At 61.2% G+C, this 461,373-nt stretch carries 409 protein-coding genes, 13 tRNA genes, 1 other RNA gene and 13 pseudogenes (2 of these 436 cut by a window edge); 177 read left to right on the plus strand and 259 right to left on the minus strand.

Annotation, left to right across the window (positions count from 1 at the left end):
- From aceE to EH165_RS08610, 9 genes are all read left to right on the plus strand, one after another.
- Positions 1 to 872: the end of a pyruvate dehydrogenase (acetyl-transferring), homodimeric type gene (gene aceE, locus EH165_RS08570; RefSeq protein ID WP_124800410.1), read on the plus strand. Its footprint begins 1,879 nt before the window's first position; the window shows 872 of its 2,751 coding nt (coding positions 1,880-2,751); its start codon lies off the left edge, out of view; it ends in the stop codon at positions 870 to 872.
- 188 nt (positions 873 to 1,060) lie between these two features.
- Complete coding sequence (locus tag EH165_RS08575) at positions 1,061 to 1,303, plus strand: hypothetical protein (RefSeq protein ID WP_206425869.1); 243 nt, start codon at positions 1,061 to 1,063, stop codon at positions 1,301 to 1,303.
- Positions 1,300 to 1,683 carry a type II toxin-antitoxin system VapC family toxin gene (locus EH165_RS08580; protein ID WP_124799094.1) on the plus strand — a complete coding sequence of 128 codons (384 nt, stop codon included), beginning with the start codon at positions 1,300 to 1,302 and terminating at the stop codon, positions 1,681 to 1,683. The genes EH165_RS08575 and EH165_RS08580 overlap by 4 nt, the downstream gene beginning before the upstream one ends.
- 513 nt (positions 1,684 to 2,196) lie before the next feature.
- Positions 2,197 to 3,375: a PucR family transcriptional regulator gene (locus tag EH165_RS08585; RefSeq protein ID WP_239020499.1), complete on the plus strand. Its 1,179-nt coding sequence runs from the start codon at positions 2,197 to 2,199 to the stop codon at positions 3,373 to 3,375.
- 120 nt (positions 3,376 to 3,495) lie between these two features.
- On the plus strand, positions 3,496 to 4,497 hold the full coding sequence (locus tag EH165_RS08590; RefSeq protein ID WP_124799095.1) for an ACP S-malonyltransferase: 1,002 nt from the start codon (positions 3,496 to 3,498) through the stop codon (positions 4,495 to 4,497).
- Positions 4,494 to 5,477, plus strand: a complete 984-nt coding sequence (locus tag EH165_RS08595; RefSeq protein ID WP_124799096.1) for a beta-ketoacyl-ACP synthase III — start codon at positions 4,494 to 4,496, stop codon at positions 5,475 to 5,477. The genes EH165_RS08590 and EH165_RS08595 overlap by 4 nt, the downstream gene beginning before the upstream one ends.
- Before the next feature lie 95 nt (positions 5,478 to 5,572).
- Positions 5,573 to 5,821 (plus strand): acyl carrier protein, encoded by a 249-nt coding sequence (locus EH165_RS08600; RefSeq protein WP_124799097.1) that lies wholly within the window; start codon positions 5,573 to 5,575, stop codon positions 5,819 to 5,821.
- Positions 5,822 to 5,948: 127 nt separating this feature from the next.
- Positions 5,949 to 7,178: a beta-ketoacyl-[acyl-carrier-protein] synthase family protein gene (locus EH165_RS08605; RefSeq protein WP_124799098.1), complete on the plus strand. Its 1,230-nt coding sequence runs from the start codon at positions 5,949 to 5,951 to the stop codon at positions 7,176 to 7,178.
- A 265-nt stretch (positions 7,179 to 7,443) separates the two neighbouring features.
- The gene (locus EH165_RS08610; protein WP_239020780.1) at positions 7,444 to 8,844 is read left to right on the plus strand and encodes an acyl-CoA carboxylase subunit beta; all 1,401 of its coding nucleotides are present in this window, start codon (positions 7,444 to 7,446) and stop codon (positions 8,842 to 8,844) included.
- A 792-nt stretch (positions 8,845 to 9,636) separates the two neighbouring features.
- Here the strand turns inward: EH165_RS08610 and EH165_RS08615 are convergent.
- From EH165_RS08615 to EH165_RS08640, 6 genes are all read right to left on the minus strand, one after another.
- On the minus strand, positions 9,637 to 11,106 hold the full coding sequence (locus tag EH165_RS08615) for a glycoside hydrolase family 3 N-terminal domain-containing protein (protein WP_124799099.1): 1,470 nt from the start codon (positions 11,104 to 11,106) through the stop codon (positions 9,637 to 9,639).
- A complete protein-coding gene (locus EH165_RS08620) occupies positions 11,106 to 11,690 on the minus strand; it encodes a hypothetical protein (RefSeq protein WP_124799100.1) in 585 nt (194 codons plus the stop codon). Before EH165_RS08620 ends, EH165_RS08615 begins: the two co-directional genes overlap by 1 nt.
- Positions 11,691 to 11,781: 91 nt before the next feature.
- Positions 11,782 to 12,273 (minus strand): DUF3145 family protein, encoded by a 492-nt coding sequence (locus tag EH165_RS08625; RefSeq protein ID WP_124800414.1) that lies wholly within the window; start codon positions 12,271 to 12,273, stop codon positions 11,782 to 11,784.
- 226 nt (positions 12,274 to 12,499) lie between these two features.
- Positions 12,500 to 14,632, minus strand: coding sequence for an acyltransferase family protein (locus tag EH165_RS08630; protein WP_164479164.1), 2,133 nt, complete (start codon positions 14,630 to 14,632; stop codon positions 12,500 to 12,502).
- A 211-nt stretch (positions 14,633 to 14,843) separates the two neighbouring features.
- Positions 14,844 to 14,921, minus strand: a tRNA-Ile gene (locus EH165_RS08635).
- Between the two features lie 117 nt (positions 14,922 to 15,038).
- Positions 15,039 to 15,476, minus strand: coding sequence for an OsmC family peroxiredoxin (locus EH165_RS08640; protein ID WP_124799102.1), 438 nt, complete (start codon positions 15,474 to 15,476; stop codon positions 15,039 to 15,041).
- A 746-nt stretch (positions 15,477 to 16,222) separates the two neighbouring features.
- Here EH165_RS08640 and EH165_RS08645 point away from each other — a divergent pair.
- Complete coding sequence (locus EH165_RS08645; RefSeq protein ID WP_124799103.1) at positions 16,223 to 17,080, plus strand: DUF1206 domain-containing protein; 858 nt, start codon at positions 16,223 to 16,225, stop codon at positions 17,078 to 17,080.
- 60 nt (positions 17,081 to 17,140) lie between these two features.
- On the opposite strand, the gene EH165_RS08650 is transcribed toward EH165_RS08645, so the two are convergent.
- The 3 genes from EH165_RS08650 to EH165_RS08660 form a co-directional block, all read right to left on the minus strand.
- Positions 17,141 to 17,872: a CPBP family intramembrane glutamic endopeptidase gene (locus tag EH165_RS08650; protein WP_124799104.1), complete on the minus strand. Its 732-nt coding sequence runs from the start codon at positions 17,870 to 17,872 to the stop codon at positions 17,141 to 17,143.
- Between the two features lie 10 nt (positions 17,873 to 17,882).
- The gene (locus tag EH165_RS08655) at positions 17,883 to 18,836 is read right to left on the minus strand and encodes an NAD(P)H-binding protein (protein WP_124799105.1); all 954 of its coding nucleotides are present in this window, start codon (positions 18,834 to 18,836) and stop codon (positions 17,883 to 17,885) included.
- A 129-nt stretch (positions 18,837 to 18,965) separates the two neighbouring features.
- Positions 18,966 to 19,328, minus strand: a complete 363-nt coding sequence (locus EH165_RS08660) for a hypothetical protein (protein ID WP_124799106.1) — start codon at positions 19,326 to 19,328, stop codon at positions 18,966 to 18,968.
- 62 nt (positions 19,329 to 19,390) lie between these two features.
- On the opposite strand from EH165_RS08660, the gene EH165_RS08665 reads away from it, so the two are divergent.
- Positions 19,391 to 20,335 carry an LLM class F420-dependent oxidoreductase gene (locus EH165_RS08665; RefSeq protein ID WP_124799107.1) on the plus strand — a complete coding sequence of 315 codons (945 nt, stop codon included), beginning with the start codon at positions 19,391 to 19,393 and terminating at the stop codon, positions 20,333 to 20,335.
- Positions 20,336 to 20,398: 63 nt separating this feature from the next.
- Here EH165_RS08665 and EH165_RS08670 read toward each other — a convergent pair whose 3' ends face one another.
- Entirely contained in the window at positions 20,399 to 21,694 is a 1,296-nt protein-coding gene (locus tag EH165_RS08670; protein ID WP_164479165.1) for a L,D-transpeptidase, read from the minus strand.
- Positions 21,695 to 21,907: 213 nt separating this feature from the next.
- Between EH165_RS08670 and EH165_RS08675 the strand changes: the two genes are divergently transcribed.
- On the plus strand, positions 21,908 to 22,762 hold the full coding sequence (locus EH165_RS08675; protein ID WP_206425870.1) for a spermidine synthase: 855 nt from the start codon (positions 21,908 to 21,910) through the stop codon (positions 22,760 to 22,762).
- Positions 22,763 to 22,791: 29 nt separating this feature from the next.
- Here the strand turns inward: EH165_RS08675 and EH165_RS08680 are convergent, their stop codons facing one another.
- The 11 genes from EH165_RS08680 to EH165_RS08730 form a co-directional block, all read right to left on the minus strand.
- Complete coding sequence (locus EH165_RS08680) at positions 22,792 to 24,399, minus strand: amidohydrolase (protein WP_164479166.1); 1,608 nt, start codon at positions 24,397 to 24,399, stop codon at positions 22,792 to 22,794.
- A complete protein-coding gene (locus tag EH165_RS08685; RefSeq protein ID WP_124799110.1) occupies positions 24,396 to 25,055 on the minus strand; it encodes a TetR/AcrR family transcriptional regulator in 660 nt (219 codons plus the stop codon). Before EH165_RS08685 ends, EH165_RS08680 begins: the two co-directional genes overlap by 4 nt.
- A complete protein-coding gene (locus tag EH165_RS08690) occupies positions 25,045 to 25,866 on the minus strand; it encodes an ABC transporter ATP-binding protein (RefSeq protein WP_124799111.1) in 822 nt (273 codons plus the stop codon). The genes EH165_RS08685 and EH165_RS08690 overlap by 11 nt, the downstream gene beginning before the upstream one ends.
- Positions 25,863 to 26,657, minus strand: coding sequence for an ABC transporter ATP-binding protein (locus EH165_RS08695; protein WP_206425871.1), 795 nt, complete (start codon positions 26,655 to 26,657; stop codon positions 25,863 to 25,865). The genes EH165_RS08690 and EH165_RS08695 overlap by 4 nt, the downstream gene beginning before the upstream one ends.
- Positions 26,654 to 27,517 carry an ABC transporter permease gene (locus EH165_RS08700; protein ID WP_124799113.1) on the minus strand — a complete coding sequence of 288 codons (864 nt, stop codon included), beginning with the start codon at positions 27,515 to 27,517 and terminating at the stop codon, positions 26,654 to 26,656. The genes EH165_RS08695 and EH165_RS08700 overlap by 4 nt, the downstream gene beginning before the upstream one ends.
- The gene (locus EH165_RS08705) at positions 27,514 to 28,464 is read right to left on the minus strand and encodes an ABC transporter permease (protein WP_124799114.1); all 951 of its coding nucleotides are present in this window, start codon (positions 28,462 to 28,464) and stop codon (positions 27,514 to 27,516) included. The genes EH165_RS08700 and EH165_RS08705 overlap by 4 nt, the downstream gene beginning before the upstream one ends.
- A gap of 21 nt (positions 28,465 to 28,485) precedes the next feature.
- On the minus strand, positions 28,486 to 30,090 hold the full coding sequence (locus EH165_RS08710) for an ABC transporter substrate-binding protein (protein ID WP_124799115.1): 1,605 nt from the start codon (positions 30,088 to 30,090) through the stop codon (positions 28,486 to 28,488).
- 98 nt (positions 30,091 to 30,188) lie between these two features.
- Entirely contained in the window at positions 30,189 to 31,967 is a 1,779-nt protein-coding gene (locus tag EH165_RS08715) for a membrane dipeptidase (protein WP_124799116.1), read from the minus strand.
- Position 31,968: 1 nt separating this feature from the next.
- Complete coding sequence (gene menC / locus EH165_RS08720; RefSeq protein ID WP_124799117.1) at positions 31,969 to 33,069, minus strand: o-succinylbenzoate synthase; 1,101 nt, start codon at positions 33,067 to 33,069, stop codon at positions 31,969 to 31,971.
- A complete protein-coding gene (locus tag EH165_RS08725; RefSeq protein WP_124799118.1) occupies positions 33,069 to 33,725 on the minus strand; it encodes a MurR/RpiR family transcriptional regulator in 657 nt (218 codons plus the stop codon). The genes menC and EH165_RS08725 overlap by 1 nt, the downstream gene beginning before the upstream one ends.
- Complete coding sequence (locus EH165_RS08730) at positions 33,722 to 34,507, minus strand: GNAT family N-acetyltransferase (RefSeq protein ID WP_164479167.1); 786 nt, start codon at positions 34,505 to 34,507, stop codon at positions 33,722 to 33,724. The genes EH165_RS08725 and EH165_RS08730 overlap by 4 nt, the downstream gene beginning before the upstream one ends.
- A gap of 193 nt (positions 34,508 to 34,700) precedes the next feature.
- Here EH165_RS08730 and EH165_RS08735 point away from each other — a divergent pair, with 193 nt between their 5' ends.
- Positions 34,701 to 35,858, plus strand: coding sequence for a M20/M25/M40 family metallo-hydrolase (locus EH165_RS08735; protein WP_124799120.1), 1,158 nt, complete (start codon positions 34,701 to 34,703; stop codon positions 35,856 to 35,858).
- A 38-nt stretch (positions 35,859 to 35,896) separates the two neighbouring features.
- Here the strand turns inward: EH165_RS08735 and EH165_RS08740 are convergent, their stop codons facing one another.
- Positions 35,897 to 38,236, minus strand: a complete 2,340-nt coding sequence (locus tag EH165_RS08740) for a HelD family protein (protein ID WP_239020503.1) — start codon at positions 38,234 to 38,236, stop codon at positions 35,897 to 35,899.
- A gap of 278 nt (positions 38,237 to 38,514) precedes the next feature.
- Between EH165_RS08740 and glgX the strand changes: the two genes are divergently transcribed.
- The 3 genes from glgX (at position 38,515) to EH165_RS08760 (ending at position 43,205) form a co-directional block, all read left to right on the plus strand.
- The gene (gene glgX, locus EH165_RS08745) at positions 38,515 to 40,641 is read left to right on the plus strand and encodes a glycogen debranching protein GlgX (protein WP_124799121.1); all 2,127 of its coding nucleotides are present in this window, start codon (positions 38,515 to 38,517) and stop codon (positions 40,639 to 40,641) included.
- A gap of 259 nt (positions 40,642 to 40,900) precedes the next feature.
- On the plus strand, positions 40,901 to 42,079 hold the full coding sequence (locus EH165_RS15435) for an LPXTG cell wall anchor domain-containing protein (protein ID WP_164479168.1): 1,179 nt from the start codon (positions 40,901 to 40,903) through the stop codon (positions 42,077 to 42,079).
- Positions 42,080 to 42,341: 262 nt separating this feature from the next.
- Positions 42,342 to 43,205 (plus strand): DMT family transporter, encoded by an 864-nt coding sequence (locus tag EH165_RS08760; RefSeq protein ID WP_124799123.1) that lies wholly within the window; start codon positions 42,342 to 42,344, stop codon positions 43,203 to 43,205.
- Between the two features lie 19 nt (positions 43,206 to 43,224).
- On the opposite strand, the gene EH165_RS08765 is transcribed toward EH165_RS08760, so the two are convergent.
- Complete coding sequence (locus EH165_RS08765) at positions 43,225 to 43,494, minus strand: hypothetical protein (RefSeq protein WP_124799124.1); 270 nt, start codon at positions 43,492 to 43,494, stop codon at positions 43,225 to 43,227.
- 308 nt (positions 43,495 to 43,802) lie between these two features.
- Between EH165_RS08765 and EH165_RS08770 the strand changes: the two genes are divergently transcribed.
- Complete coding sequence (locus EH165_RS08770; RefSeq protein WP_124799125.1) at positions 43,803 to 44,561, plus strand: SDR family NAD(P)-dependent oxidoreductase; 759 nt, start codon at positions 43,803 to 43,805, stop codon at positions 44,559 to 44,561.
- 54 nt (positions 44,562 to 44,615) lie between these two features.
- On the opposite strand, the gene EH165_RS08775 is transcribed toward EH165_RS08770, so the two are convergent.
- Positions 44,616 to 46,691, minus strand: coding sequence for an NAD(+) synthase (locus EH165_RS08775; RefSeq protein WP_239020504.1), 2,076 nt, complete (start codon positions 46,689 to 46,691; stop codon positions 44,616 to 44,618).
- A gap of 319 nt (positions 46,692 to 47,010) precedes the next feature.
- Here EH165_RS08775 and EH165_RS08780 point away from each other — a divergent pair, with 319 nt between their 5' ends.
- From EH165_RS08780 to EH165_RS08790, 3 genes are all read left to right on the plus strand, one after another.
- The gene (locus EH165_RS08780) at positions 47,011 to 48,477 is read left to right on the plus strand and encodes an MFS transporter (protein ID WP_124799126.1); all 1,467 of its coding nucleotides are present in this window, start codon (positions 47,011 to 47,013) and stop codon (positions 48,475 to 48,477) included.
- 165 nt (positions 48,478 to 48,642) lie between these two features.
- Positions 48,643 to 50,631, plus strand: coding sequence for an alpha-amylase family protein (locus EH165_RS08785; RefSeq protein WP_124799127.1), 1,989 nt, complete (start codon positions 48,643 to 48,645; stop codon positions 50,629 to 50,631).
- Between the two features lie 144 nt (positions 50,632 to 50,775).
- Positions 50,776 to 51,834 (plus strand): NAD(P)-dependent alcohol dehydrogenase, encoded by a 1,059-nt coding sequence (locus EH165_RS08790; protein ID WP_124799128.1) that lies wholly within the window; start codon positions 50,776 to 50,778, stop codon positions 51,832 to 51,834.
- 67 nt (positions 51,835 to 51,901) lie between these two features.
- Here EH165_RS08790 and EH165_RS08795 read toward each other — a convergent pair whose 3' ends face one another.
- Genes EH165_RS08795 through EH165_RS08805 form a run of 3 tightly spaced genes read right to left on the minus strand, consistent with a single transcriptional unit; the run spans position 51,902 to position 54,932 of the window.
- Positions 51,902 to 53,272 carry an aspartate aminotransferase family protein gene (locus EH165_RS08795; protein ID WP_124799129.1) on the minus strand — a complete coding sequence of 457 codons (1,371 nt, stop codon included), beginning with the start codon at positions 53,270 to 53,272 and terminating at the stop codon, positions 51,902 to 51,904.
- A 43-nt stretch (positions 53,273 to 53,315) separates the two neighbouring features.
- A complete protein-coding gene (locus EH165_RS08800) occupies positions 53,316 to 53,915 on the minus strand; it encodes a GNAT family N-acetyltransferase (protein ID WP_124799130.1) in 600 nt (199 codons plus the stop codon).
- 9 nt (positions 53,916 to 53,924) lie between these two features.
- Positions 53,925 to 54,932, minus strand: coding sequence for an EamA family transporter (locus EH165_RS08805; protein WP_124799131.1), 1,008 nt, complete (start codon positions 54,930 to 54,932; stop codon positions 53,925 to 53,927).
- 72 nt (positions 54,933 to 55,004) lie between these two features.
- Here EH165_RS08805 and EH165_RS08810 point away from each other — a divergent pair, with 72 nt between their 5' ends.
- Complete coding sequence (locus EH165_RS08810) at positions 55,005 to 55,556, plus strand: CGNR zinc finger domain-containing protein (protein ID WP_124799132.1); 552 nt, start codon at positions 55,005 to 55,007, stop codon at positions 55,554 to 55,556.
- Positions 55,557 to 55,625: 69 nt separating this feature from the next.
- Here the strand turns inward: EH165_RS08810 and EH165_RS08815 are convergent, their stop codons facing one another.
- Positions 55,626 to 56,255, minus strand: a complete 630-nt coding sequence (locus EH165_RS08815) for a YitT family protein (protein ID WP_422392147.1) — start codon at positions 56,253 to 56,255, stop codon at positions 55,626 to 55,628.
- A gap of 159 nt (positions 56,256 to 56,414) precedes the next feature.
- Between EH165_RS08815 and EH165_RS08820 the strand changes: the two genes are divergently transcribed.
- Positions 56,415 to 56,888 carry an Lrp/AsnC family transcriptional regulator gene (locus tag EH165_RS08820; RefSeq protein WP_124799134.1) on the plus strand — a complete coding sequence of 158 codons (474 nt, stop codon included), beginning with the start codon at positions 56,415 to 56,417 and terminating at the stop codon, positions 56,886 to 56,888.
- 45 nt (positions 56,889 to 56,933) lie between these two features.
- Here the strand turns inward: EH165_RS08820 and EH165_RS08825 are convergent, their stop codons facing one another.
- The 9 genes from EH165_RS08825 to EH165_RS08860 form a co-directional block, all read right to left on the minus strand.
- Positions 56,934 to 57,542 (minus strand): pentapeptide repeat-containing protein, encoded by a 609-nt coding sequence (locus EH165_RS08825; protein WP_124799135.1) that lies wholly within the window; start codon positions 57,540 to 57,542, stop codon positions 56,934 to 56,936.
- 60 nt (positions 57,543 to 57,602) lie between these two features.
- Positions 57,603 to 58,301, minus strand: a complete 699-nt coding sequence (locus tag EH165_RS08830; RefSeq protein ID WP_124799136.1) for a response regulator — start codon at positions 58,299 to 58,301, stop codon at positions 57,603 to 57,605.
- Positions 58,298 to 60,907, minus strand: a complete 2,610-nt coding sequence (locus EH165_RS08835) for a sensor histidine kinase (RefSeq protein WP_206425872.1) — start codon at positions 60,905 to 60,907, stop codon at positions 58,298 to 58,300. The genes EH165_RS08830 and EH165_RS08835 overlap by 4 nt, the downstream gene beginning before the upstream one ends.
- Before the next feature lie 3 nt (positions 60,908 to 60,910).
- On the minus strand, positions 60,911 to 61,519 hold the full coding sequence (gene kdpC / locus EH165_RS15785; protein WP_206425873.1) for a potassium-transporting ATPase subunit KdpC: 609 nt from the start codon (positions 61,517 to 61,519) through the stop codon (positions 60,911 to 60,913).
- Between the two features lie 29 nt (positions 61,520 to 61,548).
- Positions 61,549 to 63,711, minus strand: a complete 2,163-nt coding sequence (gene kdpB / locus EH165_RS08840) for a potassium-transporting ATPase subunit KdpB (RefSeq protein ID WP_124799137.1) — start codon at positions 63,709 to 63,711, stop codon at positions 61,549 to 61,551.
- A 4-nt stretch (positions 63,712 to 63,715) separates the two neighbouring features.
- Positions 63,716 to 65,389, minus strand: coding sequence for a potassium-transporting ATPase subunit KdpA (gene kdpA / locus EH165_RS08845; RefSeq protein ID WP_124799138.1), 1,674 nt, complete (start codon positions 65,387 to 65,389; stop codon positions 63,716 to 63,718).
- Positions 65,389 to 65,478, minus strand: coding sequence for a potassium-transporting ATPase subunit F (locus EH165_RS08850; RefSeq protein ID WP_124799139.1), 90 nt, complete (start codon positions 65,476 to 65,478; stop codon positions 65,389 to 65,391). Before EH165_RS08850 ends, kdpA begins: the two co-directional genes overlap by 1 nt.
- Before the next feature lie 356 nt (positions 65,479 to 65,834).
- Positions 65,835 to 66,842 (minus strand): pentapeptide repeat-containing protein, encoded by a 1,008-nt coding sequence (locus EH165_RS08855; protein ID WP_124799140.1) that lies wholly within the window; start codon positions 66,840 to 66,842, stop codon positions 65,835 to 65,837.
- A gap of 145 nt (positions 66,843 to 66,987) precedes the next feature.
- Complete coding sequence (locus tag EH165_RS08860; RefSeq protein ID WP_124799141.1) at positions 66,988 to 67,806, minus strand: phosphatase PAP2 family protein; 819 nt, start codon at positions 67,804 to 67,806, stop codon at positions 66,988 to 66,990.
- A 160-nt stretch (positions 67,807 to 67,966) separates the two neighbouring features.
- On the opposite strand from EH165_RS08860, the gene EH165_RS08865 reads away from it, so the two are divergent.
- Positions 67,967 to 69,001 carry a YeiH family protein gene (locus tag EH165_RS08865; protein WP_124799142.1) on the plus strand — a complete coding sequence of 345 codons (1,035 nt, stop codon included), beginning with the start codon at positions 67,967 to 67,969 and terminating at the stop codon, positions 68,999 to 69,001.
- A gap of 45 nt (positions 69,002 to 69,046) precedes the next feature.
- Here the strand turns inward: EH165_RS08865 and EH165_RS08870 are convergent, their stop codons facing one another.
- On the minus strand, positions 69,047 to 70,531 hold the full coding sequence (locus tag EH165_RS08870) for a sensor histidine kinase (protein WP_124799143.1): 1,485 nt from the start codon (positions 70,529 to 70,531) through the stop codon (positions 69,047 to 69,049).
- Positions 70,528 to 71,268 carry a response regulator transcription factor gene (locus EH165_RS08875; protein WP_124799144.1) on the minus strand — a complete coding sequence of 247 codons (741 nt, stop codon included), beginning with the start codon at positions 71,266 to 71,268 and terminating at the stop codon, positions 70,528 to 70,530. The genes EH165_RS08870 and EH165_RS08875 overlap by 4 nt, the downstream gene beginning before the upstream one ends.
- A gap of 238 nt (positions 71,269 to 71,506) precedes the next feature.
- Between EH165_RS08875 and EH165_RS08880 the strand changes: the two genes are divergently transcribed.
- From EH165_RS08880 to EH165_RS08890, 3 genes are all read left to right on the plus strand, one after another.
- A complete protein-coding gene (locus tag EH165_RS08880) occupies positions 71,507 to 73,024 on the plus strand; it encodes a ferredoxin reductase family protein (RefSeq protein ID WP_206425874.1) in 1,518 nt (505 codons plus the stop codon).
- A 52-nt stretch (positions 73,025 to 73,076) separates the two neighbouring features.
- Positions 73,077 to 73,571 carry an FMN-binding protein gene (locus EH165_RS08885; RefSeq protein ID WP_124799145.1) on the plus strand — a complete coding sequence of 165 codons (495 nt, stop codon included), beginning with the start codon at positions 73,077 to 73,079 and terminating at the stop codon, positions 73,569 to 73,571.
- A 109-nt stretch (positions 73,572 to 73,680) separates the two neighbouring features.
- Positions 73,681 to 74,343, plus strand: a complete 663-nt coding sequence (locus EH165_RS08890) for an FAD:protein FMN transferase (protein WP_124799146.1) — start codon at positions 73,681 to 73,683, stop codon at positions 74,341 to 74,343.
- On the opposite strand, the gene EH165_RS08895 is transcribed toward EH165_RS08890, so the two are convergent.
- Genes EH165_RS08895 through EH165_RS16520 form a run of 4 tightly spaced genes read right to left on the minus strand, consistent with a single transcriptional unit; the run spans position 74,336 to position 77,455 of the window.
- On the minus strand, positions 74,336 to 75,139 hold the full coding sequence (locus EH165_RS08895) for a carbohydrate ABC transporter permease (RefSeq protein ID WP_124799147.1): 804 nt from the start codon (positions 75,137 to 75,139) through the stop codon (positions 74,336 to 74,338). The genes EH165_RS08890 and EH165_RS08895 overlap by 8 nt on opposite strands.
- Positions 75,136 to 76,122 carry a carbohydrate ABC transporter permease gene (locus EH165_RS08900; protein WP_206425875.1) on the minus strand — a complete coding sequence of 329 codons (987 nt, stop codon included), beginning with the start codon at positions 76,120 to 76,122 and terminating at the stop codon, positions 75,136 to 75,138. The genes EH165_RS08895 and EH165_RS08900 overlap by 4 nt, the downstream gene beginning before the upstream one ends.
- A complete protein-coding gene (locus EH165_RS15790; protein ID WP_206425876.1) occupies positions 76,119 to 76,847 on the minus strand; it encodes an extracellular solute-binding protein in 729 nt (242 codons plus the stop codon). Before EH165_RS15790 ends, EH165_RS08900 begins: the two co-directional genes overlap by 4 nt.
- Positions 76,796 to 77,455, minus strand: a complete 660-nt coding sequence (locus EH165_RS16520) for an ABC transporter substrate-binding protein (RefSeq protein ID WP_206425877.1) — start codon at positions 77,453 to 77,455, stop codon at positions 76,796 to 76,798. Before EH165_RS16520 ends, EH165_RS15790 begins: the two co-directional genes overlap by 52 nt.
- Positions 77,456 to 77,869: 414 nt before the next feature.
- On the opposite strand from EH165_RS16520, the gene msrA reads away from it, so the two are divergent.
- A complete protein-coding gene (gene msrA / locus EH165_RS08910; protein ID WP_206425878.1) occupies positions 77,870 to 78,769 on the plus strand; it encodes a peptide-methionine (S)-S-oxide reductase MsrA in 900 nt (299 codons plus the stop codon).
- Positions 78,770 to 78,897: 128 nt separating this feature from the next.
- On the opposite strand, the gene EH165_RS08915 is transcribed toward msrA, so the two are convergent.
- Positions 78,898 to 78,973 (minus strand) — tRNA-Asn (locus EH165_RS08915).
- Between the two features lie 274 nt (positions 78,974 to 79,247).
- Here EH165_RS08915 and EH165_RS08920 point away from each other — a divergent pair.
- Entirely contained in the window at positions 79,248 to 79,430 is a 183-nt protein-coding gene (locus EH165_RS08920; protein ID WP_124799148.1) for a hypothetical protein, read from the plus strand.
- A gap of 39 nt (positions 79,431 to 79,469) precedes the next feature.
- Here the strand turns inward: EH165_RS08920 and EH165_RS08925 are convergent, their stop codons facing one another.
- The 4 genes from EH165_RS08925 to EH165_RS08940 form a co-directional block, all read right to left on the minus strand.
- A complete protein-coding gene (locus EH165_RS08925; protein ID WP_124799149.1) occupies positions 79,470 to 80,009 on the minus strand; it encodes a hypothetical protein in 540 nt (179 codons plus the stop codon).
- A gap of 2 nt (positions 80,010 to 80,011) precedes the next feature.
- Positions 80,012 to 81,988: a DNA primase gene (dnaG, locus tag EH165_RS08930; RefSeq protein ID WP_124799150.1), complete on the minus strand. Its 1,977-nt coding sequence runs from the start codon at positions 81,986 to 81,988 to the stop codon at positions 80,012 to 80,014.
- A gap of 79 nt (positions 81,989 to 82,067) precedes the next feature.
- Positions 82,068 to 83,351, minus strand: coding sequence for a deoxyguanosinetriphosphate triphosphohydrolase (locus EH165_RS08935; RefSeq protein WP_124799151.1), 1,284 nt, complete (start codon positions 83,349 to 83,351; stop codon positions 82,068 to 82,070).
- Positions 83,348 to 83,968 carry a YdcF family protein gene (locus tag EH165_RS08940; RefSeq protein ID WP_239020505.1) on the minus strand — a complete coding sequence of 207 codons (621 nt, stop codon included), beginning with the start codon at positions 83,966 to 83,968 and terminating at the stop codon, positions 83,348 to 83,350. Before EH165_RS08940 ends, EH165_RS08935 begins: the two co-directional genes overlap by 4 nt.
- Positions 83,969 to 84,185: 217 nt before the next feature.
- On the opposite strand from EH165_RS08940, the gene EH165_RS08945 reads away from it, so the two are divergent.
- Positions 84,186 to 85,496: an amidohydrolase gene (locus tag EH165_RS08945; RefSeq protein WP_124800421.1), complete on the plus strand. Its 1,311-nt coding sequence runs from the start codon at positions 84,186 to 84,188 to the stop codon at positions 85,494 to 85,496.
- 183 nt (positions 85,497 to 85,679) lie between these two features.
- Positions 85,680 to 87,272 carry a M1 family metallopeptidase gene (locus tag EH165_RS08950; RefSeq protein ID WP_164479169.1) on the plus strand — a complete coding sequence of 531 codons (1,593 nt, stop codon included), beginning with the start codon at positions 85,680 to 85,682 and terminating at the stop codon, positions 87,270 to 87,272.
- A gap of 83 nt (positions 87,273 to 87,355) precedes the next feature.
- On the opposite strand, the gene EH165_RS08955 is transcribed toward EH165_RS08950, so the two are convergent.
- Together EH165_RS08955 and EH165_RS08960 are read right to left on the minus strand one after the other, a co-directional pair.
- Positions 87,356 to 88,738 (minus strand): glycine--tRNA ligase, encoded by a 1,383-nt coding sequence (locus EH165_RS08955; protein ID WP_124799154.1) that lies wholly within the window; start codon positions 88,736 to 88,738, stop codon positions 87,356 to 87,358.
- Positions 88,739 to 88,880: 142 nt separating this feature from the next.
- On the minus strand, positions 88,881 to 89,243 hold the full coding sequence (locus tag EH165_RS08960; protein WP_124799155.1) for an antibiotic biosynthesis monooxygenase: 363 nt from the start codon (positions 89,241 to 89,243) through the stop codon (positions 88,881 to 88,883).
- An 89-nt stretch (positions 89,244 to 89,332) separates the two neighbouring features.
- On the opposite strand from EH165_RS08960, the gene EH165_RS08965 reads away from it, so the two are divergent.
- Positions 89,333 to 89,620, plus strand: coding sequence for a hypothetical protein (locus tag EH165_RS08965; protein WP_124799156.1), 288 nt, complete (start codon positions 89,333 to 89,335; stop codon positions 89,618 to 89,620).
- A 3-nt stretch (positions 89,621 to 89,623) separates the two neighbouring features.
- Here the strand turns inward: EH165_RS08965 and EH165_RS08970 are convergent, their stop codons facing one another.
- The 3 genes from EH165_RS08970 to EH165_RS08980 all read right to left on the minus strand — a co-directional run bounded on the left by EH165_RS08970 (position 89,624) and on the right by EH165_RS08980 (position 96,012).
- Positions 89,624 to 92,785, minus strand: a complete 3,162-nt coding sequence (locus tag EH165_RS08970) for an AAA family ATPase (RefSeq protein ID WP_164479170.1) — start codon at positions 92,783 to 92,785, stop codon at positions 89,624 to 89,626.
- The gene (locus tag EH165_RS08975) at positions 92,782 to 94,074 is read right to left on the minus strand and encodes an exonuclease SbcCD subunit D (protein ID WP_124799158.1); all 1,293 of its coding nucleotides are present in this window, start codon (positions 94,072 to 94,074) and stop codon (positions 92,782 to 92,784) included. Before EH165_RS08975 ends, EH165_RS08970 begins: the two co-directional genes overlap by 4 nt.
- Before the next feature lie 99 nt (positions 94,075 to 94,173).
- Positions 94,174 to 96,012, minus strand: a complete 1,839-nt coding sequence (locus EH165_RS08980; protein ID WP_124799159.1) for a serine/threonine protein kinase — start codon at positions 96,010 to 96,012, stop codon at positions 94,174 to 94,176.
- A 135-nt stretch (positions 96,013 to 96,147) separates the two neighbouring features.
- On the opposite strand from EH165_RS08980, the gene lipB reads away from it, so the two are divergent.
- The 4 genes from lipB (at position 96,148) to EH165_RS09000 (ending at position 99,654) form a co-directional block, all read left to right on the plus strand.
- The gene (gene lipB / locus EH165_RS08985) at positions 96,148 to 96,843 is read left to right on the plus strand and encodes a lipoyl(octanoyl) transferase LipB (protein WP_124799160.1); all 696 of its coding nucleotides are present in this window, start codon (positions 96,148 to 96,150) and stop codon (positions 96,841 to 96,843) included.
- A 135-nt stretch (positions 96,844 to 96,978) separates the two neighbouring features.
- Positions 96,979 to 97,878: a hypothetical protein gene (locus EH165_RS08990; RefSeq protein ID WP_124799161.1), complete on the plus strand. Its 900-nt coding sequence runs from the start codon at positions 96,979 to 96,981 to the stop codon at positions 97,876 to 97,878.
- Positions 97,875 to 98,822: a lipoyl synthase gene (gene lipA / locus EH165_RS08995; protein WP_124799162.1), complete on the plus strand. Its 948-nt coding sequence runs from the start codon at positions 97,875 to 97,877 to the stop codon at positions 98,820 to 98,822. The genes EH165_RS08990 and lipA overlap by 4 nt, the downstream gene beginning before the upstream one ends.
- A gap of 58 nt (positions 98,823 to 98,880) precedes the next feature.
- Entirely contained in the window at positions 98,881 to 99,654 is a 774-nt protein-coding gene (locus tag EH165_RS09000; RefSeq protein WP_124799163.1) for a DUF4191 domain-containing protein, read from the plus strand.
- Positions 99,655 to 99,835: 181 nt separating this feature from the next.
- On the opposite strand, the gene EH165_RS09005 is transcribed toward EH165_RS09000, so the two are convergent.
- The gene (locus EH165_RS09005; protein ID WP_124799164.1) at positions 99,836 to 100,261 is read right to left on the minus strand and encodes an RDD family protein; all 426 of its coding nucleotides are present in this window, start codon (positions 100,259 to 100,261) and stop codon (positions 99,836 to 99,838) included.
- Positions 100,262 to 100,565: 304 nt separating this feature from the next.
- Between EH165_RS09005 and glnA the strand changes: the two genes are divergently transcribed.
- A complete protein-coding gene (glnA, locus tag EH165_RS09010; protein WP_124799165.1) occupies positions 100,566 to 101,984 on the plus strand; it encodes a type I glutamate--ammonia ligase in 1,419 nt (472 codons plus the stop codon).
- Positions 101,985 to 102,189: 205 nt separating this feature from the next.
- Positions 102,190 to 102,486 (plus strand): YciI family protein, encoded by a 297-nt coding sequence (locus tag EH165_RS09015; RefSeq protein ID WP_124799166.1) that lies wholly within the window; start codon positions 102,190 to 102,192, stop codon positions 102,484 to 102,486.
- A gap of 13 nt (positions 102,487 to 102,499) precedes the next feature.
- On the opposite strand, the gene smc is transcribed toward EH165_RS09015, so the two are convergent.
- A complete protein-coding gene (smc, locus tag EH165_RS09020) occupies positions 102,500 to 106,111 on the minus strand; it encodes a chromosome segregation protein SMC (protein WP_124800422.1) in 3,612 nt (1,203 codons plus the stop codon).
- A gap of 133 nt (positions 106,112 to 106,244) precedes the next feature.
- Between smc and EH165_RS09025 the strand changes: the two genes are divergently transcribed.
- Positions 106,245 to 107,831, plus strand: coding sequence for a threonine/serine exporter family protein (locus EH165_RS09025; RefSeq protein WP_124799167.1), 1,587 nt, complete (start codon positions 106,245 to 106,247; stop codon positions 107,829 to 107,831).
- Positions 107,832 to 107,900: 69 nt separating this feature from the next.
- Entirely contained in the window at positions 107,901 to 108,362 is a 462-nt protein-coding gene (locus EH165_RS09030; protein ID WP_124799168.1) for a hypothetical protein, read from the plus strand.
- A 34-nt stretch (positions 108,363 to 108,396) separates the two neighbouring features.
- Here EH165_RS09030 and EH165_RS09035 read toward each other — a convergent pair whose 3' ends face one another.
- The 12 genes from EH165_RS09035 to EH165_RS09090 all read right to left on the minus strand — a co-directional run bounded on the left by EH165_RS09035 (position 108,397) and on the right by EH165_RS09090 (position 121,719).
- On the minus strand, positions 108,397 to 108,714 hold the full coding sequence (locus EH165_RS09035; RefSeq protein WP_124799169.1) for an acylphosphatase: 318 nt from the start codon (positions 108,712 to 108,714) through the stop codon (positions 108,397 to 108,399).
- Positions 108,708 to 110,138 carry a bifunctional phosphatase PAP2/diacylglycerol kinase family protein gene (locus tag EH165_RS09040; protein WP_124799170.1) on the minus strand — a complete coding sequence of 477 codons (1,431 nt, stop codon included), beginning with the start codon at positions 110,136 to 110,138 and terminating at the stop codon, positions 108,708 to 108,710. Before EH165_RS09040 ends, EH165_RS09035 begins: the two co-directional genes overlap by 7 nt.
- 91 nt (positions 110,139 to 110,229) lie before the next feature.
- Positions 110,230 to 111,078, minus strand: coding sequence for a bifunctional DNA-formamidopyrimidine glycosylase/DNA-(apurinic or apyrimidinic site) lyase (gene mutM / locus EH165_RS09045; protein WP_124799171.1), 849 nt, complete (start codon positions 111,076 to 111,078; stop codon positions 110,230 to 110,232).
- Positions 111,071 to 111,874 (minus strand): ribonuclease III, encoded by an 804-nt coding sequence (gene rnc / locus EH165_RS09050; RefSeq protein WP_124799172.1) that lies wholly within the window; start codon positions 111,872 to 111,874, stop codon positions 111,071 to 111,073. The genes mutM and rnc overlap by 8 nt, the downstream gene beginning before the upstream one ends.
- Before the next feature lie 4 nt (positions 111,875 to 111,878).
- Positions 111,879 to 112,058 (minus strand): 50S ribosomal protein L32, encoded by a 180-nt coding sequence (gene rpmF / locus EH165_RS09055; RefSeq protein ID WP_124799173.1) that lies wholly within the window; start codon positions 112,056 to 112,058, stop codon positions 111,879 to 111,881.
- Between the two features lie 2 nt (positions 112,059 to 112,060).
- Entirely contained in the window at positions 112,061 to 112,639 is a 579-nt protein-coding gene (locus tag EH165_RS09060; protein WP_124799174.1) for a YceD family protein, read from the minus strand.
- Positions 112,640 to 112,837: 198 nt separating this feature from the next.
- Positions 112,838 to 113,602 carry a DivIVA domain-containing protein gene (locus EH165_RS09065; protein ID WP_124800423.1) on the minus strand — a complete coding sequence of 255 codons (765 nt, stop codon included), beginning with the start codon at positions 113,600 to 113,602 and terminating at the stop codon, positions 112,838 to 112,840.
- Between the two features lie 170 nt (positions 113,603 to 113,772).
- Positions 113,773 to 114,246 carry a pantetheine-phosphate adenylyltransferase gene (coaD, locus tag EH165_RS09070; RefSeq protein WP_124799175.1) on the minus strand — a complete coding sequence of 158 codons (474 nt, stop codon included), beginning with the start codon at positions 114,244 to 114,246 and terminating at the stop codon, positions 113,773 to 113,775.
- Entirely contained in the window at positions 114,243 to 114,803 is a 561-nt protein-coding gene (gene rsmD / locus EH165_RS09075; protein ID WP_124799176.1) for a 16S rRNA (guanine(966)-N(2))-methyltransferase RsmD, read from the minus strand. The genes coaD and rsmD overlap by 4 nt, the downstream gene beginning before the upstream one ends.
- Positions 114,804 to 114,809: 6 nt before the next feature.
- Positions 114,810 to 118,190 (minus strand): pyruvate carboxylase, encoded by a 3,381-nt coding sequence (locus EH165_RS09080; RefSeq protein WP_124799177.1) that lies wholly within the window; start codon positions 118,188 to 118,190, stop codon positions 114,810 to 114,812.
- 192 nt (positions 118,191 to 118,382) lie between these two features.
- The gene (recG, locus tag EH165_RS09085) at positions 118,383 to 120,689 is read right to left on the minus strand and encodes an ATP-dependent DNA helicase RecG (protein ID WP_239020509.1); all 2,307 of its coding nucleotides are present in this window, start codon (positions 120,687 to 120,689) and stop codon (positions 118,383 to 118,385) included.
- 94 nt (positions 120,690 to 120,783) lie between these two features.
- Positions 120,784 to 121,719 carry a hypothetical protein gene (locus EH165_RS09090; protein WP_124799178.1) on the minus strand — a complete coding sequence of 312 codons (936 nt, stop codon included), beginning with the start codon at positions 121,717 to 121,719 and terminating at the stop codon, positions 120,784 to 120,786.
- A 293-nt stretch (positions 121,720 to 122,012) separates the two neighbouring features.
- Between EH165_RS09090 and rpmB the strand changes: the two genes are divergently transcribed.
- Positions 122,013 to 122,207, plus strand: coding sequence for a 50S ribosomal protein L28 (rpmB, locus tag EH165_RS09095; protein ID WP_124800425.1), 195 nt, complete (start codon positions 122,013 to 122,015; stop codon positions 122,205 to 122,207).
- A 123-nt stretch (positions 122,208 to 122,330) separates the two neighbouring features.
- Here the strand turns inward: rpmB and EH165_RS09100 are convergent, their stop codons facing one another.
- Both EH165_RS09100 and gcvT read right to left on the minus strand, forming a co-directional pair.
- Positions 122,331 to 123,425, minus strand: a complete 1,095-nt coding sequence (locus tag EH165_RS09100) for a branched-chain amino acid aminotransferase (protein WP_124799179.1) — start codon at positions 123,423 to 123,425, stop codon at positions 122,331 to 122,333.
- 156 nt (positions 123,426 to 123,581) lie between these two features.
- On the minus strand, positions 123,582 to 124,700 hold the full coding sequence (gene gcvT, locus EH165_RS09105) for a glycine cleavage system aminomethyltransferase GcvT (RefSeq protein ID WP_124799180.1): 1,119 nt from the start codon (positions 124,698 to 124,700) through the stop codon (positions 123,582 to 123,584).
- A gap of 111 nt (positions 124,701 to 124,811) precedes the next feature.
- Between gcvT and EH165_RS09110 the strand changes: the two genes are divergently transcribed.
- Positions 124,812 to 126,260 (plus strand): leucyl aminopeptidase, encoded by a 1,449-nt coding sequence (locus tag EH165_RS09110; RefSeq protein WP_124799181.1) that lies wholly within the window; start codon positions 124,812 to 124,814, stop codon positions 126,258 to 126,260.
- 116 nt (positions 126,261 to 126,376) lie between these two features.
- Here EH165_RS09110 and EH165_RS15800 read toward each other — a convergent pair whose 3' ends face one another.
- Positions 126,377 to 126,952 (minus strand): hypothetical protein, encoded by a 576-nt coding sequence (locus tag EH165_RS15800; protein WP_206425880.1) that lies wholly within the window; start codon positions 126,950 to 126,952, stop codon positions 126,377 to 126,379.
- Positions 126,953 to 126,978: 26 nt separating this feature from the next.
- Here EH165_RS15800 and lpdA point away from each other — a divergent pair, with 26 nt between their 5' ends.
- The 3 genes from lpdA to EH165_RS09130 are packed head-to-tail and all read left to right on the plus strand — an operon-like array spanning position 126,979 to position 131,124.
- Positions 126,979 to 128,355 carry a dihydrolipoyl dehydrogenase gene (gene lpdA, locus EH165_RS09120; RefSeq protein ID WP_124799182.1) on the plus strand — a complete coding sequence of 459 codons (1,377 nt, stop codon included), beginning with the start codon at positions 126,979 to 126,981 and terminating at the stop codon, positions 128,353 to 128,355.
- 43 nt (positions 128,356 to 128,398) lie between these two features.
- Positions 128,399 to 130,240: a 2-oxoglutarate dehydrogenase, E2 component, dihydrolipoamide succinyltransferase gene (gene sucB, locus EH165_RS09125; RefSeq protein ID WP_124799183.1), complete on the plus strand. Its 1,842-nt coding sequence runs from the start codon at positions 128,399 to 128,401 to the stop codon at positions 130,238 to 130,240.
- Entirely contained in the window at positions 130,237 to 131,124 is an 888-nt protein-coding gene (locus EH165_RS09130; protein WP_124799184.1) for a TIGR01777 family oxidoreductase, read from the plus strand. Before sucB ends, EH165_RS09130 begins: the two co-directional genes overlap by 4 nt.
- A gap of 104 nt (positions 131,125 to 131,228) precedes the next feature.
- On the opposite strand, the gene EH165_RS09135 is transcribed toward EH165_RS09130, so the two are convergent.
- The 4 genes and pseudogenes from EH165_RS09135 to recO form a co-directional block, all read right to left on the minus strand.
- A complete protein-coding gene (locus EH165_RS09135) occupies positions 131,229 to 132,026 on the minus strand; it encodes a TIGR03943 family putative permease subunit (protein ID WP_124799185.1) in 798 nt (265 codons plus the stop codon).
- A 30-nt stretch (positions 132,027 to 132,056) separates the two neighbouring features.
- Positions 132,057 to 133,094, minus strand: coding sequence for a permease (locus EH165_RS09140; RefSeq protein WP_206425881.1), 1,038 nt, complete (start codon positions 133,092 to 133,094; stop codon positions 132,057 to 132,059).
- A complete protein-coding gene (locus EH165_RS09145) occupies positions 133,091 to 133,900 on the minus strand; it encodes an isoprenyl transferase (RefSeq protein ID WP_124799186.1) in 810 nt (269 codons plus the stop codon). The genes EH165_RS09140 and EH165_RS09145 overlap by 4 nt, the downstream gene beginning before the upstream one ends.
- 164 nt (positions 133,901 to 134,064) lie before the next feature.
- Positions 134,065 to 134,835 (minus strand): annotated as a pseudogene (gene recO, locus EH165_RS09150) (DNA repair protein RecO); the annotation flags it as partial.
- A 122-nt stretch (positions 134,836 to 134,957) separates the two neighbouring features.
- Here recO and EH165_RS09155 point away from each other — a divergent pair.
- From EH165_RS09155 to fdhD, 3 genes are all read left to right on the plus strand, one after another.
- Complete coding sequence (locus tag EH165_RS09155) at positions 134,958 to 137,261, plus strand: FdhF/YdeP family oxidoreductase (protein ID WP_124799188.1); 2,304 nt, start codon at positions 134,958 to 134,960, stop codon at positions 137,259 to 137,261.
- Positions 137,262 to 137,395: 134 nt separating this feature from the next.
- Entirely contained in the window at positions 137,396 to 137,878 is a 483-nt protein-coding gene (locus EH165_RS09160) for a GNAT family N-acetyltransferase (protein ID WP_124799189.1), read from the plus strand.
- 100 nt (positions 137,879 to 137,978) lie between these two features.
- Entirely contained in the window at positions 137,979 to 138,809 is an 831-nt protein-coding gene (gene fdhD / locus EH165_RS09165; RefSeq protein ID WP_124799190.1) for a formate dehydrogenase accessory sulfurtransferase FdhD, read from the plus strand.
- Between the two features lie 31 nt (positions 138,810 to 138,840).
- Here fdhD and clpX read toward each other — a convergent pair whose 3' ends face one another.
- From clpX to EH165_RS09190, 5 genes are all read right to left on the minus strand, one after another.
- Positions 138,841 to 140,109 (minus strand): ATP-dependent Clp protease ATP-binding subunit ClpX, encoded by a 1,269-nt coding sequence (clpX, locus tag EH165_RS09170; RefSeq protein WP_124799191.1) that lies wholly within the window; start codon positions 140,107 to 140,109, stop codon positions 138,841 to 138,843.
- 331 nt (positions 140,110 to 140,440) lie between these two features.
- Positions 140,441 to 141,103 (minus strand): ATP-dependent Clp protease proteolytic subunit, encoded by a 663-nt coding sequence (locus tag EH165_RS09175; protein ID WP_124799192.1) that lies wholly within the window; start codon positions 141,101 to 141,103, stop codon positions 140,441 to 140,443.
- A 15-nt stretch (positions 141,104 to 141,118) separates the two neighbouring features.
- Positions 141,119 to 141,700 carry a ClpP family protease gene (locus EH165_RS09180; protein ID WP_124800428.1) on the minus strand — a complete coding sequence of 194 codons (582 nt, stop codon included), beginning with the start codon at positions 141,698 to 141,700 and terminating at the stop codon, positions 141,119 to 141,121.
- Between the two features lie 279 nt (positions 141,701 to 141,979).
- Positions 141,980 to 143,398 carry a trigger factor gene (gene tig, locus EH165_RS09185; protein ID WP_124799193.1) on the minus strand — a complete coding sequence of 473 codons (1,419 nt, stop codon included), beginning with the start codon at positions 143,396 to 143,398 and terminating at the stop codon, positions 141,980 to 141,982.
- A gap of 147 nt (positions 143,399 to 143,545) precedes the next feature.
- A complete protein-coding gene (locus EH165_RS09190) occupies positions 143,546 to 143,773 on the minus strand; it encodes a hypothetical protein (RefSeq protein WP_124799194.1) in 228 nt (75 codons plus the stop codon).
- A gap of 320 nt (positions 143,774 to 144,093) precedes the next feature.
- On the opposite strand from EH165_RS09190, the gene EH165_RS09195 reads away from it, so the two are divergent.
- Entirely contained in the window at positions 144,094 to 144,606 is a 513-nt protein-coding gene (locus EH165_RS09195) for an RNA polymerase sigma factor (RefSeq protein ID WP_124799195.1), read from the plus strand.
- 101 nt (positions 144,607 to 144,707) lie between these two features.
- Complete coding sequence (locus tag EH165_RS09200) at positions 144,708 to 146,213, plus strand: hypothetical protein (protein WP_124799196.1); 1,506 nt, start codon at positions 144,708 to 144,710, stop codon at positions 146,211 to 146,213.
- A gap of 117 nt (positions 146,214 to 146,330) precedes the next feature.
- Here the strand turns inward: EH165_RS09200 and EH165_RS09205 are convergent, their stop codons facing one another.
- Together EH165_RS09205 and EH165_RS09210 are read right to left on the minus strand one after the other, a co-directional pair.
- Complete coding sequence (locus EH165_RS09205) at positions 146,331 to 147,191, minus strand: DUF6671 family protein (RefSeq protein ID WP_124799197.1); 861 nt, start codon at positions 147,189 to 147,191, stop codon at positions 146,331 to 146,333.
- Positions 147,188 to 147,490 carry a helix-turn-helix transcriptional regulator gene (locus EH165_RS09210; protein WP_124799198.1) on the minus strand — a complete coding sequence of 101 codons (303 nt, stop codon included), beginning with the start codon at positions 147,488 to 147,490 and terminating at the stop codon, positions 147,188 to 147,190. Before EH165_RS09210 ends, EH165_RS09205 begins: the two co-directional genes overlap by 4 nt.
- Positions 147,491 to 147,623: 133 nt before the next feature.
- On the opposite strand from EH165_RS09210, the gene EH165_RS09215 reads away from it, so the two are divergent.
- From EH165_RS09215 to EH165_RS09225, 3 genes are read left to right on the plus strand one after another with little or no spacing between them, the layout of a single operon-like run.
- On the plus strand, positions 147,624 to 149,210 hold the full coding sequence (locus EH165_RS09215; RefSeq protein WP_124799199.1) for a proton-conducting transporter transmembrane domain-containing protein: 1,587 nt from the start codon (positions 147,624 to 147,626) through the stop codon (positions 149,208 to 149,210).
- Complete coding sequence (locus tag EH165_RS09220) at positions 149,207 to 151,819, plus strand: DUF2309 domain-containing protein (RefSeq protein ID WP_124799200.1); 2,613 nt, start codon at positions 149,207 to 149,209, stop codon at positions 151,817 to 151,819. Before EH165_RS09215 ends, EH165_RS09220 begins: the two co-directional genes overlap by 4 nt.
- Before the next feature lie 40 nt (positions 151,820 to 151,859).
- Complete coding sequence (locus EH165_RS09225) at positions 151,860 to 152,183, plus strand: P-II family nitrogen regulator (protein ID WP_124799201.1); 324 nt, start codon at positions 151,860 to 151,862, stop codon at positions 152,181 to 152,183.
- Between the two features lie 108 nt (positions 152,184 to 152,291).
- Here EH165_RS09225 and EH165_RS09230 read toward each other — a convergent pair whose 3' ends face one another.
- Both EH165_RS09230 and EH165_RS09235 read right to left on the minus strand, forming a co-directional pair.
- Positions 152,292 to 153,134 carry a class F sortase gene (locus EH165_RS09230; RefSeq protein WP_124799202.1) on the minus strand — a complete coding sequence of 281 codons (843 nt, stop codon included), beginning with the start codon at positions 153,132 to 153,134 and terminating at the stop codon, positions 152,292 to 152,294.
- A 363-nt stretch (positions 153,135 to 153,497) separates the two neighbouring features.
- Positions 153,498 to 153,571 (minus strand) — tRNA-Pro (locus tag EH165_RS09235).
- 101 nt (positions 153,572 to 153,672) lie between these two features.
- Here EH165_RS09235 and EH165_RS09240 point away from each other — a divergent pair.
- The 5 genes from EH165_RS09240 (at position 153,673) to EH165_RS09260 (ending at position 158,581) form a co-directional block, all read left to right on the plus strand.
- Positions 153,673 to 153,746 (plus strand) — tRNA-Gly (locus tag EH165_RS09240).
- A gap of 149 nt (positions 153,747 to 153,895) precedes the next feature.
- A complete protein-coding gene (locus tag EH165_RS09245; protein ID WP_124799203.1) occupies positions 153,896 to 155,122 on the plus strand; it encodes a benzoate/H(+) symporter BenE family transporter in 1,227 nt (408 codons plus the stop codon).
- A gap of 71 nt (positions 155,123 to 155,193) precedes the next feature.
- Positions 155,194 to 156,417 carry a pyrophosphate--fructose-6-phosphate 1-phosphotransferase gene (locus tag EH165_RS09250; protein ID WP_124799204.1) on the plus strand — a complete coding sequence of 408 codons (1,224 nt, stop codon included), beginning with the start codon at positions 155,194 to 155,196 and terminating at the stop codon, positions 156,415 to 156,417.
- 139 nt (positions 156,418 to 156,556) lie between these two features.
- Positions 156,557 to 157,804 carry a GNAT family N-acetyltransferase gene (locus EH165_RS09255; RefSeq protein ID WP_164479171.1) on the plus strand — a complete coding sequence of 416 codons (1,248 nt, stop codon included), beginning with the start codon at positions 156,557 to 156,559 and terminating at the stop codon, positions 157,802 to 157,804.
- A 42-nt stretch (positions 157,805 to 157,846) separates the two neighbouring features.
- Complete coding sequence (locus EH165_RS09260) at positions 157,847 to 158,581, plus strand: hypothetical protein (RefSeq protein WP_124799206.1); 735 nt, start codon at positions 157,847 to 157,849, stop codon at positions 158,579 to 158,581.
- Between the two features lie 123 nt (positions 158,582 to 158,704).
- On the opposite strand, the gene EH165_RS09265 is transcribed toward EH165_RS09260, so the two are convergent.
- The 3 genes from EH165_RS09265 to EH165_RS09275 form a co-directional block, all read right to left on the minus strand.
- Positions 158,705 to 159,169, minus strand: coding sequence for a ribose-5-phosphate isomerase (locus tag EH165_RS09265; protein ID WP_124799207.1), 465 nt, complete (start codon positions 159,167 to 159,169; stop codon positions 158,705 to 158,707).
- Between the two features lie 19 nt (positions 159,170 to 159,188).
- Positions 159,189 to 159,692, minus strand: a complete 504-nt coding sequence (locus EH165_RS09270; protein ID WP_164479172.1) for a universal stress protein — start codon at positions 159,690 to 159,692, stop codon at positions 159,189 to 159,191.
- Positions 159,693 to 159,807: 115 nt separating this feature from the next.
- Entirely contained in the window at positions 159,808 to 160,440 is a 633-nt protein-coding gene (locus tag EH165_RS09275) for a mycothiol-dependent nitroreductase Rv2466c family protein (RefSeq protein WP_124799209.1), read from the minus strand.
- A gap of 218 nt (positions 160,441 to 160,658) precedes the next feature.
- Here EH165_RS09275 and pepN point away from each other — a divergent pair, with 218 nt between their 5' ends.
- Complete coding sequence (gene pepN / locus EH165_RS09280; protein WP_124799210.1) at positions 160,659 to 163,238, plus strand: aminopeptidase N; 2,580 nt, start codon at positions 160,659 to 160,661, stop codon at positions 163,236 to 163,238.
- A 64-nt stretch (positions 163,239 to 163,302) separates the two neighbouring features.
- Here the strand turns inward: pepN and EH165_RS09285 are convergent, their stop codons facing one another.
- From EH165_RS09285 to EH165_RS09310, 5 genes are all read right to left on the minus strand, one after another.
- On the minus strand, positions 163,303 to 163,764 hold the full coding sequence (locus EH165_RS09285; protein WP_164479173.1) for a DUF5130 family protein: 462 nt from the start codon (positions 163,762 to 163,764) through the stop codon (positions 163,303 to 163,305).
- A gap of 4 nt (positions 163,765 to 163,768) precedes the next feature.
- A complete protein-coding gene (locus tag EH165_RS09290) occupies positions 163,769 to 163,993 on the minus strand; it encodes a hypothetical protein (RefSeq protein ID WP_124799212.1) in 225 nt (74 codons plus the stop codon).
- Positions 163,994 to 164,080: 87 nt separating this feature from the next.
- Positions 164,081 to 165,505 carry an amidase gene (locus EH165_RS09295; protein WP_124799213.1) on the minus strand — a complete coding sequence of 475 codons (1,425 nt, stop codon included), beginning with the start codon at positions 165,503 to 165,505 and terminating at the stop codon, positions 164,081 to 164,083.
- A 63-nt stretch (positions 165,506 to 165,568) separates the two neighbouring features.
- A complete protein-coding gene (locus EH165_RS09300) occupies positions 165,569 to 166,834 on the minus strand; it encodes an MFS transporter (protein WP_338418486.1) in 1,266 nt (421 codons plus the stop codon).
- 756 nt (positions 166,835 to 167,590) lie between these two features.
- Positions 167,591 to 168,241 (minus strand): HNH endonuclease, encoded by a 651-nt coding sequence (locus EH165_RS09310; protein WP_338418487.1) that lies wholly within the window; start codon positions 168,239 to 168,241, stop codon positions 167,591 to 167,593.
- Positions 168,242 to 168,525: 284 nt separating this feature from the next.
- Here EH165_RS09310 and EH165_RS09315 point away from each other — a divergent pair, with 284 nt between their 5' ends.
- The 3 genes from EH165_RS09315 (at position 168,526) to EH165_RS09325 (ending at position 171,645) form a co-directional block, all read left to right on the plus strand.
- Complete coding sequence (locus EH165_RS09315) at positions 168,526 to 169,512, plus strand: mechanosensitive ion channel family protein (protein ID WP_124799216.1); 987 nt, start codon at positions 168,526 to 168,528, stop codon at positions 169,510 to 169,512.
- Between the two features lie 37 nt (positions 169,513 to 169,549).
- Complete coding sequence (locus EH165_RS09320) at positions 169,550 to 169,951, plus strand: globin (RefSeq protein ID WP_124799217.1); 402 nt, start codon at positions 169,550 to 169,552, stop codon at positions 169,949 to 169,951.
- 74 nt (positions 169,952 to 170,025) lie between these two features.
- The gene (locus EH165_RS09325; protein WP_124799218.1) at positions 170,026 to 171,645 is read left to right on the plus strand and encodes a glycoside hydrolase family 13 protein; all 1,620 of its coding nucleotides are present in this window, start codon (positions 170,026 to 170,028) and stop codon (positions 171,643 to 171,645) included.
- Between the two features lie 4 nt (positions 171,646 to 171,649).
- Here EH165_RS09325 and EH165_RS09330 read toward each other — a convergent pair whose 3' ends face one another.
- From EH165_RS09330 to EH165_RS09355, 6 genes are all read right to left on the minus strand, one after another.
- Positions 171,650 to 172,318 (minus strand): DUF8185 domain-containing protein, encoded by a 669-nt coding sequence (locus EH165_RS09330; RefSeq protein ID WP_124799219.1) that lies wholly within the window; start codon positions 172,316 to 172,318, stop codon positions 171,650 to 171,652.
- Positions 172,315 to 172,770: an acyl-CoA thioesterase gene (locus EH165_RS09335; protein ID WP_124799220.1), complete on the minus strand. Its 456-nt coding sequence runs from the start codon at positions 172,768 to 172,770 to the stop codon at positions 172,315 to 172,317. Before EH165_RS09335 ends, EH165_RS09330 begins: the two co-directional genes overlap by 4 nt.
- Positions 172,771 to 172,857: 87 nt before the next feature.
- A complete protein-coding gene (locus EH165_RS09340; protein WP_124799221.1) occupies positions 172,858 to 177,810 on the minus strand; it encodes an NAD-glutamate dehydrogenase in 4,953 nt (1,650 codons plus the stop codon).
- A 307-nt stretch (positions 177,811 to 178,117) separates the two neighbouring features.
- Positions 178,118 to 179,794 (minus strand): energy-dependent translational throttle protein EttA, encoded by a 1,677-nt coding sequence (gene ettA, locus EH165_RS09345; RefSeq protein ID WP_124799222.1) that lies wholly within the window; start codon positions 179,792 to 179,794, stop codon positions 178,118 to 178,120.
- A 234-nt stretch (positions 179,795 to 180,028) separates the two neighbouring features.
- Positions 180,029 to 180,592, minus strand: a complete 564-nt coding sequence (locus EH165_RS09350) for a single-stranded DNA-binding protein (protein ID WP_164479175.1) — start codon at positions 180,590 to 180,592, stop codon at positions 180,029 to 180,031.
- 172 nt (positions 180,593 to 180,764) lie between these two features.
- Positions 180,765 to 182,831, minus strand: coding sequence for a bifunctional copper resistance protein CopD/cytochrome c oxidase assembly protein (locus tag EH165_RS09355; protein WP_206425882.1), 2,067 nt, complete (start codon positions 182,829 to 182,831; stop codon positions 180,765 to 180,767).
- A 156-nt stretch (positions 182,832 to 182,987) separates the two neighbouring features.
- Between EH165_RS09355 and EH165_RS09360 the strand changes: the two genes are divergently transcribed.
- From EH165_RS09360 to EH165_RS09370, 3 genes are all read left to right on the plus strand, one after another.
- A tRNA-Arg gene (locus EH165_RS09360) sits at positions 182,988 to 183,060 on the plus strand.
- 74 nt (positions 183,061 to 183,134) lie between these two features.
- Positions 183,135 to 184,193: an isopenicillin N synthase family dioxygenase gene (locus tag EH165_RS09365; RefSeq protein ID WP_164479176.1), complete on the plus strand. Its 1,059-nt coding sequence runs from the start codon at positions 183,135 to 183,137 to the stop codon at positions 184,191 to 184,193.
- On the plus strand, positions 184,186 to 184,935 hold the full coding sequence (locus tag EH165_RS09370) for a 4'-phosphopantetheinyl transferase family protein (RefSeq protein WP_124799226.1): 750 nt from the start codon (positions 184,186 to 184,188) through the stop codon (positions 184,933 to 184,935). The genes EH165_RS09365 and EH165_RS09370 overlap by 8 nt, the downstream gene beginning before the upstream one ends.
- On the opposite strand, the gene EH165_RS09375 is transcribed toward EH165_RS09370, so the two are convergent.
- The gene (locus EH165_RS09375; RefSeq protein WP_124799227.1) at positions 184,911 to 186,236 is read right to left on the minus strand and encodes a M1 family metallopeptidase; all 1,326 of its coding nucleotides are present in this window, start codon (positions 186,234 to 186,236) and stop codon (positions 184,911 to 184,913) included. The genes EH165_RS09370 and EH165_RS09375 overlap by 25 nt on opposite strands.
- 2 nt (positions 186,237 to 186,238) lie before the next feature.
- Positions 186,239 to 190,214, minus strand: a pseudogene (locus EH165_RS16840) (Pls/PosA family non-ribosomal peptide synthetase).
- Between the two features lie 132 nt (positions 190,215 to 190,346).
- Here EH165_RS16840 and EH165_RS09385 point away from each other — a divergent pair.
- On the plus strand, positions 190,347 to 191,366 hold the full coding sequence (locus tag EH165_RS09385; RefSeq protein WP_124799228.1) for an LLM class flavin-dependent oxidoreductase: 1,020 nt from the start codon (positions 190,347 to 190,349) through the stop codon (positions 191,364 to 191,366).
- A gap of 87 nt (positions 191,367 to 191,453) precedes the next feature.
- Here EH165_RS09385 and EH165_RS09390 read toward each other — a convergent pair whose 3' ends face one another.
- Positions 191,454 to 193,223, minus strand: coding sequence for a helicase HerA-like domain-containing protein (locus EH165_RS09390; RefSeq protein WP_124799229.1), 1,770 nt, complete (start codon positions 193,221 to 193,223; stop codon positions 191,454 to 191,456).
- Between the two features lie 173 nt (positions 193,224 to 193,396).
- On the opposite strand from EH165_RS09390, the gene orn reads away from it, so the two are divergent.
- A complete protein-coding gene (gene orn / locus EH165_RS09395) occupies positions 193,397 to 194,020 on the plus strand; it encodes an oligoribonuclease (protein WP_124799230.1) in 624 nt (207 codons plus the stop codon).
- 46 nt (positions 194,021 to 194,066) lie between these two features.
- Positions 194,067 to 194,142: transfer RNA gene (locus EH165_RS09400), tRNA-His, on the plus strand.
- Between the two features lie 113 nt (positions 194,143 to 194,255).
- Here the strand turns inward: EH165_RS09400 and EH165_RS09405 are convergent.
- The 4 genes from EH165_RS09405 to EH165_RS09420 all read right to left on the minus strand — a co-directional run bounded on the left by EH165_RS09405 (position 194,256) and on the right by EH165_RS09420 (position 198,296).
- Positions 194,256 to 194,660 (minus strand): DUF779 domain-containing protein, encoded by a 405-nt coding sequence (locus EH165_RS09405; protein WP_124799231.1) that lies wholly within the window; start codon positions 194,658 to 194,660, stop codon positions 194,256 to 194,258.
- Between the two features lie 2 nt (positions 194,661 to 194,662).
- Complete coding sequence (gene adh, locus EH165_RS09410; RefSeq protein WP_124799232.1) at positions 194,663 to 196,186, minus strand: aldehyde dehydrogenase; 1,524 nt, start codon at positions 196,184 to 196,186, stop codon at positions 194,663 to 194,665.
- Between the two features lie 89 nt (positions 196,187 to 196,275).
- Positions 196,276 to 197,619: a GAF domain-containing protein gene (locus EH165_RS09415; protein ID WP_124799233.1), complete on the minus strand. Its 1,344-nt coding sequence runs from the start codon at positions 197,617 to 197,619 to the stop codon at positions 196,276 to 196,278.
- A gap of 215 nt (positions 197,620 to 197,834) precedes the next feature.
- Positions 197,835 to 198,296, minus strand: a complete 462-nt coding sequence (locus EH165_RS09420) for a tRNA (cytidine(34)-2'-O)-methyltransferase (protein ID WP_124799234.1) — start codon at positions 198,294 to 198,296, stop codon at positions 197,835 to 197,837.
- Between the two features lie 197 nt (positions 198,297 to 198,493).
- Here EH165_RS09420 and EH165_RS09425 point away from each other — a divergent pair.
- Positions 198,494 to 198,569, plus strand: a tRNA-Lys gene (locus EH165_RS09425).
- A gap of 208 nt (positions 198,570 to 198,777) precedes the next feature.
- On the plus strand, positions 198,778 to 199,770 hold the full coding sequence (locus tag EH165_RS09430; RefSeq protein ID WP_124799235.1) for a GTP pyrophosphokinase: 993 nt from the start codon (positions 198,778 to 198,780) through the stop codon (positions 199,768 to 199,770).
- 35 nt (positions 199,771 to 199,805) lie between these two features.
- Here the strand turns inward: EH165_RS09430 and aroQ are convergent.
- Positions 199,806 to 200,234, minus strand: a pseudogene (gene aroQ, locus EH165_RS09435) (type II 3-dehydroquinate dehydratase); the annotation flags it as partial.
- Positions 200,235 to 200,308: 74 nt separating this feature from the next.
- Between aroQ and EH165_RS09440 the strand changes: the two are divergent.
- A complete protein-coding gene (locus EH165_RS09440; protein ID WP_124799237.1) occupies positions 200,309 to 200,494 on the plus strand; it encodes a hypothetical protein in 186 nt (61 codons plus the stop codon).
- A 3-nt stretch (positions 200,495 to 200,497) separates the two neighbouring features.
- Here the strand turns inward: EH165_RS09440 and EH165_RS09445 are convergent, their stop codons facing one another.
- Complete coding sequence (locus EH165_RS09445) at positions 200,498 to 201,118, minus strand: TetR/AcrR family transcriptional regulator (RefSeq protein WP_124799238.1); 621 nt, start codon at positions 201,116 to 201,118, stop codon at positions 200,498 to 200,500.
- Between the two features lie 215 nt (positions 201,119 to 201,333).
- On the opposite strand from EH165_RS09445, the gene EH165_RS09450 reads away from it, so the two are divergent.
- The 3 genes from EH165_RS09450 (at position 201,334) to EH165_RS09460 (ending at position 202,874) form a co-directional block, all read left to right on the plus strand.
- Positions 201,334 to 201,582: a hypothetical protein gene (locus tag EH165_RS09450; protein ID WP_124799239.1), complete on the plus strand. Its 249-nt coding sequence runs from the start codon at positions 201,334 to 201,336 to the stop codon at positions 201,580 to 201,582.
- Between the two features lie 87 nt (positions 201,583 to 201,669).
- Complete coding sequence (locus EH165_RS09455) at positions 201,670 to 202,413, plus strand: hypothetical protein (protein ID WP_124799240.1); 744 nt, start codon at positions 201,670 to 201,672, stop codon at positions 202,411 to 202,413.
- On the plus strand, positions 202,410 to 202,874 hold the full coding sequence (locus tag EH165_RS09460) for a cupin domain-containing protein (protein ID WP_164479177.1): 465 nt from the start codon (positions 202,410 to 202,412) through the stop codon (positions 202,872 to 202,874). The genes EH165_RS09455 and EH165_RS09460 overlap by 4 nt, the downstream gene beginning before the upstream one ends.
- On the opposite strand, the gene EH165_RS16525 is transcribed toward EH165_RS09460, so the two are convergent.
- The 3 genes from EH165_RS16525 to EH165_RS09475 all read right to left on the minus strand — a co-directional run bounded on the left by EH165_RS16525 (position 202,871) and on the right by EH165_RS09475 (position 205,293).
- Positions 202,871 to 203,308, minus strand: a complete 438-nt coding sequence (locus EH165_RS16525) for an amidohydrolase family protein (RefSeq protein ID WP_164479178.1) — start codon at positions 203,306 to 203,308, stop codon at positions 202,871 to 202,873. The genes EH165_RS09460 and EH165_RS16525 overlap by 4 nt on opposite strands.
- Positions 203,269 to 204,225, minus strand: a complete 957-nt coding sequence (locus EH165_RS16530) for an amidohydrolase family protein (protein ID WP_124799243.1) — start codon at positions 204,223 to 204,225, stop codon at positions 203,269 to 203,271. The genes EH165_RS16525 and EH165_RS16530 overlap by 40 nt, the downstream gene beginning before the upstream one ends.
- A gap of 72 nt (positions 204,226 to 204,297) precedes the next feature.
- The gene (locus tag EH165_RS09475) at positions 204,298 to 205,293 is read right to left on the minus strand and encodes a L,D-transpeptidase (RefSeq protein ID WP_239020513.1); all 996 of its coding nucleotides are present in this window, start codon (positions 205,291 to 205,293) and stop codon (positions 204,298 to 204,300) included.
- On the opposite strand from EH165_RS09475, the gene EH165_RS16195 reads away from it, so the two are divergent.
- A complete protein-coding gene (locus EH165_RS16195; protein WP_239020514.1) occupies positions 205,277 to 205,786 on the plus strand; it encodes a hypothetical protein in 510 nt (169 codons plus the stop codon). The two genes, EH165_RS09475 and EH165_RS16195, sit on opposite strands and share 17 nt — an antisense overlap.
- Before the next feature lie 29 nt (positions 205,787 to 205,815).
- Here the strand turns inward: EH165_RS16195 and EH165_RS09480 are convergent, their stop codons facing one another.
- Positions 205,816 to 206,037 carry a DUF3618 domain-containing protein gene (locus EH165_RS09480; RefSeq protein ID WP_124799244.1) on the minus strand — a complete coding sequence of 74 codons (222 nt, stop codon included), beginning with the start codon at positions 206,035 to 206,037 and terminating at the stop codon, positions 205,816 to 205,818.
- 66 nt (positions 206,038 to 206,103) lie between these two features.
- Between EH165_RS09480 and bcp the strand changes: the two genes are divergently transcribed.
- Entirely contained in the window at positions 206,104 to 206,580 is a 477-nt protein-coding gene (bcp, locus tag EH165_RS09485) for a thioredoxin-dependent thiol peroxidase (protein ID WP_124799245.1), read from the plus strand.
- A gap of 101 nt (positions 206,581 to 206,681) precedes the next feature.
- Positions 206,682 to 206,755, plus strand: a tRNA-Leu gene (locus tag EH165_RS09490).
- 89 nt (positions 206,756 to 206,844) lie between these two features.
- On the opposite strand, the gene EH165_RS09495 is transcribed toward EH165_RS09490, so the two are convergent.
- Entirely contained in the window at positions 206,845 to 207,267 is a 423-nt protein-coding gene (locus EH165_RS09495) for an Lrp/AsnC family transcriptional regulator (protein WP_206425884.1), read from the minus strand.
- A 120-nt stretch (positions 207,268 to 207,387) separates the two neighbouring features.
- Here EH165_RS09495 and ctlX point away from each other — a divergent pair, with 120 nt between their 5' ends.
- Positions 207,388 to 208,320: a citrulline utilization hydrolase CtlX gene (ctlX, locus tag EH165_RS09500; protein WP_124799247.1), complete on the plus strand. Its 933-nt coding sequence runs from the start codon at positions 207,388 to 207,390 to the stop codon at positions 208,318 to 208,320.
- Between the two features lie 12 nt (positions 208,321 to 208,332).
- On the opposite strand, the gene EH165_RS09505 is transcribed toward ctlX, so the two are convergent.
- Positions 208,333 to 208,788, minus strand: a complete 456-nt coding sequence (locus tag EH165_RS09505; protein ID WP_124799248.1) for a DUF5709 domain-containing protein — start codon at positions 208,786 to 208,788, stop codon at positions 208,333 to 208,335.
- A 375-nt stretch (positions 208,789 to 209,163) separates the two neighbouring features.
- On the opposite strand from EH165_RS09505, the gene EH165_RS09510 reads away from it, so the two are divergent.
- Positions 209,164 to 210,390 (plus strand): ice-binding family protein, encoded by a 1,227-nt coding sequence (locus EH165_RS09510; protein WP_124799249.1) that lies wholly within the window; start codon positions 209,164 to 209,166, stop codon positions 210,388 to 210,390.
- A gap of 52 nt (positions 210,391 to 210,442) precedes the next feature.
- Here EH165_RS09510 and rdgB read toward each other — a convergent pair whose 3' ends face one another.
- From rdgB to clpS, 5 genes are all read right to left on the minus strand, one after another.
- The gene (gene rdgB, locus EH165_RS09515; protein WP_124799250.1) at positions 210,443 to 211,045 is read right to left on the minus strand and encodes an RdgB/HAM1 family non-canonical purine NTP pyrophosphatase; all 603 of its coding nucleotides are present in this window, start codon (positions 211,043 to 211,045) and stop codon (positions 210,443 to 210,445) included.
- Positions 211,045 to 211,812 (minus strand): ribonuclease PH, encoded by a 768-nt coding sequence (gene rph / locus EH165_RS09520; protein WP_124799251.1) that lies wholly within the window; start codon positions 211,810 to 211,812, stop codon positions 211,045 to 211,047. Before rph ends, rdgB begins: the two co-directional genes overlap by 1 nt.
- A gap of 32 nt (positions 211,813 to 211,844) precedes the next feature.
- Positions 211,845 to 212,537: a rhomboid family intramembrane serine protease gene (locus EH165_RS09525; RefSeq protein ID WP_206425885.1), complete on the minus strand. Its 693-nt coding sequence runs from the start codon at positions 212,535 to 212,537 to the stop codon at positions 211,845 to 211,847.
- A 105-nt stretch (positions 212,538 to 212,642) separates the two neighbouring features.
- Positions 212,643 to 213,146, minus strand: a complete 504-nt coding sequence (locus tag EH165_RS09530) for a DUF2017 domain-containing protein (RefSeq protein WP_124799252.1) — start codon at positions 213,144 to 213,146, stop codon at positions 212,643 to 212,645.
- Between the two features lie 3 nt (positions 213,147 to 213,149).
- Positions 213,150 to 213,440: an ATP-dependent Clp protease adapter ClpS gene (clpS, locus tag EH165_RS09535; RefSeq protein WP_124799253.1), complete on the minus strand. Its 291-nt coding sequence runs from the start codon at positions 213,438 to 213,440 to the stop codon at positions 213,150 to 213,152.
- Between the two features lie 118 nt (positions 213,441 to 213,558).
- Here clpS and EH165_RS09540 point away from each other — a divergent pair, with 118 nt between their 5' ends.
- Positions 213,559 to 214,866: a nicotinate phosphoribosyltransferase gene (locus EH165_RS09540; protein ID WP_124799254.1), complete on the plus strand. Its 1,308-nt coding sequence runs from the start codon at positions 213,559 to 213,561 to the stop codon at positions 214,864 to 214,866.
- 28 nt (positions 214,867 to 214,894) lie between these two features.
- The gene (locus EH165_RS09545; RefSeq protein WP_124799255.1) at positions 214,895 to 215,482 is read left to right on the plus strand and encodes an isochorismatase family protein; all 588 of its coding nucleotides are present in this window, start codon (positions 214,895 to 214,897) and stop codon (positions 215,480 to 215,482) included.
- A 27-nt stretch (positions 215,483 to 215,509) separates the two neighbouring features.
- Here EH165_RS09545 and EH165_RS09550 read toward each other — a convergent pair whose 3' ends face one another.
- The 7 genes from EH165_RS09550 to EH165_RS09580 form a co-directional block, all read right to left on the minus strand.
- A complete protein-coding gene (locus EH165_RS09550; RefSeq protein WP_124799256.1) occupies positions 215,510 to 216,142 on the minus strand; it encodes a LysE family translocator in 633 nt (210 codons plus the stop codon).
- Positions 216,143 to 216,201: 59 nt separating this feature from the next.
- On the minus strand, positions 216,202 to 217,116 hold the full coding sequence (locus EH165_RS09555) for an aminoacyl-tRNA hydrolase (protein WP_124799257.1): 915 nt from the start codon (positions 217,114 to 217,116) through the stop codon (positions 216,202 to 216,204).
- Positions 217,113 to 218,318: a phosphoserine phosphatase SerB gene (serB, locus tag EH165_RS09560; RefSeq protein ID WP_124799258.1), complete on the minus strand. Its 1,206-nt coding sequence runs from the start codon at positions 218,316 to 218,318 to the stop codon at positions 217,113 to 217,115. The genes EH165_RS09555 and serB overlap by 4 nt, the downstream gene beginning before the upstream one ends.
- A 105-nt stretch (positions 218,319 to 218,423) precedes the next feature.
- Positions 218,424 to 220,163 carry an aa3-type cytochrome oxidase subunit I gene (gene ctaD / locus EH165_RS09565; RefSeq protein WP_124799259.1) on the minus strand — a complete coding sequence of 580 codons (1,740 nt, stop codon included), beginning with the start codon at positions 220,161 to 220,163 and terminating at the stop codon, positions 218,424 to 218,426.
- Positions 220,164 to 220,534: 371 nt separating this feature from the next.
- Positions 220,535 to 220,610: transfer RNA gene (locus EH165_RS09570), tRNA-Ala, on the minus strand.
- A 69-nt stretch (positions 220,611 to 220,679) separates the two neighbouring features.
- The gene (locus EH165_RS09575; protein WP_124799260.1) at positions 220,680 to 221,609 is read right to left on the minus strand and encodes a DsbA family protein; all 930 of its coding nucleotides are present in this window, start codon (positions 221,607 to 221,609) and stop codon (positions 220,680 to 220,682) included.
- A gap of 116 nt (positions 221,610 to 221,725) precedes the next feature.
- On the minus strand, positions 221,726 to 222,805 hold the full coding sequence (locus EH165_RS09580) for an FKBP-type peptidyl-prolyl cis-trans isomerase (protein ID WP_124799261.1): 1,080 nt from the start codon (positions 222,803 to 222,805) through the stop codon (positions 221,726 to 221,728).
- A gap of 180 nt (positions 222,806 to 222,985) precedes the next feature.
- On the opposite strand from EH165_RS09580, the gene EH165_RS09585 reads away from it, so the two are divergent.
- The 3 genes from EH165_RS09585 to EH165_RS09595 are packed head-to-tail and all read left to right on the plus strand — an operon-like array spanning position 222,986 to position 225,728.
- Positions 222,986 to 224,266, plus strand: coding sequence for a magnesium transporter MgtE N-terminal domain-containing protein (locus EH165_RS09585; RefSeq protein ID WP_124799262.1), 1,281 nt, complete (start codon positions 222,986 to 222,988; stop codon positions 224,264 to 224,266).
- Positions 224,259 to 224,855: a DUF1003 domain-containing protein gene (locus tag EH165_RS09590; protein ID WP_124799263.1), complete on the plus strand. Its 597-nt coding sequence runs from the start codon at positions 224,259 to 224,261 to the stop codon at positions 224,853 to 224,855. The genes EH165_RS09585 and EH165_RS09590 overlap by 8 nt, the downstream gene beginning before the upstream one ends.
- Positions 224,856 to 224,879: 24 nt before the next feature.
- On the plus strand, positions 224,880 to 225,728 hold the full coding sequence (locus EH165_RS09595; protein WP_124799264.1) for an ATP-grasp domain-containing protein: 849 nt from the start codon (positions 224,880 to 224,882) through the stop codon (positions 225,726 to 225,728).
- A gap of 129 nt (positions 225,729 to 225,857) precedes the next feature.
- On the opposite strand, the gene ssrA is transcribed toward EH165_RS09595, so the two are convergent.
- The 6 genes from ssrA to hisN form a co-directional block, all read right to left on the minus strand.
- Positions 225,858 to 226,231: a transfer-messenger RNA gene (gene ssrA / locus EH165_RS09600) on the minus strand.
- A gap of 87 nt (positions 226,232 to 226,318) precedes the next feature.
- Positions 226,319 to 227,527: an MFS transporter gene (locus tag EH165_RS09605; RefSeq protein WP_206425888.1), complete on the minus strand. Its 1,209-nt coding sequence runs from the start codon at positions 227,525 to 227,527 to the stop codon at positions 226,319 to 226,321.
- 61 nt (positions 227,528 to 227,588) lie between these two features.
- A complete protein-coding gene (smpB, locus tag EH165_RS09610; protein ID WP_124799266.1) occupies positions 227,589 to 228,065 on the minus strand; it encodes an SsrA-binding protein SmpB in 477 nt (158 codons plus the stop codon).
- Positions 228,066 to 228,176: 111 nt separating this feature from the next.
- Positions 228,177 to 229,079 (minus strand): permease-like cell division protein FtsX, encoded by a 903-nt coding sequence (ftsX, locus tag EH165_RS09615; RefSeq protein WP_124799267.1) that lies wholly within the window; start codon positions 229,077 to 229,079, stop codon positions 228,177 to 228,179.
- Positions 229,080 to 229,127: 48 nt separating this feature from the next.
- On the minus strand, positions 229,128 to 229,817 hold the full coding sequence (gene ftsE, locus EH165_RS09620) for a cell division ATP-binding protein FtsE (RefSeq protein WP_124800432.1): 690 nt from the start codon (positions 229,815 to 229,817) through the stop codon (positions 229,128 to 229,130).
- A 132-nt stretch (positions 229,818 to 229,949) separates the two neighbouring features.
- Positions 229,950 to 230,759 (minus strand): histidinol-phosphatase, encoded by an 810-nt coding sequence (hisN, locus tag EH165_RS09625; RefSeq protein WP_124799268.1) that lies wholly within the window; start codon positions 230,757 to 230,759, stop codon positions 229,950 to 229,952.
- Positions 230,760 to 231,044: 285 nt separating this feature from the next.
- Here hisN and EH165_RS09630 point away from each other — a divergent pair, with 285 nt between their 5' ends.
- The 11 genes and pseudogenes from EH165_RS09630 (at position 231,045) to EH165_RS09675 (ending at position 242,378) form a co-directional block, all read left to right on the plus strand.
- Positions 231,045 to 232,202: a glycoside hydrolase family 16 protein gene (locus EH165_RS09630; RefSeq protein WP_124799269.1), complete on the plus strand. Its 1,158-nt coding sequence runs from the start codon at positions 231,045 to 231,047 to the stop codon at positions 232,200 to 232,202.
- A gap of 70 nt (positions 232,203 to 232,272) precedes the next feature.
- On the plus strand, positions 232,273 to 233,496 hold the full coding sequence (locus EH165_RS09635) for a TadA family conjugal transfer-associated ATPase (RefSeq protein WP_124799270.1): 1,224 nt from the start codon (positions 232,273 to 232,275) through the stop codon (positions 233,494 to 233,496).
- 171 nt (positions 233,497 to 233,667) lie between these two features.
- Positions 233,668 to 235,269 carry an alpha/beta hydrolase gene (locus tag EH165_RS09640; RefSeq protein ID WP_124799271.1) on the plus strand — a complete coding sequence of 534 codons (1,602 nt, stop codon included), beginning with the start codon at positions 233,668 to 233,670 and terminating at the stop codon, positions 235,267 to 235,269.
- Between the two features lie 252 nt (positions 235,270 to 235,521).
- Entirely contained in the window at positions 235,522 to 236,940 is a 1,419-nt protein-coding gene (locus EH165_RS09645; RefSeq protein ID WP_124799272.1) for a radical SAM domain-containing protein, read from the plus strand.
- The gene (locus EH165_RS09650; protein ID WP_124799273.1) at positions 236,933 to 237,553 is read left to right on the plus strand and encodes a CDP-alcohol phosphatidyltransferase family protein; all 621 of its coding nucleotides are present in this window, start codon (positions 236,933 to 236,935) and stop codon (positions 237,551 to 237,553) included. The genes EH165_RS09645 and EH165_RS09650 overlap by 8 nt, the downstream gene beginning before the upstream one ends.
- Positions 237,550 to 238,830: an ABC transporter substrate-binding protein gene (locus tag EH165_RS09655; protein ID WP_124799274.1), complete on the plus strand. Its 1,281-nt coding sequence runs from the start codon at positions 237,550 to 237,552 to the stop codon at positions 238,828 to 238,830. Before EH165_RS09650 ends, EH165_RS09655 begins: the two co-directional genes overlap by 4 nt.
- 9 nt (positions 238,831 to 238,839) lie before the next feature.
- Positions 238,840 to 239,721 (plus strand): ABC transporter permease, encoded by an 882-nt coding sequence (locus tag EH165_RS09660; RefSeq protein WP_124799275.1) that lies wholly within the window; start codon positions 238,840 to 238,842, stop codon positions 239,719 to 239,721.
- Positions 239,718 to 240,566 carry an ABC transporter permease gene (locus EH165_RS09665; RefSeq protein WP_124799276.1) on the plus strand — a complete coding sequence of 283 codons (849 nt, stop codon included), beginning with the start codon at positions 239,718 to 239,720 and terminating at the stop codon, positions 240,564 to 240,566. The genes EH165_RS09660 and EH165_RS09665 overlap by 4 nt, the downstream gene beginning before the upstream one ends.
- A pseudogene (locus EH165_RS16845) lies at positions 240,563 to 241,081 on the plus strand (ABC transporter ATP-binding protein); the annotation flags it as partial. The gene EH165_RS09665 and the pseudogene EH165_RS16845, both read left to right, overlap by 4 nt.
- Positions 241,082 to 241,437: 356 nt before the next feature.
- Positions 241,438 to 241,665: a TOBE domain-containing protein gene (locus EH165_RS16850; RefSeq protein ID WP_422392148.1), complete on the plus strand. Its 228-nt coding sequence runs from the start codon at positions 241,438 to 241,440 to the stop codon at positions 241,663 to 241,665.
- The gene (locus EH165_RS09675) at positions 241,662 to 242,378 is read left to right on the plus strand and encodes a TVP38/TMEM64 family protein (protein ID WP_124799278.1); all 717 of its coding nucleotides are present in this window, start codon (positions 241,662 to 241,664) and stop codon (positions 242,376 to 242,378) included. Before EH165_RS16850 ends, EH165_RS09675 begins: the two co-directional genes overlap by 4 nt.
- Positions 242,379 to 242,391: 13 nt before the next feature.
- Here EH165_RS09675 and EH165_RS16535 read toward each other — a convergent pair.
- From EH165_RS16535 to EH165_RS09695, 3 genes and pseudogenes are all read right to left on the minus strand, one after another.
- Positions 242,392 to 243,848: pseudogene (locus EH165_RS16535) on the minus strand (dihydrolipoyl dehydrogenase family protein).
- Complete coding sequence (locus EH165_RS09690) at positions 243,845 to 244,474, minus strand: class I SAM-dependent methyltransferase (protein ID WP_124799281.1); 630 nt, start codon at positions 244,472 to 244,474, stop codon at positions 243,845 to 243,847. The pseudogene EH165_RS16535 and the gene EH165_RS09690 overlap by 4 nt, the downstream one beginning before the upstream one ends.
- Positions 244,475 to 244,563: 89 nt before the next feature.
- The gene (locus tag EH165_RS09695; RefSeq protein WP_239020516.1) at positions 244,564 to 246,066 is read right to left on the minus strand and encodes a SulP family inorganic anion transporter; all 1,503 of its coding nucleotides are present in this window, start codon (positions 246,064 to 246,066) and stop codon (positions 244,564 to 244,566) included.
- Positions 246,067 to 246,322: 256 nt separating this feature from the next.
- On the opposite strand from EH165_RS09695, the gene EH165_RS09700 reads away from it, so the two are divergent.
- Complete coding sequence (locus EH165_RS09700) at positions 246,323 to 246,937, plus strand: DNA-3-methyladenine glycosylase I (protein WP_206425889.1); 615 nt, start codon at positions 246,323 to 246,325, stop codon at positions 246,935 to 246,937.
- Positions 246,938 to 247,087: 150 nt separating this feature from the next.
- Here the strand turns inward: EH165_RS09700 and EH165_RS09705 are convergent, their stop codons facing one another.
- Positions 247,088 to 247,759, minus strand: a complete 672-nt coding sequence (locus EH165_RS09705) for a class I SAM-dependent methyltransferase (RefSeq protein ID WP_124799282.1) — start codon at positions 247,757 to 247,759, stop codon at positions 247,088 to 247,090.
- A 59-nt stretch (positions 247,760 to 247,818) separates the two neighbouring features.
- Positions 247,819 to 248,877, minus strand: coding sequence for an isopenicillin N synthase family dioxygenase (locus EH165_RS09710; RefSeq protein WP_124799283.1), 1,059 nt, complete (start codon positions 248,875 to 248,877; stop codon positions 247,819 to 247,821).
- 172 nt (positions 248,878 to 249,049) lie between these two features.
- Here EH165_RS09710 and EH165_RS09715 point away from each other — a divergent pair, with 172 nt between their 5' ends.
- Positions 249,050 to 249,328 (plus strand): putative acetyltransferase, encoded by a 279-nt coding sequence (locus EH165_RS09715; protein WP_206425891.1) that lies wholly within the window; start codon positions 249,050 to 249,052, stop codon positions 249,326 to 249,328.
- A 13-nt stretch (positions 249,329 to 249,341) separates the two neighbouring features.
- Here EH165_RS09715 and EH165_RS09720 read toward each other — a convergent pair whose 3' ends face one another.
- From EH165_RS09720 to EH165_RS09735, 4 genes are read right to left on the minus strand one after another with little or no spacing between them, the layout of a single operon-like run.
- Positions 249,342 to 249,764 (minus strand): DUF6157 family protein, encoded by a 423-nt coding sequence (locus EH165_RS09720; RefSeq protein ID WP_124799284.1) that lies wholly within the window; start codon positions 249,762 to 249,764, stop codon positions 249,342 to 249,344.
- Positions 249,765 to 249,818: 54 nt separating this feature from the next.
- A complete protein-coding gene (locus EH165_RS09725; RefSeq protein WP_124799285.1) occupies positions 249,819 to 250,370 on the minus strand; it encodes a hypothetical protein in 552 nt (183 codons plus the stop codon).
- Positions 250,367 to 250,882: a TadE family protein gene (locus EH165_RS09730; protein WP_164479179.1), complete on the minus strand. Its 516-nt coding sequence runs from the start codon at positions 250,880 to 250,882 to the stop codon at positions 250,367 to 250,369. Before EH165_RS09730 ends, EH165_RS09725 begins: the two co-directional genes overlap by 4 nt.
- On the minus strand, positions 250,857 to 251,093 hold the full coding sequence (locus tag EH165_RS09735) for a hypothetical protein (protein ID WP_239020517.1): 237 nt from the start codon (positions 251,091 to 251,093) through the stop codon (positions 250,857 to 250,859). The genes EH165_RS09730 and EH165_RS09735 overlap by 26 nt, the downstream gene beginning before the upstream one ends.
- 143 nt (positions 251,094 to 251,236) lie before the next feature.
- Here EH165_RS09735 and EH165_RS09740 point away from each other — a divergent pair, with 143 nt between their 5' ends.
- The 12 genes from EH165_RS09740 to EH165_RS09795 all read left to right on the plus strand — a co-directional run bounded on the left by EH165_RS09740 (position 251,237) and on the right by EH165_RS09795 (position 259,114).
- Complete coding sequence (locus tag EH165_RS09740) at positions 251,237 to 252,655, plus strand: recombinase family protein (protein WP_124799287.1); 1,419 nt, start codon at positions 251,237 to 251,239, stop codon at positions 252,653 to 252,655.
- Positions 252,656 to 253,144: 489 nt separating this feature from the next.
- Positions 253,145 to 253,372: a hypothetical protein gene (locus EH165_RS09745; protein WP_206425893.1), complete on the plus strand. Its 228-nt coding sequence runs from the start codon at positions 253,145 to 253,147 to the stop codon at positions 253,370 to 253,372.
- On the plus strand, positions 253,362 to 253,910 hold the full coding sequence (locus EH165_RS09750; RefSeq protein WP_124799289.1) for a hypothetical protein: 549 nt from the start codon (positions 253,362 to 253,364) through the stop codon (positions 253,908 to 253,910). Before EH165_RS09745 ends, EH165_RS09750 begins: the two co-directional genes overlap by 11 nt.
- Positions 253,907 to 255,277 carry a DUF3631 domain-containing protein gene (locus EH165_RS09755; RefSeq protein WP_124799290.1) on the plus strand — a complete coding sequence of 457 codons (1,371 nt, stop codon included), beginning with the start codon at positions 253,907 to 253,909 and terminating at the stop codon, positions 255,275 to 255,277. The genes EH165_RS09750 and EH165_RS09755 overlap by 4 nt, the downstream gene beginning before the upstream one ends.
- Positions 255,278 to 255,542: 265 nt before the next feature.
- On the plus strand, positions 255,543 to 255,764 hold the full coding sequence (locus EH165_RS16855; RefSeq protein WP_422392149.1) for a WhiB family transcriptional regulator: 222 nt from the start codon (positions 255,543 to 255,545) through the stop codon (positions 255,762 to 255,764).
- The gene (locus tag EH165_RS09765) at positions 255,761 to 255,994 is read left to right on the plus strand and encodes a hypothetical protein (RefSeq protein WP_124799292.1); all 234 of its coding nucleotides are present in this window, start codon (positions 255,761 to 255,763) and stop codon (positions 255,992 to 255,994) included. Before EH165_RS16855 ends, EH165_RS09765 begins: the two co-directional genes overlap by 4 nt.
- Complete coding sequence (locus EH165_RS09770; protein WP_124799293.1) at positions 255,991 to 256,323, plus strand: hypothetical protein; 333 nt, start codon at positions 255,991 to 255,993, stop codon at positions 256,321 to 256,323. The genes EH165_RS09765 and EH165_RS09770 overlap by 4 nt, the downstream gene beginning before the upstream one ends.
- Positions 256,320 to 256,544: a hypothetical protein gene (locus EH165_RS09775; RefSeq protein ID WP_124799294.1), complete on the plus strand. Its 225-nt coding sequence runs from the start codon at positions 256,320 to 256,322 to the stop codon at positions 256,542 to 256,544. Before EH165_RS09770 ends, EH165_RS09775 begins: the two co-directional genes overlap by 4 nt.
- 1 nt (position 256,545) lies before the next feature.
- Complete coding sequence (locus EH165_RS09780) at positions 256,546 to 257,016, plus strand: hypothetical protein (RefSeq protein ID WP_124799295.1); 471 nt, start codon at positions 256,546 to 256,548, stop codon at positions 257,014 to 257,016.
- 217 nt (positions 257,017 to 257,233) lie between these two features.
- Positions 257,234 to 258,064 carry a phage major capsid protein gene (locus EH165_RS09785; protein ID WP_124799296.1) on the plus strand — a complete coding sequence of 277 codons (831 nt, stop codon included), beginning with the start codon at positions 257,234 to 257,236 and terminating at the stop codon, positions 258,062 to 258,064.
- A gap of 313 nt (positions 258,065 to 258,377) precedes the next feature.
- Complete coding sequence (locus EH165_RS09790; protein ID WP_124799297.1) at positions 258,378 to 258,749, plus strand: P27 family phage terminase small subunit; 372 nt, start codon at positions 258,378 to 258,380, stop codon at positions 258,747 to 258,749.
- Between the two features lie 2 nt (positions 258,750 to 258,751).
- Positions 258,752 to 259,114 (plus strand): hypothetical protein, encoded by a 363-nt coding sequence (locus EH165_RS09795; RefSeq protein ID WP_124799298.1) that lies wholly within the window; start codon positions 258,752 to 258,754, stop codon positions 259,112 to 259,114.
- A gap of 62 nt (positions 259,115 to 259,176) precedes the next feature.
- On the opposite strand, the gene EH165_RS09800 is transcribed toward EH165_RS09795, so the two are convergent.
- The 4 genes from EH165_RS09800 to EH165_RS09810 are packed head-to-tail and all read right to left on the minus strand — an operon-like array spanning position 259,177 to position 261,421.
- Positions 259,177 to 259,488, minus strand: coding sequence for a hypothetical protein (locus tag EH165_RS09800; RefSeq protein WP_124799299.1), 312 nt, complete (start codon positions 259,486 to 259,488; stop codon positions 259,177 to 259,179).
- Positions 259,488 to 259,655 carry a hypothetical protein gene (locus tag EH165_RS15440; protein ID WP_164479180.1) on the minus strand — a complete coding sequence of 56 codons (168 nt, stop codon included), beginning with the start codon at positions 259,653 to 259,655 and terminating at the stop codon, positions 259,488 to 259,490. Before EH165_RS15440 ends, EH165_RS09800 begins: the two co-directional genes overlap by 1 nt.
- A 48-nt stretch (positions 259,656 to 259,703) precedes the next feature.
- Positions 259,704 to 260,570: a type II secretion system F family protein gene (locus tag EH165_RS09805; RefSeq protein WP_124799300.1), complete on the minus strand. Its 867-nt coding sequence runs from the start codon at positions 260,568 to 260,570 to the stop codon at positions 259,704 to 259,706.
- Positions 260,567 to 261,421 (minus strand): type II secretion system F family protein, encoded by an 855-nt coding sequence (locus tag EH165_RS09810; RefSeq protein ID WP_124799301.1) that lies wholly within the window; start codon positions 261,419 to 261,421, stop codon positions 260,567 to 260,569. Before EH165_RS09810 ends, EH165_RS09805 begins: the two co-directional genes overlap by 4 nt.
- Positions 261,422 to 261,945: 524 nt before the next feature.
- Here EH165_RS09810 and prfB point away from each other — a divergent pair.
- Positions 261,946 to 263,046: a peptide chain release factor 2 gene (gene prfB / locus EH165_RS09815; RefSeq protein WP_124799302.1), complete on the plus strand. Its 1,101-nt coding sequence runs from the start codon at positions 261,946 to 261,948 to the stop codon at positions 263,044 to 263,046.
- A gap of 129 nt (positions 263,047 to 263,175) precedes the next feature.
- Here prfB and EH165_RS09820 read toward each other — a convergent pair.
- Positions 263,176 to 263,249, minus strand: a tRNA-Met gene (locus EH165_RS09820).
- A 339-nt stretch (positions 263,250 to 263,588) separates the two neighbouring features.
- Between EH165_RS09820 and EH165_RS09825 the strand changes: the two genes are divergently transcribed.
- On the plus strand, positions 263,589 to 264,038 hold the full coding sequence (locus EH165_RS09825; RefSeq protein ID WP_124799303.1) for an IS3 family transposase: 450 nt from the start codon (positions 263,589 to 263,591) through the stop codon (positions 264,036 to 264,038).
- A gap of 83 nt (positions 264,039 to 264,121) precedes the next feature.
- Here EH165_RS09825 and EH165_RS09830 read toward each other — a convergent pair.
- Positions 264,122 to 265,518, minus strand: a pseudogene (locus tag EH165_RS09830) (IS30 family transposase).
- Between the two features lie 47 nt (positions 265,519 to 265,565).
- On the opposite strand from EH165_RS09830, the pseudogene EH165_RS09835 reads away from it, so the two are divergent.
- Both EH165_RS09835 and EH165_RS09840 read left to right on the plus strand, forming a co-directional pair.
- A pseudogene (locus tag EH165_RS09835) lies at positions 265,566 to 265,874 on the plus strand (integrase core domain-containing protein); the annotation flags it as partial.
- A 32-nt stretch (positions 265,875 to 265,906) separates the two neighbouring features.
- Positions 265,907 to 266,263, plus strand: a pseudogene (locus EH165_RS09840) (IS481 family transposase); the annotation flags it as partial.
- Positions 266,264 to 266,315: 52 nt separating this feature from the next.
- On the opposite strand, the gene EH165_RS09845 reads toward EH165_RS09840, so the two are convergent.
- Positions 266,316 to 266,389 (minus strand) — tRNA-Met (locus EH165_RS09845).
- Positions 266,390 to 266,439: 50 nt separating this feature from the next.
- Complete coding sequence (locus EH165_RS09850; RefSeq protein WP_277870492.1) at positions 266,440 to 269,409, minus strand: UPF0182 family membrane protein; 2,970 nt, start codon at positions 269,407 to 269,409, stop codon at positions 266,440 to 266,442.
- Positions 269,410 to 269,650: 241 nt separating this feature from the next.
- Here EH165_RS09850 and EH165_RS09855 point away from each other — a divergent pair, with 241 nt between their 5' ends.
- Positions 269,651 to 270,190, plus strand: coding sequence for a PPA1309 family protein (locus EH165_RS09855; RefSeq protein WP_206425895.1), 540 nt, complete (start codon positions 269,651 to 269,653; stop codon positions 270,188 to 270,190).
- A gap of 10 nt (positions 270,191 to 270,200) precedes the next feature.
- Here EH165_RS09855 and EH165_RS09860 read toward each other — a convergent pair whose 3' ends face one another.
- Complete coding sequence (locus tag EH165_RS09860; protein ID WP_422392150.1) at positions 270,201 to 271,274, minus strand: YlbL family protein; 1,074 nt, start codon at positions 271,272 to 271,274, stop codon at positions 270,201 to 270,203.
- 141 nt (positions 271,275 to 271,415) lie between these two features.
- On the opposite strand from EH165_RS09860, the gene EH165_RS09865 reads away from it, so the two are divergent.
- A complete protein-coding gene (locus EH165_RS09865) occupies positions 271,416 to 272,870 on the plus strand; it encodes a zinc-dependent metalloprotease (RefSeq protein ID WP_124799307.1) in 1,455 nt (484 codons plus the stop codon).
- Positions 272,871 to 272,929: 59 nt separating this feature from the next.
- Here the strand turns inward: EH165_RS09865 and mgrA are convergent, their stop codons facing one another.
- On the minus strand, positions 272,930 to 273,955 hold the full coding sequence (mgrA, locus tag EH165_RS09870) for an L-glyceraldehyde 3-phosphate reductase (RefSeq protein WP_124799308.1): 1,026 nt from the start codon (positions 273,953 to 273,955) through the stop codon (positions 272,930 to 272,932).
- Positions 273,956 to 274,027: 72 nt separating this feature from the next.
- Entirely contained in the window at positions 274,028 to 274,693 is a 666-nt protein-coding gene (locus EH165_RS09875) for a M48 metallopeptidase family protein (RefSeq protein WP_239020519.1), read from the minus strand.
- Positions 274,694 to 275,178: 485 nt separating this feature from the next.
- Between EH165_RS09875 and EH165_RS15445 the strand changes: the two genes are divergently transcribed.
- The 3 genes from EH165_RS15445 (at position 275,179) to EH165_RS09885 (ending at position 278,270) form a co-directional block, all read left to right on the plus strand.
- Positions 275,179 to 275,337: a DUF5679 domain-containing protein gene (locus EH165_RS15445; protein ID WP_164479181.1), complete on the plus strand. Its 159-nt coding sequence runs from the start codon at positions 275,179 to 275,181 to the stop codon at positions 275,335 to 275,337.
- 147 nt (positions 275,338 to 275,484) lie between these two features.
- Positions 275,485 to 276,798: a hypothetical protein gene (locus tag EH165_RS09880; RefSeq protein ID WP_124799309.1), complete on the plus strand. Its 1,314-nt coding sequence runs from the start codon at positions 275,485 to 275,487 to the stop codon at positions 276,796 to 276,798.
- Between the two features lie 152 nt (positions 276,799 to 276,950).
- On the plus strand, positions 276,951 to 278,270 hold the full coding sequence (locus EH165_RS09885; protein WP_124799310.1) for an ABC1 kinase family protein: 1,320 nt from the start codon (positions 276,951 to 276,953) through the stop codon (positions 278,268 to 278,270).
- Between the two features lie 314 nt (positions 278,271 to 278,584).
- Here the strand turns inward: EH165_RS09885 and EH165_RS09895 are convergent, their stop codons facing one another.
- The 18 genes from EH165_RS09895 to hrcA form a co-directional block, all read right to left on the minus strand.
- Complete coding sequence (locus EH165_RS09895; protein ID WP_124799312.1) at positions 278,585 to 278,860, minus strand: WhiB family transcriptional regulator; 276 nt, start codon at positions 278,858 to 278,860, stop codon at positions 278,585 to 278,587.
- Between the two features lie 149 nt (positions 278,861 to 279,009).
- Entirely contained in the window at positions 279,010 to 279,231 is a 222-nt protein-coding gene (locus EH165_RS09900) for a hypothetical protein (RefSeq protein WP_124799313.1), read from the minus strand.
- A gap of 246 nt (positions 279,232 to 279,477) precedes the next feature.
- Positions 279,478 to 279,834 (minus strand): HRDC domain-containing protein, encoded by a 357-nt coding sequence (locus tag EH165_RS09905; protein WP_164479182.1) that lies wholly within the window; start codon positions 279,832 to 279,834, stop codon positions 279,478 to 279,480.
- Positions 279,835 to 279,860: 26 nt separating this feature from the next.
- The gene (locus EH165_RS09910) at positions 279,861 to 281,729 is read right to left on the minus strand and encodes an ATP-dependent helicase (RefSeq protein ID WP_124799315.1); all 1,869 of its coding nucleotides are present in this window, start codon (positions 281,727 to 281,729) and stop codon (positions 279,861 to 279,863) included.
- 68 nt (positions 281,730 to 281,797) lie between these two features.
- Positions 281,798 to 282,823, minus strand: coding sequence for an NAD(+) diphosphatase (gene nudC, locus EH165_RS09915; protein WP_124799316.1), 1,026 nt, complete (start codon positions 282,821 to 282,823; stop codon positions 281,798 to 281,800).
- A complete protein-coding gene (locus tag EH165_RS09920; RefSeq protein ID WP_124799317.1) occupies positions 282,820 to 284,328 on the minus strand; it encodes a M16 family metallopeptidase in 1,509 nt (502 codons plus the stop codon). Before EH165_RS09920 ends, nudC begins: the two co-directional genes overlap by 4 nt.
- A complete protein-coding gene (locus tag EH165_RS09925) occupies positions 284,328 to 285,587 on the minus strand; it encodes a M16 family metallopeptidase (protein WP_124799318.1) in 1,260 nt (419 codons plus the stop codon). The genes EH165_RS09920 and EH165_RS09925 overlap by 1 nt, the downstream gene beginning before the upstream one ends.
- Positions 285,588 to 285,736: 149 nt before the next feature.
- Positions 285,737 to 286,351 carry a hypothetical protein gene (locus tag EH165_RS09930; RefSeq protein WP_124799319.1) on the minus strand — a complete coding sequence of 205 codons (615 nt, stop codon included), beginning with the start codon at positions 286,349 to 286,351 and terminating at the stop codon, positions 285,737 to 285,739.
- 90 nt (positions 286,352 to 286,441) lie between these two features.
- Positions 286,442 to 287,869 (minus strand): M20/M25/M40 family metallo-hydrolase, encoded by a 1,428-nt coding sequence (locus EH165_RS09935; RefSeq protein WP_124799320.1) that lies wholly within the window; start codon positions 287,867 to 287,869, stop codon positions 286,442 to 286,444.
- A 59-nt stretch (positions 287,870 to 287,928) separates the two neighbouring features.
- The gene (gene era, locus EH165_RS09940) at positions 287,929 to 288,834 is read right to left on the minus strand and encodes a GTPase Era (RefSeq protein ID WP_124799321.1); all 906 of its coding nucleotides are present in this window, start codon (positions 288,832 to 288,834) and stop codon (positions 287,929 to 287,931) included.
- On the minus strand, positions 288,831 to 290,276 hold the full coding sequence (locus EH165_RS09945; protein WP_124800440.1) for a hemolysin family protein: 1,446 nt from the start codon (positions 290,274 to 290,276) through the stop codon (positions 288,831 to 288,833). The genes era and EH165_RS09945 overlap by 4 nt, the downstream gene beginning before the upstream one ends.
- An 8-nt stretch (positions 290,277 to 290,284) precedes the next feature.
- Positions 290,285 to 290,884, minus strand: a complete 600-nt coding sequence (gene ybeY / locus EH165_RS09950; RefSeq protein WP_124799322.1) for an rRNA maturation RNase YbeY — start codon at positions 290,882 to 290,884, stop codon at positions 290,285 to 290,287.
- Entirely contained in the window at positions 290,881 to 291,960 is a 1,080-nt protein-coding gene (locus tag EH165_RS09955) for a PhoH family protein (RefSeq protein ID WP_124800441.1), read from the minus strand. The genes ybeY and EH165_RS09955 overlap by 4 nt, the downstream gene beginning before the upstream one ends.
- Positions 291,961 to 292,246: 286 nt before the next feature.
- Positions 292,247 to 293,266 (minus strand): HIT domain-containing protein, encoded by a 1,020-nt coding sequence (locus tag EH165_RS15815; protein WP_206425899.1) that lies wholly within the window; start codon positions 293,264 to 293,266, stop codon positions 292,247 to 292,249.
- A gap of 47 nt (positions 293,267 to 293,313) precedes the next feature.
- Positions 293,314 to 294,105, minus strand: a complete 792-nt coding sequence (locus EH165_RS09970) for an alpha/beta hydrolase family protein (RefSeq protein ID WP_124799324.1) — start codon at positions 294,103 to 294,105, stop codon at positions 293,314 to 293,316.
- A gap of 5 nt (positions 294,106 to 294,110) precedes the next feature.
- On the minus strand, positions 294,111 to 294,869 hold the full coding sequence (locus EH165_RS09975; RefSeq protein ID WP_239020522.1) for a 16S rRNA (uracil(1498)-N(3))-methyltransferase: 759 nt from the start codon (positions 294,867 to 294,869) through the stop codon (positions 294,111 to 294,113).
- Entirely contained in the window at positions 294,866 to 296,005 is a 1,140-nt protein-coding gene (gene dnaJ, locus EH165_RS09980; protein ID WP_124799325.1) for a molecular chaperone DnaJ, read from the minus strand. The genes EH165_RS09975 and dnaJ overlap by 4 nt, the downstream gene beginning before the upstream one ends.
- A 103-nt stretch (positions 296,006 to 296,108) precedes the next feature.
- Positions 296,109 to 297,131, minus strand: coding sequence for a heat-inducible transcriptional repressor HrcA (gene hrcA / locus EH165_RS09985; RefSeq protein WP_124799326.1), 1,023 nt, complete (start codon positions 297,129 to 297,131; stop codon positions 296,109 to 296,111).
- A gap of 299 nt (positions 297,132 to 297,430) precedes the next feature.
- Between hrcA and EH165_RS09990 the strand changes: the two genes are divergently transcribed.
- Together EH165_RS09990 and EH165_RS09995 are read left to right on the plus strand one after the other, a co-directional pair.
- Positions 297,431 to 298,534 carry an alpha/beta hydrolase family protein gene (locus tag EH165_RS09990; protein WP_164479183.1) on the plus strand — a complete coding sequence of 368 codons (1,104 nt, stop codon included), beginning with the start codon at positions 297,431 to 297,433 and terminating at the stop codon, positions 298,532 to 298,534.
- 572 nt (positions 298,535 to 299,106) lie between these two features.
- A complete protein-coding gene (locus EH165_RS09995) occupies positions 299,107 to 299,412 on the plus strand; it encodes a type II toxin-antitoxin system VapB family antitoxin (RefSeq protein WP_124799328.1) in 306 nt (101 codons plus the stop codon).
- A 43-nt stretch (positions 299,413 to 299,455) separates the two neighbouring features.
- Here EH165_RS09995 and hemW read toward each other — a convergent pair whose 3' ends face one another.
- From hemW to EH165_RS15450, 5 genes are all read right to left on the minus strand, one after another.
- On the minus strand, positions 299,456 to 300,709 hold the full coding sequence (hemW, locus tag EH165_RS10000; RefSeq protein ID WP_124799329.1) for a radical SAM family heme chaperone HemW: 1,254 nt from the start codon (positions 300,707 to 300,709) through the stop codon (positions 299,456 to 299,458).
- A gap of 98 nt (positions 300,710 to 300,807) precedes the next feature.
- The gene (locus EH165_RS10005; protein ID WP_124799330.1) at positions 300,808 to 301,035 is read right to left on the minus strand and encodes a hypothetical protein; all 228 of its coding nucleotides are present in this window, start codon (positions 301,033 to 301,035) and stop codon (positions 300,808 to 300,810) included.
- Complete coding sequence (gene lepA / locus EH165_RS10010; protein ID WP_124799331.1) at positions 301,036 to 302,901, minus strand: translation elongation factor 4; 1,866 nt, start codon at positions 302,899 to 302,901, stop codon at positions 301,036 to 301,038.
- A 178-nt stretch (positions 302,902 to 303,079) separates the two neighbouring features.
- Positions 303,080 to 303,460: a DoxX family protein gene (locus EH165_RS10015; protein WP_206425900.1), complete on the minus strand. Its 381-nt coding sequence runs from the start codon at positions 303,458 to 303,460 to the stop codon at positions 303,080 to 303,082.
- A gap of 100 nt (positions 303,461 to 303,560) precedes the next feature.
- Positions 303,561 to 303,911: a hypothetical protein gene (locus EH165_RS15450; protein WP_164479184.1), complete on the minus strand. Its 351-nt coding sequence runs from the start codon at positions 303,909 to 303,911 to the stop codon at positions 303,561 to 303,563.
- Positions 303,912 to 303,966: 55 nt separating this feature from the next.
- On the opposite strand from EH165_RS15450, the gene EH165_RS15455 reads away from it, so the two are divergent.
- Together EH165_RS15455 and rpsT are read left to right on the plus strand one after the other, a co-directional pair.
- Positions 303,967 to 304,653, plus strand: coding sequence for an esterase/lipase family protein (locus EH165_RS15455; protein WP_164479185.1), 687 nt, complete (start codon positions 303,967 to 303,969; stop codon positions 304,651 to 304,653).
- Positions 304,654 to 305,012: 359 nt separating this feature from the next.
- Positions 305,013 to 305,273: a 30S ribosomal protein S20 gene (rpsT, locus tag EH165_RS10025; RefSeq protein ID WP_124799333.1), complete on the plus strand. Its 261-nt coding sequence runs from the start codon at positions 305,013 to 305,015 to the stop codon at positions 305,271 to 305,273.
- 153 nt (positions 305,274 to 305,426) lie between these two features.
- Here rpsT and holA read toward each other — a convergent pair whose 3' ends face one another.
- On the minus strand, positions 305,427 to 306,383 hold the full coding sequence (holA, locus tag EH165_RS10030) for a DNA polymerase III subunit delta (RefSeq protein WP_124799334.1): 957 nt from the start codon (positions 306,381 to 306,383) through the stop codon (positions 305,427 to 305,429).
- A gap of 143 nt (positions 306,384 to 306,526) precedes the next feature.
- Between holA and EH165_RS16545 the strand changes: the two genes are divergently transcribed.
- The gene (locus EH165_RS16545) at positions 306,527 to 307,285 is read left to right on the plus strand and encodes a peptidylprolyl isomerase (RefSeq protein WP_277870493.1); all 759 of its coding nucleotides are present in this window, start codon (positions 306,527 to 306,529) and stop codon (positions 307,283 to 307,285) included.
- Positions 307,286 to 307,367: 82 nt separating this feature from the next.
- Here the strand turns inward: EH165_RS16545 and EH165_RS10040 are convergent, their stop codons facing one another.
- Entirely contained in the window at positions 307,368 to 308,630 is a 1,263-nt protein-coding gene (locus EH165_RS10040; protein ID WP_239020783.1) for a glutamyl-tRNA reductase, read from the minus strand.
- Between the two features lie 167 nt (positions 308,631 to 308,797).
- Here EH165_RS10040 and hemE point away from each other — a divergent pair, with 167 nt between their 5' ends.
- The 12 genes from hemE to EH165_RS10100 all read left to right on the plus strand — a co-directional run bounded on the left by hemE (position 308,798) and on the right by EH165_RS10100 (position 322,333).
- Positions 308,798 to 309,871, plus strand: coding sequence for a uroporphyrinogen decarboxylase (hemE, locus tag EH165_RS10045; RefSeq protein ID WP_124799336.1), 1,074 nt, complete (start codon positions 308,798 to 308,800; stop codon positions 309,869 to 309,871).
- 17 nt (positions 309,872 to 309,888) lie between these two features.
- Positions 309,889 to 311,346, plus strand: a complete 1,458-nt coding sequence (locus tag EH165_RS10050; protein WP_206425902.1) for a protoporphyrinogen/coproporphyrinogen oxidase — start codon at positions 309,889 to 309,891, stop codon at positions 311,344 to 311,346.
- A complete protein-coding gene (hemQ, locus tag EH165_RS10055) occupies positions 311,330 to 312,115 on the plus strand; it encodes a hydrogen peroxide-dependent heme synthase (RefSeq protein WP_124799337.1) in 786 nt (261 codons plus the stop codon). Before EH165_RS10050 ends, hemQ begins: the two co-directional genes overlap by 17 nt.
- Positions 312,115 to 313,326 (plus strand): ferrochelatase, encoded by a 1,212-nt coding sequence (locus EH165_RS10060; protein WP_124799338.1) that lies wholly within the window; start codon positions 312,115 to 312,117, stop codon positions 313,324 to 313,326. Before hemQ ends, EH165_RS10060 begins: the two co-directional genes overlap by 1 nt.
- Before the next feature lie 17 nt (positions 313,327 to 313,343).
- Complete coding sequence (gene hemC, locus EH165_RS10065; protein WP_239020523.1) at positions 313,344 to 314,267, plus strand: hydroxymethylbilane synthase; 924 nt, start codon at positions 313,344 to 313,346, stop codon at positions 314,265 to 314,267.
- Complete coding sequence (locus tag EH165_RS10070; protein ID WP_124799340.1) at positions 314,264 to 315,067, plus strand: uroporphyrinogen-III synthase; 804 nt, start codon at positions 314,264 to 314,266, stop codon at positions 315,065 to 315,067. Before hemC ends, EH165_RS10070 begins: the two co-directional genes overlap by 4 nt.
- Before the next feature lie 21 nt (positions 315,068 to 315,088).
- On the plus strand, positions 315,089 to 316,090 hold the full coding sequence (gene hemB / locus EH165_RS10075; protein WP_124800446.1) for a porphobilinogen synthase: 1,002 nt from the start codon (positions 315,089 to 315,091) through the stop codon (positions 316,088 to 316,090).
- A complete protein-coding gene (gene hemL, locus EH165_RS10080) occupies positions 316,087 to 317,424 on the plus strand; it encodes a glutamate-1-semialdehyde 2,1-aminomutase (RefSeq protein ID WP_124799341.1) in 1,338 nt (445 codons plus the stop codon). The genes hemB and hemL overlap by 4 nt, the downstream gene beginning before the upstream one ends.
- Before the next feature lie 552 nt (positions 317,425 to 317,976).
- Positions 317,977 to 319,323 (plus strand): ABC transporter substrate-binding protein, encoded by a 1,347-nt coding sequence (locus EH165_RS10085; RefSeq protein ID WP_164479186.1) that lies wholly within the window; start codon positions 317,977 to 317,979, stop codon positions 319,321 to 319,323.
- Positions 319,324 to 319,347: 24 nt separating this feature from the next.
- On the plus strand, positions 319,348 to 320,256 hold the full coding sequence (locus tag EH165_RS10090) for a carbohydrate ABC transporter permease (RefSeq protein WP_124799343.1): 909 nt from the start codon (positions 319,348 to 319,350) through the stop codon (positions 320,254 to 320,256).
- A gap of 2 nt (positions 320,257 to 320,258) precedes the next feature.
- A complete protein-coding gene (locus EH165_RS10095) occupies positions 320,259 to 321,152 on the plus strand; it encodes a carbohydrate ABC transporter permease (protein ID WP_124799344.1) in 894 nt (297 codons plus the stop codon).
- Positions 321,149 to 322,333, plus strand: coding sequence for an aminotransferase class V-fold PLP-dependent enzyme (locus tag EH165_RS10100; RefSeq protein WP_164479187.1), 1,185 nt, complete (start codon positions 321,149 to 321,151; stop codon positions 322,331 to 322,333). Before EH165_RS10095 ends, EH165_RS10100 begins: the two co-directional genes overlap by 4 nt.
- A gap of 18 nt (positions 322,334 to 322,351) precedes the next feature.
- On the opposite strand, the gene EH165_RS10105 is transcribed toward EH165_RS10100, so the two are convergent.
- Genes EH165_RS10105 through EH165_RS10120 form a run of 4 tightly spaced genes read right to left on the minus strand, consistent with a single transcriptional unit; the run spans position 322,352 to position 326,238 of the window.
- On the minus strand, positions 322,352 to 323,425 hold the full coding sequence (locus EH165_RS10105) for a Gfo/Idh/MocA family protein (protein WP_124799346.1): 1,074 nt from the start codon (positions 323,423 to 323,425) through the stop codon (positions 322,352 to 322,354).
- Positions 323,422 to 324,408 (minus strand): MBL fold metallo-hydrolase, encoded by a 987-nt coding sequence (locus tag EH165_RS10110; protein WP_164479188.1) that lies wholly within the window; start codon positions 324,406 to 324,408, stop codon positions 323,422 to 323,424. Before EH165_RS10110 ends, EH165_RS10105 begins: the two co-directional genes overlap by 4 nt.
- Before the next feature lie 40 nt (positions 324,409 to 324,448).
- On the minus strand, positions 324,449 to 325,237 hold the full coding sequence (locus tag EH165_RS10115) for an enoyl-CoA hydratase/isomerase family protein (RefSeq protein ID WP_124799348.1): 789 nt from the start codon (positions 325,235 to 325,237) through the stop codon (positions 324,449 to 324,451).
- Positions 325,234 to 326,238: a glycoside hydrolase family 88 protein gene (locus EH165_RS10120; protein ID WP_164479189.1), complete on the minus strand. Its 1,005-nt coding sequence runs from the start codon at positions 326,236 to 326,238 to the stop codon at positions 325,234 to 325,236. Before EH165_RS10120 ends, EH165_RS10115 begins: the two co-directional genes overlap by 4 nt.
- Before the next feature lie 331 nt (positions 326,239 to 326,569).
- Here EH165_RS10120 and EH165_RS10125 point away from each other — a divergent pair, with 331 nt between their 5' ends.
- The 4 genes from EH165_RS10125 (at position 326,570) to EH165_RS10140 (ending at position 330,964) form a co-directional block, all read left to right on the plus strand.
- On the plus strand, positions 326,570 to 327,709 hold the full coding sequence (locus EH165_RS10125; RefSeq protein ID WP_124799350.1) for a type 2 periplasmic-binding domain-containing protein: 1,140 nt from the start codon (positions 326,570 to 326,572) through the stop codon (positions 327,707 to 327,709).
- 156 nt (positions 327,710 to 327,865) lie between these two features.
- Positions 327,866 to 328,651: an enoyl-CoA hydratase/isomerase family protein gene (locus EH165_RS10130; protein ID WP_124799351.1), complete on the plus strand. Its 786-nt coding sequence runs from the start codon at positions 327,866 to 327,868 to the stop codon at positions 328,649 to 328,651.
- Between the two features lie 36 nt (positions 328,652 to 328,687).
- Positions 328,688 to 329,881 (plus strand): CaiB/BaiF CoA transferase family protein, encoded by a 1,194-nt coding sequence (locus EH165_RS10135; protein ID WP_124799352.1) that lies wholly within the window; start codon positions 328,688 to 328,690, stop codon positions 329,879 to 329,881.
- Positions 329,882 to 329,998: 117 nt separating this feature from the next.
- Positions 329,999 to 330,964 carry a dihydrodipicolinate synthase family protein gene (locus tag EH165_RS10140; RefSeq protein WP_124799353.1) on the plus strand — a complete coding sequence of 322 codons (966 nt, stop codon included), beginning with the start codon at positions 329,999 to 330,001 and terminating at the stop codon, positions 330,962 to 330,964.
- Positions 330,965 to 331,022: 58 nt separating this feature from the next.
- On the opposite strand, the gene EH165_RS10145 is transcribed toward EH165_RS10140, so the two are convergent.
- Positions 331,023 to 331,784, minus strand: a complete 762-nt coding sequence (locus EH165_RS10145; protein WP_164479190.1) for a FadR/GntR family transcriptional regulator — start codon at positions 331,782 to 331,784, stop codon at positions 331,023 to 331,025.
- Positions 331,785 to 332,270: 486 nt separating this feature from the next.
- On the opposite strand from EH165_RS10145, the gene EH165_RS10150 reads away from it, so the two are divergent.
- Positions 332,271 to 333,281: a hypothetical protein gene (locus EH165_RS10150; RefSeq protein ID WP_124799355.1), complete on the plus strand. Its 1,011-nt coding sequence runs from the start codon at positions 332,271 to 332,273 to the stop codon at positions 333,279 to 333,281.
- Between the two features lie 53 nt (positions 333,282 to 333,334).
- On the opposite strand, the gene EH165_RS10155 is transcribed toward EH165_RS10150, so the two are convergent.
- The 20 genes and pseudogenes from EH165_RS10155 to EH165_RS10250 all read right to left on the minus strand — a co-directional run bounded on the left by EH165_RS10155 (position 333,335) and on the right by EH165_RS10250 (position 355,353).
- A complete protein-coding gene (locus EH165_RS10155; RefSeq protein ID WP_124799356.1) occupies positions 333,335 to 335,800 on the minus strand; it encodes a ComEC/Rec2 family competence protein in 2,466 nt (821 codons plus the stop codon).
- Positions 335,797 to 336,831, minus strand: coding sequence for a ComEA family DNA-binding protein (locus EH165_RS10160; RefSeq protein ID WP_124799357.1), 1,035 nt, complete (start codon positions 336,829 to 336,831; stop codon positions 335,797 to 335,799). The genes EH165_RS10155 and EH165_RS10160 overlap by 4 nt, the downstream gene beginning before the upstream one ends.
- 105 nt (positions 336,832 to 336,936) lie before the next feature.
- Entirely contained in the window at positions 336,937 to 337,173 is a 237-nt protein-coding gene (locus EH165_RS10165) for an RNA-binding S4 domain-containing protein (protein ID WP_239020524.1), read from the minus strand.
- Complete coding sequence (locus EH165_RS10170) at positions 337,166 to 337,828, minus strand: histidine phosphatase family protein (RefSeq protein WP_124799358.1); 663 nt, start codon at positions 337,826 to 337,828, stop codon at positions 337,166 to 337,168. Before EH165_RS10170 ends, EH165_RS10165 begins: the two co-directional genes overlap by 8 nt.
- 272 nt (positions 337,829 to 338,100) lie before the next feature.
- A pseudogene (rsfS, locus tag EH165_RS16860) lies at positions 338,101 to 338,451 on the minus strand (ribosome silencing factor); the annotation flags it as partial.
- Positions 338,448 to 339,164 carry a nicotinate-nucleotide adenylyltransferase gene (gene nadD, locus EH165_RS10180; RefSeq protein ID WP_124800448.1) on the minus strand — a complete coding sequence of 239 codons (717 nt, stop codon included), beginning with the start codon at positions 339,162 to 339,164 and terminating at the stop codon, positions 338,448 to 338,450. The gene nadD and the pseudogene rsfS, both read right to left, overlap by 4 nt.
- Positions 339,165 to 339,196: 32 nt before the next feature.
- On the minus strand, positions 339,197 to 340,495 hold the full coding sequence (locus EH165_RS10185) for a glutamate-5-semialdehyde dehydrogenase (protein WP_124799360.1): 1,299 nt from the start codon (positions 340,493 to 340,495) through the stop codon (positions 339,197 to 339,199).
- A complete protein-coding gene (gene proB / locus EH165_RS10190) occupies positions 340,492 to 341,616 on the minus strand; it encodes a glutamate 5-kinase (RefSeq protein ID WP_124799361.1) in 1,125 nt (374 codons plus the stop codon). Before proB ends, EH165_RS10185 begins: the two co-directional genes overlap by 4 nt.
- 92 nt (positions 341,617 to 341,708) lie before the next feature.
- Positions 341,709 to 343,277: a GTPase ObgE gene (obgE, locus tag EH165_RS10195; RefSeq protein WP_124799362.1), complete on the minus strand. Its 1,569-nt coding sequence runs from the start codon at positions 343,275 to 343,277 to the stop codon at positions 341,709 to 341,711.
- Between the two features lie 133 nt (positions 343,278 to 343,410).
- The gene (gene rpmA, locus EH165_RS10200; RefSeq protein WP_124799363.1) at positions 343,411 to 343,695 is read right to left on the minus strand and encodes a 50S ribosomal protein L27; all 285 of its coding nucleotides are present in this window, start codon (positions 343,693 to 343,695) and stop codon (positions 343,411 to 343,413) included.
- Positions 343,696 to 343,710: 15 nt separating this feature from the next.
- Positions 343,711 to 344,022, minus strand: a complete 312-nt coding sequence (gene rplU / locus EH165_RS10205) for a 50S ribosomal protein L21 (RefSeq protein ID WP_124799364.1) — start codon at positions 344,020 to 344,022, stop codon at positions 343,711 to 343,713.
- Between the two features lie 279 nt (positions 344,023 to 344,301).
- Positions 344,302 to 347,475 carry an Rne/Rng family ribonuclease gene (locus tag EH165_RS10210; RefSeq protein ID WP_124799365.1) on the minus strand — a complete coding sequence of 1,058 codons (3,174 nt, stop codon included), beginning with the start codon at positions 347,473 to 347,475 and terminating at the stop codon, positions 344,302 to 344,304.
- On the minus strand, positions 347,472 to 348,098 hold the full coding sequence (locus EH165_RS10215; protein WP_124799366.1) for a translation initiation factor IF-2 N-terminal domain-containing protein: 627 nt from the start codon (positions 348,096 to 348,098) through the stop codon (positions 347,472 to 347,474). Before EH165_RS10215 ends, EH165_RS10210 begins: the two co-directional genes overlap by 4 nt.
- Before the next feature lie 310 nt (positions 348,099 to 348,408).
- The gene (locus tag EH165_RS10220; RefSeq protein ID WP_124799367.1) at positions 348,409 to 348,930 is read right to left on the minus strand and encodes a TspO/MBR family protein; all 522 of its coding nucleotides are present in this window, start codon (positions 348,928 to 348,930) and stop codon (positions 348,409 to 348,411) included.
- Positions 348,931 to 348,956: 26 nt separating this feature from the next.
- A complete protein-coding gene (locus tag EH165_RS10225; RefSeq protein ID WP_124799368.1) occupies positions 348,957 to 349,547 on the minus strand; it encodes a GNAT family N-acetyltransferase in 591 nt (196 codons plus the stop codon).
- The gene (gene ndk / locus EH165_RS10230) at positions 349,544 to 349,963 is read right to left on the minus strand and encodes a nucleoside-diphosphate kinase (protein WP_124799369.1); all 420 of its coding nucleotides are present in this window, start codon (positions 349,961 to 349,963) and stop codon (positions 349,544 to 349,546) included. The genes EH165_RS10225 and ndk overlap by 4 nt, the downstream gene beginning before the upstream one ends.
- A 112-nt stretch (positions 349,964 to 350,075) precedes the next feature.
- Positions 350,076 to 350,537, minus strand: a complete 462-nt coding sequence (locus tag EH165_RS10235; RefSeq protein WP_164479191.1) for a DUF4233 domain-containing protein — start codon at positions 350,535 to 350,537, stop codon at positions 350,076 to 350,078.
- Between the two features lie 131 nt (positions 350,538 to 350,668).
- A complete protein-coding gene (locus EH165_RS10240; protein WP_124799371.1) occupies positions 350,669 to 352,297 on the minus strand; it encodes a bifunctional folylpolyglutamate synthase/dihydrofolate synthase in 1,629 nt (542 codons plus the stop codon).
- Entirely contained in the window at positions 352,294 to 355,035 is a 2,742-nt protein-coding gene (locus EH165_RS10245) for a valine--tRNA ligase (RefSeq protein ID WP_124799372.1), read from the minus strand. Before EH165_RS10245 ends, EH165_RS10240 begins: the two co-directional genes overlap by 4 nt.
- Positions 355,036 to 355,149: 114 nt before the next feature.
- Entirely contained in the window at positions 355,150 to 355,353 is a 204-nt protein-coding gene (locus tag EH165_RS10250; protein ID WP_124799373.1) for a hypothetical protein, read from the minus strand.
- Positions 355,354 to 355,445: 92 nt separating this feature from the next.
- Between EH165_RS10250 and EH165_RS10255 the strand changes: the two genes are divergently transcribed.
- Positions 355,446 to 356,381: a nicotinate-nucleotide--dimethylbenzimidazole phosphoribosyltransferase gene (locus EH165_RS10255; RefSeq protein ID WP_124799374.1), complete on the plus strand. Its 936-nt coding sequence runs from the start codon at positions 355,446 to 355,448 to the stop codon at positions 356,379 to 356,381.
- A 40-nt stretch (positions 356,382 to 356,421) separates the two neighbouring features.
- On the opposite strand, the gene EH165_RS10260 is transcribed toward EH165_RS10255, so the two are convergent.
- Together EH165_RS10260 and EH165_RS10265 are read right to left on the minus strand one after the other, a co-directional pair.
- Positions 356,422 to 357,087: a uracil-DNA glycosylase gene (locus EH165_RS10260; protein WP_239020526.1), complete on the minus strand. Its 666-nt coding sequence runs from the start codon at positions 357,085 to 357,087 to the stop codon at positions 356,422 to 356,424.
- A complete protein-coding gene (locus EH165_RS10265; RefSeq protein WP_239020527.1) occupies positions 357,084 to 358,007 on the minus strand; it encodes a thiamine-phosphate kinase in 924 nt (307 codons plus the stop codon). Before EH165_RS10265 ends, EH165_RS10260 begins: the two co-directional genes overlap by 4 nt.
- A gap of 58 nt (positions 358,008 to 358,065) precedes the next feature.
- On the opposite strand from EH165_RS10265, the gene EH165_RS16550 reads away from it, so the two are divergent.
- From EH165_RS16550 to EH165_RS10275, 3 genes are all read left to right on the plus strand, one after another.
- Positions 358,066 to 358,194 (plus strand): hypothetical protein, encoded by a 129-nt coding sequence (locus EH165_RS16550; protein WP_277870494.1) that lies wholly within the window; start codon positions 358,066 to 358,068, stop codon positions 358,192 to 358,194.
- Between the two features lie 103 nt (positions 358,195 to 358,297).
- Entirely contained in the window at positions 358,298 to 358,531 is a 234-nt protein-coding gene (locus EH165_RS10270) for an Lrp/AsnC ligand binding domain-containing protein (protein ID WP_124799376.1), read from the plus strand.
- A 7-nt stretch (positions 358,532 to 358,538) separates the two neighbouring features.
- Positions 358,539 to 359,195: a DUF3515 domain-containing protein gene (locus EH165_RS10275; RefSeq protein WP_124799377.1), complete on the plus strand. Its 657-nt coding sequence runs from the start codon at positions 358,539 to 358,541 to the stop codon at positions 359,193 to 359,195.
- On the opposite strand, the gene EH165_RS10280 is transcribed toward EH165_RS10275, so the two are convergent.
- The 3 genes from EH165_RS10280 to EH165_RS10290 are packed head-to-tail and all read right to left on the minus strand — an operon-like array spanning position 359,196 to position 362,136.
- Complete coding sequence (locus EH165_RS10280) at positions 359,196 to 360,299, minus strand: D-alanine--D-alanine ligase family protein (RefSeq protein ID WP_277870495.1); 1,104 nt, start codon at positions 360,297 to 360,299, stop codon at positions 359,196 to 359,198.
- Between the two features lie 38 nt (positions 360,300 to 360,337).
- A complete protein-coding gene (locus EH165_RS10285; RefSeq protein ID WP_124800451.1) occupies positions 360,338 to 361,336 on the minus strand; it encodes an NAD(P)H-dependent glycerol-3-phosphate dehydrogenase in 999 nt (332 codons plus the stop codon).
- Between the two features lie 11 nt (positions 361,337 to 361,347).
- Positions 361,348 to 362,136, minus strand: coding sequence for a lysophospholipid acyltransferase family protein (locus EH165_RS10290; protein ID WP_206425908.1), 789 nt, complete (start codon positions 362,134 to 362,136; stop codon positions 361,348 to 361,350).
- Positions 362,137 to 362,428: 292 nt separating this feature from the next.
- Between EH165_RS10290 and EH165_RS10295 the strand changes: the two genes are divergently transcribed.
- Together EH165_RS10295 and EH165_RS10300 are read left to right on the plus strand one after the other, a co-directional pair.
- Positions 362,429 to 364,648, plus strand: coding sequence for an RNA degradosome polyphosphate kinase (locus EH165_RS10295; protein ID WP_124800453.1), 2,220 nt, complete (start codon positions 362,429 to 362,431; stop codon positions 364,646 to 364,648).
- Positions 364,638 to 365,531: an NUDIX hydrolase gene (locus EH165_RS10300; protein WP_164479192.1), complete on the plus strand. Its 894-nt coding sequence runs from the start codon at positions 364,638 to 364,640 to the stop codon at positions 365,529 to 365,531. The genes EH165_RS10295 and EH165_RS10300 overlap by 11 nt, the downstream gene beginning before the upstream one ends.
- A 120-nt stretch (positions 365,532 to 365,651) precedes the next feature.
- On the opposite strand, the gene EH165_RS10305 is transcribed toward EH165_RS10300, so the two are convergent.
- The 3 genes from EH165_RS10305 to leuC form a co-directional block, all read right to left on the minus strand.
- The gene (locus tag EH165_RS10305) at positions 365,652 to 366,323 is read right to left on the minus strand and encodes an HU family DNA-binding protein (protein WP_124799379.1); all 672 of its coding nucleotides are present in this window, start codon (positions 366,321 to 366,323) and stop codon (positions 365,652 to 365,654) included.
- Between the two features lie 284 nt (positions 366,324 to 366,607).
- Positions 366,608 to 367,195, minus strand: a complete 588-nt coding sequence (leuD, locus tag EH165_RS10310) for a 3-isopropylmalate dehydratase small subunit (RefSeq protein ID WP_124800454.1) — start codon at positions 367,193 to 367,195, stop codon at positions 366,608 to 366,610.
- A gap of 72 nt (positions 367,196 to 367,267) precedes the next feature.
- Positions 367,268 to 368,692 carry a 3-isopropylmalate dehydratase large subunit gene (gene leuC, locus EH165_RS10315; RefSeq protein ID WP_124799380.1) on the minus strand — a complete coding sequence of 475 codons (1,425 nt, stop codon included), beginning with the start codon at positions 368,690 to 368,692 and terminating at the stop codon, positions 367,268 to 367,270.
- Between the two features lie 125 nt (positions 368,693 to 368,817).
- Here leuC and EH165_RS10320 point away from each other — a divergent pair, with 125 nt between their 5' ends.
- Positions 368,818 to 369,519 carry an IclR family transcriptional regulator gene (locus tag EH165_RS10320; protein ID WP_124799381.1) on the plus strand — a complete coding sequence of 234 codons (702 nt, stop codon included), beginning with the start codon at positions 368,818 to 368,820 and terminating at the stop codon, positions 369,517 to 369,519.
- Between the two features lie 168 nt (positions 369,520 to 369,687).
- Here EH165_RS10320 and EH165_RS10325 read toward each other — a convergent pair.
- The 7 genes and pseudogenes from EH165_RS10325 to serA all read right to left on the minus strand — a co-directional run bounded on the left by EH165_RS10325 (position 369,688) and on the right by serA (position 376,113).
- Positions 369,688 to 369,760: transfer RNA gene (locus tag EH165_RS10325), tRNA-Glu, on the minus strand.
- Between the two features lie 132 nt (positions 369,761 to 369,892).
- A tRNA-Gln gene (locus EH165_RS10330) sits at positions 369,893 to 369,964 on the minus strand.
- Positions 369,965 to 370,050: 86 nt separating this feature from the next.
- Entirely contained in the window at positions 370,051 to 370,809 is a 759-nt protein-coding gene (locus EH165_RS10335) for an HAD family hydrolase (protein ID WP_124799382.1), read from the minus strand.
- Positions 370,810 to 370,837: 28 nt separating this feature from the next.
- A complete protein-coding gene (gltX, locus tag EH165_RS10340) occupies positions 370,838 to 372,367 on the minus strand; it encodes a glutamate--tRNA ligase (RefSeq protein ID WP_124799383.1) in 1,530 nt (509 codons plus the stop codon).
- 36 nt (positions 372,368 to 372,403) lie between these two features.
- Positions 372,404 to 373,186, minus strand: a complete 783-nt coding sequence (locus EH165_RS10345; RefSeq protein WP_124799384.1) for a fumarylacetoacetate hydrolase family protein — start codon at positions 373,184 to 373,186, stop codon at positions 372,404 to 372,406.
- A gap of 60 nt (positions 373,187 to 373,246) precedes the next feature.
- Positions 373,247 to 374,269, minus strand: a complete 1,023-nt coding sequence (locus EH165_RS10350) for a 3-isopropylmalate dehydrogenase (RefSeq protein WP_124799385.1) — start codon at positions 374,267 to 374,269, stop codon at positions 373,247 to 373,249.
- Between the two features lie 255 nt (positions 374,270 to 374,524).
- A pseudogene (gene serA / locus EH165_RS10355) lies at positions 374,525 to 376,113 on the minus strand (phosphoglycerate dehydrogenase).
- Positions 376,114 to 376,661: 548 nt separating this feature from the next.
- Here serA and EH165_RS10360 point away from each other — a divergent pair.
- Complete coding sequence (locus EH165_RS10360; RefSeq protein WP_124799386.1) at positions 376,662 to 377,255, plus strand: hypothetical protein; 594 nt, start codon at positions 376,662 to 376,664, stop codon at positions 377,253 to 377,255.
- A gap of 133 nt (positions 377,256 to 377,388) precedes the next feature.
- Here the strand turns inward: EH165_RS10360 and ilvC are convergent, their stop codons facing one another.
- The 3 genes and pseudogenes from ilvC to EH165_RS16865 all read right to left on the minus strand — a co-directional run bounded on the left by ilvC (position 377,389) and on the right by EH165_RS16865 (position 380,981).
- Entirely contained in the window at positions 377,389 to 378,414 is a 1,026-nt protein-coding gene (ilvC, locus tag EH165_RS10365; protein ID WP_124799387.1) for a ketol-acid reductoisomerase, read from the minus strand.
- A 112-nt stretch (positions 378,415 to 378,526) separates the two neighbouring features.
- Positions 378,527 to 379,039 (minus strand): acetolactate synthase small subunit, encoded by a 513-nt coding sequence (gene ilvN / locus EH165_RS10370; protein WP_124799388.1) that lies wholly within the window; start codon positions 379,037 to 379,039, stop codon positions 378,527 to 378,529.
- 80 nt (positions 379,040 to 379,119) lie between these two features.
- Positions 379,120 to 380,981: pseudogene (locus tag EH165_RS16865) on the minus strand (acetolactate synthase large subunit).
- Between the two features lie 287 nt (positions 380,982 to 381,268).
- Here EH165_RS16865 and EH165_RS10380 point away from each other — a divergent pair.
- Entirely contained in the window at positions 381,269 to 381,739 is a 471-nt protein-coding gene (locus tag EH165_RS10380) for a PH domain-containing protein (RefSeq protein WP_124799389.1), read from the plus strand.
- Positions 381,740 to 381,833: 94 nt separating this feature from the next.
- Here EH165_RS10380 and EH165_RS10385 read toward each other — a convergent pair whose 3' ends face one another.
- The 3 genes from EH165_RS10385 to EH165_RS10395 all read right to left on the minus strand — a co-directional run bounded on the left by EH165_RS10385 (position 381,834) and on the right by EH165_RS10395 (position 384,897).
- Entirely contained in the window at positions 381,834 to 382,802 is a 969-nt protein-coding gene (locus tag EH165_RS10385; protein WP_124799390.1) for a hypothetical protein, read from the minus strand.
- 159 nt (positions 382,803 to 382,961) lie between these two features.
- Positions 382,962 to 383,465: an alpha/beta hydrolase gene (locus EH165_RS10390; protein WP_124799391.1), complete on the minus strand. Its 504-nt coding sequence runs from the start codon at positions 383,463 to 383,465 to the stop codon at positions 382,962 to 382,964.
- A 130-nt stretch (positions 383,466 to 383,595) separates the two neighbouring features.
- Entirely contained in the window at positions 383,596 to 384,897 is a 1,302-nt protein-coding gene (locus EH165_RS10395; RefSeq protein WP_124799392.1) for an alpha/beta hydrolase, read from the minus strand.
- A gap of 134 nt (positions 384,898 to 385,031) precedes the next feature.
- Here EH165_RS10395 and EH165_RS10400 point away from each other — a divergent pair, with 134 nt between their 5' ends.
- Genes EH165_RS10400 through EH165_RS16870 form a run of 3 tightly spaced genes read left to right on the plus strand, consistent with a single transcriptional unit; the run spans position 385,032 to position 387,023 of the window.
- Positions 385,032 to 385,583, plus strand: a complete 552-nt coding sequence (locus tag EH165_RS10400) for a PH domain-containing protein (protein WP_164479193.1) — start codon at positions 385,032 to 385,034, stop codon at positions 385,581 to 385,583.
- Positions 385,576 to 386,910: a PH domain-containing protein gene (locus EH165_RS10405; RefSeq protein WP_124799394.1), complete on the plus strand. Its 1,335-nt coding sequence runs from the start codon at positions 385,576 to 385,578 to the stop codon at positions 386,908 to 386,910. Before EH165_RS10400 ends, EH165_RS10405 begins: the two co-directional genes overlap by 8 nt.
- Positions 386,805 to 387,023, plus strand: a complete 219-nt coding sequence (locus tag EH165_RS16870) for a PH domain-containing protein (protein WP_422392151.1) — start codon at positions 386,805 to 386,807, stop codon at positions 387,021 to 387,023. Before EH165_RS10405 ends, EH165_RS16870 begins: the two co-directional genes overlap by 106 nt.
- Here EH165_RS16870 and EH165_RS10415 read toward each other — a convergent pair.
- Positions 387,017 to 387,931 carry a 2-hydroxyacid dehydrogenase gene (locus tag EH165_RS10415; RefSeq protein ID WP_206425911.1) on the minus strand — a complete coding sequence of 305 codons (915 nt, stop codon included), beginning with the start codon at positions 387,929 to 387,931 and terminating at the stop codon, positions 387,017 to 387,019. The genes EH165_RS16870 and EH165_RS10415 overlap by 7 nt on opposite strands.
- Positions 387,932 to 387,996: 65 nt before the next feature.
- On the opposite strand from EH165_RS10415, the gene EH165_RS10420 reads away from it, so the two are divergent.
- Together EH165_RS10420 and EH165_RS15460 are read left to right on the plus strand one after the other, a co-directional pair.
- Positions 387,997 to 389,130, plus strand: a complete 1,134-nt coding sequence (locus EH165_RS10420) for a PQQ-dependent sugar dehydrogenase (RefSeq protein WP_124799395.1) — start codon at positions 387,997 to 387,999, stop codon at positions 389,128 to 389,130.
- Between the two features lie 68 nt (positions 389,131 to 389,198).
- Positions 389,199 to 389,336 carry a hypothetical protein gene (locus EH165_RS15460; protein ID WP_164479195.1) on the plus strand — a complete coding sequence of 46 codons (138 nt, stop codon included), beginning with the start codon at positions 389,199 to 389,201 and terminating at the stop codon, positions 389,334 to 389,336.
- A gap of 25 nt (positions 389,337 to 389,361) precedes the next feature.
- Here EH165_RS15460 and gatB read toward each other — a convergent pair whose 3' ends face one another.
- From gatB to gatC, 3 genes are read right to left on the minus strand one after another with little or no spacing between them, the layout of a single operon-like run.
- On the minus strand, positions 389,362 to 390,852 hold the full coding sequence (gene gatB, locus EH165_RS10425) for an Asp-tRNA(Asn)/Glu-tRNA(Gln) amidotransferase subunit GatB (protein WP_124800457.1): 1,491 nt from the start codon (positions 390,850 to 390,852) through the stop codon (positions 389,362 to 389,364).
- A 17-nt stretch (positions 390,853 to 390,869) separates the two neighbouring features.
- Positions 390,870 to 392,384: an Asp-tRNA(Asn)/Glu-tRNA(Gln) amidotransferase subunit GatA gene (gene gatA / locus EH165_RS10430; protein WP_124799396.1), complete on the minus strand. Its 1,515-nt coding sequence runs from the start codon at positions 392,382 to 392,384 to the stop codon at positions 390,870 to 390,872.
- Positions 392,385 to 392,386: 2 nt separating this feature from the next.
- A complete protein-coding gene (gatC, locus tag EH165_RS10435) occupies positions 392,387 to 392,677 on the minus strand; it encodes an Asp-tRNA(Asn)/Glu-tRNA(Gln) amidotransferase subunit GatC (protein ID WP_422392152.1) in 291 nt (96 codons plus the stop codon).
- 404 nt (positions 392,678 to 393,081) lie between these two features.
- Here gatC and EH165_RS10440 point away from each other — a divergent pair, with 404 nt between their 5' ends.
- Positions 393,082 to 393,744 (plus strand): ACT domain-containing protein, encoded by a 663-nt coding sequence (locus EH165_RS10440; RefSeq protein ID WP_124800459.1) that lies wholly within the window; start codon positions 393,082 to 393,084, stop codon positions 393,742 to 393,744.
- 51 nt (positions 393,745 to 393,795) lie between these two features.
- Here the strand turns inward: EH165_RS10440 and EH165_RS10445 are convergent, their stop codons facing one another.
- The 6 genes from EH165_RS10445 to cobA form a co-directional block, all read right to left on the minus strand.
- Positions 393,796 to 394,707: an aldose 1-epimerase family protein gene (locus EH165_RS10445; RefSeq protein ID WP_124799397.1), complete on the minus strand. Its 912-nt coding sequence runs from the start codon at positions 394,705 to 394,707 to the stop codon at positions 393,796 to 393,798.
- Between the two features lie 84 nt (positions 394,708 to 394,791).
- The gene (gene araA / locus EH165_RS10450; protein ID WP_124799398.1) at positions 394,792 to 396,294 is read right to left on the minus strand and encodes an L-arabinose isomerase; all 1,503 of its coding nucleotides are present in this window, start codon (positions 396,292 to 396,294) and stop codon (positions 394,792 to 394,794) included.
- Positions 396,291 to 397,004, minus strand: a complete 714-nt coding sequence (locus tag EH165_RS10455) for an L-ribulose-5-phosphate 4-epimerase (RefSeq protein WP_124799399.1) — start codon at positions 397,002 to 397,004, stop codon at positions 396,291 to 396,293. The genes araA and EH165_RS10455 overlap by 4 nt, the downstream gene beginning before the upstream one ends.
- Positions 397,001 to 398,668, minus strand: coding sequence for a ribulokinase (gene araB, locus EH165_RS10460; protein WP_206425912.1), 1,668 nt, complete (start codon positions 398,666 to 398,668; stop codon positions 397,001 to 397,003). The genes EH165_RS10455 and araB overlap by 4 nt, the downstream gene beginning before the upstream one ends.
- Before the next feature lie 252 nt (positions 398,669 to 398,920).
- On the minus strand, positions 398,921 to 400,018 hold the full coding sequence (locus EH165_RS10465) for a LacI family DNA-binding transcriptional regulator (RefSeq protein WP_206425914.1): 1,098 nt from the start codon (positions 400,016 to 400,018) through the stop codon (positions 398,921 to 398,923).
- 41 nt (positions 400,019 to 400,059) lie between these two features.
- Entirely contained in the window at positions 400,060 to 401,220 is a 1,161-nt protein-coding gene (gene cobA, locus EH165_RS10470) for a uroporphyrinogen-III C-methyltransferase (protein WP_124799401.1), read from the minus strand.
- Positions 401,221 to 401,297: 77 nt separating this feature from the next.
- On the opposite strand from cobA, the gene EH165_RS10475 reads away from it, so the two are divergent.
- Complete coding sequence (locus EH165_RS10475; RefSeq protein ID WP_124799402.1) at positions 401,298 to 403,148, plus strand: DEAD/DEAH box helicase family protein; 1,851 nt, start codon at positions 401,298 to 401,300, stop codon at positions 403,146 to 403,148.
- 82 nt (positions 403,149 to 403,230) lie between these two features.
- Positions 403,231 to 403,605 (plus strand): TIGR03618 family F420-dependent PPOX class oxidoreductase, encoded by a 375-nt coding sequence (locus tag EH165_RS10480; RefSeq protein WP_239020785.1) that lies wholly within the window; start codon positions 403,231 to 403,233, stop codon positions 403,603 to 403,605.
- Positions 403,606 to 403,614: 9 nt separating this feature from the next.
- Here the strand turns inward: EH165_RS10480 and EH165_RS10485 are convergent, their stop codons facing one another.
- From EH165_RS10485 to EH165_RS10540, 12 genes are all read right to left on the minus strand, one after another.
- Entirely contained in the window at positions 403,615 to 404,844 is a 1,230-nt protein-coding gene (locus EH165_RS10485; protein WP_124799404.1) for a cytochrome P450, read from the minus strand.
- Between the two features lie 63 nt (positions 404,845 to 404,907).
- Positions 404,908 to 407,052, minus strand: a complete 2,145-nt coding sequence (locus EH165_RS10490) for a primosomal protein N' (protein WP_164479196.1) — start codon at positions 407,050 to 407,052, stop codon at positions 404,908 to 404,910.
- 113 nt (positions 407,053 to 407,165) lie between these two features.
- On the minus strand, positions 407,166 to 408,368 hold the full coding sequence (gene metK, locus EH165_RS10495) for a methionine adenosyltransferase (protein WP_124799405.1): 1,203 nt from the start codon (positions 408,366 to 408,368) through the stop codon (positions 407,166 to 407,168).
- Between the two features lie 162 nt (positions 408,369 to 408,530).
- Positions 408,531 to 408,791 (minus strand): DNA-directed RNA polymerase subunit omega, encoded by a 261-nt coding sequence (gene rpoZ / locus EH165_RS10500; protein WP_124800462.1) that lies wholly within the window; start codon positions 408,789 to 408,791, stop codon positions 408,531 to 408,533.
- 118 nt (positions 408,792 to 408,909) lie between these two features.
- Complete coding sequence (gene gmk, locus EH165_RS10505; RefSeq protein ID WP_124799406.1) at positions 408,910 to 409,497, minus strand: guanylate kinase; 588 nt, start codon at positions 409,495 to 409,497, stop codon at positions 408,910 to 408,912.
- Between the two features lie 58 nt (positions 409,498 to 409,555).
- The gene (mihF, locus tag EH165_RS10510) at positions 409,556 to 409,870 is read right to left on the minus strand and encodes an integration host factor, actinobacterial type (protein ID WP_124799407.1); all 315 of its coding nucleotides are present in this window, start codon (positions 409,868 to 409,870) and stop codon (positions 409,556 to 409,558) included.
- 398 nt (positions 409,871 to 410,268) lie between these two features.
- The gene (locus EH165_RS10515; RefSeq protein WP_124799408.1) at positions 410,269 to 411,615 is read right to left on the minus strand and encodes an acetyl-CoA carboxylase biotin carboxylase subunit; all 1,347 of its coding nucleotides are present in this window, start codon (positions 411,613 to 411,615) and stop codon (positions 410,269 to 410,271) included.
- Positions 411,616 to 411,709: 94 nt separating this feature from the next.
- The gene (gene manA / locus EH165_RS10520) at positions 411,710 to 412,939 is read right to left on the minus strand and encodes a mannose-6-phosphate isomerase, class I (protein ID WP_124799409.1); all 1,230 of its coding nucleotides are present in this window, start codon (positions 412,937 to 412,939) and stop codon (positions 411,710 to 411,712) included.
- Positions 412,930 to 414,228, minus strand: coding sequence for a hypothetical protein (locus tag EH165_RS10525; RefSeq protein WP_124799410.1), 1,299 nt, complete (start codon positions 414,226 to 414,228; stop codon positions 412,930 to 412,932). Before EH165_RS10525 ends, manA begins: the two co-directional genes overlap by 10 nt.
- Positions 414,225 to 414,452, minus strand: a complete 228-nt coding sequence (locus tag EH165_RS10530; protein ID WP_124799411.1) for a Trm112 family protein — start codon at positions 414,450 to 414,452, stop codon at positions 414,225 to 414,227. The genes EH165_RS10525 and EH165_RS10530 overlap by 4 nt, the downstream gene beginning before the upstream one ends.
- A gap of 83 nt (positions 414,453 to 414,535) precedes the next feature.
- Positions 414,536 to 415,954, minus strand: a complete 1,419-nt coding sequence (locus EH165_RS10535; protein ID WP_124799412.1) for a phosphomannomutase/phosphoglucomutase — start codon at positions 415,952 to 415,954, stop codon at positions 414,536 to 414,538.
- 144 nt (positions 415,955 to 416,098) lie between these two features.
- Positions 416,099 to 416,470 carry a DUF3499 domain-containing protein gene (locus tag EH165_RS10540; RefSeq protein WP_206425915.1) on the minus strand — a complete coding sequence of 124 codons (372 nt, stop codon included), beginning with the start codon at positions 416,468 to 416,470 and terminating at the stop codon, positions 416,099 to 416,101.
- A 50-nt stretch (positions 416,471 to 416,520) separates the two neighbouring features.
- Here EH165_RS10540 and EH165_RS10545 point away from each other — a divergent pair, with 50 nt between their 5' ends.
- The 6 genes from EH165_RS10545 to EH165_RS10570 all read left to right on the plus strand — a co-directional run bounded on the left by EH165_RS10545 (position 416,521) and on the right by EH165_RS10570 (position 423,110).
- Entirely contained in the window at positions 416,521 to 416,985 is a 465-nt protein-coding gene (locus EH165_RS10545; RefSeq protein WP_206425917.1) for a GtrA family protein, read from the plus strand.
- Positions 416,985 to 417,821 (plus strand): glycosyltransferase family 2 protein, encoded by an 837-nt coding sequence (locus EH165_RS10550; RefSeq protein ID WP_124799414.1) that lies wholly within the window; start codon positions 416,985 to 416,987, stop codon positions 417,819 to 417,821. The genes EH165_RS10545 and EH165_RS10550 overlap by 1 nt, the downstream gene beginning before the upstream one ends.
- A gap of 30 nt (positions 417,822 to 417,851) precedes the next feature.
- Entirely contained in the window at positions 417,852 to 418,892 is a 1,041-nt protein-coding gene (locus tag EH165_RS10555) for a glycosyltransferase (protein ID WP_124799415.1), read from the plus strand.
- Positions 418,867 to 419,820 (plus strand): NAD-dependent epimerase/dehydratase family protein, encoded by a 954-nt coding sequence (locus tag EH165_RS10560; protein ID WP_124799416.1) that lies wholly within the window; start codon positions 418,867 to 418,869, stop codon positions 419,818 to 419,820. Before EH165_RS10555 ends, EH165_RS10560 begins: the two co-directional genes overlap by 26 nt.
- 63 nt (positions 419,821 to 419,883) lie before the next feature.
- Positions 419,884 to 420,369 (plus strand): metallopeptidase family protein, encoded by a 486-nt coding sequence (locus EH165_RS10565; RefSeq protein ID WP_124799417.1) that lies wholly within the window; start codon positions 419,884 to 419,886, stop codon positions 420,367 to 420,369.
- A gap of 161 nt (positions 420,370 to 420,530) precedes the next feature.
- Positions 420,531 to 423,110, plus strand: coding sequence for a hypothetical protein (locus tag EH165_RS10570; protein WP_124799418.1), 2,580 nt, complete (start codon positions 420,531 to 420,533; stop codon positions 423,108 to 423,110).
- A 99-nt stretch (positions 423,111 to 423,209) separates the two neighbouring features.
- On the opposite strand, the gene EH165_RS10575 is transcribed toward EH165_RS10570, so the two are convergent.
- The gene (locus tag EH165_RS10575; protein WP_422392110.1) at positions 423,210 to 423,554 is read right to left on the minus strand and encodes a WhiB family transcriptional regulator; all 345 of its coding nucleotides are present in this window, start codon (positions 423,552 to 423,554) and stop codon (positions 423,210 to 423,212) included.
- Between the two features lie 350 nt (positions 423,555 to 423,904).
- On the opposite strand from EH165_RS10575, the gene EH165_RS10580 reads away from it, so the two are divergent.
- The 5 genes from EH165_RS10580 (at position 423,905) to EH165_RS10600 (ending at position 429,699) form a co-directional block, all read left to right on the plus strand.
- The gene (locus EH165_RS10580) at positions 423,905 to 424,687 is read left to right on the plus strand and encodes a site-2 protease family protein (protein WP_239020537.1); all 783 of its coding nucleotides are present in this window, start codon (positions 423,905 to 423,907) and stop codon (positions 424,685 to 424,687) included.
- 78 nt (positions 424,688 to 424,765) lie between these two features.
- Positions 424,766 to 425,782: a 2-phospho-L-lactate transferase gene (gene cofD / locus EH165_RS10585; RefSeq protein ID WP_124799419.1), complete on the plus strand. Its 1,017-nt coding sequence runs from the start codon at positions 424,766 to 424,768 to the stop codon at positions 425,780 to 425,782.
- Positions 425,775 to 427,142 (plus strand): coenzyme F420-0:L-glutamate ligase, encoded by a 1,368-nt coding sequence (locus EH165_RS10590; RefSeq protein WP_124799420.1) that lies wholly within the window; start codon positions 425,775 to 425,777, stop codon positions 427,140 to 427,142. Before cofD ends, EH165_RS10590 begins: the two co-directional genes overlap by 8 nt.
- Positions 427,142 to 427,690, plus strand: coding sequence for an NUDIX hydrolase (locus EH165_RS10595; protein WP_124799421.1), 549 nt, complete (start codon positions 427,142 to 427,144; stop codon positions 427,688 to 427,690). The genes EH165_RS10590 and EH165_RS10595 overlap by 1 nt, the downstream gene beginning before the upstream one ends.
- 95 nt (positions 427,691 to 427,785) lie before the next feature.
- A complete protein-coding gene (locus EH165_RS10600; protein ID WP_124799422.1) occupies positions 427,786 to 429,699 on the plus strand; it encodes a glycoside hydrolase domain-containing protein in 1,914 nt (637 codons plus the stop codon).
- 104 nt (positions 429,700 to 429,803) lie between these two features.
- On the opposite strand, the gene manB is transcribed toward EH165_RS10600, so the two are convergent.
- Positions 429,804 to 430,865, minus strand: a complete 1,062-nt coding sequence (gene manB, locus EH165_RS10605; protein ID WP_239020538.1) for a mannose-1-phosphate guanylyltransferase — start codon at positions 430,863 to 430,865, stop codon at positions 429,804 to 429,806.
- 34 nt (positions 430,866 to 430,899) lie between these two features.
- Complete coding sequence (gene rfbA / locus EH165_RS10610) at positions 430,900 to 431,799, minus strand: glucose-1-phosphate thymidylyltransferase RfbA (RefSeq protein ID WP_124800466.1); 900 nt, start codon at positions 431,797 to 431,799, stop codon at positions 430,900 to 430,902.
- A 415-nt stretch (positions 431,800 to 432,214) separates the two neighbouring features.
- Here rfbA and EH165_RS10615 point away from each other — a divergent pair.
- Positions 432,215 to 433,413, plus strand: a pseudogene (locus EH165_RS10615) (ISL3 family transposase).
- A gap of 129 nt (positions 433,414 to 433,542) precedes the next feature.
- Here the strand turns inward: EH165_RS10615 and EH165_RS10620 are convergent.
- Positions 433,543 to 434,598: a glycosyltransferase family 2 protein gene (locus EH165_RS10620; RefSeq protein ID WP_124799423.1), complete on the minus strand. Its 1,056-nt coding sequence runs from the start codon at positions 434,596 to 434,598 to the stop codon at positions 433,543 to 433,545.
- Positions 434,599 to 434,890: 292 nt separating this feature from the next.
- Between EH165_RS10620 and EH165_RS10625 the strand changes: the two genes are divergently transcribed.
- Entirely contained in the window at positions 434,891 to 436,165 is a 1,275-nt protein-coding gene (locus tag EH165_RS10625) for a lipopolysaccharide biosynthesis protein (RefSeq protein WP_164479197.1), read from the plus strand.
- Positions 436,166 to 436,218: 53 nt separating this feature from the next.
- On the opposite strand, the gene EH165_RS10630 is transcribed toward EH165_RS10625, so the two are convergent.
- Positions 436,219 to 437,154, minus strand: coding sequence for a glycosyltransferase (locus EH165_RS10630; protein ID WP_239020539.1), 936 nt, complete (start codon positions 437,152 to 437,154; stop codon positions 436,219 to 436,221).
- Complete coding sequence (locus EH165_RS10635; protein WP_239020540.1) at positions 437,151 to 438,305, minus strand: glycosyltransferase family 4 protein; 1,155 nt, start codon at positions 438,303 to 438,305, stop codon at positions 437,151 to 437,153. The genes EH165_RS10630 and EH165_RS10635 overlap by 4 nt, the downstream gene beginning before the upstream one ends.
- A 250-nt stretch (positions 438,306 to 438,555) precedes the next feature.
- On the opposite strand from EH165_RS10635, the gene EH165_RS10640 reads away from it, so the two are divergent.
- The 3 genes from EH165_RS10640 to EH165_RS10650 all read left to right on the plus strand — a co-directional run bounded on the left by EH165_RS10640 (position 438,556) and on the right by EH165_RS10650 (position 441,822).
- A complete protein-coding gene (locus EH165_RS10640) occupies positions 438,556 to 439,299 on the plus strand; it encodes a glycosyltransferase family 2 protein (RefSeq protein ID WP_124799425.1) in 744 nt (247 codons plus the stop codon).
- The gene (locus tag EH165_RS10645) at positions 439,296 to 439,709 is read left to right on the plus strand and encodes a DUF2304 domain-containing protein (RefSeq protein WP_124799426.1); all 414 of its coding nucleotides are present in this window, start codon (positions 439,296 to 439,298) and stop codon (positions 439,707 to 439,709) included. The genes EH165_RS10640 and EH165_RS10645 overlap by 4 nt, the downstream gene beginning before the upstream one ends.
- A gap of 151 nt (positions 439,710 to 439,860) precedes the next feature.
- A complete protein-coding gene (locus EH165_RS10650; protein ID WP_422392111.1) occupies positions 439,861 to 441,822 on the plus strand; it encodes a DUF7657 domain-containing protein in 1,962 nt (653 codons plus the stop codon).
- 48 nt (positions 441,823 to 441,870) lie between these two features.
- Here EH165_RS10650 and EH165_RS10655 read toward each other — a convergent pair whose 3' ends face one another.
- From EH165_RS10655 to EH165_RS10675, 5 genes are all read right to left on the minus strand, one after another.
- Positions 441,871 to 442,965: a glycosyltransferase family 4 protein gene (locus tag EH165_RS10655; protein WP_124799428.1), complete on the minus strand. Its 1,095-nt coding sequence runs from the start codon at positions 442,963 to 442,965 to the stop codon at positions 441,871 to 441,873.
- The gene (locus tag EH165_RS10660; protein ID WP_164479198.1) at positions 442,965 to 445,556 is read right to left on the minus strand and encodes a SpoIID/LytB domain-containing protein; all 2,592 of its coding nucleotides are present in this window, start codon (positions 445,554 to 445,556) and stop codon (positions 442,965 to 442,967) included. The genes EH165_RS10655 and EH165_RS10660 overlap by 1 nt, the downstream gene beginning before the upstream one ends.
- Before the next feature lie 329 nt (positions 445,557 to 445,885).
- Positions 445,886 to 446,989: a glycosyltransferase family 4 protein gene (locus EH165_RS10665; protein WP_124799430.1), complete on the minus strand. Its 1,104-nt coding sequence runs from the start codon at positions 446,987 to 446,989 to the stop codon at positions 445,886 to 445,888.
- A 39-nt stretch (positions 446,990 to 447,028) separates the two neighbouring features.
- On the minus strand, positions 447,029 to 448,582 hold the full coding sequence (locus EH165_RS10670) for a glycosyltransferase family 2 protein (protein ID WP_124799431.1): 1,554 nt from the start codon (positions 448,580 to 448,582) through the stop codon (positions 447,029 to 447,031).
- 71 nt (positions 448,583 to 448,653) lie between these two features.
- Positions 448,654 to 449,001, minus strand: a complete 348-nt coding sequence (locus EH165_RS10675; protein WP_124799432.1) for a hypothetical protein — start codon at positions 448,999 to 449,001, stop codon at positions 448,654 to 448,656.
- Between the two features lie 188 nt (positions 449,002 to 449,189).
- On the opposite strand from EH165_RS10675, the gene EH165_RS10680 reads away from it, so the two are divergent.
- From EH165_RS10680 to EH165_RS10695, 4 genes are all read left to right on the plus strand, one after another.
- Positions 449,190 to 450,275: a methyltransferase domain-containing protein gene (locus EH165_RS10680; protein ID WP_124799433.1), complete on the plus strand. Its 1,086-nt coding sequence runs from the start codon at positions 449,190 to 449,192 to the stop codon at positions 450,273 to 450,275.
- A gap of 131 nt (positions 450,276 to 450,406) precedes the next feature.
- Positions 450,407 to 451,240 (plus strand): ABC transporter permease, encoded by an 834-nt coding sequence (locus EH165_RS10685; RefSeq protein ID WP_124799434.1) that lies wholly within the window; start codon positions 450,407 to 450,409, stop codon positions 451,238 to 451,240.
- Between the two features lie 83 nt (positions 451,241 to 451,323).
- On the plus strand, positions 451,324 to 452,499 hold the full coding sequence (locus EH165_RS10690; protein ID WP_124799435.1) for an ABC transporter ATP-binding protein: 1,176 nt from the start codon (positions 451,324 to 451,326) through the stop codon (positions 452,497 to 452,499).
- On the plus strand, positions 452,492 to 454,990 hold the full coding sequence (locus EH165_RS10695) for a glycosyltransferase (RefSeq protein WP_124799436.1): 2,499 nt from the start codon (positions 452,492 to 452,494) through the stop codon (positions 454,988 to 454,990). The genes EH165_RS10690 and EH165_RS10695 overlap by 8 nt, the downstream gene beginning before the upstream one ends.
- Positions 454,991 to 455,156: 166 nt before the next feature.
- On the opposite strand, the gene EH165_RS10705 is transcribed toward EH165_RS10695, so the two are convergent.
- Entirely contained in the window at positions 455,157 to 455,510 is a 354-nt protein-coding gene (locus EH165_RS10705; RefSeq protein ID WP_124799438.1) for a transposase, read from the minus strand.
- Between the two features lie 325 nt (positions 455,511 to 455,835).
- On the opposite strand from EH165_RS10705, the gene EH165_RS10715 reads away from it, so the two are divergent.
- The gene (locus tag EH165_RS10715) at positions 455,836 to 456,084 is read left to right on the plus strand and encodes a hypothetical protein (RefSeq protein ID WP_124799440.1); all 249 of its coding nucleotides are present in this window, start codon (positions 455,836 to 455,838) and stop codon (positions 456,082 to 456,084) included.
- A 21-nt stretch (positions 456,085 to 456,105) separates the two neighbouring features.
- On the opposite strand, the pseudogene EH165_RS10720 reads toward EH165_RS10715, so the two are convergent.
- The 4 genes and pseudogenes from EH165_RS10720 to EH165_RS10735 form a co-directional block, all read right to left on the minus strand.
- Positions 456,106 to 457,402: pseudogene (locus tag EH165_RS10720) on the minus strand (IS256 family transposase).
- A gap of 144 nt (positions 457,403 to 457,546) precedes the next feature.
- Complete coding sequence (locus EH165_RS10725; protein ID WP_164479199.1) at positions 457,547 to 459,121, minus strand: CAP domain-containing protein; 1,575 nt, start codon at positions 459,119 to 459,121, stop codon at positions 457,547 to 457,549.
- Between the two features lie 580 nt (positions 459,122 to 459,701).
- Positions 459,702 to 460,592: a dTDP-4-dehydrorhamnose reductase gene (gene rfbD / locus EH165_RS10730; RefSeq protein WP_124799442.1), complete on the minus strand. Its 891-nt coding sequence runs from the start codon at positions 460,590 to 460,592 to the stop codon at positions 459,702 to 459,704.
- A gap of 618 nt (positions 460,593 to 461,210) precedes the next feature.
- On the minus strand, positions 461,211 to 461,373 hold the final stretch of the coding sequence (locus EH165_RS10735; RefSeq protein ID WP_124799443.1) for a hypothetical protein. Its footprint extends 224 nt past the window's final position; 163 of the gene's 387 nt are visible here — the last part of the coding sequence; the start codon falls outside the window, past its right edge — the gene reads right to left on this strand; its stop codon occupies positions 461,211 to 461,213.

The raw sequence follows: 461,373 nt of genomic DNA on the forward strand, positions 1-461,373 counted from the left end.
GCCTTTGGGCAGCTGGTGACCAGATGGCCCGAGGCTTCGTTATGGGTGCAACAGCCGGTCGGACCACCTTGACCGGCGAAGGCCTGCAGCACGCGGATGGCCATTCGCACCTGTTGGCCGCGACCATGCCGCACGTCGTGTCCTACGACCCTGCCTACGGGTTTGAGATCGCGCACATCGTCAAGGACGGCTTGCGCCGGATGTACGGATCGTCGGAACTTCACCCCAGGGGCGAAGACGTCTTCTACTACATCACGCTCTACAACGAGCCCTATGTACAGCCCGCCGAGCCCGAGAACCTTGATGTGGACGGGCTTTTGAAGGGGATGTACCTGTTGGCGCCCGCTAGTGACGCCGACGGTAAGGCACGGGTGCAACTCTTGGCCTCCGGCGTGGGGCTGCGCTGGGCGCTCGAAGCGCAGCAGCTGTTGGAAACCGACTGGAATGTTGCGGCCGACGTGTGGTCGGTCACCAGCTGGACCGAGCTCGCCCGAGACGGCGAGAGGATCGAGCGCGCAAAGCTTCTCGATCCCAGCGTTACGACCGTTCCATTTGTTACGCAGAAGTTGCAGGACGCGGCTGGCCCCGTCATCGCTACCAGTGACTACCAGCGTGCGGTTCAAAACCAGATCGCGCCGTGGGTTCCTACAGATTTCACTGCTTTGGGCGCCGACGGGTTCGGTTTCTCCGACACCCGGTCTGCCGCTCGACGTCACTTCTTGATCGACGGCCCTTCCATGGTCGTCGCCGCACTTTCTGCGTTGGAGAAGCGTGGTGAGTACCGCGTGGGAGCCGCATCGGAAGCGGTCAGCAAGTACCAATTGCACGACCCCAGAGCCGGACGCAGCGGTAACGCGGGCGGCGAGTCCTAAGCAGGCTCCCCCATGCGATCCTCCGAGGGATAGTTCAACGCGTACAGATAGTTGCGGGGCCGGCACCGGAACAGGTGTCGGCCCCGCGTTTTTGGGCTGGCTGGAATTTGAAGGCTGGTATCGGTCTCACCGACAGAGCAGCCTCGGGCAAGCATCGGCTCTCTAAGCAGACTCGTGAATCTGCAAGCATGCTGCTAGCATACTGCAACATGAAGACTTTGTATCTGAGAAATGTTCCCGAAGACGTGGTTCGCAGACTCCAGCAGCTCGCAGATCGGGACGGCACGTCACTCGGAGCGGTCGCGGTCCGAGAGCTGTCCGATGTATCTCGCCGCGCGGACAATCCCTCGTTGATGGCGCAGCTAGCCGACCTCGATGTCGACATTTCCGAGATCGTCGAGACCCTCGAGCAGGAACGCGCCGCTCGGTGATCGTCGTCGACGCCTCGGCAGCCCTGTCCGCGCTCCTGAACGCTGGACCTGCACGCGAGGCGCTGGCCACCGAGCAGCTACACGCGCCTCATCTGATCGATTCGGAAGTAGCGAGTGGACTTCGCAGACTGGTCGCGTCCAGAGGAATCGCCGCCGACGCAGGTTGGGCTGCGTTGGGCACCTGGGGCCGTCTAGGCGTTACCCGCTATCCGACTCACGGCCTTCTCGAACGCATCTGGGCACTGCGCGACAACCTCTCCGCCTACGACGCCGGCTACGTCGCGCTAGCCGAATCCCTCGGCTGTGCCCTCCTTACGGCCGATGGGCGGATCAGCCGTGCACCCGGTATTCGATGCCTGACCACGGTGGTGCCCCGATAGTCCATCCTCAATCGAGACCAAGCGCTCTCGATCAGCGAAGCTGCCGCGATCGCCGATCGCGACCGGTCAGCGTTCGGCAATCGGAACACCACGAACTCGAGCATCAGCATGGGTGTGGGCCAGATCGGTGCCGCAGGTTCCTCGCTATAGGATCGGGGATCTGGATGGCGATGTTTCCATTCTTCAGGGTGATTTTCTCGAAGCCCAAAACACACCGGGAATCGTCCAAGGTGTAATTGAGCAGATGCCAGTTTGCGGCACTAGTTAGACGGCCCGGCAGTGCTCTTTCTCCTGCTAGCGCCGATGTGTCGCGTCGCAACCTTCAGCTATGCCCGACAGGTAACTGAAAATCGGAGGTCGTGATTTTCGGTGGCCTGCATCAAGGTCGCCGAAGGCAAGGGCCGGCTCTGGGGAAGAAACTCCAGCTCAGCGCCGCCCACAAGACACACCTTGTCGGGCTTTCCCGGGGCGGGAGACTGGGACCAGCCACAGGGTTCATGACACCCTGAAAGCGTGATCGCTACACCACTCCCCCCCGACGAAGGCATCATCTCCCAGGACACCCTGACGCGGGTGGAGCAAGCTTCTGGCGCGATGGCAACCAGAGCCGTAGCGCTGATGGACGAACAACTGCCGTGGTTCCGCTCGTTGCCTGCTGATCAACGCTCGTGGGTCACCCTGGTAGCGCAGGCTGGCATCGCCGGGTACGTACCGTGGGCACGCACCTCGGACACCGACTTGCGGCTCACCGACACGGTTTTCGGCACCGCACCTCGCGATCTCTCGCGAGCGGTATCGCTCAGAAGGACGGTCGAGTTGGTGCGCATCGCCATCGACGTCGCCGAAGTCCACGTTCCCGCGCTCGGAGCGACGGAGAACGAAAAAGCCGCACTCTCTGATTCACTGCTGCGATACAGCCGCGAAATCGCCTTTGCCGCGGCAGCCGTGTACGCCACCGCGGCAGAGACTCGCGGCGCCTGGGATGCCAGAGTCGAGGCAGCCGTTGTTGACGGCATCATCCGCGGGGAAGATGAGGAGACTCTCTCCTCCCGCGCCGCCGCACTCGGATGGGATGCCACAGCCGCGGCCACCGTCGTCCTCGGATCGGCTGGGAGCAACCGCACCGAAGCAGTGGCCCGGGTCAGCGAGTGGGCGAAGTCGCTGAAGATACCGGCAATGGCCGGAGTTCAGGGAAGCCGGCTCATCATTGTGCTCGGCGGGCCTTTGCCGGATCTTGCCGAACTCCTTACCGGCGGCGCCGGACTTTTTGCGGGCGGACCCATCGTCTTAGGTCCCACGGGCGCTGGCTTATCTGGTGCCGTTTCCTCCGCTGTCGAGGCTCTCGCCGGTTTGCGCGCCAGCCCGGCCTGGCTGGACGCACCCCGTCCAGTTGCCTCGACCGATTTGCTTGCCGAGCGCGCCATCGCGGGCGACCCCACGGCGGCAGCTCGTTTACGCACTGCGATCTATGAGCCGTTGGCGGCATCCACCAGCCCGCTGACGCAGACCCTGCAGGCCTACCTGGATCACGGCGGTGCACTGGAGCCCGCAGCTCGCGCTCTCTTCGTCCATCCCAACACCATGCGCTACCGGCTCCACCGCATCGCCGAAACCACCGGGCGAGACCCTTGGAACTCCCGAGATGCGTTGGCCCTTCAGGTGGCGCTCATCCTCGGCCGCCTCCAGGGGTGATCGCGTCCACCCATTTGGCTGTTCCGGCTCAGAAACTTGTAGGATCCATACAAAACACAGGTCACGACTTGGTAACCACAGGGTGCGGTTACTGGTGAGTTCAATGGTTAGGTAGACCACGTGCTGGCAATAGTTGCTCCCGGACAGGGATCCCAAAAACCTGGAATGCTCGCCCCGTGGCTGGAAGTGCCGGGTCTTGCCGAGCGTGCAGCGACACTCAGTGATGCTGCGGGCATCGACCTTGTCAGGCTGGGAACCACTGCTGGGGCAGACGAGATTAAAGATACCGCCGTTACTCAACCGCTCGTGGTCGTCGCAGCCTTGCTGGCAGCGCGGCAACTCGATATCCCAGCCGCCGCTGTTGCCGGCGGCCATTCCGTCGGGGAATTGGCCGCTGCTGCGATCGCCGGCGTCATCTCCGATGGTGAAGCTGCTGCTTTGGCGGGTGTCCGAGGCCGTGCAATGGCCGCCGCCTGCGCGCTCACCCCGTCTTCCATGGCCGTCGTTCTCGGGGGTAATGGCGAGGTGGTTACCGCCCGTCTCGCAGAGCTAGAACTCACCGGCGCGAACGTTAACGGCGCTGGCCAGGTGGTCGCGGCGGGCGAATTGGCCAAGATCGAAACGCTGCTCGCCGAAGGTGTCGACGGCGCGCGAGTGATGCCACTTGCCGTTGCCGGCGCATTCCACACCCATTACATGGCTTCTGCCCAGGCTGCGTTTGCCAGTTATGTGGCCGCGCTGTCCGGCACAACTCCCACAAGAGCACTCCTCACGAACGCGGACGGCTGTCTTGTCGCCGACGGCCCGGCCTACTTGCAGCTGCTTATTACTCAGATCACCCGCCCCGTCCGCTGGGATCTGTGTATGGAAACCCTTGCAGCGCAGGGGGTTACGGGAGTTCTAGAGCTTCCTCCCGCAGGTGCACTCGTGGGGCTCGTGAAACGTCAACTCAAGGGCACCGCCACGTTGGCTCTGAAGGGCCCGGAAGATTTGGACAAGGCCATTGCCTTTATGGCCGAGCACAGCCAGGTACAGCCCGAGCACAGCCAGGTACAGCCCGAGCACAGCCAGGTACAGCAGATTCACGCAGGGCACGGTAATAGCGCGGGAGAAAGCTTATGAGCGGCGCAGTCATTAGGCCTTTGCCGACCATTGCAGGCACCCGGATCGCTGGCACTGGCCACTACCGCCCGGAGCGGGTGGTCACCAATGATGATCTGGCCAATACTCTGGACACCAATGACGAATGGATTCGCAGCCGTGTCGGCATCGTCGAACGGCACTTCGCCAACGACACCGAAACCGTGGTCTGGATGGGGGCGCAAGCCGGAGCACACGCCATCGCTGACGCTGGCTTGACCCCTGCCGACATCGATACCGTGATCGTGGCGACCTGCACCATGCCCTCCCAAATCCCGCACGCCTCCACTCAGGTTGCCGCCGAACTTGGCATCGAGGCTCCCGGATCATTTGACGTCAACGGCGCCTGCGCCGGATTTTGTTACGGCATGGCCTTGGCCTCCCACGCCATCAAGGCCGGAACCTCCCGCAACGTTCTTGTGGTCGGTTCCGAGCGGATGACCGACTGGGTCAACCCGGCCGACCGAGGTAACGCCATCATCTTTGGCGACGGCGCTGGCGCCGCCGTTATCGTGGGGAGCGCGGTAGACGAAATTGGACCCGTGGCATGGGGTTCCTCAGAGAAGCTGACCTCGACAATTCACGTCAAGGACCGCGAATCTTTCGTCTACCAGGAGGGCCAGTCCGTCTTCCGTTGGGCGACAACGGCAATCGCCCCCGTTGCTATCCGAGCCGCCGAACTTGCAGGTGTCGCGCTCGCCGATATCGATGTGCTTATCACCCACCAGGCAAACCTGCGGATCATCGAGTCAATTGCCAAGAAGATCAAAGCTGCGGGCGCTCGGGACGACCTGGTGGTGGCTACCGACATCCAGACCACCGGCAACACCTCGTCTGCATCAATTCCCATCAGTTTGGACAGAATGCGAGCTGCCGGAACCGTCAAATCCGGCGATCTAATCCTGTCCGTTGGCTATGGCGCCGGACTCACCTACGCCGCTCTCGTCTACCGCTGCCCTTGAGCGCGGTTCGACAGCGATAATGCTTGCTGTTCCCCTCGGAATTACCCCGGCGGTCAAACCCCGACCCGACCGGTTCACTGTGAAAGGAAATAATTGTGACCAACCCCCACGAAGACGTTCTGACCGGCCTTTCGGAAATTATCGAAGAGGTTGCTGGTGTCTCTGCCGCTGACGTCTCGCCCGAGAAGTCCTTCACCGACGACCTCGACATCGACTCCCTGTCGATGGTGGAGATTGCAGTGCAAGCCGAGGATCGTTTCGGCGTCAAGATCCCCGACGACGAGCTGGCAAACCTCAAGACCGTCGCAGACGCCGTCACCTACATCGAGTCGAACAAGTCCTGACTCAATTCGGCGTCAATAGCGCCGAAACCTGCTGTGCAGCAAGTGAAGTTGAAGTGCCACATCGACGACTCGGGGGCCTCGTAGGCGCACCAGCGCCAACGATGCCCACCGTGCGAGGAGACCTGCAGTGAGTAGAGACGAAGACGTAGTTGTCACCGGCATTGGGGCAACTACGCCCATCGGCGGCACCGCGCCCGAGATGTGGCAGGCCATGCTCGACGGCACTGTGGGCGTAAAATCGCTGACAGCGCCCTGGGCGGAGAAATTCAACCTTCCGGTTCGGCTGCACGCACCCTTGGCCGTCGACCCGCTCGAAGTATTGCCTCGCGTGGAGGCACGCCGACTCGACCGTAGCCAACAGGTGGCATTGATTGCCGCCCGCGAGGCGTGGGCGGACGCCGGGTCGCCCGACGACATCGACCCCATCCGTCGCGGGGTGGTGATCGGAACCGGAATCGGCGGCGCTGTCACACTTCTCGACCAAGACGACCTCTTGGAAAACGAGGGCATCCGGAAGGTTGCCGTCCTTACGGTGCCGATGTTGATGCCCAATGGACCGGCGGCTGCGGTCGGCCTATGGAACAAGGCTCGTGGAGCTGTTCACGCCCCGGTATCGGCCTGCGCGGCTGGCGCCGAGGGCTTGGCTTGGGCCTGGAAGCTGATCAAGGAAGGCGAAATCGATATCGCCCTCGCTGGCGGCGCCGAGGGCTGCATTCACCCTCTGCCCATCGCCGGATTCGCCCAGATGCGTGCCATGAGCACGCGCAACGACGATCCGTTTACCGCATCGCGTCCGTTCGATACGGGGCGCGACGGATTCGTCATCGGCGAAGGAGCCGGCATCATGGTGCTCGAGCGCCGCAGTCACGCTGAAGCCCGCGGCGCCAAGATTTATGGCGTCCTGGCTGGCATTGGTATGACGAATGACGCGTTCCACGTCACCGCCCCGGAGCCCACCGGCGAAGGCTCCAGCCGAGCCATCGCCAAGGCGCTGCGCACTGCTGGTCTCACCAAGGCCGACATCGGGCACGTGAACGCGCACGCCACCTCCACTCCGGTCGGCGACCTTGCCGAGTCCAAAACAATCATCGGAGCAATTGGCACGCATCCCGTTGTGACCGCCACTAAGTCGATGACCGGCCACATGCTCGGCGCCGCAGGCGCTGTCGAGGCCATCGCGACCGTTCTCGCCATCCAGAACGGCATTGTGCCCGGCACTCGCAATATTCAAAACCTTGATCCAGCAATCGAAGTCGATGTGGCCACGGCCAATCGCGAGGTCACACTCGAAGCGGCCATCAACGATTCATTCGGTTTCGGCGGGCACAACGTCGCTTTGGCCTTCACCCGTAACTGATTCGTCAATTACTGGACCGTCCGGTCTTTGGTTTCCTGCCGGTGACCGGATGGTCCCACCCCAGAGTTCTCGACGCACCAACCCCGGCTCATCGGAAACGTTGGCTCTTCGATGGAGCTGACACACACCTGCAAGGAGCTTTCCCTTGACCACCACTGATTCCGAGAACACCACCGTTTCTGCGGCCAGTTTCGCTGCTGCCCCGTCATCTCCTACGGCCCGGCACACTGCGGCCGAACTCGCGCTGGCTGCCGCCGCAGCCGCCCTGGCTGCCCGCGGACCGCGCAAAATCGACCCCCGCGAACCAGAGCAACGCCTAGCTGCGCTGCTGGACGACGGCTCGATGGAAGGCATCACCCCTGTAGATACGTCAGGGCTGTGGGCTGTCCGCGGCAAGATTGACGGAGCCAAGGTCATCGCCTTCTGCACCGACGCCACCCGGATGGGCGGCGCCATGGGGGCCGCGGGCTGCCACCACATTGTGGCTGCGATCGACACCGCCGTCCGCGAGCGCGTGCCCGTCATTGGGCTCTGGCATTCCGGCGGTGCCCGCCTCGCGGAAGGGGTCGAAGCCCTGGACGGTGTGGGTAACGTCTTCGCGGCGATGGTGCGCGCATCCGGTCGTATCCCGCAAATTTCCGTGGTGCTCGGTCCCGCGGCTGGCGGCGCCGCTTACGGCCCCGCCCTGACAGATATCGTCATAATGGCCCCGGAAGGCCGCGTATTCGTGACCGGTCCGGATGTCGTCAAATCCGTCACCGGCGAGCAGGTCGACATGGAATCCCTCGGCGGACCCACCGCACACGGTCGAAAGTCTGGCGTCGTACACGTCGTCGCCAAGTCGGAAGAAGATGCACTTGGCCGCGCGCGCCGTTTGGTCGGGCTGTTCTCCCGCCCCGGTATCGCGGGGATCGCCGGGATGGTCGACGAATTGGACCTTTCGACGCTGCTGCCCGAGCAACGCAATCGTGCCTACGACGTGCACCCGCTGATCAACAGCCTGCTCGACGAGCCGATGGAGGAATTGCAGGCGAAATGGGCGCCGAACATCGTGATCGGCCTAGGCCGACTAGCGGGCCGAAGTGTCGGAATCGTGGCAAACAACCCCATTCGCCTCGGTGGCTGTCTCGACTCGACCTCGGCTGAAAAGGCATCCCGCTTCGTGCGGATGTGCGACGCATTTGGAATTCCACTTCTGGTGATCGTCGACGTGCCTGGTTACCTGCCCGGAGTCGGCCAAGAATGGGATGGCGTTGTCCGACGAGGTGCGAAGCTGCTCCACGCCTTCGCCGAAGCGGTGGTGCCCCGCGTGACGTTGGTGACCCGCAAGGCTTTTGGTGGCGCGTATATTGCAATGAACTCCAAATCCCTTGGTGCGACAGCAGTATTTGCCTGGCCTGGCGCCGAAGTTGCCGTCATGGGAGCAAAAGCGGCAGTCGGTATTCTGCACCGCCGGACATTGGCCGCGGCTCCGGATGACGAACGAGAAGCCCTACACGCCAAGCTTGCAGAAGAACACGAACGGGTAGCCGGCGGTGTGGCCCGAGCGGTGGAGCTCGGGGTGGTGGACGAGATCATCACCCCGACCGAGACCAGGCGGCGAGTGGCGGAGGCTCTCGCGTCTGCCCCGGCAGGCCGCGGCGCTCACGGAAACATTCCGCTGTAACTGGTGGTTTCCAGTACTGCCGTCAGCTCGGCACTTGCAGGCTCAAGCAGATGAGGGAGCGAATTCACGCTGTAGCTGTTCCGGAGCCGAATCCACAGTGGCCCTTCAGGGCTCGAGGGGCTAGCGAGGCCGCCTGGGATTGAGAGATGGACCGAGGCGGGACTCTGCCTGCAAATGCCCGCCTGGTGGTTGACGACCGTGTTTTTATCCACGTCCAGGATCGCAACCGTGCGGATTTCTGTCGCCGCTGTCTCCCGCTTTTCTCACGATCGGCGACCCACTGGGGCGATTAAACCCCCGTGTTAGCGAAAACGCCGCGCTCTGCGTTCGGAGCGCCTTAGCTATCTCATTCGATTCGAGGCCTCCTAGCACCGCGGCTACGCGCGCGGTGGTGGTGGGACCTGTGGTGAGGGGCAGGCCAGCATCGCGCCGCGAGCGCGCGCCGGGTACAGAAATATCCGTGATACCCCGGTGCTCCCACCGGAGATTTTCCGAAACCCACGACACCCACGGGAGCTATCGCGAAGGCAACCCGGATAGCGATCAGTATCGAGAATATGCCGGAACAGGCAAGAAGTGCCCTAGTGGAAATACGGTGGCTGCTGGAGAATTCGAGTGCTGCGCTAGAAGTTTCCGGCACCCAGGGGCGGGTAGGACGACTGTTCAACTGCAGAGCCAAGCCCCAGCACCGCTGTGCGGTGAGGTTGAGTTCTGGGGCTTGCACGGCCTTCGTGAATCCAGACGAATGGCGATTTCGGGTACACCGATCCAAGCCACCGCGTCGGCGACGTCTTAGCCAATGGTGTCCCAAGCCGCCTGCGCGACCTTGTTGTGGCCGACCGAATCGATGACGTCCATGGAGGGACGCGGTGTGCGGTGGAGCGCCGATCGCAGCGCCAACACGCGGATTGCCGCCTCATCCAATCTGCTCGACGCGAGCGAGCCATCCGCCACCGCTGCCACAATTCCTGCCACTGCCGCACGCGGATCGGAGGGCATCAGCAACATATCCTCACCTGCTGCCAGCGCACGCCAGGCCGCATCGCCGGGTGAGTAGGTCCCGGAAATAGGCACCATCTGCAGCGAGTCACTAATCGTCAGCCCTGTGAAATTCAGGGGCTCGCAACCACCCAAAGTCTGTGTACTTGTGTTGCCCCGCAACAAGTCCGTCAGCGCAATAGGTGAAATGCTCGTCGGTTCACCATTAACGCCGATCGCGGGGAAGCGGGTATGACCGGTCATGACCAAGCTGACTCCGGCGTCAATGCCAGCGCGAATCGGGACGGATGCCTCCGCGTTCCATTGCGCGCAGGTGGCCTCGACCGTCGGCAAAGTGTCATGTGTATCGGCAGCCAACTCCCCGATACCGGGGAAATGTTTCAAAGTTGCCGCCACACCAGCACTTTGAAACCCGCGCACCGCAGCAACCACGAGTGCCGCTACGCGTGCTGGATCTCTGCCGTAGGAACGATCACCGATCGAAGACGATCCTGATTGGGGCAACACATCGGAAACAGGAGCGAAGTCGATATTGACGCCTACTGCAGCCATCTCAGCCCCGGCGATCGCCGCCACTTGTTCGGTGACCCGCGCGGCGACTGGCAGATCCCTGATCGCCCCCAGCTCAGAGGCGCCCGGCAATTTCGTGAACCCGTACCGCAGTCGGGTGACGTCGCCGTATTCCTGGTCGATTCCCACAAGCAACGGAAAGGCTGGGTCTGCTACCTGGGAGGCGGCTGCGTCAATCACCGAAGCCACTTCGGCCGGCGAGCCAGAATCCGTGCCATCGACAATGCCCTTACTACCCATCATGATCACGCCGCCCAGACCTAAATCCGCAACAGTATTCTTGCCCACCACATCGGCAGAACTCGCCATAATCACCGCGCCAGCCTTCTGATCCGGGGCCATCGCCGCAACCGCGGACGCCGCAAGGTCGATGTCGGCCTGGGTCACCACACCCCAGGGGCGCACGCCTGAAGCTGCGCTCGGCGCCGGTGGTTCGGCACCGGTCTGGGATGAACCGGTCTGGGATGAACTGGAATCGGATGAACTGGATTCGGCGGGCTGCTCCGGAGTTTGCGGGGAGGAGGGGGTGGTGAGAATTGGCGGCGCACTTGCTCTCGGGGGTGCGCTTGCCGTCAGGCTTGGCAGCGCGGCTGTGGCAGTGACGGTGTCCGGGGGCACCGTCTGGCCGCATGCTGCTAGGGCCGCCAGAGAAACAGCAACCAGCGCCTGTCGAAAACGAGTAAAAAGGGTCACTACGAGCATTCTTCCATCTGAGTCGACGATTGAACGGGGGTTCCGATCAGGAGTGCCCCTGGTTCACCGTCCATGCCCCATTCCACCGTCCAGGCAATGCATTTCACCGGTAACTCCGGGGGCGCCGAGTCAACAGATTGAGTGGACACGAACGAAACTAGTACCTGAAGTTTCCCAGCCTCGTCCGTGTGGATCTGTCTCACCATGCCGTCCGTGTCGACCGAAGTCGCGTAGTTCGTATCGAACTGGGCTTTCGCCAGTGGTTGGCTCACGGCGGCGACGTAGCGCTCGTAATCGCGCCCATTGATCGCGGAGAAGTAGGTGGCGAAAAGCTTCTGCACTTGGGTCGCATTCGCATTCTGTGCGGCTGCTTCCGACACCACGACGTCGATAGATCCTGTGGGGGACGTCGCCGGGGTACCGGAACCTCGCAGAGACGTAGGGGGCACTGGGGACTCTCGGAGCAAGCCGCCCACCAGCACGCTGCCAAGGACTCCCGCCACGACGATGCCCGCGAGAACGATTACCAACGTGGTGGTTCTACGCTTTTCCGGTGGTAAGCCAGCGCGGCTCAATCGCGGCACGAATACCTTCCTTCTCCTCCGCGTCCGCTCGGGACCGATGCCGCGCAAGGTAGCGCCGCTGGCCCAGTTAGCCCGGCGTGTTCAGGTAGGTCTACCCGACCTGGTGCAGCCATGTCACGGCAGAACCCTCGCCAGCGCTGCGGAAGTTCTCCAATTCACCGTCGATATCGGTGCCTAGGGCTACTTCGAGCGCGTGCCGCAACGACTCGGCACTCGGATGCTGCACCATCAGCGATCGGATCTGGTCTTCACCGATCAACACGTCACCGTTGGCAGACGTCTTCGCTCGCCAAATTCCTCGTCCGGGGAGATGACAGATGCGCTCGCCGTCTTGCCCCACACTCGGATCTTCGGTGACCTCGAACCGCAACATGGCCCACGACCGCAAGGCGGCTGCCAACTTGGCTCCCGTACCCCGCTCCCCCACCCACGTTGCTTCTGCACGCAGTTGACCGGGGGCTGCGGGCTGCGCTGTCCACGACAGCGATACCCGCACCCCTAAAACACCAGATATAGCCCATTCGACATGCGGACAAATCGCCGGCAACGCCGAATGCACGTAAATAACACCACGCGTACCCATCATTGCCTCCGATTCCACTCTGTCGTCTTCCCCAACGCAGGTGGCAGCGGATCAAGCTGGATACACATTGTTACTGCTGGTCCTATTGTGCACCGAGTGACCACTGGTGCGCCAGTCCACAGCGCAATTGCGCTCTGGCCGCTCTCGGACGTCAGAGGTGACGTTGCCCTCTCAGCTATCCACTCAGCGGTGTATCGGCGAAGAAATTTCCGCTGGGCATGCGGCCTCAGCGGCAGGAAGAAACCGCGCTGGCAACCAGATCGGCGTACATCTGGCGTCCTGCCTCCTTCGGATGCACCCCATCCGGACCCAACAACCCCCTGTGTGAATCGATCACCGAATGCCAGTCGGCGAGGCAGGTGTGCGGTCGCGCCGCTACTGCCTCCGCGAGGCTCGCGTTGACCTCGTCCTGCCACTCCCTATCCTCGAAGGTGTTCACGAGGACAACGATGCGATCTGGGCCTGCCTGCTCCAGCGCAGCGGAGATAGCCCCGGCGCTGGCTCCTCCATTGGTGCCCAGCCCGATAACTACATAAGGGCGCAGGGTTCCATCCGCGTTACGGGCTACGAGGAGGGGTGCCAGCTCCCAGATCTGTCTGCTGACGATGGCGTCCACATCGATGCCTGGCAACGCGGCTAGCAACTGGGGAGCAGAGCCGAGCATGACTGAATCACCGATTGCAGTGACCTGGTCACCGGTGACCGTCTGCGGCGGCTCAACGGGCGCGACTGCGAGTTCAGGGGCCGACGCAGGGGCGGGTTCAGGGGTGGCGGGGGCAGCGTTCGAGCTTGCGGGTTCACTGCTTGCGGGTTCACTGCTTGCGGGTTCACTGCTTGCGGGTTCAACAGCTGATGGCGGGGATTGTGGCTGGAATGGGGGTAACGCCGAGGTCGGGGCCGGCGAAGGCTGGCCAACTCCGCGTTGCCCCTCGGTCGGCGGGTCCAAGGTCGGTGATGGGCCCGGCGTTTGCTCCGTGCGGGGGCCCACGGGCTCCGAAACGCCGAAACCGGGCGCGGGTAACGGCGAAGGAACGCGCGAAATTGTTGCGAGCTTGGCGTGAGCTACAGCAGCTTCGCCCTCTTCGATCTGCAATTCGAGCGAGGTCTTGGTGGGAGCGATGACGACCCCACACGCTGCCGTGAGCGCTGCCACGCCCATCACCGCAGAGATCCCCCAGGCTAGGCGCTGTTTACTACGTGGGGTATGGCCGCCGCCGAAGAGCTGAGTTCGAATCCGGCGGCAATATCCGACGAATCCGAACCGCCTGATGGGGTCTTCCACCACACGCCAGGAAAACTCGGTCAAAAGCACACTCACACAAATCGCGATCGTTGCCGACACGGCTCGCGGCCACTGATAGGGAAGCACCCTATCGGCGATGACCAATAGCGGCCAATGCCACAGGTAGAGCGAGTACGAGCGCGTTCCTAGCCACCGCATCGGCGGCACTTTCAGGAGCGAGTTGAGGGGGCCGACGCCGCGGGCGGCCACTGCCACCAGTCCAGTTGCGGCTAACGCGGCGACAGCCAGACCACCCTGGTAGGTCACTGCGGACGTATCGGTGAGCGTCAACATCGCACCTAGCAGCACTGCGAGGCAGACGGGCCCCAGCAGCCACTGACCAGGCGTGATTTTGAGGCGGCCAGCCAGCCGGATCGGATCAACCAGAGATGTTTGCCGCGCAAGCGCCAGGCCAGCTCCGAGCATCAAGCTGATGCCGTGCGTGTCGGTGCCGGCATAGACCCTGGTCGGGTCCTGGCCGCTTCGGAAAAGTACAGCCATCGCAATTGCAGAGGCGAGTCCCAGTGCCAGAACCACCGCAACGCGCGGGCGTCGTCGATGCAACAGTCCGAGCAGACCAGCCACGACCAAAGGCCAAATCAGGTAAAACTGTTCCTCCACTGCCAAGGACCAAAGATGGGTAAACAAGGCCGGAGAAGAGCGATCGACATACGATTCTCCGGCGCCTATCTGTATCCAGTTGCTGGAGTACGTCGCCGCTCCCAGCACTTGACGTCGAAGGCCCGCATTCAAGTCATTTTCCAGAGCCACCGCCGCTGCACACACCACCACCAACATCAGTGCGAGCGCGGGAACGAGCCTGCGAGCTCTACGAATCCAGAATTGGGTGAACCGGATGCGTCCAGTGCGATCGCGCTCGCGTTGCATCAGCGCAGTGACCAGGTATCCGGACATCACAAAAAAGACGTCGACGCCGAGAAATCCGCCGGGCAACCAGGAAACCCCCGCGTGGTACAGGATGACCGCAAGCACCCCGACGGCCCGAACACCGTCAAGTGCGGGGGCGTAACCGCGAGGCGCACGGGCGGGCGGGCGGATGCTGATCGGGACTCCCAAGGCAAGCAGTGTGAGCGCTCATTCGGCATCTGTTGACGCCGGATGGACTGCAAGGAGCTTAGCCCCGCCAGTCCCGCCGACCCTGCCTTCTCAGACCGATAGCCGCCCGTGTCGCTAGGAAACAATGTCCGCAGCAACGGGCGAAAGCTGCTTCGCAGTAACGGGTGTGGGGGAAAAAATCTGAAGCGAGCACCAAAAAACGGTGACGCTATGGTGGGGCGAGTCGGGCTCGAACCGACGACCTGGCAGGTTATGAGTCTGCTGCTCTGACCAACTGAGCTACCGCCCCACGGGAAAGTTTAACCTCCGGCGGAGTAAACCCGCGACAACTCGGCGCCGCGTCGCCCGAGTGGGGTGCCGCACAGGCGTGCGGGCCCACCGGGCGACCCTAGGTGGCGGTCCTGGGTTAGGAAGAAAGGGATGCCGACAACGTGATCTCGACGCCGGTCAAGGCTTTGCTGATCGGGCAGCTCTGCTTAGCCAGCTCCGCAGCCTTGGCGAAGCCCTCTGCGTCCATACCTTCAACTTCGCCGCGGACTGTCAAGGCGATCCCGGTGAGCTTGAAACCAGGATTGTCTGCCCCGAGGCTGACATCGGCAGTCACTTCGAGCGACACCGGGGTGCCGCCAGCTTCGGCGATCAGCGCCGACAACTGCATCGCGTAGCAGGAGGAATGGGCGGCCGCGATGAGCTCCTCGGGGCTGGTGGTGCCACCGGCGTTATCTGCCGCTCGCTTCGGAAATGACACGTCAAACGTTCCTGCTTGAGAACTGGTCAGTTCAACCTGGCCTTCCCCTGTTTCAAGCGATCCGTTCCAAGCTGTTCTCGCGGTACGTGTAGGCATGTTTCCTCTTTCCTAGCGACTTCGCAGCGCAACAGCGCTATCGCAACTTGTGGACTAGCAACCGCAGAATTTGCCGCGGCAGCTGGTCCAACGTATTTGGAGGCAAATGTGTTCCACCCGTTTCTAGCGGCGCGGGAACTCCTCGTTCTCCGGAAGCCCGGGGGACGAACCCCTGACTGTCGGTGGCGTTTGCCACACTTCGTCCATGCCTGAGAACCCGCGACACCTCCTGCTAACAGTTGCTCCAGTAACCAGCCCTGCACCAGGGGCGAGCATGGCGCACCGGCCGCAATGGGCTGCTGCATTCCAGCAGACCCCAGCCCAGCGAAGGCCGTTGGCATGTGCCATCTGTCACCTGAGCATCGACGTGGTGTTGTGCTCCTTCGCGTTCCTCCAGGTGCACCGCCGTATTCCCTTGTGCGCGAACCACCGTGCTCCATTGATCGAGATCGATGGCCTGACTAGACCTGCCGGCCCCGGGGCGCCATCTTCGGCAGAAAAAACCTCGATGGCATCCCTTGATTCCGCGCGGCGGCCAGTATCGAAGCGAGCTGGTTCGGCACTGCCCAGACGTGGCCTTCCCTTGCCCAGTGGTCCGCAGGGCGCCACCGTGACGATGCTGAGTGAACGAAGAAAGTTGCGGCAGTCCGGCCTCGGCGGGCGCTTCCTCGTTGCTGAGTAATAGCCTCAGGTGCACAGCCCCGCGCAACCGAGGGCCGCACCCGCAGATCGAGTGAAGGAGCTTGATGCCACGATTACCAGGGGCAGCAGCAGCAGCCAGAGCCGGCGCGAAACAAGCCGGGCGCAAGGCCACAGAGGGCGGCCGCGCCACCAAAGACAGCGAATCCTTCAGATTACTCGTCAGAGTAGGTCTGATCAGTTACGGCGTAGTCCATATTCTCCTCGCATGGTTAGTGGCACAGCTTGCATTCAGCGGATCTTCCGGGAGGGAAACATCCCAAAAAGGGGCACTTGCCGAGCTATCAACATCGGCCTTGGGGCTGGTGCTGCTATGGGTGGTGGCTGTCGGGCTGTTCGCGTTGGCCGTGTGGCAGGCGCTTGAAGCGGCAATCGGCCGGTTTGGTCCGGTCAGCTCCAGGAAGCGTACCCGCAAACGCCTTGGCGCAGCGGGTAAATCGGTGGCTTATGCCGGCCTTGCGGTGAGCGCGGTGAGCACTGCCATCAGCGGGGATTCTTCATCCGGCAACGGCGAAGAGACCCTCACCGCCCGGCTTCTCTCAGCGCCCTCAGGGCGCATTCTTGTAATCGCCGTCGGGGTTGGGGTCGTGGTCGTCGGCGGAAGGATGATCTACCGCGGAGTCAGTAAGAAATTTACCCGCGACCTGATGGGCGGCGTCAGCGAACGCATCGTCAGGATGGGTCAGATCGGGTTCTGCGCCAAAGGGCTGATTCTTGGCTTGATAGGGATTCTGTTCGGCTGGGCCGCACTGAGCTACGACGCGCAGAAAGCTGGCGGAATGGATGACGCGCTCAGAACTGTGCGCGAACAGCCTTATGGGCCGGGCCTACTCATGGTGATCGCCACCGGCCTTCTCGCTTTCGGGGCGTATTGCTTCTCGTGGTCAGCACATGCCAAGCATTAGCTGCAATGATCAGCGAGCATCAGGTATCACCACAGGGCTACTGCGCACTGGTGGAACTGCCTAGAACCCGCTGAAAAGTGGGGGCAACAAGAACAGCATGGCCATCGACCACGTGATGTGGGTCAGAACCGGCCCGAGAATGCCACCAGATGCCCTTCGCTGAAGACCAAGCACTATGCCCAGAAGCAGAGCCGCAAATACCAGCATGGGGTTGCCGCTAGCGCAGGTAGTGAGCGCGTAAATCAAGGCGGAAATCTTGACTGGATAACGGCGACCGATGGCCGCATACAGAGCGCCTCGGAAGAAGATCTCCTCGGCAATACCGTTGGCGACCGTAATAATTGCGACCAGCCACAGCGAACCATACTTAGCGTGGTCGAGTACTTCTTGGGTGTAATCGCGCAGCACTGGAATCTGCCGCACCAACAATGCGCCGATGATGAAGATGGCGCCCGCTACCAAGCCCAGAGTGATGGGGGTGATCACCGGGCGCCGGAGCGACCCACGGAAGGGCATCCAGCCCAAATGCAGAGGTCCGGAAGCGAACCCGCCGACCACCCACACCGCGGCTAGACCCAGCGCCAACGGGTAAAAAGCGGCATCGCCAGGCCGGACCGCTAGCGAGATCCCCAGCAGAGTGGCACCCACTACCAGGGTGAGGGCGGAGACTACGCGGCGGCGGTGAAAGGCCCTGTCGGATTGAGCATGGTCTCTATCCACTACATCGATGAGGGCGGGCGCAACGATCCGCCGCGCTCGCTCCACCCACGTCGGACCGCTTCGGGTTGTCATATGCGGAGCCTCAGCGAGTTTTGCTGGTGGTTGTGGCGGTGCCGCTTTCCTCTGCTTTCTTCGCAGCAGCCCGATCTGCCAGTGCAAGTCGAACCGAGTCCTCGTATCCCATGGGCTCACCAGGCACGACGTCGCGGATGGCAAGGTCCTTGACAATCACCTCGCTGGTCATCGAGTCGATCAGGTTTCGCGCTGTCATGAGATCGACATCTGTCACGAAGACCAGCCACTTCGAGGAAAGCCCCGGGGTGAGTAGTGGAATGGTGAGAATCGGCAAGCGCCGGCCATTTTGGACCTTGGCCGCTCGCCGCAGCATATCCGCGTATTCCATAGCTTCGGGCCCGCCGATTTCGTAGACCATATTTTTGGCCTTCGTCACGCCGAGAACGCCGACGAGGTAACGGATAACATCGGGCAGGGCGATTGGCTGGGTTTTGGTACTTACCCACTTCGGCGCCACCATTGCGGGCAGGTGATCCACCAGCTGCCTTGTCATCTCCCACGAGATCCCACCGTGACCGATGACGACAGCTGCGCGGAGCACCGTGACTGGGACGCCGTCGGCGCCGAGCAGGTGCTCCACCTCCCGGCGAGATTCCAGATGGGCCGACAAGGTTCCGTCGTCATCGCCCAGGCCACCCAAGTAGATAATCTGTTCGACACCGGCTGCAGCGGCCGCAGCGCTAAAAGCCTTCGCGGCAGCTGCGTCCTTAGCCTGAAAATCGTCGGACTCCAGCGAGTGCACAAGGTAATAGGCGGCCTGCACTCCTTCGAGAGGGGCACGCAGGCTCTCCGGGTCGCTGACATCCCCCGCGACGGCTTCGCCGTCGCCGGTGTACGCCTCAGGCTTGCGCGTCATGGCGCGCACGTGGTGGCCAGCTTTCACCAGAGCCGTGACCAGGTGTGATCCGATGAAACCAGAGGCTCCGGTAACCAGAACTTGCTGTGATGTCGAAGAGTTCATAATCGCGACCTACCCTTGCTGCGGATCCATCAAACCGGACGTGACGAGCGTGTTGACAACAGAAATGACCTTGCTCGCCCCAGTACGCCGGCCACGCACACCGCAACGACTGGCCAAGGAGCGGCCGCACTACTTGTAGCGGTGGTTCTTCTCAGGATGCCCCGAAGGACGGCTACAGCTCTTGTTTCCCATGCTGCGGTGGCCGCAAAGGGCTTCCTCTGCAGCCTGAGCAGCACCTTCCTGCCGAGCGGACTGTCCAGGCTGGGGACTGGCCGCACCCTCGTCCACATCAGCCGCCGGCGCGTGGGGTAGGACCGAATCGACAGATGCGGACGCGGCCGCGGCGGCTTTGCGGGTCACAACGCTCTTGGTGGCTGGCTGGCGTTTAGACCCTGCCCCCGCGGTTCCGGCTGGGTCAAAAAGGGTGGATTTCGAAGGCGAAGCCGAATAGCGGGCCTCACGCAACGCGCGCAATGCGTCGACTTTGCTCATAAACACACCATAGGGCAACGGTCCGACACTGGGCCGGAGCGAGAGTGCGTAACCTGCATGGAATGGACCTTAGAATTATGACCGAACCACAGCAAGGCGCTAGCTACGCAGACCTTCTCGCCGTTGCACTCGCCACAAAAGAGGCTGGATTTTCGGCATTCTTCCGCTCTGACCACGTACTGGCAATGGGCGACGGCGACGGCCTCCCCGGTCCCAGCGATGCGTGGATCACCTTGGCTGGGCTCGCCCGCGACGTTTCCGACATCAGGCTGGGTACTCTTGTGAGCTCGGCAACCTTCCGGCACCCCTCGATGCTGGCAATCGCGGTGGCGAATGTTGACGAAATGTCTGCTGGACGAGTGGAACTGGGGCTTGGCAGCGGGTGGTTCGAAGAGGAACACCGAGCGTACGGTTTGCCGTTTGGTGATTCATTTGGTCAACGTTTTGATGTCCTCACCGAACAACTCGAGGTAATCACTGGACTATGGGCTGCCGCGGACGGAAAAACATACAGTCACCACGGCGTGCACTACCAGCTCGAGAACGCACCTGGCCTCCCGAAACCGGTGCAGCGCAACAGCTCCGGCCGTCCTGCCGTGCCCTTGGTGCTGGGTGGTCACGGACCGAAGCGAACTCCGGCCCTGGCCGCCCGATTCGCGTCCGACTTCAATGTTGCTTTTTCAGACTTGGAAACGACCACCGCCCAATTCGACAGGGTTCGCGCTGCCTGCGAAGCAATCGGACGAGACCCCGAGTCCATTACCTATTCGGCGGCGCAGGTCCTGTGTCTCGGCGCCACCGACGCCGACGTCTCGCGACGAGCTGCAGCGATTGGGCGTGACGGAAACAAGATCCGGATCGAGGGTGCCGGAGGCAGCTACGCCCAGGTCGTGGACAAGCTTGGCCGCTGGGAACAGGCAGGAGTCGGACGGGTCTATTTACAGATTTTAGACCTGGCCGACTTGGACCACGTCGCCGAAGCAGGGCAACAGTTGATCACCAATTAGGGATAGAACTCATCCCGGGGCAACTGGGTAAAGGCCCTCCCACAGCAGCGACTTGCTTGCCGGTTAACTAGCTGACAGGGATTGCCACACGTTGTAGGGAACCGACCAGTCAAAAATGTCGCCGTCCTTGGCCGAGAGCGGGACGTCGGTTCCCGTCACCTCGACGGGGTCTCCGTAGATTGCGCTGTTGAAATACGCCTCGGCGTGTTCGGACGAGAGGTTCACGCAGCCGTTGCTGACGTTGGTATTTCCTTGTTGGGACACTGTGTTCGGGTTGGCGTGGATGAATTCGCCGTTGGCGCTGATCCGGACCGCCCAATGCTCCAAAAGGTTTTCGTAGCCATACTTCGGATTGCTCATCAATTTGTCCTGGAACTTCTCAGACACAACGTGAATCCCGGAGCGGGTCGTCTGATCCTCGTTGGTGCCCTTGCCGTACGACGCGTCATAGGTCGCTACCACCACGCCAGCTTGATAAACAACAAGTTCATGAGAGTTGACGTCCGCTTTCACCACCTGGTTACGGCCAATGGTGAAGTCACTCGTCAGGTCGTCGCCACCCCAATTGCCGCCGCCGAAGTCGACGCCATAGGTGTTTGCCTCGACGTGCACAACGGTGTTGGCGGGCCAGTAGTCCTTCGGACGCCAATCCGCTGCCCATTGACCATCGTCGTGTTGCACCCATCCCCAAGATCCTTCAACAGCGGGTGTGGTGGTGATAACTAACGACTTTTGCACTAAAGCCCTATCCCCGGGCTTGACGCTGAACTTCACAATGACCGGCGCCGCAACGCCCACCACCTCGCCATCACCGGGGCTGATGCGAGTGGAAACCCGAGAAGTCGGGCTGACGGTGGTGAAGGTGCCCGAAATCGGCGTTGTGCTGCCATCTGCGGCGGTCACTGTTCCGGCCGCTGTGTAGACCTTCCCGTAGCCCAGCACCTCGCCCAAGGTCCAGGTCCTGTTGTCCGCGCTCAGCTTCCCCTCCACCTTCTTGCCGTCAGGATTGGTCAGCGCGAAGTCGGTGATGGATCCCTGCGGCACCGTCACGGTGACGGGCGCGCTGGGGGCGATGTCCGTGCTGCCAAAGGCGGGCGTTGCGCTGGCGGCAATCACGGTTTTCGCTGGAACCGGTACGGCCGTTGCACTAGCAGACGCACCGGGGGTCTCAACAGAAGCTGGCGGAACGGTTACCACCCCAGACAGAGGTGCCTTCCCGGACGAGCCTGCAGAAGAAGCCGGTGCGGGGGTGGGATCGCCGGCGGTCACGATGACGGTGGTCGAATCAACAGGGGCCGCTGAACCCCCGGCGAACATCCGGCTAGCAGCAGCGCAGCGACCGCCACAAGCGGAAGCCACATGGTGGTTCTCAACATAACAACAGCACGACCCATCAGTTTTGCTCTGACGACGTGCAGAGCTATCCGTGAACAGCCTTACCCACGTTAATCGGACCCGGATACCCGCGTCTGCCGAGAGGCTTGTGATTTATCCAATTCATAGAATGCCCCGGTACGACTCACACGCCCGGCAATTTGCCCATCCAACAACCTGCAAGTCACACTTGCGCAGGTGAGCCCTATTTCGCAGCCCAATCCCGAGCCGGGCGCTGGCCTGCCGATGGGGGTCCACCGGATCGATACCGGCACTTGCGAGCTACTGCGCGATCTCGACCGCGAGCGCGCGTACCTGTTGATGATCAACGGCATGGAGAGCTCCTACATCGACTTGGACGACCCCTGGCTGCTCGATTTTGAGTACCTGCGATGGATGGCGGCATTCATCGATGACGCAATTGCACCCACGGAGGAGCTTCGCGTGGTGCACCTGGGCGCCGCCGGCTGCACCATGGTCCGCTACCTGTTGGCGTGCCGGCCAGGATCGCAGCATGTCGCCGTGGACATCGACGCTGAACTACTGCGGCTCGTGACGGCGTGGTTCGCGCTTCCAGCTTTCCCGCAACTCGACGTCCGGATAGGTGATGCCCGGTCGGTGACGGCCAGCTTGCCCGACGACTCCTGCGACGTGATAATTCGCGACGTGTTCGCCGGACCCACCACTCCCACCGCCCTCACGACAGTCGAGTTCACCGAACTCACTCGCCAGAAGCTACGCGCGGGTGGAATGTATCTTCTCAACTGCGCCGACCACCCCGACCTCACGCTGGCCCGCAAGGAGGCAAGCACCGTATCTTCCGTATTTGCCCATGTCGCAATGTGCGCTGACCCGTCAATGCTGAAGAGTCGCCGTCGGGGAAACGTGGTCATTGTCGGCAGCGACAATCCGATCGGAGGAGAGAACTTGGCACAAATCCTGCTGGCGGGTGCGGTCCCCGCCCAGCTGTGGCAACAGGACAGGGTCCGTGCATTCGGACGCGGCTATGCGCCGCTGCGCGACTCGTCCGACGGATATTCGGCGAAAGCGTAAGAGCGCAAGCCTGGGCCGGATTACCCCGCTCAGTGCCAAATCAAGCGCCCACCAATAGATGTTGCGATCACAGCGCTGGCGGCGAAACTCTCCGCCGCCTCGGAAAGAGGATCACAGTCGAAGACGGTTACGTCGGCGTCCATCCCGACTTCCAACGAGCCGATATGGTCCTGCCACCCAAGGGCGGTCGCAGCTGATGTCGTGTAGCCCTCCAACGCCATAGCCGCCGTCAACGCTTGCCGGGGGAAAGTCTGCCCGGTGTCGGCCCGATCGTGTGGCCGGCGAAGCTGCGCGTCGGCGATGACCCCGCGAGGGTCGTAGGGGGCGACGGGCCAGTCCGACCCCAATGCGACGGTGACACCGGCATCCTGCAAATCCCTAAACCGAAAGCCGTTGACTCTCGAGCGAGTGGGCCCCAGGCGGCGGCTCCACTCGTCCTGATGATCGGGCCAGACGTACAGGGTCGAATGCGTGGGCTGCATGCTGGCAATAGCGCCTGATCGCGCAAAGGCCTCCACGAGATCATCCGGCATGGTTTCGATGTGTTCCACGCGGTGCGGCGCCCGAGCGCGCTGCGCCTTCGTCATCGCGGCGATCGTGCTGACTACCTCGCGGATAGCCGCGTCGCCGATGGCATGCGTGGCGGTGGCTATTCCGCGGTTGGCGAGCTCGAGCACAACGACGCGGAACTGTTCCGGGTCCAGCCACAGGCTTTGCGTGGAATCCCCGCAGGTGTCGGGGTGCTCAAGCCAGGCCGTCCCGTTATCGATGGTGCCGTCAAGAACAAGTTTGACCCCTTCCACCCGCCACAGGCGGCCACTGCGAGTTTGTAGGTCGGTTACCCGATCGAGTTCGGTCGAGGTATCGGCGCCCGGGTCGAAGACAGGGGAACAGCGAAGTCGCATGGGCAACTCACCCTCCACCTCCAACGCGGCGAGAGTATCGAGAGAGGACAGGTTGAGGTCCAAAAGCGACAGCGTCGTAAGCCCAGTGCTCGCCATCGCGAGCAGCAATGCGCCAAGGCAGGCTACTTGTTGGGCAGCCGAAAGCGGCGGTATGTGCTTTCTGATCAGCTCGAGCGCTTCGTCTTCGAGCAGCAGTCCGTTCGGCTCGCCATCGCTGCCAAGAACGACGCAGGAATAGGAAGTGAAGACTTCCTGGCCGCTCACGCCAGCAAGAGCGAGGGCGGTGGAGTTCGCGATTGCAGAGTGGCCATCAGCCATCTTGACGTAGGTGGGTCGGTCGTCGGTGCCGTGCAGGAACCCATTGCTGGGAGGGGCTGAACCGAACAGATTAGGGTCGAGCGACCAACCCAACCTCCATTCCGAGTCCACATCCTGTGGCTGATCCACCAGCGCCTGCCGGACCTCGTCGAGGTTTCGGCACCGCGAGAGGTCTACGCCTCGGCGGTTCGCGCCGGCCGAGACTGCGTGCGAGTGTGCGTCAATCAGCCCAGGCGTCATCGTGGCCGCCCCGAAGTCATGGGTTTGAGCCGCCGATTCCCACTGTGCGGCATCCTCGCGAGAGCCAATACGCACGACTTTTCCGTCGCGGACTGCTAGCGCGTTCACGGTGGGACCGTGGGCGGTGATGTGGATTTTGTCGGCGAGAAAGATTGCATCCAGTTCAGCGCTCATGCCTGTCCTCGGGAGGGTGTGTGCGCGCCTGCACCCAAATTCGCACCCAGGGGCGCCGCACCTGTCGCACTCCATTGCAGGAATGGTTGCGAAAATACCCGACACAGATCGATGACCGACTCCTTACTGAGATTTCGATACCCCACGACGACGCGGAGGCAAAGGCCGTCCAGCAGTGCGGCAAAGCCCTCCACGAAATAGCCAACATCGAGGTCTGCTGGAAGTTCGCCGCGATCCTTGCCGTACTCCAGAACCCCTCGGACAAGCTCGTGCCAGTCGCTTTCCAGAGCTTCCACCCTCACGCGGACGTCCTCATCATGGGCTGCCTCTGTCCACGCTTCCAGCCACAGCGCGAGGTTGCTGTCGTAGCGATCTTCTGGAGTGGCGGCGGACAACAGCCATTCCCACCGCTCGTGAGCACTTTCTCGTTGGGCGAAGGCCTCTGCCGCGCTCTGGCGCAGGTCTTGCTCAACAATTTGCAGCGACGCCAGGAATAACGCCGTTTTGCTTTCGAAGTAGTACAGCAGGTGCGCGCCCGTCATTCCGATGCTGTCGCCGATATCGGCCAATCGCGAATTACGCACCCCGCGAGCACTCAACGGAGCGATTGACTGACGCGCAATATCCGTGGCCCGCCGCTGCCGTTTAGTTTCCATGGCTCACCTGACCTGCCACGGGTGGAAGCTTCGGTACCGCTTCGATGAGTTCTCGCGTGTACTGCGCCTGTGGGTTATCAAACAGCTCGTCGACCGTGTTCCCCTCGACGACCACGCCCGCGTTCATGACGATGGCGCGCTCGCAGAGGTAGCGAACAAGCGTCAGGTCGTGCGTGATGAAGATCAAGGTGATTCCGGATTCACGTCGCAGTTCTGCGAGCAGGTCCAAAACGGACGCCTGAACGATGACGTCCAACGCGCTGGTGGCCTCATCCGCGATTAACACGCTGGGTTCCAACGCCAGCGAACGGGCAATGGCAATCCGCTGCTTCTGCCCGCCCGAGAGTTCGCGCGGGTAGGCCTGCAACATCGACGAGGGCAGTTGCACACGGTCGAAGAGCTCGGCAACACGGCGTTGCCGCGCCGCGCGTGAGGGCGCCAAATTGTGCACCCGCAGCAGCTCTTCGATCGCGTTGCCGACCTTCCGCGACGGATTCAGGGTAGTACCCGGGTCTTGGTACACCATTTGGATGGCGCGGCGAAGTTCGATACTGCGGCGTGCGTGCAGCGGTACCCCGTTGAATCTGACCTCTCCAGAGTCAATCGGAACAAGCCCAATCACGGCCCGCATCAGGGTAGTTTTGCCCGATCCAGATTCCCCCACGACCCCAATGGATTCCCCGGCATTGATGTTCAGGCTTGCTTCGCTGACGGCCGTGATGCGGGTGTCGGCCAGCCCCATCCGCTGTCTTAAGGCCGAAGGCTTTTCCCCGAACCGCACGCTCACATTGTCGATTTCTAAGAGGCTCATGACGTCTCCCCCTCGTTGTGGACCATGCTGAGCCGGCGAGAAAGGTTCGCGTCCAGCAGCGCCCGGGTGTATTCGTGTTGCGGGTCCGCCAGCACGTCGGCGGTACGTCCGGTTTCCAGGATGGTTCCCTTATTCATCACGATGATCCGTTCGCAGACGAGGCTGACTACGGCCAGGTCATGGCTGACGAAGAGCATCCCGAGACCCCGGTCTTCAACGAGCACACTCAGAAGTTTCAGGATCTGCGCCTGGACTCGAACATCCAGCGCGGTGGTCGCCTCGTCGCACAGCAAGAGTCGGGGTTCGCAGGCCAGAGCCGAGGCGATCACAATCCGCTGCTTCATTCCACCGGACAATTCGTGGGGCCAGGCGCTGAAGCGGGATTCTGCCTGCGCTATTCCAACGTCGGACATCAAAGTGATGGCCGCTGCCCTGGCATCCTTGTCGGAGCATCCTGGATGATGTCTACGCCATGTCATTTGCAGGAGGCGTCCGACCCGCAGTGTGGGATTCAGCGCAAGACTGGGTTCCTGGAACACCATTGCTGCGGTCTGGGAGCCGTCAACCGTACTGGAGAAGTTGATCGTCCCGTCGACTCGGAGAGTTGACGGGAGAATGCCCATGATGGCGCGCAGGGTGAGACTCTTTCCGCTCCCGGATTCGCCGACGATACCGACCGTCTCCCCCTCGGCGACGTCGAGCGAAATCCGGTCGACCAAGACTAGGTCTTGGCCCACCGAAATGGTCAGTGAATCAACGCTCAGGAGTTGCCCTGTTGCCGGCTCGTTCACCGTCCGTCCTCCTTCTGCAGCGAGTCCCCGATCAGCGCGAGCGCCAACGCAAGCGTGGCTAGCACGAGCCCAGGTACGACAGTGAGCCATGGGGCTGCGTTGATATATGGCTGACCTGCGGCGATCATGTTGCCCCACTCGGGTGTGGGTGGTTGTACCCCGAACCCGAGAAAAGAGAACGACGCCAGAGCGCTGATCGCAAAAATCAGATCCGAGGTGAAGTACACGATCGTTTGGCGCACCGTGTTAGGCAGGATATGCAAGGTCATGATTCGAATCGGGCGCAGGCCAGCCGCGGTGGCTGCCGTGATGTAGTCCGATTCCTTGACTCGAAGAACCTCGCCACGTGTGAGCCTGGCGTAGACCACCCAGCCGACCGCGGTGAAGGCAATGATGAGGGATCCGATGCTCGGTCCCAGAGCGAAGACCAGCACGATCATCAGGATGTATGTCGGGAAAGCCTGCAGTAGATCTGCGACCCGCATCACGACGACATCTACGAATTTGCCGAAGTACCCGGACAGCAGTCCGAGGAAAGTTCCGACCAGGCAGGGCAGCACTGTGCCGATCAAGGCGACGGGAAGGTCGATCCGCGCGCCGAAAATTACCCGACTAAAGGAGTCCCGACCCAGCTCGTCAGTGCCGAAAATGTGAGCGGCCGACGGCGCTTGGAGCGCATTGGAAATATCCTGTTGGAGTGGGTCGAACGGAGCAATCAGCGGGGCGAAAATCGCGAGCAACACGTAGGCAGCAACGATGACCCCGCCTATAACCAGCCCCGCCTTGCCAACGCGAGGGCGCCGGAACGGGGCGCGCTTAGTGGCGGCTGGAATCGGCGGGACGCTAACGCTGGCGCTCATGCGGAAATCCTCACTCGCGGATCGATGATGGACGTCAACACGTCTGCCATCAGGAAGACCAGCACGATTACCAACGCGAATACGAGGGTGAAGCCCTGCACCAGTGGATAGTCCCGCTGGCCGGCCGCGACTACCAATCCCTGCCCCATGCCGGGGAGGCTGAAGGCCACCTCAACGATCACAGTTCCGAACAGGGCATAGCTGGCCTGTACGGCGGTGACCGTGATGAGAGGAGGCAGCGCGTTCCGCAACACAAAGTGCCGCATCAGCCCGAATCCCGAATAGCCGAGCGTGCGGCCGGCCAGAACATACTCGGTCGTCTGCAGGCTGAGAATCGTAGCTCGCAGACTTCGGATCATGGGAGGCATGATGGCGATCGCCACCACCACAGCCGGAAGCACGATGGAGCGCAGATTCTCTCCCGGGGTACGGCCGATACCCGCAACCGGAAACCATCCCGTAGGGAGGGCGATGAAGGTAATCACCATGATGGATAGCCAGAACGTGGGTAAGCCAGTCCCCAGGACGTTGAATCCTCGGATGATCTGATCCCCGATGCCACCGTTACTGCGGGCGGAGATGGCAGCGAGCGGTATCGAGATGACGATTGCCAGCAGGATCCCCGAAGTTGCGAGTAGCAACGTGACGGGGAACTGCTCGGCAATCTGGGCACTCACGTTCCTACCCGATTTGAACGATTTGCCAAGGTCGCCCTGCAAGGCCGAGACGAGGTAGTTGAAGTACCTCGTCCACAGCGGCTGGTTGACTCCCAATTGCTCGCGAGCCCGGTCCACCTCGGCGTCGGACGCTCGGGGCCCGACCACGAGTCGAGCCGGGTCCCCGGGCGTCAACGACAGCAAGAGCATGACGACCAACAGAATCCCCAATAGAAGGGGAATCAGGCTGGCCAACCTCCGCACAACGAAGCCAAAGCGATTGGATTGCATGAGAGTGGCCGCCTGTTCGCGCTAGTTGGTCTTCCAGACATTCTCTAGCGCATAGGTGCCCCACAGCGTCAGCTGCAGACCCTTCACCGTTGGCTGGGCTGCTCCAAGGGAGCGCAGGTGCGCCAGAGCAATAAACGGCGCCTCTTTGAAGTACACGTCTTGGACGATGCCGATAGCCTTCTCTTGTTCCGCCGGGGTCTTTGCGAGCTGGTAGGCCTTGAATTGAGCATCGACCACGTCAGAGGAGAATCCGGTCCGCATGCCGTCTGTGCTCGTAACGTACGAGATCGGATCCGTCACGTCGGGCGAGATCGCATTGTAGGCAAACGAGGCGAGTTGGTACTTGCCGTCGTCCAAGTTAGCCGACCGCTGGCCGGAGTCCACCGGGGTGAGAGTGACCGTGATACCGATGTCCTTCAGGTTATCCGCCAAAATCTGGCCCAGCAGTACAGCATCGCCGTTAGCTGTGAAGAGGAACTCCAAGGTGGTGGGCGGGTTGGCAGCAGTAGCGAGCAGCGCTTTGGCTTTCTCCACGTCACGCGAGAAGTAGGGCGAACTCGGGGGTGCCCAGTGCAGCAAGTTGGAAGGAAGTGCGCCTGTCGGTGCGCTGCCATAACCGCTGTAGACGCTCTTGAGAATGGAGGGGTAATCGAGCGCATAGCCGATCGCCTGCCGCACGATGGGATCGGACAGTGCAGGGTCCTTGGTGTTCATCAACAGGACTGCTGTGTTGTGCTCGGCGACTGGAAGGATCAGGCTCTGGTCAAGCCCCAATGCGATCACCGGGCTGAGCTCGTCCGCGACATCGATCTGGGCTGCCTTCAGCTGCAGCGATAACGAGTTGGAGTCGGCGGAGTAGCTGCTGACCACCTTGTCGAGGTAGGGCTGTCCTGCTTTGTAGTATTTCGGGTTCTTCGTCAGCACGACGTCTCCACTGGAGGCCCAGCTCTCTACGAGGAACGGACCAGCACCAATGGGTGCCTGCCAGAACTCCTCGGCGGTGCGTCCGCCGAAGTCTTTGGGAACGATCCCGGCGTTAGACCAAGCCAGGTAGTTGGGGAGTGTGGAGTCGGGGCCCGACAAATCCAGTTCAATGGTGTCGGCGTCGACGATGACCGTCTTCTCAATACCGCCGTAGATCGGCCCATAGCTGGGGCCGGCCTGCCACGTCTTGATGGAGAATGCAACGTCCTCTGGCGTCACGGGATCACCATTACTGAAGGTGACCTTTGGGGTGAGGTCGATGGTGAGGACGGTGTTGTCGGCGTTGAAGGTCCACTTCGAAGCAATACCCGGCGCAAGATCCGTGCCTTCGGCGTTGACGCGGATCAGTGGTTCAAGCACTGCCTCGGAGAGCTGAAAACTTGCGTTGACAGTCTCTTGGTCAAGGTTGAAACCCTCGAAGAGGTTGCCGCGGCCGACTGAGAGCGTTCCACCGGAGATCGGGGCGGCGGCGTCGCCCGCAGGCGCTGAACTAGCATCGGATGACGAAGAACCAGGGGCCGGCGCCGAAGAATTGGATGCGGGCGAAGAATTAGAGTCGCTGGACGAGCAACCAGCAAGAGCTAGGGCCGTCGTGATCGACAGCGCACCAATGACGCGCAGCCGTGATCGCATGGGATTCATGTGTTTTCTCCAGGTTTTTAAATCTGATTTTGAATTGGGTTCAATCTAGGGTGAATGTCGTGACATGTACAGCTCTTTTGTGCAGCGATTTTCCTTGCTTATAGGGGATGTCGGTTGCGAGCGCGCTCGAATGCGGAGTCAGTGATGTGAAGGACGCGGAGGATGTTGTCCGAGGCCAATGCGGAAAGCTCGGCGGCAGACCAGCCCCGGCGCCTTAATTCCGCGAGCAGCGCCGGATAGGAGGACACATCTGTCAACCCCTGGGGGGTCGAGGAGATCCCATCGAAGTCCCCGCCCAACCCGACGTGGGCAATGCCCACCACATCACACGAGTGCTCGATATGGTCGGCAACATCCGCCAGATATGCCGGTGAATACGGCTGCCCCGCGGCGCGTTTACGCGCTCCGGAGGTGCGATAGGTCTCAGAAACGAACTGCGGGACAAAGGTAATCATCTGCACTCCCCCATTTGCCGAGAGGCGGCGGAGTACGCCGTCGGGAACGTTGCGGTCGTGGCGCGTCAGTGCGTAATTGGAGGAGTGGCTGAAGATCACTGGAACCTTCGCAACGTCGAGCACATCGTGCATTGTCGACGCCGACGTGTGGGACAGATCGACCAGAACGCCCTGCCGCTCCAACTCCGCGACGAGCATCGCCCCCTTCTCACTCAGGCCGTTGTGCAGCTTTTGGCCGGTAGCGGAGTCTGCCCACATGGTGCTCTCGTTGTGGGTAAGCGTCATATAGCGCATGCCCGCGCGGGCGAGCTCGGCCACATTCTCGATCCGACCCTCCAGCACGTTGCTGCCCTCGGCTCCGATCAAGCAACCGATCTCGTCGCGGGAAATCGCTTCTCTTACCTGCCGCGCAGAGGGGCTGAACGCGAGGGCGTTCGGAGCGTGTTCAATAACCTCGCGCACGCGGGCGATCTGTTCGGTGATCACCGCGAAAGGCTCGGGTGTGCCATCGGGCACCCAGACCGACCAGAACTGTGCACCCATCTCACCAGCGCGCATGCGCGCTAGATCCGTGTGCCGTTCCGGGATCCCAGTCGAAAAGCGCTCCGCGCCGATTCCACCCTCGCGCATCTCCCAAGGGAGATCGTTATGCCCGTCGATGACGCGGATCTTGCGCGAGGATGCCCGCTCTGCCGCGATGCCCACAAAGTTATTGACGAGCCTGGAACTTGCTGCCTCCAAGCGAGGTTCGTCTCGCGCCGCCTGCTCTTGCAGTGCTGAAAGGTCCATCCCCTCGGCGGCAAGGGAGGCCGCGTCCCACTGCGCAAGGCGTCCGATCGGCGCTTCCGGATGGAATTGAACACCCCACGCGAGATCCCCGACCCGGAAGGCCTGGACCGCGCAATTGTCGTTTTCAGCAAGATGCACCGCGTCCGCTGGCAAGGCCGTGATCTGGTCTTGATGGTTTTGCAACACGACGAACTCGGATTCCACACCCGTGAGCAGCGCATCCTCAGCCGCCTCTGCTCGCTGACGGACCAGCACAGTTCCGCGTTCGGGCACCCCGAACCTGCCCGTCACAGTTCCTCCCGCCACCTCCGCCAGCAGTTGCGCTCCCAAGCAGATGCCTAGCAATGGAACATTTTGGGCGAGACACCGAGAGGCGAGCAGCCGCTCCGCCGCCAACCACGGCGCCTTCTCGAACTCGCTGGGCAGCAAACCACCTCCGAGGAGGATCACTCCGTCATAGCCGTCAGGAGTATCGGGAATGTCGGCCGTGACCGACACTGTGGTCGTCGCGCCGGCGGCATTCAATCGTGGCAGCAGGGTGCCCGGACCACTGCGGGGCGAGTTCACGACCACGAGCAGGGACACGGGAACCCGCGGCGAAGCAGCCGGGCCTGGCTCGGTGAAATCCGTCATCTCAGGCACCTGCCTTCGCTTGGTCCACGCGAGAAAAGATCACGTCGTGCCCAATTCCCGCGCCGAGGGGCACCTGCACCACCCCAGCTTCTGCCACGACCGCCGGCTCGATCACATCCAGGGCGTAGTACTTATCCGAACCCGAGACATCGGAGGGGTAGTCAAAACCGGCCAGAGAGCACAATGCGATATTCGCGGCGCGGCCCACTCCGAACTCGTGCATTCCGCCGCACCAGACTGCGATGCCCTCGGCCGTAGCCAACTCATAAGCGGTGAGTGCAGCAGTCAGTCCGCCCATCCGGGAGACCTTGATGTTAAGAACGGTGCCAGCGTCGAGCGCGATCATGGTGCGTAGATCCCCCAGATCCACGATTGACTCGTCTAAACAGACGGGCGTGGCGATGGCTTGGCGCAGGTTGGCGTGGGCCACGAATTCCCGCGCGGCAAAAGGTTGTTCAATCATGGCGAGGTCAAAGGCATCGAGCTTGGCTAGATGATCCACCGACGAACGGTGGGGTGAGTAGCCCCCATTAGCGTCAACATGCAGCAGCACATTCGGGAACCCTGCGCGTGCGGCCCGGACCGGCTCGACGTCCCAGCCGGGCTTGATCTTCAATTTCACGCGCGAATATCCGCCATCCACGTGGTGCTGAATCTGCCCCAAGAGCGCGTCGATGGTGGGTTCGATCCCCAGGGACACCCCCGCAGCGACCTGACTACGCGTTCCCCCCAACGCCTTCGACAGGGAAACACCGCGCAACCTCGAGAACAGGTCCCAGGCTGCAATATCGAAGCCTGCCTTGGCGAACTCATGGCCCCGCACCTGGTTCAATCTGGTGGCGAGCTCGTGGGGTTCGCGCCACTCGTAGTCCAGCGTTAATGGCCGCAGGTACCGCGCAGCGATGAGCTGCGCGGTTTCGACAGTCTCGGCGCAATAGTAAGGATCGCTGGGGGAGGCGATCTCGCCCCAGCCACACTCCCCCGACTCGTCGGTGAACCGGACAAGGATGTGTTCGATCGACGCTTTGCGGTGCGAGCTGGTCTCGAATTCATGAACAAGTGGCAGCGCCACGGGAAAAAGATCGACCTGTGTGACGCGCATTAAGCATCTCCCTGCGATGGCCGAACGGTGTAGTCGAGCAGCTGCTCTTCGAGGAGTTCGCGCGCGCCCAGGCGACGACGCGCGCCCTTCGCCCGGGCGGAGGCGAGGGTAGACAGCACGTGACCCACGAGTGTGATCGACGTAGGCGAATCCAGGTGTGATCCACCCTCGGTGGGTACCACGATGACGGAACTGGCGAACTCCGCGATGGGCGATTCGGCGGCGTCGGTGATGGCCACCACGCTTGCGCCCGCTCGCGCGGCGATCTCCGCCACGGAGATGGTGTGTCCGCGGTAGCGCCGAAATGAGAAGGCAACGAGACAATCGGTGCTACCGAAGTCGGTCAGCGCGTCGACCGACTCCTCGAGATCGACCCCGAGAACTGTGACACCGCCGAGGGCTGCGCGAAGAGAGTGCTCGAAGAGTTGTGCATGGATGTGGCTGCGCCCCACCCCGACCACGGTGCGCCGGCGCGCCGCGACCAGGCTGACCGCCGCGGCAAGCACAGCGGGGTCGGTATCGATGCTTGTCAGCGCCGCCAGCACATTTGTTCGCTCGGCGGTGACCAGCTGACCGCGCAGCAACTCGGCCGAGGACCGGCGGCGGAGGCGGTCGTCGTACCGCAGGGCAGGGGTGTCGGCGCTGGCGGCTTTCATACGGAATCCTGTTGGCAGAGATAGGCAAACACGCCCGGAGCCACCCGGACGCACTGCACCGCTGCGTAGCCAGCCTCCAGTACGCGCCGCAAGGATCCAGCCACCAGAGGTCGGGTGTCTTCCGGCGCCTGAGGCCCTGCGGGGAGGGTGATCGCCGCACGGGAGGCATCGAGCTGCTGCACCTGACCGAACAATGCGGGTGCGCTGTCAATCGAGGCAGTAATGACAGGCTGATTTGCCGAGCCATCCTTTGCCGCGCCATTCCACTCCACGCCATTCCACTCCGCGCCATCCCACTCCACGCCATCCCACTCCACAATGAGTCGGTCGGAGTGCCCATCGTCGTAGAAGTCTGGCTTGAACCACCGGGCGCGCGCGCCCAGCCTGCTGAGATTGAAGAATGCGTTGCGGGTGTTCATTGGATCGTAAGGCCACCTCATCGACGTGAACCCACCGCGGCGAGCCTGATCCATCTGGGCGTGCTTCAGGGCTCGCCCCACCCCCCGGCCTTGCCATTCCGCATCGACGCATGCCGCCTGCGAGAACAGGTACGGCGTCGCATTATCGATGGCGGGAAACCCGTAGACGAATCCGATGAGGACCTTTTCGTCGCTGAAAGCACCGACCGCGGTACCTCCGGCATACATGAGGGACCGCATCAGCTTGGTGTTCAACGTGAACTGCTCGGTGTAGTGAAACACCCGCTGGTAGAGGGAAGAAGCCTGTTCGAACTCCTGACGCTCGGTGAGCGGCCTCAGCTCAGCGGCGGGTGAAGCAGCCACGAGAGAATTCTGAGCGGAAATAGCGTCCATATAATCGACACTAGGCTGCTAATGACCTGCATATCAAGATCTGTCTACAATTATTTGTAACAGAAGTTTACAGTTTGAGAGCTTGGACACGTGGAGTGTGCTTGAGTGGACCGCACGTGATCATCACCAGTGGGTTACGGATCGAACATCGAAGGTGGCAGACATGAGCGAACCGGTCCTAGCCGTAATCGACGCCCAGTTTCAGCACCGGGTGATCGGGCGACTTCAACGGCTCGTGGAGCACGAGTCCCCCAGCGGCGATATCCCCGCACTTCAGGGTTTCGTCGGTCTCCTGAAATCAACATGGGAAGATCTGGGCATCGCCGTAACTGTCCGCGAAACTCCCGGCGGTCCGGTTCTGGTCGGCGATTTACCGGGTCGAGGGTGGGGCGTTGGGCTGGCTCCAATCCTGCTCATCGGCCATTCCGACACCGTGTGGCCAATGAGCACACTTGGGTCACGGATGCGGTGGTCCCACGACGAGCAGGGCGTGATTTGGGGACCCGGCGTCTTCGATATGAAATCTGGCCTCGTCATCATCGAGTTCGTTATCGAATGCCTTCGCGGGGCCGGCTCGGGCCATCCACCGTTGCGGATCTTCGTCGCCCCCGACGAGGAGACAGGATCCACCCACTCGCGCGTAATGCTCGAGGAGGCTGCCATCGGATGCTCCAGCGCAGTCGGTTTCGAGTCCCCACACCCAGACGGCAGGTTAAAGATCGGCAGGTTCGGCAGCACCAGACTGCGAGTGCGGGTCACAGGACGAGAGGCGCACGCTGCGTTGGATGCCGAGCGTGGGATCTCTGCCATCGATGAGCTCGTCGACCAGCTCCTCGTCATTCGATCGATGGTTGCAGCAGCCACTGATCCTGAGCACCTCGTATTACTGAACGTGGGATCGGTAGAGGCACCGGGCAAGACCAATGTTGTCTCCAGCCAGGCTTGCGCGCAGATCGGCCTCCGCTTTGCCCGAAAAGATGAAGAAGATGTGCTTGTGCCAGCGCTGTTAAATCTGGCTCCCATTCGCCTCGGCGCCGGTGTCGAGGTCGTCATCGAGTCGCACCGTCCGGCCTGGTCCCCGCATCCTCGCGACACCGAACTCGGCGCGCGCCTGCTGCCCGGGCAGGTGCCGGGCAGCCCAGCCCGCGGGGCCGCCGACACCAACGCGATGGCGGGTCTTGACATCGCAGCGGTCGACGGCCTCGGCGCGAGGGGCGCCGGCGCGCACGCCCTTGAAGAACGGATCGTTGCGGCATCGCTATGGGACCGTATCTCTTCACTGGTCGAGGCGTTCGGCGACGAGAAAAGATGGGCTGCGTAAACAACACATTCAGGCATCCGGGCAGGCGCTGCGAGCTATCAGGTTGCCGTAGCGAGCACCTCGGGCAAATCTTGGGCGTGCAGGATGCCGAGCCGTTGGGTGGCCCGAGTGAGCGCAACGTACAGATCGGACAACCCGTTGGGCAAGTCGGCAATGATGTCAGCGGGTTCGATCAGCAGCACCGAATCGAATTCCAAGCCCTTGGCGCTCACCACCTCGAGCACCACCACCCGGTGGCCAAGGCCGGCCATCGCCGAGGCGTGCGGCACCAGGGCTCGCACTGCGGTCAGCACAGAATGCTGCTGCCCCGGCGCTACCAGGATGGCCAGTTGTCCCTCGCTGTAGGACTGCAGTTCGCGAGCAGCCGCGGCGGCAATGGCGCGTGGTAATTCCGTTTCGCTCACGCGTAGCGTCCATGGTGCGAACCCGCTGGTACGCACAGAGATGGGGGCCGTGAGCGTCGGAGCGATAGCAGCCAACACGGGCGTGGCCACCTGCATTATTTCCGCCGGCGTGCGGTAGTTCACCGTCAACTCCTCCAGCCGCCAGCGATCACGCACATGCGGATTCATCGCTTTCGCCCATGACGACGTGCCGGCGGCATCCGACGTTTGGGCCACGTCCCCTACCAACGTCATCGACCGCATCGGGCATCTGCGCATGACCATGCGCCAAGCCAATGGTGAAAGCTCTTGTGCCTCATCAACTATTACGTGGCCGTAAGTCCACTCACGGTCCGCTGCTGCTCGATCGGCGGTGCTGAGGTAGGCTGCCTCCTCCTCATTCATCACTGCGAGCTGCTCCGCTGTGACCATGCCGAGCGTGAAGTTAATGCCCAGATCCGCTTCTGCCGATTGGGAGGAATTCATTGCATCCAGCGTCTTCTCGGCGAAGGCCAGCTCTTCAGCGCGGGCTTGCACCTGCGCGCGGTCCACGCTTCCGACGGGACCTAAAAGCTCTGCGGCTTCGTCAAGTAACGGCACGTCGGCCGCGGTCCACGCGTCAGGTTCGGTGCGATGCAACAGGTCTCGATCCCGCTGCGGCCACCCCGGGGTTGCAAAACAGATGCGCCGCACCGACGAATACAGTTCGCTCAGTAGCTCCGGCGCTGTCAGCGGGGGCCAAAGACCCGCGAGGGCCTCGTGCACTGCCGGGTCTGCCGCCATCTCCTTCCGGATCTCGGCGTAGTCGGCCCCTCCTGCGTATTCCTCCATTTGCTTCACTCCGGGCCTGCCGACCACTTGCTTGGCCAAACCATCGAGCACCACCCGAAGGAATATCTGCCGCGCTCTATTGTGAGGCAGCCTGGAGGCCCACGCCTGTCGTCGGGCCTTGATGAGCAACGACGGTTCCAGGCGGAGTCGGCCGCGGTCATAGGTAAAGGCGATGGCGCGCTTCGGAAGTATCTGCCGATGCAGCACCGCGTTGTCGATGACTTTGGACATCGACAGGCGCCCCTTGATCTCGGCGGTGGGTCCCGCCTCGGGCAGCCGCGCATTCACGCCGGGAAATAACGTCCCCATGGTCGCCAGCACCACCGACGACTCGCCGAGGTTCGGCAGTACCTGGCCGATATAGGACAGGAAGGTCTGGTTGGGGCCGATGACGAGAACGCCGTGCCCACCGAGTCTTTCACGGTGCGTATAGAGAAGGTACGCCGCGCGGTGCAGCGCCACCACGGTTTTCCCAGTCCCCGGCCCGCCTTGTACGACAAGCACCCCGTTGCGGTCGGACCGGATGATCCGGTCCTGCTCGGCCTGAATGGTTTCAATAATGTCACCCATCCGCCCGGTCCGCGGGGCATTCAGAGCTTCGAGCAACGCGGAATCACCGGCTGATCCGAGATCGTCACGGGCCACGGCCTGCGCGTCGGCCTGCAGATATTCATCCGCCACCGCTTCGACACGGTCTCGTTTGGTCCGGATATGCCGTCGCCGTCGCACGCCCAGTGGGTTCATTGCTGTCGCGGTATAGAAGGGCGCCGCGGAGGGTGCCCGCCAGTCGATAAGGAGTTGGCGTCGCTCCGTGGTGCCGTCTGTCAAACCCATCCGCCCGATGTGCAGCGATTCGCCGTCATCGGTGTCGAGCCTGCCGAAGGCCAGCTTGGCCTCAGCTGCCGTAAACGCGGAAATCTGTTGAGAATAGCGGTGCTGCAGCGCGTCTCGGTTGAATCGACCCGCGGGCGTGCCGTCGGAGGAAAATCTGGCGTCATCTCGGTGTGTGACCGCCTCGGCGCGCATCTGAGCAAGCCGCTCGTACATCCGGCTCAGAGCAATCTGCTCTTGCGCCTTCGGGTCCATCTGGGCCTGCTCGAAACCTCCATGTCGATCGCGCTGCACCGGCGCTGGATCGCTGCTGATAACTGCTGGGTCGGGCACAAGTCTCCACATGGTTGATTGCCGGGTAATGCCGCTACGACGTGAGCATCAAAGCTACCCCGTCTGGCAGCCCTGACCGATCCAGTCCGTCGCAAACTACCGGGGGTGAGCTTGCGACCTCGTCGCCTGGTCAGACCCGCGGTGGTTTGTCACGCCTTAAGCTGGGGCACAGGGCGTGCGCAGGGTCGCAGATTGTGCGGCGCCAAAACCAATGAATGAGATGAGATTTAGTTGATGACGCGTCATTGCTTCGCAGCACCCCGTACCCAGGCCACCGCATGAGCGCCACCCAGCGGGTCTGGCCGGGCACCCCTTACCCCCTCGGCGCTACTTATGACGGAACGGGCACCAACTTCGCCGTGTTCTCCGAGGCGGCCAAAAGGGTCCAGCTCTGCCTGTTCGACGCCGACGGTGTGGAAACGCAGTTCGACTTGACAGAGCGAGATGCCTTTGTCTGGCACGGTTATCTCCCCCTTGTTGGTATTGGGCAGCTGTACGGCTACCGGGTGCACGGACCTTACGACCCGGCGAGCGGCAATCGCTGCAATCCCAGCAAATTGCTCCTTGACCCATACGCCAAGGCGATCGACGGCAACATCGATTGGGCGCAGGCCTGCTTCTCCTACACCTGGGGTGAAGAAGATTCCTTCAACGACGAGGACTCTGCCCCCCACATGAGCAAGTCGGTCGTGATCAGCCCGTACTTCGACTGGGACAACGACCGCCACCCCCGCACTCCCTATCAGGACACGGTGATCTACGAAGTTCACGTTAAGGGTCTGACCGAAACCCATCCAGGAATCCCCGAAGACATCCGCGGCACCTACGCGGCGCTGGCCCACCCGGTCATGATCGAGCATTACAAGCGAATCGGCATTACCGCCGTCGAACTGATGCCCGTCCACCAGTTTGTGCACGATAGCCACTTGGCAGACCGCGGTATGACGAACTACTGGGGCTACAACACGATCGGATTCTTCGCTCCGCACAACGACTACTCCTCCCAGGGCCACAGCGGCCAGCAGGTGCAGGAGTTCAAGGCCACGGTCAAGGCGCTGCACGAAGCGGGCCTCGAGGTCATCCTTGACGTTGTTTATAACCACACGGCCGAGGGCAACCAGTTAGGGCCAACCCTGTCCTTCCGTGGAATTGACAATGCCGCCTACTACAGGCTTGTCGACGGCGATGGCGCGCATTACTACGACACCACCGGCACCGGCAACACGTTGTTGATGAAGCATCCGCACGTGCTGCAGATGATCATGGATTCGCTGCGGTACTGGGTTACCGAAATGCACGTCGACGGTTTTCGTTTCGACCTTGCCAGCTCCTTGGCCCGCCAGTTTCACGAAGTGGATCGACTCTCCGCGTTCTTCGACCTCGTGCAGCAAGATCCGGTGATCAGCCAGGTGAAGCTTATTGCCGAGCCGTGGGATATCGGCGAGAACGGTTACAACGTTGGTGGTTTCCCGCCGGTGTGGACAGAGTGGAACGGCAAGTACCGCGACACGGTTCGGGACTTTTGGCGCGGTGAGGATTCAACACTTGCGGAGTTCGCTTCGCGGTTCACCGGATCCGCTGACCTGTATGAGCAGGATGGCCGACGTCCGCACGCCTCGATCAACTTTGTGACCGCACACGACGGGTTCACCATGCACGATCTGGTGTCCTACAACGAGAAGCGCAATGACGCCAACGGCGAAGACGGCAATGACGGCGAGAGCAACAATTCGTCATGGAACTGTGGTGTCGAAGGGGACACGGACGACCCGGAGATTAAGGCGCTGCGCGAACAGCAGAAGAAGAACATGCTGACGACACTCTTTCTCTCCCAGGGTGTCCCGATGCTGTTACATGGCGACGAATTAGGCCGCACTCAGCAAGGAAATAACAATGTGTACGCCCAGGACAATGAGCTGTCCTGGATTGACTGGGACCGAGCAGCCGAGTTCGCGCCGCTGACGGCGTTCGTCGAACGGCTCGCCGCACTACGGCACGCACATCCGGTCTTCCGGCGCAGGCGGCACTTCCAGGGCCGCGGACTCAAAGGCCAAGGCTTGAGCGATATTGGCTGGTTCACCCCCGGCGGCGACTGGATGACAGAGGACGACTGGGACACCGGCCATATCAAGTCGGTGGCTGTATTCCTCAACGGCGAGGCCATCGCAGAACCCGATGCCCGCGGCGAACACGTCACCGACGATTCGTTCTTTGTCCTCTTCAATGGCCATTACGAGTTCTTGGAATTCGTGCTGCCCGATATCGGGGCGGGCACGCAATGGATCCGCGAAATAGACACCTCGGAGGCTGAGGAAGCGGTCGAAGCCTCAGTGCTCACCGTCGGAGAAGCTTTTGCTGTCGCCGCACGCTCCATCATGGTGTTACGCAAGGTTGTTGACGAGTAAGCGAAACTCCGGACCCGTTCTGGAATGCATCTGAATTACCCGGGTGCTCTTGGATGAGTGCTCCCCGATTGCAGTGGGGAGCACCTAGTTTTTTCAACACTCTGGGTATCGCAGACGCCACCTTTAGTGACATGATGTCCGAAGTAGTGATGGATTGTTAGTCGCGGGGGGCCTCACAAATATAGGTTCCTGAAACCGCGCCTGCGATTTTGCCCACCGCAGGGCGAGTATCACGCACAACGCACTGGAGGATTACACCGTGAGATTCCCGGCAATTACCGCCGTTCTCGGCTCAGCAGCACTCGCACTTGTCGGGCTCGTTGCCGCCGGTACCGCGAACGCCAGCGAGACCATTCCCGCCTGCACATCCGTCGCAGCTCCCACCACCATCCGGCCTTCGGCACTGGATGGCTTCAACTTCTTCACGCCGGGGTACGAAACCCGAGCAAATGGCTCCTACGGATGGATGTCGCGCGGCGGTCTCCACATCCGAACGGAAGACTCCGGCAGCACGTCAAAGGTTGCTTCCTACAAACCCCTGAGCACTCCAGTGCCACTGTCCCAGGTGGGCGAGCCGTCGTTGGTGGTCGATAAGGTACTTGGAGCTACCGGACCTGGCTTCCAGCTGTTCGTCGACAAAGACGGTAACGGCACACCTGATGGCGTCCTGGTCGGCGAGCCTGACTTCTACGGCAACAACTGGTGGTCGAACCAAGCCTTCGGGGTGCCGGCTGGCTTGGGGTACAACTCTTACGCGCCATTGGACGCCTACCTTGCAGCTAACCCCTCCGCTCAGGTTGTTGGATTCGGGTTCTCCGTCGGTTCTGGAGTCAAGTTCCAGGGCCGACTGGATTCACTGACCTTCAACTGCAAGAGCTGGGATTTCGGGGTTGACCTCGCAGTTGCTCCGCCGACGACTGTGACCACTACCGTCACCGTTCCCACCACAGTTATCGGGTCGCCCACCACCACTACCGTCACCGTTCCGACCACAGTGATCGGCTCGCCCACCACCACTACCGTCACCGTTCCGACCACAGTGATCGGCTCGCCCACCACCACTACGGTCACGGTTCCGACCACAGTGATCGGCTCGCCCGTCACCACTACCGTCACTGCACCGCCGCTCACCGCGCCGAGTACCAACAGTGACGGTAGCTACGAAGTACTTGGCTCTGACGGAATTCTGACTCGTGTCACCCCCACTCAGTCGACCGGCACCGCACCAAGTTCTTCTTCCACCAACGTGATCGGTACTGCGTCTACGCCGACCAAGGCTGCTGGCACACCTTCCAAGGCCCCTGCCAAGGAAAGTCTTGCTAGCACTGGCGCAAATACCGGCCCCTTCTTGGGAGCAGCCGCCGGCCTCCTGGGCGCGGGTGGCCTCCTGCTGCTAGCAGTCCGTCGTCGCAACTCCAATCCGAACCACCAGCAGTAAACTGGGAGTTTCCATCACAGAAGCGGCCCACTGCGCTACAAGTAAATTGTTCTAACGCAAGATAGCTGCGACAAAGTCCGCTGTAGAGGCGGAATTTGTCGCAGCTATCATCGCATCAGCCTGTAGACGCGCACCACAGAATGAATGTCCCCCACAGAACCCATGCGTGCCCGGACCGTCGGCTACTTGCTGCTTCAATCCCCGCGAGTGGCTCGGCTACCGCTGGTGGGCCCCTCGTCCTCATCGGCTAGCGTGTGATTCTGTGTCCGGCCAGGTGCTCGTTCTCATTCTCATTGCTGCCCTGTGCCACGCACTATGGAATTTCGCCGCGAAGCGCGTCAGCGAGAACCCGGTCCTGTTCGTCTGGCTCACGGTGGCGGGCGCAGCAGTTCTGTGGGTACCGATCGCGGTGGCGTGGTCGTGGGGCGAACATCTTCAGCCTGACCTGACCTGGGTTTTGGCGGGTTTGCTGACCTCTTGCTTTCACACTTTGTACTCGTTGACTCTTCAACATGGCTACGCCGTCGGTGATCTCAATGTCGTCTACCCACTTGCCAGGGGAACAGGTCCCATTGTCACGATGGTGGTGGCCATTGTCTTTCTGGGAGAACGACTCTCCTCGTTTTCGATCGCCGGCGCAGCAATCATCATCATCGGCATTCTGGTGGTCGCAACGGGCCGACGGGCGAGCTCGGCCAAGTCGGCCAAGTTGGGGGTTATTTGGGGAGTAATGACCGGCCTCACCATTGCCACCTACACACTGTGGGATGACCACGTCGTCAACGATCTCGGGATCGCGCCACTGCCATATTTTGCCCTCGGGCTGGTCCTGGAGTCGATGATGCTCGCCCCTGGCGCCTGGCGCAGTAGGGCTGCAGCCAGGGCCATGGTCCGCAGCTACTGGCGTGAGATCACCGTGGTGGCCGTACTTTCACCGTTGGCCTACATTCTGGTACTGGAGGCAATGAAGCTCGCTCCCGTCGCCATCGTGGCTCCGGCGAGGGAGACGAGCATCGTGGTTGGCAGTTTGCTGGCGTGGCTGGTGCTGAAGGAACCTCGGCCTGCGCGGCGGCTTCTTGGATCCGCAATCGTGTTGGCGGGCATCAGCATGCTGGTGCTGGCGTGACGTCTCACAGACAGGTTCCCTAGTGCTCATCGCCTAGGGCGACGATCATAGCCATGAGCTCACGGTCGCCGTCCAGCGTGCTCGCCCTCCCGTTTTCGAGCACCGTTGCCTCGCCGTGGCGGTCGCCGTTCTCGTCCGAAGAGAGGAGCACGTTGTACGCCTTCGAAACATGCGTCAGCTCCCACTCAAAGCGGAAGCGAGGCAGTGACGACCTACCTAGATCAACCTTCCTGACGTCTTCAATTCTCCACTGACGCGAACCTACCGCGGTTGCTACGGCGGCTGGCATGACGGGCATTTTCGCATTCATGGCGCTGTCCACCCCGCACGAGTTGGTGTTCTTCGATAAATTGTTGGCACCGCAGATAGCGCTACAAAAGAACAGCTAGCACCCACTGGTGTTCGCTGGCCTGCCATCGCGCCAGCCACGGCACACTGCACTGCCCTCACGGGCTCGCGCAGCCTAACACCGACGAACTTCGCTCTGCCTGACACCCGATCCGGCGCGTACGGTGAGGCAAGTATCGCGGAGCAAATCCGGGGCGTGCACTCCAGAAAGCCGCCCAGACACATCGGACCACTCAAGGAGAAGTAACTATGCAGCTGGTAAATACCGCCGCCATCGTCACCGGAGCCGCGTCCGGATTGGGCGCCGCCACGGCAGCAGCCCTCGCGGGGGCGGGTGCACAGGTGTTCGGGTTCGATGTCGCGAGTGCATTAGACACCGCGGACCATCTCGAGGGTGTGCACTACCTCGCGGTTGACGTCACGAATATTGAACAAGTCCAGGCGGGGGTCAATGCCGCGGCAGCGGATTCGCTGCCCCTGCGAACAGTGGTGAACTGTGCGGGTATCGGACCTTCCATGCGTATTCTCGGCAAAAAGGGTGTCCATGACCTCGCGCTCTACGCCAAGGTCATCCAGATCAACTTGGTGGGGACTTTCAACGTCACAGCGCTTGCAGCCGAAGCGATCGCCACCACAGAACCTCTGGTGGATGGAGCCCGTGGAGTCATCATCAACACCGCGAGTGTGGCGGCTTACGAAGGTCAAATCGGACAGGCTGCATACTCGTCGTCCAAAGGCGGAGTTGTCGGGCTGTGCCTGCCGGCTGCGCGCGACTTGGCCCAATACGGGATCAGGGTCAACACCATCGCTCCGGGAATCGTCGAAACTCCCATGCTGGCAACAATATCCGAAGAATTCCGGGCTAGTCTGTCGGCCGGTGTTCCATTTCCGCGACGGCTCGCGCGGCCGGATGAGTATGCGGCGCTCGCACTGTTTTTGATCGAACACGACTACATCAATGGGGAGACGGTCCGAATGGACGGTGCACTCCGGATGGCGCCTCGGTAAATCCGGGCTCCGGTCATTCTCGACTGCGGAATGTCTGCTGGCCCTGAGAAGTCATCAGTCGATAGGAATATTTCTCTCTATCTCGTCGAGCCACACTCGCGCATTGCCATCCGACGGCGCCCGCCAGTCACCACGGGGGCTCAGCGAGCCACCGGCGGATACCTTCGGCCCGTTGGGCATCGCGGACCGCTTGAACTGGCTGAAGCCGAAGAATCGGCTGACGAACACTACGAGCCATCGACGGATCACCACCAATTCGTAGCTGTTTTTGCGTTCGGTCGGGAATCCGCTGGGCCAGTCCCCCTGTGTCGTGTCGCCCCACGCGTGGGCTGCCAGGAACGCGATCTTTGACGGCTTGAAGCCGAATCGAAGCGTGTAGTACAGGTTGAAATCTTGCAATTCATAGGGGCCAATCGCCGCCTCGGTACTCTGCGGTGTCTGCCCATCCTTGACGGGAATGAGCTCGGGCGAAATCTCCGCGTCCAGTACCGAGCGCAGAATCTGACCAACGGCATCGGCAAATTCGCCCGTGTCAGCTACCCATCGAATCAAGTGCTGGATAAGAGTTTTCGGCACTCCTGTGTTGACGTTGTAGTGCGACATATGGTCGCCGACGCCGTAGGTGCTCCACCCCAGAGCCTCCTCCGAGAGGTCGCCAGTTCCCAGCACCATTCCGCCGTGATGATTGGCGAGACGGAAAAGGTAGTCGGTGCGCAGGCCCGCCTGCACATTCTCGAACGTGACATCGTATTGTTCAACGCCCTCAGAATATGGATGTTCCAGATCGGCAAGCAGTTGTTTGGCCGCGGGCCGGATATCGATCTCCCCCGCCGTCACTTCCAACGAATCCATGAGCGCATGCGCATGCGCCTTGCTCGCTGCGCCGGTGGCAAACCCCGGCAACGTATAGGCCAAGATATTGGTCCGGGGTTCGCCGAGCATGTCCATGGCGCGGGCCGCGACGATCAAGGCGTGGGTGGAATCAAGGCCGCCGGAAACGCCGATCACCACCTTGCTGGTCCGCGTCGCCTTGAGCCGTTGCAGCAGCCCATGAACCTGGATGTTGTAGGCCTCGTAACAGTCTTGGGCGAGCCGCGCGCTATCGGCCGGCACAAACGGAAAACGTTCAACGGCCCTGGCGAATCCGAGATCTCGGGTGGGCGGCGCCAGCGTGAAAGGAACGCGGCGGTAGGTGTGCGCTGTCCCCACCACGCGGCGGTTGTCTTCGAACGTTCCCATCCGGGCCCGTTCCCCGCTCAATAGCTCAAGGTCGACATCGGCGACCGTCACTGCCGTTTCAGTGGGGAAACGCTGGCCGTCGGCAAGCAGGACCCCATTCTCGTACACGCTGGTCTGGCCGTCCCAACTCAAGTCAGTCGTTGATTCGCCCTGTCCAGCAGCGGCATACACATAGGCGGCCAAACATCGCATCGATTGTGTTTGACACAGCAGATGTCTCGTCTGTGACCGTCCGATCGTGATGGGGCTTCCCGAGAGGTTCACCAAGACAGTGGCACCGGCCAATGCCAGCCCACTCGATGGCGGGGTCGGGACAAACATGTCTTCGCAGATTTCCACACCAACGGACAAGCCAGGTACGTCCAACGCTTCGAAGATCAGGTCCGTGCCGAACGGCGTGGGGACGCCGCTCAGCAGAATCTCTTCGCTTCGCACGCCGTGCCCGGAGGCGAATTGCCGTCGTTCGTAAAACTCGCGGTAGTTCGGTAAGTGGATTTTTGGTACTACACCAAGGATTTCACCTCGGTGGATCAATACCGCGGTGTTAAACAGTCGCATCTGATGCCGCAGTGGCGCGCCCACCACCAGAACGGACAGCATGTTCTTGGTTGCGGCCAGCACCGCGTCCAGCGCGTCTTGGACCGCATCGAGCAGTGCGTCCTGGCCGAGCAGGTCGTCTATGGCGTAACCGGACAGGGTCAATTCCGGAAACACGGCCACAGCAACGCCTTGAGCGTCACAGCGGCGCGCAGCCTCGATAACGGTTGCGGCGTTGGCCAGCGGGTCGGCGACCGTTGAGGGCGTCGTGACAGCGGCAACGCGAGCGAACCCGTGGCGGTACAGAGAGTGAAACCCCGCCCCTGCCGCCGCGATGGAAGCAGTGGTTGTCAAGGTCGAAAGCTCCGGTGCGGTAGACAGCGTCGTAACCCTTCAACAAGGAGGCAGCTGGCAAGGCCTGCTCAACTGGTGTTGCCAGGCTAGTCAACACTATCGACGGATTCGATTGCCTACTTGCCGCTGTGTTGTGCAGGAGCATCGGATGCCGGTTTCGCCCACGGGCTCGGCTTCAAGGCCACCAAGCAGCTATCTTCGTCCAAGTGGAAACGCCTGTATCGTCCCGCGCACTCAGAGCAGCGCGCGCGGCGCGTCCGGAAACTATCTGGGCGGGACTCCCGCGCCCCGCTGACGGAACACACTCTAAGAGGAACCAATGACCAGCCGAGGACCCCGCCCTTTCGATCGGCTTGTAGATGCCGCTGGCGGCCGGAGCCAGCTGCGCACCGTCGGCCTACTGTCCGGGGCGCTCGCGCTGGCCGCGGGCGATCAAACGATCGTGGGCGCCGTAGCTCCCGATCTCAAGGTGGCGCTCGGCGTCGACAACACTGCGGTGGGTCTGTTGATTACCGCTGCAAGCCTGGTAGGCGCAGCCACCACGCTGCCATTCGGGATGCTCGCTGACCGGACGACACGCGTGCGTTTGCTCACTCTGTGCGTGCTGAGCTGGTCGGCGTCAATCGTGGTCGCCGGTTTCGCTCCGAACTACGTGACCCTGCTGATCGCCCAAGTGGCGCTGGGAGCAGGGATCGGCGCCGCCACACCGGTAGTCGCCTCGTTAACAGGCGATCTCTTCCCAGCCGCGTCTCGTGGCCGGGTGTACGGCCTCATCTTGGCGGGCGAGTTCCTCGGCGCAGCCACGGGGCTTGTACTGGCCGGAGAGATGGCAGCCTGGTGGTCCTGGCGGGGGTCGTTCTGGGTGCTGGCACTTCCCGGACCGGTGTTGGCGTACGCCCTCGCCCGTCATCTCCCCGAACCTCGGCGGGGCGGAATGGACCCCGTAGGTGCCGATCCGGTGTCCACGGATAGTCACCCTGAAATCAAGGCTGATCAAGGTTCACCGACCCTGACCAGGCTGGTGGTTGACGCCGGAGTCCCTCCCCACAAGAAGCTGGTGCTGAGTCACGACCCGACGCACGAATCCTTCCGCTGGGCCCTTCGCTACGTTCTCTCCATTCGGACGAACGTCCTGATCATCATCGCTTCGGCGCTGGCCTACTACTACGTGGCCGGGTTGCAAGCATTTATCGTGGTCTGGCTCCGGGGCAGGTTCGACTTCACCCAAGGCGTCGCAACTTTGTTGCTCATGACGGTCGGGATCGCCGTGGTGGTCGGGACTTTGGTGACCGGCCCGCTGTCTGATCGCTTCATAGCACGCGGCGCAATCGCAGCTCGGCCGCTCGTTGCCGGGATCGCATGTCTTGTTGCGGTGGCATTCGTCTTGCCTGGTCTCTTAATCTCCGCGTTCCTGCTCGCGTGGCCGATTCTGTTGATCGGCGCGGCCGCCATTGGCGGCACCAATCCCCCACTGGATGCTGCGCGCCTCGACATCATGCACTCTCGCTTGTGGGGCCGCGCCGAGAGCGTTCGGACCTTCATTCAGACGCTTTTCAAATCGTCGGCGCCGCTGGTGTTCGGTTGGCTCTCGGTTCTCCTGAGTCCGGCTGGTAGGGCGCAAGATGCGGCCGACACCCAAGGCGGCGGCGCCGCCGGACTCACCCGGGCTCTCATCGTGATGCTGCTGGTCATCCTGATAGCCGGCGGTCTACTTCTAGTATCAGCGCGCCGTAGTTACCCGCGCGATGTCGCTACCGCCATCGCCTCCGAGGCCGCTACGCGCTAATTCGCAGCAATGTGGGGTTATGCCACTTGTTTTCGATATCAGATCTCCACAACCTACTCGCGCCACGCCCGCGTTCGCCCGGCCTACTGTTTGGGTACAGCAATAACAACTAACGCTCCCGATGCATCAGCATTGACAGCGCAGGTTCAACGCGAAAGGTTCGTCATGTCAAGCACTCTGGGTGCAACGTCGCCGCTAGCAGGGGCAGACACGGCGCGAGCCAGTGCCGCTCAGAAGGCGCGGACAGCTGGACGTGCTGAGCTGCGCAACTGCTCAGAGTCCGACCGTGAAGTATTTGACGTCCGGGTAGCCAAGTGGTGGCCGGATCTCGACAGGTCGTTGCAACGCCTGTATCCCGCAGAAGTCGCCGCTGATCTGGGCCTGCGCTTGGTCCGCGCAGCTGCCCGGGCTTTCGCAGATCGGCATCCGGATTTACGCCATCTCGACTTGGTGCGAACGTTGAGCCCCGACTGGTTTGAGGATCCGTCGATGCTGGGGTACGCGGCCTATGCCGAGCGGTTTGCTCAGGACCTCGCCGGCGTAGAGGGAAAGCTGGAGTACTTGCAGGAGCTAGGAGTCACCTACCTGCATCTGATGCCTTTACTGACGCCGCGCGAGGGTGATTCCGATGGCGGCTACGCCGTGGCCGATTATCGACGTGTCCGCGCCGACTTAGGCACCAACGAGGATTTGGAGCACCTCACGGCCGCACTCCGCTCGTCCGGGATGAGCTTGGTACTGGACTTGGTACTCAACCACGTTGCCAGGGAACATGAATGGGCCGTCGCAGCCCGCCGCGGCGAGGTTAAATATCGAAACTACTTCTACATCCTCGACACCCGTGAAGAAGTTGATGCCTTCGAGGAGACGCTCCCCGAGGTATTCCCCGATTTCGCACCGGGGAACTTTACGTGGGACGAAGATCTCAAAGGCTGGGTGTGGACAACCTTCAACTCATTCCAGTGGGATGTGAATTGGTCCAATCCCGACGTCCTGTTCGAATACGCCGAGATCATCTTGTATTTAGCCAATCTTGGCGTCGAGGTACTGCGGATGGACGCCATTGCCTTCATGTGGAAACGCCTGGGTACCAACTCGCAAAACCAAGTCGAGGTGCACGACATCACGCAGGCCCTGCGAGCTGTGGCGCGGATTGCCTGCCCCGCAATCGCTTTCAAAGCAGAGGCCATCGTCGCCCCGGCTGATCTGGTGCAGTACTTGGGTACCGGTGAGCACTACGGCAAGGTCAGCGATCTCGCCTATCACAACGTTTTGATGGTCCAGATCTGGTCGATGCTCGCTGCTGGCGAAGTTAGTTTGGCCGCGGCTTCCCTGCGCGCACTACCGCCGATCCCCAGCACGACGGCGTGGATCACCTATGTGCGCTGCCACGACGACATCGGATGGGCCATCGACGATGCCGACGCCGAAAGCGTCGGACTGAGCGGCTGGGCACACCGAACCTTCCTCTCCGATTATTACAGCGGGCATTACTGGAATTCGCCCGCTTCCGGTGTGGTGTTCCAAAGCAACCCGGAGACCGGGGATCGCCGGATCAGCGGCACTGCAGCAAGCCTTGCGGGTCTGGAGTCTGCCCTGCGCCGGGGCGACGACGAAGCTGCGGACACCGCCATTGCGCGCCTGATTTTGGGCTACGCACTGGTGATGGGGTGGGGCGGCATTCCCGTCATCTGGATGGGTGACGAACTCGCGATGATGAACGATCCGCAGTGGGCGGCCGAGCCCGGCCACGAGGCGGACAATCGGTGGGCGCATCGCCCGCGGATGGATTGGCGCCTCGCCGAAGCGCGGCACCGGGCGGGTTCACCACAGCAGCAGATGTTTTCGGCGCTCACCCGCCTGCAGCAGGTGCGCCGTGCACACCCGCATTTTCATGCTTCTATCGCGCCAGAAATTGCCGAAATCCATGACGAAGGCATCCTTGCGGTGTTGCGGGTACACCCCATCGGCCCTCTGGTCGGCCTCCACAACTTCAGCAATTCATGGCGGCCTTACCCGGGCTCCGCTTTGTCCCGCTTGGGGGTACTGGCGGGCACGGATCTGACTAGCGGAGCAACGCTCGAGCTATCAGAGGACGACAACCTGTGGCTACCGCCCTATGGGTTCCGATGGGTGATCGGCAGTTCTCAGTGAGTGCAGCAGCCGGGGAGTGAGCTCGTGAGTACTCTTGAAACGCGGGAAGTTCCGCACCCGCCGGGGATGCAGTCGCGAATCAGCTGAACCTGCCTCCTGCCGTAATCCCCGCGTGGAAACCGTCCGATTTATGAAGGAGTACTTGTGCCCACCGTTCCTGCCCTTGCCACCGCTGGCGCCGATCAAGACTTGAAGCGATCGACCATTGAGCGCCGGGAACCCGGCGCCCACGACGTCGTCATCGATATTGCCTTCAGTGGCGTCTGCCATTCCGACATCCACCAGGCGCGGAGCGAATGGGGCGCTGGCAATTTCCCGATGGTTCCGGGTCATGAAATTGCTGGCACCGTCAGCGCTATCGGCGCGGAAGTCAGCCGGTATCAGGTCGGCGATCGCGTCGGCGTCGGCTGCTTCGTCGACTCCTGCCGCGAGTGCGAGAACTGCGTGGCAGGCGAAGAGCAGTACTGCCTCAAGGGCAACGTTGGCACCTACAACGGCCGCGGATATGACGGCGAGATCACCTACGGCGGCTACAGCACCCAGGTGGTCGTTAACGAGAACTACGTGCTTGGCATCCCCGAAGCAGTGGCGCTCGATGCTGCGGCACCGTTGCTCTGCGCTGGAATCACTCTCTATTCCCCGTTGAAGCACTGGCAGGCGGGCCCGGGCAAGCGTGTGGCCATTATCGGGCTGGGCGGTCTGGGCCATATGGGCGTCAAAATTGCGCACGCAATGGGCGCCGAGGTCACCGTTTTGAGCCAGACCCTCAGCAAGGCTGCTGACGGCAAACGGTTGGGCGCCGATCATTACTACGCGACCAGCGACGAGCAGACGTTCAAAGACCTGCGCAACCAGTTCGACCTGATCATCAACACGGTTTCGGCCAACTTGAACATGGATGCCTACCTGAGCTTGCTCCGTCTGAACGGCACCTTGGTCAACGTCGGCTTGCCTACCGAACCAGCTAGCTACCAGACGTTTTCGCTCGTCGGTGGTCGCCGCAGCTTGGCGGGTTCGATGATCGGAGGCATTAGGGAGACCCAAGAAATGTTGGACTTCTGCGCCAAGCACGGTTTCGGCGCCGATATCGAGGTGATCGGTATCGACGAAGTGAACGAGGCTTACAAGCGAGTCTTGGCTAGTGACGTTCGCTTCCGCTTCGTCATTGACATCGCCACCTTGCATGCCCCCGCGACTTCCTGACATTCGTTGCAGGAGTGGCGCTGTGCCACCGTGCCGTCAGATCCAGTTGACGGCACGGTGGCGCCAGCTAGTGCGCCGCAGACGCTTCGCCGATGGCTTGATCGAGGATCTCGAGGCCAAGCTGAAGTTCCGCCGTCGTGCTCGTCAGCGCCGGAGCTATTCGGAAGGTGCCGCCCATACCCTTCAACTGCACCACGTTCATGTGCAGTCCTAAATCAAGGCAGCGCCTGGTGACATCGGCGCCGAGAACGTCGGAGCCCACTTTGGTCTCGCGATCCACCACCAGCTGCACTCCCTGGAGCAACCCGCGGCCACGTACATCACCCACAACACTGTGCCTGCTTTGAATCTCAAGAAGTCCAGCTCGCAGGTAGTCTCCCTTTACCCGCACCTGGTCGACCATGTTCTCGCGCTGTAGCACGTCGAGCACCGTATTTCCTACGGCCGCCACGAGCGGATCGGAAACGTGGGTTGTAAAGAAGAGAAAGCCGCGGTCCTTCGCCGTTTGTTCGATTTCCGCGCTGGTAATGACGGCGGCCAACGGCAGACCCGCGCCGAGAGTCTTTGAAAGCGTGAGGATGTCGGGCACCACATTCTCTTTCTGAAACGCGTACCAGTCGCCGGTCCGACACAATCCCGTTTGGGCTTCGTCCAGAATCAGCAGCATCCCCCGCTCCCTGCACTTGGTCTTCAGCGCGGTCAAGTAGCCCACGGGTGGCTCGATGATTCCAGCAGAGCTGAGGATGGGCTCCACGATGCAGGCAGCCAAACTGCCCACCGATTGCGCGTCGATCAATGCGAACGAATGGTCGAGCTGCTTGCGCCAGTCGAAGACTCCATCTGTGACGAAATCTGGCCGGTAAGGATTCGGGGTAGGGATGGCAAAATTACCCGGCGCCGCCGGACCGTAGCCATATCTGCCGGAACTGTAGGTCGCGCTCGCTGCGCCCGCCGTCATCCCATGCCACGACGTGCTAAACGACACGGTTTCGAACTTGCCCGTCACCAGCTTGGCCAGCCGCAGAGCCGCCTCGTTCGACTCCGCTCCCGTAGTCAGCAGCAACACCTTTTCCAGGGGGTCCGGCAAGGACTCCGCGAGCCTGCGAGCAAGGTCAACCACCGGCCTGGAAAGCATGCCGGAAAACAGGTGGTCAAGTGTGGCAATCCAGTGTTGAACGGTGGCGACAATGTCCGGGTGGGAATGCCCCAGAATCGCGCTCATCTGACCCGACGTGAAGTCCAGAATCTTCCTTCCGCTCTCCGTGAAAAGATAACTTCCGGCGGCGCGGCTAATGATCTCCGGGCTGAAGGAGGCGCCGTAGCGAATCAGGTGACGGTCGGCGTCTGCCCAGAACTGCGAGGTTTCAGCCGAGGAATTCAGAGCGGTGGGGTGGCCCGTCAGTTTCTGATAACCGGGAGCTGATTCGGTGAGAGTCATGTGGTCAATGTAGATAGAAGCGTTGACCATGTCTATCTCACAACTATCCTGCCCCACGCGCAGCGAGGCGGCGGAGCAATTCGTTGCGGATCGCCGGCCATTCGATACCGAGAATGGAAAACACCACCGTGTCTCGCAGCGTTCCATCGGGCGAGATGACGTGGCTGCGGAGCACCCCGTCCTGTTTGGCACCCAAGCGCAAAATCGCACCCCTGGACTGCTGATTAAGCCAGTGTGTTCGGAACTCCACCGCTATGCACTCAAGCTGATCAAAAGCGTGGCTGAGCAACAACAATTTGCTTTCGGCGTTGGTGCCAGATCTGTGCACGGACGCGGCATTCCAGGTCGAGCCGATCTCCAACCGACGATTCACCGGATCGGCGTTCATGTACGTCGTCATGCCGATCAGGCGCCCGGATACAGCGTGGCGGGCCGCGAACGGCAGCATCGAACCAGCCGCCTGCAGGGCAAGGCGGCGGTCAATCTCTGCCGCCATCGCTCCAGGCGCCGGCACGGAAGTGTAGGACAGTTTCCAGAGTTCCCCGTCAGCGGCCGCAGCTTCCAACCCTTCACAATGGCTGGCCTGCAACGGCTCCAGGGTCACGAGGTTGCCGGTCAGCGTCAGCGGTGCAAGGAAGTTCATGGCCATACTTTAGAGGCCAGCAGGATCTGCGGCTTTCGCCCGCCTTGGAGCAGAGGTGATCGTCCCGCCCTCGACTTCAGGTTCGCCGATATCCAGTTGACCCGCAAGCTCCTCCGACCGATCCGAACGCACACATCCAATACCGAGCAGGATCAGCACGCCACCGGCGATCTGAAACACGGTGAGCGATTCTCCGAGCAAGATCCATGCGACCACCGCTGCGGCAGCAACCTCAAGGAGTCCCAAGAAAGAAGCGAGGCGCGATCCCAGACGCTCGGTTGCCATGACGCTGGCTGCGTAGGCCAGTGCGGTCGCCAACACTCCGACCACCAGCATAGGGACCCACCAGGGTCGAGATGTGCCTAGCAGCATGACGTTTTCCGTCGAAAAACGAAACGGTAGAACACCGGCAAGGCCGGCGGCGCCCAGCAGGACCGCCCCGATGAGCAGCCCGGACGCTGCGAGCGCCACCGAGGGCAGTCCCCGAGGAGGCCGCGCGGCGATGAGGTAGTACATCGCGCACCCCACCATCGCGCCGACGGCAAAGATGAGGCCGAGGATGTCCAGCCTGGTCGAGCCGTCGGGAGAGATGACCATCAGCAGTCCTGCCAACGCAATGACGGATCCGCCAAGCACCACCGCACGGGGAGTACGCCGAGTCGCGATCCACGCTATCGCCACCAACAAAAGCGGGGCCAGGTATTCAATGAGGATCGCAGTACCGACCGGAATCCGCTGTACCGCAGCGAAGTAAAGCAACTGAGTTCCCGCCACGCCTATCCCTGCCATGCCCAAGATCCGCCAGCGACTATCCCAGAGCACTCGCCACTTCCCGCGCACAGACATCGCGGCGAACGGAGCCAAAACCAGTCCACCGATGAGGGCCCGCACCGTGACTGCAGCCGCGGGCGTCCAGCCAGATTCCAGCACCGGCTTGATAAAGGGGCCGGATAAGCCGAAGGACACGGCAGCCACGATGGCAAGCATTTGTCCGGCGAACAGCGGGCGAGGGGTCATGGCGCCTTTCCTTGTGATGGTCTAATGGGTGGATTACCCATGACCTTAGGTTCACCACCGTAAGGAGTCAACTTGCAGTTTGCCCCTGACACTATCGACGTCCTGGATTTTGATGTTGCCTTCTGCAATACGGACCCCGCAGGGTCAAAATCGGGGTTGGACGAACTGACTTCGGCCGCCCAGCTTCAAGAGTTGGTCCGGATCCACCGATACACGGGCCGGATCGACTGTGACGATCGCGAGCTGGCAGACGTCGCTCGTGTTCGTGATGAGATTCGCGTGCTGTGGGCGATGGAGCGAGACGTACTCGCTACTCGGATCAACAAGATCTTGGCGGCGGTCACCTTCCTGCCGCAGCTCGCACGCCATGACGGACTCGACTGGCACCTGCACGCCACGGGCTCAGATGCCCCACTCGCGGAGCGCATCCGGGTGGAGGCCGCGCTGGCCTTCATCGACGTCATCCGAGCCGATGCCACAGACCGCCTGCGGATCTGCGCAGCTTCAGACTGCGCCGGGTTGCTGGTAGATCTCTCCCGAAACTCCTCCAAGCGCTTTTGCAGCGTTCGATGCAGTAATCGAGTAAATATGATTGCCTATCGCGAGCGGCAGAGTGCTCCCTGAGAGCTCACCACCGCGGGCGAGCAAATCTCTGAAATGTGCCTACACGACAACGGTTTTCGACCGGCCAATTTAGCTAGCGGAGTACCGACCCGGCCGGTGATTGAGCGCTAGGACGAAGTTGAGCACCAGTGCGCCTGCCGCAGAAAGAGCGACCTCCCGTGTGGAAACCACGCTCAGCGCTGCGAGCACCACCACCACGTCCAGGCCCATCTGCACATACCCGGCTCGCCAGCCCAATCGCTCCTGGACGAGCAGTACCAAAATGTTGAAGCCGCCGAGACTGGCCTTGTGTCTGAACAGAATCAAGATTCCGACGCCCGCCAGCAAATTGCCAAACAGCACACCGTAGACGGGATTGATTGCCACGTCGCCGATCATCCTTGGGTGGAGCGCGGAGAACGCGGAGACCAATGCGACCGCAATCACCGAGCGCAGGGTGAAATTCCACCCTTTCTTCCACAGCGCGAGAGCAAAGAAGGGCACATTTACGACGAAGAACAGCACTGAGAACGAGATGGGAGAGGCGTAGCTGAGTAAAAGGGACAGGCCAGCCGTGCCGCCGGTGACGGCTGAGCTGGTCTTGAGCAAAAAAAGACCAAATGAGGCGATAAGTGTCCCGGTCAGCACCCCCAAAACGTCGTCCACCCCGCTGTGCGGCGGGGCAGCAACAATGCTCGTGCTCGCAATAGCTGAGCGCACAGCACCTTTCGACGGGGCCTGATTCGTCACGACGCAGCGCCCTGGAGGAAAATGGACATGTCACCACCTTGCTCGCACAATCCAGTGCCGCGCAACACAAGGAGCTTCTATTGAGCATGATGACGCAATAGTGGGCCAAATCGTGTCAAAATGCATACTATGCCTACAGTCGACTCCCTTGATGCCCGTCTTTTGTTAGCGCTGGACGAGGACCCGAACGCCACTATTCTCTCCCTTGCGCGCACCCTGGGTGTCGCCCGCAACACCGCGCACGCTCGGCTGGCAAGGCTCACCGAATCCGGGGCTATCAAGGAATTCAGTCGACGATTAGATCCGGCCGCCCTGGGGTACGGATTGATGGCGTTTGTTTCCGTGGCGATTAGCCAGACCAGACCGGATGTGGCGCTGGCAGGCCTTCGGCTTCATCCCGAAGTCATTGAAATCCACTCCACCACGGGTGACGCCGACTTTCTGGTCAAAGTGGTGGCTCGAGACACCCAAGATCTCCACCGGATTACCAACGCCATACTGACAATCGAAGGCATCGTCCGGACCAACACGACGGTCTCCTTGATCGAGACCATGCCCCTTCGGATCAGCGCGCTGCTGCGGTCGGCGGCCAACGGCCAGTGAGCGGGCGGCCAGCGGGTGCGTCAAGCAGTCGACAGTGAGGCGGCGCTAAAGCTCTCGGACGATCAGCGCGTGGGCGGCGCTGAACAACATAGCCTGTTCTAAATCGATGATGGCATCGGTGAGCTTGGCTCCGACCCAGAGCGAGGCATCTACCTGTGCTCCGCGCAGATCCGCCCCGTGCAGATTTGCATCGGTAGTCCGCGCGCCGCGCAGATCCGCCCCTTGCAGGTTGCATCCGGCCATCGAAGTGGCCGTCAGGTTTGCCTCCCGCAACCGCATCCCCGACAGATTGGTACCGGAAAGCTTCTCGCCTGCAAAAGATGTCATGCTCAGGTCACACCCGGTCAGTGTCCAAGGGGTGAGGCGGCAGGAGCTGAAGCTGCTGCCGGACAGCCGGCAATCGGTGAGCGCCGCGCCGTGCCAACTGGAAAACTTAAATGTGCATGCAACAAATGACGACCCCTGGTGGGAAGTGCCGTGCAATTCGGCCGAGGTGAACGTGCAGTGCTCGAAACTGGACCGCGACATTGCCAGCCCCGCGAAGGTGGCACCAGAGAAGTCGCAATTGACGAAGGTGATCCCGTCAAGGTCCTGCCCACGCAGATCAACCTCGACGAAATCCTCCTGCTCGTACTGTGTGTCGGTAAGTTTCATTGAATTTCTCCCTCCCCTGGTTACAGGCTCGGCCACCTAACCTACCGGTGCGTGGTTGCGCTACTTACTTTCTGCCGATTGGTCACCGTCGGGCAGAAACCGATATCCCATGCCAGCTTCGGTGATCAGATACCGGGGCTTGGCCGGTTCTGGCTCCAGTTTTTTTCGCAGCTGCGCCAAATACAGTCGGAGATACCCGGTATCGGAGGTGTGATTCGGTCCCCACACCGATGTCAGCAAGGATTGGCGCGTCACCAATTTGCCCGGGTGTCGCAACAGGAACTCCAGGATCTGCCACTCGGTGGGTGTGAGCCGCACCGACTCAGCTCCTTTGTGAATCTGCTTTGCGGAGAGGTCCACCGTTACCTGGCCAAAGGTGATGACGGGTTCGCTCTCCTTGTTCGGCACGCGGCGGGTCAGCGCTCGGATTCTCGCCAATAGTTCTTCGATCGAAAACGGTTTGGTGACATAGTCATCCGCGCCAGCATCCAACGCCTCCACCTTGTCTGCGGCGCCCGTCCGGCCGGAAACTACCAGAATTGGCGCCTGGGTCCACCCGCGCAACGCGGTAATCACACCTATTCCATCCACTTTGGGCATCCCCAGGTCAAGCATCACCAGGTCAGGGTGATGCTTCATCGCTGCCTCGATGGCGCTCGCCCCGTCGGGTGCGGTAATGATCCGATACCCTCTCGCTCCCAGCGTTACTCGAAGAGCACGCAAAATTTGTGGGTCGTCATCGGCGATCAAGATATTCATCGGTTCACGTCGCTCGTCGCGGGTTCGAGTTGCGGCAACGGTTCCCTCGCCGTTTCGCCGGGGAGCGAAGGGGCCTGCGTCGTTGTGCCGGTCGGCGCATCACCCAGCGAGGCATCTTCTCCTGTTGCGACGGGCTGGTGAACTGGCAACGCAACCACCATCGTCAGGCCGCCCCCGGGGGTGTCTTCGACCTGCAAAGTCCCGTTCATCCCCTCTACGAAACCTTTGGAAAGTGCCAGGCCCAGGCCGAGGCCGGTGAGGTTGTCGGTATCACCCAGGCGTTGGAACGGCACGAAAACCTCATCCTTGCGATCAGTGGGGATCCCCGGACCGTGGTCCACCACGCGGATCTCGACCACGTTGGCGAAATGGCTGGTGGAAATCAGAACCAACGTGTTGGCGGGCGCAAATCGCACCGCATTGGCCAAAAGATTTACCACCACCCGCTCCAGTAGGACAAAATCCGCCGTCACGAGAGGCACTTCGGCGAGGTCGAATTCGACTTCGGCCGGGCCAAGTCCCAACTCGTCCAGCGCCGGCAAGATCACGTCAACCACATCAACTTCTGCCAGGTGCACACCGAGCACCCCCGCCTGCAACCTGCTGACGTCCAACAGATTTGTTACCAACGCCGCCAGCGTCTGAAGACTCTCATCCGCCGTGGCGAGCAGCTCGGTGCGATCGGCTGGGCTGAGCTGCCCATCGGTTGACCTGAGTCCGCTCACAGCTGCCGTCGCTGCAGTCAATGGACGACGCAGGTCGTGGCCCACTGCCGCGAGTAATGCACTACGAACCTTGTCCGCCTGCGCCAGAGGCCCCACGGCGCTAGCTGTTTCGGTCAGATCACCGTGCTCGAGGACTACCTCGAACTGAGTCGCGATCACCACCAGGAGTCTTCGTTCGTATGCGGCTAGATCTGGGCCGTGGAGCTCCAACGTGGCTCTGGTTCCCACCGGAATGCTGGTGACTTGATCATCCGGCGCGATTTCGCCGTCCGAGGAGACCACCACTCCCGCGCTCGAAATCAGGCAGACGGCAGAGAGGCCGAATGCCTCCCGCGTCCGAGATACCAACGCCTGCAGGGCATCCTGCCCGCGCAGCACACTTCCCACTACCGTGGCGAGCATTTCAGATTCAGCAGCGGCGCGCTGTGCCGCGCGGGCGCGCCGAGCGGCTTGGTCGACCACGTAGCTGACCAACACCGCATTGACGATGTAGAGAAACAGAGCGAGCAGATGCAGCGGCTCGTCGACGGTGATCGTGTGCAACGGCTCAACGAAGAAGAAGTCCAGCGTGAGGCCCGAGAGCACCGCGGCCCAGAGCGCCGGCCAGATGCCGCCCACCAGCGCTACTGCGACTACTAAGAGCTGGTAGGTCAGGACGTCGCTGGTGATGGATTCTTTGGAGCGGAGCGCCGCTAGGAGCCACGTCACGAGCGGCCCACCTAAAATAGCGAGGGCAAAGCCCCAGATCCTGCGCCGAACCGATAGCGCACCGGCGGCGCTTGGCAAGGTGAACCGCCCGCCCGCCGCTGCGTGTGTGACGATGTGGACATCAATATCGCCCGATTCGCGCACCACTGTCGCGCCGATACCGGGACCGGATAGCGCAGCCGCCAACCTGCTCCGCCGGCTCACCCCAATCACCAGCTGCGTGGCGTTGACTGAACGCGCGAACTCCACCAAAGCGGACGGAACGTCCTCACCGACTACCTGGTGGTAGGTCCCGCCAAGAGTCTCGATCAGGGTTCGCTGCGCTACCAACGCACCCGGGTGGGAATCGCGCAGTCCATCCTGGGTGGAGATATGCACAGCAAGCACCTCGCCGCCCGCCGAACGTGCAGCGATCCGTGCGGCGCGGCGCAGCAGGGTTTCGCCCTCCGGGCCACCGGTCAGCGCAACGACCACGCGCTCCCTGGTATCCCACTGGCTGTTGATGCCTTTTTCCTGGCGATAGGTCTTGAGCGCGCTATCAACTTCGTCGGCCAGCCAGAGCAGGGCAAGTTCGCGCAGCGCGGTCAGATTGCCCAAGCGGAAGTAATTGGACAAGGCAGCATCAACCCGCAGCGCGGGATAGACGTGTCCGTCCGCCAACCTGGTGCGCAGCGCAGCCGGCGCAAGGTCCACCACCTCGATCTGGTCTGCGGCACGCAACACCGTGTCTGGCACTGTTTCTCGTTGCGGGACACCGGTAATCTTGCGCACCACATCGTTGAGCGACTCGATGTGCTGAATGTTGACGGTGGACACTACGTCAATACCGGCGTCGAGCAGAGAATTCACGTCCTGCCAGCGCTTCTCGTGATCAGAGCCGGGTGCGTTGGTATGAGCGAGTTCATCAACGAGAGCAATATCAGGCTTGCGTGCGATAACCGCGGCCAAATCCATCTCAGCAAGCTCGACGCCGCGGTGGGACACCACCATGCGGGGCACGATCTCTAGGCCTTCGAGCACCGCAGTCGTGCCGGCGCGGCCGTGGGTTTCCACAACCGCGACGACCACGTCCCTGCCTTCGGCGAGCAGCCGTTTGCCATCTTCGAGCATGGTGTAGGTTTTGCCGACCCCGGGCGCAGCTCCGAGCAGAACCCGCAGCTGACCGCGTTTCATTGACTACCCGCCGATTTGCTCAAGCGCGATATTAAGTTCCAGCACATTGACAGTCTCCTCACCCAGAAACCCCAGGTTACGGCTCGCGATGTGATCGGTGACGAGCGCTTGCATTTGGGCCAGCGGGATTCCCCGAGCAGCGGCCACCCGATTTGCTTGCAGCAGCGCATATTCCTTGCTGATGTCAGGGTCCAATCCGGAGGAGGAAGCCGTCAGCGCATCGGCCGGAATCGAGGCCGGGTCGACGTTATTGAAGGCGGCGATCTCTGCCTTACGCTTGGTAATGGCAGCGATCAAATCGGCATTTTCCGGCCCGAAGTTACTGCCCCCCGAAGCAGAACTGTCGTAGCCATTCCCGGCAGCCGAGGGCCGCGGCTGGAAAAACTGGGGTAGTGGATTGCCATCGGTGTCCGAAAAGGACTGCCCGATCAGGGAAGAGCCCACTGCCCTATCCCCAACGGTGACCAACGATCCGTTCGCTGTTTTGTTAAACAGCGTTTGTCCAATGCCGAGGATTACCAGCGGATAGAGCAAGCCCAATCCCACGGTCAACACCAGCATGGCGCGCAGCGCAACCCCGTAGGGCCGCACCGAAGCCTGAAATCTACTCATCTAAGTCAGCTCTCTTTTTACTCGCATGATCAGAAACCGGGAATCAGGCTGACGACAAGGTCGATCAGTTTGATCCCGACAAAGGGTGCGACGATCCCGCCGACGCCGTATACCAACAGGTTTCGGCTCAGGACCTTCGACGCGGACGCCGGGCGGTACTTCACCCCGCGCAACGCGAGCGGGATCAGCACCACGATGATGATGGCGTTGAAGATGATGGCCGAGAGAATCGCCGACGCCGGTGAACTCAAACTCATAATGTTCAGGCGGTCGAGTGCGGGGAACACCCCAGCGAACATTGCAGGGATAACCGCAAAATATTTGGCGATGTCGTTGGCGATGGAGAATGTCGTCAACGCGCCCCGGGTAATCAAAAGCTGCTTGCCGATGCGGACGATGTCGATCAACTTCGTCGGGTCAGAGTCCAGATCGACCATGTTGCCGGCCTCTTTGGCTGCCGAGGTACCGGTATTCATCGCCACACCCACATCTGCCTGGGCCAGGGCGGGCGCGTCATTCGTACCGTCGCCCGTCATTGCGACAAGGTTTCCGCCGGCCTGCTCTTTGCGGATCAGCGCGAGCTTGTCCTCCGGAGTGGCCTCGGCAAGAAAATCGTCGATCCCCGCCTCGGCAGCGATGGCCTTGGCGGTGAGAGCGTTGTCCCCGGTGATCATCACCGTGCGAATACCCATTGCCCGCAGCTCCGAGAAGCGTTCGGCTATTCCTTCTTTCACGATGTCCTTGAGTCGAACCACACCCAGGATGCGCCCCGCGCCATCAGCATCCTTGGTGGCAACGACCAGGGGGGTGCCACCGTCGTTGGAGATCAACTCCACGCGTTCGGCGAGGGCGAGTTGGACGGGCTCGGTGAGTGGCTCCGATTCGCTGATCCAGCTCATAACGGCTGAGCCAGCTCCCTTGCGTACCTGCCCACCAGCGGCGAGATCGATGCCGCTCATACGGGTTTGGGCGGTGAACGGCACCACCTCCCCCGCTGCTGGTTCGTTGGCCGTGACATCGCAGCCGATGGCTAAATCGACGATGGATTTTCCCTCGGGGGTGGGGTCGCTTAGGGACGACAATGCTGCGGCCCTGATCAGCTCGCCCTGCGAAACACCCGGCATGGCAACGAATTCCGTTGCCTGCCGATTGCCATAGGTGATGGTGCCGGTCTTGTCGAGCAGCAAAGTGGTGATATCTCCGGCGGCCTCGACGGCGCGGCCGGACATCGCCAACACGTTTCGTTGCACCAAGCGGTCCATTCCGGCAATACCGATGGCTGAAAGCAAGGCGCCAATGGTGGTCGGAATGAGACAGACCAACAACGCCACCAACACCGGAATGCTGACCGTGGCCGCGGAATACCCCGCAATGGGATTCAAAGTCAAAGCCACCACGACGAAGATGATGGAAAGGCTTGCCAACAAGATGTTGAGAGCGATCTCGTTCGGCGTCTTCTGCCGCGACGCGCCCTCGACGAGGCCGATCATCCGGTCCACGAACGTTTCGCCCGGCTTACTGGTGATTTGTATCACCACCCGGTCGGATAGCACGCGAGTGCCACCGGTCACCGCGCTGCGATCCCCGCCGGATTCGCGCACCACGGGGGCCGACTCGCCGGTGATGGCCGATTCGTCGACAGAGGCGATACCCCACACGATGTCGCCGTCACCGGGGATCAGTTCTCCCGCAATCACGACGACATGGTCACCGAGCTGCAGATCTGCCGACGAGATCGGTTCTACGACAGCACTTTCTGCACCGGCGTCGGTAAACGCATCGTAGGTCTGCAGCCGGTGCGCGGTAGTGCTGGTCCGGGTCTTTCGCAAGCTATCGGCCTGCGCTTTGCCGCGGCCCTCCGCCACCGCCTCCGCCAAGTTGGCGAAAATGACGGTGAGCCAGAGCCAGCCCGCGATCGCCCACGTGAAAGAGGCGGGGATCTCGGACCCACCGGAGCTCTGGGGTCCGCCGGTGAATGGTTCGGCGATGGCCAGCGCAGTGGTGAGAACGGCGCCGACCTCCACGATAAACATCACCGGGTTCCGCCACATTTGACGGGGATCCAGCTTGCGCAGTGCGCCGGGGAGAGCTGCTACCAAGTGCGCGAGATCGAAGGCGCCGCTGGAAGTTTTCTTCGTGCCATCGTGCTCGATGTGCGGATCGGTGGGCGCGGTCAAGGAAGTAGTTGACATGTGTTTAGGACAGCCCTTCAGCTAGCGGCCCCAGCGCAAGTACGGGGAAAAAGGTGAGTGCGGTGATGATGAGGGTGACGCCGATGAGCAGCCCCACGAATAGTGGCCGATGGGTCGGCAGCGTGCCCGACGTGGCGGGCACCTTGTCCTGCTTTGCCAGGGATCCGGCAAGAGCAAGGACGAACACTATGGGCAGGAAACGTCCGAGAATCATGACCAGGCCCAGCGCGGTATTGAACCACGGAGTGTTTGCCGTCAGGCCAGCAAAGGCCGACCCGTTGTTATTGGCCGCAGAAGTAAAGGCGTACAACACTTCTGAGAGTCCGTGTAGGCCCGGATTGAGAATCGACGTGCTTTCGACGTCACTCCTGATGGCCGGTATGCCGAAGCTGAGGGCGGTGCCCACCAGAACCAATGTCGGCATCACCAGAATGTAGAGGCTCGCGAGCTTTATCTCGCGTGGGCCAATCTTCTTGCCGAGGTACTCGGGGGTGCGGCCAACGAGCAGTCCAGAAATGAAGACCGCGATCACCGCCAGCACCAACATTCCGTACAACCCCGACCCAACACCTCCGGGTGCCACCTCGCCCAATTGCATATTGAGCATCGGGATCATTCCGCCGAACGCTGTGTAGGAGTCGTGCATGGAATTGACCGCGCCAGTCGACGTCAACGTGGACGTCGTCCCGAACAACGTCGATGCGGCAATACCGAACCGTTGCTCCTTGCCTTCCATGGCGCCGCCGGCAAGCAGTGTCGCGGTACCCGCGCCGCGGGACTCGAAGATCGTCAACGCCGCCAAAGATGCGACGTAGATCGTGGACATCACGGCGAGGATGGCATAGCCCTGCTTGCGATCACCGACTATGGTGCCGAAGGTGCGCGGCAAGCTGAACGGGATGGCGAGCATCAAGATGATCTCGAACATGTTGGACCACCCGTTGGGATTCTCGAACGGGTGCGAGGAGTTGGCGTTGAAGAAACCACCACCGTTGGTGCCGAGTTCTTTGATCGCCTCCTGCGACGCTACGGGTCCGCCCGGCAGGGACTGCGCGCCGCCACTGAGGGTGGTGATGTCGGTGAACCCATTGAGGTTTTGAATCACACCCGCTGCGATCAGCACCACGGCGGAGACGATCGCCAACGGCAACAGAATTCGCAGCGTGCCGCGGGTGAGGTCCACCCAGAAGTTGCCCAGTGTCCCCGACTTGCGAAGTACGAGGCCCCTTACTAGAGCAATTGCCACCGCAATGCCGACGGCAGCGGAGACAAAGTTCTGCACCGCAAGACCGAACAGTTGGACGACGTATCCCAGTGTGACGTCGGGTGAGTACGACTGCCAGTTGGTGTTGGTAACGAAGGACGCCGCGGTGTTGAAGGATAAGCCAGGGGGAACGGGCGGGAAACCGAGTGAATATGGGAGGACTGCTTGGAGTCGCTGAATCCCGTAGACCAGCAGAACACCCACCACCGAAAAGGCGAGGACCCCGCGGAAGTATGCCGACCAGGTCTGCTCGGCGGCCGAATCAACTCCAATAATGCGATAGAAGCCCCGCTCTACGCGCAGGTCCTTCCGCGACGTGAAGGTCTTTGCCATGTAGTCCCCGAGCGGCCGGTACAACACCGCTAAAACGACAACAAGCAGTGCTGCTTGAGCAATAGTGGCGCCAATATTCATCAGAATTTCTCCGGTTTCACCAGTGCGTACACCAGGTAAATCACCGAGATGATGCCCAGTGCTCCAGCGAGGAAGTTGAAGAACGTCATAGCTTCTCGACTCCCTTGGCTACTAGGCCAATCAGCGCGAACACGCCCAGAATGACGACGATGTACACCACATCAAGCACGGAATACCCTTTTCCTTCATCACGGACGTTCCGGACGGAAGCGCCGATGCCGTAGCGGCACGGTGATGATTGAACGCGGAAATTGTCGACGCGCTAGCGGTCCTTACGGTTCCCCTACGGCTGCGTCCGAGAACCTAACGGTTTCCCTACAACGTCGCATGCCGAGCAGTGTGCTTGCCTGGATGAAAGTCGCACCCACCCAAAAACGGCCTGCCGAAGATCTCGTCTTCACGAGGTCTTCGACAGGCCTTGGAGTCAGTCTCAGGTGATGCCAGCTCAGCTGTTCAGCTCGAAGAAACTGGGCAGAAAAAATGCGAGAGGCAGCCATGCGCGGCCAGGGCGCGCAAAGGCCATCAAAAACGTGCTCACCACGATCAACCCCACACCGATGAACGTGCCCTGCATCCCCCGATCGATCCCGATGGCGCACTGCGGACCGGAACACATCTGAGCGACAGGCCCGAGAAGCACGGTTCCAAAGACGCCTATCAAGCCGCCCAGCAGGAAATGGATTCCCAGGACGAGCGACACCCTGCCGAGAATGCCGAACGTGAGAACCCGAACCAGCGATGCACCTTGGAGATTCCGAGTCAGCGCGGTGACGAGAAATCCAATAATAAGTAGGGTCAGAAGCGCCAAGGCCCCGACGGCGACGTAGATGTCCCAGCGAACGACTCCGGTGGCACCTTCAAGGGTTGCGCCCGTGAGAGTTGCCTGCATGAAGGATGTTCCACTCAGGTTGGTCTGATCCATCACGGCGTTCGTGAGGTTTGTCTGCGTCAACTTAGCTTTCGAAAGGTCGGCGCCGGTGAAGACCGCGCCGCCGGCCTCTGCCTGCCCTAAATCGGCGCCGACCAATGAACTCCCGGTGAGGTTTGCCCCGACCAGGGTGGCTTGCACCAGATCGGCACCCGCCAGGTCCGCACCCGTCAGGTTTGCTTTAGAGAAGTTGGCTTGACTCAATTCTGCGCCAGCAAGCTTGGCTCCGGTGAGATTGGCTCCGACGAAATTGACCTGGCCCAGCCGTAGGCCCACGAAAGATGCACCACGCAAATCTGCGCAGCTAAAGTTGGGTCGCTGCGACACTTCGGCGGCGGTAAACACGTGCTTCGCCATTTGTACACCGCTCAGTGGAGCACACGCCTGTGGGGCTGCACTGGAAGCCATCGCCTGGCTACCGATTAACAGCGCAGCAAGGCTTGCCAGCGACGCAAGAGCGGCGCGGCGGACAAGACGAGTGGCGCGCCCTCGTTCACGAGGAATAGGGGTGAAAAATGTACGCACGAAGATTTCCTTAGGGTCGACACTGTTGTCGACTTCAGCGTGCAGCAGAACCGCCAGCGAGAACACGGTGCCCGCGCCACAAAGTACTACAGATGTAGCTACTCACCGGTCGTGGTGTCGACACCACTACAAACGTTGTGCCTTGCTATTTCGCGGCGCCCTGCAGCGAAACATCCTGGCGCCTTTCGCTCACGCGGCGTCTCAATCGGGTATCAAGAATCAGGCCAAATCCGAGCAGAGCGACTGCAACAACACCATCCAGCCACCAGTGATGTCCCGTAGCAGCAACGACGAACACCGTCACGGGTAGGTGCATTAGCACCACCCACCGCCAGCGACTGTCCGACATCCCGAATACGCCAAGCGCCACCACCGCCGCCCACCCCACGTGAATGGAGGGCATAGCCGCAAACTGGTCCGAGACACCTGTACCCACGGGCCCGTACACACCAAGCCCGTACTGCTGCGAGAGATCAACAAAGCCAAGCTCAGGAATGAATCGGGGCGGAGCCACTCGCACAAAGCGGATCAGTAGGCAGCCAGCGGTGACGGCGACTAGGCCATTGCGCCAGTGCGGGTAGTGATCTCGATGACGCACAAAGGCCCACACCAAAAAGATAATCAGCGCCGGCACATGGATGGTCGCGTAATAAGCATTGACGAGGCGGGCCAGCCAGTCATGCGCTACGACGAAGTGCTGCATCGATATTTCAGCGGGCAGGTGCAGTGCACGCTGCAGATGGTCTATCGACCGAGCGCGGTCCAGCGCGCCGTCTTCCTTGGTAATGGGGAGCATCCGGGCCAACCGCCACATTCCATACAGTCCGGCTAACACTGCAAATTCGTGGCAGGTGCGCATCGCGGCGGCGCGGCCCTTTGTCGACGCGAGCCGGCGCAGTAAGAGCCAAGCCACAACACTGACGAAGGCCGCTGCGAAAGCTTGATCCCACGATGGCCAATCCACTCAGTGAGTGTCCCGGATTCCAGGGATTCACGCCAAACCCGCTCCCTTCATTTTGCTCTCCACCGGCGGGCACCTCCTCAGCACGAGTCACAAGATAAAGTTGTAGCTGCACAACCGTCGGCCCCTTCCGCAGCTGCTAATTTCACGGCAGGCTAGGCCTGTGAACTCCAGCTTCGAATCCACTCCGTCTGCCAAAAAGCTCCACAATTCGTTGCCGCGTTGGCTTCCCGGACTCGCAGCTTCCGGTGTGGCCGCACTGCTCGCTTGGGGCATCCACCGCCTAGTCCCGGCGATTCCTTTACTGACTGCGGCTGTGGCGTTGGGCATCTTGGTCGCCCAACTCCCCCAGGCGCGCTCTCCGCTCTCCGGCATCCTCGCACCGGGACTGTCGTTATCGGCCAAGCGCCTGATGCGGCTGGGAGTCGTGCTCCTCGGGTTGAAACTCAGCGTGGTCGACATCTTCGGGTTGGGATGGGTGAGCATCACCTGCGTGATCGGCGTGGTCCTCATCACCTTTGGTGCGACGTGGTGGCTCGGGCGAATCTTCCGGCTGCCCGGACATCAGCCGCTGCTGATTGCGACCGGATTTGCCATCTGCGGCGCTTCCGCAATTGGCGCTATGAGCGGGGTGGTCAAGGCCAAAGATGAAGAAACTGCTACCCCCGTAGCACTTGTCACCTTGTGCGGCACCTTGGCCATCGCCGTGCTGCCAGCCCTATGGCACCCGCTGGGCCTTACGGCGGACGAGTTCGGGCACTGGGTCGGCGCAGGTGTGCATGACGTCGGCCAGGTCGTTGCCACCGCGCAAATCGCGGGCACTAGCGCCTTGGCTATCGCAATTGTCGTAAAACTAACCCGGGTATTGATGCTCGCCCCGATGGTGTCGTTAGCCGCCATCGTGGTGCGGCGCTCCACCACTAGCAACACGCATTCTCAAAGAATGCCGATCATGCCGCTGTTTGTGGCCGGATTTCTCGTCGCAGTGCTCATCCGCACCTTTATTCCACTTCCCGAACTAGCCCTCCACATCGCCGACGCCGTGCAAACTGCGCTGCTGGCCATGGCGCTTTTTGGACTTGGGACGGCAGTGCGCTTGAAGCAATTGGTGACCACCGGGTGGCGGGCGCTCGCTGTCGGGATGCTGTCCTGGCTGCTGATAGCGGTTCTAGCGTTGGGCGCGGTGGCACTGGGTTAGACGAACTCTGGAATTTCGCCGGGAGTCTGGTGAGTGGCCCCGAATTCAGCGGGGCGAGACTGGCGCGTTGCTGGCCACTGGAAATCGCAGGGCAAACTCCGTGCGACCTGGAACGCTGTCCACCGATAAGTCACCCTCGTTGGCCTCCACCAATGCGCGGGCGATAGCTAACCCCAACCCAGTGCCACCCGTGGCCGTCGACCGAGCGGTGCTGCCCTGGCTGAATCTGTCGAAAACCGTTGGTAGCAAGTCTGAACTTATCCCCGGGCCGGTATCGGTAATGGTCACGACGGCGTATCCAGCAGTTTCTCGAATTCTGAAGGTCACTAGGGTCCCCGCGGGGGTGTGCAGGCGCGCATTCGACAAGAGGTTGTTGAACACTTGCTGCAATTGCCTCTCATCACCGACGATTTCCACTGCAGCGGGCGGCAGATCCAATCGCCACACATGGTCCGCTCCGGCGATAGTGGCATCTGAGACAGACTCCACCGCCATCCTCGACATATCAATTGGCAGGCGAACTCCGGGCACTCCACTATCGAGCCGAGCGAGCAATAGCAGGTCATCAACCAACTCGCTGATGCGCACCGTGTGCGCAGCAATTCTGCCCAGTGAATGACACACCGTTATCGGGATCTGCTCACCCTGCGACAGAGCCAACTCGGTGTGACTTCGAATCACCGCCAGTGGCGTCCTGATTTCATGGCTCGCGTCAGCGACAAACTGTCGGAGCTGACTTTCAGTCCGGCTGCGCGCTGCGAGGGCAGCTGCGACGTGGCTCATCATCTTCTCGAAGGCTTGGGTGACCTGACCTATCTCTGTTCCAGGCGGAGCATGCGGCAGGTGCACCGGTTGGAGTGTGTCTTGCGTTGAGAGCGGCCGAGAGGCTACATCCAACGCCGAATCTGCGATGCGGTTGAGGGGCCGCAGGGTCAGGCGCACCGAGTAGGCAGCAACCACTGCGCCAACCAGCAGCACCCCGGCGAAGACCGCAATCTCCACTGCGAGAAGCCGCTTGATCACGTCGCTCACCGGATCCATCGGTAGGCCCGTAACCTGCACATCGCCGTCTTGGCCCGCCACGGTCTGAACCCGGTAGTCGCCGATTGATTCCAATGTAATCGTGGTAGCGCCGCCCGGTTGAGGCAGCGCAACCAAGGTCGCGGCATCCTTGGGCCCGAAAGTGATGGGTGCGCTGGTGCCATCCCGGGCGATAACCACGGCCTCACGGACTACGCCGCCCACCAATCGGACGCCGAGCGTCCCTACGTCTTGGCTTATCACTTTATTGTCGCCGTCACCGTCGGGCTTTCCCGGTTTCGGGAAACGGTGCTCCAAGGATGCTGAGTACCGGCCCCCTGCCGACTGCAGCTGTTCGTCAAGCCGAGTGGTGAGAAAGTGCTGCAGCGAAAGAGTTGTCACCCCTCCCACCACCGCGCACGCGAGAAACAGCAGCAGTAAAACTCCTGCGGTGAGCCTGAATCGCAGAGTCCTGCGAGCCCACCGGCTGTCGTTGTCCAGTGCGGTCATGTACTGGACCGCAGCATATATCCCAGACCTCGAACCGTCTGGATGAGAGGCGCTCGTCCGTTATCCAACTTCTTGCGGAGATAGGAGATATAGAGCTCGACGACGTGCGCTTGCCCGCCGAAGTCGTACTGCCAAACTCGGTCGAGAATCTGCGATTTCGAGAGCACTCGTTCTGGATTACGCAGCAGATATCGCAGTAATTCGAACTCGGTGGTGGTGAGGGCGATAACATCGCCACCGCGATGGACCAGGCGCGCGTCCTCGTCCATCGTCACATCCGCGTAGGCAAGACCAGACCTGGGCGTCCCCGCCGTTTCCAGAGCTGGTCGAGACAGCCGGCGCATCAGGCCGCGCAGGCGCGCGATCACCTCTTCCAAGCTGAACGGTTTCGCCACGTAATCATCCCCGCCCGCGGTGATACCGGCGATCCGCTCGTCTACCGAATCGCGGGCGGTGAGAAAGAGAACAAGTACAGCGGGATCTATGGCGCGGATCCTGCGCAACACTTCTAAGCCATCAAAATCCGGCAGCATCATGTCCAAGATGACGATATCTGGACGCACCTTCTTGAATTGACGCACCGCTGATTCCCCCGAAGCTGCCCTGGCGCACACCCATCCCTCGCGCGTGAGCACCGCGGATAAAACATCCACGAGATCGGCCTCGTCATCAACGATCAGGACCGTATAGCGGCCGTCAAGAGCTGCTGCTTCGCGAGGAGCAATGGAATCGGTCACCTCCCCAGCATGCCCCGAATTTGGTCATTCTTTCTCTGAGTTTCCTCTGAATGTGCGCTGCCATTGTCGGAGCCAGCACCCAGCGAATGGCTCCGAACTGCGCATATACAGAGAGGCGCAGTTCCGGCGGGCAGGACTCGAACACCGCTGAGAAGGTTCTCAGAGGTTGGATGTGCACTCTTGCTCTCGTCGGTGAGACCGGCTCCGGGTTGGCCCGGTCAGCACAAGGAGAACGCACGTGATCAGCACCACCGCACATCGCACCTCCACCTCCACCCCCACCTCACGCAGCATCACCTCCCGCAGCAGCACCTCACGCAGCAGCACCTCACGCAGCAGCACCTCACGCAGCGAGGCGCCGGGACGCTCACCGCGTCTGCGGCGTCGAATCCAACGACAGGGTGACCTCCTCGGCATATCGGGGCTCGGCGTTGTTGTTGCCGTCGTTGCCCTGTGGGTGCACAACGGCGGGGTCGCATCATTGGCAGGCACCGGAGGAATCGCCATCGGCATCGGGCGACTCACCGGCCTGGTGGCTTCTGCGATGCTGCTGATCCAAGTTATTCTGATGGCCCGAATCCCTTGGGTCGAACGGGTGTGGGGCCAAGATCGTCTTGCACGTCGTCATCGGTGGGTGGGGTTCTCCTCATTCACGCTGATGCTGGCTCACATCGCGCTCATCGCGATCGGATACGCCCAGGTTGCCCATGCCAACGTGCTCGGTGAGACTTGGAATCTCGTGATCAACTATCCGGGGATGTTGATCGCGACGGCCGGCACCTTGGCACTGGTCATGGTGGCGGGCACGTCGCTCAGGGCGGCCCGCCGGCGTCTGCGCTACGAATCCTGGCATTTGCTCCACCTCTACGCCTATCTCGGTGTCGGATTGGCGCTGCCTCATCAGCTGTGGACGGGTGCGGAATTTACCGCCTCACCCCTGACAACTATTTTTTGGTGGGGGCTGTGGGCAGCGTCAGCGGGAGCGATCATCGTCTTCCGAATCACGTTCCCGCTCTACCGCACCCTTCGTCATCGGCTCGTAGTGGAAGCGGTGATCCCCGAAGGTCCCGGCGTCTTCTCCGTCATCATGGCGGGCCACCACCTGGACCGGCTCGAATTGAAGGCCGGTCAATTCTGCCAGTGGCGATTCCTCGGCGGCGCCGGAGCCACGAGAGCCCACCCATTTTCCATTTCGGCTCCTCCGACTCAACACCGCATCCGAATCACCGCCAAAGCACTTGGCGAAGGCAGCGCCAGGCTTGCCTGTCTACGACCTGGAACCAGGGTGGCGTTCGAAGGTCCCTACGGCGCTATGACGGCAGAGGTCCGCCGGCGACGAGACGCGTTGATGATTTGTGCGGGAATTGGGATAACCCCCATGCGCGCACTGGCTGAGCACATCACGGCCGAACGGCCCAGCGCCGACGTGGACTGCGTGCGGGCGCCCGCTGTCACCATTCTGCATCGAGTCCGCAGCCCCCAAGATCTCACCTTCAACGCAGAATTCCGCAAGCTTGCCAAGACTCGCAACATCACCGTGATCCCGTTGGTGGGTCGCAGGGGGCCAGAAAATTCCATCTTCCCTGGGCCAGAACCCCACGATGCTGCTCGAGCGCTGCGTGAGCTCGTCCCCGATGTGCAGAACCGGGAAATATATCTGTGTGGGCCGAAAGACTTTATGGCTCAATCACGTTCGCTCCTCGCCAGCGCTGGCGTCGATCCCCTATTTGTGCACGCGGAGGAATTCAGCTGGTGACTGCTGACGATTCCCCCCGCCCGCTTTCAGTTTCTACCCCGAGGCGCAGAGCATGAGAAAAATTACGCTGGCAATGTTCAGCACGGTGTCCGCATTGGTCCTGCTTTTTTCCTACAAAACAAGCACCGTAGGAGGCCCGCTCACGCTGACATCGATCGGCGCCGCCCGTATCGTGTCAGCCGGCGCTGCCGACGAGTCGGCTGCAAGTGCGAAGGCCGTAACAGCGCCGAGCAACGCTGTCACTCCGGTGGCACCTGCTGCTCTCGTCGTCGACGGCGCTGCAGTCCGGACCGAATACGGCAATGTGCAGGTGGAGGCAACAATCGCCGACGGCAAAATCAGCTCGGTCAAGATTATCGACTACCCCAACCAGCAGCGAGAAGATCGACAGATCAACAGCATTGCCGTACCTCAACTACAGTCGCAGGCACTAGCAGCGCAGAGCGCACGCGTTGACGGCGTCAGCGGCGCCACTTACACGAGCGAAGGATTTATCCAGTCTCTGCAATCGGCTCTCGACGCGGCGCACTTCCCCACCGCTTCATGACAGTGGGGGCTTACTCGCACTGGGCACGCAACACCATCGTGATGGGATTGCCGTTTTCACTCCACCTACGGGGGCATTCGACATCGCACACGCCGAGGCGCAGGTAGAGATGGTCTGGGCTGAGCTTGCCCAGGCGGACCGAATCTTCAGTACGTACCGCCAGGACAGCGACATCAGTCAGATCAATCGTGGTCTCCTGCACCCGGCGCACGCCCATCCCGATGTCAGTACAGTGCTTCAGATAGCTGACGAGGCAAGGCAACTGACGGGCGGCGCCTTTGACGCATACGCAAACGGCCAGTTGGACCCCTCCGGGGTCGTCAAGGGCTGGGCTGCCCAAAAGGCTTCACGACAGTTGGCCAACCTCGGAGTGGACTATTACCTGAACGCTGGCGGCGACATCATTGCAGGTGTCACGGATCCTTCTGACCCGTGGACTTTCGGAATCGAGGATCCCCGCAATCCGGGCCAATTGGCCACCACGGTAAAAGTCGGCAACGGCGCCCTAGCCACCTCCGGCGCGGCTCACCGAGGGGCACATATTCTCGATCCCGCGACCCGCCTGCCCGTAGACACCGGCTTACAGGTCAGTGTCCTCGGAAAGGACCTCACCTGGACAGACATCCTCGCCACTGCGGCTGTGGTGAAAGGACCGGAGATGCTTACCTCTGGCCACTGGATCGAGGGTTACCAAGCACTATTTCTCTATGCCAGTGGCAAATGTCTTGCCACCGACGGTTTTCCCCGCAACAAGGACATCGGAACTACTTAATACCGCTACGGGCAAACCCCTGAACGAAATAGCGCTGAAAGATCATGAACAGCACGATCATTGGTGTCACATTGATCAGTGCGAACGCCATGGTGCCGCCAAAGTCTGAGCCAAATTGCCCCTGCAAATACACCAGTCCGATCGGAAGAGTGAAGAGCTGGTTTTGCTTGAGCGCGATGAGCGGCCACGCAAAATCATTCCACACCTGAAGCAGGCTCATAAAAAACAAGACAGCCAGCAACGGTCGGGAGAGCGGAAGGACGATACGAGTAAAAGTTTTGAAATGCCCGGCCCCATCAATACGAGCCGCCTCTATAAGATCTCGCGGAATAGACAAAATAAACTGCCTGGCCAGGAATACCCCGAACGCCGAAGCGGACGTGGGAAGGATGACCGCCCAGTAGCTTCCGTAGAGCCCCATCGAAGTAACGAGCTTGAACAACGTCACCATGATGACCTGGACCGGGATCATCAACGTCGCCAGCGAGATCAGAAAAAGTGTGTTGGATCCACGAAACCGCAGATGAGCGAAGGCGTAGCCGCCGAGCATCGAGCAACTGACCGAGATTACGGCAACTACTAAGGCAATGGCTACGGAGTTTCCGAACCACGTGAATACCGGGAAAGAGTCAAGTACCTGTCGGAAATTCTCGATCGTCAGTGCTCGCGGCCAGAGTCGCAGTTCACCACCCAGGAGGTCGGCCCTGGAGGAGAAAGCTACGACGATCATCCAATACAGCGGGAAAATCAAAACAGCGCTTATCAGTACTGCCGTGGTAACTCGGAGGGCCTTCATTCGACCACATCTCGTGACGTGTTGAAACGCCATTGGACGGCCGTAAATATCAACATGACCACCAGCAGGACCATCCCGATGGCGGCAGCATAGCCTTGGTCGCGGGTCACAAAGCCTTGGTCATAGGCATAAGTCACAAGAACAGACGTGGCATTTCGCGGTCCACCGCCCGTCATGACGAAGATGATGTCGAAGACTTGGAAGGAGTAAATGACATTAAGGATAAGAAGGAAGAATGAAGATGGTCCCACCAAGGGAACTGTGACGTAGCGGAAGCGATGCCAGGGACCGGCACCATCGAGCTTTGCTGCTTCGTATAGCTCTGGGCTAATACTCTGCATTCCAGCCAAATAAATCAACATGTTGAATCCCACTCGCCACCAAAGGGTGACCAGCACTACCGAAGCAAATGCGGCAGTGCCGCCGGACTGCCAGGAGATTGCGGGTAGTCCGACCGATTCCAGCACCTTATTCAATACGCCGCTGTTCTCGTCGAATAGCAGCAGACCCATCAATGCCGTCGCGACACCCGAGATAGCCATCGGAGCGATCATTATCGACCGAAAAACACCCCTAGCTGGCAGCACCGAGTTCAGTAACACCGCAATTCCGAGCCCCAAAGCCATGGAAGCCGGCGTCACAATAATAGTGAATAACACCGTGTTCAGGGTCGACCGCCAGAAGAGCGGGTCCGTAAACAGCTGGACATAGTTCGCCGCTCCGACAAAAACGCCCGCACCGAATCCGTTGGTTTGCTGCAGGCTCGTGACGAGCGCCCAGACCAAGGGCACCAACACAAATGTCAACAGCAGCAGCATGTTTGGTGCCAGAAACGCGTATGCGGCGAGCGACTCACCCGCGAACTTTGTCTTCTTGGCTGACTTCCGTCGCTGAAGCCGACGCCCCGTGGACGTGCGCGCTCTCGCTTCGGCGACCGGGGCAATCGCCGTGCTAACCCCCCCGGATGGTGACGACACCGTCACTTCGCGGGTGCCGTTGCCGCGGCGATCCCGGTCGTGATCCCCGCAATGGTCTCCTGAGTTGATCTTCCACCGATGAAGGCTTCCTCAAGCTGATCCTTGAGCACGGTAATGATCTTGGACATCGATGGGGACGCGACCTGACTGGAGTCGGTGGCCTGGACAGCACTGGCTTGTCCAACGAAGACGGGCGAAAGCTCCGGCCGCACTGCGAACTCGATGCCGGAGGTGATGAGATCCCGGCGGGTCGGCAACAGCGATGCCCCGGCACAAAAACCGCGCATTTGTTCCTGCTGCGTCAGGTAGTCCAAGAACAGCGCCGCGAGTGCCGGTTGCTTCGTTGCTGCGGTGGCAACCACCGCGTTCCCACCAAAATCGCCGGCGGCCCGGACGTTGCGAGGCGCGAAAGTTGCGCCCCACTCAAATGTCAAAGTCTTCGTCGCATCCGGGATAGCGAAGGCTCCGGACGACACCATGGCGGTGGTTTGGGAGTACCACAAATCGGCGGCCAAGGTCGAGGACTTCACCGAGCTGTTCTGGGACACGAATTTCTTGTCGAAAAAACTCTTCGTGTAATCGACTGCCGCGCGACCTGCTTCTGAATCGATGGCCGGAGCGATGAGGTCCGGAGCCAAGAAACGACCGTCGCTCTCGAACAACCAGCTGAGCCAGCGGGTCACCCCGTTGCCCTGCCAGTTGTAGGCAAAGGGATACTTTGCGTCCGGCATGGACTTTCGCAGTGATTGAAGAACCCCTGAAATTCGTCCCAGGTCCAGGCTTTGTCCAGCGCGGTAGGCACCGAGGTGATACTCGCTGCCTTCAAAGCATCCTTGTTATACAAAATGACCGATGTATCAGTGTGGTGCGGAACACCGAAAGGCTTCCCTGCGTTTTGGACCGCGGCCCAAGCGGCAGGGGTGAACCTGTCGCTGAATGCCTTGTCCACATGTGAGCTCAGGTCCAGCAGCTGACCGCTCCCCGCGTACCTGCCGAACGTGTAGTAGGGAACTCGGAAGATATCCGGCGGGTTACCAGCCTGTAATTGCGCGTCGATGTTGGTGAACATCTGCGCGTAAGGAACGGCGTTGAGCAACACTTTCATGCCGGGGTTCGCCGCCTCGAAACCGGTGATCGCTGAGTTGAAGCCAGCGAGCTCACTGTCCGTTCCCCAAGTAGTGAAAGTGAGTGAATTGCCGTCGGCCTTTTGCCCTGAATCCGCTTTGGTGAATCCGCATCCGGCGAGCACCAGAGGCACAGCTGCCGCACCCGCAACGCCGAAGAAATTCCGCCTATTAATACTCATCGATATCTCCGTCTCACCGCTGGTTTCGGCCATCAGCCGAACGTCGCCACCACTGTACCCACGACGCGGTTCGGCAAACTTGGCTGATTTGGCTGCCGGGCTCTTCTGGGCTTATCTCGCGTGCGGTCCTGCTGGAATCAGTCATTGGAAGACGGCCACCTTGGGATTGCCCGTATCCCCCGCTCGAGCGCACAAGGTCAAGCTCAAGTCAATGCCAGACACGCCCTCTTGGGGCTTGGTCGCTTCGAAACTATCGTTGAAAACGTGGCCAAGATGTGATTTGCGCTGACACCACTTGTTTGTCACCCACGCCACCTACCGACCGGATCTTCGCAGTTTTGGCACCAATAACCGCCAAGGCGCCGCTCGCACATTCCGTCAACGGCCCTGTGCCCTGCCTCGTGGGGAAGACTGGGGCTATGATCTCACTACCCTCTGCCCGCTGACGTGCATATTATTCCGACCGGCAAAGCTCTGATCGGTTGCCTGATTCTGGCGCTATCCGTTGGACTAGCTGGATGTTCCGACGTGGCGCCGAGCGCGGGCCCGCAGCCCGGTTCTGCAGCGGCGCAGCAGATTCCACCGCCGCACCTTTCTACGGCTGCCCGACCGACGATCGACACTCCGGCAGGTACCGCGCAGGATGACACACCCGACCAGGCCGTGGCTGCGCTGCCAATCGAGAGCCGCACTGCGGCCATCCCTACCGTTGATACCTCTGCGATCCCAGCACCCACCGCGTCATTCACGACCGGCACCACGAGCAGTGAGCCGCAACCGTTGGCCAGGACGGAAACCGCACTACTGGCAGGTGGCTGTTTCTGGGGAGTACAAGGGGTTTTCGAACATGTCAACGGCGTGATCCGCGCGGAATCTGGTTACTCGGGGGGCACTGCTGAAACTGCGAACTATGCCGCTGTCAGCTCTGGGACGACCGGGCACGCGGAGGCCGTAAAGATAACCTTCGACCCCACCGAGCTGACTTTCGCGCAGGTCTTGCACATATTTTTCTCGGTGGTCCACGATCCCACCCAGCACAATCAGCAGGGTCCAGACGTCGGCACCCAATATAGATCGGCGATTTTTTCGCAGGACGCAGCTCAGCAGCAGGCGGCGCAGATATACATCGCGGAGCTGACCGCGGACAACGTGTTCTCGGGGCCTATCGCGACCACTCTTGAGCCAAATACCGGCTTCTTCCCCGCCGAGGAGTACCACCAGGACTTTTTCAATTCCCACACCGACTTCCCCTACATCGTGGCCAACGATGTTTCCAAAGTAGAGGAGCTCAAGGCGCTCTTCCCGCAGCTGTATCGCGAAAGCGCCGTGTTGGTCTCGGTCAACTAGTAGGGTGCGCTCAACTGGTAGGCAGCTGACGGCGACGTAGATGGTGGGCTCTTCTGTTGATCTCACCCGCCGAATTCGGGGCAACCATCACTCGACAAGTGGCCATACCGGCCATTTTTGAGGATCACTGGCTCCCCCCACTGGACTCGAACCAGTAACCGTCCGATTAACAGTCGGATGCTCTGCCAATTGAGCTAGAGGGGATTACATGCTCTGCTTGTTGCCTTGCAGCGCTTGTCAATAATAGCCCATCGAAACGGATGGTCCTGACATCCCGGCTGCGCCAGGGGCGCCCCCCAGCGCCGCTGAGTTGTCACTGCTGGTTACCGCGCCCAGCAAGATTGAGCTTTCACGCGATTGGGCACTGCTTGAATCATTATCGTCAGCATCCCGAGTTGAGGGACACTGGTGCTCGGAGATTTACCGTCTGTATGGAACACCTACGCAGGCAACCACACCGCTTCCTTGAAAGGCCCCCATGTATCGGATAGTGCTCGGCGCCGCAATCGGCTATGTCCTCGGATCGCGCGCTGGAAGGGAGCGTTACGAGCAAATTAAGAGATGGAGCCGACGCGCTGCAGACCACCCCGCGGTGCAGGGCGCCGCTGGCGTCGTCAATGCCCAGATCAGCAGCGGGCTCAAGAAGAAATTCAAACGATAGCGTCGGGCAGAGGACCTCCCCGGGGTTAACTAGGGATTTCTACAAATCGTCTTCCGGCTGCAGCGCTCGCAGCGCTCGAGTTATGAGCTCCCTCACTGCTGTTTGCACCGCCGCCGATGCTGGGTCAGTTCCGGCGTCAAAACGGACCTGCGGCTGCAAACCGTTGCAGCCGGGGACTTTTCGGAGGATTATCCAGCCGGAACCGCCAGTAAAGGTGTGATGTCCAGCATGGACTACGCCGCCGCGAGTCCGGGTGTGAACTTGATCGGTAGTCCGTCGTGGTTCGCTGATCGCATAGCGCACAGGCTGCCGATCCACCAGTACCTGCGCAGACGCCAATTCGCCTACGACGTCAGCAACGGTGACCTCCAAAATGCCTGCGGCCCAACGGGCTTTCGAAATCACTTCCCATCCGGTACGCACCGGTGTCCCTCCATCGGGGACGTGCCACAGACCTAAACGGGTGACCGCAAGCTGACCGCCGCCATCGATGTCGGCTACGGAAATGAGCTGCTCGTCCGGCTCAAGGGCCACCCGCAGCGCGGGGGAAAGACGCGCTTTGGAGAATGGAAGCCGCATTCTCACTCCCCGCTCGTTTGTTGGTTGGCTCGATCGTTCAAAGCTCGCCGGTAGGCCATCGTCGCCTGTAGATCGACGCTGATCTGGGCGAGCGCCGCTGCGTCACCGCCGGCAGCCGCCCGGCGTAGTGCAGACTCCAGGTCACGGATGCAGACGTCTGCCGCGCGCAACGCCATCGCCGCCAGCATCGCCCCCGCATATTGTGCATCCGCCTCAATACCTTTATGCCGCAACGGTTCCACGGACAGCTCAGTGAGCAATGACGCGAGCATCCCGCGGGGAAGGTGGGCGTCCACGGCGGCCATCCAGGCGGCGCCGCGAAGACCGGAGGAGGTGCCGCCGGCGGCAAGAATTGCTTCATGCACCCTGGCGTACGCAGGTTCTGTAAACGAGCTCACCTCGACTTGCTCGTAGGCACCAGCAACCTGAGAAGGCTGCTGCAGAGCCAGCTTTACTGACTCTCGCTCGACGAATGTGGGGTCCACCGGATTCGGCTTACGGGGTGTTGGCTCCTGTTGCACGGCGAGTTCCGGCATCGCGGAGACCGGCGCTGAGGCAGCACCTGAAACCGTTGAAGTCGCGCCCGCAACGCCGGTACCAATGGATCGAAGGGGCCTGGTTGCTAGCTTGTTGCGCTCCGCGGTGGCCGCCTCGGAAAGCGCTCGGCGCACTCCGGCATTTACGTCTTGCGGTTCCACGCCGAGGTAGCCCGCCAGAACATTGACATACTGCGCACGCAGTTGCGTGTCCTTGATCTTGGCCACCATCGGGAACGTCACCCGACCAGCGGCAACTCGGCCTTCGGCGGTATTCAAATCGAAACCGTTCAGTGTGGACGTAATCGCGAATTCAAAGAGCGGCTTCTTGTTTTCGACAAGATCGCGCACCGCCGCGTCACCATGTTTCTGCCTCAGATCACACGGGTCCATGCCGTCTGGAGCGAGGGCGATGGATGTGTTGCCAGCGAACTTTTGATCAGAATCGAACGCTTTGAGCGCGGCTTTTTGACCGGCTGCGTCCCCGTCAAAGGTATAAATTACTTCACCGCGGCTATTGTCGCTATCCATCAGGAAGCGACGGAGCACCGTGATGTGCTCGTCTCCGAACGCGGTGCCGCAGGAGGCAACCGCAGTCATCACTCCCGCCGCATGCATCGCCATGACGTCTGTGTAGCCCTCCACCACCACCGCTCGGCGCTGCTTGACGATCTCTTTTTTTGCCAAATCTATCCCGTACAGAACCTGAGACTTGTGATACACCGGAGTGTCTCGGGTGTTGACATATTTCGCCTCAATCCGATCGTCGTCGTAGATCCGGCGAGCGCCAAAGCCGACAACATCGCCAGCCGCGTCACGGATTTGCCACAGCAATCGCCGATTGAAGTTGTCGATCGGTCCTCGCTGACCCTCCCGAGCCAGTCCTGCAGTGTAGAGCTCTTTGAGGCTGAAACCCTTGGCGGTCAACGCTTTCACCAGCTGATCCCAACCTCCTGGCGCATATCCGCAACCGAAGCGGGCAGCAGCACCTGCGTCAAAACCCCTATTGAGGAGAAAATTGCGGGCAGTTTCGGCCTCAGCAGTTTGAAATTGAGCGGTAAAAAATTCGGCCGCGGCCTTATTGGCAGCAAGTAACCGAGATCTTGTGCCCTTCTCGACCTGCACCGAGCTGCCGCCCTCGACGTAGCTGAGCGCGTACCCTACGCGGTCGGCGAGCCGCTCGACCGCCTCCATAAAGGACAGGTGTTCCATCTCTGCGACGAAGGTAAAAACGTCGCCCCCTTGCGAACACCCAAAGCAGTGGTAGGTGCCGTGCGAGGGACGGACGTTGAAGGAAGGCGACTTTTCATCATGGAAGGGGCATAGCCCTTTGAGGTTGCCGCCGCCTGCGGATTTGAGGGCCACGTACTCCCCCACGACGGCCTCGATTTTGTTGAGGTCCCGCACTCTCTCTTTATCGGTATCAACTATCCGCCCGGCCACGATGCGAGTCTAGTTGTACCGGGCCCGCTCCCCCGTCAGGTATCCACGGACCCGACCTGGTGCGCAGGGCCGAAATAGGTTAGCGGGGCCGGAGCAAACGCCGGTGCCTCGTAAGTGCTTGCTCATCCGTCAAGAGGGACACCTGGTCAATCACCACGCGAAGACGCGACGCATCGTCATCGGCTTCTCGGTAGGAGGCAGCGAAGACACGATCGAGCTGTTCTGCGCCGCAATCCAGCAGCGCTCCGACCAGCTCAAGCAGCATTCGCCGTTGTTCGTTTTGAATGTCGTGGCGGACCGGATCCTGCATCACGTAGCGCTGAGCGATAGCTTTGAGCACTGCAACTTCCGCCGCCAACTGGCGCGGGATGACGAGATTTGCGTCGTAACGATGCAGCGGTTCTCTACCCGATGAGGCCCGCGTGGCTGCGGCTGCGCCCGTGGCGAACCGGCCGGTCAATTCGCTGGTCATCTTCAGCAGCGCACTTTCGCCCGCCCTCGTGCCGTTGAATTCGGCGGCAGCCCGCACCACGGGCATCTGTAGCAACTCCCTCAGCACCACCTGCAAGTCTGCCGTCGACTCGTGAGAAAAGGCATTGGCCGCTGCAACACAGACCTCGAAGCCCTCTTCCTCGTCGGCTAGGTGGGCAAGATTGACCCGGTGCGCATGGATTCCATCCTCGACGTCATGGACCGAATAGGCGACGTCGTCCGCCCAATCCATCACCTGGGCTTCCAGGCAGGTCGCGCGGAGTCCCGCAGTGCTCGGAACTGCGCTTCGGACCCACTCGAAAACCGCGACCTCCGGGGCAAAAACACCGAATTTGCCGCCGCCCGCGGGCCGCTCGAACGGGTATTTGATGACGGAGTCCAACGCCGCCCTACTCAGATTGAGCCCGTACGGGCTCCCATCGTCGCTCATCACCTTTGCTTCCAACCTGGTGAGCAGGCGAAGGTTTTGCGCATTTGCCTCGAAGCCGCCGCAGGCGTCGGCCACCTGGTCGAGGGCGATTTCCCCGTTGTGCCCAAAAGGGGGATGGCCAATATCGTGGGCCAGCCCGGCGAGATCGACCAGGTCCGGATCGCAACCCAACAAGGCTCCGACCTCCCGCGAGATCTGAGCGACCTCCAAAGAGTGCGTCAACCGCGTGCGGGGAACCTCATCTTCGTTAGGCGCTACGACTTGAGTCTTGCCCGCAAGCCGTCGAAACGACCCGGAATGCAGCACCCTGGCGCGATCGCGAGCGAAAGTGCTCCTTGGCAACAATGTGGAAGCCGAAGGCAACATTGCCCGTTTCGGGCTCTCGCCGTACCGGCGCTCGGTGTCGGCATCACCGTAAGCAGCGATGCGATAGCCGCTCATGTCACCGGTCCGCCCGCACCTGAGGAGCCGCCCACCAGCAGGTAGTACAGCGAACCCAGCGTCTCTCGCGTCAGGTAGCGACCCGCGATATCGCTCGCGGTTCCCAGGCCGGACTCCACGGATGAGACCTGCACTGCCAGCCCCAGATCCTGCGCCATTGCCCGGGCGCGGAAGGCGTGCAGTGGGTCGGTCACCAGGACCACTGAATCCCAGTTGTTGTGCCCAATGACCTCTTTGGCGGCCCGCAAGCTCACCAGGGTGTCGCTACCCTGACCCACCGCCACCAGCGCTGCCGCAGGAACACCTTGCTCCTGCAGGTATTTTTGGCCCGCTCCGGCTTCGGTGTAGGTGTCTCCGACTTGGTTACCGCCGATGGTCACAATGGCTGGCGCCACCCCCTGACGATAGAGCTCGAGCGCGTGATCAAGCCGCGATCGGAAGATCGGCGAAGGTGCGCCGTCATACTGCGCCGCTCCGAGAACGATGATGGCGTCGGCTTTCCCACGCTGATCGACACCGGCCGTCTCGCTTACCCTGATGGCCACCCCGAACACCACCACTGCGAGCACGATCGCAGTGCCGACCAGATAACGACCGATGACGCGTCCAGCCGACACTCGAAGCACCCCATCTTCTACTACTCGTGTTGTCGCTACCTGCAGGCCTTAGCAGGGACTTTGATCATGCCAGCAAAGATGCCGCGGCGCTGTTCACGTGGTTCAGGCGATAGCGTCACATCACACCTGTCGTCCGAGTATCGGAAGCGAGTTTCCCGTGAACAGCACCGCGCCAGTACCCACCAGCGCCGATGTGATCATCGAAAATGTTCTCGTCATGCAGCACGATGACGATGACTGCATCGATTTCCTTGCCGGCCACGCCATCGTGATCAAGGGCGGTGTAATCACCGCGGTGCTGCCCGTCGCGGAGGCAGCTTCTATCCGCGCCACCACTCGGATCGACGGGTGCGGCCAAGTGGCGATGCCGGGATTGATCAACTGCCACACACACTCGCCTATGACGATGTTTCGCGGTGTTGCAGAGGATGTGCCGGCTGAAGATTGGTTTAACAAATACATCTGGCCGATGGAAGTCAACCTGACGGACAGCGACGTTCGCCTAGGCGCGAACCTGGCAATGGCTGAGATGATCGCTTCGGGGACCACCACTTTCGCGGACCACTATTTTGCGATGGACGCCGTCGCTGATGCCGTGACAGAGAGCGGCCTTCGTGCCAACTTGGGCTGGACCTACTTCAGCTCCGACGGAAAAGCCGGACTCGAAAAGTCGCTGGAGTTCGCGCTGCGACGACGTGGCACTGCGGACGGTCGGATTCAGACCTCCCTGGCTCCGCACGGCACCTACACCGTGAATGACGCCGACCTTGAAACCACCGCCGCTCTGGCTTTGGAACACGACCTTCTCGTCCACATCCATGCGGCCGAATCGCGGGCTGAATCGCGGCGAAGCGTTGCCGTCACAGGCTTCTCGCCGATCCAGGTGCTCGAGAACACCGGTGTGTTGCACGCACGAACGTTGATTGCCCACGGCACTGGAATCGTCGCCGATGACATCCCCATACTCGCCCGGCACGCCCACAATGTCGGAGTTGCCAGCGCTCCCAAGGGGTATCTCAAGATGGCGTGGGACACCACGCCTGTGCGGCTGCTCCGGTCCGGCGGTATCGCAGTCGGATTGGCGACCGATGGCGCGGCGTCCAACAACACGCTCGACGTGTGGGAGTCGATGATGTTCACCGCGCTCATCCAGAAATCTGTAGAGACCGACCCGACATACATGCCAGCACAGATGGCGCTGTGGCATGCCACCACCGGGAGCGCTCGGGCATTAGGGATGCAAGACCACATAGGAAAGCTCGCAACAGGTTTCAAAGCCGACATCATTCTGATCGACCTCTCGGGCCCGCACACCCAGCCCATCCACAATGTCGCATCAACACTCGTGTACAGCGCCCGTTCGGCCGACATCACCACCACGATCGTCGATGGAAATATTCTGATGGCTGATCGCATCCTGCGCACGGTTGATATCGCGCCGACAATGGCCGCGTTAGTGCCCCGACTGTCCGCGCTGACAGATCTGAGCCACGGTAAGACCCTTCAGACCTATGGCGACCAGGCATGAACACCCCGGGCGGGAGTACACCATGCGCAGTTACGCCATGCGCAGTTACACCATGCGCGTCCACTGCTTGGAAGCGCCGCATCACCACTCCTCATTGCTAGCGTGATCTCTATGCCCTCATCACACCTTCGCCGGCCCCTGAGCGAGGGAGCTCTTCAAGCGCCGCGCGGTAGGAGCGGAACAGTGAAAGCTCTGGTCCTCGCCTGCACGTTAGTCCTCACCAGCGTCACCGCGTGTACGACAGCAACTAGCGGATACGGCGTCGCCGAGCAGCCAGGCACGGCGTCCAATTTCTCCGTCAACCCGCCCTCTCCACCCGTCGCAGGGGCGCCATCCACCTCGGCGCCTGAATCCGGCGCTCCCGCGGACTCAGCTCCCGCGGTGACAGCACCTTCCGGCGTTGCCACCAACAATGCTCCGCCCGACGGCGCAGTCGGGAGTCTTTCCGGAGGCGATCCGTACTACCCAAATTCCGGCAATGGCGGTTATGACGTGGCTTCCTACGACGTAGCGGTCGTCTACACGCCGGAAACCGGGGAATTGCTCGGCACGGTGGGCATTACCGCCACAGTCAACCAGGGGGTAAGGCTGGGCCGGATGGGTTTTGACCTGCAAAATACGATGACCGTTTCGCAGGTCGCTATCAACGGCAAGAACGCCAGTTTCAGTCAGGCCAACTCCAAGCTGATCATTACTCCCGCTTCCGGGCTGGATGAGGGAGCCAGTTTCGTAGCAGTTATCACTTACTCGGGCGTTCCTGGCCCGATCGGCGGCGGCACAGCGGGCCTGGGTGACGGCGGCTGGTACACCCTCGCATCCGGTGGAGCGGTCGCCATCGGCGAACCCTATTCCGCATCCGCGTGGTTTCCGGCAAACGAAATCCCCTACGACGAAGCGACATTCCGGGTCACCGCCACCGTTCCCGAAAAATGGAAAGTGATCTCCAATGGGTTGCCCACCCAGGACTCCTTACCACCGACTCCAGCAGGATCCGCCGTTTTCCAGTGGACCGAGACTGCAGCAATGTCAACGTATCTCACAACTTTGTACATCGACACCTTCACCACCACGCAGGGTGTCACGGCCAGCGGTATCCCCATCATCAACGCCTACGCCACCAGCGCCACCTCCTCGCAAGCTTTAGGGGATAAGACTGCCAGCTACGTGAGCTTTTTGGAGTCGATCTACGGCCCCTACCCCTTCGACTCCGTCGGCGGAATCTTCATCGGCGAAAACATTGGCTTCGCGCTGGAGACCCAAACCCGGCCGGTCTACCCGCAATGGGTGGACGAGGCAACCGTCGTCCATGAGCTGGCCCACCAATGGTTCGGTGACGCCGTTACCCTTACAAATTGGTCAGATGTCTGTCTCAACGAATGTTTTGCCAGCTACTCCCAATGGCAGTGGCAGGAGGCCCAAGGCTACGAGAATCTGGACAAGCTCTACCTGCAGCAGGTAGCTACCGCGAAGTCACAGCCGTCGTTCTGGGAGCTCCCGTTGGTGGACATGGGCAGCGGCAACGAATTCGGCGATGTCTACACCCGAGGACCGCTCGCTTTGCATGCCCTTCGGGCTGAAATGGGTGCTGAAGCTTTCTCCACCTTGTTGAAAGACTGGGTCAAGGCATATTCAGGCAAGACTGCCTCTTGGACAGATTTCGAAGCCATGGCCAACAAGCTTGCTGGTCGCGACCTAAGCGCATTCCTCAAGGCGTGGTTTCGGGATACAGGCGTTCCTGCAGACCAATACCTCTATCCGGGAAACTTGAAGCCTTAACGCTGGCGAAGTCCCGTCGAAACATCCTGCTAGAAGGGATGTTTCGACGGGGTCAACTCAGACGTGCGGCTTTGCACCCTCCTTTAGCAGCCGATAAGCCGGGCAGCGAGATATGCCGGAACCTGGTCCAGCGATACTCGTTCCTGCTTCATCGAATCGCGTTCCCGAATGGTGACGGCGTGGTCGTCCAGCGTTTCAAAATCAATCGTGATGCAGAACGGGGTGCCAATTTCGTCCTGTCGTCGGTACCGTTTGCCGATCTGGCCTGCGTCGTCGAAATCGACATTCCAGCTCTTGCGCAATTCTTTCGCCAAATCCCGCGCTTTTGGCGACAGTTCTGCATTACGTGAGAGCGGCAATACCGCAGCTTTGACGGGCGCGAGACGAGGATCGAGACGCAGCACCGTGCGCTTATCCACGCCGCCTTTAGTGTTCGGCGCCTCATCCTCGGTGTAAGACTCTACGAGGAAGGCCATCAACGACCGGGTTAACCCGGCTGCAGGCTCGATCACGTACGGAAACCAATGCTCGCCGGATTCCTGGTCAAAGTACGACAGGTCTTTACCCGAATGCTCCGAGTGGGTTTTCAGATCGAAGTCGGTGCGGTTAGCGATCCCTTCGAGCTCGCCCCATTCGCTGCCCTGAAAGCCGAACCGGTATTCGATATCGACCGTGCGCTTCGAATAATGCGACAGCTTCTCGGTCGGGTGTTCAAAATGGCGCAGGTTGTCTGGCGAAATTCCGAGGTCGGTGTACCAAGCGGTCCGCTGCTCAATCCAATACTCATGCCACTGCTCGTCAGTGCCTGGTTTGACGAAAAACTCCATCTCCATTTGCTCGAATTCACGGGTGCGGAAGATGAAGTTTCCGGGAGTGATTTCGTTGCGGAAAGATTTACCGATCTGGCCGATGCCAAAGGGCGGCTTGCTGCGCGTGGTGGTGCTGACGTTGGCGAAGTTAACAAAAATGCCCTGCGCCGTTTCGGGGCGCAGGTAGTGCATGCCAGATTCTTCCTCGACTGGGCCCAAGTAGGTCTTCAACATCATGTTGAAATCGCGAGGTTCTGTCCATGCGCCTTTGGTGCCGCAGTTCGGGCAGCTGAGGTCGAGCAGGCCGTTGGCAGGAGCCCGACCCTTCTTTTCCACGAAGGCTTCCTCGAGATGGTCGGCCCGAAAACGCTTATGGCAGCTAGTGCATTCCGTGAGCGGATCGGTGAACACGCCGACGTGACCGGAGGCCACCCACACCTGCCGCGGCAAAATGACCGACGAATCCAAGCCGACGATGTCGTCGCGGCTTGTCACCATGTTGCGCCACCACTGCTTCTTAATGTTTTCTTTCAGCTCAACACCGAGCGGTCCGTAGTCCCACGCAGACCGGGTCCCACCGTAGATTTCGCCTGACGGAAAAACGAACCCCCGGCGTTTGGCCAAGCTGACAACGGATTCAATAGCGGACGCAGACAACGTCGGACTCTCCTTGAGCGATGTGGGCCAGCGTAAAACTCATGCGGGCTCGGGAGTTTCGACGGTGGATTCCGCCGAAATCACCCTCTGAGCCTAATGTCGCCCGCAAATCGATGCGCCGCCATGAATCGCAGCTGGCCCTTCAGGGTGCTTGCGCGGCGGCACGGGGTTGCACCGCGTTCGGGTCCACGATCACCTCGGGTTCGCTCAACACTCCATCCCTGGACTGCATCAACACCTCTAAAACGGCCGACTCTGACTGCTGTGCCTCAGAGAGAAACGGAATGACGACGGTCCGAACGTCGAAGGGGCTCAGTGATCGGCGGTAGCCGGTGAACGAGTCGAATTCAGCGGTGAGCGCGAAGGATCGGGGATCCTCAGTCGACCTGGAGAGACGGACTTCGATACACATCTCCTGCGCCGCCAGCAACGCAACTGCCCGGCGGGCTCGATGAACGAATTCGTCGTCAACGTCAGTGAAGCGGCAGATCAACTCAACTGTCATGATGCGCTCCGTTCGAGGTCAACCTCTGGTGGCCAAGGGTTGGATTCTTGAGGGGCACGTGCGCGCGCCGCTCGTGTAAAGATAAGCCGATGACGATGGGAAGGAACTTGCGGCCCGGCCGCGGCAGGGGGCGCCGAGCAACTCCATCGATCTCCCCGGCACAGATACTCACGGCTGTAACGGTTTTGGCTGTGTTTATCGCAGCCGTCGCGATTGGCGGCGTGCTCGGATCAGTAGTCGTGATGGCTCTCGCTGCGGCCGCAGGCGCTCTGCTGGTCCTCCGGTGGAACCAGATCCCCGCCCCGCTGCGCCTGATGCGACTTAGTGCGGTGGTCGCAGCGGTGCTGGTGGCCTGTTCCTTGTTTTCCAGGGCGTAGCTCCTACATCGCCAGAGTCATTTCTAGCGTGGATCCCGACGGGGTGTTACGGACGTAAAGCCGACTAGGAATCCGTTGCCGGAGTTCTTCGACGTGAGAAATTACCCCCACGATCCGGCCTTCTCCACGGAGGGAGTCCAGGGTCTCCATCACCAAGTCCAGAGCGTCGGCATCGAGAGTGCCGAAACCTTCGTCTATAAACATCGTGCTGAGAAGACCCGACCCGGACCTAGCCGCCACCACGTCGGCAAGACCGAGCGCGAGAGCCAAGGATGCTAAGAAGGACTCGCCGCCCGACAAGGTCTTCGCCGGACGAGACACGCCCGAATACTCGTCAAAGATATCGAGGCCGAGACCCCCACTGCGCCCACGAGATTCCTTCGTTGTGGAGTGCAGGAACGAATATCGCCCGCTTGTCATGACCTGAAGGCGCGAGTTTGCCGCTACCGCAACCTCTTTCAGCCAGGAGGCGAGAACGTAGGTGCGTAGCGACATGCTGCGCCTGTTGGACCCCTTTCCCAGCACCACATCCGTCATCCCAGCCAGTTCGGCATCGGCAGCAGATGCAGGTTTCAGTTCTTCCCAGTGGACAAACATCAATCGCGCCAGGCTATTGACCTGATCACACCGGGACTGGGCTGATTGAGCATCCGCATACGCCTCTGTTTCCTGTTGCTCGAGAGCAGCAGCAGTAGCTGCTGCGTGCGAGCTGCGCTCTCGCAGGTCTGCCAAATGGGTGCGCGCGTCGCTATGCCACTGCGCTGAATCAGCTGGCAGCGCCCAATCGATATAGGTCTCGGCGGCGGGAGCGGCACTGTTCCCTCCCGCTGAGCTGGCTGGTTCGGCCGAGCCGTGCGCGCCCGCGGATCGCAGGGTTGAAAGCGCCTCGCAGAAGGGAGTGAGGTCAGGCTGTTGCAATTGAGCGCGCACCGCAGTCTCGTCATCCTCGGCCGCCCGTAGTTGCGTCTGCAACGCCGATTCGTCGGTTCCGCCTGCGGCACGGACCTGTTCGATGTCGGTAAAGGCGGCGTTCTCCATTGCAGCGGCTAGTTCGCTTTCTCGCTCGCGAGCCAACCTCGTCGCCTGGGTTACCGCAGTGGCCGCAGCGCAGAACTGGTCCATAGAGTCCGCCAGGAGCAGAAGGTAGGCCCGGTGACTGGCCACATCGGCGTGCCCAGCCCGCCCGATCTCTAAGCGCTCCTCGCGGGCAGCCACACTTGCGGCGAGTTGCTCCCCGCGCTGCTGTTCGGAGATGATCCGAACATTCAGCTCCTGCTGCATGTCTGTCAGTTCTGCCCCGCGGGAGCGGGCGGCTTCCAGCGCCAGAAGTACGTCTGGCAGGGTTCTTCCCGCTGAAGATGCGGCTTCGAAAGCACTCTTGGCTTCATCGCGTTGCTGCGAGATCTCGTCCTTCGTGCGCTCACCCAGCCGCGCTGTGAGGGCAGCGAGATCTCGCTCGGTAGCCACCCTTACAGCGGTAAGTCGTTTTGCCTCAGCGAGCGCGCGGTTCTCAGTCTGCTCAGCCAGCTGAACCTGCTCCGCTCCCACCGGACTTTCGTCACCGATCGCCGCATCGGGATGATCCGCCGATCCGCATACGGTGCAGGGCTGTCCATCCACCAGATCCGCGGCCAGTTCTGCAGCCATCCCGGCAAACCTGCGCTGTGTGAGTTCGAGCCGCTCATTGGTAGCAATCTGTGCGACGTCGATTGCCCGTTGCGCCTGGTCAATAGCGATTGTGGCGGTCTTGCTGATCGCGCTGAGGCGTCCGTGATCCACCACCGCTTCCTTTGCAGTGGCGAACTTCTCGGTACAGAGGGCGAGCGAAGCCGCAGTAACCCGCAGGGAAGTGGCCCGCTCGTCAAGCTCGGCGATGGCGGTAGGGAATTGTGCAATCTCTTCTTCGAGGCGTGACCGCTCTCGCTCCGCCGCCTCCGCGCGCGCTGTCACACCAGCGAGCGTGGCTCGTTCATCCTTCTGCAGCAAGGCCTGCTGAACAAGAGCTTGTAGTCCCCCAGCTCGGTCTCGCACATCGCGCCCGCTCGCTGCCAGGTAATTCTCCAGGGCGGGCCCGAATTCCTGACCAAGACCGGAAATGTCGAGTGCGCCAGAGGTATCGCGTGTGGCCAGGACACGCAACGCAGCACGCCTGCTTTCCGCAAGAGCCCAAGCCTGTTTCTTTGCATCCATGGCAAGCGCACATTCCCGGTCTGCGAGCAGGACCGGGACGGCCGCTCGGCGCCGCTCGATTCTGTAGCGCAACCTTTCGCGTTCGGGTTGCTGCTCGGCGAGAACCAGCAACCGGGACAGCAGCGAGTAAGCCCGTTCAGTTCCCGATGTAGCAAGAATTGCGGCATCTCGCAGACGGCCAGCATCGGCTCGCTTGTCACGTACTGCCCTGAGCTGCTCATGTCGCAGCGCAGCCTCATCCGAGGCTCGATCTCGGACTGCAGCGAGCCAATCAGAGTTTGGGTGGTCAGGCGGCGACTGTAAGAGGACCTGAGCAACACGGGCCGCCATTAAATCCAGCACGGTCTGCCGCTCGCGCAACTGCGCGCCGCTAGCCCGTCGCGCTTCCTGGAACCAGCTCTCGATACTCGAGAAGCGGCTGGTGTCAAAGAGTTGTTCAAGAAGCTTCTCGCGCTCCTCAGTATCCGCTCGCAAAAATTTTGCGAAGTCTCCCTGCGGCAACAGCACCACCTGAAAGAATTGGTTTGCGTTCATCCCCAGCAGCTCACCGACCGCAGCAGTGACTTCGTCGATGCGGTGCAGGCCGCCCGGCACGGTGCCTGCTGGAACTTCTCCCAGCCACACCAGGCTGGCTGTTGCTAAAGCAACGGTGGTGCCTATTCCGTTCTTCTTTGCGCGCTCGTATTTAGGGGTGCGGGTAATCCGCATCCGGTGCCGTCCGACGGTGAGCTCGAGAGTGACCGTGGTCGGCGTCCGTGGATCCGCTCGGTCGCAGCGCAGCCGACCCGCCTCTTGGCGCGCCCCTGGGACAGAACCAAAGAGCGCGAAAGCGACTGCGTCCAGCAGTGTGGTCTTCCCGCTACCCGTGTCTCCGTGCAGGAGAAAGAGCCCGTCCGCGCCGAGGGCGTCAAAGTCCACAGCTACGTGTTCGGGGTAAGGACCGAAGGCTGTGAGTTCAAGTTGGTGAAGTTTCACTGAGATGCCTCGACAATTCGTAGATCCGTCAAAGCCTGAAGCACTAAATCTTGTTCGCCGCTGCTTGGTGCGCTGCCTCGGCATTCCAGCAGGAAATTCGCAATCAGATCGGAGTCCGGAATCATCCGGCTGGCCTGGCCGAAATCCAGCTCTGCCACTGCCATCTGTCCCGGCAACCATTCCAAGCGAACCGTGTGGGGAAAGCGCTCACGGAGACGGCGCATGGGGTCCGTCGGCCGAATCTCGTCAGTTAGTTCCACTGTGAGGTAGTGCTCGATTAAGTCCCCATATCCGGCGATCACGTCGGCCAACGTTCCCCGAACGGTGGCAAGCGGTCTGACCACAGGAAGTTTGAGGGCACGAACCTGATTCAGTCCAGCGGCGTCGAGATCGACAAGCCAGACACTCTTGGCGTACCCCGCTTCGGAGAACGAGTACGGGAGAGGAGAGCCCGAATAGCGCTTGTTGTGCGCGATTTCCTGCGGACGATGCAGATGTCCCAGGGCAACGTAGTCAACGCCATCAAAAACACTCGCTGAGACCGACCCGACGGTGCCCACGTGCATGACGCGCCCGGATTTTTCACCTTCGGTTCGCCCACTGTCTTGCCCCGTGCTAGCCACGTCGCTGCCGTACGCCCCGTGACCACTCGGGCCCTCGAGAGCTAAATCACTGCCGATCACCTCTGTGCCGATCACCTCTCGGGCATCGATCGCACGCTCAGAATCGCTGGACTTCCCGCCCACGACAAATGCGTGCGCCAGCACCACCGAGCGCATACCACTCGGTTGCTCGCTCAGGTTGAGTCTGATTCGACGCATCGCCTCCGCGAGCACCCCGGCGTGGCCCTGGCCCCGGGGCAAACTCATGACGTGGGCCGCAATTTCGGGCTCCAGATACGGAATCGAGTAAAAAGCGACCGGCCCGTGATCATCATTCAGGACCACCGGCCTATCCAGTGCGTCGATGGTGGCTCCGATATGCAAACCGCCCGCCGACAGGAACTCCGCAAAGGCCCCTAACCGAGGTGCCGAGTCGTGGTTGCCCGAAGAGACAACGATGTGCGCACCAGCGTCCCGAATGCGCCCAAGCGCTGTGGTCGCAACTTGGACCGCATCAGCAGACGGCACGGCTCTGTCGTATAAGTCGCCTGCCACCACGACCACATCTACGCGATGTTCGGTCACTAAATCCGCGATGTCGCCGAGGATTTGCTGTTGATCGGCCAGCAGACGATGGCCGTGAAACGTCCGGCCAATATGCCAGTCGGAGGTGTGCAGGATTCTCATAGCTAAACCGTAGAGGCAGGCACCGACACTGATTGCCGACCCTGCCGGAGCATTCCGTTGCGGCTCACGAACTCTGGCCGTCGGCTTCTCGTTCGGTTATCACTGCGTCGACACCGAGACGATCCGGTAGCCGTCAGGAACTTCGATCAATTCCATAGTTCGAGTAGTGGCGGAACTGGCAGTCGTAGCTCCGACGACTGTCCCGGTCTCGTCCCGGATCGGATAGGCCGGCAGCTGATCGGTAACCAGCACATGAAGGCCGGCCTGCCCCAAGAGCTCGACGCTGAGTATGCGATGTTCCGCGCCGTCGACGCGGTAACCGCCAGCACTGAGCTCCGCGATTTTTGCAGCGTCCTGCGCCAGCGCAGGAACTCCTTTTTGGTACACGTTTTGCAACGCATCGATATCTCTGGTGGCAAATGCCATGGAGCGTGCTTGGTCAAGTTGAGCGATGACGGACATCCACACCGGCTCGGTGGCAGGCCGCCCCTTTTCATTAATGGGAGCGATATCAACGCCCTCACTGGCTTCAATCACTGGCCGACAGTTCGCCGTAGATGACTCGATCACTCCCGGCGCAGCGGGTAGCGCCGCGGGCGCGGGGGCTCCCGTTGTCGCCCACCACAAGCCAGCCCCCACGGCGGCTGTCGCCAGTACTCCGACTACAGACACCACGGTCACGACAGACACCACTGAAGCGCCCTTTCTCCCGGCTGGAGACGGCGCCACATTACGCTTTTTCACTCGAATGCCCCGTAGTCGCGGGGCGCGCATCGGCGGGGTTGCGTCGACGCCAACGCGGCCACTGCGAACTTGAGTCAGCACCCTGCCCGGACCGTCGTTCGGGTGTGGGATTGTGTCCGAAAGCCACTCATCAGATGGCGTCATGCCTGGCGGAATGGGGTGTCGCCCTCGGGGTGTGCGCTCCTGGCTCACTGCGTCATCAGGAATACCCTCTTCGGAGCCAGCGTGTCTGCCTCGATCTAAAACGTGGGCTCGGAACAATGGCTCGGCGATGCCCGCGAGTTCAATCCTGGAGCGAGGGCGGTCTGCCCCATTTGTTCCAGTCGAAATCGAGGTATCAACGTCGTCTTCCTGTGTGGGAGTGCTGCCGAGATCAAGTGATAGAGCACCCTCCGACAGCGGATGGCCGAAACCAATTGCTTGGGGCACGTCGGCACTGCGCAGATCCATCACCACCTCCGCAGCCTTTGGACGCAGATGCGGATCCTCGCTCAGCAGAGCGCGGACCAAGGTGAGAAGTGTTTGACTCGCACCGGCGCCGGCGCCCGGGTCGGGCCACAGTCCCGCCGTTGCTTGGATCGCCACCACCCGGAGATCCTCAGCGGGCCAGGCGGGTCGACCACACAGACAATGCAGCGCAATGGCGCCGAGGGAAAACATATCGGCGGCCGGTGTCGGGGTTGCGCCGCGAGCCACTTCTGGCGCCACATAACCCGGGGTCACACACACGGGCAGGCTCAGATCCGCCGCGGCGCGCGCCGCACCGAGATCAGCCAACAGCGGCCTTCCTGATTGATCGAACAGTATGTTGCTGACCGAAATATCGCCGTGCGTCAGCCCACGCTCATGCGCGAGAGCTAGCGCCGCAGCAATGGGGGCTAGGACCGTCACCGTCTCCCCGGGTGAGAGTGTCCGCGAGTCCAACAGTTGCTGCAGACTCCCTCGGTCGGCAGATTCCATCACGAGAGCAGCCCGTTCATCGTCTGCCACAACATCCAGCACAGGGAGAAGATGCGGATGATCTATGTATCCAGCCAGCGCTGCCTCCCGGGTGATTTGGGCAAGCTTGGCGCGGGACATCACTTTCAACACCACACGGCGCTGGGAGTCTGTTTGCCTCCCTGACCACACCGTCGCCGTTGATCCGGTCGCCACTAGCGTGTGGGCCGTGTAGTCACCGATACAAAATGTCATGTTCGCAAACTAAGGGGTTCGCGAAATCTCACTACCGGGTTATCCACATTCTGCTGTTCCGTGTAGCCACAGGTCACCGGAGAGATCCCCGCGCTCGGCAAGGGCGCTGTCGGGGGTCACGGGTACCGTGGCATCATGCGGGAAAGTGCGGCGCCCATCACCTATCTGATGCCTGGATTGGTGGATTACCAAGTGGCCTGGGACCAGCAGCGCCAGATCTCCGAGGCTCGGCTTCGCGAGGAGGTGGGGGACACGATTCTGTTGCTGGAGCACCCGCCGGTCTACACCGCTGGCCGCCGCACGGAGAAAAGCGATCTCCCCGTGGGGGGAACCCCTGTGGTGGAGGTTGACCGCGGCGGGCGCATTACGTGGCATGGACCGGGCCAGCTCGTGGCATATCCCATCATCAAACTCGCGCAGAAAATGTTTGTCGTCAACTATGTGCGCATGCTTGAGCGCGCATTGATTGCCGCGTGCCGAGACCTCAATCTTGAGCCGATAACAGTCGCTGGCCGGACAGGGGTGTGGTTTGCAGCTGCCGACGACAGGCCAGAACGTAAGGTCGCTGCCATCGGCGTGCGTGTTGCCAAAGGGGTCACCTCACACGGCATTGCAATCAACTGCAATGCGGACCTCGCAGCGTTTGACCGCATAGTCCCCTGCGGTATCGCAGATGCGGCTGTAACCTCCTTGTCGTCCGAATTAGGACGTGACGTTTGCGTGGCGGAGGTGCAGCCGATCTTGGCACTGCGCCTTGACGAGGCCCTGAATGGGAAGCTTCCTGCACCATCCCCACAACTGCAGCATGAGGAAGGCAACGAAACATCGTGAGGGGACAAAGTTGGACCCCCGGTGCAGTGCCAGACATGCGTTCGCTGTAATCCGGGTACAAAACGGGGCAAGATGGTCTGCGACGCAGATACTGCCATCTAAAGAAAACACCAAGCTTCAACTAAGGAGAATGCCATGAGTAATTCAGTAACTTCCGATTTCGCGGCTAAGGCATCTGATGTGGCAGACAAGGTCACCGAGGTGGGTCACGAAGTAGCCGACCGAGCCCTCGAGTTAGGACACGACGCTGCGACCAAGGCCACAGCGCTAGCAACTTCCGCGTCTCAGATGGTCGCCCCACTGGTGGGGAAGGTGTCCGAATCCATCAGCGAGAGCGCCGCGAACGTCGGTCGACGCGCGCGCAAGAGCGCGGCCAAAGCAGCCCGCCACGGCGCCAGCGCTGCTCGGAGCGCTGAAGCAACCGCAGCAAAAGCTGCCGCACTCGCGGTGCGTGCGGAAAAATCTGCTGGCCACAAATCCACGTCATTGAAATCGTTAGCCAATGAGGTGGAACCGAAGAAGTCCCACAAGATGCGATCGCTGCTTATCCTCACCCTCATCGCTGGAGCTGTTGCTGCCGCAATGAAGGCGCTCCGTAGCGAGCCACTGCCCGCCCCTGTCACAAAACCAGCACCCACGGCAAAGCCCGCCGCTCATGGCACTGCAGCACACGATGGCGCGGCCGCAGTGGGTGCGGTGGCAGAGGCCGCGAAGGATAAGTCCGCCGAAACAGCCGAGAAGAGTGTGCACAACGCTGATGCAGTGGGCAACAAGATCGCCGACAAAGCAGCTGAAGCCAAAGACAAGACCGAAGCCGCTGCTGACAAGGCTGCCGATGTGGCCACCGCGGTAGGGGAAAAAATCTCGGATAAAGCTCAGGAGGTTGGCCACAAGGCGGACAAGGCCGCTGAAAAAGCCGCGGACGTCGTAAAAGATGCCACCTCCGATGTCTCCCAAGCCGCGGACCACGCGGGCCACGCTGCCTCGAAGGCGGCAGAAGCTGCAAAGACGAAAGTTGACGGACAGAACAAATGACTCTTATTCCCGAGGGCCGCAAACTTCTTCGGCTAGAGGTGCGCAATGCACAAACGCCGATCGAGAAAAAGCCCGAGTGGATCAAGACCCGGATGCGTACGGGCCCGGAGTTCACCAAGATGCAGTCCCTCGTTAAAGGCGAGGGGCTGCACACGGTGTGCCAAGAAGCGGGTTGTCCCAACATCTTTGAATGCTGGGAGGATCGGGAGGCCACATTCCTCATCGGCGGCGATCAGTGCACGCGACGGTGCGATTTCTGCCTCATCGACACGGGTAAGCCAACCGAACTCGATCGCGACGAGCCGCGTCGCGTCGCGGAGTCGATCGCGAAGATGGATTTGAACTACGCGACGATCACGAGTGTCGCCCGCGACGATCTTGAGGACCAAGGCGCATGGTTGTGGACAGAAACTGTCAGGCTCGTTCGCGAATCCGCACCTAAAACCGGGATTGAAATCCTGGCTCAGGACTTCAATGGAGATCCGGATCTGTTGAAGCAAGTCTTCGAATCAAAACCAGAAGTATTCGCCCACAATCTGGAAACCGTCCCTCGTCTGTTCAAGCGCATCAGACCCGCGTTTCGCTACGAACGATCGCTCGACGTGATCACCCAAGCGAGAACCGCACGGATGATCACCAAATCGAACCTCATCCTGGGCATGGGTGAAACGCGCGCGGAAATTTCAGAGGCGCTCGTTGACCTGCATGCTGCCGGCTGCGATCTGCTGACAATCACGCAATACCTTCGCCCCAGTCCACGCCATCACCCGATCGACCGCTGGGTCAAACCTCAGGAATTCGTTGAATTACGTGAAGAGGCATTGCACATGGGCTTCTCTGGAGTGATGTCGGGTCCGCTGGTGCGATCTTCCTACAAAGCCGGGACGCTGTATCGCCAAGCCCTCGAACGCCGCGAGCAGCTGCAGTCCGATCGGCGTTTTTGATCCGAAACCGGATCCCTTGAGGTTCTCAGCAACGACCACAGGGCCGTATCCTAAAGGCATGGCCAAGGCAGCAGTCAGTTCGGCGAACGTGAAGCCGACCAAGGTAGAGAAGAAGGCCATCAAGGCCGCCAAGAAGGCAGCGGCGAAGGAACGTCGCGGCCAACTGTGGCAGGCCTTCCAGATGCAGCGTAAGCAGGATAAGAACCTGCTGCCAATAATGGTCGGCATCCTGGTCGCGACGACCGGTGTCGGTGTTGGCCTAGGTTTCCTCTTCGGTGGCGGCTTGTTCTTGGTCACGATGACGATCTTCGGCGTGTTTCTGGGGATCCTGGTCGCCCTGTTTATCTTCTCTCGCAGAGTCCAGAACTCGGTGTACAAGCAGGCTGACGGCACCCCTGGCGCGGCGGCGTGGTCGTTGCAGAACAACTTGCGCGGAAAGTGGCGGATTACTCCGGCGGTTGCCGGAACAACGCACCTTGACGCGGTTCACCGGGTGATCGGACGGCCGGGGATTGTGCTGATTGCCGAGGGATCACCAGCACGGATTATCCCGCTGTTGGCTCAAGAAAAGCGGCGCGTTGCTCGTATTGTGGGGGACGCCGTCCCGATTTACGACATCGTCGTTGGTAACGAGGACAAGCAAACTCCGCTGCGCAAGTTGAATACATCATTGATGAAATTGCCCCGAAATATTAGCGCTGCCCAGGTGGAAGCCCTCGACACCCGCCTTAAGGCCCTCGCCGGGAGATCCGCTCAGGCGGGCATACCTAAGGGTCCGATGCCCGCGGGCGCGAAGCCACGTAGCGTCCAACGCAGCGCCCGGCGGCGCTAGTTCCCGGCTGCACTAGTTCCCGGCTGCACTAGTTCCCGGCGGCGCTAGCGCCCGGCGGCGCTCAGAGCATATGTACTGAACGACCATCGTTGGTGCAGGAGAGCGCAAAACCGGCAGGTTTGCCGCTTCTTCTTGCCCTGCACCGATGATGCGTCGGCAGGCGCGGCAGGATAGCTGGCGCCTACCTGGTTTTGACCACGACAGTGTGACAAAGCTTGTCGAGAAGGCTGCGGCCGTCGCGATCGCGCAAGAGCGCTGGCACCACGAGCCCGACCAAAATGGTGCGCGGCACCGCCCACAGACCGATCAGAAATCGTTGTCCAGGTCGGCCGAACGTCGCGACCCGAATGCCGAAGACAAAATGCCCCGGTGTTTGGCCAATCACTCCCACACACACGATTGTCACGACGCCCCACGCCAGCAGGCTCCAGTTCTTTGGCGCTTCCGGCGCTGTGAAAAGCCAGGACACGCCAGCCGCGATGGCGATATCAACGAGGAAGCCGCCCACTCGTTGCCCGAGCGAAGCCACCGCCCCGGCCCCTTCGGCGGGTGCACCAAAACTGATCCCCGGCCATTGGGGCCCGCCTGAATCAGCCACGACGCTCACCGAACCAGGAAATAGGAGCGCCGCACTGATGGTGCGGGAACACTAGAGAATCGGCGCGGCCGAGAGCGAGCGGGAGCTGAGCAAACATAAGTCCAGCTTAATGACCGCTGGGGGCGCGCAGATTGCGAGATACGTGGCGCCGGGCAATCAGCGTTCAATGCCCGATTCAATACCCGACGTCCGCGGCGAACCCGTCCAGTTAACAACCGTGAAATGATACGGAGACGAGCCAGCAACACCTCGCGCATACGTTGCGGTGGTTCGATCACACATCAGGATTGCATAATCGACAAGGAGCGTGTGCGTGTTCTCCACACCCGAAGAGCTAGTTACCTACCTCGCAGAGCACAAAATCGAAGTTCTGGACATTCGATTCTGCGACCTTCCCGGCGTCATGAACCACTTGACAGTGCCCGCGTCGACGGTGACGGTTGAGTCGCTCGCGGCCGGGATGGCCTTCGACGGCTCCTCGATCCGCGGTTTCCAATCGATCCACGAATCTGACATGACGCTTCTACCTGACGTCACCACAGCGCGGATTGATCCCTTCCGCAAGCGCAGCACCATGCTGCTGAACTTCTTCGTGCACGACCCGCTGACGCTCCAGCCCTACTCGCGCGACCCCCGCAACGTGGCCCGCAAAGCTGAGGAATACCTGGCGTCAACAGGATTTGCTGACACGTGCTTCTTCGGTGCCGAAGCTGAGTTCTATGTCTTCAACAACGTCCGCTTCGAAACCAAAATGAACGGGTCGTTCTACGAGGTCGACTCCGACGAGGGATGGTGGAACACCGGGCGCCAGGAAGAGGGCGGCAACCTCGGCTACAAAACTCGGGTCAAGGGTGGGTACTTTCCAGTTCCGCCGTACGACCACCAAGCGGACCTTCGCGAAGATATGGTCGCGAACCTCACTGCGACGGGCTTCGACGTTGAGCGTGGACACCACGAGGTCGGCGGCGGCCAAGCGGAAATCAACTACAAGTTCAACACTTTGCTGGCCTCGGCTGACGAGGTCATGCTTTTCAAGTACGTCATCAAGAACACCGCCTGGGAACAGGGCAAATCTGTGACCTTCATGCCAAAGCCGCTCTTTGGCGATAATGGCTCCGGCATGCATGCCCACCAGTCGTTATGGAAGGACGGCAAACCGCTGTTCTACGACGAGACCGGATACGGCGGCCTTTCAGATCTGGCGCGCTACTACATCGGTGGATTGCTCCACCACGCGCCGTCGCTTCTCGCCTTCACCAACCCCACGGTCAACTCCTATCACCGCCTGGTGCCCGGTTACGAAGCGCCGGTCAACTTGGTGTACTCCGCGCGCAACCGTTCCGCGTGTATTCGCATCCCGCTAACTGGAACCAATGCCAAGGCCAAGCGCCTCGAATTCCGTTGCCCCGACCCTTCGGCCAACCCGTATTTGGCCTTCGCCGCCATGATGATGGCCGGCCTCGACGGCATCAAGAACAAGATCGAACCGCCAGCGCCAGTGGATAAGGACCTGTACGAGCTGCCACCGGAGGAAGCTGCAGACATTGCGCAGGTGCCGTCCTCGCTGGACGAGGTGATCAACAACCTCGAGGCTGACCACGACTACCTGCTTGAAGGCGGCGTATTCACTTCGGATCTCATCGAGACGTGGATTCGGATCAAGCGCGAAGAAATAGACGCTATCCGGTTACGTCCACACCCGCACGAGTTCGCAATGTACTACGACATCTAAAAACCCACACGACATTTAAGACCTAACAAGACATCTCACCCCTTACCACGGCATCCTGCGCCGGCGTCATCGGTCAACACCGATGACGCCGGCGTTTCTATTCCGCGAGCTGCCCCCGACCCCGCTAGCCACACCACAGCGACGGCTCGAAGGGGCCCGTCATACTGTTGATGCGATTACATCCACACACATTCGGGAGTCTGGAATGACCGTTTTTGCCGTGCAGTACTTCTACAACGATAAATCTGCCGCACGCGATACGCACCGGCCTGCCCACCGCGCCTACCTCAAGAACTACCTCACGTCCGGGGCGCTGCTTGCTTCCGGCCCATACACCGACGACGCCCGAGACGGCGCCCTCCTGATATTTTCGGTGCCAACACCGACCGACCTGCACGAGATTCTCGAATCCGATCCGTTCAGCATCGAATCTCTTATCGACCACGTCGACATCCGGGCCTGGAATCCGGTGATGGGCCCGTGGGCAGATAACCCAACCTGAGACCCATCGCGCCTCACACCTGGAGTTGGACGGCAGCTTCCGCGTCGCGCCCGCGAATGCGCTGCGAGATCACTTGCGTGATCCCGTCCCCGCGCATGGACACTCCGTACAACGCATCAGCCGATTCCATCGTGAACTTCTGGTGGGTAATGATGATCAACTGGCTGGAGTCCCGCAGTTCGGTCAGCAGTCCAACCAGCCTGTTGAGGTTGGTTTCGTCCAATGCTGCCTCTACCTCATCCATGATGTAGAACGGGCTGGGTCGGGCCCGAAAGATGGCGACCAAGATGGCCACGGCGGTCAGCGACCTCTCGCCCCCGGAGAGCAACGACAGCCGCTTCACCTTTTTACCCGGCGGTCGAGCGTGCACCTCGATACCGGTGGTGAGCATGTCATCCGGGTTAGTCAGCACCAGTTCGCCCTCCCCACCAGGGAACAGCGTGGCGAAGACTGTCACAAATTCTCGGGCAACGTCGTGATAGGCGCTGGTAAACACTTCGAGTATTTTTCCGTCGACCTCTCCGACCACGGTGAGTAGGTCACGGCGCGTGTCTTTGAGGTCTTCCAATTGCGTAGCGAGGAATGCATGCCGCTCCTCAAGTGCAGAAAACTCCTCAAGGGCCAACGGGTTCACCTTGCCTAGAAGCGCCAAGTCTCGTTCACCGCGTTTGACGTTGCGCTGCTGCGCCTCTCGCTCATATGCCATCGGTTGTGGCGCGGTGACGGACTCCCCCGCAGCTCTTGCCGCCTCATATTCAGCCATCTCCGCAGCGCTCGCCGGAACCGGAACATGTGGGCCATATTCTGCGATCAGATCTTCGACCGTAAGAGCGAATTCATCAGTAATTTTTTCCACGAGTTGTTCAATTCGGACGCTTTGCTGGGCCCTGAGCACCTCGTCGCGGTGCACCTCAGTGGTCAGCTTTTCCCACGCCGAGCTCAGTTCCATCAACCTGCTTCGAGAACTCTGGGCACGCAGTTCAGCGGCTGCGCGCGCGGCGGTGCTTTCCTCGCGCGCGAGGTGCGCGATGTCGAGTGAAGCCGAAAGATGTTGCCCCGACTGATCTGCCAGAAAGGCGACCTTATTCGCCACGGCGGCGCTCGCTGCGCGCCGAATCCGTGCGGCTTCGGCGCGCACCCTGGACTCTCGTTCGGCTTTTGCCTGGCGCCGCAGTCCTTCCGCCGCACCGGTGGTGGCTCTGGCTCGCTCTTCGGCGGTCCGCAAGGTGAGCCGCCACTCCATTTCGGCTTGCCGCTTGACGGCGACGGCGTCAGCGAGCTCGTCCCTTACTGACGTGTCGATGCTAGCGGGCGTCTCATCGGATTCCGCCGCACCAAGTCGAAGCTCCAGCTCTGCCAAAACCTCTTCCTGCGCAACCCTGGAGTGCTCGGCGGTCTCTCGTTGATTCACGAGTCGTTCGGCCTCTGCAGCGGCGGAGCGAGAGATCTCTGCGAGTCTGCCGAGCTCTTCGCCCACCGCGGACATCTGCGCATCGGATTCGCCCAGAGCTGCTAGCGCCGCCGCTGCGTCTCGGGCTCGGAGTTCTGCCTCCGCGCGGGCCCCGGAGAGGGCCGCGTCTATCGATGAAATCTTGGCTGTGACATCGGCTAGTTCCGCTGCTGCCGAATCTAACGCAGCCTGCAACTCGAGGACGGACTGCTTACCGGCGCTACCGCCCACCGCCCAATCAGATCCCAACAGGTCGCCGTCACGGCTGACCGCGCGAACTTCGGGCAGCTGCTCCACTAACTTTTGGGCCGAGGCCACATCCGCGGTGACGGCCACCCTGTCAAGTGCTTTGGTTAGCGCCGATAGCACTACCTGCGGCGCCTGAACGAGATCAATGGCCCAGGTCGCGTCGACCGGCAGCTGTGGCCACGTCAATCGATCTACCAGGGGTGGGCCGCCGCCCACCAGTAGGCCCGCACGGCCACTCTGCGATTGCCGCAGCAGCGCCAACGCAGCTGCTGCTTCAGCCACACCCACCACGGCTACGGCATCAGATATCGCGCCCAATGCGGAGGCGAGGGCGGCCTCGGCCCCAGCGGAGACCGTGAGCACTGTAGCCACCGAACCTAAAAGGCCGGGCATACGAGAGCTTTGCGCTAGCAATACGGCGCTGCCGTCGCGCCTGTTAAGACCCAGCGCGAGTGCGTCGACCCGAGCTTGGAGTGCGGCTTGCCGAGCTCGACTCTCCCGCCCAGCTTCGGTCAGTTCGGCCACTCGGGCCGCGGCGGAATCGCTCGCAGCAGCTGCCTCCTCGTGAGCCTCGTCGAGGCCGACCTCGAACTCGCCGAGCTCGCCGACCGATTCTTGAAGAGTTTCAAATTGGGCGTCGGCTTGATCCGCGCGGGCATGTGCATCGCCGAGGGCAAGTGAAAGCCGGTTTGTCTCCTCGCCAATGGCGGTGAGACGGGATCGCACGCTGCTGGCCTGCCCGGTAAGTTTGGCCAGCCCCTCACGCCGATCAGCTATCGCAGCAGTGGCGGCCAGCAACTCGCGTTCCGCGGCTTTGTGCATCGCTTCCGTTTCGGACCGTTCCGAAACGGCCTCAGCCAATTCGGCACGGGCGTTTTCCACCGCTTCCTCTTTCTCCTCCTGTTCTATCTCAGCGGCTTCAGCAGCAGCGTCCAGGTCCTCGGGATCCCTGCCCGACCTAGGCACTTCCCCGCCCTGGGCGGTGAGGCTGCGAGCACGTTCCTGCGCCAGATTCAGCGTGCTGCGCAGCCTTTCAGCCAGGGCTGAAAGCGCGAACCAGGTGTCTTGGGCCTCCTGCATCGCGGGGGCTGCCGCCGACAGTTCACGCTGGGCGGTTGCCTCAGCATTCGTCGCAGCTTCAAGTTCGGCGGCGATGCGGTTGCGGTGCTCCTTCGCTTGCTGCTCGTCGGCCGTCTCCTTCTCCACCTGGGTCTGCAGGGTCACCAGATCATCGGCAAGCAGGCGAAGACGTGCCTCCCGCAGCTCCGATTGCACCGTTACGGCTCGGCGAGCCACCTCTGCTTGCTTCCCCAACGGCTTGAGCTGCCGGCGCAGTTCGGAGGTCAAATCCCCGAGCCGGGTGAGGTTGGCCTGCATCGCGTCGAGTTTGCGCAGCGCCTTTTCTTTTCGTTTGCGGTGCTTGAGAACGCCAGCGGCCTCTTCGATGAAGGCACGCCGGTCCTCGGGGCGTGCCGAGAGCACAGCATCGAGCTGACCTTGACCAACAATGACGTGCATCTCGCGGCCAATGCCCGAGTCCGAAAGCAACTCCTGGATGTCGAGCAGCCTGCAAGTAGATCCGTTGAGTTCGTATTCGCTCGCACCGCCCGCGAACATTCGCCGGGTGATTGCTACTTCGTTGTAGTCGATTGGCAGCGCGCCGTCGGCGTTGTTAATGGTGAGGGTGACTTCCGCTCGCCCAAGGGGCGGACGACTAGCCGTGCCAGCAAAGATGACGTCTTCCATCTTGCCGCCCCGAAGCGCCTTGGCACCTTGTTCACCCAGCACCCACGCGATGGCGTCGACGACGTTGGATTTGCCTGATCCGTTGGGACCGACGACAGCGGTGATGCCCGGCTCAAAATTGAGCGTGGTGGCCGAAGCGAAGGACTTGAAACCCTTGAGAGTCAGACTCTTCAAATACACAGCTGAGTCCACTCGCCTTCTGATTGGGTCAGGCCGCATCGCGATGCGTCGTTGAGGAGATTACCCCGTTCCACCGTGCCGTTGGGGTAGGAGCGGCACCGGAAACCGCGGCTGCTGCACTACCGTAGCGAGCGTGTCTAGGACAGAAGCAACCGCAGACGATCCGAAGTCGCATTCCGCACGCACACCATCGCTGCGGCGGCGCGCCGGAAACGCTGACGCCAGGGCGCGCCGGGCGATTAAATCTACTTCCGGGAAAACTGCCGCGTCGGTCGCGCTCCCAGCGCGTAACACTCTGACCAGCGCTGTTAAGAAGACTGATCTGCATCAAGCAACGCGTGCCCAGACGTTACGGGACAGAGCCCGGCGGGTCGTCGCCGACTTGGAGCCGCCGGTCGAGCTGTCACCGGCGGTCAGGCAGAGCGGGCTCAGCCTCGAGACCGAGAAGGACGTCCTCGATCTCGCCCTGCGCATTGGCGAGTCGATGGTCTCCACCGGGGCATCCGTTGCCTCCAGCACCACGGCCATGCTACGCGTGGGCAGGGCCTACGGTGTGACCAGTCTCTTCGTGGACATCACTTTCACCTCGATCTCAGCCACGATAGAGCGGGAGGACGCACCCATCACACGCATTCGCGTTGTAGCTTTACGCTCCCCCGACTACAGCCGCCTCGCCGCCTTGGGCAAGCTGGTGAGTGATGCTGGCGTCCTTCCGTTGCCCAACGCGCTTGCGCGTTTGGACTCGATCCTGGCGCAGTCGCATCCGTACCGCCGCGGGGTGGTGACTATCGCGCTCGGCGCCATGGCGGCGGGCGTCGCGATCCTGGTTGGGGGTGGTATTTTCGCGGCGTTAGTGGCGTTCGGCACCACCGTCATGATCGATCGGACCCTGCGTTGGATGCGAAACCGCGGACTGCCCTACCTCTTCCAGCAGGCTTTGGGCGCAGCTATCGCCACCGGGGTTGCGCTGGTGCTGATCCGCGGAAAGGAGTACTTCAGCTGGGGTCAACTGGTTCCGCCCTCGGTGGTGGTGGCCTCCGGCATTGTGGTTCTGCTCGCCGGGTTGAGCACGGTCGGCGCCGCAGAGGACGCGATCGCGGGGTTTCCGCTGACGGCGGCAGCACGCACTTTCGAGGTCGTGTTGTACACCGCAGGGATCGTTATCGGTGTCGGCATTGTGCTTGATTTTGGTGGCCGCATTGGGATTCCGCTCAACATCATCGTGCTAGGGACACCGGAACCACCCTGGTTTCTTCAGATGGTCGCGGGTGCCGTGATCTCCGCGGGCTGGGCGGTCGCGTCGTATTCCCTACCCCGGACCATTCTGGTAGCCACGGGGGTCGGCGCACTGGCTGCGGGAGCCGCAAAGCTCATGCTCTCCTTAGGTTTTGGAGGTATTACCTCTTCGTTCATCGCCGCACTTTTCGTCGGGTTTCTCGCGTACGCTCTCAGCGAGAAGCTAGGTGTTCTGCCAGTTGTCGTGACGATCTGCGGGATCACCCCGCTGCTACCGGGTCTCGCGATCTATCGAGCGATGTTCACCGCGGTGGAGTCGAACAATGTGCTCGAGGGCGCCAGTTTGCTCGTCGGCGCAGCTGGGATCGGGTTGGCGCTCGCTGCCGGTGTCACGCTGGGTCAGTTCCTTGCCGCCCCCATCGAAGGAGAAATGGGTCGCTGGCAGCGCCGCATTTCCAGGAGGGGCAGGGGCAGCCGCGCCTAAGGGTGGCTCACTTCTCGAAGACTGACCGGCGTAGGTTCAGATGACGACGAAGACCGGAAAGGAAATCAGATGACGATTCCCGCACGAGTCCCTGAGTCCCGCTCGCACACCTCGACTACGTTCCGACACCGAGTTCTGACCGCTGGCATCTACGTAATTTTCATCGTCCAACTGCTGTTTCTGATCGCCCATATCGCACGGTTTTATTACACGGACATTCCGGCGGCCTCTGCCATTGACAACTGGCCGAGCGGCCTCATCTTCGGTGCGCTCGTCCTTGCTTGGGCTGCTTCCATGACATCCCTGGTGGTTACAGGTAGCGCTGCTTGGGTCTGCCTCACCGCAGTCCTCACGAGTATCGTTGCCACTTCAGTCAATGCAGGTGGGGGAACTATGGACGAATCTGGACGGGTGACTACATGGAGCACCGGCGATCCGCGGCTCGTCGGCGCGATCGGTGTGTGCGCTGTAGTTCTGTTAGTGCTTGGCTGGCTTCGACGTCAGCATGGTCTCCAGTCCGCCGCAAACTAGCTGGCACGTCCGCGCTCCGAATCAGCGCATGAGGTCAGCGCTCCACGAATCCGGTGATCGGTCCCTTGGGAACACCCACCAACTCCACCACTACGTCGACTCGTCCAGGGGTGTCGCCGTTGCGCAGCAGCGCCAGCAGACCCCGACACACCACTTCCGGTCCCTGTGCCACCACCTCCACCCGACCGTCCGACAGGTTGCGGGCGGAGCCGACAAGGTGCAGTTCCAGCGCCCGCGCCCTCGTCCACCATCGGAAACCAACACCCTGCACGTGGCCGTGCACCCACATCGTCATCCGGATATCAGGGGGTGAGTCAGACACATCGGAGTCACCGGGACGGGCATTCACCATGCGCGAAAGACCACAAGACGTTCGGGGTCCACACTGATCACGGCAGACTCGCGTGGCGCATCGACCTCGCCATCGTGCGCGATCAGCAATGGGTTGCCCACCATCTTCAGCTCCAACCGGTCGGTGTGCAGGCAGCCGTACACACCGGAGCGCTCAACCTGGCCGACGAGGGATCCCAGCACCGCTCGCAATCTCGAATACTTCTTGTGGGCATAAATAAACTGCACGTCGATCTGCCCGTCAGACATCTGATCGCGGGTTGAAGAAACAAGACCTCGCGGCGTGTAATGACCATTTCCTACGAAGATGGTCCACAGTTTCATTGGGTTTCCGTTGACGACCACCTCGATGGGGGTGGCGCGCTTCAAGACCCGCGGCAGCGCGATCATCGCCGCCGGCCACTTGCCGAATTTGCCAGAAAGCCGGTCCCGCAGCCGAACCAGTTCCGGGTACATCCCCACCGACGCCGTATTCAGGAATGGCACCCCCTCGACCTCCGCCACATCGACAGCGCCCGCAACACCGGCCTCAACTGCCGCAGCTGTATCGGCAAAGCTGTTCAGCCCCAGTGCTTTTGCGAAGTGATTCAGGGTTCCGGCTGCAAAGACCGCCAGCGGGAGTTGATGTTCCAGCGCTACGCCTGCAACTGCCGCAACTGTGCCGTCACCTCCAGCCACTCCGAGGGCCACGACGTCGCCACCGATTCCTACCAGGTCCGCGATCGTCTCCGGTCCATCCTCGGGATCCCACTGGACGATGACTGCGCTGGGGAGTAGTTGTCTGATCTCGTCGGCGGCTCCGGTCGCAGAACCAGACGCTCGGTTCACTACGACGGTCAAACCTGCCCCCTGAGGCATCGCGGGAACGTTCGCCGGTAAAGAGTCTGCGGGTCCGTGTTCTCTCACCTCCCACAGTTTCTTTATCAAGACGGCAACTCCCGCCCCTACTGCTGCGCCGGCAATCACGTCGCTGCGGTAGTGCACTCCAACGTGAACTCTGGAGTAGGCAACCGCTGCCGCCAAGGGAACCACACCGATTGCGGCAAGGGGGAACTCCATAGCGGCGCCCACGGCAAAAGCTGCGGCCGATGCCGAATGGCCACTGGGGAAAGATGAAGTCCACGGCTTTTCGCCGATCCGGCGCGCCAACCGGGTGCGTTCTAGATCGGGCCTGCGGCGGCCCACCATCGGTTTCACCAAGCTGTTGCTCACAAAGCTGGCCCCCGCCAAGCTCGCGATACCGCGGAGCCCGGCTCGCCTGGGCTTACCACCCACGACGACACCCACCGCCGCGAGCCCGAGCCACAACTTGCCGTGGTTGGCGGACTGGGTGAGGAATTTGAGCGCTAAGTCGACTGCCCGGGGGGCCTCCGAGGCCGCCAAAACCGTATCGGGGTCTGGAACGGCGCCCCGTGGGTCGCGCATCGGATGCGCACCGGGTGTGGCATCACTGGCTTGCAGAGGCCCAGAACCTACTGTGGCGTGAGGAAACATTCTTCCAACTCTAAGCATCGGATCAGGCGTGGGCGTTACGCGGCCTGGGCTGACACGCTGGGCATCTGGAAGACGAGCGGTTCATGAATGCCTCACGAACAATCGGGGTGCCGCAGCGAGGGCACGGTTTACCTGCTTGGCCGTAAGCGTTCAGCGAACGGTCGAAGTAGCCGGATTCGCCGTTGACGCTGACATACAGTGCGTCAAAAGAAGTTCCACCTGCGAGTAACGCTTCCCGCATGACGATGCTGGCTTCAGTGATCACCGTGGCGGCCTGAGATTTCGTCATAGTGGCAGTGGCACGTGCGTAATGCAGTTTCGCCCGCCACAGCGCTTCGTCTGCGTAAATATTGCCAATTCCAGAGACCACGGTCTGGTCCAGCAGCGCGCGCTTGAGACCGGTATTTTTAGCTCGCAGGCGCGCGATCGCGGCGCCAAGATCGAAAGTTTCCTCCAACGGATCCTGCGCGATGTGCGCGATCTCCGGCGGCAACTCTGCTCCCCCGTGCGAATAAGCGAGGCCACCGAAGGTGCGTTGGTCGACGAAGTGGACCTCGGGCCCGTCGTCATGGAAAGAGAAGCGCACTCGTAGGTGCGGGGAATCTACGGTTGATCCCACTCGAAATTGGCCGCTCATCCCGAGATGCGCAATTACCGCGTCACCATCGTCGAGGGCAAACCACAGGTATTTTCCGCGCCGCCTAGCCGCCGTTACCGTCCGGCCCAGTAGCAGCGCGGTGAAGTCGGCGGGCCCGGCGACGTGCCGGCGGACGGCCCGGAGATTGAGGACCTCAACCCCACCAAGCGTGCGGCCCACGAGGTGATCATCTAGTCCGCGCCGGACGACCTCTACCTCGGGAAGTTCAGGCACCGACGGATTCGCTGGGTTCAGGCTGATCAGACTCGGACGATGCCGCAGGATGTTCCGAGCTCACCAGATCATCCGTAGGGACCTCATCCGTGGGGACTTCAGGAGAGAGCGCTCCGTAGGCCAAAGAGGCAGCCTTCTGTTCGGCTTCTTTCTTGGTCTTGCCAGTGCCAGTGCCGCGGTCAACGCCAGCGACGATCACCGACGCAGTGAATTCCTTGGCGTGGTCTGGTCCGACTTCAGTGAGTTCGTAGGACGGCACACCCAGATCAAGACTGGCAGTCCGTTCCTGCAGCGACGTCTTCCAGTCGAGGCCAGCACCCACCAGCGGCGCCGCCGTGATCAGTGCCGCAAATAACCTATGGATCAGTTCGCGAGCGACTTCGAGTCCGTGCTGGAAATACACCGCCCCGAGGAGTGCTTCCACAGCATCCGCGAGCAGCGATGCTTTGCTGCGTCCCTCGGTGAGTTCCTCCCCGCGGCCAAGCCGCAAGTATTCGCCCAGGCCTATTTCACGGGCCACCCCCGCAAGCGCGTGCATATTGACGATGCTGGCGCGCAACTTAGCGAGCTGACCCTCCGTGTAGTCGGGATGACCGTTGTACAGCGCGTCGGTCACCACCAACCCCAGCACCGAATCGCCCAGAAACTCCAGACGCTCGTTCGTGGGCAGCCCACCGTTTTCGTAGGCAAACGAGCGATGTGTGAGGGCAAGCACCACAAGCTCGGCGTCCAATTCGACGCCGAGCTTGGTGATCAGCATTGTCGAGTCAGCAGTAAAAGACCTCGACTTCGCCATGGAGTTACGCCCCGATGACCTGACGACCGTCGTACTGCCCGCATGTCGGGCAAGCGGTATGCGGCGGCTTCAGCTCGCCGCAAGCGCGGTTGGAGCAGGTTGCCAAGGTGGGGACAGTTGTCTTCCACTGCGAACGACGAGCATGGGTGTTTGCACGGGAAGTTCTGCGCTTCGGGACAGCCACGGTTAATTCTCCTCTGAATGTATTGCTTCGCTACTCGCGCCGAACTGAGCCTGCAATGCAGCCCAGCGAGGATCAAGTATTTCATGGTTATGGTCGGGTTCTACAACATCCAACCGCTCACCGCAGACCGAACACAGGCCTGGGCAGTCTGGGCGGCACAGCGGAGCCAGCGGCATCTGCACCACAATTTCATCTCTCACCAGCGGCTCGAGATCGATCAGCTCATCCACCAGCAGAGGAATTTCATCCTCCTCCGTCGTCTGAGCCGTCAGGGAATTTGGGTAGGCATACAGCTCTCGCAGATCAGCGCCAACAGGGATATCGATATCGGTTAAACACCGAGCGCACTCCCCCTTGGCTCGGCTGATCGCGGTGCCGGACACCATTACACCTTCGAGAACGGTCTCAAATCGCAGATTCAGTGCGACCTGTTCACCGGCCGGAATGGCCAAAACCGGAATACCCATCGAATCTGGCGTGACCAAGCTCATTTTGAGGGTTTTCATGGTGCCCGCGCGACGCCCCATGTCTCGGGTGTTGTACACCCAAGGCGAGGTCGGGTCAGGCTGCGTGGTCGTCATACTCTTCTTTGCATGTGAATTTATACTCTTGTGGCGGACACATAACGCTATTCCAGCTTGAAAACAGGGTATTGACCCTAGCCGGATCAGATAACGAAGCCCGCAAGAAGGCGGGCTTCATCGGCCAAACTGCAACTCTCCCAGAGTAGTCGATGTTCGCTGATCTACCCAATCGGGAACAACTGCCGGTTCAGCGGATCAGTCGCGATAGTCGGCCGTGGATCCCGAACGCAGGGACGTTCGCCCACGGCCCACGGTACGGAGGGTTTTGGTGAGTGTTTCTTCAAGGCCGGCGAGCTTCCCGTCCACGTACGAATCGCACTCTGCACGCAACCGATCTACATCAGCATGGGCTGCGTCCAAGATCCGCGCCGACTCCACATGCGCAGCCTGCACCACTTCGGATTGCGACACCAGTCGTGCTTGTTCGGCGCGGCCTTCAGCGATTGCCCGCTCATAGGTGGCGCGTCCCGATGCAACAAGACGCTCAGCTTCCCCATGTCCTCGGGACACCAAGTTGTCGTGCTGATCCTGCCCAGACTGAATGGTGCGATCGGCGTCAGCTTGCACCCGCGCCATGATGGCCTCCGCTGCAGCGGTGGCGTCCTCGACACGACGATTGGCTTCTGCCTGCGCGCCCGAGACAGTCGCCTCTGCTTGCTCGCGAGCGCTGGCAACAGTTTCCTGAGCCTCCGCTCTGGCTTCGGCAACCTGCCGGGTGGCACTGGCTTCGGAGTCGCTGAGAGTCTTCTCAGCGGTCGCGCGTGCCTCGTTGATCATCTGGTCTCGGTGGTCGAGCACGTCCTGCGCGTCGTCCACCTCACCGGGAATCGCGTCTCGGACATCGTCGAGGAGATCAAGAACATCCCCCCGCGGCACCACGCAAGACGCCGTCATCGGCAGGCCGCGGGCCTCTTCGACAATCGTCACTAGCTCATCGAGCGCTTCGAATACCCGATACACGATGGGCACTCACCTTTCTCCGCGCAGCCGCCACTTCGCCTGCCCTACCAAATTTGACCTGATCAGTGTGACAAGCCCAGCGGCGCATCGGGTGGTGCCACGCGGGCGGCACTGAAACTGACCTTCCGCACCAGCCACCGCAGCGCCCACCCAGAGCCCGTCGCCGTGACTCAGGCGAGTTTGGCCTGCATTGCGGTGTGGACGACATCGGGCAACAAATGGGAAACGTCCCCGCCGTAGCGGGCCACCTGCTTCACCAACGATGACGAGAGAAACGAAAATTCTGGACTCGTCGGCATAAACAGGGTGTCGATGCCCGTCAAACGCTTGTTCATTTGCGCCATCTGCAGCTCGTAGTCGAAGTCGGATACCGCCCTGAGTCCCTTAACGATGGCATCAATGCTGTGGGTCCGGCAGTAATCGACCAGCAATCCGTTGAACGAATCAATGGTGATGTTTTTCCACTCGGATGTAGTGGCGTGCAATAGTTCCTGGCGTTCAGGGACGCTAAACATGCCGTCTTTCGAGGGGTTCACCAACACCGCAACGGTCAGTTCGTCAAAAAGTCCTGCGCTACGTCCAATGATGTCCAAATGTCCGAACGTGGGCGGGTCAAACGACCCTGGACACACGGCGCGTCTCATGGTGCCCGCCCGTAGCAGAGCAGGGTGTCACCGTATTTTTTCGTCCGGAGGCCCACCATCGGGTCAGGCCAGACCATTTCACCGGCCCGCTTCGGGCGTTCCACGACCAAATCCGCCCCCGGGTTGAGCAGGCCACGTTCCAGCAGGATGGACAGAATCTGGGCGAGCTCCTGGGTGGTTAGCGGGTAGGGCGGGTCAGCGACAACTATGTCGAACTTGGTGGTGCCTACGGCGGTCGCCACATAGTCGGCGGCGCTCGCTGGCACCACTCGCACCGAAGTGGCTTGCAGTTTCTCAACATTCGCCCGTGCAGCGGCCACTGCCGCCCGATCATTATCTACCAATACGACCGACGCAGCTCCTCGCGAGGCGAGTTCCAACCCCAGCCCCCCAGAGCCTGCAAACAGGTCAAGCACGTTGGCGCCCGCCAAGGCCCCGGCCGCCTGGAGCGAATTTGCCATCGCAGCTCTTACCTTTTCGGAAGTCGGCCGTGTGTGCGGGCCCTCCGGGGTAGCTAGCGTTCGGCCGCCCCACTGCCCGGCTACCACTCTTGTCATCGCTACTTAGCCTTTCAACACCATGAGTAGATCGCCACCCAAGACCTGCTGGACCTGGCCAATGGCCGTCCGCGACACGACTCCGCCTGTCTGGCTCGTGATCGACGCTTCCATCTTCATGGCCTCAATTGTTGCCACGACGGCCCCCGGTTCGACCGTGTCGCCTTCGTCAACCTGCAGCGTCACCACGCCGGAGAACGGCGCGGCCACGTGTAACGGGTTGGCTGTGTCTGCGCGTTCAGCGGCGCGAACGTCTACCGCGACCGTCCTGTCGCGGATCTGCAATGGTCGAATCTGGCCATTCAGAGTGGCCATCACGGTGCGCATCCCACGCTCGTCTACCTCGCCGATTGCTTCCAACCCGATGTAGAGCTGGACGCCGTGTTCAAGGTCGACAACATGCTCCGTTCCTTGGCGAAGCCCGTACAGATACTCCGGCGTCGGAACCACGGACAGGTCCCCGTACTCCTCGCGTGAGGCCCGGAACTCTGCGTCGGGTCCGGGAAAGAGCAGCCGGTTCAGCGTGGGCCGCGGGGAGCGCTGTAGAGCTTCCGAATCGGACTCGGACACCACCGCACTGGCCGGGGTGAAAGTGCGCCCCGCTAATGCCTTGGTGCGGAAAGGCTCCGGCCAACCGCCGGGCGGATCACCCAGTTCGCCGGAGAGGAACCCGATGACGGAGTCCGGGATATCGAACTTGCCGGGATTGGCTTCGAATTCACCGGGCGAAACACCTGCGCCCACAAGGTGCAATGCCAGGTCCCCCACCACCTTCGATGACGGAGTGACTTTCACCAGGTGCCCGAGCATTCGATCAGCGGCGGCGTACACCGCTTCGATGTCTTCAAACCGATTGCCCAATCCCAGCGCAATCGCCTGCTGCCGCAGATTCGACAACTGCCCTCCGGGGATCTCGTGCGTGTAAACCCGGCCTGTTGGCGCCGTCAAGCCGGATTCAAACGGCGAATACACCGAACGCACTGCTTCCCAGTACGGCTCGAGATCGTTCACCGCCTTGAGCGAGAGGCCAGTCTCCCGATCGCTGTGATCGGTAGCCGCCACCAAGGCCGACATCGGTGGCTGCGACGTGGTTCCGGCCATCGGCGCCGCAGCAACATCGACGGCGTCGACACCTGCGGCAGACGCGGCGAGGTAGGTAGCCAATTGGCCGCCCGCGGTGTCGTGGGAATGCAGATGCACCGGCAGATCAAAGTTCTTACGGAGGGCGGTAATCAGAGTGGTTGCCGCCGGGGCTCGGAGCACGCCCGCCATGTCCTTGACTGCCAAAATGTGCGCGCCAGCTTTGACCATCTTCTCTGCCAAGGCGAGGTAGTAGTCCAGCGTGTAAAGCTTCTCGGCAGGATCTGACAGATCACCGGTGTAACACAGGGCCACTTCCGCAACCACAGTTCCGAGTTCGCGTACCGCGTCGATCGCGGGTCGCATCTGTTCGACATCGTTGAGAGCGTCGAAGATGCGGAAAATGTCCACGCCGGTTCTGGCCGCCTCGGCAACGAAGGCAGAGCTGACCCGAGTGGGATAAGGGGTGTATCCCACGGTGTTTCGCCCCCGCAGCAGCATCTGCAAACAGATATTGGGGACCGCTTCGCGCAGGGCCTCCAAGCGCTCCCACGGGTCTTCCGCCAGAAAGCGGAGAGCCACGTCGTAGGTCGCGCCGCCCCACGCTTCGACCGAAAGGAGTTGCGGCGTCAAGCGCGCCACCGCGGGTGCCACCGCAACGAGATCCCGGCTACGCACCCGGGTTGCGAGTAACGACTGGTGCGCGTCCCGGAAGGTGGTGTCGGTAACGGCCAGGGTCTTTCGGGCCCGCAACGCAGCCGCGAAGCCAGTTGGCCCCAAATTAGTCAGAAGTTGTTTGCTGCCATCGGGTATCGGCTCGGTGGCGTCAAAAACTGGGATTTTGAGGGATGGGTCGATCAAGCCAACGCCCGCACCATGGGGCTGGTTGACCGTGACGTCGGCCAAGTACGTCAGCACTTTGGTACCGCGATCGGCGGAGGAACGAGCGGTTAAAAGCTGCGGGTGAGTCTCAATGAAGGAGGTGGTGACACCGCCCGCAGCGAAGTCCTCGTCATCGAGAACCGCCTGCAGGAAGGAGATATTGGTGGACACGCCACGGATCCGAAATTCGGCCAGCGCGCGGCGGGCGCGCCGCACAGCAGTGGGCCAATCGGCGCCGCGGCAGGTCAGCTTGACCAGCAAAGAGTCGAAGTGGGCGCTCACTTCGGCGCCAGCGTGCACCGTCCCGCCATCGATACGCACTCCGGCCCCGCCGGGGCTGCGGTAGGTGGTGATTTTGCCGGTATCGGGCCTAAATCCGTTGGTGGGATCCTCGGTGGTGATGCGACATTGCAGTGCCGCGCCGCGGATCCGGATATTTTCCTGCAGGAGACCAAGTTCGGGCAAAGTAGCGCCAGCAGCGATTCGGATTTGCGAGGACACCAAATCCACGTCGGTGATTTCCTCGGTGACCGTATGCTCCACCTGAATTCGTGGGTTCATTTCGATGAAGACGTGGCGGCCCTGCGCATCGACCAAGAACTCAACGGTGCCCGCGTTCACGTAACCGATATGACGGGCGAAAGCCACCGCGTCGGCGCAGATCTGCTCCCGCAACGCGGGGTCCAGTCCGACCGCCGGCGCCACTTCGATTACTTTCTGATGCCTGCGCTGCACCGAGCAGTCCCGCTCGTACAGGTGAACCACATTGCCCGCCGCGTCGGCCAAGATTTGTACTTCGATGTGCCGTGGTTCGATAACAGCGCGTTCCAGAAACATTGTGGCGTCACCGAACGCTGATTCCGCTTCGCGCATCGCTGTCTGCAGGGCCTCTGGCAATTCCGCGGGCGTGTCGACGCGGCGCATCCCGCGACCGCCTCCGCCCGCAACCGCCTTCACGAAAACCGGGTACCCCACCCGGTTGGCGGCGGCGATCAGCTCGTCGATGTCCTCCGATGGCTCCGACGATTCCAACACCGGGATACCGGCCGCTCTGGCGGCAGCAACAGCGGTGGATTTATTTCCGGCCATCTCCAAAATTGACGAGGCGGGGCCAATGAAGGCAATGCCCGCGTCCGCACACGCCTGCGCCAAGTTCGGATTCTCAGACAAAAAGCCGTAACCGGGATAGACCGCGTCAGCTCCCGAAGCAATTGCGGCCCTGACGATCTCGTCGACATCCAGGTAGGCGCGCACCGGGTGCCCCACCTCACCGATTTGAAACGATTGCCCTGCTTTTTGCCGATGGAGTGAGTTGCGGTCCTCATAAGGGAATACCGCCACCGACCCCACGCCCAGCTCGTAGAGGGCGCGAAAAGCACGGGTGGCGATCTCGCCGCGGTTTGCTACCAGGACTTTAGAAAACACCTGTCGGTCTCCTTGCGGTTGAACAGCGTCAGCAGGCGAAAAGGTTCTTTCGAGAGACAATTCGTGAAGTAAAGCGGATCGGTTGATGCGACGTTTGCCTCGGAAATTTGCGCCGTGCCGAAGCCGTGCGTCCTAAAACGTTAGCGTGCGCTCACCCGCGGACCCGCACCGAGCGTCCGGAGGGATTCCCGGTCAGCCTTTTTCGAGGAAATCTTGAGTCACTTCGGCGATGAGCGCATTGGCCATTTCTGCCAGACCGGGCCAACGTTTCAAGTCCTCTTCATCAGCAACGAATTTGATCGCATCTTCTCGGGCCATCAGGATGATTTCTTCATCCCGCAGCAAAGAGAGCAACTTAAGGCTGCTGGAACGTCCCGCTTGGATCCTGCCGAGGATGTCGCCCTCGCGGCGCAGCGCAAGGTCGGCCTTCGCCAATTCAAAGCCGTCGAGGGTTGCGGCCACGGCTGAAAGCCGCTGCAGCGACGGGCTCCCTTCCGGCGCCTGCGTCACCAGGAAGCAGTACCCAGCGTGCCCTCCTCGTCCGACGCGGCCGCGAAGTTGGTGCAGCTGGGACATCCCAAATCGGTCGGCGTCCAGAATCACCATCATGGTGGCATTGGGGACATCTACACCGACCTCGATGACGGTGGTCGCCACGAGGACGTCAATCTGACCCTGTTTGAATGCCGTCATAGTGTCGTCTTTGTCGTTCGCGTTCAGGCGCCCGTGCAGCGTCGCCAACTTCAGACCGGCGAGTGGGCCCGCACTCAGTTCGGTGAGCGCGTCAACAACCGCCACAGCCTGACGTTTTCCATCGTCATCGGCGCCCTCGTACATTCCTGGTTCGCTGCCATCGAAGCTATCGAAGCCGCTCAGGGTATCGGGGCCGTCGGGCCCCACGTCACCGATCCGCGGGCACACCACGTAAACCTGGCGCCCCTGCGCGACTTCCTCCCGTACCCGCTCCCACACCCGCTCGAGCCAATGAGGTTTCGCGTGCGCGGGAACCATGTTGGTGACAATCGGGGTGCGGCCCTTGGGTAGCTCGCGCAGCACCGAAGTCTCCAAATCCCCGTACACCGTCATGGCTACAGTGCGCGGGATCGGGGTGGCAGTCATCACCAGCACGTGGGGCGGTGATGTCTCAGGGTTGGTTCCGCGCAACTGATCGCGCTGCTCCACACCGAAGCGGTGCTGCTCGTCGACCACCACCAACCCCAGGTTGGCGAACATTACGTGCTTGCCCAGAAGTGCGTGGGTTCCGATGGCGATCCCCGCCTGCCCGGAAGCGATGTCCAGCAGCGCCTGTTTGCGGGCCGCGGCACCGAGCGATCCCGTGAGAAGTGTGACCTTGGTCGCGCCATCGGGGGCGCCCAGTTCGCCGCCAGAGGCCAACCGGCCCAGGACTTCTCGTACCGAGCGTGCGTGCTGGGTCGCTAGCACCTCGGTCGGCGCCATCAACACCGTCTGGCGGCCGTTGTCGATCACCTGCAGCATCGCGCGCAACGCCACCACAGTTTTCCCCGACCCCACCTCCCCTTGAAGCAGCCGGTTCATCGGGTGCAGGGTTGACAGGTCGTCGCTGATCGCTCGACCCACTTCTTGTTGCCCGTGGGTCAGCTCGAACGGCAAGCGCGCGTCGAACGCGGCGAGTAGGCCGCCGGCGCGGGGTGGGCACGGCTCGGCCGGGTAGCTTTTGATCCGCGCTCGGCGCTGCGCCAGCACGAGCTGCATTGCCAGCGCCTCGTCGAAGCGGAGGCGCGTAATGGCATTTTCCAGAGTCTTCTCGTCCACCGGCCGATGGATGTGACGCAGCGCCGTCGCCAAGTCGGTGTAGCCGCGATGCGCCAGAAGTGACGTGGGGAGTGGATCAACGACCGAATCCAGTTGGTCGAGAACAAGTTTCACCGACTTCTGGATCACCCAGAGGCTCACGCCTTCGGCAAGCGGATACATCGGGGTGATGCCGTTGCCGAAATCTTCGATCGCCTCGGTAACCCCGGCGAGTTCTGCTATGTGATCAACTCCCGCTCCGTCATGGGTACTCGCCATAGTCTCGGCGTGAGCGGAGCTCATTTGCACTGTGTCTCTGAACCGACTCACCTTGCCCGAGAAAATAGCGCTGGTCCCGATCGTGAAGTCCTTCATCCGATGGCGTTGATTGAAGAAGCTGCACTCGATGTGCATCGTTCCGTCACTAATGGTGAGGATCAGAACGTGCAGGCGCCCCTTCGGACCGGGCACGTTTTTACGCTGTGATTCCCTCACCTTGACGCCGGTGACTTTGGCCACGATGGTGGCTCGTTCGCCCTCCACCAGAAAGCGCATGTCCGTCAACTCGCCGCGGCGGTTGTACTTGCGCGGGTAGTGCCGCAGCAGATCCGAGACCGTGACGAGTTGCAACTTCTGCTCCAGCAGTTTCGCCGTCCGAGCGCCGAGCAGTGAGTTGAGCTTGTCGCCTAGCCCCACACCCCTGGGCTGCTGGTCCGTGCCGGCCACGCTTGGTTCCTCTCCGTTGATCAGAACTCGCGCTCTCGCCGGTTCTCGTGCACTTGCTCTGGGTGCTCCAGTCTCTCCCTGAACACCGACAACGCTAAATCACCCTTCGGACCAGGGCCGGCTCGGCAACGTAATCGATGTTCAAATCCCACAATCTGCCCACCGCTACAGCAGCTTCGATGGCCTCGCCCGGCTGCCGCGTGAGCAACACCACGCCGGTTCCGACACCGGAGCCAGCAGGACCGAACGACATGTCGAGGCTTAACCAGAGCAATGCATCGGTCAGTTCGGCGTATCCGCCACTGCTGCTGAAGGTAATCCGGAAAGAGCCCGGGCTGCCTTCCGGCATCCGCGCCGAGGGCAGCAGGACAGCAGCGAGTGCTTCGAGGACCTGCGACACCGCGCCCGCCGCAGCACCCCTGGGCAGGGACCCTGCTGCCGCAGCGCTGACTACCGCAGCCAACGAAGCACCATCGCCCGCTGGGTCTACCGCCGAGGACGCCGCGGCTGCCGCAGCGCGTGCTTCGGCCCCCCAAAATTCCTGACCGCTCTGTGTCGCGTCAGCCAGTGCGGCGGCGCCAGCCAGCAGGCCCGCTGCGAAAACGATCGGAGCACACCCGTTTTGCGAGGATTCGAGGTCGTTGATGCGGGCACTGGCCATTCCGCTGGCGACGGCTCCGAAGTAGCGTTCCAGAACCGCGAGCACAGAGGCTGGGGCGCCCAAGCTCCGCCACAGGTCTCTGGCCCCATGGACATCGGGCGGGGCGAAGGATGATTCACCCGCCCCTAGTCCCGCCGCCGCCATAAGCTTCCCCGTCCACACCGGGACCCGCTCGCGCAGGGCTCGTCCCGCACGCTCTGCCCCGACAGCGTCGGAAACCGACCGGAGGTGCAGGTGCTCCGCAACCCTGTCCATCCAGAGCTGGATCACCACTGCATCCAAGGTTCTACTGCCTGCTGCAGCGCCTAGGCCCTCTCTGTTCTCTGCGCGCTCCCCATGCTGTTGGTGGGAGTCAGGGTTTTCGCTCACGGCGTCTCTTTCGGGAGGATGACTGATAGCGGCAAGCGCTGTGGCAGGCGGCAGAATTGCTGAGGTGGATCAGACCGGATGGTGATGACCCGCCCCGCCCATCCTGCCCGTCGCTTGCGCCGGGGGGTGAACTTCCCGCGAGGGCTGGAGCTGATTTTGCGCGTGCGACGATCGGGCGTTACTCTTGCAAGGTTGCCCGGCTTCGGCCGGGTTCTTCCATGTCTGCTCACGCGTCCGGCCCAACATCATCAGGGTTTGAAGTCGAATGCGAATATTTGATTGGGGTGTGCCAAGTGGCTGCCGTCTGTGATGTCTGTGGCAAGGGCCCTGGCTTTGGGATGAACGTGTCCCACTCCCACCGTCGCACCAAGCGTCGTTGGAACCCGAACATTCAGGCCGTGCGCGCCCTGATCAAGCCGGGAACCGTCCGCAAGGTCAATGCATGCACCTCCTGCCTGAAGGCTGGCAAGGTCGTTCGCAGCGCGTAATTTACTTCGCCAAGAGCGGTGACGGGAACCCCGGTTCCTGTTGCCGCTTTTTGCTATTCCCTCCCAACTGAACGTGACCTGCCACTCCAGGCGTCGGGTGTGGCAGGTCACGTCTGACTCGCTCTAGCAGAGCGGGTACATCCAACCGTTTGGGTCTGGCGCGTCGCCCACCTGTAGGGCTGTCAAGGCCGCGCGGAGCTGCATCGTCACGGGACCAGGCTCCCCGTTGCCAATGACAAACCCACCGGACTCGTGCTTGACCGATCCGACCGGCGTGACCACTGCCGCCGTCCCACAGGCAAAGACCTCGGTGAGTTCGCCCGCCGCAGCCCTCTTGTCCCACTCATCGGTCGAGATTCTGCGTTCAGTAGCGGTGTAACCGAGCTCACGGGCAATCTGCAAGAGCGAGCGTCTGGTGACACCTGGCAACAGCGAGCCACTCAATTCCGGGGTGACAATCTCGATCTCGTTGCCTGAGCCAAAAACGAAGAACAGGTTCATCCCGCCCATCTCCTCGACCCAGCGGCGTTCCACAGCATCCAGCCACACGACTTGGTCACAGCCTTTGTGGGCCGCCTCCGCCTGGGCCGCGAGCGAGGCGGCGTAGTTGCCGCCGGTCTTCGCGGCGCCGGTACCCCCGGGCGCCGCGCGCACGTACTCCGTCGACCACCAGACACTCACCGGCTTCACGCCGCCAGCGAAATAGGCACCCGCTGGCGAGGCGATAACGGCGTAGACGTATCGACTTGCTGGCCGCACACCCAGACCGACTTCGGCGGCAAACATGAAGGGCCGCAGGTACAGTGACTCCTCCGCGCGAGACGGCACCCACGCGCGGTCGGCTTCCACCAGCACCCGCAGTGACTCAACGAAGAGCTCTTCGGGCAGTTCCGGCATTCCCATCCGGCGCGCCGAGTTGTTAAGCCTCTCCGAGTTTTCGCCCGGTCGGAATGTCGAGACACTTCCGTCGGGCTGCTGGTAGGCCTTAATGCCTTCGAAAATTTCTTGGCCGTAGTGCAGCACCATGCTTGCCGGATCGATCAAGAACGGTGCGTATGGAACGAGTCGGGCGTCATGCCAGCCCTTGTCGCCCGTCCAGTCGATGATGACCATGTGGTCGGTGAAGTGCTTGCCAAAGCCTGGAGATTCCAGCTTGGCGCGTCGGCTTGTTTCGCTGGCCGGCGCCGGATTGGGAGTGCGAGAAAACTGTGTAGTCATGGCGCCACAATATCGCTTGCTCTGACGTCAAACTAAAACGCGGGGCAAGGCCAGCTTCCAGGGACTCGCACTTGCGCCGAGCGGTGCGTTAGTGCGCGGGAACCCGGGAACATTCGGCCCATAGAGCACCGCTCGGCGCAGTGGCGACCTCACGAGCTACCGCACGTGCGAGGTGACGAATGGCGGTTTCACGATGCGGGCAACGAGTTTGCGCCCGCGAACATCCACCAATACGTCATCACCCTCACCCAGGCCGGCCGAAGTATCGATCAGCGCCAAGGCGATGCCTTGACCCAAAGTTGGCGAGTGGGTCCCGGAGGTTACCTCCCCGATGACGGTCCCATCGGAGGCCATAACTTGTTGGTGCGCGCGGGGTATGCCCCGATCCAACACCAGCAGACCCCATGCCAGCCGCGACGGGCCAGCCTCCTTCTCCGCGAGCAGAGCATCGCGCCCGAAGAACTCCTCCTTCTTCCAGCCGACGGCCCACCCGGATCGTGCCTGCACGGGCGAGATGTCAGCCGAAAGATCCTGCCCGTGCAGGGCGTACCCCATCTCGGTCCGCAGAGTGTCTCGGGCTCCAAGTCCTGCGGCTCGGCCGCCGATAGCATCGGCCTGGGCGAGCAGCGAATCCCACAGCGGCAGCGCAACATCCCAAGCGGGAAGTAGCTCGTAGCCGTGCTCGCCGGTGTACCCGGTTCGGCACACTCGCACTGGCAAACCTTGGAACTCGCTGTCGGCCCAAGCCATGTACTCCAGATCGGTGGGCAGGCCCACCGCTGCCAGCGTCGCGGCCGACTGCGGACCCTGAACTGCGATCACGCCGAAATCCCGGTGCTGATTCGTGACGGTGATACCGCTACCCTGGGCGGCCTCGGACAAAAGCTCAACCACCGCAGCGGTATTGGCGGCGTTCGGGACAAGGAATACTTCCTCATCGCTCACGTAATAGGCGATCAAATCGTCCACGACACCGCCGGAGTTGTTGCAGCACAGGGTGTATTGCGCCTGGCCCGGCCCAATCCGCGTGAGATCATTTGAGAAGCAACGGTTCACGAACTCCGCTGCCCCCAGACCGGTGATGCTGGCTTTACCGAGGTGGGAAACGTCAAAGATGCCGACCGAGTTTCGGACCGCCTGATGCTCGGCGACAACTCCTGAGTTGGCATAGGAAATCGGCATCTGCCAGCCACCAAACGGCGCCATCGTTGCGCCAAGAGCGAGGTGGGCAGAATGTAAGGGAGAAAGCAGCAACTCGTCTGCGGGAGTGGTCATAGAAGTACGGTAGCGAGAAGGTCAAGACCGGCGCCAGCTACCGTCTACTGCTATATCGGCCAGCATCGGAATCCGTCCGGCCTTTTTTAACGAAAGAGGAGCACCACCGCAATGAGCTCAGCAGCCCTGTCCGCCGCTAACCCGGTTACCGCCGCAGTCGAAGCCCTCGTGATCGGCCTCTATGCGAGCGATGATGGACCAATCGCCGCCGATCCAGCTCTCGGCGACCTGGCAGAGTTACTCGCCGTCGCAGGAGCCACGGGCCGTCCGGGCGAGACCACCGTGATCCCAGCTCCCGCCCACTACAAGGCGCTACGGATCGTGGGCGCCGGCCTGGGCCCGCAGTCCGACCTCACCCCGGAGCGGATCCGCAAAGCAGCCGGAGCAGCCTCCCGCGCACTTGCCGGTAACCGGAGCGTCGGCAGTTTGCTGTCGCGGCTCAACATCGGCGCAGCAGCCGAAGGGCATCTGCTGGGGGCGTACGTGTTTGACGCCTACAAAGAACCCAAGAAGCAGCCGGTCGAAAAGTTTGTGCTTTTCACCGAAGCCAATTCCGCAGCAAACAAGTCGATCCTGCGCAGGGCCGTCATCGGGGCGGAAGCCGTTGGCCTGGCCCGCGATCTGGTCAATACTGCCCCTAACGACCTGCCGCCAGCTGTCTTCGCCCAACGCGCCAACGCTGCTGCGACCGAAGCTGGGCTCAAGGTTGAAATCCTGGACGAGAAGGCTCTGGCCAAAGGTGGCTACGGCGGCATTCTCGGAGTCGGGGCGGGATCGTCGCGGCCACCACGCCTCGTTCGGATTACCTACACACCCACCCGATCCAAGGCCACGGTCGCGCTGATCGGGAAGGGCATCACATTCGACTCCGGCGGGCTATCCATCAAACCAGCCGCTGGCATGGACCATATGACGAGCGATATGTCAGGTGCAGCAGCCGTAGTCGCGACCGTCATCGCCGCAGCAGCCCTCAAGCTGCCGATCACTATCACCGCGACCGCGCCGCTGGCGGAGAATCTGCCCTCCGGCAGTTCTTACCGTCCCGGCGACGTACTCACCCACTTCGGCGGCAAGACGGTTCACGTGCTCAACACCGACGCCGAAGGGCGTCTGGTTCTTGCTGACGCCATTGTTCGAGCGGTCCAGGACAAGCCGGATTTCCTGATCGAGACCTCCACCCTGACGGGCGCTCAGGTGGTTGCTCTTGGAAACAGGACCATGGGAGTCATGGGTACAGAGGCGTTCCGAGACCGCATCGCACTGTTGGCAAGGGAGGTCGGCGAAGGTGGCTGGGCGATGCCGATGCCGGAGGAACTGCGCGAGGGGCTCGACTCGGCGATAGCCGATATCGCCAACGTCGCAGGCGACCGCGCAGGCGGCATGCTTGTCGCAGCGCACTATCTCAAGGAGTTTGTCCCCGAGGGCCTGACCTGGGCCCACTTGGACGTCGCCGGTCCCGCATTCAATACCTCAAAGCCGTATGGCTACACCGGCCAGGGTGGCACGGGAATCCCCGTACGCACCCTGTTGGCCGTGCTGGAGGACATTGCGGGGGCCTGACGCTGGCCCTCCCCCACCTCTCCCCCACCTCTCGCCGAGCGGTGGGCTATGACCTACATCTCGCCGAAATCGGCGCACCAGGGCACCGCTCGGCGAACGTTTGACGCAGCACGCCGTTAATCGCTGGATCGAGCCCTCTTGGCCAGCAGAGTTTGTCGACGTGAATAGTCGCGCATCCGCTGCGGGTACCCGACAACGGTCGCGTCGTAGATCGGGATCGAATGATGACGTGCAAACTGCTTCGCCTCATCCGGCGAACTAATCGGCCGCCGGGTGAACTCACCGTCGTGGCCGACCAGCATCATCGTGGATTCTGTCATCGAAGTTCTCGGCTCCACATACACTTCGACGCCGCGTCGCGAATTGACCCACTCATCAAGGTAGGCAGCGGTTTCTTCCCGTTCGTCGCTGGAGCTCGAGGGTGAGCCAATTTTCTTTTTACGACTGAACCAACCCATGCGAAGACCTTCCTGACCGCGGCACAGAGCCGCTGACCTGACCAACTGCCCTTGTTCGGGCCGCGGGAGTGCCTTGATCCTCTCCCATTGACGGGCCAGCGTAATTACGTTGATGGTGAACGATACGCAGTCACCAGACCCCGGGCGCTGGATAAACATGGCAAAGGTGCGAGAATAGGTGATGGAGTCTGGGACACGCGTGGCTGTCTCTACCGCAGCCCACCCTGCTCCCATGAGATCACTGAGGAGTCCCACCAGCAATGACCGAGAACAACTTTGACCTGGTCGTCCTAGGCGGAGGGTCCGGTGGCTACGCCGCCGCACTGCGCGCAGCCGAACTGGGCCAGAGCGTGGCGCTTATCGAGAAGAACAAGCTCGGCGGCACATGCTTGCACTGGGGCTGCATTCCGACCAAAGCGCTGCTGCACGCGGCCGAGGTAGCGGACAACGCCCGTGAAGGAGCGCAGTTCGGTGTTCAGTCAACCTTCTCCGGCATCGACATGGCTGGCTTGGCCAGTTACAAGGACGGCGTCGTCGCCCGCCTCTACAAAGGCCTGCAAGGTTTAGTGAAATCCCGCGGGATCACCGTCGTGGAAGGGGCGGGCACGTTCGCAGGCGGGACCACCGTCCGTGTCGGTGGCGATTCCTACACCGGCAAGAACGTCATCCTGGCTACCGGTTCCTACTCCCGCACGCTGCCGGGTCTCGAACTGGGCGGCCGCGTCATCAGCTCATACGAAGCACTCACATTGGACTACGTGCCCAAGAGCGTGATCGTTCTGGGCGGCGGGGTCATCGGCGTTGAGTTCGCATCTGTGTGGAAGTCCTTCGGTTCCGATGTCACGATCGTCGAGGGCCTACCGCGATTGGTCCCCGTTGAAGACGAGTGGGCCTCGAAGATCCTGGAGCGCGCCTTCCGTAAGCGCAAGATCAACTTCAAGGTGGGAGTCCGCTTTAGCGGCGTCACCCAGGACGATGCGGGAGTGACCGTCACCCTGGAGAACGGCGAGACCTTGCAGGCAGATCTGCTGTTGGTCGCCGTTGGTCGTGGCCCCATGACGGCGGGCTGCGGATTCGAAGAAGCGGGCGTGGCAATGGATCGCGGATTCGTGACCACCAACGAGCGCTTGGCCACCAACCTGCCGAACGTCTATGCGGTTGGCGACATCGTCGTTGGCTTGCAGCTCGCGCACCGCGGCTTCCAGCACGGCATCTTCGTCGCCGAAGAAATCGCTGGCTTGGCACCGCGGGTAATCACCGACGCCAACATCCCAAAGGTCACGTACTGCGATCCAGAAATCGCCTCCGTCGGGTCATCCGAGGCCAGCGCCAAGGAACTTCACGGAGCAGACAATATCGAGACTTTGGTCTACGACCTCGGCGGTAACGGGAAGTCACAGATTTTGAAGACCGCTGGCGGCATCAAAATTATTCGCCGCAAGGGCGGTGAGGTCTTAGGAATTCACATGGTCGGTGCACGGGTCGGCGAATTGGTCGGCGAGGCTCAGCTAGCCGTGAACTGGGAAGCATTCCCCGAGGATGTTGCACCCCTGATCCATGCTCACCCCACTCAAACCGAAGCGCTGGGTGAGGCGTTCTTAGCCTTGGCCGGCAAGCCTTTGCATGTCCATAACTGACCAGCCAGCACTCAAAACCCTCAAAAAATAGGAGACTCGCCGCATGTCCCAGTCCGTGCAAATGCCGGCCCTTGGCGAAAGCGTTACCGAAGGCACCATTACCCGTTGGTTGAAGAACGAGGGTGATCGCGTCGAGGTCGACGAGCCGCTGGTGGAGGTTTCAACCGACAAGGTTGATACCGAGATCCCCTCACCCTTTGCTGGCATCTTGGAAAAGATCGTGGTCCAGGTGGACGAGACCGCAGAGGTAGGCGCCGACTTGGCGATTATCGGCGACGGTTCTGGTGGCGGCTCCGCACCAGCAGCCGAGCCCGCGACCGAGGCAGAGGCTGAAGTCCCCTCCACCGACGCACCCGCACCCGGTGAAGATTCAGCTGCGCACGCGCCAGTACCGGCCGCTCCTGCTGATTCGGCGAATGAGTCTGCTGGCTCCGGCGCCTCGACTGACTCGCCTGATCAAGGATCCAGCACCTCTGTGACGTTGCCCGCCATGGGCGAGTCGGTGACCGAAGGTACCGTGACGCGGTGGCTCAAGTCCGTTGGTGATTCCGTCGCTGTGGATGAACCACTGGTCGAGGTCTCCACCGACAAGGTCGACACCGAGATTCCGTCGCCGGTTGCAGGGACCCTGCTCTCTATTACCGTCGCCGAGGACGAGACCGCCCAGGTGGGCGGCGAACTTGCCGTCATCGGTACCGCTGGCGGATCTGTTCCAGCGGAATCCGCTCCGAGCCCCGCCGCCACTCCTGCGCCGGTCGCTGCTCCCACTTCAGCGCCACTCGAAGCAGTAGCCGCACCCGCTGAGCCAGCACCCGCCGCACCTGATGCAGCCGCACCCGCTGCTGCACCCGCACCCGCTGCTGCGCCAGCACCCGCTGCTGCACCCGCGTGGCAGCCCCCGACACCGCCGGCGACTACCGGTTATGTCACCCCCGTCATTCGCAAGCTGGCAGCTGACCACGGCGTTGACTTGGGCGAAGTTACGGGCACCGGGGTAGGTGGCCGGATTCGGCGAGAGGACATCACTGCAGCCGCAGCCGCCAAGACTGCGGCCGCAGCAGCCGCGGCGCCGTCCGCCGTTGCACCCTCCGCGCCCGTCGCACCGGCTTCTGCTGCTGCAACGTCGTCTGCTCCCACCACACCCAGCGCCGAGGCTGCGGCACTTTCAGGTACTACGCAGAAGCTGCCGCGCATCCGCCAATCGATCGCCAAGAACATGCTGTTGGGGCTTCACACAGCCGCGCAGCTGACGACGGTGATCGAAGTGGACGTGACTCGCATTGCTGATCTGCGTTCCAAGGCCAAGAGCGGCTTCGAATCCCGCGAGAACGTCAAGCTTTCGTTCCTGCCATTCTTCGTGAAGTCCGCCATCGAGGGCTTGAAGCAGTTCCCAGTTCTCAACTCAACGATCACCGAGGACCTGAAGGAGATCACCTATCACGCGGGCGTCAACCTCGGCATCGCCGTGGACACCCCTCGCGGTCTGATCGTCCCCGTCATCAAAGAAGCTGGTGACCTCAACATTGCCGGCATCGCCCGCAAGATCGCTGATCTTGCTTCTCGTACTCGGGACAATAAAATCGGTCCTGACGAGCTATCCGGTGGCACATTCACCATCACGAATACGGGTTCCGTCGGCGCGTTGTTCGACACCCCCATCTTCGTTCCACCGCAGTCGGCGATCTTGGGAACCGGAGCCATCGTGCGTCGGCCCATGGTCATCAAGGATGCTGACGGCAACGAAGTCATCGCTATTCGGTCTATGTGCTACCTGGCGCTCTCCTACGATCACCGCAACATCGACGGCGCGGATGCCTCGCGATTCCTTGGCGCAATGAAGATTCGCCTCGAAGCGGGCGACTTCTCTGGAGATCTCGGGCTGTGACAAAGCGACTGGTGGCGGCAGGAGTCAGCGGATTCCTTGGACCCCGCGTGGTTGCTGCTGCCACCGCCCAGGGCTACGAGGTAACTACCCTTGTTCGCCGCGCAACTTCGGCGGCGAACGAGGTCCAGTGGAATCCTGACTCGGGCGAGCTACCCAAGGGAATCCTCGAAGGCGCCGACGCTGTGCTGAACCTGTGCGGCGTCGGCGTGGCCGATAAGCGCTGGAATGATGAGTACCGGAAGCTCATTACCTCCTCGCGGGTAAATCCGACCAAGCTGCTTGCTTCCCGGTGCATCGCAGAGGGCGTGCCATCTCTCATCAATGCAAGCGCGGTCGGATATTACGGTCCCCGCGGCAGCGAGATCATCGACGAAAAAGCCCTGGTGGGACGAACGTTTCTGGCGAAAGTCTGCAAAGACTGGGAAGAGGCTGCCGACATTGCTGCCGACGGCGGCGTTCGCGTGGTCAAACTTCGCACTGGGCTCGTCTTGGGCCCAGAGGGGGGTCTCATACCCAAACTACGGACGCTAACCAAGCTTTTCGTCAACGGACGGATCGGATCTGGGAAGCAGTACTGGCCGTGGATCTCGGTCGACGACTGGGTGGATGCCACGATGTTTTTGATTAATGGCACCTTCAGCGGACCGGCGAACCTCACCGGACCGCAACCTGTGACCAACGCGCAATTCACCAAAGAAATCGGCAAAATCCTGTCGCGTCCGACACCGTGGATCATTCCCGGTTTCGCCGTGCATGCCGTTTTGGGAGATTTTGCCGAGGAAGTCCTCACTGGGCAGCGCGCCATTCCCGCTGCCTTAGAAGATGCGGGTTTCACCTTCAGCCATGCCACAGTGCACGAGGCCCTTCGCGCCGAACTGAGCTAAACCGAATTCACCCCAATCGAACCACTTGGGGACGCTGGAAGCAGCAATAGACATCACAGTGCTTCCAACGGCCGCGATGTGAGCTGGCCCACAACGGTGGGAACCTACGATTCGTAGGGCTCATCCGGCGCTGGAATAGTTTCCAACGCGACCACTGTGGCGCTGGGAATATAGTTGTTTCCCTCGTCACCAGTGTCTTTGACTGCTCGGACAGTAGCGTTCACCCAAGTATTCGCTGGCACGGGTGAGTCGCCATCGACATGAACCCGCTGCGCGAAAGCGTCTGCGGCGCAACACGATATGCGCAGCCGCACCAGATCATATCCGCCCTCCTTGCAGGATGACGGCACGACGAACACCGTCACCCGAACATCTTCGTCGACTACCGAATACGACGAGTCGTACAAGGCCCGAGAGATAAAGTCCGCCATGGTGAGTTGCGGCGGTGAGCCGTCCGGCAGCGGCGGTGATGGGTCGGTCCGACGGCTGGGGTGGACGAGGCCGTCTCCGCCGTTATTGAGGCAAACAGTCGACCTTTCAACAGAATCCGCACCCAGCGCGGGTGGCGCCACCAGCAGTAGCACCAGCACCGGCGCCATAATCAGCCACGGAGCCTTGGACTTGCTGTGGTCATGCCCATGAGTGTCATGCCCGTGGCTGTCATGCCCGTGGGTCTTTTTTTCGCTCTGTTTGGCATGCTCTGCAGCTTTTGCCGCACGCACGTCGTCGCGAATCGTCATCAGCAAATTCAGGATCCCCACAACCACCAAGATGACGCCAGCTGTCAACAGCACGGGTCGGAAGCCTGGCTTCACGTACGAGGTAAAAATGCCGGACAGAGTGATGGAAATCAGCAACCCTCCCAACATCGTGGTCACAATCGACTGGGTTTCTTTATTCACCGATCCACCGATTCCTTGGCCACCTGCGCATTATCGCCATCCTCCGAAGAAGAGAAGGCCGACGCCCACTCCCGTCACCAACGCGACGATGAACGTCAAAGGCGCGAATCGGACCGCAAATTTGCGGCCAAAGGTTCCAGCTTGCAGCGCCACCAATTTGACGTCGACCGCGGGTCCCACTGTTAAAAACACCAGCTTGCCGATGAAGGGGATGGTGGTAAAAGCCGCGGCAACGAAGGCATCCGCCTCGGAGCACAGCGCGAGGATGAAGGCCAAGCACGCCATCAACACGATGGTCAGCACTATTGACGATCCGACATGCTCCATGAAACCTGCGGGGATCAAGACGTTGAAGGTGGCAGCGGCAGCGGCGCCGATCACGAGGAAGCCCGCCACTTGGGCGAAATCCCCGGCAACGGTCGACAGGAATATCCGCGATTTCGGCGTTCCGTCGTCGTCATCACGCAGATCTACCCGCGGCTTCATCCACTCCGGACGGCCTATCCGCTCCCAAATCCAGCCAACGATCACGGCAGTCAGAAGCCCTCCTACCAGCCGTGCCCACACCATTCGCGGCTCATTCTGAAACGCTACCGCCGTGGCCACCAGGACGATGGGGTTGATCGCGGGCGCCGAGAGCAGAAATGCCAAAGCGGCGCTGGTGCGCACCCCGCGATCCATCAACCTGTTCGCGATGGGGACCGACCCGCATTCGCAGCCGGGCAACGCGATGCCGCACATCCCCGCAATGGGCACTGCCAGTGCGGGATTGTCTGGAAGTAGCTTGGCGAACACCCGCGCGGGAACGAAAGCCGCAATGGCGCCGCTGACCACCACGCCCAAGACTAGGAACGGTGTCGCCTGCACGCAGACGGCAATAAATACGGTCGACCACGTCTGCATGCCTCCGTGATTGAGCAGCGACTTCAGCGGGCCGCGAAAGACGATGGCCAGAAACAGAATGGCTCCGAAGATTTCCAGCGAGCCGGGACGGTATTTCGACTGCGCGTCCGTAGGACTCTTCGACCCTGGGCTCTTCGATGCAGGGCTTACCGATGCCGGAGTCACCGCTGTGCGCCGCCAAATCTACGGTCGCGGTCGGCGTAGATCTGGCAGGCCCGCCACAGGTCGCGCCTGTCAAAATCCGGGAAAAGGGTATCGAGGAAAACCATCTCGGCGTACACGGACTGCCAGGGCAAAAAATTGCTGGTGCGCTGTTCCCCGGAAGAACGCAGGAAAAGGTCAACATCTGGCATATCCGGTTCGTCCAAGTGACGCGCGACCATGGCCTCGTCCACTTTGTGAGGATTGATCGTCCCGGCAGCAACGCCCAGCGCGATTTGTTTGACAGCGTCGGCGATTTCGGCGCGTCCGCCATAGTTCACACACATTGTCAAGGTCATCACCGTGTTGCCAGCGGTGAGTTCTTCGGCTGCCTCGAGCTCATTAATGACGCTTCGCCAGAGCCTGGGCCGACGGCCAGCCCACCTGACGCGGACTCCGCGGGCGTGCATACCGTCACGTCGGCGACGGATTACATCGCGGTTAAAGCCCATCAGGAACTTCACTTCCTCCGGCGAGCGCTTCCAATTTTCGGTGGAAAACGCGTACGCAGAGAGGTTTTTCACGCCTAACTCAATGCAACCCTCAACGACGTCGAACAATGCCGCCTCACCACGTTTGTGCCCTTCGGTGCGCGGCAGTCCGCGGGACTTTGCCCAACGCCCGTTGCCATCCATCACCAGGGCTACGTGCTTCGGCACGAACATTGCAGGAATCTGTGGGGCACACTCCCCTGACGGGTGCGGTACGGGTGGCTGTACCTGCGGTTTGCTCGCACCGTTCATCTCCGGCGTCACCGTACTTTTCCCCATCCGGAGCTGGCGCTTGTCGCATCGGTCAATTCAGCATCTTCCATTTGGTGTGTCGAGTCGTCAATCGCGAGTGGCACTCCAGCAGGAACAGGGTCTGTACTTTCGCGCTCGGCGGATTCAGCTCTCGCGCCGAATGCGTCGGCAAACCCTGTGTCAACCCTGGGCGCCGCGACGGTCCGTATCTGGTCCGGAAGCTCGGCGGGGGCACTACGTTCGACCATCGGCAGCGAGCGCAACCCCCGCTCCAAATGCCATTGCACCAGGGCTGCCACCAACCCCGAGGCTTCCCGCCGGTGCGTACTCTCTCCGGCCTCCGCTGTGGCCCAATCGCCCGTCGCGAGTGCCTGCATTAGCACCACCGACCCGGGCGCTGGGCGCATTACGGCCCCGGACCGGCAGCTCACACACAGTGCCCCGCCCGCTGCCACGTTGAAGGCGGAGTGTGGCCCCGGCGCCCCGCACTTCGCGCATTCACTCAAAGCGGGCGCCCAGCCGGCAAGCCCCATGGCGCGCAGCAGGAACGCGTCGAGAATCAAGGACGGGTCACGCTCGGTTTCAGCCAACGCACGAAGTGCCGACACCAGCAGTAGGTACAACTTGAGGCTGGGCTCACGCTCTTCGGCTGTCAGCCGTTCGCTCGTTTCCACCATGGCACTGGCGGTCGTGTAGCGCCCGTAATCGCTGGTCAATTTAGCGCCAAAGGAGTCGAGCGACTCTGCCTGGGTAACAATATCGAGGTTGCGCCCCGCGTACAGCTGGACGTCTACATGGCTGAATGGCTCAAGTCGAGCGCCAAATTTGCTTTTCGTGCGCCGGACCCCCTTGGCGACTGCACGCACACGGCCGGTGTGACGAGTGAGCAAGGTGACGATGCGGTCAGCCTCGCCAAGTTTGCCCACTCGGAGCACCACGGCGGTGTCGCGATACACGGTCACCGCTCCATGGTGCCACCCTCAGACGGCTCTAGCTCCCAGGCGGTGCCGCAGCACCGATGGGAAACAGGTGGGTGAAGCTGAGCCGACAGCACCCCCGCACGCGGGAGTGGAATGATGGAATCATGGCACGCAAAGCTCCGAAAGCAGATATTAACGAAGCAAACCTCGTGATCGGGCCCGTCCAGGACCACGCTGCCGGTCTCAAGGCAGTCGGTGTCGCGCTCAAGCGAGGTGTCGAAGAGTCCGGGGTCGTGCGAACTGCCAGATCGTTAGCCAGGCTGAATCACAGAGGCGGTTTCGACTGCCCCGGCTGCGCGTGGCCTGACCCCATGGGTGTCCGCCGACCTGCCGAGTTCTGCGAAAACGGCGCCAAAGCTGTCGCAGAGGAGGCAACCCTACGCACCGTCACACCACAATTTTTTGCCCAGCATTCCCTTGCCGATCTGGAAACGAAGACCGACTACTGGCTTGGACAACAGGGACGGCTCACGCACCCCATGGTGCTGCGCTCCGGGGGAACCCACTACGAACCCATCTCCTGGCATGACGCGTGTGAGTTGGTCGCAGAAAACCTCAACCGCATCAGTCCGGATCGAGCCGTGTTTTACACGTCTGGTCGCACCTCCAACGAGGCGGCATTTCTCTACCAATTATTTGCTCGCTCCTACGGCACCAACAACTTGCCCGACTGCTCCAATATGTGCCACGAATCATCCGGTTCCGCGTTGAGCGAGACCATTGGCATCGGCAAAGGGTCCGTCAGTCTGGAAGATATCCACCAAGCCGACCTCGTCTTGGTGGTGGGCCAAAACCCCGGAACAAACCATCCCCGGATGCTGACCGCTCTCACTGAAACCAAGTCCCATGGCGGCCACATCGTTGCCGTGAACCCACTCCCCGAGGCTGGGCTGATGAACTTCAGCGACCCGCAGACCCCTTCGGGGATCATCGGGCGCGGCGTGAAGATCGCAGACGATTTCCTACAGATCAAAATTGGTGGTGACCTTGCGCTATTCAAAGCACTTGGAACTCTCATTCTGCAGGCCGAGAAAGCCTCTCCGGGAACGGTTCTGGACCACGATTTCCTTACCCAGCACGTGAACGGTCTTGCCGAATACGCCCATGACGCCGAACAGCTCGACTGGGACGACGTCATCACCGCTACCGGGTTGAAACGAGAGGAAATCGAAGCGCTCGCGGCGCGAATGGTGAGCGCTAGCTCCATCATCGTCTGCTGGGCAATGGGATTAACGCAGCACAAACACTCGGTTCCTACGCTCCGCGAGATCATGAACGTCTTATTGCTACGAGGGATGATCGGGAAGCCGGGGGCGGGCGTCTGCCCGGTCCGAGGACATTCCAACGTCCAGGGCGATCGCACCATGGGAATTTGGGAGCAGATGCCAGAGAAGTTCCTCGCCGCACTCGACTCAGAGTTCGGCATCAGCTCGCCTCGCAAGCACGGCCTGGATACCGTGGATACGTTGCGCGGCATGGCTCATGGAAATGTTGATGTGTTCGTTTCGATGGGCGGAAACTTCGTCGCTGCTACCCCCGATACCGCAGCGACCGAGGTTGGGATGCGGAAAATCGGCCTCACCGTTCAGATCTCGACGAAACTCAACCGTTCCCATGTCGTCCACGGGCTCCAGGCATTGATCCTGCCGACGTTGGGACGCAGCGACAAGGACGACCAGCACACGAGTGGCGCTCAATTCGTCACCGTTGAGGATTCGATGTCGGCCGTCCATAGTTCGCGGGGCCGCCTCGCTCCGGTCTCGGACTGCTTGCTGGCCGAGCCCGTCATCATCACCCGACTCGCCCAGGCGGTGCTGGGTACCGACCACCCGGTGGATTGGGCGGCAATGGAGCAGGACTACGACCTGATCCGCGACCACATCGCCGCGGTAGTAACTGGTTTCGACGACTTCAATACAAGGGTCCGGGATAAGAACGGATTTGTCCTGCCGCACCCACCGCGAGATTCACGAAGCTTCAACACTGCCAGCGGCAAAGCCGAACTAGTGCTTAACGAGCTCAGCTGGCCGAAGGTGCCGGCGGGGAGATTGTTGCTGCAATCGCTTCGTTCTCACGATCAGTACAACACCACCATCTATGGCTTGGACGATCGCTATCGGGGCATCAAGGACGCCCGCAAAGTGATCATGATCAATCCCGACGATGTCGCGGAGTTAGGCCTTCGGGATCGGCAGTTGGTCAACATCATCAGTGAATGGCCGGATGGTAAGGGAGGCATGCAGGAGCGCTGGGCGAAAGATTTCCGGATCGTCGTCTACCCGACCTCCCGCGGCTCGGCGGCAGCTTATTATCCGGAGGCCAACGTACTCATTCCCACCGATTCGGTAGCCGATACGTCGAACACGCCCACCTCTAAATCCGTCGTCATCCGGGTTGAGGCAGCCTAGACAGTGCGCTGAAGCACGTTCGTCGCCGTGCACTAGGCTAGCCACTAGACAAGAGGGCCGGTCGAAAAGTGTCGTGGGGTCGACCGGAAGAACCCGTCAGTTTCTTCCTCGACGGATGCCGGTAGGTCCCCTAGATGAATCTCGCTCCGACAATCCGCAAAGCTGCTCCCGAAGACGCGGCCGCTTTTGCGGCCTGCCAGTACGTCTGCTGGCAGGAGGCTTACGGCGACCTATGGGACGCCGCAAGGTTTGCGGAAATAGACCAGCAGGCCCTTGCCCAGATTCGCCTCGAGCAGTTGGAAGCTGGCGACCTCGAGCATTACGTTGCCGAAGTCGGCGACGAAGTGGTGGGCATTGCTGTGTCTGGCGCGAGCCGCGACGAAGATAAGGCCACCGACCTAGAGCTGTACGCGATCTACGTCAGAGAAGCCATGTACGGCACCGGCATCGCAACCCTGTTGCTGAATGCTGCAACGGGTGAAGTTCCCGTGTCGCTGTGGGTTTACCGGGACAATCCCAGGGCCACGGCGTTTTACATCCGGCAGGGATTCATTCCCGATGGGGCAGAGCGGGTAGATCCGTCGGGCATCCTCGAACTTCGTTTCTGCCGGAAGTAACGCCCGCACCTGCCTCGACCGGGGAGTCACCCTCGTCCCGACTCCGCGGTAGAGATGCCTGCGGGGTGACGACGGCCGCAGGAGATGGCACTCTGGTGATATGAGACGTGGCACCACCCGTACCAAGATCGCCCGCTTCGCCGCGGGTGATTTCACCTACCGCGAAGACCAGGTGGCAGGCGAGGAGCCCCTCGAGATTCGCGTCGGCGGCAAGCAACTTTCCGTCACCATGCGCACGCCTGGGCATGACGTAGAGCTAGTCCATGGCTTCCTGCACGCCGAGGGAGTGATCGGCGGCCGCGAGGACATCCTCGTAGCTCGTTACTGCGACGGAGTAGACGATCAGGGTCGCAACACCTACAACGTGATCGACATTGCGCTGGCTGCCGGTCTCGCCGACCCCGTGCCGGATCGGTCCCGTGCCGTTGTCACCAGTTCCGCCTGCGGCGTCTGCGGTAGCGCGTCGATTGACAGCATCGCCCAGCGGTCCCGCTACTCCCCCGGCGGTCCGGCACGCCTCACGCCCGATGTGATCATGGCGCTCCCCGAGGCCTTGCGAGTGCACCAAAAGACCTTTGCCCGGACAGGCGGAATCCACGCCGCGGCCTTGGCGACCCAAGCCGGCTCACTTAGCTTGATCCGGGAGGATGTGGGGCGACACAATGCTGTCGATAAAGTTATCGGCGCCGCGTTGCTTTCGGATCAGCTACCACTCTCAGAGCACGCGCTGGTGGTTTCCTCGCGGGCCTCATTTGAACTGGTGCAGAAGGCGGTGCTTGCGGGCATCGGGACGCTGATCGCAGTCTCGGCCCCGTCCTCCCTGGCAGTCGAGTTGGCAACCGAGACTGAGATGACCTTAATCGGGTTCACCCGGCAGACCGGGTTCAACGTGTACACCGGCCATCACAGGGTGGTTGGCGCCGAAGCCTGACCGCCGCGCTGCTGCCACACCCCGAGAAGGGTCAGGCAGATTTTTCGCGAGGTTCCCGCTTCGCTTTGCGAGGGACAATCGTCGGATACACGTTCTCGCGCACGGTTTCGCCCGTCACTACAACCTTTTCGACGTCCTCACGTCCAGGCACGTCGTACATCACTGGTAGCAGAACTTCTTCCATGATGGCGCGCAGACCGCGAGCACCGGTACCCCGAAGGATGGCCTGGTCGGCGATCGCATCGAGCGAGTCCGGAGTGAACTCCAGAGCCACGCCATCCATTTCGAACAAACGCTTGTACTGTTTCGACAGGGCATCACGCGGTTCGGTTAGAATTTGCACGAGCGACTGCTTGTCCAGGCTCGTGACGGTCGCAATGACGGGAAGTCGACCGATAAATTCGGGAATCAGACCGAATTTGATCAGGTCTTCCGGCATCACCTCGGAGAACACGTCGGCATCTTCCATGTCGAGCTTCGAGCGCACTTCGGTGCCGAAGCCCATGCCGCGCTTTCCAACGCGGTCGCTGACAATTTTTTCGAGACCTGCGAAAGCCCCCGCGACAATGAAGAGGACATTGGAGGTATCGATCTGGATGAACTCTTGGTGCGGATGCTTGCGCCCGCCCTGCGGTGGTACCGACGCCTGGGTGCCTTCCAGGATCTTGAGCAGTGCCTGCTGGACGCCCTCACCGGAGACGTCCCGGGTAATCGACGGGTTCTCTGACTTACGTGCGATCTTGTCAACTTCGTCGATGTAGATGATCCCTGTCTCTGCCCGCTTCACGTCGTAGTCCGCTGCTTGAATCAGCTTCAGGAGAATATTTTCCACGTCCTCGCCGACGTAACCCGCTTCGGTGAGCGCCGTGGCATCAGCGATAGCGAACGGCACGTTCAGCATTTTCGCGAGGGTCTGCGCCAAGTAGGTTTTTCCGCAGCCCGTGGGGCCCAACATCAAAATATTGGACTTGGCAAGTTCAACGGCATCCGGGCCGCGATCGGGGCCAGCCTGGATGCGCTTGTAATGGTTGTAAACCGCGACGGCTAGTGCCTTCTTCGCTGGAGTCTGGCCAATCACGTACTGGTCAAGGAAATCGTTGATGGCAATCGGCTTCGGAAGCTCGTCGAGTTTGACCTCGGATGTTTCAGTGAGTTCCTCTTCGATGATCTCGTTGCAGAGATCGATGCATTCGTCACAGATGTACACGCCGGGGCCGGCAATCAGTTTCCGAACTTGCTTTTGGCTCTTCCCGCAGAACGAGCACTTCAGCAGATCGCCGCCGTCACCGATGCGTGCCATGTGCCCTCATACTCCTCAGGTTCTTCCAGCGCGGTGGCACTGAAATGTGGTGCCAGCGCCTAGCGCTGGAAGCTGTCCGTCTCGGATCGTGCCGTCATCTATCTCAGACGCAGGCAGCGTCCGCTCGCCAACCTGCTCAAACGCTACCCGGTTCCGTGCCCGACGGAGCGGCTTTGCACCGATACCGACACGCCTATTTCTCCACTCCCACTGTATCCAGTACTTCGCTCGCGCGTTCGGCTGCAGCCAGGGCCACATGTGTACTGCTCACACAAGCGGCCGGTTCCCAGTAAGGGGAACCGGCCGGCTTAAGCACATCTCACGCGCTGAATCAGGAAGGAATCATCTTCCGGTATTCCAAAACCTGGTCGATCAAGCCATATTCCTTGGCCTCCGCCGCGGTCAGAATCTTGTCGCGCTCGATGTCCTGACGAACTTCTTCCGGACTCTTGCTGGAGTGGTGCGACAGGATGTTTTCAAGCGTCGTCCGCATCCGCTGGATCTCGTTGGCTTGGATCTCCAAATCGGACACCTGACCGTAGACGCCCTCCGTGGCTGGCTGATGGATAAGGATCCGAGAGTTGGGCAGTGCCAATCGCTTTCCCGGGGTACCAGCTGCCAGCAGCACCGCTGCGGCCGAGGCTGCTTGCCCGAGGCAGACGGTCTGGATCGGCGGTCGGACAAACTGCATGGTGTCGTAAATCGCTGTCATCGACGTGAACGAGCCACCAGGCGAGTTGATGTACATCGTGATTTCGCGGTCCGGATCGTTGGATTCCAACGTCAGAAGCTGGGCCATCACGTCATTGGCTGAAGCGTCATCGATTTGCACGCCGAGGAAAATGATGCGCTCCTCGAACAGCTTGTTATAAGGGTTGGATTCCTTCACGCCATAGCTCGTCCGCTCCACGAAGGAAGGCAGGATGTAGCGCGACGACGGGGCGTGTGAGGAATCGCTTGGGTAAGCGGAACCACCGGGCTGAAAAGAGTTCATGGTGTTTTCTCCCTCTCACTTAACCGGGCTCTGGGAGGCCTTGGTGATGACCTTGTCGATGAACCCGTACTCCAGCGCCTCTGCGGCGGTGAACCACCGGTCGCGGTCGGAATCGAGAGTAATTTTCTCCACAGTTTGCCCCGTGTGGGACGCGATGATCTCGGCCATTTCCTTCTTGGTCCGGTTCAACATGTCGGCTTGGATTTTAATATCCGAGGATGTCCCACCGACTCCAGCCGACGGCTGATGCATCAGGATCCGAGCGTGTGGCAGTGCCGCACGCTTACCGGGCGTGCCGGCCGAGAGTAGGAATTGTCCCATCGAAGCAGCTAGCCCCATCGCGATGGTGGCAACGTCAGGCTCGATGAACTGCATGGTGTCGAAGATGGCCATCCCCGCTGTCACCGACCCGCCTGGCGAGTTGATGTACAGGGTGATGTCTTTTTCGCCGTCTTCTGCGGCTAACAGCAGCAGCTGAGCCGTGATTTCATTGGCGTTGGTATCCCGCACTTCTGAGCCGAGCAAGATGATCCGCTCGCGCAGCAGTCGTTCGGAAACCGAGTCAGTCAGCGACATGCCGGGTGTCCCGCGCATGATGGCAGGCAAAATTTCGGGTGCGACAGCCTCGATGGCTGCCAGGGGGTGACGGTGGCTCACTGACTTCTCCTTGGTCGGATCGTCTTTTCTACGATTAGCCCTCCGGCGTGCAGATGCAGCTAGGAAATCTGCGTCTTTCACGGGAGGTCTTGTATTGACAGTAACCACGACGGGCGGACAAAGGTGCCCGTCTCGGCGCTCTGTTCGCTGTCGGCGTGAAGCTGGCCGCACCACCAGGGAGCGGCCAGCTTCACGGTCTAAGCGTCGCTGCTCGGCAGATCAGGCCTTGTCGGCTTCTTCAGATGCTTCAGGCACCGAACCTTCAGCTGCTTCGTCAACCACATCCCCGGCAACGGGCTCCGCCTCGTCTTCCACCGGCTCAAAACCAAAGAGAGAGGCGACGTCAAGTTTGTTCCCTGACGCGTCGGTGACGGACGCGTGCTGCACTGCGTTGGCCAGAGCTTTACCCCGGCGGACATCGGCGAACACTGATCCGAGCTGGTTCTGCTCCTGCAAGCGCTTGAAGTACTCGTCCGGGCTCATCCCGTAGCGCTGCGCGCTGAACAGGATCCGCTCGGTGAACTCCTCCTGAGAGACGCCCACCTCGTCCTTCTCGGCCATGGCGTCGAGCAGTAACTGGGTCTGGATAGCTTCGTTGGCCACTGCCCTCAGCTCGATCTCGTGCTCTTCCTTCGTCTTTCCCTGCTCCTCGAGCCAGACGTTGAAGGCGCCTTCGTCGTGTCCGAGCGAGTGCAGCACATCGTGTTCGCGCGAGTCGTACTCTGCCTTTGCGACGGCTTCGGGTACGGGGATCTCCACCGCTGCGAGCAATGCTGCGAGAACCTTGTCCCTGGCCTGTGCACCCTGGGCCTGGTTCTTGACCCTGCGGATTTTCTCGACTAGGTCGTCACGCATTTCGGCGACGGTATCGAATTGCGACGCTTCGGCGGCGAACTCGTCGTCGATGGTAGGAAGCACCCGCTCTTTGACGGTGTTGACGGTCACCGTCACGTCGGCGTCTCCGCCCGCGTGCTCGCCAGCCACCAATTTGGTGACAAACGTGGTGGACTCTCCAGCGGAAAGGCCCAGGACGGCGTCGTCGATGCCGTCAACCAAGTCGCCGGATCCGACGCGATAGGTCAGATCATCGGCAGTGGCGTCTTCCAGGTCTTCGCCGTCGATGCTGGCGCGAAGGTCCACTGTGATGACGTCACCGTCGGCAGCTGCCCGCTCGACCACGGTGATGGTCGCGAAGCGGTCACGCAGGGCTTCGATCTGCTCGTCAATGTCGGCGTCGGTGACCTCGACATCATCGACCGTGACAGCGATCCCGGACGAATCCGGCAGGGTGATTTCGGGGCGAATATCTACTTCGGCCGTGAAGTGAAACTCGTCGTTGTCTTCAATTTTGGTGATTTCGATGTCGGGCTGACCCAACGGCGTGATGTCGTTTTCGGCCAACGCCTGGTTGTACTTGTCCGGAAGCGCATCGTTCACCACCTCCGACAAGATGGCGCCACGACCCACACGCGCATCGATGATCTTCGCCGGCACCTTGCCCGGACGGAATCCAGGAACCCGGACCTGGCCAGCCAACGTTTTATAAGCTTTGGCAAAATTCGGTCCGAGCTCGTCGAACGGAACCTCAACGGTGAGCTTCACCCGGGTGGGGTTCAAATGCTCGACAGTGCTCTTCACAGGAAATGCTCCTCGGTCGGGAAGTTGCGGATGCACAAGGGCGGCGCTTTACAGCGCAAATGCCCTGCCGAGTCTAGGGGACGGCTGGACGCGCCCCTAATGCGAGAAGGTTCGAACATGCGCTGGGGGTGTCACCGAGAGCGCGACCTACTCCGTGACAATCCTGATTTCTTTCTGAACCTGCTTCTGTACCCGCTCCAGCTCCGTGGCTACCCACGTAGCGACGGCGCCTCTGGCCTCGTCGCCTTCCTGCTCGTTGATGCGCTTCCAGATCATCTCTTCGAACTCGTAGAAGCCAGCGACCAGGGCGTCCTGCGATCCGACGACCTCGGCGACCAATTCCTCAGTTACCTGGTCGGGCTGGGTCTCACTCATGGCTCTCCAATGGTTACGGCTTTCGATGAACGGAACTGTGGTGGTGCGACGCACGCTGGTGGGAGGGTGGTTGTGGCCCAGCGCGCCACAGGAACATGAGCCTAAGCCTGCCATTGCACGCAAAGATCCTCGGTAACGGTTCGCCTACTAAACTTCGACGTCCGCGGACCGCGAGCCGATGGGCCACGCAAGGTCGACGATTCTTGGGACATCATTGAGTGCAAGATTGCCGGTCCCGGCGACATAGGTCCAGTAACCGCGAACCGCAGGGACACCCTGCGTGGCTCGTGCACGCGATTGATGACCTAAGAGGGGGCCCAGTGCCGGATGAGAACGAGGACTGGTTCAACAACCTGTTCCAGGCCCATTCCGAGGCGGTGTTTCGCTACTTCGTCCGGCGCGCGCCCGTCGACGATGCGCAAGATCTGACAGCTGACGTCTTCGTCATCGCTTGGCGCCGCCGCAACGACGTTCCGGCAGATTCAGAGCTGCCGTGGCTTTACAAAACCGCTGGCTATTTACTTGCTAATTATCGGCGAAAAGGTCGGGCGATACCGCTGTCCCCTTTCACCGATTCCGACTTCGCTGACGTGAGTGCGGAAACCAGCACGGTGCATTGGTCTGATAACTCGACTCAGGTAGACGAAATAGCCGAGGTACTCCAAGCTTTATCAGCAAAGGATCGACAGATTTTACTGCTGAGTGCGTGGGAAGGGTTGTCTGGCAACGAGATTGCTGGAGTGCTTGGCATCTCTCGCTCTGGCGCCGACGCAGCATTATCTCGGGCTCGCGCTCGGCTGCGATCGGCTTGGGCCGTCGTCGACGCGCACTGAATACGCCATTTGGTCATCGCTTTTGCACGCAAGAAATGATGCGCCCGTGACACATACCGGGTAGAACGCCACACTGACTCCTCACGCAAGGTTGGAACACCATGAGCGACACCATTGGTCCGGAGAATTCCCACCACGACAGCGCCGGCTTTGACGGGGCCGATCCCGCCTTCGACCGTGTGGTGCAAGCAGACCCCGCGTCCGGAGTGCGGCCCGATCTGGGCGCGATCCGCGCCGCGGTCCTTCGGGCAACGTCGGTTGAGCAGGCCCCTGTCGGTCCCCCCTCCCATCCCGAACATGTTGCTTCCGTTACCTCTATCCGACGGGCACCGACTACCCGTTGGCTTCAGGTGGCAGCGGCTACCGCAGCCGTGCTTGCGGTGGGCCTGGGCGGCTATGCGATCGGTTCCAAGCAGGTTCCGACCCAGCAGGCCGCCGCAGCAGCGGCTACAACCGCACCGTCGGTAGCAATGAGCAGACCGGGAGTTGAAGGCGGGGCTGCCCCGGCGGCGGCCCCGGTGAGGCCCGGGAGTCCTGGCGGCGAAATGCTCGGGAGTCCCCAGGCGCGATCAGCGGGCTCGGGTGGTTTCGCCGCCAGCGGCGCCGACGGCAAAATGTCATCGATGCCCGGCTACTTCGGCCGAACAGTCTTCACGCAGAACGGTCTGTCCACCGAGGGCGCCACGGCGGCGGCCTATGGCTTCGATCCGGCAGCGGTGGCGACCTCGGCCACGGTAGCTGCGCTGGCAGCAAAGTTGGGCGTGACCGGAGAACCTCGGCTCGAATTTAACTCCTGGACAGTCGGGGCATCGGACGGCACTGGGCCTGTTGTCTCTTTGTCAGTCGATGGGGTTGCCAATTTCAACTACTACAACCCGCAGGTGGACGCCTGGTATTGCCCGCAAGCCATCGCCCCCAGTGATGCTGGATCCAGTTCTGAACCCGGCCCCGACACCACCCCGGGGCCGCTGACCGATGTAGCGCCGTCCTGCGCACAGCGCGATGTCGGAAGCGCTCCCACCGGCGACGAAGCCATTGCCAGGTTCACAGAACTACTCACAACCGTCGGCGTCGATCCGGCCACCCTCGAGTTCGAGGCAAGCCCAGCCGACCCGTCAAACCCCGGCTACTCCTACGTTTCGGGATATGCGCTCCTTGACGGGGCTCGAAACGGAATCAGCTGGTCCATCGGATTCTCCGGACCGGAAATCTCCTCGTTGTACGGATCTTTGGCTCCCTTGGTGAGCGCCGGGAACTACCCCGTCATTAGTCCAGCAGATGCCGTAGCGCGGCTCGGTGATCCCCGATTTGGCGCGGCCAACGTGATGTACGCTGCCGAAACGGTGCGATCTGATGCCCCTGTCCCAGCCACTGTCCCAGCCCTGGCTCCACCCGCGGACGGCGTTGCCCCCGCGGCGCCCACACCCGGCGCGCCGATCGCGTGGCCGGTCACCACTGTCACCATCACTGGCGCCACCCTCGGATTGGCGCTGCAGTACTTAGACTCCGGCGCCTCCCTGCTAATTCCCACCTACACGCTGACGGACGGAACCGGGGCGACCTGGTCGGTGATCGCGGTCGCTGATTCCGCACTCAATTTCGGCTAGGCCTGTCTGCCTGGGTCCTAAAAGCTTTTGCCGGGCAGTTATTGTCGGCGATCCCACACCGTGGGGGCGAACCGCAAGGTTCTCCCCCACGGTTTTTGTCACCCTCGCGATTTTCTATCAGGGATTGCAGCGCGGACACCAGAGCGGTTCTGCGAACGAGGATGGCCTGGCTAGTTTCTGCCTATGTGCACACGCCGGACAGGTGTAAATATCCTGTAATGCGAGGTCGGTCGGTGTGCCGCAATCGGAGCAAGGCAGACCCAGATCGGTGCCGGTCCGGCCAAACCCGGGACTTGCACACATCGGGCACAGGCTGCTCAGCCGCTGGGCCACAGCGAGGCCGAGCTGGGTGAGAACTGCTTGCCTGGTGGGGTTGTGGTGGGCTCGAAGATCTGGTTCCACGAGTGCGCGCCCATCAACAGAAGACTGGAATGACGCCGCAAGCGCGGAGCGGAGGGCACGTTCTGTCGTGATGCCCTTGACGATATCGCTGGCTTCACCCCCAACCGCTGGCCGGCAGATCAGACCCTGAGCCGGGAATCCCCACTCGGCAAGTGCTGACTCAATTTCGGTGAAATCGCTTACACAGCAGGCAGTTCCGGGAGTAATGAGCGACCGGCTGCCTTCAATAATTTCCAGTCCACGCTCTCCATCTATGAAGAGCAATATCTCCTCGTGGCCGGAGATGCCGATACCTGGGAGTGGCCCGTAACTTGCTTCGCTCGCCAATCCGTAAGGCAGTCCCGTTGCCCGCATCCCGAGCTGAGCCTTCGCTCGCGCCGCCGCCAACGGCGTCAGAGTGCGCCTGACATCACCGGCAAAAGTTCCGAACTGGTCGGTATCCACCGCATCCGTTGCCACGACAAGGGCGCCAAGAATGTCGGCAAACGCCGCCCGGACGTGATCTGCCTTGCCATGCAAGCTGGCGAATGCGACGGCTGCGTTGCGGTAGGGGTTCACCTCGTGCGGTTGTGTCACGACTGCGCGGCGTCAGGTACTTCGACATTTGGCTGCAGCAACGTCAGGATGTCTCCGATACGGTGCGCGTTTTCTACCGGATGACGCAGGGGCATGTCCAGGCACACCCGATACCGGTTGCGACGACCATCCCGCGCCCGCTCGAGGTAGCCAGATTCCACGAGATCAGCGACGATGCGCTGCGCAGCCCGCTCCGTCACCCCCACTCGCTCCGCAACATCGCGCAGCCGAATCTCGGGATCCCGGGCGATGCAAAAGAACGCATGCCCGTGATTGGTGAAGAAGGTCCAGTCGCTCATTTCCCCACTATACAAGACGTGACTTTTCTAACACGTCATTCAATAGGTGTTATAAATGTCATGTGTTGTGTAAGGTTTCCACCGGATCAAGTACCAACACAGCGAAAGCGAGAACACAGATGGTGACCTTCTTATGACGGGCCAGGGCGCAGTGCTCATGGCAATCGTCGCCGCGCCATTACTGGCAGCGGTGTTCGCGGTTACCGCTGGCCGACGGAATTCACTCACCCGCACTGTCAACCTAGTGGGCGCCTGCGCAGCGGGAATCAGCCTGCTGTTGAGCGTGGTGGTCACTGTCATTGTTTTTCAGCCCGGAACTGATGCGATGTCGGCAGACCTCTGGCCTGGCTCAGGGGTGCCCGCGTTGTCTTTGATGGGTGACCGCATTACTGCGGTTCTGCTGTTGCTGGTGTGTTCGGTGTCAACCATCGTCCAGCTATTCGCCGGTCGTTACCTCACGGGTGACTCTAGAGCGAGCTGGTTCACCGCTTCGACAGCGCTGCTCACCGCCGCTTCGGCCGGACTCATGAGCGCGGGGACTTTGATCACCTTCGCCATTTGTTGGAGCGTGGCCGGGCTAGCAATGTGGCTACTCCTGGGCACCAACCGGAGCTTGCCGGACGCGCGAGATGGTCAAACCAAGACCGCGCGGGCGTTCTTGGTGGGCGATGGTGCACTCTGGCTCGCCGTCATTCTCGTTTCCGTCTCCGTTGGCACGGTGCAGTTGAACGAACTGAACCTCGGCCTACTCGCCGAGCACCCCGTCACGCTCACCGCAGCTGGCATTCTGGCCGTCGTTGCCGCTCTTTCCCGGTCGGCGCAGCTCCCGCTTCCGGGTTGGCTGCCCGCCACCTTGGCAGCGCCTACGCCCGTCTCCGCACTGCTGCACGCCGGCGTGGTGAACGCCGGCGGAGTGCTGCTCATCAGGTTGGCCCCGCTTGTTCGCCCCAGCGACGTTGCTATTGCACTGGCGGTCGTGGCAGCCACCGCCACCATTGGGTACGCGGGCGTGCTGATGCTGGTGAAGCCGGACATCAAAGGCTCCCTGACCCGCTCCACTATGGCGCAGATGGGCTTCATGATCCTGACCGGCGCTCTTGGCCTCTACGCCGCGACCCTGTTCCACTTGGTCGCGCACGGCCTCTATAAGGCCAGTTTGTTTCTCTCCTCCGGCGCCGAGACTGCTCACGTTCAACGTGGCCGCGCAGCACCGCCAGCGCCCAAGCGCAGTCGGGGCTGGCTCGCGGGCACGCTGGTGTTGGCTCTCGCCGCACCCACACTGACTCTGCTGGCCGCCGAATACCTCCTGGCGAACAACACACATACCGCCTCCGCACTGGCGCTGCTGCTCTTCGCTCTGGCAAGCTCTGCGACACTGCTGTACTCCTGGCTTCGTCGTGCCCCCGGCATCGCCTCGGCGGCGTCCTTCACAGTCCTGATTTGTGTGGCCGTCTTTGCCTATGCCGCAGTGGTTCTCGGTTTCACGAACGTTCTTGATACCGCCCTGCCACCCTTTGCTGCCATCACGGCCGCGCCGTGGATTTTGGTAGCTATTGCGCTCATTCTCACCGGATTGTCAGTCTTCATCCGAGCAGGTGGGTCCAGTCGCTTTGGCGGCCTACGTCATGCCGTGTACGCCTACGCGCTGGCCGCCAGCCACGTCACCCCCGCTCATGTCCACTCCTCAACTCGCAAGACCACAGCAGGAGCCACCAGATGACGAACACCTCTCCCGCCCACCCCGCGTCCACCGAAAGCTCCCCCCCAGCACCCAATCTCAGGGCGCGGGCCACATTGCGATCGAGCGTTGCCGTGGCCGCTCGGATCCTCCCGACGCACTATCCGCTGCGGACCTTTATCGCCGTAAATCCTCTTGACGGGCTCAAGCATCTCCCGTTCGACACGGCCGCCTTTCGGGCCGGTGAGCTCTACGGTGCCACGGCCGCACTTCCCGAAGGTAAGTACCGCGACTACTTTTCGCAGGGCCGCATCAGCACCGTCGACCTCGACCATGCCTTGGCTCGCAGATACCCGCAGCTAGGCTCGGAGCCGCCGCTGGCATCAGGTGGCAAAACCTTCAGCGCCTTCGACATCTTGCGAGCCGATCTGCTCGCCGGAGCTCCGGCCCCTGAACCGGTACGGGTCTACCGGACCCGGAGCGAGCAAATCGCTCCGTCGGTTGCCGACCAGGTCAACGAGCTAAGCAGCCGATGGTGCGCGGCCTACCTCACCACCGACAGCACCGCGTGGGCAATGCCCGAGCATCCTGACGGGTTTTTCGCGTCGTGGCGTGCACTGGCCTATCGCGACCCCACCTTAAACCGCTCCGTCCGGGCCGCGCTCCGTAACCTTCCTGAGCGCGCGGATGACGCGGCTCTGATCGCTCTCAACGCCCTCGGCGTCGCCGATTCCGCTTACCGCGACTACGCCACCGCGCACCTGACGCAGCAGCCCGGCTGGCCCTCGCACATCCGTTGGCATAACGACCACACGGCGCCGGTGCGGATCACGATGTTCGATTATCTCGCGATCCGGCTGACGTATGAGGCGCTGCTCCTCGCTGGCCACCAAGCGCCTGCCACGCCTGCCACCACCTTGACCCCCGAGGTCGCCGAACGCCCTGCGCATCTTCCGGCTCGGGCATCTCACGCCCTTGCCGCGCTGGGTATCACGAGCCCCCTCGACACCGATATCACCCGGGCAATACGCCTTCTCGGTACCTTGCCTGTCAAAGACCGCACGTTGGTGTGGGTGGAGGCTTTCGAGTTCCACTACCGTGACGCCTTGCTCAAGCAGATGCCCGCGACGGATGTCGAGCCGGCCAGCACCGCCTCAGGTCCACGGCCAGCGGCGCAGATCGTCAACTGCATCGACACTCGGTCTGAGGGACTGCGCAGGCACCTCGAGGTCACTGACAAGTACCAAACCCTCGGGTTCGCGGGCTTCTTCTTTGCTGCGATCCGGTTCACCGATTTGGCTCAAGGGGACTCCAACGATTTGTGCCCCGTGCTCATTAAGCCGTCTTTCGTCGTCAGCGAGACCCCCGCCCCGGGCGCGGATCTGGGCAGCCGAAAGCGCTTGGCGGGGCTGCAGACCCTGACGGGAGCGCACAATGCGTTCCACAGCGCGAAGGACGACTCTGTGAGTCCATACGCGCTCGCTGAAGCCTCCGGGTGGTTGGCCGGACCCGCAAGTGCCGCGCGGACGCTCGCTCCCCGGGTGGGATCGGCAATCGCCCGGTTCGTGCGGCGCCAGGTCGCGCCAGCAGCCGATACCCAGATCAGCCTGGAAGACGGGTTCGGCATCGCGGATCGCGTTAACTACGCACGCGTCGCGCTGTCCACCATGGGCCTGATCCGCAATTTTGCACGGCTCGTCGTCTTCTGTGCCCACGGCAGCACCACGAGCAACAACCCGTACCAGGCATCGCTCGACTGCGGGGCCTGCGGCGGGCAACGCGGGGGGCCCACGGCTCGGACGGCAGCGTTGATCTTCAACGATCCCGAAGTCCGCGTTGGGCTGCGGGAGCACAACATCAACATTCCTGCCGACACTGTCTTCATATCGGCCGAGCACGATACCGCCACCGACCGGGTCGTCATTTTGGATGAGTATGCGATTCCGCCCAGCCATCGGGCCGAGCTAGACGAACTTTGTGCGGACCTCGCCGCTGCTGGAGAAGCCCTCACCGCCGAACGCAGCGCGCTCCTGCCCTACGCGCCAGGGCGGGCTCGGAAGAACCCCGCCGTAGCATCACGGCACGCCAGCACGCGCTCTGCTGACTGGGCCCAGGTGTATCCGGAATGGGGTCTGGTGGGGAACGCCGCGTTCATCATCGGGCCCCGCGCCCAGACCTACGGGATTGATCTAGAGCGCAGGGCGTTCCTACACTCCTACCTGCCGCAGGACGATCAGGACGGCAGCGTCCTCGAGACTATCTTGACCGCCCCGTTGGTGGTCGCGCAGTGGATTAACGCGCAGTACTACTTCTCCACGGTGGCACCGGATATTTTTGGTGCAGGCAGCAAAACGATCCATAACGTGCTGGGCGGCGTGGGCGTTCTCGCCGGGCACGCCGGCGACCTGCAACTGGGTCTGCCGTGGCAATCGGTTGCCGTTGGCGACACCCTCATTCACGAGCCAATGCGGCTGTTGACCGTCATCCATGCACCCACCGATCGCATAGACACGATCGTCGAACGGAACCCCATCCTGCAGGAGCTCCTGCACGGCGAGTGGTTCACCTTCACCGCGCCAGATTACGAAACGGGCACCTGGAAACTCCGCACTGCCGCGGGTTGGCAGTCGTGGTCCGGACCGAGCAACTGATCGCTATCCGCACCATCCACCTGAAGATAAGGAAAACAGCATGAATCGCGACAACCTGACGAAGATGACGAAACTCGAAGTCGTCGTTACCGGCGCCGACGCTCCCGCCGTGCACGACCTGTTCCGCAGCTGCGGAGCAACCGGCTTCACGAGCCTTTCCGGCGTGTCAGGCCTTGGCCATCACGGCTACCACCAAGGGCGACTGCTCTTCAACCAGCAGGCAACACTCGAACTGCTCATCACCGTCGTTCCGGACGACAAAGCTGACGCTTTGCTGGCCGGACTCACCGCGTTATTCGAAGAGACCGCCGGCGTGATGTTCCTGACCGACACCTACGTAAGCCGCGCGGACTACTTCAGCTGATAGCTGGAAGGCCACCGGGGTTCACCGTCTACTCAAGACGGTTCGGGCCGGGATGCCGCAGCGCGACAATCGGCTCGCTGCGGCATCTCAGCCGACACGTTTTTGTCCTTAGGCGGGGTGGGAAGACTCGAGCGAGGCATACACGATGATATTGCTCTCATAACTTCTCGCGTTCGGATCGAACTCTCCACCGCAGGTGATCAAACGCAGGCCAGCATTGTCGATATTGCCGTAGACCTTTTCGGTGGGGAACTCGCTTTTAAGGATGGACTGGACCTCGTCCACGTTGAAGACCGCGACCGTGCCGTCATCACGAGTGACGTCTATTTTGTCGCCCACTTGCATTGCCCCCAGCTTATAAAACGATCCGGGGCCGTACTTTTTACTGTCTACGTGGCCCAGGATGATCGACGGGCCAAGTACTCCGGGGGCAGGCGATTGGCGGAACCAGCCGGGCTTGGATTCTGGATCGTCCAGCGGCGGTACTTCCACCGTGCCGTCTAGATTCAGCCCCACATCGATCATCTTCGACGAGACTCCCAGGCTGGGGATGTCAATCTTTATTGGTTGTGCGGCCGGCAAGATGAGCCCATTGTCCGGGTTTTGCGGGGCTTCTTCCGCTACGGATGCTTGCGACGCGACTGACGGCTGACTCGTTTCGGGTGCTGCCGCAACGGGCGATTCCGCGGCGGACGGTACTGCGGCGGGCGATAGCTCCACGGACTGCTCACTCGTCGGCGCCGGTTCGGAAGTCGGCGAACTAGCTTGTGGAGCGCTTGCGACAGCAGCTGGCGCACTCGCCGCGGATCTCGTCACGTCTGACGAAGCGGGCTGCGGTGGCCCTGGGGTAGAGGAGCACGACGCGACGGTGATCAAAATGATTCCGATGATCGCGAGAAGGCCCGCTGTCAAACGCTGCAACTGCGGAGACTGCTTAAACCTGTGCAGCACGGACGGCTCCTCTATTACTTTCGTTAGTGCGACCCTACTCTCGGCGCCTATCCACCAGGCCGTCAAAAAAACGATCCTTGGTTTCGCCGAGCTGCGCTCGGTTCGGGGCGGCAGCTGATGCCGAGGGAGGTTTTGGTCACGACAGTTATCGCACGATGCATAATCGCCGCACAGCTATCCAGCCGGATTCGCTGGTATGTACAGCGTGATGGTGGTGAGCGTATGCGTGAGAACGTCCGGTGGGAAGCTTATGGACGGCGCTGGAAAATTGTTCACCCGTCGGGACCGCTGCCTGGGCCCAGCACCACTGATGCGCGTCGAATCACGATTCCGCGCTCCCGAAAAGGGAAAAGCACCATATTGTCGGGGTGACAGGATTTGAACCTGCGACCCTCCGCTCCCAAAGCGGATGCGCTACCAAGCTGCGCTACACCCCGTTGACTGTTGAAACGATACCTTGCTCCTCGAGCGGTTTTTTCCAGTGCTCGGGATCGGGTAACCTTGGGACCGCACCCCGAGGCGACTCGGGAGGTCATATGCGGGCGTAGCTTAGTGGTAAAGCCTCAGTCTTCCAAACTGATGATGCGAGTTCGATTCTCGTCGCCCGCTCCACACAATTGCAACTCGCCCACACCATTGTTTTGGGCAGGCGTTTGACGGTGGCTTCGCCCTCACGTCCTTTTCCTCAATCCCCTGAGTCTGGTCGAAGTCGACTACTGTCTCATCCGACAACAGCACGCCGGCACCAACCAGGAGCACCCATGTCGACCGATGTCCCAGCGACGGCGAGAGCCACCGGGGTCGGTCCGACAATCCTGACGGGTTTCGTGGCAGGCATCGTCGGCTTCACCTCGTCATTTGCGGTGGTTCTCACCGGCTTACGCGCTCTCGGCGCCAACGACAATCAGGCAGCGTCAGGGCTTTTCATCATCTGCCTAACGATGGGCGCTGGTTGCGTCATTTTTTCGCTCAGGTACCGGATGCCGATCACCATGGCGTGGTCTACGGCGGGCGCCGCTTTGATGGCTGGTGCTTCGGTTCCTACAGCTGGCTACGCCTCGGCGCTCGGCGCGTTCGCTTTCGCCGGCATCCTCTATGCCGCGTCGGGGCTCATTGCGCCGCTGGGGCGATGGGTGCGAATGATCCCCACCTCGCTGGCAAACGCGATGTTGGCGGGGATCCTCGTTACCCTGTGCGTCCAGCCTTTCACCGCGCTGGCAGCCAACCCGCTCTCCATTGCGCCGGTACTTCTGACATGGCTCATCATGCTGCGTATTTCCCGACGTTGGGCAGTGCCAGCAGCGTTGGTGACCGCACTGGTCGTCATTGCTGGCAGCGGTTCGCTGAGCAAATTGTCTGCCTCACAACTGGTTCCGCACATGGTGTGGACTACCCCGACGTTCAGCCTCAGCGCAGTGATCGCCATCGGTGTCCCGCTGTACCTGGTCACCATGACGAGTCAGAACATCGCTGGCACGGCGGTGATGGCGACCTTTGGATACGCCGTTCCGCTGCGTCAAGCGCTCACTTACACCGGCGCGGCAACCGCACTTGGCGCAGGCCTCGGGGGGTTCACTATCAACCTCTCTGCCATCGCCGCAGCGATACCGGCCGGTCCCGGCTCGCATCCCGATCCGGCGAAACGCTGGATCGCGGGAGTGGGCAACGGGGTCACCTATCTCGCGTTCGGCCCACTTGCGGCAGCCGTTGCCGCGATCTCGGTTGCCGCGCCCGCGGGCATCGTTGCGTCCATTGCGGGCTTGGCCTTGATCGGCTCATTCGCAGCTGCTGCGGCTAGCGCCTTGGCCGATCCTGCCCACCGCGAGGTTGCGGCGATCACGTTTGTCGTTGCAGCGTCTGGGATGTCGTTCGCCGGAATTAGCGCCGCATTCTGGGCTTTGGTAGCTGGCGGCATGTATCTCGCTGTTATGCGAATCCCCCACATGCGGAAGGCGAAGCTGGCAGGGGCCTCCGCAGCAACAAAGTAAACTCAGACCCGATGGCCGGGCAGATGTGCGCTCAGCGAAATGGTAAGTAAAGCGAAAGGCTTGAAAAGGCTATGACCGTGCGTAAAGTCGCCCTGCTCACCGCGGGCGGATTCGCCCCCTGCCTGTCCTCCGCCGTCGGTGGCCTGATCGAGCGCTACACCGAGCTGGCACCCGAAGTGGAAATCATTGCCTATAAGCATGGTTACCAAGGGCTGCTTGCTGCTGACTACATCACCATCACCCCCGAGATCCGCGCTGGCGCAGGACTTCTGCATCGTTTTGGTGGATCGCCGATCGGCAACTCTCGCGTCAAGCTGACCAACGCCAAAGATTTGGTCAAGCGGGGCCTAGTCGCGGAGGGCGCTAACCCACTGCAAGTCGCCGCGGAGCGCCTTACAGCGGACGGCGTCGACATCCTTCACACCATCGGCGGCGACGACACCAACACCACAGCGGCGGATTTAGCTGCCTACCTCGCCGAGAACGATTACGCACTCACCGTTGTCGGCCTCCCCAAGACCATCGACAACGACGTCATCCCGATTAAACAGTCCCTCGGGGCGTGGACCGCCGCGCAGGAGGGTGCTCGCTTCGCACAGAACATCATCGGTGAGCACAACTCCGGTTCGCGGATGCTCATCGTGCACGAAGTGATGGGTCGCCACTGTGGCTGGCTGACCGCCGCGACGGCGGCCGAGTACCGCAAGTGGGTGGACGCCCAAGAGTGGTTACCGGAAATCGGGCTTTCTGCCGAGGCCTGGGATGTGCACGCCGTCTACGTGCCCGAAGCCGAGTTCGATCTTGAGAGCGAAGCGACGCGACTGCGCGAAATCATGGACCGGGTAGGCAATGTCACCATTTTCCTATCCGAAGGAGCGGGGATGGACACCATCGTTGGCCAGCTGGAAGCAGCGGGCACCCCAGCAGAGCGCGACCCCTTCGGTCACGTCAAACTCGATACCGTCAACCCGGGCGCCTGGTTTGCGAAACAGTTTGCCGAAAAGCTCGGCGCCGAAAAGGTGATGGTCCAAAAGTCCGGGTACTACTCACGGGCCGCCCCAGCCAACGCCGAGGACTTGCGTTTGATCAAGTCGATGACGGACTTTGCCGTCGACTCCGCTTTGCGCGGCGAGTCCGGCTGCATCGGCCATGACGAAGAGGCCGGGGACGTGTTGCGCGCCATTGAGTTCTCCCGGTTGAAGGGCGGCAAAGCGTTCGACATTCACACCGCTTGGTTCGTCGACATGTTAAGCGTCATCGGCCAGCCGGTGCCGAAAGCTGCGGCCGCACACTGATAACGAGCGTTGAACGACGGCGCCGTCAGCTCTTCACCACTCGGGCTGGCGGCGCTTCGCTCTATCGATCCGCGGGTCGCGCCTCCATCGCTCTGTATAGGTTTCCATCTCCCCGACTGTGTAAGGCAGGATGGTCGCTATGACAGACGCCGCCAAGCCCATCGCCCAGGGGCTGAAGCTTCGCTCGCTCACTTCGGCCGACCTTCAAAACCTTTTGGAGCTCGATGGTCGGGCGTTCCTCGAGCTCCCCCCGCAGGATGTACTCGACCAAGTGATCGCGCCCGCGCTCGAATTGGATCGGTTTACCGGAGTTTTCGACCACAACGACATCGTGGGTGCGGCAGGTATTTTCAGCAAGTCACTGACGCTTCCCGGGGGCGTGCGTGCACCGGTTGCGGCGGTTACGTGGGTCAGCGTCCAGCCCGGGTACACCGGCCAAGGCATCCTGCGCAGGCTGATGACGGATCAACTCAAGACTCTTCACGAGAAGAGGAGTGAGCCGATTGCCCTCCTCACCGCCAGTGAATCTGGCATCTACGGGCGCTTCGGCTATGGCCTTGCAAGCCTCAGCGCTGGCCGCCAGATACCGCAGGGCCTCGAGCTGCGCTCAATACCCCAGCAAGGGTCGGTCACACACATGAAGCGGGATGCCGCGCTTCCCGCGATCCGGTCGCTGCACCAACGCATAGCCGAGCAAACAACCGGGTTTTTGTCCCGCTCCGAGGCAACGTGGAACTACCTGTTCAGCGACCATCAGTACTTCCGCGACGGACAATCCAACCTCGAGTTTGTGCTGCACGCCGACGGCTACGTCGCCTTCCGCACCAAGGGCAGCTTTGATGCTCGCGGGCCAGCGGGCACTCTCGTCATCATCGAACTTTGCGCCGCCACCCCGCAGGCCCACGCAGCTTTATGGGCGCACCTGCTGAGCTATTCGCTGGTACGCGAAATCAGCTACGGCAGATCCAGCCTCGACGATCCTATTCAGGACTTGGTGGTTGACCCCCGTGCCATCCGCACCACCACCAGAGACCATCTCTGGCTTCGCATCGTTGACCTTGATCGCGCTATCGGACTGCGCTCCTACAGCTCCGCGGCACGCGTACGGGTGCGGGTCACCGACGCCACATGCCCCTGGAATGACGGCACCTGGGAGCTGACGCTTACTGCGGGGCCACGGAGCTTTGGGGCGAGTAGCGCCGTGCGGACCGCCAAACTCGCCGAGATCGTTCTGGACATCAGCGATCTGGGAGCTGCTTTCCTTGGCGGTGCCCGGATCGCGCGGCTCGCCGCAGCCGGGCGCATCACCGGGGATCATACCGCCATCGCAGACTTAGATCTGGCGATGTCCACTGCGAGCGCGCCGTGGTGTCCGGAAGGCTTCTGATCGGAGCGTCACACTTGCCTTTCGATGGGGCATGCTCAAGGGATGGAACACACTTCCGAAACTCCGCACCGGCGCCGAAGGAGTGCAAGGCGCGAGCAGGGTCCCCCCAATGTGGCCGCCACGACAACTTCGAGCCCTGATCAGAACTCGGGCCTAGCCTCCGAGTCGGCTGCACGAGAATTGCCACAACCCGCCGCCGCTTCCCCTACTGAAGCTCCCGTTGGGAGCAAGGAGAAGGCGCGAGCGCCGCGACAGCGCGAATCGAAGCGAAGCCGTCATAGGGCCAAACTGCAAGCATTAGAAACACCCGCTCCCACCCCTCAGGGACACCTGAAATCCCCTGAACCAGCGCACCCGGAGACGAGCAGCGACGGACAGCAAAACGTCGGTCTCGAAGCGGTCCCAGTTCAGACTGAGCATGGCGAGGAAACCAGCGACAACGGCGCACCGGAGCTCCAGCACCTTGCCAGTCGGGAACTATCCCCGCGGGAGCAGACACACCGGCAAGACGTGAGTAAACAGGAGCCCTACCGGGAGCAAACACGTCATCCACGCGATCGCCGCGCCGAAATCGCCGAGCGGGCGCTTCGCGGTTTGGTGACGACGCGTGGCACGCAGGTGACCTGGTCCGCGGCTTTGAGGGCACGAAGTCTGGCTCAGCCCAGCGCAGCCGACATCGCCGAAGCAGAAACCGATCTCGTGATTGTCCGGCGCAACTACACCCCTGCGCAGCCCTTACCCGCGAGCAAAAAACCAGAGCGGCAGCCCCGTAGATAATCCTCGACGCACCGAGGCGCGAGAGGTGTCCTGCAAGATGGTGCTGCGTAACGGGAAGTGCCGCCGTCAAGGGTCACCAATCCAGACCCGGGAGGGCTACGGAAGCTGAACTGGCACCGTTACTCAGACGTGTAGCCGCTTCGGGTCCGCTTCATAAGCCGACACGAGGTCGATCCGACGCTGATGGCGTTCGTCGTGTGAGAAATCGGTAGCAATAAAGGTGTCCACCAGAGAGAAAGCGGTTGCCTCGTCGTGCATCCGGGCGCCGATTGAAATGACGTTGGCGTCGTTGTGTTGGCGACCCAACTGAGCTGTCTCGGTGGACCAGGCCAGAATGGCGCGCACTCCAACGACCTTATTGGCGGCAATCTGCTCTCCGTTTCCGGAGCCACCGATAACTACGCCAAGGCTCCCCGGATCCGCCACCACTGAGCGACCTGTCTCCAGGCAGAACGGCGGATAGTCATCAAGGCTTTCGTAGATATGCGCCCCGAGATCGACGACGTCATGCCCCGCAGCGGTGAGGTGTTGCACCAGAGCAGCTTTCAACTCGAAGCCAGCGTGGTCAGAACCCAGGTAGATGCGCATTGCCACAGTCTCCCACCCTTTAAGGGACCACCATTACTGGGAACTTCTGAGAAGCGACCACAGCTCTGGAAACCGACCCCGACGCGATCCTGTGGAGCAGCTCGGCAAAACCCGCATGCCTTTTCCCAACCACGACGCACGCTGCGTCGCGCTCGTCAGCGATCCGGATGATTTCTGTCGCAGCTTCGCCAAAGGTTGACAGCAGTTCCCACTCCACGCCTGCCAGATCACCGCCTGCCACGAGATCGGCCGAAAGTGCGGCCTCCATTTCCTTTTCGGCCGCATCCGTAACATCCATGTCTTCCTGCAGCGGGACGAACCCCTCCACCAACGGCATTATTCTGCGACGCACATGGATCAACAGCACCGGGCGGCCCAAACTACGAGCGAGAAACACTGCGGCCCTTAAATGGCGTCCGCTGGTTGCGGCGGCGTCCACCCCTACTACCACCGGTCCCGGTCTCAGATCAGGTGGGAGTGGGATTCCACCGGGGCTCACTCCCGTGCGCGACTTCTCGTCCATTTCAGGCTCCTTCTGAAGGCATAACCGGTAGGAGGAAACCATGAACAACCATGGTTGACCCCTACCGTTTCACACACCGAAGACATTTTCCCGAACTCGCGCTCTCATCGACTCTCTAGTCGAACTGTGGGCCCTCGGTCCGTTCCCGCTTTATTTCGAAAAAGTAGGGGTAGCCAGCGAGTGTCACGGTCGCATCCCAAATTTTCCCAGCCTGTTCTCCGCGCGGAATACGGGTCAGTACGGGGCCGAAGAACGCGACTGAGTTGATGTGAATCGTGGGGGTACCCACCCCTTTACCGACCTTGTCCATTCCAAGGTGATGGCTCGCGCGCAAAGCGGCGTCGTACTCCGACTTCTTCCCTGCTTCTGCTAGCTCAGCTGGCAGGTCCAGCTCGGCAAGGGTGTCAGCGATGACGGCTTCGAGATCCTTGTTCCCTTCGTTATGAATCCTGGTGCCCATCGCCGTATACAACGGAGCAAGAATCTCATCACCCTTCAGCTGGGCCGCGGCGATCGCCACCCGCACCGGCGCCCAGGCAGCGTCCATCATCTCTCGATAGTTATCCGGCATGTCTTGTCCCTCGTTCAGAACCGAGAGGCTCATTACATGGAAGTTGACTTCGATATCGCGTACTTTTTCAACCTCGAGAATCCACCGTGAGGTGATCCAGCAGAACGGGCACAGGGGATCAAACCAAAAGTCGGCCACGTCTTTGCTCGCGGTGTCACTGCTCTGAACCTCGTTCATCGTGCTCCTTGCTAGTTGGTTAATTCGTCACTCGTCGGGGCATGCTTTCAGGCAACAAAACGTTCAGCGCCGCGGGAGGCTAAGTTGTTCCCAGGGAACAACTCCCCTACGGCCAGTGGCGCCAGCGGTCCATAACCGTCCGCCGCCACCACGCGCGCAGCAGCGTGGAGCAATTCCAGACAACTGCGCGCACCACACAAAGAAAGAGGATCCTTTCGGTGTCCCAAGCTCCCAACCTGACCAGAGACCAGGCACAGCAACGCGCGGCAATCCTGGCGGTGGCTCACTATGACGTCCAGCTCGACCTTACCGACGGCGCCGGCGCGCCCGGTGAGAAGACGTTCACCATTTCGGCTGCGATCACGTTTCGAGCCGCCGCTGGTTCGCAAAGTTTCATCGACTTCGTCGGAGATTCCATCACCAGCGCAGAACTCAACGGTCAGCCGCTAGACACCAGCACTTGGACCACCGTCGAAGGTCTGGCCCTGCCGAATCTGCAGGAATCCAATGAGCTCAGAATCCACGCCATCGGCGAGTACACCAACACTGGCGAGGGTCTACACAGGTTCGTTGACGAAGTAGATGGCGCCGTCTACCTCTACAGCCAGTTCGAAACCGCAGATGCCAAACGGATGTTCCCTTGCTTCGACCAGCCCGATCTCAAGGCCACCTTCTCCTTTCAAGTGACTGCCCCGACGACATGGCAGGTCATTTCTAATGGCGCAACAGAAACTGTGACGGAAGTGCCCTCGGGGTCCGGCGTCGCCAACCTGCACACATTCGTCCTCACCGCCCCCATGAGCACGTACATCACGGCGCTGATCGCCGGCCCCTACTCCGTGGTGCGTGACACGCATGACGGTATCGACCTCGGGCTGTTCTGCCGCGAGTCCCTCGCTGAGTTCTTGGACGCGGAAAGGCTTTTCACCGAAACCAAGCAGGGTTTTGATTTCTTCCATGGTGCGTTCGGTGTTCGCTACCCGTTCGGGAAGTATGACCAGCTTTTCGTGCCGGAATTCAATGCGGGCGCGATGGAGAATGCTGGCGCCGTTACCTTCCGTGAGGAATACGTCTTCCGTTCCAAGGTGACCCGCTACTCCTACGAGCGGCGCTGTGAGACCATCCTGCACGAGATGGCCCACATGTGGTTCGGCGATCTTGTCACAATGCGGTGGTGGGACGATCTCTGGCTCAACGAATCGTTTGCTACCTGGGCTTCGGTCGTCGCGCAGAACGCAGCTACCGAATACACCAGCGCCTGGACCACCTTTGCAAACGTCGAAAAATCGTGGGCTTACGTGCAAGATCAGCTTCCATCCACTCATCCAATTGCCGCAGACATGGTGGATCTGGAGGCCGTCGAGGTCAACTTTGACGGCATTACCTACGCCAAGGGCGCCTCGGTACTCAAGCAACTTGCCGCCTACGTCGGCTACGAAGAGTTTTTAGGCGGGCTGCGGGCCTACTTCGACGCCCACGCCTTCGGCAACGCGAACTTGGCGGACCTGCTGGGCGCGTTGGAGAAAAGTTCCGGACGCGACCTCTCGTCCTGGGGCCGTCAGTGGCTGCAAACCACCGGGCTCAATGTGCTTGAGGCCGATTTCGCCGTAGGTCCAGACAACACAATTACCCACTTCGCGGTCCTGCAATCCGGCGCCCAGCCGGGAGCCGGGGAGCTGCGCTCCCATCGGCTGGCGATCGGCATTTATGACGACGACGAGAGCGGCAAGCTGGTTCGCACCCACCGCATAGAGATCGACATCGACGGTGCACGAACCGAAGTCGGCACTTTGGTCGGAATAGATCGCGGCAAAGTCGTCTTGGTCAACGACGACGACCTCACCTACTGCGGCATTCGGTTGGACCCGCAATCACTGGAGGCGGTAGTTGCCAGGGCCGGAGACTTCGCAGATTCACTTCCGCGGACGTTGGTGTGGTCTGCCGCGTGGGAAATGACCCGAAATGCAGAAATGCCCGCCCGCGACTTCGTGTCGCTCGTACTGCGCGGCATCGAGTCCGAAGACCAGATCGGTGTGGTGCAACGGCTGCTCTCACAGTTGCAGGTGAGTGTCGGTTCGTACTCGGACCCGACCTGGGCTGCCGAATCTGGCTGGCCCGCGCTAGCAAGCAGGTTGCTCGAGCTCGCCCACGCCGCCGAGCCGGGCAGCGACAGCCAGCTTGCTTACGTGTCCTCGCTGGCCTCGGCCAAGCTTGGACCTGAGCAGTTGGACGCCATCACCGGTTGGTGGGATGGCTCAGCACCGCTCGCTGGCCTCACAGTTGATACAGATCTCGCTTGGACGCTGCTGGGCGCGCTCGTTGCCCACGGCCGCCAGGCGGTAGCTGCGATCGAGACCGCTCGCGCTGCTGACGCGACTGCCTCCGGAGAACGCCGCGCGATGACGGCTACCGCCTTACTTCCCGATCTAACATCCAAGCAGCAAATTTGGGATCGCTTGATCACCGACGATTCGATGGCCAACGCACTGCAGGACGCAGCCATTGGCGGATTCACTCACCCCGCACAGGGCGAAGTGCTCGCTCATTTCACCGGTCTGTATCTCAGTGCTGCCGAGCAAGTGTGGACCCGTCGATCCAGCGAGGTGGGCCAAAAGGTAGCGGTCGGCCTCTTCCCCCGATGGTCCATTGCGCCGGAAACCGTTGCTGCCGTCACCGAATGGGAAGCCGGGGACCATCCGGCAGCGTTGCGCCGGTTGGTGTCGGAGGGCCGCGCAGGCCTCGAACGTGCATTGCGAGCTCGCGCCGCAGACACGCATCACGCCGCCACAGCACACTAGAAGCAAAAGCTTGTCGAGACCCCGGATTTGCCCAGGGTCTCGACAAGCCTTCGTCTTCAGGAAATTACCAGCGCGCGCGCTCTGGCAATGTTCCGGCTTGATCGGCCAGAATCCGCAGCCCGTTGATCAGGCCGCCGCCAATCGCGCCCTCGGTTGCTGAGGCGATTACCGACAACACCGCGAGCCGCGATGCGCGATCGGTAATGCGACGGCTTGACTCTCCGCCGGTCACCACCTCTACGACGCGCTGCCCCGGCGACATGGCAAGCAGCACCGTCATGGGCGCCTCTGCTTCGAACTGAGCCAACAGCGACTCTGCTTCCGCTCGGGTATCCGTACCCAAATCGCCGAGGTACACGGCAAAGCGCAGACCTGTCTTTCGCTCGGCTTCGACCAAAACATCATCGAGAAGTTCCAGCTCGCTCGCGGATAGCGGGGAATCTGCGTACCCCTGCGGTCCGACGATGGCTGGCAGGCGCCTGTTGCGCTGTGTGGTTGCGATAATTTTGGCTTCAGTAACACTCACCAATTCACCATGTTCCACGGGCACCTCCGTTTTGTGAGTTCACAATCGTGGCTGGGACGACGACGGGCTCCGAGCCAGCCCAGAGGCGGTTCGAATAGTTCCACTGATCGCCCGGTGTGTAGCGCGAACGGGCTTTCGCTCGATTCGGGACAACCGTCATCAGTCCGGTCACCAGGATGGTCGCCAGCGGGATACCCGCGAGCACCAGCAAAGTCTCAGAAGTATTCACTACCAGAAGGTATCTCACTCGTGGCCTAGTTGGTCTGCCGGGCCTTTTTCAGCGCCGCCAGCTGTGGTTATGCGGAACTCGCGCCCGTCATGACCACCACGGAGCAGGCCGGTGACCTGCCCACGGATGCGCAAGTTCCAGCTGCGCGCTCAGCGAGATGAGGGTGCATTCGTCGCCAGGGCTGCCAATGAACTGCATACCAATGGGCAGCCCCTCGCTCGTCCATTGAACCGGGACGCTGATGGCAGGTTGACCCGTCATATTCACCTGGGCTGTCCACGGCGTGAACGTCATCTGGCGCGCGAAGTCCAACGCCGGGTCGCCGCCATCGGTGAAGTACCCGACCGGACGCGGCGTTCGCGCGACCGTGGGGGTGAGGACGACGTCATAGGGCTGCATTGCCTGGATCAACCGGCGGCCGCCGTACTGGACGGCGCTGAATGCCGCGGCGACTTCGGGGCCACTGGGTTTCGAGCCTTCGTCGAGCAAATAACGGGTGAGCGGCGTCAGGAGAGCGTGTGCACCCGGTGGTAGGGGTGTTAAGTGGGCGAGCACAGCCCAGACGGTGACGAAGGCATCCAGCATTCCCTCAGGGCTGGGGAGGTCAAGGTCAACGACCTCATGGCCCAAGTCTTGAAGCAGTTGCGATGTTGCGTCGTAAGCCTTCGCAACCTCCGAGTCGATGTGAACTCCCGCCACCGGCGTGTCAAGGGTTCGGCCAATTCGCAGTTTCCCCGGGGCTCTGGAAGCAGCCTGGAGGAAACTGCCTCCATTTGGCAGAGGGGCCACACCCGCTGGTTCCGTGTTGACCGCGACGCACATCGCATCCAGCAACGCTGCCGCATCTGCGGTGTTCCTCGCTATCGGGCCAGCGACCGATAGACCCAACGGATCACTACCGAGCGGTCCGCGAGAGACCCGTCCGCGGGAGGTTTTGATCCCGACCAAGCCACACATTGCTGCCGGGATCCGGATCGATCCGCCTCCGTCCGTACCATGCGCAAAGGGGATCAAACCTGCGGCCACTGCCGCGGCTGCACCGCCCGAGGAGCCACCCGCCATGCGGTCTGTGTCATGCGGGGTGCGGGCAGGTGGCGCAACCTTGTTTGCGGTGTAACACGCGAGCCCGAATTCGGGCGCATTAGTCTTTCCTACGCTTATTACGCCAGCATCACGAAGGAACCGAACAACATCGTCGTCGTAGCTGGGAACGAACTCAGCAAATGCTGCGGACCCGTAGGTGGTCCGGACGCCTGCCGTAGCAGTGAGATCCTTGATAGCGGTGGGAACCCCATGCAGGGGCGTCAACTGAGCACCGCTGGCCTGCCGTGCATCCGCGTCCTGCGCGGCCCGCAGCGCGGACTGCGCTGTCACTGTGGCGAATGCGCCCAACGCGTCCGAATAACAAGCGATGCGCTCCAGGTAATGCGAGACCAACTGGTGCGACGTAATTTCCTTTGCCGCGATAGCTGCAGCCTGCTGCAATGCGGTGAGGTCATGGAGGTCAGACATTCCCCGAACCTACCGGCAAATTCGCCGCCCTCCCTGCCCGGCGATGCCAATGACGGACATCGGTTAGTGCGCCAACCGCTCTTGGCGCGCCAGAGCCGGGATCACCACGACAGCCAGCAACAACGTCAACACACCCGCACTGACGAAAACTGTTGGCACGCTCCACTGCGAGGCCACCCCACCGCCAAGCGCGGCGCCGACGGGGATGACGCCCCAGGCCACCACTCGAAACGCGCTGGATACTCGCGCCACAATGGCGCGGGGTGTGTGCCGCTGCCGTCGTGTTGCCGACAGCACGTTCCAGGTTCCACCAAAGATCCCCAGCAACACGTAGGCACTCAGCGCGATCGCAGGGGTGACAAACATGCCCATCACGAGCATCGAGAGGCCCAAACCGACAATGGCAGAACCCAGGAGGGTGCTACTGGCAAATCGCCGGCTCAACCGGGCAACAATCACCGTCGCGATCAACGTTCCCACTGAGTAGGCGGCAAGCAGTGTGGGGTACACCGCTTCCGACATGTTCAACGACGTCCGAGCGTAGAGAACAAGCACCGCATCCGTAGCTGCATTGGCAACGGCAAGCACCGCTACGGTGAGCACCAATGTGCGAAGAACCCGATGCCTGAACAGGAACACCAGCCCGTCGCGAATTTCCTGCAACCGCGCTCGCAGATCGGATCTCTTACCGACGTGAGATCCGTCCACTCCCTCACCTGCCGTGAGAGTGGCTGCGGCGACAGCGCGAATTCGACGAATCAGACCGGCGGACACTACGAACGCCAACCCGCTCACCGCAAACGGTAACCACGGTTGGAGGATGAACAAAAGTCCAGCCAGCAGTGGTCCAGCCAAGTCCAACGCAAGCGTTTCGACGGTGACAAACCGGGCATTGGCCTGCTCCAGCTGTTGGGTCGGTACGACGTGCAGCATCAAAGACTGGGTTGCGCCGTCGGCAAATGTTTCTGCGGCGGTAATCAGAAACCCGAAGACGCACAACACTAAAATGTTGACCGAGTGCGCAACAACCACCGCGACCAAACCCAGCGTCAACGCGGCTCGGACGAGGTGCGCGGCAATGATGACACGGTTCGGAGAGAGCCTGTCTACGATTGCGCCAGCAGGCAGCGCGATCAGCAACCAAGGCAGGCTGGCAATGGCGGCAACTGCGGCAACTGCGGCGGGGCTGGGGTTGGTGGCGAGCGCCAACAGCGGAAGTGCCACCACGCGCAAACCATCACCCGACAGGGAAGCTGCCCAGGCGACCAGAAGCGATCGAAAGTCACGTGGCAATCCGGGAGCGCTATGATGCCGTCGATCCGCGCTCAATCCGTCCCCCTGCCACTTGTCTGTTACCTTCTGTACCCCCGCATGATGGAGCGTAGCGGCTTCGTTGATGCGGGAATCTACCCATCCCCACTCTTACGGCTCTCGGTTCTGCTTTCGTCATTCGGGTGGCTGCACGATTAGGCAGTCCGGGCTGAGCCGCTACAGCGATCTCACACTTCGAAATCATTTGGGTGATTTTTCCAAAAACACCTTTAGTCTGTTTGGGTCATCTCCGAGTGAACTCTGAGACTTTTGTTACATCTCTTAGGCTTCTTACCCCTCATCTCGTCACGCGCAGTGAGGTAGATGATAATTTCGACGAAACCTCGCTGTTTTCTACGGCTACACTCCTGACAGGAGCCCGAAAACACTGCTGTGCGTGACAAGTTGCTCACCCAGCTGATACAATTTGACTCCAAAGTATGAACATCCGTCTCAATCATTCTAGGTACTGGAGATCGACATGTCTGAATCCCGTGGAACCCGCGTTGGCCGTGGCACCCGTGTCGGTCGTGGCACCCGCGTCGGTCGTGGCACCCGCGTCGGTCGTGGCACCCGCGTCGGTCGTGGCACCCGCGTCGGTCGTGGCACCCGCGTCGGCTAAGCCTTAGCCTCATTCGGCTTTACCATCCGTTCCGAGAATGCGTCCTCTGGCGCTGGGACCTCGAGAGTTGTAACTCGGAACGCCGAAACCCCGGTAGCTAGTTCGTCATTGTGACGTGAGCGCGCCTACCTGCGCAAAATCTAGCTTTTTACTCATGCAGCTGCACCGGCGAGCCACGGCTCCCATAGTGGGTCAGCTTCATCAACGAGCCAGAGATGCCCGCCTGGCGTGTGTTGTGGGGGGCGAGGCGTGATTCGAAGATGCCATCCCAGCTCATCCAAAGTCCTATCGGCTTTACGGGTGTTGCACCGCGAGCAACACGCGACGCAGTTTTCCCAGGTGTGCTTACCGCCCCGCGATCTCGGGATCACATGGTCCACAGTCTCTCCTTTCCCTCCGCAGTAGGCACACGCCTTTTTGTCTCGTCGGAGTATCCCCGCACGCGTCACTGAGCTTGGAGCTCTATAAGGCACGCGAACATAACGGTTCAGCCTCACGACTGCGGGAAGTTGGATTACTAGACGCGCAGAGTGCACGGCCGATCCATCACGATCAAAAATGCTGACTGCCTTCCCAGCCAGGATGAGCACCAACGCCCTCTTGCTGGTTACCACTGCTAACGGTTCATGGGTGGCATTGAGCAACAACACCCGAGGTAGCGGCGACGTCCCCGGGTCTGGGTTTCCTCGTGTGGGGTCACAGCCCGGATCCATGCGCTGTGAAGCTCGATCCACTGACGATAGAGTCCCTAGAGCGCGATTTTTACTCGCCTCAGCTCTGTTGACACTGCGGCGAACGCCCATCGGCAGCTCTCTTCCCTACTCCGCTAGGCCGGTCGGCCCACCTCGTCTCGCGAGATCCGAGGAGCTCGTTATTCCTAGTCAACAGGTTTCTGGCCCGACATGCGAGAGTTTTTTCGGAAGACCCAGTTTCGCGGTGGCAAAAATTGCTGATGCCTGCGATGACTCACATGGAAGGCATGCTGACTAACGTAAACCCCTAGGCCAGTTCAGCGACGCTCCTCAAGAGCCCAGCGACCCTCCATACCTCCCATCACCGAGCGCCAGCGAAAAGGAACCAGCACCTTATGCTGCAGACAATTACCGAAACTGTCGCGCCGGTGTGTGCAGCGAAGCTGGGAACCTGGTGCAACCGGGTGTGGGAGTGGTGGCAAGTGGGGTGGATCGCGGAGGCAGCGGATGCGATTGTGCGCCCGGGGCTTCACATCATGCTGATTATCGTGATCGCTCTTATCGCCAGGACGCTAGTGAACAGATCCATCAAGCGCGTGGCGAACATGTCTTCGACCAGCTCGACGCCGGGCTTGCTTCGGCCACTGCGAGACCGCGCGGATGCATTCTTGGGACCCACCACTGTGGTGAGACGCAGGGAAAGGGCGCAATCGATCGGATCACTACTGCGATCCATGTCGTCATTTGTGATTGTGGTCGTCAGTTTCATGCTTATTCTTGCCGAGCTGGGTATCAACCTTGCCCCGCTGCTCACCAGCGCCGGAATAGCGGGTGTGGCACTGGGTTTCGGCGCCCAGAACCTCGTCAAGGATTTCCTGGCTGGAATCGCCATGATTCTGGAAGATCAGTACGGAGTCGGAGACGTCGTGGATCTCGGCTCGGCTACGGGCACCGTCGTTTCCGTGGGACTACGCACCAGCGCGCTCCGCGGGACGGATGGGACTATCTGGTACGTCCGCAACGGCGAGGTCCTTCGAGTGGGCAACTCCAGTCAGGGCGAGGCAGTCGTCAATATCGATCTGCCCTTGTCCTACGACTCCGACGCTGCGCAGGCGGGCCAGATAGCAGTCGACCAAGCCGCAATCGTGGCTCAACAACCGGAATTCATCGACGCCATTATCTCCGCGCCCGTAATGCTCGGCATTGTTTCCATGACTTCCGACACCGTCATGATCCGGCTCAGCACAACGGTGCGAACTGGCTCCCAGTGGGCCTACGGCAGGGCTGCCCGCGGCGCGATCAAAACGGCCTACGACGAAGCAGGAATCAAAGCACCCATGACCCTGGTGTTGCCGCCACCATCGCCTGGCAGCCGACCATAAGCATGCAATTTCCTATCCTGATGACTCCGAGAGGACAATGGAAGGCGTGAGCAGCCCAGGAACTTTCTACGACGAGGTCGGCGGCGCTAGCACCTTCCAGTCGATCGTCCATCGCTTCTACGCGATCGTGGCGGTCGACCCAATTCTGCGCCCCTTGTACCCGGAGGAAGACCTTGGCCCGGCGCAGGACAGATTCACCATGTTCCTGGCCCAATATTGGGGCGGTCCAAGAACCTACTCGGATCAGCGGGGGCATCCGAGGTTGAGAATGCGCCACGCGCCGTTCATTATCGGAGTGATCGAACGGGATGCGTGGCTGGCTGCGATGCGCGTGGCCTTGGACGGAGTCACCCTCACTGCCGAACAGGATCAACGCTTCTGGGATTACTTGGTGATGGCGGCCGATTCCATGGTCAACAGCCCGTCGCCCAGCCACTAGGGACTGTTGCAGCAGCTCCGCTCCCACCGCGTCTGCTTGTGAGCATGCTGGGCCAGCTGGCAAGATGACTACCTGTGACTTCTCCCGCCAACAGTTCAGCAGCCTCCTCCTCAACCTCCGCTTGGTGGTCCGGGACCGTCGGGTACCAGGTGTACATCAGGAGTTTTGCGGATTCGAACGGCGACGGCGTCGGTGATTTGAGGGGTATTCGTGAACATTTGGGATACCTCGAGCTCATCGGCGTCAAGACCATTTGGATTACCCCCTTCTATCCGTCTCCGATGAACGATGCCGGCTACGACGTATCGGATCCTCGCGATATTGATCCGAGTTTCGGCACGCTGGCCGACCTCGACGAGTTGGTCGCCGAAATACACGATCGAGGCATGAAGTTGCTCATCGATGTGGTGCCCAACCACTCCTCATCAGAGCACCCCTGGTTTGTCGAAGCTCTCGCTGCGGAGCCGGGGAGCGCGGCGCGGGACCGCTATATTTTTCGAGAGGGGAAAGGCCCCGAAGGCGCGGAGCCCCCCAATAACTGGAAGTCAATTTTTGGCGGCTCAGTCTGGCAGCGAGTGCCTGACGGCCAGTGGTATCTGCATATTTTCGACGCGTCTCAGCCCGACTTCAATTGGGATAACCCGGATGTCCGAGAAGACCTCGGGACCACTCTGCGTTTCTGGTTCGACCGCGGTATCGATGGTCTTCGCATCGACGTCGCCCACGGGATGGCTAAACCCGAGGGTCTACCTGACGTCCCTGCCGATTCCCCCGTCGCCCACGCCGTCCACCACGACGGCGGCGGAGTTATTCCAGTAGCCGAAGGCGCGTCCGATCCACGATTCGACAACGACGGCGTGCACGACATCCACCGCTATATCCGCAGCGTGGTCGACGAGTACACACAGCGCGCCTCTATCGGCGAGGTCTGGGTGGCTGATCCCGCTCGTTTCGCCGACTATCTGCGTCCTGACGAGCTACATCAAGCTTTTAGTTTTGGTCTCACCGAGGTGGCCTTCGATGCGGAGCAGATCGTGGCCGCTATCACGCGAGAATTGGCCACTGTCGCGTCAGTGGGCAAAGTGCCCGCCTGGACGTTGTCCAATCACGACCTCACCAGGCCTGCCACGCGGTACGGCGACGGTGAACTCGGCAGAATGCGGGCACGGGCCATGTTGCTTGTCGAGATGGCATTGCCAGGGGCGTTCTACCTGTATAACGGTGAAGAACTGGGATTACCGAACATAGAAATTCCCGACGGAGCCTTGCAGGATCCAACGTGGGAGCGCAGTGGGCATACTGAGCGTGGCCGCGACGGCGCACGATTGCCGCTGCCGTGGGACGGCGAAAAGCCTCCATTCGGTTTTTCCACCAACGCACATCCATGGCTGCCCAGCCCGGTGGAATATGCGCCCTTAACAGTGGAAAAGCAGCTGGAGGATCCTCACTCCACACTGAACTTGGTGCGGCTGGCGATCGAAATTCGCGAAAGCAACCCTGCACTCTCCGGCGATCACATTGATTGGTACGGGGCGCCTGCAGGCTGCTTCGCCTTCCGCCGTTCTGGCGGATTGGTCTGCGCGCTTAACAGCAGCGATGTCGCAATTGACTTACCACCGGGGGACGTAGTGGTTTCGTCGATACCCCTCGTCGATGGTCAGCTGCCACCCAACGCTGCCGTCTGGCTGGTCTGAGAGGTCAAAACAGCAGCGGCAGCAACGAATGACGGCGGCGAACGACGGCGCCATAGGTGGAGTCGAGCCGAAGCCAGGAGTCAGTCGCGTACACCGTTACGGCATCGGTGCCGACGCCGGCAAAACCCATGCCGGACAACGCAAACAGGCACCGCATCGGGATAATCACCTTCATTCCTTCGCCGCTGACAGTGAGGACTTCCGAGTCAAGAAGCGATGACGACGTGCCACCGGCCGGGCTGATGCTGTCCTTTGCCGCAATATTTCCCGCTTCTGTGAGCTCGACAATCACCGAACCAGGAATCTGGTCTACGGCAACCCATCCAGTCAACGGAGGCAGCTGAGAGCGCCACAGTCCGTCAACCACCGGTCCAGGGTCCACCTGATCTGCGCGCGAAATGCTTAACGCGGGCAGCAAATTCGAACCGCGAACCGTGACATCGCTGGGTTCCACCAGCCCACCCACGCTTCTGGTCACCATGGCGTCGAACGGAGTGGTGGCCCAGAGTTGGATCCGCGAGGCTAGCGCCATATTGCGCATCCGCACCACCACCTCGGGATCCATCCGTACCGCTCTGGCCACGAAGGCACCCGCGTCCGCACGGTCTCCAGAGTCTGTGATGGTGACACGCGCGGTCCCCGGGTAGATGCCGCTGGAGTCCGTGCCCGTCATCGGTCAGCCCCCGTCAACCCCGGTGTACCCACGACGGGGCCAGCATGTGGGGCGGCGAAGCGGGCGAGGAAGGTGCGCTCGGCCTCGCCCAGTCGCCGCGGCCGCCCATCTGCGAGTTCGATGGGCACGAGGACAGTGGAGGCGAGCGCAACTACCTCGTTATCCGAGGTCACGACGTAATCCACCGTGAACGAGGCGGAGCCGACGTGTGAAACACCCAACGACACCACCGCTGGTGGGCCCATCAGGATGGGGCGTTTGTAGTCGATACGCAGCGCAGCCACAACAATCGCCTTTATCAACAGATCCGCGCCATGGCGCGGTGCATCCACCCATAACCAATCGACCCGCGCTTCCTCCAGCAACGTGACCACTCGGGCGTTGTTGACGTGCCCTTGGGCGTCGAGGTCGGAGTACCGGACCCGCACCTCACTCACATACCGCTCTGGCACAGGTTCTCCTTTAACACTCCCGTGCGGGGTGCACGGCAGGTAGCGCTCTTAGTGAACCTAGTGTGGCCCACCTCGGGGGTGCGGTAGCTACCGAACCAGCGAATTGATCTCCCTCGCTGCCACTGACAGCGCGGCCAGGTTGTTAGCTCCCGACCCCGCAATTTGGCCCAGCGTTCGGCGCGCCCGCTCCAAACGGAATCGGTTGTCCTGCTCCCATTGGTCGATCTTTGACTGCGCGCCGACCTCCGGGCTGCTGCTGGACAAGACATCGGCCACGATGGCTCGCAATGAGCTGTACAGACCATCACGCACAGCCTGGCGTGCCAACGCGTGCCATCGATCGCCCCGGTCCAACGCCGAAACAGACGACAGGATGTTATCTAGACCCAGATGAGCCGACAGCGCGAAGTACAACTCCGCCACCTCCTGCGGTTCACGCCCAGATGCGATGGCGACATCAACCACATCGAGCAGGCTGAAGGTGAACAGAGCGTATGCCACTCGGTGTGCGAGATCAGCTGGTGCGCCGAGGTTCTGCAGACGCACCACATCTGCGTGGACGGTTTCGTGCTCGACTCCAACGAGCAGTCTAGGCATCCGTGGCGTCAACGCGTGCACGATCGCCGCGTAGCGCTCGATTTCTGCGGTGACATCCAGCGGTTGAGGACGGGAGGAGAGGAACCACCGCGCGGCGCGGTCAAGCAGTCGCCGAGTCTCAAGCGTCAACCGATCTTGGACAGCAGCGGGCACCACGTTGTTCACCTCGGCAATATCGGCCCACAACTCAGGCAGCCCAAATACTTTGGTGGTAGTCCGGTAGCTGCGAATCGAGTCGATCGCGGTGGCGGCCACTTCCTCCGTCAACCGGTAGACGAACGATAATCCGCCACCGTTGACTACCTCGTTAGCCGTCATGGTGGTGACAATTTCGCGACGAAGAGGATGGGCGGCAATAGCTTCCCCGTAACCGTCGCGCATCTGCTGCGGAAAGTAATCCGGCAGCTGGTCGGCGAAGGCGGACAGTTCCGGGAGTTCGGATCTGATCATTTCTTTGGATAGGTCTGCTTTCACATACGACAACAGCACACTCAGTTCTGGCGATGTCAGGCCCTCGCCGGCAGCGCCGCGCTGGTTTATTTGGGCCTGGGTAGGCAAAAATTCCAACCCACGGTCCAGGTTGCCGCGCGCCACCAGGTCGTCGATAAGCCTTGCATGCACGTTCAGCATGGACGGTGCGTGAAGCCGAATTACGCCGAGAACCCTGTTCTGGTCGATGTTGTCGGCCAAAACCAGTTCCGCGACCTCGTCCGTCATCGACACCAGCAACGCGTCGCGGTCAGCGACCGTCAAGGTCCCTTCGGAAAGGAGCGGCTGGAGCGCGATCTTGATGTTCACTTCATGGTCAGAGGTGTCGACCCCCGCCGAGTTGTCAATGGCGTCGGTATTGATCCGGCCGCCGATGCGGGCGAATTCGATCCGGCCGAGTTGAGTGACCCCCAGGTTGCCGCCCTCCCCAACCACCTTGACGCGTAGTTCGCCGCCGTTCACGCGGACCGGATCATTAGCCTTATCGCCGACCTGGGTGTCGGATTCGGTGGAGGCTTTGACATACGTACCGACCCCACCGTTCCAGAGCAGATCCACCGGCGCCAGCAGCACCGCATGCATCAACTCATTGGGCGTGAGGTGCGTGATGTCGTCATCGAGTCCCAGCACTTCCCGCATCTGTGCCGTTATTGGCACATTTTTCAACGTCCGCGAGAACACACCACCACCAGCAGAGATCAAAGATGGTTCGTAATCCGCCCATGAAGATCGGGGCAGGTCGAAGAGCCTGCGTCGTTCTACGAACGATGCAGCCGCATCCGGCGCAGGGTCGACGAAGATGTGGCGATGGTCGAAAGCAGCCACCAGCGCGATGTGCTCGGAGCGGAGCATGCCGTTGCCGAAGACATCGCCGGACATGTCCCCTACCCCCACCACGGTGAAGTTCTCCGTTTGGGTATCCACTCCCAGTTCGCGGAAGTGGTGCTTCACCGACTCCCATGCGCCGCGGGCGGTGATGCCCATCCCCTTGTGGTCGTAGCCTGCACTGCCGCCGGAGGCGAAAGCGTCATCGAGCCAGAACCCGTTGTCGGCGGCCACCGCATTGGCGGTATCGGAGAACTTTGCGGTTCCCTTATCCGCAGCGACCACCAAGTACGGGTCATCCTCGTCATGGCGCACTACCTGCTTCGGCGGCACAATTTCGCCATCAACACGGTTGTCGGTGACGTCGAGCATGCCTTGGATGAACATTTTGTAGCAGTTGATTCCTTCTGCGGCGAGGGCGTCACGGTCGGCTACCGGGTCACCGGTCGGTGCTGGCGCCTGCTTGAGGACAAACCCGCCCTTGGCCCCCACGGGCACAATCACCGCATTTTTCACCTCTTGGGCCTTGACCAGGCCCAGTACTTCGGTGCGAAAATCCTCGGGTCGGTCGGACCAGCGAAGGCCTCCCCGGGCTACGTCGCCGAAACGGAGGTGAACTCCCTCCAGACGCGGAGAGTACACCCAAATCTCATGCACTGGAACAGGTTTGGGCAGGTCCGGGATCTTTCGCGGGTTCAATTTAAAGGATATGAACTCGCGCAGTCGCTCGTTGCTATCGGTGCGGAAGGCATTGGTGCGGTCGGTTGCAAGGATCAACCGCAGGAAGGAACGGAGTATCCGGTCGGCATCCAAGCTGCTGACCAAATCAAGCGCGACGGTGATTTCCTCGGCCAAGGTGTCACAGGTTTCTTCCCGCCCGTCCTCTTCGGCGGGATCGAATCGAGCTTGGAACAGCCTTGCTAGCGAAGTAGCGATGGCAGGGTTGGTCGTGATGACCGACTCGATGTAACCCTGGGTATACGGGGAACCGATCTGGCGCAGATAGTGCGCGTAAGCGCGGAACACCGCAACCTGCCGCCAATTCAAATCGGCCGCCAACACCAGGGTGTTGAAACCGTCCACCTCAGCTAACCCACTCCACGATGCGGTAAACGCGTCGGTGAAGCGCGCCCGAACCTCCAGGACACTGCCATCATCGGCCAAATACTGGTCGGGGAACTGTAAGCCGAAGTCGTAGATCCGCGAGGGTGTTCCGTCGGTTCGCGTTACCTGATAGGGGTTTTCATCAATAACTTCGGCGCCCATACTTTGCAATAGCGGCAGCGCCCTGCTCAGTGTCACAGTGCCACCGGTGACGTAAGCCTTCAACCGGCGGTTGCCACCGCGCCCCGGTGGGGAGTCGATGATGGAAAGCGCCAGATCCTCCGGTCCCCGGAGTGCGTCGAGTAACTGTAGATCCATCACTGCGCTGGCAGGCGAGTAGTCGGCCTTGTACGCCTGATCAAACGCCTCGACGTATCTGGTCCGCTCCCCCGCGGTATCAAGAACCTCGTCACCACCGATGGCGGCTACGAGTTCGTCCTCCCAGGTTCGGATTGTCTGGCGAACCTTTTCCGTCATCCGTGGAAGGTCCACCACCACTGCGCTCTCGGGGTTGGTGGTAACGATGAAATGCACTGCGGCTAAAGCCGAGTCGCCGACACGAGCCGTGTAGCGAATGTCGGAGCCTTGGAGCTCGTCCAACAAAATCTTCATCATCGCGAGGCGACCAGCGGTGGTGTACCTATCGCGGGGTAGGAACACCAGCGCAGACACGAAGCGGCGGTAGGGATCTGCCTGCAGAAAAATACGCAGCGCCCGACGGCTCGTGAGCTGCAAGACGCCGCGGACCAACTCAACGACCTCAGAAACACTCGCCCAGAACAATTCTGCCCGTGGATAGGTGGCAAGCAAATCCAATGCGCGCTGGCCCGTGTAGGAGTCGACCGATGAGCCCAATGCGAGCAGGACCTCGTCCACAACGCGGCGCAGCACCGGGGTGCTCTGCACCTCGGCATTGAGGGCCCTTGGAGTCAACAGACCGATGAATTGGTGCTCACCCACTGCGACGCCGTCTTCATCGAATTCGCGAAGGGCGAGATAGAACGGCTGTGCGTTCTTTGCCAAGCTGGTGGGCGCCGACGATCGCGTCAGCACCATCAGCCGGTTATGGTCGAGCGGAGAGTGCATATTGGCGGTGAAGCCCTCAGCGCTAGCATTATCACGCAGGAGGCCGAGCCCACTGGTCGGCGCCGGGGTCATCGGCGTTCCGGTCGGCCCATCGCATTGTTGGTAGCCAACAAAGGTCAAGTGTCCGTCGGCGAACCAATCGAGCAAATCGGCCGCTTCGATAATCTCCTGTGCGGCAAGCGGTGGCGGGTTCCGACGCAGCGAGACTGCGAGTTCCTTTGCCGTTCTTGCCATCTCGTCCGTGTCTTCGACCACATCCCGCACCTGCGAAAGTGAAGCAGCGACCTCGAGTTCAATTTTCTCAGCGCGCTCAGCGTCGGTGATGCGGTCGATCAGAATGTGCGCCCAAGACTCTCGCACCACGTCTCGGCCGCGGAAACCACCGGTGATGCTGGACTTTGCCGAAGACCCCAATACCTCCACGAGCGTCCCGGCGCTGTCTCTACGGACATCCAGGATCGGGTGCAATACGCGAAGAACAACCGCACCCGCCTCGGTCAGAGTGCTGATCACCGAGTCGACCAGGTAGGGCATGTCGTCGTTGACGATGTTGACAATCGTTGACCCCGCCGACCACGCGTCATCGGCGTTTTGTGGGTTGAAGACCCTGATTTTTGGGCTGCCAGCACTTCGATGCTGAGCAAGACGCTGGTGGGCTGTCACGACCGCAACCACATCCTCAGCCCTCGTCGGAAGGTCCTCGGCGGGAATATGGCGGAAGTACCGTGAGATCAGCGTTTCCATCTCCGGGTGCTCCGCTGCAGCTTGTTCAACGGCTGTGTTCGCGACTGTTGCGGCGGCCTCCGATCCGCCTTGCCCGGACCGAATACCGTAAGCGTCCTTGCCCGCTACCGCGATCTTGTTCCTCTGCTTCCTCGCAGTACTTGGAGAGCCGTCCTTTTCGATGCCGGTGTGATCAGACGCGACAATCTCGGTCATTGCAGAGATCTCCCTAGATTCTGGCGCCTCATTGCGCCATCGATGCACCAACCCTAACCCTGCGGCGTGAACACGGGACAGCAACCCACGGCAACACTCACGCAGGTGTGAGGTATTCGCCATCCAGGTCCGTGGGACAGCACATTCGATACCTCTGACGCAACAAATTGTGCAGTCGAGGCCAGAGCTGCGGGCGGCGCCCCAAGCAGTCCCGAGGACGTGCGCTGGTGGATACAGCGAAGCGGGCCGGCCCTGAGAATTCCTTCTCACCCCCGACCCGCTTGCTGAACGCAGCGGCAACTGCCGACTAGTCGCGCGTCAACTTCCGGTGGGTGACACGGTGTGGACGGGCGGCTTCGGTGCCCATCCGAGAAACCTTGTTCTTCTCGTAGTCGGAGAAGTTTCCCTCGAAGAAGTACCACTTCGATTCATCCTCGTCGGTGCCCTCCCACGCCAGGATGTGGGTGCAGACCCGATCCAGGAACCAGCGATCGTGGGAAATAACCACGGCGCAACCCGGGAACTGTTCCAACGCGTTCTCGAGCGAACCGAGCGTTTCAACATCGAGATCGTTGGTGGGCTCATCGAGCAGGATCAGGTTTCCGCCTTCTTTGAGGGTCAGGGCAAGGTTGAGCCTGTTGCGTTCACCACCAGAAAGGATGCCCGCTGCTTTCTGCTGATCGGGGCCCTTGAAACCAAAGGCCCCAATGTAGGCGCGGGAAGGCATTTCAACGTTCCCAACCTTGATGTGGTCAAGGCCGTCGGAGACCACTTCCCACACATTCTTCTTCGGGTCGATGCCGGCGCGATTCTGATCAACGTAGGACAGCTTGACCGTTTCGCCGACGTGGACCTTTCCGGTGTCAACCTGTTCCAAGCCGACGATGGTCTTGAACAGCGTGGTCTTACCCACGCCGTTCGGTCCGATAACACCAACAATCCCGTTGCGCGGCAACGTGAATGACAGATTATCGATAAGGACCCGATCGCCGAAGCCCTTCTTGAGGTCATTCACCTCAACCACCACCGAACCCAGTCGAGGTCCGGGCGGGATCTGGATTTCCTCGAAATCGAGCTTGCGGTGCCTGTCGGCTTCCGCCGCCATTTCCTCGTAGCGGTCGAGTCTGGACTTCGACTTGGCCTGGCGTGCTTTGGCGCCGGAGCGTACCCACTCAAGTTCCGCGCGAAGACGCTTGGCCAGTTTCGCATCCTTCTTGCCCTGGACCGCGAGCCGCTCGCCTTTCTTCTCCAGGTAGGTCGAGTAGTTGCCCTCGTAGGGGTGCAAGCGACCCCGGTCCACTTCGGCGATCCAGTCGGCCACGTTGTCCAGGAAGTATCTATCGTGGGTCACCGCCAAGACAGCCCCCGCGTAGCTAGAAAGATAGGACTCGAGCCACTGCACGCTCTCGGCGTCCAAATGGTTGGTGGGCTCATCGAGGAGCAACAAGTCGGGCTTGGAGAGCAGCAGCTCGCAGAGCGCCACGCGGCGTCTTTCACCACCGGAAAGAATACTGACGTCCGCGTCGCCCGGCGGGCAACGCAGCGCGTCCATCGCCTGATCGATTTGAGCATCAAGATCCCACGCGTTGGCATGGTCTAGCTCTTCTTGAAGCTCGCCCATCTCAGACATCAGCTCGTCTGAGTAGTCCGTTGCCATCAGTTCGGCAATTTCGTTGAAACGAGCCATCTTCGCCATGGTCGGTCCGAACGCCTGCTGAATGTTTTCGAGGACGTTTTTGGTTTCGTCGAGCGCCGGCTCCTGCATCAAGATGCCGACCGAGTATCCGGGTGTGATGAAGGCCTCGCCGTTGCTGGGCTGATCCAAGCCCGCCATGATCTTCAAAATCGTGGACTTACCCGCGCCATTGGGTCCGACGACGCCGATTTTTGCGCCCGGAAAAAAGGACATCGTGACATCGTCGAGAATGACCTTGTCGCCGACGGCCTTGCGCGCCTTCTTCATGGTGTAAATAAATTCAGCCACTGAATACCTCGAACTCTCTTTGCTGCGAACAGGTGTGTCTAGGCGTTCAGCGCACACGCGCAGAACGGGGGCCGACCGTCGCATCGGCGCATCACACAGCCGCGCTGCGGCGCTAAGTCGACCCACCCACAGTCTGCCTCACTTGGGTGCTTCGAGGTATTCGCAGGCGCGCTCGCGGCAATGCAAGATCCCTGCGCGTTTACTAACGGCCAGCCCTGAGCACCAGCGCAGCTGCTAGAAAGGTGGCTCTGCGCCGTCGACAGCGCCAAACCCGGCGTTGCCAGCCCCGCGATCCCTGCCGCTGATCCCTGCTCCGACTAGTTCTGACGAACCGCCGCTGTCGACCTCGGCACCGATCGCATCCGTTGCCGAGGCGGCGTAGTGGTCGTCGCTGTGAGCGCCGTTGTGGTCTGTCTCGACTCCTGAACCAGCGGGCCTTAGATGGCTGCGGCGGAAGGTGTCCGTACCTCGGTTCAGGTCGTGGGACACTGTTGCTGCTTTGACTTCGGTGGCGAATCTTACGACGCCTTCGACCTCATATTTTCGACTGATGATGCGGCCCGTGACAACTACCGGGTCACCGATCCGCACGGAGGTTTCTACTCCCCGGGCGAGCGCGCCCCAGCACACCACATTGACCGCAAACTCGTCGCCGTCCACCCACTCATTGGTAGCGGCATCAAACCGTCTCTCGCTCGCAATGACTCGAAACGAAACCCGTTCGTGGCCTGCATTTTCCATTGATATTTTCAACTCGGTGGCCACATTGCCAACCAGTTGCACTGTCGCAGATCCCATGGTGTCCCCTCCCGCCGAAGCCCAGCGCCCCGGTCCGTGATGTACCTCACGGTGCCCATCCCGGGCAGGGGAAGCAACGGCGCCACCGCCAGATGTGGATGAAAATGGCCTTGTGGATAACGCCCCACCCCACACCAACGCCATCCACCTACGCGCCACCAAAAAAACGACTTCAGCGCTGCTGACTATCCCGCCCAGCCAACTGGGTCAGCATGGCGTTGTAGGCATCCAACTCATCATCAGACTTGACGGCGGTACCGGATTTGCGATCTGAGCGTCGCCCCTCTCGCTCGTCCGCCTTCGACCACTGCGCCATTAAAGCGATGATGACGATGATCAACGGAATTTCGGTTCCACCCCAGGCGATTCCGCCACCAAGGTGCTGATCTGAAAGCAGGTTGGAAACCCATGGCAACTCAAGGTTTTGGTAGTACAACTGACCGATCACCGACCGAGAGTTCATCAAAGCCAGACCGAAGAATGCGTGGAAAGGCAAGGCTGCCACCAACAACGCCAACCGCACGAAGGAGCTCAGCCGCCGTGGCGACGGATCGACCCCGATAATCACCCAGTAATACAGATAGCCAACCAGGAGGAAGTGCAGGTTCATGATCAGATGGCCCGCGTGGGAGTCGATCATCGTATCGAACAGGGAGCTGAAATAAATTGCGTAGAAGCTACCTACAAAGAGCGGCAACACCACCAGCGGGTGGGTGAGCAGAGTAAGAAATCGTGAGTGCATCAAACCGACAATGCCCTCGCGAAGTCCGGGAATGTCGCCTCGCCGCGCCGCGGGCAATGCGCGCAGCGCCAGAGTAGTTGGACCGCCGAGCACCAACAGAATCGGCGCACCCATGCCAAGCAGCATGTGCCCCATCATGTGAATGGAGAACTGCGCCTCCGCGTAGCGCCCGAGGCCGCTGGACGTTGCCATCAAAAGCACGAAACATCCGACAAGCCAACTAATCAGCCGGCCCTTGGGCCATGCGTCGCCGCGCAAGCGTAGTGTGCGATAGCCCCACAGGTAGAGGCCCGCGGCGACAATTGAACCGGTCCCAAAGATGAAATCAAATCGCCACTGGGTCAACAAGTTCCACGCCGACGGGGGGCCGGAGAGGTCGTAGCCCAGGACCAGAGTGAGGTTGGTGAACGATTCTGGGGTGGGGGCGGGCGGGGCGGTCCGACCCAGTGCAACAGCGACTCCGATGGTCGCCGCCATGACGGCAATCTCCAGTACCGCGAGGCGCAGTAGCGGGCGACGGTCCCCGTCCGTGGTGATCGCTGTCACCGACTTCCGGCGCTGTAGGTATCCGAACCCGCCCAACGAAATCAGCAAAACCGCTTTCACTACGACCAAACGGCCGTAGTCGGTGCGCCACAAATCAGAGAGATAAGAAAGCCGGATAAGAGCATTCCCCACGCCCGACAGTGCAACCGTGATGAAAGCGATTAAAGCGACAGCGGAATAGCGGCGTGCAATGGTGTCGAGGTGCGGGCTGCGCTGCCTGGCCAAAGCCAAGAACGCGACGAGGCCACCCACCCAGATACTGATTCCCAGCAAATGAAAAATGATGGTGTCAGAGGCGAAGTCATGGTCCCCGCTGGTTGTTGCGTGACCGCTCAACGCGACGGGCAGCATCCCCAGGATGGAAAGTCCGAAGACGGCAAACGCGCTGGCTGGCCGAAGAACCACCCTGGCAAGTACCGCGACGAGCGCCGCGACCACAGCCGCCTGCAGACTTGAAGAAGCAACATCCAAGCTCTGGAGCGCGCTTGCAATGCCGTCGCGGGAAAGGATCGTGCCAATACTGAATCCGGTGGCGTTGGACGCGGAGAATGGGACGAGGGCCAATGCCGCAGCGCACCACACCCACGCACATTTGCTCGCAGCTTGTGCGCAGCGATAGCCGCCGACGTCAAACCCGCCGCCAGGCTTGGGTGGTGCCAGAAATACAGCCCCGAGCAACCAGCCGATGGTGAGCGCGCCAGCGTAGTCGAAAATGGTTTTGACCACTGGAAGCCCCAGCGTGGTCAGCGGGCCAGGGTCGCGCAGCAGCAGGCTGGCCGACACGGTGGTGTTCGGTAACGCGGCGGAGATGCCGATGACGACGCACGTGGCGATGAGTCCGCAGGCAAGCACCAACCACGTGACGGACCACGCGTCACGCTTTCCCGCGAGAACACCCGTTCCCACGGACCCACCCGCATTGCCGGTGGAAAGCGAGGTTGTTTGAGACACACTTCGAGGATACAAGCGTGCTGCATGTGAGGCGCCGGGTCGTCTAGACGAACGCGCAGAGTGCACGCTCGGGGCGGTGGGTCGATTTTGACAGCTTCGAGCCGGTATCCTTAGCCCGCGAGTTCAGCGTCGAACGCGCGGGCCTTTCCAGGCCCAGCCTCCGTAGCTCAGTGGATAGAGCAACAGACTTCTAATCTGTCGGCCGTTGGTTCGAATCCAACCGGGGGCACTGCCAGCTGCGAGGTTGCTCGAAGCCACCCTCCGCGCCCGGCGCGTGCGCCGCATCCTGCGATGATGATCACTATGACCGCACCATTTTCCGTTCCGATCATCGACATCTCTCCGTACGTTCTCGGCGGCACTTCGGACGAGCGTGCGGCCGTCGCGCGGGCGATGGACGAGGCATGCCGCACCGTCGGGTTCATTCAGGTGGTGGGACACGGAATCCCCGCAGAGGCTGCCGATGGGTTGGCAAGCGCGATTGACAGCTTTTTTTCGCAGGCTCTGGCCGAGAAGAAAGCATATGTAGCCCCCATCGGCATCAATCGGGGATACACGGCGCCAAAGTCGGAGCAACTGAGTTTGAGTTTGGGGGTCGAGTCCGCCAACCGAATGAACGATTTTTTCGAAGCCTTCAATATCGGTGCCGACCCCTCCTACTACCCCGATTACGACGGCGAACTCCCCTCAGGCGACTACAGCGAAAATATCTGGCCCGCGAATGTTCCAGGTTTCCGAGAATGCGTGAATCGATGGTTCGACGAAGCCGGCGCGCTGGCCCGCATCATGACGAGAATTTTTGCCGATGCCCTGAGTCTCCCGAAAGACTTCTTTGTCGGCTACACCGACCACTCGCTGGATGTGTTGCGATTGAACAACTATGCGCTGCCGCCAGGCGATATCACCCTCGACGGCGAGCTGATAGGCATGGGCGAGCACACGGATTTCGGCATCGTGACGCTGCTTTGGGCAGACCGGGTCCGGGGGCTTCAGGTATTGGGCCGCGACGGCAGCTGGAACGACGTTTTGCCCGCTCCCGGGGCGATGCTCGTCAACCTTGGCGACCTCACCAATAGATGGACCAACGAACGCTGGAAGTCCACGCTGCACCGCGTCAAGCCGCCAATTGTGAACGGCGCCATCGAGCGTCGCCGGTCGGCTGCTTACTTCCACGATGGCAACATCGATGCAGTGATCTCAGCTCTCCCAGGCTGCGTAGAGCCTGGGGACGAACCGCTGTACCCACCGATCACCGTGGGGCAACACATCTTCGGCAAACTCAATGGGTCTCGCAACCTGGTCAGTAATGCAGTAGGTACAGAACGCGAAGCCGCGAGGGTGAAGGCTGCGGGCAGTGAGTAACTTGCGCTCGGACACCGCGTGCACACCCTGCGAGGACAGTGCGCCCGCACCCGTGGATACTTTCCTCCTCCGAGTCTGGTGGGCTCGGCCCGATGATCTCGGTCCCGCAGACTTCTTTGCCACGTCCCTGCTCGACACTTGCGAGCTGGACCGGCTTCGACAGTTGCGCCATCGGGTGGATCGTCAGCGCTACCTGGTTCGCCACGCTCTCGCGCGCCTTATTCTGGGAGAGGCACTCAACGTCCCTGCCAGCGAGCTGGTATTCGATCGATCCTGCTCCCGATGCGACGCCCAGCACGGAAAGCCTGTGGTACTCGGGAATCCACTGCACTTCAGCATGTCGTCTGCGGGAGACCTGGTGGTCCTGGCAACGTGTTCGCGACCCGTCGGTGTTGATGTCGAAATCATCACGCGCGTGGAGTTTCCCGGGTTCGATGGGGTGGCGTTAACGACCGACGAGAGTGCTTTGGTTGCCGCGCTTCCCGCGGGTAGAGGCGCGGCTGCCCGCGCCAGATATTGGACGCGCAAAGAAGCACTTCTCAAAGCCAGCGGCCAAGGGCTCGCCATGGATCCGCGCGAGGTGGTCGCCGAATCACGATCCGTTGCCGACGTAGATCTGGCCGCCGGATATGCCTGCGCCGTAGCGATTGATGCCGGCAAGTTTTCACCCGGCGATCAGCTCTCCTACCAACTGATCAACGCATCGCGCATTCTTCGCTACAGATCAGGCAGCGGCGCCTGAAACAGCCAGCGCTGCAACATCTCCAGATCTACGCCATACCGCTGGGCGATCGCCAGGAATGCATCCGTGTTGACGAGCGAGTAGCGATTCGATGCCACCCAATCGCGCAGTAGAAGGAAAAATTGCTCGTTCCCAAGCTGTTTTCGCACCGCGTGGAGCGTCAAGGCACCTCGTTTGTAGACCCGATCGTCGAACATCAACTCCGGACCGGGATCGGTGAGAATGAGATCCTGTCGCTGCTTGCGAAGATGGCCCAGTGCGGCGATGGCGCTGACATCCGCTGCGGTCCCGCCAGAATGCTCGGCCCATAGCCACTCCGCGTAACAGGCGAACCCCTCATTGAGCCAGATATGTTGCCACGCCGAGACTGTCAGAGAATTCCCGAACCATTGATGCGCCAATTCGTGGGCTACCAATCGTTCTTGTCCCCTCTTGCCGTCGAGGTAGTTAGCCCCGAAGATCGACAAACCCTGGGCCTCCAAGGGAATCTCGAGATCATCAGCGGTCACCACCACCGTATAAGCAGCGAACGGGTAGGGACCGAATACGGACCCGAAATAGGCCACCATATCCCCCTGTCGGCCGAAGTCTGCTTTGAACTGACTTCGCTTCGAGGTGGGGATGAGTCCCCGGGTGGGCACCGGTTTGGACGTGAGTTCCACCATCTCGTACTCACCGATTTGAACTGTCGCGAGGTAGGTGGCCATGGGTTCCTGCTGCTCGTACACCCACGTGGTCTGGCTTGCCGCTTTCTTCTTGTCAGTCAGCACGCCGTTCGCAAGCGCGTAATACGGAGAGTCGGTGGTAATTCCGATCCGAAAACTAGCTTTGTCCGACGGATGGTCGTTGCAAGGGAACCACGTGGGCGCGCCCGTAGGCTGGCCGGCGACAATGACGCCGTTGTCGAGTTCCTCCCAGCCCACCTGGCCCCAGCGGCCACCGATGGGGCCGGGATTTCCGCTGTAGGAGATGACCACCACCATGGCCGCACCCACCGCCAACGGCATGGCAGGCCAGATGTGCAATTTGCGGCCGGGCTGCGTGAACTTCGCTGCCGGGTGTGAGTTGACGCTCACTTTGCTGACGCGCAGGCCCGCTAAATCCAGGGTGAAACGAGTCAGCGGTTGCGTTGCTACCGCAGAGATTTCGGCTCGCGCCACCAATCGATTGCTGGACATCCGATAGGTCAACGTCAGGTCGTATCTGGTGACGCGATAGCCGCCGTTGCCGTGCAACGCAACGTACGGATCACCTGCGGTAGCCGCTCCTGGGGCGGCTGCGGTGATGGAAAGTTTGGGCACGATTAGCGGGGCTGCCTCAGGGCCTTGACGCCCGGTTTCGGAGGTGTCTTCACCGGCGCCTTCGCGAGAGTTTTGGCAGACTCCCGACTCGTCCAGGAGGCAATGGGGTTGCCAATCCAGCGACTGCTGTCAGGCACCACTTCACCGCGCATCACCAGCGATGCCGGACCCACCGTGGCGCCACTGCCGATGGTGGCGGCGGGGAGTACCACGCTGTGCGGTCCGACACTCGCCCCAGCTTTCACAATCACGGTATCCATACTCATGATTCGATCATGGAATAGGTGTGTTTGCAGGACGCAACCCCGGCCGACGCTCGCACCGTCTCCGAGTTCCACCAAATCTGACTCCGGCAGCCAGTAGGTCTCCAGCCACACGCCCTTGCCGATCTTGGCGCCCAACGCACGCAGCCACCAGTTCAGCATGGGGGTTCCCAGAACTGGACCTGCGAACCAGGGCACCGCGACGGTCTCGACAAAGGTGTCTGCCAGCTCGTTGCGCCACACGAACGAGGACCACAACGGGTGCTCGACGGCCCGAAACCTGCCCACCAGCAACCACTTTGCGGCCACTGATATGAGGGCGGCAAGCAATCCACCCGCCATCAGAAGCGCTCCGGAAAGTACGCCAGCAACTGCCACGCTGGACTCGGTAATTAACCATTCCAGACCCAGTAGTATCGCGATGCCGATGCCCACCGTCACCATCGCGGGCAGCAACCTGCAGGTTTCCACCACAGCGCGGGCCAGCTTCAATTTGAGCGGCGGCGCGTAGGTGCGCGAATCGTCGGCGGTGGCGCTATGCCGGCGTAGCTCCACGGGCGGACTGCCCAACCACGAAGTTCCGGCCTTCGCCTTCTTTGGCGTGGCCGAAAGTACTGCCACCAAACCATTTTTTGGCACCCGGCGGCCGGGCGCCGTCATTCCCGAGTTCCCTAAGAACGCCCGCTTCCCGACTTTGGATCGTTCGACCCGGAGCCAACCACCACCGAGTTCGTAGGAGCCGACCATCGTGTCGTCCGCGAGGAAAGCGCCGTTGCCTACCGTGGTCAATTTAGGAAGCATGATCACGGTTGATGCCTCCACACCCGCACCCACTTTGGCGCCCAGAACCCTGAGCCAGACGGGCGTGAGGAGGCTTGCGTAGAGCGGAAATGCGACGGTTCGCGCCGAATCCATCAATTTTTCGACCGACCAGACCTGCCAGCCAATCCGGCCCCGCACCGGGTGGTACCCGGGCACTACCCCAATGCTGAGCAGCCGCACACACAACGCGGTAAGCGTGATGAATGCCGCCAATGCGAGCAGGGTCACCAGCGGTACTGCCAACATCGACGATCGAATCGCTTGGCCCAGGGTTCGAGCATCGCGAATCCACCAACCCAGCAAAGCGATACCGGGTAGCGCCGCTATCCAGGGCAGTGCGCCGAGGACAAGGGCACCAATACCGTAGGCAAAAACCCAGATCCCACCTCTGGCTGGGCGCTCTGCGGGCCACCGGTGACGCGCCTTGCCGATCCGTACTGCGGGTGAACCCGCCCACTTCTCTCCGGCTGGTACCCGGTGCGACACCGCAGACCCTGCTGCCACTTCGGCATTTTCACCGATCACCGAGCCCGGCCCCAGGGTGCTGCGGGAACCCACGGTGGCACCGGCCCCAACGGTGATGCCACCGACGTGGAGAACGTCGCCGTCGAGCCAATACCCCGCAAGGTCCACCTCGCTGTTAATGGAACTGCCCGACCCCAACGTCAGCATCCCGGTGACGGGCGGTAAGGAATGTAGATCTGTATCGGCGCCTATTTTGACGCCCAACCCCCTCGCGTATACACCGATCCACGGAGCCCCCGCGAGATTGGTCGCTGCCATCGCCTCGGCCAAGTGTTCTGCAACACCAAATCCTCAGATGGACGCTGCCTCCCCTCGGGAAGGTGCCGGGTTCTACCTTCCTCAGTAGCAACCGGGCACCGGCCACGGTGACGGCCATCCGGCCGGGAGGGCTCAGGAAGATGACGGTCCCCAGAAGTACCCACCACCAGGAAACAACCGGCGCCCACGGGAAGTTGCCGAACCAAGAAAGAATATTATTCAGCGCCATCAACCAGGTCAGCCACCGCAAACCGGTCAAGGTGATGAGGGGGACGGTGAGCGCCGCCTGGATCAGCTGAGCACGCAGTGGTGTGGGCGTCACCTCGCGAGTCTGCTGCGCCCCAGCAGGAACCATCGCGTCCAAGACTGCGGCAAGCGCGCCCAGCTGGGGAGCGGCGTAGATATCCGCAACCGTGGCCTCCGGGAATCTGCTGCGCAATATCGACACCAACTGAGCGGCGGTCAAGCTACCACCACCATGAGCAAAGAAATCGTCATCAGCACCCGAAACGGCCGCTCCCAGGATGTTTCGCCATTGTTGGGCTATCCACGCGGCGGTGCCGGAAAGATTGTCACCCACGTCGGGCTCGTCGGCAGAGCCTTGCAGCGGCCACGGCAGCGCATCACGATCCACCTTGCCCGACGTTCGTGTCGGGAGCGAATCGACAATGGTCAGCATCGGGACCATGGTGGCTGGCAGCAGCTCACGAAGCTCAACGGTAGCGGCGGCCACATCGAAGTCGCGGGCTTCGTTCTCCACGGCGAGGTAGCCGACCAGGATTTGGTTGCCGGCAGGGGTGGTCCTGATTGCTGCCGCCGCACCGGCAACACCGCGCAAGGCCTGCATCGCGGAGTCGACCTCGCCTAATTCAATGCGACGACCACCCAACTTGATTTGCTCGTCCGCACGGCCTAAGAACACCAAACCCTCGGACTCGTACCGGACTAGATCTCCGCTGCGATAGGCCCGGCTCCAACCAAGCTGTGGCATGGGAGCAAACTTTTGTGCATCCTTCTCGGCGTCCAGATACCTCGCGAGCCCCACGCCGCCGATGATCAGTTCACCCGTTTCCCCTTCAGCAACTCCGAATCCCGCGGCGTCCACGACCGCAAGATCCCAACCATCCAGTGGCAGCCCAATCCGGATCGGGCCTTGACCCGTCATCGGGGCAGCACACGCGACGACGGTAGCTTCCGTGGGCCCGTAGGTATTCCAGACCTCACGGCCGGGGTAGACCAGTCGTTCGGCTAATTCTGGAGGGCACGCCTCCCCACCAAATATGAGCAGTCGAACCGCGTCCAGCGCATGGACGGGCCACAGCGCCGCCAAGGTCGGCACGGTCGAAACGACGGTGATCTGTTGCGCCACCAACCACGGCCCCAGATCGACCCCGGTACGGACCAGGGAGCGAGGAGCAGGAACCAGCGCCGCACCGTGCCGCCACGCAAGCCACATCTCCTCACACGATGCGTCGAAGGCCACGGAAAGCCCCGCCAGCACCCTGTCCTCGGGGCCGAGCGGCTCGGTGTCCTCAGCTTGCAAAAAGATTCGCGCTTCAGCATCGGCGAAGGCAGCCGCACTGCGGTGGGTCACCGCGACGCCTTTGGGGGTACCTGTTGAACCCGAGGTAAAAATCACCCAAGCATCGTCATCGGGCCTGGGATCATTTCGACGTGCTGCACCCTGCACCGGCATATCGCGACTGCTCTCGATGCGCCCGCCTTCTCCAACCACGGCACTGACTTCGGCTTCGGAAAATACGAGGGATGCCCTTTCCGGAGGGTCTTCAAAATCGACCGGCACGTAGGCAGCACCGACCAGGAGCGCGCCCAAAATCCAGATATACAGATCGGCAGTACCGGAGGGAATCCGAATTCCGACCCGGTCACCAGACCCCACCCCCCTGGCAATCAAATCGTGCGCTGCCGACTCCGCTTCCAGAATGAGACTGCTGTAGCTCAGCTCTCGAGTTCCGTCGTCAAGAGCGACGGCGTCAGGGAAAAGTCCAGCAGATGTACGCAGAATGTCTACGAGGGTGCGGCTATCGGGAGCGAAATCACCCCGCAAAAGCTCTGGGGCGTCCGCTGGGTCACCAGCGTGAGTGCTCACGCCACTATGATCGCAGGCCGGCCATGAGGACCCTGCATCAGGTCCCGCGATGCGACACGGATTGCGAGTAATTCGTAGGTTTAATCTTGCAGAATTAGGAACAAACTGTCGCCTTCCAGCGTTACACCGAAGGTGAGCGCCCAAACACACACACTGCCGCTGTCCGTTCTCGAACTGTCTCCCGTGCTGAAGAACGCCGGAAGCGCCCAAGCGTTGCACTACAGCACCGAGCTAGCGCGATGCGCTGAAGCCCTTGGCTATCAACGGTTTTGGGTGGCCGAACATCACAACATGCCAGCAATTGCCAGCTCCTCCCCTGCCGTGTTGATCGCGCACCTCGCTGCTGCGACGTCGACCATTCGGGTGGGCTCCGGCGGCGTGATGTTGCCTAACCATGCGCCGTTGGTTGTGGCAGAACAGTTCGGGATGTTGGCCTCGCTGCACCCTGGACGCATCGATCTCGGCATCGGCAGGGCTCCCGGGACGGACGGTCGTACCGCAATGGCGTTGCGGCGCACCTCGGATGGGCTCTCAGCCGAAGACTTCCCCGCAGAACTTGCTGACGTGATGGCGATGCTGGCGGGCAGCCCCGATTTGCTCACCGCCGTCCCACGGGCGGAGACAATGCCTCAGGTGTGGCTCTTGGGCTCAAGTGGTTTTAGCGCGCAACTTGCCGGAATGCTCGGCCTGCCCTTCTCCTTCGCTCATCATTTCTCGTCCGATAACACGGAGGCTGCACTTGCCCTCTACCGCAGCACCTTTACCCCTTCGCGATTCCTCGCCGAGCCCTACGCCATGATCGGGGTCAATGCAGTTTGCGCACCTACCGATGAGGAGGCCGAATACCTCGCAAAGCCCGGCATTTTAGCGTTTCTGCGGCTGCGTACAGGGCGTCCGCAGGCGTTGGAAACGCCGGAGGATGCCGCAAAATATCAGTTCACAGATGCCGAGATGGCTTTTGCCGCCCAGCGCCGTCGCGGTCAGCTTCTGGGCTCACCGGAAACCGTGCGCGCCCAGCTTGCCCTCTTAGTAGACCGCACCCACGTCGACGAGCTCATGCTAACGAGCCAGGTGTACGACGTTGACGCCCGGATCAGGACTTTGGAATTCGTCGCTGACTTGGTCAGCGAGGGTATTCCCGCTCTGGTCTAGCGCGGCCAGCCTAGGCGATGGCCGGTCAGTGCGGGGTGTACTAGGCGTAACGGCACGAGAAAGCGACGTTACTCATCTCGGTGCCAATTACCGCCGGCGTTTGGACCGAGTACCGCCGATGGTTCGTCCCAGTGACCCACCCAAGGACGTACCCAGCGAACGCCAAAAGGACTTCAGGACAGGGCTGTTGGTGAGGTCGGACAAAAATCCGCCGCCCGCATCAGCGCTCTGCGGGTCAGGTTCATAACTGGGTGCCGTAGAAGCTTGCCCTGACGGCTGATCCGGCCAAATCGGGTCCGGGAGCGGCGGAAGAGTCGGCCAATCGACCCGAGCTGACGGGGGCTGAACTGGCACGGAACCGCCACCTGCTGCGGCGCCTGGGGCCACTTCGTTGGCTGGCGCTGCGAGCCGGCCCGTCAACATCTCGTAAGCAGATTCCCGGTCAACGACGACTTGGTACTTCCCCGCCAAGGGCGACTGAGCTACCAACCCCGCCACCACCTCGGGGCTCGCAGGCGCCATCAAAGACCGCGGTGCGCGTACGCGGGTCCACGCCACCGGAGTCGGTGCGCCCTTTTCACTGAGCACCGTAACAATCGCTTCGCCAGTGCCGAGACTGGTGAGGGCGGAAGACAACTCATAGTCCGACGTCACCGGGTAGGTCTTAACCGTGGCGGCTAGCGCCTCCTGATCCTGCGGGGTGAACGCCCGCAACGCGTGCTGCACCCTGGCGCCCAGTTGGGAGAGCACAGGTCCCGGAACGTCCGTGGGAAGCTGCGTGCAGAAAAACACCCCCACCCCTTTGGAACGGATCAGTTTCACCGTTTGTGCGATGGCCGACAACAGAGCTTTGGAGGCGTCAGCAAAGAGCAAGTGGGCCTCGTCAAACATGAAGACTAGTTTTGGCTTTTCTAGATCGCCGACCTCCGGCAGCACTTCAAAGAGCTCAGAGAGCAACCACATCATGAACGTCGAGAACATGGCGGGCCGCGACTGCAAACCCGAGGCATCCAACAGGCTTATGACCCCGCGCCCATCCACACTGCGCAGAAAATCCTGAACCTCCCACTGTGGCTCGCCAAAAAACACGTCCCCACCATCTGCTTCAAGGTTCGTGACAGCGCGGAGAATCACCCCGGCAGTCGATTTCGAGACTCCACCCAACTCCGTCAAGTCAGCTTTGCCTTCTGCCGAAGTGAGATGCGAGATGACGGCTCGCAGATCTTTGGTATCCAACAGTGGAAACGCTTTCTGATCCGCCCAGTGGAAGATCAGACCCAACGTTGACTCCTGAGTGGCGTTCAGGTCCAGCACCTTTGAAAGCAGGATTGGTCCGAAGGAGTCGATCGTTGCCCGAAGCTGAATCGAATTACCCTGCCCTGCAAGGCTTACGAACTCGACGGGATATGCAGAGGGCTGCCAGGTGTCCCCCGTATCCGCTGCTCGGGTACTAATCCGGTCCCCCGGAATTCCCGGCTGCGCCAAACCGGACAGATCACCCTTGACGTCGGGCATCAGAACCGCGACACCGGCGGCGCTGAGTTGCTCAGCCATCAGCTGCAACGTTTTGGTTTTGCCCGTGCCAGTTGCCCCGGCGACCAAACCATGCCTGGTGAACATCGACAGCGGAATTTTCACCTGAGCTGCAGGATTCACCTCGGCCCCGCACACCACGGATCCCAGCGTCACCGAGGGCGCAAGGGAGGCATAGCCCGCCGAAATGCGGTCCGTAACTTCGGTTGCCGCGCTACTCAACTCCGGCCCCACCACAGCAGCGACCGGGCTCCCGCTCGCCGCTGCGCTTGCGGGCGAGAAAGCATCGGGGGCTTCTGTCGCGGCAGGTTCGGGACTCGTCATAGGTGATTCCTCCGTACGCACAGCCGGCGACGCGACGATGCCCTCGTTTCAGCACTGTTTTCGAGTGCGAGCTTACCGGCCGTGGGTGGGGGTAGGAGGGGAGGTCCGTTCATCGGTGTCACCCGCCCACGCCCGGCAGTTCGAACGGGCGTCAAAGGACTAAGGTTCTTCACGTGAACGACAGACTCGTATGGATCGACTGCGAAATGACCGGGTTGGACCTGAAGAAGGACTGCCTGATCGAAATTGCCGCCCTTGTGACCGACGCGGACCTCAACATCCTGGGGGAAGGCATCGATGTGGTCATCCATGCCAGCAATGATGCGCTCGCACACATGCCCGAGATTGTGACAGCAATGCACGCTGCCTCGGGGCTTACCGACGAAGTACGAGCTTCCTCGGTGACAGTGCGCGAGGCCGAAGAAATGGTCTTGGAGTACATCAAAAAGTTCGTCCCAGATCCCAAAACCGCGCCACTGGCGGGCAACTCGATCGGCACCGACCGCGGGTTCATCTCCCGCGACATGGCCGAACTAGACGAACATCTGCACTACCGAATGATTGACGTCTCCTCGATCAAAGAGCTGTGCCGCCGTTGGTACCCGCGGATCTACTTCGCCCAGCCCGCAAAAGGCATGGCGCACCGCGCTTTGGCCGACATTGAGGAGTCGATTCGCGAACTCGCGTATTACCGCCGCACTGCGTTCGTAGCCGACCCAGGTCCCAGCAGTGACGAAGCCCAAGCAGTCGCAGCCGATCTGCTTTCCGGAGTAGATGGTCGGAAGCATCACGGTTGATCGGTTAGAATATTTGTGGTTGTTGCCTCGCGCAGCAGTCGCCATGGTGGGCGTAGCTCAGCTGGTAGAGCACTGGCTTGTGGTGCCGGTGGCCGCGGGTTCGAGTCCCGTCGCTCACCCCATGCAAGTAAGCCCCCGACTCCGGTCGGGGGGCTTACTTCGTTCTCAGCTTCACATTCCGAGGTACCTACTCGGTGGACAGCGACCTCAGGGAGAACCGGGAGGCGACGAGGCCTCAGGTCACGCCCCGCACAACGGGCCGCAGGAGTGCCGTTTCGGCATCGGTGAAGAGCCTCGACCGAATTAAGAACCGTTTGCCCGTAGGTGATTCCACACTAAAACCGCTGCCGCGCCCTGGCACCACGTCCACCGTAAGATGGGTGTGAGACCAATATTCGAACTGGGCCGCGGACATCCAGAACTCGATCGGCTGATCCACGCCAGCATCGAGCACACCGAGCATGACATCCTGATCACCCAGTATGAACTCACCCACGGGAAAGCACATTGGCGCAGATCCGTCGCAACATCCGCCGGATTGATGAAACATCAGTGGACCATGCACCCCGGTCAGCTCGACGAGCAGGTCGGCCGCGAGTGGGGCCAGGGCGACCCTGGCCACCACATCGGATCCGGTCATGTTTAGAAGAACCCCTGAGCGTTCTGGTTGTACGACACCAGCAGGTTCTTTGTCTGCTGGTAGTGCCCCAACATCATGAGGTGGTTTTCGCGCCCGATACCGGATTGCTTGTACCCACCGAACGCCGCATGCGCTGGGTAGTGGTGGTAGCAGTTCGTCCAGACGCGGCCCGCCTGGATGCCGCGGCCCATCCGGTATGCCCGGGCGCCGTCCCGCGACCAGACCCCCGCCCCCAGGCCGTACAGGGTGTCGTTAGCTAACTTGAGTGCGTCGTCCTCGTCGCCGAAGCTGGTAACGGACACAACAGGCCCGAAGATCTCCTCTTGGAAGATCCGCATCGAGTTGTCGCCCTCGAAGATGGTCGGCGTCATGTAGTACCCACCCGCAAGGTCGCCGCCAAGATCGGCCTGCATGCCGCCCGTGAGAAGCTTTGCGCCCTCGGCCTTTCCAATTTCGATATAAGAGAGAATCTTTTCCAATTGATCGTTGGAAGCTTGGGCGCCGATCATGGTGTCAGTGTCCAACGGGTTGCCCTGCTTGATCTTTTGGGTTCGCAGAACTGCATCCGCCAAAAAGCTGTCGTAGATCGACTCTTGGATCAACGCCCGTGACGGGCACGTGCATACTTCGCCCTGATTAAGGGCGAACATGGTGAAACCTTCCAGAGCCTTGTCGTAGAAGGCATCATTGACAGACGCCACGTCTTCGAAGAACACGTTGGGGCTCTTGCCGCCCAATTCCAACGTCACCGGGATCAGGTTCGCGCTTGCATACTGGCTGATCAACCGGCCGGTGGTGGTTTCGCCGGTGAAGGCAATCTTGCGGATCCGAGACGAGGACGCCAACGGCTTTCCCGCTTCGACGCCGAAGCCATTGACGATGTTCAGAACGCCCGGGGGAAGAAGGTCACCGATGATGTCGATGAGGAACATGATCGAGGCGGGAGTCTGCTCCGCCGGCTTGAGAATCACAGCGTTACCAGCGGCGAGCGCTGGAGCCAGTTTCCACACCGCCATCAGGATCGGGAAATTCCACGGGATAATTTGGCCGACGACGCCCAGTGGCTCTTGGAAGTGATAGGCGACAGTGTGCTGATCAATCTCGGAGCTAGTACCTTCCTGGGCGCGGATGGCTCCTGCGTAGTATCTGAAATGGTCTACGGCCAAGGGCATATCGGCGTTTAAGGTCTCTCGAATGGGCTTGCCGTTGTCCCAACTTTCAGCCACCGCAATAGATTCCAGGTTCTGTTCGATGCGGTCGGCAATCTTGTTGAGGATGATTGACCGCTCGGTTACCGAGGTCCGTCCCCAGGCTGGCGCTGCCGCATGCGCGGCGTCCAATGCCAATTCGATATCTTCTGCTGTGGACCTGGCGATCTCGCAGAATACTTGGCCGTTCACGGGCGATGGATTGTCGAAGTACATGCCCTTCACGGGAGCAACTCGCTCGCCGCCTATCCAGTTGTCGTACCTGGCCGGGTAAGTCGCCAAGCTATCGGGCTGTCCCGGTGCTGCATAGACCGTCATACGACCTCCTTGTCGAAGACGCACCGCCCCATCGCGGCGCAACTATCGCCAAGAGTAAGGACTGTGACGTTGCGCCAACGTTGCAACTGTCAGCCTTTCAAGTCAGCAAAATCCCGCTCCAACGCGGCGATGCGATCGACGATGCCCGGAGTCGCCGATTCTGGAGCGAGAGCCCTGGCACGCTGCCACAACAGAAGGTCCTCCCGCCCGAAATCAGTCCGAGCGAAGTCGTAGACGAGGTCGAAATCCGTGGCAGCCAATACGGCTTCACGCAGATCCCGTTGCACATCCGCGCGCAGTTGCCTTACCGCCGGCGCCTCCGACTCGGGCAGCACTGGGCCGCGATACAGCGCCACCGCGCCTCGCACATCGCCTTCGGAGAGCGCATTTCGCACCTTTCCGACGTCCGTACTGAGAGGTGCTGTAAGCCGATAGGGTCTGCCCTGCAGGGAGAGTGCGGGTAGTAACGCCCGCAGTCTCGACATCTCTGCGCGCACGGTGACAGCAGGAACATCTCGCTCATGCAGTGAGATCGCAAGTTGGTCCGCGGTGTAACCCTGCTCGCGGGACGCCACAACAAGAAGCAGCTCTGAGTGCCGCAACGACAACCGTGACGTGACCCCCGCGGAGCTCAGGACCGCGCGGTTGACACCGAGGACACGAAGCTCGCTGACCTGGCTCATGGGGGTGACCGGCGCGATCGTGAGGGGCGTAAAACGGCCAGAGCCCGAGGTGGGAGCCATCATGGCGTTGTAGCGCAATTCGCTTTCCACTGCTGCTACCGCGGCGCGGATCAGGTCCAACACCGCTGGCGCCGCCACCTCATCTTTTCCCGTCACGTCCAACACACCGAGTAGCTGGCCGGTGAGCGGATCGTGAATCGGTGCCGCCGCACACGACCAAGCAGCCACGTTCGCTGCGAAATGCTCCCGCGAGAAAAACTGGACGGGCCGGTCGAGCCGAATAGCGGTGGCAGGAGCGTTCGTCCCCGCACTCGCTTCATCCCAGCGGGCACCGGGCATCCAATGCATCTTTTCCGCTTGCCGGACCAGGCGCGAATCCCCCTCCACCCACAGCAATCTCGCGCTCGAGTCTGCAACGGCCACGATTGCGTCGGTGCCTTCTGCTTCTTCAACCAGCAGCCGACGGATCAGCGGCATGACCGCCGCCAGCGGGTGCGCTGCGCGATAAGCCTCCAGTTCCTCGTCCGTGAGTTCGACTGGCGGCAGCACCCGATCCGGGTCCACTCCGCTGTCACGAGAAAGCTTCCAAGACTCGGCGACGATATGTCTCAGCGATGTGTTGAGGGAGCCACTACTCAGAAAGTCCTCATGGGCTTTGGCCAAACTGCCCCGACGCTGGCGCGGATTCTCCCCCCGCGGCAACGCGAACTTCCGGTTTGCTCCCGCACGGGAAAGGTGAGGTATCGACATCACAGCGCCGCTCTGGGCCAACGTGGCATCGGCTGCGTCATCGCTACCTCCCCTGCGTGTACGAGCGCCGAAAATGCTGCCTCACCAACATCTGCGCGAGTGTGACCGACGATACTCCAAGTGGGGAAAATGCTGGTCAGTGGAGGTGTTGCCAGGCGCACCCCGTACGACGCAGCTGGCTACAGTTTCGACCACCACAGCTTCACTCACCACGGTCAGGATCCAGCGAACCCCTGCTGGCGCCACGTCTCGTACACCGCGATCGACGCAGAGTTCGCCAGATTCAACGACCGACGGCTTGGCAGCATCGGAATTCGCAACGCCGCCGTCACGCGGGGTGAATACAAAACCTCGTCAGGCAGGCCCACGGATTCGGGGCCAAACAGCAAAATATCGTCGTTGCGGTAGGCAACATCCGTGAACGTCGTGGTGCCCTTACTGGAGAATGCGAAGATCCGGTCCGGGGCCAGAGCGTGCCAGGCGGCCGCTAGGTTGGAATGCACGGTGACATTAGCCAGATCGTGATAGTCCAGCCCCGCCCGCCGAAGTTTGGCATCCGAGAGGTCGAATCCCAACGGTTCAACCAGATGGAGCTCGCATCCGGTGACAGCGGCAAGCCTGATGGCGTTTCCGGTGTTCGGCGGAATTTCGGGACAGTAGAAGACAATGCGAATCACGGTCTCAGCGTAGGGGACCCTGTTGCGGCTCGACGACAACTATCGCCCGCACACGGACCGGCGCTGCCCTCCGCAGCAAGACCGTGCTCGCTCACCTGCGGATTTATGGTTCAGGCCCGTTCGGCTGTAAAGTTACCGATCGTCCGCCTGAACGTCATGCAAGTGAATTTTTGCCTGCACAATCTGCCGGATGGTCTGCGCCGTTAGCTCAATTGGCAGAGCAGCTGACTCTTAATCAGCGGGTTCGGGGTTCAAGTCCCTGACGGCGCACCACCCGCCCTCCATCCGGTTTGTCCGGGTGGGGGGCTTTTTCGGTTAGCAGTGAATTATCCACCTACGCAATGGTTTTTCCACCATCATTTTGTTTACCGCCGCGATCGGATGACCCCCGCCTTCTTCACGATGTCGGACCCTCCCCCTTAAACTCAAACCCCTATGGGCCAGGGCGCATCGGCCGTGTCGAGACTGGGAAGGCGAATCTATGGCGGTTCACGACGACGTCGACATGCTGGTTGCCGCCATGTACGCAGAACGCGAGAAGCGATGGAACTACGCCCAGCGGCGGACCCGCCGATTGCTGCAGTCCCTGACCGCGCAGATTTTGTTGGGCAAGGACAAGGAACGGCTAACCGTGGGTAAGGGCCGTATTAAAGAAGCAGCAAGCGCGTTAGGGAAAATCCGCCGCAAGCTGGGACCCAATGACCTTCCGCCGACCTCATTTGATGAGGTCGACGCCCTTGTCAACGACGTAGTAGGAGTCCGGGTGCTCGCCAAAACACCACGCGACCTGGACGAGATCTCCGAATTGTTGCCTGCTTTTTTATTGACTCAGACCGATATCACTTTTTTCCCCGAGGAGAGCAACGACTACGTCGCGAATCCTAAAAAGTCCGGTTACCGAGCACGTCATTACGTCATCGGCGTTCTGGACCCGGACGGTGAGCAAAAGCCCACCAAAGTAGAAATTCAGATTCGGACCCGGCTGCAAGATGCGTGGAGTGAACTGACCCACGAAGATCTCTACAAGCCTGGTCCGCTCAAGCCCGATGATTTCCACGACAAGATCGCCCGCACCATGGCCGGGCTACTCAACGAAGTAGACGCCCTGGCCGACCACCTGGCGATCGAACTGGACTCTGGCACCGACCCGAACGAGCGTGTCCTGATTGCCGCCGAGAATGCCCAGCCAGCAAGGACGTTGGCCACAGCTGTGGTGATCCGAAGTGGCCCCAACTACGCGCTCGCCCAGGCTAATGGCGAGCAGGGACTCGTCCCCGCTTCGGTAATCCGGCTGCTCGTCGGAGCAGAGAAACTCATCGACGTGGACGACTACCTCCAAGCCGAAGACGTCATCACCGTAGAGATTATCGAGTCGGAGAAAGGCGTCTACTACCATCCGGTTGACGCAGGTCAGCTGCGCAGACCGCGGTCAGTAGCAGCGAGAGCCGGCAGCCCGGGCTCGGATTCGGACTGAACTGGGTCAGGGGTGCGCGGGGCGACGAGGCTCGCGCAGAGGAAGGTCAGCGCTGCGGCATACCCTTGTATACCTAGGCCAGCGATAACTCCCACCGATACGGCCGAGACGAATGAATGATGGCGGAAGTCTTCGCGCCGGTGGATATTGCTGATATGCACCTCCACCACCGGTACGTCCGCGGCCGCCAGAGCATCGCGGAGGGCAACCGAGGTGTGGGAGTAGCCAGCGGGGTTAATGACGATGGCAGCGGCGTCAGTCCGTGCCTGTTGGATCCGGTCGATCAGCGCGCCCTCGTGATTGCTCTGGAAGAACACCACGTGCTGCGAGTGAGCGGAAGCTGTTGCAGTACAGAGTTTCTCGATGTCGCCAAGCGTCGCCGAACCATACACATCCGGCTCCCGCAGCCCCAGCATGTTGAGGTTGGGGCCGTTGATCACCACAATGGGGAGCGCGTGCGCCATAGGATTGCCACCTTCCTTCTCGCCACACTGTACTGGCCGGCAGGGGCCTAGCCGGGTATGTCAGGCTGTCGCGTATGACTACTGCTGAGCCTGATCACGAATTCGAAGAGTTGGAACCAGACTCCTCCATTCCCCCGCGCCCGGAGGAGGAGGTAGCGGACGCGGCCCTTGCGACCGCGGCGGATCAGGAAGCCGCAACCGTCAACGATAACTACGAGGGCCCACCGGCTCAGGGCTACGGCGCGCCCGACTCGCAGTAGGAATCAGCTTTTCGCAACCTCCATCGAGCTGTCGACGAAATGATGGAGTAGTCGACGTGCGTCTTTCGGGGTCAGTCTTGATTGTGGGACGTATGCCTGAATCACCAGACCATCCATCATCGAGACGAACGCGACGGCGGCGTCGGCCGGGTCCGCTGAACTCAGCGAACCGTCTGCAATACCGGCAACGATAATTTTGCGGACCTGCTCGTGCAGTTCCTGGTAGATCTGTGACTGGTAGGCGGAATATTCGGGACGATGGGCGGCAAGCGTCCAAAAGTCCAGCCACAATTTCCAATGCTCGGTCAGCCGCGGCTGGGATCCCAACAGGCCCTCAATAATCTCGCCCAATCCCTTTCTGCCGGTCGCGGCTGCCGCTGCCCGTCGCATCACCGGCGCCGAGTATCCCTGCATTTCGGCTTCCAACACGCCCGCGAGCACTTCAGCAATCCCGGAAAAATGGTAGGTCACGGTGCCAACAGCCACTTCGCCAGCTGCTGCGATGTCACGCACGGTCGTGGCGTGTAATCCCCGGTCAACGATGACGGTTCGCGCCGCATCCATCAGCATCCGCCGGCGAATTTCGGTGGGTTGACGCTGCCGACCGTTCTGCTTCTGAGTCACACGAGGCCGCCGATCTGTTGTCGAAAGGGAGTTACGTTCCAATACTCGTACAAACGACCGATACGAGCAAGGAATACCTGCGTCCTGCGCGCGAGCTGCTCCACAGCGCGATCTCCGAGAGGCGACTCTGCACCAAACCCCGTCCTGCGGTACCGAAGAGGTACTTTGATCTCGCAAGGGGTTATCTTCACACGGAACATGGGCATGGTGAAGTGATGCCGCGCAATTTGTATGTCATCTACGACGGGTACGCCGAGTACCCTATTCAGGCTGCGACGGATGCGGCCGCGTTGAAGCAAGCACGACGGTGGCTACACACCCACGCAGGCGGCTACACCATCAATATGTCAACCGCTTCAATCAGCCGGTCGCTTCTACCAGGTTCCCGTTTTTTGGCCTACCTGAAAGATATCGACGCAGCGATTCGGCAGCCTCCCGAGCACGCGGGGCGCGGACACGGATGACTCTACGTCCGGAATCACCGTTGGCAATTGTGAGCCCAAAATCGGACTTGAGTGCACAAACTGAGCCAGACGTGAAACGCTGGGCTGATGTGGCGTCGACTCATTCCAGCTACGGTGGCCTTTGCGCTCTCGTTCGGGGTTCTCGGTGTGCGCATGCCGGATACCGAAGCAGTGGCAGACCCTGGCGTGCAAAGAGCGCTTGACGCAGTTACCGCACAGTCTTTTGACCCGGCGAACCCCAACTCCGCTTTTCCAACAGATTTTGCTGATGTTATGGGTTACCACGCCGCCGTGGGCCGCAATTCTGATGGGTCGCTCATTCTCTATAAACCCACGGGAGATTGTTCCTCTTTTGCTGGCCAGACGGAGTACGACTTTGACGTGGTCTGCAAGCAACACGATTTGGCCTACGACGTATTGCGATACTCCGAGCGAGTCGGTGAAGCTCTACCCGCGGCTGCTCGGGCTCAAGCGGATGCGATGTTTATGGCCGCGCTGCACCAACGTTGCACTTATTCGGATTTGGCCGGCATGAGTCTGGTCACCTGTCACCTCATGGCCGAATCGTTCGGCTGGACAGTGGATTTCAACTCTTGGCGTCAAGGGTTCCGGCCTCCCAGCCTGGGTGAATCAACGTGGGACTGGGCCGCGATTTTTGCGCTCACGCTCCTGCTCCTCGTTGTGCGGGAGGTCCAAAAGCGCTGGCGCCTTGCCACCTCTTCTCCACTGTGCGACATCGCTACTAAGTCGAGCTGGGTCGCCGTAAGTGCCCCCCAGGCGCGCCAGGCTCCCCCTGTAGGTGCCCGCAAAGACACGGTGCTGACAGGGTGATCGACGGCGGTTTCACCGATGGTCCGTATGCGCTGGCCGCGGCGCTCGGGCTGGAGCCTCTTCCAGGTGAGGGTGGCCTCTACCGACGCACCTTCGTCGGTGTCAATTGCAGTGCCATCTTCTTTATGGTGATCGGTGACGATTTCTCCGCCTTGCATCGGCTGCCAGCGTCCGAACTGTACGTCTACCAGGCCGGCGCACCGCTCGATCTTCTTCTGATCGACAACGATGGTCCCCGCGTCCTGGTTCTTGGACCAGACCCGAGCGTCGGACACCACCTCCAGATCGAGGTGCCTCCCCATTGCTGGCAAGGCTCGTCGTCATTAGGGGAATGGACTCTCGTGACCACGGTGGTCTCGCCCGAGTTCAAGTGGGAGATGCTGGAATTGGGAGACCGCAAAAAGATGATCGGCGCTTATCCGGAGGCAGCAGCGAGGATCACCGAACTTACCCGGGTCTAAGACTTGCGTGCGGGTATCCCCGGGGCGTCCCCGGCGGCTAAGAGTTCTGCCTTGATACGTGCCACTCGCACTCGGACATCTTCGCGGACCTGATCCTCATCCATGGTCGTAACGCGGCGGTTGCGCACCACGTGACGGCCCGCGACGAACACATCTGTCACGTCGCTGCCAGAGGCGGCGTAATACAGGAACGATTCAGCATCGTGCAGCGGTGTCGCGGCGGTACCCGTCACGTCCACAAGAACCACATCCGCTTGACCGCCCACGCGCAGCTCGCCAGTGGAACCGGCCCCGGCGGCACGGGCACCGCCCGCACTCGCCCATTCGAACACCTCAGCGCCCGACAGCGCCTCTGGGTCGCATGCCACACCGCGCTGAAGTATCGCACCCGTCTTCAATTCCTCGAACATATCCAACGTGTTGTTGGAGGCCACTGAATCGGTACCCAGCGCCAGGTTGATCCCAGCGTCCCGGTACTGCCCACGGGTGCGATCCCAGCGCCGAGCTTAAGGTTCGACACGGGGTTGTGGGAGATGCTGACATTTGCCCGTGCGAGAAGTTCGAGGTCACCCTCCAAAGGATGGACCGCGTGTGCAATGTGCAGTGTGGTTTCAAAAAGACCCAGATCAAAAACCTGCCGAATGGGGGAAACTCCGTGCTGCGCCAGGGATTGCTCGATTTCACGCCGGGTCTCCGAGAGGTGAATCTGAACGCCAATTCCCGACTGGCGAGCTCGCGCCGCTACGTCGGCGATCAGCTCCGCCGAGCAGGTGTAGGGCGCATGCAGACCATAGGTGACGTGCACTAACGGGTCACCGCGAAATTCATCTACTAAGTGTGGTGTCTGGTCTACTACTTCTGCTCCAGTGCCACCGAAGGCCAGGGGAAAGCCGACTGAGTCGTATCCAAAGACGGTGGGCGCAGCATTGACCCGCATCCCCGCTTCCGAGACTGCCGCAAGCAACATCGAGTCCCAATGAAACATATCGATGAAAGCAGTAGTTCCGGACCTCAACATTTCTACCATCGCGAGCCGCAGCCCCGCCCGCATATCCGCGCCCGTCATTCGCAGTTCGAAGGCGCGCATGTGCTCGAGCCAAATATGCAACGGCACGTTATCGGAATATCCGCGTAGCAATGTCATTGCGGAGTGCGTGTGGCCGTTGGTAAGGCCAGCGATCACGACCCTGCCTACGCCATCGATGTCGCCAGCGCCCCGTGGCCCCCGAACTGGTCCGACGTAATCAATCACGCCCGTCGACGAGGAGAACGCTATCTCGCTTCTCTCCAAGACCACGCCGGCGATGGGGACAATCGTTGCTCCGACGATGCGGATACTGCTGGCCGTCATAGCCTTTATCCTTTGCGACAGAGCCACCGGGGCTCTCAAGTGAGTGAGAAACGTTGCGATACAGAGGATCTGTCAGCCGTTGAGACCGGACAGCGACTTCCAGTAGTCCCAGTCGACGGCCCAATCGAAGATGTCGCCGTCGGATGGCGAAAGCAGCACATCAGTGCCGCTGACTTCCACCGGGTCGCCGTAAAGAGCAGAGTCGTAATAGGACTTCGCGTCGGGGATCGAGAGGTTGACGCAGCCGTGCGTCACATTGCTGGTTCCCTGAGCATCAACGCTATTCGGGTTGGAGTGGATGAATTCACCATTGTTGGAAATTCGAACAGCCCATTTTTCCGGAATGTTCGTATACCCATAGCGCGGATTCGACATGAGTTTGGTCTCAAAGAATTCGGAGACGACGTGGATGCCCGAACGGGTGGTCAAATCGTTGTTTTCGCCGCCGCCTCGACCAAATGACGCTTCGTAGGTTGCCACCACGTTTCCATCTCGCTTCACGACGAGCTCGTGTGAGTTGACGTCGGCGATCACCACTTGATTACGACCAATCGTAAAATCGCTGGTGAGATCCTCCCGGCCCCAGTACCCATTACCGAAATCTGTACCGTAAAGGTTGGCTTCGACGTGAACTACGGTCCCAGATGGCCAGTAATTCTGCGGTCGGTAGTCCAGTGCCCACAGGCCTCCGTCGTGTTGAATCCATGCCCACGCACCCTCCACCGCTGGTGTGGTGGTAATGGAAATTCCCTTTTCGATGGCGGCGCGGTCGAGGGGCTTCACGCCGAACGTGATCATCACCGGCGTTGCCACACCCACCACCGCACCATCAGCAGGCGACATCGTGGTCCTCGCAGTACCAGAAGCGGGAGTGAGTGTGGTGTAGGTGCCAGCGATCAATACCGCCACACCATCGGCTCCCACCGCAGATCCAGCCGCGGTATAAACCTTTCCGTACCCCAGTTCCTCGCTCGCGGTCCAAGTTGCGCCGTCGCCGCTGACCGTGCCTGCGACCGCTTTGCCATCGGGGTTGGTTAAGGCGAAATCCTTGATGGTGCCTGCTGCCACGGTCACCACAATCGGCGTGCTCGGCGATATCCCCACCGCTCCCAATGGCGGCGTGGAGCTTACGCTCGCCGGCGGCGGCGGGGGTGGCGTGGCAGTACTGAGAGAGGCCGATGCCGTCGCGGGAGCTGCCGTGACGGCAGTGGCTGAGCTGGACGACGCGCTCGCCGTAGGCGATGTTGGGATGGCCGCGGGAACAGTGGCTATCCCGGTGGGATCCACAGATGCGGACGGCGTCGTCACGGCCGATGACGCGGGGGTAGAGGAGCTCAGCGGCATCGAAGTTGCCGATGACGAAGTACAACCCGCAACACAAATTAGGAGCGTCGCGCTCACCATTGCGGGAAAAAGGGTTCGAACAAATGTCATTGAGCAGATCCGCCTAGCTGGTGTTTCCGGAGTATGTATTCGACTCTGGATGCATCACAGCTGCGCGGCCAAAGCTTCGCCTATCAAGATACCGGAGCGCGGGGTTCTCGCGGGCGAATATCTCTAGACGTGTGCCGCGCGGAAAACACCCGCTGGCTACTTCAGGATGCGTCGGACAATCAATGCACCGATAAGCACGCCCACGCCGATCAACGCGTACTTAACCTTGGGCGCAGAAAGTTTGGAGGTGACTGTCTGCTTAGCGTCATTCACCAGTTTTTTTGGATTGGCGCGGATGGTCAGCTCATCCACGGTGACAGCAAGCGCATCTCGAGCGCGCTCGATCTCCGCCTGGATGGTGTCAGCATCGCGGGCCACTGTTTTCTCCCTCACACGTACCTACCGGACACAGGACTGCATCGGGCTAGCTAATACCCTACTTGTATGACCACACAGCCAATTGACGTGGGCGATGACGCCCCAGCATTTTCCCTTCCTGACAGCTCCAACACAGAGGTGAGCTTGAGCGACTTCACCGGCAAAAAAGTCGTCCTGTACTTCTACCCAGCGGCGCTCACACCGGGCTGCACCACACAGGCCTGCGATTTCACAGCAGCGAGAGGCGTGTTTGATACATCGGGCTACACCGTGATCGGTATCTCCCCCGATGCACCCGCCAAGCTGGAGGCGTTCCGGGCGCGAGAAAATCTAGACCTTCTGCTGCTGTCAGACCCAGAAAGGAAGGTGCTCTCTTCGTATGGTGCCTTCGGCGAAAAGAAGAATTATGGCAAAACGGTGATGGGCGTGATCCGCTCGACTTTCGTTATCGACGAACGGGGCAAGGTCGAGAAGGTCTGGCGAAACATCAAAGCGACGGGTCATGTGGCAAGGCTGATCAAAGAGCTGGGAGTGGGCGAGTGATCCAGAGCCAGCGCTCCGTCCATTTTCACCGGTACGGAACATAGCTCGGTGCCCGCTAAACTGATGAACGTTGTCTGGCTCGCGAGAGTGCTGACGACGCTGGGGCCGTAGCCCAATTGGCAGAGGCACACGGTTTAGGTCCGTGCCAGTGAGGGTTCGACTCCCTTCGGCCCCACACAGGTATTACCCGCTGACCAGCAATAAGCTCTTGGAAAATGCCTCAGTTTCAGGTGGAGCGCCGGGCAAGAGGTGAGCGGAAGCACCCTAGGTAAGCACAGAGCTCAGCAGCAAACTTGTCTCGCTGTTCACGACTCCCTCGATCGACCGGATGCGGCCCAGTACGCGGTCAAAACCGGCAAGACTGTCGGTGCGTATGTCGGCTACAAGGTCCCAGCCACCATTGGTGGTGTGTAGCGCTTCTACTTCGGCGAGGCCACGCAGCCGCCTGATGACCGAGTCGGTACTTCTTCCCTCTACTTCGATGAGCGCGATCGCCCTCACCGTGGACGAGTCGGGAAATTCTCGAACACGCACCGAAAAGCCAACCACAGTGCCAGTTTCCATCAATTTCTCTAGCCGCGCGGCGATTGTGGCGCGGGTAACACCCAGCTGTCGGCTGAGGCTGGCAACGGGTTCGCGCGCGTTGACCCGTAAAAGTGCCAGTAGTCGTTGGTCAAGGTCATCCATGCACAGAATGTACATCGGGACTATTCAGAGTGAATGTTTGACAGCACATATTGATGCTCTTTTTGGATTGTGGGTGACTATTCAGACGTTCTACGGTGAGGAGAACCCTGAGGAGTCTCGATGTCTATCCAAGCGCCTGCGTCGATCGTCATGATCAGACCGCACCACTTCCTGCCCAACCCGCAAACCCTGAGCGACAACTCCTTCCAGGCTCCCATCAGTAGCTACCACCCGGACGTAGCGGCTCGAGCTTTCCAAGAAGTGACCGCCGCAGCGCAGACCCTGCGATCTCACGGTGTCTATGTCCACCTGTTCGACGACGAAGGCACGGCAACACCCGACAGCGTCTTTCCTAACAACTGGTTCAGCACTCATGCGGGGGGTCACGTGGCGATCTACCCCATGACGGCTCCGAACCGGCGGCGCGAACGCAGAAGCGACGTCATCGAGCTCCTCAAACGTGACTACCGAGTGCAAGACGTCATCGATTACTCAGGTTTGGAACAGGATTCGATCTTCCTCGAAGGCACCGGCGCTATGGTCCTGGATCACATCACTCGGATCGCTTACGTGGCGCGATCCAACAGAGCCGACCCGATCGCGCTCGAACGCTTCTGCACTAACTTTGGCTACGAGCCCCTAGCGTTCGACGCGCGCGATGAAGCCGGAATACGTTGCTACCACACCAATGTCATGTTGTGCGTCGGTACCGATTTTGCACTCGCCGGCCTGGTCATGATCAGCGACCGAGAGCGACGCGCTGAGGTTGCGCAGCGACTCGCCGCACCTGGCCGTCAGGTAATCGAACTAAGTCACGCCCAAATCGGCGAATTTGCTGGAAATGCCCTGGAACTTCAAGGAGATCACGGTCGCATTTTGGCCATGTCAACCCGAGCCGAACGCTCACTCACTCCGTCACAACGAGCGCGCGTCGAGCACAGCTGCATCATTGTGCCCCTCGAGGTACCGACCCTGGAACTTGCAGGCGGGTCGGTCCGTTGCATGATCGCCGGAATCCACCTTGAGCCCCGGTTCGCCCCAGCCGTGAGCTAGGAAGCGCACCGCTCAAAAACGATCGTTGTGGTCAGGATCGAAAATGTGCATCGCTGCTTCCTCTGCGCTGGCTGCGCCCCCGGAAAACCCGACATCCTCGGCTATCAAGCTCTTCTCATTGTCGTCGTAGCTGCCGTCGCCGGAATCCACGAGACGGCCCGCTCGCACTTCGCCCAACTCGAGTGCTTCAAATTCGCTATCATCCTCGGTCTCGGCGCGTTCGAAGACGTCAGGAGTTTCCGCTGCTAACAACTCGTCGAGGCTCAGACCCTGAGCTTCCTCGGCTTCTGTGGGGATCTTTGTATTCGGCTCGTAGTCGGGCGGCGAATACCCTTCGTCGAGTGGATCTTCGAGTCCGCGATCAACAAGCGTGTCCTCTGCAGACAGCTGCTCGGTGCTGGAGTCACCCCCATCGTTCACGTCGCGGGAGCCATCTCGGTCGGACACTTCGAAACTTACTTCTGACATTTCAGGGTTTCCTTTTCACTCATTTGCCGTGATTTGCTTCCTTCACTATGCCCTTCATTGAACGTTTCATGGTGAGAACCCACTCGTTCATGGCTACCCGAATGGCCTACTGACACTCAGCTGCAGTGCCAATCGCACTCCAAAGGTGAAGCGCCTTCTGTACACGCAGTTGCCACATCGGTGTCCGAAATGCCCCAATTTTCTTGACCGGGTGATTTGAGTGAATCCCCTGTGAAAACCCCAGGGTATGGCCTACCTTCTGTTCACAGACCTTCGCACGGCCAACTGAAAGACGGGGACCTCCCCGAGGCTCGGTTGTTCCCCCCCGATGTGCGCGGAACCTGTTTTTCCAATATCGCGGAGAGTTGGAACCCGATGTCGCCCAGAACGTTTGCCCTCCCTCCCGTTCTAGCCGCAGCGAGTTCCATTGCTCTTGTGGCAGCCGTAACGCTTTTCACGGCTGGCCACGCCAGTGCCGCCGAATCTCCCGTTGCGCTCGGCGTTCTGAGCAGTTACTCGGTGATCGGTGGGTCAGCTGTCACGAACACGGGATCGTCAGTGGTGGGGGGTGGAATTGGAGTATCCCCCGGCACTGACCACTCTGGCATGGATCAAGCGGTCATCGGAGGAGCCATGCACTTTACCGACACCGAAGCCAGCCAAGCCCAGCTGGCGCTTGTGGGCGCGTACGACGACGCGGCCGGCCGAATTCGCACTCCCGTCGCCAGCGAATTGGGCGGACAGACATTTCTTTCCGGGGTCTACGGAGGCCCCACACTTGGCATTACGGGGACGGTGACATTGGATGCTCAGCAGAATCCGGACGCCGTCTGGATCTTCCAAACTGACAGCACTTTGATCACCGCGACCGCCAGCTCGGTGTCGTTGATCAACGGCGCGCAGGCGTGCCACGTGTTTTGGCAGGTGCAGAGCTCTGCCACTTTGGGAACAGGCTCCACCTTCGTCGGAAATGTCTTGGCGCTCACCTCGATTACCGCTACTACGCAAGCCACCATCCAAGGCAGACTTTTGGCGCGCAACGGCGCGGTAACACTGGACACCAATACGATCACTGGCGCCGAATGCAACGGCGACACTCCACCGACATCCAGTGGAAGCGAGAGCTCCAGCAGCAGCTCTACATCCACTGGCTCCGGTTCGTCCAGCAGCTCCAGCAGCAGCTCTACATCCACTGAATCCGGTTCGTCCAGCAGCTCCAGCAGCCAGGGTTCGACCTCGAGCCAAACCAGTTCGACGAATGGCTCACCAACGACGCCTACCGCCAGTGAAGCTGAGGGGTCGAGTAACTCCACAGCCCTATCGACCACACCGTTGACCGGCCCAGTGATTACTTCGCCGGCAACAACTTCTCAGGTGACGCAGTCGTCGGTCACGAGCAAACATCCTTCCACCACGGGGAAAACCGGCGTTATCACTCAAACTGGACAACACGGGATCGATACCGGGACGAAACAGCTGGCGATCACGGGCACTAACTCCGGCCCCATCGCAGGCGCCGCAGCGGCCTTGATCGCTTGTGGAACCGTCCTCCTCCTCTCCGGTAGACGGCGCCTTTCTCCCCCACCGCGGCATCGCTCTTGACGTCTCCAATCGTCAAGGAGCATCGGGGAGCGAGCCCCCGCGGCCACAACGCTCAGATCAGCCCGAGGGCCGCCTTGAGCTGCGGCAGCATTAAGGCGGTGGCTAGACCGCGATGCGACTGCGCGTCCTTCTCTGCGGGCGTCAACTCCGCCGAAGAGCGACCGTCGCCACCCTCGGGCACGAAAATGGGATCGTAGCCAAAGCCGTTGCTGCCGCGCTCTTCTCGGATTACTACCCCGCGCCACTGGCCGCGGACCACTCTCGGCTCCTCGCCTGGCACCGCGAGCGCGAGGGCGCAGACGAATTCGGCCCCCCGACGTTCGTCGGGCGTGTCGGTCAGCTGCGCCAGTACGAGCTGCTTATTCGCATCGTCATCGCCATGGTGACCAGCCCACCTAGCGGACAGCACGCCAGGCATCGAGTTCAGCGCATCAACACAAAATCCGGAGTCGTCGGCCAACGAGATCTCACCTGTTTCCCGCGCCGCCTGGACCGCCTTGTCCACCGCGTTTGCTTCGAAAGTGGCGCCTGTTTCGGGTTCCTCGGGAAACTCGCGGACGTCGGAGAGCCCGAGAACCTTCACGCTGTCACCCAGGATGCGTTGCAGCTCGGCGAGTTTTTTGGCATTTCGGGTGGCAAGCAGAATGCGGCTCATCAGTTTTTTACCGATTTCTTGGGCTCGGGCAGCTGTTTTGGGTACGGCGCTGCCAGCGCTTCACGCTGCAGCCTTGTCAGGACGTGAATACCAGCCAGCGCAGAATCGATCATTGTGTTCAGGGTGGCTCTCGAGAATGTGGCGCCCTCCCCCGTGCCCTGCACCTCCACGATGGTCCCAGCGTCCGTGGCCACCACATTCATGTCGACCTCAGCGCGCGAATCTTCCTCGTACGGCAAATCCAGCCGCACTTTGCCGCCGACTACACCGACCGAGACTCCGGCGATCTGGCAGGACAACGTTTGCGGGTGGGCCAACACGCCAGAGGCGTGCATCCAGGTCAATGCATCTGCCAGCGCCACGTACGCGCCCGTGACGGCTGCGGTGCGAGTACCGCCATCTGCTTGCAGTACATCGCAGTCGATAGCGATGGTGTTCTCCCCCAGCGCGGCAAGATCAATGCAAGCACGAAGTGACCGACCTATCAGCCTGGATATCTCGTGGGTCCGACCACCGATTTTGCCGCGCACCGCTTCCCGATCCGATCTGGTGTGGGTTGCCGACGGCAACATCGCATATTCGGCGGTAAGCCACCCTGAGCCAGAACCTTTGCGCCACCGCGGAACTCCCGGAGTCACACTTGCGGCGCACAGCACTTTAGTCCCGCCAAATTCCACCAAAACACTGCCAGCGGGATGCAATTGATAGCCGCGAGTGAACCTTACGGGCCGGAGTTCGTCGTCGTTTCTGCCGTCGTTACGCACCATGGGTGAAGGGTAACGGTTGAAAGGATGTGGATCTATGCGGCGGCAGGTCCGAAGCCCTCACTCTGTGCCTGGGTCCCAGCCGACTTCCGCGTTCGCGGCCCGTCAGCTTTCGACACTAGGAACGCAGCCACGAGACCGCCGATGGAACCGAACAGGTGAGCCTGCCACGAAACCTGGTTAGCCGAGGGCAATACGCCCCAAAAGATGGAGCCCCAGATTGCGAGAAGCACTATGCCCATTACGATCTGCCAGAAGTTCCGGGTGAACACACCGCGGGTCACCAGGTAGGCAAGCCAGCCAAACACCACACCTGAAGCCCCGATCACCACCGAATTGCCGTCCCCGGTGAGCCAGGTCCCCATGCCAGCGATCAGCCACACCAACACGGTGACAGCGATGAATTGCTTGGCCCCATTGACCATCAGGAGGAAACCGAATACTAAGAATGGGATGGTGTTCGCGAAAAGGTGACCCCAATTGGCATGGACAAACGGCGAGGTGATCACCCCGACCAAGCCATCAACCTGCCGTGGTTCTACACCTGCAAAGTGGACCAGAGCGGCATCTCCAGCGGCAGGCATTACCGCCTGCACCAACTGCACGAGATACATCACTACCAAAAACGCACCAGGAACGATCAACGCCTGCTGCCACTGAGCGGGAATGAGGTCTTTCTTACTCGCCTTCCCGGGCTGCATGGACGGAGTGGACGCCGAAAGAGTCATAGCTTCAGCCTAAGGCAGTCCTTCCAAGGGCGTACCCGGGTAAACCCTGAAAAAGTACTGAAAATCAGCGCATCAAGGCGTATACCACCGAGTCTTGAAGCTCCGTCAACCAACGGTAGACGTTGAACATGGCGGGACCCGCCCCTCCAACTCCTCGCGTTCCAAGTCTGGTTCGCCGTCATCAGACGTGATATTGAGACGCACGCCGAGCGCTAGCCGCACATCGTTGAGAGCTGCGGCCCAGGTTTGCGCCTCATCGGGGTCCAGTCGCACCGCTCCGCCGCCCAGCGGGAGTGAGTCCAGGAGTGCGATCGCCGCGGCGTCCTTGGCCGCTAACAACTCCGGTTCGTACAGCATCCGCATTCCGCCAGCGAGGTCCGCATCACTACGGTGAAAATCCGGCAGCAACCGCGCCAACGCCGGGTCTTCTGGAGCAGTGCTGGGCGCCGTCGCCATTCCGGTGATGGCATCGAGCGGATCGAGCGGGGCTTGAGCCCGTCGCCCGGCCAGCATCTGCCGGATTTGGTTCATCAAGTCAGCCAACAACTGTGATTCGGCAGGCTCAAGGTGGCCCACGATGTGGCCCCGGTGCCGCTTAAACGATGCCATTTGCTAGTTGTCCTGCTGCAGCGTGGCCCATAACCCTGCGCCTTGGAGCTTCGCGACATCGATCTCCATGGCTTCACGAGTGCCCGAGGACACCGCTGCCTTGCCTTTGACGTGTACGTCAGACATCAACTTCTCCGCCTTGGACTTCGGATGGCCCAGCAGCTTCACGAACACCATTGTGACGTACGACATCAAGTTGACCGGGTCGTTCCAGACAATCGTCACCCACGGGTGGTCAGCAGAGGTCACCTCTTCGGCAACTTCAACAGGCGGGGCGATCGGGGCAGAGGTCACGAAGCCATTGTTTCACGCTGCCAACGCCCCCCGCGCGCCACGTGCGACGGCGGTTGTGCGCGCTCCGCCCTGAGTCCCCGCGTCCACGAATGCTCTCGCGGCTTTGTAGGCTTGCCCAATGACAGCCGCACCGCATTCGCCGTATCGCCGCAGTACCGCTCTGATGACAGACCACTACGAGCTAACGATGCTGCAAGCAGCGCTGGCCGAGGGCAGTGCCGATCGGTCTTGCACGTTCGAGGCGTTTACCCGGCGGCTACCAGAGGGGAGGCGCTACGGCGTAGTGGCGGGGATAGGCCGCGTCGTAGAGGCGCTGCACGACTTCACTTTCGGGGATGACGAACTCGCGCAGCTCGCACCCATTCTCGACGAAGCAACTCTGACCTACCTCTCGAACTACCGCTTTGATGGCGACATCGACGCCTACCCCGAAGGCGAGCTGTTCTTCGCCGGCTCCCCTATCTTGACGGTCCGCGGAAGCTTCGGATCGGCCTGCATCCTGGAGACGTTGATCCTGTCGATCCTCAACCACGACTGCGCCATCGCCTCCGCCGCAGCCCGGATGGTCTCAGTAGCGGCTGGCAGGCGCCTGATCGAAATGGGATCGCGCCGTACCCACGAGGAATCTGCGGTTGCCTGCGCGCGCGCGGCTTACCTTGCCGGCTTCGGATCTACCTCGAATCTGGAGGCGGGACGCCGCTACGGGATCCCCACCGGAGGCACCGCCGCCCACTCATTCACGTTGCTGCACGACACAGAAGAAGCCGCCTTCGTCGCGCAGATCGCTTCTCTCGGGGTGGACACCACCCTGCTGGTTGACACCTACGACATCACCCAAGGCATCGCCACCGCGATCAAGGTCGCGGGCACCGATCTGGGCGCCATCCGCATTGACTCGGGAGACTTGGGCGTACTGGCCAGAGCAGCTCGGGATCAGCTCGACGCGTTGGGTGCAACGAAAACGAAGGTAGTGCTCTCCGGTGATCTCGACGAATATGCCATCGCGGCGCTTCGATCGGAACCTGTTGATGTCTACGGCGTTGGGACCTCCGTCGTCACCGGATCAGGTGCGCCTACCGCGAGTATGGTCTACAAACTGGTCGAAGTGGATGGCCGGCCCGTCGCAAAACGCAGCGAAAACAAGAAGTCGTACGGCGGGCGCAAATCAGCGCTCCGCCGCTATCGCGACACGGGCACCGCCACCGAAGAGGTTGTCTACCTTGCTGACGGTCCTGCGCCCGAGAGCCTTGCGAACGACAAGATTTTGCCGCAGCCGCTCCTCCGTGCCGGCAAGCCCGTCGAAGGTCTACCGAAACTCCAGGACTCCCGGCAGCACCTTGCCGCCGCACTTGTCAGCCTGCCGTGGGCTGGACTAAAGCTCTCTCGAGGTGAGGCAGCCATCCCCACCACGTCGTTAATTCCCTGACACCTACCTCTGATAAAGGATTTTGGACATGACTTGGACCTACACTCCCGCAACGGCGTTGATTGTGGTCGATGTGCAGCACGACTTCGCCGACCCTGCGGGCTCGCTGTATGTGCAGGGCGGCGAGGATATTCTCCCGGGCGTTGCGGCCGAAATTGCGGCAGCAGAAGCCGCTGGCGGCCTCATTGTCTATACCCAGGACTGGCATCCGGAGTCCACGCCACACTTCGCCAAAGACGGCGGAATATGGCCGGTGCACTGCGTTATCGACAGCATGGGCGCAGCATTCGCACCGGGATTTCCCATCGTCGGCCCTGTGGTGCGCAAAGGCTCCGGGCCCGAAGACGGCTACTCGGGATTCTCCGTCAAACACCTGGAAACCGGTGTGGTCCGCGGCACCGAACTGTCCACCATTCTGGACGAGAACGGGATCATGTCCATTGTGGTGATCGGCTTGGCCGGCGATTGGTGTGTCAAAGAAACCGCCATAGACGGCGTGAAGCTCGGATACGACGTTGCCGTCCCGCTCGCTCTCACCCGGTTCGTTGAGTTGCGGGCCGGTGACGGCGAAGCGGCGGTGGCTGCAATGCGGGAAGCGGGCGTCAAGCTCATCTGATAACGACGGTCCCCGATTTGAAGCCTGCTAGCGCACCAAGGTCACCATGCGGGCAGCGAGCCCGACGAATACCGTGCCAGCCACGCGATCGAGAGCTCGGCGCACCTTGGCGCGCGCAAAGAACCCTTTTGCACGGTGCGCTGCCAATGCCAGACAGACGAACCAGGCGGTATCAATGACGATCATGATCGCAGCAAGGAACATCGTTGTTGACAAGACAGGTGCGCCTGCAGGAATGAATTGTGGGAAGAACGCCAGACAGAAAACCATAGCTTTTGGGTTGGCCAGGTTTGTCAGCAAGCCGACACCAAAGCCCCGCCACGCACGCTGGGTCCCGACCAGTTCCGAATCTACCGGGCCACTGACCATCGCGAAGCTCGCGCGCCAGGCCTGGATCCCCATCCACAAAAGCACAATGGCACCCACTATTTTCAGCACTGTGAATGCGCCCGGACTAGCCGCTACCAACCCTGCGACTCCGATGCCTGCCAGACTCACCCAACAAAAGACGCCAAGCTCGATCCCGGCCAGCACAGCGACAGACGACCGAAACCCATGAATCGCCGAATGGCGCACAATCAGGGCGGTTGCTGGCCCGGGGCTCAGTGTGATGAGGGAGGTCGCAAGGAGGAACGGAGCGAGCTGGGCACCGGTGAGCATCAGCAGATAATGACAGCACCTGGCACCTCCCAGCAACCGAATGAGACTGCGCAGGATGGCTAGATCGCTGATGCGTCCGCGATGACGGTGACAGTGCCTGGCGCGATCTCCGTGAAGCCGGCATCACGCACTGCTACCAACCCGTGCGACCAGGCTGCTTCCGGTGCGGCGACCGATGCGGCCAACAGTGCCCACTGTCTGCCATCGGCTCGCCTCACCTGCGTCTGCAAGCCCGTTTCCCACCACCGCCTAAGACGCTCCTGCTGCACTCGCGCCATCAACGCGGCGGCGATCATTCCAGCATGGCCCGTTTGCGCCATGGCTTTGCCCGCCGTCATCTGCACGTGAGGCGGCAGCCACATCAGCAATGACGGTGCTTCACGAATCGCCTCTTTCTGATCCCCTAAAGCGATCAGTTCGCGGTTGCATGCGGCTCGCACACCGCCCGCTCCGCCGACGTCCAGATCGGTCGCCACATCGGTACCACCTACCTGGAGCTTGGAGATCCGGGGGTCAAGGTCAGTGACCAACCCAGGCACGATCGCATGCACCTGCGTACTGGGGCCTTGGAATCCGCCTGCCGTGATGGTGATCCCGGGAAGTTCTGCAGCGGCCACCCACTGGATACCCCGGGCTCGCCGCGTGACTTTGCGGATATGTGCCGCGCAGTAGGACGACATCGCGTCGAACCACACACCACCCGGTGCTGCACGGGGGTCGAGGGACAACGCGGTCGCTGCTGTCGCTGCGCCTGCTAGAGCTGCCGACCACAGCGGCGGGTCGCTTCGCTCCATCCGCAAGATTAACGGCATTGACCGGACGTCGCACGCTGCCTCGTCGCGATCCAGGAGAACCTGGTGTGCATCCATCCCCAGCCAATACCCGTATCGCGCGGCTAACGGGGCGAGTGCGGCGCCAAGGACCGGCGGACCAGGCGGTGCGGTGTGGTCCGGGCCTGGGTCCGGGTTGCTCATACCCGCGGAGATCTGGCGTGGTACCCGTCTTCCGCGTCTGCAGCCTCTACCTCGTCACGGCTGATCCCGAGGATAAAGAGCACCGGATCCAGGAATGGTTGATTCAGTGCGGTATCGGCGCATTCCGCGACAATGGGCTTTGCGTTGAACGCGATACCCAACCCGGCGGCGGCGAGCATGTCGATGTCGTTGGCGCCGTCTCCGACGGCTACTGTCTGGTTCATCGGCACACCGGATTCCATCGCGAATCTTGCCAGCGCCCTTGCCTTACCCTGCCGATCGACCACCTCGCCCACAACCCGTCCCGTCAGTCGTCCGTCCACCACTTCCAATGTGTTGGCGGCGACGAAATCGAGATTGAGTTCTTTCACGAGGTGCCCCGTCACCTGGGTGAAACCGCCCGAAACGATGCCACACCGATACCCCAGCCGTTTGAGTGTGCGAATCGTCGTCCGCGCTCCGGGCGTGAGCTCCAAACTGCTGCCGACCTCGTCGAGAACCGCGGCATCCAACCCCGCCAGCATGGCGACCCGGCGGTGCAGTGACTCTGCAAAGTCCAGCTCACCGCGCATTGCGGCCTTCGTGATCTCCTCTACTTCGGCGAGACGCCCCGTGTGGTCTGCGAGCAACTCGATCACCTCACCCGTAATCAGCGTCGAGTCGACGTCAAAAACGATCAGCCGTTTCGAGCGCCGCGCCAGGCCCGCTCGCTGAACCGCCACATCAAAACCTGCTGCTGCGCCGATCTTCGTGACGGCCAGCCGCAGCTCTTCGTCATCCGGAGCGGTCACGAATAGCTCGATACCGGTGACCGGGTAATCAGCAATGCGTTTAATGGTTTCAATGTTGACGCCGAGCTCGCCGAATCTCCGAGCAAGATCCCCGATAGCTTTGGCCTGCAACGGTTTCCCCATCACTACCAGGACATGGGTTGACGTGTCCCTGCCGCTTTCAAGATCGCCGCCGATCGACACCTGCAGTTGCATGCCGATAGAAGCCATGCCTTGTTCGACCGCTTCCTGGAGGGATTCCGGGTCGCCCCCAGTACTAACAAGCACGCCGAGGGTCAACTGCCCGCGGACCACCACCTGGTCGACGTCCAGGACATCTGCGCCATGCCGGCTGAGCATCCCGAACAACACACCTGTAACCCCGGGCCTATCGCGTCCAGACACAGTAAATAGCACCGAACTTTTCGCCATCGAAAGACTCCTCGCTCGAGAAACAGCAGGCAGGCCTCATCACAGACCCGTACGCAACGAATCCCGCTGCCTCGATTGGCAGCGGGACTCGTCACAACAGATTCGTCAGAGGGACTCGGGGATCCTGACATGATCGCTGGATTCAAGATCGTCCAGCGGCTTCCAGTCCCGATTCGGGTGCGCTTCGTGCTTGAGCCGTTCCACCATGTGCGGGTGGTGCAACTCGAACGCTGGGCGCTCGCTACGGATTCGCGGGAGCGAAAGGAAGTTGTGCCGTGGCGGCGGTGAACTCGTTGCCCACTCGAGCGAGTTGCCGTAGCCCCACGGGTCATCAGCGGTGGTGATCTCGCCATGACGCCAAGACCTGATGACGTTCCATACGAACGGCAATACTGAGGCTCCCAAGATGAAGGATCCGACAGTAGAGATGACATTGAGCGTTGTGAAGCCGTCGGAAGGAAGATAGTCCGCGTAGCGACGCGGCATACCCATGTTGCCCAGCCAATGCTGCACCAGGAAGGTGAGGTGGAACCCGATGAACGTCAGCCAGAAATGCATCTTCCCGAGGCCTTCGTCAAGGAATCTGCCCGTCATCTTCGGGAACCAAAAGTAGATCCCACCGAAGGTTGCGAAGACGATCACGCCGAACAACACGTAATGGAAATGCGCTACCACGAAGTAGCTATCGGAGACGTGGAAATCGATTGCCGGGGCAGCGAGAATGACGCCCGTCAAGCCTCCGAACAGGAAGGTGACCAGGAACCCGCACACGAACAGCATGGGTGTTTCGTATGTCAACTGCCCCTTCCACATAGTGCCAATCCAGTTGAAGAACTTCAGACCGGTCGGCACCGCGATCAGGAACGTCATCATGCTGAAGAACGGAAGCAACACACCGCCCGTGGCGTACATGTGGTGCGCCCACACCGCAACTGACAGTGCAGCGATGGAGATGGTGGCAAATACCAGGCCGCGATATCCGAAGATTGGCTTCCGGCTAAACACGGGAATGATTTCGGAGACGATGCCGAAGAATGGCAAAGCGAGGATGTAGACCTCAGGATGGCCGAAGAACCAGAACAGGTGCTGGAAGAGAATCGCTCCACCGTTTGCCGGGTCGAAGACATGGGAACCGAAGTGTCTATCGGCCGCCAGTCCGAACAAGGCTGCGGTAAGAACTGGGAAAGCAACCAAAACTAGGATGGAGGTGATCAGGATGGTCCAGGTAAAGGCAGAAATCCGCCACATCGTCATACCCGGTGCACGCAGGCAGATGATCGTCGTGATCATGTTGACGGCGCCGAGAATGGTGCCGAGACCACCGACTGCTAGACCCATGATCCACAGATCACCGCCGACTCCTGGCGAGTTCTCCACGCCGGACAACGGCGTGTAAGCGGTCCAGCCGAACGCAGCCGCTCCGCCGGGAGTGAAGAATCCGGACAGCGCAATAAGGGCACCGAAAAGGAACAGCCAGTAGGAGAACGCATTCAACCGGGGGAAGGCGACGTCGGGCGCGCCGATCTGCAGCGGCATGATGAAGTTCGCGAAGCCGAAGACGATCGGGGTTGCGTAGAACAACAACATGACAGTGCCGTGCATGGTGAACAGCTGGTTGTACTGATCATTCGACAGGAACTGCATCCCAGGCTGCGCCAGCTCGGCGCGCATCAGCAGCGCCATGACGCCGCCGATCATAAAGAACGTCATGCACGTAACGATGTACATGATGCCAAGGGTTTTATGGTCTGTCGTCTTCAACATTGACAGGAACTTGGTGCCCCGAGCAGCGCGTTGGACCGTAACGGGCCTACTCACAACAGGGCGGGGAGCGAGGGCGGTCACTACGATCCTCCAGCTAATCGGCGTACTGGCAACACAGGAAATCTTACTCTTCGCGAGCCGCCGCGCACAGGGCGCGATCGAGATTGTGAAGCTGTAGACGAGCTTAGTCCGAGATTGGGCGAGAGGTGCGCCGGGGTCCGCGCGGCGGCGCGCCACATTTTGAGGGGGCCATCACGATCGGCGCCGATGACGGCCCTCCCGGACCACATTCATGGGCTCCGAAAAGGAGAAGGATGTTCCCTTCATCACGACGCCACGAACGAGTAGCTGAAGGTACATACGTGGAACGAAAAAAGCTCTGACCCTCAGGTCAGAGCTTCTTCGAAACGATCCGTGCTTGGCATCTCCGTTATCCGGGATGCTGCCAAACATGGTGGAGCTGAGGGGACTCGAACCCCTGACCCCCACACTGCCAGTGTGGTGCGCTACCAGCTGCGCCACAGCCCCGTGCTGCCCTACGAGATTACCAAGCCCGGCCCGCGCATTCCTAATTGGCCGGTCAGCGCGGTGCGGTAGCTAGGAAGCCAAGAGATTGGTCAGCCAGTTGACGTCGTCAGTATTAACTCCTTTGTTTCCCACCAACACGACCGGGGCACCTACCCCTCCCAGGGCTTGAGTCAACCGCGCCTCGCTCGCGGTGTTCGCAGCAGCGGCTGCCGCGGTATCCCCGCCTCGCAGACAGGCCAGAGCCTTTCCCACTGCGGCTTCGTTGCCCGTGGCACCCACAGCAGTGCGAGCCTGCGTCAATTGGTCTACGAGTTGCTCGGTGCTCAGGTCTGTGAAGGTGTTCTCCTGTGGCTGCACATCCTGTGCGAAGAGTTGTTCGTGGAAACGCGAAAATGTACCCGGTTCCGGTCCGAGGTTGGTGGCTACGCACAGTTGGGCAGCCGCGGCGCGGGTCGAGTAGGTCTGGGTGATTGAACGTGCGTCCAAGTAGGTCAGCAGGTGATAGCGCACGGTCAGCTTGCCCTCATCCATTGCTTGGGCGATTTGCTGGCCGTACTGCCGCTCGAACTGACCGCAGTTCGCGCATAACGCGTCGGTGAAATAATCAATGCTCACAGGCGCAGTTTTTGTTCCCACTGCGATGACGCCGTCGATAACCGTGGCAGTGGTTGATGTCGCGCTGCCGTATCCGTCGTTCTGAATCGCCGTATTCACCTTGTTCAGGACCAGACCCACCACCAGTACAACAGCCATCACCACCACCACGATGCCGCCGATGATGAGCTGCTTCGACTGTGGACCAGCCTTCCGTTCCGAGGCCACGGATTGTCTTTTGATCGCACTACCCGCAGGGCCGCTACCGACGGCTGTCCGAAGCTCAGCGGGCGGCGGCGCAATCCAGCCAGGACGGACGGCGGTCTCCCCTTGGTCCGGCTCCGCCGGTAGCGGCTCATCCGCCGCAGGGGTATCGGAAACGTCATGCGGATCGCGGCTTACCACCTTGAACGCTCACCTTCTATTGCCGAGTTTGCGGCGCATCACAGGATGCGCCGCAAACTATGTCGGTCTGCGCAGACAGGAATGCAGCCCGAGAGATCAGTCGAAACCGGTCGGAGCTACTTCGCTGCAGGAGCTTGGTACACAACGTCCATCACGAAGATGGACGCGGGGTTAGCCGGAACAGCTGCCGCTGAAGCCGACGCCGGGATTTCAGGGGTCGCCGGAATTTGGAGCATGATGCGACTGCCCACCGGAATGCCGAGCAGACTTTGGAGTTCCGGGATACCACCGAGGGTGATTTTTTGGGGACCACCATTTTCCCAGGTTGTCCCCGCTTTTTTACCGTCATATCCGTAGCTTGCGAATTGCAGGAACGCATCGCCGGCAACCAGCGGCGCACCGGTGCCCTTGGCGAGGATTGTTGTCACGATGCCAGCTGGCTCGGCCGTCCCCGCGGGGACGGTCACTGTCGGGAAGGCGCCCAGTGCGCCTTCAACGGTCGGTAGACCTGCAGGTGGTGTCTGCACAGCCGCATCGGCCTGGCCCATTTTGTTGGCGCTGAGCGCAGCGATGACGTCGACCACGAAAACGAGAGTGTCAGTACCCAAAATTGTTGGTGCACGGCCAGCAGTTCCATACCCATCCGATGGGGAGAGCGTGAGCAACACTCGCGAACCCTCGGCGACGCCAAGCAATCCGGTGTCCCACCCTTTCACGACCGATCCCTTTCCGATGGTGAAATCGAACGGGGTCTTTCCTGCGGCAAATGAAGTATCGAACGGGGTGGTGCCTCCCCAGACCACACCGTAATAGTTGACGACCAGCACGTCCCCGGTAGCGACGGCGGGCCCGTTGCCCTGCGAAAGGGTCTGGATGTTGAGCTTGGGCGGAGCGGGGGTACTCGGGAAGGTAACAGTGGGCAACTCACCGAATTTGCCGGTAACAGACGGCATTTCTGCCGCTGGAATATCCGCATTAGCAACAGTAGCGGCGGGGGTCTCCGGCCCATTCACAGGCGCGGTTGGGTCTGCAACGACAGCGGCTGGCGCACTAGCGCTCCCCTCCCCCGTCGGACCCGACTGATTACTGGCGCTTGCTTGACTGGTCGAGTCAGCGCTCGAGGCGACAACGGGGGTGGAGCCACAGGCAGCGAGAGCCAACAGGGGCAGGACGACAAGCACAGTGCGGATACGCATAGATTCCTCAAACTCGTAGAAGGCAACCGGCCAAGCTTACGGGGCAAGAGTGTGGGTTCGCTGCGAGCTGCGTGGCGCGGAGGATTCGCCTTCGCTGTTACACGCGCAAACAGTGAAGCGGATCGGGTACCCGATGGCTAAGTGGCGCGCGAGGACCCGCGCGCATCCTAGGCTGAACCCGTGGTCGCCAACGTGAAGGTCTTCGTCGCTCAGCTCGCAGGCCTGCCCGTGTACGGCCCGGACGGCGAGCCCATCGGCAAGGTGCGAGACGTAGTCGTGGTCCTCCGGCTAGACAAGCAGCCTCCCAGGGTTCTCGGCATCGTGGTTGATCTGCCCAGTCGGAAGCCAATCTTCGTCCCGATGCTGCGCGTCACCACCATCGAAGCCAACGCTGTGACCTTAGCCAAGGGCTCGGTTTCACTGCGGCGGTTCGGGCAGCGGCCTACAGAGGTGCTCCTGATGGCGCAACTGCTGGGTACGAAAGTCACCGTAGCCACCAGTCAGACTTCCGTCCTGATCGTCGACGCGGGGATGGAACAAAGCCGGACCCGCGATTGGCTGGTGAACAGGCTGGCGGTTCGCCCACGGGCCACACTTCTGGGTCGCCGACCACCAGTGCAGGTGCTGAACTGGGTGGATGTACGCGGCACCGACCTGATGAATCTGACCGGTACCGCGCCCGCCACCCAGCAATTGCTGGTCAGCATGGATGGGATGCGGCCCGCCGATGCTGCCTCGGTGTTTCGGGATTTGTCCATGGCACGACGCCATGAACTCGCTGACGCACTCGACGACGAACGCCTCGCCGACGTCATTGAAGAGCTATCCGAGGACGACCAGATGGACGTGCTCACGAATCTCGACGATGCGCGGGCGGCCGACATCCTCGAAGCGATGAACCCCGACGACGCCGCCGACCTCCTCGGCGAATTGCCGCCCGGTGTCTCCGAGCGCCTGCTGGCGTTGATGGAACCCGAGGACTCCGCGCCGGTCAAACGGCTGATGCAATACTCCTTCGACACAGCGGGTGGTCTGATGACACCCGAGCCAGTCGTTCTCACCCCGGACGCCACTATCGCCGAAGCTCTCGCTCGCGTCCGAGCGCCCAACCTCACGCCCGCGCTTGCCTCCATGGTCTTCGTCTGCCGGCCGCCACAGTCCACTCCGACCGGTCGCTACTTGGGCTGCGTGCACACCCAACGGCTGCTCCGCGAGTCACCGTTCGACTTGGTCGCCGGTGCGTTGGATACCGACATGGCCAGACTCTCCCCGGATGCCGACATCGGCGAGGTCACGCGGTTCCTGGCCGCGTATAACCTGGTGTGCGCGCCGGTGGTGGACGATGAAAACCATCTGCTGGGCGCGGTTTCCGTCGACGACCTACTTGACCACCTGCTTCCCGACAATTGGCGCGAAAACTCTGACAGGCTCGGGGTTGTGAATAGAGGGACCAATGGCTGACTCGTTTTCCCAGCGCCATTTGGACCAGCCCAAATCTGGAAGCCGTTTCACCTTCAAGATTGACCCAGATTCCTTTGGGAAGCTGTCCGAGCGCCTCGCAAGGTTCTTGGGGACCGGCAAATTCCTGTTCTGGCAGACGTTGTTCGTCATCATGTGGATCTTGGTGAACATTCTCGCAGCGAGCAATAGCTGGGATCCGTACCCCTTCATCCTGCTGAACCTGGCCTTCTCTACCCAGGCTGCCTACGCCGCTCCGCTGATTCTTCTCGCACAAAACCGGCAGGATGATCGTGACCGTATTTCGCTGGAGGAGGACCGCAGCCGTGCAGTCCAGACAAAAGCGGGAACCGAATATCTCGCGCGCGAGATTGCTGCATTGCGCGTCGCAATCAACGAAGTAGCTACCCGCGACTACATTCGCGGCGAGGTCGATAAGCTACGCCAAGACTTGGATGCGCTGGCTGGGCAGCTCAGCGGAGCCGAACCAGCCGATGGCACCGGGGTCCCTAGCGGTCAGGGCAACCGCAAGCGTGAAAAGCCGAAAGTAAAGGCCAAAGTTGTGTTGCCAACACCCACGGAAGTTTCCTAGTTTTTCTCCAGAGATGAGTTTTTTGTGCCCTCGGTTCTCCTATTGACCTGTGCGGATCTACCACACCCAGAAGTCGAGACCGGCTTAATAGCAATGGCTTTGGGCGAACTCGGAATCGAATCGACTGTGCTCAACTGGGATGATCCAGCGCTCACCGACCTGCCCGCCGACCTCGTGGTACTTCGCTCAACGTGGGATTACACAACAGCCCTGCCGCGATTTCTCACGACACTCGAGGCCCTCCGGGCGCCGTTACTCAACTCGCTCCCGATCGTGAGATGGAACTGCCACAAGGGTTACCTCCTTGATCTAGCAGCCGCTGGGATCCCCATTGTTCCCACCTCGATCGTGAAACAGGGCGCTGCTATTCAAGTCCCAGAATTCGCCGGGGCCGATTCGGTCGTCATCAAACCTGCATCCTCAGCCGGCGCCCGAGGTGTGGGGAAGTTTGAAATCGGAGACCCCGCAGCGCTGGAACACTTGCAGACTTGGGCTCGGACTGGCGACATGCTCGTTCAGCCCTTCCTGCCTGAAATACTGTCCGGCGAACGATCGCTGATCTATATCGGCGGCACCTACTCGCACGCAGTGTGCAAAGTCCCGGGAGCACAGGACTTCCGGGTCCAAAGCGAATACGGCGGAGTGGTCAATCCGCACTCCCCGACGCCTGCGGAATTCGAAGTCGCCGAAGCTGCACTGGCGCACACCCCCGGCGAACTGCTCTATGCCAGGGTCGATCTCGTGGCCGGCTCGAACGGTCCGTTGGTGATGGAGCTGGAGTTGATCGAGCCGGAGCTGTTTATCGCGCAATTCCCCGATCGGGCTGCGCTGTTCGCTGGAGCGGTCGCACAAAGGCTTCACCGCACTGCATAGCGCGCTCCCTAAGTGTCCAGGTGCCGGGACCGGCTACTGACTCGCTAGCGCTCACCAGCGGGGGCCCACTCGATTACTCGATACAACAACGAATCCACGACCCCGATACTGCTGGGGCCGAGGATTCGTTAGTGGAGGTGCCGGGAATCGAACCCGGGTCCAACGTTGCTTTGTGAGGTCTTCTACGTGTGTAGTTTGCTACGTCTCTACTTGACCCCATTGATCTTGCAAACTAGCCAATGTGACGGGCCCAGTTACTGTTTGATTTCCCATCAACATCCGTAACCGATGCGGGTGGTAATCCTCCTAGTCGACGCCAGGTACTGGGCTGGAGGCCTGCCCAGGCTGACGGAATCGCAGCTAGCTCAGGCGGCTAGGGCGAATTCGCGCTGACTATTGTCGGCGCTTGATTTTTTGCGACATTATTGGTTTACGAGATCATCGTCGCCTTCCTCGACACGCTTCCCCTCACTCGACATCCGCTGTCGAAACCAATCACCCCCGCGTAGATACGATCACCGGCAACCGCCGACTCTGGTAAGTCTACCCAACCGCCAGCCAATGCCGCTCACGAATTCACGTTCCAGCCGCTACGGCCTCTTCACCCCTGACGGCGCAGCTTTCGGCAGGGTTTCCTTCGCCCACAACCAGGGCAAAAAAGCCAGGAGCACCACGCACCCGGCCAACAGGAATGCCATCTTAAATCCGCTCGCATCGACAATGAGTCCCGCTGCGATAGAGCCGATAACAGTGCCAATGTCGGCTGACATCTGGAATCCGGCAAGAACCGATCCGCCGTGCCGGCTGCCGATGACATCCGCCACTGCCGCTTGTTGGCCAGGGGTGATGAGTCCAGATCCGATCCCACCCAGGACGCTCAACAGCAATGTCACCGCTATGGAAGAAGTAAGACCGATCGCTCCTGTGGCCACTGCGGACACGATGAGCCCGCACATCACGGCCGGTTTACGTCCGACACGGTCCGACCACCTGCCGGAAACAGGAAGAACTATCGCATTTCCTACCGCAAATAAGGTCAAAGCGTAGCCAGCCACCGCCACATCGGACTTGAGGACGGACGCGACAAACAGCGGCAACAAGGCAATCCTAATCCCGTAAACCGCCCACCCCACCGTAAAATTCGACGCCAACACTGCGCGATAGGTGGGATGGCGAAGTGCTTCAGACAGCAACATGTCAACAGCCCCTTCCACCCTTACCCTCGGCGTGAGCTTCCCGCGCCCCAGCAGTAGTTGCACCACCACAATCGCGACCAACAGAGCTCCCGCGTACCCCAGGAACGGCGCCTTCATCGAAACCCCCACCAGCAACCCGCCGAGTAGGGGGCCCGTGATGTTGCCGATCAGAAACCCGCTGGCATACAGCGCGGACGCTCGCCCGCGAATTGATGGCGGCGTTACGCGTACCAACAGCGCGAATGACGAAATGGTGAACATGCACGAGCCGATACCGCCAAAACTACGGGCGGCGACGAGCCATCCGTACGACGGTGCAAAAGCAAACGCAATGTTGGACAGCGCCACAATCGCCAGGCCCATTAGGTAGATCGGGCGTTCCGACCAACGGTTAAGCAGCTTTCCCGCGACGGGCGAAAAGAGAAGCCGGCTGAGAGCGAAGGCTGAGATAATGACAGCCACAGCCGTAGCATTGACTCCAAAACTGGCGGCAAAAGTTGGCAACACCGGGGTCACTAACCCGAATCCGATAGCAACTACAAAGCTGCCCGCCACGAGCACCCAGACCTCACGCGGGATCCGCGGCGGCGCTGCCACGTCCACGATGCGCGCTCCTCTACATTTTTTGGGGGGCCAACTCTTTCGTAGGGTCGGTATCGCTAGGTCAGTCCATGCCCTTAAAGCGACGACCGCCGACCCTGGCCATTTCCCGGTTGGCATCGCGTTTGGCCATGTCTTGCCGTTTGTCGTACGTCTTCTTCCCTTTGGCGAGTCCCAGTTCGACCTTGGCCTTGCCATCGCTGAAATACAGACTCAGTGGCACCAACGACACGCCTGATTCCTTGAGCGCCGCGCGGAGCTTGCTGATCTGTTGGCGGTGGAGCAGGAGCTTGCGGGGACGCCGAGGGGTGTGGTTAGTCCACGTACCTTGGATGTACTCCTGAATGTGAACGTTGCGCAGCCAGATCTCGTCATCTGAGATGGTCGCGAAGCCATCGACGAGAGAAGCCCGGCCATCGCGCAACGACTTCACCTCGGTACCCATCAAGACCATGCCAGCCTCGTAGGTTTCCAAAATGGTGTAATCGTGGCGAGCCTTGCGGTTCGAGGCGATCGCTTTGCGTCCGGTTTCTTTTGGCATAACCGCTTAAGGCTATCGGTGCGCGCAAATCAGTTTCCGGCCACGCTGGTGGAAGGCTAAAACCTGACCAGGGGTGTGTGGCGCCGGCTCTGGGCGTGCACTAGCTGTTCGTTACAGCCTGACGTACAAACGGAGGGTGAAGTAGGCCGAGATGGCGGCGAGGCCAGCGCCGACTGCGCCGAGAATAGGGCCGACGTAGAAGAAATAGGACTCGTCGACTGCGGGCAGAATTCCGGCTCTGATGGGGGCTCCGAGCGCATCGTCGATGAACCAGATTTTGGCAGCTATCAGTCCACCCAGTGCCAACACCGCACCGATAATGCCTGCCACCACCGCCTCGATGATGAACGGCAGCTGCGTCCGCCATCGCGAGGCTCCCACGAGTCGCATGATTTCTGTTTCGGTCCGTCTGGTGTAGGCGGCAATCTGAACCATATTGGAAATCAGCAGGAAAGCGGCCACCGCCTGCACTATCGCCACGACGATCGTCGCGTTCCGCAAACCGTTGAGCAGGGAGAAAAGCCTTTCCAGGAAGGCACTTTGGTCGCTGACGCTGTCTACTCCAGGCTTCCCGGAGTACTCGTCGATGATTATTTGATAGCGCTCCGGGTCCTTCAGCGTCACGTGCATTGAGGCGGGAAGCGCATCAGCAGACCCGATGTCGAGCAGTTCGGGCTGATTCGCAAACGCAGCTTTGTAGCGCTCATAGGCCTGCGCCTGTGTCTCATAGGACACCCGCTCGACTTCTACATCGTTTTGGATCGACTTCAATAAATCGGCGCAGATAGCGTCGGTGCAGTTGGGGTCCGTTCGCGACTGGTCCGAGGTCAGATAAATGGTGACCTCGACCTTGTCGCCGAAAATTTCCTTCATCTTGTCGGTCATGCGGGCGATAATCAGCCCACCTCCCAACAAGCCCAGGGAGATCCCGGTGGTCAGGATCATCGCGATGGTCATCGTGACGTTCCGTCTCAGGCCGGTGACGACCTCACTGAACATGTATCCGGCTCGCATGTGTTCCTCTCGTGCGCCGCGGTTAATCGTTAGGGGTGCCGACCGGGGTCAGCGACCAACTCCGTAGACGCCGCGGGATTCGTCCCGCACGATCTTGCCGAGTTGGAGTTCGATGACGCGGCGGCGCATCGAGTCGACGATGTGATTGTCGTGGGTTGCCATCAAGACGGTGGTCCCGGTCCGATTGATCCGCTCCAGAAGCAGCATGATGTCACTGCTGGTGTCCGGGTCGAGGTTGCCCGTAGGTTCGTCCGCCAGCATCAGGAGCGGTCGGTTGACGAAAGCACGGGCGATCGCAACACGTTGCTGCTCGCCTCCGGAGAGTTCGTGCGGCATGCGGTTGGACTTGCCCTCAAGCCCCACCAATTCCAACACCTCGGGAACGATCTTCTTGATGTGCGCCCTCGGCTTGCCCGTGACCTCTAGGGCAAAAGCGATGTTTTGATCGACGGTTTTGTTTTGCAGGAGCCGGAAGTCCTGGAATACGCAGCCAAGGGTTCGCCGATGAGCCGGGATCTTCGAGCGGCGTAGCCGATTCATATCGAGCTTGTTGACGGTCAGCTCACCTTTGCTTGGCAGCTCCTCGCGTAGCAACAGACGCAAGAACGTCGACTTGCCCGATCCGGAAGGACCAATAACGAAGACGAACTCCCCCTTCTCGATATCCATGGACACATCGTCCAGGGCGGGTCGAGTAGAGGTCTTATAGGACTTGGAAACATGAGACAGATGGATCACAGAAGAGGACACTACCCGGCACGACGTTATCTTGACGTTACTTTCACCCCGTGTGGCGCGCTCTCTCGATCCCTCATCTCACGCCCTTCTGTGGCTTCGAGCCCCCCGCGCTCTCAAGCCACACCTCGATCCTTAGCTATTGATGGCCTTCAACACGGCCGGGTGCAAGTGCGAATTGGTGGCAAGTGCGCTGGTGGACGTCTGCGAGATGGCAGGGCCGCCTATTTCGGTGAGCCGACCGCCGGCCTCCGTGACGATCGGGACCAGGGCTGCGACATCCCACAGGCTCAATGATGGCTCCAGCGCAACATCTACTGCCCCTTCGGCAACCAGCATGTAGGAGTAAAAATCGCCATAGCCGCGTACGCGCCAGCACGCGCGGGTCAGGTCGAGGAACGTGTCCAATTTGCCCGCCGTTTCCCATTCGGCAAGCTCCGAGAACGACAGATTGGCATCGCCGAGGTCGCGCACCCCCGACACGCTGATGGGGCGTGGCTCTTGGCCCTGGAAGCTGCTGTGCGCGCCGAGGCCACTCGCGGCCCACCAACGGCGTGATAACGCGGGGGCGGACACTACACCGACAACGACTTCGTCATCGTCGAACAATGCGATCAACGTCGCCCACACCGGTACCCCGCGGACGAAACTCTTCGTGCCGTCGATGGGATCGATCACCCACCGCCGCCCGCTGGTGGGCAGGTCGGCGCCGAACTCCTCCCCGACGACCGCGTCATCTGGCCGTTCGGTCGTCAGTATTTTGCGGATCGCAGTCTCAACGGCGAGATCGGCGTCCGAGACCGGTGTCAAGTCCGGTTTGGATTCCACCACGAGATCGCTGGCACCAAAACGCTTCAAGCTAATGGAGTCCGCGGCGTCAGCCATGGTAAGGGCAAGTGCCAAGTCTCGTTCGAGGTCGGAGTGAAGCGCAGCTGCGTTAGTCATAGGAGGTGAGTCTAGGCACCCCTGGGGTCACAGCGGCTAAGGCAGCTTGCATTGCAGCAACCTTCGACCGCACCGGCAGAGTTAGAAACAACAGGCTCGCCAGTCTCCAAGGCGCACTCATTAATAATCGCGCATGCCGAACCGTCGGTCACTCCCGGGGCTACAACGACAATGCTGCTGACTAACGGCTCGAGTTGGTCGTAGTACTTCAAAACTCAAAAACTACCGACGAACCCGGCGAAAATAGGTTTCACAGAGTCGGCGTGGCCCGCAGGCAACGCTCCATTGGGGTTCGGATACGCCAGCATTGTCACCAATGTTGACCCAGGTGGCATCAGTCCCAACCCGCGTGTCGCTTACTTCCGAGGCGACTTCGACGCTCCCACCTTGGTGGGCGGCGAGACCTTCACCTTGAACACCGTCGCCGACGACGGGGTGATCGTGTACGTGAACGGCACCGAAATTGGCCGGTCCAACCTGATCGCTGGCCCGGACAGCCACGACCGTTTCGCTAATTCGACCTTTGGTGGACCCGCCACTTTCAACATTCCCCCCACTCTCATTACCGAGGGCCACAACGAGGTGAGCGCGTCGGTTCACCTGAACTATCGCGCCACCAAAACTCTTGCCTTCGACGCCCAAGTTCTGATGGAAACCCCGCCGCCGGCCGATCCCGCCGTCTTGGAGACGTGGACCGCCCCGTCTTTCCGGGATGAGTTTGATGGTGTTGCCGTCGATACCATCAAGTGGGGTATTAGGGACAAAACCAGCGTTGGGTATGACCAGGCTGTCATCAACGCCTCTCAAGTGAAGGTTGGCGGCGGCGAACTCAGTATCAAAACCCAGTGGCTCCCCGCACCCGTGCAGGGCGCAAACCGCTTGCGCTACTTCAACTCTGGGTATATCGACACCATCGGTGAGTTCTCCCAGCAGTACGGGCGGTGGGCAATGCGGGCGAAGTTGCCGCTGGTGCAGGATGCGTCAAAGAGTATGTGGTCGGCGTTCTGGCTTCGCGACTCTCGTGGTCTCGGTGAAATAGACATCATGGAGGCGTTGGGATCTCCTCACAACCAGCAGAGAACTCAGCCGCAGGGCAGTTTTTCCCGTTCAACCCACGATTCCACCAATCACGAGGCTGGGAAGGTAAGTATTTCCAATTTGATCAAGAAAATGCCTTCCGTTATTGGCGGTCACCACACGTGGGCGCTGGAATGGACCCCCATCGGGATGCAGTTTTTCTACGACGGATCGCTGGTCTACACCGCTACTACCGCCGACAACCCCTGGTTCAACACCGCGTTCACCGACGCAGGTGTCAACGTCCGCATCGACACGCGGGTGGGAAGCAGCTGGATGGGCTTCGCGGACCCGGCCGATAAGGAGCTGACGCGAAACGGTTCCTACGACATCGATTACGTGCGGGCATGGAAGTACACCGCCTAATCCTGGCTAGCAGAGGTAGGTTTGTGCTCTCAAGTACGAGAAAGCAATAGCCAGCTCCCGGGGGGAACAGATGTCGCAGGCCATCGACCATATTCAGTCCGAAGTTCGCGAACTCATCAGGCGGCGTGGATTCGACCCCGTCATCAACCCCAGGTCCGCCCGCGAGCTCATCGACGAAGTGATGAACCACTACGAGGAACGCGCGAGCACGTCTTCACTTCCACCGCTCCTCAACCGGCCCGAACTCGCCCGCTCCGTCTTCGACTCAGTGGCCGGATTCGGCCCCCTCCAACGGTTTCTGGACGACCCTGAGGTAGAAGAGATCTGGGTGAATCAACCCGGGCAGGTCTTTGTCGCCCGCAACGGGCTGTCCGAGCTGACCACCACGATGCTCGCGGCAGGCGAAATCGGCGACCTTGTCGAACGCATGTTGAAACCCTCCGGTCGACGTCTCGACGTGTCGTCGCCGTTCGTTGACGCGCTGCTACCCGACGGCAGCCGGCTGCACGCTGTTATTCCCGACATCACTCGCACTCATTTGTCTCTTAACATCCGCAAGTTCGTCGTTTCGGCACATTCCCTCGACGAACTGGTGATGCGCGGTTCCGTCACGGCACACGCAGCGAGATTCCTCGAAGCAGCCATCACCGCTGGCTTGAACGTCATCGTGGCCGGAGGTACCCAAGCCGGAAAGACGACGATGCTCAACGCCCTCATCAATTCGATACCGGCCACCGAACGCGTCATCACCTGCGAAGAAGTGTTCGAACTCAAGCCCCGGCTGCCTGACGTCGTGGCAATGCAGACCCGCCAGCCGAACTTGGAGGGCAACGGAGAGATTCGCCTGCGACGCTTGATCAAGGAGGCGCTTCGGATGCGGCCGTCGAGGATTATCGTCGGAGAAGTACGCCAAGAAGAGTGCCTGGACCTGCTTATCGCGCTAAACTCTGGCCTCCCCGGGATGTGCAGCGTCCACGCGAACTCCGCCCGCGAGGCCGTCATCAAACTCTGTACCCTGCCCCTATTAGCAGGGGAAAACGTGACTGCCGCGTTCGTGGTACCGACGGTGGCCGCGTCGGTAGACCTCATCGTTCAAGTAGGGATGGACCACACAGGGTCGCGCACGGTCCGTGAGATCGTCGCGCTACCAGGCAGGGTCGAAAATGGAGTCGTCGAGACTGCTGACATCTTCACCACCCGCGATGGCGTACTGGTCCGAGCTGACGGCTACCCGCCGCACTTCGATCGGTTCCAGCGGCACGGGATCGATCTCGCGGGGCTTCTGGCTGATTAACAAGGGCGTCATCCTCGCCCGTGCGGCCATCCAACACACTGCGGAACCGCATGGCGTTTCACATCTTCTGCACATCCCACGGCTTTACGTTTCAATTTCCCAGCAAATGTTGAAGGTCGAAGAACACGCCGATATGACGTGTGCGCGCCCCTGCAGAGAGAAAGTGGCTGTATGTCTCATCCGCTCAGCTGGTCGTTATTTTCTGGACCGCTTCCTATTCTTCTGTGGATCACGGCCGCGTTAGCTCTCATTTTCTTGGGACGCCTCGTGACTAAGCGCTTACCTCGGCGCCTTATGCTGACTGTCTCTGTAGTCGCTCTTCTTGGCACGGCCACTGCTGTGGCGCTCTTGGCGTGGATTGTGGACGATGTGTGGCGGCCCTTTCCGGAGGCCTTACCGATAGAGGTACTCGGCTGGCTGGGCGTGGCAATTCTGGGAATTGGTCTCGGAATCGCCGCGATCTGGAAAACAGCAAGGCGGTGCGCGGGGACGCACCAGCTAATCGAACAGCCTCGGCGACTGCACGGTAGAGCGAAGAGGTCGGTGGCCCGCAGAGAAGCGGCGTGGCAGATCCCGATGGCTATCCTGGCCGCTGTCGCCATGGTTCTGGCTGGTCTCAACCAAGTCAATCGGTTCTACGGTTACTACCCCACCACCGAAGCGGCCCTGGGGCTGGCTTTGCCCCAGGAAGCACCCCTTCCCCCTTTTATCCCTGGCACTGTGGCTTCGAGCACACAGTCCACGCCCGCTATGTCGCCCTCGCAGGCGGATGGAACGGCGACATCAGCGAACGGCTCCCCTGCCGCGGGACCTCGCTCGTCAACGCCGTCTACGGTGACCACATCTGCACCAACTCCCCCGCCGAACGCGCCTTCTGCCGAGGTGACACCGCCGCCAGCGCCGCCCACTCCAGCGACCTGGGTGCCCCCCGTTGACCTCCCCAAAGCTGGCACTCTCACCCAAGTTGACATCCCCGGCACAACTTCTGGTTTCGCCGCACGTCAAGGATGGGTGTATCTGCCGCCGGCTTATCTGACCGCAAATCGTCCCCTGCTTCCGGTGCTGATGCTCATACCCGGGCAACCGGGTGACCCTCGGGATTGGCTGAATGGGGGGCAGGCTGCGGCCACCATGGACGCCTACGCTGCAGCGCATAAGGGGCTTGCGCCGATTGTGGTGATGCCGGATCCGCTTGGGTCAACCACCGCGAATCCGCTGTGCGCGGACACCGCATTCGGTAAGTCCGACACGTATTTAACTCAAGATGTTCCCGCTTGGATTTCCCAACATATCCAGGCCAACCCCGACACATCCCTCTGGGCGGTGGGTGGGTTTTCCTTCGGTGGAACCTGTTCGGTGCAATTAGCGGCAGCCCACCCGAAGCTGTTCCCGACGTTCTTGGATATTTCTGGCCAAGATGCACCGACGCTCGGCACGAAGAAAGAAACGATCGACAAGGCTTTTGCTGGCGACGTCGAGGCATATGCCAAGGTGAACCCGATCGACCTGTTCGATAAAGCTGCCGCTTCGCTGGCGACGTCCCCCTACATCGGCATGGTCGGATTGATGGGGATTGGCGAGGCAGATCATACCTACGGACCTGAGCTGCGAAAGGTACGGGCTGCCGCTGAGAGCGCGGGGGTGAAGGTCGCGACGCTCCAAGTTGCGGGTGCTCACGACTGGTATGTGGCATCCGCGGCCCTCAGCCAAGCAATGCCGTGGCTCGGCGGCAGGATGGGTCTTACCGGACCCGTGCCGTTGCCTGCCACCTGAGGACAAACAGCGCGGGAGGATCACGCCAACTCTTTACCGGCTGCTCTCCTGTACCGTCGGACTCTGCACTTGCCGACGGCCCGGCCGTCTGTGCCTATCGGCACACACCACTCCGACCAGCATGAAGAATGCGATCGACATGAGCTCGATTCACGTCACCGTCAGCGAGATTTACAGGTTCGCGGGGGTATCGGAGCGACTGCGCTCAGCTGACTGCAATGCGTGTGGGTACGCGCGGGCATGGAATCGAAAATGACCATTCGATCCTCTCTTGCCGGCTTCGAACTCGCGACCCGTCCAGTGCACCCGGGAACGAAGGCGGCTCTTGCCCGCCGGTGGGCCGAACTCCCCGCCGGGGCCCGCACCAAATCGCAGACGTTGGGCCAGCATGCAGTCGGATGCGAAGGCACCCACGGAGTTTTCCCGAAATGCAACCTTGCCTGTACTCCGTGCTACCACTCTCGAGATGCTAACCAGGTGGCTGTAGACGGTGATCACACCCGCACAGCGGTGGCCGAACAAATGGCGCTGCTCCAACAGATCCGCGGGCCACGGGCCCATGCACAGTTGATCGGGGGCGAGGTCACACTCCTGCCGCCAGATGACCATGCCGCTACTTTGCGCACCATGCGGGACGCTGGCCGCGAACCGATGAGCATGACCCACGGGGATTTCGATTACGACTATCTCGAGGCTGTCGCGCTCGGCTCAGATGGCAAGCGCCGACTCGACCGAATGTCGTTCGCCGGTCACTTCGACATGTTCATGTTTGGACGGCGGGGTATCGCTCGGCCAGCCGACGAAGCCGCACTCACCCCCTACCGTCAAAAATTTGTCGACATGTTCCAACGTCTTGAAACTGACCACGGGGTGCGGCACTTTCTGGCGCACAACATGACGGTGACGCCCCGCAATCTCGACCAGATTGCCGGGGTCGTTCAAACCTGCCACGCGATGGGCTTTGGGTTGTTCTCGTTTCAACCCGCGGCCTTCGTCGGCGACGACCGACGATGGCACGACGGATACCGCGCCATTTCCGATGACGACGTGTGGGCAGAAATAGAGCGCGGCGCGGGCACTCGGCTGCCTTTCAAGCCGTTGCAGAACGGCGACGAACGCTGCAACCGGACCGCGTACGGCTTTTACGTTGGCCCGCAATGGTTCTCGATCCTTGACGAGAACATTCCGGCTGATCTGCGGTTGCGAGATGCCTTCATGTCTTACCTCGGCGGGGTCAACTTTTCTGGCACGCCTGCGCCATTGTTGATCGTCAAGGTGCTCAGGAGTGTGGCCCGACACCCGTCCCTGGTGACCAAATTCGGCGGCTGGTTGATCCGAAAGGCTCGTGATGTCAGGAGCGATGTGGGGTTAAAGATGATTCTTACCAACAAAATTCGTCCCGTCACTTTCGTCATGCACTCTTTCATGGATGCCAAAGACGTAGCACCGGCGTGGGCTGCGATGCAGCGGGGTGAACAGCTCACTGACCCCACACTGCGGGCAACGCAGGAGCGTCTTCAGGCCTGTAGTTACGCGATGGCCCACCCGGAGACTGGCGAACTGGTGCCCGCGTGTGTGCAGCACGGAGTCCTGGACCCGGGTGAAAATGTGGCGCTGCGAGCGCTTTTGCCGCTCGCCCCGGTTACAAGCAACCGAATTAAGCATGCTTGACCGACGCGCGCGAGCTCTTCTTACCCCCTCCCTGGACGCCGCTGCCGCAAGGCTTGCCGCCCTGGGGGTTCCCGCCTTGGCCCTTACCGGGGTGGGTTGGCTGCTGGGGGTAGGTGCCTGCGTGGCCGCTGCATTCGGCGGGTGGCTCCTTGCGCTCGCTCTGTGGCTGGCCAACCGTCTATGTGACGGGTTGGACGGACCGGTGGCCAGGCGGCGCGGAAGTACCGACCTCGGCGGGTTTCTCGATCTCTTAGCCGACTTCAGCATCTACGCCGGTTTCGTCCTGGCCGTTGGCATCGCGGCGCCGGACGCCCGGGTCGCCTGCCTGGCGCTGTTGGTGTCCTACTACCTGTCCGGAACGGCCTTTTTGGCGTTGTCCTCCCTCCAGGAGAAGCGCAAAGCAATCGCCCCCGACAACAGGTCACTCCAATTTGTTGGTGGATTGGCCGAAGGCACCGAGACTGTGATCGTCTACTGCGTGTTCTGCCTTTTCCCCGGCCACGCCCAGGTCATCGCCTGGGTGTTTGCTGCAGCTGTACTCATCACCGCACTCCAGCGAGTTCGATTTGCCGTCCTCACCCTTCACACCCCTTCCTCACCGCGGAGAACATGACCTTGCGCATCACAACGACCTTCCCGAAGCCCTCCACCTTCGTGTGGCGCGCCGCAGTAGCTATCGCTGCGACGGTTCTCGCAGGATGCAGCTCGGGCGCCGCCGGCAACCCGTCAGCCAGCAATCCATCATCTCCGAGCGCCGCTGCAGGCTGGGATGCCGTACTCGCCCAGGCTCGGGGGCAGACCGTCAACTGGTACATGTACGGCGGCGATGACGTGCTCAATGGTTTTATCTCGGGGTTCCTCACCACAGCTCTCGCCGTCGACGGCGTCACACTCAACCAGGTGAAGATCACAGACACCAAAGACGCGGTAAACAAGGTGTTGGGTGAGCTGCAGGCGGGCCGAACTGCCGATGGTTCGGTGGATGCGATTTGGGTGAACGGCGTGAACTTCGCTACGGGCGTGCAAGCAAACATGTGGGACTGCGGATGGACCCCCACCCTGCCGAACGCTCGGTATGTCAATTTCGACGACCCTGCCGTCGCCAACGACTTCGGTACCCCTGTTAACGGGTGCGAAGCCGTGTGGCAGCAAGCCAACTCGGCACTGGTCTATGACAGCTCTGCGTTAGGCGCCAGTGACGTCGCTTCGGTGACCTCGCTCCTGTCCTGGGCGGCGGCGCATCCAGGCCGTTTCACCTACCCGGCGCTGCCTGACTTCACCGGATCAATGGCGGTCCGCACCATCCTTTACGACCAGCTCGGCGGGCCTGCTGCCTTGGCCGGATCGTTCAACGAGCAGGCCTATTCCTCGGCCACCCAGAAGCTGTGGCCCACCCTGAATCAGATCGAGCCGTCCCTGTGGCGCGGCGGGTCCACCTATCCGCAAGATCAAGCAGCAGTCGAAAAACTATACGCAGCAGGGGAAATCAGCGCATTCTTCACCTACGGGCCGGGCGCGACGGGAGCGCAGGTAGCGGACGGCGTATTCCCCGCATCGACACGGACTGCCGTTCTCTCGGGCGGCAACATTGCTAACCGCAGCTTCCTCGCAGTGCCCGTCAATGCCGCACATCGAGCGGCAGCTTTGGTACTTGCCAACACGCTCCAGGCCCCAGCAACCCAACTCGAGTTGCTCCGTGCCACTGGGACTAACCCCGGAATCGACTTGGCAAAGCTTGACGCAACAGATCGGGCAGCGTTCGCTAGCGTTCCAACGCCCGCATCCGTACTTCCAGTGCAAGAGCTGACCAAGAACACCCAGCCCGAACTGGCCGCACAGTATATCGCGCGGATCGAAAAGGATTGGGCCGTTGAAGTTTTGCAGAAGTAGCGTGATCCAGTGAAGGTAGCGGCGCTGTCGCGGCGCACTCTCACCCTCAGCGCGCTGTTAGCTCCGGCGGCCCTCGTGGTGCTGGTCTTTTTTGGATCTGGCGTTATCCAAGCGCTCGCCCAGAGCTTCGGCTATCAACCCCTTCTCACCGGTTGGCGGTGGTCGACTGCGGCGTATCAGGACTTGTTTTCCGACCCGACCGTACAAGCCTCGGTGTGGTTGACCCTGCGGGTTGCAGTAATTCCCACCCTTTTATCAGCAGTACTGGGGATAGGTGCTGCGTTACTCATCCGTCGGTTAGGTCGAGGCAAACGATGGATAGCAGCGGTCTTCTCGGCCAACCTGGCGGTTCCGCACTTGGTTGGAGCTCTCTGCATGACGTTGTTGCTCGCCCAATCCGGACTCGCATCCCGGGTCGGGTTTGCCTTGGGACTGTCCTCCAGCCCCGCGGATTTCCCTGCACTGACCCAGGACGGTTTTGGGGTGGCAATCATGGCGGAATACGTCTGGAAAGAAACACCCTTCCTCGCTGTGATCGCGCTGGCTGCGTTGGGGCGCGGGGTGACCGAATTGGAGGACGCCGCGCGGGCCCTCGGAGCAGGGCCGTGGCAGCGGTTCCGTAGCGTGACGCTGCCCATCATCGCTGGCCCGGTTGCCGCAGGCTCGGTGTTGGTGTTCGCCTTTGCCGCCGGTTCCTACGAGGTGCCATATCTGCTGGGCCAGCCATACCCAGCGACGCTGCCCGTGGTCGCGTTACAGAAGTTTCAGGACAGCGACCTCACCTCACGGCCGCTGGCAATGGCGGTATCAGTGCTCATTGTGGGATTCAGTGTGGCTCTTGTCGCTGGATACCTGTTTCTTGCCGGACGAGCGAGCAGGCGAACCCTGTGAACACCCCCACGCCTCCGCCCCTTGACTCTCGCGCTCGCCGGGGCCGGAGCGCCGCAGTTGGCGGCGGTGCGGCGGTGCTCGTGGTGTTCGCGTTACTCCCGATCCTCGCGCTACTGATCTGGGCAGTTGCTGGTCAGTGGCGCTATCCGGATCTGTTGCCCCGGTCGTTGAGCATGCGGGCTCTTGAGCGGCTTTTCGATCCGCGGCAGCAGATCATCACCGGACTGCTGACGTCGCTAGGGGTGGCCGCCGCGGTCACCATTCTCGCCTGCGGGATCGGCTATCCGGCTGGCCGAGCACTCGGCCTTTACCGGTTCCGCGGGAGGCGCTTGGTGCAGTTTTTTCTGCTTGCACCGGTGATTGTGCCTGGAGTGGCAGTGACTTTGGGAATCCAGGTGTTTTTTATCCGGTTCAACCTTGCCGATACCGTGGTGGGAGTAATCGCAGTCCAACTCATGCCCACGGTGCCATACGCGGCCACCGTGTTAGCGGGTGCATTTGCGAATTTCGACCCGGACTACGAACGACAAGCCCGCGCCCTCGGCGCCCGGCCGTGGCGAACATTTCTGCACGTCACCTTCCCTATTTTGCGGCCGGCGCTCATTCTGGCAGCAGTGTTTACCTCCCTCATCTCCTGGAGCGAATACATTTTGACCTTTCTCATCGGCGGCGGCCAGGTGAAAACTCTGCCACTGCTGTTGTTTTCAGCTCTGAGCACCTCAGATACCAGCAGCGCGGCCGCACTGGCCGTGCTGCTGGCGCTGCCCCCGCTGCTACTGGTGGCCGTTACCTCTCGCTGTGTGCGCAGCGGTTCGGTCGCAGCAATTGGATTTGCTCGACTATGACAACGAACTTTGAAAAAAACCCGCCGCCATTGCGCCACCACGGTGCGCCGAGAGTCGACATCGTCGGTGTCAGCAAAGCTTTCGCTGCGGTCCCAGCCGTCGTCGACCTCGACCTGCATTTGGTGGCCGGGTCGCTGACTGCGCTGCTGGGTCCCTCCGGATGCGGCAAGAGCACCACTTTGGCCATGATTGGCGGACTGACGAGTCCGGACTGCGGGGAGATTTTCGTCGATTCCTACCCCGTTACGAGAATGCCCGCGGAGGACCGACCGACCGGGTTGGTGTTCCAAAAGCCTTTGCTCTTCCCACATCTGACTATGGAGCAGAACGTCGCCTTCGGCCTGCGGATGCGTGGACTGCCCCGTACCCTGATCCGCCACCGGGTCGGTGAGATGATGGAAAGAGTGCAGCTTGCCGGTCTCGGAAAACGGCGGGTGGGGGAGCTATCTGGCGGCCAAGAGCAGCGCGTCGCGCTTGCCCGCGCTTTGGTGCTGCAGCCCCCTGTCCTGCTGCTGGACGAGCCTTTTTCCGCACTTGACTCCGCACTCCGATCCCAGATGCGGTTGCTGCTGCGGGACTTGCACGCAGAATCAGAAATGACGACGTTGTTCGTCACCCATGATCAGGCCGAGGCCGTCGAAGTGGCCGACTCCATCGCGCTGATGTTGGGCGGAGCACTGCAGGGAATCGGCGCGCCGCAACAGTTCTACCTGAACCCGCCGTCACTGGCTGCCGCGCGTTTCTTCAACGTCACCAACGAATTGCCCGGCGCCGTAGCAGGGGGGTGTTCGTCGAGCCGCGGAGCGGTTGGCGATCTCCCGTCACCATGGCCGACGGCGCCGCTGTTGCCGTCATCAGACCTGAACGTCTCATGTTGCGCGAGAGCATCGTCGGCAATCGTAGCGCCCCGAATACAGCGTGCTGGGCCGGCACTATCAGTGCCATCAGATTTGCTGGAAGCCACCTTGCAGTGGAAGTCACGCTGGTCGATGGGGCTACTTTGCAGGTGCACTCCGCCCTCGGCACGCCAGGGGCTCCGGGCCAGGCCGTCAGCGTCTTTGCCGCCGACGATGCTGCGATCACCGTGGTGGGGCGATGAGCGCGCCTGAACCCGTGGTGGAGCCGTGTGCCGCCGCGCCGATGAGCCGGTCGCTGCGCTGGCAGTTGATCGGAATAGCTGCGGTTGCCATCATCGTCATCACCGTGACAGTTACCGTTGGATTGCCGGACCTGGCGCAGTTGCGCAACACATTCGCGCAGTACCCGAGGTGGATAGCGGCGCCTATTTTTGCCGGGGTCTATGCGGTTGCGACATTGTCCCCGCTGCCGAAGACGGTCTTCAGTTTGGCCGCTGGCGCTCTGTTCGGTCTGCCTCTCGGACTGCTTGCCGTGTGGGTCGGCACCAATCTTGGCGCGGTCGCAGCCTTCGCAATCGGCCGAGCGTTAGGCAAGGACGGGTTACACCGCGTACTCGGTAAGCGGGCGAAAACGATGGATAAGTACCTGGAGCGTAAGGGGTTTGCCACTATTTTGGCCGCGCGGCTGATACCGATCGTGCCCTTCACCGTTGTTAATTACGCCTCGGGCGCCGCATCAATCGCGTTGCCCGGGTTTGTTGCTGCCACCGCGCTTGGCGTGTTGCCAGCGTCCACCGCGTACGTCAGCGTCGGCGCTTTTGGCGTCAACCCAAATTCCTGGCAATTTTGGTCCGCAGTGGGTGCGCTGACGGCGTTGACGGTGGCAGGTTGGATTGCGGTGGTCATGAGGCGCAGGTCCGCCGCACGTCGCGCTGCAGAAGTGACCGAATTGTAGATGTGACGGCGCTCTAGCGGCGCCGCAACTGCACCAAGCGCCGGAGAAAAAACCGCGTCAACGGCTTCTTCAACCGCCCTTGGGCCAATGCCACTGCGGCGTTCCAGACCCCATCACCGTAGGTGGGATAGGCATGAATCGACCCCGCGATATCCGTGGCGGTGAGGCCCTTCTTAATAGCGAGGACCGCTTCGGCCAGCGACTCCCCCGCCCTCGGCCCGACGATGGTCGCGCCGATCACTTTCCCGCGGCGGCCAAGCACCAATCGCGAAAACCCCGCCATGTCCTGCTCTGCGACCGCGCGGTCCACGTCTGCGTGCCACAGGGTGTGGGACTGTTTTCCCGTGGCTGCGCCCACCGCCGCAACCTCCGGGCTGGTGAAAGTAACTCGCGGGATTGCGGTGAGATCCACCTTCCGGCGAAGCCCCAACACCGCATTGCTAGCGGCTATGGACCCGTGCATCCCTGCTACGTGGGTGAAAGGCGGGTAGCCGGTGAGATCCCCGGCTGCCCAAATCGCCGCATTGGTGGTCTGCAACGAGTTGCTGACCACCACGAATCCCCGCTGGTCGGTATCCACGCTAGCCGCTGCAAGGCCCAACGCGTCTGTGCGCGGAGCTCGACCCACAGCTACCAAGATCTGGTCGAAATTCACCGTGGAGCCATCGGAAAGCTCCGCGCGCCAGTTGCCTCCCGTTCCCAAGACGCGTTGCAGCCCAACATTTGTCCGTAGGGTGACGCCATCGCGCGTCAACGCTGCTGTGATGAGTTCGGCAGCATCGGTGTCCTCCCTTGCAAGCACAGTGGGGAGAGACTCGACGAGCGTCACGTTCGAGCCAAGGCGGGCAAAGGCCTGCCCGAGTTCGCAGCCGATACTGCCGCCGCCCAACACCAGCAACCGCGCGGGCAAGGTGTCGATGCGCCAGAGAGTTTCGCTCGTCAGCGGCGAGGCTGATTCGAGGCCCGGAATATTCGGCAGCACCGGATGGGCACCGGTGGCTATCAGCGCCCGGGTAAACGGAACTGATCGTCCGTTGATCGACACCGATTTCTCGCCATCAAACGTGGCGTCGCCGCGCACCACCCGGACTCCGGCCTTCCGCAGGGTCTCCGGCGAATCGTGGGGTTCGATGGAGCTGATCGATTGCCGGACGTGGGCCATCACCTCACCGAAATTGACATGTGCGGGCAGGACCTCAACGCCAAACTTCCCCGCCCCTCGGAGGTAGCCCGGCCGCTGACCTGAGCTGCAGCGGCAATCAACGCCTTACTCGGTACGCAGCCGGTCCACAGACAGTCACCGCCTGGGCGGTCCCGCTCGACCAACATCACCGTGGCGCCGAGGCTGGCTGCGGTACGCGCAGCGACCAAGCCCGCAGTTCCGCCCCCAATCACCACCAAGTCCCAGCCAGCCCGCGGCGGTGTGGGGTCGTCGGATTTCCAGTTCTGCGATGTCTGCGGTGCGGTCATGGCAAATCCTTTCCTATGGGGCCAACGGCAACTTGCACATGGCCGGCCCAAAACTGTTGCCGCGTGGAACCTGTCGTCTGCGGCAGGTAGAGCCAAGGCTTACGGTCTGGGTCCGCGCCGCCGAGCCAGCACGCTGCCCGGGCAAGAGGCCGGGCCAGAAGCGTGGTGGGGCGTCCGAGGTCGACTATCGCGGCCCTGCCGCCGAGACGCAACGCGGCAATCGCCTGCTGCCACGCCCTGAGCGGCTCGTCGATGATGGAAAGTGCATAGCTGCAAATAATCGCGTCATAAGGCGCAGGTGCCAACGCGCTCGCGCGGAGCACTGCCGCATCAGCGTGGATGAGTGTCACATGGTCTCCACGGCGATCCGCCGACCGTTGCGCGGTGGCGAGCATCTTCGCAGAACTATCCACTCCGACGATCAGCCCACTGGCACCGACCTTCGCACGCAAAAGCGGGAAGTTCAGACCTGTGCCGCAGGCCAGGTCCAGCACCCGGTCGCCCGGTCGTAGGTCGAGTAGCTCAATGGCAGCCATTCGCGGCGGGCGATACAACGGCCATTCGAGCGAGGCCACGTCGTACCACCGGGCCACTATGCCGTACCCGGTTGCACGATTTCCGCCCATCCACCAAGCATGCACTACTGCAGGGTTTCGTCCCGGACCCGGGTTAAGGATAAAAAAACTTGCCGGGATCTCCCTCCTTGTTTCCGGATCTAGCCTGCACCGCCGAGGTGACCGGTGAGTCGTTCATGTCGTTCTGCGCTATCAATATTGAGCCCGACAATCGTCACACGCTTGTGATGGCGTTCGAATTTGGCGGTGACGGCGTCCAAAGTAGCGATTGTCGAGGCATCCCATAGATGTGCACCCGACAGGTCGATCACGATCTGTTCGGCTAGGTCCGCATAGTCGAACTGGCTGTACAGGTCGTTTGAGGATGCGAAAAACAGCTCGCCCGTGACCTTATAAGTTCGGGTCTTCGCGTCAGCCGAAACCTCGCTGGTGAGATTCACCAAGTGCGCTACTCGCCTCGCGAACAGCATCAGAGCCACGATTACTCCAACAAAAACTCCATAGGCGAGGTTGGAGGTAATCACAGTGACGGCAACAGTCGCGAGCATCACCGCGTGCTCGCTTTTGGGCAGACGACGAATTGTGGTGGGTGCGATCGAGTGCCAGTCGAAGGTGGAGATGGACACCATCACCATCACCGCGACTAGGGCTGCCATCGGAATTTTGCCCACGATATCTCCGAGCGCCACCACCAAAATCAGTAAGAACACGCCCGCCAGAAAGGTGGACAGCCTTGTCCTGGCGCCAGATTTCACGTTGATCATGGTCTGCCCGATCATCGCGCATCCCCCCATTCCGCCGAAGAAGCCGGTGATAATGTTGGCGGCTCCCTGGCCCCAACTTTCGCGCCGCTTGCTGGAGCGCGTATCGGTTACATCATCGACCAGCTTGGCCGTCATCAGTGATTCGAGCAGACCCACCAGCGCTATCGCCAGCGCGAACGGCGCGATGATGGTGAGGGTTTCGAACGTGTACGGCACATCGGGCAGCAACAGGGTCGGCAGGCTGTCGGGCAGCGCCCCTTGATCGCCCACCGTTGGCACTCGGATGCCTGTAGTCGCGACCACAACCGTGATCCCAACAATGGCTACTAGCGGCGGGGGCACGACTCCGAACAAACGAGTCAGCACTCTCGGCGCGAGATAGATAATGACCAGTCCGGCGCCCACCAGCGGGTACACCAACCCGGGCACGTTAATGAGTTGGGGTAGTTGCGCCATAAAAATCAGGATCGCCAGTGCGTTCACGAATCCCACCATGACGCTGCGCGGGACGAACCGCATCAAGCTGGCGACTCCCAACACGCCAAGCACCACCTGAAAAATACCGCCGAGAATCACAGCAGCGACCAGATATCGGAGCCCGTGGCTAGCCACCAAGGGAGCAACGACAAGTGCGATAGCTCCGGTAGCTGCGGATATCATCGCGGGCCGACCGCCGAGGATGGAGATTGACACTGCCATCGTGAACGATGCGAACAAGCCAATGCGCGGATCGACCCCGGCGATGATAGAAAACGAAATCGCCTCTGGGATCAGCGCCAACGCCACCACGAGCCCGGCGAGCACCTCTGTGCGGAAAACCCTGGGGTGCAGCCAGCTCGGCCGCGACAAGGCATGTGTGATGAGGGAGATCTGAGGCAAGGGAATCCGTTCTGCCTGGCGCCGTAAGTGCCACACGTAATTGTTCGGCCACGTCGAAAGGAGCCAGCAAATCAGAGTTTGCTAGGGCTCTGGAAAACACGGCTCGTGACCTACCGTAGGCACCACACTGCGGCGAACGGAAATTCTGCGGTCGGCCGCTCGCTCCTGCGCTGTGCGCGGAGGAAGCGCGTAACCACTTTCGCTCTCAATGGGGATAACTGCCACGAGCGTCATCGCCGCCGTGCAGACTTAACCCGTGAAAGATACAGACGAGCTCGCCTTAAATGTCGTCCTTGGGTCCGATGGACTGGCACGGCCGGCTTGGGCATCACAGGACGAGTTGATGCGCACGTACTACGACACAGAATGGGGCATGCCAGTCCGCGACGAACAAGGGCTGTTCGAGCGAATCTGCCTCGAAGGTTTTCAAGCTGGGCTCTCGTGGTCAACCATCCTTCGTAAGAGGCCCGCGTTCAGGCTCGCCTTCTCAAACTTTGACCCTCCCGCAGTAGCCGATTTCACTGACGACGACGTGGCTCGGTTGATGGACGACCGCACGATTGTCCGCAACCGACCGAAGATCCTTGCCTGCATAGGCAACGCGAAAGCAACTCTGGCCCTGCGAAGCGAAGGCGGCTTGTCCAGCTTCGTGTGGGGCTACCAGCCCGACAACACTCCATCGCCGCGCACCATCGCAGACCTCGCCACCACGTCGGCAGAATCGACCGCGCTCGCGAAAGCCCTGCGCAAAAAGGGCTTCGCTTTCGTCGGACCGACCACCATGCACGCGCTGATGGAAGCAACTGGCATCATCGATACCCACCTGCTCGGCAGCCATCGGCGGGGCAGCTCCGGCGTGTGGCCCAGCTGATTTCGCCTGCCTGATATGGCCTGACTGGTATGGCCTGACTGCTAGGGCCTGAGCTGTGTCGCGCGAGCGCCGTGACCTGGATGCTGTCCAAAACGCTGGCCTTTCTGGCCCGCTACAACGCATGCTGGTACGGCGCCCCCGGCTGCCCCATTAGCGCTGGGGGACGGTGGCGATAAGGATGAACTCGTTATAGATAAACGCTTTCCCGGTAAAACGGGGAAACGGGAACGAATAGTGCTTGACCACATCCAGCCCCAAATCGTGTGACAACTGACGAAGCTCGTCGAAACCGGTGAACGCCACGTGGGTGGCATCCGAGGCGTACCCGCGCTCTTGGGGAGTGAAAAACACGACTCGCCCACCCGGTCGCAGCATCGGCAGATACGAGGACAGAATCTCGCGTGCCTCCGGCGGCTGGAGATGCTCGACCAAATGAGCGGCCAAGATGGAATCGAAACTGCCTGGCTTCGCCACGGCTGGGTCAGCAAAGAACTCGTCAACCGTGTAGGCCTCGCATCCCAGAGCACGCGCTGTTTGAACCGAGTACGGGTTGTGATCAACACCTACTGAACCAGCATCCAGCCGGCTCAAATTGCGGCCATTGCCGCAACCGACGTCAAGGGTCCGGCCCATTGCAAGCCTTCTGATGTGAAGCTGCCAGGGAAGCTGAACATTCAGCAGTTTCTTCCACCGCTTCCCCTGCAGAGCGTTCAGTCGGTCGGCATACGCGCGGTCTGCCGTTGCCGCGACACCCTCCGCGGGTTCCGGCCGCGAAGTAGGTGCAGGGATCGGAGTGGGTGTTGGTTCAGATGCATCTGGCATGAGGGTGATCATGCCAGCAGCGCTGGTGCTCTTCCTACTAAGGCTGGCGTGCAACGGGATCAGTTTTGCTTCGCCAAGAGATCCTGATGATGCGCGGCCGCGACGTTTGGATGGGCCCGCAGCCTAGATTTGAGGGCATTCTCACCGTAGGTTCCAAATATCGGGTTCGATGGATCGGTCGTAACGCCCGTGGCCCCCGCAGCGAGTTCCGGCGGCAGGTCAAGCTTCGGAATCGTCGCCTCTAGCGCTGGGTTGTAAAAGAACGGAACGGAAATTCGATCCTGATTTGCCACAGGTGAAATCACCCTGTGCACCGTTGCCTTGAGGTATCCATCGGTTGCAACTTCCAGCAACTCGCCGATATTGACCACGAACGCGCCCGGAATGGGAGGCGCATCGATCCACTCCCCATTCTTTTCGACCTGTAAACCGCCCTTACCCGGCTCAACGAGGAGAAGCGTCAGCACACCGGAATCCTTGTGCGCGCCCACTCCCTGGCTGGACTGCTCCGCTGGCCGAGGTGGGTACCGCACGATCTTGATCAACGTTGACGGACGCTCGGCGAAGGCGTCGTCGAACACGGACACGTCGGCTCCTAGCGATGCGGCCCACGCTTGCAACAACTTCAGACCAATTGCCGATAGCTTTTCGTGCCATTCTCCGATGATCGATTGGAGCTGTGGCAACGCAGCTGGCCATTGATTGGGCCCCTCCAGCCGTTGGTAGTCTGGGACCCCAGGACCAGCGGGGATAGCTGGCCGCTCCGGGCCGATGTCGATCTGCTCCCGCCAGTCCACTTGGCCCTGGGTCAGCTCGCCGCCCACACGGGTGTACCCGCGAAAATGCGGGCTGTAAACGTTCTCGATTGCCAGCTTGTCTGACTCGGGCAGCGCAAAGAATGCTCGCGCTGTACTGATCACCTCGTCGACGGTCTCCTCGTTGATACCGTGGCCGATCAGGTAGAAGAATCCAAATTCGTGAGTCGCTTGCCGAAGGTTCGAGCGGAATTCATCGGCAGCAGCAGTTCCGGCATCCAAGAGGGACATGTCGAGGATGGGTAACCTCGCAGGATTTCCGCCTAGCGCCGCGGATCCACTCGGGGGTGAAATCTGGTTCATCGTTTTGCCTCGCTCGAATAAAGAACGGCCTAGTTGATTCGCTGTGATGTTTGCTCGCAGACCACACTGCTGCGGTGCACGCCGGCTCAGCGTCAACTCAGGCTATCGAGTTCATGGTGTCCTGGACAGTGCTGGGTCTTGTATCGGGTGGCTATCGTTCTAGGCTGTTGTCATGGTCGGAGATTCACCCTTGACGAAAGTTCCTGCTGCTCAGGCATTTTCGCGGCTGTCCGTGCTGGGCGTCGGAGCCAGAGTCGTCATCAGGTATCGGATCGAGGGCGGGTTTACAGACGCTCTGGGCAACCTGACCGAGCTAGATGAGCGGTTTTGCACCGTTGCGACGAAGCGGGATGAGGTCCGGATCGACTTGAGCAGGGTGGTAGCTACGAAGGGAGTTCCGCCGCCACCAACTCCACGGTCGCGGCGGGAGGCACCGGATTCGGGTTCGTAGCGCGTCCCTGTTCTTATTTCGCGCGGCTGGATTTCATCGCTCGGGTAACCGTGACCACGTCTGCGCCCGACATGAAATGTAAATATTCGATCGAGTTCACGGGGTAGAGCGCCACTCGCCCCTGACTATCGGCGTGTACCCCCCACCCGTACCGTTTGCCAAGATCACTGGACCGCAAACACGCTCGCCCCTTCGCGAAGAATTCTGTACGCGCTGCTTCCCACGCTTCGGCGGCCAGCCCTTGCCTCATCGCCCAGACGCCGAACACCACATCGTCGCTCGTGAAGCGGTAGGGGTTGTCGACGATCATTGCGTAGGTCAGCTCGGCCACGCTGGGTGTCTTCCTCGGCGAGGGAACCAGACCGACAGAAGCCGTGCAATCATGCGCGACAGCAATGAACGTGTCGACATAGTTGGTGGTGTGCGCCCTGCCCATAGATCGGATGGTAGCGCGAGGTCGGCATTGGCAGCGCCCGATAGAACAAGCGCGTCACGGACCTTCCCGAAACTCGCCGACATGCAGGGTGTAGACACCAGTTACCGTGTTGCGTGAACAAGTCACAGAGGTCGGCACTCCTGGCAGCGTCACTATGGTGATGACACATACGTCATACACCGAGCCCGCCGTGAGGTCGGGGTTTCGGTCAGGCGCAGAGCCGCAGTCCGCCCCAGGTTCGACGAACCGCAGGCGTAGCCCATCCGGCGGGATGTTCTGGTCGCTGAGCGCTGTGATCGACACCAGGCTCGCTCGCTGCAGGCCGGTAGGAAGATCGGGCGCTGTGTCGATCACTTGAGCGGCGTCCCTGGCCGCCTGCGCTACGGCGAAGGTGCCCGCTTGCAAGCGGAGAACAGCAATCAACAGATAGATGACGGGAATCATCAGAACCACCGCCAACACGAGAACCTCAATCAGTGCGCGCCCGCTGTCGGGTTGACCACCCTGGCAGGCGGGTTCCTGGCAGGCGGGTTCCTGGCACGCGGCTGGGGAAGCCCCAGCGGAAATCACAGTGGCGCAGATTGGGCTATCTGCAAAGCTGCTCATCCCGGAATCTCAAGAGCAGAGTGACCAGTCACCGATATCTCGGGCATCAAGCCGTCAAGAACACCCACAATGCCCGGCGCTTGCATGGTGCATTCCACTCGCGCCATCAATCCGTCGTTAGAGATATTGCATCGCAGCGTGTCTCGGGTCGCGCCGGTAATCCCGCCACCGAGGGACGCTCCCACCGCCCCCGTCACGTTACTGACGTGACTGCCCGCCAATCCGGCCGAGTGCGCGGTTTCGACCGCCGCAGAGGTAAGAAGTGTGCGGCTGTAAGCCCACAAGCAGATCTGGACCAGACTGAGAAAGAGCAGCATCAAAACCACGATGACCAAAGCGAACTCGGCCACTGACGAACCTCTATCCACCGAACTTTGCTTGCTCGCAAGGTCCGCGCTGGAGGCTTCGTCGGTTGGATCCGTGACGCTGGCGGCATCAGTATCGATGGCGCCGTGACACTCTTTCCATCGCGAGTGAGCCTCGAAACTAGCCGGTGATGTTGGCAAATGCACTTCGCACAGCTTCTTCCACTGCCGGGCCGAACACGGCAAGGAGTCCAATCACCACGATCGACGTCATGACGGTGATCATGACCCAACCGGGCACGTCTCCGCGATCGACGTCGTCATTCCCGACGCACTTTTCCTTTTCCGCGGTCGCGACATGCTTGATGAGCAGCAAAGTCCGGACAAACCCGAGGGCAAAACGGTCTTTCAATGGCATGGTGCTTCTCCTTGGTGTGATGGTTGGATGCGGTTATCCAGCAATGGTGGTAATGGCAATCAGCCCGGGATACATGGCGAACAAGATGGTGGTGGGGAGAACGAGGAACACCACGGGTGTCAATAGTGATCTAAGGTGTCTTTATGACCGAGACCGTTAGAGGCGCGATCTACGCCCGAATCAGCAGTGACGCCGAAGGGTTCGGACTCGGTGTGCAACGACAGACCGACGACTGCAGGTCCGCTGCATTGAAGCGAGGCTGGAAAGTCGAAACCATCTACACCGACAACGATGTCAGCGCCACGCGGTCAAAGGTCCGCCCCGAGTATCAGCGGATGCTGGCCGATATTGCTGCAGGCCGCATCACCGGCGTGATCGTCTGGGACGTGGACCGGCTGACCCGCACACCGCGCGAGCTAGAGGACATAATCGACCTTGCCGACCGTCAGGGACTCTCGCTGGCGAGCGTAGGAGGAGAGATTGACCTATCGACGCCGCAGGGCAGGATGACCGCCCGAATCAAAGGCACCGTGGCAAGGCACGAGACAGAGCAGCAATCCCGACGACTACGGCGCAAGTTCCAAGAGAGAGCCGAAGCTGGGAAGCCACACAGCTTTGCCGCCTACGGTTACCGGCGTATCAACGAGTTTGACGACCGAGGACACCGCGTCAACACCCGCGACGAGCTAGACCAGGAGCAGGCCGCAATCGTCAGGCAGGCAGCACGGTTGCTACTCGCTGGGCAGTCGCTCCGCGCGGTGACGACAGAGCTAAACACGCAGGGTGCGTTATCGCCACGAGGTAAGCCGTGGGCAAGCGCAACGCTGAAACAGATCATGGTCCGAGATCGCAATGCTGGCCTACGCACTCACCGAGGCGAGATCATCGGCAAGGGACAGTGGCCGCCGATCTATGACGAAGGCACCCACGACCGGGTAGTCGCACTCCTGACCGACCCGAGCAGGCGCACGAATAAAGGCACCGCCCGCAAACATCTGCTCACCGGCCTGGCGCGTTGTGGTCTATGCGCCGGACCCATGGTCGTGAACATCGGCAGGGTGACAGCGGACGGCAGACAACCCTCCGCCTATACCTGCCAGCAATGCACCCGCATACGCCGCAAACAGTCCGCAGTCGATGAAGTAGTAGAAGGCGTGATGATCGCCCGACTGACTAAGCCCGATGCCCTGAGCGTCCTTGCGGCTGGAGATCCCGAGGAAGCCGAACGAGCCGCCGCTGAAATGGCCGCGCTGGGCGCAAGGCTGGAGCTGGCCGCCGACGAATATGCCGAAGGCAATCTGACCGGCCCACAGTTGAAACGAATCACCGCGAACCTACGCCCGAAGATTGAAGGGCTGAAGTCGGTTGTCAGTTCGCACTCCCCCGCGCCGGGATTGCTGGATCTCGTGGGAGACAAAGCACTAGAGCGCTGGCACCTTGCGCCGCTGGAGGTCAAGCGGACCGTAATCGACCTATTGGCGACTGTAACGATCATGCCGACGGGATCTGGCAAACGGTTCGACCCTGAGCTGATCAAAATCGAATGGAAAGCGAATGGTTAAGAGGCAGAAGGTCACCATCATCTGCAACGCCAAATCCCACGAAGGAAACGAAGTCTACGTGGACCGGCTCATGGTGACTCACTATGCGCCACGCCCGTGGGCCGGTGCCTTCGGTTCGCCGTACTCAGTACCGATGTATGGCGACACCACACACCTGGACGCCGCCGACCAAACACTCAGCGAGAGTCAGATATTCGGGAGCAGCGAGCGAGCACCCGATCAGGAGCTAAGTAAGCGAATCACGAGGAGGCGCACGACGTTTCGCTGCAAATTATGCGGATTGAACGTGCAAGTGAGGGAAGAAAAACTCGACAAACTGATGGCGAGTCTGGAAGCCCTAAAAATTGACACCGTGACCCTAACCACTCTTGCTGCTATCCTATGAAGCAGTGGGCGAGTAGTAGCGCCCACTCTGGCCTAAATCTTTAACTGGACTACTTCACTCAAGTCGGTCATCGCCGGCAGGTTCACCCTGCCCTGGAGACGATGATGACGACCGAATCCCCAAACTGGCGTTCGCTCCGCGCGAGCGTTGCATCTCTCACGAGATCTCGAAAGCCGGACGATCCCGCATTACTGGACGCCCGCCGCAACCTCCGCACCGAACGGCTTGCTGACTATATCCGCGAGACCGTAGACGCAGCACCACCTTTGACTCAGGATCAGCGCGACCGTCTGGCCGTCTTGCTCCGAGGCGGTGCATCTGATGCTTCCTGAAAACAGAAAAGGCACCCCGGCGAAGGGTGCCCAATCCGAAAACTTAGCTGACGAAGCCACTTTCAACGATAGCGATTATTTCGCGCTCGTGGCCGAGGCCGAGAAGGGTTACGTCCTCGCACTGTTCCAAGTGCCGATCTCGCAAGTCGTCAATCTGGCGACCATCCCGGAACCGGGATTCTTCCAAGACCCGTTATGCGGCATGGCTTATCTGGCAATTGTTTCGACGTTCGCCGCTGGAATCCAGCCCGATCTGGTGACCGTCGCTGAAACCATCCGCCGCGAGTCAATCGAGATCCCCGAAGTCCTACGGTCACGACTGATTCCCTGGATCGCTCATCTGGCCGTACACGCCCCGGTGCCGACGGCGTGCCAGTTCTACCGCGATCTGGTGAGGCATTACCGCCGAGCAGCAATGGTCACCGCTGCAGGCGAGCGACTGATCCGCGCAGCACGGACCCTAGCACCGGAGGATCTGCCAGTTGTATCGGAGATCGTCTCAACTGACTTACTGGCGATCTTTGCGGTGACGAAATGACCGGCAACTTTGCGCCGGATGCGCCGTCCGCGCCGGATGCGCCGGTTACTTTCCGACCCCCTAGTCAAACCGGCGCACCGCTCCTGGAGGAGGTTCGCCAGTGGTTCGCGACCTACATCTGCACCATGACCGAGGCCGACCTGGACCTGCTCACGTTATGGGCCGTGCACACTCACGTTGCGACCGAGACCTACACCACCCCAAGACTCCTGATCGACTCTCCGGTCCCTGGCTCCGGTAAGACGACCGTGCTGGAGCACCTGAGCCGCTTGTGTCTCAACGCGGTGCAAATGGCGTCGTTATCGTCGCCAGCGTTACTCGTTCGGATGCTCGACGTGGGAATGCGAACGATCCTTATTGACGAAGCCGACCGAAGCCTTAACCCGGCGAAGGAGGGTATCGCTGAGCTGTACGCGGTATTGAACACAGGTTACAAAAAAGGTGGATCAAGGCCGGTGCTTGTGCCCGTCAAAGGTGGCTCCTGGGAAGCGCAAGAAATGAGCACGTTCTCCCCCGTTGCCATGGCCGGCAACGCGCCACAGTTGCCAGACGACACCCGCGAGCGCGTGATCCGCGTCCTCCTCCTGCCCGACGTCCTGGGCGTCGTGCAGGAAAGCGACTGGGAACTTATCGACGACCCCGCGAAGGAACTAGGCGCACGAATAGTCGCCTGGACAGATGAGGTTCGAGACTTCATCCGAGCCAATAGGCCGCCGCTGCCCGAGATCGTCAAGGGCCGCGCCCGCGAGCGCTGGTCACCACTCATGCGGGTTGCTACCGCTGCAGGAGGCCGCTGGCCCGAGGCAGTGCGACAACTGGCAATCCACGATGTCGAACGAATCCAACTCGAACGGGAGGAGGGCATCGTGCAGGAAAAGCCCGCCATCGCCTTACTCCAACACACAATCAACATCTGGCCCGAGGAAAAGAACTTCATCTCCACCGCATCTTTGATCGACCGCCTGATCCAAAATCACCCGAAAACATGGGGAGCAGAATCCGCGTTCGGTAAGCCACTGACAGCGCAGCGGCTCGGCAAGATGCTCGTTACATCGTTCAACGTGCACTCAATCCGACCTGACCGGGAAGGCCCACGCGGATACTCCAAAGTGAGTTTCGAGAAGGTCTGGCGAGGTATGGGAATCACCCGCGCCGGTTCGGATGACCCTCTCAAAGTAACCGGCGCAAGTGGCGCGACCGGTGCAAGTGGCGCAGAAACAGCGCAACTGGAGATCCCCGACCCGTTAGTTATTCCTGAGCCGATCGCCGCGTTCGTGTGCACGATCTGTCGCTCCGAGACGGCGTTCACGCTGCAGAAAACCGATGCCGGTATGGCTTGCCGCAAGTGCCACGGAGCGAACCGGTGACCCGCCAGCGACCGACCGAGGCGACCCTAGTTAGCGCCATAAGCCCGACCGGCGAGGTCGCCTATTGCCGCTGGTTTATCCACCACGACGCCGCGTCCGCGAGAGCCGAGGAGCTAGCCCGCCGTGGGTTAGAAGTCTCGGTGAGCAGCACCGCCGCCGACTGGCGACCGGCGGTGACCCGGTGAGCTTCCCGGTCCCGATTAGGCCAACCGCCCGAGCTGCCTGGGCCGTGCTGCAGTCAGTGCTGGCCGACGTCGAATGGCGCGTGCCCTGCTCGGCTGATCCTTGCCAGTGGGATACCGACGGAGCGTCCGAGGAGCAGCGGGAAGTCGCCGCGTCCAAGTGCTGGCCGTGCCCCGCGATCACGCAATGCGGTGCGTTCGCTGGAGCCAACCGAGAAGTGCACGGCATCTGGGCAGGGCACGACAGAAGCAAATTACAGGGCCGCAAGGCCGCCAAAACTAAGCGCACCGAGGAGACGAAATGAGAAAAAGATCGACCCAACAAACCGCGCAAGTCCGGGTGATCGGACACCGCCACAAGTGGGCCGCGTTCGTTGCCGTGAGAGCTGGCGAGGAGGAGGTTCGCGTGCGATGGATTCACCGGCCAACTGACGATAGCTGGCGATGCGACGTGCACGGCGCATCCCGAGATCCGATCTGCCTGCACAGTTTCGCCGCGTCCGAAGCCGCAACCTATTCACTGGAGCTCAAATGACAGTCACCCCGAACTACATGCTCGTTGACGACGACGGCGCGCCGCTGGGCATGGTGGACCCCGAAGCGATCAGCACCGCTGGCGCTCGGCTCGCGTTCGAGTTCGCAAACGCTTGCGACGACCAGGACGCCCTCAACCAGATCACCGCCCGCTACATCACGGAAGCCGGACCCGCAGGTTTCGGATACGTCGCTACCGCCGCGCTGAGCATCATCACCACCGTCGTGCTGTCCGGCGTCCTGGCCGTCACCGACGCGCTCGGCACCGATATGCGGACCGGAATCAAAGCACTGGCCGAAGGCCGCGACCCGAACGAGGAGACCAAATGACAACCGACCCAAGCGACCCCGTTGCCGAGTTCCGCCGCCTAGTGGCCGGAAGGAAACTAACCGTCATCTTCCCCGGAGATCTGGTGGAGATAGACGGATTCCCGGACGGCATGACCGCAAACCGCGTCCTGGAGACCACCGCCGACGCCGACGGCAACTTACTGCCGATCTGGGAAGAAACCGAGAACTACATCAGCACCACACAAACCGAGGAGATCTGAAATGCCAGAGAACACCACCACCGAAATAGTCACCGCCGAAGTCGTCACCGAGCTACCGGAGCCGATCGAACAAGACCAGCTCGACACCGACGACCAGGACACCGACGCCGACACCGCGAAGGCAGGAGCCGAGGCCGCGAAGTATCGGGCACGCCTACGGGCCACCGAAGCGGAGCGCGACGGACTGGCAACCCGGTTGGAAGCGTTGCAGCGCAGCGAGATAACCCGGCTGGCCTCAAAGGAATTACTACAGGGCGAAGCGATCTGGGCAAGCGGTAAAACCGTGGCCGACCTGATCGACGACGACGGGAACATCGACCGCGAAAAGGTCAAGGCAGCCGCGACCGAAGCCGCCGAAAGGTTCGGACTCAAACCAGCCCTCACGTGGCCGAGGTCCGACCCATCACAAGGTGCGACGGGCAACCAGGTCGGCCGTGGCGAAAGTAGCTGGCAGAAGATCTTGGCGCAGTAGGCCCCAGAGTCAAACGATGGAGCAGGTTATCCGCAAGGACGACCTGCTCCATTGTCGTTTGCGATATGCTTGACCTGGTACGGATGCCGGATCTTGATGGTCCGCCCGTCCCACGAAGCCCCTGGAGGGCAACGCGTTCGGCCTGGAGCCGCCGCGAGGATAGTTCCCCAATTCCTCAAGGCGCGCAATGCCGCGCCGAGCACACACTGGAGTCACAATGACTTTGTACAGCCCCCAAGCAAACGGATCGTTTCTGCCCTTCGACGTCGGCGCACTGATCGTCCAGCCCGTCACCACCGAATCCATTGCCACCCGAATCTCCACAGTCGTCAAGACCGGCGCGCAGACGTTCCGAATCCCCATCGTGAGCGCCGACCCCACCGCAGCGTGGACCGCCGAAGGCGCCGAGATCGCCCCGTCAGATCCCACTCTCACCGAGCTGATCGTCACCCCGAAGAAGCTGGCCGGATTGACCGTCATCAGCAACGAGCTGGCCCACGACTCCAGCCCTGAAGCCGCGAAGGTCGTAGGCGACGGACTGGCCCGAGACCTGGCCCGCAAAATTGATGCCGCATTCTTCGCTGCCACCACCGTGAACGGTCCAAGTGGCGTCAAGTCCCTGACCACCACCGTCGTCAGTGCGGGTGGAAACTGGAGCAACGTAGACCCGTTCACCGAAGCGCAGTACGCCGCCGAAGGAGCTGGCACCACTATCACCGCATTCGTGGCGAATCCTGCCGACGCGTTGTTGCTGGCAAAGCTGAAGGCCGCGACCGCGAGCAACCTCAACTTGCTACAGCCCGACCCGACACAGGCCGGACGCCGCACCATCGGCGGCGTGCCGCTCTACATCAGCACCGCCGTCACCGTCGGCGAAGTCTGGGCAATCCCGCAAGACCGCGCATTCGTCGTGATCCGCGAGGACGCAACAGTCACGGCTGACAGCAGTGTGTTCTTCACGAGCGACCGCGTTGCCGTCCGAGCAACGTTGCGTGTTGGGTTCGCCTTCCCTCAACCGCTTGGCCTGGTGAAGATCACCAAGGTCTAGCCCTGACTATCTGACCGTGCGTCAAGCTCACCGCTGGCAGGAAGTATGGATGGCGAGTGGCCTAACCATGGAGCCGCAGTGACCCATCCAGCGCACCGAGGGCAGACCCGACTCAGAGACTTAGAGCGGGTCTGCCTGGTGCAGATCGTGGACCTTGGCAGCACCCTAGGCGAGGTTCGTTCGTGGCTTAGGGACGACCTGAGACCCCCCCACCCACGGGAGGTGACCGTGACCTGCGGCGACTCCACCCGCTGGTGAGCTGTCTCAGATCTTTGGCACTGCTCAGCACTCAATTTTCAACCTAGGAGACGACATGCAAACCCTTGCACCATCTGGTCTGGCCGCTCGAGGCCGGCAGTTCTGGGAGACCACAAACCAGTCCTACGACCTCACCGAATCCGAGCTGGCCCTGCTCACCGAGACGTGCAGAACGATGGACAACCTCGACGCCCTGGCCGCCGCGATCAAGTCCGAAGGCGCAATGACCGTTGGATCCACTGGGCAGCTAGTCGTCAATCCGGCGCTCACCGAAGCGCGTGGACAACGGCTGGCCCTGCACCGACTGATCGCTTCCCTGGCACTGCCTGACATCGACGGGGCGACCGTGAACAAGGCATCCAGCATCCGAGGCAAGACAGCCGCTAAGGCACGCTGGAATGGTCACGTCAAAGAGAGAGGCGCTTAGCTATGGCGCGACTACGCGAACCAGAGCAATCGACACCGACCGCCGAATCTGTCCCCGCAGCATTGAAAGATCCGATGGGATCGACCGTCTGGCGTCAAACCGCGACCTATGACCGTTGGTGCCGAAAGTATCTTGGCAAAACGATCAAGCTCCACTCCGAGGGCACTTACTGGCGCTACGACGCCGCTATGACCGAATGGTGCCGACAGAATGGCCTCATGTCCGAGCGCTTCCCGACGCATGTGGACTATCAACGCGCCAAAGACGCGGGTATCGGCAAGCTCGGAGCGCTACGCCGAAGCCAACTCAACTGTGAGGACGGCAATTCAGACGCGATCCGATTGGTCCGACCGCCGAAAATCTAACCCAGAACGCAGAACGGACCCCGACCGCGTGATGCAGTCAGGGTCCGTTTCGTCGTTTGGTTCTACTTGTTCAACTGCCAGCCTAGAAGGTGGTTCGCGAGAGCGATATCCTGCTGCAGTTCCACCGCCATGGCCCGATCCATAATCAGGTCTGGCATCTCCAGAAGAATAAGAGCAGGCCCATCTGAAGTCGGCTTCTGGACGTGATCCTCTCGCCAGTAAATCTCTACATGCTTACCGGCGTAGCCCTCGTGATTACGGTAGAACTCGTCACCATCAAATATCCACTTGTGCTCATCGGGCGGGATCTGGCACCACGCTGGCTCGGTGTCGTTTGCGGTAGCGGGCGAAGGAATTACTGGAGCCTGATTCATCACGCACCTGCCGCAATCTCTGGTTCTGCTGCATTGACTACAGGTGGCCGTGCTTTGATCTCCTCAATCTTGGCAATCGCCGCGTCCCGAGCAACCTTGCTGAGATAGACGCGCTCCGCCCTGGTGAGCACTGTTCCTGGTGGCAACGGGATTCTAAAGACTGGCATGGTGCGACCTCTCTCTGGAGCGGCTTAGTTGCCGCATACCGAGAGAAACTACGGGTAGTTGACAGCTGGGACCATCATGGCGATTTCCTTGCGGCCCCCGGCTTCCATAAGTTCTCGCTTGCCAAGCGCACGAACGTCTGCGGCTTGCGCCCGGAGCACGTCTGCCAGCGGCGTGCCACGCTCTATCGCCACAGCCATTCCGTCCAGAAACCGGGAGAACGGTTCGAGTCGAGCCCTATCGCGCGCTGAGGTGAGTGCCTCCAGCAGTGGAGTACCTGAGCGAGTGTCGGCCAGAATCGCGGCGAGCTGACTTACTAGGGCTCCACGCGCCAGTTTGGTGATTCGCTCGATTGCTCCAGCAGGGCCTTCACCCGCTGTCACTGCCAGAGCCAACATTTCGGCAATTACCGGAAATTCTGCGAGGATTTCAGCGTCAATTTGCTGCACTTCCCGAGTCAACCAATAGTCGCGCATCAAGACGCCGGTAGCACCGAACCCCACTGCTAGCAGCATCACGGCCAAGGGGTTAGCTGCAGCAATGAACACCGCCAGGAGCCCCGCTGCTATGCCCGCTAAAAACCCTAATGCCCCCCACAACACTTGATCGGCCCTGAATTGTTCGATTGTCATGGGCGAACCGGTGGCCTGCAGGCGGTTCTCCACGGACTTCCGGCCACCGAGCAAGGTATCTAATCGGCCGACAAATTTTTTAACTAAAGGTGCGCTCAGCTGACTCAAGCTGCTGCCCGATGTCGTTGCGCTCAGCAGCTTGGACGGTACGGGTGCATCCGCAAGATAGGGCGCGATCCTGTCGCCCAAACTCATTTTTCGCATGGGTGGCGCGAAGAAAATCAGGAGAAGTACACCGACGCCTACCGCTCCCCCTAACAGCATCCCCACCCAGGTGCCCGTCATCGCAGGACCCGTTTCTCTACCGGCAGGCGACCGATTCTTACCATCAGTCGGTAGGCCGACACCGAGACGACCGCGCCAAAAGCCAGAATCAGCGTCCCAGTTGGTCGGTCGTAGGCTTCCAACGTCTCCCGTTGCGTCGCCAGCAGTAGCAAGACAAGCCAAGGCGCGCAGACTGCCATCCGAGCCGCGTTTACCGACCATGACTGCCGCGCGGTCAGCTCGGAGCGAGTCCGCGCGTCTTCGCGCAGGAACCCGCTCAGCGTGCTGAGCAACCGGCCCAGGTCCGTGCCGCCCACCTCTCGCGCTACTCGAAGCGACTCGCAGACTCTGTCCCCGATGGGGTCCGCCAAGGAGGCTTTGAGCCGGTCCAACGAATCGTTGAACCTTCCCGATGCTCGGTAGTCACTGCCAAAGCGCCTAAATGGTTCGCGAATCGACTCGGGACCGCGCGAACCAACGGCAGCCAGCGCTTCGGGCAGCGAAAGACCAGCGCGCACACCAGATGTCAAATTGTCAACGACCTCCGGCCACACCTCGCGTAGATCGGACTGGCGTCGATTACGTAGGCGCACGACCCACATCCGAGGAAGCACCGCAGCAAAGAGACTGAAAATGGCTGACACCGAAAGCGAACTTGTCGCGACCACCACCACCGCAAAGCCCAGGATTCCGCTTCCAAGTTGAGCTAGGTGCAAGTGGATCGGTTGCATCCGTGGCAAACCTGCTTGCTGCAAAGACTCCCGCAGCCGGTCAGCGCGACGATGAACGCGGTGGCGACGTGGCCGGTTGCTAAGCCCGTGCCAGATGAGCAGCAGCCCGACCCCCGCCACCAGACCTATAAACGCCCCCATTCCTGCCCCCCCCGCCGATACTGCTGTGTCACCCTCACGACACACTGCCAATATGACACCCCTAAAGAGGTAAGTAAAGGACGATTTTACGAAATGTGGATGACTCTGTGTAATAACAGCCCCGCCACTAGCCTGGAGCCACACGATGGTGTCGCCGACTTGAGCGGCCAGCCGAGTCCCTGAAACCGCGCGCACCAGCGGCTTTAGCTCTCTGATGGTCCGCCATTCAAGACATGCCACTCTCAGCTTGAAGCTGAGCTTTCCGATGCCAATGGCTTTGCCTCCTTGCGCTGCCACCGCTGCTGCACCTGCCGTGCCTGAAACCCATGCGGAAGTCCACCCCCACTGCCTCAAGGCCACTGGTATCGCGGTGCCGACTACACACCCCAAGACTCAGCGTTCGGCGGGCATATCGATATCGAGCTGTACTCGGACCTACCTCGAACGGGGCGACTCCCCCGGGATTTAATGCGGGCAACAACGCGGGTGGGGCCTCTGAGCCCCACCGCGTAAGCTCCACAGTTGTGCATCCCGACGATACGGCCGATGTAAAGGCCCTTGAAACCACGCTGACCAGTATTGAAAACGCGCTCGACGTGGATTCGATCCACACAAATATTGCTGCCCTTTCAGAGGCAGCGAGCGTGCCCGACCTGTGGAACGACCCAGAAAATGCCCAAAAGGTGACCTCTGCCCTGTCCCACGCGCAGGCGGAATTAAAACGAATCTCAGATCTACGACAGCGGCTCGACGATTTGGATGTGCTCTTCGAATTGGGCGACGATGACGAAGACACCCTCCAGGAGGCGCGCGGCGAGGTCACCAAGTTGCGGGCCGACGTCGAGGCGATGGAAGTACGCACGTTGTTGTCCGGCGAATATGACGTCCGCGACGCACTTGTCACCATTCGTTCCGAAGCTGGAGGCGTTGACGCCGCTGACTTCGCCGAAATGCTGATGCGGATGTACCTGCGCTGGGCGGAGCGACACCACTACGCCACCGAAGTCTACGAAACCTCCTACGCCGAAGAGGCTGGCATTAAGTCGACTACTTTCCAGGTCAAAGCGCCCTACGCCTACGGCACGCTTTCCGTCGAGCAAGGCACGCATCGTCTCGTGCGGATTTCCCCCTTCGACAACCAGGGCCGCCGCCAGACCTCCTTCGCCGGCGTCGAGGTCCTCCCAGTGGTTGCTTCCACCGACGCTGTCGACATTGACGAGAAGGAGCTTCGGGTGGATGTCTATCGTTCCTCCGGGCCCGGTGGTCAAGGCGTCAACACCACTGACTCTGCAGTCCGCATCACCCACCTTCCCACTGGCATCGTTGTTTCGTGCCAAAACGAGCGTTCGCAGATTCAGAACCGCGCCTCCGCGATGACGGTCCTGTCGGCAAAGTTGCTGGAACGTCGCCGCCAGGAGGAGAAGGCCACCATGGATGCTCTGAAGGATGGTGGCAACTCTTGGGGTAACCAGATGCGCTCCTATGTCCTGCACCCGTACCAAATGGTTAAGGACCTCCGCACCAACTTCGAGGTGGGCAACCCCTCCGCGGTATTCGATGGTGACATCGATGGATTCGTAGAAGCCGGCATTCGGTGGCGTCGGAATTCGGAAAGTAGCAACTAACTCTCCCCACCCGCCAACCCAGCACTGTCGGCCCGACTCGGACCGACGACGTGCGGGTGTGGTCCGGTGAGGCGAGAATGAAAGAACCACCGTCCTCGATGAGAACGGTGGTTTTTTTTACTGCCTTCGTAGCGGGGACAGGATTTGAACCTGCGACCTCTGGGTTATGAGCCCAGCGAGCTACCGAGCTGCTCCACCCCGCGCTGCGATGTATTCCTACTGTAACTGGTAGAAACTCAAAACAAAAACCGGCTGGCGAAAGGCGCACGCCACCAACGGTTATCATCCAAAACAACCGACGCTGCGACAAAGAAAAAGCCCCAGCCAAATCGACTGGGACCTTTTCTCTGTAACTTTCGTAGCGGGGACAGTGTCCTGGTTCAGGACATAGGAAACGCATGTCTCAAGACATAGGAAACTGATCTCTCAGGACATCGGAAACTCCCGTCCTGGTCAGATTCGCCTATGTCGAAAGCGCGTTTGATCATCACCGCGGTCGTCCTTCAAGGACGTCCCCAGGCCGAAGTACGTTCTACGCGGCGGTGAAACGGGCGCCGTGCGCCAGAGCTATCCGCGACGTTGAGGTGCTTGCCCAGATCCGCAGGGTGCACGAGGGGTCCCGCGGCGGCTTGTACGGGGTGTTGAAGGTCTATCACCAACTCCACCGGGAGAACGTGCTGGTCCAGGGCACGCCGGTGGCTAGGTGCACCGCGGAACGGCTGATGCGTCTGCACGGGTTGAAGGGTGTTCACCGCAGCCGCCGGGTCCGCACCACCATCCCGGATGTCACCGCTGATAGGGCACCGGATCTGGTGAAACGCAAGTTCACAGCGACCGCCCCGAACCAGCTATGGGTAGTCGATTTCACCTATGTGAGCACCATCGCTGGTTGGGTGTACGTGGCGTTCGCGATTGATGTTTTCTTCACCGATGATCGTCGGGTGGCAATCGTCGACGTCAATGAAAACGGATCTACCATTGGATGCGCTTGAGATGGCGTTGTGGAACCGAGAACGGTTGGGCCATAGGGTGTCTGGACTGATACTTCACAGCGACGCCGGGGCTCAAGGCGGACTCAACCGGTGGAAGCAACACCATGTTGATCTGATGATTTTAACTGATCGTGCATAGCCTCAGCAGGTGTCCTCCAGCCAAGGCATCTGCGTGGGCGGTGGTTCAAAGCCATTGCTACCGAATCGATTTCCGTGGCACTCCAGCGGGCCAGGTCAGTTCCTTTGGGGAAGTACTGACGAAGTAGGCCGTTGGTGTTCTCGTTGGTCGCGCGCTGCCAGGGCTGTGTGGGTCGGCGAAGAAGATTGCCATGCCAGTCTGGGCCTTGAGCGCGGCATGTTGTGCCAATTCTTTGCCGCGGTCCCAGGTCAGCGAGCGACGCAGATCCTGTGGCACAGCGAGCATTCTGGCCGCGATTGCGTCCTTGGTCGCTTCGGCGCCGTAGCCCGATAGGGCGGGTCCGTTCTTGGTCGGCGCGATGATGCCGTGCCCGACCATTCGAGGTAGATGAACCAGCATGGTGAACCGGGTGCTGCGTTCGACAATCGTTGCAATCGCAGACCTTTCGGTGCCGATGATCAGGTCACCTTCCCAATGGCCGGCGACCTTGCGCCCGGCTACCTCTGCCGGCCGGTTGCTGATCAAAGTCTCCGGGGTCACATGGCCGGCAGTGCGCCGTCTGGCTCGGCTTCGGGGAACCCTGAGAGAACGTCCGGTGCGCAGACACTGCACCAAATGACGACTCAAAGCTCCGCGGGTTTCCACGTAAAGAGCTTGATAGATCGCCTCATGCGAGATCCGCATGGAAGGGTCATCCGGAAAGTCGATGGGAAGTCGATGAGCGATTTGCTCCGGGCTCCACGACGTGAACCACGGACGATCCTGCCGGTGAGGTTTGTTGCGTCCCTTCCACTCTGGAACCGTAGGGCCCAACACCACGTCGCCGCTATCGGCGCGGACGGCACCAGACAGACGGTCCTGCACATAACTGCGCAGTCGTTCGTTAACTACCAATCTGGCTTCTTTCGGGCGACGCGCAACGCGCTCGGCCTTCCACTGTGCAATCGAGGCCCGGTATTCCAGCCGGCCTCTGCGGGTAGCCGCATTGCGACGCAGCTCCCGGGAAATCGTCAACGGCGATCGCCCGACCCCGCGGGCAATCTCCCGAATCCCACTGCCCACAGCTCTGAGAAGAGCGATCTCTTCCCGTTCAGCGAACGACAGATACCTACCCGAACCCGGCTCCAGCTCAATTAGTGGCATGCCACCACTGTCGCGGAACCAACGCGATCCGACCGGACCCGACACGCCGCAGGCAATTGCGGCATCCTCGCTGGTCAACCCATCCGCAACGAGCAGCCAGAACGACCGCTCCAGATCGCGCCTTATCGGTGGTCGCCCCGGTGAGCGCATCGCAGCCCGCCCCGTTTTTGCCGTGACCCAACCAGCAGGTCGACCCATCCCACACCTCCACTGTCAGGGTGTTGCGACGACCACTTGAATCCGCCCAATACACATCTGTTCGCTACACCGACCGGCTCGTCGAGGCCGGCATGAACGCTTCTATCGGGACCGTCGGCGACAGTTACGACAACGCCATGGCTGAGACGGTGAACGGCCTTTACAAAGCTGAGGTGGTGTACAGGGAAGGCCCATGGCGCAACGCCTGCGAGCTGGAACTGGCAACCGTGGGGTGGGTCGCCTGGTTCAACAACACCCGCATCCACTCAGCGTTGGGCTATCAAACACCCGCCGAAGCAGAAGTCGAGTATTACAGTCAGCACAACACTCCCGCCGAGCACCAGCTCGTCGGGTAAATCACCCTCCACCAAACCCGGGGTGATTCAATGCGTTCGTTGACGATTACAACCACCGCCGCCCGCACCGATCGCTGCCGCACCACGCCACCCCCGCAGCGGCATACACGTTGCGACCCAAAGCCACCCCGACCATCGACCGCACAGGTGACACCCACGACCGGGTCCGTGAGGACCGGGTCAACAAATCAGGCACCATCACCCTGCGCCACAACGGGAAGCTGCACCACATCGGAGTCGGCCGAACCTACGCCGGAACCTACGTCACAGTGCTCATCCAAGACCGGGACATCACCATCGCCGAAACCACCACCGGGCACATCATCCGAGAACTGAAACTGGACCCCACCCGCGACTACCAACCCACCCGCCAAACAAAAAACTCCTGAACCTACAAAACGTAGGTTCAGGAGTTTCCGATGTCCCGAGACATCACAATCGTAGCGGGGACAGGATTTGAACCTGCGACCTCTGGGTTATGAGCCCAGCGAGCTACCGAGCTGCTCCACCCCGCGCTGCGGTGTAGCTTCACAGTAGCCGCAGAACGGGGTGAAACTCAAATCGACTACCCGCCGCTGGAAGTAGCCGGGGCCGAGTTCGGCGCGCTGCCCACCGATGGCCCCGCTACCTCGAGGTAGTTTTGAACCGCATCATTCAGCCTGTCCTGCGCCGCCCCAATTTCGGCAAAACTGCCCGTGGTTTTCGCCGACTCCAGAGCCTTCAGAGCGCCGTCCACCTGAACTAGAGCCTGCGCCGCGTCAGCAGAGAGCGGCTGTGTCGGGGTGGGCACCGCAGTGCTCGTTGATGTACCCATCCCAGCGCCGGCGCTGCCAGTGGCGTTGGGGTCAATGGTGCCGGGGGTCCCTGGATCCACAGTGTCGGGCACGGCAACAGGCGCGCTTGAGGCAGCCTTTTCCAGAGCAGCCTTCAGCGTGGCGCCGTAGCCAACTCTGCTGCCGAACCAGACCAGCACCATGTTCAACTGGGGGAAAGCCCGCTCACTATTGGTGCCTTTCACATAGATCGGCTCCACATACAACAGGCCCTGCTCTGTAGGTAGCGTCAACAGGTTCCCGTAGACAACGTCACTGGAGAGAGCCAGCTGGGAAATGGTTCTCGTGATCTCGTCGGTGTTTCGGAAGGCTTGCTGCACCTGCGCTGGCCCCGGCGTCTGAATCGTTGTCGGGAATTTCAGGACGGTGATTTTTCCATACGTCGCCGGGTCCGAGGATGCCGAAATGTAGGCGCCCATGAAGTCTCGCTTAAATCCGGTCAGAGCACTGGTCAATTCGAATTGCTCCCGATCCGTACCGGGAAGCTTGACTTGGAGGTAGTACGGAGGCTGCGGTGACACCACGCCCGTGTCCGCCGTCGGGTCGTTGGGAACCTGCCAGAAGTTTGACGTCTGGTAGAAGTCTGTCGGGTTGGTCACCTGATACTTGGCGATCAGTGAGCGCTGAACCTCGAACAGATCCTGTGGGTAACGAAAGTGTGCCCGCAGGTCGTCGCTGATCGCGCTAGAGGGCGTGATAAGTCCCGGGAATACACCCTCCCATGCCTTCAAAATCGGGTCAGTGTCGTCTACACCGTACAACGTCACCGTGCCGTCGTAAGCGTCGACCGTTGCCTTCACCGAGTTACGCATGTAGGAGACCTGCTGGTCAGTTTGACCGAGAGCGCCACGTGCTTGCTGCGAGTTCTGGGTTGCATCGGACAGTGTGATGTTCTGCGCGTATGGGAAGTTTGCGGCTGTGGTGTAGCCGTCGACAATCCACTTGATCCGGCCATCAATGACGGCCGGGTAGGGCTTGGTATCCGTTGTCAAAAATGGTGCCGCTTCCTTGACGCGGGCTACCGGATCTCGTTGATAGAGGATCTTTGAGTTGTCGTTAATTTCCGAAGACAACAGGAAATTGGTATCGCGGTACTGGGTAGCGAACACCAGTCGCTGGAAAAGGCTACCTAATCCCACACCGCCAGAACCGGTGTAGGTGTACGTGTCGGTCTGAGTGTCGTATTCGCGGCCACGGACTGGGGTATCCGCGCTGGGAGCCGAAGCTCCGACAATGGCATAGTCGGCGCCCAGTTGCCCGTAGTAGACCCGCGGCTGATCCACCTTGATGGCGCCTTGGTTCTCGACATCCGAAACTTGGAACTTGGGGTAGCCGTTGCCCTTCGCGGAGACAGCCTCAACGTCGCTCGCTGGCGCGGCCACGAAGCCGTTGCCGTGGGTGTAGACGAGGTGCTCATTAATCCAGTTGCTCTGGCCCTCATCGAGCCGGCTGACGTCGAGCTCCCGCACCGCCACAACGTAATCCTGCGACTTGCCGTCAACCGTGTATCGGTCGACGGAGAGCAGCTTCGAGAAGTTGTAGAAGTTACGGAGCTGCTGCAGCTGCACAAAGGTCGGAGACAGCACGTTCGGATCCAGCAACCTCGCATTCGGCAGGTCCGCCGCTTTGTTGGTGAGAACAGCCGGGTTTGCCACGACGCTGGTTTCGTAGGGGACATACTCGACTTTGTCGTCGCCAATCCCGTAGGCACTGCGGGTGGCATCGATGTTGCGCGAGATGAATTGGGATTCCAGCGTGATGGCGTTCGGGTTCACACGGACGCTCTGCAGGATCAGCGGCCATGCGCCTCCTATGAGGACGCCGGACAAGATCAACAGGGATAGCGCGATGGCTGGCAATTTGACGGAGCGCAGAAAGGCCCCCACAAAGAAGCCGACAGCGCAGATCGCGGCAATAATCAGCAGGATCAGCTTGGCCGGTAGCACCGCGTTCACGTCGGTGTAAGAGGCGCCGGTGAACACGTCGCTGCGGTTGCTGAATAGCAGACTGTAACGGTCATACCAGTACTGAACAGCCTTGATGAGAACGAAAGCTCCGACGAGCAGCGACAATTGCATGCTCGCAGACGCGGTGATTTTGCGCCCAGGTCCGGCAGTCCGGACACCGCCGTACAGGTACTGGACGGCCAAGACAGCGATAAAGGACATCGCAACAAGCACGAACAACCAGCCAAGAACGGTCTCGATCATTGGCAGCGTGAAAATATAGAAGCCCACATCGTTGCCGAACTCAGCGTCGACCTGGCCGAACGGCTGGCTGTTCAGCCAGAGCTGAACGACCGTCCACTGGGCTTGAGCTGAGATTCCGCAAATGAAGCCTACGAGAACGGAAACTCCGATGGTGATGAGCTTCGGTCGCGTCGAGATGATCGTCCGATAGGGGCCGAGCGGATCTGCCTCGTCCGTCGGCACGAAAACTGGCCGAGACTTATAGGCGATGAATAGTGAGCCGAAGACAGCGGCTCCTGCCACGATGCCTGCGATCAGGAAGAGCGCCACCCGGCTGACCACCTGTGTGGTGAACACCTGGGTGAAACCGACCTCCTTGAACCACAGATAATCGACGTAAACGCCAACGAAGTTGAACCAGATCACTACCAAGACGGCCAGCGATCCCAGCGCGATGATGGTGCGCTTGGATCGTTTGGACATGACCGGCATGTTTATCGGGGGGCGCTGCACAGAGAACTCCAGACGTTGTTTTTCGCTCTCGCGTCTGGCGAACGTTCACCAGCGCGGCTTTTTCCGGTGAAAAGCAAAATCGCCACACCGGACCTCTCCAGCTAACTGTAGAAGATCGACCAAGGTTCCACTGCAGGAGCTTTCCGCACCACCTGAGGCCAAAGCGTTACCTTCCCCCTCCAGCAATGAGTGGTGGGTCACCTAGTCGTGTCGTCGGCGCCGCCCGTGGCACGATCTGATCATGACCGAATCCGGCGAACACCCCCCTGTCCCCGCCTTCCTGGAAGACCCATTGCTGGCCACAGCGGTGACCGAGGCAGAGCAGTTCGCCGCCGGCGCGGGCTGGGACCGACCGGCGCAACTCTTCGCCCTGGTGGCCACCGCCGAGTTGTTGGCCGACCAGCCGGACATGGCGGGACACTTGGACGCGACATCCCACTACACCCCGATCGCGCAGGAAGAGCTGCCTGAAGGCGAACTCAGCGAAGCGCTGGCGAATATCGCCTGGCCTGCTGCGGTGGTGGGTTGCATTGTGGTGCAGGAGATCGTCGTGCTCCCGCCCTCCGCCGAAGGAGAGCTCTCCCAGGACGCGACGGAAGCGGCCGAACAGGCTGCCGCGCACCCTGAACGCACTGAAGCCAGGCTTGCGGTGGGTGTTTTGCGTTCGGGGGGTGCTGCCTGCCTGATGCGTCTGCGAGGCGAGCACGAAGAAACTCCCCTGCGTGGCGCCGATTTAGCCCCCAACCTGGTCGAGGCGCTGAGCCTGACCTTCGAGGACTAACGCCGCAACATCAGCACCCGGGCGGGGTTTCGCCCTTGCTGATGAGGTCTAGAGCTGTGGTCGCATCGGTCAGCTTCGCCACCTTGACCAACTGCAACCCGCTGGGGACGCGGGTCAATGCCTCGGTGCAATTATCGGCTGGGACGAGAAATATCGTCGCGCCGACATCTTTGGCCGCAATCATCTTCATCAAAATGCCGCCAATAGGACCGACAACCCCGCTGGTATCGATGGTTCCAGTGCCAGCGATGTAATGGCCAGAAGTGAGGTCACCGCTGGTGAGGCGATCGATGATGCCGAGCGTGAACATCAGACCAGCCGAGGGACCTCCAATATCGGACTTGGCGAGGGAGTTGCTGATGGTAAAAGGGGCCACCGGCCGCATTTGCGGGACAATCCCGAGGAAACCCCGTCCTGACTCGGCGGCTGGATCTGGGTTTTTCCCCAACGTCACTTTCAGATCTTTCTGTGCTGCTGAACCCCCAGGAGCGGCCCGCAGTACAGTCACCGTCACCACCTGGCCCGGGGTCGTGTTGGCTAAGGCCGCTTGGAGCGCCGCGCTGTCCGCCACCTGAACGCCATCGACAGCCACCACCTGATCCTGCGGGTCCAACACGTCGTAGCTCGGCGAATTGTCGGCGATGGTACCGACGTAGATAACCTGCGGGTATTTCAGGTAGGTCAGGGCAGCAATTTCTGAACTATTTTGCGACTCCTTGAAGCTCTTCGCATTCTCTTCCTTCACCTGCTCAGTGGTCTGACCTGGAGGGTAAACCTCCTCGCGCGGCACCAACGCGGAATTGCCGCTGGCCCACAACCCAAGAGCGCCGAAAAGCGTCATGCCGTCAGTTACCGACACCGTCGTCATATTGAGATGGCTTCCGTCACCGAAGTTTTCGTTCACTGCTGGCGGAATGTCCTCGCCCGCGAACGTGTAGATCGGAGCGCCGTCGTAGGTTCCCAAAGTGTTGATGGTGACGCCCGGCCCCAGCGCAACGTACGGAATGCTGACCGTGGAACCCGCTACGACTAGCACCCCCGTGAGGACGAGACCAATGCTTAACGTGCGGCCGCGAACACTCAGCGACTTAAACCAGGACATGGAAACCAACCCTAGGCGGCTCAGATGAGTTTTGTATCCACAGCACCCGGGAGGGCGAGTGATGCCGGCGCACTCGAGTAGTCCCACAACATTTCTTGGGTAACAGTGAGTACCTTTGAACCCATGACGAACTTCCCCTTCGGTTTCGGGTTGCCAGCTGATGATTCCGGTAACGACAACAACAATCGTGAAGGTCAACCGGATCCCGCAGCAAGCGGCTTCGACATGACCCAACTCGGAGCGATGCTGTCGCAGCTTGGCGCGATGATGTCGTCGGCGACACCTTCGGCCGGCCCGGTCAACTACGACCTGGCCAAGCAGATGGCAATGCAGGCACTCCCCAACAACCATCCGGTTTCATCGGTGGATCTCGCTGCCGTGCGTGATGCGGTTGCGCTGGCCGAAGTGTGGCTCGATGGGGCCACCAGCTTTCCAGCTGGCGCGCACAAGGTGACGGCGTGGACCCCCAAGGAGTGGGTAGAAGCAACCATGCCGGTCTGGCAAGAATTATGCTCCCCCATTGCCGACCGGATGGGCGGGGCCATGTTGGAGGGCCTCCCCGAGGAAGCGAAGGCACAAGCGGGCCCGATGATGGCGATGCTGGGGTCTGTTGGCGGAATGGCCTTTGGCTCACACCTTGGCCAAGCGCTCGCCCAGCTCGCCAGCGAGGTGCTGACCTCCACCGATATCGGACTACCGATGGGCCCGGCCGGCACTGCCGTGCTGCTTCCCCGTGCGCTCGCCGAGTTCGGCACCAGTCTTGGAATCGACTCTGATCAAGCCCGGCTATTCATGGCTGCTCGGGAAGCTGCCCATCAGCGTCTCTATGCGAGCGTTCCCTGGCTGCGAAAAGCTGTAATTGCCACCATCGCTCAATACGCCGCAACCATCACGGTCGACTTTTCTGCCGCTGAAGGACTTGCCGCAAACTTCAACCCAGCAGACATGGCCGCTATCGAGCAGTCCCTGAACCAGGGAATGTTCTCGGCGGTCAGTACCCCGGAACAAGAATGGGTGTTGGGCAAATTAGAGACGATGCTGGCGCTGGTCGAGGGTTGGGTCGACACCGTTGTGAGTGATGCGGTAGGAGACCGCCTTCCTACCGCATCGGCGCTGAGCGAAACGCTTCGCCGTCGCCGGGCCACAGGTGGACCGGCCGAGCAAACCTTTGCCAGCCTGATTGGGATGGAGTTGCGTCCTCGGCGTCTGCGGGCTGCTGCGCAGCTGTGGCGCAGCCTCGGTGAATCCAGGGGCATCGATGGCCGCGACACACTGTGGTCGGATCCTGACCTACTTCCCACCAGCGCTGACTTAGATGACCCTCAAGCGTTCGTTGCCACGGATAAACAGTTCAACGAGTTACTGAGCAGCCTCGAGGGGCTCGGGACAGACCTCGGAGACGGAGCCACAACCACTGATCCATCTCCGCTGACGTTTGAAGCATCATCCACCGCAGAGTCGACGGATCGCCCCGTTTCCGATTCCCCGGACTCTCCCGGAGCCATGCCAGACGGAGCCATGCCAGACGGAGCCATGGACGAAGACGGCCCCCAGACACCCGATCAGACGTCGCGGTAAATTCCACAAAAAAGAGCCGACCCCAGGCTCACTGGGGCGGGCGCTTTTCAGCGAAAGATTCAAGACTTGCTGGAGTTGCTCCAGAGGTTAATACCAGCCTCGACCGCGAATTCGTCGATCCGGGCAAGCTCGGATTCAGAGAACGTGAGCTTGTCAATAGCGGCCACGTTGTCCTCTAACTGCTTCACCGATGATGCCCCCACCAAAACCGAGGTGACCCTGTCATCACGTAACGCCCAGGCGAGAGCCATTTGGGCCAAGCTTTGACCGCGACCAGCAGCGACATCATTGAGTCCGCGAATCTTGGTGAGGTTTTCCGGGGTCAACAAGTCTTGCGATAAAGACGACGGCCTAGCTGCCCGCGAATCGGCTGGGATCCCATTGAGGTAGCGCGAGGTAAGCATTCCTTGGGCTAATGGCGAAAAAGCAATGCACCCAACGCCGAGCTCGCCTACGGCATTCAACAGCTCTGGTTCAATCCACCGGTTCAGCATCGAATACGAAGGTTGGTGGATCAGCAGCGGCGTTCCCATTTCCGACAGGATCTTCGCGGCTTCGATGGTCCGTTCTGCGGAGTAGGAAGAGATACCTGCGTAGAGGGCCCGGCCGGACGTCACCGCTGTGTGCAATGCACCCATCGTCTCCTCCAGCGGTGTCTCCGGATCGAAACGGTGGGAATAAAAGATATCGACATAGTCGAGGCCCATCCGCTCCAGCGACTGATCCAGGCTGGCTAGTAGATACTTCCGTGAACCCCAGTTCCCATACGGACCCGGCCACATGTCATAGCCAGCCTTCGAGGAGATCACCAATTCGTCACGAAGCCCGGCGAAGAGCGTCTTCATGTGCCGCCCGAAGTTGGTCTCAGAACTGCCGTAGGGCGGTCCGTAATTGTTGGCTAGATCGAAATGCGTAACGCCCAGATCGAAGGCGCGGGTCAGAATCTCACCCTGGGTGTGCAAGCTATCCGTGTCGCCGAAGTTATGCCAGAGACCAAGGGAAACGGCTGGTAGCTTCAGTCCGCTCCGTCCTACTCGGCGAAAGGTCATGCTGTCGTATCTATGTGGGTCACAGTGGTAGGCCATAGAGCTATTGTGTCAGCCCTGTTGCCCCAGCTAGCTGACGGGAACCTCTCAGCGCCGCTCAGCGAGCAGATTTCACCACAAGGACGGCTCATTGTTGTTTAATAGCAAACCATTTCGGTTCACCCCCGGCCTGGTGTGCGGGTTGGGGACGCGAACGGGTGGCTCCGGAAACCGCTCGCTTTTCGGACGTGTTGGGGCATCGACGAGATGCGCTGCACTGAATCCCTCCAGATAGCCCTGCGCTTTTGCCGCATCGGAAAAGGCACCAAGGAGAGCTACAAATCTTGGGCCGTGGCCCGGTTCCAGAAGGTGCGCGAGTTCGTGTAACAACACGAAGTCCACGACGTAAGCAGGCATCATTTTGAGGCGGTGAGACAACCGAATCGTGCCGTCATCCGGAGTGCAAGATCCCCATCTCTGCTGTTGGTTCTGGACCCAGCGGACCGAAACGGGCCGGGCGAGGCCGGAGAGGAACTGCGCCGACAATTGACGCGCTCGCTCCACCAAGGCCGAGTCCGACCCGAGAGCACCGGCGCCCTTGCGACTATCGGATGCATCGAGCCGCCTCACCATCTCGCCCACCCAGTGAACTTCCTCGTCGTCGCTCAGGCCCTCCGGGATGAAGACAATGGTGCGCTGACCCTCCCGGCGCGCCGAAACGGTGCGCCTTCGCTTGGAGCTCCGACGAATCTCCACCTGCTGATCCGCACCAGCTCGTAACGCCGACGCTGTCATCATTTTCCTCCCTGGGATCTGGTCCGACATAGCTGCCTTCGCCAGCCGCTGACGGGCGTTGCCACATCGTCACTGACCTAGTGAATTAAGCGTAGGACCGACCACCGACAGCGTCGGCTCCTACTACATCTGCGCTGCTCGTAGGCTGATTCCCGGTAGAAAACTGCTCGCATCGCCGATGCGTTAATCCCCACGGCGGAGCGCCGCAATCAACCACACACTCGCCGAACGACGGTTCCCTCCCCCGTGCTCATCACCTCTGTCACGTGTCGTGTCAGTGCCGGTCCAGATGCGGGGCCCGCAGTCGGAAATCTGCCTTCTTCCCAGCTGCCGTGGCCACAGTCTGAGACCGTCAAAGTGTCGGATTGGGACCGCAATACAGCAAGGTGTCGGGCCGTCGCGGTAGCGTGACGGGGAATTCCGAGCACAAACTCGGGTACCACGACCGGTGACTGCATCGGTCGGACGTTCTCATGGGAGGCAACAACATGGCACAGACCTATAACGGTTACTGCGTGAAGTGCAAAGAAAAGCGTGATTTCGAGGGCGAAGCCGTCGAGACCAATGGTCGCCGGATGGCCAAGGGGATCTGCCCTGTCTGCGGTACCAAAATGAACCGCATCCTGGGCAAGGAAAAGACTGAATAGCTGATTCGTCTCCGCTCGCACCCCAGGCTGGGCTGCGCGCGATGATCGACGATGCGGCGCCGGTGTGTCCTATCAGGCCAGCCCGATGTGGACAACTCCGGCGCCGCGCTTCGCCCTGTGTCAGTCTCTGGACAAGGGGGAAACACCATGGACAGTTTGGATCTACTCGACCCAGCCGCAAGGCTCCGTTTGGCGCCCGGCCTATGCGTGGTCCAGCGATCAGAATCTATTCTGCAAATCGGCAGCGAGGCGCCTAGATGCGCGCTGGTTCGCAACGCTCCCCGAAACGCTGCCAAGGTGCTCGCTTCCCTTGATGGAATGAGTTCCATCGCCGAATTAATCAATCGTCTCGGCCCGTGCCCAGATTTTGATGACGCGGGCTGGCAAGTTCTCCTCTCGGATCTCGTTGACGCCGGCTACCTCCTTGTGGCGGGAAAATCCGAGAGACCGTCGCACCGACCCGACACCGCGACAGTGGCTCCAGAACATGAACAGCTCGCCCTTCTGGCTGGCCCTTCGCGAGCATCACTGGCGATGCGCAACCGCCGCGAGGCCGTCATTCAAATCCTTGGAGCGGGCCGCATAGCAGCATCCGTCGCGTCTCTGCTCGCAAACGCCGGAGTCGGGCGTATCCACCTCAACCCAGACAGGCCGCTGCGCCCTACCGATGTCTGCGCCGCGGGAGTGGGGCATCCGCCGACTCCAGCTCACGCGACTAGGACGAAACGAACCGCCGTCGATCTGGCAGCAGGATCCGAGGTAAGGACTGAGACTGGCGAGGCCACGGGTGCTGACCATGTTGACCGTGCGGGTTTGCTCGGGCCCAGCACCTCGCGACAAGCCCCACTTCGGGACCCTCGCAACCCGGTGCGCCCCGATCGTGTGACAAGTCCGCGCATCGAACCAGTTGCTAGCGCCCGGGTGTCATTGGCCGAAGTGGTTCACCGCGTAGCCCCCCTGGTAGCGACCCATGCGCCAAGCGGATACGTGCCGGCGACTTTGGTAGTGATAGCCGGCGATGGGCCACCCGATCCAGCACGGGTGAGTGATTTGATGGAGCGAGGTATCCCGCATTTGGCGATCCGCGCGGGCTCACTTCGAGGGGTCGTGGGTCCGCTGGTGCTGCCGCGCCGCACCGCCTGCCTCACGTGCACAGACTTACATCGAACGGCAATGGACCCGGGGTGGCCGCTGGTCAGTCTTGCGCTGACACACTCGCACGCCGTGCCAACGGCGGTAATGACCGCAGCAGTGGCGGCGGCCAGTGCCGACCAAATTCTGCATTTTCTCGACGGTATAGCTACCCCCGAGACAGTCGGGGGAACACTGGAATTCCAAGCTCAGCAGTGGCAACCGCGCCGGCGCTCCTGGGATCTGCACCCGGACTGCCGGTGCCAATCCCCCGCCGTGCGGCCAACGGTTCAGCCACCGAAAATAAGCCAGAAGAAACCCTTGGGCTAGCCGAAACTCCAGTGCAGGCTGCAGCAGAAGACGGCAGCAAAAACTCCGGGAAAGACGTCGGGACACTGAAATAGCAACCGCCGGTAAGCCTCCGACCTGCGGCGGCGGGCGTGTCCCACCCACCCGAGGCCAGGACGGTCCACAATGGGAGGGTGTCCGACATTCCACAGGGTTCACTGAACCGAAGCGCAAAGCTGGCAAGCCTCCCGATTTCGGCCGCTGGTCGCGCCACCAAGGGCTTTGGTCAACGTCTTCTGGGTAAGGACAGGGCTGAAATCAGCGCTGAAATGCAGCGCCGCACCGCCGAGCAGCTATTCGAAGTGCTCGGCACCCTCAAGGGCGGCGCCATGAAATTCGGCCAAGCACTGAGCGTCTTCGAAGCCGCCCTCCCCGAGGAGGCGGCAGCGCCGTACCGCGCTGCTCTCACCAAGTTGCAAAATAGTGCGCCGCCGATGGATGGAGCCACCGTTCGGTCCATCATGGCCGAACAACTTGGCACTGGGTGGCCCCAATATTTTCGCGACTTCGACGACACGGCGGCCGCGGCCGCGAGCATCGGCCAGGTGCATCGGGCGATATGGCGAGATGGTCGCGATGTCGCAGTCAAGCTCCAGTACCCCGGCGCTGCGCAGGCGTTAACGGCTGATATGAACCAACTCTCGAGGCTCAGCAGGTTGATGACGCCCCTGTTGCCGGGCATCGAAGTGAAGCCGCTCATGGCCGAGCTGAAGGTGCGGATTCTCGAGGAAATTGACTATGCGGCAGAGGCTGCCAACCAACGTGCGTTCGCTGCGGCCTACGCGGACGATCCCGAAATTTATGTTGGCAAGATTGTTGCCAGCGCTCCCAAACTCATTGTCTCCGAATGGGTCGAGGGCCGCGGATTTGCCTCGATTATTGAGAGCGGGACGCCCGAGGAGCGAAACCTCGCTGGCCGCTTGATGTCTGAACTGCACTTCTCAGCGCCCACCCGCGTTCACCTCCTACACTCGGACCCACATCCCGGTAACTACATACTCCGGGACGATGGGCGTCTTGGCGTCATCGACTTTGGGTCAATCGCTCCGATGCCGAACGGGTCACCGCCGATTATCGGCACTTTGGCGCGCCTTTCAATTCAAGGTGATGCAGAGCGCTTGGTGACGGGGCTGCGAGCAGAGGGCTTTATCCCCGCCAACTTCGATCCAGACCCTGATGTCCTGATGGCGTACTTGGTTCCCTACGTTGAGCCGTTGCGGCACGAGATCTTCCATTTCACCCGCGCCTGGATGCAAGAGCTCGGGGCCAGGATGAGCGACTTTTCCAGTGCTGAAGTAAAAATGGCGCGACGCCTCAATCTGCCGCCGTCCTACTTGATGATCCAACGAGTCACGCTGGGCTCCATTGGGGTGCTCTGCCAACTCGACGCTAGGGCTCCCTTTCGCGACATCGTGGCACGATGGCAACCAGGTTTTGCCCAAGATCCAGCCTGAGCGGGATTCCGAAGCACCAGCCCCACGTTGAAATTTGCCCTGGCGTCTCAAGAAAGTGGCTTGGACCAAAATTGCGGGTCCAGCTTTGCCTCAATCGACCGGACGTTGGCCCTAGCGCACTCGTCGCAGGACCACCACTCGACCCCGGGGGACCGGACGTCCCGCTCCAGAGACCACGTCAGGGCACTCTCCGTGCTCGTCTTGCCGCATGCATTACAGGTCCTCAATTCCATGCGGCCCAGCGTAGGCGGCCAGCCCGCCCTGGGCGGACCGCCTACCGGACCGTGCGCCCGCATGATGCAGCCAGGCTTCTCTCACGCAGCGATCTTTCTCGGCCGACCGCGAGGGCGCTTGCGCGCGATAACTATGCCCTGGTCGAAGATCTCGCCGCCCCATACGCCCCAGGGCTCCTGACGTTCAAGAGCGCGTTCTAGGCACAGTGCTCGCACCGGGCAGTCGATGCACAGCATTTTGGCGAGTTCCAATTCATTCGGCAGTTCGGCAAAGAAAAGATCTGGATCTCCTTCGTGACACGGAAGATCGCCGACGAGCGAGAGGTCCTCGCTCTCGCGGATGGGTAGGTTCAGCATTCGCTGATCACCTCCAAGGTTGGTAGTTGTGTCTCCGCGCCCTCCGGCCGGAACTTACAAAAAAAGCGGGTGCCGGTAGGTGAAAACACAACGGCCGCGGCAACCCTTTTCAGGTTGATCCGCGGCCGAAGGTGAGATTCAGATGTGCTCTAAGTGAGCAACTCTCCCCTACACCGACGGGTGCTGACATTGGCCTGCGGTCGCGTGCGAACGTGCTCACCGGTGGTGGAGCCCAGTTCAGGCGTGCCTACACCGCTGAGATGCTCGACCACCCAGCGCTGGCTGGCGCAGTTCTGTCCTGCGACGCGGGAGAGCCCGGCAACGGGCGAGACTCCGGCAGCGCCGATCTCATTGTGGATATAAATGTTCATTGCCGTCCCTCCGTTCACTCGGGCCCATCCCTGGCAGGGGCGGCCTTTGAAAGTATGCCGCGCAGTAGCAGCGGCTCGAGATGCACACTATGGCGACTCGAGCCGCGGGCGCAACTGAATTAAATACCTTTCTTCAGCAAAACGCCGCCCTTCGGCCCCTCCGCGCAGACGCGCAGGCATCCACTCACTGATGAGGACTGATACACGTTGCTGCGCCATCGATTCGGACTGCTGAGCGCGTCCGCTCTAACTCGTTTTGGTAGCAGCCCTTTTGATGCTCTTCGCCACCATCGCAAGCACATCAGCGCCGAACGAATCCAACTTCACTCGTCCGATGCCAGGGATGGCAAGCAGCCCACCGTCGTCGAGAGGGCTGCGCTCGGCGATGGCCTGCAGGGTGACGTCGGTGAATATGACATACGGCGGCACCGACTTTTCGCTCGCCAACGTTCTGCGCCACGCCTTGAGTTCGTCCAGTAGGTCCGGATCTGCTGTGGAAGGACAATTCGCGCACCGGCCGGTCTTGATTTCGGCGGGCGTGTTGAGTGGCCCGGTGCAGAATCGGCAGCGACCAGGTGCTGCGCGGCCACCGGCTTTGCTCACCGGTGGCGACTCAGGCGCCAGACCGTTCAGAAACCTACTGCGCCGTCTCGTTTTTCGGCCACCCTCGGATCGGGACAGCCCCAAGAGAGGAACAGCTGTTGCTTGGCCCTGGTAACGCCGACATAAAAGAGGCGCCGTTCCTCCTCGACTTCCTCCGGGGTCTCAGCATGCTGGATAGGCATGGTTCCGTCCGTGAGTCCGACGAGGAACACTGCCTCCCATTCCAAACCTTTGGCTGCATGCAAAGAGGCGAGGGTCACGCCTTCAACGGTGGGCGCGTGCTGCGCTTCTGCCCGCTGATTCAGTTCGGCAACTAACTCCCCCAGCCCTGCTTGCGGATCGGCGTCGGCGAGGCCCTCTGCCACCCCAACGAGCGCGACCAACGCGTCCCATCGATCGCGCAGCGCGCCCGGCGCTGGCGCGGTGTCGGTAAGACCGACCGTTTGCAGCACGCGCTGGGTCAGCGGCACCAACGTGCTCGGCGCACCCGCGACGAGAATCCGCGCGGGGCTCACGCGGGCGGTGCCAATCGACGTACCGGCGCCTGCTGACCTATCCGTACCGGAAAGCGCAGAGTCGACGGCTGCCACCTGCCCGCTGCTTGCCAGTCCCGCAGAAACTGACCCTGCAGCGTCTAACCCTGCAGCGTCTAACCCTGCAGTGTCTGAACCTGCAGCAACTGATTCCGCAGCCTGGCGCAACGCCATCATTGCTTGGCGAACTTCGGCCCGCGCGAAGAAGCGTTCACCACCCCGCACCAGATATGGCACACCCGCTGTCGCAAGTGCTTGCTCAAAGACCTCGGATTGCGCGTTAATCCGGTACAGCACGGCGATCGAGGCAGCCGACATGCCCGCAGCGATCATTGCTTGGCACCGCTGAGCTACGGTGCGGGCCTCAGTGGCCTCATCGGGGTGTTCGGAGTAGACCGGCTCCGGACCGTCAGGCAGGACCGGCCGTAACCGTAGACGCAACTTTGCCGAAGGTCCTGTGGCACCCGCGATCACCCGGTTGGCAAGGGTCACCACCTGCGGTGTGGAACGGTAATCGCGTTCAAGACGGACAATCGCGGCGTGCGGATATTTCCGATCGAAATTCAACAGGTATTTTGGAGACGCTCCGGCAAAGGAATAGATGGTCTGGTTCGCATCGCCCACCACGGTCAATTGGTCGCGGCCGCCCAGCCAGGTATCTAAGACCCGCTGCTGCAGTGGCGTCACATCTTGGTACTCGTCGACGACGAAACACCTATAGCGGGAACGGAATTCGCGAGCCACAGCTTCGTCCGCATCAAGAGCACCGCACATATTCAGCAGGATGTCGTCAAAATCGAGTTGTCCCGATGCGTCCTTGGCCTGTTCATAGGCGTCGAATGCTGCGGCGATGACGGCGGCGTCAAGCGGGGTGTCCCGCTTGACCTTCGCGACCCCGGACACGTACGTGCCGGGAGTCAGCAATGTCGCTTTGGCCCACTCGATCTCGCTGGCTAGGTCTCGCAAAGTTGCCACGTCGGTGCCGGTGCCTACTCGACGCGAGGCAACCGCCACCAGCCGAAGTTTCTGCTCGATAACGGGTCGGACCTGCTCGCCCGTGACCTTCGGCCAGAAATAGCGAAGCTGCCGGAGCGCCGCGGCGTGAAAAGTTCGGGCTTGAACTCCCGGAACGCCGAGATCGCGCAACCGAACCCGCATCTCGCCCGCGGCTCTCGTCGTGAACGTCACAGCAAGGACTTCGCCCGCCGGATGCGCTCCCGATTGCACGAGCTGCGCAATGCGATGGGTGATGGTCCGCGTCTTTCCCGTTCCAGCCCCGGCAAGGACGCACAGCGGGCCGGAGGGAGCAAGAACCGCAGAGCGTTGCTCGTCGTCCAAGCCAACTAATGGGTCCGAAATCATGATTCCATGCTCGCACACGTGTACGACAAATCACCGCAACTATCCACAGGAGAGGCCAGAATTCGCAATCAGCCCGTCGCCCACCCGTCGATGAGTTGGCGTGCAATTGAAACCGCGGACGGCAGAATGAGCCCCTCTACGCCGCCGCCGGCGGCCAACGCTTCGCGAACCCTGTCTCGGCTGACCCATTGCGCCTTCTCGATCTCGCCGGGACGAGGGGTGAGTTCTGCACCAATCTGTGCCTTCGCCGCAAAACCGACCATCAACGAACGGGGAAACGGCCACGGCTGCGATCCGAGGTAGTTGACCTCTGAAACGGCAACTCCCACCTCTTCGCCGACCTCCCTGATCACGGTCGCTTCCAGGGACTCCCCAGCCTCCGTAAAACCGGCGAGTATCGAATATCTGTCGACAGGCCAGCTCGGCTGCCGCGCCAAGACACAGTGATCCGCGCCATCATGGACCAGCATGATGACTGCCGGATCAGTCCGCGGAAACTCAACATGGCCCTGTTCGCAAGTTCGTGTCCACCCCGCGGCGGAAGGTCGGTTGGGCAACCCGCAGCGGGGACAAAACTGCGCCATGGCGTGCCACGTCAGCACCGCGGTGGCCGAAGTCAAAAGCCCTGATTCGGTGTCGGAAAGGATGCCACCCCACTGCCGCAGCCCGCCGCCTGTGCGCCCCCACCCGTCGTCGAACGCGCGATCAGTTGCTTCCACTTCGCCGGGCAGCGCCCAATGATCAATGCCGTCAACGGTTCCCAACAGCACGGCATCTGCCGGAACCGTGGGCGCCATCTCCAAAGCATCGCTGTAACGCAGGTGTACTGACGTTCCGTCGGTGTCTGCTGCTACCCGACCGTTGCTGTCTACGATCAGCACCTTGGCTCTGGGCCATTCGTGCTCTATTCGTTCTGGGTTGCGTTGGTCCTCGCCCCGATCCGCCGTCCCTCTGGACAACACCGGCTCCACCGGGCGTCGAAGCCAACCGCTGGCCTCCGCGCTCAATGCCGCAGCTGCGAGGCTCGAAACGCCCACCTCGCCGAGGCTTTCGTCGCCGGCATTTTCGCCGACTGGGCTGTAGGGAGAGGTCATGGCAGGTCCACGCCGCCGATGCTGGCAAGCTCGGATCCCATGGCGCTCAGATCGCCGACCACCACACCCATAAACGCTGACGGTGCAAAAATGACCCTCGCCATCGCGTGGACCTCGTCGGCAGTGACAGTTGCCAAGCGGTGTTGATGCGCAACCAACCACTGCGCATCGAGGCCCGAGCCGGCTAAGGACGACAACATCGAGGCATACCCCGACTGGGTGGCCAACGACGCCGCCAAGGTTCCCAACGCGTAGCTACGCGCCGATTCCACCTCCGCAGATGTCGGCGCTACCAGGGCGATCCGCCCAAGTTCGTAGCGCGTTTCCCATAGTGCTGCGGCAGTGGATTCAGTGTTGCTGTCGAATGCAATGGTGAGAGCGGCTGCTCCGGGCCAGAACTCGACTCCTGATCGCGCACTGTAGGTGTATCCCTTATCTTCTCGAATGTTCTCCACCAATCTCGAAGAGAAATATCCGCCGTAGATCAGGTTGGCCAGCTGCTGGGCTGCGTACCCCTCGTGGTCTCGCCCCACCGCAGCGCCCGAGAGACGGACCTGCGACTGGACCGCCCCCGCCTTGTCGTATGCACTTATCGAGCCGGGTTCTACCGCCGGGGGACTCGCCATCTGCTGCGCGGTGCGGTCCGATTGCCACGGCTCGAGAGCCTTGGCCAACAGTCGAAGCGCCGCCGCGGGCTGCAGATCCCCCACCATCACCAAGGTCGCCCCCGCAGGGACCACGCTTCGCTGGTGGAGGGACCTCACCACGGCAGGTGTCACGAGAGCCACGTCAGCCGCTTCTGGCATATCCCAGGCTGCGGGGTGGTCGCCAAATCGCGCGCGCTGCAGATGACGGTTCGCCACCACTCCTGGCTGCGCTGAAGCGATTAGCAAATGCTCAACAAGGCGATCCCGTTCTCCAGCAACATCTTTGGCACGGTAGGCGGCGCCAGTAAGGGTATCGGCAAGCACATCGACCAGCACACCTATTCCGGTGGACAACACCGAGCCCGCGAACACCAACCGCTGCGCGTCAACGGATGCGCCCAGGTGCCCGCCGACAGTTGCCAACTCAGCGTCCACCCCTTCGCGGTCCCGACGTTTGGTTCCCAGCATCACACTCGCTGCCAGAACTTCCGCTCGGGCCGCATGGGTCCCTGCCGCAGAAGCCTTACCGCCGAAAGGGATTCGCAGCCGCAGCTCGACCAGTGGCGTTCCCGCTTTGCGCGCCACGATCACCCTCAGCCCCGACTCCAGCACGAGCTCGGAGACCTTGGTCTGAGACCTCCGGACCGGCGACGTCAGCTCCGGAATAGTCCGCGGCCCGCCGGCGGTGATACCAATCTGCGCAGCTGTTCGAGCAGGCACACTCCTCGCGGCCCGCCGTCGTGGCAAGGCAGTCTTGGCCGATGTAGCTTTCGACGAAGCAGCCCTCGCACCAGCGTCCTCGGGCACAGTGGCCTTCGCTGCACTCGTTGCAACGGTGGTAGTGCGAGCGCGGGCCATCAGCGCGTTCCTTCCGGGTTGATGCGCAGTACTGCGCGACGCTGGGGGTCTAAAGAGCTTGCTGCCACGGCAATCTCGGTGGGCGTGATCTCCGCGAAGATGCCGGGGATTTCGTTGATCAGCTCGGCGCGGGAGTGCAGCAGCTCCATCGACCCGAACGATCGCGTTCGAGTACCGATATTGTCGTTCTCACGGTAGAGAGCTGCGGTGAAACGTGCTGCTGCTCTCACGCATTCAGACTCGGTAGGACCATCCGCTGCGAGAGATGCAATTTGCTCGTCAGCTGCTGCGATCACTTCGGCGGCCGGGATATCGGGAGTGTGCAGCGCGCCGAGAACGAATACGTCGGGATCGCGCGCATCCAGCGGTCCTCCCATAATGCCAGGGCCAGCCCAGATCTCGGTGGCAAGTTGCTGGCGGGCAACGACGACTGACTGCAGCCGGGAAGCCTCACCTTCGGAGAGAATGGAGCCGAGCGCAACGTGAGCTAAGTAGCCGCGCAAGTCGGCCACCGGGTCTGGAAGCCGCCAGCCAACGGCGAAGGCAGGAGCGGGCGCCAGCGGATCCGTGATGTCTGCCTCCTTCACTCGGTCCGGCCACGGTTCCGCGAACGACGGACGCAGGGGTGCCGGCCGAAACGGTACGTCGCCAAAGTGGTGTTCCACCATGTCGCAAACGCGATCGGAATCGAATTCGCCACAGACCGTCAGCACCGCATTTGCCGGGGTGTAGTACTTTTCGAAAAAGTCGGCGCAGTCTTCTACAGTCGCTGCGCGCAGATCTTCGAACGCACCGTACCCGTCATGGGCGTTGGCGAAAGTATCAAACAACACCGGCGGCAGTGTGATCCAGGGAAAGCCCCCGTAGGGACGGCTGAGTACGTTGAGTCGAATTTCTTCGCTCACGACATCGACCTGATTGGCCAGGTTCTCTGCGGTAATTTTCGGCGCTCGCATCCGGTCCGCCTCGAGGAACAGACCGCGCTCCACTGCAGTGGCAGGCAGCACCTCAAAATAGTCGGTGTAGTCGGTGTGGGTGGAGCCGTTGAAGATGCCCCCCGAAGCTTGGACCAGCCGAAAGTGCTCAAGCTTGGGGAGGGACTCGCTTCCCTGGAACATAAGATGCTCGAAGAGGTGCGCAAATCCGGTGCGGCCCAATGGTTCCGAGCGAAATCCAACATCGTAGTGGACTGCCGCGCCGACCACACCCGCAGAATCATCCGGCGCAAGCACCACCCGCAGCCCGTTGGCTAACGTCATGCGGGAGATCGGATAATTGGCAGCCGGGATTCGGCTTCGCGTTTTCTTTGTTCCAGGAGAGGTCACTATTCCACTTTAGCGGCGCGAACTATCCGACTTGAGACGCGCCGGCTACCGAGCAATCCTCCTAGCCAACGCAGCACGGAGCGTCAGCTCCGGCTGATATCGCTATCGAAGAGATCGCCAAGTTCCGTAGGTGCCCCAGAGTCGAGGGATTCGACCGGCCCCGAAACTGCGGAAACCCCAGCAACACCAACAGGTGCAGCCTCAGGCATCACCACCGCTCGTTGAGCGCCCGCAGCTCGGCGGATTCGCGGCGCGACCTTCTTGTTTTCGCGAAGCAGTGTCAGCGCTGCGCCCGCCGCTATAACTCCGAGTATCAAAACACCGATGGGCAAAAGCTTTTGCGTCGTCGAAGCGGGCGGTTTCGTCGAGGTGCCGAACACCCTGGCCCTGGTTGGTTCCGACCTCAGGTACTCGACCAGGACGGATTGGTCCACGCGAAACCCGCACACGGCGATGTTGGCGCTAACGATCCCGGAGCTTGTATTCATATCGACTGCCGTGTTCGCACCAGCGACGGTGCAGGGCTGGCTTGCCGTCACAGTGGCATAAGCCTGCACTGGATCGGCTGAAATAGGATCAGTGCTGGATCGTAGACTCCACCACCAAGTGCCGAGCCCGACCACCAAAATCACGGCCAACAGGAACAAGGCGATGATCAACGGGTTGAGCCGCTGCTTTTTGCCGCCGTGCTTACCCATGCTTGTTGATCACTGTTCCTTTCCACCATGCCCGTTCTTCGCTTGGATCATGACATATGGTCGCCCATCTGGCCCCGAACCCGGCGCTCATTACCGTGCGATACCCGCGCGGCCAACGGCGGCGATTTCGGTCCAAAGATGCGCCACTGCCTCGCAGCCGCGAAAAAGCAGCGCCACTTCGGTGTTCTCGTTCGGCGCGTGAATCTGGTCGGAGTCGGTCATCACCCCAAGGAAGATCAGCGGTGCACCCATCGCCTCGGACAACTCGGCCTCCGGCCCGGACCCGCCTTCGCGCGTGAACAGCACGGGTTGATTATCGAAGGCGCGACTCAGCGCCCGCGCTCCCGCCACCGTTGCCGGGTGCGTGGTGTCGACGTAGAGCGGTCGCACTCCGCCCGCTTCCCAGTTCATCGTCACCTCGACGCCGGCGGGAGCTACAGCGGCGAAAAATTCCGTGACGGCAGTCCTGATCTGCTCGGGGTTCTGCTTTCCCACCAAACGAAAGGTCAGCTTGGCGAAGGCATCGGTCGGCACGATCGTCCTGCTACCGGGCCCGGTGTAACCGCCCCAGATTCCGTTGATTTCCGCAGTGGGGCGGGCGCCGATACGGTCGAGCGTCGACCAACCGCCCTCCCCCGCCGCGGCCCGGGACGCTGCTGGGCCGGTGACCCATGCATGCTCATCGAACGGCAGCGCAGCGGTCGCCGCAGCCTCCTGCTCTGTCGGTTCCACCACCCCGTCATAGAAACCGGGAATGGTGATGTGCCGGTCCTCGTCATGGATCCGGGAAAGGATGCGGGCGAGTTCGGTGATCGGGTTGGGAACGGCGCCACCGAACGAACCGGAGTGCAGGTCGATATCGGGGCCGTGGACGTGGAGTTCGCCGGCGACTAGGCCGCGCATTCCCACACACACGCTGGGCGTTTGCGCATTAAACATTCCGGTGTCGCTGACAACCACCAGGTCGGCATTCAGCTCAGCCGCGTGCGCGGTCAGCAGCTCGGAAATATGCGGCGAACCCGACTCTTCCTCCCCCTCCACAAACATCGTGAGGTGAACCGCCGGCGACGTCCGACCGGTCGCGGCAAGGTGGGCTTTGAGGCCGAGGACGTGCATAAAGATGTTGCCCTTGTCATCGCTTGCTCCGCGGCCGTGCAGCACACCGTCAATGACGCGCGGCTCGAACGGCGGGTATGTCCAGCGCTCCTCACCGTCAGCTGGCTGGACGTCGTGGTGGCCGTACACCACCACGTGCACGGCGTCCTTGTCATCGGACGGCCAATGCGCGTAAACGGCGGGAAGCGCCGAAGTCTCTTCCCACATCTGGACAGTGGGAAAACCTGTGCGGCGCAGGACATCTGCCAGAAACTGCGCACTGGCGGCCACGTCCGGGTGGTGGGCCGGATCAGCACTTACCGATGGGATACGCAGCCACTGCATGAGCTCTTCGAGCCAGGCAGCAGAGCCTTCCGAAACATGTCGTTGTTCTTCGCTGGTGCTGTGCGTTTCGACGGTCATACCTCGCACCTTAACCCGCGGGCACCGGCAAGATGTGTCCCCCTCGGGCCTGCCGCAGCTCAAGCATCGAAACCGAGCTTGCGCAACTGCTTGGGGTCGCGCTGCCATTCCTTGGCGACGGTCACGTGGAGATCGAGGTAGACCCGTGAGCCCAACAATTCTTCGATCTGGGTCCGCGAACTTCGCCCGACAGCGGCCAACTTTTCGCCGCCTTTGCCGAGCACGATCGCCTTTTGCGATTCGCGTTCCACGTAAATGGTGGCGAAGACGGTCAGCATTCCGGGCTTGCCTTCGCGCGGCAGAATTTCGCTCACGAGCGCGGCCAACGAATGCGGCAGCTCTTCCCTGGCTCCGTCCAAGGTGGCCTCGCGGATGATCTCGGCGATCCTGGTCTCCACCGGCTCATCCGTCACTTCCGCGTCCGGATACAGCCGCGGGCTAACGGGAATGTGCGTCACCATCAGGTCAAGCAGAGTCTGGACTTGGAAATCCGCCTTCGCCGACACCGGAATGATGTCGGCGAATGGTCGGATCCTTTCCAGCGCCATCAGCTGCGCCACCAACTGTTCGGGTTTGACCAGATCGGTTTTCGTGACAATCCCAATGACAGGCGTCTTACCCGCCTGTTCGGTCAGTTCCTCGGCGATACGCCGATCGCCCGGCCCAATCTTTTCATTGGCCGGGATGGTGAAACCGATAACGTCGACTTCACTCCACACCGTCCGCACCACTTCGCCCAGCCGTTCGCCCAGCAGCGTTCGCGGGCGGTGCATGCCCGGGGTGTCGACGATGATGAGCTGCGAGTCCTCGCGAGTGACGATTCCGCGGATCGCGCGCCTAGTGGTCTGCGGTTTGTCGGAGGTGATAGCGATTTTCTGCCCGACAACAGCGTTGAGCAACGTGGACTTGCCAGTATTGGGCCGCCCTACGAAGCAGCCGAATCCTGAGCGATGTTCGGAGCTCACTGCGTACGCACCCGCCGATTCTTGTCTTTACGCGATTGTTTGGTCTCTCCATTGTGGTCTGCACTGGGCTCAGTTGCAGCTACCAACTCGGAGCCTTCAGCTGATTCGTTCCCGGTACCGGCTTCCGGAGAAGGTTCCGGAGACGGTACCGGTTCGGCCAACTCCGCGGGCGTGAGCCGTCGCACCACAACGCTCTGGACACGAGGCCGGTTTCGCCTATCAAATCCTGGTTCGCCGCGAAGTAGGAGACCCTCGACCCAGGCTTCTGCTCCCGCCAACGGCACCCTGCCGAGCAGCTGACCCAGTAACCCGCCTACTGTCTCGACGTCCTCGCTCGGAAGTTCCACGTTGAAGATGTCGCCCAAGTCCTCCACGGAGAGTTTCGCCGATACGCGCACCGAGCCGTCGGCGAGATGCTCGATAGGGTCGGGGGTATCGGCGTCGTACTCGTCTGTGATCTCGCCAACGATTTCTTCAAGGATGTCCTCAATGGTCACGACGCCGGCGGCTCCGCCGTATTCGTCGATGACGACCGCGAAATGCGTGTGGTCTCGCTGCATTTCGCGCAGCAGGGCATCGACATTTTTTGATTCCGGGACGAATTGCGCCGCGCGCATCACTTCTGTCAGCGCCGGGCCGCTGGTCCCGGCCGGGAGATACAGAGCCCGCTTCACCATGTCCTTCAAATAGACGACACCCAGGATGTCGTCCGCGTTTTCGCCGATGACGGGGATCCGGGAGAAGCCCGACAGGTCACACAGGTGCAGTGCTTGGCGGACTGTCTTGTTGGATTCGATCCACACCACTTCGGTCCGTGGCACCATCACTTCACGAACAATCGTGTCGCCCAGGGCGAAGACCGACTGCAACATCTCGCGCTCTGTTTCTTCCACTACGCCGCGGTCGCCAGCCATATCCACCAGTTCGCGAAGTTCGATTTCCGAGGAAAACGGTCCTTCCCGGAATCCGCGGCCCGGAGTAATCGCGTTACCTCCCAGGATCAACACACTCGTCACCGGCGAGAGGATAGTGCCGAGGCCCTTCACCAAACCCGCTGATGCTAGTCCCACGTTGTAGGGGTGTTGCCGGCCCAGAGTCCTTGGCAGCACACCAATCACGACGTAGGACACTACGATCATGACGGCGATTACCACGAGGCCGACCAGGATGTTGAACCCAAAAATACTCAGTGCGACAGCCGAGACCAGCACGGTGGCAGTGAGTTCTGCTGCTACCCGGAGCAGCAACAACAAGTTGGTGTACCTGGGGCGATCGGACACGATCGTCATGAATGACGCTGCCCCCCGTCGGCCCTCGCGGTGTAGTTCCTCGACGCGGGCTGAAGACGCCATGGTGAAGGCGGCATCAGCTGCGGCGCAGAGGCCTCCCAAGGGCACGAGCGCGGCAGCGATGATCAGCAGTACGACGTCGGTGGCGTCCATCGCTGTTATCACCGGTTTGCCTCACCCGTAGCCTTCGCCTCGGGCACAGCAGACTCGGTGGGTGAGTTCGCGGGGACGGTGTCGCCGAGGCCAACGGTATCAAGCACCGCCGCATCCAACGCAGCGAATTTTGCCTTCGCCGCCCCTGTTGCTCGCACCTCACGCCAAGAATCGAGTAACTCGTTTTGCAGTCGGAACATTTCGCGTTCTTGGGATGCTTCCACGTGGTCGTAGCCCAGCAAATGTAAAATTCCGTGCACCGTCAGCAGGTGCAGTTCATCATCAAGGCTGTGGCCAGCCGACTTCGCCTGCTCCAGCGCAACGGCGGGACACAACACCACATCGCCGAGAAGGGCTGGCCCCGGTCCGCTCTCATCCGGGCGACGGGCGGTATCGAGCTCGTCCATCGGGAAGCTCATCACGTCGGTCGGACCCGGCTCGTCCATCCATTTGATGTGGAGTTCTGTCATAGCTTCCACGTCCATCAGCAGGATGGACAGCTCGGCAAGCACGTTGATCCCCAGTTCTCGGAGCGAGAACTTGGCAACTGACACCAATGCGGTCTCGTCTACGCCGACACCGGATTCGTTTGCAATTTCAATGCTCATGACGATTCAGCTTCTCCGGCGACGCGCTCCGTGAGCTCCGCAGCTTGCGCTGCCCGGGCCCGCCGCTGCGCTGCCCGCCGGCCCGAGACCTCGGCCACCGGCTGGTGAGGCTCGAACTGGGCTGGTCGGCCGGGCTGCCGATTTTGCACTAAAGGAAGTGGTTCCGCCGTCGCCGCGTCCCAGCGCTCGTAGGCTTCGACGATGCTACCGACGAGGCGATGCCGCACCACATCGGTCGATGTCAGAATCGAGAAGTGGACGTCTGCGACATCACGCAAAATATCGCGCACCACCTGCAGGCCAGACTTCTGACCACCCGGAAGGTCGATCTGCGTAACGTCTCCGGTGACAACGATCTTCGACCCGAAGCCCAGGCGCGTCAGGAACATCTTCATCTGTTCCGGGGTCGTATTCTGCGCCTCGTCCAAAATGATGAAGGCATCGTTGAGGGTTCGGCCGCGCATATACGCCAAAGGTGCGACCTCAATGGTTCCTGCCTGCATCAACCGAGGTATTGATTCCGGGTCCATCATGTCGTGCAATGCGTCGTAGAGCGGACGCAAGTAGGGGTCAATCTTCTCGTTGAGGGTGCCTGGAAGGAACCCGAGGCGCTCGCCGGCTTCCACCGCGGGCCGGGTCAAAATGATCCGGCTCACCTGTTTTGTCTGCAGGGCCTGGACCGCCTTGGCCATCCCCAGATAGGTCTTTCCAGTGCCCGCAGGCCCGATGCCGAAGGTGATGGTGTTCGCATCGATGGCGTCGACATACTTCTTCTGGTTTGCAGTTTTGGGGCGAATAGTGCGCCCGCGCCGGGAAACGATATTGAGCCCCAGCACTTCCGCGGGAGAGTCCGAACCGGCTGTCAACATGCTGATCGACCGGCGGATCGCATCCGGGGTGACGCGCGACCCGGAAGCCTGTACGTTCAGCAGCTCCTTGATGACGCGTTCGCCAAAAGCAACGTCCTTGGCCTGTCCGCGCAGCGTCATCCGGTTGCCGCGAACATGAATCTCTGCCTGAAGCTGTTCTTCCAGCTGTCGCAAGAGGGCATCCCGAAACCCTAGGAGCCCTTGCATATCCCGCTCTTGCGCCACGACGATAGTGGCTTCAATGCTCCCCGAAGAGCCCGAACGGGCAACTTCGAGCGGCGTGTCATTGTCTGAGATTTCCGACTCGCTGACTGCAAAAAAGTCGGAATCGGAAAGACCGCGGGCTTGGGCTGCGGCCGATTTTCTGTCCGGCACCTGGCGTACTGCCTACCTTCGTTGATCGTCTGGAGTGGCACGAGAATCGTGTATCCCCATCCTAACGGTGACCGCTCTGGCGAGTCACCGAGATTTACGCCTCCCAGGTCCGCTGCCACTAAAAACCTGGCATCCCTCGCCCCGCAAGAAGGTGCAAATGCGCGTGGAAGACCGTCTGGCCACCCTTCTCGCCGGTGTTGAAAATGAGCCGATAGCCATCACCCACACCTTCTTCGGCAGCAATCGACGCCGCCATTGAGATCAGCTGGGCAGCCGTCGCAGGCCTTGCGCAGGCAAGCTCAGCGGCGTTCGCATAGTGCTCGGTGGGGATCAGCAAAATATGGGTGGGAGCCTTGGGAGCGAGGTCGCGGAAAGCAAGGACGTCATCGCTACGGCTCACGATGTCGGCAGGAAGGTCGCCCGCAGCAATAGCGCAAAAAACACAGAATTCTCTCTCTTCAACACTCATAGCAGGTAACGCTAGTCGGCTACGGATTGACAGAGCGCGACGCTCCCTCTCACCTATTGGGGGCGATCTCACTGCCCGTTCCGAGAACCCACTGCAGCACGCTCGGCCACTCGCCGTAGCCATCACCCAACGCCAGATGCCCCTGTCCGCGCAACAGGTGCACCTTGACGCCCAAATCTTGCGCCCAGGCGACTCCCCCGCACCTGGGAAGTACTCATCATCATCATCGGTGACGACCACTTCCACCGCGCCACAGAGCGCAAGAGCCCGCGCAATCTCTTCATCATCCGTTGCCGGGTGAAACGCCGCGATTTCTGGGTGGGAGGCGAGCACCGCCGCAGATACGGGTGCTACCAACAGCACTCGGTCGAGAGGGAGGTGGTTGCCCGAGCGCAGCGCGCCGACGGCCAACCGGATGATGGCCCACGTCCCGAGACTGTGTGCGACGAGGACCCTGTGACCCGGTGGGAGCGCCGCCAAACCCTCTAGCGCCTGCCGGTCCCACACCCGTGGCGACGGTGTGTCGGGGTCTTCGAGCTGCGGGTATTCCACCGGAATAGCCAACTCGCGCAACGAGTTTGCCAATGTGTGCTGCCAATGTTCCGGAGGCCGACGATTGGTCCAGCCGTGCAAGATCAGGACACCGGACGGCGCGGGGGCGACTCTCATACCCGGTCAACTTACCCTCGGAGTCAACCCGCCGCGTAGCGAAAAGTTTACAGCATCGCGACGGCGGCATCCCGGCACACGGTCCATGCCGCGTCTTCGGGATCGATCAATTCGTAGTGCCCGACCCCGGGCAGCGGAACAAATCTGGCGGGGTCGCCAGCGAGAATCGCTGCCTCGACGTACAACTGCGATTGGCTGATCGGCACCTCGTCGTCCAAGTCGCCGTGGACGCACACGATCTGGGCTCCGTCGCCCACATGCGACATCGGTGAGGCGTGGTGATATTGCTGAGGGACGGAACCGGGCTGGCCGTTCATCATGTCGATAATGGCGCCGTTGCCAAGGTTCTCGGCCACGGCAGCCGCGAGGTCCAAGACGCCCGCTTGGCTCACGGCGCCGCGCAGCGGCACCCAGTTACTCGACGGGCCGATGGAACCAGCCGTGCCAAAGCGCAATGACGGGCGGTGCGCGAGCCACGCGGCGAGGTGGCCGCCCGCGGAGTGGCCGATAGCAACGACTTTGCTCAAATCCAAGCGACCGTCCGCCAGGTACTGACCGGAGGTGGCGAGCGCGTCGACTGCGCGGCTGACGTCAGCGAGCGTGCGAGGCCAACCGCCACCGCTCGCGCCGCCCACTCTGCGGTATTCGACAGCGGCGGCGGCGATACCCATTCCAGCAAGGTCCGCGGCCAGCGGTTCGGCGAGTTCCACGCCGTACTTGGACCGCCAGAAGCCGCCGTGGATTACCAGCACCACCGGCAACCGATCGCCAGTGGGTATATGCAGTTTCACGTGCTGGTCGGGGTGCGAGCCGTAGCTGTATTCGTGGACTTTCGTCATAGCGGCTACCGCCACCGTGGGGTCAGCGCGCCGAGAGCGCCCAATGCAACCGCGCCGGCCGTCGAGGTCCGGAGGACCTCGTGGCCCAGACGAACCGGTACCGCTCCGGCTTCGGTGAACTCCGCCACCTCGTCCGGGGAGATACCGCCCTCCGGGCCGATCACCAAGACGACATCGGTTACCGGAAATTCAATCTCGGTAATCGACTGAGATTGCGCTTCGTGCAGAAGGAGCGCCGTTCCGCCTCCCGCAATCGTGCTGGCGATAAGTATGGCCACCTGCCGGGAGGATGCCAGATCCCCGATGAGCGGGAACCACACCCGGCGCGACTGCTTTCCCGCTTCCCGCGCGACCGCCTGCCATTTATGGACGCCTTTGGCCGCCTTCTCCGGACTCCAGCGCGCTACGCAGCGGGACGCCGACCACGGGACAATCACGTCGACACCCGCCTCCGTCGCGAGATCGACCGCAAGATCACTGCGCTCCCCCTTGGGCAGCGCCTGCACAATAGTTACCCGTGGCGTGGCTTCGGGTTCGACTATCGCCTCCTGGCAAAGAAGAGACAGCTCGGCCTTGCCGACTGCGAATACCGTTGCACTGCACCAGCTACCGGCGCCGTCGGTAAGGATTAAAATCTCACCCACCCGCATCCGCCGCACGGTGGCGGCATGCCTGCCCTCGGCGCCGTCGAGAACAAACGCGCCCGCAGACGGCATCCGGGGCACCAGAAAATACGGCGCCCCGGCTGGGCGGGCGGTGATCACCGACCTACGAGCGAATCACGAATCCGGGAGAATATCGAGCCTTGGCTCCGCTCGGCCAGTTCTGCCTGTTCCTCGCCCCGAAGGCTGGCAAGTTCGCGGAGCAATTCGGCCTGACGTCCCTCGACCTTGGTCGGCGTGATGACCTCGATGTGAACGAATAAGTTGCCGGAACCAGTACCGCGCAGCCGCGGCATACCCTTGCTGCGGATGGTGAGGACCGTGCCCGACTGGGTGCCCGCCTTGATATCCAACTCTTCGGTGTCGAGCAGCGTGGTCAGCGTCATCGACGTTCCTAGCGCCGCGGCTGTCATCGGGACGTGCACCGTGCAGTGCAGATCGACTCCGTCGCGGGTGAACATGTCGTGCGGCTTTTCGCGAACTTCAACGTACAGGTCGCCGGGCGCGCCCCCGCCTGGTCCCACTTCGCCCTGGCCCGACATCCGCACGCGGATGCCTTCACCCACACCAGCGGGGATGTTGACTCGGACGCTGCGGCGCGTGCGCACTCGACCGTCCCCGTTGCACTGGCGGCACGGGTCGGGGATGACTTCGCCGAAACCCTTGCAGACGGGGCATGGCCGGGCAGTAACGACTTGACCGAGCAGCGAACGCTGGATTTGCTGGATCTCGCCGGCCCCCTTGCAGGTGTCGCACACCTGAACGGTGGTGCCTTCGGCCGTTCCCGCGCCCTGGCACATGCTGCAGATCGTCGCCGTCTCGACCGCGAGATCTTTGGCAACTCCCGTCGCGCACTCCTCCAGCGTGAGCTCAATCGGGATCAGCGCGTCGTCACCTTGCCGCACGCGTGATCTCGGCCCGCGCTGGCGGCCGCCGCCGCCGCCGAAGAAGGCGTCCATGATGTCGCCGAAGCCCATGTTGCCGAAGGGGTCTTGGCCTTGGCCGCTGGAGTTGCCGCCGGAACCCAACGGGTCGCCGCCAAGGTCAACGACCTGACGCTTCGCCGGGTCCGAGAGGACCTCGTAGGCGGAACTTACCTCTTTGAAGCGCTGCTGCGCCTCCGGATCCGGGTTGACATCCGGATGCAATTCGCGCGCTAGCTTGCGATAAGCGCGTTTGATCTCGTCGGCGGAGGCATCCTTGCGAACGCCCAACAGTCCGTAATAATCGCGAGCCACCCTCTGCACCACAAACCTTTCCCGCAGAGACCATCTCTGCACATCGACCCACCTCGACGAGGCGTGGCTATCTTGCTTTCATTTTCTTCATTCAATTGCTGCTCTACCGTTCGGCGAGAATCTCCCCGACATATCGTGCAACAGCTCGCACGGCCGACATAGTTCCCGGGTAGTCCATTCTCGTCGGCCCGACCACTGCCAGCCCACCCATGACCGTCTCGCCCGCCCCGTAGCCGGTACTCACCAGGGCGGAAGCTGAAAGGTTCACGTCATCATTCTCCCGGCCGATCCGCACTGTCACTGCATCAGCCGTTGTGGCCAAGGCCAGCAGCTTCAGCAGAGTGACCTGCTCGTCCAGCGCTTCCAACACCCCGCGCAGAGTCGCAGGCTGGTCCACCCACGCACCGGAGAGATGAGAGGTGCCAGAAAGCACCAACTTGTCGCTGGAGTAATCCACCAGAGCGCCCAGCAAAACGCCCACGACGGAATTGAACAAGCCAGTCACCGCCGTCGGCACCTGGTTGGGCAGCAAGGCGACCGCGTCTGCAGCCTCAGCCAAACGGCGTCCGTTGACCGACTCGGCAAGCCTGAGTCGGAGTTGAACCAGCGAATCCTCGGCGACGTCGTGGTCCAGGTCGACCATCCGCTGCTCCACTCGCCCTGTGTCGGTGATGACCACCACGAGGAGCTTGCGCGGCGAAAGCTGAACGACCTCAACATGTCGCACCGTTGAGCGAGACAGTGTTGGGTACTGCACGACCGCCACTTGGCGGGTGATCTGGGCGAGCAGCCGAACGCTGCGCTGAAGAACGTCGTCCAAGTCGACGCCCTCGGATAAGAATTGTTGGATCGCGTGCCGTTCCCCACTGGATAACGGCTTGACCTGGGACAACCGGTCCACGAACAGGCGATAGCCCTTGTCGGTGGGAATCCGGCCGGCTGAGGTGTGCGGTTGCGCAATGTAGCCGTCCTCCTCGAGCACCGCCATATCGTTGCGAATGGTGGCCGGCGAGACACCCAATTGATGACGATCTACCAGAGACTTTGAACCCACCGGCTCGTGGGTCGCAACATAGTCGGCAACGATGGCGCGCAGAACCTCAAATCTGCGGTCTTCCGCGCTCATCGGTTCCTCCTGCCTGTTGACCTGCTTCCGCGTTCTTCGGATCCCTGGGGCGTCCGCGCGAACTGGCACTCGGCCCGCCCGTCTGCCAAGTGTAGTCGTCGGGTTCGCAGCGCCTGGGCAATGCCAAGGAAGCGGCCACCCCTCGACGAGCGACCACCCCCAGGGTGAGAAGTCCCGAAGGTCGGGTCACAGCAGTTACTTGGCAGTCTCACAGTCGCCGCTCTTAAGATAAAACCCACAGCAAGGCGCCGGTGCGGGTTTTGTATCGTCAGGAAACGGAGTGGCAGGCAATGAGGTCGATGTCCGGTGCCATAGCTACGGTTGCCCTGCTTACCTTGGTCGCTGGGTGCGTCGCGACTGGAGCCACTTACCCGGGTGCGACACCGGCGCCGACCGACATCCGGTCGGCAGCATCGTCATTGGCCGACCCACACTCAGCGGCAGTGTCATCGAGCGGAGCGCCGGAGGCATCGCCAGCGGAGGCGCCCGCATCGGGGACTGACGCGATATCCGAGGCAAAGGCACTGAGCGTCGACTCGTCAGGAGTTGACGATTCACCGGCCGCAGCCGGGGACTCTGCCGCCGACAGTGGCAACGCGGTTGCCGAATCGATGGTGTGGGTTCCTGCTGGGGATCACCGGGTACCCGGCACGCTGGCATTGCCCGCTGTCCCGACGGAGCATCTCTTGCCGGTGGTTCTACTTCTCCACGGTGATATGAGTAGTCGCAACGAGAACGGTGACTTGTTTACCCGACTCGCCGCGGACCTAGCAGGTAGAGGCATCGCTTCGCTGCGGATAGATTTCGCCGGCTCTGGGGACTCCGAGCAGTCGGGCATGGCTTTGGACTACCCCGGTATGGTCACGGACGCAACAGCATCGCTGACGTATCTGAAGGACGATTCACGAATCGATCCGAATAGGGTCGCAGTCCTGGGGCTGTCTCGCGGAGGGTCAATCGCAGCCACCCTGGCGGGAACGGTTCCTGGTGTTGCCGCGTTGGCTGAATGGTCGGGAGCGGTGTACAACGGTTTCGACGAAGACCCCGACGGCCACGATCAGGCTCGCACGGACGGATACGCCACAGTCGGCGGAGATACCAACCCGTTTCCGTTGTCCTTGAACTGGTTTGACTCCATTGAGCAGTCCCATCCGCTAGACGATGTCGCGGGATACACCGGCCCCGTACTTGCAGTGACGGGATCGGCAGATACGGTGGTCCCGCCGGTGGCTTCGGATGTACTCGTGCAAACTCTGGCCAGCACGGATGTAACGCGCTACGTCATCGATGGCGCGGATCACGAATATGACGCGACCACTGACGATCAGACTCACGCGGAGGAAGCCCTCGCGGTGACCACTCACTGGTTTGCCTCCAGACTCACCGGATCTCCCACGAGTTGAGTCTTCACTGAAATGGTGACCTCGGCCCCATCCGTTTCCGCGCCGCATTCATCATCGACAAAGCCGCATCTTCCGTCATCGCCTCCAACCCTCGAACGCGGCAGGCGCCAACCGCAAGCACCCTGCTGCGCCCGTGTTAAATCGGAGGAGCCCCTCAACTTCCTGGCTGAACCGCCGCGTAGGCGAGGAAGCAGCCGCAATCAGGTCGCGCCGTCAGTAGTCCTCTTTGCTTAAGAGTGGCCGTTGCTTCAGAGGGGCCGTTGCTTCAGAGGGGCCGCCAGTAGCAGGACCCACCACCTGCTGGCAGCATAGGTATTACTATGCCTCTAGTACAGGGAGGGGCCGTCCGATCTTGGCCCCTGCTCCCGCTGGTGACAGACGTGTAGGTGCCCCGACATTCGAGACGTCGAATTCACGGGCCACCACCTCACCACTACGCTGGGGCGTCTCCGGGATGAGTCCTCATCTTTGAGATGCAGCATCGGACGCGCGGCCACCTCCGAGCGTCGCACCTCTGCGCCAGTTACTCTTGCGGTACTCGCCACAGGCGCAAAAGGAATCGAAAGGCCCAGATGATCTTCAAGGACGTATGCGACGGACGTCCCTACCCGGATCACGGTTTTTCCACGAAGGACTGGGCGCGCATTCCCCCGCAGCAGGTCCGCCTCGACGAGCTGATCGCCACCAAGCGGGAGCTGCGTCTCGACACCCTCCTAGACGACGATTCCACGTTTTACGGCGACCTCTTCCCGCACGCGGTGCTGTGGAATTCCAAACTGTACTTAGAAGACGGCTTGCACCGCGCGCTGCGTTCGGCCCTTCAGCAGCGGACCGTCATTCACGTACGGGTCCTGGATCTGGACTTCTTGAAAAGCTGAGTAGCGCAGCTACTTGAGCCGCTCGCAGATCTAGAATCGGCTTCTAATCGAGCAGCCGGATGGCGAGCCCGTCGGCCAGCAACCGACCCTGCAGGGTCAGAACAGCCCGGCCTCGCTCCCAGTCCGCTGGCTCCAGCAGACCTTCCCGCACCGCGTGCCCAGCCTCGACGGTCCCCGCCTCGGTGAACAGGTCGGAAGGTAAACCGGCGGCGAGCCGCAGGCCCAACAAGATGCGCTCAACCCGACGAGCTTTCCCGTCCAACACCTCGCGGGCGTATCCGGGAGAGACGCCCTCGGCCATCGCAGATGCGTACTTGGCAGGATGTTTTACATTCCACCAGCGGACGCCACCGACATGCGAGTGGGCGCCGGGACCAATCCCCCACCAGTCGCCGCTGGACCAGTAACTCAAGTTGTGTCGACATTGCGCGTCATCGTTGGTGGCCCAATTTGACACCTCATACCAACGCATCCCCGCTTCACTTAATGCCCTGTCCGCCAATAGATATCGGTCAGCCAGCACGTCGTCATCCGGCATCGGCAGCAGCCCCGCCTTGACCTGGCGAGCCAGCTTGGTGCCGGGCTCGACTATCAGCGAATACGCGCTGACGTGGTCGACCTGCGCCTCGATTACCGCTTGCAGCGATTCGGCGAACTCTGCGTCCGTCTCCCCCGGCGTCCCATAGATGAGGTCGAGGTTGAGATGTTCGAAACCTGCCGCGCGCGCTTGCGCCGCAACTTCCAGCGCCTTGCCGGGCGTGTGGTTGCGCTCCAGCACCGCGAGTACTTTCGGCGAAACTGACTGCATCCCCAGGCTTAGCCGGGTGTACCCCGCCTCCCGAAGCCCGGCGAGCAATGCGGGGTCGGTGGACTCGGGGTTCGCCTCCGTACTCACCTCGGCATTATCGGCGAGCCCGAAGCGCTGCTCAATGCGCTGCAATACCGCCGTCAACGGGCCCGCACCGATCAGTGAGGGAGTGCCGCCGCCGACAAATACGGTCGATACGCGCCGGCGAACACTGCTGCCAGTGTGCAGAACCTTTGCTGCCAAGTCGATTTCGGCTAACGCACCCGCAAGCCAGCTGTCGATAGCGCTGTTGGTGCGGTGTGCACCCGTGGTTGGCATCCCCAGCTCGCCGGCGGTGTAGGTGTTGAAATCGCAGTAGCCGCAACGGGTCGCGCAAAACGGCACGTGGATGTAGAAACCTAAGCCGCGTTCGGCGATGCCCTCATATGCCTGGTCTGGCAACGAGCCGTCGACAGCGACCGGATCACCCTCAGGAAGTGTTGATGGCACAGCAACTCAATTCAAAATAGCAAAAACTGCAAGAACCAGGATCAGCGCCAGCAGTGTCGCTGACATGAATATCCTGGTTCGTTGCGGCAGCGGACGGCTCACATTGTTCTTTCTGCTCTGGCAACCTCTGCGTCAGCCAACTCTTTCTCCGATCGCGCAGTATGACGACGCAGCGCGAACTCCACCACTCGATCGATCACCCACGATGTACCCCAGGCCAACGGCAGCAGAACCACCAGCAGCAACGGGATCTGAACCAACAGAGGCAACAACACCAACCACGACTCGACCGCATCGATTCCGTCGATCAGCCACTGCCAACTCATCTACTTCTTAGCTTCCTTGCCGGTGGGCGCGTCGGTGGAAAGCGCGGCGATAAAGGCTTCCTGTGGGACCTCCACGCGCCCGACCATCTTCATTCGCTTCTTGCCCTCTTTCTGCTTTTCCAAGAGCTTGCGCTTACGGGAGATGTCGCCGCCGTAGCACTTGGCCAACACGTCCTTTCGCATCGCCCTAATGCTTTCACGGGCAATGACTCTGGCCCCGATGGCCGCCTGGATCGGCACTTCGAACTGCTGACGGGGAATCAGCTTGTGCAGCTTCTCCGTCATCGAAACGCCGTAGGCGTAGGCATTCGTCTTGTGCACTATTGCACTGAACGCGTCGACGGGCTCACCCTGCAGCAGGATGTCGACCTTGACGAGATCACCCTCCTCGGTGCCGATCTCCTCGTAATCCAGCGACGCGTACCCGCGCGTGCGCGACTTCAGAGCGTCGAAGAAGTCGAAGATGATCTCCGCCAGCGGCATCGTGTAGCGAAGCTCAACCCGGGTCTCCGACAGGTAATCCATCCCGCCCATGGTCCCGCGTCGAGTCTGGCACAGCTCCATGATGGCGCCGATGTACTCGCTCGGAGAAATGATGGTGCACTTGACGATCGGCTCGTGAACATGAGCAATCTTGCCGCCTGGCCAGTCGCTCGGGTTGGTGACGACGTGCTCGCTACCGTCATCCATCGTGACACGGTAGACGACGCTGGGTGCGGTGGAAATGAGATCGAGACCGAACTCGCGTTCCAGCCTGTCCCGGGTGATTTCCAGGTGCAGCAAGCCGAGATACCCGCAGCGGTAACCGAAACCTAGAGCGGTAGACGATTCCGGCTCGTACGTCAGCGCGGCATCGTTAAGACGCAACTTGTCGAGCGCGTCACGCAGGAGCGGGAAGTCGGAACCATCCAAGGGGAACAGCCCGGAGTAGACCATCGGCTGCGGGTCTTGATACGCACCAAGGGTTTCGGTGGCGCCGTTGACCGACGACGTGATGGTGTCGCCAACCCTGGACTGACGCACATCTTTGACGCCCGTGATGATGTAGCCCACTTCGCCGACACCCAACCCCTTGGTGGGGACCGGTTCTGGTGAGATTACCCCCACCTCGAGCAGCTCGTGGGTGGTTTTCGTCGACATCATCAAAATCTTTTCGCGCGGGCGGATTTTGCCGTCCACCACTCGCACGTAGGTGATAACGCCGCGATAGATGTCGTACACCGAGTCGAAAATCATCGCCCGCGCAGGCGCATCGGAATCGCCGACCGGATGCGGGATATTAGCCACGACCCGATCAAGTAGTGCTTCAACTCCCTGGCCCGTCTTACCGGAGACGTGCAGCACCTCTGATGGGTCGCACCCGATGATGTGCGCCAACTCCGCCGCATATCGCTCTGGCTGCGCCGCCGGCAAGTCAATCTTGTTCAGCACTGGAATAATGGTGAGGTTGTTCTCCAACGCGAGATACAGGTTTGCCAGCGTTTGGGCCTCGATTCCTTGTGCAGCGTCCACCAGCAGAACCGCACCTTCACACGCCGCCAGCGACCGTGAAACCTCGTAGGTGAAGTCGACGTGGCCAGGGGTGTCGATCAGGTGCAGGATGAAATCTTCCTTCACCCCTGCGTCGTTCGTTACGGCCCACGGCAAGCGGACGTTCTGGCTCTTGATGGTGATACCGCGCTCGCGCTCGATATCCATCCGGTCCAGATACTGCGCACGCATCGAGCGGGAGTCGACCACACCGGTGAGCTGCAGCATCCGATCTGCCAGGGTTGATTTACCGTGGTCAATATGGGCGATGATGCAGAAGTTACGGATGCGCTCGGGTTGAGTGAACGTCGTATGCGCGAGCGAGCCTTGGGTCACAACTCATCTTCCTGCTGGCGGGTCCGCCCGGTGGCGCGCCGAAAGCATCAAATGAACTGACGCGTCACTGGCGAAGCCGCAGAGCGGGCGGGGATATCACTCCATAGTCCCACGACTTTGACGCGGCTGGAGTATCCCGGCAAGGCGTTGTGGCCCGAATGGGGCTGCTGAAGGTTTATCAGCTGCTGACGGGCCGAGATTCCCGCGCGATCTGTAGAGCCCACGCGATGAGCGGGAACTGCATCGGAAGCCGCATCCACGCAATCAGCTGGAATCCGCGGGACTGACGCCGTGATCGCATCGCCATTGAAATATTCGCCGGGTAGACGGCCACCAGCAGAGCAGCACTGGCCAACCCTCCGATCGCTCGGGTCTTTGGCGCCGCGACCAGACCTGCGCAGACAAGCTCTGCGACCCCGCTCACCGCGACGAGCATTTCCTTGCCCGGCAGCGATCTGGGCACAACCGCAACAAAAGGCTTGGGAGTGACGAAATGCATCACTCCGGAGATGCTCAACATGGTGGTCATCAACAATGCGCGTGTGGTCGTTGCCGTCATGTGTTCATACTGCGCCTGTCGAAGCTGTTTCTCCGGCAGCTGCGCTCCATTTCACCGGTGGCTTCGCCCCAACCTGATGCGTCAGTTCCTGACGCGTTAGCTACGGTGATGAGGTGAAATCGCTGCGCCACCCCGGCCGATCCAGGCCCCTACGCGATGCCCTTCTCACGGTGGTGATCGCCAGCGCGGCGTTCCTCGCCGGTTGTTCGACGAATACCGAAGCCGGGACAGGATCAATGGCTTTATTGCCCGCCAGTGCGAATGTCAACCCCAGTTTTGGACCTGCACCTGCAGTTTCAACTACATCTGCGACAGCTTCCTCAGCAGACCTGCCCTCGCGTCCTGCGCCGTCAGTCACGAACGCGCCGTCCCTCACGAACGCGCCGTCCCTCACGAACGTGCCATCCATCACGAACGCGCCATCCACCTCCTCTTCCTCTGTCTCAGCCACCCCTGTTCCCCGCACCCCTGTCGCCGCGCCGCTCCCGGCAGGGCCGCTGCCAGGCATGAACGATGCCTCCTGTCGCTCGCAACACCTGCCCGTCCTGCTACTGCACGGCACGTTTTCGAAAATTTCTGCCGACTACTCCCTCCTCGTTCCGCAGCTGCAGAAACAGGGGTGGTGCATCTTCGGCCGGGACTATGGGCTGATGGGAACTGGCCCCGTGGCGGACTCGGCTGCTAGCTTCGCAAGTTTTGTGAGCGCAGTCCGCCAGGCCACCGGAACCTCCCAAGTGGACGTCGTGGCCTATAGCCAGGGTGGGTTGGTGTTGCGCACGGCATTGCGTAATTACCAGATCGCCGATTTCGTGGACACGGCTGTCCTCATTGCACCGTCTTTCCACGGCACGACTTCCCCGCTGATTGACGCGTTGCCTGACGGCCTTTGCCCCGCATGTGCGGATCAGAAGGCCGATTCGGCTCTCATCGACAGTCTGAACGCCGGGGGCGATCTCGACGGCACGGTGCGGTACGCCGTCGCATCCCTCACCACCGATCAAGTCGTTATTCCTTGGCAGTCTCAAGTACCGCAGGGTCCCAGCGATCGCGTGACAAGCGTCGTCGTTGATCAGGTTTGCCCGCTCTCCACCGCCCGCCACGAGAATCTGACCAGGTCGGCGGCTGTCATCAGCTGGACAGTCGCGGCGTTGGCAACGCAGGGTCGACCACACGCCGCCGACATGGTGTGTTGAGCATCCGATTAGCAGGTTCGCTCTCGGACCGGGGCTGACGCGATCGGTGCGTCTCCCGGGTCGAAGTGTGGATGAGGGTCCGGGTCACAGACTCGCTCGCGGTCTCAGCACAGCTGAAGTGGAGAAGCCGATACTGGAGTGCGCAGCGCGCACTCCATGATTTGAGCTGCGCGCGGTGTTGCTGCTAACCTGAACCCTCGTGTGTGTCGGGCCCCAACGGCCTTGTTGACCGGTGTGGTTCAGTGGCCTACCAGCCGCAAAATCGCAAAGTCAATGGTGGCAAGCACACACCACGTCCTACATGAAAAGCAGTTCGGCATGAGCGAATACACCTCTTAAAGAAACGAAGGCAATCCCGCGTGGCAAACATCAAGTCCCAGATCAAGCGCAACAAGACCAACGAGAAGGCGCGACTGCGCAACAAGTCGGTCAAGTCGGCACTGAAGACTGCTGTCCGCCGTTTCCGTTCGGCCGCCGAGGCTGGCGACAAGGATCAGGCTCAGCAGGAGTTGCTTGTTGCCTCTCGCAGCCTCGACAAGGCCGTGTCCAAGGGCGTTATCCACGCCAACCAGGCAGCGAACCGCAAGTCCTCCATGGCTCTGCGCGTCAACTCACTGTAAATCCCCTCCGCGGGGCAGGGCAGCGCGATCTCCTTTCGCGACACATCTTTTTCAGCAACGGCGATACCTAGCCTTACGGCAGGTGTCGCCGTTGTTGTGCGTTGTGCTGGTGTCTCGCGAAGCCTTGCCTCGTGTCCCGGCGGTTCAGCAGGTCTATTTCATCCGTCGAGCACGGCCGATATCCATGATGGCTTTCTCCAGTGCGTAGTCCGGGTCTGCGGCTCCACCCTTGACCTCGCCATTCAGCCTCGCAGTGACCGCAACCGCGTTCGCCAGGCCGGCGGGGGTCCAGCCGCGCGACTGGCCTTGAGCCCTCTCAACCTTCCAGGACGGCATACCCAGTTGGCTCGCCAACTGGTAGGTGTTGCCACGTCCCGCACCTGCCACCTTCGCGATGGAGCGCACCGCGTCTGCGAGCGCATCTGCGATCAGCACGTGTGCCAGGCCTACGGACAACGCCCAACGCAAAGCTTCAAGACCGCCAGGAATGTCGCCAACAATTACTTTGTCCGACACCGCGAATCCGGTGACGTCGGCTCGCCCCTTGTAGTACCGGCGGACCGCTGCGTCGTCCACTAAACCTCCGGTGTCGGCCACCAATTGACTGGCCGCGCTAGCCAACTCCCGCAGATCCGATCCAATAGCTTCCACCAGCGCTAGCGCTGCATCGGAAGTGGTGGTGCCGCCGGCGGCTTTGATCTCTGCTCGGACAAACGTAGCCCGCTCGTCCGGCCTAGAAATTTTGCTGCATTGAATTGGCTGAGATCCCACTTTCAAGCAGGCGTCCACGAGAGCCTTGTTGCGCGCTCCGCCGCCGTGTTGAATCACCAAAGTCACGCCGTCGACAGGATCAGCTATGTAGCTGATGATTTCCGTAGCGAGTTCCTTTGCCGCTTCATGGGCTCCCCTGATTACCACCACCCGTGGCTCGGCGAACAGACTCGGCGCCACGAGCTCAGCGAAGTCGGCCAGGGAAAGTCCTACCGCCGAGGCCTCTCGCCGCTCTACCTCCGGATCCACCTTGCGCGCCCGAACGAGGGCAGTGTGCACCGCGCGGTCAATCAGCAGCTGCTCGTCGCCAGTGATCAAGACCGGGGTGGCTGTGGACATGACTTCATCCTGCCAGCGATGACCGACAGGACAGGACCATGACGAGGTTTGTCCGTGGTGCATACACAAGTCTGGGCTACCGTTACTCGGGGTAGCTGCTCTCTGCGGCGCCACTTCCCTTGCCGCCTCACCTAGGAGTCTCGTTGAGCTCGCTTCGCCACCCTGCTGCCACACAAACAAAAAATACCGCCAAGAAGATCACTACCGGTCTCGCCGCGGCAGCCACTGCACTGCTTTTGATGAGCGGTTGCTCCTCCGATGGCGGCAAGGCCGCAGTTGCATCGGCGCCATCGCCGGCGTCATCGGCGTCACCGTCATCGGCGGATGCAGCCGTGAGCACCCCCGCAGCGGCCTCTGGTGGGGCCGCCGCCTGCACTTACACCCCGGCAGGCCCGACGGCAAAGTCGAACAACCCGCCCCCGGCAACTGCGGCCACCAGCGGTTCCCCCGTTGCCACGATGACTATCGGCCAAGGCACTATCGCGCTCACGCTGAAGCCGGCAACAGCGCCTTGCACGGTAAACAGCTTCACATCGCTGGCGAGCCAAAAGTACTTTGATGGCACCAAGTGTCACCGGTTGACGGCCTCGCCTTCGCTGAGCGTTTTACAGTGCGGGGATCCCACTGCCACTGGTACCGGGGGCCCCGGGTACGAATTTGCTGATGAGCTCGCAGGCACTGAGACCTACCCCCGTGGCACGCTCGCCATGGCGAACGCCGAGCCTGGGACCAACGGTTCGCAGTTCTTCTTGGTGTACGCAGACTCCACCCTGCCGCCGTCTTACACGGTGTTCGGCACTATCACTTCGGGTCTTGAAATCCTCGATGGCATTGCCGCCAAGGGCATCTCGGGCATTGCGCCCACAGATCCGGTGGACATCGCCTCGATTGTTGTTCAGTAGATTTTGTCCCAAAGCATTTGCCGAGATCCCCGCACCAGAAGGGGGTCTCGGCAAATGGCCTCCCCGCACAGCCGAATAATTGTCAGCCTTGAGTGGGTGGGGTGAGCTCAATACCGAAAAGGGTGTGCAGCGCGCTGAGGTAGCCCGCTGAGTCCCCGGAGCGCGCTAGTTCGTGGGCCCGCAGAGTCGGGGTGTGCAGCAGCGAGCGGGTCACGCGGTGCATTGCCATCTCCAGGTCGGCGGCGATGCCTTCGTCATATTTGCCCCGCAGCCGCTCCATCTCCTTCGAAACCATCCCGGACACATGCGAGCGCAATGCGATCACCGCTGGGTCCAGCACTCTCACCGCCTGGTCGTCTTCAAACTCGGCGACGGCGGCGATTACCACGTCCTGCGCAGCAATCAGCGCTTCAGCCTGCTCGGCCGGGGCATTTTCTGCCACGGTCTGGAGATCGATCACACGCACGTTCGGCAGACTTCGCACATCGAAGGAGATATCCGCGCGCAATGCGAGGTCTACGATCGTCAGCTGCTCACGTTGGGACGTCCGGGCAAGCGCAATCGTGTCGGCGTCTAGGGCACCGCCGGTGGTTCCGCTGCAGGCTACGACCAGAGCCACCTCGGAAATTGCTGCTTGCAGCTCAGCCGCCAGCACGGGCCTTGCGTGATGTGTGGCAGCGAATGCTTCAGCGTGGTTGCTGGGTGAGAAAACTAGCAGATCGGTGCATCCGCGCTCGCGCAGGGCTGCGGCCACCACTCGCGCATAAGCGCCGGTGCCGACAATTAGTGCGCGTTTGCCAGCCACTGACAGATCGCCACTTTCGGCCACATCCAAGGCGACTGAAGCCACGGAGCGACCCGCCGCACCGAGACCCGTTCCAGCCACTACTTTTTTCGCGGTTCGCGCCGCATTCTGGAAGAGCCTGTTCAATGCCGGGGACGCAGTTTCTTCTCGCTGCGCTCGGCGCAGTGTGCGGGAGACTTGGCCCGAGATTTCGGCCTCGCCAACGACCATGGAATCTAACCCGGCTGCCACGGCAAACAGGTGAGCCGCCACGGGGGCACCGACCCGAACATGCAATTGGCCTGCGACCACCGATTCCTCGATGCCGGTGATCGCTGCCAGCTCGTGCGTCACGGCGTCAACCGCGTCGTGGAATCTCAGAGCATCCACGTAAATCTCGACCCTGTTGCAGGTGGCCAAGACTGCGACGCCAGCAATGGGCGAGGATGCTTGCACCGATGTATCAGCGTTAAAGAGGTTGACGCCAAGCTCGCTGGCCCCAGCGGAATAGCGTTCAAGGTCGGCGAGCTCCAAATCATGATGGGAGACACCAAGGACCATGAGCACATCCGAAATGCTACAGGCGACGCTCCACTGTATGTAGTAAGGCGACCCTAACGGCAGCCATCCTTCACCTGCGGAAATGCCAATTTTTCGACACTGTGTCCAGCGTCATGCTCGCCACGGGATGAGGACGACGAGGTCGTCCCTGGCACAATGGTGGGGTCATGACTGAAACCAACGCGCTCCCATCCGACCACCCTGTCAACGACGGCCGAACGGCTTCCTCACCGTTGCTGGCCGCCTATCGGGGTGAGCGAGTACACCGTCAGCCCGTGTGGTTTATGCGGCAAGCGGGCCGTTCCTTGCCCGAGTACCGGGAACTTCGCAAAGACGTCGGGATGCTCGAATCCTGTGTGCGGCCTGAGCTCGCAGCCGAAATCACCCTGCAGCCTGTTCGCCGACACGGAGTGGACGCGGCCATCTTGTTCAGCGACATCGTTGTGCCGCTGAAGCTGGCTGGTATCGACGTGGACATAGTGGCCGGCGTTGGTCCCGTTGTCGGTAAGCCGGTGCGCACTGCCGCCGACGTTGCCGCCTTACCCGAACTGGATCCTGCCGCGCTAGCACCGATCGCCGCCGCCGCAGCGATCTGCGTCGCCGAACTTGGGAGCACGCCACTGATTGGTTTTGCCGGTGCACCGTTCACTCTTGCGTCCTACCTCGTTGAGGGAGGCCCTTCGCGAGAACACCTGCGCACCAAGGCTTTGATGTACGCCGAACCCGAAACCTGGGATGCGTTAGCGTCGTGGGTAGCTCGCGCGACAGCACTGTTCCTGCGCGCCCAAGCACTGGCGGGCGCGTCAGCGGTCCAGCTTTTTGACTCGTGGGCCGGGGGCTTGTCGCTGGCTAATTACACCCGCTACGCAGCTCCACACTCGGCTGCCGTGCTGGCCGCGGTGGCAGACCTCCCGATACCTCGAGTGCATTTCGGCGTTGGCACCGGTGAGCTCCTTCCCGCGATGCGGGATGCGGGCGCGACAGTAGTGGGGGTCGACCACAGGATCGGACTCGATGTTGCTAACGACCGCCTCGCAGGCACCGTGCCTCTGCAAGGAAATATTGATCCCGCACTCCTATTCGCCGGCCAGGACGTACTGCACGCGCACACGCTCGACATCCTGGCGCGTGGCACACAGGCACCGGGGCATGTTCTCAACCTGGGTCACGGCGTCCCACCCGACACCGACCCGAATGTTTTGACCAGACTGGTGGAATTTGTCCATCAGCAACGGGTCTAACCGCAAGCGAGGACCACATGATGGACAAGGCGCTGGACGTCCTCGTTATAGGCGGTGGCGCGTCAGGGTTGGCAGCCGCCTTCGAACTCACCCGGAATGGCCGGACGCCCACCGTTTTGGAAGCCGGACCGCTGCTGGGCGGCGCAGTGCGTCGACACCGGGTCGGCGGTCTGGACCTGGACGCCGGAGCGGAATCGTTTGCCATTGCTCGGCCCGCGGTCCGCACATTAATTGACGACCTAGGCATGGCGGAGTTCGTCGTCACCCCGGAACCAGGAAGTGCGTGGGTGCGGTTTGCGGGCGGGCAAGCGCCGTTGCCGGTTGCTAGTTGGTTGGGCATTCCCAGCAGGCCATTTGCCCGAGACGTCCGACGCGTCATCGGGGTAACCGGTTCGCTGCGTGCTGCCGCAGACCGGGCGATGCCTGCGAGGGGTGTTGCCGCCGGCACCACCCTGGGCTTTCTGGTGCGTCAACGGATGGGCTCCCGTGTGCTGCGGCGGCTCGTGGAACCCGTGGTGGGTGGTGTCCACTCCGCCAATCCTGAGGATCTCGAAATAGCCAGCATTGCACCGGGGTTGCCAGCCAACTTCCTCACCGCCGGCTCGCTGGCGGGAGCTGCCGGTGCCATGCGAGGAGCGGCTGGCCCCGCCGGTTCCGCGGTGAACGGCCTGCGCGGCGGGATGTTCACGCTGATCGACGTGTTGGCTGAGAAGATTACGCAGGCTGGCGGCCACATCTGGACGCATTCGCCCGTTGCCGGGTTGTGGCGAGAAGAAAATTTCTGGCACGTCAGCGCCATCATCAACGGCGTAGCCAGCCAGCTGACGGCGCGGTCGGTGGTGGTTGCGGCGCCCGCTCAAGCGGCGCAGATGCTATTGACACCGCTCCTGCCCGGGGCCAACTGGCCGGCGGCAGCCTTGACCACGGGCGTCCTACTGGCGACATTGGTGGTTAACAAGCCCGAGCTCAACTGCTCCCCCCGCGGCTCCGGAATGCTTGTTTCGGCGCGCGTCGGGGGCGTCAGCGCCAAGGCTTTGACGCACGGAACCGCGAAATGGGCATGGCTCGCGGAGGCTGCAGGCCACAACCAGCACGTGCTGCGGTTGTCCTACGGCCGAGGAAGCGGTGACCTGCCAACAGCAGACCAGTTTCCGCGTCTAGCCCTCGCCGACGCCAGCGACTTGCTGGGAGTGGCGCTTGGCGAGGCCGACCTCCGCGATGTCGCGCTGACCGAGTGGGCCGCGGTGCAGCCGAGAACGGCGCCTGGTCACGCTGCCGCGGCAGACACTATTCGGGAGGCCGCTCAACATCTACCTGGACTCGCTGTCACCGGAGCTTGGTTGGCCGGAACCGGGTTAGCCGCGGTCATCGATGATGCCCGCCGCGTAGCGCGAGACCTGCCTCACAACAGCACTTCCTCCAGTCGCAACCCGATCCAACTAGAGGAAGATGGAGCGTATGACGAGCTCGCCTGATATCCCTGTTACCTCCGCCACAGCTGCCACGGACGAAGCCACGCCGGTGGCGGGGCCTGCACCCACTGCGGCAGCGGCACCTTCCAAGATTTCTGCCCGGGTCATTAACGACAAGATTCGCTACACATCGTGGAACGTCTTCTCCCGCCTCGACGATCTCGACATCGACCCGGCAGATGCCGCCGCAGAACTCGAGGCGCTGATTGCCGACCTCGAGGCCAAGGACGTCGTGGTTCGCGGCATCTACGACGTCTCCGGGCTCCGCGCAGACGCAGACCTCATGGTGTGGTGGCACGCCGATACCGCTGAAGAACTCCAAGATGCAGTCCGCCGGTTCCGCCGTACCAGCGTTGGCCGGAGCATGGGAAACACCTGGGCCGGCATGGCGCTGCACCGCCCCGCCGAGTTCAACAAGAGCCACGTACCGGCGTTTCTCGCTGGATCGGCGCCCCTGGACTGGGTGTGCGTGTACCCGTTTGTGCGCTCCTACGAGTGGTATCTGTTGCCTGACGCGGAGCGGCGAGAGATGTTGATGGAACACGGGATCATGGGCCGCGAGTTCAATCAGGTGCTCTCCAGCACCGTCGCCGCGTTCGCGTTGGGTGATTACGAATGGATGCTCGCGCTGGAATCTACTGAACTGCATGACATCGTCGACCTGATGCGAAGCCTGCGCGCCTCCACGGCGAGACTTCATGTCCGCGAAGAGATTCCGTTCTTCACCGGCCGCCGGGTCGACGCGGCCCAGGCCGTCGAGGTGATCCGATAATGACAATTCAGTCGTCACCATCCTCGCCCGCTTCCTCGCCGCTCACACCGGGTTGGGACGCTGTCCTGCTCGCCGGTTTCGGCGGTCCCGAGTCTTCCGAAGACGTGATGCCGTTCCTGCGCAACGTGACTCGCGGTCGCGGGATTCCCGAAGAGCGACTGGTTGAGGTCTCGCACCACTACCAGGCGCTCGGCGGATCGTCGCCGATTAACGACCAAAACCGTGCCCTGCAAGCGGCTTTGCAAGCTGAACTGACCCGCCGTGGCATCGACCTGCCGGTGCTGTGGGGCAATCGCAACTGGGCCCCCTACATGGCTGACGTCGTGGAGCAGGCCCACACCGATGGCCAGACTCGGCTGCTTGGCCTGGCTACCTCGGCCTATTCGTGCTACTCCTCCTGCCGCCAGTACCGGGAGGATTTCGGCATGGCGCTGGAGAAGACCAACCTGATCGGCAAAATGCGAATCGACAAGATTCGGCACTACTACAACGCTCGCGGATTCCTAGAACCGGTGATGGACAGCCTCGTTGAAGCAGTCCATCAAGCGATACGTTCGGGATTATCCGCTGCGGATGTAGAAGTGGTCTTCACCACGCACTCCATCCCCCACTCCATGGCCGACACCTCCGGGCCCGCGGGGACATACGCCCCGGGCACCGGCGGAGCCTATGTGGCGCAACACCTTGCTGCGTGTTCCACCGTGGTCGCCGCGGCCGAGCACACGTTGGGCACCTCGCTGAATTGGCAACTCGGCTACCAGTCCCGGTCCGGTCCGCCGTCCATGCCATGGCTCGACCCTGACGTCAACGACATCATCTCCGGCCTGCCAGCGCAGGGCAGGGCAGGCGTGATCGTGGTGCCCATCGGGTTTGTCTCTGATCACGTCGAAGTTGTCTGGGATCTGGACAACGAGGCGAAGGAGACTGCCGGCGAGCACGGACTCTTCTTCGCTCGGGTCGCTACTCCCGGCACCGACCCCCGGTTTGTGAGCGCGCTCGCAGACTTAGTGGAGCAGCGTCTCGATCCGTCCCTTCCCGCCGAGGTGATCACGGACCGTCCAGCCTCGCCGAATATCTGCGGGGTCAACTGCTGCCGCAACGCCCGCGCCGTCAAACCCACCACGTCCGCTCGGGATTCTGCCGCAGATTGGGAGGGCACCGGGATCGAAACCGAGCGTCTGGAAGCATCTGGGATAGGCCGTGAATGGTAGGCGCTGAGCGTACTTCGGTGATCCCGCGAACCCTGAAGTTGGGGACCAGGGGCAGCGCGTTGGCGATGACCCAATCCGGCATTGTCGCGCGTTCTGTGGAAGCCGCAACGGGACGCATTGTCGAACTTGTGCAGATCCGCACCGAGGGAGACATCAACCTGGGGCCCCTGGCGACCATCGGCGGAACCGGTGTTTTCGTCGCCGCCGTTCGCGCGGCGCTGGCTGCGGGCGAGGTCGACTTGGTCGTGCACTCCTGCAAGGACTTACCTACGGCTCCTGTCGACGGCATCACGCTGGCGGTCGTGCCGCCACGGGAGGACCCGTCAGATGCACTGTGCGCGAGAGACGACCTCACATTGGATGAGCTTCCGCTGGGTTCGAAAGTAGGGACCGGCTCGCCGCGGCGCGCTGCACAGCTGTTGCGCCTTCGGCCAGACCTGACTATTTCGGACCTGCGCGGAAATGTGCCGACCAGGCTCGGGAAAGTCAGTAACGGCGAGTTAGACGCGGTAGTGCTCGCAGCCTCCGGGCTCAATCGCCTCAGCCTCGCAGGCAGCATCACGCAGATTTTGACGGCAGCACAGATGCTTCCGGCGCCCGGCCAAGGCGCGCTTGCAGTGGAGTGCCGCACTGCCGACGTCGATACCGATTTCTACCAAGCGTGTATCGGTCAGCTCGACGATTTCGCCACCCGTGCCTGCATCGCCGCCGAACGCTCATTCTTGGCCGTACTTGAGGCTGGCTGCACTGCCCCGGTGGGCGCGCTGGCAACGATCAGCGGCGATGAGATGACGATCCTCGGCGCAGTCTTTGCACCCTCTGGAAGCACCGAGCTTCGCGGCAGCGCAAGCGGTTTCGCCGCCGACGCGGAGGTGATTGGCGCTGATCTGGCGTCGCAGCTGCTCGCCGAAGGCGCCGCCGCCTTGATGGCAACGGGGTGACCAACGCTCCGGGTTCTGCCGCACCGGGTTCTGCAGGGCCTCTCGCGGGCTGGCGAGTGCTGGTAGGCCGGGGAGCAGGCGAACTCGTGGACATACTGGCCGATGCAGGAGCGACGGTGAGCGCAGTGCCACTGATTCAGATTGCGCAGCCTGTGGACAGAACGGAACTTGACGCTGCGGCGCACCGCTTGGCCGCGGGCGATTTCCAGTGGGTGGGTGTGACCTCCGCCAACGGCGTTGCAGCCGTAGCGAACACCTTGTCAGCGTTGAAACTCGCCATCCCGGCCAAGACGCAGATTGCAGCAGTCGGACCGGCCACTCTTGGCGCCGCTCGCGCTGCCGGGTGGAGGGTCGATCTGTCCCCCACGGAAATATTTTCCGGAGCCGCGCTGGCCGCATGTTGGCCAGCGCCAGCACTTGGTGGCGCATCGGTCTTATTGCCGTCATCTCAGATTTCCCTGGGCACGTTGGCCGCGGGTCTCACGCAGGCTGGGTACACCGTTGAGCGGCTCACCGCCTACCTGACACTGGAGACACCGCCGCCCGCGGAGGTGGTCAGGGATCTTGAATCGGGGCAGTATGACGCTGTGCTGCTTACCTCCCCATCTACGGTGCGGGCCCTAACCCAGGCCGCAATTCCATCATCGGAGACGGTTGTCGGGTGTATTGGCGTCACCACGGCCGCGGCCGCCCGAGACGCTGGCCTCACTGTGACGTTCACGGCTGCTGAGGCAACTGCCTCGGCGCTGGCCGACGGGCTTATTTCCGCCGCAGTTTCTTTCTCACGCAGTGCAAAGTAGCACTAGGAGGGCACGCAGATGATGGAGAACTTCACCGCGCCGGAGCACCGTCCGCGCCGCTTGCGGCGAACTCCGGCGCTTCGCCGCTTGGTGGCCGAAACACGTTTACACCCAGCTGATCTCATCCTCCCGCTGTTCGTGAAGGAGGGTATCGGTGAGCCATCGGCCATCACGTCAATGCCGGGGGTGGTCCAGCACACCCGGGATTCGCTGAAAAGAGCTGCGGCGCAGGCTATCAGCGCCGGAGTCGGCGGGCTCATGCTCTTCGGTATCCCCGCCCATCGAGATTCCATCGGCTCCGGCGCCACCGACCCGGACGGTATTTTGAACGTCGCGCTCCGTGATCTGAAATCAGAGTTCGGCGATGCAGCCGTTTTGATGGCGGACCTGTGTCTGGACGAGTTCACCGACCACGGACACTGCGGCGTGCTCACCGCCAGCGGCGCTGTTGATAATGATGCGACTGTAAAGCGGTATCAGGAGATGGGGATCGCGCAGGCTGCCGCCGGGGCCGATGTCGTTGGCCCCTCGGGAATGATGGATGGCCAAGTCGGCGCGATCCGCTCATCGCTGGACGCTGCTGGCTACACCGACACCGTCATCCTGGCTTACGCTGCGAAATATGCCTCGGCTTTCTACGGCCCCTTCCGCGAGGCGGTGGACTCCGCATTGACCGGCGACCGACGGAGCTATCAGCAAGACAGTGCCAACCGGCGCGAATCGCTCCGCGAGGTTGCCTTGGACATCGCCGAAGGCGCCGACGTGGTGATGGTAAAACCGGCCATGTCCTACCTCGACATCGTCGCCGACGTCGCAGGCTCCGTTGACGTTCCCGTTGCTGCGTATCAGGTTTCAGGTGAATATTCCATGATTGAAGCGGCAGCAGCTCGCGGCTGGATCGACCGAAATCGCGCCATCGTGGAGAGCCTGCTCAGTATCCAACGGGCCGGCGCTAGCCTCACTCTCACCTACTGGGCGGCTGAAGTCGCCGGCTGGCTCAACCAGGAAGCAGGAACTCGATGACCACCCACTCCCCCGCCAGCGCAGCACTTTTTGCCCGCGCGCTCACGGTCACTCCCGGCGGTGTGAATTCGCCGGTGCGTGCGTTCCGCTCCGTCGGGGGCACTCCCCGCTTCATGGCATCTGGCCGGGGCGCGTGGATCACGGACGTTGACGGGAAGCACTACGTCGACCTCGTCGGATCATGGGGTCCGATGATCCTGGGTCACAGCCATCCCGACGTCATCGCCGCAGTTACCGATGCCGTCTCTCGCGGGCTCTCCTTCGGCACGCCCGGGGAGGGTGAGGTCCTGCTTGCCGAGGAAATCGTCAGGCGAGTCGCGCCCGTCGAACAGGTGCGCCTGGTCTCGTCAGGCACCGAGGCAACAATGTCTGCCGTCCGGCTCGCCCGCGGCTTCACCAAGCGGACCAAGGTCGTCAAGTTTGCCGGCTGCTACCACGGTCATGTCGATGCGCTGTTGGCGTCGGCCGGGTCCGGCGTCGCAACGTTAGCGCTACCCGATTCCGCTGGCGTACCCGCAACCACCACAGCTGACGTGATCGTAGTGCCCTACAACGACATCGCTGCGGTCGAGCTTGCGTTTAGCAAGTACGGCGACGAGATCGCCTGCGTCATCACCGAAGCGGCCGCCGCCAACATGGGAGTGGTTCCACCACTGCCCGGGTTCAACAAAATGCTGGCAGAAATTGCCCACCGCAACGGTGCGTTGCTCATTTCGGATGAAGTGATGACGGGTTTCCGGCTCTCCCGAGCAGGCATGTACGGGTTGGAAGCAGCTGGGTTAGATCCCGTGGCGCAGGGCTGGGCGCCGGATTTGCTCACCTTCGGCAAGGTGATCGGCGGCGGGCTCCCCGTCGGAGCCTTCGGCGGTCGAGCTGACGTCATGGCGTTGCTTGCTCCGGAAGGACCTGTCTACCAGGCAGGGACGCTGTCGGGGAACCCGGTCGCCACCGCCGCTGGCCTGGCTAACCTGCGCGGCCTCAACGACACCGTGTACGCACACCTCAACGAAACCGCCAACACTGTCGGGCGCTTGGTCTCTGATGCGCTCTATGCCGCCGGCGTTCCGAACCGGCTGCAAAGAGCTGGCAACTTGTTTTCGATCTTCTTCACCGCCGAGCAAGTCTTCAACTACGACGATGCCCGCGAGCAGGAATCGTTCCGATACGCAGCGTTCTTCCATTCCATGCTCGATGCTGGAATCTATCTGCCGCCCTCCGCTTTCGAGGCGTGGTTTGTATCTGCTGCCCATGATGATCTTGCGTTGCAACAGATCGCGGACGCGCTGCCAGCGGCTGCCGCAGCTGCGGCATCGGCGACGCCTGCACGGGCGTAGGAGCCACCTGACGTTAGGAGTCGCCGGTAATTCGCGTCCGATACCGTCAACCCCGATCGGGTACGGTCCCCCGCGGGGAAATACTTCGGGGTGCGGGCTGATATCCGAAAGGGCGAACACCTCGGGACGTGCACCGGCTCTCTGACGATGTCGTGTACTACAAATGGCCGTACGCGCGGCAGCAAGAGTACTGCGAGCGCTACCGCTGGCGAGGCGACCGAGGCAACGCAACAATCTAGTCATCTTCACGGTGCGCCAACCAGCCACACCGCGCTGCCTCAGCAATGACCCGCGTGATTTCGCTACGCTCGCACATCCAAGCCATCACTGCTTCGACCGAAAGTAGCGTGGGCGTTACGAGGCGAGGCAGTGGTTCTAGCCCCCGCTCCACTACTGTCCGACGACAAGGAACCTCGGATCAGTTGATAAAAGATCCTACAATAGGGGTTGCAACTACATTTCCTATATCCTATGCTTAGACCACGTCTTTGTGGCATCGCCATCGAGCCGATGCCACCTCCCGTCCATGGAATGTCTTCGAAGGAGAAGCACGTGATCACACAGAATCGGCGAGGGGTAGGCATTGGTGCCGCCCTCATTGCTGCTGCACTCGCTATCACCGCGTGTAGCTCTAGCTCAGATAGTGCCGGGGCTAAGGGTTCCGACGCGGCGGGTCCGAGCGCCAGTGCCAGTGCAGCGAGTCCGGTAACCATCAAGGTTCAAAGTTGGCTGGTCGGAGACGACCCCACCACTGTCGGCCCCACCCTGAAGAAGATTGACGCAATGTTCATGGCGGCCAATCCTGGTGTCACGATCGACCATGTCGGTCTTCCATTCGACAACTATTTCACCCTGCTCCGTGGCCAGGTCGCAGCTAAGGCCGGTCCAGATGTCGTCATGGCGTACAACTCCTCGGCAACCCTGGAGTTCCAGAAAGGCCTCCTAGGGCTTGGTTCGTACTACACCGCGGAAGACCGCAAGGGGTTAGTGGGCTTCCAATACGGCACCGACACTCAGAAGATCGACGGCGAGCCTTACGTGACTCCGATCCTGAGCGAGGGAAACCTGCTGTACGTCAACAAAAAACTTGTGAAGCAGTGCGGGGCCGATCCTGAAAAAATTCCCCGCGAATGGGACGGTTTTGTCAAGGTTTTGGAGCAGTGCAAAGCCGCCGGCGTCGTTCCCATGAACCTCGGAATGAAGGATGGCTACGCAATCTCCTGGTACACCCAGAATGCCACTGCCCAACTGCTGAGCCAGGACGAGTTGTTGAAGTCGGCCGATGGCAGCGTTCCGATGAACAATCCCGGAAACGTGTGGGCACTTAACGCAATTCAGGACTTGCAAAAACGCGGTCTGTATACCCCTGGCGCAGAGGGAATCACTGTCTTCTCCGAGGCACGCAATAACTTCGCGGCAGGCAAAGCAGCATTCCACTTCGGCAACTTGAGTGAGGGCGGCCAGCTGTACAAGAAGCCGCTGGGCGCCGATCTGGGCGTTGCGCTGTTCCCCAAGATTCCGGGCGACAAATATGGGGACTTCATTGTTGCTGGGCCCGGTGTTGGCTGGGCAGTGACAAAGTGGGCGAAAAACCCTGACATGGCGGCAAAGTACATCAAGTTCACCCAGAGTCAAGAGCCTCAGCAGATGCTGTTCGACCAGGGTGGAGAGCTGCCTGCCAATAGCGCAACCGCGCCGAAGAGTGACTACGCACCGGTGCAGCAGACAATTGATTGGCTCGCACTTCCGGATAATCACCTGGGCATGGTCATGTCAACAGAAGCCGGCGCTGCTATCTGGAAGAACGCAACGCTCCTGTTGTCCGGCGACCTCAGTGCTGATGATCTGATCGGCCAGATGCAAGCGGCTCAAGATCTCGTCAATAAGACTAAGAAGTAACTTCTTCGTGCGGAAGGACGGGTAGTGGCGATCCAGATACGTCGAAGCAGCAGAGGCGTCAAAGAGACTTCCCGATGGGAGTGGCTCTTCATCCTTCCTCTTCTTGTGGGCATCACTCTGGTCTTTATCGCTCCGAGTTTTGAGGCGATCGCCAAGTCCTTCACGAGATGGGACCCTGGGTACGACAGCCCGTTTGTTGGGCTGGAGAATTACCAGGATGCGCTCACAGACCCGTCCTTCCGCACGATCATCTTCAACCAGTTCTATTTCCTTTTAGCGGTCCCGCTGTGGACATTCTTGCCGCTGTTCTTCGCTGCTGTCCTGCGAAAAGGAGTGTCCCGACCAGCTATCTTCCGGTCGATCCTGTTCTTCCCCTCGATCGTGTCGGCCGCAGTGATGGGCTTGCTCTTCGTACAGATTCTCGCGCCCCTCGGTCCCCTCAACGAAGCGCTGCGGGCGATCGGTTTGGACTCGCTGACCAGAGGGTGGCTTGTCGATTCGAGTACCGTCAAACCGGTCATCGTGGCGGTGATCGCGTGGGCCACTCTCGGCACGGGTGTGGTGATTTTCTCCGCTGCTCTCAGTGCCGCCCCGCCTGATTTGTTCGAGGCTGCCGAGCTAGACGGTGCAGGTTTCTGGGCTCAATTCCGCTATGTCATCATCCCAACGTTAAAACCGACGATTCAAGTCTGGGCGGCAATTCTCTTCATCACCGTGTTTGTTTCGATGTTTCCGTGGATCTACACGCTGACGAGAGGAGGACCCGGGGATTCGAGCGGCACCCTCGACTTCCGCATCTATGAAAGCGCTCTCGTCTTCGGCAACTTCGGGATCGCAGCGGCGCAGATGGTCATCATGCTCGTCATCGTCGTCGTGCTGGGAGTCGTGGGAGCTCTTGGTGGGCAAGGCTGGCAGCGTCGGAGGAATCGATAATTGTGACAACAGCAACAGCACAAGGCGGCGTCCCGATCGAATCGGCCCCTAAAAAACCGCGCCAGTCGCTCAAAGGCCAGATGAGGGCATGGGGAACCGTGGCGTGGCTATGGGTGGCCATGATCCCATTCCTCTACCCCTTCCTTTTTATGGTCGTTACCGCCCTGCGCACTCCGAACGACTACCTACAAAACTCGGTCAGCATCATCCCCTCTGCCGTCACCTTCGAGCACCTATCGCGGGCTTGGACCGCCGGCGGGCTCGGATTAGCGATGGGCAACTCCCTCTACACCTCTGTTATCGGCGTGCTGGTGTCCTGCGCGCTCGCCACCACTGCTGGATTCTTCTTCCTGCGCCACAACAGTCGGCCCGCGAAGTTTGTTCGCATTGCGACGTTCGCCAGCCAAGCGCTGCCAGCTCCTGTCTGGCTCATCCCCCTCTATGTTGCAGCGAGCGACTGGGGGGTTGCAGATCAATTGTGGTTCCTGGGGATTCTCTACGGTCTGGTCGCGGCTCGTTTCGGGGCTTACCTCATGTACGCCTATTACCGCGGATTGCCCACGGAAATATTTGAAGCGGCCCGGGTGGATGGCGCGTCAACCGTCAAGCAGTTCACGGCTATTGTTTTGCCGCTGAGTTTGCCTCCATTGGCCACACTCGCGGCGCTCACCTTTGTCTGGTCTTGGGGTGACTTCCTTCTCGCACTCGTGTTTACGGGTGCAAGCGGCAATCCCACCGTCACGGTGGCTGCGGCAAGCCTCGTCGGCCAGTACAGCACAGGACAGCAAACACAAGCTGCCGCACTAGTTATCAGCATGATTCCGATGCTGATCGTATTCGCCTTCGCCCAGCGGTTCCTTGTCCAAGGCGCGTTGGCAGGCAGCGTCAAGTCGTGACCGCGACTCGTACGCAGCCACTCAATTCTCCACCCCCCGGGTTGACCGACATCGAGGCGATTCGGGCGCTCTACCGGCTAGACCCAGACGTGGTCCATCTCAACCACGGGTCCTACGGCGCCGTACCGCAGTTCGTAGTCGCAGAGCGCCGCCGCATCGAGGACCGCATCGACGCCAATTCCAACCGCGAGCTGCGGTATCTGCTCGAATCGGAGTTCCACACCACTCGGCACACGTTGGCCGCGTTTTGCGGCATCGACCCCGGCGGTCTAGCGATGGTGGAAAATGTCACGACGGGCGCGAGCGCTGTTCTTGAATCCTTCCCTCTGCGCGCATCCGATCAGGTAGTCGTCCCCGACGATCTCTATCCGTCCGTGCACATGGCAGTGCAGCGGGCTTGCTCTCGCGCAGATGCTGAGCTCGTGTCGGTACCTACCCCCTTCCTGACACCCGTGAACGAGTGCGTCGATCGGCTTCTGAGCAAGGTCGGTTCGCGGACGCGTCTTGTCGTCACAGACCACATCAGCACCATGTCTGCGCGCGTGTGGCCGGTCCACGAATTGGGGTCCACACTCGCGGACCGAGGGGTTGCCTATCTCGTGGATGCCTCTCACGCGCCCGGTCCGATCGAGCACCCAGCCAAGGACCTTCCCTGCGACTTCTGGATCGGCAGCTTTCACAAATGGGTAGGGGCTCCGCGCGGCTCCGCGGGTCTCTGGGTGGCGCCCCAGTGGCGGTCGTCCATGCAGTCCCCAGTTATCTCCCACGCCAATGGATGGAACTATCCGCAACTCTTCGACTGGAGCGGCACGCATGACGTCACGCCGGCGCTGGCAACGCCGTCGGCCATCGCCTTCCTGGAGTGGCTGGGCGGATCAGTGCTGTGGCAGCGCTCCGTATCTGTGGCCCGGACGGCCAACGACTTCTTGCATCACCGCTGGGGTGGAAGGGTTCTGGACCCGTCTCCCGCCATACCGATGATTGTGGTGGAGGTCCCCGAAGCAGTGGTGGCACCCGAGCAACTGGGGAATGCTGCGCGGTGGTTGAGCGACGTGGCGAAGGTAGAAGCCGTCCTGTTCCCGATGTACGGATCGGGGTGGGCGAGGCTCTCGACCCCGGTGTACGCCTGCGAGGCCGATATTGCGAAGTTCGCCGAGGCCCTCGAGGCGTACCCGGGCTAAGTCGGCCGCGGCATCTGTTTAATCCGCCAGGGTCAGCTGCTCGATGAACACCTTTTCTCCGTCGCGGAAGCTGGACTCTTGGATCGCCGCCACTATTTCAACGGTGCGCGCTCCAAGCTCCGCGGGAGAATTATTTTCCACGTCCCGACCCAGAGCCAGATCAACAAACCTATTGAGAGGTTCGACGCATTGATACGCTCCCTCGTTCGCTAGCGGGGAAGCCGACCACACGACACCGTCGTGACGCCGAATTTCGGCCCGTTCTCGTTCGACATCGAGTAGTAGAACGCCTTCGCTTCCGAAAAGTCGAATGTCAACCTGGAACTTGTCGTCGTCAGGCAGCGTGCCAGCGCCAGCGAGCGTTCCCTGAGCTCCGTTATTGAAGGCGACGGTTGAGCAGTTGTACAGATCCACCCCGGCCCCCGGCCCTGAGGCCAGTGCTCGGACAGAAACTCCTCGCAGGTCGGTCAACCACAGTGCCAGCGCCACCAGATGGCTCAATTGTCCGTGAGCGTAGCCCCCGCCTTGGAGCGGGTTTTGCCACGTTCCTGGGTCCGGCGATGCGATGGAGGGAGTCCATTGGGACGGCACGGTTCCAGCGCCGGAGAAGAACTGCTTGGTCGGTGAGGCCATAAATGCCTGCACGTATTCGACTTCTCCGATTCCGACATCGTGAAGTGCGCGGCGGGCTTCGACGATGAAAGGCGCATAGTTCCATCCAAAAGGAACCAGCACATTCTTTTCTCTACGTTCTGCTTCCTTCACGATTTTCCAGGCATCAAGCGCGGTCAGGGTCATGGGCTTCTCGCACAGGGTGTGGGCTCCTGAGGCGAGCGCGGCCATCGTGTGTTCGAAGTGCACGTGATGCGGTGTCGACACGATCACCGCGTCTAAATCTTCCTTGAGCAAATCCCGATAGTCGGTGAACGCCGTCTGAAACCCGAATTCCTTTTTGACGGTGTGCAATATTTCTTCATCCGGTCGGACTACCCCGATAAGTTCCACATCGTCCCGGGCAGCCAGCAGAGGGAAATGATTGGTTGTAGCCCACCACCCGGCTCCGATTGCGCCAACCCGCAAGCGTCGACTCATGACGCCACCCCTGCCACAGAGCGCACCGTGGGGGGAGTGGTGCTGTGGTCTATCTCCAACTCACCGCGTGCCTGCATCCGTTCCACGTGTCCGTAGACGGGTAGTCCCAGATACGGCCAAGCGGTTGGGTCCCACGGCCCGAACAGCGGAGCAGCACCATTGATGATGCTGGTGAGGGTCTGCGGTCCTTCCGCCAACTGGGAATCAATGGAACTCTGCAACTCGTCTACGAACTTGGTGGTTTCGTCGAGGAAGTCAGTGGCCGCTTCAGCGTCCATCACCCGGTAGTGGGAAGTAAGAAGCAGGGCCGGCGCGAACTTGCGCACGAGCGCCACCGTGGCCAAGTAGTCATCGAGGTAGCGGTAGGTCGGCGGAAAGGCGGGCTCCCCGTTCGCTAGCGGCACCGTCGCCCCCAACACTGCATCACCGATGACGAACGCACGGCTACGCGGATCCCAGATGCTCACGCTCCCATACGAATGGCCCGGAGTGTGCACGAGGCAGACCTTCCAGTCTTCGCTGAGGCGAAAGGTTTCCTCCCCGCGCATCCCCACATCTACCCGCGTCAATTGCGTGGCGGCGCGTATACCGGCTTTGCTTTCCTCGGTCTCGTCGACTCCATGACAGGCCAACTCGCCATACCGCTCCACAATCAGAGCCTCTACAGACTCCGTCTGGTGACGATCGGCCTCGCCAGCCACAAATGTCGCGTTCGGAGACCACTCACGAAACGCAGCGTTGCCGCCCGTGTGGTCAAAATCGCAGTGTGTCGACACCACATATTTGAGGCTCTCGGGCGTGACACCCAGTGACTCGAGCGCGGGAATGAAGACCTCCCGTGCGCTGCTGTCGAAACCGGTGTCGACGATCAGGCTTGCCTCCTCTCCGCGAAAGAGATAGCTCGCGATGAACCGCTCGCCGATCGGCGCGACGATCCGCATCAAGCCGGGTGCAACCTCAGTCGTATTCGTCTCGTTCGTCATCACGCGGTGTCCTTTCGGCTGAAACCGTTGGTAGGTAGAACTATTCGCCGGTAAATTGTGGAGGGCGCCGCTCTGCGAACGCTGCGCGCCCCTCAGCGGCATCCTGTGTGCCGTGCTCGTACACAAAGGTGTCGTTCTCGTAACCGAGACCTATCTCAAGACTTGTGCTCATGGATACGCGAACTAGGTGCTTGGCATACTGCGCCGCGATGGGCGCATTGGCTGCGATCCGCGCTGCGAGAGCATCCGCTTCGCTCAGGAGTACTTCCGGTTCAACCACCCGCTGGACTAGCCCCATCGCGCAGGCTTCTGCCGCAGAAAGTCGGTCACCGGTAAGAAGTAATTGCAGCGCATTCCCGTAGCCGATAATCCGTGGCAGAAGCTGGGTCGCCCCTGCTCCCCCGTGCCAGCCGAGTTTGATTTCGGCAGCGCAGAAGGTTGACGTCGGAGTGGCCAGGCGAATGTCGCTGAACAACGCCAGTTCAAGTCCACCGCCGAACGCATAGCCGTCGATGGCGGCTATCACCGGCTTACGGACGTTTCCGATGGCGCGCGCGTAATCCACCCGATTACGAAGCTGCCAACTTGTGCCGTACTGATCGAGGGCACTCACATCGCTGCCTGCGCAGAAAGACTTCGGTCCGGTTCCCGTGAGCACCACCACCCGTACGGCGTCGTCGTCATTGACCTGCCGAACCAACTCGGCCACACGAACACCCATCGCGGGCGTGATGGTGTTGAGTTTTGCAGGGCGGTTGAGCGTTATTCGCGCTACGTGCTCACTGGTGTGCTCGTAGATCACCAGATCTTCGATGGATTCTTCGGTCATTGCGTGCCTTCCAATCCGGCTCGCAGGCGTTCGCCTGCAAATCTCAAAATGCTGCCCTGACCCCACACGTTGGTTTCTGTAGGGAGAGTTCGGTACATCTGATCGTCGTCGACATCTGCGGCACCGGCCCAGGTGCAGGCCGACGTTCCCCAAAAGGATCCGTCCGCATCGATTCGCCCGGCGACTGCTTGCCATGCGCGGTCAGCCGCTTCGGCAAATTCCGGACCCAGCAACCCTGCCGCGACGCCCGCGGTAAATGCGGCGCCGAAGAAGGCTGTCGCCGAGGATTCCAGGTAAGCCTCGCGATCATGTAAAAGCGTTCGCCACATTCCTGCGCAGTCTTGTACTGACAGCACCGCGTGTGCCAGCTCAGCAAAGTCTTGCTGCGCCCAAAGTGGCGGCTGCTCCATCAATCGCAGGGTATCGATCATTCCGAGCAGGGCCCAGCCGCTGCCACGGCCCCACCCATAGCCGTGGCCCACTCCCGTTCCCGTGTCAAAACTATGACGCAGGAAAGGGCCCCTCGGATCCCGCAGCACGTCCATGTGCGACTTCCATGCTTCGAGCGCCTCGTCCCTGCGCTGCTCGCCTCCCAGCGCCGCGAGGAAGGGCGGCACGTGATAAATCGAGTCCACCCACACCGTATGTCGGTATTGCGGCTGATCGGGTCGATACAGCGGAGCTCCGTCCGGCGAGCGCGGGACGTTGGCTAACCACTGTGCAAGGCGCTGGGCCGAAGGGTGATCGCGCCCGACGGCCTTCACCAGCGCGAGCCCCGGGGTGAGGTGGTCGGTCCAGGACGGCGTTTGCTCGGTCCAGTTTTGTAAGAAGCGGAGGGCATGCTCTCCAGATGCCTCATCCGCTGCCAGCTCGCGAGCTTCTTGAAGCCCGTCGATCGCAATCCCGTCTCCCCAAAACCAGATCGAGAAGTCGTATCGACGGGTTCGCTCCGCGCATCGCACGAGGACCTCAGTCGCTGCTAGCGGGGCAGGTTTGCTCATACCCATTTCATCCTTGCTCATCATGGTGAACCTACGAACGGCCGGTTATCCCCGCGTTCGCTGGGCGTGCGCTACGTTATGTAGGACTAAATACGGTCTCATTTCGAATGTCAACCCTTTCCTCACCGACCTGCGCGATCACAAGTCTTGGCTCGAGGATCTGGGAACAGCCTCTGACGCGATTGAGCCCGCGCCTTGGTGTTTCGCGCCGCACAAAATGTAGGAGGAGTCAGCCACACATGAAACAGAACGCATCGCTCAACAACCCCCGGCTCGCGGCGCCATCGTCACGACTGGAGTTGCCAACCACCCGCGTAGCACCGGCCGCGTCATGAAAGAACTGCGCGGAATTACCTGGACACACGAGCGCGGCTTCGCGCCACTGAAGCGACTCGCGGAATTGGCACTGCTCGATGGCCCCCTGCGGGTGGACGCGCCGCCAATCGTCTGGGAGGCACAAGATCTCGCCGGGTTCGAGAGCAGGTCGATTGCGGAACTGGCGAGAGAATACGACCTTATTGTCCTCGACCATCCGGGCCTTGGCCGGGCATGGAGCGCGGGCGCATTGGAGCCACTACAAGAATTGTCAGGACTGACCCCGGCAGATCTCGAGGGCCGCTTCGTGACCGGGAGCCTCGCGTCATATCACTACAGGGGCGCCCAGTGGGCGATTCCGATCGACGCTGCCACGCAGGTATCCGCGTGGGCGGATTGCCAACCGGCCGCCACCTGGGCCGAGGTCATCAGCCGTCAGGACGATCGGATGGCCCTTCCCACAAAATCGCCACACGCGATGCTTACTTTTTTGGGAATCGCCGCGGCGGTGAGCCCAGGGTTCGAGATGAGCGCCCACGAACTCGTCCCCGCACGCACCGGCGAGAACGCAATGGAAATCTTTGGGAACATGGTGCGCTCCATGCCTTCTGCCTCATTGGACATGGATCCGATCAACATTCTCGAGAAGATTTCTGATGGTCAGCTAGATGCCTGCCCTCTTCTTTACGGCTATGTAACCTACGCCCGGCCAAGCAGCCGCAAACGCATCATCACGTTCGCTAACGCACCAGGCACGCACAGCGGCGCCCCGGGTTGCATTCTCGGCGGGACAGGTTTGGCGCTCTCCCGCCACAGCGCCAACAAGGAAGGAGCACTCGCGCATCTTCGTCAGATTTCGAGTGAAACAGCGCAGCAGGAAGTGTTCGGGGCGGCTGGCGGCCAGCCCGCCGACGCCACGGTGTGGGGTGAATCAAGCCTGGACCGCGAATCGAACGGGTTCTACTCGGCCACCTTGCGCAGCCAATCCGGGAGCATGGTCAGGCCCCGTTATGACGGGTGGATCGACTTTCACCACGATGCGTCGACATTCCTCCTGACGAGCGCACGTGATAATCGCCGCCCCCCGGAGGTCGTTGCCCGGCTGAACAAACTCCATCGCGAAGCGATTCAATCCTCGAGTTCGCCGGTGCTCTAGGCACATTTTCCTGCCGGAGGAAAAGTCGACGGGGCCACGGCGAGTTGCTCCTTGTGGAGACCCCACGGGTCGTGTTAACTCCTACATATGACGTAGTGCCTGCAGCGCAAGCCACGAAATCAAGTAGACCCGTGCCTTTACTGTCGGAGGAATTACATGACATTTACGGAATTACCGGACGAGCTGAAGGCAGACATCGTTGGTCCTGTCATCACCATCACCATCAACCGACCGCAAAAGCTCAACACCCTCACTCCCGCGATGGGCCGCGCACTCAAGCAACTCGTCCTTGAAATAAACGAGAACGAGCAGGTCAGGGTCGTCATCCTGAAGGGAGAGGGCGAGCGCGCCTTTTCTGCTGGCAGCGACGTGTCGGTCCTCGATGAGTACGGCACTAATTGGCAGCTGCGGAACAGGACGGATTATGCGCGCGAGATCTGGGCGATCAGAAAGCCGGTCATTGCGCAGATCCGGGGGCACTGCGTGGGCGGCGGCCTCGAGCTGGCACTACTGAGCGACATTCGGGTTGCTGACCACACTGCTTCCTTCGCCTCCGGCGAGATCAAACTCGGCTGGCACGGCGGCGCCGGCAACACCCAGCTCCTCCCGCGAACTATTCCACTGGGCGGCGCGGCGCTCATGCTCTTCACCGGAGATCCGGTGTCGGCCGCGGAAGCTCTTCGGCTTGGGTTGGTCGATGTGCTTGTCGAGCCCGATCAACTAGATCACACCGTGGCCGACATCGCCGAGCGGATTGCACGGAACTCGCCCATCGCGGTTCAGTTGACGAAACACTTGATTCGAACCTCGCAATCAACATCGCTCGAGGTTGGACTAGCTCACGAGAATGACCTCTTTGCATACTGTTTCACCACCAACGACTCTCAAGAAGGTCGCGCCGCATTCGCGGAACGTCGACCGCCGAACTTCGCCGGAAACTGATCCGCAAGCCCCTTCAGAACGGAAGAACTTTCGACCATGAGCACTAACGTATCTCGCCCTCTTGATGGGCTTAGGGTGATTGATCTGTCCCAAATGCTGGCGGGACCAATCTGCGCCATGCGGCTCGGAGATCTGGGTGCCGATGTGATCAAGGTCGAACCGCCCGCTGGTGAGTGGACCCGCACGCACCCCTTCGCCAACGCCCGCGTCAATGGGGAGTCGACCGCGCTCCTAGGGCTCAACAGGAACAAGCGCAGCGTGGTGATCAATGTCAAAGATCCCGAAGCGCTTGAGGTGCTGCACGAACTGATCGGCACAGCGGATGTCGTGTTGCAAAATTTCCGAGTAGGGACTGCCGAGCGCTTGGGCATTGGGTACGAGCAGATAGCGGAGCGGCACCCACATATCGTTTACTGCCAGATCAGCGGGTACGGCGAGGACGGCCCGTACCGAGATCGACCGGGACAGGACCTCCTCGTACAAGGCGTTTCCGGCTCGATGTGGTCGGTCGGATCACGTACCGATCCTCCTCTGCCCGGGGCATTGTGGGCGGTGGATGCGATGACCGGTTACCAGGCTGCAATCGGCATTTTGTCCGCCATCCGGGAGCGCGACAAGACGGGGCTCGGGCAAAAGGTATCGGTCGACATGTGGTCTGTGGTCATGGATTGCCAGACTCAGGAGTTCACTACGTACTTGAACTGCGACATTTTGCCCGAGCGCAGCGAGGAGCAATTTGCCCACGCCTGGACCAACCCGCCTTACGGAACTTACAAGACCAAGGACAGCTACATCGTGCTCTCCCAGCTGCCCATTGATGTGCTCGGCGAAGCCGTTGACGACGACCGATTAAGGGCAATCAGCTCATGGGACGAGGCAGAGGAAAGGCGGGATGAGATCCGGCGCATTCTTCTTCAGATCATGCCTACTCGCACCACGGCCGAGTGGCTAGAGGTGTTGTACGCCGCCAAGCTGTGGGCGGGCCCTGTCTACACCTATGCCGACATCGAGGCTGATCCCCATGTCAAAGCCCGCGGAATGATTTCCACAATTTCGCATCCCACAATCGGAGAATTAAGGCTTCCGTCTGTACCCATTCGCTTCTCTCGAAGCACCGCAGACATTCGAGTCGCCCCCCCTTTGCTCGGGCAGCACACCGAGGAATTGCTCGAAGAGATCGGCATCTCCGCGGCTACCAGGGACGCTCTCCGAGAACGTGGTTCGATCTGAGCCAGCGCAAGAGAGTTGCATACTTTCAGGAAGTCCTTCGCTACACCCAGCATCTGACCTACACCGGTAACACAGGCAGCACCCGCGCAGCATCTATGGAAAGCTGGTAATAGCATCATGAGTCACGTTCTCACTGGGGTTGCACCAGTCGCCCCGACGGTCTTCGCCGAGGATGGAAGCTTCGACCCGGCAGGGCAAAAGCGAGTCGCTCGGTATCTGATCGATGCCGGCAGTGATGCTATTTGTTTGCTGGCGAACTATTCGGAACAATTCTCCGTGACCGACTCCGAACGCGATGCCATCATCGACCACACGATGGAGGAGGTGGGCGCGGAAGTTCCAATAATGGTTACGACGAGCCACTTCAGCGCTCGCATAGCGGTGGAACGTTCGGTGGACGCTCAGCGCCGCGGTGCCAGCGTGGTCATGCTCATGCCTCCGTTTTACGGCGCCACCATGTCGGTGGACGACCAAAGCGTCTTCGACTACTTTTCCCGCGTCGCGGATTCAATTGACATCGACATCATGGTCCAAGATTCTCCGTTGAGTACCACAAAGCTCTCCGTCGAACTGTTGACGCGGCTGGCTAGAGAAATACCTCAGATTCGGTACGCCAAAATTGAAGTACCCCGGACTGCGGAGAAGCTGCGGGCACTCACAGTGGGAGCGGGAGACAAACTCCCCGGGCTATTCGACGGCGAGGAGTCGATCACGCTCATTCCAGATCTTCATGCCGGGGTTGTCGGAACGATGTGTAGCGCCGTCATTCCCGACCGGCTTGGCGGCATTGTGCGCGCATTTGCCGCTGGGAATGTAGAAGGTGCGACCCAGGAATGGGAGCAAATTCTTCCCCTCATTCACTACGAAAATAGGCAATGTGGACTTCTGGCCGCTAAGCAGCTGCTATTCGAAGGCGGAATCATCACCAGCCCGGCAGTCCGGGCACCTATACAGCCCCTTCAGGATTGGAAGGTGCGCGAGCTCATGGCATTGGCAACGAAGAATGACGCACTAATCCTGCGGTGGGCAAAAAAAGGCGGTCGCCACCCCTCGATCCACCCCCAGCCACGCGGCCGAGCCTAGGGATGGCGCGAAACCTAGGCACTCTTGACGCTTTCATGAAGCGAAATGCGACACGTCCTCACGCTGGGTCGGGCGTTCCAGCATCTCTTGCCCACCCGCGGCCAAGCACGGATTCAATGTCCGATTGGCTCGCTATTAGGAGCCTGCTCATTGCCTTCTGCGCTTGGACGGCTGATCTTGCGGCAATGGCATTAGCGATTTCCAGATGCTCCTCAGCCCTGGATCCGTGCCCCATAGACACCGTGACCTCTCGGCTGAGCCGCAGTCCTACTTCAATGGCCGCGCCGATTTGCATGAGGAGATCGTTATGCGCGGCCGCGAATAGCGCCCGGTGAAACTGCATGTCTACCTCAATGAATGTCGCCGCGTCACCCTCGACCAGTTTCATTTCTCGGGCAAGGGCAGAAATGAGGCTCACTTCGGAGTCTGCCGCCCGAACCGCTGCGTGAGCGCAGGCAGCTGGCTCGATCATCGCCCGCAGGTCTGCAACGTCGCGCAAAAGCTTCAGGTCGATCTCCGCAGTCGATCGCCAAGAAAGAACCTCCGGATCCAGCATGTGCCATTGATCAGAGGGGAGCACCTGGGTGCCCCTCTTCGAACGGCTTTCCAGAAGCCCTTTGGAGGCCAGCACCCTGATGGCTTCGCGAATCACCCCACGGCCGACGAGCAACTCGGCGACGAGATCCTCTTCCCTGGGAACAATTGAACCGACGGGGTATTCCCCGAGGACAATCCGCCGACCTATCATTTCCACTATCTGCGTGTGGGTACGTGATAGCCGCGGCCGATCAGCACCCTCGGCGAGCGGAGTGTCGTTCATAACCGCTCCTTTGCTCATCAAAGTTCCCTACAAAAGGTGATTCAGAACTACCTGACCATAGTGAACCACCTGCACGCTTATGGCCTAGTTTATAGATACGCGAGGCACGGCGGCAGCCTTCTCACCTTGGCGAGATGTACGGGGATACAGCTGCCGGAAAATACTCATACTCTCGGAATTAATACTCGTCCCGGGTGCGCCATTTCCCTAGCTCGCACCGATCAGCCTGCGCCCCCAGATCATCCTTCGCGCACCCTACTGTGGTGTTGCTTGAGCAATCGATCCATCCAGCCAACAAGCCCCAGCTCCCTCAGATTCTGCCACCGGTGGCGTCATGGTCCGTATTTTAGGCTAGCGACGTGAGAGAAGATGCCAGCTCCGCGTCGGTGGATACAGCAGCAGGTGCATCAGGATCGAACTACTGTTCTATAGTCAGTACAGTGCTGGGCAACGGTCCCATCCCCACTCCTGAGAAAAGGTCGCCACATGCCGCCGCGTTCACGTATCGCGTTTGCACCTCTGGACTTGGACGCTGCGCGAAGGGCGCTCGCTGACGGTAAAAACGTCCGCGTCGGCATAGTGCCGATGGGCCTGTTTCCCTCCGGCGGCAGTGGGCGACTGCGTGCCATCGGCGACCCTGCCACCGAAGGCGAAGAATTTCTGCACGTGGAAGTCACCCTCGCTGGCTCGAAAGACGTCATCCCATTTGCTCCGGGAGATTTGACGCCCATCAAGCGGGGCCAAGCCGAACCAGAGCCAGTTCGCTCGGCGAAGCCAGCTACACCCGTTCGCGCCGCACGCACGGCGATTGCGCCTCGCGCCGCCTCGGCGCTGCGTTCAGTTTCCGCGGTGGCAGCACCTCCCACCCTCGCCGCGGTCCCCGCGCTCCCATTAATGCCCATTGTGCCCGCTCAGCCGCTCTCGGGCAGCACCTCAAGGCCCTCACTGAATGCCGTGCCTGACCAGAAACTTGCCACCCCTGCACGCTTACACGCAGCTGGCGCTCTCACCGCAACATCGGATCCTGCTGCGCCGAAAAGCGCTGCGCCGCACAGTACTGCGCCGAAAAGCGCTGCGCCGCACAGTACTGCGCCGAAAAGCGCTGCGCCGAAATCCGTCTCTCCCACTACGGGCGTTGCGGCCGCAACCGAGGTGGCAACCGGTTCACCTGGAACTGAGCCCCGCTCGAATCAGCCAGCGAAGAAAAATTCACGCGGCAAACGGTTGCCGGTGATCATCACCCTGAGCACCACGGGCGTGGAGAATACCGCGTGGCAAATCGAAGCCCGCCAAGGAACGAAAATAGTGGTCCGAGCAGCTACCGTCGCGCCGACGAGAGCCGCCGAGTTGGTGGCAACCCTCAACAATGAGTCGCTGACCGATTATGTCGCTGGAGTTCTCGCCGAGCATCGCAAGCACGTACAGGAACGGGCAGATCACTTGGCGGCCGCGTTGGCAATCGCCCAGGCAGAACTCGACCAATACCCACAAAGCTGAGTCACTCGCATCGCGATCTGGCCGTGCGCCACGACCCGCACTGGCTCTGGGCTTTAACCGACCCCGACGCGGAGGGAGGGCCCTCGAGTAGCCGTTGAGATGCCGCCCGCGCCCAGACACACCGCGATATCCCCGTCGGTATCAGTGCGCAGCACCACCCGCGCGCCAGCCGCGCGCACCGTGTCGAGCGCAAATTTGGTGGGATGCGAAAAGTCGTTCCCGATACCCACGCCGATCATCACGACTTGCGCGTCGACGGCCGCAATCAGCGCGGGCAACAGGGTGGCCGAGCCGTGATGCGGGAGCTTCAACACCTCTGCCCGCACATCGACGCCATCGGCGAGCAACGCTCGCTGCGCCTCGTCTTCGATATCCCCCGTGAATAGAATCCTGATTCCGCCCACATCTGCGCGGAACACCACCGATTGATCGTTCGGTGAGAGGAAGCTCCCGATCCTGCCACGATCTGGTCCCAATACGTCAAGTAAGACATCGCCGGCCGAGAATCGTTGTCCCATAGCGAGTTCCATCATGGGAATACCGCGAACGGCAGCCAACCGGGTCACCGTCTGCCACGCAGACTTCGGCTCCCGACCGGGACCTACTGCGAGGGCGCCGACAGTCCGCCCCCGGATAGCACCCTCGAGCCCGTCAACATGGTCGGCATGCAGATGTGTTAACACCAGCAACGTGATCGCCGTGATTCCTAATCGCTCGAGGCAAGCATCCATGAGATCCGGATCTGGCCCGGTGTCGATGACAACGGCTGAACCGGGTTCGCCTGTGGACAGCACGAACCCGTCCCCCTGTCCCACTTCGCATCCCACCACCGCCCAGGCTTCGGGTGGCCAACCTATGGACAACGCCGCGCTCGGGATTAGCACCACTGCAACGCCTGCCGTTAGCGCCGCAGCGAGTGCTCGAATCCGTCGGGCACGCAGGGTAAATGCTGCCGCCGCAGCAAGGGCAGCGAGCCCCATCACGCCCCACACCGATGACGACCATGGCACCGTCGCCAGCGGCCAATCGGCGGCCATGTGCGCGACCGACGCGATCCAACCCACCAGTGGACCAGCCCCTGCTATCAAAATTTCCGCAGCCCAGGGCACGAAAACCACGACAGCTGCAGCGGCTGCGCCAAGAATGAGCAACGGCGCCACCACCGGAGCAACCAGGATGTTTGCGGGTACCGACGCGAGCGAAATCGAGCCCGAAATAGCTGCCACTATTGGCATCGTGAACAGGTGCGCCACGATAGGCACCACCAGCAGATCCGCCCAGCCCGCGGGCCATCCCCTGCGCTGAAGGGACTCTGACCACGCGGGAGCGACAAGCACGAGACCCCCGGTCGCCAGGACGGACAGCGCGAAACCAGGACTCACCGAGAGTGCGGGGTCATAGAAAAGCAACCCGATGACGGCTGCGAACAACGCGGGCAGCGCCGTCCGCGTTCGTCCGACGAGAAGCGCCAGCATGGTTACCGCACCCATCACGGCCGCGCGTAAGACGGATGGCCCGGGCCGCACAATCACTACAAGCATCACCAGCAGGACAAACCCCAGCACCGCAGCAGGCCTCGGACCTGCCCTACGAAAGAAGACCATTGCAGCACCGCACAAAATCGAGAAATGGCTGCCCGATACAGCCAGCAAGTGCGCAAGACCCGCCACTTTGGCGTCGGCCGAAAGTGCGACGCTGATGCCGGACACATCACCCAGAATGATCCCTGGCAGCAGCCCCGCCGACTCGGGCGCGAGCCGTGCGCTCGCGTGCACAAAGTCATCACGAACTCGCACCGCGGCCCTCTGATACCAGGGAGCGGCGCCGGTGACCTGCGGGTCGGACTTTGCCGTCAGTGTTGCGCCAGGAAAGGCCGAATACGCGTCTGGAGCGAAAGTCCCATAGGCGACGACCTTTTCACCCGGAATCAGATCGCCCCAGGTCGACCCAACACCGAAAACAGTGATTGAGCTGCTGGTCGATCTCACGCCATCGCCGGTGTCCACGCCCACTGACCACGCCCTGATCAGGAACCTGCTGTTTCCCGGTTCTGCGGCGCCGAACGACGATTCCATCCGCTGCGGATCGGAGGTGATCGTCAGCTCAAGGCGACCCCAGTCGCCCAGAGCCGCGGCCAGATTGACTGGATCTTTCTCCGCGGCGTGCACCCGGAGCGCTGCCGCGCCGCTCGATGCCAACAAGCACAGGAATACAGCGGCGCACCCCGGCAGGACAGCGGATCTCATGAGGAAGGACGTGTGTGAACTTCGTGACCTGATCAGCAGCCCCAGCACGAGAGCGAGCAAGCTCAAGGCTGACACCGTCCCGAAACCCAGCGCTGGGCGAAGCCACAGGGTAAGGGCGCTGCCCATCCATACCGCAGCGGCTGGCGCCGCTAACCGCAGGTCGATCGGCGGCTTCACCTCTGCCTCGACCATTCGCGCGGAACGCTTGATGCGAGCACGATTCGGAGCGGCGTGCACCGGCTGCGATCCGTGGGCTGGCGCAGCTCTGGTCACACTGTCACCAGCGGCGACAGCGTTGCATACCGCGATGGCCCAATGCCGGACACTTCTTGCAGTTGCTCTACCGCGGTGAAGGGGCCATCGCTTTCGCGACGCCCGATAATGTTTGCGGCCATGACCGGGCCCACCCCGGGCAGGGTTTCCAGCAGCGTCGCATCGGCGGTGTTGAGGTTGATCAGCTTCCCGGTATTAGCAGCCCCGGAGTTACTCGACTGCTGCGTGCCCACAACGTTTCCGGCTCCGGATATCACTACGACAGAGTCCCCGTCGGAGAGTTTCGCCGCCAGGTTGAGGCCGGTCAGATCCACTCCTTCGGCTATCCCGCCCGCTGCCGCGATGGCATCCGCCACTCGCGCCCCAGGCTCCAGACGGACCAGCCCGGGCCTGGCTACTTTGCCAGTTACCGAGACAAAAATCTCAGTCAGCGCAGGCGCGGCTGTCGCTGGCGGCGACGAGACCCGAGACGCACTTGCTGCTGCCGATTCGCCAGCACCAAGCCCAGTCAGACCCAGCCCGCTCAGCGGCATAGCCGGGACTTGTTGCTGGCTAGGAACAGTCAGCCACACACCGAGTGCGGCCGCTACCGCGGCAAGAGCGGCGACCGAAGCTAGGACGAGCGCTCCCTTTCGTCCGGGATCTACGCGAGCACCCCGCAGTGGCTCTGGGATCCACCGAGTCTTGAACCGGCCCCATCGACCTGACGGCCCGGCCCCCTGGTGCCGCAGCCGGCCCCGGCTCCCATCATGGCGAGAGCTGCAGTTCCCCTCGGCGTCTACGTCATCACTGCCGCATTCTGCGCACGATTCATTTCCGGCATCGTTACCTTCTGCACTGATGCCGCTAGTCTGCAGCGGCGAAACAGCCAGCACAGTCGCTGGACCGGAGGGGTGTGACTGCGCGCTTACCGGGGCCTTCCAGTCTGGGACCCAGCCTGGCGCCGTGCTCGCGAGCGGCGACTCGTCACTCGTAGTGCCCCGACCCACCAGCACCTGGAGCCGCCTCGTCGGATCACTGGGGGTGCGCACTTTTGTACGGTAGGTGCCGCGGGTGCCGCGCGCTGGCCGTCATGTGGCAGAAGTGGACAGATTCCCGCTTGTGGACAACTCGCTAGAGCGGTGATCCGTAGCCGACTAGATCAGCCGAACAGACTCAGCGCTTGGTCCACTGCCCAAGGTGACCACGTCGCCACGTTCAAGTTGTCGTCCTCGGCGCAGTTCGACATCGCCGTTCACGCGGACGCTGCCATCAGCGATCACCTCTTTAGCCTCCGACCCAATTTCAATCAGGTCCGCAAATTTGAGCAGCTGACCGAGCCGGATACCACTGCCGGTGATCTCGACCTGACGGATATCGGAAGCTTCAGGCACCGGGCACCTCATCTTCGCCGCCGGGGATGACGACACTGGCAAGTCCGGCATTGTAGGAATGGAGTCGCCAGCCCGAGGTAATGTCGGCGCCGTCAAGGCGATGCAGTACCACCCAGTGGCAGTTGTTGACGCCAATCAAATGGCCCCACACCGCATCCGGCAAATCGAGTAGCAGCCCGGTCAGGCCGACAATAAGCCCGCCGTGCACCACCAGAAGCGCGCTATCCGTGTTTCCCGCATCCAATTCGGTCACCACCTGGTTTGCCCGCTGCGCAACCTGCCAGCGCGACTCCCCGTCCGGGGGCGATTTGTGCGCCGAAGTGGTGCGCCACTGTGCCCACTCGCCGGGCCAGCCAGTAACCACGTCGTCTCGGGTCAACCCTTCCCACTGGCCCATATGCGTCTCACGCAGGCGCTTGTCGATCAACACCTTCTGACCCAGCAGCGCTGCAACCTCCAGCGCCGTGTCGTGAGCCCTGTCAAGATCAGAGGAGACGATGACACCCGGGGCAAGCGCCGCCACCGAGGGCGCCGCCGCCACCGCTTGGCTGCGGCCCACTGCGTTGAGCGCAATATTGCTATGGCCCTGCATTCGGAACGCAACATTCCAGTCCGTCTGGCCGTGGCGCATCAGGACAAGGCGTTCCAGGGTCATCCCAAGTCCTTGCTGGTCACCTCTGAATGATCATCATCCTCGTCTGGATCGGATCCGTCACCGAGCTCTGACTCGAGTTCTGCTAGTTCCTCGTCTTCGTCCTGGCTGAGGGTGCCAGCACTGCCGCCGTCGAAATCGCGGACAATACCTGCCGCTGCGGCGGACAAGTCGGCCATTGCGGCGCTGGGGAGCGAGTACTCCGCGCCACCTAGCTGATCCTCTGGCACCTTTGCGAGGTCCTCGATCGTGAGGTTAGGACCATCCGGGCCTTCCTCGTAAGCGAAAGTCGGGCAGTCGCGCCAAAGCCTCTCGAGTGCATAGAACACTCTCTCCTCGTTGTGCTGGACGTGCACCACGATGTCGAGGAAGTCGAGAAGAACCCAACGACCGTCCTTTTCGCCCTCCCGACGGGTCGGCTTCACACCGAGCTTACGAAGCTGCTCTTCGACCTCGTCCACGATCGCCGAAACCTGGCGTTCGTTGGAGCCCGATGCGATTACGAAGGCGTCGGTGATGGCCAATCGATCGGACACATCGATAATCACCACGTTCTGGGCCAACTTGTCCGCTGCCGCATGTGCGGCCGCCAAGGCCAGTGTGCGAGCGGAATCTGTTGCAGTCACTGCTCTCCCTCAAAACTTTCAGTAATTTCTTTCGCGATACCAGGCGGCAACACGATGCCGTCCGGTCTGTGTTCTGGTTCCGGCACTCTTCGTCGGTGCTCGCCGGAATCCTCTTGGTACAGCCTATGTTTGGCGATGTATTGCACAACGCCGTCCGGTACCAGATACCACACCGGGCCGCCGCCGCGCACTCGCGCTCGGCAGTCTGTGGATGAGATGGCCAACGCCGGAACTTCCATCAACGTGACGGCATCCGGCGGCAACGTCAACTCGGCCATGCTGTAGCCAGGCCTGGTGACACCGATGAAATGTGCCAAGCCAAACACCTGGGCGACATTCTTCCAACTCATTATGGCGGTCAAAGCATCTGCGCCCGTGATGAAAAACCAGTCAGCTTCCGGGTCGGTCCGGCGCAGATCGGTGAGCGTATCGACGGTGTAAGTCGGTCCGGGGCGGTCAATGTCGACTCGTGAAACGGAGAACCGCGGGTTGGCTGCGGTGGCGATTACGGTCATCAGGTAGCGGTCTTCCGCAGGTGTCACGCCAGCCTTCTGCCACGGTTGCCCGGTGGGGACGAAGATAACCTCGTCAAGGTCGAACCTGTCCGCTACTTCGCTCGCCGCCACGAGGTGGCCGTGGTGGATCGGGTCGAAGGTGCCACCCATAATTCCGATACGCCGGCGGGCCCCGCTGTGCCTGGTGATCGGACTCATAAAAACGCCACCGTTGGCGGCGGCGGCGCGGGTCATGAAACCGGCCGAATCTGCCCGGTTCCGATGACGATGTACTTAGTAGAGGTGAGTTCGGCCAGACCCATTGGTCCGCGCGCATGCAGCTTTTGGGTGGAGATTCCCATCTCGGCACCGAACCCGAACTGGCCGCCGTCCGTGAAACCCGTTGATGCATTGACCATGACAGCTGCGGCGTCGACCCTGCGCGTGAACTCATTGGCAGATGCCAGGTCCGACGTCACGATTGCTTCGGTGTGGCCGGTCGAGTGCGCTGCAATATGGGCCAGCGCTGCTTCGAAGTTGTCGACCACGGCTGCGGCGATATCCATTGAAAGGTACTCAGCGTCGAAGTCAGCCTCGGTCGCGGGTACGGTACCACCGATGAGCGCCGACACTCTTGCATCGGCGTGGACTGTGACACCTGCTTCTTGGAGTGCCCCCACCAAGGCGGGAACTGCAACATCAGCGATATCGGCGTGGATCAACAGGGTCTCGGCGGCGTTGCACACACTGGGGCGACGGGTCTTCGAATTGAGCACGATGTTGCGCGCCATCTCAAGATCTGCGGAGGCATCAACGAAGACGTGCACATTCCCCACGCCGGTCTCGATTACAGGAACGGTTGAGCCGTCCACCACCGCTTTGATCAGACCTGCGCCGCCGCGCGGGATAATCACGTCCACTAATCCGCGCGCGGTCATCAGGTGTTTCACCGAATCCCGATCGGTGCCAGGCACCAATTGCACCGCGTCAGCTGGCAGTCCTGATTCCACAGCAGCCGCGGACAGAATGCCTACGAGGGCGCGATTCGAGGCATACGCAGAAGCAGAACCGCGCAGCAGAACGGCATTTGACGATTTTAGCGCGATCCCCGCGGCATCAACCGTGACGTTGGGGCGCGCTTCGTAAATGATTGCCACCACCCCGAGGGGAACCCTGACCTGTTGCAAGTGCAACCCGTTGGGCAGCACCGAACCCCGAACGGCGACACCCACCGGATCAGGAAGGGCGATAAGTTCTTCGAGCCCGAGCGCCATCGCTTCCACGCGCAGTGGGTCAAGGCGCAGCCTGTCGATGAGCGCGTCACTGACGCCCGCGCTCGCGGCGGCTGCGACATCCTCAGCGTTGGCAGACATAATTGCGGCCGATTGTTTGCGGATTGCGTTCGCCATCCCCTGCAACGCAGCATCTTTCGCAGCGCTAGACAACACAGCGAGGTGCGGAGCAACCGCCTTCGCCCTGGCTGCTACCGCCAGGACTTCCTCCCGAGTTACCTCGACAGTCCGGTTGGCCTGAGTTCGCATCGTCGTCATATCGCCACCACATCGTCGGCGTGCACCACTTCGTGCCGCTGCTCCACCGGCAGATCTGCCAGCGTCCGGCCAATCATGGCCACTAACTCGCACGCGTCGTGTCCCACGAAACCGCGCGCAACGATCGCTCCAGCGGGGTCCAGCAGGTCCACCACATCGCCGGCTTCGAAATCACCGGCATGTCCGGTGATGCCGGCTGGCAGGAGGGACTTACGCCGGCCGATCACCGCCGCGACAGCACCCGCATCGAGAGAAATGGTTCCGGCCGAGGTAGCGGCGTGACGCAGCCAAAAAAGCCGAGCGTTGGTGCGCCGTGGCGCTGACTCAAACGCGGTTCCCACAACCGGACCGGCAGATTCAGTGGACAACGCCAGGGCCGCATCGGAGGCCGATGCCAACAGCACCGGGATCCCTGCGCCGGTAGCGGTGGTGGCCGCCGTCAGTTTGGAGGCCATCCCGCCGGTGCCGACATCGCTTCCGGCTGCCCCGATGTCGATACCCTCTAAGTCGGTGGCGGTCTGGACCGTTGATACCTTCAGCGACCCCGGCAGGCGAGGATCACCTGTGTAAAGCCCGTCGACGTCCGACAACAACACCAGCGCGTCGGCGCCGACCAGGTGCGCGACCAGCGCCGCAAGCTTGTCGTTGTCGCCGAACCGGATCTCCTGGGTGGCCACGGTGTCGTTTTCGTTGACGACGGGCACAACCCCGAACTGCAGCAACTTGCTCATAGTGCGCTGAGCATTGCGATAGTGCGAGCGGCGAACCACATCATCGGTGGTCAACAGCACTTGACCGACCGTCAAACCAAACCGACTGAAAGAACCCGCATACTGCTCGATCAGCAGCAGCTGCCCTACCGAGGCTGACGCTTGCTGGGTGGCAAGGTCTTTCGGCCTGCGCCGAAGCCCGAGTGGCGCGAGACCAGCGGCGATAGCACCGGAGGACACCAACACGACGTGGGAGCCAGCCAGTTGGCGGGCCGCCAGCGCGTCTACCAGTCCATCGAGTCGTGCGCGGTCCAACCCTCCCGCTGACGTGGTGAGCGAGGACGATCCAACTTTGACGACAATGACCTTGGCCGCAGCTACGGCGCGGCGGGCCAAGTTCGGCCCGGCCACAGTAGCGATAGCGGCTTCGGGGCAGCAGAAAGCCGCGTCGCGGCGACCTTCTCGTCCCCAGCTGCGACCGGCGCTACCGATGACGACACGGCTCAGCGACCACCCTCGACGAAGTCACCCGATGCGTCCGCCACGTGCTCTGCGTCTGCCTGCCCGGGGCCACTTTCTGGATGCATGCCCTGCTCGAGTTCGGACCGCAACCGGTCGAGGTCAAGGTCATCAAACTCATGGCCTTCCACGTCCAGACCGCGCCGTAATCTATGCAGCGCCTTGCGCTCGGTGGCACCAACCCGCAACGTCTGCTCGAGGCGAACATCGCCGCCGCGGCCAATCTGCATGACGTCGATTCCAGCCAGTGTTGTTGGCTCCCAATCGAACGTGACGGGACCGATGGTGACGGGCGCACCGGGCCGAGCACCCTTCTTCGCCAACTCGTGTTCCACCCCAAGCCTGGCAAGGCGGTCGGCGAGGAAGCCGATAGCTTCGTCATTAGTGAAGTCGGTTTGCTTGATCCACCGTTCGGGCCTTGTCCCGATGACGATGAAGCCGCCGTCGATTTCCGGGTCTTCCTTCACAACGAATTGCGGTGCGTTGACAGCCTTGGGGCGCAACACGATTCGCTCGGCGGCGGCCTTCGGGCGTGCCTCCCGGTCAGCGCGAACCACCTCGGCGAGAGCAAACGTGAGCTCTCGCAAACCTTCTCGGCTTGCCGTGGAAATTTCGAACACCTGGTATCCCGCAGCTTCGAGATCCGGTTTAACCAGATCGGCGAGCTCACGCGCCTCCGGCACATCCATCTTGTTGAGCACGACGACTCTGGGGCGATCTGCCAGGTCGGTGGCCAATGATGGTGTGTACTCACGGAGTTCGTGTTCCAGGGCCTCAATGTCGGACTGTGGATCGCGATCGCCTTCGAAGGTGGCGCAGTCGACAACGTGGACCAGCACCGAGCAGCGTTCGATATGGCGAAGGAAATCTAGGCCCAGGCCCTTACCCTGCGACGCACCGGGGATGAGACCCGGCACATCGGCAATGGTGAAGATCTCGCTGCCAGCGCTGACCACCCCCAGGTTGGGGCTCAAGGTGGTGAAAGGGTAGTCGGCAATTTTCGGCTTCGCGGCAGAAAGGACCGAAACCAACGATGATTTGCCTGCAGACGGGAACCCCACGAGACCAACGTCGGCCACCGACTTGAGTTCCAACGTGATGTCAACAACTTCACCGGTCTCGCCGAGCAGTGCGAAACCCGGCGCCTTGCGGGCCCGAGATGCCAGAGCGAAGTTACCGAGACCACCGCGACCACCCATGGCAGCCACGAAGCGCGTTCCGGCTCCCACCAGGTCGACCAGGATCTCGCCCTGCTCGTCCAGGATCACTGTGCCGTCGGGCACCCGAAGCTCCAAGTTTTCGCCCTGAGCACCGTCGCGGTTGTCACCCGCTCCCGGCTTACCGTTGCCGGCCCTCGCGTGTGGCCGGAAGTGAAAGTCGAGCAGAGTGTGCACATTTGGGTCCACGACGAGGGTGACGTTCCCACCGTTACCTCCATTGCCTCCATCAGGTCCACCGAGGGGCTTGAATTTCTCACGGTGCACGGAGGAACAACCGTGCCCGCCATCGCCGGCCTGCAGGTGCAGCACGGTGCGATCGATAAAGCGGGCCATCTGTGTTCTCCAAAGTCTGCTGATACTCATGAACTGCTGTACAAACCGACGAGGGGCGAGCCCGAAAATCCGGACTCGCCCCTCGCCTACGAAAATCTGAAATCAACGACTGCCTTGCGGCCATGCCGACGATTTAAGCGGAAACCGCTTCAGCTGCTGCTAAAACCGGAGCCACGACGATGTTGACCGTCTTACGACCGCGCTTCTTGCCGAACTCCACTGCGCCGGCGCTCAGCGCGAACAACGTGTCGTCCTTGCCGATTCCGACGAGCACGCCCGGGTGGAACTTGGTGCCGCGCTGGCGGACGAGGATCTCGCCGGCGCTGACAACCTGGCCGCCGAAACGCTTGACGCCCAACCGCTGTGCATTCGAATCGCGACCGTTCTTAGAACTGGACGCGCCCTTTTTATGTGCCATGTTATTCGCCTACCTTCAGCCGAGGGAGATGCCGGTGACCTTGACCTGGGTAAGCGGCTGGCGGTGGCCCTGTCGCTTGTGGTACCCGGTCTTGTTCTTGAACTTGTGGATGATGATCTTCGGTCCCTTGGTGTGGGCCACGAGCTCGGCGGAGACGCTGGCCTTGGCCAACTCTTCCGCTCCCACTGTGACGCTGTCACCATCGACGACCATGATGGCCGCAAGGTCGACGGCAGCACCGGGCGCACCTTCGAGCTTCTCGACCTCGATGATGTCTCCCTGAGCAACCTTGTACTGCTTGCCGCCGGTCTTAACGATCGCGTACATCGCGGACGCGCCTTCCTGCCTTGAGTTTCAATTACGTGGTGTCTACAGAGATTGCAGCTGATGCGACTCGTCATATCCCAGACGCACCCGCTACAGCTGAACCATGGCTTCTTCGTAAAAGAGGCCTTGGGCAACCCTTGGATCAGCGCGAAACGGCGTTCCGCGCCCATGGCCAACAACAAATGTCGGCCGACGATTCAGAATACGCGGCGACCGCCCTTGGAAGCAAACCGGCCAGAGCCCTGGGGCAGCGGACTGAACGATCGCCCCCAAAGGCTCTCACTCCTTGGGTGGCCCTGCAGGTCGAGAAGCCGCACGGCGGCGTCTCGGAGCTGCCGCTACTGGCTGTTCGGGCGAATCCCCCAGCGGCGTTACGACAACCTTTATGGGATCAGGACTGAGGTCGGCAACGACGGGCACAGACTCTGTAGCGGCTGGCGCCGATTCGGTTGCCGTGGCCGACTGACCCTCGCCCGCACTCTTACCCCGACCACCACGGCCACCCCGACCACCGCGGCGACGGCTGGTCTTTGCATCACCATCCGGCGCCTGCGCTGCTGCCGAAGATTCGACAGCACCTTCCGGTTCAGTGGCCGACTCCGCTGACTCCGCCTTTGCCAAGGGCTGGCTCGTTGCGGCTTGACTGGGCGAACTGTCGGACGTCGCCGGAAGAACGATGACAGCGCCTTCAGCACTCGGATTCGGCGCACCTGCCGGACGTCCCGCCGCCCTGCGGCGCCTGCGGCCCGCGGGAACGATTTCGGCTTCATCTGAAGCATCGACGGAGCGCTCACTACCACCCGCGTCCATCAAGGGGGTCTCTGCAGCGGCAACCGAAGCGGCGTCGTCCCCAGCGCCGGAAGAAGCAGCGTCCGAAGAGGCAGCCGCAGTTGCAGCCAGCTCCGACTTCACGAGAGCAGCCGCATCCTCGGCAGCGCGCCGCTCGGCGAAACTCGGCGGCTTCGGTCCACGTGGGTCGCGCTGCGGTGGCGTCACCTGCGGCAGCGATGCGGCAAAGGCTTCATCGGACTCTGCGGGTGCCGTCGGGTTCCGGTCCTGGTCACGGCTGCCGCCATCACGGCTGCGACGACGACCGCTGCGATCATTCCCGTTGCGATCCGATGACGATGACGATGACGATGACGACGACGACGAACCAGCGCCATTGCGATCGAACCCACCCTGGCGTTCCTGGACAAACTCCGGCATTCCGGCGTCGACGGGGACATCATGCAGCACGATGCCGCGTCCATGGCAATGCTCGCAGAGCTCGGAGAAGGCCTCCACCAGCCCGGTGCCCATTTTCTTGCGCGTCATCTGAACCAGACCTAAAGACGTTACTTCGGCTACCTGATGACGGGTCCGGTCGCGGCCCAGACATTCGGTCAACCGTCGCAACACCAAATCGCGGTTCGCTTCCAGCACCATATCGATGAAGTCGACAACGATGATGCCGCCGATATCGCGCAGACGCATCTGCCGAACAACCTCTTCGGCGGCTTCGAGGTTGTTCTTCGTCACGGTCTCTTCGAGGTTGCCCCCAGAACCGGTGTACTTGCCGGTGTTGACGTCGACGACCGTCATCGCCTCGGTGCGGTCGATAACGAGAGAGCCGCCAGAGGGTAGGTGCACCTTGCGTTCCAATGCTTTGGCGATTTGCTCATCCACCCGGTAAGCAGCGAAAACATCGGTGCGCCCCTCGAATCGGACCACCCGCTCGGCCAATTCTGGCGCCACCTGCTCCACGTAGCCGTGCAGCGACTCCCAGGCCTCGTCGCCGTCGATGACGAGCTTGGTGATATCGGAGTTGAACAAGTCGCGCACAACTTTGATCAGGGTGTCCGGCTCCGAATACAGCTGCTCCGGGGCATTGGACTTCAGGCCTGCCCGGCGCGAAATCTCGGTCCACTGGGCCTGAAGGCGCTCAACATCGCGCACCAGCTCTTCCTCGGAGACTCCCTCGGCGGCGGTCCGAATAATGACGCCCGCATCTTCGGGCACAATACGATCCAAAATGGCCTTCAAGCGCTTGCGCTCAACATCGGGCAGCTTGCGAGAGATGCCCGTCGCTCCCCCGTTCGGTACGTACACCAAGAAGCGCCCGGGGAGGGAGATTTGGCTCGTCAGACGCGAACCCTTGTGCCCCACCGGGTCTTTCGAGACCTGGACAAGAAGGGTGTCGCCCCCGGAGAAAGCGGTTTCAATCTTTCGGAACTTGCCAGCCAACCCTGCGGCGTCCCAGTTGACCTCACCCGCGTACAGCACGGCATTACGACCACGGCCAATATCGACGAAGGCAGCTTCCATCGAGGGCAGCACGTTTTGAACGCGGCCCAGGTAGATGCTGCCGATCATCGACGCTGAACCGGCTTTGGAGACAAAATGCTCGACGAGCACACCGTCCTCAAGCAGGGCGACCTGCGCTAAGTCCCCGCGCTGGCGAACTGCCATCACACGCTCAACAGACTCACGACGCGCGAGAAACTCCGCCTCCGTGAGGATTTGCGGACGCCTACGCGTCTGCAGCGAATCACGCCTGCGTTGCCGCTTTGCTTCGAGGCGGGTTGATCCGCGCACACCCTGCACTTGGGACTCAGCGGATTTGACCTCGCGGACATGAACCACCGTGTCGGCTGGATCGTCGCCAGTCCGGCTGGCATCATCTGCGCCGCGTGCGCGGCGACGACGACGACGCCGGGAGGTGTTGCCGCCTTCGGCATCATCATCCTCCGAGTCCCGTACCGCGGCGTCACCAGGATTTACTGCACCACCCTCAGGAAGGTCTGATTCATTGTCTAAGGAGGCACCTGATTCGCCTTCGACGTCGTTTTCGGTTGCTTCCAACTCACGGTCGAAGCTGCGGCCGCGGCCACGGCGTCCCCGGCGGCGCCGGCGGCGGCTTTCGTCAGAAGACTCGTCGGCGTCACCCTCGTGCGCACCCGAGCCCTCAGGTGATTTCCGTGCCGAGACGGCAGCATCGACGATGCTGTCGAGGTCCACTAGCTTCGGTGATGCAGTGCCTGCTTCGCTTGCTTCGGCCGCCTGTTCGCTGGCCGTTGAAGAAGCGTCTTCGGCGGCCTTACCGCGGCGACGACGAGGGGGTCTCGGGGTCTCATCCGGCGCGAGGAAAAGCGGGGCCGCGGAGAAGGAGCCAGCGACGTTGCCACCCGCTGGGTTTACGGCGCCGGAGTCGCTGAAGACAAAGGCCGTATCGACAGGAGTATTTTCAGCGGCCACATCTGCAAAGCCCAGCAGCGCTGTGAGTACGGCCTGGGCAGGTTCGAGGGCAATTACTGAGGCCGCTGACTTCGCAGTGACGCCCTGGTCAGCCAGCGCGGCAATGATCGCTTTGGTGCTGACCCCCGCGCGTTTGGCCAGCTGATGGACCCGTGAGCGCGGCGGCAGGTCAGCAAGAGCGGTATCGAGTGCTGGGTTGGGCACTGGAGCGCTCACGGCCTGAGCCTTGGGCGCGCGGGCTGTTCTTGGCGCGCGCTCGCGGGGGCTGCGGATAGCACCGGCTCTACGAATACCAAGGGAAACGCCGGAGGCGCGGCAGCAGCAGCAAATTCTGGCACCTGCTCGGAAGGCAGGGCTAACTCAGCGTCCGAGCTAGCAGCCTGCACTGGACGTCTTCGACCACGGGTCCGCTTCGGCGCCCCGGCTTCGGATTCTGACTCGAGAGCGGCGGGTACTTCCGGCTCAGCTACGAGTTCCGGGACGTCTGCGGCGGGGGCCCCCGCTGCTTCCGGTCCCCTCCTCGACCTTCTCGGGGCCGTCTTGCGCGCGGCTGGCTGGGCATCAGAACCCTGGGCATCAGCGGCACTGCTGGCTGCGGGCAGAGTCTGCGCCGCTGCCGGGTCGGTCAGAATCGCGGTGAGGACGCTACGCGCTTGCGCCTGGTCAACGGAGGACTGCGACGATTTCGCAACGACGCCAGCATCGGCAAGCGCGCTAAGAACCTGCTTGGAACTCAGGCCAGCACGTTTGGCCAGCTCGTGGACACGCTGTTTGCCGGGCAGGTCGCTCAGTAATTCGGCGAGTGCAGCGGCGGAGAGATAAGAAACGGGTACGGACATGCGGTGGTATCCCCTCCCAGGGACCCCGGGCGCGTGGTGAACGCGTCCGCTCGGGGACCTGTGGATTAGCTAAAGTCCGCGCTGCAAGCAACGCAGGAAGTCTGTGAGTGGTAGCGACCGATCTCGGCTTCCTCGCGCGGTGACGGTGTGTCACGCACCTTCTTATTCGCGGGAGGCAAAAACCTGACCAGGCCCAGATGACAAACGAAACACCTTTATGGCGCTGAGTTGGTCAACCGAATTCAGTATTCCACACCGCATCAGGCAGACCGCCCGGAGTGCTTTGTAGTGGCGCGTCCTCGCCCGATGGTTACAGACCAGCCAAGTGGATGTGCTCATTGCGGCGGGCAATTCCCACGCTCAGCGCTGTCGCGAACGCGCACCAGGCAGGGTACGGCGCCAACACCCGTCCAGCGCTGGGTTTTGCCGCTCCCACACGTCGTACCAAATCTGCCGAACTTACCGTGAGGACGGCACACTCCGCCGCGGCCAACCATGGTCGGTGGACCCTGAAAAATAACCAGCTCCATGCGGTATTCAAGCCCAGGTTCACCGCGAACGCGGTGACCAACTGTTGCCGCTCCCGCGTTTTGTCCGCTGCTGCTAACTCATCGAGTGCCACGGCCGTCGCTCCTGCAATGTCTGCATACAGCGGCGTCCACACCAGTGGAAATGCTAGCGGCGGCGGCTGCCATTCCGGTTTGCGGAGCCCACGATAGTAGGCCGAGTCAGGATCGGTGGCGAGTGACCCGATAGCCGCGCACCCCACCACCGCCACGCCGGTCGCCAACAATGTTCGGAGCCGAGTACCACGTCGCGTTGTCGAAGCCATGACGGCCAACCTACTCGCGCGCACGGTCAGGGGCCGACGGAGCGCCAATAGAAGATCTCTTCGCGGGAATCGGTCGGACTGAGTCGAATCGAGTCGGGCAGTCGCCCATATTCGGTGAAACCTATTCCTTCGTAAAACTTCTCGAGCCCTCGCCCACCTCGCACGGACAGCGTCAGTGTGTCAATACCGAGTTCGCTCGCATACTTATCAACTTCGCCGAGAAGTGCCCTACCGAGTCCTCGTCCTTGATGGTCGGGGTCGACTATCACGGTCCGGACCTCCGCGCGATGACTGTGCAGCGCGATCGTGGCCGGCACGAGAAAGGCACAGGCGATGAGCTGGTCCTTCGCGATGTCGGTGTGCTGCGTGAACACCAGAGCCTTCCGCTTGCCGGCCCGGATCTCGTCTACGGCGGCGGCTGCTGCTGGCGCGATCTCTTGCCGCGTGGCTGTGGGCAGGTAGCCGACGCTGCCGCCTGCCTGAGACACTCTGTGCCACAGGGTCAACAACGCTGCGGCAAAGAAGTTGTCGGAGGCGAGAGCGGTGTTGCGGTCACCGTCGGCCGCGCCGGGCTGGCCTGGACCAACCCGGCGGACGACGAAATTGTTTTCTCTCACAGGTTCGGGAACCACAGACCGATCTCGCGGGCAGCCGACTCTGCTGAATCCGAGCCGTGCACGATGTTGAATTGGACCTCGAGCGCGAAATCGCCGCGGATCGTCCCGGGGGCGGCCTTCTCGACGGGGTCGGTCCCACCAGCAAGCTGACGGAAAGCTGCGATCGCACGGGGTCCTTCGATCACCAGCGCGACCAGCGGTCCACCGGTGATGAAATCGACGAGGCTGCCGTAGAACGGACGTTCAGCGTGCTCCGCGTAGTGCTCTTTCGCCACCGCAACAGTTGTCAACCGGTGCTCCATCGCCACCAGGGCCAGACCCTTGCGCTCGATGCGAGCGATTACCTCCCCTACAAATCCACGGGCGACCCCATCGGGCTTGATCAGTACCAGACTGCGTTCGGTGGCTTCAGACACGCGCAAAACTCCTTTGTTGGGCCGTTCATTTGTTCACTGATCAGTCACATCAATCTATAAAGCGGACGCACCGCAGGGCCAATCCAACCCCGGAAGACAGGATGTGGCCTGTTCAATTCTTCTCAGCTAACGAGGCACTGCCGGCACCTTCGCCATCCTCGCCATGCTGGTCGGCTGCGGCCGCCGCTTCTGCTGCGTCGCGGATCTGGGATGGCAGCACGCCGTCGGCCAACCGCTGCCGGTACTCGTTGCGGAAATAAATCAAAGTCCACCACGCCACCCCAAAGATGATGCCCATAATGCCGAGCGCGGGGTAGATGAACCAACACGCGATGTGCACCACCTGCAAAGCGACAATCACCTTCAGCATCCACGGCTTGCTCACGAAGGCGCACGCCCCCACCATCGCGGCGGCCAGTAACAGTAAGGCCGCGATCTCCCAGAAAGCCAGCGGGTGGTCAGTGGACGCAACAGGCAGACCCAATAAAACGGTGATTGCCTGCAGAATGAGCGCCCCGGACATCACTCCGCGAAAACCACGCTCCGGATCAGCTTTTCGACTGCTTGGAGGCATCAACGTCGCCGGGACATTCAGTACCATGGGATCGAGATTGACGGGTTCGGTGCGTGCGGGGCTTCCCGGTTTTTGTTTCCGTCCGTTATCTGGTGATCGATCGCCTTGAGATTGGTTACCGCGAGATTGAGTCACTGGATCTGCCTTCCTGCCAGAGCCCTGGCATCGCCAGCGGATACCACTGAGCCTGTGACGACAATGCCGCTCCCCGAGTCCGCGTTAGCGGCCTCGCTATCAGCTGAATCGGCGTTCGCTGAATCTGCCTGGTCTGTTCCCGCCAGTTCGGTTGCGAGCGCGAGAGCTGCCCGCATATGTCGCGCCGTGTGCACCCGTTCCTCACCGAAGATCTCGACGGCCAATGCTGCCAAGTCGTCAAGGTTCATCGTTCTGGGAGAGGAGTTGGTCGTCACGACGACCGCGTCAAAGGAATCGACTAGCGCGGTCAGGATGCCACGTGCATCCTTGTCGCCCATGATGGCAATGACGCCAACCAGTCGGCTGAACGAGAACTCTTCCGTCAGCGCAACGGCGAGAGCTTTTGCGCCGTGCGGATTATGGGCGGCGTCTATCAGAATGGTCGGTTGACTGCCGATGCGTTCGAGCCTGCCCGGCGAGGCAACTGCGGCAAACCCGTCTTGGATAGCGCCTAGGTCCAGCGCCTTTCCCGGGCCCGCGCCGAAGAATGCTTCGACCGCGGCGAGTGCTACCGCGGCGTTGTGCGCCTGATACGTGCCGTGTAGCGGCAGGAAAATATCCTCGTACGTACCGCCCAGGCCCTGAAGGGTGAGGCGCTGGCCGCCGACCGCGACATCCCGGTGCAGTACTGAGAACTCACTGCCGTACCGTGCGACGGTCGCATCCATAGCAACGGCCCTGGCAATAATGACGTCCATGGCCGCAGACTCTTGCTCGGCGATGATCACGGTGGCGCCCACCTTGATGATGCCCGCCTTCTCGCCAGCGATTGCCGTGATGGTGTCGCCAAGGTAGTGCATGTGGTCCATGCCGACAGGCGCAATGACGGCAACGTGCGCGTCAACGACATTTGTCGAATCCCAGGTGCCACCAAGGCCGACTTCCACGACAGCAACCTCTACCGGCGCATCGGCAAAAGCCGCGTAAGCCATAGCGGTGAGGATCTCAAACTTCGACAGCGCCACCCCACCCTCGCGCAGGCTCTCCGCGTCCACGAGGTCGATAAACGGGGAAATATCGGCAAAGGTTCTGACGTAGTCGTCCTCGCTGATCGGTAGCGCATCGAGACTGATGCGTTCAGTCACCGACTGCAGGTGCGGCGACGTGAAACGGCCGGTGCGCAATCCGATCCGACTGATCAAGGCATCGATCATCCTTGCCGTCGAGGTCTTGCCATTGGTACCTGCCACCTGAATCACGGGGTAGCTGGTTTCAGGTGACCCAAGCACCTGGAGCAGTCGCGAAATCCGGTGCAGGCTCGGTTCGATCTTGGTCTCGGGCCACCGCAGGTTCAGGATGTCTTCGACTGCATCAAGGTCAAGGTTCTGATCCGAGTGCGCAAGCAGGTCCTCTTGATCATCCAGATCGGCTGTAGCTGAGGCGATCTCACCGGTGGGGTCGGGTTCCACGATCTCTTCGCGTGTTGGAACCGGACCACGCTCACCCAGCGCGGCCCGCACCTGCTCCTCGACTTCGCCGTGCAGATTGAAGAAATCCTCGGCGCTGTTATCCGGCTCGCCGTCATCAAAGCTTTCCGGCTCGTATTCCCGCTCGTCGCGACTCATACTGTGCCACCGGCCATCTCTGCTAGCCGAGTACTGATCCGAGCAATGTCGGCCGCGGCTCGATCGGCCCGACCTCGAATCTTGGCAACCACTGCTTCCGGTGCCTTATCGGTGAAGGCGGTATTCGACAGCTTCTTGTCGGTGTCCGCAATTTCTTTGTGTGCTGCGGCGAGATCCTTTTCCAACCGAGCCTTTTCAGCAACGAGATCGACGGTTCCGGAGGTGTCGATGTCCACCGTGACGAGCTGACCGGTGACGCCGACCACCACCTGCACACTGATCGAGGGCATGAAATCCTCGTCCGGTGCGGTGAGTCGCGCAACTGACCGGAGCACCGGCTCCAAGCTGAGTAAGTCCGCCGAATCGAGTCCGGTGAGCGCAGCGGGCACCTTCGCCGACGGCTTGATACCTTGATCGCTGCGGAAGCGGCGCACTTCGGTGATCAGCTGTTGAGCCTTCTCTACCTTGTCGAGAAGCGCTTCGGCGCCCTGGCTTTCGCCCGGTTCTGTGATCGCCCCTTGCGGCCAGGCAGCGATCACAAGAGATTCCCCGCCCGTCAAACTCGTCCACAGCGTCTCAGTGACGAAGGGGATAAACGGGTGCAGTAATCGCAGCACCGTGTCCAAAGTGTGGCCAAGAACCTGCTGCGTACTTCGAACGGCCTTCTCGTCGCCCGAGTAGGTCGCCACCTTGGCAAATTCCAGGTACCAATCGCAGAACTCGTCCCAGACGAAGTGGTACAGGCCCTCGGCCGCCTTGCCGAACTGGAAGTCCGCCAACAGTGACGTTGTCGCCGCAACCGTTGAGTCCAAGCGCAGCAAAATCCACTGGTCCACGTCGCTAAGCTCGCTACGTTCCAGCGGCATATCGGGGACAACAGCCCCGCTCATCAAGGCAAACCTTGTGGCGTTAAACAGCTTCGAACAGAAGTTGCGCGAACCCGCGACCCACTCCGCACTTGTCGCTTGGTCAGCGCCGGGGTTCGAACTACGCGCAAGCGTGAAACGCACCGCGTCGGCGCCGTACGTCTCGATCCAATCCATTGGATTGACCACGTTGCCGCGCGACTTACTCATCTTGCGGCCCCGCTCATCGCGCACCATGCCATGCAGCGCAACAACTGTGAAGGGGGTGACGGACTTCCCTGTTTCATCCTTCATCGCGTACATCCCGAACATCATCATCCGTGCCACCCAAAAGAACAGGATGTCGTAACCGGTGACGAGAACCGACGTCGGGTAGAAAGCCTTGAGCGTGTCGGTATTTTCCGGCCATCCCATGGTGGAGAAAGGCCACAATCCCGAAGAGAACCAGGTATCGAGGACATCCGTGTCCTGCACCCACCCCTCGCCCGGCTTGGCATCGCCGGGTCCGAAGCACTCCACTTCACCGTCCGGCCCGTACCAAATCGGAATCCGGTGCCCCCACCACAGCTGGCGGGAAATGGTCCAGTCGTGCATATTGTCGACCCAGTCGAAGTACCGAGCGCCCAACTCCGGTGGGTGGATCGATGTTTCGCCGTCGCGGACAGCATCGGCGGCGGCTTTCGCCAAGGGGGCAACTTTGACGAACCATTGCAGCGATAGCCTCGGCTCGATGACGTCATCGGAGCGTGAGCAATGTCCAACGGAGTGGATGTAGGGCACCTTCTCGGCCACGATGCGGCCCTGCGTGCGGAGCTCTTCCTTGATGGCGCTGCGTGCGGAGAAGCGATCCATACCGTCAAAAGCGGTACCGGTCCCCAAGATTGCCGCGGCCTCGTCGAGCACTGTGATCTCAGCGAGCCCGTGACGGCGCCCGATCTCGAAGTCGTTGGGGTCGTGGGCCGGGGTTACCTTCACGGCGCCGGTACCGAAGGCCGGATCCACGTAGTCATCGCCCACGATGGGGATGTCGCGGCCCACGATGGGCAGCGTGAGAGTGCGGCCGATGAGGTGGGCATACCGTTCGTCATCCGGATGCACCGCGATACCGCTGTCGCCCAACATGGTCTCCACCCGCGTGGTCGCCACCACCAGCGAGAAGGGTTCGCCGTCGCCAGGTGTGGAGTCGTAGCGAATCGACACCAGCTCGCCAGAGTCCTCCGAATGTTCCACTTCGATATCCGAGAGCGCGGTGCGGCAGCCGGGACACCAGTTGGTGATGCGGTTGGCGCGATAGATCAGTCCATCATCGAAGAGCATCTTAAAAATGGTCTGCACTGAATCGCTCAGACCCTCGTCGAGGGTGAACCGCTCCCGACTCCAGTCCACCGAATCGCCCAGACGCTTCATCTGACCGAGGATCGCCCCTCCCGATTCGGCCTTCCAATCCCACACCTTCTGCACGAAAGCGGCGCGGCCCAGGTCGTGCCGGGTTGTGCCTTCTGCTGCCAGTTGCTTTTCGACCACGTTCTGGGTCGCGATACCGGCATGGTCCATCCCAGGAAGCCACAGCACTTCATCGCCGCTCATCCGGTGCCAGCGCGCCAGAATGTCCATCATGGTGTGATCAAGGGCGTGGCCAACATGCAGGTTGCCTGTGACGTTCGGCGGTGGCAGCACGATCGAGAAGGGCTTACGTTCTCCGGAGAGCACCCGCGCGGGGTCGGCGGTGAAATACCCGGCATCGAGCCAGCGCTGATACGTCGGGATCTCTACCGCAGCCGGATCGTACTGGGTGGGCAGGTCAGCCGGGCTCGCCGCCGGCGCGAAGTGGGAAGTTGCTGGGGTGGCATCGGGTAGAGCGTTGTCGGTCACGCTTCACACTTTAGTTGGCCGGACTTCGAGCCGCTTCCCCCTGCGCCGCGCGCACTCCTGCGCCCGCCGCCCCTTGCTTTGCCGCGCTGTTCCGCGCTGTTCCGCGCCGAGCGCCTAAGGCGTCAACGGCATCGGGCCGTAAAGAATCCCATGTTCGTTATGCAGGACCACGGCATCGATGCCTTGGGCAAGCAAATCGGGAAAGTGCTCGGAGAGCCAGTCTTCGGCCTCGGTCTGCGTCTCGAAGATGGTGGGGGTTTCAAGCTCGTCCTCAATCACCACACCGGCTTCGTCGACATAGTTCCACTGATAACCCACGGCTGGTCTCCTTTTCCCGTTTCCCTGTGATCATGCCTGTTGTTCACGGCGCGGTAGTCGCCGGTAGCGTTCAACAGAACTGAAGGAGCCCAATGTCGGAAGAGTCGCACGTCGAGTTCGGCGAAGTACTTGCAGTGGATCCGGCGCACGTGGCCGGTGCCCGCGAGTCGCGAATTGCCCGCGGATATGACGCAGACACGATCGGCCACCTGGGTCCGGTGCTCGATTGGCTGGCCGCTTGTCAAGGCCAACCCGAAATGGCGCCGCTGGCGCGGCCGCGGGTGGTGGCTTTTTCTAGTGAGGGCACCGAAACGACACTGCCGGCAAGCCTCATCTGCGCTGTAACGGTGAACACCGGAGTCGGAGTCCGGGTGGTTGGATCACCCGTTCCCATGGTTAAGGGCGGCATCGGTGTCGCTGACGCGCTCACGGAGCAGTCCTGTAACGAGGCTCTACACCGCGGCAAACACGCGGCGGATTCCGAAATAGACTCTGGCGCAGACCTTCTGATGCCCGTTCTTAGCGGCGCTGAACCCTCGGTCGCACTGAACGTGCTCGTGTGCGCACTCACCGGCATGGAACCCGTCGAAGCTATCGGGTTGAGCGAAGATCTGGACATTTCCTTATGGGTCGAGCAGGTCGGGGAGATCCGGGATGCACTGCGCCGCAGCCAACAAAGCGACGCCGGTGTCCTAAACGTGCGCGGTCTGCTCCGCATGGTTGGCGGCGCCGAACTTGCTGCACTGACAGGATTCATTACGCAGGCCGCGATCCGCCGGACGCCTGTGATCGTTGACGGTCTGGCCGGTTTTGTCGCGGCGGTGTTGGCCCATCGGCTCGCCCCGGGCGCGCAAGAATGGATGATGGCGGCGACCCCTTCGCGCAGTCGTGCGGGCCGCAGGCTCGCCGAGATGCTCGGCCTGAAAGCAGTTGTCGATCTCGGTACGGATTCAAGCGCCGGCGCCGGAGCGCTCCTGGCACTCCCGATGATTCTTGCCGCGGTGAACGCGGTGACAGATGCCTCCTAAGCCGGGTGGTGGTTGCACTCCGCCGCCCACCTCGCCCCCCTTAGAGTCGCCAGTCCACCGGATCGGCACCCATGCTTGCCAGCGCCGCGTTTGCGCGCGAAAAGGGTTTACTGCCAAAAAATCCGCGCGGGGCAGACAGCGGCGAGGGATGTGCGGAGGCGATATAGGGCACCGACCCGAGCATCGGAATGAGGGTCTGCGCATCCTTTCCCCACAGGATCGCCACCATCGGCGCCTGGCGCTGCACCAACGCCGCGATGGCCGCTGCGGTAATCGCCTCCCACCCACGTCCCCGGTGCGATGCGGGCTCCCCCGGCCGCACCGTCAGCACCCGATTCAATAGCAGCACCCCGGCCCGCGACCACGGCGTCAGATCACCGCTCAACGGCGCTGAAACACCCACGTCTGCAACGAGTTCGGTGTAAATATTCTTCAACGACCGCGGTACAGGCCGGACATCCGGCTCGACGGAAAACGACAAACCTACTGGGTGGCCCGGAGTTGGGTAGGGGTCCTGGCCCACGATGAGCACCTTGACCTCTGCGAACGGTTGCTCGAATGCACGCAGCACCTTCGAGGGCGCTGGCAGATAGGTGCGCCCCGACGCCACTTCGGCCCGAAGGAACTCCCCCATCAGTGCAAGCTCAGATGCCACCGGTTGCAGCGCGCTCGCCCATCCCGAGTCGAGCGTGCTGGGCAGCGTCACCGGTAGTGATCCCACCCTGCTGGGCCGTCAAACGGTGCGCCATCAACAGTGACGCCACTGCCCTGCGTGACGGTGCCGATCGCGGTGAAGCCCGGCGGCATCGCGCTCCCCGCGGGGAACGTTGCCACGAGAGCGTGGTCGTCGCCGCCGGTCAACAACCAGGTCATTGCGTCCTTGCCCAATGCGGACGCAACTTCGACGAGACGCGGGTGCAGATCCAGCGCGGCTGTCCGGATATTGATCGCTACGTGGGATGCGGCAGCGATATGCCCCACGTCGGCTAGTAGTCCGTCGGAGATGTCGATCATGGAGGTAGCGCCGAAGGACGCCGCGGTGATGCCAGCGACCAGCGGCGGCTGCGGTTCGCGGTAGGCGCTGACCATCACCATGGGAGAGCGAAAGCCTCGGGACAACACGGCGAGTCCGGCCGCTGCCCAGCCGAGACGCCCGGCCACCGCCAAGGTCTCGCCCGGCTTTGCCCCGGAGCGCAGGACCGGGTCCGCTCCCTGCAGGTCTCCCATGACGGTGACGGCAATGCTGAGCACATCGGATCGCGTCATATCACCCCCCACGATCCCGGCGCCGACTTGGGCCGCTACCTCATGCAAACCGCGCCCAATGCCTTCAATCAACTCTGCTGGGGTGTCCGCTGGCGCCGAGATTGCTATCACCATTGCGGTGGGCGCCGCACCCATCGCCGCTAAATCGGCCAAGGATGCCAGCGCTGCCCTTCGACCAATCTGTTCGCCGCTCGCCCAGTCGGTGCGAAAGTGCACACCGTTGACGAACATATCGACACTGACCACCACTCGACCATCGGGTGCACTAATAATGGCCGCGTCATCGCCCGGCCCGAGAATCGTGGACGCCGGCTGTTGACCGTGCGCTGTCACCGTGTCGATGAGATCAAATTCGCCCACCTCGGCCAACGTCCTTCGATCGCTGGATCGGCCTGACACAGTAGCTGGCGGGGTAGAAATGGGAACCTCCAAGTTGATGTTCGGCGATCTCGTTTCCGGCCCTAACCCGGGCTCGGGTGTGAAAACGCCCGCGCTCCTGATGGCGTTCGAGCTCGTCCTTCCATGGTGCCGCATGGAGTCCGCGTGATGCGGCAGGACCGCGGCGTGCCGGAACCGATAGGCTGCCAGACGGGGCGTTGCAGCACCCGCCCCCTTTCTCGTCCAGTGCTGATCGAATCAAAGGGGTCACCGTGGTCCAGGCTTTCATTCTCATCCAGACCGAAGTGGGGCAAGCCGCATCAGTTGCCTCGGCCATCGCCGCGATCCATGGCGTCACGAGCGCTGAAGACGTCACCGGCCCCTATGACGTGATCGTGCGTGCCGAAGCCGAAACGGTGGACGAGCTCGGCAAGTTGGTTGTTGCCAAGGTCCAAGGCGTCCCCGGAATCACCCGCACGTTGACGTGCCCCGTCGTACACCTCTGAGCTGCCCGTGTCTGAGCACGACCCGGTCTCAAAGATTTCTGGCACCGGCAGCTCTGGCGCTGAAAGCGCTGGTGCTGAAAGCGCTGGCGCTGAAAGCTCTGGTGCTGAAAGCGCTGGGCGAGCGGCCCGCCGATTGCGGTGGCAGATCTTTGCGGGCTTAACGGCGCTGCTGGTGGCCATCACCGCAATTGCGGTGCTCGCCAACCACTTCGGCTCGCTCCCCGCCGCCGACCCCAACGCCAAAGTGGCGGCAGGTGTCGTGGATCAGCCCGCGTCGAGCACTCCCGAATGCGCCGCTCTGGATGCTGCTTTGCCAGCAGAGATCGCAACGCTTACCAGGCGTGAGATGGCCGTCAACGAGCCCGGAGTCGCCGCATGGGGCGAACCGCCCGTCGTCATGCGGTGCGGTTTGGCCGATCCTCTCGAACTGACCTGCTCCTCTTCCCTGGAAGTTCTCAATGCGGTGGCGTGGTTCGCTCTCACCGATCCGGACTCCCGGTCCACCACCTTCATCGCAGTTGACAGGGCGGTACGGGTGGCGCTGACGGTCGATAACTCTCAGGGGGTTGGACCCGTGCAAGCGTTTTCCAACGTCTTGGCCAAAGTGCTGCCCGAGCGCGCCGTGTGCAACAAAGGTGTCCTCAATCCCACCGTCACACCGTAGTTAGCGCAAGCCCGTTCCGCGCGAGAGTGCCGTCTGGACAAGGTTTGTCAGCAGTTCTGAGTACGTCAAACCGCCGGCGAGCCACATCCGCGGAAACATCGAAATCGGCGTGAAGCCAGGCATGGTGTTGATCTCGTTTATCACCACCTCACCATCTAGCGTCACAAAGAAGTCCACCCGTGCCAGCCCCTGGCAATCCAGCGCTGCGAACGCACGCGCGGCGAGATCGCTCAGGCGCGCAGTGGTCTCAGGCGTCAGTGAAGCGGGGATGTCGAAGGTGGCCGCGTCATCGAGATACTTCGCAGTGAAGTCGTAAAAGCTAAAATCCGTCCCCAAGTGAATCTCCGCAGTAGGCGACGCCCGGACGGAGCCGTCCGGAAATTCCAAGACGCCGCACTCGATCTCGCGCCCTAGTACCGCCTTTTCGACCAGCACCTTCGGATCTGTCTGTCTGGCATGCGCGATCGCAGCTTCCAGATCCTCCCAGCAATCAACCCTGCTGACACCCAAGCTGGAGCCCGCACGCGCAGGTTTCACAAACGCTGGAAGTCCGATCAAGTCGCGCTCCGATTGGGTCAGGGTTTGCCGCTCGGGTCGCAACACCACCCAGTTACCCACGGGAAGACCTTCGGCGGCCAGCAGCTTCTTGGTGAACTCTTTATCCATGCCCGCAGCGCTCGCCAACACTCCGGCGCCCACGTAGGGCAATCCCGCCAATTCGATCAGACCCTGGATAGTGCCGTCCTCGCCAAAGGGGCCGTGCAGCACCGGGAAGATGACGTCGACGCTTTTGGGTGAGCCGGTGCCGGAATCACCTAGCAGGATCAGATCATTGGTCGTGGGATCCACGGACAGCGCTACGGGCGGCCCCGCGGGGACCTGCGGCAGCTTGCCATCGACAATCGCCAAGTTGATGTCCTGCGGTAGGTGCACCCAGGTACCAGAAGTCGTTATTCCCACAGGGATCACGTCAAAAATGGTTCGGTCCAAATGGCGCATCACCCCCGATGCAGAAACACACGAAATACCGTGTTCACCACTGCGACCGCCAAAAACGACGGCAACTCGGACCTTCTCCCCGCCCACCGGCGGCCGCATGCTCATGGGACATCAGCCTACGGTCGCCGGGGGGCGCGACGCGCTCACTCGGGCGTATGTCGGCGCTTCATCAAAGATCTGACCAGTTCGGCCGGGGGAAGTTGGTGGTAACACACCTCGAATACCGCGTCGGTGATGGGCATCGAGATTCCGTAAGTGGCCCCTAGCGCCCGCAGGCTCCGACACGACACCACCCCCTCGGCGACTTGCCCGCTTCCCGCTGCCTGCGCAGCTTCCAAGCCCATCCCCTGCGCCAACCGAACACCGAAAGTTCGATTCCGCGAGAGCGGCGACGAACAGGTGGCGACCAGATCCCCGATTCCGGCTAGGCCGGCAAACGTTGCCGCTTGCGCGCCCAAAGCAACGCCGAGCCGAGTGATCTCATCCAGACCACGGGTAATCAATGACGCCTGGGTGTTGCTCGCAAGCCCCAGACCCTCGGCCATTCCACAGGCAAGTGCAATGATGTTTTTCCCAGCGCCAGCGATCTCCGCGCCGATTACGTCGGTGATCGTATAGGGCCGAAAATAGTCGTTCGCGCTGGCTTGCTGAACAGCAATTGCTTGGTCGTGGTCAATGCACGCCACGACGGTGGCGGTGGCCTGGCCTTGCGCGATTTCCCGGGCCAGGTTGGGTCCACTCACCACTACGATGCGGACTGGGTCAATATGGCCGACGGTACGAATGACCTCACTCATTCGCAGGCCGGTGCCGATTTCCACGCCTTTTGCCAACGAGATGATGGGCACGCGCGTTGGCAGTAGGTCGCGCCAGACTCCGAGATTCTCCCGCAGACTTTGACTGGGTACTGCAAAAACCACCGCGTCGGCGCCGTTGACTGCGACCTCGACATCGCTCGTGGCGGTCAGGGTCGCTGGCAGCGAAATACCCTCCAGGTAGTCGTGGTTGACCTGGTCAGTATTGATATCCCGAACGACTTCCGAGCGGCGCGCCCACAGCCGAACATCACGGCCCGCATCAGCCAGCACTTTGGCGAAGGTGGTCCCCCACGAACCTGACCCAAGGACCGCGACCCGATTAATGGGCTTGGCGCTCACTGATGTGAATCCGACACACCCGGGTCCGCTAGCGGCCGCACGGGGGCCTTGGCTGCGGGCTTCGGCGGGCGCGGTGGCATAAAGAACCCAGCGGGCGCTGGCTCGGTTCGCAGTTCGGCAACCAAATCCTTCACCGCTCCCATGATGAGAAACGAGACATCCCTGATGGCCCTGCTGTCGATCGGTTTGCCCTGATACGCCGAAAGGTCAAGCGGTTCGCCAATTTTGACAGTGATGTCCTTGCGCGGGAAAGGTTTGAACTTGCCCTTCTTGATGTACGGGACAAACACGCGCTGCGTACCCCACGTGGCCATCGGAAGCACCGTGATGTCGCCCGACAGGGCCAACAGCGCAACCCCCGCCTTCGGCTTCATTGGCCAGAACTCGGGATCACGGGTGATAGTGCCCTCCGGATAAATCACCACCACCTTGCCCTGCTCCATCGACGCGATTGCTGCAGCCAGAACCTCTTGTCCCGCACCAACATTGCGCTCGACCGGAATCTGCTGGGTGCCGGTGAGCGCTTTGCCCACCACCGGAACCTTCCACAGCGAAGACTTCGCCATGAAGTGCGGCCAGCGGCCGGATTTGCGGACAAAGACGGCGTTGTAGACGGGATCCAGATGTGAAATGTGATTACCCACCAACAAAATTCCCCCCGGCCGCTGAAGTTGCTCACCGCCGAGAAAAATGCGTCGGCCCAGTATCGCCGTGACACAGTAGAAAATGGCTTTGCACACCCGAATCCAGGCGTTCATCCCCTCGTAATACGCACCTCGGACCACTATTACTCCTTCGTCACATTCGGGTTATCGGATGTCGTCGGCCTTCGACCTGGGACCCACCGTGCACCTCACCCTAGAGGCAGAGCGCGCGCACGCTGGGCTAGAGCGCGAGACCGAGAACGGACACCCGATGTGCGGGTAGGAAACAAGGGCAGTAACCACCCGCGACACTCTGTGTTAACAGACGGGGTTCAGGTATTGGCCTTCGTAGGGCAACAATGAGGGGGTGACTACTAGCAAGCAGGATCCCAACACGCCGCGCAGCGCCCCGACCCCCGGCCCCAGGCGGCAGATGCCGACTGCACCCAGCGAACCAGTCGGTCACGTAGCCGAGGTCCCCGTCATCGCGCCGGGAACCGGGCCGGTGCATGTAGACGGTGTCGCCGCGCCCCTCCAAGTGGTGCAGCCCGAGCATTTCCGTCGCGTTGAATCGGCTTCCGACGAGCCAGACGTGGTGCTTGAGTTCGACTCCGAGCTTCCGGAGAACAGGTTCTCCAATCGCGAATTGAGCTGGCTCGACTTCAACGCGCGCGTGTTGGCTTTGGCTGAAGACAAGGACCAGCCGCTGCTGGAACGGGCCAAGTTCTTGGCTATTTTCGCCTCGAACCTGGATGAGTTCTACATGGTCCGCGTGGCTGGCCTGAAGCGTCGTCATCAGATGGGGCTCTCCGTCAGCAGCGCGGACGGTCTAAGCCCGGTCGACCAGCTGGCGCTGATCTCGGAGCGGACGCAGGAACTGGCAGAACGGCACGGAAACTGCTTTACCGACGACGTGCTGCCCGCGCTCGCCGAGGCTGGGATCAAAATCTTGCACTGGGGGCAAATAGCGGAAACCGACAAGGGCCGGTTGCAGGACTACTTCACCGACCAAATATTCCCGGTCCTGACACCGCTCGCCGTAGACCCCGCACACCCCTTCCCCTACATCTCGAGCCTGAGTTTGAACATGGCAATCATGGTGCGGGACCCAGAATCTGGGGCGGAACGCTTCGCTCGGCTCAAGGTGCCGAACAACGTCGATCGCCTCGTTCGGGTACGTCGCGGTGAATTCGAATATCTTCCGTTGGAGGACTTGATCGCCGCCCACCTGGGCGCGCTATTCCCTGGCATGCAGGTCGTGGAGTACCAAACATTCCGAGTTACTCGCAACGCCGATCTCGAAGTCGAAGAAGACCGCGACGAAGACCTCTTGCAGGCGATGGAACGAGAGCTCGCACGTCGCCGATTCGGGCCACCCGTACGGCTCGAGATCGCCGACACCACTAGCGAACGCATCTTGGATCTCTTGATCACCGAGCTGGACGTCGACCCCGCCGACGCAGTGGAAGTGCCAGGACTACTTGACCTCTCGTGCATGTGGCAGCTTTACGGACTGGACCGGCCGACCCTCAAGGACGCGCCGTTCGTCCCGGCAACGAACCCTGCATTTGTCGACGGCGAAACCCCCAAGAGCGTTTTCGCCACGCTTCGTGACGGGGATGTGTTGCTCCATCACCCCTACGAATCGTTCGCCACCACCGTGCAGCGATTCATCGAGCAGGCAGCAGCAGACCCCCACGTACTTGCAATTAAACAAACCCTCTACCGCACCTCGGGTGATTCCCCCATCGTCTCGGCGTTGATTGAAGCCGCTGCGGCAGGTAAGCAGGTAGTGGCCTTGGTGGAAGTTAAAGCGCGTTTCGATGAGCAGGCCAATATCTCCTGGGCGAAGGCTCTGGAAAAGGCTGGCGTGCACGTGGTTTACGGTCTGGTCGGCCTCAAGACGCACTGCAAGACAGCGTTGGTGGTGCGCCAGGAAGGCTCCGTCATTCGGCGGTATTGCCACATCGCGACTGGAAACTACAATCCCAAGACCGCTCGGATCTATGAGGATCTTGGCCTGCTGACAGCCGACCCGGATATTGGCGCCGACCTGACGGATTTGTTCAACGTTCTGACCGGGTACTCACGGCAGACCGAATACCGCAACCTGTTGGTGGCCCCGCATTCGTTGCGCGATGGGGTGGTCAGTCGCATCCATCGCGAGATCGAGCACGTGCGCGCTGGCGGCACCGGGTTGGTCCGGCTAAAGATGAACTCGGTGGTCGACGAGCAAGTGATCGACGCGCTGTACCGGGCGTCCCAGGCTGGCGTCAAAGTCGACATGACCGTGCGCGGGATCTGTGCACTCCGCGCCGGAGTGCCTGGTTTGAGTGAGAACATCGTGGTGCGATCGGTGGTGGGCCGTTTCTTGGAGCACTCGCGCATCTTCCATTACGGCAACATGGGTAACGACGAGTACTGGATTGGTAGCGCGGACATGATGCACCGCAACCTCGACCGTCGAGTTGAGGCACTCGTGCAGGTGAAGAGCCCTCCTGCTGTGGAACGTATGAGCAAACTGCTGGATCTCATCGCTCGCCCCGACACGCGTTGCTGGAACTTGGGTCCGGACGGATGGACACCCTCCCCCGCCGACGGCGGGCGGGATATGCAAAATGCGCTGTTGCGGGGTACCGCAGGTGTCGAGTAACACGCCCACGGAGTACGCCGCCGGTGCTGTGCTGTGGCGGCCTTCGACGAAACACGGTGCGCGGGTAGCTCTCGTGCACCGCCCCCGTTACAAGGACTGGTCGCTACCGAAAGGTAAGGCCGAGTTGGGCGAGACCCCGCCTATGACGGCCTACCGAGAGGTACTGGAGGAAACGGGTTTTGAATCGGAACTCGGACGTCAACTGACTACTGTCCGATACGCGGTGCCCTCCGGGCAGAAGCGGGTGGTGTACTTCGCTGCCCGCGCCGGTGTCGGTGAATTCACTCCGAACAAAGAGGTGGACAAACTTGAGTGGCTCAGTGTCGACAAGGCCCAAGCCCGCGTTACACACGGCACCGACCGCTCGCTTCTCGAGACTTTTGCCGCCGCTTCGCTGTCAGTTTCGACGGTGCTGTTCGTCCGTCATGCTCGCGCCGGGGTTCGCGAATCTTGGGAGGGCGATGACGACTCCCGGCCGCTCGATGCTAAAGGAACTAGGCAGGCACAAGCTCTTCGAGCGCAACTGATTCCCTTTGCCCCGGTGCAACTCCACAGCGCTTCGGTTGAGCGATGCGTGGCAACGTTGTCGCCCTTGGCAGCTGCGCTCGGCCTCCCGATCAGCCAGGAGAAAGTCTTTACTGAGGCTGCCTACCGGCGCAACCCGTCTGCGGCACGGCGACGAATCACGGAACTAGCTAAAGCTGGGGTCACCGTCGCGGTGTGCTCACAAGGAGGCGTCATACCCGGCGTTGTTAAATCACTCGCCGGACGCGCGGACCTGTCGGTGGGACCGGTAAACACCCCTAAAAGCTCGTTCTGGGTCCTGACATTCGATGGATCGAGCCTGCTGCAAGCCGACTCGTATCCGGCACCGGAAGTCTGACCCGGTTGAGTCCGACTACGGAAGCATCCGAGGACAACAAGATCTGAAGACCGCATAGGGCCCCGTCGCTTCTAGGAAGAAGTGACGGGGCCGTATAGGGCAACTCTATTCGCGGAAGAATTACTTCTTCGCCGCTGGCTTCCGGGCCGCAGGAGCCTTGGCGGCCGGCTTCGCGGCAACGCGAGCGGGTGCCTTGGCAGCAGCCGGCTTGGCGGCGGCTTTGGTGGCAGCAGCTGGCTTCGCAGCAGCTGGCTTCGCGGCGGCCCGAACAGGAGCCTTGGCAGCGGCTGGCTTGGCGACGGCCTTGGCAGCGGCTGGCTTCGCGGCAGCTGGCTTCGCGGCAGCCCGAACAGGCGCCTTCACAGCAGCCTTCACCGGGGCCTTCGCCGCCGGCTTGCTGGCTGCGCGGGCGGCGGGTGCCTTGACAGCAGCGGTCTTTGCAGCGACAGGAGACTTCGCGGCGGCAGCTGCGGCGCGGGCCGACGTGGGAGCTGCGGTAGCCTTCGGGAGCTTGACGCTGCCAGCGATAACATCCTTGAAATACTTGCCCGGGCGGAACGCCGGGATCGTGGTTTTCTTGACCTTGACGGCCTGGCCAGTACGCGGGTTGCGGGCTGTACGTGCCGCCCGGGCACGCTTCTCAAACACTCCGAAGCCAGAGATGGAAACGGTGTCACCGCTGTGCACCTGGCGCTGAATCAGATCGATCATGCCTTCGATGGCGGACTGTGCGATCTTCTTGTCACCATCCAGGCGCTCTGCGAGCTTGTCGATGAGATCAGTTTTGTTCATTGTGAGTCCCTCCCAGGACATTCCGGCCAAGGGTTTGAGGAAAAGGCCGACTCTGGCTCACGTTATGCGTCTTTCGTCGAAAAATCCAACATCTGGCGCAGAAAGTGTTACGTGCAAGGGACTCTCGGACCAAGGGCGGCAGCGTCTACGCGGTCAGAACCGGGCAGTCCGAGTGCCTGACGACGCTCCTCGTTTCACCGCATAACCGTTGGCCTGTAGAGGTTTTCGCACCTGCGGCGGCGGGCTATCCGGTAACGAATCCGGTGTTGTGACATACCGAATCTTCACAAAGTGACTGGAAAGAATTCCGGGCGGCCTTTCTCGAATTCGGTAATTTCGTCGGCGTGGCGCAGTGTTAAAGCGATGTCGTCAAGACCATTGAGTAACCGCCACTTGATGTACGGATCAATCTGGAAGTGAAACGTGAGCGACTCCGCAGTGATGCTCTGCGATTCAAGATCCACCGAAACCTCCGTTCCAGGTGCATTTTCGAGCAGCTTCCACAGCAGTTCCGTTTCGTCTTGGGAGATCTGGGCTGCTACTAATCCACCTTTTCCCGAATTGCCGCGGAAGATATCGGCAAACTTGGAGGAGATCACCACCGCAATTCCGTAATCCATGAGCGCCCACACCGCGTGCTCCCTCGAGGATCCGGTGCCAAAGTCCGGTCCTGCTACCAAAACGGACCCTGCGGCATAGGCAGGATGGTTCAGCACGAAGTGCGGGTCGGCTCGCCAACTCACGAATAGACCGTCTTCAAATCCGGTGCGCGTCACCCTTTTCAAGTACACGGCCGGAATAATCTGGTCGGTATCAACGTTGCTGCGCCGCAAGGGGATTCCCACCCCGGTGTGCTGGGTAAAAGCTTCCATCATCAGTCCTTAGTTTGCTATGAGACAAAAGTGTTCGTTTCACCGGTGGTGAGGTCGCCGCCGCTACGGCAATCAGATGCTGCTCGGCGCAGCCGCCGGTGCCAAATCAGCAGGCGAGGCGAGTGTGCCCGCGATCGCTGTGGCGGCAGCAACCGCCGGGGAGACCAGGTGCGTACGACCACCCTTACCCTGCCGGCCTTCAAAGTTGCGGTTGGATGTTGATGCACAACGCTCCCCCGGCGCGAGCTGATCCGGGTTCATGCCTAGACACATTGAGCAGCCGGCACTGCGCCACTCCGCCCCGGCCGCAACAAAAATCTTGTCCAGGCCCTCGATTTCGGCCTGCAGTTTGACCCGCATCGATCCTGGCACCACCAGCATCCGCATGCCAGTCGCGACACTGCGGTCGCGGAGAATTTCGGCCGCTACCCGCAGATCCTCAATTCGACCGTTGGTGCAGGACCCAATAAAGACGCTGTCCACCCGCACCTGGCGCAGCGGTGTCCCCGGCGCCAAATCCATGTACTCCAAGGCCTTCTCCACCGTCATCCGCTCACCATCGTCGGCAATGTCAGCAGGATCGGGCACACTGGCCGCTAAGGGTAGCCCTTGTCCCGGATTAGTCCCCCAGGTGACGTAGGGACTCAGATCTGCTGCCTGGAGAACAATCTCGGCGTCGAAGATGGCGCCGGGGTCGGTGGCAAGCGAGCGCCAATAATCTACCGCGGCGTCCCACTGCGCCCCTGTAGGTGCGTGGTCTCGGCCTTTGAGGTAGTCGAAAGTGGTGTCGTCGGGAGCGATCATGCCCGCACGTGCGCCCGCTTCGATGCTCATATTGCAGATGGTCATCCGACCTTCCATTGACAGCGCCTCGATCGCCTCCCCGCGATATTCGAGTACGTACCCCTGGCCACCGCCGGTACCGATCTTGGCGATCACCGCCAGGATTATGTCTTTCGCGGTAACACCGGCAGGCAATGTGCCATTGATCGTGATTGCCATAGTGCGAAACGGGTTGAGCGGCAGGGTCTGCGTTGCCATTACATGCTCGACCTCGCTCGTCCCAATACCGAATGCCAAAGCGCCGAAAGCGCCGTGGGTGGAGGTATGGGAATCACCGCACACCACCGTCATCCCAGGCTGCGTGAGCCCCAATTGGGGGCCAACAACGTGCACGATGCCTTGCTCGGCATTTCCCATCGAATACAGCTTGATGCCGAATTCGGCGCAGTTGCGTCTGAGCGTCTCCACTTGCGTTCGCGAGACTTCGTCTGCAATAGGCAGGTTGATGTTGAGGGTCGGGACATTGTGGTCCTCCGTAGCGAGCGTGAGGTCCGGACGACGCACTGGCCGACCCGCCAAGCGAAGCCCGTCGAATGCTTGCGGACTCGTCACTTCGTGGACAAGATGCAGATCGATAAAGAGCAGGTCGGGCTCTCCGGGGGCGCGGTGGACTACGTGTGCGTCCCAGACCTTCTCGGCGAGTGTGCGACTCATGTTCTCTCCCTCAAACTATCCACCGACGAAGATCGGTGGCCCACTTCGTTGGATCTTCCCCCACACCGAGCAGGAGAATTCGTGTCCGCTAGACATCCCACACTGTAGGATTCTAGTATCGCTTTATGGAATATGGTAGTGGCATCGGCGTTCTCGACAAAGCCGTGCAGGTACTTCGCGCCTGCGCCAGTGCGCCGGCGGCTCTCGCCCAACTCTGCGCCGAGACCGGATTGCCGCGCGCCACCACGCACCGGCTCGCCGTCGGACTGGAGTTCCACGGTCTCCTGTCCCGCGACACCTCGGGGCGATGGGGCCCGGGACCTCTCCTCGCCGCACTCGCCGCTGGCGCTCCGGACCCGCTCGTGGCTGCGGCCGCCCACGTCCTGCCTCGACTACGGGACATCACCGGCGAAAGTGTGCAGGTGTATCGCGCTGATGGGATTTCCCGTGTCTGCGTAGCCGTGGCGGAGCCCGCATCCGGCCTCCGCGACAGCGTGCCATTGGGCGCATTGCTCCCGATGAACGCCGGATCCGGGGCACAGGTCTTAATGGCTTGGGCAGATCCGAGTGCCCTTCGGGCCGCCGCGGCGAAGTCAAGCTTTTCGGAGCAGATGCTTGCGGAAGTGCGGCGGCGCGGTTGGGCTCAGTCTGTCGCGGAGCGTGAGCCAGGTGTCGCAAGCGTCTCAGCGCCGGTTCGCGATGCGATAGGGGTGGTGATCGCGGCGGTGAGTGTTTCAGGTCCCGCGGAACGGATCGCGCAGAAACCAGGATCGACATGGGCCGCTGATTTACTGGCAGCCTCCGAGGCGCTCACCGCCAGGCTGTGAGGGACACCGTCTCCGCGCTTGGTTGGCCCTACGGTGCACCCAGCCCGCCAGCTGCGCCACCAGGGCTGACGTTTTGGTCCTGTAGAGCTGGCCGAAACAGCACAGGCGGATACCTGGCCGATACAACAAAGTCCCCAACGTCAATGACGTTGGGGACTTTGTTAGGTGTAGCCCCGAAGGGATTCGAACCCTCGTTACCGCCGTGAGAGGGCAGCGTCCTAGGCCGCTAGACGACGGGGCCAAGCTTTGATCGGTCACACTATAAATCTGGAAAGCTGTGCATCTGAAAGGCTTCGCATCCGCCAAGCTTTACAGCTGCGCTGTGGGTGAGACTACACGGTCGAAACATCAACAGCCACCGCTTATCTCACCGCTGGGGTACTAGGACTCGAACCTAGAATGAGGGAATCAGAATCCCTTGTGTTGCCAATTACACCATACCCCAAAGGACCCATTGATTCGTAGCCCGTGCGCCCTACGGGCACGATTATCGATATTACAGTCAGACGTTGGCATGCACGAATCAGCAGGTCAGGGGTACAGATTAGCCAACTCGGCGAGTGTGGTGATCACAGTGACCCCCTCCAGCGGGCCAGCGGTGTTTGCTGACCCGCGCCGATCCAGCCAAATACCGGTCAATCCTGCTGACTGGGCGCCCAGAGCGTCGATATCTAACTTGTCACCCACGTAGGCAACTTGGGACGGCGCGAACCCCAACGCCTCGCACGCGGCAAGGAAGATTCGGGGGTCAGGTTTGGAGATCCCTAGATCACCCGAGATGATGGCAGCGCTGAAGGCGTCCGCGAGACCGACCGAAAACAGCTTGGCCCGTTGGTGGTTGCCGTCGCTGTTGGACACCACGCCGATCGCGTAGCCCGCAGCGCGGGCTAACTCCAGTGCTGGCAACACATCAGGAAAGAGTTGGTAGTGCAGGGTCATCACCTGCTGGCGACGATGTTCCAGAGCAATCAATGCCTCTCGATGCGGTACTGGCAGCCCTGCCCAGCCCAGCAGAGCTGCCAGCCGCGCGAGCTGCATGTCAAGGAAATTCAGCTCACCGGAGAGAAAACGCGGATAGTGAAATTCTGTGAGTTCGTGCCACGCATGAGGTAGGCCCACCTGCAATTGCGTGTCGACCACCATAGTTCCGAGCAGATCGGCCACGCCCGCCACTGCGGAGGCGCCAAAGTCCACCAAGGTATCGTCGACGTCAAACAGGATGGCTCGCAACGGTTCGTCGTCGTCGTCGCGCTGCATCGACGCGTGTGCGCTTACCTCGTGCGCGCTCACCACCGGACTCTTTGCGAGCAGGGGGAATTCACGCCGACGATTCCGTTGCAGTCCTGGCGATTTCCAGCGCGGCTGATAGGCGCTTCACGCTGATCTCGCGGCCGAGCAGTTCCAGCGACTCGTACAGCGGAGGCGAAACGGTGTTGCCGGTGGCGGCAACACGCAGCGCTGCGAATGCGACCCTGGGCTTCAGCCCGAGTTCTTCGATCAGCGCCCGCTTAAGCTCCGATTCGATCTGTGCGGATGTGAATTCTGGCATGGCTGTGAGGACCTCAAGACTGCGCTCAAGCACCGGAACCGCTTGCGCCGTCAAGGTTTTGGCCCCTGCCGCCGCGTCGATCGCAAAGTCGGATTCTTTGACGAAGAGGAAAGCAAGCATGGTCACTGCGTCGACCATCAGATTCGACCGCTCTTGAACCAAGGGTGCGGCGGCCGCCACCAGAGCACGTTCTGCTGCTGAAAGCTCTTCGGGTTCCGCCGGCAATAGCCCAGCAGCCTGCAGGTATGGCACCAGACGTGCCGCGAAATCTGCTGGCTGCAGGAGGCGGATATGCGAGCCGTTGATGGCCTCCGCCTTCTTGACATCGAATCGCGCCGGGTTTGACGACACGCGGTGGATGTCGAAGGCGGCCACCAACTCCTGTGGCGAGAACACGTCCGTATGCTCGCCGATCGAGAACCCCAGCAGCGCAAGGTAGTTCACCATTCCCTCGCGAATAAAGCCCGCATCGCGATGGTGAAATAGGCTGGATTCTGGGTCGCGCTTACTCAGCTTGCGGTTCCCGGCGCCTGTCACGAATGGCATGTGCCCAAACTCCGGAATGCCGTTGCCCACGCCGATATCAGCCATCGCCTTGTAGAGCGCGATTTGCCGCGGGGTGGACGGCAGCAGGTCCTCACCGCGCAGGACGTGGGTGATACCCATCAATGCGTCATCAACCGGGTTGACCAAGGTATACAACGGGTCTGAGTTACCTCGCACCATCACTGGGTCGGGTACGGAGCCAGCCGGAAAGGTGATCGAACCGCGGACCAAATCCGTGAAGGTGTTGTCGCTGGCCGGCATTCTGAGGCGCATCACCGCTGGACGACCCTCCGCCTTCGCTGCGGCAACAAAGGCTTGGCTAGGGTCACGGTCGTAGTTGTCGTACCCCAACTTGGGGTCACGCCCGGCCGCCACGTGCCGCGCAGTCACCTCCTCGGAGGTGGAATACGACTCGTACAAATGTCCCGCCGCATGCAATCTTGCTACGACATCCGAGTAGATCTCGCCGCGTTCGCTTTGCTTGTACGGCCCGTGGGGGCCACCCACGAGTGGACCCTCGTCCCAATCCAGGCCCAGCCACTGCATCGAGTCGATGAGTGAATTGTACGAAGCTTCGGTGTTGCGCTCGTGGTCTGTGTCCTCAATCCGGAACACCAGAGTGCCACCGTGATGCCGGGCAAAAGCCCAGTTAAATAGCGCGGTGCGCGCCATTCCGACGTGCGGGGTTCCGGTGGGCGAGGGGCAGAAGCGAGCGACTACGGGGCGCGCGGGGATGTCAGCTGAATTTTTCATAGCTTACCCAGCTTAGATGCCGACGCGCGGAGATAATTACTGGCGGTATGCCACCGGATTGCTCAAGGCTCCGAGGCCTTCGATCCGCACCGTGACCGTCTGACCCGCTTCCATAGGCCCGACACCAGCAGGGGTTCCGGTCAAAATCACATCGCCGGGCATCAACGTCATAATCTCGGAAACGAACTCAATGATCGCACCGACGGAGTGCACCATATCGCTGGTATGTCCGTCCTGCACGACGTCGCCGTCGAGTTCGGTCGTGATGCGCAAATCGGATGGATCCACGTCGGTGTCGATCCACGGTCCCAGCGGACAGAATGAATCGAAACCCTTGCCACGGGTGAATTGCACATCGAGCTTTTGCAGATCGCGCGCCGTGACGTCGTTAGCGATGGTGTACCCAAGGATCACGGAAGCCGCATTTTCCGCTTTGATGTCGCGGGCCGGCCGCCCGATCACGACAGCAAGCTCACCCTCAAAATCCACCCGCGCAGATGACGGGGGCAGGAGGATCGTTGCGTTCGGGCCGATGACCGAACTCGGTGGCTTGAGGAAAATGATCGGTTCGTCGGGAAGGGAGTTACCCAACTCGGCGGCATGGTCGGCGTAATTGCGACCCACTCCAATGACCTTCGACGACAGGATCGGCGCCAGAACGCGCACATCGGCGAGCAGCCAGCTCCGCCCCGTGAATTCGGGATTGCCGAACGGGTGATCCTTTATCTCCCTGGCGATCAAGTCGTCAGGCGAATCGAGGTCACCTTCGACCGCCACGAAGGCCAAACCCGCTGGATGTGCAATTCGGCCTAGCCGCATGAGTTCTTCTCTTTCAGCACTTCATCGTCATCAAATTCAGGCAGCTACGAACGCGCCACGTTAGCTGGAAGCCAGAGCAGCCAACCGGTCGCCCACCGCTTGGGTGCGTCCCACCGAGCCCGGCTGACGAGTCGCGAGGTCGAAGGCGATAGCTGCTTCCACGCGTCGCGCCGAATCGGGCATTCCGAGGTGATCGAGCAACAAGGCGATGGACAGCACCGTGGCGGTGGGATCGGCAGTGCCGGTGCCGGCGATATCGGGCGCACTCCCATGGACGGGTTCGAACATCGAGGGGTTGGTGCGAGAAACGTCCAGGTTGCCAGAGGCAGCAAGTCCGATTCCGCCAGAAACTGCGGCTGCGAGATCGGTGATGATGTCGCCGAAAAGGTTGTCGGTAACGATGACGTCAAAGCGACCGGGATCGGTCACCAGATAGATCATCGCTGCGTCGATGTGGCAGTAGGCAACCGCTACATCGGGGTATTCCATCGACACTTCTTCTACTACCCGCGACCAGAGTTGGCCCGAATATGCCAACACATTTGTCTTGTGCACCAACGTCAAATGCTTGCGGGCTCGGCGGTTTGCCCGTTCAAAGGCATTGCGAACGACCCGCTCCACACCGAAATAGGTATTCACGGAGACCTCGGTGGCTATTTCGTGCGGGCTGTCCTTGCGGAGCAATCCGCCTGCGCCAGCATAAGGACCCTCGGTACCTTCGCGGACGACTACAAGATCGATGGACTGATCGCCCGCCAACGGCCCGGTGACACCCGGATACAGGCGAGCCGGCCGAAGGTTGACGTGGTGGTCAAGTTCAAAACGAATGCGTAGCAGCAGCCCGCGCTCCAAAATTCCCGCCGGAACCGTCGGATCCCCGACCGCTCCCAAAAGAATGGCGTCATGACCGCGTAGCTCGCGGAGCACAGAGTCTGGAAGAAGCTCGCCGGTACGGTGCCAGCGAGAGGCCCCGAGATCGTAGGTAGAAATCTCCACCTGCGGAATCACGCCGGTCAAGACCTTGAGGCCTTCAGCCACAACTTCGGGTCCGATACCGTCGCCCGGGATGACAGCCAGCTTCATCGTTTCGTTCTCCTCATCAGCATAAATGTCTCTTGCCCACGCGCTTGTCTGACGTCCATCCGCCGCCCACGCGCAGGCCGGGCAGAACAGGGAGCTTTGCTGGCAACGGCGATGACGCCACAGAATATTCGCCGTGACACCGCTTCCAGCATGGCGCCGCCGCGAAGAGGTCGTCTTCCGCGCCAACGACGTTGTTTCACCGGTACGTTACCGGTACGTTACAGCGCCAGCGACGAATTTCGGGCCCCCGCTCGCTTACCCTTCGCTACGGATGGCCCTTATCGAGCTGGCTCCCACGGCGGCGCTGACTTCTTCCATCAATTCTGCTGCGGGCACTGCATCCACCCGCAGCACCATGATGGATGCGTGGCCGGAGATCTCCTGCGAGATTTGTGCCGCCTGGATGTTAATTTCTTCGCGCCCAAGAAGCGCTCCGACAGTCCCCATCACACCGGGCCGGTCCGGGTAGGCCAGGACCAAGAGGTTTCCCGCTGCTCGCAGGTCGAAATGCCGCCCATTGATTTCGATGAGCTTGGCTACCTGTTGCGGGCCGGACAAAGTACCGGAAACGCTGCGGGCAGCTCCGTCCGGCATCGCGGCGCGCAACGAAACCGACGACCGATAGTCGCCAATTTCCGCAGTCTGTGTGCCGGTCAGCGTCAGGCCGTGCTCTGAGGCCAGGCTCGGCGCATTTACGAAAGTAACGGTTTCTTCGATCAGGTCGCCGAATATCCCGCGCACCGCCGCTAGTTGCAAGATGCTGGTGTCTTGGTTGGCCAGATCCCCGCGCACCTGGACCACCACCTCGGTGGGTACGCCGCCACCGACGGCAGTCAGGATCGTTCCCAGCCTTGAGACGAGGGAGATCCACGGGCGAACCTCGTCCGACACCGGGCCCGATGCCGCAACGTTGACCGCATCGGGAACAAAGTCTCCTCGGAGAGCGAGTTTGACACTGCGCGCAACCGCGGTGCCCGCCTTGTCCTGCGCCTCTTCTGTCGATGCCCCCAGATGCGGCGTCACGACGATGTTTTCGATTCCGAGCAAGGGGTTATCCGCGGTGGCCGGCTCCGTCACGAAGACGTCGACACCAGCACCCGCGACTCGCCCTTCGCGCACTGCATCGGCCAGCGCCTGCTCGTTGATAAGTCCACCACGAGCGGCGTTGATGATTATTACGGTGGGTTTGACAGTCCGCAGCGCGGCGTCGTCAATGAGGTTCACGGTTTCGGGCGTCTTCGGAAGGTGAATGGAGATGATGTCGGACTGGGCGAGCAACGTCGGGAGGTCGACCAATGTGACGCCCATGGCAGCAGCGCGAGCGGGCTGAAGGTAGGGGTCGTAGGCGATCACCGTCGTATCGAATGCTGCAATTCGAGCGGCGAAAAGCTGCCCGATCCGTCCGAGACCCACAACACCCACAGTCTTGTCGGCAATCTCGACGCCGGTGTACTTTGCCCGCTTCCACAGACCCTGCTGCAATGATGCGTTGGCATCGGCTGTTCGCCGAGCTACAGCGAACAGCAGGGCGATCGCTTGCTCGGCCGCCGAAATGATGTTCGATTGCGGAGCGTTGACGACGAGTACCCCCGCGCCGTGGCCGCTGGGACGTCAACGTTGTCGAGTCCGATGCCCGCACGCGCCACCACCTTGAGTTTGGGCGCGGCCGCGAGGGCCTCAGCGTCCATCTTGGTGGCTGACCGGATCAGGATGGCGTCGGCATCGGCCAGTGCTGGAAGGAGCACCGATCGGTCGGCGCCATCGATATGACGAACATCGAACCCGTCTCCTAACGCTTCGAGCGCTGAGGGGGCGAGTTCTTCGGCGATTAATACGACTGGCAGGGGCACGTGAAGTCAACTCCGAGGGTGGCTGCGAACAGACTGTGCTGCTCGAACGGGTTTCGGTGGTTCAGGACAGGCAACCATCAAGCTTCACGGCGGCCACCGTTATGGTATCCACCTCTGAGTGCGCCTTTTGCCGCGGCGCCCGACTTTGCCGCCTTCTGCCAAGGGTACGGCGACCCTGCGCGTCGATCACAAACTTCCCAACATGGCCTGAACAGCGCGGGAGCCTTAGGGCGCTGCCTCTAGGAGTGCTGCATCTGTGGGAGCTGAATTTCCCACAATTCCCGATCTGCGCTCACGCACTTGTGATGTTCGCGAATTGACGACAAATAGTGGGAACGAAAAACCGCACCGAGAACCTCGAGCCGCTTACCCCAGGGAGCAATCCATGAGCCAGCTAGGCGTGGTTGAAGGCCAAGGGCGGTAAAAGCTTCTCGCTGCGGCTCACATTTGTGGATAACTCCATCGGCACAACGGCGGAATCTTGTTTACTGGGCTCTCGAACGCATCGTGGTTCGGAAGCCCAGATCAGGAACAGGAGACCTATGTCGCAACCGCCGGTGGATGGTGAAGCTGTCAGGGATAGCCGACCGCCGTCTGGTTCCTCTCAGGCCCACTCCCACTCCCACTCCCATGGCGCGCCCGAGGCCTACGGCTCACGGCTCCCGCAGTACCCGGCTACGACCTACGCCCCGCCCTCTCCCCCGTCCTCGGCATGCGAGCAGAGGCCCACTCAGGTGACCCGCGCTGCCGTGCTGTCCTTTGTTTCAGCCGGAATCGCGTTCGTGTTTCAAGCTTTGTTGCTGGTAATTTTTCGGATTTTCGCCAACGAATTGTGGCCGTCGCTAGCGTCGGCGGCATTGGCGGCTGTATCCGTTGCCGCGGTGATCATGATCGTCTGCGGCAGCGTGCTTGCCCTACGGGGCATCGACTATTTCCTCTTGGCGGGAGGCCTGATTGCGCAGTTGGCTATCACGCTGGCGGCCATGCTGACCTCGAACCTAGGAAACGCCCAGACTGTATTTTTTGCGCCACTCCCGATTATGGCGTTGGTATTTCTGTTTAACGATCGCTCGACCGGATGGTTCAGGCTGAAGTCCGCCGAGCGCAAGCGACCGTGTGATCACGCCGCTCGGTAGACCCGCACACGCAAAAGTGGCCCGACCCCGTCACATCGGGGGCGAGCCACCTTCCACTTCGCCGAGCGGTGCCATAAGCCCCGAAAGTCAGAATACTTGCGGGGATTAAGCACCACTCGGTGCGTCACACAAGCTAGTTGCGGGCTGCGGTGCCCGTGTAATCGTCATCTGCCTTGATCCAGCTGAACAAACCGCGAAGTTCGCGGCCGGTGGCTTCGATCGGGTGTGCTTCCTGCTCACTTCGCAGACGCTTGAACTCCGGCGCGCCTGCATCCTGGTCGGCGATGAACTTAGCCGCGAAGGTTCCGTCCTGGATGTCGTTCAGGATGTCCTTCATGTGCGCCTTGGCCGCATCGTCGATGACGCGCGGGCCCGAGACGTAGTCGCCATATTCAGCTGTGTCGGAAACCGACCAACGCTGCTTGGCAATGCCGCCTTCGAACATCAGGTCCACGATGAGCTTGAGCTCGTGCAGCACCTCGAAGTAAGCGATTTCCGGCTGGTAGCCAGCTTCGGTCAGAGTTTCGAATCCGGCCTGAACCAGACGGGAAACGCCGCCACAGAGAACAGCCTGCTCGCCGAACAAATCGGTCTCGGTCTCCTCGGTGAACGTGGTCTTAATGACGCCCGCGCGGGATCCGCCGATGGCCTTCGCGTAGGACAGGGCGAGAGCCTGGGCGCCGCCGGTAAAGTCCTGCTCCACTGCGATCAGGTCTGGGACACCCTTACCGTCAACGAATTCGCGGCGAACGATATGGCCGGGACCCTTGGGAGCGACCAAGAACACGTCAACATCGGCAGGCGGCTTGATGTAACCGAAACGAATGTTGAAGCCGTGACCGAACGCGAGCGCCTTGCCAGCGGTGAGGTACTTCTCGATGGATTCGGAGTAGACGTGGCGCTGCACGTGATCCGGGGTCAGGATCATGATGACATCAGCTTCTTCGGCGGCCTGGGCCACCGAAACTACGCGGAGACCCTCATCCTCGGCCTTCGCCTTCGACGTTGAGCCCTCGGCCAGCCCGACGCGGACGTCGACTCCGGAGTCGCGCAGGCTCAGTGCATGGGCGTGGCCCTGAGAGCCGTAGCCAATAACGGCTACCTTCTTTGCCTGGATAAGGCTCAGGTCTGCGTCGTCGTCATAGAAAATCTCGGCCATGTGCGGGTAAGTCCTTTCACGGTAAAACTCGGTTGAACTTCGTGATGTGCGTACAGGGAAATCGACTCGCTCAGGTTCAGGTTTGCTGAACAGCGTTGCAGGTCAACCTATTTCAGTCCGAACGGCTACTGGCCGAGGTGATCGACCGCGGCCCCCGTCCGAGAGCAACCATCCCGGATTGCACGGTTTCGCGCACGCCGAAAGGCTCCAGCATTTTGGTCAACGCTTCGAGCTTAGGGGTGGTTCCGGTCGCTTCGATGGTCAAGGAATCGGCAGTGACGTCCACAATATGGGCACGAAACATCTCCACCACGGTGGCTACTTGCGCTCGCACCGCGACGTCGGCGCGCAACTTGATCAGGATCAACTCGCGCTGCACCGAAGCATCTTGCGCGAGTTCGACGATCTTGAGCACGTTGATCAACTTGTTCAGTTGCTTGGTAACTTGCTCCAACGGCAGGGCTTCAACCTCGACAACGATCGTCATTCGAGAAACGTCTGAATTCTCGGTGGGGCCGACGGCCAAAGAGTGAATATTGAAATCGCGACGGGAAAACAATGCTGCCACCCGCGCAAGGACGCCCGGCTTGTTCTCCACAAGAACGGATAACGTATGACGGCTCATTTACTTGTTCCGCCGATCTATCGAACACGGGGACGCGAGTGCGGCGCCTGGTCTTGCGGAAAATGGATAACAGTTCACGGCTACACCCCGTCAAACAGTGGACGGATGCCGCGAGCGGCCTGGATCTGGCTATTTCCCGCGCCGGCGGCGACCATCGGCCACACCTGTGCGTCCGCGCCGACGGTGAAGTCGACAACAACCGGCCGGTCGTTGATCGCCATCGCCTCGTTGATGATGCGATCGACGTCTTCCTTGGATTCACATCGCAATCCGACGCAGCCCATGGCTTCGGCGAGCAGCTTGAAATCCGGAATGCGGTGCTTGTGGGTGCCGAGTTCGGTGTTGGAGTAGCGCTCCCCGTAGAACAAGGTCTGCCATTGCCGGACCATGCCCAAGTTGCCGTTATTGATCACCGCGACCTTAATCGGGATGCCTTCGATGGCGCAGGTGGCGAGTTCTTGATTCGTCATCTGGAAACAACCGTCCCCGTCAATCGCCCACACCGTGGTGTCCGGCTTGGCAACTTTTGCGCCCATGGCGGCAGGCACCGCGTAACCCATGGTTCCCAGCCCTCCGGAATTGAGCCAGGTGTAAGGCTTTTCGTACTTGACGAAGTGGGCCGCCCACATCTGGTGTTGGCCAACACCCGCACAGTAGATAGCGTCCGGACCGGCGATCGCGCCGAGCCTTTCGATGACGTACTGGGGTGCAAGGGTGCCGTCGTCTGGCTCGTCATATCCGAGGGGGAACGTTTCGCGGGTGTGGTTCATGTCGGCCCACCAAGCGGTCAGATCCGCCGGCGCCGACTCCGCCCGCTCCACTTCGAGCGCCTTGATGAGCAGCGCAATCACCTCCTTGGCGTCACCGACAATGGGAACATCCGCAACGCGATTCTTGGAGATCTCCGCTGGATCAATGTCAGCGTGGATAACGGCTGCACCGGGGCGAAGGTGGCCAGATTGCCTGTCACCCGATCGTCAAACCGGGCACCGAGCGTGATCAAAAGGTCAGCCTTTTGTAAGGCGGCAACAGCTGCAACGGAACCGTGCATGCCAGGCATTCCCAGGTGCTGGTGATGCGAGTCTGGGAACGCTCCCCGCGCCATCAATGTCGTCACCAGCGGGATGCCGGTGAGCTCAGCGAGCACCATCAACTCTTCGGTGGCGTGAGCCTTGAGCACGCCGCCGCCGACGTAGAGCACGGGGCGAGATGCAGCGTTGATCAGCTTCGCGGCCGCCGTAATTTGACCGGCATGCGGGCGCACGGACGGACGGTATCCCGGTAGCGATACATCCTGTGGCCACGTGAATGTAGTGGTGGTCTGCAGGATGTCCTTGGGAATATCTACCAGCACCGGCCCCGGACGGCCGGTCGATGCGATGTGGAAGGCCTGGGCGATGATCCGCGGAATTTCCGCGGCATCGGTGACAAGGAAGCTGTGCTTGGTGATCGGCATCGTGATACCGACAATGTCCGCCTCCTGGAAAGCGTCTGTACCGATGGCGGCCTTGGCCACTTGGCCGGTAATAGCAACGAGCGGCACCGAATCCATGTGCGCATCGGCGATGGGTGTGACCAGGTTCGTCGCGCCTGGTCCGGAGGTCGCCATGCACACGCCGACCTTGCCGCTGGCCTGGGCATAACCGGTGGCAGCGTGGCCCGCTCCCTGTTCGTGCCGAACAAGGATGTGCCGGACCTTGGTGGAATCGAGAAGCGGGTCGTAGACGGGGAGGACGGCGCCGCCCGGGATGCCGAAGACGATCTCGACACCCGCCTCCTCGAGGGAGCGAACGACGGACGCTGCACCGGTGAGGTGTTCAACAGTGGGGGCAGCCGGAGCTGGCGCTACGGGGCGGTCCCGGGGCGCGGGAGAGATGGGAGCAGACGCTGTCTGGACGGCAGACGCTGCGGGGGCGACCGGCACTGGTCGGCTCTGCGTCATGATGACCTTCTTACTGCGGTTGGGTACTGCGGACTACTGGAACTCACCGTTGGCGGGGGTCTGCCTGCCGGTCGGAGATCTGGGGCAATAAAAAACCCCCTGCCACCGGTTGGGGTGACTAAGGGGGTGCGCGTCGTCGCGGTGGTTCCGCGAGGACACGCTAAATGATTACGAGGAGCAGGTTGTGCACGCCTTCCACCATAAGCTTCGATGCGGTCGGTGTCAAAATAACCACCCCTGCCACGAAGAGTGGATCTTCGAGGCCGGGCTAGTGGGAATATGGAGGCATGCTCCCCTCAGATCGCGCTGTATTTCGCCTGCCCAGAAGCGCCGTCGTCTTCCCGCTCATGCTCTTTATTCTGGTCACCCCGCTCGCCACCTTCAGGCCTTACCTGGTCGTTCTATTTGCGGTACCGGTAGCGGCGCTGATCTACACGGTGGTGACGCGCACGGTGGCGGATGGCCAGGAGCTGCGCGTCTACACCTTGTTGGGCAGACGCGTAATTTTGTGGGCCGACTTGGACGGCTTTGAATTCCGCGGACCCCGATGGGCGATCGCTGTGACACTGGGCGGCAAGCGGATCCGCCTCCCCATGGTCCGGCCACGGGATCTGGCGCACCTAGCGGCCGTCAGCGGTGGGCGGTTGAACCTGGAACCAGCGGCCGATCCGGAAGAAGTTTCCGGCAGCGAAGACGTTGTAGCCGTTGACGAGCAGTTGCGCGCCGATGAGGGAAACCCGGCCGACAAGTCTGAGTAGCCGAAAAGTCTGGGTAGCCGCAAGGTCGGGATTCCCGCAAGGCACAGCCACAATTCAGGCATCGAGGCGCGACTGGCTGCCGGTGAACTGTGAATCAGAGGTGGACCCGCACCGCGCGGCGGCGGGAGAACATGAGGGCGCCAACGCCGGATGCCACGAGAATCACACTCAGACCTAGGGCGGCGGTCACGTTGAGATCGGTGCCTGTCGCAGCAAGCTGTGGTCCGCTGGAAAGCGGAGTGGGTCTTGGGCCAGGTGCTGCAACAGCAGATCGCGGTGCGGAAACCGCCGGGGTGATGCGCGGAAAAGTAGCGTTCTCGCCTGCAACGATGATCGCTTCACCGTCTTCGACGACAGTGAACGTGCCTGTTTTGCTCTCATCAGAGCTCGTCACTCGCACGGTATAAACGCCGAGAGCGGGAGTTCCTGATCCCAGCCAAGGAATGAGGAAAGAGGCATTACCCGCTGTATCTAGCGCGATGTTAGCCAACCCCCAGCCGAACGCACTCGAGGACCGGACGCCCGTCGCCGGGTCTTGGGTGGGCTCATTTACATGTGTCACCCACACTTTGCTGGCGGCGTCCCCTGTCCGAAAGCCGGTCGCGGTGCCAGTGAGACCGGCACTCCCCTCGGCAAATTGAGAGACAGTGACAGTGGAGGGAGTGATGAGAACTTTGCCGAAGCCCGCGTCGACCGCAGTAAACGACACCGTGGGCAGGTCGTACAGGCCGAGATAGGTGCCGCAAGTGCCGCTCACGCTGTTCGCGCCCGGCGATTGACCGGCTACTCCACCGGGGCCTACGAGCACCGAATATGACCAGTTACCGTCTGCATCGGGCGCAATGGACACGCCACCCGTTGCGAGATTGAGCGAAATCTCTGTCGGACCCGAAGTCGAAACGCAGCCTGTTCCACTGATCGTCACGCTGTCCCCCATCATCACTGACTCAGAGCTGACGGTCATTGTCAGAACAGGATCATCAGCGAAGGAGATACCGGGGGCAGCGAGCGACGCCGCGCACGCAACCACCGCAGCTACAGCAGCTTTACTGAGTGTGTTCATGCCACTCCTTCTAATACCACCAAACGGGTGATATAACCGTGGCAGGTCATCAGCAGGATGTCAATCTCCTGTGAATTGGTAGACGGTGCGTGAGCCTCGTTCCCGGACTCTCTTACCGCGCAGGTGCCCGGCTGCGACCCGATGACACCTGAGAGCCAGCTAGAGCCTTGCGAGGCTGAACTGAATCTCCCTGACCACAACTGCATTCCACGTCCGGATTCGTCGAAGCATGGAGTGCTCACCACCAGGAACGAGTGTTCGGATCACGACCACGCCCGCCGCGCGCGCGGCAGAAAGGAAGAATTCGGTACTGGCCACCGGAACTTCACGATCATTCTCGCCGTGCACAATGCGGAATTCCGAACCGGCTAGCGGCTGTACCGAATCTTCCGCCGGTAGCCAAGGGGCTAGGCCCAGTACCCCGCAGAGACCCTCCTCGTCCGAGCCGCATGTTGCCACGCGACCACCCATGGAATGCCCCACAAGGAGTACTGGAAGATGTGGGAACTGCCGTCGCAAAGTTCCCATCGCCCACCGAAAGTCGCCGACCACGCTGACCCCGTCCTCATTCCAGCCCGCGACCGAATATCGCAATTCGGCCCAGATCACGTCCGCGGGAAGACGCCGGCGGATGGACGCCACCAGCAGGGCCAGTCTTAGCACCGGGGTGAGAGGGCGCGCACCTTTGCGGTACTTATTTCAGGTCCACCAGGCAATACCAGCACCACAACGGTGGGCGCCTTCACAGTGCGCACAGTCAGCACGGCGCGCGAGCGCATGAACCGGATCTTGCTCATTCCTTGAGCCCCATCCGGTCAGCCAACCACGGTAGCGAGTCAACCAGCCCGGGGCCCCACACCCGCCAGGTGTGGTCTCCCGGCAACTCCAGGTAGGTGATGTCCATTCCGGCAGCTTCGGTGGCAGCTTTTACTTTTAACGCATCCGGGAGATACACAGTGTCCTGCTGCCCCCCCACGATGACGCCAGCCGAATGGGGAAACTTGTGGCGGGACAGCACATCCAGAGGGTTAACAGCCTGAAACGCGGCTGTGTCTCCGCCAAAAAGCGTATCGATCGTCTTCTGAATGGTCTGCAGGTGGGGGCCCGTCTCTCCTGCAACGTCGATGAAGTTGGGATAGACCTCGGGAGCGTTGACAGCCAACTGCAGCGCACACGTTCCACCGGCCGAAAACCCGCCAATCGTCCACTGTTTCGGGTCGGGTGACACCTGTAGATTGGCCCGAATCCACGCCGGTACATCTACAGACAGATAGGTAAAGCTGTTGCCCCGCTTCGAATCCAAGCAGAGCGGATTGCTCAGGGTGCCCCCCAGCGAGTCCACCGCTACCACCACGGGGGCCAAACCGTTGTGCGCGGTTGCGAAAGCATTCATCTCAGCCAGCAAGTTGCCGCCGTTGAACCAGTCCCGGGCCGAGCCCGGTTGGCCCGAGGTCAGCACGAGAACGGGAAGTTCCGCGCGCGGGTTACTCAGATACGAGGGCGGCACGTAAATCCAGGCGCCACGTGCGGCGAAACCCGATATGGATCCAGGTATCTCGGCAGTGGCGGTAGCCCCGCCAGCTGGCATCCCCGCAGGGGGCCGCCACACCTGCGCCAGAGTGGCATCCGGGCTGGCAGCGACAATAGCGCGGCTTCCGGTGAGCGCTTCGATGGGCTGATGGCCCGGGGGGTCAGCGCCGATGAGCGCCCTGACGTCGGGGATAGACCCGAAGTGTTGGTTCACCTGGGCTGCCCCGCTCACCCCCACCGCCACCACGGCGGCCACCAGCACGACTTTTTTGGCGATTCCCGGTGCGCCAGCCCGGATCCGGATCACTGCCGCAGCCACCGAGGCGAATGTAAAAGCGAGCCACCACGCAGCCAACCAGGACAGTCCGTCAGGGAACGGAACCCACACGATGTTGACGAAGAACACCAACGCGGCCGAACACCCGGCGCCAGCCAGCATTGCCAGCGGCAACGATCGCGTCCACCATTGCCGTGTCCGTCCACACGCTAAATACAGCAGACCCAAGACCCCGAGCAACAGCAAGATCACCCTCATCGGGCCGGAAATAAGCGAGAGGTCCAACAAGGATGGTGCCTCCCGAACCTGCTCCCGCCGATTGCCCTGATAGATGCAGAGCCGCGCGAGATGTCGCGCAGTTCCAAATCTAACAAGGAAAGATGAGAAGACCCAGAGAGAACGTCCGTGGATACGCTGGCCTTGTGAGGACGCAGAGAACCGATCCGGCTCCGGGCTTTGGCGACGGTGCTCTACCGCCAACGACGAACGGAACCTCAGCACTGCCGGGGGATCATGTACGCCACCGACTTCCGGCTCGCGCACTGCGATACCGACAGGTGAAATCGCTTCTGGTGTGGCTCCCTGTGGCTGTCGCGGTCAGCATCAGCGCAGTTATTTTCCCAGGCTTGCCCCCGATTCTCCGCTACGCACTACCAGCGGCAGCATGGCTGCTCCTGGCTGTGATGACGCTGGTGGTGCCACAGATCAGCTATCGCCTTTTCTGGTATGCGCTCAGCCCGGCAGAGATCGATGTGCAGCATGGCGCGATCATCATTCGGCGCACCGTCTTGCCGATGAACAGAGTGCAGCACCTCACCGTTTCGCAAGGGCCCCTCGCTCAACGGTTTCGACTGTCCACAGTTGCCATCCACACAGCAGCTGGCAAGGTAGACATTGCCGCTCTCGATGAAAACGAAGCCACCCTGATCCGTGGTCAAATCGCAGAGCTGGCAAGACTGTCCGACGATGTCTAGATCGTCGACCGGAACCCGTTTTCATCCCGCATTTCTTATCATCAGCGGCGCGAGAGGGCTGCGCGCCGTGATTCCACTTCTGATCTTGAGCGTCATCCGGTTCCCGCTCTGGGCACTGCTCCCCCTGGCCGGCCTTGTTGCCGCGGGGGCTATTGCATCGTGGTGGCGCACCACGTACTCAGTCCAAGACCGCGTGCTTCGTCTTGAGTCAGGAATATTCTCTCGCAAGATACGGACCGTGCCAGCCAGTCGAATCACCGCTTTGGCCAGCGAAAGAGGCTTGATTCAAAGACTTTTCAACGTGTGGGAGCTCAAGGTCCAGACCCCCGGCGATGGCGAGCACGCCACCGTCAGCCTGACCTGCCTAACAACTTCGGAAGTCGAACGGGTCCGCAGAGCACTGCAGGGAGGGAGCTCCTCGGCCGAGCGGCGTGGGGGCGAGATTGTTCCACCAGCCACCCTCGCGACATTGGGCATCGGCACGTTGCTCGTGACCGCGGTAACCGGAACCTCACTGCCCCTGATCTTGGTCGGACTCGTCACCGTCTATAACCGGGCACGAGATCTGCTGCCGGATGGCACTACCGACTATTTGGAGCACGAAGTTTTTGACCGTGGCCGCGGCACAGCCCTGATCTTGGTGGTGCTGTGCCTGCTGGCGGTGGCGGTGGGCGTTCTCCTCACAGCGCTACGGATCGCGAGATTCACACTGGCTCGCGCGGATGATCATCTCCAACTCAGCAGAGGATTGCTCGCTCAGCGCCGGAGCATCATCCCCGTGGACCGAGTGCAAGCGGTGCGGCTGGTCGACGGACTGGCCAGGCGTGCGCTGGGATTCACTGCCATCGAGGTCGAAGTCGCGGGCCTGTCTGCTCGAGATTCAAGCCAGCGCACCTTGTTTCCGTTGATTCGCCGTAGCAAGGCCCGCGCTTTGCTGCAGCAAGCACTCCCCGAACTTCGTTGGAATCCCGTCCCTCTGCACACGATCCCCCGCCGTGGGCGTCGCCGTTATCTGACGTTGCCGCTGCTCACCGGCCTCGCTTTGTCAGGCGCAATCTTTATAGTTCCCACCCTGTGGGCTGATGCCGGCTGGACCGCGCCAGGGTGGCTCGTCGGCATTGGTGTCCTCCCCCGGTTATCGCCCTTACCGTGGGGGTGGCCCGCTCCCGCTCCGCAGGCTGGTCGATCGATACCGACGCGGTGGTCTTCCGTTCCCGCAAGATTTTTGCGATCCACACCCTGGTGGCACGCCGAGACCGAGTGCAGCTCACCACCGTGGCCACTAACCCTTTACAGCGCCGCGCAGGCTTGGCATCGGTGCAGATAGCGCTGTCGAGCGGCGCGCGCGCCACCGTGAAACAGGTGGAACGCAGCGACGCGGAATTCCTGCTGCACCAGATCGGGCGTCGAAACGTCGTTGTTGCCCCCGTGAGTCAGTAACCTTTGTCGCTCACGACATTGAGCAGCTGCTCACCTGCCAGGTACCTCCTGATCTGAGCTTCGGCGACCTTGGCGGCTCGCCGTAACGCGCCGGGCGCAGACCCGCCAATATGTGGGGTTATAAAGACGCCGGGGGCGCCCCAGAGCGGGTGCCCGACGGGAAGCGGCTCTGGGTCGGTGACATCCAGCGCTGCGAAAAGCCGCCCTGCCGTCAGCTCGAGCAGCAGCGCGTCGGTCTTGACCACCGAACCGCGCGCAGCGTTGACCAGGACCGCGCCATCCGGCATTGCAGCAAGAAAGTCAGCGTCCACTAACCCCACTGTCTCCGGCGTCACCGGCACGACGACAATGACGGCCTGGTGGTGCGGCAACAGCGACGCGATGTTGTGGATCGATTCGATGCCGGCTCGCGCGGTGCGAGCGACCATGGTGACATCGGCGCCGAACGGGAGGAGCCTTCGACGGACCTGCTCTCCTAGGTCCCCAGCACCTACTACGAGGACCCTCTTGCCTTCAACGCGGTCCGTGACGTGCTGATCCCAGCGGCCCGTCATCTGGTTGCGGGCGAATTGGGCAAATTCCTGAAGCACTGCTATCAACGCTCCCACTGCCCATTCTGCAGTGGCACCCCCATGCGCGCCCCGGGCAGTGCACAGCACGACGCCCTCGGGCAGATGCGGTGTCCATACTTCGGCGCCGGCGGTCAGTAGCTGCACCAGTTTGAGATTTGGGAGGCGCTGCAACACCTCTACTTGGTTGCTGCCCGCGAGGAACTCCGGAACGTAAATCTCAGCGTCATCGCAGCCGTTGGGCAGTAATCCATCTTCGGACGTAAGGATCCGTACGCCCTCAATTCCGGCCAATAGTCCAGCTGCTTCGGAATTGGCAACGTACGTAGTCACTTTCACCTCGCCAGGCTATCGCGATCACGCTCACTGCCAGGCAGGCTCGGCCAGCCAAGTAGCGTGGAACCGTGAAGAGTCGCCGCATAAGGTCAAAACAGATAGTCGCCCTCGCGGCAAGTGTGATTGCCACTCTCGTGATGACCGCGGCATGCGCAGACTTTTCCAGCGCGCCCAGCACTTATTCACCGCAGCCGACTCTCATTCCAGCGGATGTGAATCAAGGCGGCTCGCCGCGGGGGGAGCCGAGCGCACCTCAGACCTCCGACACCTCGTCCGCCAGCCCCGAAACGTCAAACTCTGACACTTCCTCCTCAGCGGAAGCCGACCCCTGCCGCCCGATGGATCCCAGCATCCTGGCTGCCTGTCTGAGCGCCCCCTGGGGCCTCGCAGTGCTTCCAGGCGGGGTGTCTGCGTTGGTGGGTGAGCGAACCACAGGGCGGATCCTGCAAGTGGCGCCGCAGACCGAACCCGTGGAAATCGCAGCAATACCGGATCTGGATTCAAGCGGCGACGGCGGCTTGCTGGGTATCACGCTGTCCCCGCATTACGACGAGGACGGTCTGATCTACGCCTACGTCACCACCGCAGAAGACAATCGGATCATACGAATTGCGCGCGGAGACGAACCCAAGACTATCTTTACCGGAATCCCCAAGGGCGCCAACCACAATGGCGGACGAATTACCTTCGGCTCAGATGGCTACCTCTACATCGCTACCGGCGACGTGGGTCTGCCGCACGACCCCCACAGCTTGGCCGGCAAGATCCTTCGCCTGGACGAATTCGGGAAACCGGTGACCGATGGCTCTGCGGCTCCTGCCCCAGCACCCACTTCTGGCGAACCCACAGCAACAGAACCCACAGCAACAGAACCGACTGCAACAGAACCGACAGCAACAGAAAGCACTGCAACACAACCCACAGCAGCAGAACCCACTGGACCGGTAGCTGGCAACCCCGCCATTTACGCCTCGGGGCTGACGAACCCGACAGGGCTATGCCTACTCGAGACCGGGCCGGTCGCTGTGATGGATATCGACGGCGCCAACAACGTCTTGATCCCCATCACGCAAAACACCGATCTGACGACCGCGGTGCGCCTCTGGTCATACCCACTTGTCGAGGGGGTGCAGTGGACTGCGCCGCGGGTAACGGCACAGTGTCCGCGACATCGCTCGATGCACAATGGGTCATTTCCCTGACCCTAGGCCCGGCCGGTGCCTTTACCGGACAACCCGAGAAGCTTGCCGAACGTGCTTACGGTCGACTGTTGTCGATCGCCAGCGCGCCCGCCGGAGTGCTGTTCGCCACCACGTCGAACAAGGACGGATCTGGTGAACCACAGCCGCGCGACGACATGGTCGTGACCTTCCCCGGCGGGAGCGGCGGCGGAGAAGGGCCCGACTGAGTGGTAGCCGCGCCGGGGTTCCGGCTTAGCTCGGCTCGACTCCCAGCGTTGCGAAGACCAGTTCCCGAACGCGGCCCGCGTCGGCCTGACCCTTGGTCGCCTTCATGACGGCGCCGACCACCGCACCCACGGCCTGCACCTTGCCAGCGCGAATCCGTTCTGCGACATCCGGTTGCGCAGCCAACGCGTCATTGACCGCGGACTGCAGAGCCGAGTCGTCGGAAACAACCGCGAGACCGCGCGCCTTCACGACCTCGGCCGGGTCACCCTCGCCAGCGAGCACGCCGTCAATAACCTGGCGGGCCAACTTCGCGTTCAGCTCGCCGCTAGCAACCAGCGCCGAAACCTGCGCCACCTGTTTCGGCGTAATCGGCAACTCTTGCAACGTCACCCCGGAGGTGTTGGCTTTCTGCCCCAAATAGGCAGACCACCACGAGCGGGCTTCGGCGGGCGATGCGCCAGCTGCAACTGTCTCGGCCACCAGTGTCACTGCGTCAGCGGCCACCAGGTCGCGCATTTCCAGGTCGGTCAAACCCCAGTCTGCCTGCATTCGGTCGCGCAGAATCCACGGCAATTCGGGCAGCGCTAGTCGGATTTCCTCGACCCAAGCGGGGTCGGGTGCAATGGGAACCAGATCCGGTTCAGGGAAGTAGCGGTAATCCTCGGCCGTCTCCTTGGAGCGACCAGCCCGGGTGGTTCCGCTCGCTTCCTCGAAGTGCCGAGTCTCCTGGCGGATGCTGCCGCCCGCAGCGAGAATTGCTGCCTGCCGGGTGATCTCGTAACGAACGGCTCGCTCGACCGAACGCAATGAGTTGACGTTCTTCGTCTCGGTCCGGGTCCCGAACACCGGGTTGCCCGCCGGGGTCAGCGACAGGTTGGCATCGCAGCGCAGCGACCCCTGGTCCATCCGAACGTCCGAAACACCGAGTGAGAGCAACAGGTCTCGCAGCGCCGCCACGTAGGCGCGGGCGACCACGGGGGCAGAAGCTTTAGTCCCAATTATTGGCTTGGTGACGATCTCGACAAGCGGCACACCTGCCCGGTTGTAGTCGAGCAACGAGTAGTCCGCGCCGTTGATCCGTCCGGTTGCCCCGCCGACGTGCAGCGACTTTCCGGTGTCCTCCTCCATATGGGCACGCTCGATCTCGATACGGACGATCTCGCCTTCCACATCGACATCCAGGTAGCCGTTAAAGGCGATGGGCTCGTCGTACTGCGAGGTTTGGAAGTTTTTCGGCATATCGGGATAGAAGTAGTTCTTCCGGGCGAACCGGCACCAGGTCGCGATCTCGCAGTTCAGGGCAAGGCCGATCTTGATCGCGTATTCCACCGCAAGGCGGTTGACAGCTGGCATCGCTCCGGGCAGCGCCAGGCACACCGGGCAGACGTGCGTGTTGGGCTCGCCGCCGAACACTGTCGGGCATGCACAAAACATTTTGGTAGCGGTGCCCAGCTCAACATGCACCTCTAAACCCATGACGGGATCGAAGGTCTCGATCGCCTGGTCGTAAGGCATCAATCCAACGGGGACGATCACTTGGTCTCCAGTTCCGGTGCGGAATCGGCAACGACGCCGCCATGACGGGATACGTAGTCGGCCTCGAATGTCGCGGCCACCTGGTACATCACTTCTTCGCCCAAAGCGGGCGCCATAATTTGTAGGCCAACGGGCAGCTGGGTATCCGAGGCCAGTCCACTGGGCACACTCATGGCTGGAATACCTGCGAGGGACCCTGGGATGGTGGCTAGATCGTTCAGGTACATGGCCATCGGATCATTGACTTTTTCACCGATCGCGAAAGCCGTTACGGGCGAGGCCGGCGAGATGAGCACATCGGCCTGCGTGTAGGCGGTTTCGAAGTCCTGGCGAATCAATGTCCGGACTTTCTGCGCGCTGCCGTAGTAGGCGTCGTAGTAGCCAGCCGACAGCGCGTAGGCACCAAGGATGATGCGCCGCTTCACTTCCGGGCCAAAACCTTGGCCGCGGGTTAACGACATGACTTCTTCGGCGCTGGCCGCTGGCGAGTCGCCGACACGAAGTCCGTACCGCATCGCGTCAAAACGGGCCAGGTTTGAGGAGCACTCGCTGGGCAGAATCAGGTAGTACGCGGCGAGTGCGTACTGGAAGTGCGGGCAGTCAACCTCGACGATTTCGGCGCCGAGTTTCGTCATCGTTTCAACAGCCGCGTCGAAGGACTCGATGACGCCCTTTTGGTATCCCGCACCGCGCAGTTGCTTGACGACACCGATCTTCATCCCCGAAAGGTCTTGGGACTGGCCCTTTTTCACAGCGTTAACCACCTGCGGCACCGGCCGGTTGATGGATGTGGAATCGCGTGGGTCGTGACCCCCGATTACCTCGTGTAGCAAAGCGGTGTCCAGCACGTTGCGAGCACAGGGCCCGACCTGATCCAACGATGACGCCAGCGCGATGACGCCGTATCGGGACACGCCGCCGTAGGTAGGTTTCGCACCCACTGTTCCGGTGACGGACGCTGGTTGGCGGATGGAACCACCGGTGTCGGTGCCGATAGCCAGGGGCGCTTCGAAGGCGGCGAGCGCCGCTGCGGAGCCACCACCGGAGCCGCCCGGAATCTTCGTCAGATCCCACGGATTGCGTGTCGGGCCGTACGCGGAGTTCTCGGTCGAGGAACCCATCGCGAACTCGTCTAGGTTGGTCTTGCCGAGAATCACGACGTGAGCGTCGAGCAACTTCCTGGTGACGGTCGCGTCATAGGGGGGCAGCCAGCCCTGAAGCATTTTGGATCCGGCGGTGGTGGGCACACCCTCCTGCACCAGGATATCTTTCAATGCCAGCGGCACCCCCGCCAGCGCAGAGGCTGCGGGAGCCCCTTCTCGGCGCGTTTGGTCGATGCTGGCGGCTTGAGCCAAGGCTCGGGCGCCGGATACGTGAAGGAAAGCGTGCACATCCTCATCGACGGCTGCGATTCGATCGAGATGTGCCTGCGTCACTTCGACAGCCGTGGTTTCGCCTTGGCTGATGGCTGCGGCAAGACTGGCAGCCGTCATACGGGTCAGGTCGCTCACGGTTACTCTTCTCCCAAAATCTGCGGCACGCGGAAGCGCCCGTCCTCTACTGCGGGCGCCGCAGCCATGGCAGCGTTATGTTCAAGACCCGGCACAATGACGTCCTCGCGGTACACGTTCGTCACCGGCACCGCGTGCGTGGTCGGCACGATATTTGCCCCGGCGACCACCGCTGACACCGTGGCAACAGAATCCAAGATGACCGAGAGTTGGCCAACATAGGTATCAAGCTCGTCGTCCGTCAGGGCCAGCCTGGTCAAATGCGCAAGATGCGCAACGTCCGCCCGGGTCAGGACTGGATGGGCGCTGTTCGAAGCAATATCCGGCAGGCCGGGTGGGGTTTGTGACACAACACTCCCTGCATAGTCACAGTCAAACTGTGGGATTGTTAACGATTCGAGTGCTGAAAACACTTCAGCGAGAGCCGATCACGGGTATCGGCCTCAATCTTAGGCGTCGCCGCCCCCTTGTCTCACCCGAGCGCGGGAGCCAGTGGTTTCAGAGGAAGATCTCGCGGGTATCAATAGCAGGTGATTGTTATTGACGCACCTGCCGAACCTGCCAGATCGGCTACGGTAGTTCCCGGCTGCCCGCGAAACGCACGCGATCGTAGGATCGCGGTGATCTGTTGGAAACGAGGGTCAGACAGAATCCTCTCTGGATTCGAAAAATGACCTCGTACATGAAGGCGGCCGGAATGTCGTATGTTCTCAGGATTGTCCTGCCCGACAGACCCGGCTCCCTCGGAGCGGTAGCGACCGCATTGGGCAAAGCGGGCGCCGATATTTTGGCGATGGACATTGTTGAGCGGTCGGTCGGACACGCAGTGGACGACCTCGTGGTCGACCTGCCACCGAACAGGCAACCTGATTCGTTAATTACGGCAGCGGAATCTGTCGAGGGTGTCCGTGTGGAGTCGGTGCGGCCAGATCCCGGCATCGCGGAAACCCACCGCGAATGGGAGTTGGTCGAGGCGCTCGCGCTAGATCCGAAGAACGCGCTCCAGACCCTTGCCGATATGTTGCCGCGGGTGCTGCGAGCTGGTTGGGCGATTGTCGTGCGAGTAGTGGATGGCAGGGCTGAACTGGTGGTCGGCGGAGGCGGAGTGCCCTCCCTCAACGGCATCGTTCCCGGCTGGGCTCCCGTGACGAAGGCGACCGGTTTGGACGGCGAAGCGCACTGGGTGCCGGCTGACTGGAAAACATTGGGCACGGAGATGGCGGTCGCACCGTTGGGCTCACCCGACCTCGCCATTCTGGTGGGCAGACCGGGCGGCCCGGCTCTGCGCAGTTCCGAGGTTGCCCGGTTGGGCCATCTTGCTGGACTAACCGTGGTGGTGGCGGGGCTGGAGGGCAAATAATCCTGGCTGGGCGAGTAACTGCCCAGCCAGGATTACAGGAGCGAATCAGGCTTAGATCGCCGCAATGGTCCATTCCGCGTGATGCGTGAGTCCCGGCTCCAACAGAGCAAAGCCCTGTTCGTTGAAGGCGTTAGGTGCGCAGCTCATTGGCTCCACAGCCAGACCGACCCGGTTATTGTGCGCTTCCGGGCGGTCGGCCGTGTGGATCTGAACCCAGGAACCCCAAGCACCCCAGGACATCTCGACGCCAGAGCCGCCGCTGGTGACTCTCACCCGGAAGCGGCCATCGTCGCTGGCGCTCAATCCGGTGAAGGCATGGTCAATTTTGCGCGAGCCGATCTGGGCTCCCTGTCGGTAGTCCGAGTCAACATCGGCAACGTCGGCATGGCCGATGGGAATCAACACGTCGTCGACTTCAACCCTGGAATCGGCCGGCATGGACAACGTCCATTCGTCGAGTGATTCCGAACCAGCGACCAGATAAGGGTGCGGGCAAACGCCATACGGCGCTGCGGCTGTCCCAGTGTTGGTGGCATCAACGGAAGTGACCAGACCCTGCGCGGTCAGCTCGAAGGAGACATCGATCCGCAGCGGAAATGGGTATCCCTCCTGCGGTACCAAGTGGTGCCGCAGCGTGAGTTTTGCTGCTCCGACATCGACGACCTCGAGCTGTTCCCAACAGATCAACCCGTGCAGGGCATGGTGTCGATCCACCTCGTTGATCGCTAGCTGATAATCGGTGCCAGCCAGGCTGTATTTGCCATCTGCGATGCGGTTCGGCCACGGCGCCACCAAAGCACCGCGATAGAGCGGCCGGATCTGTGCGGGATCGAAGCTCACGATGAGATCCCTGCCCTGGTAGGTCAACTCACGTACCGTAGCCCCTATGGGGCTGATCTTGGCTTCATAGCCAAAGCCTGCCAGGTCGTATTCCGGGTACTGGTATTCGAGTGCGCTGGTCATCGGTGCAGCTTACTTTCCTTTTTAAGTGGTTCCATGACGTTTAAAGTGGTTTCATGACGTCACAGCCTTGCTAGGAGCGTGAGTTCACAGTCCCCGGGCTAGGCGGTAGTACGCCTGATTCCATCGCACTTGGTGACTGAACTCTTGGGTGGTCGTCGCCGGATCGATCACCAGCATTTCGGTCCCCAGCATCTCCGCGAAGTCTTGCAACTCCTCGACTCCCACTGCGGTAGAGAGAACCGTGTGGTGCGGACCGCCCGCGGTCAACCAAGACTCGGTGGAGGTGGCCAGGTCTGGATGGGGCTGCCAGACTGCATGCGCGACGGGCAATTTCGGCATCGCTTGATCCGGTTGAACAACGTCAACTGTGTTCACCACCAGCCTGAAGCGGTCGCCCATGTCCGCTATCCCCAGGATCACCGCGGGCCCGGAAGCGGCGGAGAACACTAATCGGACTGGATCTTCCCTGCCGCCGATGCCCAGCGGGTGCACCTCACATGAGACAACACCACCAGCAATGGACGGGCAGACTTCTAGCATGTGCGCGCCGAGGATCTTGGGTGTTCCCGGCCCTAGGTGGTAGGTGTAATCCTCCATGAAAGACGTTCCGCCAGGACGTGTTCCCGCCATCGCCTTGACCGCGTGGAGCATTGCGGACGTCTTCCAATCACCTTCGCCGCCGAAACCATAGCCGTCGGCCATCAGTCGCTGGACAGCAAGTCCGGGCAGCTGACGAAGCCCGCCCAGGTCTTCGAAGTTGGTGGTAAAGGCGCCAAATCCGCCAGCTTCCAGAAACCCGCGCAGTCCGATTTCAATTCGCGCTGCATATCGTAAAGATTCGTGTTCATCACCAACGGGTTGCAATGTTGCTGCTACGGAATAGATCTCAAGATAGGTCTGCACCAGACTATCGATCTCGGAGTCAGAGACCGCATCCACCATCGCAACTAAATCATTGACACCGTAGGTGTTGACCGACACTCCGAACCGTAGCTCCGCCTCGACCTTGTCACCCTCGGTGACAGCAACGTCGCGCATGTTGTCGCCAAACCTGGCTAGCTTCAGTGAGCGCAACGCTGCCGCACCGGTGGCAGCTCTCGCCCATGCCCCAATTCTTCTCTGCACCAACGGGTCTGACGCGTGTCCGGCGACCGTTTTGCGGGCCACGCCGAGCCTGGTCTGGATATATCCGAACTCGCGGTCACCGTGCGCAGCCTGGTTGAGGTTCATGAAATTCATGTCGATCTCGCCCCAGGGCAAGGACACGTTAATCTGAGTGTGGAGATGCAGCAACGGTTTACGAAGAGCGTCCAGGCCTGCGATCCACATCTTGGCGGGCGAGAACGTGTGCATCCACGCCATTACCCCGATGCAATTCGTGGATGCATTAGCCTCGAGCATTTGCTTCTTGATGGCTACGGAATCAGTCAGCGTGGGCTTCCACACCACTCGTACTTCGATGTCGGCTGCTTCGTCAAGCATTCGTGCGATTTCTTGGGATTGAGAGGTGACCTGGTCCAGGGTCTCTGGACCGTAGAGGCCCTGACTGCCTGTGAGAAGCCAAATTTCGGGATTGCTGATGGTCATGGGCGATCTTCCTTTTCGGGCTGGGGAACCACGGGTCCTTGTCCATAAGCGTTCTGGTATCGATCAAAGAGAGCGTCGACATCTGCGGATGCGATAGGTACGGGTTGGCCCAGTTGACGTGCAATGTGCACGCTTTTCGCGACGTCTTCGCACATCACTGCCGCCTTCACCGCAGCACGCGCATTTTTCCCGATTGTGAATACTCCATGGCTCTTCATCAGCACAGCGGCAGAACGGTGGCCTTGCAGGGTCGACACGATGCCGCGACCGATCGAATCGTCGCCGATCAGAGCGAACGGGCCTACCGGTATCTCGCCCCCGAATTCGTCGGCCATCATGGTCAGCACGCAGGGAATTGCCTCACCGCGGGCGGCCCAGGCGGTGGCGTACGTGGAGTGTGTATGGACTACCGACCCGACCTCGGGCATGTGTTGATAGACATACGCAGCCGCGGATGCGTCAGAAGACGGCGCGAGATCACCCTCCAACACCCGGCCCTGGAAATCCACCAGCACCATGTTTTCCGGCGTGAGATCGTCATAGGAAACCCCGGAAGGCTTCACTACCAACAGATCCGCGCCCGGCACCCTCGCCGACACATTGCCAGCCGTCCAGATCACCAGTTGGTAGCGGGTCAATTCCGAATGCAATTCGCAGACTTCGCGGCGCAGTTCTTTGATCACGCCCGCAATCTCTGAGGTAATCCTCATCCGGTCACCGCGGCTCTGCGGATCGCCTTGAGTCTGTGCATCACAGTGTTGGTGCCTCTGCCGAAGTAGTCGTGAAGGGTGGTGTACTCGGCGAACAACGCGTCATAACGCCGAGCATTCGCCTCGATAGGTTGGTAGACGCCGCGATGGACTTTGCCCATGGATCTGGCAGCGGCGGCAATGTCGGCATAAGCACCAGCAGCTACTGCGGCATGAATGGCCGCTCCCAGCGCTGGTCCTTGCTCCGACCCGATGATGCTCAGTGGCAACCTGAGCACGTCAGCATAGATCTGCATCAAAAGCGGGTTCTTGAGCAGACCGCCCGCAACCACGAATTCCGTGACGGGGACGCCCGAGGAAGTGAATGCCTGAACAATGGTGCGGGCCCCAAATGCCGTTGCTTCCAGCAGCGCCCGGTAAGTGTCCTCCGGCCGCGTGGCCAGCGTTTGTCCCACGACCACCGCGGAAAGTTCGTGGTCGACCAGCACCGAGCGGTTACCGCTGTGCCAATCCAATGCGACAAGCCCATGCGCGCCAATCTGCTGCGCGCTGGCGAGTTCTGTGAGTAGCTCGTGCACCGAGATACCCCGCGTGGCAGCGGTTTCGCTGTAGCTGGCTGGAACCGAATGTTTGACAAACCATCCGAAGATGTCGCCGACGCCGCTTTGCCCCGCCTCGTAGCCCCAGAGGCCGGGGACCACACCGCCATCCACCACGCCGCACATGCCGGGCACTTCGCGCAGTTGCGTTCCGTTGAGGATGTGGCACGTCGAGGTTCCCATAATGGCCACCATCTGACCCGGATCGATGGCCTGTGCCGCCGAAGCCGTCACGTGAGCGTCAACGTTCCCGACCGCAACGGCGATCCCCACTGGCAGCCCGGTCCAGGCGGCAGCCTCTGCCGTGAGATACCCTGCCACGGAACCTAATACGCCCATCCTGTGGTCGAGTTTAGCAACGGCGAAATCAGCGAATTCCGGGTTTAATGCGGCCAGAAACTCGCGGCTCGGGTACGCACCGTTCTGGCGAATCCCCTTGTAGCCGGCCGTGCATTCGCTGCGGACGTATTCACCGCCCAGTTGCCAGACGATCCAGTCGGCGGCCTCCACCCAATGATCCATCCGATGGTAGATCTCCGGGTCCGCCTCCAACAGCTCCAGTCCCTTGGCGAATTCCCATTCGGCGGAGATCAGTCCTCCGTATTTGGGCAACCAGTCTTCCTCGCGGGCGGCGGCCAAGGTGTTGATCCGATCCGCCTGCCCTTGAGCGGCGTGGTGTCGCCACAACTTGACGTAGGCGTGTGGGCGCTGAGCAAACTCGGCGAGTTCGGCCAGCGGAGTGCCATCTGCCAGAGTCGGCAGCACCGTGCACGCCGTGAAGTCTGTGGCAATCCCGATGACGTGGGCTGGGTCGATGCCAGCTGCCGCGATTGCCTGCGGAACAGCGGATTTCAGGACGTCCACATAATCCGAGGGCACCTGAAGAGCCCAATCCGGTGGAAGAGTTTCGCCCGTCGGCAACGCAGTATCGAGCACCGCGTGTCGGTAGTCCGACACCGCCGCTCCCATCTCCATGCCGTCGGAAACCCTCACGACCACGGCTCGACCCGACAGGGTCCCGTAGTCGACTCCGACAACATAGGAGTGCTCCAAGACTGCGCTCACCAAGGCCTCCTGAGGTGTTTCATTACGTGAAGGCCAGTTGGATATCCGAGGCCCTCACAGGATTGTTAACGCTAACAACGGCTTTCGTCAAGAGGGCGGACAACCCAAGCGTGCACTCCACACGACTTCGAAGTGTGTCAGCGGAATTGCTCGGCAGGCAGGTTTTGCCCCTCGTCATCCGTATGCACCCGCGGCGGCGCTTGTTCGGGATCTCTCCCTGCACCATGTGGAGGCGCCTGCGAGAGTTGACAATCATGTGCGAGGAGGGGCGGTGCTGTCCCGGATCACCATCTCCGGGCTGATTACTTCGTTAGCTACAGCCTGACCCGCCATCAGCGCCGTCAGCATCTGGATGCACCGTCGGCCCAACAGCTCGAAGTCTTGCCTGAGAGTGGTCAGCGGCGGACTTAGATACGCCGCTGCCGCGATGTCGTCAAACCCGACTACTGAGACCTGCTCGGGCATCGCGATTCCCGCCTCGGTGAATGCCCGGATCAGCCCTAACGCCATCTGATCATTCGCAGCGAAGACCGCCGTTGGCAGTCGCTCCTTCAGCAGAAGCCCGCCGACCTCGTACCCACGACCGGCCGTCCAATCGCCGTCGAATATGCGATCCGCCGGCAACCCCGCTGATGTGAGTTCGGCGCTCCAGCCGCGAATCCGGGCCCGCGACTCCATAAACGCGGTCGGGCCCGCGAGATGCACAATATCGCGGTGCCCGAGGTCGATGAGGTGCTTGGTCAGTTTGCGAGCACCATCTTCATTGTCCACAGATGCCGTGTGAAATGTCTTGCAGGAGGCCACGTCCGCGGAAATAAGCACCATCGGGCAACGTGTCGACGCCGCCTCCGCGGCCGCCAACAAAGCCACAGATGGTGCGATCACCACCATGGCATCGACGCCCTGGTCCATGAAGTGCTCGAAAACGTTGGACAGCAATGCCTGTCCGCTCTCGTCCACGCTGACCAGGCTGACAAAGAATCCGGCCTCCCGTGCTGCGGCCTCGACCGCGATCAAGGTGCTGGTGGGTCCATAAAGGACCGAACGTGGGGTCACTACACCGATAACGCCGGAACGGTTGGTGACGAGAGTTCGGGCGGCAGTGTTTCTGCGGTAGCCAAGTTCGACAATTGCTTGCTGCACACGCTCTTTGGTTTCGCGCCGAACGTTGGGGTGGTCGTTGAGCACGCGCGAAACTGTTTGATGAGAGACGCCGGCGACCCTGGCGACGTCGTGCATTCCGGGTGAGCGCGCTGCGGAGCCGTGCATGAGGGCCACTGCTGAGTCACCAGCAGCCGAGTCACCATCAGCCGAGTCGCTATGAGACCCGCCGCCGACCGCAGCCACCACCACACGACCTTTTCGTTGAGAGCCGACCACACGAGGCGGAGCTAGTGTGAAGTTTTTGGATCGAATCCAGCGACCGCGCCGATCACTGTCACCGCAGGCGAAACAATACCGGCTGCCCTGGCAACTTCCGCGATGGTGCTGACCGTACCGTGCGCGGCGCGCTGCGATTCCAGGCCGGCGTCAGCGATCGTGGCAGCAGGGGTGTCTGCTGGCATCCCCCGCGCGATCAACTCGGCGGTGATGGTACCTAAATTGGCCACCGCCATCAGCAAAATGAGATCGGTACCGGTGCGTGCCAACGCTTCGTAGTCCAACCGCGACCGAGCATCACCCGGCGGCACATGGCCGGTGATCACGGTGAACCCTTGGTTGAGACCGCGGTGGGTGACCGGGATACCCGCAAGTGCCGGAGCAGCAATGGCGGACGTTACCCCGGGTATCACCACCACGTCGATACCCTCCGCGGCGCACGCGATCATTTCCTCGCCGCCGCGACCGAACACAAAGTTGTCGCCGCCCTTGAAACGGACCACGGTCTTTCCAGCGTGGGCGTGGACGATAATAAGCCGGTTGATCTCCTCCTGCGGGGTGGTAAGACCGCGTGGAATCTTTGACACATCAATGATCTCGGTGCCAGGCAGTACGTGCTCCAAAGCCGCGAGCGGCGCCAACCGATCGGTGATCACCACGTCGGCTTCCCGTAGCGCCGCTGCCCCTGCAATCGTGATCAGCGCGGGATCACCGGGTCCACCACCGACCAAAATCACCCGACCGCCAGGCTTTCGTAGCGTTCCAGTCTGTGGTTCGACGGCTGGGACCAGACCACTACCGCGCAAGCAAAAGACCTTGTTGGCAGTGCACAACTGCTCGGTTCTCAGGTCAATTTCAGCGTCGTTGGAGGCTGCCACTACAAGCCAAAAGTCCTGCAGGCCAACATCATCCAAGGTGCGCCGCTGCCAGCTGATGAGACCGCGCTCGGCCATGTCCTGAATCGACGGGAGTGCGCGTTCGGCAAACACCGTGACCGTGGCGCGAGCCGCTCGTAGGGCGGTAATTTTGGGGAGGGCATCGGGGCCGGCTCCGACAACCAGCACCGGGCGTCCCGCTAATTCGAGATGGGCCGCAAAACTTGTACTGCCGGACACTACGGCCTCCAGTGTGGGACTGACATTCTTTGGTGCAGTACTGCGCGGGTCGGTCATCAGCCTAGCGGCGACTCCCGGCAAGATAGATCTCTGGACCGCAGCACCCCCACCGCAGCAAGGATTGTCCTCACCCCATGCCCCCAAAGCGAAAGCGCACCAGCGCTAGGCGGACCACAGCTGTTGCGCGCAATCTCACCACCCGCACCGTTCGGCCCAGTTCGCGCAAGCCCTCTATCGGCAAAACTGCCACACCTGCGCCATTTGCCGCCTTCGGCGAGCGAATCTGGCTGCTAGAAGTACCTTTTGGTCAAGCCGCGCCCGGCGCAACCTGGGTTCCCCAGTGGAAGGCGCACTCGTACGCGGGCCCCGCGCTGCCGCCAGCCCTGGCATCCTTTGCCTCGAAGCCTTTCAGCTACCAGCGATGGCTGGAAGACGAGCTCAACGACGTCCCTGGCCCACCACCACGAAGCATCGTCGCCAAGGAGCCGCGGCGCGGTCAGTACGAGGGCGCAGATGCGATCATCGCCGCCGCCGAAGCGGGAGCAAGGCAGTTTTTGTTGGCCGATGCCCCTGGCACCGGTAAAACCATCACGCTCATTCTTGCTGCCATCGAGATCGCAAAATCCCGCCTGGCCGCTGCACCGCCGGCTAAAGGCCCCACTCGTAGGCCCCATATTCTGGTCACCGTTGACCGGCCCGCCGCTATTACTGTTGCGCACTGGCGTGCCTCCATCGCCGCGGTCCACGCTGGCGAACCGGTCCACCTCGGCGAGCTGACCAACTATGACGCCCAGCGCCCGCGCTGGCTAATCATCTCTCCCGATCAGCTATCGAAGTTGCTGGCCCGCAACGGAAAACCGCGATTTCGTTTCGACGTCGTCATCTTGGACGAAGCGCAACTGTACCGACATGTTGATACAAAACGGGTTTCGGCGATGCGCCGGGTCGCGCGGTTCGCAGATACCCACGACCAAGCACCGTTTGTGATCGCTGCGACTGCCACTCCCTCCCACAATCCGGCCGAATTAACCTACTTGGGGCCGGTTTTCGCACAGATCCATGGTGAGGATCCCAGCGCCTGGGATGACGTGGGAGCGCGGATGGCGGCCATGGGGCTGCCGTTGGTTCAGAGGTACGGAAAGTGGACGTGGAACGCCGAGGCTGCCCAATCGGGCGCACTGCAGTCGGAGTCGACCCGGGTGGTCCGACGATGGCTTACCGGCCACACGCCGTCACTGATGTTGCACCGCCCGGCAGAGTGGGGCGAGGCGCCACTGGAGCCGATGCCGGTGGAATTATCGGCCGCCGAGCAGGATCAGTACCGGGTGGATTGGGGCGTTTTCCAAAAGGAGATGGGACTGGCCCGGGTGGGGAAATCTGCTGCTCGAGGCCGCGCCGCCATCATGAGGTTTCGCCAGAAAGCTGGGATGATCCGGGTCCCCTACACGGTCGATTGGGTGCTGGCCCAGGTCGCCGCGGGCTGGCAGGTCGCAGTATCTGTCGAGTTCGTTTCGACTGCAGCAGACCCCATCGCAGACGCGTTGGCCGCTCAAGGCATTGCCGTGTCGAGGATCTACGGCTCCGGGCGATTCGATGCGGAAGCCGAACGCCTGAAGTTTCAGCACGGCCACACGCAGGTGTGCGTCTTCACCGTGACGTCGTCCATCAGTTTGCACGCTGGCGAGATGATGGCCGATGGATCACGCGCCACGCTCACCCCACGGATCGGTGTGCTGCATCAGCCTGGCTACTCGGGGATCGCTGCCCGACAGCGTTTGGGTCGGATTCACCGCGATGGGCAGGTGGGCGAATGGTGGATGGCCTACGCGGAGAACACTATTGAAGAACAGGTGGCCGGCACGTTGATGGATCGCCTGCGCTCCACCACAGACATTGTGGGCGGTGACACCAGCGCGTTGCGCAGCGTCGCTGCTCTCCTTGGCGCCGACTGGTTGCCGGAAACGGCACTGACCGAAACGGTCTAAGGCAAGTGCAGAGCAACGTCAAATGAAGGAGGAAAATGTGGCACCAGACAATGAACCTGTGACCCCGAACCTGTCCGAACCGATGCTGGAATTCGTCGCCGAACGGCACCTCGCGACGCTGACCACCCTGCGTGCTGATTTTAGTCCGCACGTGGTGGCCGTGGGCTTTACCTACGACCCCTCGACGGGAATGGCGCGCGTCATTACCGGACGCGGCACGGTCAAGGCGCGCAATGCCGGACGATCGCTGGACATCCCCGGCGGGACGCGGGCGGCAGTCTGCCAAGTTGACGGCCGACGATGGCTAACCCTGGAGGGACAAGTCCGCGTGAGCTCCGACCCGCTCGAGGTTGCCGAAGCCGTCCAGCGCTATGCAGTGCGATACCGCCAACCCAGGGTCAACCCCGAACGCGTCGTGATCATTATTCAGGTAGATCGCGCCCTCGGCCACGCGTGACAAAGTCCGCTACATCCTGACCCGCAGGGCCTTCAGCCCTCGAATCACGAACTGCGGGTGATATTCCGGTTCGGCGGCGAGCTCGATCTGCGGCGCCGCAGCGAGGATCTGGTTCAGCGAGATCTCGAGCTCCAGCCGGGCCAACGGGGCGCCAATGCAAAAATGGGTGCCGCCGCCGAACCCGATATGGTTCGCATCGCCGCGGCCGATGTCGAATGTGTCGGGATCCGGGAAGCGAGCGGGATCACGGTTAGCCACACCGAACATCATGCCGATCTGCTCCCCCACCGCGAACTCTCGTCCGGCGATCACCACCCCCTCCTCCAGAACCCATCGCTGGAAGAGTTGCAGCGGTGCGTCAAATCGAATCAGCTCCTCCACCGCGGTCTGCGGCGTCACCTCACCGGACGTCAAGCGATCCCACTGCCGCCGGTGCTTCATCAGGGCACGCATCCCGTTGCCGAGGGTGTTGACTGTGGCCTCGTGGCCCGCATTCAACAAAACGATGACGGTACAGATGATCTCGTCATCCGTCAGCGTGTCCCCTTCATCGGCCACTGACACCAACTGGGAGATCAGATCCGGCTGCGGATCACTGCGCCGAGCCCGAATCAACGCTCGCACGTAATCGATGAACTCGGCCGCACAGTCTTCCGCGTTCTGCCGCTGCGCCGCAGAGTTAGAGAACTCGTACATTTTCACGATGCCGTGCGACCAGCGGAGCAACGACGGCCCATCAGCTTGGGGAACTCCCAAAAGCTCGCAGATGACGGCCACCGAATACGGCTGGGCGTAATCAGCAATGAGATCGAATTCGCCTCTGGCCACACAGGTGTCGAGAATATTCTGAGAAAACTGTGCCACCTGCGGTCGCAGCGCAGCTACGGACTTCGGCGTGAATACCTTGGTGACCAGCCGGCGGAGCCTGGTGTGATCCGGTGGTTCGAGGTTGAGCATGGACCAGCGCTCAGACTCCTGCCACCGTGGGTAGGTCTTGGATGGCTCCGGCTGCCCGAACTCCGCCGGGGTGTACTTGTGCTCATACATCCGGCCCAGCGAGCGGTTCCGCAGGCTGGCGTGTACGTCGGCGAAAGTGGTGAGGAGCCACAGCTTTTGCTCGGGATAGAAAAGTAGTGGCCCAGCTTCCCGGAGCGCGGTAAACACCGGATAGGGGTTGCTGATGAAGCCGGTGTCTTCAGGGTCGAATCCCATTTGCAGTGGCGTGGTGTGTGCGCTCATATGTCGTTCCTATCCCATCGGGGTGGCTCGGATACGAATGCGCGCCGTCACGGGTGGTGCTGGCTAGAACATCAACAGCGGATCCATCCGGGACTTTGCGGAGTCCGGGTCTTTGCGCGCACTGCGAGCTGCCGCCGCAACGTGCAGAGCGTGGGCGAGCTGTTTGTGCCGATTAAGCGGGATTCGCACCAGCGCGCGCTCCGTATCAAACGGGTAGTCCAGCTCCACGGGGCCGAGCAACTCCGCCCCCTCGGGCAGTTGCAATTGTTCCAAGAACGCAGCGACTCCAGCGGGTTTACCCTCCACCGCTGCCATTGCCACGGCTGGCGGGAATCCCAACTCCCGGCGCGCTGCTAGCTCGGCAGCTGCGTGACCGGCGGGATCCCAGCGGATCAATGCCTGAACTGTCGGCAGTGAAGAGTCTGCGCCGACCACCACTCGGCCGCCTACTGATCCGGGCCGCACCAGCGTCGCCGCCGCCATCCATCGTCGCAGCGTTTCTTCCGCCGCGCGTAGGTCGGGCCGAGCCAGAAGCGCGCCGCCGTCCAGCAAAAGCGCTGCGCCGTAGCCTTCTTCGGCAACCGGTTCCGCCCCCGGGGTCGCGATCACTAGCGCTGGCGCCGCCTCCACCCGTGCTTGCACTTCCTCGCCTGCACTGGTCACGATCTTCACGCCCGCGAAGGCCCGCCCAATCTCCTCTGCGGTCCGCGCAGATCCCGTCACCACCGCCCGAAAGGATAGTGCCGCGCAAGCCGGGCACGACCACGGCGCGGCCAAGGCCCCACACCAACGGCACGCTGGCACTGAGGATCCGTGCCGTATACCCAGGGGACCGCGACAGGGCCGACACCGGGCGGGTCGCCGGCAACTCGAGCATGCCAAGGACGGAAGGTACCCCCGCCGAGGGACCTGAATCAACACTGGCCTGCCAGCCGCCAGCGCCGTCCGGGCGGCATCGAAGGCCGCTGGGCTCAAGCGTGCGTGGGCTGCCGCAGAGTCGCTTCCGCGGGCGTACTCGTCGCCCGCCGCTTCGATCCTCGGACCCGCCGCGCGGATCGCGATGCGGGAAGCCTCGATGGGATGGGCCCAGCCGGACTCCACGAGCAGCTGCGCCTCGGCAGTCCGGGCGAAACCCCCCACCAAAAGTGCGGCCTTTGACGACGCCGAACGCAGCATCAGTACCTCACGGGCGTGCGGATACGGGGCGCGTTGCTCAGCGAAAAGGTCGTCCCCGTCGTCGAAAATCACCAGCAGCCCAACATCGCGCACCGGTGCGAATGCTGCAGCGCGCGTCCCGATCGCCACGCTCACCTCACCGCGGCTGATCGCCAAGAACCGGCGGTATCGCTCCGCCGGACCCAGATCGGCCGCCAGCGCCATGTAGGCGCCCGCCCCCAGCACGTCCGTCATCGCCGCATCCAGGCGCGCCAGGTCCCGCGCATCAGGAACGACCACCACCGCCCCGCGGCCACCGGAAACACACGCGCGGACAGCTTCCGCGATCCGCAGCGGCCAGTCTTCGCCCGGTAGCGCCTGCCAGACGGCCCGCACCGGCTTGCGTTCGTGAACCGCTTGCAAATATGACTTGCCCGCGGTGTAGGCATCCCAGCCGCCGGCGTCGAACGCAGCCAGAGGGGCACCAATCGCGGCTGTGCGAAGGCTGGATAGACCACGATTTTGGGTGGAAAGCACAGTTGCCGAATTGGGGTCTACGACCAGGGAAGTGGCGGCCGAGCCCGCTTTTTCTACTGCCGCATGCCGTGGCGGTATTGCCAGCCGCAGGATGTCCGAGAGGGTTCCTGCGTACCGGTCAGCCACGGCGCGCGCGAGTGCCGCAATTTCGGGAGCGAGGACCCGCTCACCCGATACCACCTTGTCCAGGTAGCCGAGCTTTCCCACATGGTCCGAGGAGTCCTTGCGCGCCAACACGTATCCGTCGACCAAGCGCCCAGAAAATCGGACCCGAACACGCACCCCCGGCTGCGCTAGTGCGGCCAGATCTTCGCTCACCTGATAGTCGAAAGGCCGGTCTAAGTGCGGCAGCCCGGTATCGACAGCCACCGAGGCCACGGGCAGCGCGGCGGCCGGCACCAGCGCTCCGGGTGGCCTCTTGGTGGCGCCGCGTTTTGTCAACTGCGGCCGCGACGAAACCACCGCACCTTCGTTATCCGGGATTGCGCCCCCCTCCACCCGCGTGCTGACACCCATGGGTCAAGACTTACCAGACACTGCCGACGGCGCCTGCGCGATACAAACCTTCAACAGCGCCGCACGGCGGGACGCACGGCCATACGGCGGGGCGCACGGCAAATCGGGAGGGCCTAGAAGTTCAGCGCGGCTTTCAACGCGTCGACCCGGTCGAGCTTCTCCCAGGGCAAATCAATGTCTGTCCGGCCGAAGTGGCCGTAGGCCGCGGTCGGGGCGTAAATGGGGCGAAGGAGGTCAAGGTCACGGATGATGGCACCGGGCCGCAGATCGAAGACCTGTGAGATGGCGTCGCCAATCTTCGCCGGGTCGATCTGTTCGGTACCAAATGTCTCCACGAACAATCCCACCGGTTCCACCTTGCCGATGGCGTACGCCACTTGAACTTCGATGCGCTCGGCAAGGCCGGCAGCAACAACGTTCTTGGCCACCCACCGCATGGCGTACGCGGCAGAACGGTCCACCTTTGACGGATCCTTTCCGGAGAACGCGCCACCCCCGTGACGGGCCATTCCGCCGTAGGTGTCGACGATGATCTTGCGGCCGGTCAGACCCGCGTCGCCCATGGGGCCACCGATCACAAAGCGCCCGGTCGGGTTGACGAACAGCTTGTATCCGTCAGTGATGATGTCGAGTTGCCCAAGTTCGGGCTCCACCACCTGCTGGCGAATGTCGGTGGCCAACAAGTTCACCAGGTCGATGTCTTCGGCATGCTGGCTGGACAGCACGACGGTGTCCAATCTGATGGCTTTGTCGCCGACGTATTCGATGGTGACCTGGGTCTTGCCGTCGGGACGAAGGTAGGGCACTGCGCCGGACTTGCGCACCGCCGTCAGCCGGCGAGAAAGCCTGTGGGCCAACGCGATCGGCAGCGGCATCAACTCCGGCGTGTCGTTGCAGGCGTAACCGAACATCAAACCCTGATCGCCAGCGCCTTGCCGAGAGATGGCGTCATCGCCGTAGGCGTCGTCGCCCGTCCGCGACTCGTAGCCCTCGTCGACACCTTGGGCAATATCTGGGGACTGCGAACCGATCGCGACGTTCACGCCACACGAGGCTCCGTCAAAACCCTTGGCGGAAGAGTCGTAACCGATAGCGAGCACCGTGTCCCGAACGATGGTCGGGATGTCGGCGTAGGCGGTGGTGGTTACCTCGCCAGCGACGTGCACTTGGCCGGTGGTAACCATGGTCTCGACCGCCACGCGGCTTGCGGGGTCCTGTCGAAGCAGTTCGTCCAGGATCGAATCGCTGATGGCATCGCAGATCTTGTCCGGGTGGCCTTCTGTGACGGATTCAGAGGTGAAGAGGCGGGATGCCACAGAGGTTCTCCATTGGTAGATGTCAGATATTGCAACGCCGACAGGAAACTGGCAGAGACTAGCTGGATAAGCGCCTGGCAACAGGAATGCCAACTTCGAAAAATGCCAACGCCCACCCCGGACACATTCCGGGGTGGGCGGGGTGCAAGACGCTGGTGCAGGTCACACGCCTTCGGTGTGGTCCAGCAGGCTCGCGTTGATTTCACGCAGAGCAATCGAAAGAGGCTTTTCCTTCGGCAACGGCTCCACTAGCGGACCGACGTAATCCATCAGGCCCTCATTGAGCTGCGCGTAATAGTCGTTGATCTGGCGTGCCCTCTTAGCCGCGTAGATCGACAGTGCGTACTTTGAGCTGGTCTTGGTGAGCAGCTCGTCGATCGGCGGGTAGGTAATACCTGCCGCGGCGATCTGTGCCGGGGTCATAGGCTTGGTCGACGGTGTCGTCACAAAAACGCTCCAGAGTCTTTTCTTTGTGCCGGTTGCGACGTGCTGCCGCGGTGCGACCGGCGGTGGTTAACGCTCGAGATACGGCGGCGAGAACTCACTGTGACATTAAGTCTACCAAGGCCGAGGTGGCAACGGCGACGTCAGTGTTTACTACGGTGTGGTCGAACTCGGGTTCAGCGGCTAACTCGGCCCTAGCAGCATCGAGCCGCGCCGTCCTGGTGGCTACGTCTTCGGTGCCTCGTCCGGTAAGCCGACGGGCTAATTCTTCAAAGGATGGCGGCGCCAGGAAGAGCAAGATCGCCTCGCTTCCCACCCCGCCAGATGCGCGCACTTGACGAGCACCTTGCACCTCGATTTCCAGAAGCACGTCCTGGCCAGCATCGAGTCTGCTTTCCACCTCGGTGCGGGGGGTTCCGTAAAAGTTCCCCGCGAATTGGGCATGCTCGAGCATCTCGCCAGCCTGAACAAGGCAGGCGAAGGTGTCGGTGTCGACGAAGTGATAATGCACCCCGTCACGTTCTCCCGCGCGCGGTTGGCGGGTAGTGGCCGAGATCGAATAATGCAGCGCTGGCAGCTGGGCACGCACAAGGCCCAGCACGGTGCTCTTCCCCACCCCGGACGGACCGGAGAGGACGAAGAGTCGGCCGCGCTGGGCCTTGTGGTGGATCGTGGCGTCGCTCATGTGCGGCTGTCCCCCACCACCGGCGCCGATCTTGGGGCCAACGGAAGAGGGAAAAGAATCAGCTACCGAACTCGGCGAGCAGTGCCGCGCGCTGTCGTTCGCCCAAGCCACGTACCCGGCGGCTGGGAGCGATTTCGAACTGCTCCATCAGCTGCGCTGCACGCACCTTGCCGACACCCGGCATGGCCTCAAGCAAGGCCGAAACCTTTAATTTCGCCAACGCTTCGTTGGTCTTGGCGTCGACCAGAACCTGGTTCATGGTCGACGTTCCCTTCTTCAGGCTTTCCTTGAGCTCGGCGCGGGCTTTACGCGCGGCGGCTGCCTTTTCCAAGGCTGATGCGCGCTGCTCGGGGGTCAACTGGGGCAATGCCACTTCGGCCTCACTTCGGTGTTGGGTAAACGGTGGTCGGATAAAGCTGAATCGATGGTGCTAGTCCGCACTCGTGTCAGGGTAAGTACCCCGGCAGGAGTTGGTGCGGGCGGCTGCGACCCTTGACGAACGTACAGATGAGGGCATGTCCGGGGCAAACCGGCGGAGAAAAACTATCGGCAGTTCTCGCTCGCTCCCCCGGTCGTCGGAGCGCACGCTACGGTATCTCGCACGGCGGGGCCGCTGGGCGAGCTGATCACCACCGATGATTAGCCCTAGTCTAGGCCGCGTAAGTCCAGTTCACAGCCCTGAGACCGCCTAAAGTTGCCTCTATCACGTGCCCGGGCACTGGTTCACAGAAAGTTCCCACGCACTTGCCCGTCCCAGAGCTAGAAATCAGCTCACTTGCGAGCACGCATCCGGGCAATGATTCCGGTGTCGTAGTCGCCCGAGATAAACTCTTCGTTGTCTAGCAGCTCCGCGTGGAACGCAAGATTCGACTTGGGCCCCACCACTACGAAATTTGCCACCGCAGCCCGGAGCGTGCGCAGCGCGTCGGAGCGATCACTCCCGTGCACGATCAGCTTGGCCATGAGCGAATCGTAGGACGGAGTTACTGTCGTGCCATTGGCATAGCCGGAGTCGACCCGCACACCCGGGCCGGAGGGCTCCTCCCACTCGGTGATGACGCCTGGTCCCGGCAGAAACCTTTTGGAATCCTCGGCATTGATCCGTAGTTCTATGGCGTGCCCGCGAGACACGAGCGTCGCCGGGTCGAAGTCCACTGGCTCACCAGCGGCGACTCGGAGCTGCGCCTGTACCAAGTCAATGCCGAGCACGGCCTCGGTAATGGGGTGCTCCACCTGCAGCCGGGTGTTCATTTCGAGGAAGAAGAACTCGCCGGTCTCCGGGGCGAGAAGAAACTCGACGGTGCCAGCGCCGCGGTAGTCGACAGCTTCGCCCGCCTTGCGGGCCGCGCTCAGCATCTGCGCGCGCAGCGCGTCATCGACCGCGGGTGAGGGGGTCTCCTCCGCGACTTTTTGGTTGCGACGCTGCACGGAGCAGTCGCGCTCCCCCAGCGCCAGTACCGTGCCGTCGGCCAAGCCAAGGATTTGAACCTCCACATGACGCACCCGCGGGTAGTACCGCTCCACGAAGACCGAGGAGTCGCCGAAGAGCCGGCCGGCGAACGCTGTGACCTTTTCGTATTCGGCCTCCATCGCTGCCGCCGAGTCAACGACGGCCATCCCCATTCCGCCACCGCCGGCGGAGGCTTTGATCATCACCGGGTAGCCAATTTCAGCGGCTGAGTCGAGGGCTGCTTGCGCGCTGTTCAGTGCATCCTCAGATCCTGGTGCCACCGGCACGCCAGCGGCCTGCATGGCGTTCCGGGCGGCGATCTTGTCACCCATGGCGGTAATAGCCTCCGGTGACGGGCCCACCCAGATCAGGCCGGCGTCCACTACCGCGCGCGCGAAATCGGTGTTTTCGGAAAGGAACCCGTATCCGGGGTGGATGGCAGCCGCCCCGGTGGCGAGGGCCGCAGCCAGCACCGCCTCAGCATTGCGATAGGACTGCGCGGGGTCGGCCGGACCGATGAGCACCGCTTCGTCAGCTTCGAGGACGAAGGGCAGATCTACGTCGGCTTCGGAGTACACGGCGATCGTGCGCAGGCCCATTGCCTTCGCCGTGCGGATAACGCGTCTGGCGATTTCGCCGCGGTTGGCTACCAGCAGGGAGTCGAACATGTAAGGGCACCTCTTTCGTTGAAAGCCGTTGCAGCGTCGAGTGTCTACCTAGGTTGGTACGGGGGAACGTCTACATCTATGGAGCGGTACGGAGCTACGCGGTGAGTTCTCCGGGTCGGCCTACGGTAGCCCGGTAAATCGTGCCATTGCCCCACACCGAGACAGACCGATCGCGGGCCTTGATCCATGCGGATTGCCCACGGCGCAGGTCCAGAACCGATCCGTCGTTATGGGCCACGCTCACGGCCCCCTCGGTGCACAGAAGGATTTGCGGCCCCAGACTTGCCAGCGTGATCATCGCACCAACATCGGCGCCAGCCAGGTCCAGCCGGGACAATTCGAATTCTGGTGCCGGGGTCTGGTAGTAGACCTCGATTCCATCGCGTACCTCCCCGGTCAGCACTTCGCGGTCGCCCGCGCTGAAATCCAAGATGCGCACAAGTTCGGGCACGTCGACATGCTTGGGGGTCAACCCGCCCCGAAGGACATTGTCGGAGTTGGCCATGATCTCCACGCCGACACCCGAGAGATAGGCGTGCAAATTGCCAGCAGGAAGGTAGAGCGCTTCCCCCGGCTGCAGCGTGAGCCGGTTCAGCATCAGGCTGGCCAGCGCACCCCAATCCTCTGGGTACCGCTCCCCCAAACTCAGAGCCGTCCGGTACTCGGCCTCGAACGGCGTGCCCCGGCCAATCGCCGTGACAGCTCCTGCCAGCACTGCGCTGAGCAACTGCGTCATCCGCGTCTGCGGCAGCGTGACCAAGGTGGAAAATAGGGCCCGCACTCCGTCGGAATCTGGTTGCCCAGACAACAGCGACAGGAAGTGGTCCAGCTCCGGGACCTGCAGACCCGCAAGGACTTTCACCGTCGCCGCCGGATCCCGGAAACCGCACAGCGCCTCAAATGGAGTGAGGGCGCAAATCAACTCGGGCTTGTGGAACCGATCTTTGTAGTTCCGATCGGGGCTGGCGAGGGGGATCCCCTGGGCATCCTCTTGGTCATACCCTTGCTCTGCCTGAATGATCGAAGGGTGCGCTTGCAAGGAGAGCGGCTGCTCTGCGGCAAGAACTTTGAGGAGAAACGGTAACCGGTCATGGAATCGATGAGCGGCTTCCGCCCCCAGATGCAGCTCAGGGTCACGTGCGATAGCTGTGTCCAGACGCGTTGGCGCACCGTCAATATCGATCTGGGACGGGTCGCCTGGATGAGCACCCAACCAGAGTTCCGCATACGGATGCGCAGACGGGACGGGTTCACCGAGGAGTTCCGCGATCGCAGTTCTGGATCCCCAGGCATAGGGCCGGATGCGGTTGCGCATTAGTTCCACCGGTCGACGTCCTCCTGATCACGAGCAATGTGCATGACTGTATCGGGCCGCAGCGCGCCCCTCCCGCTCAACTGGCCACCCAGGCCCGCTGGCGAATCAAGAGGCGCGGCCTGACCGGCACCGACACCGATGTAGACGGCAGCAAAATCCAACCGAAGCATCATGACGGCAGCCGCAGCCCAATCAGCAATGAGCGGTCGAAAGGGGCCATCTGATTCCGCGCCCGTCGGCGTCGGGAAGCTCCCCGAACGCCACCCTTGCGAGTGCGCCATCACCAATTCAGGGCCGTCGAGTGCGATTGCATTCGGCAGCGCCCGCGTGATGGTCGAATACCACGCCAACAGCGGCGCAAACCCGGTCACAGGTGGGAACTGTGCGGGCCGAGCCTTCAGCACCACAGGCCGCAGCGGCAGCTGAATCGGCGCGTCATCACCGTCGAGCAACTCGTCAAAGGGATCAGCGAAAATGTCGGGGCGTCGAGTGAGTCGCTCCACCAGGGCCGGTGCCTGACTGAGCTGTTCCTGCGTATAGACGGCGGCAGGATAACCAGCGATCTCGGCCAAAACACCGGCGCCGTGCGCGGTCAGCGCATCCCCCACCGGCTCGCTGCCGATCAGCACGCCCATACCCGACACTAGATGCAGCGCAAGCGCTTTCGCTGGATTCATAAACATTTCACTGCTGGGTGCACACATCAGGGATTGTGCATCCAGCAGGTCAGCAAGTAGACCAATCTCCGCTGACGTCGGCGCCCCACCCATTTCCCCCAATAAGCCGCACGCGCCTGCAACCATCAACAACGTCGTCAGCCGGGAAGGCCCCGCCAGTGCCTCCGGGATTCCCATCGCTGGAACTGACAGGCTGGGTCCAGCGGCGTACGCCATCTCGCCATCGGCAGCGGCGCGCACGAGTACGGCAGCGCCGCGCCTGCGAGCAATTTCGACCGCGGAAGCCACGCCAAGCCCGCCCGAATCGCCGTCGGAGGCGAAGACCACCACGGCGTCGAGGGCGCCGATCCAGGACGGCAATACGGCGCTCACCAACGTGGGAACCGGTGAGCGGGAGCCAATCAGCGCAAGGCCAATAGCTGCATCCGCAGCTGCTCGACCTTGGGCAATCACTACCAGCGCTCGTGGGCGAAGGCCGACAAACGCCGCAAGGGCGGAGGCAGCACTCAACGGGGACGACCGGACCTGGGCCCCCGCAGTAGCCGCTGCTGGTAGGAGTGCCGCGGCGTCACGGTCCATCAGTGCGGCGGGGTCGCTGAGTAGCACTTCCAGGTCGCTCACGGCACCTGGCCGCCGGGGAGCGCGGCCTCGTCCAGCAATAACACCGGAATCCCATCCCGCACCGGGAACATTCTTCCGCACTCGGTGCAGGTCAGGGCTAGAGCTAACGCGTCATCGGGGGTGCCGAGGACCAGCGGGGCGTGATGTTCCGCGGGGCAGGCGAGAACCTCCAGAAGAGCAGGATCCAGAACTGCGGTGAGCGGGTTCACGGGAGAAGTTGCCATGGGAACAGTGTGACCCACTTCCGGGTGGAATGCCCCGTGGGGCTAACTCAGCAGCCAACAGGACGGCCAACTCAGGAACCAACTCAGGACCGTATGACGGCGAGCAACTCATCCCGCAGCGTCGCCATCTGCTCCGTCGTCGCCGCTTCCACGTTGAGCCGCAACAGCGGTTCAGTGTTTGAAACGCGCACATTGAACCAGCTGCCATCCGGCAGCGTAACGGTGACACCGTCCATCTCGTCGATCTCGCCATCGCGTGCTGCGCCGAACTCACGGATTAGCTGTTGTTTCCCGGGCGCATCGTCGACGGTCGAGTTGATCTCCCCTGAAGCGCTGTACCGGTCGTAATCCGCGACGAGAGCCGAGAGAGGCCCCGCCTGTCCGCCCAGTGCGGCAAGGACGTGCAATGCGGCCAACATCCCGGTGTCGGCCTTGAAGAAGTCCGCAAAGTAGTAATGCGCGGAGTGTTCCCCGCCGAAAATGGCGCCGGTGCGGGCCATCTCGGCTTTGATAAACGAATGACCGACTCTGGTCCGAACACTGGTACCGCCGGCTGCATCCACGATTTCCGGTACGGCTCGGGAGGTAATGAGGTTGTACAGGATGGTGGCGCCCGGGTGCTTCGCGAGCTCGCGCTCGGCTACCAGCGCCGTAATGGCCGATGGCGAGACCGGGAGGCCTCGTTCGTCCACTACAAAACACCTGTCCGCATCCCCGTCGAAAGCGAGGCCAATATCTGCTCCGGCAGCTTTCACGGCGGCCTGCAGGTCGACGATGTTTTTCGGGTCTAGCGGATTTGCCTCGTGGTTCGGGAAGGAGCCGTCCAGCTCAAAAAACAGCTCTTTGATCGTCAGCGGCAACCCACCGAGAACCGCCGGAACTGTGTAACCGGCCATGCCGTTACCCGCGTCCACCACCACCGTCAGCGGACGAATGTGAGTCAGATCCACCAAGTTCAGCAGAAACTGCGAATACCCGGTGAGAAGGTTCCGCTCCTCGATGGCGCCCTTGGTGGCGGCTGGGACCACCACGGCTCCGTCCAAGATCGCGGCTGCCTCGTCCCGAACCTGAACCAAGCCGGTCTCGGAGCTAACTGGTACGGCGCCGGCGCGGCAGAACTTGATGCCGTTGTATTCCGCCGGATTGTGCGAGGCGGTGAACATCGCGCCGGGAAGGTTCAGGATTCCTGACGCGTAGTACAACAGGTCGGTTGATCCGAGACCTGCATTGATCACGTTCAGGCCCGCGCCGGTGACCCCGCCCGCAAAAGCCGCGGCCAGACCCGGCGAAGATTCGCGCATGTCGTAGGCCATCACCACAGCGCCCGGCCCGCCGTCAGCCGAATCTTCCCGCACCAGGTGGGCGAAGGCGACGCCCAGTGCCCTCGCGGCATCCTCGGTGAATTCGACGCCGACCAGGCCGCGTACGTCATAAGCCTTGACGATCGCGCGTAGCCGATTTCCAGCTGTATCTGACGAGCCTGAAGTGCGTGTGTCGCTCATGAAGAGGGTTCCTTTGCTTGCACGAATCTGTGCGTCATTGCTCGCAGTGTCGGACGCGCCGGTTGCGGCCAGGGTTGTTCGTGGAAAAGAATAGTCGGCGTTCTTGAGCGGCATCGCATCCGAAACACGCTGGCAGCGCGCGGGCTAAGCCTCGGGAAAGCGCAATACGCGCAAATGCCCACGCCGACCAGTGGTGTGCTCCTGGGGCTCACTGCGTTCGGCGCGGCCAGCCTCCCGCACAGCGTCCGCCAAGGCCTCTAGGTCGTCGGAGTTGGGCGAAGAGAGATCAAATTCCGCGCTGGGGCGGACCACTTCCCACCCTTTGGGGGCGGTCAGGCCAAGCGCATGATCAGAACACAAATCGTAAGAATGCGGCTCGGCAGCAGACGCGAGCGGCCCCACGACGGCAGTCGACTCGGCATAGGCAAACGTCAGGGTCGCCACAGCTGGGTTGATGCACCCGCTCCGCGAGCACCGTCGATTTCTCACCACACCCGCCACCCTAAGGTGCGCCATCCGCGCTGGAGGTGCGACTCGCCGCACCTTGCGTAGGGTTACCGATTGAAATGACGAATCACGACGCACCGCGGCCGCCAGCGGGGATGGCGGGCACACCTGGGCCGCTGCTGCGACTCATCCGGGATCAGCGCATCGCGTTCCTGCTCGTTGGCGGATTCAATACTGCGATCGGCGCGTTTTTCTTTATCCTTTTCCAGCTAATCCTCGGCGATTCCCGGTATCTTCTCGTGCTGCTGTGCGCCCACATCTGCGCGGTCCTCTGCGCCTTTGTTCTCTACCGCCGGTTCGTTTTCCGGGTCCGGGGTCACCTCGCGCGGGATCTAGCCCGGTTCGAGCTGGTGAACCTGACGTCGTTGCTCATCAACGCCGCGCTCCTGACGGTCGCCGTGAGCGCGCTTACCCTTCCGGTCCTACCCTCGCAACTGGTGATTACCGCAGGCACCATGCTGATCAGCTTCTTCGGCCACCGCGGCTTTTCCTTCCGGCGGACGGCGACCGAGGGGAAGGTGTAATGCCTCGGGTTTCCGTCGTTGTTCCCGCCTACAACAGCGTTCGGTTTATTGGGGCCACGATCGACTCGATCCTGGCCCAGTCCTACCGGGACTTTCACCTTTACATCAGTGACCACAGTTCCACAGACGGGACCTGGGAGGAGCTGCAGCGTTATGCAGGTCACGCTCAGGTGACGCTGAGCAGATTGCCCACCGGCGGCGGAGCTCCCGCCAATTGGAACGCGGTAACGGCACACGCGAGTTCAGATCTGATCAAGTTGGTCTGCGGTGACGATCTGGTCTACCCGGATTGTCTCGCGGTACAGGTGGCCGCTTTCGATTCGCACCCCGGCACCGTCATGGTGGCGTCCGCGCGGGACATCATCGACGCTGCGGGGATGCCGATGATTCGCGGCCGTGGACTCGCCGGAATGACGGGCCCCATCAGGGGCCGCGACGCAGTCCGCCGCACCATCCTTGCGGGCGTCAATATCTTCGGTGAACCGGGCTGCGTCCTGTTCGACCGATCCACCTTGCTCGACGTGGGTGGATGGGATGCGAGATTCCCCTACCTCATCGACCAGGCGACCTACACTCGCGTGCTCCTCCGGGGAGATTTAGTAGCGATTCCAGAGCCGCAAGCGGGATTCCGGATCAACGACGATCAGTGGAGTGTCGCGCTGGCAAAATCCCAGTCCGCGCAGGCGAAGTCGTTTCACCGCTGGGTGTTTGAGACTCAACCAGGGATACTGGGCACTCTCGATTTGCTCAGGGGCAACGCGATGGCGACAGCGATGGCCCTAGCTCGTCGAGCGGTCTCCGCCTGGCTTCGACGATCCCGCTCAACCACACCGTAGGTTGAACCTGCTCGGCTATAGTTTCCGAACGTGGACGACACCAGCGGGTCAGGCAATGCCGGGCAACACACTCTCTCCGTCGTCATACCCGTCTATCAGGGCGAACGAACCCTGAACGCTCTCCTCGAAGAAGTTGCGGTGTACGCGCAGCCGGTCATCACCCCCGGTGGCCACAGAATGCGAATCACCGAGGTGCTCCTCGTACACGACAACGGACCGGACGGGTCCGCAGCGGTGATGAGGAACCTTGCAGAGCAATACGACTTCGTCCGCCCGGTATGGCTGAGCCGTAATTTCGGCCAGCACCCGGCAACTCTCGCAGGGATGGCGTCCGCCGGCGGCGATTGGATTGTCACCCTCGACGAAGACGGTCAGCACAATCCGGCCGACATCGTCCGCATGCTGGATGTGGCCCTGGATCAGCGGGCTGCCGTCGTGTACGCGAAACCGACAAACGAGCCACCGCACGGGTTTGCGCGCAACCTTGCATCACGCACGGCTAAACGAGCGCTTGCAGGCTCTGCTGGGGCAAACGGTGCCTCAGCCGTTGAATTTCAAAGCTTTCGCCTCATGCTGGGTGAAATTGGACGCAGCGTAGCGGCCTATGCCGGATCGGGTGTGTACCTGGATGTGGCCATGGGCTGGGTCGCCGGAAGGGTGGCGACGTGCGAGGTCGAACTTCGCGCAGAGGGCGACCGACCGTCCGGATACTCGATGCGCTCGCTGGGTTCACATTTCTGGCGCATGGTCCTCTCCAGCGGAACCAAGGGCCTACGGCTCGTGAGTATTTTAGGAGCCGTCTTTGCCGTCGTCGGCTTCGTCCTGGCTCTATTCGTGGTGATTTCGCGGCTGTCCGGCTCACATTTCGTGGTCCAGGGGTGGGCGTCCTTGATGGTCGCGCTGCTGCTCGTCGGTGGCGCGATTTTGTTCTCACTGGGCATTATTGCCGAGTACATCGGTGTGGCCGTAAATATGGCGATGGGCAAACCGCTCTACCTGATCGTGAGCGATCCCCAGGACGGGCCGTTGGGGCGAGTGGATCCGCATGAAAGCCACGTACTCAGTGATTGATTGGGTGATCGGGGCCGGTGGCCTTCTCGGCGGCGCGCTCGTCAAAGAACTGCGTGCTCGATCCCTCGGAACCGTACTCACCAGCAGCATCCCCTGGGAGAACCCCCGCCACGCTCATGCAGCTCTGACTGCGGGCATCACCACCATGCTGATCGCTGCGGCAGACGGACCGTGGCGGGTGTCCTGGTGCGCTGGCGCCGGTGTTACCGGCACCGCCGCGGGCGCCCTCCACGCCGAAGTCGCCACCTTCAGCCGATTCCTCGACACACTGCACACACAGGCCCGCCTGCCCTGGCTGGGAAAGGTATTCCTCGCCTCGTCGGCAGGCGGTGTGTACTCGGGTGCAGGCGTGGCACCCTTCACCGAAACCGACCTCGGCGACCCAGTTTCGCCGTACGGAGTCGCCAAGTTGGCCTGCGAAAAACTCGCTACAAATTTCGCACTGGTCTCCGGCGTCCCTGTCGTCATCGGCCGGATCGCTAATCTCTACGGGCCCGGCCAGGATCTCGCCAAGCCGCAGGGCCTAATCTCTCACCTGTGCCGCGCCCATGTGACGGGCCAGCCCATCTCCGTCTACGTCAGCCTCGATACATTGCGCGACTACCTTTTCGTCGATGACTGCGCCGCACTGATCGCTGATAGCCTCGACCGTCTCGATGACGCCGCCCCCGGCAGCGCCACCATCAAGATTTTGGCGAGCGGCCACGGCGTCACCATCGGGGCCCTACTCGGGGAATGCCGCCGAATTTTCAAACGAGCACCCAGAGTGGTGCTGGGCACCTCGGAGAGCGCGAAATTCCAAGTCAAGGATCTTCGGCTGCGCTCGGTGGTGTGGCCCGATCTTGACAGGCGCACTCTCACGCCACTGCCGGTGGGTATTGGAGCGACGGTCGCGGATATGTTGCTGCGTCGCCAGCACGGCTCGTAGCTCGTGGCGCGTGGCTCGTGGAGCGTTGACGTACCTCTACCGCGATCCCTTAACCTAGAACTGATGACAACATCCGGAACACAGAGCGGTGGACCACGCGCGGTGCAGGGAGATCGAGTCCGACGTGATCGCCGTGGACGCGGTCTGCGGACCCCACTGCTCCCCGCCGACCTCCCAGCGGCGCGCTCGCGAGCCGAGCAGTTTGACCAAGTCGTATTAAGCGCGGTGTCCGCCCTCGAAAGCCGTTGGCCGACCGAGTTGTCAACACTCGAATTCGCCGTTGACGAAGTCCCCATCGTTTCCAGCGAGGCTATTGCGCCTGCCACCGATGTGATCTTGGACGGGAGTGTGCCGCTGGCTCGCTTCTTTGCACCCGGCGTTGACAAGCGAGGAAAGCCCACCAAAGCGCGTGTGGTTTTGTACAGGCGGCCGCTGGAGGTACGCGCGGGCGACCCCTCTGACCTCGGTGATCTTGTCGAAGAGGTGCTCGCGGAGCAGGTCGCGGCCATTCTTGGTGAGCCAGAGTCCGAACCAGAGGACGAGGCCTAGCCCCCACTGCCCTTCTCAGGCGATTCGGCCCGTCGTCACACCCGCTGCCGATACCCTTAGCCCCAGCAGGGGATGCGCGGCCCGCGGCCTCCGGCCGAGAAGGCTTCGGATCAGAGCTTCGAGGCGTCCCTGCAGCCGCGACAACTATCGACTTTAGGAGCATGGTGGTCCCTCGGGAAGAAGCATCGGCAATCCCGGCCTCGGACCCACCGGCATGGGAACTGTTCGCTAGCGACGGCGCTTCCGTTTCGAATCCCGTCGCTGTTTCGAATCCCGTCGCTGTTTCGAATCCCGTCGCTGTGGACCCCGACGTTTCTTCTGCCAATGCTTCGGATCCACGTGATTTCACTGCCTCGGTTTTTGCTCCCGAGGTTTTCGATCCCTCAGTTTTCGAGCGTGTGGTTTCCGAGGACGCGGAACGTGAGCGCGATGAGCCGCTAGCGCCACACGAGCCCTATCGCCCCTGGGTGCTCCAGTGGTGGGAGCGCTCAGCATTCCCGATGTACTTGGTGAGTGTGTTGGTGACCTGCTTCGCCACAGTCCGAGCCACCAAACTCTGGCTCGCCGACCTCACTATCCCGTTCCAATACGCGAATGACGCAGTCGCGGTTCAGGCGCATTTCAAGACCGTCCTCGAAACCGGCTGGTATGAGTTTCAGCCCTTCTTAGGGGCGCCAGTGGGCCAGAATTACCATGACTTTCCGCAAGCTGACAATTTCGCCATGATCTTCGCCCACGTCATGGGCTGGTTCACCGACCAAGTTGGTGTCGCCGTAAACGCGTACTACCTGATCGGGTTTCCGCTGGCGGCCATCACGGCCGTGTGGTTTTTCCGGGTGTGCGGTTTATCCAAAATCTTCTCCGTGGCGCTTTCAGTACTGTTCGCGATTGCTCCCTTTCACTGGGAGAAGTTCGAAAACCACTTGTTTTTGGCGGCTTACTTTCCCGTGCCACTTGCGCTCGGACTCATCGTCATGGCGATCCGTGGTGAGTCACTGTGGGGCGTTCGCCGGTTTGCCTCGCCCTGGCGCGGTCACCGGATCGTGGGCTTTTTCACCGGGCGAGGTGCCGCGACCGTCTCGATTTTCGCGCTGATGGGTACCGCGTCGTCGTACTTCTCGATCTTCACGCTGATCCTGTTGGCAACTGCCGGCCTCGCCGCGTTGGCTCGCACCAGGGCGTGGCGACGATTCGTGGGAGCAGCCCTGGCTGGCGGAGTTCTGGTGGTGTCGGTCCTTGCGAATATGTTCCCCGATATTCTCTACTCCTGGATTCACGGAAACAACGTCGGAGCATTGCTGCGGGATGATTCCGAATCCGAGCGCTACGCGCTGAAGATGGCGTCATTGATACTGCCCGCCCCCGAACATCAACTGCCCTTCTTTGCCAACCTGCGAGCGACCTACGACACCGCGTACCCGTTCCCTGGCGAGCGACCCGCGTTGGGGTTGATCGCGGCGTTGGGGTTCCTCGGACTTCTGGCATTAATCTTCTACCGCTTGGCCGGCACTCGCCGTCGATCGCGCGCCACCGACCTAACGAGGGACGCCCTCACGATGCGTACGACGCTGAGATATCTGGCGTTGCTCACGCTCATGGCTTTCCTCTTCTCCACGGTCGGCGGCTTCGCGACGCTGGTCTCGTTTTTCACCGACGTGCTGCGGTCATGGAATCGGATTTCGATTTTCATCATGGCAATGTCCCTGGCCGCTGTGGGAATCGTCGCGCTCATGTGGGTGGGTCGGCTATCTCTGCGCCACAACCTCAGCCTCGCCCAATCGCGCATGGTCGCTGGGGCACTCGCCGCCACCATCCTCGTCGTGGGAATCTGGGACCAATCCACGGGCAAAGCGGTGCCGGCGTACGCATCCGTACAGGCACAGTGGCAAACCGACCAAGCGTGGATTGACCGGATGGAAGCGGCACTCCCCGATGGGGCAGCAATCTTCCAGCTGCCCTATCAAGCCTTCCCAGAGTCGGAGAATATCAACGGCATCGGCTACACCGATCAGCTCAAACCGTTCCTGCATTCCACAACGCTCCGCTGGTCGGCGGGTGGACTGCGCGGGCGTTCCGAGGTTGACTGGGCCTCGTTGGTGCCGGAGGAAACTGTTCCGCACATGGTTGCCGACTTGGCGGTCTCGAACTTCGAAGGGGTGATGGTCGATCGTCGCCGATATTCCGATGGTGGCAAGGGGATCGAAGCTTCGCTGACCGAGATAGTTGGCGCCCCAGCACTTGTCAGCCTGGATGGCCGCTACTCGTATTTTTCGTTGGACTCTGAGATGGCCCGACTCACCGCGTCATACGACGCTTCTCGACTGCAAGCGGCCCGGGACGCGGTGCTCCGCCCCGTGTTTGTCTACGCGCAACGCGATATGGATTTTGGCACCAACGCTTCTCGTCAACTCCTGTGGACCACCAAAAAGTCGACGGCCGCCCTCACCCTGGACAATGCCCGCGATGTTGCGGTCGCCGTCCAAGTCAATATGGTTATTACCTCTCCGAGCCAAGCTTCCCAGGTGCAGCTCACCCTGAACGGGCAAAGCTGGGTGGTGAATCTGTCTGCGTGGGCTTCGAGTTCTGTAACGATCGATATGGTGGCGCCCCCGGGGCGAAGCGATATCGAGGTGAAACCTGGACCCGACGCAGGGGACTCGACCGACGCGCGCTTCGCCTTTGCCCAAGTAAAGGTGGTCGACCCTGGCCGCGAGAACCTCGCTCAGGTCCGCATTCCCTAATCCCCAGGCAGCTAGTCCCGAGCCTGGGCGCATCGTCGCCGCAGATTCGACCTCTGCTTCCGCGACAAGCGCCTGCTCACTCTGAGAGTTCGACGCTACTTAGCTGGCGAGACGCTTCAATCGACGGCGTTCGCGCTCTGAGAGCCCGCCCCAGATACCGAAACGCTCATCGTTAGCCAACGCGTAGCTCAGGCACTCGGCCCGAACGTCGCAACCGGTGCAGATTTTTTTGGCGTCCCGGGTGGATCCCCCTTTTTCCGGGAAGAACGCCTCGGGATCGGTTTGAGCGCACAGTGCTTGGCCGTGCCAGTCCGGTTCGTCGCTGCCCGCTTCCCCTGTCACCGGGAAACCGGTTACAGGCAAACCCGTCACCGGGAATGCGAAAACCGAGCCCGACAGAGCACTGCCGGTGAGCGGCATCCCCAGCTCCGTGTGGTTCGACACAGGCACAATCCTTCCCTTGGGCCAACCCCGGCCCTGGTGCGCTGCAAAGGCGCGGAGCTGATCGGGCGCTGACGCTACTGACCGAGCGAGTTCATCCCCGTGGCGGACCGACGGGGATCTTGAATCACATCCATGTGATTACACAGGTGTGTCGGGGTGTACGTCAAGCCTCAACTACTGCTATAGGTCATTCAGGGTGGCTCATCCTTCTTCGTTTTCAGCGCTGATTGCGGGCCGTCATCGCTGATAAACGCTTCTTTTACCGGCCAGGATCCGGTTCAGCAACTCGGTGCGGCTGCAATGAAATGAAGCCGTCAGCAGCCGCCCCAGGTTGCAGGGACAATGGACTGGTGACCTACAACCTTGCCGGCAAAGGCTCGCACCCTCGCCCCGTGTGGGGTCGCGCTGCCGCAGGCCGATTGATATTTCCGGGCCTAGTGATCCTGACTGCGGGAGCCGCCCTCGCAGCAGGACAATCCGTATCTCCCATCGGACTCTGGGTGTTCGTCCTCGTCCTGGGAGGGTGGGTGATCAGCCTGTGTCTGCACGAGTTCGGCCACGCATTTCTTGCGCATTCCGGCGGCGATACGTCAGTGCGAGCCCGCGGCTACCTCACGCTGAATCCGCTCAAGTACACCAACACTGCGATGACCTTCGTGATCCCTGTCGTCATCCTCGCCATCGGGGGAATCCCGCTACCCGGCGGTGCAGTCCTCATCGAAAGCCACCGGTTGCGCTCGAAAGCTTGGCAATCCACCGTGTCGTTGGTGGGCCCATGCGTCAACCTGATTCTGGGGGTCCTGCTGACCATCGCTGCACACGGGGTGAACAATCCGCTCGGGTACGGACTGTCATTTTTGGCGCTCCTGCAGTTCGTCACCGCGATCCTGAATCTGCTGCCCGTACCAGGCCTTGACGGCTTCGGCGTCATTTCGCCGTATCTTTCGGAGAAGACACGTGCGGCCCTGCGGCCCATCACCCCGTGGGCGCCGCTGCTGCTGATCGTGATTCTGTTCTCGGTCCCGCAAGCAGCCAGCGTGCTTTTTGATGCCGCCGGGTGGCTCTACCATCTCTGCGGAGGTGAGCAGTGGGCGGCCGCCTACGGTCAGAATTTATTCCGCTTCTGGCGCTAACGCCCAGCATGTGCTGTGGCCTGCGGAAATCTTCCTGACGCACTCTGCCAACGAGATGGCATGGCAGGATTGGGAACCGTGAATATTACGGTTTTGGCAGGCGGCGTCGGCGGCGCTAAATTTCTCCTCGGAGTCAAAAAGTACTTGGGGCTGGAGCCCTTCGGCCCTTCGCCGGACGGCCATCCACACCAGATCACCGCGGTGGTCAACACCGCGGACGATATCCGCTTACACGGCGTGCACATAGCGGCGGACTTGGACTCGTGCATGTACACCCTGGGCGGCGGCGCCGATCTGGAGCGCGGCTGGGGCCGAAACGACGAAACATGGACCACCTCAGCGGAACTGGCCGAATACGGCGGCGAAGCCCCGTGGTTCAATCTGGGCGATAAGGACTTTGCCACCCACTTGATGCGCACCCGGATGCTCGACGCCGGGTATCCCCTCTCTGCGGTCACGCAGGCCCTGTGCGAGCGCTGGAAGCCCGGGGTAACGCTGCTACCGATGACAGATGAGCGGGTTGAAACGCACGTCGTCGTCGACCTTCCCGGCAGCACCGAATTGGTGGCACTGCATTTCCAAGAATGGTGGATTCGCTACCACGCAGAGCTGCCCGCCATGTCCATCACCCCCATCGGCGCCGAGCAATCGCGACCCGGTCCCGGCGTTCTCGAGGCCATTCTCACGGCAGACCTGGTGTTAATCGCCCCATCAAATCCCGTGGTGTCGATAGGAACGATTCTGGCCGTGCCTGGTATCCGCGAGGCCCTCGCCAGCACGCCGGCGAAGATCATCGGGGTCTCCCCCATCATCGGCGGCGCGCCTGTGCGGGGGCACGCCGATGCGTGCCTGGCTGCGATCGGCGTCGAGACTTCGGCGGAGGGGGTTGGACGCCATTACGGCGCACGTTCGGCCGGCGGGTTGCTTGACGGCTGGCTCATCGCTGAAGGAGATACTGCCGAGATCCAGGGCCTAGCAATAGGTCCCATCCCACTCCTCATGACGGATCCACTCGCCACCGCGGCAATGGTGGAGGCGGCGGTGGCAATGGCCGGGATTCTGATGTTGGCGGGCGCTGATTCCGACGATGACTGACTTCGACTTCGCCGCAACTGCCCGCAAGTTGCCGGCGCCGGCTCCTGCCGGTTTGCAGATCCTGCCCGTGACCGGCCTTCCCGACTTCCGCCCCCACGACGATTTGGCTGCCGCGATTCTCGGCGCCGCGCCGTGGCTGCTCGATGATGATGTTTTGGTCGTGACGTCCAAGGTGGTGTCCAAGGTGGAGGGCCGGCTGGTTTCAGCGCCCAGCGACCCGGCAGAGCGAGATGCCCTTCGCCGCAGGCTCATTGATGACGAGACCGTCCGGCTTGTTGCCAGCATCAATCAGACTCGCATCGTAGAGAACAAGCTCGGCCTGATCGCTGCCGCAGCGGGTATTGATGCCTCCAATGTGCATAGTGACGAGATCGCTCTGCTACCGGAGGATCCCGACCTCAGCGCTACAACGTTGGTGCAGTATTTTGCCGATCGCGGGCTGCGGGTGGGCGTGGTGATCACCGACACCCAAGGCCGGGCATGGCGCAACGGTGTGCTGGACGTGGCGATCGGTGCTGCCGGTGTTCAGGTGCTTCAGGACCACCGCGGCGGGGTCGACGAGTTCGGTAACGAGCTCGTGGTGACCCAAGTGGCCACCGGTGACGAGATGGCATCGGCCGCCGATCTCGTCAAAGGCAAGCTCTCCGCCGTACCGGTTGCGGTTATCCGTGGCCTCCGCACCGTCGCCGCAGGCGCGGCGAACTCGGCAGCGCGCAGTTTGATCCGCCCGTATGACGAGGACCTCTTCCGGTTGGGCACCGACCTCGCCATCGCGCAAGGCCACCGGGAAGCCGTACTCCGCCGGCGAACCGTTCGCGAATTTAGCAAAGACCCGGTACCCGTCGACGTTCTGGCGAGGGCCTGTGGAATCGCGTTGACGGCGCCCGCACCCCACCACACCAGACCCGTCCGCTTCGTCCGCGTCGCAGTAGCGCGAGAAGCGTTGCTACTAGACATGAAACAGGCGTGGGAGGCTGACCTGATCGCCGACGGATGGAGCCGGGAGCGGGTAGCGGCCCGCGTCGCTCGCGGCCAGATCCTTGTCAACGCACCGGAAATCATCGTGCCGTTTATCACCGGCGAGGGTCGCCACACCTACCCGGATGCGCGGCGCTCGGCGGCCGAAGACCGCATGTTCACCGTTGCCGGCGGCGCTGCGGTCCAGGCGCTGCTAGTGGCGCTCGCTTCCGAGGGCTTGGGCTCTGCCTGGGTTTCGTCGACGATGTTCGTGCCAGCGGTGGTGACCGAGGCTCTTGACGTTCCGGCGGAGTGGACCCCGCTAGGCGCCATCGCCGTGGGCTACCCCGTGACGCCACTCGCAGTGCGCGCTGGCGTCCCTGACGCGTTGATCGAGCGCTGATGAGCTTCGCTTCGTTGCATCAGGATGCTGTTGTGGTTGTGGGGTCCTGGCAACCTCCGTCACCTGCCCAGGCAGCGCTCCGCGAAGCGTTCCTCGGCTTCCTCGCCGCCCGCGACGACGCGATGTCCCGGCTCTGCGCACCCGGGCACCTCACCGCGAGCGCCATCGTGCTCTCTGCGGACGAGCGCTCGACATTGCTCACGCTGCACCCCCGTGTCGGCCGCTGGCTGCAACTGGGTGGGCACTGTGAGGACGATGACACGACCCTAGTAGGCGCCGCGCTACGGGAGGCAACGGAGGAATCAGGGATCAAGGGCTTGGTGATCGACCCCGTGCCGATCCATCTCGACGTCCATCCGATCACCTGCAAACTCGGAATTCCCACCCGACATTTCGACGTGCGGTTCCGAGTTGTCGCACCCGCCGGCGCCGTGGCCGTGCGATCTGCAGAATCGGTGGATCTGCGGTTCTGGCCAGTGGATGCGATACCCGAGGATTCTGATGATGGGGTAACGGACGCGTTGGCGGCGGCGCTTCGGCACTTTTAGGTTCCAGCTAGCAGCAGGCTCGGAGGTATGGTCTCCCTGAGGGTTTCCAATTCGTCGTGGCCCACGGGGCTTGCGGTTAACACTGTGGGGATTACATGAATTCAGCTCGTCGTCTACTCGGTCTAGCACTTGCCGCAGCCCTCACCGGGTTCATCATCCCCGGCACCGCGAACGCATCAATGCCGCCGGAGAACCCCGTCCAGCCACTGTCTGTCAGTGCGCCGGCGGAGCCCGGAGACCCGGTCGTAAATCCCGTGTCCGTGGCTACAGCTATAGTGCCCGGCGCTCAGGGTTTCGACAGCGCGAATGTTGATTCTGCATCCCAACTCACTTGCTTAAAAAACTCCGGCATCACCTTCGATGCGATGAACGTCCTTGACCCCGACTTCATCGCCGAATACCGGGACGCAGCCACGGCTGGGATGAACGTCATCTTGTTCCAGGGCTACTACCCACCGCACTGGTCGATTTTCACGAAGGCCACAGAGCGAGCCAACCGCATGGTCGCCGGCGCCCAGTCGGTCGGATACCCGGTGGGCGCCCAGCTTTTTCTGGATCTGGAAGACAATCAGTCCGACGGTACGAGGAGCATCACCCGCGACGAGATGGTCGCGTGGGTGCAGGAGTGGGCGCGGGTCGTCACAGCTGCAGGTTACGTGCCCGGAATGTATGTCGGCCTTCCACAAGTTTTGACCGCGTCAGATCTTGGCACCAGAATCCCCGGCATCAAGGTCTTCTGGCGTTCGGCCTCCACTTATGCACCCCAAGCCCCTCAGGGGTTTGTGGTCCAACAACCTCAAATCGACATCACGAAGTGCGGAATCACTATTGACACGAACGTTGCGGGGATCGACAACAACGGGAACATGTTGGTAGGGGCGGGCTTCCCCGCCGGGCAACCAGTCGGCGCCGGATTGTTCCACGTGACGACCCCCACGCGACTCCTCGACACCCGCGACACCGCCAAGGTCACACCATTCGGAACCGTCAGCATCAAAGTCACCGGAGTTGCCGGCGTACCCACCAACGTCAAGGCAGTCGTTCTCAACATCACCGCCCTCAACGCCAACGGCACCGGATTCGTCACCGCCCACGCAAGCCTCGCATCAAGACCACTAGCCTCCAACCTCAACTTCAGCCCCGGCAGCATCACCCCCAACCTCGCCACCGTCCCCGTCGGAACCGACGGCAAAATCTCCCTCTACAACGGCTCAGAAGTACCACTAGACCTCATCGCCGACATCCAAGGCTACTACCTTGATGGAACTCCCACCCTGCCAGGAGCCTTCGGCACCACGACCCCCACGCGACTCCTCGACACCCGCGACACCGCCAAGGTCACACCATTCGGAACCGTCAGCATCAAAGTCACCGGAGTTGCCGGCGTACCCACCAACGTCAAGGCAGTCGTTCTCAACATCACCGCCCTCAACGCCAACGGCACCGGATTCGTCACCGCCCACGCAAGCCTCGCATCAAGACCACTAGCCTCCAACCTCAACTTCAGCCCCGGCAGCATCACCCCCAACCTCGCCACCGTCCCCGTCGGAACCGACGGCAAAATCTCCCTCTACAACGGCTCAGAAGTACCACTAGACCTCATCGCCGACATCCAAGGCTACTACCTTGATGGAACTCCCACCCTGCCAGGAGCCTTCGGCACCACGACCCCCACGCGACTCCTCGACACCCGCGACACCGCCAAGGTCACACCATTCGGAACCGTCAGCATCAAAGTCACCGGAGTTGCCGGCGTACCCACCAACGTCAAGGCAGTCGTTCTCAACATCACCGCCCTCAACGCCAACGGCACCGGATTCGTCACCGCCCACGCAAGCCTCGCATCAAGACCACTAGCCTCCAACCTCAACTTCAGCCCCGGCAGCATCACCCCCAACCTCGCCACCGTCCCCGTCGGAACCGACGGCAAAATCTCCCTCTACAACGGCTCAGAAGTACCACTAGACCTCATCGCCGACATCCAAGGCTACTACCTTGATGGTCAATGACGGGTTTGGCGTTGTGGGTGCTAAAGCAAGAACGACACAGTCGTCGCTTTTTAAGGCGCCAACAGTCTCTCGGCTAAGTTGGTGAACCAGATCAGAAGCTCGTCCTATGCTGAAAACCGAATGCCAGATGCGGGTATCTCGACGCCAGGCCACACTCGTATCCCCGCCCGAAGCTCGCAGCCCGCGCCAATCAACGCCCGGTCACCGATCACCGCGTCGCAAACATGAGCCCCCGCACCGATGGTCGCGCCAGCGCCCACTATGGAACGTACTACTCGAGCGCCAGTATCGATCTGCGCGCCCTCAAACACCACTGACTCTTCAACAACAGCTTCGTCGCCCACGGTGACGTCGCGGCCAAGGGTCGTTCCGCCAAATACCAGCGCAGTTTTGGCTACATGCGCCCCGGGTAAAATGAGGCTGTCCCCTACGGGACCCGGCAGCGCGGCGGTGGGGGCAAATCCACGCACCAGATCGGCCGAGCCTTTCACAAAGGCTGCAGGTGTCCCGAGGTCTAACCAGTAGGACTCTTCGACGTAGCCGAACACTGGCGCGCCGGCCTTGAGAAGATTAGGGAAGGTCTCCCGCTCAACTGATACCACTCGATCTGGGGGGATCGCCAGCAGCACTTCGCGTTTAAAAACGTAGCAGCCCGCATTAATCTGGTTTGTGGGTGGGTCTTCAGTCTTCTCGAGGAATTCCAGGACCTCCCCCTTCGCCCCGGTGGCGACACAGCCAAAGGCTCGAGGATCCGCTACCTTCACCAGGTGAAGGGTGACATCCGCGTTGTTCGCCACGTGCGTTGCGTAAAGAGCACAGAGGTCGACCCCGGATACCACGTCACCGTTGAACACCATTACGGTGTCGTAGCGCAACTTGTCGGCGACGTTGCGGATGCCGCCGCCAGTACCGAGCGCTTCGGTCTCGACCACGTACTCGATGTCCAAACCGAGTCGGCTTCCATCGCCGAAATAATCGCTAAAGACCGACGCCTTATACGAGGTCCCAAGCACCACATGCACGATTCCTGCTTCGCGGATTCGCGAGAGCATATGCTCGAGAAAAGGTACTCCGGCAGTGGGAAGCATTGGCTTGGGCGCGAAAAGCGTGAGCGGCCGGAGCCTAGTCCCCTGTCCACCTACCAAAATGACGGCGTCAACCTTCACCGCAAATCTCCTGATGAGAGGTCGTCCTGTGTGCTCATGGCATCTTTTCAGCGTTTATTGCGGCGCCGGCTTGCTCAGCAATGTTCATCACGTATTGGCCGTAGGGAGATTTCGCCAGGGCTTTTCCGAGGTTGTAGCACGCGGTGGCATCGATGAAGCCGCGACGTAAAGCGATCTCCTCCAGACATGAGATTCGGATTCCCTGTCGGTGCTCCAAGACCTGAACGAACTGGCCAGCTTCCAACAGCGAGTCATGGGTACCCGTATCAAGCCAGGCGAATCCGCGCCCTAGGTCAACGAGCGTGGCTGCACCTGCCTGCACGTAAATATTGTTTAGGTCAGTGATCTCCAACTCGCCACGCGACGACGGTTTTAGATCCCTTGCGTATTGGACGACTTTGTTGTCGTAGACATATAGCCCGGTGATCGCCAAATTCGATTTCGGCTTGGACGGCTTCTCTTCAATCGAGATCAATTTGCCATCAGTGCCCATCTCCCCCACTCCGTAGCGCTCGGGGTCTCGAACAGGGTAACCGAAGAGAACACACCCCTGGACGTTGGTCACGGCATCCAGCAGAGTCTGCGAAAAGTTCTGTCCATAGAAGATGTTGTCTCCTAGGACCAGTGCTACATCGTCATCACCGATGTGCTCGGCTCCAAGATGAAATGCCTGCGCCAAGCCCTCGGGCTTGGGCTGCTCTGCGTAGGTAAGAGTGAGGCCAAACTCGCTGCCGTCACCGAAAAGCCTGCGGAAACCCGCATTATCCTCAGGGGTGGTGATAATCAGGATGTCCGTGATACCCGCCAACATCAAGACAGACAGAGGGTAGTAAATCATCGGTTTGTCATAGACAGGCAACAGTTGCTTAGATACCGCTCGGGTCACCGGATGCAATCTGGTTCCGGCGCCACCTGCAAGGATAATTCCCTTCACTTCAGTACCCACCTTTTTTCATTCCACTGGAGCTGAGATCTGCAAAAGCGCCGCACTGCTGCTGACATGTGCCAGCCGACCCAACTGGTGACCAAAACCGGACACAAATCATCCCGACACTACCGGATTAGGTACGCGCACCCTTCTCATGCCTTACGTGAGACTCATAGCGGCTCTTCACCGTTCCGCGTGGTGTTTGGTTAGGGGCCTGTGGTTTAGGGCTCGTGGTCCTTGCTGTTGACTGTTTGTTACCACACAAGACAGTTGACGAAGAAGGACCACGAGTGTGTTTGATGCTACTTCTGTTTGCGATGATCCGGCGACGGTGTTGTTCAATTTGCCTGGCTTTCACGTCGTTGGTGCTCGTTGTGACGGTGGTCAGCGGGATGTGATTGTTGAGACTGGGATTTCTCAGATGTGTTGCCCCGCATGTGGTGTGCCGTCGGCTGGGGTTCATGTGCGGAAGTTGCAGCGGGTTCGGGACATCCCAGTCGGCGGCGGTCCGGTGACGGTGTGGTGGCGTAAGTTACGGTTCCGCTGCGGCAATACCGGGTGCTCACGGGCCACGTTCACTGAACACACCGTGCAGGTGCCCCCGTACGCACGATCTACCGGGCGGCTGGCTGCCACAGTGGTCGATGCGGTTGTCGTTTCCGGGCGGTCTATCTCTGAAACCGCCCGGGCGCACCGGGTTGGCTGGTGGACGGTCCAACGTGCTGTGTCAGCCCGCGCTGCGGCGATGCCTGACCCGGCCAGCCGGGTGGTGGCGCGGATCGGGGTCGATGAGCACCGGTTCCGGCGGATGCGGTTTTTCCGGCAGGATGATGGGTCTTTCAAACGGGTCGAGCCGTGGATGACGTGCATCACCGACCTCGACCGCGGCGAGATCATCGGTGTCGTCGATGGCAGGGACGCGAAGTCGTTGACTGACTGGTTCGCCGACCGCCCACGGTGGTGGCGGCACAAGGTTGCCGTGGCGGCGATCGATTTGCATACCCCGTTTCGCAAGGTACTCAAGGCGCAGTTGCCTAACGCCCAAGTGGTGGCTGACCGGTTCCACATAGTCCAACTGGCCAACCAGATGGTGACCGATGTTCGCCGGCGTTTGCAGACGCAGTTGCATGGCCACCGGGGTCGGGCCGCAAACAGGACCTGGGCGCACCGGTTGTTGCTGCTGCGGGCTGGGAACACCCTGTCACCGGCTGCGTTGGCGAAGCTGCTGTCAGTGTTCGCCACCGACGACCCCACAGATCAGCTCTCAGCCGGGTGGGCGGTGAAAGAACAACTCCGGGTGGTCCTGAGGTCCCCTACCAAGGTGATGGCCCGCCGTGAGAAGCAAACTTTCGACTACTACGTCATGATCGCCGACATGGACGAAACCCGAACCCTGGCAAAGACTGTAAACCCTGGTGGCCGCAAATCCTGGCCTCCATCACCACCGGCGCGTCGAACGCGATCAGCGAAAACGTGAACCTGGGAAACAAAAACATCAAACGAACCGGACGCGGGTTCACAAACAAGCAGCACTACCGCGATCGGATTATGCTCAGAACAACGTCCCGCCACCTGGGCGCCGTTTCAACCAGCCGACAGCACCATCACGCGCAACGGTGAAGAGCCCTCATAGCTGCAAGACGAACCCTCCGCAACAGCCCCCGGCACAGCAACTTTGCTGCTTCGCGAACTACTGCCTGGTCAATTACGATGCTCCTCCAGCTAGCGACGCAGAACCCATTCCGCCGATCAGACTAACCTCTTCACTAAATTCCAGTACCAACGCATCACAAAGTTCACCAGTCCTGCCCCCGGCGGTAGCGCCACCGACCCGTTCTCCGCCAACTCCGGGGTGAGCCTGGACATCCAAGTAGGTCCAGTCACTGCCAGTTCGTCGCGTAACACCCGCCGACGGTCACGAAGATGGGATCGGTTGGTCCATAACCACTCCCAACCGCGCAGTTTCGCGCCGAACCAACGCTGTTTCAGCGAAAACAGAGTGAGAGCGAGCTCTAGGGTGATGAGGGCGGGCGAGAGCAGGATCAGCGCCCGAATGCTCCAAGCCGTCGAAACCAGCATGAGGCGATTTCGCTCGATTAAGTACATTTTGTGTTCGTTTCGGGAAAATTCGTACCTATGGATCGCGACCGCATCAGGCACGTAAACAACTCGGCGCCCCCGCCGCCACGTCCGGATACTAAGCTCGGCATCCTCGTGGTAGGCAAAGTAAGCATCGTCAAAGCCGCCCAAAGTTTCCCACCATGCTCGGGTCATCACTACGCATGCCCCGCTAGCAACCGCGACATCGATCGGATCGGTTCTCACCTCTGGTTGTCCCATATCCCCGGCCCATGACAAACCGAGCACATGAACCGGGTTGCCCGCCGAGTTGAGTAAGGACGGGTCCTCGGAAAGCCTGATACTTCCTCCTGCGACAGCGACGCTGTCTAATTCATCTGTTCCGGGCAAAACCATGTGCACTAACTTAGCCAATGCCGTCTGCTCGACCACAGCATCTGAGTTGACGAGTGCGACATACGCTCCGCTGGCAAAACTTAAGCCGTAATTACAGCCACCGGCGAACCCTAAGTTGGTATTCGGTCGTACCACAAGGACCCCATCCCATGCCCCGATTTCCACCACATCTTGGCTGGTGCAGCCGTTGTCGACAAGAATGACGTCGGCGACCACTCCCTTGGAATCTAGGATGGCCCTCACCGAGCGCTGAAGCCACGGCTCGTCCAGCCACGCAAGTACTACGACGCTCACAGTCGGCGTAATGATCGGTTCTTCAACAGCTCGCATAGGACCGATCTTCGCACACGCCTGTTTGAATTCCGGTGCTGCTGCAGCAACCGCGAGCGGTGAGGAAGCGCGCCCGCTCGGAGGAGAGAAGTTAGCGGCTACTGTTCTTATCGGTAACCGATCTGCAACTGACAGGAATGGACGACACGGGTGCGCGCTGAGGTCATTATGGAAGCGCGATATCTTGTGCCCACTGCACCGCGAGCATTTGCCGCGAACGACCGCACCGCCTCGCCGAACTTATCCCGCCTGTGCAGCCCTTTTCCTTCTTCTGGGCCGAGGTCCTAGGCCGATGGGCAAGCCCCTGGCAAAAAGTGCGGCGTGGATGACAGGTGGCACTTTACTCATTGGACTGTCTGGGTATGCCTTCCTCGCGCTGATCGGCCACAACCGATTCGACGAAGACTCCCACTCTGCTCTGACAGTCACCTACCTGATTGTCAGTATTCTCGGGCCTGGAATTTTCGTCGCAATCGAGCAGGAAACCTCCCGGACCGTCAGTGCCAGCCGCAGCCAGGGGCGCCGGTACGGTGGCGATATTCGCAGGCTGAGCGCGGTCGGCGCAGTCCTGTGTCTTATAACCCTCAGCAGCTTGGCTATTGCGGCACCAACGATGATGGAGTCACTTCTCAACAGCAATGTTGGGTTCATTTTGGCACTCGCTCTGTCGATTATTGGTTCGGCCGTCGTATACCTGATTCGGGGCCTTAGCGGTGGTGAGCAACGGTTCGCTCGTTACGCACTTACCTTGTGCGTTGACGGCGGCGTCCGATTGTTGAGCTGCGTGGCACTTGTCGTCGTAGGCAGCACGACTGCAGTCGCCTACGCGTTTGCGCTCTGCAGCGGGCCACTCGTGGCGGCGCTAGCGACACTCAGAGTGCCCCGCCCCCAAAACGAATCGCAACAGGCATCCGATACTTGCGCACTGCAAAGTAAACAATCGAGTTGGAAAACACTCATCCGCGGCGTCGGCTGGCTGTTGGTTGCGTCGTTAATCTCCATGGTGATGGCAAACTACGCTGGCGTCTTCGTGACATCGCAATTGCTCGGCCACAAGGCCATCGCTACCGGCTTCTCAACAGCTCTTGTTCTGACTCGAGTGCCACTCCTGCTGATGGGACCACTCCAAGCTCTGCTCTTGCCGCGCATGTCTGCCGCAGTGAGCAGGGGTGATCTTCTAGCGTTCCGATCCATCGTCACGCGAGGTTTGGCTGTCGTCGCGGCATTGGGACTGCTCAGTCTGCTTGGCGTGGCAGTACTGGGCAGGTGGGCAATCCGACTAGTTTTCGGGGCTGAGACAGACACAACAACATCCTCCGCACTGATATTGCTTACCCTATCTGCAGTGCTGCTGATGGCGGTCTCACTACTACAACCCGCGCTTATTGCGCTGAAACAACACAGCTTCCTCGTGGTCGGCTGGTTTCTCGGCGCTGTGGTTTTCGCGGGCGCATTGGGCCTGCCGTTTGAGCCGATCACTTCTGCAATTGGCGCCCAAATCGCTGGTCCGGCAACCACCCTTCTAGTGCACACCTTCGCTATCCTCCGGCGTAGCAACTCGGTGTGATCGCTCAACCTCTTGGAGCTCGCGCTGTGGGCGCAGCAAATGCCGCAAGGGTTTCAGTTACAGTTGATTTCAGGCCTGGTGGGTAGGTCCGCTCCCCCGGCCAGCGCCGCAGACCGTCGTGCCATCGCAGAGCGGATGGTCAGACCTGCCTTCAACGCCATGCGCAAAGGTGCCTGCCACCAGTGCACATACCTGCGCGCCAAATAGACGTACGCGCTCCTGTGGTGGGCAGCTGTCATTTCGGCCTGGTGACGTTGCGTGGAGTGGCCGCCGATATGTGTCACCCGTGCTGACGGTACATACACGTTTTCCCAGCCAGCGCGCCCAATCCTGTCGCCAAGATCAACATCTTCGAAGAACATGAAGAATGCGGGGTCGAACCCGCCGAGCTGATCAAAAACGCTGCGGCGCACTAATAAACATGCACCCGACAGCCATCCAGCGCCTCGCTCCTGGGGAATTTCGTGGTCGCGTCGGTACGCCTTTGTCCAAGGATTGCGTGGCCAGACCCAGCCAAAGGCCGCGTGGCCAACCCCTCTGCCGATGCTCGGCAGCTCGCGGGCGGACGGGTACGGTTGGCCGTCTGGGGTAAGAAGCATCGGCCCGAGAGCACCCGCTCGCGGGTGTCTACCCGCCGCCGAGAGAAGTTCCTCGATAGCTCCGGGGGCAAACGTCAAGTCCGAATTGCAGATCAGGACCCATTCCATCGCCTTCGGCAGCGCAGCAACGCCCGCGTTCGCTCCGCCACCAAACCCCAGGTTGCCACCGGTATGTAAAACCGTTGCCAGTCCGGTCTTCTCGACTTCCTCGATACTCCCATCGGTCGAACCGTTGTCTGCCATGACCACTGTGGGGCGGCCCCACTTGACCCAGTCCGCGGCCGCTTCCACTGATTCCAACAGCAGGGTGACCGTCTCGCCAGGGAAGTAGGTCACGGTGACGATTCCGACGTGCGTGTCGGGGCTGGGCGACTGGGTCATGCTCGTCATCGAGCCTTTCCCAACGCAGCCGCGCGGTCGTATGCTTCTTGGTGGCATTGAGCGCTATTTGCCCAGGTAAACTCCGCCGCGCGCGCGACGGCCGCCGCAGCTAATTCTCGGCGCCGCGTAGGGTCGAACAGCAACGACGAAAGGGCTTCGGCGATATCACCCGCGCCGACATCGGAGTAAGCCACCGCCTCCCCTCCGACCTCGGGGAGCGAAAGTCTTCTGGTGGTAAGCACCGCCGCGCCGCACGCCATTGCCTCAAGCACGGGGAGTCCAAAACCTTCACCCAGGCTCGGATAGGTCACTAGGGCGGCGCCGCCTAAAAAGCCGGACAGCATTTCGACAGGGAGATGGCCCGCACGCAGCACCTGCAGATCCACCGGGACAGCGGCCAGCGCCGGTTCGATCGCCTGATCCCAACCGGGGCTACCAGCTAGCACCAAGGCCGGAAAGGACGCTCGATCTCTCGCATCAGCAGCAGCGCGGACATACGCTCTGATCAGTGCTGGAACATTTTTGCGCGGCTCTAGTGTTCCTAGAAAGGCGATCCAGCCTTTCGCTTCTAGCTTCAGATAGTCTGCGGCAGCGGCAATCTCAGCGGCACTGGGTCGATGGAACCTTTCGGAATCGACTCCGTGATGTGCGACGACCAGCCGCTGCGGGTCTGCCGAAACCACCCGGCGTAATTCGGTGGCAGTAGCCACGCTCGGCACGACGCACACTGCGGCCAACCGCAAAGATGTTCGGGTCCAACCACGGAAGAAGCGACCTTTGACGCCCAAATGCAGCTGCTGATCAGAGAAAAAGGTGGCGTCGTGAAGCGTGACCACCACGGGAACACCCGCTCTGAGCGGCATCGTGTAATGGGGAGAATGGATGACGTCGACCGGCAAGCGACGCGCCAGTCGCGGGAGAGTGGTTTGTTCCCAGGTGAGCCGAGCAGGCCTGCTGCTCAATTCTGTGGCGATGGGGACTATTCGGCTGTGCGGGGCGAGTGATGCGAATTGGCCGGCGTCAGCGGTTTGACAGACGATCGACAACGCGGTGCCTTGGGCGTCCAATGCGGCGGCCAGACTATCCACATATCGCCCCACACCGCCGCGTTCAGCGGGAATGGCGGTGGCGTCAAGAAGCACGCGAGGCTCAGTGCGCACGTTCCGCCTTTCCTCCAGATCGATACACGCGGCGCGGGGCGCTAGCCGGGCCCGCTTCCATTCGCACTTGGCAGCGGAATAAGGATACGTGCTGCCGAGGTTAGGCTCGCAACCAAAATTGGTTCGGCGCTTCGAAGATCGCGTTCGAACGTCACAGCCGCCCGGTTCCTTCTCACTGATCGCAGCGGGAGCGTCAGTCAATCCCCACAGAAATTGAAGACACCGGCAAGCCACCCGATAGGATCGAACAGTGGCTGCTGAACCCCTACCGCGTGTGATCATCATTGTGCCCGCGTGGAACGAACAAGACTCGCTACCCTCAACCTTGGCCGAGGTCGCTCGGGCTGTACCCGCAGCATCTGTATTGGTTGTCAGCGACGGCTCCACCGACAACACTGCTCGGATCGCCCACGAACTTGGTGCAACCGTGCTCGACCTTCCCATCAATCTAGGCGTTGGAGGCGCCATGCGCGCAGGCTACAAGTATGCGCTCCGGCACGGGTTCGATTATGCAGTTCAGCTAGATGCCGATGGCCAGCATAGCGCTTTCGACGTATCGCGTCTGATTGTTCAGCTCCAGGTCGATAGCGCTGATGTAATGATAGGTGCGAGATTCGCGGGCACTGGGCATTATGACGCACGCGGACCCCGACGTTGGGCTATGAAACTGCTCTCAAGAGTTCTCTCTCACGTTGCCGGTACAAGACTGACCGATACAACTTCAGGATTTAAAGCCTCCAACGCTCACGCCATTCGATTATTCGCCTCAAACTATCCAGCGGAATACCTCGGCGATACTATTGAATCATTGGTGATCGCTTCTCGGTCCGGTCTCGTAGTGCGTCAACTGGGAGTCGAGATGAGAACGCGCACCGCTGGCCAGCCTTCGCACAGCCCTGTCAAAGCCGCATTATTTCTCCTCCGCGCCGCACTTGCCCTTGCAGTGGCATTGACTAGACCCAAAGTCGAGCTAACAAAGGTTCCTTCAGAGTGAACGTCGCCTATTTTATAGCGCTCGCAGTATGTTTGACTTTATTAGTTTGTCTTTTCCTACTTTTGAGGGGACGTCGCCTTCGCGAGCGCTACGCCGCGTTGTGGATTGTCTTAGCGTTTGCTATTTGCATAGTCGGTGCATTTCCTGACGTGGTCTCATGGCTTTCGAATCTCGTCGGGGTTCAGACCCCTGCGAATCTATTGTTCTCGGCCGCAGCCATCGTTTTGCTTCTCGTTTGCTTGCAGCTTTCGGCGGAGCTCACTAGCAACGAGGATAAGGTAAGAACTCTCACCGAGGAAGTTGCTATTCTCAAGCTCCAAGTATGGGAAATTTTAGATACTCCCCCCTTGCCTTTGCCGCCAAATGAAGAGACCGCAATTCAAGATCTTCAAAGCAGCACAAGTGACTGAGTTACGCATGGCAATTCCGCAAATGGTGGACAGTGTCAGCCAATGATGATAACCATCAATTCTTTTCCTTGGATACATTCGGTTGGACAAATCGCTGAAGGGCTTGTGCCCGCTGCCGTGACCCTCAGATCCCCAAGAAAGTCGTCATCACATGGACAATCATACAAGTAGTTCAGTGCCGCATATCCACAGTTCGCCCTATCGTCCATTTTTGCATTGGTTAAAGCCAACTACTGCTATACCGATTGTCCTTTATATCATTCTGAGTGCGTTAGGAGTTTCAACCTCATCCCTTGGTTCTGATTACCTCCGACAAGACTCCACAAAACCTTTGGGTTACGAGTTTGGCGCGCCTCAGTCAATACGGTCTGATGAATTCCTGCGAAATACTCCGATGCAACTTGGCGTTTTGGCAGCAGGTGAGACAATCAGCTCCCCGCTGGCTGCGGAGCCCGACCTAGTAACACAAATACCGAACGCTGGCTTCGTCGAGACAATTGTATTCTTTGATGCTGCCGCGCTCCGCCTAGGCCCATTTCTACCTGATTCAATGTTGTTCGCCGGATATCGGCTATTTCCTCTTCTCTTACTCCTCCTCTTCTGCCCTAGGTGGTTGCAGAAATTAGGAGCGAAACCCAAACTTGCATGGTTCGGAACCTCTCTCTTTATTTTCTCTCCAGCCACTTTTTGGTGGTCGTTTCTTCCGGTAACAATCGCTGGTTTCGCCATTGCTGGCTCATATCTCGTCACCGTCGCAGCTGAACGCTGGGAACAGTCGCGTCGCCTATCGGCTGTTTTATATGCCGCGGGAGGCGGCATTTTACTCGCGCGTTTGGTCACAGGTTACATTCCCTGGGCGCTAACCATAGGAGTCCCTATCGTTCTCGCAACGTCGGTGTGGTTGGTGTGGCCGAAGGCAGAACGTCGATTTGGGTTGCTTGCTTTGGCGGCTGGCTCCTTGACGTCGGTGTCGGTGTTAGTTTTAATGGTCTGGGAGAACCTGCCAGGCATTAAGGCGCAATTAGCGACCGTTTACCCGGGCCAACGGATTACCACTGGGCGCGCCCTCGACCCTGGCGAGCTGTTCGGGGCGCCAGTGCTGTTCAAACTTCAATCTTCCGGCACTGTGTTAGTTGGAACGAACGCCAGCGAGATCTCGACAGGTTTTACCATCGCACTCGTGCTAGCGGTTGCAATGATCGCAATGTCCCCAAACTTGGGGCGCGACCGCGATTCTGCAGCAATGATTACCCTGGCGGCGTGTTGTTTGGCCTGGTTCAGCTGGGTGGTGGTGCATTGGGGCACCATCGGCTCCAAAATACCCGCGGCTAACTTGGTAGACCCGCTGCGGGTGGCCCAATCTTTGGGCTTCCCCGCCATCCTGCTTCTCAGCTTGGTGCTCTCTCGCTGGGCGGCGCCAGTTGGGAAGGCACTCCCCGTCCTAATCGCAGCAAGTTGCGCTCTAATCACTGCTTACGGGGGTGGCGTTACGCAGCAGACCAGAATGCCGGGTCTGCGAGGATTCGAGGTTGGCCTGGCAGCATTCGCTATTGGCGCTGTGGTGTACTTCATGGTGGCTCATCCGCACCGACGCTGGCCATTTATCATTCCAGTGTTATTGGCAGCGTCTGCTGTGGCCTTTGTGAATCCCATCACAATCGGACTGGGTGATTTGAGAGCGAGCGCAAGCGCTCAGCGCATGCTGGAGGAGGGGAAAAAGGCTCGTGCGGCTAACGAGCTCTGGGCCACCGATCTGTGGTTTGACGATGCGCTATTAGACGCGACAGGGACGCCGATACTCGGCGGCAACCAGATGTCTGGTCCGAACCGAGAGCAGTGGTTAAAACTCGACCCGACGGCGCAACACGAATTTGTCTGGAATCGCGGAGCTAGCATTATCAAGTTCGCTTGGACCGTGGGACCGGACATCATCATTGAGAGTCCTCAGCCGGATGTCATCACTGTAACGGTGGATCCGTGCACTTTGCAGGGGCGCGGATTCAACGTCACGTACGTAGTCTCGACACAGCCACTCCAAGGAAGTTGCTTGGTTCCGGAGCAGAGCCTGCAATGGTTCAGCCAGAACCAATTCGTATACGCGGTGCAAAAATAGCATCGGGTCCACCAAAGAGACGATCTAGTTGCTGTCCTGCGTCACGCTTCAGGCCAGCCCGGTATGCAAATCCCAGACAGACCGCGCTGCCTTGGCCCAGCTATACTCAGCTGCGCGGGCCCTACCTCGAGCCACCAACTCGGCAGCAAGGTCTGCGTCCAAAAGCACTGAATCCAGCTGGTGAGCGAGTGAATGGAAGTCACGTCTTGGAGACAACAGCGCAGCCCCACCGCTCACTTCCACCAATGACGGCGCGTCAGAGGAGACGACAGGCAGCCCCGCGCTGAAGCCCTCCAGCACCGGCAGGCCAAACCCTTCAGCCAGCGACGGCACTGCGAGCACCGCAGCCCTGGAAAGCACCACCGCAAGATCTTCGTCATCAATTTTGCCGAGTTCGACGACGCTGCCAGCACAAAGCCCAGCTTTCGCAGCCTGAGCTTGTATGTTCAGGCCGCCCCACCCCGGCTGCCCTACCACCACGAGCGGCACCCGCACCGCCATCTGCGCCATCGCGGACAACAGCACGTCGAGCCCCTTGCGCGGCTCCAGCGTCGACAGGCTCATGACGTAACGCGGCGGCAGCCGCATCTTCGTCGCCCGCAGATCCGCATCCCGCGGGATGGGTAACGAAGTAACACCATGGGCAATGGCATGGATCCTGGATGCTGCGTAGGGAAACAGTACCGAGAGTTCCTCTGCCACAGCGCGTGTGGGCACCACGAGTGCGTCCGCTGCCCTCGCGGCGCTGGTAATCAAATCGCGATGCCACCGCACTCCGCGAGGTGTCATCGTCTCCGGGTGCGTCCACGGAACGGTGTCGTGAACGGTAACCACCCGCGGGCTTCTGTGCCTAGGAGCCAGCGGCGTGGTTGCATGCAGGCTGGCGGGGTTCGGCCAAGGCGGCATACCTTTTTGCCACAGCGCACCGAGCACCCGGTGTCCGACTGGTAGTCGCGAGGGGCCACGAACTCCGCTAAATCTGGCTGCGTCCGGATTGGTATGCCACGCAGTCAACGAGCGCACCTCCCAGCCCGCTGGTGCGCCGGCAGCCAGAGCCTGCGTGATTTGGGCGGCGTACCTACCGGTCCCACCGGGGACAGGCGAGAGGCACTGCTCGACGACCACCGCCAGAGTTTTCGGCACTACCGAACTTCAACTGTTTGGCACCCGAGTTGGGTGTTGCCGCCCGGACCCGACGAAATCGCAAAGGCACACACCGTGTGCACCCCCGAAGCTCCCCCCGGAACCACCGCGCTATAACCGCTACCAGCGGAAACCCCCGGATAGGCGGCAGCAACATCAGGCCTAGATCCACCGGTGGTGAACCCCGAATACCCCACAACACCCGCCGGGCCCGTGTCATAAATATGGATCGGAGTAGGAACATTACTAGAAGCAGGATCCACCGCCCACCCCGACACCGAGATGGACCCGTCCCCCGAAGTCACCGCGTCCACCACACCAAACGGGCCACCCACCATCACAGAGCGGCACCCCAAAGACGGATTGCCAGTACCGAACCCAATATTAATTGCGTACACACACACCGAATGCAAACCACGACCACTGGTCGGAAGCCACACATCAAAACCATGGCTATCCCCCACACCCGGATACGCCGCGCCTACATCCGCACGCCGCTGATCCGCTGTCACCACAGACCCCACCACCGAACCATCAGGCCCCGTGTCGTACACATGCACCACCAACGACGTCGCCACAGCATCAGGATCAAACGCCCAACCCCGCACATGCAACGCCCCGGTAACAGCAACAACATCCACCGCACCCGACGGCAAGGGATTGCGGACGGTCACTGTTTGGCACCCGAGTTGGGTGTTGCCGCCCGGACCCGACGAAATCGCAAAGGCACACACCGTGTGCACCCCCGAAGCTCCCCCCGGAACCACCGCGCTATAACCGCTACCAGCGGAAACCCCCGGATAGGCGGCAGCAACATCAGGCCTAGATCCACCAGTGGTGAACCCCGAATACCCCACAACACCCGCCGGGCCCGTGTCATAAATATGGATCGGAGTAGGAGCATTACTAGAAGCAGGATCCACCGCCCACCCCGACACCGAGATGGACCCGTCCCCCGAAGTCACCGCGTCCACCACACCAAACGGGCCACCCACCATCACAGAGCGGCACCCCAAAGACGGATTGCCAGTACCGAACCCAATATTAATTGCGTACACACACACCGAATGCAAACCACGACCACTGGTCGGAAGCCACACATCAAAACCATGGCTATCCCCCACACCCGGATACGCCGCGCCTACATCCGCACGCCGCTGATCCGCTGTCACCACAGACCCCACCACCGAACCATCAGGCCCCGTGTCGTACACATGCACCACCAACGACGTCGCCACAGCATCAGGATCAAACGCCCAACCCCGCACATGCAACGCCCCGGTAACAGCAACAACATCCACCGCACCCGACGGCAAAGTGCTCGTGTCCGAATCTGATATTTGCAAAAAAGCGCTCCTGATCGTACCGGCCACGGTTTGACGCAGTTGGTCCCCGGTGATCTCCTTGGTTGCCTTGGATCCCTGGATAACAGCCTTCACCACGGGTCCGCCCCAATCACCGCCGCCAGTCCGCTGGGTGATTCGGATTCGCTCAAAATTGCCTATTTCAGGCCAACGCGACTCCAAAACTGAAACGCTGATCGTGCTTGTCCAGTTCGCGTATTTTTGCGGTGGCTTCGCAAGCGCCTCATAAGGGTCCGGTCTCGCCACCAAGTAAGGCTCTGCCGTCCCTGCGGTGGAGTGTCCGCCATTCGTTGAGCCGAACTGGGCGTTAATTGGCATCCCGTTGTAGGTGCGGATCAGGCCAGCTGTCATTTCCACCGCGTTCGAAGTGTTGGGGGTCAAACGTGATCGGCCATTTAACGTCGCTCCCCCATAGACCTGGCAAGCTGCCGTGTCACAAATGTTGTAGACGCCCCGTTTCCGCGGGGTGGTGATGCTGACAGCGGCGAAGGTGCGTGCTGCCACGGCCTGCGACTGCAATGCCGCCGGCAGCCACGAAGAAATGGACTCGCGCGGAACCACTCCTTTGACGTAGGCGTCTAGGGGAAGGTCGTTGATCGTGCGGGTCACACCGGAATCGCTGTCTCTGAACGCTTGCAGCAGACTTTGGTAGCCGATTCGGTCACCATTGGGCAGAACGAGTTCTACGACGTCGGTCCTGGTATCTCGAAAATTAATGGGTCCACTCAGGTTCCCGGAAGCGGTTGCCCACATTCCGGCACTGCGGTACTGGACAGTGAACTTGCCGTTCGCGAAATTAGCTTTCACCCTGTCGGCGGTGGTGGGGGTCGAAATGACCTGGCCGGTCGCGGCGTCTGTGACCTCAAGGCTGTCACTCCTCACGACTTCGGTTTCTCCGTCAACGTCCGCGGATATCCACACTCTAAAAGAACGGCCGGGGTCAACAGAGCCCTGTTGGGTGCTCGGGTAATAAAAGTCGAGGATCTGCGGTGACGTGAGCCCAATCCCCGCAGCGCCTTGGGCGCCGTACTGACTCATGCCTCGACCATGTCCCTCACCGTGGCCGACAACCTGAATCACTCCAGTTCCGGGCCGGTTGAGCCAATCGTCGGCAGCAGCTTGACCCGAGAACAGCGCCGCCCCGCCTGACACGACAACCGCAGCTATAGCAAGCGCGGTCAGCTTGGAACGCGTGCTGCGCGTTGCAGCGAGTTGATGCAAAGGCATTTCGACTCCCGATGGTCTTAGCGGTGTCGAAATTCCCATCCGACGGAGCTACCGTGTCCTAGGACTCTAGCCCGCATCGATGAGGCCTCGGACGCCTCACGGGGCGCCAGTTGTAGACGAAGAACGTCAGCTGCGCACGCTGTGTATTTCCACCTCAATCCCATTGCCCGCAATTGAAGCTTTAGCAGGTCAAAAGGGCAAGATCCGTTCCTTGCGGTTACCGGCTGCAACGAAAAAGGTGCGCGTTTGGTCCGCAGCACGTTAGCCGTCAGAGCATCACATGGCAGGTCGAGCCGAAAAGCTTCGCCGGCTCGCGACACCGCGCGATCTCAGCCCCCCACAACGCGCGAGTATGCCTGGATGGTGGCCTGCGCACACTTACTCCAAGTGAATTGCGCAACGTGCGCACTGGCTGCCATTAAGTGAGTTCGCGAGGGTGGTGTTTGAATACTCCGAAGGATGCTGTCTGCAAGCGCTGCGGGATCGCCTACAGGCACCAAGTCGGCGAATCCTCCCAACAGCTCATGGCTAGTGGGGATCGCCGTTGCGACGACGGGCACGCCTGCGGCCATGGCTTCCAAAGGCGGAAGCCCAAACCCTTCGTAGCGCGAAGGGAAAACGAACGTTGAAGCTCCAGCAACCACGGATCGCAAGTCCTCCCCGCCCACATAACCTGGGCGGATTAGCTGCGATTCCGACAGACCAGAGAGGTCAAGTTCCGGACCCCACCCCTGCGTGCCTATCAGCACTAACGGCGGTATGTCTTCTCGGCTGCTTGCCAGTTGCCTGTACGCCTGTAAAAGAACGTCCAAACCTTTTCGCGGTTCCAAAGTACCCACCGCCAAAATATATTCTGATGGCAAATCTAGCTGGGCGGGCTGGGACGGTGTGTGGGTCGCGGCTGTGAACCAGCGTGCGTCGACGCCAAGTGGCGTGACCGTCACCGCGGCCGGATCCACATTGTAAGAAGCGATAATTTCTTCAGCAATTGCGTGGCTCGGAGTGAGGATCGCTTGGGCGCGGGAGAGCCCCTTGGGAACCAAAGAGACGTACTTCAAGGAGGCATCGTTGACCAACTCGGGATATTTCAGATACGACAGGTCGTGAACAGTGAGGACGCCTTTGGCGTGCCCGCTTGGCGGAAGAACAAAATTGGTGCCGTGAAATATGTCCACGCTCCCCGCGAACATCTCGACACGAGGCACGTCATAGCTGGTCCAGATTCTCTGGAGAAGCCTGGCCGGGAATGGTAGGTGACGCCACCTGACGGATGCATCGAGATCGCTGGGCCGACAGCCTCCGCGCATGGTAAACGGAACCGCCGTGAGCAGGACGTCATCGCATCGAGCCAGTGCCTCGATGAGATATGCCGTGTACTGACCGATTCCAGTGCGATCTCCCAAAAGGGGTGTTGCGTCCACAGCGACTCTCATGCTGTCACCGCGACGGAAGAGCGTAGATCTCGTTCACCGTCACTGGCCTTCATCGGGCCCATGAGGCCAGAACGGATCGGTCGCTATATTCCGTCCCCAACGCTGCGTCAAGGTATCCAATTCGTAGTGGACCACGCGTGGAACTCGTGTTTTGGACTCATAATGGAACAATTCGGCGTGCGGAGTCCAGATAATTCGGTAGCCAGCGTTAGTCACTTTGAGGCACAAGTCGACATCATTGAAATTGATCGGCAAGTTCAGATTCATCCCGCCCACGGCGAAATACGCGGCTCTGGGCATAAGCGCGCAGGCCCCGGTAACACCGGAAACCTCGCGGTCTACCAACAGTCCAGCAAAGGGCCCGGTACTGCCGGCTCGATGACCGAGCGCGACATGCCCGGGTCCACCTCCCGAATACACGTGGCCGCCGTGTTGAATGGTTCCATCCTCGAAGTACAGCATCGGCCCCACCATGCCGACGTCCGGCTGCTGTGCAAGAGCCAGCATCACCTCGAGCCAATCTGGAGTAATTACTTCGGTGTCGTCGTTGAGCATCAGGATGAAATCGCCTTGTGATTCGACGACTCCGCGGTTAATCTTCGCCGCAAAGTTGAACGGCGCGCTCCAAGGCACGAATCGCAGCTTGTCGCCGCCTGCCTGGGCTAGGTCGGCACGCACCTGCGCCGACATGGAGTCATCCGCCACCACCACGATTTCAAAGTTCTGATAGGTCGATTTTTCCACTACGCTCCGCACTGCATCAACTACGAGGCAACGGATTTGGCCCCCGACTTCGGCTGAACTGCCCCTGGTCGGGATGATGATGGATACCAACGGGCTACCGATTACCGCGTATCTGATCCGGTACACCCCGACGGAATGAATTTGCTCCACCACGCCTTGCAGGCCGACGCGCTCGAGGTGCTCTTCCAGCGCACGCCGCGCCGCAGCAAACACTGGCGCGTTGTCGGAACGCTGGCTCACCGAGGCCGAATGTATGCGCCAGCGGTACCAGACCTGCGGGATATGAACAACTCTGCGTGCAAGTTCGGTGGCCCGCAGGGCCAAGTCGTAGTCCTGAGATCCGTCGAAGCCCTCCCGGAATCCTCCGATCCGCATCAACAAGCTGCGGCGATACACCCCAAGATGGCCGATGTACATTTGGCCCCGAAGTCGTTCCGGAGAGAAATCTGGCTTATGAAAGCTGTTGCTGAGCAGCCCCTCTGAATCAACGTGGCCTTCGTCGGTGTAGAGCACGTCTGCATCGCCGTGCTGGGCTAGGGCATGCATCACCGCTCCCAACGCCCCGTCGACCAGTAAGTCGTCATGGTCCACTAGCGCAACGAATTCTCCGCGAGCCGCCGCCAGTGCGTCGTTGCTCGCGGCGACAATTCCACCATTCGTGCAACGCGTAATGATCTTGACTCGTGGGTCTCGGGCCATGTCGGCGAGGACAAGGCTTACTTCCTCGCTTTCCGAGCAATCGTCAACGCAGATCAACTCCCAGTCCATGAAATTCTGGATGAGGATGGACTGGAGCATCTCTTCGAGAAAACGACGGTCAGGACGAAAGACTGGTACCAGGATGCTCAACTGCGGTTTCCAGTGGGGGCTTAACGCAGCGGCGAAGCGGCGTGGGTGAACTTCGGGCGACTTCCTCGAATTCACCGCGATCCACGACCTAGTGCCCGCTTCACAATGCGAGTGGCTGGCTGAATCCGGAGGCCCGCCCGCCACACCCGTGTGTTCCGCATCGCGGCGACCTCTGATTCGAGTCTGGCAACTTCTTGTCGCAGTCGCGCGTCTTCGAGTCGCGCTAAGTGCAGGTTCTCTCGATCGCTGTCCCAGTTGGCGTGCATTATCTGAAATTTGGCTTCATCGCGGACAGTCCACTCGGCCAGCTTTGCTTCCAGTCCAATTATTCGGTCCACGAGATAAAGCTGGCGCTCGAGAGTCACCGAATCGGCGTTGAAGCCCGCTGCTGGCGTAGGCGGTGCTGAATTTTCGGCCACTACTCGTTCTCCCTGGTGTCGGTCGTGTGCTGTGAAGAGCCAGCCCTAGCATTGGCGCTAGCCAGAGGGAGCACAGTCGTGATGGACCAAATTATAGGTGGCCGTCAAGCAGAGCACCAAAGGTCGGCTGCCCCACGACACCCGACGGCGGCTAGAGTCAATGCAAAATCAACCTGAAGGACCGCAAAGTGATCTCGAAATACGATATTTCGGTGGATTTGGGCAACGAAGGAACCTCACACAGGTTCATGGTCGAGCTTGTCGGATCAAATAAGTCAGTGTTGGACGTGGGCTGCGCAACGGGCTATCTCGCGCAGACCCTCAACGCATTCGGCAACTGGGTCAGCGGCGTCGAGTACGACCCTGAAGCAGCCGAAACAGCCCGAGCACACATGAAGCGCGTGGTGGTGGCGGATCTAGACAACGCTGATTTGGCTGTCGCCATGGACGGCGAGAAATTTGACGTCGTCGTTTTCGGCGATGTTCTCGAGCATCTACGCGATCCGCTCCCCACGCTCCGACAAGCGCGGCAGCTTCTCAACCCTGACGGATACATCGTCATCTCTATTCCCAACGTGTCGCATGGCGACGTCCGAATGTCCCTGCTGCTGGGACGTTTTCAGTACCGCAACTTAGGACTGCTCGATACGACTCACCTACGCTTCTTTACCCGAGATACGTTGCAGGAGCTGCTCACCGATGCGGGTTTCATCGCTACTGAGGTTCGGACCACCAAAGCAGGTCTTTTTACCACTGAACTCGGGGTGCGCGAGGATGAGATCGACCCAAGCGTTATAGAAGCCATCGCAAAGGATCATGACGCCACCACCTACCAGTTTGTTTTGACCGCTGTCCCCGAGGGTGCGGCGGGGCTGGCCCAGAGAGCGGCGTGGCGCCTACAGGAATCCGAGAACCATATCGCTGGCCTACATGAAAACGTGAACCAGATTGCCGCCGAACTCACCGCTACGGCCAGCGCCTTGGCCGACGCCGAGCACCGGGTCGCCGCCTGCGAAGGTGAGCGGAAAGCGCTGTCATCTCAGGTCGACACGCTATGGACACAACTCAACTCCACCCAAATGGAGCTGAGCCGGGTGCACAGCGAACGAGCAAGCGCTGCCGACCTCGCCCCTCCCGCCGATGGCCCGGCGACTCAGGACCTAGCAGCGGAACTAGCCGCCGCCACGAAGGAACTGGAGGCGGTGAGAGCGACTAAGACCTTCCGGCTCCACCACCTTGTCACCGATATAATCCTGCCCCGTAGACGCCGGTGACCGGCAACAAGTGGGAAGATCTCCACTACTCGCCCAGACCTTGATGTCTCACCGGACAACGACGCTAGGTCCAATTCGAGGGAGAAACCTGCGCGGTCGACTAACATGGTCATGATGTGCGAGGCGACTATATGAGCGTATTAGGTGACCTTCGGGGTTCCAGAGAGCTACTTTCCAATCTGACGATGCGGGAGGTGCGGGGCAAGTACAAGCGAAGCCTGCTCGGGCAGGGCTGGTCCCTTCTCAACCCGATTGCCACACTCTCTATTTACTCGCTGGTGTTCGGATTCGTGCTCCGGCAAAATCCCGCCCCCGGGGATCCAAGCGGCCTCAAGGTCTTTGCTCTCTGGTTAGCCTGTGCGCTCCTACCGTGGAACTTCTTCAACAACACGGTTCAAGGCGGAATGTCGGCGTTGGTGAGTAATGGCAACCTCCTCCAAAAGGTCTATTTCCCGAGGTACACACTAGTTGTCGCATCGATGTTGGCGAGCTTGGTCACGTTTGGCTTCGAACTCGTTGTCCTGTTGGTGGCCCTCGTTCTCTTCGGCGCTACCCCGTGGCTGTTCCTCCCCGGAGTTATCGTCGCTGTTGTTGTGATGGCATTTTTCGGCCTTGGTATCGCATTAATGCTTTCAATAGCTAATGTTTACTTCAGGGACACCGCGCAGTTTGTGGGAATTTTCATGCAGATATGGTTTTATGCGACTCCCATTATCTATCCTGTGCACCTCATTCAAGATAAGCAAATCGAACTAAAAGCGCAGGGTAACAATATACCGTTGGAATTCATCTATCGCCTAAACCCGCTGGATAGATTCTCGACTATTTTCCGAAACCTCTTCTACGATAATCGATGGCCAGCCTGGGATGACGCGCTCTATTGTTTCTGTGCAGCAGCTATATCGATGACGTTGGGAATCTGGGTCTTCACACGGTTCCAAGGAAAGATTGCAGAGGAACTGTGAGCTCATCAGCAGTTATCGTCAGTGATTTATCGAAGCGATTCAAGCTCTACCGTGAGAGAAACCAATCACTTAAAGCTGCCCTCATGCGCGGAAAACGTGCTTCTTTTGAAGAATTTTGGGCGTTGAAGGATGTCGACTTTGAGATCCCGGAAGGTTCGACCTTCGGTCTCATCGGGGAAAATGGCTCCGGCAAATCAACCTTGCTGAAGTGTGTCGCGCAGATCCTCATGCCCGATAAAGGTTCCGTGACGGTCAACGGTCGGATCGCAGCCCTTCTCGAACTTGGGTCTGGATTTCACCCCGAACTCTCAGGCCGCGAGAACGTCTATCTCAACGGTTCGATCTTGGGGCTCACCAAGAAAGAACTTGAGCGCAAGTTCGATGCCATCGTAGACTTTGCAGGCATTTCAGAGTTCATCGACCAGCCGGTAAAAAACTATTCTTCAGGAATGTATGTTCGACTCGGTTTCGCTATTGCCATTAACGTCGACCCGGACATCTTGCTAGTCGATGAGGTTCTTGCAGTGGGTGATGCTGCCTTCCAAGAAAAATGCATGGATAAGTTCGCAGATTTTCGGCGCCAGGGTAAAACCGTCGTTATCGTGTCGCACGCAATGGGGTCTTTACGCTCCATGTGTGACCAGGCGATCTGGTTGGAACACGGCAAATTAGTGAAGGCAGGCAAAGCCAACGAAATCGTCGACGGCTACATGGATGCCTCGCACCAAGCGCGGGCCGAGATTGTGTTGCCAGACGCTCAACCGATTGCCCCTACCGAGGGCAGAAGCGGTTCCGGCGAGGCATTTATCAGTTTAGTAGAGACGCTGGCAGCCGACGGATCTCGTCGCGATCGCTTTCGAACGGGCGACCCGTTGACGTTGCGCCTCCACTACAACTGTGGCGTGCCCATCGAGCAGGCGGCCTTCGGGTACGCGCTTGAGAATGCCGATGGTGTGTATGTGTGGGCGCACAACACGATCGACGCAGACCATCCGGTTGCCTCCTTGCAGGGCATTGGCAGCATTGATCTCATGATCCCCGCATTGCCACTCCAGCCTGGAACCTTCGACCTGACCGCATCGATCGTGAACCAAAATTCGCACGTCTTTGACTTGGTGAGAAATTGTGTTCGCTTCCACGTCGATTTTGGCGATCCCCGCGAATCTGGGGGAATCGTCACATTCAACGGAAGCTGGCAAGATCCGGTGACGCACCCGCTGCCGGCAGCAAATGCAGTCGCTGGGAGCTTGGATGTCTGACGCCGTCACGCAAAATGCGCCACTCGTGTCCGTGGTGCTGTTGAACTTCCGAGGCGCTGATGACACGGTCGCTGCCATCGAAGCATTGCGGCTACTGAATTGGCCGACCCAATCGTTGGAAATCATATGCGTCGACAACGCCTCCGGCGACGACAGTGTCACGCGGATCCGCGCCGCGTTCCCCGATGTGCGATTGATCGAATCTAAGACAAATACCGGTTTCACCGGGGGGTGCAACCTCGGTGCTCGAGAAGCAACCGGGTCCTATGTGGCGTTTCTGAACAACGATGCCAAACCGCACGAGGATTGGCTTCGGACAGCCATCCCAGAGTTGGAAAATCATGCGGATGTCGGTGCCGTCGCATGCAAGGTGCTCAGCTGGGACGGAAGTGTCGTCGATTACGTGGGAGGTGATCTGACTTGGTACGGAATGGGGTACAAGAAAGAGGTTAATCAGCCAGATGACGTCGGCTGGAACACAGGCAAGGACGTCCTGTTCGGGACTGGCGCGGCCTTGATTACCCGACGCGACTTATTTCTCTCCACCGGTGGATTTGACGAGCGATTCTTCATGTTCTTCGAGGACGTGGATTATGGGTGGCGCCTTAACTTGCTCGGTTGGCGTGTGCGATATGTGCCGAGTTCGTTGGTCTTCCATCGTCACCATGCCTCAATGAAGTCCTTCGGTAACTATCACGAGGATTTTTTGCTCGACCGTAATGCGCTGATGACCATTTACAAGAACTTCTCGGACGCCACGCTTGCTGCTGCCCTGCCAGGCGCTCTAGCGCTTACCGCGCGCCGAGCGGTGGTCCGCGGCGGCCTTGATTCCGAATCTTTGGACCTGCGACGCGCTGCCGAACACGTAGGTGAAGATGTCACCGTGCCAAAAACAGCGTTGGCCGGTTTGTTCGCAGTAGATTCCTTCGTCGAAAACTTGGCAGATCTGACTAGGACCCGAGTGGAACTGCAAAGCAGCCGAAAGCGCTCCGATGCAGATCTCATGCGCCTTTTCGGTGACTCGATGCGTTCCATGCAGAGTGACGCCCGAACACTCCAGGGATATCAATCCATCGTGGAAGCCTTCGGCGTGGCAGACCATCTGCAGCAACGTCGCCGCATCCTCATCGTCACTGGCGACAGGTTGAGTAAGCAGATGGCGGGCCCGGCTATTCGTGCGTGGCATATTGCGACACTCCTCGGCGCCGAACACGATGTTCGCCTGGTCAGCACCAGCTTCGTTGACGTGGTGTCGCCGATCTTTGATGTTGACTTGGCCCCCGTGCACAACACCCGGTCGATGGACAAGCACGTGCAGTGGGCTGACATCATCATGTTCCAGGGCTATGCGCTTTCCCAGTACTCAGCTTTGCAAAAAACAGACAAGATCATGATCTGCGACCTTTACGATCCGATGCACCTGGAACAACTGGAGCAAGCTCGTGAGCTTGCTCCAGAGCAGTGGCGCAATGTGGTGTCGTCGGCGACAGATGTTCTTAATATGCAGCTTCGCCGCGGTGACTTTTTCCTCTGCGCTTCCGACCGCCAACGGCATTTTTGGCTCGGCCAACTTGCCGCTGTGGGGAGAATCAATCCCGACAATTACGCGGTCGACGAAAGCCTGGATCAGCTGATAGACATTGCGCCGTTCGGCCTCACTACGGAAGCACCAGTACAAACACGGCATGCGCTCAAAGGGACCTTTGACGGCATCAATGCGGACGACAAGGTCGTCATCTGGGGTGGCGGCGTCTACAACTGGTTTGACCCGCAGACTTTGGTGAAGGCCGTCGGCGAGCTCGCCGAGCGGAGGGGGAACATCCGGTTGGTTTTCCTGGGGATGAAGCATCCGAACCCGCATGTCCCGCAAATGCGGGCTGCGAACGAAGCTCGTGCGCTCGCGGACTCCCTGGGTCTGACCGGCAAGAATGTCTTCTTCAACGAAATCTGGGTTGACTACGACGATCGCCATAACTATCTGCTGGATTCCGATGCGGGCGTCACCACACACTTCGACCACGTGGAGACGACGTTCTCGTTTCGAACCCGGATCTTGGACTACTTGTGGGCTGGGCTGCCCATCGTCACGACAGGCGGCGACAGTTTCGGCGAGTTGGTCCGGGAAAAGGGCCTGGGAATCGCAGTCAGCGCGGAGAACGTCACCGAGCTAGCCGAGGCCCTCGAGATCGTGCTGTACGACGAAGAATTCGCCAAGCGCGTCAAGGACAATATTTCCTCCCTCCGGGACCAATATACTTGGGAACATGCCCTGACTCCGTTGTTGGAGTTCTGCCGAGATCCTCGGCCCGCACCTGATCGGATATCTGGGGCGGCATTGGCTTGGCCTACTTCCAAACAACACTACAAACCCAATCTTTCTACCGATTTGGCTTTGTTGAAGATGTACCTGAAGGCCGGCGGTGTAAGAGAACTAGCCACTCGAATCGTGGGGCGGCTCAAGCGAACTTCCCTCAAACTCCTGAGTCGCTAAGGTTGGGCCTGTCAGATAATCGGCGGATCTGGATTCGGGTCATGGTTAATTGCTGCCTCGGGTGATGCGTCCTTCGAAGGCGATGAGTGCTGGTTTCCATCTCATTGCCCATCGCGGGCTGCCTTTGCCGGTTGGGTCCAGTGATCCGTTTGCCGGCTCTTCAGACTCAGTGGGACTTAGCGGTTCTGGTTGGCTCCCGGCGTGATGCTCGGGTGCAAGCGAATCGTATTCTCCTTTTGTGGTTTTCGGTGTTTCTGAACCCGAATGCGACACAGCCGACCATGGAGCCGTCGCTGTGGGGCGTAGCCGTGATGGAGTTGACGATGCGGTTGTAGCCTTCGGTTTTGCCGTTGCTGATTCCGGTGTTGATGCCGGCGATGATTGATGGTTGCCAGATGGTGATGGTCCACGCCAAGCGGCCCAGTTGCGGAATGTCGGCGTCGGCGCAGTGCTGGTAGAAGTCGATAAGCCGGTTCCAGACCTGGGATCGGTCTGGGTTAGTGCCAGCCAGGGACAGCAACGAGCGGGGCTTTTCCTTTCACTTGCCAGCACTTTTCCAACCCACCGGTGGTGTCAGCGCCGCGGATTGCGGTGAGCATCTTGGCCATCTCATCCTCGGTGAGGTTCTCCGCGGCCCGCAGCAGCCGGTTGCGTTTACCCCACTCAGGATCAGTTTTTCGGCCCCTTCGGCCGCGCCTAGTCCAGGCCAACTATCGCCGGTATTGAAGTGACTGCCCGGTTGGCGAGCATCACCAGGCGAAAACCGGTCCACGACCACCACGGCGTTCGCTAACGCGATCCTCGCTGCTCTTGCATAGGCGGTGGATGGGTCCATCCAGACGTGGGTGATTCCAGCCGACCAGGCTCACGTCTTGGGCTTGCAACCGGGTGATCACCACCTCGGAGTTCCGGCCGTTCACCTGCGCGAACAGTCCACCGTTACCGCCCAAGTCGACCAGGTCGGTGTCGAATCGGTCCACCCACGTTCTGGCCCCGGTATCGGGGTCTGTTTCGTATTTGCCTTTCCCGCGACGGGTATCGTGAGCCCCAACACCGTCACAGGTGGTGGCGCATCGGGGGGACTATCTCGTTAACGGTGTTTCCAGCATTTTTGGTTAGTAGGTTTCTGCTGTCGGCCAGCGGTCGGCGAAAGTGATCGCGAATGCGCCCCGCGCTGGCTTCCACCTCATTGTCCATCGGGTGCGGCCACGACCCGTGGGATCGAGACTACGAGTGACAAGGTACAGGCACTTCAACGCCGCTTGCTCAGTCGGGAAATGACCCCTAGCTCGGACCGCTCGCCGGTACCTCGCGTTGAGTGATTCGATGGCATTTCTTGAGCAGATCACGGTCCGGATCTCCAGGTCGTAATCCAAGAACGGAATGAATTCTTCCCACGCCGATTCCCAGAGCCGGATGATCGCACCGGACTTCTTCCCCCATTTCTCGGTGAGGTCCTCCAACGCTGCGCCGGCGGCGTTGTGGTTCGGGGCGGTGTAGATCGGTTTCACATCGCGTTTGAGCGCATCCCAGTCCTTCTTCGACGCCAGCCAAAAGGTATTGCGAACCAGGAGAGATGATCCACGTTCGCACCGTGGTGAGCGGCCACACATTGCCCACCAAGTCAGGCAGTCCCTTCAAACCGTCGCAGATGAGGAAGAGAACGTCCCGAACCCCACGGTTCTTAATGTCGGTTAAGACGCTCATCCGCAAGCTTCGCGCCTTCACCGCCGGTTCCGACCCACAGCCCGAGGACGTCTTTCTCCCCGGCCAGGGTGAAGCCGATAGCTGCGTAAACGGGCCGGTTCGCGACCTGACCATCACGGATCTTCACCACAATCGCATCAATGAAAATCGCCGCGTAAACCCCGTCCAGCGGCCGGGCCGACCATTCGTGCATTTCCTCGATGACTTTGTCGGTGATCCTTGAGATCGTCTCCTTTGACACCGACGCCCCGTAGATCTGGGCGAAGTGTGCGCTGATCTCACCCGTCGTGAGGCGAGTTGGCATACAAAGACAGCGCAATCTCCTCAACCCCATTGAGCGGCGTTGACGTTTCGCCCGCGGTCTGCGGCTCGAACGAACCATCCCGATCCCTTGGGACCTCGATCGTGACCTGACCGGTCGCTTCAGTGAGCACCGTCTTCGCTCTCGTGCCGCCCGCGGACATTCCCAGGCCCGCGATCCGGGTTGGCGCGGTTCTTCTCATGCCCAAGGTGCTCAGCGAGCTCCTCATTCAGCGCGGCCTCGAACACGTTCTTCGTTAACAGCTTCAACAGCCCATCAGTGCCTGTCAGGGACAAGCCTCGTTCTTTCGCCATCGGAACCAACTCGGCCGCCGCAGCAGCCTCGGCGGATCGGTCATCATTCTGGTTTTTTTTAGGACTCACAGCATCAAGTGTCGTTGTCATCACGGCACCTTTCCCGCCACGCATCCTGCGCAGCGCGTCAGGTGCGGAAACACCGTTAAATCCACAGTCCCAGCCTTGGGAAGGAGCGTTTATCGCCAGAGATAACGGTCGGTTTCAGTCAATGTGAGTGCCGCCTATTCGGAGCTAATTCACCACCACTTGTTGGCAGCCTAACTCCTTGTTTCCCGAAGCAGCTTGGGTACTAATGGCGTATAAACAGACGGTGTTCGCACCGCGACCACTGCTGGGAATGCTGAACCCAAATCCGTGATTGTTGCCGGTTCCATATGCCGCTCCGACATCACCGCGAGGGCCGTTTGCGTAATTTCCTGGATAACCAATTACCCCGGCAGGGCCAGAGACGTATGCATGAATCTCAACTGTGGCGGAGGGGTTCAACGCGTCAAATACCCAACCCTGCACCGATATCTGACTGCCGGCCGCACGAGCAGAATCAACCACGCCAGTCAAGTATCGAATCACGATCGTCTTGCAACCCAACGACTGATTACTCCCTGCGCTCGCCGAAATTACGTACGCACAGAGATTATGGTTTCCCTCCGCCGTAATCGAAAGGGCCTGCCTGAAACCATGATTGGAACCGGTGCCAGGGTATACTGCCCCAACATCAGATCTGGACTGAGACGCTTGCAGCTGGTAGCCAACAGTCCCAGTAGGCCCCGTGTCGTACACGTGCACTTGTGTTGAAGTGGTGGGCGCTCCCGGATCAATGCTCCAACCTGAAACGCTGACTGAGCCCGGACTTATAACTGCAGTATCAAAGGAACCAAAGGGTTGACCCACCTCCACCGCGCGGCAACCGACCTGAACGTTCCCGCCAGGGCCCTGGTTAATCACATAGGCGCAAATATTGTGCTTACCTGTTCCCGAAATTGGGATGGTCAATCCGTACCCACGATTTGGGCCGCTGGCTGGATACGCGGCCCAAACGTCTGCCCGCGGAATATTGGCAACGGTCTGATAACCAACGGAACCGCCGGACGGCAGAAAATCATAGATATGCACTGCGGCTGAACTGGATAGGGCGTCCGGATCCCAGCCCCACCCCTGGACGTAAACCGTGCTGCCCGACTTCTGCACTACGTCGACAACGCCGACAGGGTTCCCATTCGGTACTGGGGCCGGCGGAGCGACCACCTGCCCAGGCTCAACCTGGTCCGTGAAGGTCATCGTGTTCCAACTCGCACCGTTCGAGCCGGTGACAGATCCCATTCCGACAAATCGGAATGACGCGCCAAGAATGTTGGCTTTGTGCCCTGGCGACGCCCAGTACGAGTCAAAAATTGATTGGGCGGTGACCGAGGCCGGCGACCACTTCGCCACGTTCTCACCCCATGACGTACGGTTCGACGCTCCATAGCTGGTGACCTGCTGGAATGCATTCGGGTTGTGCTGAAGCTGATTGCCGGTAGCCCCGTCTGCCATCTGGCTCGACCACCACACGGACAGATTCGTGAGTCCCGTTGCTTCCTGAACTTGTGGCAGACCAGCCGCGGAACGCTTGACGTTGATCATGCTGATCAACTCCTGATCGAAGGCGGTTAGCTGTGGGCCAGCAGCCAAAGCCATGGGTGCCGATGCGACGGCGGGCACTAGCATCGCGCACACCAGCACGAGGCACGCCAAGAGGCGGTTGGCTTTCGCTCGCCCGCCTGTGGCAACCGGAGAAACACGTCCGGCAGTGAGTGTCTGAAGCATGTGTGGCCTTTCACGCAGGGATGCAAACGGACGCAGGATTTCGACGTCAGGTCTACTACTCCTAGTAACAATACCGTTGCCTAGCGTCACAAGGGGATTTGATTTCGCCTGGTAACTAAGTCGACGTTTCGGTGAGCAAATGACGAAACCGTCGTTCCCAGAGGCCAGATTAACTACTCTGAGTAGCAAAACGTCACGCTCTGCACAGTTGCGTGTGAGAATGCTGCAAGCCGTGACACGCAACCCGACGTCAGCTTCTGAGAAAGTGCTCGGCTCTCCAAGCATTCAGGCGCGTGAAACACCTATTGGAGGGATTCATGGCTCTCTTGACACGACAGCCCGTGAGGTGGGCAAAAACTATCCCGGTAGATTCACCCGGGAATCGTTAGATTCCACTCTTTCGAGGAAATTACCGATCTCGATTCGTGCGCAAAAGGGCAAATCGCCCATTTGGGGACTGCGGGGGCAACACCAGCCACCCAGAATGCAGGGAGGGCTCGACTTCCCCGTCAGGTGGGGAGAAAATCACCGGGCTCCCAATGTCGACGGTGCAAGAACAAAAATGATCTCCTGCCCCTCGTCACCCCTCAGGCAGGAACGCTTCTCGGTGGTCACGCAGGGCAGATGAGAGCGCCTCTTGCCAGGCTCGCAGCGGAGTGAGCCCCGCACCTTCCCACGCCTTCGAGGACATCACTGAATATGCGGGTCTCGGAGCCGGGCGTGGGAAAGCACCCGTGGTGGTCTCCAGAACTCGACTCGGATCGGCACCTATGAGTTCAAAAATGGCCCGTGTTAAGCCACACCAGGTCGTCGCTCCAGCGTTGGTGGCGTGGAGCACCCCACCCGGAACATCCGACCTTTGTGCTAGTTCAATCAGCCCGGCTGCCAGATCTCGCGACCATGTCGGCGAGCCGGTTTGATCGCTCACCACCGAGACAGTCGGGTGCTTGCCTTCGAGCATGCACATCGTTTTCACGAAGTTTGGGCCGGTCACACCAAATACCCAGGCAGTCCGGACAACATGCGCGCGCGGATGCTCCCTGAGCACCGCCTGCTCGCCCAGCAACTTGGAGGCGCCATAGACAGATGTGGGCCCGGTGGCCGAGTCCACTTCGTACGGTGTGGTGCCATCACCCGGGAACACGTAGTCGGTCGAGACGTGAATCAACCCGAGACCGTGCGCCGCAGCTGATCGCGCCAGATTCTCTGGTCCAGCCGCATTCACTGCATAAGCAGCGTCAGAATCTGCCTCTGCCTTGTCCACGGCGGTATAGGCGGCTGCGTTGATAATGACTCCGTCCGCTCGATGCTTCGCGGCAAACGCAGCAACGGCCGTTTCGACGTCCAGAGCGTTGGTGATGTCCAGATCAGCGAACCCCAGGCCCTCTGCTGAAATGTTTTCACTGGCTGCCAGAGTGACAAGGTCGGTTCCGAGCTGGCCCCGCGCGCCGGTGATGAGCAATGCAGTCATGAAAGTCCTTCGGTCACAGTGGTTGGTCAGCAGAGCGTATCCAACAACCATGCTTCGACGGCCCCCGATTCCAAGCCCTTACGATCCAGAAAATACTTCACATACCCCGTCGACGCGCAACCCAAGGTGCAGCGATCACGTCGGTACTACTGGGACTATGGAGAAGGGGCTATCGACCCAGGACACACGGACGCTGGAAAGCACTAGTCCGAGACACCAGCAGCGCAGGGAATTAGACGAGCAGTTCAAGGAAGGCACCCAATGAGCGACCGCGAGACCCCGGACAACCGCGGGCCGCGTCGGTATGGTCCGCGGGCCGACGACGCCGGTCGTTACGGTGAGACTCCACGCGGGAACGATCCGCGCGTAAACGACCCCCGCACGGATGGCACCCGCAAAGGGCAGCCACCGGTATTGCCACACCGTCCCCAAGCTGCCAGCGAGTCGCACCCAGATTCTGCCTACCCACTTTCACGCGGCTCAGGTCAACGGGACCAGGGACAACGGGACCAGGGACAACGGGACCGGGGACAACGCGACCGAGACCCGCGCGACCAAACATTACGCGACCAAACACCACGCGGCCCAGCCCCGCGCGAGGTGCCTCGACTGCCGGCGTCATCCCCATCGCCGAACTTTGATCAGCGCTTTCGGGATCAGCGCCCACAAGGCCGTCCACCCGCCTGGCAAGACCAGCGCCCACAACCGGTAAGCCGATCCGGTGAACGACGCACCACCGATGGATCCGAGGCCAGCTCCCCCCTGCGCAGGCAGCCAAGTG

The sequence above is a fragment of the Nakamurella antarctica genome (assembly GCF_003860405.1).
In the GTDB taxonomy this organism is placed as follows: Bacteria; Actinomycetota; Actinomycetes; order Mycobacteriales; family Nakamurellaceae; genus Nakamurella; species Nakamurella antarctica.

What these genes read in the sequence shown, in the direction of transcription:
- EH165_RS08575 (WP_206425869.1), top strand. Translation starts at nt 1,061, where the DNA reads ATGCTGCTAGCATACTGCAACATGAAGACTTTGTATCTGAGAAATGTT.
- EH165_RS08595 (WP_124799096.1), top strand. Translation starts at nt 4,494, where the DNA reads ATGAGCGGCGCAGTCATTAGGCCTTTGCCGACCATTGCAGGCACCCGG.
- EH165_RS08625 (WP_124800414.1), bottom strand. Translation starts at nt 12,273, where the DNA reads ATGGGTACGCGTGGTGTTATTTACGTGCATTCGGCGTTGCCGGCGATT.
- EH165_RS08640 (WP_124799102.1), bottom strand. Translation starts at nt 15,476, where the DNA reads ATGCCTACACGTACCGCGAGAACAGCTTGGAACGGATCGCTTGAAACA.
- EH165_RS08645 (WP_124799103.1), top strand. Translation starts at nt 16,223, where the DNA reads ATGCCACGATTACCAGGGGCAGCAGCAGCAGCCAGAGCCGGCGCGAAA.
- EH165_RS08650 (WP_124799104.1), bottom strand. Translation starts at nt 17,872, where the DNA reads ATGACAACCCGAAGCGGTCCGACGTGGGTGGAGCGAGCGCGGCGGATC.
- EH165_RS08655 (WP_124799105.1), bottom strand. Translation starts at nt 18,836, where the DNA reads ATGAACTCTTCGACATCACAGCAAGTTCTGGTTACCGGAGCCTCTGGT.
- EH165_RS08660 (WP_124799106.1), bottom strand. Translation starts at nt 19,328, where the DNA reads ATGAGCAAAGTCGACGCATTGCGCGCGTTGCGTGAGGCCCGCTATTCG.
- EH165_RS08665 (WP_124799107.1), top strand. Translation starts at nt 19,391, where the DNA reads ATGGACCTTAGAATTATGACCGAACCACAGCAAGGCGCTAGCTACGCA.
- EH165_RS08680 (WP_164479166.1), bottom strand. Translation starts at nt 24,399, where the DNA reads ATGAGCGCTGAACTGGATGCAATCTTTCTCGCCGACAAAATCCACATC.
- EH165_RS08685 (WP_124799110.1), bottom strand. Translation starts at nt 25,055, where the DNA reads ATGGAAACTAAACGGCAGCGGCGGGCCACGGATATTGCGCGTCAGTCA.
- EH165_RS08690 (WP_124799111.1), bottom strand. Translation starts at nt 25,866, where the DNA reads ATGAGCCTCTTAGAAATCGACAATGTGAGCGTGCGGTTCGGGGAAAAG.
- EH165_RS08700 (WP_124799113.1), bottom strand. Translation starts at nt 27,517, where the DNA reads ATGAGCGCCAGCGTTAGCGTCCCGCCGATTCCAGCCGCCACTAAGCGC.
- EH165_RS08705 (WP_124799114.1), bottom strand. Translation starts at nt 28,464, where the DNA reads ATGCAATCCAATCGCTTTGGCTTCGTTGTGCGGAGGTTGGCCAGCCTG.
- EH165_RS08710 (WP_124799115.1), bottom strand. Translation starts at nt 30,090, where the DNA reads ATGAATCCCATGCGATCACGGCTGCGCGTCATTGGTGCGCTGTCGATC.
- EH165_RS08715 (WP_124799116.1), bottom strand. Translation starts at nt 31,967, where the DNA reads ATGACGGATTTCACCGAGCCAGGCCCGGCTGCTTCGCCGCGGGTTCCC.
- menC (WP_124799117.1), bottom strand. Translation starts at nt 33,069, where the DNA reads ATGCGCGTCACACAGGTCGATCTTTTTCCCGTGGCGCTGCCACTTGTT.
- EH165_RS08725 (WP_124799118.1), bottom strand. Translation starts at nt 33,725, where the DNA reads ATGAAAGCCGCCAGCGCCGACACCCCTGCCCTGCGGTACGACGACCGC.
- EH165_RS08735 (WP_124799120.1), top strand. Translation starts at nt 34,701, where the DNA reads ATGAGCGAACCGGTCCTAGCCGTAATCGACGCCCAGTTTCAGCACCGG.
- glgX (WP_124799121.1), top strand. Translation starts at nt 38,515, where the DNA reads ATGAGCGCCACCCAGCGGGTCTGGCCGGGCACCCCTTACCCCCTCGGC.
- EH165_RS08765 (WP_124799124.1), bottom strand. Translation starts at nt 43,494, where the DNA reads ATGCCAGCCGCCGTAGCAACCGCGGTAGGTTCGCGTCAGTGGAGAATT.
- EH165_RS08770 (WP_124799125.1), top strand. Translation starts at nt 43,803, where the DNA reads ATGCAGCTGGTAAATACCGCCGCCATCGTCACCGGAGCCGCGTCCGGA.
- EH165_RS08780 (WP_124799126.1), top strand. Translation starts at nt 47,011, where the DNA reads ATGACCAGCCGAGGACCCCGCCCTTTCGATCGGCTTGTAGATGCCGCT.
- EH165_RS08785 (WP_124799127.1), top strand. Translation starts at nt 48,643, where the DNA reads ATGTCAAGCACTCTGGGTGCAACGTCGCCGCTAGCAGGGGCAGACACG.
- EH165_RS08795 (WP_124799129.1), bottom strand. Translation starts at nt 53,272, where the DNA reads ATGACTCTCACCGAATCAGCTCCCGGTTATCAGAAACTGACGGGCCAC.
- EH165_RS08800 (WP_124799130.1), bottom strand. Translation starts at nt 53,915, where the DNA reads ATGAACTTCCTTGCACCGCTGACGCTGACCGGCAACCTCGTGACCCTG.
- EH165_RS08805 (WP_124799131.1), bottom strand. Translation starts at nt 54,932, where the DNA reads ATGACCCCTCGCCCGCTGTTCGCCGGACAAATGCTTGCCATCGTGGCT.
- EH165_RS08820 (WP_124799134.1), top strand. Translation starts at nt 56,415, where the DNA reads ATGCCTACAGTCGACTCCCTTGATGCCCGTCTTTTGTTAGCGCTGGAC.
- EH165_RS08825 (WP_124799135.1), bottom strand. Translation starts at nt 57,542, where the DNA reads ATGAAACTTACCGACACACAGTACGAGCAGGAGGATTTCGTCGAGGTT.
- EH165_RS08830 (WP_124799136.1), bottom strand. Translation starts at nt 58,301, where the DNA reads ATGAATATCTTGATCGCCGATGACGACCCACAAATTTTGCGTGCTCTT.
- EH165_RS08835 (WP_206425872.1), bottom strand. Translation starts at nt 60,907, where the DNA reads ATGAAACGCGGTCAGCTGCGGGTTCTGCTCGGAGCTGCGCCCGGGGTC.
- kdpC (WP_206425873.1), bottom strand. Translation starts at nt 61,519, where the DNA reads ATGAGTAGATTTCAGGCTTCGGTGCGGCCCTACGGGGTTGCGCTGCGC.
- kdpB (WP_124799137.1), bottom strand. Translation starts at nt 63,711, where the DNA reads ATGTCAACTACTTCCTTGACCGCGCCCACCGATCCGCACATCGAGCAC.
- kdpA (WP_124799138.1), bottom strand. Translation starts at nt 65,389, where the DNA reads ATGAATATTGGCGCCACTATTGCTCAAGCAGCACTGCTTGTTGTCGTT.
- EH165_RS08850 (WP_124799139.1), bottom strand. Translation starts at nt 65,478, where the DNA reads ATGACGTTCTTCAACTTCCTCGCTGGAGCACTGGGCATCATCTCGGTG.
- EH165_RS08870 (WP_124799143.1), bottom strand. Translation starts at nt 70,531, where the DNA reads ATGACCGCACTGGACAACGACAGCCGGTGGGCTCGCAGGACTCTGCGA.
- EH165_RS08885 (WP_124799145.1), top strand. Translation starts at nt 73,077, where the DNA reads ATGAGAAAAATTACGCTGGCAATGTTCAGCACGGTGTCCGCATTGGTC.
- EH165_RS08890 (WP_124799146.1), top strand. Translation starts at nt 73,681, where the DNA reads ATGGTCTGGGCTGAGCTTGCCCAGGCGGACCGAATCTTCAGTACGTAC.
- EH165_RS08895 (WP_124799147.1), bottom strand. Translation starts at nt 75,139, where the DNA reads ATGAAGGCCCTCCGAGTTACCACGGCAGTACTGATAAGCGCTGTTTTG.
- EH165_RS15790 (WP_206425876.1), bottom strand. Translation starts at nt 76,847, where the DNA reads ATGCCGGACGCAAAGTATCCCTTTGCCTACAACTGGCAGGGCAACGGG.
- EH165_RS16520 (WP_206425877.1), bottom strand. Translation starts at nt 77,455, where the DNA reads ATGGCCGAAACCAGCGGTGAGACGGAGATATCGATGAGTATTAATAGG.
- EH165_RS08920 (WP_124799148.1), top strand. Translation starts at nt 79,248, where the DNA reads ATGTATCGGATAGTGCTCGGCGCCGCAATCGGCTATGTCCTCGGATCG.
- EH165_RS08925 (WP_124799149.1), bottom strand. Translation starts at nt 80,009, where the DNA reads ATGCGGCTTCCATTCTCCAAAGCGCGTCTTTCCCCCGCGCTGCGGGTG.
- EH165_RS08935 (WP_124799151.1), bottom strand. Translation starts at nt 83,351, where the DNA reads ATGAGCGGCTATCGCATCGCTGCTTACGGTGATGCCGACACCGAGCGC.
- EH165_RS08945 (WP_124800421.1), top strand. Translation starts at nt 84,186, where the DNA reads ATGCAGCACGATGACGATGACTGCATCGATTTCCTTGCCGGCCACGCC.
- EH165_RS08960 (WP_124799155.1), bottom strand. Translation starts at nt 89,243, where the DNA reads ATGACAGTTGAGTTGATCTGCCGCTTCACTGACGTTGACGACGAATTC.
- EH165_RS08965 (WP_124799156.1), top strand. Translation starts at nt 89,333, where the DNA reads ATGACGATGGGAAGGAACTTGCGGCCCGGCCGCGGCAGGGGGCGCCGA.
- EH165_RS08975 (WP_124799158.1), bottom strand. Translation starts at nt 94,074, where the DNA reads ATGAGAATCCTGCACACCTCCGACTGGCATATTGGCCGGACGTTTCAC.
- EH165_RS08980 (WP_124799159.1), bottom strand. Translation starts at nt 96,012, where the DNA reads ATGACATTTTGTATCGGTGACTACACGGCCCACACGCTAGTGGCGACC.
- lipB (WP_124799160.1), top strand. Translation starts at nt 96,148, where the DNA reads ATGCGGGAAAGTGCGGCGCCCATCACCTATCTGATGCCTGGATTGGTG.
- EH165_RS08990 (WP_124799161.1), top strand. Translation starts at nt 96,979, where the DNA reads ATGAGTAATTCAGTAACTTCCGATTTCGCGGCTAAGGCATCTGATGTG.
- lipA (WP_124799162.1), top strand. Translation starts at nt 97,875, where the DNA reads ATGACTCTTATTCCCGAGGGCCGCAAACTTCTTCGGCTAGAGGTGCGC.
- EH165_RS09000 (WP_124799163.1), top strand. Translation starts at nt 98,881, where the DNA reads ATGGCCAAGGCAGCAGTCAGTTCGGCGAACGTGAAGCCGACCAAGGTA.
- EH165_RS09015 (WP_124799166.1), top strand. Translation starts at nt 102,190, where the DNA reads ATGACCGTTTTTGCCGTGCAGTACTTCTACAACGATAAATCTGCCGCA.
- EH165_RS09030 (WP_124799168.1), top strand. Translation starts at nt 107,901, where the DNA reads ATGACGATTCCCGCACGAGTCCCTGAGTCCCGCTCGCACACCTCGACT.
- EH165_RS09035 (WP_124799169.1), bottom strand. Translation starts at nt 108,714, where the DNA reads ATGGTGAATGCCCGTCCCGGTGACTCCGATGTGTCTGACTCACCCCCT.
- EH165_RS09040 (WP_124799170.1), bottom strand. Translation starts at nt 110,138, where the DNA reads ATGCGCGACCCACGGGGCGCCGTTCCAGACCCCGATACGGTTTTGGCG.
- rnc (WP_124799172.1), bottom strand. Translation starts at nt 111,874, where the DNA reads ATGGCGAAGTCGAGGTCTTTTACTGCTGACTCGACAATGCTGATCACC.
- EH165_RS09060 (WP_124799174.1), bottom strand. Translation starts at nt 112,639, where the DNA reads ATGACGACCACGCAGCCTGACCCGACCTCGCCTTGGGTGTACAACACC.
- coaD (WP_124799175.1), bottom strand. Translation starts at nt 114,246, where the DNA reads ATGAGACGCGCCGTGTGTCCAGGGTCGTTTGACCCGCCCACGTTCGGA.
- rsmD (WP_124799176.1), bottom strand. Translation starts at nt 114,803, where the DNA reads ATGACAAGAGTGGTAGCCGGGCAGTGGGGCGGCCGAACGCTAGCTACC.
- EH165_RS09100 (WP_124799179.1), bottom strand. Translation starts at nt 123,425, where the DNA reads ATGACTACACAGTTTTCTCGCACTCCCAATCCGGCGCCGGCCAGCGAA.
- gcvT (WP_124799180.1), bottom strand. Translation starts at nt 124,700, where the DNA reads ATGACCACTCCCGCAGACGAGTTGCTGCTTTCTCCCTTACATTCTGCC.
- EH165_RS09110 (WP_124799181.1), top strand. Translation starts at nt 124,812, where the DNA reads ATGAGCTCAGCAGCCCTGTCCGCCGCTAACCCGGTTACCGCCGCAGTC.
- EH165_RS15800 (WP_206425880.1), bottom strand. Translation starts at nt 126,952, where the DNA reads ATGGGAGCAGGGTGGGCTGCGGTAGAGACAGCCACGCGTGTCCCAGAC.
- lpdA (WP_124799182.1), top strand. Translation starts at nt 126,979, where the DNA reads ATGACCGAGAACAACTTTGACCTGGTCGTCCTAGGCGGAGGGTCCGGT.
- sucB (WP_124799183.1), top strand. Translation starts at nt 128,399, where the DNA reads ATGTCCCAGTCCGTGCAAATGCCGGCCCTTGGCGAAAGCGTTACCGAA.
- EH165_RS09145 (WP_124799186.1), bottom strand. Translation starts at nt 133,900, where the DNA reads ATGGGGAAAAGTACGGTGACGCCGGAGATGAACGGTGCGAGCAAACCG.
- EH165_RS09155 (WP_124799188.1), top strand. Translation starts at nt 134,958, where the DNA reads ATGGCACGCAAAGCTCCGAAAGCAGATATTAACGAAGCAAACCTCGTG.
- EH165_RS09160 (WP_124799189.1), top strand. Translation starts at nt 137,396, where the DNA reads ATGAATCTCGCTCCGACAATCCGCAAAGCTGCTCCCGAAGACGCGGCC.
- fdhD (WP_124799190.1), top strand. Translation starts at nt 137,979, where the DNA reads ATGAGACGTGGCACCACCCGTACCAAGATCGCCCGCTTCGCCGCGGGT.
- clpX (WP_124799191.1), bottom strand. Translation starts at nt 140,109, where the DNA reads ATGGCACGCATCGGTGACGGCGGCGATCTGCTGAAGTGCTCGTTCTGC.
- EH165_RS09175 (WP_124799192.1), bottom strand. Translation starts at nt 141,103, where the DNA reads ATGAACTCTTTTCAGCCCGGTGGTTCCGCTTACCCAAGCGATTCCTCA.
- EH165_RS09190 (WP_124799194.1), bottom strand. Translation starts at nt 143,773, where the DNA reads ATGAGTGAGACCCAGCCCGACCAGGTAACTGAGGAATTGGTCGCCGAG.
- EH165_RS09200 (WP_124799196.1), top strand. Translation starts at nt 144,708, where the DNA reads ATGAGCGACACCATTGGTCCGGAGAATTCCCACCACGACAGCGCCGGC.
- EH165_RS09210 (WP_124799198.1), bottom strand. Translation starts at nt 147,490, where the DNA reads ATGAGCGACTGGACCTTCTTCACCAATCACGGGCATGCGTTCTTTTGC.
- EH165_RS09215 (WP_124799199.1), top strand. Translation starts at nt 147,624, where the DNA reads ATGACGGGCCAGGGCGCAGTGCTCATGGCAATCGTCGCCGCGCCATTA.
- EH165_RS09220 (WP_124799200.1), top strand. Translation starts at nt 149,207, where the DNA reads ATGACGAACACCTCTCCCGCCCACCCCGCGTCCACCGAAAGCTCCCCC.
- EH165_RS09225 (WP_124799201.1), top strand. Translation starts at nt 151,860, where the DNA reads ATGAATCGCGACAACCTGACGAAGATGACGAAACTCGAAGTCGTCGTT.
- EH165_RS09245 (WP_124799203.1), top strand. Translation starts at nt 153,896, where the DNA reads ATGTCGACCGATGTCCCAGCGACGGCGAGAGCCACCGGGGTCGGTCCG.
- EH165_RS09250 (WP_124799204.1), top strand. Translation starts at nt 155,194, where the DNA reads ATGACCGTGCGTAAAGTCGCCCTGCTCACCGCGGGCGGATTCGCCCCC.
- EH165_RS09255 (WP_164479171.1), top strand. Translation starts at nt 156,557, where the DNA reads ATGACAGACGCCGCCAAGCCCATCGCCCAGGGGCTGAAGCTTCGCTCG.
- EH165_RS09260 (WP_124799206.1), top strand. Translation starts at nt 157,847, where the DNA reads ATGGAACACACTTCCGAAACTCCGCACCGGCGCCGAAGGAGTGCAAGG.
- EH165_RS09265 (WP_124799207.1), bottom strand. Translation starts at nt 159,169, where the DNA reads ATGCGCATCTACCTGGGTTCTGACCACGCTGGCTTCGAGTTGAAAGCT.
- EH165_RS09270 (WP_164479172.1), bottom strand. Translation starts at nt 159,692, where the DNA reads ATGGACGAGAAGTCGCGCACGGGAGTGAGCCCCGGTGGAATCCCACTC.
- EH165_RS09275 (WP_124799209.1), bottom strand. Translation starts at nt 160,440, where the DNA reads ATGAACGAGGTTCAGAGCAGTGACACCGCGAGCAAAGACGTGGCCGAC.
- EH165_RS09295 (WP_124799213.1), bottom strand. Translation starts at nt 165,505, where the DNA reads ATGTCTGACCTCCATGACCTCACCGCATTGCAGCAGGCTGCAGCTATC.
- EH165_RS09310 (WP_338418487.1), bottom strand. Translation starts at nt 168,241, where the DNA reads ATGGGCGTTCGCCGCAGTGTCAACAGAGCTGAGGCGAGTAAAAATCGC.
- EH165_RS09315 (WP_124799216.1), top strand. Translation starts at nt 168,526, where the DNA reads ATGCTGCAGACAATTACCGAAACTGTCGCGCCGGTGTGTGCAGCGAAG.
- EH165_RS09320 (WP_124799217.1), top strand. Translation starts at nt 169,550, where the DNA reads ATGGAAGGCGTGAGCAGCCCAGGAACTTTCTACGACGAGGTCGGCGGC.
- EH165_RS09330 (WP_124799219.1), bottom strand. Translation starts at nt 172,318, where the DNA reads ATGACGGGCACGGACTCCAGCGGCATCTACCCGGGGACCGCGCGTGTC.
- EH165_RS09340 (WP_124799221.1), bottom strand. Translation starts at nt 177,810, where the DNA reads ATGACCGAGATTGTCGCGTCTGATCACACCGGCATCGAAAAGGACGGC.
- EH165_RS09350 (WP_164479175.1), bottom strand. Translation starts at nt 180,592, where the DNA reads ATGGGATCTGCGACAGTGCAACTGGTTGGCAATGTGGCCACCGAGTTG.
- EH165_RS09365 (WP_164479176.1), top strand. Translation starts at nt 183,135, where the DNA reads ATGACCGCACCATTTTCCGTTCCGATCATCGACATCTCTCCGTACGTT.
- EH165_RS09390 (WP_124799229.1), bottom strand. Translation starts at nt 193,223, where the DNA reads ATGACGAGTCCCGAACCTGCCGCGACAGAAGCCCCCGATGCTTTCTCG.
- EH165_RS09405 (WP_124799231.1), bottom strand. Translation starts at nt 194,660, where the DNA reads ATGACCGGATCCGATGTGGTGGCCAGGGTCGCCCTGGCCCCACTCGCG.
- adh (WP_124799232.1), bottom strand. Translation starts at nt 196,186, where the DNA reads ATGACGGTCTATGCAGCACCGGGACAGCCCGATAGCTTGGCGACTTAC.
- EH165_RS09415 (WP_124799233.1), bottom strand. Translation starts at nt 197,619, where the DNA reads ATGTCGATACCTCACCTTTCCCGTGCGGGAGCAAACCGGAAGTTCGCG.
- EH165_RS09430 (WP_124799235.1), top strand. Translation starts at nt 198,778, where the DNA reads ATGGCGGTTCACGACGACGTCGACATGCTGGTTGCCGCCATGTACGCA.
- EH165_RS09440 (WP_124799237.1), top strand. Translation starts at nt 200,309, where the DNA reads ATGACTACTGCTGAGCCTGATCACGAATTCGAAGAGTTGGAACCAGAC.
- EH165_RS09450 (WP_124799239.1), top strand. Translation starts at nt 201,334, where the DNA reads ATGCCGCGCAATTTGTATGTCATCTACGACGGGTACGCCGAGTACCCT.
- EH165_RS09455 (WP_124799240.1), top strand. Translation starts at nt 201,670, where the DNA reads ATGTGGCGTCGACTCATTCCAGCTACGGTGGCCTTTGCGCTCTCGTTC.
- EH165_RS16530 (WP_124799243.1), bottom strand. Translation starts at nt 204,225, where the DNA reads ATGACGGCCAGCAGTATCCGCATCGTCGGAGCAACGATTGTCCCCATC.
- EH165_RS16195 (WP_239020514.1), top strand. Translation starts at nt 205,277, where the DNA reads ATGGTGCCTGCTGCCACGGTCACCACAATCGGCGTGCTCGGCGATATC.
- bcp (WP_124799245.1), top strand. Translation starts at nt 206,104, where the DNA reads ATGACCACACAGCCAATTGACGTGGGCGATGACGCCCCAGCATTTTCC.
- EH165_RS09495 (WP_206425884.1), bottom strand. Translation starts at nt 207,267, where the DNA reads ATGGATGACCTTGACCAACGACTACTGGCACTTTTACGGGTCAACGCG.
- ctlX (WP_124799247.1), top strand. Translation starts at nt 207,388, where the DNA reads ATGTCTATCCAAGCGCCTGCGTCGATCGTCATGATCAGACCGCACCAC.
- EH165_RS09505 (WP_124799248.1), bottom strand. Translation starts at nt 208,788, where the DNA reads ATGTCAGAAGTAAGTTTCGAAGTGTCCGACCGAGATGGCTCCCGCGAC.
- EH165_RS09510 (WP_124799249.1), top strand. Translation starts at nt 209,164, where the DNA reads ATGTCGCCCAGAACGTTTGCCCTCCCTCCCGTTCTAGCCGCAGCGAGT.
- rdgB (WP_124799250.1), bottom strand. Translation starts at nt 211,045, where the DNA reads ATGAGCCGCATTCTGCTTGCCACCCGAAATGCCAAAAAACTCGCCGAG.
- rph (WP_124799251.1), bottom strand. Translation starts at nt 211,812, where the DNA reads ATGGTGCGTAACGACGGCAGAAACGACGACGAACTCCGGCCCGTAAGG.
- EH165_RS09525 (WP_206425885.1), bottom strand. Translation starts at nt 212,537, where the DNA reads ATGACTCTTTCGGCGTCCACTCCGTCCATGCAGCCCGGGAAGGCGAGT.
- EH165_RS09530 (WP_124799252.1), bottom strand. Translation starts at nt 213,146, where the DNA reads ATGGCATCGTTTAAGCGGCACCGGGGCCACATCGTGGGCCACCTTGAG.
- EH165_RS09540 (WP_124799254.1), top strand. Translation starts at nt 213,559, where the DNA reads ATGACAGCCGCACCGCATTCGCCGTATCGCCGCAGTACCGCTCTGATG.
- EH165_RS09545 (WP_124799255.1), top strand. Translation starts at nt 214,895, where the DNA reads ATGACTTGGACCTACACTCCCGCAACGGCGTTGATTGTGGTCGATGTG.
- EH165_RS09550 (WP_124799256.1), bottom strand. Translation starts at nt 216,142, where the DNA reads ATGCTCACCGGTGCCCAGCTCGCTCCGTTCCTCCTTGCGACCTCCCTC.
- EH165_RS09555 (WP_124799257.1), bottom strand. Translation starts at nt 217,116, where the DNA reads ATGAGCAACCCGGACCCAGGCCCGGACCACACCGCACCGCCTGGTCCG.
- serB (WP_124799258.1), bottom strand. Translation starts at nt 218,318, where the DNA reads ATGGCGAAAAGTTCGGTGCTATTTACTGTGTCTGGACGCGATAGGCCC.
- EH165_RS09580 (WP_124799261.1), bottom strand. Translation starts at nt 222,805, where the DNA reads ATGCGTATCCGCACTGTGCTTGTCGTCCTGCCCCTGTTGGCTCTCGCT.
- EH165_RS09590 (WP_124799263.1), top strand. Translation starts at nt 224,259, where the DNA reads ATGGCTGACTCGTTTTCCCAGCGCCATTTGGACCAGCCCAAATCTGGA.
- smpB (WP_124799266.1), bottom strand. Translation starts at nt 228,065, where the DNA reads ATGCCAAAAGAAACCGGACGCAAAGCGATCGCCTCGAACCGCAAGGCT.
- ftsX (WP_124799267.1), bottom strand. Translation starts at nt 229,079, where the DNA reads ATGCGAGCCGGATACATGTTCAGTGAGGTCGTCACCGGCCTGAGACGG.
- hisN (WP_124799268.1), bottom strand. Translation starts at nt 230,759, where the DNA reads ATGACTAACGCAGCTGCGCTTCACTCCGACCTCGAACGAGACTTGGCA.
- EH165_RS09635 (WP_124799270.1), top strand. Translation starts at nt 232,273, where the DNA reads ATGTCGCAGGCCATCGACCATATTCAGTCCGAAGTTCGCGAACTCATC.
- EH165_RS09640 (WP_124799271.1), top strand. Translation starts at nt 233,668, where the DNA reads ATGTCTCATCCGCTCAGCTGGTCGTTATTTTCTGGACCGCTTCCTATT.
- EH165_RS09645 (WP_124799272.1), top strand. Translation starts at nt 235,522, where the DNA reads ATGACCATTCGATCCTCTCTTGCCGGCTTCGAACTCGCGACCCGTCCA.
- EH165_RS09650 (WP_124799273.1), top strand. Translation starts at nt 236,933, where the DNA reads ATGCTTGACCGACGCGCGCGAGCTCTTCTTACCCCCTCCCTGGACGCC.
- EH165_RS09655 (WP_124799274.1), top strand. Translation starts at nt 237,550, where the DNA reads ATGACCTTGCGCATCACAACGACCTTCCCGAAGCCCTCCACCTTCGTG.
- EH165_RS16850 (WP_422392148.1), top strand. Translation starts at nt 241,438, where the DNA reads ATGTTGCGCGAGAGCATCGTCGGCAATCGTAGCGCCCCGAATACAGCG.
- EH165_RS09675 (WP_124799278.1), top strand. Translation starts at nt 241,662, where the DNA reads ATGAGCGCGCCTGAACCCGTGGTGGAGCCGTGTGCCGCCGCGCCGATG.
- EH165_RS09690 (WP_124799281.1), bottom strand. Translation starts at nt 244,474, where the DNA reads ATGGGCGGAAATCGTGCAACCGGGTACGGCATAGTGGCCCGGTGGTAC.
- EH165_RS09705 (WP_124799282.1), bottom strand. Translation starts at nt 247,759, where the DNA reads ATGCCAGATGCATCTGAACCAACACCCACTCCGATCCCTGCACCTACT.
- EH165_RS09710 (WP_124799283.1), bottom strand. Translation starts at nt 248,877, where the DNA reads ATGAACCAGATTTCACCCCCGAGTGGATCCGCGGCGCTAGGCGGAAAT.
- EH165_RS09715 (WP_206425891.1), top strand. Translation starts at nt 249,050, where the DNA reads ATGGTCGGAGATTCACCCTTGACGAAAGTTCCTGCTGCTCAGGCATTT.
- EH165_RS09720 (WP_124799284.1), bottom strand. Translation starts at nt 249,764, where the DNA reads ATGGGCAGGGCGCACACCACCAACTATGTCGACACGTTCATTGCTGTC.
- EH165_RS09725 (WP_124799285.1), bottom strand. Translation starts at nt 250,370, where the DNA reads ATGAGCAGCTTTGCAGATAGCCCAATCTGCGCCACTGTGATTTCCGCT.
- EH165_RS09735 (WP_239020517.1), bottom strand. Translation starts at nt 251,093, where the DNA reads ATGCCATTGAAAGACCGTTTTGCCCTCGGGTTTGTCCGGACTTTGCTG.
- EH165_RS09740 (WP_124799287.1), top strand. Translation starts at nt 251,237, where the DNA reads ATGACCGAGACCGTTAGAGGCGCGATCTACGCCCGAATCAGCAGTGAC.
- EH165_RS09745 (WP_206425893.1), top strand. Translation starts at nt 253,145, where the DNA reads ATGACGACCGAATCCCCAAACTGGCGTTCGCTCCGCGCGAGCGTTGCA.
- EH165_RS09750 (WP_124799289.1), top strand. Translation starts at nt 253,362, where the DNA reads ATGCTTCCTGAAAACAGAAAAGGCACCCCGGCGAAGGGTGCCCAATCC.
- EH165_RS09755 (WP_124799290.1), top strand. Translation starts at nt 253,907, where the DNA reads ATGACCGGCAACTTTGCGCCGGATGCGCCGTCCGCGCCGGATGCGCCG.
- EH165_RS09765 (WP_124799292.1), top strand. Translation starts at nt 255,761, where the DNA reads ATGAGAAAAAGATCGACCCAACAAACCGCGCAAGTCCGGGTGATCGGA.
- EH165_RS09770 (WP_124799293.1), top strand. Translation starts at nt 255,991, where the DNA reads ATGACAGTCACCCCGAACTACATGCTCGTTGACGACGACGGCGCGCCG.
- EH165_RS09775 (WP_124799294.1), top strand. Translation starts at nt 256,320, where the DNA reads ATGACAACCGACCCAAGCGACCCCGTTGCCGAGTTCCGCCGCCTAGTG.
- EH165_RS09780 (WP_124799295.1), top strand. Translation starts at nt 256,546, where the DNA reads ATGCCAGAGAACACCACCACCGAAATAGTCACCGCCGAAGTCGTCACC.
- EH165_RS09785 (WP_124799296.1), top strand. Translation starts at nt 257,234, where the DNA reads ATGACTTTGTACAGCCCCCAAGCAAACGGATCGTTTCTGCCCTTCGAC.
- EH165_RS09790 (WP_124799297.1), top strand. Translation starts at nt 258,378, where the DNA reads ATGCAAACCCTTGCACCATCTGGTCTGGCCGCTCGAGGCCGGCAGTTC.
- EH165_RS09795 (WP_124799298.1), top strand. Translation starts at nt 258,752, where the DNA reads ATGGCGCGACTACGCGAACCAGAGCAATCGACACCGACCGCCGAATCT.
- EH165_RS09800 (WP_124799299.1), bottom strand. Translation starts at nt 259,488, where the DNA reads ATGAATCAGGCTCCAGTAATTCCTTCGCCCGCTACCGCAAACGACACC.
- EH165_RS15440 (WP_164479180.1), bottom strand. Translation starts at nt 259,655, where the DNA reads ATGCCAGTCTTTAGAATCCCGTTGCCACCAGGAACAGTGCTCACCAGG.
- EH165_RS09805 (WP_124799300.1), bottom strand. Translation starts at nt 260,570, where the DNA reads ATGACGGGCACCTGGGTGGGGATGCTGTTAGGGGGAGCGGTAGGCGTC.
- EH165_RS09810 (WP_124799301.1), bottom strand. Translation starts at nt 261,421, where the DNA reads ATGGGGGCGTTTATAGGTCTGGTGGCGGGGGTCGGGCTGCTGCTCATC.
- EH165_RS09855 (WP_206425895.1), top strand. Translation starts at nt 269,651, where the DNA reads ATGACCGAATCCGGCGAACACCCCCCTGTCCCCGCCTTCCTGGAAGAC.
- EH165_RS09865 (WP_124799307.1), top strand. Translation starts at nt 271,416, where the DNA reads ATGACGAACTTCCCCTTCGGTTTCGGGTTGCCAGCTGATGATTCCGGT.
- mgrA (WP_124799308.1), bottom strand. Translation starts at nt 273,955, where the DNA reads ATGGCCTACCACTGTGACCCACATAGATACGACAGCATGACCTTTCGC.
- EH165_RS09875 (WP_239020519.1), bottom strand. Translation starts at nt 274,693, where the DNA reads ATGATGACAGCGTCGGCGTTACGAGCTGGTGCGGATCAGCAGGTGGAG.
- EH165_RS15445 (WP_164479181.1), top strand. Translation starts at nt 275,179, where the DNA reads ATGGCACAGACCTATAACGGTTACTGCGTGAAGTGCAAAGAAAAGCGT.
- EH165_RS09880 (WP_124799309.1), top strand. Translation starts at nt 275,485, where the DNA reads ATGGACAGTTTGGATCTACTCGACCCAGCCGCAAGGCTCCGTTTGGCG.
- EH165_RS09895 (WP_124799312.1), bottom strand. Translation starts at nt 278,860, where the DNA reads ATGCTGAACCTACCCATCCGCGAGAGCGAGGACCTCTCGCTCGTCGGC.
- EH165_RS09900 (WP_124799313.1), bottom strand. Translation starts at nt 279,231, where the DNA reads ATGAACATTTATATCCACAATGAGATCGGCGCTGCCGGAGTCTCGCCC.
- EH165_RS09910 (WP_124799315.1), bottom strand. Translation starts at nt 281,729, where the DNA reads ATGATTTCGGACCCATTAGTTGGCTTGGACGACGAGCAACGCTCTGCG.
- nudC (WP_124799316.1), bottom strand. Translation starts at nt 282,823, where the DNA reads ATGACCTCTCCCTACAGCCCAGTCGGCGAAAATGCCGGCGACGAAAGC.
- EH165_RS09920 (WP_124799317.1), bottom strand. Translation starts at nt 284,328, where the DNA reads ATGGCCCGCGCTCGCACTACCACCGTTGCAACGAGTGCAGCGAAGGCC.
- EH165_RS09925 (WP_124799318.1), bottom strand. Translation starts at nt 285,587, where the DNA reads ATGACGTTAGCCAACGGGCTGCGGGTGGTGCTTGCGCCGGATGATTCT.
- EH165_RS09930 (WP_124799319.1), bottom strand. Translation starts at nt 286,351, where the DNA reads ATGGGTAAGCACGGCGGCAAAAAGCAGCGGCTCAACCCGTTGATCATC.
- EH165_RS09935 (WP_124799320.1), bottom strand. Translation starts at nt 287,869, where the DNA reads ATGACCGTCGAAACGCACAGCACCAGCGAAGAACAACGACATGTTTCG.
- EH165_RS09945 (WP_124800440.1), bottom strand. Translation starts at nt 290,276, where the DNA reads ATGGACGCCACCGACGTCGTACTGCTGATCATCGCTGCCGCGCTCGTG.
- ybeY (WP_124799322.1), bottom strand. Translation starts at nt 290,884, where the DNA reads ATGAGCATTGAAATTGCAAACGAATCCGGTGTCGGCGTAGACGAGACC.
- EH165_RS09955 (WP_124800441.1), bottom strand. Translation starts at nt 291,960, where the DNA reads ATGCAAGGGCTCCTAGGGTTTCGGGATGCCCTCTTGCGACAGCTGGAA.
- EH165_RS15815 (WP_206425899.1), bottom strand. Translation starts at nt 293,266, where the DNA reads ATGAGAGTCGCCCCCGCGCCGTCCGGTGTCCTGATCTTGCACGGCTGG.
- EH165_RS09970 (WP_124799324.1), bottom strand. Translation starts at nt 294,105, where the DNA reads ATGACGAAAGTCCACGAATACAGCTACGGCTCGCACCCCGACCAGCAC.
- hrcA (WP_124799326.1), bottom strand. Translation starts at nt 297,131, where the DNA reads ATGAGCGCGGAAGACCGCAGATTTGAGGTTCTGCGCGCCATCGTTGCC.
- EH165_RS09990 (WP_164479183.1), top strand. Translation starts at nt 297,431, where the DNA reads ATGTCCGGTGCCATAGCTACGGTTGCCCTGCTTACCTTGGTCGCTGGG.
- EH165_RS09995 (WP_124799328.1), top strand. Translation starts at nt 299,107, where the DNA reads ATGATCTTCAAGGACGTATGCGACGGACGTCCCTACCCGGATCACGGT.
- EH165_RS10005 (WP_124799330.1), bottom strand. Translation starts at nt 301,035, where the DNA reads ATGAGTTGGCAGTGGCTGATCGACGGAATCGATGCGGTCGAGTCGTGG.
- EH165_RS10015 (WP_206425900.1), bottom strand. Translation starts at nt 303,460, where the DNA reads ATGACGGCAACGACCACACGCGCATTGTTGATGACCACCATGTTGAGC.
- EH165_RS15455 (WP_164479185.1), top strand. Translation starts at nt 303,967, where the DNA reads ATGAACGATGCCTCCTGTCGCTCGCAACACCTGCCCGTCCTGCTACTG.
- holA (WP_124799334.1), bottom strand. Translation starts at nt 306,383, where the DNA reads ATGTCCACAGCCACCCCGGTCTTGATCACTGGCGACGAGCAGCTGCTG.
- EH165_RS10040 (WP_239020783.1), bottom strand. Translation starts at nt 308,630, where the DNA reads ATGGTCCTTGGTGTCTCCCATCATGATTTGGAGCTCGCCGACCTTGAA.
- hemE (WP_124799336.1), top strand. Translation starts at nt 308,798, where the DNA reads ATGACTGAAACCAACGCGCTCCCATCCGACCACCCTGTCAACGACGGC.
- EH165_RS10050 (WP_206425902.1), top strand. Translation starts at nt 309,889, where the DNA reads ATGATGGACAAGGCGCTGGACGTCCTCGTTATAGGCGGTGGCGCGTCA.
- hemQ (WP_124799337.1), top strand. Translation starts at nt 311,330, where the DNA reads ATGACGAGCTCGCCTGATATCCCTGTTACCTCCGCCACAGCTGCCACG.
- EH165_RS10060 (WP_124799338.1), top strand. Translation starts at nt 312,115, where the DNA reads ATGACAATTCAGTCGTCACCATCCTCGCCCGCTTCCTCGCCGCTCACA.
- hemB (WP_124800446.1), top strand. Translation starts at nt 315,089, where the DNA reads ATGGAGAACTTCACCGCGCCGGAGCACCGTCCGCGCCGCTTGCGGCGA.
- hemL (WP_124799341.1), top strand. Translation starts at nt 316,087, where the DNA reads ATGACCACCCACTCCCCCGCCAGCGCAGCACTTTTTGCCCGCGCGCTC.
- EH165_RS10105 (WP_124799346.1), bottom strand. Translation starts at nt 323,425, where the DNA reads ATGAGTCGACGCTTGCGGGTTGGCGCAATCGGAGCCGGGTGGTGGGCT.
- EH165_RS10110 (WP_164479188.1), bottom strand. Translation starts at nt 324,408, where the DNA reads ATGACGAACGAGACGAATACGACTGAGGTTGCACCCGGCTTGATGCGG.
- EH165_RS10115 (WP_124799348.1), bottom strand. Translation starts at nt 325,237, where the DNA reads ATGACCGAAGAATCCATCGAAGATCTGGTGATCTACGAGCACACCAGT.
- EH165_RS10120 (WP_164479189.1), bottom strand. Translation starts at nt 326,238, where the DNA reads ATGAGCAAACCTGCCCCGCTAGCAGCGACTGAGGTCCTCGTGCGATGC.
- EH165_RS10125 (WP_124799350.1), top strand. Translation starts at nt 326,570, where the DNA reads ATGAAAGAACTGCGCGGAATTACCTGGACACACGAGCGCGGCTTCGCG.
- EH165_RS10130 (WP_124799351.1), top strand. Translation starts at nt 327,866, where the DNA reads ATGACATTTACGGAATTACCGGACGAGCTGAAGGCAGACATCGTTGGT.
- EH165_RS10135 (WP_124799352.1), top strand. Translation starts at nt 328,688, where the DNA reads ATGAGCACTAACGTATCTCGCCCTCTTGATGGGCTTAGGGTGATTGAT.
- EH165_RS10140 (WP_124799353.1), top strand. Translation starts at nt 329,999, where the DNA reads ATGAGTCACGTTCTCACTGGGGTTGCACCAGTCGCCCCGACGGTCTTC.
- EH165_RS10145 (WP_164479190.1), bottom strand. Translation starts at nt 331,784, where the DNA reads ATGAACGACACTCCGCTCGCCGAGGGTGCTGATCGGCCGCGGCTATCA.
- EH165_RS10150 (WP_124799355.1), top strand. Translation starts at nt 332,271, where the DNA reads ATGCCGCCGCGTTCACGTATCGCGTTTGCACCTCTGGACTTGGACGCT.
- EH165_RS10170 (WP_124799358.1), bottom strand. Translation starts at nt 337,828, where the DNA reads ATGACCCTGGAACGCCTTGTCCTGATGCGCCACGGCCAGACGGACTGG.
- nadD (WP_124800448.1), bottom strand. Translation starts at nt 339,164, where the DNA reads ATGAGTCCGATCACCAGGCACAGCGGGGCCCGCCGGCGTATCGGAATT.
- EH165_RS10185 (WP_124799360.1), bottom strand. Translation starts at nt 340,495, where the DNA reads ATGACGACGATGCGAACTCAGGCCAACCGGACTGTCGAGGTAACTCGG.
- obgE (WP_124799362.1), bottom strand. Translation starts at nt 343,277, where the DNA reads ATGGCCCGCTTTATCGATCGCACCGTGCTGCACCTGCAGGCCGGCGAT.
- rpmA (WP_124799363.1), bottom strand. Translation starts at nt 343,695, where the DNA reads ATGGCACATAAAAAGGGCGCGTCCAGTTCTAAGAACGGTCGCGATTCG.
- rplU (WP_124799364.1), bottom strand. Translation starts at nt 344,022, where the DNA reads ATGTACGCGATCGTTAAGACCGGCGGCAAGCAGTACAAGGTTGCTCAG.
- EH165_RS10215 (WP_124799366.1), bottom strand. Translation starts at nt 348,098, where the DNA reads ATGTCCGTACCCGTTTCTTATCTCTCCGCCGCTGCACTCGCCGAATTA.
- EH165_RS10220 (WP_124799367.1), bottom strand. Translation starts at nt 348,930, where the DNA reads ATGGCTTCGACAACGCGACGTGGTACTCGGCTCCGAACATTGTTGGCG.
- EH165_RS10235 (WP_164479191.1), bottom strand. Translation starts at nt 350,537, where the DNA reads ATGCCTCCAAGCAGTCGAAAAGCTGATCCGGAGCGTGGTTTTCGCGGA.
- EH165_RS10240 (WP_124799371.1), bottom strand. Translation starts at nt 352,297, where the DNA reads ATGAGTCGCGACGAGCGGGAATACGAGCCGGAAAGCTTTGATGACGGC.
- EH165_RS10255 (WP_124799374.1), top strand. Translation starts at nt 355,446, where the DNA reads ATGTCGGAAGAGTCGCACGTCGAGTTCGGCGAAGTACTTGCAGTGGAT.
- EH165_RS16550 (WP_277870494.1), top strand. Translation starts at nt 358,066, where the DNA reads ATGGGAACCTCCAAGTTGATGTTCGGCGATCTCGTTTCCGGCCCTAAC.
- EH165_RS10280 (WP_277870495.1), bottom strand. Translation starts at nt 360,299, where the DNA reads ATGAGCATGCGGCCGCCGGTGGGCGGGGAGAAGGTCCGAGTTGCCGTC.
- EH165_RS10295 (WP_124800453.1), top strand. Translation starts at nt 362,429, where the DNA reads ATGCCGACTGCACCCAGCGAACCAGTCGGTCACGTAGCCGAGGTCCCC.
- EH165_RS10305 (WP_124799379.1), bottom strand. Translation starts at nt 366,323, where the DNA reads ATGAACAAAACTGATCTCATCGACAAGCTCGCAGAGCGCCTGGATGGT.
- leuD (WP_124800454.1), bottom strand. Translation starts at nt 367,195, where the DNA reads ATGGAAGCTTTTACCCAGCACACCGGGGTGGGAATCCCCTTGCGGCGC.
- leuC (WP_124799380.1), bottom strand. Translation starts at nt 368,692, where the DNA reads ATGAGTCGCACACTCGCCGAGAAGGTCTGGGACGCACACGTAGTCCAC.
- EH165_RS10320 (WP_124799381.1), top strand. Translation starts at nt 368,818, where the DNA reads ATGGAATATGGTAGTGGCATCGGCGTTCTCGACAAAGCCGTGCAGGTA.
- gltX (WP_124799383.1), bottom strand. Translation starts at nt 372,367, where the DNA reads ATGAAAAATTCAGCTGACATCCCCGCGCGCCCCGTAGTCGCTCGCTTC.
- EH165_RS10345 (WP_124799384.1), bottom strand. Translation starts at nt 373,186, where the DNA reads ATGCGGCTAGGCCGAATTGCACATCCAGCGGGTTTGGCCTTCGTGGCG.
- EH165_RS10350 (WP_124799385.1), bottom strand. Translation starts at nt 374,269, where the DNA reads ATGAAGCTGGCTGTCATCCCGGGCGACGGTATCGGACCCGAAGTTGTG.
- EH165_RS10360 (WP_124799386.1), top strand. Translation starts at nt 376,662, where the DNA reads ATGTCGCAACCGCCGGTGGATGGTGAAGCTGTCAGGGATAGCCGACCG.
- ilvC (WP_124799387.1), bottom strand. Translation starts at nt 378,414, where the DNA reads ATGGCCGAGATTTTCTATGACGACGACGCAGACCTGAGCCTTATCCAG.
- ilvN (WP_124799388.1), bottom strand. Translation starts at nt 379,039, where the DNA reads ATGAGCCGTCATACGTTATCCGTTCTTGTGGAGAACAAGCCGGGCGTC.
- EH165_RS10380 (WP_124799389.1), top strand. Translation starts at nt 381,269, where the DNA reads ATGCTCCCCTCAGATCGCGCTGTATTTCGCCTGCCCAGAAGCGCCGTC.
- EH165_RS10385 (WP_124799390.1), bottom strand. Translation starts at nt 382,802, where the DNA reads ATGAACACACTCAGTAAAGCTGCTGTAGCTGCGGTGGTTGCGTGCGCG.
- EH165_RS10405 (WP_124799394.1), top strand. Translation starts at nt 385,576, where the DNA reads ATGTCTAGATCGTCGACCGGAACCCGTTTTCATCCCGCATTTCTTATC.
- gatB (WP_124800457.1), bottom strand. Translation starts at nt 390,852, where the DNA reads ATGCCTTACGACCAGGCGATCGAGACCTTCGATCCCGTCATGGGTTTA.
- EH165_RS10440 (WP_124800459.1), top strand. Translation starts at nt 393,082, where the DNA reads ATGTCGTATGTTCTCAGGATTGTCCTGCCCGACAGACCCGGCTCCCTC.
- EH165_RS10445 (WP_124799397.1), bottom strand. Translation starts at nt 394,707, where the DNA reads ATGACCAGCGCACTCGAATACCAGTACCCGGAATACGACCTGGCAGGC.
- araA (WP_124799398.1), bottom strand. Translation starts at nt 396,294, where the DNA reads ATGACCATCAGCAATCCCGAAATTTGGCTTCTCACAGGCAGTCAGGGC.
- EH165_RS10455 (WP_124799399.1), bottom strand. Translation starts at nt 397,004, where the DNA reads ATGAGGATTACCTCAGAGATTGCGGGCGTGATCAAAGAACTGCGCCGC.
- cobA (WP_124799401.1), bottom strand. Translation starts at nt 401,220, where the DNA reads ATGACCGACCCGCGCAGTACTGCACCAAAGAATGTCAGTCCCACACTG.
- EH165_RS10475 (WP_124799402.1), top strand. Translation starts at nt 401,298, where the DNA reads ATGCCCCCAAAGCGAAAGCGCACCAGCGCTAGGCGGACCACAGCTGTT.
- EH165_RS10480 (WP_239020785.1), top strand. Translation starts at nt 403,231, where the DNA reads ATGCTGGAATTCGTCGCCGAACGGCACCTCGCGACGCTGACCACCCTG.
- EH165_RS10485 (WP_124799404.1), bottom strand. Translation starts at nt 404,844, where the DNA reads ATGAGCGCACACACCACGCCACTGCAAATGGGATTCGACCCTGAAGAC.
- EH165_RS10490 (WP_164479196.1), bottom strand. Translation starts at nt 407,052, where the DNA reads ATGGGTGTCAGCACGCGGGTGGAGGGGGGCGCAATCCCGGATAACGAA.
- rpoZ (WP_124800462.1), bottom strand. Translation starts at nt 408,791, where the DNA reads ATGACCCCGGCACAGATCGCCGCGGCAGGTATTACCTACCCGCCGATC.
- gmk (WP_124799406.1), bottom strand. Translation starts at nt 409,497, where the DNA reads ATGAGCGACGCCACGATCCACCACAAGGCCCAGCGCGGCCGACTCTTC.
- EH165_RS10515 (WP_124799408.1), bottom strand. Translation starts at nt 411,615, where the DNA reads ATGTTCGACTCCCTGCTGGTAGCCAACCGCGGCGAAATCGCCAGACGC.
- EH165_RS10530 (WP_124799411.1), bottom strand. Translation starts at nt 414,452, where the DNA reads ATGGCAACTTCTCCCGTGAACCCGCTCACCGCAGTTCTGGATCCTGCT.
- EH165_RS10535 (WP_124799412.1), bottom strand. Translation starts at nt 415,954, where the DNA reads ATGAGCGACACACGCACTTCAGGCTCGTCAGATACAGCTGGAAATCGG.
- EH165_RS10540 (WP_206425915.1), bottom strand. Translation starts at nt 416,470, where the DNA reads ATGGCGCACCTTAGGGTGGCGGGTGTGGTGAGAAATCGACGGTGCTCG.
- EH165_RS10545 (WP_206425917.1), top strand. Translation starts at nt 416,521, where the DNA reads ATGACGAATCACGACGCACCGCGGCCGCCAGCGGGGATGGCGGGCACA.
- EH165_RS10550 (WP_124799414.1), top strand. Translation starts at nt 416,985, where the DNA reads ATGCCTCGGGTTTCCGTCGTTGTTCCCGCCTACAACAGCGTTCGGTTT.
- EH165_RS10560 (WP_124799416.1), top strand. Translation starts at nt 418,867, where the DNA reads ATGAAAGCCACGTACTCAGTGATTGATTGGGTGATCGGGGCCGGTGGC.
- EH165_RS10565 (WP_124799417.1), top strand. Translation starts at nt 419,884, where the DNA reads ATGACAACATCCGGAACACAGAGCGGTGGACCACGCGCGGTGCAGGGA.
- EH165_RS10570 (WP_124799418.1), top strand. Translation starts at nt 420,531, where the DNA reads ATGGTGGTCCCTCGGGAAGAAGCATCGGCAATCCCGGCCTCGGACCCA.
- EH165_RS10590 (WP_124799420.1), top strand. Translation starts at nt 425,775, where the DNA reads ATGACTGACTTCGACTTCGCCGCAACTGCCCGCAAGTTGCCGGCGCCG.
- EH165_RS10595 (WP_124799421.1), top strand. Translation starts at nt 427,142, where the DNA reads ATGAGCTTCGCTTCGTTGCATCAGGATGCTGTTGTGGTTGTGGGGTCC.
- EH165_RS10600 (WP_124799422.1), top strand. Translation starts at nt 427,786, where the DNA reads ATGAATTCAGCTCGTCGTCTACTCGGTCTAGCACTTGCCGCAGCCCTC.
- EH165_RS10620 (WP_124799423.1), bottom strand. Translation starts at nt 434,598, where the DNA reads ATGCGAGCTGTTGAAGAACCGATCATTACGCCGACTGTGAGCGTCGTA.
- EH165_RS10625 (WP_164479197.1), top strand. Translation starts at nt 434,891, where the DNA reads ATGGGCAAGCCCCTGGCAAAAAGTGCGGCGTGGATGACAGGTGGCACT.
- EH165_RS10630 (WP_239020539.1), bottom strand. Translation starts at nt 437,154, where the DNA reads ATGACGAGCATGACCCAGTCGCCCAGCCCCGACACGCACGTCGGAATC.
- EH165_RS10650 (WP_422392111.1), top strand. Translation starts at nt 439,861, where the DNA reads ATGGACAATCATACAAGTAGTTCAGTGCCGCATATCCACAGTTCGCCC.
- EH165_RS10660 (WP_164479198.1), bottom strand. Translation starts at nt 445,556, where the DNA reads ATGCCTTTGCATCAACTCGCTGCAACGCGCAGCACGCGTTCCAAGCTG.
- EH165_RS10665 (WP_124799430.1), bottom strand. Translation starts at nt 446,989, where the DNA reads ATGAGAGTCGCTGTGGACGCAACACCCCTTTTGGGAGATCGCACTGGA.
- EH165_RS10685 (WP_124799434.1), top strand. Translation starts at nt 450,407, where the DNA reads ATGAGCGTATTAGGTGACCTTCGGGGTTCCAGAGAGCTACTTTCCAAT.
- EH165_RS10690 (WP_124799435.1), top strand. Translation starts at nt 451,324, where the DNA reads ATGCGCGGAAAACGTGCTTCTTTTGAAGAATTTTGGGCGTTGAAGGAT.
- EH165_RS10695 (WP_124799436.1), top strand. Translation starts at nt 452,492, where the DNA reads ATGTCTGACGCCGTCACGCAAAATGCGCCACTCGTGTCCGTGGTGCTG.
- EH165_RS10725 (WP_164479199.1), bottom strand. Translation starts at nt 459,121, where the DNA reads ATGCTTCAGACACTCACTGCCGGACGTGTTTCTCCGGTTGCCACAGGC.
- rfbD (WP_124799442.1), bottom strand. Translation starts at nt 460,592, where the DNA reads ATGACTGCATTGCTCATCACCGGCGCGCGGGGCCAGCTCGGAACCGAC.